This window comes from Mesorhizobium sp. P170090 (genome assembly GCF_057786115.1).
The window spans coordinates 4,065,466-4,512,394 of sequence record NZ_JBYNWH010000001.1 but is presented as its reverse complement, the minus strand read 5'-3'; the positions used below and the strand labels follow the sequence as shown (position 1 = coordinate 4,512,394).

449 protein-coding genes, 7 tRNA genes and 3 pseudogenes (2 of these 459 running past the window's edge) are annotated in these 446,929 nt (G+C 62.1%); 271 read left to right on the top strand and 188 right to left on the bottom strand.

Annotation, left to right across the window (positions count from 1 at the left end; translation table 11 throughout):
- The 4 genes from AC3EML_RS21930 to AC3EML_RS21915 form a co-directional block, all read left to right on the top strand.
- On the top strand, positions 1-489 hold the 3' portion of the coding sequence (locus AC3EML_RS21930; RefSeq protein ID WP_352520426.1) for a rhomboid family intramembrane serine protease. It extends 279 nt beyond the left edge of the window; the window shows 489 of its 768 coding nt (coding positions 280-768); its start codon lies off the left edge, out of view; it ends in the stop codon at positions 487-489.
- A gap of 138 nt (positions 490-627) precedes the next feature.
- Positions 628-1,059: a CBS domain-containing protein gene (locus AC3EML_RS21925; RefSeq protein WP_023667498.1), complete on the top strand. Its 432-nt coding sequence runs from the start codon at positions 628-630 to the stop codon at positions 1,057-1,059.
- A gap of 202 nt (positions 1,060-1,261) precedes the next feature.
- Positions 1,262-2,761, top strand: coding sequence for an Asp-tRNA(Asn)/Glu-tRNA(Gln) amidotransferase subunit GatB (gene gatB, locus AC3EML_RS21920; RefSeq protein WP_023688375.1), 1,500 nt, complete (start codon positions 1,262-1,264; stop codon positions 2,759-2,761).
- Positions 2,762-2,765: 4 nt separating this feature from the next.
- Positions 2,766-3,254: a GNAT family N-acetyltransferase gene (locus tag AC3EML_RS21915; protein ID WP_023710580.1), complete on the top strand. Its 489-nt coding sequence runs from the start codon at positions 2,766-2,768 to the stop codon at positions 3,252-3,254.
- 16 nt (positions 3,255-3,270) lie between these two features.
- Here AC3EML_RS21915 and AC3EML_RS21910 read toward each other — a convergent pair whose 3' ends face one another.
- The 4 genes from AC3EML_RS21910 to panB form a co-directional block, all read right to left on the bottom strand.
- Positions 3,271-4,671 carry an ArnT family glycosyltransferase gene (locus AC3EML_RS21910; RefSeq protein ID WP_050588894.1) on the bottom strand — a complete coding sequence of 467 codons (1,401 nt, stop codon included), beginning with the start codon at positions 4,669-4,671 and terminating at the stop codon, positions 3,271-3,273.
- Positions 4,672-4,854: 183 nt separating this feature from the next.
- Positions 4,855-6,015, bottom strand: coding sequence for a helix-turn-helix transcriptional regulator (locus AC3EML_RS21905; RefSeq protein WP_023738939.1), 1,161 nt, complete (start codon positions 6,013-6,015; stop codon positions 4,855-4,857).
- 224 nt (positions 6,016-6,239) lie between these two features.
- The gene (panC, locus tag AC3EML_RS21900; RefSeq protein ID WP_444849040.1) at positions 6,240-7,112 is read right to left on the bottom strand and encodes a pantoate--beta-alanine ligase; all 873 of its coding nucleotides are present in this window, start codon (positions 7,110-7,112) and stop codon (positions 6,240-6,242) included.
- Positions 7,109-7,939: a 3-methyl-2-oxobutanoate hydroxymethyltransferase gene (panB, locus tag AC3EML_RS21895; protein ID WP_023681501.1), complete on the bottom strand. Its 831-nt coding sequence runs from the start codon at positions 7,937-7,939 to the stop codon at positions 7,109-7,111. The genes panC and panB overlap by 4 nt, the downstream gene beginning before the upstream one ends.
- A 324-nt stretch (positions 7,940-8,263) precedes the next feature.
- Here panB and AC3EML_RS21890 point away from each other — a divergent pair, with 324 nt between their 5' ends.
- The 3 genes from AC3EML_RS21890 to AC3EML_RS21880 all read left to right on the top strand — a co-directional run bounded on the left by AC3EML_RS21890 (position 8,264) and on the right by AC3EML_RS21880 (position 9,788).
- The gene (locus tag AC3EML_RS21890; protein ID WP_023667491.1) at positions 8,264-8,662 is read left to right on the top strand and encodes an NADH:ubiquinone oxidoreductase subunit NDUFA12; all 399 of its coding nucleotides are present in this window, start codon (positions 8,264-8,266) and stop codon (positions 8,660-8,662) included.
- 115 nt (positions 8,663-8,777) lie between these two features.
- Entirely contained in the window at positions 8,778-9,329 is a 552-nt protein-coding gene (locus AC3EML_RS21885) for a DUF2155 domain-containing protein (protein ID WP_352518626.1), read from the top strand.
- Positions 9,330-9,404: 75 nt separating this feature from the next.
- Positions 9,405-9,788: a hypothetical protein gene (locus AC3EML_RS21880; RefSeq protein WP_023667489.1), complete on the top strand. Its 384-nt coding sequence runs from the start codon at positions 9,405-9,407 to the stop codon at positions 9,786-9,788.
- Positions 9,789-9,829: 41 nt separating this feature from the next.
- Here AC3EML_RS21880 and aat read toward each other — a convergent pair whose 3' ends face one another.
- The 6 genes from aat to AC3EML_RS21850 all read right to left on the bottom strand — a co-directional run bounded on the left by aat (position 9,830) and on the right by AC3EML_RS21850 (position 15,179).
- Complete coding sequence (aat, locus tag AC3EML_RS21875; RefSeq protein ID WP_023681498.1) at positions 9,830-10,447, bottom strand: leucyl/phenylalanyl-tRNA--protein transferase; 618 nt, start codon at positions 10,445-10,447, stop codon at positions 9,830-9,832.
- A 27-nt stretch (positions 10,448-10,474) separates the two neighbouring features.
- Entirely contained in the window at positions 10,475-11,818 is a 1,344-nt protein-coding gene (accC, locus tag AC3EML_RS21870; RefSeq protein WP_352520425.1) for an acetyl-CoA carboxylase biotin carboxylase subunit, read from the bottom strand.
- Positions 11,819-11,828: 10 nt separating this feature from the next.
- Positions 11,829-12,293: an acetyl-CoA carboxylase biotin carboxyl carrier protein gene (gene accB / locus AC3EML_RS21865; protein WP_023681496.1), complete on the bottom strand. Its 465-nt coding sequence runs from the start codon at positions 12,291-12,293 to the stop codon at positions 11,829-11,831.
- Positions 12,294-12,319: 26 nt separating this feature from the next.
- Positions 12,320-12,754, bottom strand: coding sequence for a type II 3-dehydroquinate dehydratase (gene aroQ / locus AC3EML_RS21860; RefSeq protein WP_352520424.1), 435 nt, complete (start codon positions 12,752-12,754; stop codon positions 12,320-12,322).
- Positions 12,755-12,904: 150 nt separating this feature from the next.
- Complete coding sequence (locus AC3EML_RS21855) at positions 12,905-13,708, bottom strand: DsbA family protein (RefSeq protein ID WP_023667484.1); 804 nt, start codon at positions 13,706-13,708, stop codon at positions 12,905-12,907.
- Positions 13,709-13,766: 58 nt separating this feature from the next.
- Positions 13,767-15,179: a M48 family metalloprotease gene (locus AC3EML_RS21850; protein WP_352520423.1), complete on the bottom strand. Its 1,413-nt coding sequence runs from the start codon at positions 15,177-15,179 to the stop codon at positions 13,767-13,769.
- 144 nt (positions 15,180-15,323) lie between these two features.
- Between AC3EML_RS21850 and AC3EML_RS21845 the strand changes: the two genes are divergently transcribed.
- Together AC3EML_RS21845 and AC3EML_RS21840 are read left to right on the top strand one after the other, a co-directional pair.
- Positions 15,324-16,472: a pyridoxal phosphate-dependent aminotransferase gene (locus AC3EML_RS21845; RefSeq protein ID WP_352520422.1), complete on the top strand. Its 1,149-nt coding sequence runs from the start codon at positions 15,324-15,326 to the stop codon at positions 16,470-16,472.
- Positions 16,473-16,483: 11 nt separating this feature from the next.
- Positions 16,484-17,413 carry a glutaminase gene (locus AC3EML_RS21840; RefSeq protein ID WP_023748769.1) on the top strand — a complete coding sequence of 310 codons (930 nt, stop codon included), beginning with the start codon at positions 16,484-16,486 and terminating at the stop codon, positions 17,411-17,413.
- Positions 17,414-17,506: 93 nt separating this feature from the next.
- Here the strand turns inward: AC3EML_RS21840 and AC3EML_RS21835 are convergent, their stop codons facing one another.
- Entirely contained in the window at positions 17,507-20,422 is a 2,916-nt protein-coding gene (locus tag AC3EML_RS21835) for a ribonuclease E/G (protein WP_023756361.1), read from the bottom strand.
- 647 nt (positions 20,423-21,069) lie between these two features.
- Between AC3EML_RS21835 and AC3EML_RS21830 the strand changes: the two genes are divergently transcribed.
- The 5 genes from AC3EML_RS21830 to AC3EML_RS21810 all read left to right on the top strand — a co-directional run bounded on the left by AC3EML_RS21830 (position 21,070) and on the right by AC3EML_RS21810 (position 27,481).
- A complete protein-coding gene (locus AC3EML_RS21830; protein ID WP_352520421.1) occupies positions 21,070-22,329 on the top strand; it encodes an N-acetylmuramoyl-L-alanine amidase in 1,260 nt (419 codons plus the stop codon).
- 213 nt (positions 22,330-22,542) lie between these two features.
- Positions 22,543-24,999: a penicillin-binding protein 1A gene (locus AC3EML_RS21825; RefSeq protein WP_352520420.1), complete on the top strand. Its 2,457-nt coding sequence runs from the start codon at positions 22,543-22,545 to the stop codon at positions 24,997-24,999.
- Positions 25,000-25,129: 130 nt separating this feature from the next.
- Positions 25,130-26,261, top strand: a protein-coding gene (gene prfB / locus AC3EML_RS21820; protein ID WP_155922402.1) for a peptide chain release factor 2 whose coding sequence is annotated in 2 segments (ribosomal slippage) — positions 25,130-25,195 and positions 25,197-26,261 — 1,131 coding nt in all. Because the reading frame shifts where the segments join, the coding sequence is not laid out codon by codon here.
- A 117-nt stretch (positions 26,262-26,378) separates the two neighbouring features.
- Complete coding sequence (locus AC3EML_RS21815; protein WP_352520419.1) at positions 26,379-26,798, top strand: GFA family protein; 420 nt, start codon at positions 26,379-26,381, stop codon at positions 26,796-26,798.
- Between the two features lie 287 nt (positions 26,799-27,085).
- Entirely contained in the window at positions 27,086-27,481 is a 396-nt protein-coding gene (locus AC3EML_RS21810) for a hypothetical protein (protein WP_023667474.1), read from the top strand.
- 54 nt (positions 27,482-27,535) lie between these two features.
- On the opposite strand, the gene AC3EML_RS21805 is transcribed toward AC3EML_RS21810, so the two are convergent.
- The gene (locus AC3EML_RS21805; RefSeq protein WP_023667473.1) at positions 27,536-28,405 is read right to left on the bottom strand and encodes an NmrA/HSCARG family protein; all 870 of its coding nucleotides are present in this window, start codon (positions 28,403-28,405) and stop codon (positions 27,536-27,538) included.
- Between the two features lie 103 nt (positions 28,406-28,508).
- On the opposite strand from AC3EML_RS21805, the gene AC3EML_RS21800 reads away from it, so the two are divergent.
- The 5 genes from AC3EML_RS21800 to AC3EML_RS21780 all read left to right on the top strand — a co-directional run bounded on the left by AC3EML_RS21800 (position 28,509) and on the right by AC3EML_RS21780 (position 31,813).
- Entirely contained in the window at positions 28,509-29,399 is an 891-nt protein-coding gene (locus AC3EML_RS21800; protein WP_023681487.1) for a LysR family transcriptional regulator, read from the top strand.
- A gap of 147 nt (positions 29,400-29,546) precedes the next feature.
- Positions 29,547-29,915 (top strand): GFA family protein, encoded by a 369-nt coding sequence (locus AC3EML_RS21795; RefSeq protein WP_023667471.1) that lies wholly within the window; start codon positions 29,547-29,549, stop codon positions 29,913-29,915.
- Positions 29,916-30,066: 151 nt separating this feature from the next.
- Entirely contained in the window at positions 30,067-30,717 is a 651-nt protein-coding gene (locus AC3EML_RS21790; protein WP_023667470.1) for a YiaD family glycine zipper/OmpA-like lipoprotein, read from the top strand.
- A 235-nt stretch (positions 30,718-30,952) separates the two neighbouring features.
- Complete coding sequence (locus AC3EML_RS21785) at positions 30,953-31,561, top strand: hypothetical protein (protein WP_023691231.1); 609 nt, start codon at positions 30,953-30,955, stop codon at positions 31,559-31,561.
- 90 nt (positions 31,562-31,651) lie between these two features.
- On the top strand, positions 31,652-31,813 hold the full coding sequence (locus AC3EML_RS21780) for a hypothetical protein (RefSeq protein ID WP_488505312.1): 162 nt from the start codon (positions 31,652-31,654) through the stop codon (positions 31,811-31,813).
- Here AC3EML_RS21780 and AC3EML_RS21775 read toward each other — a convergent pair.
- Together AC3EML_RS21775 and AC3EML_RS21770 are read right to left on the bottom strand one after the other, a co-directional pair.
- A complete protein-coding gene (locus AC3EML_RS21775; RefSeq protein WP_023667468.1) occupies positions 31,798-32,067 on the bottom strand; it encodes a DUF2798 domain-containing protein in 270 nt (89 codons plus the stop codon). The genes AC3EML_RS21780 and AC3EML_RS21775 overlap by 16 nt on opposite strands.
- A 47-nt stretch (positions 32,068-32,114) precedes the next feature.
- A complete protein-coding gene (locus AC3EML_RS21770) occupies positions 32,115-32,999 on the bottom strand; it encodes an NmrA/HSCARG family protein (RefSeq protein ID WP_023691232.1) in 885 nt (294 codons plus the stop codon).
- Between the two features lie 119 nt (positions 33,000-33,118).
- On the opposite strand from AC3EML_RS21770, the gene AC3EML_RS21765 reads away from it, so the two are divergent.
- Complete coding sequence (locus tag AC3EML_RS21765; RefSeq protein ID WP_023691233.1) at positions 33,119-34,012, top strand: LysR family transcriptional regulator; 894 nt, start codon at positions 33,119-33,121, stop codon at positions 34,010-34,012.
- A 166-nt stretch (positions 34,013-34,178) separates the two neighbouring features.
- Here AC3EML_RS21765 and AC3EML_RS21760 read toward each other — a convergent pair whose 3' ends face one another.
- From AC3EML_RS21760 to AC3EML_RS21750, 3 genes are all read right to left on the bottom strand, one after another.
- Positions 34,179-35,792 carry a DEAD/DEAH box helicase gene (locus tag AC3EML_RS21760; protein ID WP_352520417.1) on the bottom strand — a complete coding sequence of 538 codons (1,614 nt, stop codon included), beginning with the start codon at positions 35,790-35,792 and terminating at the stop codon, positions 34,179-34,181.
- A gap of 192 nt (positions 35,793-35,984) precedes the next feature.
- Entirely contained in the window at positions 35,985-36,752 is a 768-nt protein-coding gene (locus AC3EML_RS21755; RefSeq protein ID WP_023681482.1) for an NAD kinase, read from the bottom strand.
- Between the two features lie 444 nt (positions 36,753-37,196).
- Positions 37,197-40,172: a caspase family protein gene (locus AC3EML_RS21750; protein WP_352520416.1), complete on the bottom strand. Its 2,976-nt coding sequence runs from the start codon at positions 40,170-40,172 to the stop codon at positions 37,197-37,199.
- A gap of 283 nt (positions 40,173-40,455) precedes the next feature.
- Between AC3EML_RS21750 and AC3EML_RS21745 the strand changes: the two genes are divergently transcribed.
- The 4 genes from AC3EML_RS21745 to AC3EML_RS21730 all read left to right on the top strand — a co-directional run bounded on the left by AC3EML_RS21745 (position 40,456) and on the right by AC3EML_RS21730 (position 44,467).
- Positions 40,456-41,490 (top strand): extracellular solute-binding protein, encoded by a 1,035-nt coding sequence (locus AC3EML_RS21745; protein ID WP_023715777.1) that lies wholly within the window; start codon positions 40,456-40,458, stop codon positions 41,488-41,490.
- A 96-nt stretch (positions 41,491-41,586) separates the two neighbouring features.
- Complete coding sequence (locus AC3EML_RS21740) at positions 41,587-43,014, top strand: amidase (protein WP_023830719.1); 1,428 nt, start codon at positions 41,587-41,589, stop codon at positions 43,012-43,014.
- A 69-nt stretch (positions 43,015-43,083) separates the two neighbouring features.
- Positions 43,084-43,773 carry a TetR/AcrR family transcriptional regulator gene (locus AC3EML_RS21735; RefSeq protein ID WP_023725772.1) on the top strand — a complete coding sequence of 230 codons (690 nt, stop codon included), beginning with the start codon at positions 43,084-43,086 and terminating at the stop codon, positions 43,771-43,773.
- A gap of 166 nt (positions 43,774-43,939) precedes the next feature.
- Positions 43,940-44,467 carry a DUF2569 family protein gene (locus tag AC3EML_RS21730; RefSeq protein WP_245260196.1) on the top strand — a complete coding sequence of 176 codons (528 nt, stop codon included), beginning with the start codon at positions 43,940-43,942 and terminating at the stop codon, positions 44,465-44,467.
- A gap of 338 nt (positions 44,468-44,805) precedes the next feature.
- Here the strand turns inward: AC3EML_RS21730 and AC3EML_RS21725 are convergent, their stop codons facing one another.
- Entirely contained in the window at positions 44,806-46,770 is a 1,965-nt protein-coding gene (locus tag AC3EML_RS21725; RefSeq protein ID WP_488505311.1) for an AAA family ATPase, read from the bottom strand.
- 219 nt (positions 46,771-46,989) lie between these two features.
- Here AC3EML_RS21725 and AC3EML_RS21720 point away from each other — a divergent pair, with 219 nt between their 5' ends.
- Complete coding sequence (locus AC3EML_RS21720) at positions 46,990-47,700, top strand: SOS response-associated peptidase (RefSeq protein WP_352520414.1); 711 nt, start codon at positions 46,990-46,992, stop codon at positions 47,698-47,700.
- A 28-nt stretch (positions 47,701-47,728) separates the two neighbouring features.
- Here AC3EML_RS21720 and AC3EML_RS21715 read toward each other — a convergent pair whose 3' ends face one another.
- Both AC3EML_RS21715 and AC3EML_RS21710 read right to left on the bottom strand, forming a co-directional pair.
- Positions 47,729-50,221 (bottom strand): type I restriction endonuclease, encoded by a 2,493-nt coding sequence (locus tag AC3EML_RS21715; protein ID WP_352520413.1) that lies wholly within the window; start codon positions 50,219-50,221, stop codon positions 47,729-47,731.
- A 122-nt stretch (positions 50,222-50,343) separates the two neighbouring features.
- On the bottom strand, positions 50,344-50,664 hold the full coding sequence (locus AC3EML_RS21710) for a hypothetical protein (RefSeq protein WP_352520412.1): 321 nt from the start codon (positions 50,662-50,664) through the stop codon (positions 50,344-50,346).
- Positions 50,665-50,766: 102 nt separating this feature from the next.
- Between AC3EML_RS21710 and AC3EML_RS21705 the strand changes: the two genes are divergently transcribed.
- From AC3EML_RS21705 to AC3EML_RS21695, 3 genes are all read left to right on the top strand, one after another.
- Complete coding sequence (locus AC3EML_RS21705; RefSeq protein ID WP_488505310.1) at positions 50,767-50,976, top strand: hypothetical protein; 210 nt, start codon at positions 50,767-50,769, stop codon at positions 50,974-50,976.
- Positions 50,951-51,160: a hypothetical protein gene (locus AC3EML_RS21700; RefSeq protein WP_352520411.1), complete on the top strand. Its 210-nt coding sequence runs from the start codon at positions 50,951-50,953 to the stop codon at positions 51,158-51,160. Before AC3EML_RS21705 ends, AC3EML_RS21700 begins: the two co-directional genes overlap by 26 nt.
- Before the next feature lie 434 nt (positions 51,161-51,594).
- Positions 51,595-51,858 carry a hypothetical protein gene (locus AC3EML_RS21695; RefSeq protein WP_352520410.1) on the top strand — a complete coding sequence of 88 codons (264 nt, stop codon included), beginning with the start codon at positions 51,595-51,597 and terminating at the stop codon, positions 51,856-51,858.
- Positions 51,859-51,892: 34 nt separating this feature from the next.
- On the opposite strand, the gene AC3EML_RS21690 is transcribed toward AC3EML_RS21695, so the two are convergent.
- Entirely contained in the window at positions 51,893-52,243 is a 351-nt protein-coding gene (locus tag AC3EML_RS21690) for a hypothetical protein (RefSeq protein WP_352520409.1), read from the bottom strand.
- A 113-nt stretch (positions 52,244-52,356) separates the two neighbouring features.
- Between AC3EML_RS21690 and AC3EML_RS21685 the strand changes: the two genes are divergently transcribed.
- On the top strand, positions 52,357-52,665 hold the full coding sequence (locus AC3EML_RS21685) for a hypothetical protein (RefSeq protein ID WP_352520408.1): 309 nt from the start codon (positions 52,357-52,359) through the stop codon (positions 52,663-52,665).
- Positions 52,666-52,801: 136 nt separating this feature from the next.
- Here the strand turns inward: AC3EML_RS21685 and AC3EML_RS21680 are convergent, their stop codons facing one another.
- The 7 genes from AC3EML_RS21680 to AC3EML_RS21650 all read right to left on the bottom strand — a co-directional run bounded on the left by AC3EML_RS21680 (position 52,802) and on the right by AC3EML_RS21650 (position 58,563).
- Positions 52,802-53,341, bottom strand: coding sequence for a hypothetical protein (locus AC3EML_RS21680; RefSeq protein WP_352520407.1), 540 nt, complete (start codon positions 53,339-53,341; stop codon positions 52,802-52,804).
- A gap of 87 nt (positions 53,342-53,428) precedes the next feature.
- Complete coding sequence (locus AC3EML_RS21675) at positions 53,429-54,148, bottom strand: hypothetical protein (RefSeq protein WP_352520406.1); 720 nt, start codon at positions 54,146-54,148, stop codon at positions 53,429-53,431.
- 12 nt (positions 54,149-54,160) lie between these two features.
- Positions 54,161-54,613 (bottom strand): hypothetical protein, encoded by a 453-nt coding sequence (locus AC3EML_RS21670; protein WP_352520405.1) that lies wholly within the window; start codon positions 54,611-54,613, stop codon positions 54,161-54,163.
- 338 nt (positions 54,614-54,951) lie between these two features.
- Positions 54,952-55,413: a hypothetical protein gene (locus AC3EML_RS21665; protein WP_352520404.1), complete on the bottom strand. Its 462-nt coding sequence runs from the start codon at positions 55,411-55,413 to the stop codon at positions 54,952-54,954.
- Positions 55,414-55,768: 355 nt separating this feature from the next.
- Positions 55,769-56,206, bottom strand: coding sequence for a hypothetical protein (locus tag AC3EML_RS21660; protein ID WP_352520403.1), 438 nt, complete (start codon positions 56,204-56,206; stop codon positions 55,769-55,771).
- 853 nt (positions 56,207-57,059) lie between these two features.
- Positions 57,060-58,385, bottom strand: coding sequence for a site-specific integrase (locus AC3EML_RS21655; protein ID WP_352520402.1), 1,326 nt, complete (start codon positions 58,383-58,385; stop codon positions 57,060-57,062).
- Between the two features lie 102 nt (positions 58,386-58,487).
- Positions 58,488-58,563, bottom strand: a tRNA-Thr gene (locus tag AC3EML_RS21650).
- 158 nt (positions 58,564-58,721) lie between these two features.
- On the opposite strand from AC3EML_RS21650, the gene AC3EML_RS21645 reads away from it, so the two are divergent.
- The 3 genes from AC3EML_RS21645 to AC3EML_RS21635 all read left to right on the top strand — a co-directional run bounded on the left by AC3EML_RS21645 (position 58,722) and on the right by AC3EML_RS21635 (position 59,745).
- Positions 58,722-58,904, top strand: a complete 183-nt coding sequence (locus tag AC3EML_RS21645; RefSeq protein ID WP_023667458.1) for a hypothetical protein — start codon at positions 58,722-58,724, stop codon at positions 58,902-58,904.
- 120 nt (positions 58,905-59,024) lie between these two features.
- Positions 59,025-59,234 (top strand): hypothetical protein, encoded by a 210-nt coding sequence (locus AC3EML_RS21640; RefSeq protein WP_023688402.1) that lies wholly within the window; start codon positions 59,025-59,027, stop codon positions 59,232-59,234.
- A 202-nt stretch (positions 59,235-59,436) separates the two neighbouring features.
- Entirely contained in the window at positions 59,437-59,745 is a 309-nt protein-coding gene (locus AC3EML_RS21635) for a BA14K family protein (RefSeq protein ID WP_023667455.1), read from the top strand.
- Positions 59,746-59,819: 74 nt separating this feature from the next.
- Here AC3EML_RS21635 and AC3EML_RS21630 read toward each other — a convergent pair whose 3' ends face one another.
- Together AC3EML_RS21630 and bhcR are read right to left on the bottom strand one after the other, a co-directional pair.
- Positions 59,820-60,215 (bottom strand): hypothetical protein, encoded by a 396-nt coding sequence (locus AC3EML_RS21630; protein ID WP_352563352.1) that lies wholly within the window; start codon positions 60,213-60,215, stop codon positions 59,820-59,822.
- Positions 60,216-60,235: 20 nt separating this feature from the next.
- Positions 60,236-61,054: an HTH-type transcriptional regulator BhcR gene (gene bhcR, locus AC3EML_RS21625; RefSeq protein ID WP_023667454.1), complete on the bottom strand. Its 819-nt coding sequence runs from the start codon at positions 61,052-61,054 to the stop codon at positions 60,236-60,238.
- 203 nt (positions 61,055-61,257) lie between these two features.
- Between bhcR and gcl the strand changes: the two genes are divergently transcribed.
- From gcl to AC3EML_RS21610, 3 genes are all read left to right on the top strand, one after another.
- A complete protein-coding gene (gene gcl / locus AC3EML_RS21620; protein WP_352520401.1) occupies positions 61,258-63,039 on the top strand; it encodes a glyoxylate carboligase in 1,782 nt (593 codons plus the stop codon).
- Positions 63,040-63,207: 168 nt separating this feature from the next.
- The gene (gene hyi / locus AC3EML_RS21615) at positions 63,208-64,005 is read left to right on the top strand and encodes a hydroxypyruvate isomerase (RefSeq protein ID WP_023715773.1); all 798 of its coding nucleotides are present in this window, start codon (positions 63,208-63,210) and stop codon (positions 64,003-64,005) included.
- A gap of 156 nt (positions 64,006-64,161) precedes the next feature.
- A complete protein-coding gene (locus AC3EML_RS21610; RefSeq protein WP_352520400.1) occupies positions 64,162-65,106 on the top strand; it encodes a 2-hydroxy-3-oxopropionate reductase in 945 nt (314 codons plus the stop codon).
- A 43-nt stretch (positions 65,107-65,149) separates the two neighbouring features.
- On the opposite strand, the gene rlmB is transcribed toward AC3EML_RS21610, so the two are convergent.
- Positions 65,150-66,001, bottom strand: coding sequence for a 23S rRNA (guanosine(2251)-2'-O)-methyltransferase RlmB (gene rlmB, locus AC3EML_RS21605; RefSeq protein WP_023681467.1), 852 nt, complete (start codon positions 65,999-66,001; stop codon positions 65,150-65,152).
- A gap of 210 nt (positions 66,002-66,211) precedes the next feature.
- On the opposite strand from rlmB, the gene AC3EML_RS21600 reads away from it, so the two are divergent.
- From AC3EML_RS21600 to AC3EML_RS21590, 3 genes are all read left to right on the top strand, one after another.
- A tRNA-Tyr gene (locus AC3EML_RS21600) sits at positions 66,212-66,296 on the top strand.
- Positions 66,297-66,324: 28 nt separating this feature from the next.
- Positions 66,325-66,398: transfer RNA gene (locus AC3EML_RS21595), tRNA-Gly, on the top strand.
- A 306-nt stretch (positions 66,399-66,704) separates the two neighbouring features.
- Positions 66,705-67,580, top strand: coding sequence for a hypothetical protein (locus AC3EML_RS21590; protein WP_352520399.1), 876 nt, complete (start codon positions 66,705-66,707; stop codon positions 67,578-67,580).
- 23 nt (positions 67,581-67,603) lie between these two features.
- Here AC3EML_RS21590 and AC3EML_RS21585 read toward each other — a convergent pair whose 3' ends face one another.
- Positions 67,604-67,993: a VOC family protein gene (locus tag AC3EML_RS21585; protein WP_352520398.1), complete on the bottom strand. Its 390-nt coding sequence runs from the start codon at positions 67,991-67,993 to the stop codon at positions 67,604-67,606.
- 98 nt (positions 67,994-68,091) lie between these two features.
- Here AC3EML_RS21585 and AC3EML_RS21580 point away from each other — a divergent pair, with 98 nt between their 5' ends.
- Positions 68,092-68,979: a helix-turn-helix transcriptional regulator gene (locus AC3EML_RS21580; protein ID WP_023688410.1), complete on the top strand. Its 888-nt coding sequence runs from the start codon at positions 68,092-68,094 to the stop codon at positions 68,977-68,979.
- Here AC3EML_RS21580 and AC3EML_RS21575 read toward each other — a convergent pair.
- Positions 68,976-69,452, bottom strand: a complete 477-nt coding sequence (locus tag AC3EML_RS21575) for a YidB family protein (protein ID WP_023667447.1) — start codon at positions 69,450-69,452, stop codon at positions 68,976-68,978. The genes AC3EML_RS21580 and AC3EML_RS21575 overlap by 4 nt on opposite strands.
- A gap of 130 nt (positions 69,453-69,582) precedes the next feature.
- On the opposite strand from AC3EML_RS21575, the gene AC3EML_RS21570 reads away from it, so the two are divergent.
- Positions 69,583-69,840, top strand: a complete 258-nt coding sequence (locus tag AC3EML_RS21570; RefSeq protein WP_023688411.1) for a GlsB/YeaQ/YmgE family stress response membrane protein — start codon at positions 69,583-69,585, stop codon at positions 69,838-69,840.
- Positions 69,841-69,905: 65 nt separating this feature from the next.
- On the opposite strand, the gene AC3EML_RS21565 is transcribed toward AC3EML_RS21570, so the two are convergent.
- Positions 69,906-70,793, bottom strand: a complete 888-nt coding sequence (locus AC3EML_RS21565; RefSeq protein WP_023681464.1) for a DMT family transporter — start codon at positions 70,791-70,793, stop codon at positions 69,906-69,908.
- Positions 70,794-71,105: 312 nt separating this feature from the next.
- Between AC3EML_RS21565 and tuf (AC3EML_RS21560) the strand changes: the two genes are divergently transcribed.
- From tuf (AC3EML_RS21560) to AC3EML_RS21485, 16 genes are all read left to right on the top strand, one after another.
- A complete protein-coding gene (gene tuf, locus AC3EML_RS21560; protein ID WP_023723394.1) occupies positions 71,106-72,281 on the top strand; it encodes an elongation factor Tu in 1,176 nt (391 codons plus the stop codon).
- 147 nt (positions 72,282-72,428) lie between these two features.
- Complete coding sequence (locus AC3EML_RS21555; protein ID WP_488505309.1) at positions 72,429-74,063, top strand: COG3904 family protein; 1,635 nt, start codon at positions 72,429-72,431, stop codon at positions 74,061-74,063.
- Between the two features lie 113 nt (positions 74,064-74,176).
- Entirely contained in the window at positions 74,177-76,048 is a 1,872-nt protein-coding gene (locus tag AC3EML_RS21550; protein ID WP_245274250.1) for a COG3904 family protein, read from the top strand.
- Between the two features lie 92 nt (positions 76,049-76,140).
- Entirely contained in the window at positions 76,141-76,623 is a 483-nt protein-coding gene (locus AC3EML_RS21545) for a group II truncated hemoglobin (protein WP_352520396.1), read from the top strand.
- A gap of 160 nt (positions 76,624-76,783) precedes the next feature.
- Positions 76,784-76,859 (top strand) — tRNA-Trp (locus AC3EML_RS21540).
- A 435-nt stretch (positions 76,860-77,294) separates the two neighbouring features.
- On the top strand, positions 77,295-77,759 hold the full coding sequence (locus tag AC3EML_RS21535) for an Hsp20 family protein (protein WP_286487389.1): 465 nt from the start codon (positions 77,295-77,297) through the stop codon (positions 77,757-77,759).
- 73 nt (positions 77,760-77,832) lie between these two features.
- Positions 77,833-78,300 (top strand): hypothetical protein, encoded by a 468-nt coding sequence (locus tag AC3EML_RS21530; protein ID WP_352520395.1) that lies wholly within the window; start codon positions 77,833-77,835, stop codon positions 78,298-78,300.
- A 490-nt stretch (positions 78,301-78,790) separates the two neighbouring features.
- The gene (secE, locus tag AC3EML_RS21525; RefSeq protein WP_023686025.1) at positions 78,791-78,994 is read left to right on the top strand and encodes a preprotein translocase subunit SecE; all 204 of its coding nucleotides are present in this window, start codon (positions 78,791-78,793) and stop codon (positions 78,992-78,994) included.
- Positions 78,995-79,021: 27 nt separating this feature from the next.
- Positions 79,022-79,549, top strand: coding sequence for a transcription termination/antitermination protein NusG (gene nusG, locus AC3EML_RS21520; protein ID WP_006333333.1), 528 nt, complete (start codon positions 79,022-79,024; stop codon positions 79,547-79,549).
- A gap of 172 nt (positions 79,550-79,721) precedes the next feature.
- Positions 79,722-80,150: a 50S ribosomal protein L11 gene (gene rplK, locus AC3EML_RS21515; RefSeq protein WP_006333334.1), complete on the top strand. Its 429-nt coding sequence runs from the start codon at positions 79,722-79,724 to the stop codon at positions 80,148-80,150.
- A gap of 4 nt (positions 80,151-80,154) precedes the next feature.
- Positions 80,155-80,853 (top strand): 50S ribosomal protein L1, encoded by a 699-nt coding sequence (rplA, locus tag AC3EML_RS21510; protein ID WP_023667438.1) that lies wholly within the window; start codon positions 80,155-80,157, stop codon positions 80,851-80,853.
- A 374-nt stretch (positions 80,854-81,227) separates the two neighbouring features.
- Entirely contained in the window at positions 81,228-81,746 is a 519-nt protein-coding gene (gene rplJ, locus AC3EML_RS21505; protein ID WP_023667437.1) for a 50S ribosomal protein L10, read from the top strand.
- A 54-nt stretch (positions 81,747-81,800) separates the two neighbouring features.
- Complete coding sequence (rplL, locus tag AC3EML_RS21500) at positions 81,801-82,178, top strand: 50S ribosomal protein L7/L12 (RefSeq protein WP_023667436.1); 378 nt, start codon at positions 81,801-81,803, stop codon at positions 82,176-82,178.
- Positions 82,179-82,426: 248 nt separating this feature from the next.
- Entirely contained in the window at positions 82,427-86,563 is a 4,137-nt protein-coding gene (gene rpoB, locus AC3EML_RS21495; RefSeq protein ID WP_023686024.1) for a DNA-directed RNA polymerase subunit beta, read from the top strand.
- 146 nt (positions 86,564-86,709) lie between these two features.
- Entirely contained in the window at positions 86,710-90,906 is a 4,197-nt protein-coding gene (gene rpoC, locus AC3EML_RS21490) for a DNA-directed RNA polymerase subunit beta' (protein ID WP_023707178.1), read from the top strand.
- A 79-nt stretch (positions 90,907-90,985) separates the two neighbouring features.
- Complete coding sequence (locus AC3EML_RS21485; protein ID WP_023667433.1) at positions 90,986-91,651, top strand: O-methyltransferase; 666 nt, start codon at positions 90,986-90,988, stop codon at positions 91,649-91,651.
- Positions 91,652-91,697: 46 nt separating this feature from the next.
- Here the strand turns inward: AC3EML_RS21485 and AC3EML_RS21480 are convergent, their stop codons facing one another.
- Positions 91,698-92,633, bottom strand: a complete 936-nt coding sequence (locus tag AC3EML_RS21480) for a Gfo/Idh/MocA family protein (protein WP_352520394.1) — start codon at positions 92,631-92,633, stop codon at positions 91,698-91,700.
- A 105-nt stretch (positions 92,634-92,738) separates the two neighbouring features.
- Positions 92,739-93,020 (bottom strand): hypothetical protein, encoded by a 282-nt coding sequence (locus AC3EML_RS21475; protein WP_023694876.1) that lies wholly within the window; start codon positions 93,018-93,020, stop codon positions 92,739-92,741.
- Between the two features lie 495 nt (positions 93,021-93,515).
- Between AC3EML_RS21475 and rpsL the strand changes: the two genes are divergently transcribed.
- From rpsL to AC3EML_RS21280, 39 genes are all read left to right on the top strand, one after another.
- Entirely contained in the window at positions 93,516-93,887 is a 372-nt protein-coding gene (gene rpsL, locus AC3EML_RS21470; protein ID WP_006333356.1) for a 30S ribosomal protein S12, read from the top strand.
- 76 nt (positions 93,888-93,963) lie between these two features.
- Positions 93,964-94,434, top strand: coding sequence for a 30S ribosomal protein S7 (gene rpsG, locus AC3EML_RS21465; protein WP_008875664.1), 471 nt, complete (start codon positions 93,964-93,966; stop codon positions 94,432-94,434).
- Positions 94,435-94,464: 30 nt separating this feature from the next.
- Positions 94,465-96,555, top strand: a complete 2,091-nt coding sequence (gene fusA / locus AC3EML_RS21460) for an elongation factor G (RefSeq protein WP_023667430.1) — start codon at positions 94,465-94,467, stop codon at positions 96,553-96,555.
- A gap of 65 nt (positions 96,556-96,620) precedes the next feature.
- Positions 96,621-97,796, top strand: a complete 1,176-nt coding sequence (tuf, locus tag AC3EML_RS21455) for an elongation factor Tu (protein ID WP_023723394.1) — start codon at positions 96,621-96,623, stop codon at positions 97,794-97,796.
- Positions 97,797-97,865: 69 nt separating this feature from the next.
- Positions 97,866-98,174 (top strand): 30S ribosomal protein S10, encoded by a 309-nt coding sequence (gene rpsJ, locus AC3EML_RS21450; RefSeq protein WP_010909272.1) that lies wholly within the window; start codon positions 97,866-97,868, stop codon positions 98,172-98,174.
- Between the two features lie 61 nt (positions 98,175-98,235).
- Positions 98,236-98,964 (top strand): 50S ribosomal protein L3, encoded by a 729-nt coding sequence (gene rplC / locus AC3EML_RS21445; RefSeq protein WP_023691244.1) that lies wholly within the window; start codon positions 98,236-98,238, stop codon positions 98,962-98,964.
- Positions 98,964-99,584, top strand: coding sequence for a 50S ribosomal protein L4 (rplD, locus tag AC3EML_RS21440; RefSeq protein ID WP_023672750.1), 621 nt, complete (start codon positions 98,964-98,966; stop codon positions 99,582-99,584). The genes rplC and rplD overlap by 1 nt, the downstream gene beginning before the upstream one ends.
- Complete coding sequence (locus AC3EML_RS21435) at positions 99,581-99,874, top strand: 50S ribosomal protein L23 (RefSeq protein WP_023672751.1); 294 nt, start codon at positions 99,581-99,583, stop codon at positions 99,872-99,874. Before rplD ends, AC3EML_RS21435 begins: the two co-directional genes overlap by 4 nt.
- 23 nt (positions 99,875-99,897) lie before the next feature.
- A complete protein-coding gene (gene rplB, locus AC3EML_RS21430) occupies positions 99,898-100,731 on the top strand; it encodes a 50S ribosomal protein L2 (protein ID WP_023706515.1) in 834 nt (277 codons plus the stop codon).
- A gap of 16 nt (positions 100,732-100,747) precedes the next feature.
- Positions 100,748-101,026, top strand: coding sequence for a 30S ribosomal protein S19 (gene rpsS, locus AC3EML_RS21425; protein ID WP_006205463.1), 279 nt, complete (start codon positions 100,748-100,750; stop codon positions 101,024-101,026).
- A 2-nt stretch (positions 101,027-101,028) separates the two neighbouring features.
- Entirely contained in the window at positions 101,029-101,418 is a 390-nt protein-coding gene (gene rplV / locus AC3EML_RS21420) for a 50S ribosomal protein L22 (protein ID WP_006205462.1), read from the top strand.
- On the top strand, positions 101,418-102,143 hold the full coding sequence (rpsC, locus tag AC3EML_RS21415) for a 30S ribosomal protein S3 (RefSeq protein WP_023672753.1): 726 nt from the start codon (positions 101,418-101,420) through the stop codon (positions 102,141-102,143). The genes rplV and rpsC overlap by 1 nt, the downstream gene beginning before the upstream one ends.
- A gap of 26 nt (positions 102,144-102,169) precedes the next feature.
- Positions 102,170-102,583: a 50S ribosomal protein L16 gene (rplP, locus tag AC3EML_RS21410; RefSeq protein WP_006205460.1), complete on the top strand. Its 414-nt coding sequence runs from the start codon at positions 102,170-102,172 to the stop codon at positions 102,581-102,583.
- A 13-nt stretch (positions 102,584-102,596) separates the two neighbouring features.
- Positions 102,597-102,797: a 50S ribosomal protein L29 gene (gene rpmC, locus AC3EML_RS21405; RefSeq protein WP_006205459.1), complete on the top strand. Its 201-nt coding sequence runs from the start codon at positions 102,597-102,599 to the stop codon at positions 102,795-102,797.
- 11 nt (positions 102,798-102,808) lie between these two features.
- Positions 102,809-103,048 (top strand): 30S ribosomal protein S17, encoded by a 240-nt coding sequence (gene rpsQ, locus AC3EML_RS21400; protein WP_010909280.1) that lies wholly within the window; start codon positions 102,809-102,811, stop codon positions 103,046-103,048.
- 72 nt (positions 103,049-103,120) lie between these two features.
- Complete coding sequence (gene rplN / locus AC3EML_RS21395; protein ID WP_006205457.1) at positions 103,121-103,489, top strand: 50S ribosomal protein L14; 369 nt, start codon at positions 103,121-103,123, stop codon at positions 103,487-103,489.
- A 12-nt stretch (positions 103,490-103,501) separates the two neighbouring features.
- On the top strand, positions 103,502-103,816 hold the full coding sequence (gene rplX, locus AC3EML_RS21390) for a 50S ribosomal protein L24 (protein WP_013531428.1): 315 nt from the start codon (positions 103,502-103,504) through the stop codon (positions 103,814-103,816).
- The gene (gene rplE / locus AC3EML_RS21385; RefSeq protein ID WP_023672755.1) at positions 103,809-104,408 is read left to right on the top strand and encodes a 50S ribosomal protein L5; all 600 of its coding nucleotides are present in this window, start codon (positions 103,809-103,811) and stop codon (positions 104,406-104,408) included. Before rplX ends, rplE begins: the two co-directional genes overlap by 8 nt.
- A 27-nt stretch (positions 104,409-104,435) precedes the next feature.
- Positions 104,436-104,741, top strand: a complete 306-nt coding sequence (gene rpsN / locus AC3EML_RS21380) for a 30S ribosomal protein S14 (protein WP_010909282.1) — start codon at positions 104,436-104,438, stop codon at positions 104,739-104,741.
- Between the two features lie 12 nt (positions 104,742-104,753).
- Positions 104,754-105,152: a 30S ribosomal protein S8 gene (gene rpsH / locus AC3EML_RS21375; protein ID WP_006205453.1), complete on the top strand. Its 399-nt coding sequence runs from the start codon at positions 104,754-104,756 to the stop codon at positions 105,150-105,152.
- 41 nt (positions 105,153-105,193) lie between these two features.
- The gene (rplF, locus tag AC3EML_RS21370) at positions 105,194-105,727 is read left to right on the top strand and encodes a 50S ribosomal protein L6 (protein ID WP_023688413.1); all 534 of its coding nucleotides are present in this window, start codon (positions 105,194-105,196) and stop codon (positions 105,725-105,727) included.
- A 140-nt stretch (positions 105,728-105,867) separates the two neighbouring features.
- Positions 105,868-106,227, top strand: coding sequence for a 50S ribosomal protein L18 (gene rplR, locus AC3EML_RS21365; protein ID WP_023682602.1), 360 nt, complete (start codon positions 105,868-105,870; stop codon positions 106,225-106,227).
- Between the two features lie 154 nt (positions 106,228-106,381).
- Entirely contained in the window at positions 106,382-106,945 is a 564-nt protein-coding gene (gene rpsE / locus AC3EML_RS21360) for a 30S ribosomal protein S5 (protein ID WP_006333394.1), read from the top strand.
- A gap of 24 nt (positions 106,946-106,969) precedes the next feature.
- Positions 106,970-107,167, top strand: a complete 198-nt coding sequence (rpmD, locus tag AC3EML_RS21355; RefSeq protein ID WP_006205449.1) for a 50S ribosomal protein L30 — start codon at positions 106,970-106,972, stop codon at positions 107,165-107,167.
- A gap of 22 nt (positions 107,168-107,189) precedes the next feature.
- Positions 107,190-107,660, top strand: coding sequence for a 50S ribosomal protein L15 (gene rplO, locus AC3EML_RS21350; RefSeq protein ID WP_023672760.1), 471 nt, complete (start codon positions 107,190-107,192; stop codon positions 107,658-107,660).
- A 257-nt stretch (positions 107,661-107,917) separates the two neighbouring features.
- Positions 107,918-109,258: a preprotein translocase subunit SecY gene (secY, locus tag AC3EML_RS21345; RefSeq protein WP_023672761.1), complete on the top strand. Its 1,341-nt coding sequence runs from the start codon at positions 107,918-107,920 to the stop codon at positions 109,256-109,258.
- Complete coding sequence (locus AC3EML_RS21340) at positions 109,255-109,863, top strand: adenylate kinase (RefSeq protein ID WP_352520393.1); 609 nt, start codon at positions 109,255-109,257, stop codon at positions 109,861-109,863. Before secY ends, AC3EML_RS21340 begins: the two co-directional genes overlap by 4 nt.
- Positions 109,864-110,074: 211 nt before the next feature.
- Positions 110,075-110,443 (top strand): 30S ribosomal protein S13, encoded by a 369-nt coding sequence (rpsM, locus tag AC3EML_RS21335; protein ID WP_006205445.1) that lies wholly within the window; start codon positions 110,075-110,077, stop codon positions 110,441-110,443.
- A gap of 126 nt (positions 110,444-110,569) precedes the next feature.
- The gene (gene rpsK / locus AC3EML_RS21330; protein WP_488494674.1) at positions 110,570-110,959 is read left to right on the top strand and encodes a 30S ribosomal protein S11; all 390 of its coding nucleotides are present in this window, start codon (positions 110,570-110,572) and stop codon (positions 110,957-110,959) included.
- 102 nt (positions 110,960-111,061) lie between these two features.
- Entirely contained in the window at positions 111,062-112,072 is a 1,011-nt protein-coding gene (locus tag AC3EML_RS21325; protein ID WP_023682599.1) for a DNA-directed RNA polymerase subunit alpha, read from the top strand.
- Between the two features lie 105 nt (positions 112,073-112,177).
- Positions 112,178-112,609, top strand: coding sequence for a 50S ribosomal protein L17 (gene rplQ, locus AC3EML_RS21320; RefSeq protein WP_023682598.1), 432 nt, complete (start codon positions 112,178-112,180; stop codon positions 112,607-112,609).
- 198 nt (positions 112,610-112,807) lie between these two features.
- On the top strand, positions 112,808-114,301 hold the full coding sequence (locus AC3EML_RS21315) for a DegQ family serine endoprotease (RefSeq protein ID WP_023672765.1): 1,494 nt from the start codon (positions 112,808-112,810) through the stop codon (positions 114,299-114,301).
- A gap of 47 nt (positions 114,302-114,348) precedes the next feature.
- A complete protein-coding gene (locus AC3EML_RS21310; RefSeq protein ID WP_352520392.1) occupies positions 114,349-115,659 on the top strand; it encodes a replication-associated recombination protein A in 1,311 nt (436 codons plus the stop codon).
- Positions 115,660-115,841: 182 nt separating this feature from the next.
- On the top strand, positions 115,842-116,672 hold the full coding sequence (locus tag AC3EML_RS21305) for an aspartyl/asparaginyl beta-hydroxylase domain-containing protein (protein WP_023682594.1): 831 nt from the start codon (positions 115,842-115,844) through the stop codon (positions 116,670-116,672).
- 53 nt (positions 116,673-116,725) lie between these two features.
- Positions 116,726-117,100 (top strand): fluoride efflux transporter CrcB, encoded by a 375-nt coding sequence (gene crcB / locus AC3EML_RS21300; RefSeq protein WP_023698806.1) that lies wholly within the window; start codon positions 116,726-116,728, stop codon positions 117,098-117,100.
- 133 nt (positions 117,101-117,233) lie between these two features.
- Complete coding sequence (locus tag AC3EML_RS21295) at positions 117,234-118,214, top strand: RluA family pseudouridine synthase (protein WP_023691252.1); 981 nt, start codon at positions 117,234-117,236, stop codon at positions 118,212-118,214.
- A 62-nt stretch (positions 118,215-118,276) separates the two neighbouring features.
- Positions 118,277-119,134: a DMT family transporter gene (locus AC3EML_RS21290; RefSeq protein WP_081727411.1), complete on the top strand. Its 858-nt coding sequence runs from the start codon at positions 118,277-118,279 to the stop codon at positions 119,132-119,134.
- 11 nt (positions 119,135-119,145) lie between these two features.
- The gene (locus tag AC3EML_RS21285; RefSeq protein WP_352520391.1) at positions 119,146-119,937 is read left to right on the top strand and encodes an ATP12 family chaperone protein; all 792 of its coding nucleotides are present in this window, start codon (positions 119,146-119,148) and stop codon (positions 119,935-119,937) included.
- A 177-nt stretch (positions 119,938-120,114) separates the two neighbouring features.
- Positions 120,115-122,001, top strand: a complete 1,887-nt coding sequence (locus AC3EML_RS21280; protein WP_352520390.1) for an MFS transporter — start codon at positions 120,115-120,117, stop codon at positions 121,999-122,001.
- A 94-nt stretch (positions 122,002-122,095) separates the two neighbouring features.
- Here AC3EML_RS21280 and AC3EML_RS21275 read toward each other — a convergent pair whose 3' ends face one another.
- The gene (locus tag AC3EML_RS21275; RefSeq protein ID WP_023682589.1) at positions 122,096-122,293 is read right to left on the bottom strand and encodes a DUF2735 domain-containing protein; all 198 of its coding nucleotides are present in this window, start codon (positions 122,291-122,293) and stop codon (positions 122,096-122,098) included.
- Between the two features lie 316 nt (positions 122,294-122,609).
- Here AC3EML_RS21275 and AC3EML_RS21270 point away from each other — a divergent pair, with 316 nt between their 5' ends.
- Entirely contained in the window at positions 122,610-123,650 is a 1,041-nt protein-coding gene (locus tag AC3EML_RS21270; RefSeq protein ID WP_023755199.1) for a glutamine synthetase beta-grasp domain-containing protein, read from the top strand.
- Positions 123,651-123,786: 136 nt separating this feature from the next.
- On the opposite strand, the gene glnA is transcribed toward AC3EML_RS21270, so the two are convergent.
- On the bottom strand, positions 123,787-125,196 hold the full coding sequence (gene glnA, locus AC3EML_RS21265) for a type I glutamate--ammonia ligase (protein ID WP_023672775.1): 1,410 nt from the start codon (positions 125,194-125,196) through the stop codon (positions 123,787-123,789).
- Positions 125,197-125,254: 58 nt separating this feature from the next.
- Positions 125,255-125,593 carry a P-II family nitrogen regulator gene (locus tag AC3EML_RS21260; RefSeq protein ID WP_006205430.1) on the bottom strand — a complete coding sequence of 113 codons (339 nt, stop codon included), beginning with the start codon at positions 125,591-125,593 and terminating at the stop codon, positions 125,255-125,257.
- A gap of 384 nt (positions 125,594-125,977) precedes the next feature.
- Here AC3EML_RS21260 and AC3EML_RS21255 point away from each other — a divergent pair, with 384 nt between their 5' ends.
- Positions 125,978-127,531, top strand: a complete 1,554-nt coding sequence (locus AC3EML_RS21255; protein WP_023672777.1) for a bifunctional ADP-dependent NAD(P)H-hydrate dehydratase/NAD(P)H-hydrate epimerase — start codon at positions 125,978-125,980, stop codon at positions 127,529-127,531.
- A complete protein-coding gene (locus AC3EML_RS21250) occupies positions 127,528-129,528 on the top strand; it encodes a hypothetical protein (RefSeq protein ID WP_352520389.1) in 2,001 nt (666 codons plus the stop codon). The genes AC3EML_RS21255 and AC3EML_RS21250 overlap by 4 nt, the downstream gene beginning before the upstream one ends.
- A 25-nt stretch (positions 129,529-129,553) precedes the next feature.
- On the opposite strand, the gene AC3EML_RS21245 is transcribed toward AC3EML_RS21250, so the two are convergent.
- Both AC3EML_RS21245 and AC3EML_RS21240 read right to left on the bottom strand, forming a co-directional pair.
- Entirely contained in the window at positions 129,554-130,624 is a 1,071-nt protein-coding gene (locus tag AC3EML_RS21245; RefSeq protein ID WP_352520388.1) for a M48 family metallopeptidase, read from the bottom strand.
- Positions 130,625-130,630: 6 nt separating this feature from the next.
- Positions 130,631-132,163: an acyl-CoA carboxylase subunit beta gene (locus AC3EML_RS21240; RefSeq protein WP_352520387.1), complete on the bottom strand. Its 1,533-nt coding sequence runs from the start codon at positions 132,161-132,163 to the stop codon at positions 130,631-130,633.
- A gap of 406 nt (positions 132,164-132,569) precedes the next feature.
- Here AC3EML_RS21240 and AC3EML_RS21235 point away from each other — a divergent pair, with 406 nt between their 5' ends.
- Complete coding sequence (locus tag AC3EML_RS21235; protein ID WP_488505308.1) at positions 132,570-134,006, top strand: DEAD/DEAH box helicase; 1,437 nt, start codon at positions 132,570-132,572, stop codon at positions 134,004-134,006.
- Between the two features lie 94 nt (positions 134,007-134,100).
- On the opposite strand, the gene AC3EML_RS21230 is transcribed toward AC3EML_RS21235, so the two are convergent.
- Positions 134,101-135,081: an alpha/beta hydrolase gene (locus tag AC3EML_RS21230; RefSeq protein ID WP_023835255.1), complete on the bottom strand. Its 981-nt coding sequence runs from the start codon at positions 135,079-135,081 to the stop codon at positions 134,101-134,103.
- Between the two features lie 70 nt (positions 135,082-135,151).
- Positions 135,152-135,973, bottom strand: a complete 822-nt coding sequence (locus tag AC3EML_RS21225; protein ID WP_352520386.1) for an SDR family oxidoreductase — start codon at positions 135,971-135,973, stop codon at positions 135,152-135,154.
- A gap of 214 nt (positions 135,974-136,187) precedes the next feature.
- On the opposite strand from AC3EML_RS21225, the gene AC3EML_RS21220 reads away from it, so the two are divergent.
- The 5 genes from AC3EML_RS21220 (at position 136,188) to AC3EML_RS21200 (ending at position 140,207) form a co-directional block, all read left to right on the top strand.
- Positions 136,188-137,222, top strand: coding sequence for a cysteine synthase A (locus tag AC3EML_RS21220; RefSeq protein ID WP_023682581.1), 1,035 nt, complete (start codon positions 136,188-136,190; stop codon positions 137,220-137,222).
- On the top strand, positions 137,222-137,965 hold the full coding sequence (locus tag AC3EML_RS21215; RefSeq protein WP_352520385.1) for an alanyl-tRNA editing protein: 744 nt from the start codon (positions 137,222-137,224) through the stop codon (positions 137,963-137,965). The genes AC3EML_RS21220 and AC3EML_RS21215 overlap by 1 nt, the downstream gene beginning before the upstream one ends.
- Before the next feature lie 95 nt (positions 137,966-138,060).
- A complete protein-coding gene (gene sseA, locus AC3EML_RS21210; protein ID WP_023691267.1) occupies positions 138,061-138,912 on the top strand; it encodes a 3-mercaptopyruvate sulfurtransferase in 852 nt (283 codons plus the stop codon).
- 5 nt (positions 138,913-138,917) lie between these two features.
- Positions 138,918-139,481 carry a GNAT family N-acetyltransferase gene (locus AC3EML_RS21205; RefSeq protein WP_023682574.1) on the top strand — a complete coding sequence of 188 codons (564 nt, stop codon included), beginning with the start codon at positions 138,918-138,920 and terminating at the stop codon, positions 139,479-139,481.
- Positions 139,482-139,739: 258 nt separating this feature from the next.
- Positions 139,740-140,207, top strand: a complete 468-nt coding sequence (locus AC3EML_RS21200; protein ID WP_352520384.1) for a DUF1203 domain-containing protein — start codon at positions 139,740-139,742, stop codon at positions 140,205-140,207.
- 390 nt (positions 140,208-140,597) lie between these two features.
- On the opposite strand, the gene AC3EML_RS21195 is transcribed toward AC3EML_RS21200, so the two are convergent.
- Together AC3EML_RS21195 and ald are read right to left on the bottom strand one after the other, a co-directional pair.
- Positions 140,598-141,878 carry an outer membrane protein gene (locus tag AC3EML_RS21195; RefSeq protein ID WP_031201700.1) on the bottom strand — a complete coding sequence of 427 codons (1,281 nt, stop codon included), beginning with the start codon at positions 141,876-141,878 and terminating at the stop codon, positions 140,598-140,600.
- A gap of 205 nt (positions 141,879-142,083) precedes the next feature.
- Positions 142,084-143,199: an alanine dehydrogenase gene (ald, locus tag AC3EML_RS21190; protein ID WP_352520383.1), complete on the bottom strand. Its 1,116-nt coding sequence runs from the start codon at positions 143,197-143,199 to the stop codon at positions 142,084-142,086.
- Positions 143,200-143,354: 155 nt separating this feature from the next.
- Here ald and AC3EML_RS21185 point away from each other — a divergent pair, with 155 nt between their 5' ends.
- Positions 143,355-143,828 (top strand): Lrp/AsnC family transcriptional regulator, encoded by a 474-nt coding sequence (locus tag AC3EML_RS21185; RefSeq protein WP_023668897.1) that lies wholly within the window; start codon positions 143,355-143,357, stop codon positions 143,826-143,828.
- Here the strand turns inward: AC3EML_RS21185 and AC3EML_RS21180 are convergent.
- Entirely contained in the window at positions 143,825-144,238 is a 414-nt protein-coding gene (locus AC3EML_RS21180) for a hypothetical protein (RefSeq protein ID WP_352520382.1), read from the bottom strand. The genes AC3EML_RS21185 and AC3EML_RS21180 overlap by 4 nt on opposite strands.
- A 174-nt stretch (positions 144,239-144,412) precedes the next feature.
- Here AC3EML_RS21180 and AC3EML_RS21175 point away from each other — a divergent pair.
- Both AC3EML_RS21175 and AC3EML_RS21170 read left to right on the top strand, forming a co-directional pair.
- Positions 144,413-144,595, top strand: a pseudogene (locus AC3EML_RS21175) (Lrp/AsnC ligand binding domain-containing protein); the annotation flags it as partial.
- Between the two features lie 60 nt (positions 144,596-144,655).
- Complete coding sequence (locus AC3EML_RS21170; protein WP_352520381.1) at positions 144,656-144,919, top strand: hypothetical protein; 264 nt, start codon at positions 144,656-144,658, stop codon at positions 144,917-144,919.
- A gap of 55 nt (positions 144,920-144,974) precedes the next feature.
- Here the strand turns inward: AC3EML_RS21170 and AC3EML_RS21165 are convergent, their stop codons facing one another.
- A complete protein-coding gene (locus AC3EML_RS21165; protein ID WP_352520380.1) occupies positions 144,975-145,640 on the bottom strand; it encodes a 5-formyltetrahydrofolate cyclo-ligase in 666 nt (221 codons plus the stop codon).
- A 179-nt stretch (positions 145,641-145,819) separates the two neighbouring features.
- Between AC3EML_RS21165 and AC3EML_RS21160 the strand changes: the two genes are divergently transcribed.
- Both AC3EML_RS21160 and AC3EML_RS21155 read left to right on the top strand, forming a co-directional pair.
- A complete protein-coding gene (locus AC3EML_RS21160; protein WP_023701751.1) occupies positions 145,820-147,085 on the top strand; it encodes an NAD(P)/FAD-dependent oxidoreductase in 1,266 nt (421 codons plus the stop codon).
- A 141-nt stretch (positions 147,086-147,226) separates the two neighbouring features.
- Positions 147,227-149,206, top strand: a complete 1,980-nt coding sequence (locus AC3EML_RS21155; protein WP_352520379.1) for a bifunctional 2',3'-cyclic-nucleotide 2'-phosphodiesterase/3'-nucleotidase — start codon at positions 147,227-147,229, stop codon at positions 149,204-149,206.
- 60 nt (positions 149,207-149,266) lie between these two features.
- On the opposite strand, the gene AC3EML_RS21150 is transcribed toward AC3EML_RS21155, so the two are convergent.
- Positions 149,267-150,517, bottom strand: a complete 1,251-nt coding sequence (locus AC3EML_RS21150; protein ID WP_023668904.1) for an SAM-dependent methyltransferase — start codon at positions 150,515-150,517, stop codon at positions 149,267-149,269.
- A 259-nt stretch (positions 150,518-150,776) separates the two neighbouring features.
- On the opposite strand from AC3EML_RS21150, the gene AC3EML_RS21145 reads away from it, so the two are divergent.
- The 6 genes from AC3EML_RS21145 (at position 150,777) to AC3EML_RS21120 (ending at position 153,868) form a co-directional block, all read left to right on the top strand.
- Positions 150,777-150,911 (top strand): hypothetical protein, encoded by a 135-nt coding sequence (locus AC3EML_RS21145; RefSeq protein ID WP_023688440.1) that lies wholly within the window; start codon positions 150,777-150,779, stop codon positions 150,909-150,911.
- A 113-nt stretch (positions 150,912-151,024) separates the two neighbouring features.
- Complete coding sequence (locus tag AC3EML_RS21140; protein ID WP_023701748.1) at positions 151,025-151,315, top strand: Dabb family protein; 291 nt, start codon at positions 151,025-151,027, stop codon at positions 151,313-151,315.
- A 55-nt stretch (positions 151,316-151,370) separates the two neighbouring features.
- Positions 151,371-152,243, top strand: a complete 873-nt coding sequence (locus tag AC3EML_RS21135) for a VOC family protein (RefSeq protein WP_023701747.1) — start codon at positions 151,371-151,373, stop codon at positions 152,241-152,243.
- A complete protein-coding gene (gene kdsA / locus AC3EML_RS21130; protein ID WP_023706540.1) occupies positions 152,240-153,118 on the top strand; it encodes a 3-deoxy-8-phosphooctulonate synthase in 879 nt (292 codons plus the stop codon). Before AC3EML_RS21135 ends, kdsA begins: the two co-directional genes overlap by 4 nt.
- Positions 153,119-153,215: 97 nt before the next feature.
- Positions 153,216-153,419 carry a dodecin family protein gene (locus AC3EML_RS21125; protein ID WP_023668908.1) on the top strand — a complete coding sequence of 68 codons (204 nt, stop codon included), beginning with the start codon at positions 153,216-153,218 and terminating at the stop codon, positions 153,417-153,419.
- A gap of 83 nt (positions 153,420-153,502) precedes the next feature.
- On the top strand, positions 153,503-153,868 hold the full coding sequence (locus tag AC3EML_RS21120) for a PRC-barrel domain-containing protein (RefSeq protein ID WP_023668909.1): 366 nt from the start codon (positions 153,503-153,505) through the stop codon (positions 153,866-153,868).
- 82 nt (positions 153,869-153,950) lie between these two features.
- On the opposite strand, the gene AC3EML_RS21115 is transcribed toward AC3EML_RS21120, so the two are convergent.
- Together AC3EML_RS21115 and AC3EML_RS21110 are read right to left on the bottom strand one after the other, a co-directional pair.
- A complete protein-coding gene (locus tag AC3EML_RS21115; RefSeq protein WP_023682563.1) occupies positions 153,951-154,073 on the bottom strand; it encodes a hypothetical protein in 123 nt (40 codons plus the stop codon).
- 109 nt (positions 154,074-154,182) lie between these two features.
- A complete protein-coding gene (locus AC3EML_RS21110) occupies positions 154,183-155,673 on the bottom strand; it encodes a glycoside hydrolase family 19 protein (protein WP_198029319.1) in 1,491 nt (496 codons plus the stop codon).
- A 186-nt stretch (positions 155,674-155,859) separates the two neighbouring features.
- Here AC3EML_RS21110 and eno point away from each other — a divergent pair, with 186 nt between their 5' ends.
- From eno to AC3EML_RS21050, 12 genes are all read left to right on the top strand, one after another.
- On the top strand, positions 155,860-157,134 hold the full coding sequence (eno, locus tag AC3EML_RS21105) for a phosphopyruvate hydratase (RefSeq protein ID WP_352462430.1): 1,275 nt from the start codon (positions 155,860-155,862) through the stop codon (positions 157,132-157,134).
- Positions 157,135-157,271: 137 nt separating this feature from the next.
- A complete protein-coding gene (locus AC3EML_RS21100) occupies positions 157,272-157,595 on the top strand; it encodes an FtsB family cell division protein (RefSeq protein WP_023682560.1) in 324 nt (107 codons plus the stop codon).
- Positions 157,596-157,790: 195 nt separating this feature from the next.
- Entirely contained in the window at positions 157,791-158,837 is a 1,047-nt protein-coding gene (pdhA, locus tag AC3EML_RS21095) for a pyruvate dehydrogenase (acetyl-transferring) E1 component subunit alpha (RefSeq protein WP_023682559.1), read from the top strand.
- 15 nt (positions 158,838-158,852) lie between these two features.
- Complete coding sequence (locus AC3EML_RS21090; RefSeq protein WP_023682558.1) at positions 158,853-160,274, top strand: pyruvate dehydrogenase complex E1 component subunit beta; 1,422 nt, start codon at positions 158,853-158,855, stop codon at positions 160,272-160,274.
- A 26-nt stretch (positions 160,275-160,300) separates the two neighbouring features.
- Positions 160,301-160,606: a hypothetical protein gene (locus AC3EML_RS21085; RefSeq protein ID WP_023714177.1), complete on the top strand. Its 306-nt coding sequence runs from the start codon at positions 160,301-160,303 to the stop codon at positions 160,604-160,606.
- Between the two features lie 2 nt (positions 160,607-160,608).
- The gene (locus AC3EML_RS21080; protein ID WP_352520378.1) at positions 160,609-162,030 is read left to right on the top strand and encodes a pyruvate dehydrogenase complex dihydrolipoamide acetyltransferase; all 1,422 of its coding nucleotides are present in this window, start codon (positions 160,609-160,611) and stop codon (positions 162,028-162,030) included.
- A gap of 14 nt (positions 162,031-162,044) precedes the next feature.
- Positions 162,045-162,464 (top strand): hypothetical protein, encoded by a 420-nt coding sequence (locus tag AC3EML_RS21075; RefSeq protein WP_023668917.1) that lies wholly within the window; start codon positions 162,045-162,047, stop codon positions 162,462-162,464.
- On the top strand, positions 162,461-163,102 hold the full coding sequence (locus tag AC3EML_RS21070; protein WP_023682555.1) for an SGNH/GDSL hydrolase family protein: 642 nt from the start codon (positions 162,461-162,463) through the stop codon (positions 163,100-163,102). The genes AC3EML_RS21075 and AC3EML_RS21070 overlap by 4 nt, the downstream gene beginning before the upstream one ends.
- A 21-nt stretch (positions 163,103-163,123) precedes the next feature.
- The gene (lpdA, locus tag AC3EML_RS21065; RefSeq protein WP_023668919.1) at positions 163,124-164,572 is read left to right on the top strand and encodes a dihydrolipoyl dehydrogenase; all 1,449 of its coding nucleotides are present in this window, start codon (positions 163,124-163,126) and stop codon (positions 164,570-164,572) included.
- 102 nt (positions 164,573-164,674) lie between these two features.
- Complete coding sequence (locus AC3EML_RS21060; RefSeq protein ID WP_023668920.1) at positions 164,675-164,932, top strand: GlsB/YeaQ/YmgE family stress response membrane protein; 258 nt, start codon at positions 164,675-164,677, stop codon at positions 164,930-164,932.
- A 208-nt stretch (positions 164,933-165,140) separates the two neighbouring features.
- The gene (gene lipA, locus AC3EML_RS21055) at positions 165,141-166,106 is read left to right on the top strand and encodes a lipoyl synthase (protein ID WP_023688453.1); all 966 of its coding nucleotides are present in this window, start codon (positions 165,141-165,143) and stop codon (positions 166,104-166,106) included.
- A gap of 11 nt (positions 166,107-166,117) precedes the next feature.
- Positions 166,118-166,579 (top strand): type II toxin-antitoxin system RatA family toxin, encoded by a 462-nt coding sequence (locus AC3EML_RS21050; protein WP_023736661.1) that lies wholly within the window; start codon positions 166,118-166,120, stop codon positions 166,577-166,579.
- On the opposite strand, the gene AC3EML_RS21045 is transcribed toward AC3EML_RS21050, so the two are convergent.
- Entirely contained in the window at positions 166,555-167,064 is a 510-nt protein-coding gene (locus AC3EML_RS21045) for a CinA family protein (RefSeq protein WP_023696095.1), read from the bottom strand. The two genes, AC3EML_RS21050 and AC3EML_RS21045, sit on opposite strands and share 25 nt — an antisense overlap.
- A complete protein-coding gene (locus AC3EML_RS21040; protein WP_352520377.1) occupies positions 167,061-168,284 on the bottom strand; it encodes a bifunctional 2-C-methyl-D-erythritol 4-phosphate cytidylyltransferase/2-C-methyl-D-erythritol 2,4-cyclodiphosphate synthase in 1,224 nt (407 codons plus the stop codon). The genes AC3EML_RS21045 and AC3EML_RS21040 overlap by 4 nt, the downstream gene beginning before the upstream one ends.
- Before the next feature lie 139 nt (positions 168,285-168,423).
- Between AC3EML_RS21040 and dusB the strand changes: the two genes are divergently transcribed.
- The 8 genes from dusB to hflX all read left to right on the top strand — a co-directional run bounded on the left by dusB (position 168,424) and on the right by hflX (position 178,572).
- Positions 168,424-169,446: a tRNA dihydrouridine synthase DusB gene (gene dusB / locus AC3EML_RS21035; protein ID WP_023668925.1), complete on the top strand. Its 1,023-nt coding sequence runs from the start codon at positions 168,424-168,426 to the stop codon at positions 169,444-169,446.
- Positions 169,443-170,588: a two-component system sensor histidine kinase NtrB gene (locus AC3EML_RS21030; RefSeq protein ID WP_352520376.1), complete on the top strand. Its 1,146-nt coding sequence runs from the start codon at positions 169,443-169,445 to the stop codon at positions 170,586-170,588. The genes dusB and AC3EML_RS21030 overlap by 4 nt, the downstream gene beginning before the upstream one ends.
- Positions 170,585-172,042, top strand: a complete 1,458-nt coding sequence (gene ntrC, locus AC3EML_RS21025; protein ID WP_023668927.1) for a nitrogen regulation protein NR(I) — start codon at positions 170,585-170,587, stop codon at positions 172,040-172,042. Before AC3EML_RS21030 ends, ntrC begins: the two co-directional genes overlap by 4 nt.
- Before the next feature lie 144 nt (positions 172,043-172,186).
- A complete protein-coding gene (locus tag AC3EML_RS21020; RefSeq protein WP_460222007.1) occupies positions 172,187-174,475 on the top strand; it encodes a sensor histidine kinase NtrY-like in 2,289 nt (762 codons plus the stop codon).
- Positions 174,465-175,826 carry a nitrogen assimilation response regulator NtrX gene (gene ntrX, locus AC3EML_RS21015; RefSeq protein WP_023668929.1) on the top strand — a complete coding sequence of 454 codons (1,362 nt, stop codon included), beginning with the start codon at positions 174,465-174,467 and terminating at the stop codon, positions 175,824-175,826. The genes AC3EML_RS21020 and ntrX overlap by 11 nt, the downstream gene beginning before the upstream one ends.
- 102 nt (positions 175,827-175,928) lie before the next feature.
- A complete protein-coding gene (locus AC3EML_RS21010; protein ID WP_023701734.1) occupies positions 175,929-176,789 on the top strand; it encodes a D-amino-acid transaminase in 861 nt (286 codons plus the stop codon).
- Positions 176,790-176,934: 145 nt separating this feature from the next.
- A complete protein-coding gene (hfq, locus tag AC3EML_RS21005; RefSeq protein ID WP_006202172.1) occupies positions 176,935-177,180 on the top strand; it encodes an RNA chaperone Hfq in 246 nt (81 codons plus the stop codon).
- Complete coding sequence (gene hflX, locus AC3EML_RS21000) at positions 177,181-178,572, top strand: GTPase HflX (RefSeq protein WP_023696099.1); 1,392 nt, start codon at positions 177,181-177,183, stop codon at positions 178,570-178,572. It abuts the gene before it with no gap.
- 6 nt (positions 178,573-178,578) lie between these two features.
- On the opposite strand, the gene mazG is transcribed toward hflX, so the two are convergent.
- The 3 genes from mazG to AC3EML_RS20985 all read right to left on the bottom strand — a co-directional run bounded on the left by mazG (position 178,579) and on the right by AC3EML_RS20985 (position 181,235).
- Entirely contained in the window at positions 178,579-179,403 is an 825-nt protein-coding gene (gene mazG / locus AC3EML_RS20995) for a nucleoside triphosphate pyrophosphohydrolase (RefSeq protein ID WP_023805230.1), read from the bottom strand.
- Between the two features lie 80 nt (positions 179,404-179,483).
- Positions 179,484-180,668 (bottom strand): amino acid aminotransferase, encoded by a 1,185-nt coding sequence (locus AC3EML_RS20990; protein WP_352520375.1) that lies wholly within the window; start codon positions 180,666-180,668, stop codon positions 179,484-179,486.
- A 129-nt stretch (positions 180,669-180,797) separates the two neighbouring features.
- On the bottom strand, positions 180,798-181,235 hold the full coding sequence (locus tag AC3EML_RS20985; protein ID WP_352520374.1) for a DUF3592 domain-containing protein: 438 nt from the start codon (positions 181,233-181,235) through the stop codon (positions 180,798-180,800).
- A 175-nt stretch (positions 181,236-181,410) separates the two neighbouring features.
- Between AC3EML_RS20985 and AC3EML_RS20980 the strand changes: the two genes are divergently transcribed.
- The 10 genes from AC3EML_RS20980 to AC3EML_RS20935 all read left to right on the top strand — a co-directional run bounded on the left by AC3EML_RS20980 (position 181,411) and on the right by AC3EML_RS20935 (position 188,782).
- On the top strand, positions 181,411-181,944 hold the full coding sequence (locus AC3EML_RS20980) for a sigma-70 family RNA polymerase sigma factor (protein ID WP_023688465.1): 534 nt from the start codon (positions 181,411-181,413) through the stop codon (positions 181,942-181,944).
- On the top strand, positions 181,941-182,717 hold the full coding sequence (locus AC3EML_RS20975) for an anti-sigma factor family protein (RefSeq protein WP_352520373.1): 777 nt from the start codon (positions 181,941-181,943) through the stop codon (positions 182,715-182,717). The genes AC3EML_RS20980 and AC3EML_RS20975 overlap by 4 nt, the downstream gene beginning before the upstream one ends.
- A gap of 38 nt (positions 182,718-182,755) precedes the next feature.
- Positions 182,756-183,472 carry a Bax inhibitor-1/YccA family protein gene (locus AC3EML_RS20970; RefSeq protein ID WP_023668937.1) on the top strand — a complete coding sequence of 239 codons (717 nt, stop codon included), beginning with the start codon at positions 182,756-182,758 and terminating at the stop codon, positions 183,470-183,472.
- Between the two features lie 171 nt (positions 183,473-183,643).
- Complete coding sequence (locus AC3EML_RS20965) at positions 183,644-184,525, top strand: aldose 1-epimerase family protein (RefSeq protein WP_352520372.1); 882 nt, start codon at positions 183,644-183,646, stop codon at positions 184,523-184,525.
- Positions 184,526-184,548: 23 nt separating this feature from the next.
- Positions 184,549-185,325: a pyrroline-5-carboxylate reductase gene (locus AC3EML_RS20960; protein WP_023734024.1), complete on the top strand. Its 777-nt coding sequence runs from the start codon at positions 184,549-184,551 to the stop codon at positions 185,323-185,325.
- Positions 185,326-185,431: 106 nt separating this feature from the next.
- Complete coding sequence (locus AC3EML_RS20955; protein ID WP_352520561.1) at positions 185,432-186,208, top strand: DUF2066 domain-containing protein; 777 nt, start codon at positions 185,432-185,434, stop codon at positions 186,206-186,208.
- 52 nt (positions 186,209-186,260) lie between these two features.
- Positions 186,261-187,169 (top strand): alpha/beta fold hydrolase, encoded by a 909-nt coding sequence (locus AC3EML_RS20950; RefSeq protein ID WP_352520560.1) that lies wholly within the window; start codon positions 186,261-186,263, stop codon positions 187,167-187,169.
- Positions 187,170-187,213: 44 nt separating this feature from the next.
- Positions 187,214-187,360, top strand: coding sequence for a hypothetical protein (locus AC3EML_RS20945; protein ID WP_023830016.1), 147 nt, complete (start codon positions 187,214-187,216; stop codon positions 187,358-187,360).
- Positions 187,357-187,686 carry a hypothetical protein gene (locus AC3EML_RS20940; protein ID WP_023696110.1) on the top strand — a complete coding sequence of 110 codons (330 nt, stop codon included), beginning with the start codon at positions 187,357-187,359 and terminating at the stop codon, positions 187,684-187,686. Before AC3EML_RS20945 ends, AC3EML_RS20940 begins: the two co-directional genes overlap by 4 nt.
- 334 nt (positions 187,687-188,020) lie before the next feature.
- A complete protein-coding gene (locus AC3EML_RS20935) occupies positions 188,021-188,782 on the top strand; it encodes a GNAT family N-acetyltransferase (protein WP_023824941.1) in 762 nt (253 codons plus the stop codon).
- Positions 188,783-188,805: 23 nt separating this feature from the next.
- Here AC3EML_RS20935 and AC3EML_RS20930 read toward each other — a convergent pair whose 3' ends face one another.
- The 7 genes from AC3EML_RS20930 to AC3EML_RS20900 all read right to left on the bottom strand — a co-directional run bounded on the left by AC3EML_RS20930 (position 188,806) and on the right by AC3EML_RS20900 (position 196,324).
- Complete coding sequence (locus tag AC3EML_RS20930) at positions 188,806-189,615, bottom strand: MBL fold metallo-hydrolase (RefSeq protein WP_352520371.1); 810 nt, start codon at positions 189,613-189,615, stop codon at positions 188,806-188,808.
- Between the two features lie 3 nt (positions 189,616-189,618).
- A complete protein-coding gene (locus AC3EML_RS20925; RefSeq protein WP_023832185.1) occupies positions 189,619-190,407 on the bottom strand; it encodes a TatD family hydrolase in 789 nt (262 codons plus the stop codon).
- Complete coding sequence (gene metG / locus AC3EML_RS20920; protein ID WP_023832184.1) at positions 190,407-191,957, bottom strand: methionine--tRNA ligase; 1,551 nt, start codon at positions 191,955-191,957, stop codon at positions 190,407-190,409. The genes AC3EML_RS20925 and metG overlap by 1 nt, the downstream gene beginning before the upstream one ends.
- Before the next feature lie 90 nt (positions 191,958-192,047).
- Complete coding sequence (locus AC3EML_RS20915; protein ID WP_023745049.1) at positions 192,048-193,103, bottom strand: DNA polymerase III subunit delta'; 1,056 nt, start codon at positions 193,101-193,103, stop codon at positions 192,048-192,050.
- Positions 193,100-193,774: a dTMP kinase gene (gene tmk / locus AC3EML_RS20910; RefSeq protein WP_023668949.1), complete on the bottom strand. Its 675-nt coding sequence runs from the start codon at positions 193,772-193,774 to the stop codon at positions 193,100-193,102. The genes AC3EML_RS20915 and tmk overlap by 4 nt, the downstream gene beginning before the upstream one ends.
- A gap of 72 nt (positions 193,775-193,846) precedes the next feature.
- Positions 193,847-195,013 (bottom strand): D-alanyl-D-alanine carboxypeptidase family protein, encoded by a 1,167-nt coding sequence (locus tag AC3EML_RS20905; RefSeq protein ID WP_023736648.1) that lies wholly within the window; start codon positions 195,011-195,013, stop codon positions 193,847-193,849.
- A gap of 102 nt (positions 195,014-195,115) precedes the next feature.
- Complete coding sequence (locus tag AC3EML_RS20900) at positions 195,116-196,324, bottom strand: septal ring lytic transglycosylase RlpA family protein (protein ID WP_023830024.1); 1,209 nt, start codon at positions 196,322-196,324, stop codon at positions 195,116-195,118.
- Positions 196,325-196,619: 295 nt separating this feature from the next.
- On the opposite strand from AC3EML_RS20900, the gene AC3EML_RS20895 reads away from it, so the two are divergent.
- The gene (locus tag AC3EML_RS20895) at positions 196,620-197,099 is read left to right on the top strand and encodes an MgtC/SapB family protein (protein WP_027050850.1); all 480 of its coding nucleotides are present in this window, start codon (positions 196,620-196,622) and stop codon (positions 197,097-197,099) included.
- 210 nt (positions 197,100-197,309) lie between these two features.
- A tRNA-Ser gene (locus tag AC3EML_RS20890) sits at positions 197,310-197,399 on the top strand.
- 147 nt (positions 197,400-197,546) lie between these two features.
- Here AC3EML_RS20890 and AC3EML_RS20885 read toward each other — a convergent pair.
- Positions 197,547-197,708, bottom strand: a complete 162-nt coding sequence (locus AC3EML_RS20885; RefSeq protein WP_023691300.1) for a hypothetical protein — start codon at positions 197,706-197,708, stop codon at positions 197,547-197,549.
- Positions 197,709-197,894: 186 nt separating this feature from the next.
- On the opposite strand from AC3EML_RS20885, the gene AC3EML_RS20880 reads away from it, so the two are divergent.
- Positions 197,895-198,086 carry a DUF3606 domain-containing protein gene (locus AC3EML_RS20880; RefSeq protein ID WP_023668952.1) on the top strand — a complete coding sequence of 64 codons (192 nt, stop codon included), beginning with the start codon at positions 197,895-197,897 and terminating at the stop codon, positions 198,084-198,086.
- A 347-nt stretch (positions 198,087-198,433) separates the two neighbouring features.
- On the opposite strand, the gene AC3EML_RS20875 is transcribed toward AC3EML_RS20880, so the two are convergent.
- Positions 198,434-199,156, bottom strand: a complete 723-nt coding sequence (locus AC3EML_RS20875; protein ID WP_023668954.1) for a hypothetical protein — start codon at positions 199,154-199,156, stop codon at positions 198,434-198,436.
- Positions 199,157-199,587: 431 nt separating this feature from the next.
- On the opposite strand from AC3EML_RS20875, the gene AC3EML_RS20870 reads away from it, so the two are divergent.
- The 6 genes from AC3EML_RS20870 (at position 199,588) to rimO (ending at position 205,050) form a co-directional block, all read left to right on the top strand.
- Positions 199,588-199,977, top strand: coding sequence for a sugar 3,4-ketoisomerase (locus AC3EML_RS20870; protein WP_023832183.1), 390 nt, complete (start codon positions 199,588-199,590; stop codon positions 199,975-199,977).
- Between the two features lie 40 nt (positions 199,978-200,017).
- A complete protein-coding gene (locus AC3EML_RS20865; RefSeq protein WP_196815089.1) occupies positions 200,018-201,238 on the top strand; it encodes an FAD-dependent oxidoreductase in 1,221 nt (406 codons plus the stop codon).
- On the top strand, positions 201,239-202,165 hold the full coding sequence (locus tag AC3EML_RS20860) for a glycosyltransferase family 2 protein (RefSeq protein ID WP_023832181.1): 927 nt from the start codon (positions 201,239-201,241) through the stop codon (positions 202,163-202,165).
- Positions 202,166-202,284: 119 nt separating this feature from the next.
- On the top strand, positions 202,285-202,692 hold the full coding sequence (locus AC3EML_RS20855; RefSeq protein ID WP_032889884.1) for a DUF930 domain-containing protein: 408 nt from the start codon (positions 202,285-202,287) through the stop codon (positions 202,690-202,692).
- A gap of 263 nt (positions 202,693-202,955) precedes the next feature.
- The gene (locus AC3EML_RS20850; protein ID WP_023668959.1) at positions 202,956-203,615 is read left to right on the top strand and encodes a TerC family protein; all 660 of its coding nucleotides are present in this window, start codon (positions 202,956-202,958) and stop codon (positions 203,613-203,615) included.
- A gap of 121 nt (positions 203,616-203,736) precedes the next feature.
- Positions 203,737-205,050, top strand: a complete 1,314-nt coding sequence (rimO, locus tag AC3EML_RS20845) for a 30S ribosomal protein S12 methylthiotransferase RimO (protein ID WP_352520370.1) — start codon at positions 203,737-203,739, stop codon at positions 205,048-205,050.
- A gap of 138 nt (positions 205,051-205,188) precedes the next feature.
- Here the strand turns inward: rimO and AC3EML_RS20840 are convergent, their stop codons facing one another.
- The 8 genes from AC3EML_RS20840 to AC3EML_RS20805 all read right to left on the bottom strand — a co-directional run bounded on the left by AC3EML_RS20840 (position 205,189) and on the right by AC3EML_RS20805 (position 213,474).
- Positions 205,189-206,256, bottom strand: coding sequence for a BMP family ABC transporter substrate-binding protein (locus AC3EML_RS20840; RefSeq protein ID WP_023682527.1), 1,068 nt, complete (start codon positions 206,254-206,256; stop codon positions 205,189-205,191).
- 50 nt (positions 206,257-206,306) lie between these two features.
- On the bottom strand, positions 206,307-207,227 hold the full coding sequence (locus tag AC3EML_RS20835; RefSeq protein WP_023668962.1) for an ABC transporter permease: 921 nt from the start codon (positions 207,225-207,227) through the stop codon (positions 206,307-206,309).
- The gene (locus tag AC3EML_RS20830; RefSeq protein ID WP_031193354.1) at positions 207,227-208,351 is read right to left on the bottom strand and encodes an ABC transporter permease; all 1,125 of its coding nucleotides are present in this window, start codon (positions 208,349-208,351) and stop codon (positions 207,227-207,229) included. Before AC3EML_RS20830 ends, AC3EML_RS20835 begins: the two co-directional genes overlap by 1 nt.
- Positions 208,348-209,925 (bottom strand): ABC transporter ATP-binding protein, encoded by a 1,578-nt coding sequence (locus AC3EML_RS20825; protein ID WP_033001237.1) that lies wholly within the window; start codon positions 209,923-209,925, stop codon positions 208,348-208,350. The genes AC3EML_RS20830 and AC3EML_RS20825 overlap by 4 nt, the downstream gene beginning before the upstream one ends.
- Before the next feature lie 210 nt (positions 209,926-210,135).
- The gene (locus tag AC3EML_RS20820; RefSeq protein ID WP_352520369.1) at positions 210,136-211,113 is read right to left on the bottom strand and encodes a quinone oxidoreductase family protein; all 978 of its coding nucleotides are present in this window, start codon (positions 211,111-211,113) and stop codon (positions 210,136-210,138) included.
- 17 nt (positions 211,114-211,130) lie between these two features.
- A complete protein-coding gene (gene pcsA, locus AC3EML_RS20815) occupies positions 211,131-211,961 on the bottom strand; it encodes a phosphatidylcholine synthase (RefSeq protein WP_023688483.1) in 831 nt (276 codons plus the stop codon).
- Positions 211,958-212,572, bottom strand: coding sequence for a DUF1326 domain-containing protein (locus AC3EML_RS20810; protein ID WP_352519924.1), 615 nt, complete (start codon positions 212,570-212,572; stop codon positions 211,958-211,960). The genes pcsA and AC3EML_RS20810 overlap by 4 nt, the downstream gene beginning before the upstream one ends.
- A 14-nt stretch (positions 212,573-212,586) precedes the next feature.
- A complete protein-coding gene (locus AC3EML_RS20805) occupies positions 212,587-213,474 on the bottom strand; it encodes a DUF2182 domain-containing protein (protein ID WP_352520368.1) in 888 nt (295 codons plus the stop codon).
- A 95-nt stretch (positions 213,475-213,569) separates the two neighbouring features.
- Between AC3EML_RS20805 and AC3EML_RS20800 the strand changes: the two genes are divergently transcribed.
- Positions 213,570-214,781, top strand: a complete 1,212-nt coding sequence (locus AC3EML_RS20800; RefSeq protein ID WP_352520367.1) for a UbiH/UbiF family hydroxylase — start codon at positions 213,570-213,572, stop codon at positions 214,779-214,781.
- Here AC3EML_RS20800 and AC3EML_RS20795 read toward each other — a convergent pair.
- Positions 214,758-215,719: pseudogene (locus tag AC3EML_RS20795) on the bottom strand (AEC family transporter). The gene AC3EML_RS20800 and the pseudogene AC3EML_RS20795 sit on opposite strands and share 24 nt — an antisense overlap.
- Positions 215,720-215,943: 224 nt before the next feature.
- Here AC3EML_RS20795 and hspQ point away from each other — a divergent pair.
- Positions 215,944-216,267: a heat shock protein HspQ gene (hspQ, locus tag AC3EML_RS20790; RefSeq protein WP_023668971.1), complete on the top strand. Its 324-nt coding sequence runs from the start codon at positions 215,944-215,946 to the stop codon at positions 216,265-216,267.
- Positions 216,268-216,394: 127 nt separating this feature from the next.
- Here hspQ and AC3EML_RS20785 read toward each other — a convergent pair whose 3' ends face one another.
- Entirely contained in the window at positions 216,395-217,381 is a 987-nt protein-coding gene (locus AC3EML_RS20785; protein ID WP_352520366.1) for a glycosyltransferase family 2 protein, read from the bottom strand.
- 207 nt (positions 217,382-217,588) lie between these two features.
- Here AC3EML_RS20785 and AC3EML_RS20780 point away from each other — a divergent pair, with 207 nt between their 5' ends.
- Positions 217,589-219,085 (top strand): glycosyltransferase family protein, encoded by a 1,497-nt coding sequence (locus AC3EML_RS20780; protein ID WP_352520365.1) that lies wholly within the window; start codon positions 217,589-217,591, stop codon positions 219,083-219,085.
- 217 nt (positions 219,086-219,302) lie between these two features.
- Here the strand turns inward: AC3EML_RS20780 and AC3EML_RS20775 are convergent, their stop codons facing one another.
- The gene (locus AC3EML_RS20775) at positions 219,303-219,926 is read right to left on the bottom strand and encodes an invasion associated locus B family protein (RefSeq protein ID WP_023668972.1); all 624 of its coding nucleotides are present in this window, start codon (positions 219,924-219,926) and stop codon (positions 219,303-219,305) included.
- A 260-nt stretch (positions 219,927-220,186) separates the two neighbouring features.
- Here AC3EML_RS20775 and AC3EML_RS20770 point away from each other — a divergent pair, with 260 nt between their 5' ends.
- Both AC3EML_RS20770 and AC3EML_RS20765 read left to right on the top strand, forming a co-directional pair.
- A complete protein-coding gene (locus tag AC3EML_RS20770; protein WP_352520364.1) occupies positions 220,187-222,007 on the top strand; it encodes an extracellular solute-binding protein in 1,821 nt (606 codons plus the stop codon).
- Between the two features lie 49 nt (positions 222,008-222,056).
- Positions 222,057-222,737 (top strand): DsbA family oxidoreductase, encoded by a 681-nt coding sequence (locus AC3EML_RS20765; RefSeq protein WP_023726576.1) that lies wholly within the window; start codon positions 222,057-222,059, stop codon positions 222,735-222,737.
- Between the two features lie 125 nt (positions 222,738-222,862).
- On the opposite strand, the gene AC3EML_RS20760 is transcribed toward AC3EML_RS20765, so the two are convergent.
- On the bottom strand, positions 222,863-223,297 hold the full coding sequence (locus tag AC3EML_RS20760) for a hypothetical protein (protein ID WP_023682515.1): 435 nt from the start codon (positions 223,295-223,297) through the stop codon (positions 222,863-222,865).
- A gap of 608 nt (positions 223,298-223,905) precedes the next feature.
- Here AC3EML_RS20760 and AC3EML_RS20755 point away from each other — a divergent pair.
- Together AC3EML_RS20755 and mgtE are read left to right on the top strand one after the other, a co-directional pair.
- Positions 223,906-225,792, top strand: coding sequence for an ABC transporter ATP-binding protein/permease (locus tag AC3EML_RS20755; RefSeq protein ID WP_352520363.1), 1,887 nt, complete (start codon positions 223,906-223,908; stop codon positions 225,790-225,792).
- A 289-nt stretch (positions 225,793-226,081) separates the two neighbouring features.
- A pseudogene (mgtE, locus tag AC3EML_RS20750) lies at positions 226,082-227,448 on the top strand (magnesium transporter).
- A gap of 75 nt (positions 227,449-227,523) precedes the next feature.
- On the opposite strand, the gene gor reads toward mgtE, so the two are convergent.
- From gor to rpiA, 3 genes are all read right to left on the bottom strand, one after another.
- Entirely contained in the window at positions 227,524-228,915 is a 1,392-nt protein-coding gene (gene gor, locus AC3EML_RS20745) for a glutathione-disulfide reductase (protein ID WP_352520362.1), read from the bottom strand.
- A gap of 124 nt (positions 228,916-229,039) precedes the next feature.
- On the bottom strand, positions 229,040-229,657 hold the full coding sequence (locus AC3EML_RS20740) for a DUF2059 domain-containing protein (protein ID WP_023668979.1): 618 nt from the start codon (positions 229,655-229,657) through the stop codon (positions 229,040-229,042).
- Positions 229,644-230,375: a ribose-5-phosphate isomerase RpiA gene (gene rpiA / locus AC3EML_RS20735; protein ID WP_352520361.1), complete on the bottom strand. Its 732-nt coding sequence runs from the start codon at positions 230,373-230,375 to the stop codon at positions 229,644-229,646. Before rpiA ends, AC3EML_RS20740 begins: the two co-directional genes overlap by 14 nt.
- Positions 230,376-230,531: 156 nt before the next feature.
- On the opposite strand from rpiA, the gene AC3EML_RS20730 reads away from it, so the two are divergent.
- The gene (locus AC3EML_RS20730; RefSeq protein ID WP_352520360.1) at positions 230,532-231,215 is read left to right on the top strand and encodes a phosphoglycolate phosphatase; all 684 of its coding nucleotides are present in this window, start codon (positions 230,532-230,534) and stop codon (positions 231,213-231,215) included.
- 127 nt (positions 231,216-231,342) lie between these two features.
- Positions 231,343-231,417 (top strand) — tRNA-Val (locus AC3EML_RS20725).
- Between the two features lie 39 nt (positions 231,418-231,456).
- Here the strand turns inward: AC3EML_RS20725 and AC3EML_RS20720 are convergent.
- From AC3EML_RS20720 to AC3EML_RS20700, 5 genes are all read right to left on the bottom strand, one after another.
- Positions 231,457-231,729, bottom strand: coding sequence for a hypothetical protein (locus tag AC3EML_RS20720; RefSeq protein ID WP_023696133.1), 273 nt, complete (start codon positions 231,727-231,729; stop codon positions 231,457-231,459).
- A gap of 111 nt (positions 231,730-231,840) precedes the next feature.
- On the bottom strand, positions 231,841-234,510 hold the full coding sequence (locus AC3EML_RS20715; RefSeq protein WP_352520359.1) for a DNA/RNA non-specific endonuclease: 2,670 nt from the start codon (positions 234,508-234,510) through the stop codon (positions 231,841-231,843).
- Positions 234,507-235,772, bottom strand: a complete 1,266-nt coding sequence (locus tag AC3EML_RS20710; protein WP_156940988.1) for a hypothetical protein — start codon at positions 235,770-235,772, stop codon at positions 234,507-234,509. Before AC3EML_RS20710 ends, AC3EML_RS20715 begins: the two co-directional genes overlap by 4 nt.
- A 169-nt stretch (positions 235,773-235,941) precedes the next feature.
- Entirely contained in the window at positions 235,942-236,925 is a 984-nt protein-coding gene (locus AC3EML_RS20705) for a trypsin-like peptidase domain-containing protein (RefSeq protein ID WP_352497393.1), read from the bottom strand.
- Positions 236,926-236,941: 16 nt separating this feature from the next.
- Positions 236,942-239,206: a DNA/RNA non-specific endonuclease gene (locus tag AC3EML_RS20700; protein ID WP_352520358.1), complete on the bottom strand. Its 2,265-nt coding sequence runs from the start codon at positions 239,204-239,206 to the stop codon at positions 236,942-236,944.
- A 508-nt stretch (positions 239,207-239,714) separates the two neighbouring features.
- Here AC3EML_RS20700 and AC3EML_RS20695 point away from each other — a divergent pair.
- Positions 239,715-240,401, top strand: a complete 687-nt coding sequence (locus tag AC3EML_RS20695; RefSeq protein WP_023668987.1) for a Crp/Fnr family transcriptional regulator — start codon at positions 239,715-239,717, stop codon at positions 240,399-240,401.
- 7 nt (positions 240,402-240,408) lie between these two features.
- On the opposite strand, the gene AC3EML_RS20690 is transcribed toward AC3EML_RS20695, so the two are convergent.
- Together AC3EML_RS20690 and AC3EML_RS20685 are read right to left on the bottom strand one after the other, a co-directional pair.
- Positions 240,409-244,731, bottom strand: a complete 4,323-nt coding sequence (locus AC3EML_RS20690) for a cytochrome P450 (protein ID WP_352520357.1) — start codon at positions 244,729-244,731, stop codon at positions 240,409-240,411.
- Positions 244,732-244,860: 129 nt separating this feature from the next.
- Positions 244,861-246,633: an adenylate/guanylate cyclase domain-containing protein gene (locus AC3EML_RS20685; RefSeq protein ID WP_488505306.1), complete on the bottom strand. Its 1,773-nt coding sequence runs from the start codon at positions 246,631-246,633 to the stop codon at positions 244,861-244,863.
- 357 nt (positions 246,634-246,990) lie between these two features.
- On the opposite strand from AC3EML_RS20685, the gene AC3EML_RS20680 reads away from it, so the two are divergent.
- The 3 genes from AC3EML_RS20680 to AC3EML_RS20670 all read left to right on the top strand — a co-directional run bounded on the left by AC3EML_RS20680 (position 246,991) and on the right by AC3EML_RS20670 (position 248,635).
- Entirely contained in the window at positions 246,991-247,248 is a 258-nt protein-coding gene (locus tag AC3EML_RS20680) for a PepSY domain-containing protein (protein ID WP_023668990.1), read from the top strand.
- 84 nt (positions 247,249-247,332) lie between these two features.
- Positions 247,333-248,073 (top strand): lysozyme inhibitor LprI family protein, encoded by a 741-nt coding sequence (locus tag AC3EML_RS20675; protein WP_352520355.1) that lies wholly within the window; start codon positions 247,333-247,335, stop codon positions 248,071-248,073.
- A 91-nt stretch (positions 248,074-248,164) separates the two neighbouring features.
- Positions 248,165-248,635 carry a hypothetical protein gene (locus AC3EML_RS20670; RefSeq protein WP_023668992.1) on the top strand — a complete coding sequence of 157 codons (471 nt, stop codon included), beginning with the start codon at positions 248,165-248,167 and terminating at the stop codon, positions 248,633-248,635.
- Between the two features lie 96 nt (positions 248,636-248,731).
- Here AC3EML_RS20670 and AC3EML_RS20665 read toward each other — a convergent pair whose 3' ends face one another.
- Complete coding sequence (locus tag AC3EML_RS20665; protein WP_352520354.1) at positions 248,732-250,612, bottom strand: L,D-transpeptidase family protein; 1,881 nt, start codon at positions 250,610-250,612, stop codon at positions 248,732-248,734.
- Positions 250,613-250,824: 212 nt separating this feature from the next.
- Positions 250,825-251,571: a 3-oxoacyl-ACP reductase family protein gene (locus tag AC3EML_RS20660; RefSeq protein ID WP_023668994.1), complete on the bottom strand. Its 747-nt coding sequence runs from the start codon at positions 251,569-251,571 to the stop codon at positions 250,825-250,827.
- Between the two features lie 99 nt (positions 251,572-251,670).
- Between AC3EML_RS20660 and AC3EML_RS20655 the strand changes: the two genes are divergently transcribed.
- The gene (locus AC3EML_RS20655) at positions 251,671-252,279 is read left to right on the top strand and encodes a TetR/AcrR family transcriptional regulator (protein WP_023748790.1); all 609 of its coding nucleotides are present in this window, start codon (positions 251,671-251,673) and stop codon (positions 252,277-252,279) included.
- Between the two features lie 62 nt (positions 252,280-252,341).
- Positions 252,342-252,740, top strand: coding sequence for a rhodanese-like domain-containing protein (locus AC3EML_RS20650; RefSeq protein ID WP_023688500.1), 399 nt, complete (start codon positions 252,342-252,344; stop codon positions 252,738-252,740).
- A gap of 45 nt (positions 252,741-252,785) precedes the next feature.
- On the opposite strand, the gene AC3EML_RS20645 is transcribed toward AC3EML_RS20650, so the two are convergent.
- Positions 252,786-253,694: an alpha/beta hydrolase gene (locus AC3EML_RS20645; protein WP_023668996.1), complete on the bottom strand. Its 909-nt coding sequence runs from the start codon at positions 253,692-253,694 to the stop codon at positions 252,786-252,788.
- A 48-nt stretch (positions 253,695-253,742) separates the two neighbouring features.
- Here AC3EML_RS20645 and AC3EML_RS20640 point away from each other — a divergent pair, with 48 nt between their 5' ends.
- Positions 253,743-254,195, top strand: a complete 453-nt coding sequence (locus tag AC3EML_RS20640) for a MarR family winged helix-turn-helix transcriptional regulator (protein WP_023668997.1) — start codon at positions 253,743-253,745, stop codon at positions 254,193-254,195.
- 26 nt (positions 254,196-254,221) lie between these two features.
- Here the strand turns inward: AC3EML_RS20640 and AC3EML_RS20635 are convergent, their stop codons facing one another.
- Together AC3EML_RS20635 and AC3EML_RS20630 are read right to left on the bottom strand one after the other, a co-directional pair.
- Positions 254,222-254,833, bottom strand: a complete 612-nt coding sequence (locus AC3EML_RS20635) for a pyridoxamine 5'-phosphate oxidase family protein (protein ID WP_023688503.1) — start codon at positions 254,831-254,833, stop codon at positions 254,222-254,224.
- Between the two features lie 65 nt (positions 254,834-254,898).
- Positions 254,899-255,252 (bottom strand): gamma-butyrobetaine hydroxylase family protein, encoded by a 354-nt coding sequence (locus AC3EML_RS20630; RefSeq protein ID WP_023668999.1) that lies wholly within the window; start codon positions 255,250-255,252, stop codon positions 254,899-254,901.
- Between the two features lie 200 nt (positions 255,253-255,452).
- On the opposite strand from AC3EML_RS20630, the gene moaA reads away from it, so the two are divergent.
- The 12 genes from moaA to AC3EML_RS20570 all read left to right on the top strand — a co-directional run bounded on the left by moaA (position 255,453) and on the right by AC3EML_RS20570 (position 264,917).
- The gene (gene moaA / locus AC3EML_RS20625; RefSeq protein WP_031214771.1) at positions 255,453-256,448 is read left to right on the top strand and encodes a GTP 3',8-cyclase MoaA; all 996 of its coding nucleotides are present in this window, start codon (positions 255,453-255,455) and stop codon (positions 256,446-256,448) included.
- A 149-nt stretch (positions 256,449-256,597) separates the two neighbouring features.
- Positions 256,598-257,068 (top strand): hypothetical protein, encoded by a 471-nt coding sequence (locus tag AC3EML_RS20620; RefSeq protein WP_023669001.1) that lies wholly within the window; start codon positions 256,598-256,600, stop codon positions 257,066-257,068.
- A gap of 121 nt (positions 257,069-257,189) precedes the next feature.
- Positions 257,190-257,546 (top strand): hypothetical protein, encoded by a 357-nt coding sequence (locus tag AC3EML_RS20615; RefSeq protein ID WP_023832161.1) that lies wholly within the window; start codon positions 257,190-257,192, stop codon positions 257,544-257,546.
- A 227-nt stretch (positions 257,547-257,773) separates the two neighbouring features.
- On the top strand, positions 257,774-258,694 hold the full coding sequence (locus AC3EML_RS20610; RefSeq protein WP_352520353.1) for a DMT family transporter: 921 nt from the start codon (positions 257,774-257,776) through the stop codon (positions 258,692-258,694).
- A 7-nt stretch (positions 258,695-258,701) separates the two neighbouring features.
- The gene (mobA, locus tag AC3EML_RS20605; protein WP_023726593.1) at positions 258,702-259,334 is read left to right on the top strand and encodes a molybdenum cofactor guanylyltransferase MobA; all 633 of its coding nucleotides are present in this window, start codon (positions 258,702-258,704) and stop codon (positions 259,332-259,334) included.
- Positions 259,331-259,834 carry a molybdopterin-guanine dinucleotide biosynthesis protein B gene (mobB, locus tag AC3EML_RS20600; protein WP_023738823.1) on the top strand — a complete coding sequence of 168 codons (504 nt, stop codon included), beginning with the start codon at positions 259,331-259,333 and terminating at the stop codon, positions 259,832-259,834. Before mobA ends, mobB begins: the two co-directional genes overlap by 4 nt.
- 319 nt (positions 259,835-260,153) lie before the next feature.
- Positions 260,154-260,939 carry an ABC transporter substrate-binding protein gene (locus AC3EML_RS20595; protein ID WP_023688509.1) on the top strand — a complete coding sequence of 262 codons (786 nt, stop codon included), beginning with the start codon at positions 260,154-260,156 and terminating at the stop codon, positions 260,937-260,939.
- A 75-nt stretch (positions 260,940-261,014) separates the two neighbouring features.
- On the top strand, positions 261,015-261,731 hold the full coding sequence (locus tag AC3EML_RS20590) for an ABC transporter permease (RefSeq protein WP_023669007.1): 717 nt from the start codon (positions 261,015-261,017) through the stop codon (positions 261,729-261,731).
- Positions 261,728-262,558, top strand: coding sequence for an ABC transporter permease (locus AC3EML_RS20585; RefSeq protein WP_023734703.1), 831 nt, complete (start codon positions 261,728-261,730; stop codon positions 262,556-262,558). The genes AC3EML_RS20590 and AC3EML_RS20585 overlap by 4 nt, the downstream gene beginning before the upstream one ends.
- Before the next feature lie 103 nt (positions 262,559-262,661).
- On the top strand, positions 262,662-263,531 hold the full coding sequence (locus tag AC3EML_RS20580; RefSeq protein ID WP_352520352.1) for an NAD(P)-dependent oxidoreductase: 870 nt from the start codon (positions 262,662-262,664) through the stop codon (positions 263,529-263,531).
- A gap of 9 nt (positions 263,532-263,540) precedes the next feature.
- Positions 263,541-264,245 (top strand): DNA alkylation repair protein, encoded by a 705-nt coding sequence (locus AC3EML_RS20575; protein ID WP_023752262.1) that lies wholly within the window; start codon positions 263,541-263,543, stop codon positions 264,243-264,245.
- A gap of 102 nt (positions 264,246-264,347) precedes the next feature.
- A complete protein-coding gene (locus tag AC3EML_RS20570; RefSeq protein WP_023734700.1) occupies positions 264,348-264,917 on the top strand; it encodes a DUF3299 domain-containing protein in 570 nt (189 codons plus the stop codon).
- Between the two features lie 48 nt (positions 264,918-264,965).
- Here AC3EML_RS20570 and AC3EML_RS20565 read toward each other — a convergent pair whose 3' ends face one another.
- The 4 genes from AC3EML_RS20565 to AC3EML_RS20550 form a co-directional block, all read right to left on the bottom strand.
- The gene (locus tag AC3EML_RS20565; protein WP_023669013.1) at positions 264,966-265,457 is read right to left on the bottom strand and encodes an Lrp/AsnC family transcriptional regulator; all 492 of its coding nucleotides are present in this window, start codon (positions 265,455-265,457) and stop codon (positions 264,966-264,968) included.
- Positions 265,458-265,600: 143 nt separating this feature from the next.
- Entirely contained in the window at positions 265,601-266,218 is a 618-nt protein-coding gene (locus tag AC3EML_RS20560) for a uracil-DNA glycosylase family protein (protein ID WP_023688514.1), read from the bottom strand.
- Entirely contained in the window at positions 266,218-266,829 is a 612-nt protein-coding gene (locus AC3EML_RS20555) for a glutathione S-transferase (protein WP_023708349.1), read from the bottom strand. The genes AC3EML_RS20560 and AC3EML_RS20555 overlap by 1 nt, the downstream gene beginning before the upstream one ends.
- 38 nt (positions 266,830-266,867) lie before the next feature.
- A complete protein-coding gene (locus AC3EML_RS20550) occupies positions 266,868-267,491 on the bottom strand; it encodes a thermonuclease family protein (protein WP_352520351.1) in 624 nt (207 codons plus the stop codon).
- A 75-nt stretch (positions 267,492-267,566) separates the two neighbouring features.
- Here AC3EML_RS20550 and AC3EML_RS20545 point away from each other — a divergent pair, with 75 nt between their 5' ends.
- The gene (locus tag AC3EML_RS20545; RefSeq protein ID WP_023734699.1) at positions 267,567-269,090 is read left to right on the top strand and encodes a sensor histidine kinase; all 1,524 of its coding nucleotides are present in this window, start codon (positions 267,567-267,569) and stop codon (positions 269,088-269,090) included.
- Between the two features lie 9 nt (positions 269,091-269,099).
- Here AC3EML_RS20545 and AC3EML_RS20540 read toward each other — a convergent pair whose 3' ends face one another.
- On the bottom strand, positions 269,100-270,098 hold the full coding sequence (locus tag AC3EML_RS20540) for a nicotinate-nucleotide--dimethylbenzimidazole phosphoribosyltransferase (RefSeq protein ID WP_352563381.1): 999 nt from the start codon (positions 270,096-270,098) through the stop codon (positions 269,100-269,102).
- Positions 270,099-270,285: 187 nt separating this feature from the next.
- Between AC3EML_RS20540 and AC3EML_RS20535 the strand changes: the two genes are divergently transcribed.
- On the top strand, positions 270,286-270,519 hold the full coding sequence (locus AC3EML_RS20535) for a DUF1289 domain-containing protein (RefSeq protein WP_023824914.1): 234 nt from the start codon (positions 270,286-270,288) through the stop codon (positions 270,517-270,519).
- A 13-nt stretch (positions 270,520-270,532) separates the two neighbouring features.
- Positions 270,533-271,237 (top strand): TIGR02281 family clan AA aspartic protease, encoded by a 705-nt coding sequence (locus AC3EML_RS20530; protein WP_023734698.1) that lies wholly within the window; start codon positions 270,533-270,535, stop codon positions 271,235-271,237.
- A 5-nt stretch (positions 271,238-271,242) separates the two neighbouring features.
- On the opposite strand, the gene dusA is transcribed toward AC3EML_RS20530, so the two are convergent.
- Entirely contained in the window at positions 271,243-272,238 is a 996-nt protein-coding gene (dusA, locus tag AC3EML_RS20525) for a tRNA dihydrouridine(20/20a) synthase DusA (protein WP_352520349.1), read from the bottom strand.
- Positions 272,239-272,487: 249 nt separating this feature from the next.
- A complete protein-coding gene (locus tag AC3EML_RS20520) occupies positions 272,488-272,919 on the bottom strand; it encodes a hypothetical protein (RefSeq protein ID WP_156937242.1) in 432 nt (143 codons plus the stop codon).
- A 92-nt stretch (positions 272,920-273,011) separates the two neighbouring features.
- Between AC3EML_RS20520 and AC3EML_RS20515 the strand changes: the two genes are divergently transcribed.
- A complete protein-coding gene (locus AC3EML_RS20515; protein WP_023734695.1) occupies positions 273,012-273,359 on the top strand; it encodes a DUF1294 domain-containing protein in 348 nt (115 codons plus the stop codon).
- 586 nt (positions 273,360-273,945) lie between these two features.
- Here the strand turns inward: AC3EML_RS20515 and AC3EML_RS20510 are convergent.
- Positions 273,946-274,620 carry a methyltransferase family protein gene (locus AC3EML_RS20510; RefSeq protein ID WP_352520348.1) on the bottom strand — a complete coding sequence of 225 codons (675 nt, stop codon included), beginning with the start codon at positions 274,618-274,620 and terminating at the stop codon, positions 273,946-273,948.
- A 799-nt stretch (positions 274,621-275,419) separates the two neighbouring features.
- On the opposite strand from AC3EML_RS20510, the gene AC3EML_RS20505 reads away from it, so the two are divergent.
- The 3 genes from AC3EML_RS20505 to AC3EML_RS20495 all read left to right on the top strand — a co-directional run bounded on the left by AC3EML_RS20505 (position 275,420) and on the right by AC3EML_RS20495 (position 277,164).
- Positions 275,420-275,851: a tetratricopeptide repeat protein gene (locus AC3EML_RS20505; protein ID WP_352520559.1), complete on the top strand. Its 432-nt coding sequence runs from the start codon at positions 275,420-275,422 to the stop codon at positions 275,849-275,851.
- 98 nt (positions 275,852-275,949) lie between these two features.
- Entirely contained in the window at positions 275,950-276,537 is a 588-nt protein-coding gene (locus AC3EML_RS20500) for a hypothetical protein (protein WP_352520346.1), read from the top strand.
- 66 nt (positions 276,538-276,603) lie between these two features.
- A complete protein-coding gene (locus tag AC3EML_RS20495) occupies positions 276,604-277,164 on the top strand; it encodes a hypothetical protein (RefSeq protein WP_352520345.1) in 561 nt (186 codons plus the stop codon).
- 62 nt (positions 277,165-277,226) lie between these two features.
- On the opposite strand, the gene AC3EML_RS20490 is transcribed toward AC3EML_RS20495, so the two are convergent.
- Complete coding sequence (locus AC3EML_RS20490; protein WP_352557214.1) at positions 277,227-277,844, bottom strand: prepilin peptidase; 618 nt, start codon at positions 277,842-277,844, stop codon at positions 277,227-277,229.
- 360 nt (positions 277,845-278,204) lie between these two features.
- Between AC3EML_RS20490 and AC3EML_RS20485 the strand changes: the two genes are divergently transcribed.
- The 18 genes from AC3EML_RS20485 (at position 278,205) to AC3EML_RS20400 (ending at position 294,251) form a co-directional block, all read left to right on the top strand.
- Positions 278,205-278,396 (top strand): Flp family type IVb pilin, encoded by a 192-nt coding sequence (locus AC3EML_RS20485; protein ID WP_352520343.1) that lies wholly within the window; start codon positions 278,205-278,207, stop codon positions 278,394-278,396.
- 180 nt (positions 278,397-278,576) lie between these two features.
- The gene (gene cpaB / locus AC3EML_RS20480; RefSeq protein WP_352520342.1) at positions 278,577-279,587 is read left to right on the top strand and encodes a Flp pilus assembly protein CpaB; all 1,011 of its coding nucleotides are present in this window, start codon (positions 278,577-278,579) and stop codon (positions 279,585-279,587) included.
- 115 nt (positions 279,588-279,702) lie between these two features.
- Positions 279,703-281,133, top strand: a complete 1,431-nt coding sequence (locus AC3EML_RS20475; protein ID WP_352520341.1) for a type II and III secretion system protein family protein — start codon at positions 279,703-279,705, stop codon at positions 281,131-281,133.
- 52 nt (positions 281,134-281,185) lie between these two features.
- Entirely contained in the window at positions 281,186-281,401 is a 216-nt protein-coding gene (locus tag AC3EML_RS20470) for a hypothetical protein (protein WP_352520340.1), read from the top strand.
- Between the two features lie 90 nt (positions 281,402-281,491).
- The gene (locus tag AC3EML_RS20465) at positions 281,492-282,958 is read left to right on the top strand and encodes a TadE/TadG family type IV pilus assembly protein (protein WP_352520339.1); all 1,467 of its coding nucleotides are present in this window, start codon (positions 281,492-281,494) and stop codon (positions 282,956-282,958) included.
- A complete protein-coding gene (locus AC3EML_RS20460) occupies positions 282,955-283,434 on the top strand; it encodes a TadE/TadG family type IV pilus assembly protein (RefSeq protein WP_352520338.1) in 480 nt (159 codons plus the stop codon). The genes AC3EML_RS20465 and AC3EML_RS20460 overlap by 4 nt, the downstream gene beginning before the upstream one ends.
- The gene (locus AC3EML_RS20455) at positions 283,428-284,057 is read left to right on the top strand and encodes a TadE/TadG family type IV pilus assembly protein (protein ID WP_352520337.1); all 630 of its coding nucleotides are present in this window, start codon (positions 283,428-283,430) and stop codon (positions 284,055-284,057) included. Before AC3EML_RS20460 ends, AC3EML_RS20455 begins: the two co-directional genes overlap by 7 nt.
- A gap of 42 nt (positions 284,058-284,099) precedes the next feature.
- Positions 284,100-285,233: a pilus assembly protein gene (locus AC3EML_RS20450; RefSeq protein WP_352520336.1), complete on the top strand. Its 1,134-nt coding sequence runs from the start codon at positions 284,100-284,102 to the stop codon at positions 285,231-285,233.
- Positions 285,230-285,814, top strand: a complete 585-nt coding sequence (locus tag AC3EML_RS20445; protein ID WP_352520335.1) for a L,D-transpeptidase — start codon at positions 285,230-285,232, stop codon at positions 285,812-285,814. The genes AC3EML_RS20450 and AC3EML_RS20445 overlap by 4 nt, the downstream gene beginning before the upstream one ends.
- A gap of 14 nt (positions 285,815-285,828) precedes the next feature.
- A complete protein-coding gene (locus AC3EML_RS20440; protein ID WP_352520334.1) occupies positions 285,829-287,271 on the top strand; it encodes a TadA family conjugal transfer-associated ATPase in 1,443 nt (480 codons plus the stop codon).
- Positions 287,272-287,278: 7 nt separating this feature from the next.
- A complete protein-coding gene (locus AC3EML_RS20435; RefSeq protein WP_352520333.1) occupies positions 287,279-288,232 on the top strand; it encodes a type II secretion system F family protein in 954 nt (317 codons plus the stop codon).
- Between the two features lie 9 nt (positions 288,233-288,241).
- Complete coding sequence (locus tag AC3EML_RS20430; RefSeq protein ID WP_352520332.1) at positions 288,242-289,183, top strand: type II secretion system F family protein; 942 nt, start codon at positions 288,242-288,244, stop codon at positions 289,181-289,183.
- A 1,137-nt stretch (positions 289,184-290,320) separates the two neighbouring features.
- The gene (locus AC3EML_RS20425; protein ID WP_348626206.1) at positions 290,321-290,605 is read left to right on the top strand and encodes a hypothetical protein; all 285 of its coding nucleotides are present in this window, start codon (positions 290,321-290,323) and stop codon (positions 290,603-290,605) included.
- 238 nt (positions 290,606-290,843) lie between these two features.
- A complete protein-coding gene (locus tag AC3EML_RS20420) occupies positions 290,844-291,320 on the top strand; it encodes an Hsp20 family protein (RefSeq protein WP_352520331.1) in 477 nt (158 codons plus the stop codon).
- 74 nt (positions 291,321-291,394) lie between these two features.
- Complete coding sequence (locus AC3EML_RS20415) at positions 291,395-291,904, top strand: Hsp20/alpha crystallin family protein (protein ID WP_023696160.1); 510 nt, start codon at positions 291,395-291,397, stop codon at positions 291,902-291,904.
- 70 nt (positions 291,905-291,974) lie between these two features.
- On the top strand, positions 291,975-292,742 hold the full coding sequence (locus AC3EML_RS20410; protein WP_352520330.1) for an NADH dehydrogenase ubiquinone Fe-S protein 4: 768 nt from the start codon (positions 291,975-291,977) through the stop codon (positions 292,740-292,742).
- Between the two features lie 203 nt (positions 292,743-292,945).
- Positions 292,946-293,443 (top strand): 2,4'-dihydroxyacetophenone dioxygenase family protein, encoded by a 498-nt coding sequence (locus tag AC3EML_RS20405; protein ID WP_352520558.1) that lies wholly within the window; start codon positions 292,946-292,948, stop codon positions 293,441-293,443.
- 70 nt (positions 293,444-293,513) lie between these two features.
- Positions 293,514-294,251 carry an SDR family NAD(P)-dependent oxidoreductase gene (locus AC3EML_RS20400; RefSeq protein ID WP_352520329.1) on the top strand — a complete coding sequence of 246 codons (738 nt, stop codon included), beginning with the start codon at positions 293,514-293,516 and terminating at the stop codon, positions 294,249-294,251.
- Positions 294,252-294,870: 619 nt separating this feature from the next.
- On the opposite strand, the gene AC3EML_RS20395 is transcribed toward AC3EML_RS20400, so the two are convergent.
- Together AC3EML_RS20395 and AC3EML_RS20390 are read right to left on the bottom strand one after the other, a co-directional pair.
- Complete coding sequence (locus tag AC3EML_RS20395) at positions 294,871-295,281, bottom strand: hypothetical protein (protein WP_023724417.1); 411 nt, start codon at positions 295,279-295,281, stop codon at positions 294,871-294,873.
- 293 nt (positions 295,282-295,574) lie between these two features.
- The gene (locus tag AC3EML_RS20390) at positions 295,575-296,669 is read right to left on the bottom strand and encodes a mandelate racemase/muconate lactonizing enzyme family protein (protein ID WP_352520328.1); all 1,095 of its coding nucleotides are present in this window, start codon (positions 296,667-296,669) and stop codon (positions 295,575-295,577) included.
- 187 nt (positions 296,670-296,856) lie between these two features.
- On the opposite strand from AC3EML_RS20390, the gene AC3EML_RS20385 reads away from it, so the two are divergent.
- The 6 genes from AC3EML_RS20385 (at position 296,857) to AC3EML_RS20360 (ending at position 303,881) form a co-directional block, all read left to right on the top strand.
- Entirely contained in the window at positions 296,857-297,606 is a 750-nt protein-coding gene (locus AC3EML_RS20385; protein WP_023682469.1) for an FCD domain-containing protein, read from the top strand.
- The gene (locus tag AC3EML_RS20380; protein WP_352520327.1) at positions 297,603-299,222 is read left to right on the top strand and encodes a GMC family oxidoreductase; all 1,620 of its coding nucleotides are present in this window, start codon (positions 297,603-297,605) and stop codon (positions 299,220-299,222) included. The genes AC3EML_RS20385 and AC3EML_RS20380 overlap by 4 nt, the downstream gene beginning before the upstream one ends.
- Before the next feature lie 103 nt (positions 299,223-299,325).
- Entirely contained in the window at positions 299,326-300,306 is a 981-nt protein-coding gene (locus tag AC3EML_RS20375) for an ABC transporter substrate-binding protein (RefSeq protein WP_352520326.1), read from the top strand.
- A 60-nt stretch (positions 300,307-300,366) separates the two neighbouring features.
- The gene (locus AC3EML_RS20370; protein ID WP_023693473.1) at positions 300,367-301,911 is read left to right on the top strand and encodes a sugar ABC transporter ATP-binding protein; all 1,545 of its coding nucleotides are present in this window, start codon (positions 300,367-300,369) and stop codon (positions 301,909-301,911) included.
- Complete coding sequence (locus AC3EML_RS20365; protein ID WP_488505303.1) at positions 301,908-302,912, top strand: ABC transporter permease; 1,005 nt, start codon at positions 301,908-301,910, stop codon at positions 302,910-302,912. The genes AC3EML_RS20370 and AC3EML_RS20365 overlap by 4 nt, the downstream gene beginning before the upstream one ends.
- A 3-nt stretch (positions 302,913-302,915) precedes the next feature.
- A complete protein-coding gene (locus tag AC3EML_RS20360) occupies positions 302,916-303,881 on the top strand; it encodes an ABC transporter permease (RefSeq protein WP_352497368.1) in 966 nt (321 codons plus the stop codon).
- Positions 303,882-304,058: 177 nt separating this feature from the next.
- Here the strand turns inward: AC3EML_RS20360 and AC3EML_RS20355 are convergent, their stop codons facing one another.
- Positions 304,059-305,459, bottom strand: a complete 1,401-nt coding sequence (locus AC3EML_RS20355) for a Do family serine endopeptidase (RefSeq protein ID WP_352520325.1) — start codon at positions 305,457-305,459, stop codon at positions 304,059-304,061.
- A 444-nt stretch (positions 305,460-305,903) separates the two neighbouring features.
- Here AC3EML_RS20355 and AC3EML_RS20350 point away from each other — a divergent pair, with 444 nt between their 5' ends.
- The 3 genes from AC3EML_RS20350 (at position 305,904) to AC3EML_RS20340 (ending at position 308,127) form a co-directional block, all read left to right on the top strand.
- Complete coding sequence (locus AC3EML_RS20350) at positions 305,904-306,515, top strand: ATP-dependent Clp protease proteolytic subunit (protein WP_023672669.1); 612 nt, start codon at positions 305,904-305,906, stop codon at positions 306,513-306,515.
- Positions 306,516-306,583: 68 nt separating this feature from the next.
- A complete protein-coding gene (locus tag AC3EML_RS20345; protein WP_352520324.1) occupies positions 306,584-307,012 on the top strand; it encodes a GFA family protein in 429 nt (142 codons plus the stop codon).
- 47 nt (positions 307,013-307,059) lie between these two features.
- Positions 307,060-308,127, top strand: coding sequence for a M42 family metallopeptidase (locus AC3EML_RS20340; protein ID WP_352520323.1), 1,068 nt, complete (start codon positions 307,060-307,062; stop codon positions 308,125-308,127).
- 128 nt (positions 308,128-308,255) lie between these two features.
- On the opposite strand, the gene AC3EML_RS20335 is transcribed toward AC3EML_RS20340, so the two are convergent.
- Positions 308,256-309,080 (bottom strand): SIR2 family NAD-dependent protein deacylase, encoded by an 825-nt coding sequence (locus AC3EML_RS20335; protein WP_488505302.1) that lies wholly within the window; start codon positions 309,078-309,080, stop codon positions 308,256-308,258.
- 935 nt (positions 309,081-310,015) lie between these two features.
- On the opposite strand from AC3EML_RS20335, the gene AC3EML_RS20330 reads away from it, so the two are divergent.
- Positions 310,016-310,186, top strand: a complete 171-nt coding sequence (locus tag AC3EML_RS20330) for a hypothetical protein (RefSeq protein WP_023672674.1) — start codon at positions 310,016-310,018, stop codon at positions 310,184-310,186.
- 39 nt (positions 310,187-310,225) lie between these two features.
- Positions 310,226-310,723, top strand: a complete 498-nt coding sequence (locus AC3EML_RS20325; protein WP_023738740.1) for a hydrolase — start codon at positions 310,226-310,228, stop codon at positions 310,721-310,723.
- Positions 310,724-310,946: 223 nt separating this feature from the next.
- Here AC3EML_RS20325 and AC3EML_RS20320 read toward each other — a convergent pair whose 3' ends face one another.
- From AC3EML_RS20320 to cphA, 3 genes are read right to left on the bottom strand one after another with little or no spacing between them, the layout of a single operon-like run.
- Entirely contained in the window at positions 310,947-311,771 is an 825-nt protein-coding gene (locus tag AC3EML_RS20320) for a cyanophycinase (RefSeq protein WP_023710470.1), read from the bottom strand.
- Positions 311,768-312,667: an isoaspartyl peptidase/L-asparaginase family protein gene (locus tag AC3EML_RS20315; RefSeq protein ID WP_023710469.1), complete on the bottom strand. Its 900-nt coding sequence runs from the start codon at positions 312,665-312,667 to the stop codon at positions 311,768-311,770. Before AC3EML_RS20315 ends, AC3EML_RS20320 begins: the two co-directional genes overlap by 4 nt.
- Positions 312,667-315,444, bottom strand: a complete 2,778-nt coding sequence (gene cphA, locus AC3EML_RS20310; protein WP_352557210.1) for a cyanophycin synthetase — start codon at positions 315,442-315,444, stop codon at positions 312,667-312,669. The genes AC3EML_RS20315 and cphA overlap by 1 nt, the downstream gene beginning before the upstream one ends.
- 656 nt (positions 315,445-316,100) lie before the next feature.
- On the opposite strand from cphA, the gene sdhD reads away from it, so the two are divergent.
- Complete coding sequence (gene sdhD / locus AC3EML_RS20305; protein WP_352462498.1) at positions 316,101-316,490, top strand: succinate dehydrogenase, hydrophobic membrane anchor protein; 390 nt, start codon at positions 316,101-316,103, stop codon at positions 316,488-316,490.
- A 103-nt stretch (positions 316,491-316,593) separates the two neighbouring features.
- Here the strand turns inward: sdhD and ctaD are convergent, their stop codons facing one another.
- Positions 316,594-318,252, bottom strand: coding sequence for a cytochrome c oxidase subunit I (gene ctaD, locus AC3EML_RS20300; RefSeq protein WP_352520557.1), 1,659 nt, complete (start codon positions 318,250-318,252; stop codon positions 316,594-316,596).
- Between the two features lie 311 nt (positions 318,253-318,563).
- On the opposite strand from ctaD, the gene AC3EML_RS20295 reads away from it, so the two are divergent.
- The 5 genes from AC3EML_RS20295 (at position 318,564) to AC3EML_RS20275 (ending at position 323,563) form a co-directional block, all read left to right on the top strand.
- Entirely contained in the window at positions 318,564-319,391 is an 828-nt protein-coding gene (locus AC3EML_RS20295) for a DUF2243 domain-containing protein (RefSeq protein WP_352520321.1), read from the top strand.
- A 30-nt stretch (positions 319,392-319,421) separates the two neighbouring features.
- Complete coding sequence (locus AC3EML_RS20290) at positions 319,422-320,798, top strand: NAD(P)/FAD-dependent oxidoreductase (RefSeq protein WP_352520320.1); 1,377 nt, start codon at positions 319,422-319,424, stop codon at positions 320,796-320,798.
- Between the two features lie 243 nt (positions 320,799-321,041).
- Complete coding sequence (locus AC3EML_RS20285; protein ID WP_352520319.1) at positions 321,042-322,556, top strand: protein adenylyltransferase SelO; 1,515 nt, start codon at positions 321,042-321,044, stop codon at positions 322,554-322,556.
- A gap of 618 nt (positions 322,557-323,174) precedes the next feature.
- Entirely contained in the window at positions 323,175-323,360 is a 186-nt protein-coding gene (locus AC3EML_RS20280; protein WP_023688550.1) for a hypothetical protein, read from the top strand.
- A 2-nt stretch (positions 323,361-323,362) separates the two neighbouring features.
- Positions 323,363-323,563, top strand: a complete 201-nt coding sequence (locus AC3EML_RS20275; RefSeq protein WP_084566774.1) for a hypothetical protein — start codon at positions 323,363-323,365, stop codon at positions 323,561-323,563.
- Between the two features lie 601 nt (positions 323,564-324,164).
- On the opposite strand, the gene AC3EML_RS20270 is transcribed toward AC3EML_RS20275, so the two are convergent.
- Positions 324,165-324,320 (bottom strand): hypothetical protein, encoded by a 156-nt coding sequence (locus AC3EML_RS20270; protein ID WP_352520318.1) that lies wholly within the window; start codon positions 324,318-324,320, stop codon positions 324,165-324,167.
- Between the two features lie 185 nt (positions 324,321-324,505).
- Positions 324,506-324,808 carry a DUF982 domain-containing protein gene (locus tag AC3EML_RS20265; protein WP_023688551.1) on the bottom strand — a complete coding sequence of 101 codons (303 nt, stop codon included), beginning with the start codon at positions 324,806-324,808 and terminating at the stop codon, positions 324,506-324,508.
- 190 nt (positions 324,809-324,998) lie between these two features.
- Here AC3EML_RS20265 and AC3EML_RS20260 point away from each other — a divergent pair, with 190 nt between their 5' ends.
- From AC3EML_RS20260 to AC3EML_RS20240, 5 genes are all read left to right on the top strand, one after another.
- Positions 324,999-326,060 carry a glycosyltransferase family 4 protein gene (locus AC3EML_RS20260; protein WP_023688552.1) on the top strand — a complete coding sequence of 354 codons (1,062 nt, stop codon included), beginning with the start codon at positions 324,999-325,001 and terminating at the stop codon, positions 326,058-326,060.
- A 43-nt stretch (positions 326,061-326,103) separates the two neighbouring features.
- Complete coding sequence (locus AC3EML_RS20255; RefSeq protein ID WP_023688553.1) at positions 326,104-328,266, top strand: amylo-alpha-1,6-glucosidase; 2,163 nt, start codon at positions 326,104-326,106, stop codon at positions 328,264-328,266.
- 144 nt (positions 328,267-328,410) lie between these two features.
- Positions 328,411-330,192 (top strand): alpha,alpha-trehalose-phosphate synthase (UDP-forming), encoded by a 1,782-nt coding sequence (locus AC3EML_RS20250; RefSeq protein WP_352520317.1) that lies wholly within the window; start codon positions 328,411-328,413, stop codon positions 330,190-330,192.
- A complete protein-coding gene (otsB, locus tag AC3EML_RS20245; RefSeq protein WP_352520316.1) occupies positions 330,189-330,977 on the top strand; it encodes a trehalose-phosphatase in 789 nt (262 codons plus the stop codon). The genes AC3EML_RS20250 and otsB overlap by 4 nt, the downstream gene beginning before the upstream one ends.
- Positions 330,978-331,177: 200 nt before the next feature.
- A complete protein-coding gene (locus AC3EML_RS20240) occupies positions 331,178-332,635 on the top strand; it encodes an NCS1 family nucleobase:cation symporter-1 (protein ID WP_023688556.1) in 1,458 nt (485 codons plus the stop codon).
- Between the two features lie 95 nt (positions 332,636-332,730).
- On the opposite strand, the gene AC3EML_RS20235 is transcribed toward AC3EML_RS20240, so the two are convergent.
- The 5 genes from AC3EML_RS20235 to tpiA form a co-directional block, all read right to left on the bottom strand.
- Entirely contained in the window at positions 332,731-333,267 is a 537-nt protein-coding gene (locus AC3EML_RS20235; RefSeq protein ID WP_488505301.1) for a DUF1697 domain-containing protein, read from the bottom strand.
- Positions 333,268-333,282: 15 nt separating this feature from the next.
- Positions 333,283-334,920: a CTP synthase gene (pyrG, locus tag AC3EML_RS20230; RefSeq protein ID WP_081725397.1), complete on the bottom strand. Its 1,638-nt coding sequence runs from the start codon at positions 334,918-334,920 to the stop codon at positions 333,283-333,285.
- Between the two features lie 153 nt (positions 334,921-335,073).
- Complete coding sequence (locus tag AC3EML_RS20225; protein ID WP_352444201.1) at positions 335,074-336,192, bottom strand: L,D-transpeptidase; 1,119 nt, start codon at positions 336,190-336,192, stop codon at positions 335,074-335,076.
- A gap of 201 nt (positions 336,193-336,393) precedes the next feature.
- Positions 336,394-336,882, bottom strand: a complete 489-nt coding sequence (gene secG, locus AC3EML_RS20220; RefSeq protein WP_023693455.1) for a preprotein translocase subunit SecG — start codon at positions 336,880-336,882, stop codon at positions 336,394-336,396.
- 196 nt (positions 336,883-337,078) lie between these two features.
- Complete coding sequence (gene tpiA, locus AC3EML_RS20215) at positions 337,079-337,849, bottom strand: triose-phosphate isomerase (RefSeq protein WP_023688559.1); 771 nt, start codon at positions 337,847-337,849, stop codon at positions 337,079-337,081.
- A gap of 147 nt (positions 337,850-337,996) precedes the next feature.
- On the opposite strand from tpiA, the gene AC3EML_RS20210 reads away from it, so the two are divergent.
- The 5 genes from AC3EML_RS20210 to AC3EML_RS20190 are packed head-to-tail and all read left to right on the top strand — an operon-like array spanning position 337,997 to position 343,441.
- Positions 337,997-339,892 carry a peptidylprolyl isomerase gene (locus AC3EML_RS20210; RefSeq protein ID WP_023688560.1) on the top strand — a complete coding sequence of 632 codons (1,896 nt, stop codon included), beginning with the start codon at positions 337,997-337,999 and terminating at the stop codon, positions 339,890-339,892.
- A 31-nt stretch (positions 339,893-339,923) separates the two neighbouring features.
- Entirely contained in the window at positions 339,924-340,934 is a 1,011-nt protein-coding gene (gene trpD, locus AC3EML_RS20205) for an anthranilate phosphoribosyltransferase (protein WP_023712346.1), read from the top strand.
- Positions 340,935-340,937: 3 nt separating this feature from the next.
- On the top strand, positions 340,938-341,750 hold the full coding sequence (trpC, locus tag AC3EML_RS20200; protein WP_023684711.1) for an indole-3-glycerol phosphate synthase TrpC: 813 nt from the start codon (positions 340,938-340,940) through the stop codon (positions 341,748-341,750).
- Positions 341,751-341,752: 2 nt separating this feature from the next.
- Complete coding sequence (gene moaC, locus AC3EML_RS20195) at positions 341,753-342,235, top strand: cyclic pyranopterin monophosphate synthase MoaC (RefSeq protein WP_023684710.1); 483 nt, start codon at positions 341,753-341,755, stop codon at positions 342,233-342,235.
- Complete coding sequence (locus AC3EML_RS20190) at positions 342,236-343,441, top strand: molybdopterin molybdotransferase MoeA (RefSeq protein ID WP_023693454.1); 1,206 nt, start codon at positions 342,236-342,238, stop codon at positions 343,439-343,441.
- Between the two features lie 45 nt (positions 343,442-343,486).
- Here the strand turns inward: AC3EML_RS20190 and AC3EML_RS20185 are convergent, their stop codons facing one another.
- A complete protein-coding gene (locus AC3EML_RS20185; protein WP_488482042.1) occupies positions 343,487-344,200 on the bottom strand; it encodes an alpha/beta hydrolase in 714 nt (237 codons plus the stop codon).
- A 283-nt stretch (positions 344,201-344,483) separates the two neighbouring features.
- On the opposite strand from AC3EML_RS20185, the gene AC3EML_RS20180 reads away from it, so the two are divergent.
- Together AC3EML_RS20180 and kynA are read left to right on the top strand one after the other, a co-directional pair.
- On the top strand, positions 344,484-346,109 hold the full coding sequence (locus tag AC3EML_RS20180) for an AMP-binding protein (RefSeq protein ID WP_023684707.1): 1,626 nt from the start codon (positions 344,484-344,486) through the stop codon (positions 346,107-346,109).
- Positions 346,106-346,942, top strand: coding sequence for a tryptophan 2,3-dioxygenase (kynA, locus tag AC3EML_RS20175; RefSeq protein ID WP_031204220.1), 837 nt, complete (start codon positions 346,106-346,108; stop codon positions 346,940-346,942). Before AC3EML_RS20180 ends, kynA begins: the two co-directional genes overlap by 4 nt.
- A gap of 105 nt (positions 346,943-347,047) precedes the next feature.
- Here kynA and kynU read toward each other — a convergent pair whose 3' ends face one another.
- Positions 347,048-348,295, bottom strand: a complete 1,248-nt coding sequence (gene kynU, locus AC3EML_RS20170; RefSeq protein WP_352520315.1) for a kynureninase — start codon at positions 348,293-348,295, stop codon at positions 347,048-347,050.
- A gap of 167 nt (positions 348,296-348,462) precedes the next feature.
- On the opposite strand from kynU, the gene AC3EML_RS20165 reads away from it, so the two are divergent.
- Positions 348,463-349,227 carry a GntR family transcriptional regulator gene (locus tag AC3EML_RS20165; RefSeq protein ID WP_023688568.1) on the top strand — a complete coding sequence of 255 codons (765 nt, stop codon included), beginning with the start codon at positions 348,463-348,465 and terminating at the stop codon, positions 349,225-349,227.
- A gap of 205 nt (positions 349,228-349,432) precedes the next feature.
- Positions 349,433-350,215 (top strand): transcriptional repressor LexA, encoded by a 783-nt coding sequence (gene lexA / locus AC3EML_RS20160; RefSeq protein ID WP_023693449.1) that lies wholly within the window; start codon positions 349,433-349,435, stop codon positions 350,213-350,215.
- On the opposite strand, the gene AC3EML_RS20155 is transcribed toward lexA, so the two are convergent.
- Positions 350,209-352,665, bottom strand: a complete 2,457-nt coding sequence (locus AC3EML_RS20155) for a ComEC/Rec2 family competence protein (RefSeq protein WP_352520314.1) — start codon at positions 352,663-352,665, stop codon at positions 350,209-350,211. The two genes, lexA and AC3EML_RS20155, sit on opposite strands and share 7 nt — an antisense overlap.
- Positions 352,666-352,776: 111 nt before the next feature.
- Positions 352,777-353,193, bottom strand: a complete 417-nt coding sequence (arr, locus tag AC3EML_RS20150) for an NAD(+)--rifampin ADP-ribosyltransferase (RefSeq protein WP_023684701.1) — start codon at positions 353,191-353,193, stop codon at positions 352,777-352,779.
- Between the two features lie 460 nt (positions 353,194-353,653).
- Between arr and gltX the strand changes: the two genes are divergently transcribed.
- On the top strand, positions 353,654-355,078 hold the full coding sequence (gltX, locus tag AC3EML_RS20145; RefSeq protein WP_023715818.1) for a glutamate--tRNA ligase: 1,425 nt from the start codon (positions 353,654-353,656) through the stop codon (positions 355,076-355,078).
- 181 nt (positions 355,079-355,259) lie between these two features.
- Positions 355,260-356,591, top strand: a complete 1,332-nt coding sequence (gene gltA / locus AC3EML_RS20140) for a citrate synthase (RefSeq protein ID WP_023671037.1) — start codon at positions 355,260-355,262, stop codon at positions 356,589-356,591.
- Positions 356,592-356,769: 178 nt separating this feature from the next.
- Here the strand turns inward: gltA and lpxB are convergent, their stop codons facing one another.
- From lpxB to AC3EML_RS20075, 13 genes are all read right to left on the bottom strand, one after another.
- Positions 356,770-357,948, bottom strand: a complete 1,179-nt coding sequence (gene lpxB, locus AC3EML_RS20135) for a lipid-A-disaccharide synthase (protein WP_352520313.1) — start codon at positions 357,946-357,948, stop codon at positions 356,770-356,772.
- Positions 357,938-358,840: an LpxI family protein gene (locus AC3EML_RS20130; protein WP_352520312.1), complete on the bottom strand. Its 903-nt coding sequence runs from the start codon at positions 358,838-358,840 to the stop codon at positions 357,938-357,940. Before AC3EML_RS20130 ends, lpxB begins: the two co-directional genes overlap by 11 nt.
- Positions 358,827-359,660, bottom strand: a complete 834-nt coding sequence (lpxA, locus tag AC3EML_RS20125; protein ID WP_023706235.1) for an acyl-ACP--UDP-N-acetylglucosamine O-acyltransferase — start codon at positions 359,658-359,660, stop codon at positions 358,827-358,829. Before lpxA ends, AC3EML_RS20130 begins: the two co-directional genes overlap by 14 nt.
- 15 nt (positions 359,661-359,675) lie before the next feature.
- Positions 359,676-360,128, bottom strand: coding sequence for a 3-hydroxyacyl-ACP dehydratase FabZ (gene fabZ / locus AC3EML_RS20120; protein ID WP_023684696.1), 453 nt, complete (start codon positions 360,126-360,128; stop codon positions 359,676-359,678).
- A 1-nt stretch (position 360,129) separates the two neighbouring features.
- Positions 360,130-361,188, bottom strand: a complete 1,059-nt coding sequence (lpxD, locus tag AC3EML_RS20115; RefSeq protein WP_023671032.1) for a UDP-3-O-(3-hydroxymyristoyl)glucosamine N-acyltransferase — start codon at positions 361,186-361,188, stop codon at positions 360,130-360,132.
- Between the two features lie 77 nt (positions 361,189-361,265).
- Positions 361,266-363,662 (bottom strand): outer membrane protein assembly factor BamA, encoded by a 2,397-nt coding sequence (gene bamA, locus AC3EML_RS20110; protein WP_352520311.1) that lies wholly within the window; start codon positions 363,660-363,662, stop codon positions 361,266-361,268.
- A 217-nt stretch (positions 363,663-363,879) separates the two neighbouring features.
- Positions 363,880-365,022: an RIP metalloprotease RseP gene (rseP, locus tag AC3EML_RS20105; protein WP_023688578.1), complete on the bottom strand. Its 1,143-nt coding sequence runs from the start codon at positions 365,020-365,022 to the stop codon at positions 363,880-363,882.
- 103 nt (positions 365,023-365,125) lie between these two features.
- Positions 365,126-365,941, bottom strand: coding sequence for a phosphatidate cytidylyltransferase (locus AC3EML_RS20100; RefSeq protein ID WP_023684692.1), 816 nt, complete (start codon positions 365,939-365,941; stop codon positions 365,126-365,128).
- Positions 365,942-365,952: 11 nt separating this feature from the next.
- A complete protein-coding gene (locus AC3EML_RS20095; protein ID WP_488505299.1) occupies positions 365,953-366,675 on the bottom strand; it encodes an isoprenyl transferase in 723 nt (240 codons plus the stop codon).
- Between the two features lie 31 nt (positions 366,676-366,706).
- Positions 366,707-367,261, bottom strand: coding sequence for a ribosome recycling factor (frr, locus tag AC3EML_RS20090; protein WP_023671027.1), 555 nt, complete (start codon positions 367,259-367,261; stop codon positions 366,707-366,709).
- 101 nt (positions 367,262-367,362) lie between these two features.
- Positions 367,363-368,085 (bottom strand): UMP kinase, encoded by a 723-nt coding sequence (gene pyrH / locus AC3EML_RS20085; protein ID WP_023671026.1) that lies wholly within the window; start codon positions 368,083-368,085, stop codon positions 367,363-367,365.
- 150 nt (positions 368,086-368,235) lie between these two features.
- Complete coding sequence (locus tag AC3EML_RS20080; RefSeq protein ID WP_023829642.1) at positions 368,236-369,345, bottom strand: aldo/keto reductase; 1,110 nt, start codon at positions 369,343-369,345, stop codon at positions 368,236-368,238.
- A gap of 33 nt (positions 369,346-369,378) precedes the next feature.
- Positions 369,379-369,906: a nuclear transport factor 2 family protein gene (locus tag AC3EML_RS20075; protein ID WP_352520310.1), complete on the bottom strand. Its 528-nt coding sequence runs from the start codon at positions 369,904-369,906 to the stop codon at positions 369,379-369,381.
- A gap of 99 nt (positions 369,907-370,005) precedes the next feature.
- On the opposite strand from AC3EML_RS20075, the gene AC3EML_RS20070 reads away from it, so the two are divergent.
- Positions 370,006-370,932, top strand: a complete 927-nt coding sequence (locus AC3EML_RS20070) for a LysR family transcriptional regulator (RefSeq protein ID WP_352520309.1) — start codon at positions 370,006-370,008, stop codon at positions 370,930-370,932.
- Positions 370,933-370,966: 34 nt separating this feature from the next.
- Here the strand turns inward: AC3EML_RS20070 and tsf are convergent, their stop codons facing one another.
- The 5 genes from tsf to AC3EML_RS20045 form a co-directional block, all read right to left on the bottom strand.
- Positions 370,967-371,887, bottom strand: a complete 921-nt coding sequence (gene tsf, locus AC3EML_RS20065) for a translation elongation factor Ts (RefSeq protein ID WP_023748400.1) — start codon at positions 371,885-371,887, stop codon at positions 370,967-370,969.
- Positions 371,888-371,995: 108 nt separating this feature from the next.
- Positions 371,996-372,784, bottom strand: coding sequence for a 30S ribosomal protein S2 (rpsB, locus tag AC3EML_RS20060; RefSeq protein ID WP_023671022.1), 789 nt, complete (start codon positions 372,782-372,784; stop codon positions 371,996-371,998).
- Between the two features lie 178 nt (positions 372,785-372,962).
- Positions 372,963-373,565: a LysE family translocator gene (locus AC3EML_RS20055; protein WP_245272516.1), complete on the bottom strand. Its 603-nt coding sequence runs from the start codon at positions 373,563-373,565 to the stop codon at positions 372,963-372,965.
- A gap of 5 nt (positions 373,566-373,570) precedes the next feature.
- Positions 373,571-373,849, bottom strand: a complete 279-nt coding sequence (locus AC3EML_RS20050) for a DUF4031 domain-containing protein (RefSeq protein WP_023671020.1) — start codon at positions 373,847-373,849, stop codon at positions 373,571-373,573.
- A gap of 44 nt (positions 373,850-373,893) precedes the next feature.
- A complete protein-coding gene (locus AC3EML_RS20045; protein WP_023724373.1) occupies positions 373,894-374,724 on the bottom strand; it encodes a cell envelope integrity EipB family protein in 831 nt (276 codons plus the stop codon).
- 138 nt (positions 374,725-374,862) lie between these two features.
- On the opposite strand from AC3EML_RS20045, the gene AC3EML_RS20040 reads away from it, so the two are divergent.
- From AC3EML_RS20040 to AC3EML_RS20025, 4 genes are all read left to right on the top strand, one after another.
- Positions 374,863-375,327 carry a RidA family protein gene (locus AC3EML_RS20040; RefSeq protein ID WP_023693441.1) on the top strand — a complete coding sequence of 155 codons (465 nt, stop codon included), beginning with the start codon at positions 374,863-374,865 and terminating at the stop codon, positions 375,325-375,327.
- A 14-nt stretch (positions 375,328-375,341) separates the two neighbouring features.
- A complete protein-coding gene (locus tag AC3EML_RS20035) occupies positions 375,342-376,082 on the top strand; it encodes a glycerophosphodiester phosphodiesterase (RefSeq protein WP_023693440.1) in 741 nt (246 codons plus the stop codon).
- 42 nt (positions 376,083-376,124) lie between these two features.
- Entirely contained in the window at positions 376,125-377,339 is a 1,215-nt protein-coding gene (locus AC3EML_RS20030; RefSeq protein WP_023693439.1) for a GNAT family N-acetyltransferase, read from the top strand.
- 95 nt (positions 377,340-377,434) lie between these two features.
- On the top strand, positions 377,435-377,863 hold the full coding sequence (locus AC3EML_RS20025) for an HIT family protein (RefSeq protein ID WP_023693438.1): 429 nt from the start codon (positions 377,435-377,437) through the stop codon (positions 377,861-377,863).
- A 368-nt stretch (positions 377,864-378,231) separates the two neighbouring features.
- On the opposite strand, the gene clpA is transcribed toward AC3EML_RS20025, so the two are convergent.
- The 4 genes from clpA to AC3EML_RS20005 form a co-directional block, all read right to left on the bottom strand.
- Complete coding sequence (clpA, locus tag AC3EML_RS20020; protein WP_023671013.1) at positions 378,232-380,721, bottom strand: ATP-dependent Clp protease ATP-binding subunit ClpA; 2,490 nt, start codon at positions 380,719-380,721, stop codon at positions 378,232-378,234.
- Between the two features lie 6 nt (positions 380,722-380,727).
- Positions 380,728-381,054, bottom strand: a complete 327-nt coding sequence (clpS, locus tag AC3EML_RS20015) for an ATP-dependent Clp protease adapter ClpS (protein ID WP_023671012.1) — start codon at positions 381,052-381,054, stop codon at positions 380,728-380,730.
- Positions 381,055-381,331: 277 nt separating this feature from the next.
- The gene (locus AC3EML_RS20010; protein WP_023671011.1) at positions 381,332-381,661 is read right to left on the bottom strand and encodes a phasin family protein; all 330 of its coding nucleotides are present in this window, start codon (positions 381,659-381,661) and stop codon (positions 381,332-381,334) included.
- Entirely contained in the window at positions 381,658-381,933 is a 276-nt protein-coding gene (locus AC3EML_RS20005; RefSeq protein ID WP_156951444.1) for a hypothetical protein, read from the bottom strand. Before AC3EML_RS20005 ends, AC3EML_RS20010 begins: the two co-directional genes overlap by 4 nt.
- 68 nt (positions 381,934-382,001) lie before the next feature.
- On the opposite strand from AC3EML_RS20005, the gene AC3EML_RS20000 reads away from it, so the two are divergent.
- Positions 382,002-383,396, top strand: a complete 1,395-nt coding sequence (locus tag AC3EML_RS20000; RefSeq protein ID WP_488505298.1) for an SPOR domain-containing protein — start codon at positions 382,002-382,004, stop codon at positions 383,394-383,396.
- A gap of 46 nt (positions 383,397-383,442) precedes the next feature.
- On the opposite strand, the gene AC3EML_RS19995 is transcribed toward AC3EML_RS20000, so the two are convergent.
- The 4 genes from AC3EML_RS19995 to AC3EML_RS19980 all read right to left on the bottom strand — a co-directional run bounded on the left by AC3EML_RS19995 (position 383,443) and on the right by AC3EML_RS19980 (position 386,889).
- Positions 383,443-384,141 carry a DnaJ domain-containing protein gene (locus AC3EML_RS19995; protein WP_352520307.1) on the bottom strand — a complete coding sequence of 233 codons (699 nt, stop codon included), beginning with the start codon at positions 384,139-384,141 and terminating at the stop codon, positions 383,443-383,445.
- On the bottom strand, positions 384,141-384,866 hold the full coding sequence (locus tag AC3EML_RS19990; RefSeq protein WP_352520306.1) for a VWA domain-containing protein: 726 nt from the start codon (positions 384,864-384,866) through the stop codon (positions 384,141-384,143). Before AC3EML_RS19990 ends, AC3EML_RS19995 begins: the two co-directional genes overlap by 1 nt.
- A gap of 103 nt (positions 384,867-384,969) precedes the next feature.
- Complete coding sequence (locus AC3EML_RS19985; protein WP_352520305.1) at positions 384,970-385,407, bottom strand: DUF1489 family protein; 438 nt, start codon at positions 385,405-385,407, stop codon at positions 384,970-384,972.
- Positions 385,408-385,485: 78 nt separating this feature from the next.
- Positions 385,486-386,889 carry an L-serine ammonia-lyase gene (locus AC3EML_RS19980; protein ID WP_023730130.1) on the bottom strand — a complete coding sequence of 468 codons (1,404 nt, stop codon included), beginning with the start codon at positions 386,887-386,889 and terminating at the stop codon, positions 385,486-385,488.
- Between the two features lie 272 nt (positions 386,890-387,161).
- On the opposite strand from AC3EML_RS19980, the gene AC3EML_RS19975 reads away from it, so the two are divergent.
- Positions 387,162-387,905: a DUF599 domain-containing protein gene (locus tag AC3EML_RS19975; protein WP_023671004.1), complete on the top strand. Its 744-nt coding sequence runs from the start codon at positions 387,162-387,164 to the stop codon at positions 387,903-387,905.
- Here the strand turns inward: AC3EML_RS19975 and AC3EML_RS19970 are convergent.
- The 7 genes from AC3EML_RS19970 to AC3EML_RS19940 all read right to left on the bottom strand — a co-directional run bounded on the left by AC3EML_RS19970 (position 387,854) and on the right by AC3EML_RS19940 (position 392,785).
- Complete coding sequence (locus tag AC3EML_RS19970) at positions 387,854-388,651, bottom strand: YdcF family protein (protein WP_352520304.1); 798 nt, start codon at positions 388,649-388,651, stop codon at positions 387,854-387,856. The genes AC3EML_RS19975 and AC3EML_RS19970 overlap by 52 nt on opposite strands.
- 7 nt (positions 388,652-388,658) lie before the next feature.
- Positions 388,659-389,189, bottom strand: coding sequence for a hypothetical protein (locus tag AC3EML_RS19965; RefSeq protein WP_488505297.1), 531 nt, complete (start codon positions 389,187-389,189; stop codon positions 388,659-388,661).
- 1 nt (position 389,190) lies between these two features.
- On the bottom strand, positions 389,191-390,756 hold the full coding sequence (locus AC3EML_RS19960; protein WP_488505296.1) for an amidase: 1,566 nt from the start codon (positions 390,754-390,756) through the stop codon (positions 389,191-389,193).
- Positions 390,756-391,211, bottom strand: a complete 456-nt coding sequence (locus AC3EML_RS19955) for a GNAT family N-acetyltransferase (RefSeq protein ID WP_023671000.1) — start codon at positions 391,209-391,211, stop codon at positions 390,756-390,758. The genes AC3EML_RS19960 and AC3EML_RS19955 overlap by 1 nt, the downstream gene beginning before the upstream one ends.
- Before the next feature lie 7 nt (positions 391,212-391,218).
- Positions 391,219-391,506: an Asp-tRNA(Asn)/Glu-tRNA(Gln) amidotransferase subunit GatC gene (gene gatC, locus AC3EML_RS19950; RefSeq protein WP_023670999.1), complete on the bottom strand. Its 288-nt coding sequence runs from the start codon at positions 391,504-391,506 to the stop codon at positions 391,219-391,221.
- 110 nt (positions 391,507-391,616) lie between these two features.
- Positions 391,617-392,033 (bottom strand): hypothetical protein, encoded by a 417-nt coding sequence (locus tag AC3EML_RS19945; protein ID WP_023806090.1) that lies wholly within the window; start codon positions 392,031-392,033, stop codon positions 391,617-391,619.
- A 44-nt stretch (positions 392,034-392,077) separates the two neighbouring features.
- Positions 392,078-392,785, bottom strand: a complete 708-nt coding sequence (locus AC3EML_RS19940; RefSeq protein WP_023684673.1) for a metal-dependent hydrolase — start codon at positions 392,783-392,785, stop codon at positions 392,078-392,080.
- Positions 392,786-392,948: 163 nt separating this feature from the next.
- On the opposite strand from AC3EML_RS19940, the gene ruvX reads away from it, so the two are divergent.
- Positions 392,949-393,455, top strand: coding sequence for a Holliday junction resolvase RuvX (gene ruvX / locus AC3EML_RS19935; protein ID WP_023806089.1), 507 nt, complete (start codon positions 392,949-392,951; stop codon positions 393,453-393,455).
- On the opposite strand, the gene AC3EML_RS19930 is transcribed toward ruvX, so the two are convergent.
- The 3 genes from AC3EML_RS19930 to AC3EML_RS19920 all read right to left on the bottom strand — a co-directional run bounded on the left by AC3EML_RS19930 (position 393,373) and on the right by AC3EML_RS19920 (position 396,054).
- Positions 393,373-393,714 (bottom strand): DUF6105 family protein, encoded by a 342-nt coding sequence (locus tag AC3EML_RS19930; RefSeq protein WP_023806088.1) that lies wholly within the window; start codon positions 393,712-393,714, stop codon positions 393,373-393,375. The genes ruvX and AC3EML_RS19930 overlap by 83 nt on opposite strands.
- On the bottom strand, positions 393,714-394,301 hold the full coding sequence (locus AC3EML_RS19925) for a hypothetical protein (RefSeq protein WP_023724363.1): 588 nt from the start codon (positions 394,299-394,301) through the stop codon (positions 393,714-393,716). Before AC3EML_RS19925 ends, AC3EML_RS19930 begins: the two co-directional genes overlap by 1 nt.
- Positions 394,302-394,425: 124 nt before the next feature.
- A complete protein-coding gene (locus tag AC3EML_RS19920; RefSeq protein ID WP_023670993.1) occupies positions 394,426-396,054 on the bottom strand; it encodes a DNA alkylation response protein in 1,629 nt (542 codons plus the stop codon).
- 195 nt (positions 396,055-396,249) lie between these two features.
- Here AC3EML_RS19920 and AC3EML_RS19915 point away from each other — a divergent pair, with 195 nt between their 5' ends.
- Genes AC3EML_RS19915 through dprA form a run of 4 tightly spaced genes read left to right on the top strand, consistent with a single transcriptional unit; the run spans position 396,250 to position 400,284 of the window.
- Positions 396,250-397,215, top strand: coding sequence for an aspartate carbamoyltransferase catalytic subunit (locus AC3EML_RS19915; RefSeq protein WP_023806087.1), 966 nt, complete (start codon positions 396,250-396,252; stop codon positions 397,213-397,215).
- Complete coding sequence (locus AC3EML_RS19910; RefSeq protein WP_352520301.1) at positions 397,212-398,498, top strand: dihydroorotase; 1,287 nt, start codon at positions 397,212-397,214, stop codon at positions 398,496-398,498. Before AC3EML_RS19915 ends, AC3EML_RS19910 begins: the two co-directional genes overlap by 4 nt.
- Before the next feature lie 56 nt (positions 398,499-398,554).
- Positions 398,555-399,160 (top strand): glycerol-3-phosphate 1-O-acyltransferase PlsY, encoded by a 606-nt coding sequence (gene plsY, locus AC3EML_RS19905; RefSeq protein ID WP_023696534.1) that lies wholly within the window; start codon positions 398,555-398,557, stop codon positions 399,158-399,160.
- The gene (dprA, locus tag AC3EML_RS19900; RefSeq protein ID WP_352520300.1) at positions 399,157-400,284 is read left to right on the top strand and encodes a DNA-processing protein DprA; all 1,128 of its coding nucleotides are present in this window, start codon (positions 399,157-399,159) and stop codon (positions 400,282-400,284) included. Before plsY ends, dprA begins: the two co-directional genes overlap by 4 nt.
- A 217-nt stretch (positions 400,285-400,501) precedes the next feature.
- Here dprA and AC3EML_RS19895 read toward each other — a convergent pair whose 3' ends face one another.
- Complete coding sequence (locus tag AC3EML_RS19895; protein ID WP_352520299.1) at positions 400,502-401,644, bottom strand: hypothetical protein; 1,143 nt, start codon at positions 401,642-401,644, stop codon at positions 400,502-400,504.
- A gap of 215 nt (positions 401,645-401,859) precedes the next feature.
- On the opposite strand from AC3EML_RS19895, the gene AC3EML_RS19890 reads away from it, so the two are divergent.
- The 6 genes from AC3EML_RS19890 (at position 401,860) to AC3EML_RS19865 (ending at position 407,687) form a co-directional block, all read left to right on the top strand.
- Positions 401,860-402,744, top strand: a complete 885-nt coding sequence (locus AC3EML_RS19890) for a dihydrodipicolinate synthase family protein (protein ID WP_352520298.1) — start codon at positions 401,860-401,862, stop codon at positions 402,742-402,744.
- Positions 402,745-402,766: 22 nt separating this feature from the next.
- Positions 402,767-403,426: a GntR family transcriptional regulator gene (locus AC3EML_RS19885; RefSeq protein WP_023688610.1), complete on the top strand. Its 660-nt coding sequence runs from the start codon at positions 402,767-402,769 to the stop codon at positions 403,424-403,426.
- Between the two features lie 63 nt (positions 403,427-403,489).
- Positions 403,490-404,827: an ABC transporter substrate-binding protein gene (locus tag AC3EML_RS19880; protein WP_352520297.1), complete on the top strand. Its 1,338-nt coding sequence runs from the start codon at positions 403,490-403,492 to the stop codon at positions 404,825-404,827.
- Positions 404,827-405,765 (top strand): carbohydrate ABC transporter permease, encoded by a 939-nt coding sequence (locus tag AC3EML_RS19875; RefSeq protein ID WP_023670984.1) that lies wholly within the window; start codon positions 404,827-404,829, stop codon positions 405,763-405,765. The genes AC3EML_RS19880 and AC3EML_RS19875 overlap by 1 nt, the downstream gene beginning before the upstream one ends.
- Positions 405,765-406,586, top strand: coding sequence for a carbohydrate ABC transporter permease (locus tag AC3EML_RS19870; RefSeq protein ID WP_352520296.1), 822 nt, complete (start codon positions 405,765-405,767; stop codon positions 406,584-406,586). The genes AC3EML_RS19875 and AC3EML_RS19870 overlap by 1 nt, the downstream gene beginning before the upstream one ends.
- A gap of 39 nt (positions 406,587-406,625) precedes the next feature.
- Positions 406,626-407,687 carry an ABC transporter ATP-binding protein gene (locus tag AC3EML_RS19865; protein WP_023730144.1) on the top strand — a complete coding sequence of 354 codons (1,062 nt, stop codon included), beginning with the start codon at positions 406,626-406,628 and terminating at the stop codon, positions 407,685-407,687.
- A gap of 49 nt (positions 407,688-407,736) precedes the next feature.
- Here the strand turns inward: AC3EML_RS19865 and AC3EML_RS19860 are convergent.
- Positions 407,737-407,812, bottom strand: a tRNA-Lys gene (locus AC3EML_RS19860).
- Between the two features lie 322 nt (positions 407,813-408,134).
- Here AC3EML_RS19860 and AC3EML_RS19855 point away from each other — a divergent pair.
- A complete protein-coding gene (locus AC3EML_RS19855; RefSeq protein ID WP_352520295.1) occupies positions 408,135-408,635 on the top strand; it encodes a BA14K family protein in 501 nt (166 codons plus the stop codon).
- A gap of 90 nt (positions 408,636-408,725) precedes the next feature.
- Here AC3EML_RS19855 and AC3EML_RS19850 read toward each other — a convergent pair whose 3' ends face one another.
- The 18 genes from AC3EML_RS19850 to AC3EML_RS19765 form a co-directional block, all read right to left on the bottom strand.
- Positions 408,726-409,202 carry a DUF6882 domain-containing protein gene (locus tag AC3EML_RS19850; RefSeq protein WP_023670980.1) on the bottom strand — a complete coding sequence of 159 codons (477 nt, stop codon included), beginning with the start codon at positions 409,200-409,202 and terminating at the stop codon, positions 408,726-408,728.
- A gap of 22 nt (positions 409,203-409,224) precedes the next feature.
- Positions 409,225-410,718 carry a glycerol kinase GlpK gene (gene glpK / locus AC3EML_RS19845; RefSeq protein ID WP_352520294.1) on the bottom strand — a complete coding sequence of 498 codons (1,494 nt, stop codon included), beginning with the start codon at positions 410,716-410,718 and terminating at the stop codon, positions 409,225-409,227.
- Between the two features lie 89 nt (positions 410,719-410,807).
- Positions 410,808-412,535: an ABC transporter substrate-binding protein gene (locus tag AC3EML_RS19840; RefSeq protein ID WP_023670978.1), complete on the bottom strand. Its 1,728-nt coding sequence runs from the start codon at positions 412,533-412,535 to the stop codon at positions 410,808-410,810.
- Positions 412,536-412,612: 77 nt separating this feature from the next.
- On the bottom strand, positions 412,613-412,900 hold the full coding sequence (locus AC3EML_RS19835; RefSeq protein WP_023693410.1) for a DUF2160 domain-containing protein: 288 nt from the start codon (positions 412,898-412,900) through the stop codon (positions 412,613-412,615).
- 67 nt (positions 412,901-412,967) lie between these two features.
- The gene (locus AC3EML_RS19830) at positions 412,968-413,882 is read right to left on the bottom strand and encodes a carbohydrate ABC transporter permease (protein ID WP_352520293.1); all 915 of its coding nucleotides are present in this window, start codon (positions 413,880-413,882) and stop codon (positions 412,968-412,970) included.
- A 1-nt stretch (position 413,883) separates the two neighbouring features.
- Positions 413,884-414,750 (bottom strand): carbohydrate ABC transporter permease, encoded by an 867-nt coding sequence (locus tag AC3EML_RS19825; protein WP_352520292.1) that lies wholly within the window; start codon positions 414,748-414,750, stop codon positions 413,884-413,886.
- Complete coding sequence (locus AC3EML_RS19820; protein WP_352520291.1) at positions 414,751-415,842, bottom strand: ABC transporter ATP-binding protein; 1,092 nt, start codon at positions 415,840-415,842, stop codon at positions 414,751-414,753. It abuts the gene before it with no gap.
- Positions 415,843-415,852: 10 nt separating this feature from the next.
- A complete protein-coding gene (locus tag AC3EML_RS19815; protein ID WP_023684650.1) occupies positions 415,853-416,932 on the bottom strand; it encodes an ABC transporter ATP-binding protein in 1,080 nt (359 codons plus the stop codon).
- 38 nt (positions 416,933-416,970) lie between these two features.
- Positions 416,971-418,491, bottom strand: coding sequence for a glycerol-3-phosphate dehydrogenase (gene glpD, locus AC3EML_RS19810; RefSeq protein WP_352520290.1), 1,521 nt, complete (start codon positions 418,489-418,491; stop codon positions 416,971-416,973).
- A 117-nt stretch (positions 418,492-418,608) separates the two neighbouring features.
- Positions 418,609-419,376, bottom strand: coding sequence for a DeoR/GlpR family DNA-binding transcription regulator (locus AC3EML_RS19805; protein ID WP_023670971.1), 768 nt, complete (start codon positions 419,374-419,376; stop codon positions 418,609-418,611).
- Between the two features lie 115 nt (positions 419,377-419,491).
- Complete coding sequence (locus AC3EML_RS19800) at positions 419,492-419,938, bottom strand: hypothetical protein (protein ID WP_155923318.1); 447 nt, start codon at positions 419,936-419,938, stop codon at positions 419,492-419,494.
- 14 nt (positions 419,939-419,952) lie between these two features.
- Complete coding sequence (locus AC3EML_RS19795) at positions 419,953-421,368, bottom strand: pyridoxal phosphate-dependent decarboxylase family protein (protein WP_352520289.1); 1,416 nt, start codon at positions 421,366-421,368, stop codon at positions 419,953-419,955.
- A gap of 89 nt (positions 421,369-421,457) precedes the next feature.
- Entirely contained in the window at positions 421,458-422,189 is a 732-nt protein-coding gene (locus AC3EML_RS19790; RefSeq protein ID WP_460221998.1) for a proteasome-type protease, read from the bottom strand.
- A 32-nt stretch (positions 422,190-422,221) separates the two neighbouring features.
- A complete protein-coding gene (locus tag AC3EML_RS19785) occupies positions 422,222-423,016 on the bottom strand; it encodes a transglutaminase family protein (protein WP_023670966.1) in 795 nt (264 codons plus the stop codon).
- Positions 423,017-423,101: 85 nt separating this feature from the next.
- Positions 423,102-424,043 (bottom strand): alpha-E domain-containing protein, encoded by a 942-nt coding sequence (locus AC3EML_RS19780; protein ID WP_023670965.1) that lies wholly within the window; start codon positions 424,041-424,043, stop codon positions 423,102-423,104.
- Positions 424,044-424,174: 131 nt separating this feature from the next.
- Positions 424,175-425,587 (bottom strand): circularly permuted type 2 ATP-grasp protein, encoded by a 1,413-nt coding sequence (locus AC3EML_RS19775; RefSeq protein WP_023670964.1) that lies wholly within the window; start codon positions 425,585-425,587, stop codon positions 424,175-424,177.
- A gap of 306 nt (positions 425,588-425,893) precedes the next feature.
- Positions 425,894-426,130: an Lrp/AsnC family transcriptional regulator gene (locus AC3EML_RS19770; RefSeq protein WP_023670963.1), complete on the bottom strand. Its 237-nt coding sequence runs from the start codon at positions 426,128-426,130 to the stop codon at positions 425,894-425,896.
- Between the two features lie 68 nt (positions 426,131-426,198).
- Positions 426,199-426,810, bottom strand: a complete 612-nt coding sequence (locus tag AC3EML_RS19765) for a DsbA family protein (RefSeq protein WP_023730150.1) — start codon at positions 426,808-426,810, stop codon at positions 426,199-426,201.
- 192 nt (positions 426,811-427,002) lie between these two features.
- Here AC3EML_RS19765 and AC3EML_RS19760 point away from each other — a divergent pair, with 192 nt between their 5' ends.
- Positions 427,003-427,425, top strand: a complete 423-nt coding sequence (locus AC3EML_RS19760; RefSeq protein WP_352520288.1) for a DUF4864 domain-containing protein — start codon at positions 427,003-427,005, stop codon at positions 427,423-427,425.
- 6 nt (positions 427,426-427,431) lie between these two features.
- On the opposite strand, the gene tgt is transcribed toward AC3EML_RS19760, so the two are convergent.
- The 7 genes from tgt to coaD all read right to left on the bottom strand — a co-directional run bounded on the left by tgt (position 427,432) and on the right by coaD (position 432,084).
- Positions 427,432-428,562 (bottom strand): tRNA guanosine(34) transglycosylase Tgt, encoded by a 1,131-nt coding sequence (gene tgt, locus AC3EML_RS19755; RefSeq protein WP_023706199.1) that lies wholly within the window; start codon positions 428,560-428,562, stop codon positions 427,432-427,434.
- Complete coding sequence (locus AC3EML_RS19750; RefSeq protein ID WP_023684641.1) at positions 428,555-428,824, bottom strand: hypothetical protein; 270 nt, start codon at positions 428,822-428,824, stop codon at positions 428,555-428,557. Before AC3EML_RS19750 ends, tgt begins: the two co-directional genes overlap by 8 nt.
- Complete coding sequence (queA, locus tag AC3EML_RS19745; RefSeq protein ID WP_023700784.1) at positions 428,814-429,902, bottom strand: tRNA preQ1(34) S-adenosylmethionine ribosyltransferase-isomerase QueA; 1,089 nt, start codon at positions 429,900-429,902, stop codon at positions 428,814-428,816. Before queA ends, AC3EML_RS19750 begins: the two co-directional genes overlap by 11 nt.
- Complete coding sequence (locus AC3EML_RS19740; RefSeq protein ID WP_023693398.1) at positions 429,902-430,351, bottom strand: DMT family transporter; 450 nt, start codon at positions 430,349-430,351, stop codon at positions 429,902-429,904. The genes queA and AC3EML_RS19740 overlap by 1 nt, the downstream gene beginning before the upstream one ends.
- A gap of 12 nt (positions 430,352-430,363) precedes the next feature.
- Complete coding sequence (locus AC3EML_RS19735; protein ID WP_023693397.1) at positions 430,364-430,876, bottom strand: peptidylprolyl isomerase; 513 nt, start codon at positions 430,874-430,876, stop codon at positions 430,364-430,366.
- Between the two features lie 43 nt (positions 430,877-430,919).
- Entirely contained in the window at positions 430,920-431,414 is a 495-nt protein-coding gene (locus tag AC3EML_RS19730) for a peptidylprolyl isomerase (protein ID WP_245259922.1), read from the bottom strand.
- A 169-nt stretch (positions 431,415-431,583) separates the two neighbouring features.
- A complete protein-coding gene (gene coaD / locus AC3EML_RS19725) occupies positions 431,584-432,084 on the bottom strand; it encodes a pantetheine-phosphate adenylyltransferase (protein ID WP_023670954.1) in 501 nt (166 codons plus the stop codon).
- Between the two features lie 194 nt (positions 432,085-432,278).
- Between coaD and AC3EML_RS19720 the strand changes: the two genes are divergently transcribed.
- Complete coding sequence (locus AC3EML_RS19720) at positions 432,279-432,425, top strand: hypothetical protein (protein WP_023670953.1); 147 nt, start codon at positions 432,279-432,281, stop codon at positions 432,423-432,425.
- A gap of 56 nt (positions 432,426-432,481) precedes the next feature.
- Here the strand turns inward: AC3EML_RS19720 and gyrA are convergent, their stop codons facing one another.
- A complete protein-coding gene (gene gyrA / locus AC3EML_RS19715; RefSeq protein ID WP_023696506.1) occupies positions 432,482-435,271 on the bottom strand; it encodes a DNA gyrase subunit A in 2,790 nt (929 codons plus the stop codon).
- 222 nt (positions 435,272-435,493) lie between these two features.
- Positions 435,494-436,345, bottom strand: coding sequence for a helix-turn-helix transcriptional regulator (locus tag AC3EML_RS19710; protein WP_352520287.1), 852 nt, complete (start codon positions 436,343-436,345; stop codon positions 435,494-435,496).
- A gap of 87 nt (positions 436,346-436,432) precedes the next feature.
- Here AC3EML_RS19710 and AC3EML_RS19705 point away from each other — a divergent pair, with 87 nt between their 5' ends.
- From AC3EML_RS19705 to AC3EML_RS19695, 3 genes are all read left to right on the top strand, one after another.
- Positions 436,433-436,969, top strand: coding sequence for a hypothetical protein (locus tag AC3EML_RS19705; RefSeq protein ID WP_023670951.1), 537 nt, complete (start codon positions 436,433-436,435; stop codon positions 436,967-436,969).
- A 33-nt stretch (positions 436,970-437,002) separates the two neighbouring features.
- Positions 437,003-437,380: a VOC family protein gene (locus AC3EML_RS19700; RefSeq protein ID WP_023684636.1), complete on the top strand. Its 378-nt coding sequence runs from the start codon at positions 437,003-437,005 to the stop codon at positions 437,378-437,380.
- Positions 437,381-437,486: 106 nt separating this feature from the next.
- On the top strand, positions 437,487-438,116 hold the full coding sequence (locus tag AC3EML_RS19695; RefSeq protein WP_023670949.1) for a MarC family protein: 630 nt from the start codon (positions 437,487-437,489) through the stop codon (positions 438,114-438,116).
- 9 nt (positions 438,117-438,125) lie between these two features.
- Here the strand turns inward: AC3EML_RS19695 and AC3EML_RS19690 are convergent, their stop codons facing one another.
- The 4 genes from AC3EML_RS19690 to AC3EML_RS19675 form a co-directional block, all read right to left on the bottom strand.
- Positions 438,126-438,551 (bottom strand): OsmC family protein, encoded by a 426-nt coding sequence (locus AC3EML_RS19690; RefSeq protein ID WP_023684635.1) that lies wholly within the window; start codon positions 438,549-438,551, stop codon positions 438,126-438,128.
- Between the two features lie 23 nt (positions 438,552-438,574).
- A complete protein-coding gene (locus tag AC3EML_RS19685; protein WP_352520286.1) occupies positions 438,575-438,973 on the bottom strand; it encodes a DUF2306 domain-containing protein in 399 nt (132 codons plus the stop codon).
- 37 nt (positions 438,974-439,010) lie between these two features.
- On the bottom strand, positions 439,011-439,544 hold the full coding sequence (gene ssb / locus AC3EML_RS19680; protein WP_023684633.1) for a single-stranded DNA-binding protein: 534 nt from the start codon (positions 439,542-439,544) through the stop codon (positions 439,011-439,013).
- A 210-nt stretch (positions 439,545-439,754) separates the two neighbouring features.
- Positions 439,755-440,156: a hypothetical protein gene (locus AC3EML_RS19675; protein ID WP_023684632.1), complete on the bottom strand. Its 402-nt coding sequence runs from the start codon at positions 440,154-440,156 to the stop codon at positions 439,755-439,757.
- A gap of 132 nt (positions 440,157-440,288) precedes the next feature.
- On the opposite strand from AC3EML_RS19675, the gene AC3EML_RS19670 reads away from it, so the two are divergent.
- From AC3EML_RS19670 to AC3EML_RS19640, 7 genes are all read left to right on the top strand, one after another.
- The gene (locus AC3EML_RS19670; protein ID WP_023670944.1) at positions 440,289-440,603 is read left to right on the top strand and encodes an ArsR/SmtB family transcription factor; all 315 of its coding nucleotides are present in this window, start codon (positions 440,289-440,291) and stop codon (positions 440,601-440,603) included.
- Entirely contained in the window at positions 440,600-441,067 is a 468-nt protein-coding gene (locus AC3EML_RS19665; RefSeq protein WP_023696505.1) for an SRPBCC family protein, read from the top strand. Before AC3EML_RS19670 ends, AC3EML_RS19665 begins: the two co-directional genes overlap by 4 nt.
- Before the next feature lie 29 nt (positions 441,068-441,096).
- The gene (locus AC3EML_RS19660) at positions 441,097-441,705 is read left to right on the top strand and encodes an ATP-dependent Clp protease proteolytic subunit (protein ID WP_023684630.1); all 609 of its coding nucleotides are present in this window, start codon (positions 441,097-441,099) and stop codon (positions 441,703-441,705) included.
- A gap of 146 nt (positions 441,706-441,851) precedes the next feature.
- Complete coding sequence (locus AC3EML_RS19655) at positions 441,852-442,073, top strand: hypothetical protein (RefSeq protein WP_245261915.1); 222 nt, start codon at positions 441,852-441,854, stop codon at positions 442,071-442,073.
- Between the two features lie 783 nt (positions 442,074-442,856).
- Positions 442,857-445,778 (top strand): excinuclease ABC subunit UvrA, encoded by a 2,922-nt coding sequence (uvrA, locus tag AC3EML_RS19650; RefSeq protein ID WP_023670940.1) that lies wholly within the window; start codon positions 442,857-442,859, stop codon positions 445,776-445,778.
- Between the two features lie 34 nt (positions 445,779-445,812).
- Positions 445,813-446,277 carry a GNAT family N-acetyltransferase gene (locus AC3EML_RS19645; protein WP_023706185.1) on the top strand — a complete coding sequence of 155 codons (465 nt, stop codon included), beginning with the start codon at positions 445,813-445,815 and terminating at the stop codon, positions 446,275-446,277.
- A gap of 28 nt (positions 446,278-446,305) precedes the next feature.
- On the top strand, positions 446,306-446,929 hold the 5' portion of the coding sequence (locus AC3EML_RS19640) for a DUF72 domain-containing protein (protein ID WP_023693383.1). 180 nt of this gene lie beyond the right edge of the window; only the first 624 of its 804 coding nucleotides appear in the window; the start codon lies at positions 446,306-446,308; the stop codon falls past the right edge of the window.

Genomic DNA, 446,929 nt, shown 5'->3' with positions numbered 1-446,929 from the left:
CACATTGCCATCAACATGGTTGCGCTGGCCGCCTTCGGGTCGCCGCTGGCCAACCGTCTCGGCTGGTTCTGGTTCGCCTTGTTTTTCGCCGCCACCGGGCTGGCCGCGGTGGTGCTGTTCTGGGCGGTCCATCCATACGGCGAAGCACCGCTGGTCGGCGCTTCCGGGGCGATATCGGGCATGATGGGTGCGGCGGCTCGCTTCGGGTTCCGTACCGACCGCTCCTCCGGCAGGGCGGCCTTTGCCGGTCCCGTGCTGCCGATCGCAATCGTTTTGCGCATGCGCGGCGTCGTCAATTTTCTCGGCGCCTGGATGGTCATCAATCTCGCCACCGGCCTTTACGGTCTCGGGCTCGGAGAACCCGGCCAGATCGCCTGGGAAGCGCACATTGGCGGCCTCGTCGCAGGCTTCTTCGGATTGCGCTGGTTCGACCGGCGCTGGCGGGCGCCTGAATGGGAGATCCCCGACGACCAGCGCACCCCCCACTAGCGCACTCTATTGGCGCACCCCACTGGCACACCCCACTGGCACACTTGAAAAGCAACCGATCACGGCGCACGATGTTCACTCTTATGTGAAGCCGGTCAGGGCGGGAGCTGGCTAGCCAATCAGGAGGAGGAGGACGCCATGACGGTTAAGGCAATTCTCGAGAGAAAAGGCCATGACGTGTTCACGCTCGGGCCGAATGTAAAGCTCAGCGAAGCCATTCGAATCCTGGCCGACCACAAGATCGGTGCACTGGTCATCACCAACGGCGATCGCAAGATCGTCGGCATCCTTTCCGAGCGTGACATCGTGCGGGTCGTTGCCAGGGAAGGCGCTGCCGCACTTGATATAACGGTACGCTCGGCGATGACGCCGAAAGTGAAGATCTGCAACGAGAACCACACGGTCAACGAGGTGATGGAGATCATGACCAAAGGCCGTTTCCGCCATCTGCCGGTGGAAAAGGATGGGCTGCTCGACGGGATCGTGTCGATCGGCGACGTGGTCAAGCGCCGCATCGAGGATGTCGAGCGCGAGGCCGACGAAATCAGGGCCTATATCGCAACGGCCTGACCTGACGAAGAAACCGCCGTCCGAATACCGGCCGCCGGCGTTCATTCTATCGGTTGCCGAGCGGCCGAAAGGGGCTGAAAAGGCCAGCCCACTGCTCTGCGCTGCTTTGGGCGCTTGTCTCGCGAAGCGGTTTGCACTAGCGAAGACCGATACCCAAATTCGCGAAAATCGCAGTTTTCGCGAGCCAAAAGCGCAGGCCACCATGACCCTTATCGATACCCGCACGCCCGATGCCAAACGTTTTATTCCCGGCGCTACCGGCGATTGGGAGATCATCATCGGCCTCGAGGTCCATGCGCAGGTAACCTCGGAAGCAAAGCTGTTTTCCGGGGCGTCGACGACTTTCGGCGCGGCGCCCAACGCCAATGTCAGCCTGGTCGACGCGGCCATGCCCGGCATGCTGCCGGTCATCAATGAGGAATGCGTCAAGCAGGCGATCCGCACCGGCCTCGGATTGAAGGCGCAGATCAACCACAAGTCGGTTTTCGACCGGAAAAACTATTTCTATCCCGACCTGCCGCAGGGCTACCAGATATCGCAGTTCAAGCAGCCGATCGTTGGCGAAGGCACGATCGTCATTTCGGTCGGTCCCGACCGGCAGGGCGAGTTCGAGGATATCGAGATCGGCATCGAGCGCCTGCACCTGGAGCAGGACGCCGGCAAGTCGATGCACGATCAGCATCCCACCATGTCCTATGTCGATCTCAACCGCTCCGGCGTGGCGCTGATGGAGATTGTCTCCAAGCCCGACATGCGCTCCGCCGACGAGGCCAAGGCGTATGTCACCAAGCTGCGCACCATCGTGCGCTATCTCGGCACTTGCGACGGCAACATGGACGAAGGTTCGATGCGCGCCGACGTCAACGTCTCCGTTCGCAAGCCCGGCGGCGAATTCGGTACGCGCTGTGAGATCAAGAACGTCAACTCGATCCGCTTCATCGGCCAGGCCATCGAGTTCGAGGCGCGCCGCCAGATCGCCATCCTCGAGGATGGCGGCAAGATCGACCAGGAAACCAGGCTGTTCGACGCCGTCAAAGGCGAGACGCGCTCGATGCGCAGCAAGGAAGAGGCGCATGACTACCGCTACTTCCCCGATCCCGACCTTTTGCCGCTGGAGTTCGACCAGGCCTATGTCGACGCGCTGGCCAAGGAGTTGCCGGAACTGCCCGACGACAAGAAGGCGCGCCTGATCTCCTCACTTGGCCTGTCGACATACGACGCCTCGATCCTGGTGTCGGAAAAGCCGATCGCCGACTATTTCGAGCAGGTGGCCTCGGGCCGCGACGGCAAGCTTGCCGCCAACTGGGTCATCAATGACCTGCTCGGCCAGCTTAACAAGGCCGGCAAGGGCATTGAAAATGCTCCTGTAACACCGGAGCAGCTCGGTGCCGTGATCGACCTGATCAAGGAAGGCACCATCTCCGGCAAGATCGCCAAGGATCTGTTCGAGATCGTCTGGAACGAGGGCGGCGATCCGCGCCAGTTGGTCGAAAGCCGCGGCATGAAGCAGGTCACCGACACCGGCGCCATCGAGAAAGCGGTCGACGAGGTGATCGCCGCCAACCCCGACAAGGTCGAGCAGGCTCGCGCCAAGCCGACCATGGCCGGCTGGTTCGTCGGCCAGGTGATGAAAGCCACCGGCGGCAAGGCCAACCCGCAGGCGGTCAACGATCTGGTCAAGGCCAAGCTCGGTATCGAATAGAACAATGTTCGTCCGCACCGCCAGCGAACGTGACCTTGCCGCTGTCCGCGCGCTGCTGGTCGAAACCTGGCACGCAACCTACGACGCGATCTATGGCGCCCAGCGGGTGATCGAAATTACCGACGACTGGCATTCGATCGCCTCGCTCAAGGCGCGGCTGACAAGGCCGAACTCGGAATTCCTGGTCGCCGATGACGGCAAGCGTATCGGCGGCATGGCTTTTGCCGCCGCAACGACGGATGCGAAGATCGTGCTGCTGAACCAGCTCTATGTACTGCCGGCCTGCCAGCGGCAAGGCATCGGCCAGGCCTTGCTGGACGAGGTCGAAGCCAGCTTTCCCGAGGCGAACAGGTTGCGCGTCGAGGTGGAAGAGGCCAACGTGCCGGCCATCGCCTTCTACCGTTCGAAGGGATTTTTGCCGGTCGGCAGCACCGCCGATTGCGGCGGCGGTTCGGGGTTGCCGGCGCTGATCTTCGAGAAACCGCTGGGATAGGCGCCCGACGAAACGCTCAGTGCTGTCCTTTCAGCACGACCAGATAGCCGCGTTCCACCGGCTGCCGGAAGGCGATCTGTTCGGATGTGCCCGGATCTTTCGATTGCTTTTCGATGACGTAGCCGCCGGGGTGAGACTTGAGCCATTCCTCAGGCTTGTCGGCGTTCTCGAATGGCTTCTCTATTCGCCCAAGGAAACCGACCTCGCCCTGATAGTCGTAAGCGACGGCCCAGTCGGCGTCCTTTCGTTCGTCGATGAAGCTCGCCAGCTGCGTGAGATCGTAGCGTTTGAACACGGTCGCCGAGGCGGCGGCGTGGCCGATGGCGAAAAGGGCAAGCATGACAAAGGCCGTCGCCCTCAGCCTGGCGACTGAAATCTCGGCCATGAAATAGCCCAGCAGAATGGTCGCGAACGGTAGTGCCGGCACGACATAGTGCGGCTGCTTGCCGGATATGGCGCTGAAGACCAGCAGCACCGCAATGAACGAGAACGACAGCAGGCGCAGGGCACGCAGATCCGGGGATTTGGTGTCGATCAGGCTGCGTATCCGGGCAACCGGCCTCAGCCGCCACACCGGGGGGATAAAGGCCCAGGGCACGAACATGAGCGGCAACAGCATCAGGTAAAAGTAAAACGGCCGGCCATGCGAATTGTGCAGGCTTCCGGTAACCCGACCTGCCGACTGGTTCCAGACGAGATCGTAGACGAAACTGCCCTTGGTCAGGATGGTCGCGGGCGCCAGCCATATAGCGACCGGGGCAAGGGCGGCGAGAATTGCCAGGCCGGCTCCGGCAAAGAACTGCAAAGGGGCAAGGCCGGCTCGCCGGTCACGCCAGAGGGGATAGAGCAGGACGGGCGCGCCGATGTGAATGAGCACGACCGGGCCTTTGGCCAGCACGCCGAGCCCGATGAAGAGACCCGCCAGCACCGCCTGCCAGCGGTTGCCGGTCCTGGCGAAGCCCAGCAACGCCAGCAGTGCGGCGACCACACAGGCCGTCAAAAGCATGTCGAACAGGATCAGGGTCGAATAGATGACAAAGACGGTGCTGCCGGCCACCAGCCAGGGGATGCGACTGGCGATTTCCGGGCGCTCGGGAAACAGGGTTTTGGCCAGAAGTGTCGTCAGCCAGATGACCAGCGACGAGGCAGCGAAGATGACGAGCATCGCCGCCGCGCGGCTCACACCGAAGATGTTCCAGACGAGATCGATGAGCCAGAACAACAGCGGCGGCTTCTGCAGATAGGGCGCAAAGTTCATCGTCGGTACGAAGACATGTCCACCGAGATACATCTCCCAGGCGACGCTGAGATAACGCGTCTCGTCGACCGGCAGTAGCGGACGGAAAGCGAGCGCGATGCAAAGCAGGGCCAGCAGGAAGAGGTAAGGCAGCAGCCGTTCAATTCGTGTCGGTATCAAGTTCGGGGACCGCCCAGGAAATGGTTTTCCACGTCCGGTCGTGCACGATGCACCGTCTCCGGACCGGAGCAGAACCGCACCATGATTTTGGCCGAATTGCAACGATGCCGGCTTGGTATTGTGGATTACGCCTGCGTACCGGCAAATAGTTGAAAAATTTGATGATTGGCTCCGAGTATGGCTTCAGGCCGAGCGCAGCGGCGGCGTCAATTCGCGCATCAGGAGTTCCAGCTCTCGCTGGTCGCCGGTGGCGGTCTTGTCGAAGATGGTTGCCAGCTGTGATTTGACGGTGCCGTCCGAGACGCCGCTGGCAGCCGCGATTTCACGCCGTGTCAGCCCGGCGGCGACATGGCCGGCGACACGCTTTTCCGCTGCGGTCAGTCCGAACAGCGCAGCGATCGCTTCCAGCGCCGGCACTGATGCGGCGCCGGCGGCGGCAATGAAGATGGCCGCGGCGGCGCGCGGCGACATGCGGGCCGAAATGTCGCGTCGCGCCAGAGGCATGACATGCGCCACCGCCGGAGACATGGCCTTCACCAGCGGAATGTTGATGCCGGACGGTCCGAGCGCGAATTCGTCGCGCGTGCCGAGCTGGACGGCGCGGCCGATGGCGGTGTTGGCGTTGGCATAAGCGAAGGACAGCTGGCCGCGCACCGAGGACACTGAGGCGGTTTCGGTGAGCAGGGCTTCGGCTGCCGGATTGGCGAAAATGATCTGCATATCGTCGGCGACGATCAGCACTGGATGGTCGAGGCTCTCAAGGATCGAGCGAAAGATGTCGGCCTTGCGCCGCTCGGCCTCGAACAGGTCGCCGATGGTCACCGCACGCCGGACATGGGGGGCGAGCCTGGACATCAGGTCGATATCCCTGGCTGAAATCTGGGGCCTGTCCTTGTCGGTAACCACCATCAGCGTGCCGGTGCGCGCCGGCTGCTTCATCAGCGCTACCCAGAAGAAATCGTCGAGACGGTTGGGTTCCACCCACTCGCGCACGATGCGGCTTTCGAGCCAGTTCTGGCGGGCGTCAGGGCCTTGCAGGGCGTAGACGCTGTCGACGGTCAACGGTATGTCGACTTCCATCTTCGGCACCGCCTTGAAAAAGGGCACCTCGCAGGCGTAGTCGCGCTGCAGCGGCTCAAGCAGAACCGGATCGCCGCAGGAAGTCGAAAACCGGGCCGAGTTTCTCGCCGTATCGACGACCGCCAGCATGGCAAGCCGGCCGAGCGCCAATTTGCAGATTGATTCAAGCGTCGATGGCCAACGGCCGACATCGACAATCGAATCGTAGATTGCCTCGACGATCTGCGGCAGGGCGCGACCGACTATGTTGGCCTGGACAGACACGTAGAGCCTCGTAAGGATTGCAGCGTAGTGGCAGGTCACACACTGTCTCTGCCTGGGGTCGCACACAACATAGCCGGCTTGGTTACGTCTGTGAAACGTCTCACAGCGGCGTTCGGTGTATCGTGAGCGCTTACGGGCTGGCCAGAACGTACCTGATGAGCCGTTGTCTAAGAGCGCTCGGGCCGCTCTGCGATACAAATCAAAGTGAACGGAATTGGAATTTTTCAGGGAATAAATGAGTAAACTTCCACATTGTCGATCAACCTGGTTCTGCCAAGCCACGCCGCGGCAAGCAGGCGGCCATCGCCGTCACGCCGCCACGAGGTGAGCGTCAGGCTCTCGCGCGCGGCGACATAGTCGACGCTGTCGAAGCCTGCCTCGAGAAGCGCGGCAGTGGCTTTACCGGTCACGCCGTTTTCATCGGCACCGGCCGCGAGCGCTGCCGCCGTCTGGCGCAAGATGACATTGAGCTGTCGCGCGACGTCGAGCTCGGCGGCGTCGAGATAGGCGTTGCGCGACGACATTGCCAGGCCATGCGCATCGCGCACGGTTGGCGCGCCGACGATTTCCACCGGAAGGTCAAGATCGCGGCAGAGCTTTCGGACGACGCAAAGCTGCTGGTAGTCTTTTTCGCCGAAGATGGCGTAGTCGGGCAGGGCTTGCAGAAAGAGCTTGGCCACGACCGTGGCGACGCCCTCGAAGAAGGTCGGCCTGAAATCCGATTCCAGGCCAGAAGACGGGCCGCCGACCGAAATCTTCGTCGCAAAGCCTGCCGGATACATTTCGGAAACCGTAGGCGTGAAGGCAAGCTGTGCGCCGGCCTCGGTCAGCCGGTCGAGATCGCGGGCCAGCTGCCGCGGATATTTGTCGAGATCTTCAGTGGGGGCGAACTGGGCCGGGTTGACGAAGATGGAGACGACGCAGCGATCGGCCGTTGCGAGCGCAGCCCCGACCAGCGAGATATGGCCGTCATGCAAAGCGCCCATGGTCGGCACCATGGCGACGCTCAGGCCTTCGCGCCGCCATTCGCGGATCTGCGCGCGAAGGCCGGGCACGGTGTCGACGACGAGCGGCTGGCGGATGGGGGGCCGGTTCATGCCTTGTCCTTGTCGCTCGCGGCTGAAAAGACGTGGCCCGGCCCGGGGAAGGTGCGGCTGCGCACCTCCGCCGCATAACGCGCCGCGGCATCGGCGACAGCGCTGCGCAAATCGGCGTATTCCTTGACGAATTTCGGCACCCGGTCGACCGTCAGGCCGACCATGTCGTCGATGACCAGGATCTGGCCGTCGCAATCGCGGCTGGCGCCGATGCCGATGGTAGGAATGGTAATGTGCCGGGTGAGGTCGGCGGCAACGGTCTCGACCGTGCCTTCGATGACCAGCGAAAACGCGCCGGCCTTTGCGACCGCGTCGGCGTCGCGCATGAGCGCGGCCACATTCTCCGGCGTGCGGCCCTTGATCTTGTAGCCACCGTCCTTTTCCACCGATTGCGGCTGCAAGCCGATATGGCCCATCACTGGAATGCCGGCCGTGACGATTGCGGCGATCTGGAGGGCGACTTCGACGCCGCCTTCCAGCTTCACCGCCTCGCAGCCGGTTTCCTCAGAGATGCGGCGCGCCGAGGCAAGGGCTTGCGCGGCCGAAGTCTCGTAGCTGCCGGCCGGCATGTCGACCACCACGCAGGCCTTTGACGAACCGCGCATCACGGCCTGGCCATGGGCGATCATCATCTCCAGCGAGGCGCCGAGCGTGGTCTTGTGGCCATGCAGCACCATGGCAACGCTGTCGCCGACCAGGAGAAGGTCGACATGATCGTCGAGCAGGCGGGCGACGGGATAGGTGTAAGCGGTAAGGCATACGACCGGCACGCCGCCCTTGCGGGCGCGTATTGTCTCCGCACTGATCCTGGCGACAGCTAAGGCCATTCCTCACCTCCCGCAGCCGGCGTTGACTACAGCGCCGCGCGTCCCGTGGACGCGCAAAGGACGCTGTAGCACTTTGGTTTGCGCATGATCCTTTCCGAAAATCGATTTCGATTTTCGGGGTCATGCGGCAGCGCCGGGCGATGAGAGCTTTAGGAAGACGCAGCCGGCTTGGCAAGCGTCGGTTCGCAGGTGCGAAATGGATCGGCCAATGACCGAGCGTTTCGGCATGCCGTCAGTGCCGCAGGCGCCGCAAAACCCTTGCCTTCGCCAAGGCCTGACGCCATAAGCAGGGACAGCCACCGCCGCGCGCCCGCGAGGATCTGAATGAAAACTTTCCTTCTGCAGTTTTTCACCTGGTGGAACCGCCAGACGCTGGGAACCCGTTTTCACACCTGGCGCCACGGCAACAAGGTCGGCCAGGATGGGGCCGGCAACGTCTACTACGAAGGCGGCGTCGATTCGGAAGGCCGCACCCGCCGCTGGGTCATCTACGCCAATTATTCGGAGGCGTCGGCGATCCCCCCGGGCTGGCACGGCTGGATGCATCACCGCGTCGATGTGGCGCCGCCAAGCGATGACTATCGGCCGCGCGAATGGGAAAAGGCGCATGAGCCGAACCTCACGGGAACACCGGCGGCTTATCGCCCAAAGGGTTCCGTGCTCACCAATCAGCACCGTCCGCAGGTGACGGGCGACTACGATGCGTGGACGCCTGGTTCTTGACCGCCGGCCGGTCCTTTGTCGCCACAATTGGCGTTTAGCTGCTTGCTGATATGACAACGGCGAATAGCCTTGGGCGTGACAGAATCACCCGGGCCCAAACCACCGGTATCTCCGCATGAACATTTTCAGCCTGACATCGATGGCCGGACTGGCGGCAATTGGCGCTATCGCCATGTTTTCGACAGCGTTTGCCGCGGCGCAGGCGCCTGCGGCAGCACCCGCAATCTCCGATCGCATCACCAATCCGGTCGCCGAATTTGCCGGCATCGACAAGATCACCGGCCGTATCATCACCTTCGATGTCTACATCGACGAAACCGTGCAGTTCGGCGCTTTGCAGGTGACGCCGCGCATCTGCTATTCGCGGCCGGAGAATGAAGAGCCGAAGACCGATTCCTTCGTCGAAGTCGACGAAATCACGCTCGACCGCAAGATCCGCCGCATCTTCACCGGCTGGATGTTCGCCGAGAGCCCCGGCCTAAACGCCGTCGAGCACGCCGTCTATGACGTCTGGCTAAAGGGCTGCAAGCAGAAGTCGGATGTGCCGCCGCCCGACGCGGCCAATGCCGAGACGCCCAAGGTCGACACGTCCAAGCCAAAGCCCGCCGCTGCTCCGGCCGCCGAACAGCCGGACCCCACGGAGCCTGACGCGACCAACACCAACTGATCCTCCGGAACCGTCATGGCCACCATGCGTTGGGCCATGGACGACCGCGCATTTGCGCGCTTGGAGGATATTCTGATGTCGGACAGCAAACGGATCACGGCCAGCAAAGACGACCTGCTCGAACTCGAAAAGGGGTTCTGGACGGGCGACGAAGCTTACTACGCCGCCAATGTCGACACAGAATGCCTGGTAGCATTTCCTGAGATGGCACAGGCAATGGACAATGCCGATCTGGCCAAGACCGCGACCAAGCCCAACCGCTGGCGCGACCTTCAGATCGACCTCAAGGGTATCATCGAGCCCGGCAGCGACATTATCATGCTGACCTATGAGGCTCATGCGACACGAGAAAACGGCGAGCCCTACGCCGCGTTGGTCAGCACCGGCTATGTTCATCGTGTCAACGGCTGGAAGATGATGTTCCATTCGCAGACGCCGATGGAAACCGCGAAGGGCTGACCCCTTCACCGGTCGAGACGGCTCTGCCGCTCGGTCTCCGGTCAGGGATAAAAAACGGCTTCGCCCTTCAGCGCGTCGGCCAACATCTTCTCGTATTTGACGCGCGGCACGTCGACCGCGCCGAAGCGTTTGAGATGCTCGGTGGTGAATTGCGTGTCGAGCAGGGCAAAGCCGCGCGCCTTCAGCCGCTCGACCAGATGATACAGGCAGGTCTTGGACGCGTCGGTTTCCCGGGCGAACATGCTTTCGCCGAAGAACACGCGACCGAGCGAGACGCCATAGAGGCCGCCGACCAGCCGTTCCTCGCGCCATGCCTCGACCGAATGGCAGTGCCCAAGACGGTGCAGCTCGATATAGGCTTCGCGGATCGGCGCGTTGATCCAGGTCGAGCGGCGCTCCTCGCGCTTTTCGGCGCAGCCGTCGATCGTCGCCTCGAAATCGAAATCGAAGCGGATGTCGAACGGGTGCTTGCGGATCGTCTTCCGCAGGCTCTTCGGCGTGTGGAAGCCGTCGAGCGGGATGATGCCGCGCGTCTCCGGCCGCACCCAGAACACTTCCGGGTCGGAAGCGCTCTCCGCCATCGGGAAGACGCCCGAGGCATAGGCCTTGAGCAAGAGGTCGGTCGGAATGCGATAGCCGGGTGCGTAAGGGCGGGTCATCGCGGCATCATAGCGGCAATTCGGGCGCTATTCCTCTTTGGCCAGATACTTTTCCAGCCAGTGGATGTCGTAGTCGCCATTGGCGATATCGGCATTGCCGACCAGGTCCCGAAACAGCGGCAGCGTCGTTTTGATGCCGTCAACGACGAATTCGTCGAGCGCCCGGCGCAGCCGCATCATGCATTCGACGCGGTTGCGGCCGTGCACGATCAGCTTGCCGATCAGGCTGTCATAATAGGGCGGGATCTTGTAGCCGGAATAGACACCGGAATCGACGCGAATGCCGAGACCGCCAGGCGTGTGGAAATGCGTGATCGTGCCGGGCGAAGGCGTGAAGGTACGCGGATCCTCGGCATTGATGCGGCATTCGATGGCGTGGCCGTTGAACTTTATGTCCTCCTGGCGCACTGAAAGCCCGCCGCCGGAGGCGACGCGGATCTGTTCGTGCACGAGATCGATGCCGGTAATCGCTTCCGTCACCGGATGCTCGACCTGCAGACGCGTGTTCATCTCGATGAAGTAGAACTCGCCATTCTCGTACAGGAATTCGATGGTGCCTGCGCCGGAGTAGCCGAGGTCGGCGATGGCCTTGGCACAGATATCGCCGATGCGGGCGCGCTCCTCGGCGTTGAGGGCCGGCGAGGGCGCCTCTTCCCAGACTTTCTGGTGGCGGCGTTGCAGCGAACAGTCGCGCTCGCCGAAATGCACGCCGCGGCCGGCGCCGTCGCCGAATACCTGCACCTCGATGTGGCGCGGCTTTTCCAAGTATTTCTCGATGTAGACGGCATCGTCGCCGAAGGCCGCGCCGGCTTCCGTGCTCGCTGTCTGCAAGGCGATCTCGAGATCGGCTTCGGTAAGGGCGACCTTCATACCGCGCCCGCCACCGCCTGCCGATGCCTTGATGATCACGGGATAGCCGATCTCGGCGGCAATGCGCCTGGCTTCCTTTTGATCGGTGACGGCGCCGTCGGAGCCCGGCACAACCGGAATGCCGAGCCGCTTTGCCGTGCGCTTGGCCTCGATCTTGTCGCCCATGATGCGGATATGGTCGCCCGACGGACCGATGAAGGTGATGTTGTGGGCGGCGAGGATATCGGCGAACTTTGCGTTCTCCGACAGGAAACCGTAGCCCGGATGCACGGCGTCGGCGCCGGTGATCTCGCAGGCGGCGACGATCTGGTGGATGTTGAGATAGCTGTCGCGCGACGGCGGCGGACCGATGCACACGCTTTCGTCGGCGAGCCTGACATGCATGGCGTCAGCGTCGGCGGTCGAATGCACGACCACGGTCTGGATGCCGAGTTCCTTGCAGGCGCGAAGCACCCGAAGCGCGATTTCGCCGCGGTTGGCGATGAGGATCTTCTGGAACATCCGGCCCGCTCTACTCGATCACGACGAGCGGCATGCCGTACTCGACCGGCTGGCCGTCCTCGAACAGGATCGCCGTCACCGTGCCGGCGCGCGGCGAAGGGATCTGGTTCATCGTCTTCATCGCTTCGATGATCAGCAGCGTCTGGCCTTCCTTGACCTTCTGGCCGACTTCGATGAAGGCCTTGGCGTCGGGCGAGGGCGCGAGATAGGCGGTGCCGACCATCGGCGAGGGGACCGCGTTCTTGGACGGGTCGGCCACTGCTGGTGCGGCAGCCGCGCCCGCCGCGGGCTGCTGCGCTGCCGGAGCATAACCGGCCTGCGGGGCGGCGATGGCGTGGACGGCCGGCGCCTGGCGCGACACGCGCACCTTCAGGTCGCCGAGCTCGACTTCGATCTCGGTGAGATTGGTGTCGTTCAGTATGCCCGCGAGATCGCGGATCAGTTGCTGGTCAACACCGGTCTTCTTTATCGACATTTTCGAGCCTTCTGTTTGTGGGCCGGTCATAGGCGTGCCGCCAGCGCCTGCAGCGCCAGCGAGTAGCCAAGCGGCCCGAACCCGCAGATCATGCCGACAGCGACCGGCGCGACCATGGAGACGTGGCGGAATGGTTCCCGCGCGTGGATGTTGGAGAGGTGAACTTCGGCGACGGGCAGCGGCGCCACAGCGCGGATGGCGTCGTGAATGGCAATCGAGGTGTGGCTGTAGGCACCCGGATTGATGACGATGCCGGCTGCCTTGTCGCCGGCTTCCTGGATCCAGTCGACGAGGTCGCCCTCATGGTTCGACTGGCGAAAATCAATCTCGAGGCCAAGCGCGGCGCCCGCCTCCTTGCAGTCGTCGGCGATCGCGGCAAGCGTCTTGCCGCCATAGATGCCCGGCTCGCGCTTGCCGAGCGCGTTCAGGTTGGGGCCGTTCAGGACGAAAATCGTTTTCAAAAATGCCGACCTTTTCCGACGCCGGCCTCAAGCCGGCGCGCAGGGCCTTCTATAATGGGCATAGCCGCCCGCGGAAAGAGCACAAGTGCGATCTTTCACTGTCCACAACAGGCGGAAATGTGCCCGTGAGAAATAGGCTCGCGTGCAAGATCAGAGCGCGGCTTTCGCCGCCTCGATCTTTTCAGCCAGCACTTCCTGGCCAAGCGCCCCGAACACCACCTCATTGCCGACCACGTAGGAAGGCGTTCCGGTGATGGCCAGCTTGTTGGCGAGGTCGAAGGTCTTGGAGAAGGCCTCGGTGATGGTCGGGTCCTTCATCTTCTCGCGCAATTTCGCCTCATCGGCGCCTAGCGACAGCGCAACCTTGATGGCCGCCGCCTCGGTGGCGCGGCCCTGGCCGCCGAGCAGGGCGTTGTGGAACTCGCCGTATTTCTCCGGATGCATCAGGTGGAAAGCCATCGAGACGACGCTGGCCTTTTGCGAATCCGGCCCGAGGATCGGGAATTCCTTGAGCACGAAGCGCAGCTCCGGATCGGCCTTTGTCAGAGCCTGCATGTCGTCGATGGCGCGTTTGCAGAAGCCGCAATTGTAGTCGTAGAATTCGACGATGGTGACCTTGCCCTTCGGATTGCCGACGACGCCGTCGAAGGTCGAGTTGAAAATCTCGGACTTGGCCTTCTCGATGACGCCGAGGCTGGCTATGCGCTGCTCTTCCTTCTGCTTGGCCTCGAGCGCCTCCTGCACTTCGAGCAGCACTTCAGGGTTCTTCAGGAGATAGTCGCGGATAATGCCCTCGACCTCGGTGCGATCGATCTTGGTGTCGGCAGAGGCGGTCTGCACGGTCTGCGCCGTGCCGGCCTTGGCCACTTGCGGACTGCCGGCGACGAACCCGAAAGCCAGCATGGCAAGAGCAGCCGCCACTCCCGTCGTGCCGAGCAATATTGCCTTGTTCATCGTCTGATCCTCTTTACCGGTTCCGGTCTATCCTAGTCGCCGCGGGCGACCGGAAGGTTCATTTCTTCAGTTTGCCTGAAGGGTTGTAGTTTATGATGTCCTGCGCCCGAATCCAGCCGGGCTCGCCACGCTTCAAGTCTTTTTGCGCGCGCATGGCGAAAATTTTCGCATTCGTGTAATCGCCGGAATAGAAATGGCCCTCGGCGGTGGCGAGTTCCGCCGCCGGAATGTTGCCAAGCTCGCCATAGGCCTGGGCGAGATAGCGGTATCCGACCGTGTTTTCCTTGTCGCGCCCGAGACCGTTGTTGATCTGCACCAACGCCTTCTTCAGCGAGTCGGGCGTGCCGATGGCCATCAGCGCCTGGCCGAGAGAAACGGGCAACAGGCCCGACCTCACCGGATCGAGGCTGACCGCCTTGGCATAGGCGTCCGCGGCGTCCTTGGGCTTGTTGGCCTTCATCAGGATGTCGCCGCGCATTTCCTGGAAATAGGGGTTCTTCGGCTGTTCCTTGATCAATGCATTGGCCTTGGTCAGTGCTGCACCCAGATTGCCGTAGAGATAGGCCATCTGCGCTTCGCCATAGCGCGAGGCGAGGCTGCCTGGGGCCTTGCGGATCAGCCGCGTGGCGGCGGCCTGGCCGCCCATATAGGCGGCGATCTTGATGCGCATCATGTCGTGCCGCTGCTGCAGTGCCGGGGGATCGACCTTGTCGACGTTAGGGCTCTGCTTGACCAGCACTTCGAGATTGGCGATGCGCTCCTGCGGCATCGGGTGGCTGATGCGGTAGGGATCGACCTGCGTGCCGGAAAGCGACAGCGCGCTCTGGAAGCGGGCGAAGGTCTTCAGCATGCCCATGCCGGACTGGCCGGTGGCATTGAGATAGGTGATGGCAGAGCGGTCGGCGGTCGACTCTTCGGTGCGCTGGTAGGCAAGAATGCTGCGCTGCGCCATCTCGCCGCCGCCCGCGGCCACGCCCATGCCGGCGCCGGCAAGGCCGCGGCTGTTGGTGGTGGCGCCGGCAACGATGGCGCCGGCGCCAAGCAGCGTGGCGATGATGGCCATGGTCTTGGCGCGCTCGAGCTGGTCGCGCAATTTCTGCTGATGGCCGCCTGCGATGTGGCCGGCCTCATGGGCGATGACGCCGATGATCTCGTTGGGCGTTTCTGCCTGCATCAGCGCGCCGGTGTTGATGAACAGCCGGCGCCCGGTGACGAAGGCGTTGAAGCTCTGATCGTTGACCAGAACGATATCGACACCGTCATTGGCAAGACCGGCCGCCTTGAAGATCGGCCGCGCATAGTCGCGCACCAGCGCCTCGATCTCGGCATCGCGCACGACCGGCACCGCCTGCGCGAAGGCCGTCACCGAGCCGGTGACAGCGACGGCGGCGGCAAGCAAAAGCGTCGCGAAGCCGCGCGCTGTCTTCCCGATGGAAGATTTGGACATCGTCGATTTGGGTCGGCTCAGCATGAGGTCCACTGGTAAACGAGCGGGCGAACGATGAAAAGTCACGGCACCGAAACTAGGCGAACTTGTGATCCTCACATCAATCGGGCATTTGTGCGGCGCTGCCGCCGGTTCATGGCTTCGAGCGGCGGGCCGGACGGAGGTCAAATGGTAGTTTCGCTGTCGCGCCGCGGTGAAGTCGAGCCGTTTCACGCCATGGACATTCTGGCCGAAGCCAACCGGCTGAAGGCGACGGGCGTGCCTGTCGTCTCCATGGCCGTCGGCCAGCCATCCGATCCGGCGCCCGTGGGCGCGAGGGAAGCAGCCGCAAATGCGCTGAGGATCGGACGCATCGGCTATACCGACACGCTCGGTCTGGCGGATCTGCGCAAGGCGATCGCCGCGCATTATGGCGACCACTACGGGATCGATGTCTCGCCGAACCGGATCGCCGTGACCACGGGATCGTCGGCCGCCTTCAATCTGGCCTTCCTGGCGATGTTCGATCCCGGCGACCGCGTCGCCATCGCATCACCCGGCTATCCGGCCTACCGCAACATCATGGCCGCGCTCGGCATCGAGACCGTCGAGATCGAGCTCGGCACGGACGCCTACCTGCACGCCGAGCATTTGAAATCGGCGCACCAGGAAAAACCGCTGAAGGGCGTGTTGTTCGCCAGCCCGGCCAATCCGACAGGTGCGGTCATTCCCGTCGACGAGTTGTCCGCACTGGTGAGGACAGCCGAAGAACTCGGCATCGCGGTGATATCGGACGAAATCTATCATCGGCTGGCCTATGCCGCGCCCGACACCACTGCGCTGGCCCATGGCTCAGGCGTGACGGTGATCAATTCCTTCTCGAAATATTATTGCATGACCGGCTGGCGCATTGGCTGGATGGTGCTGCCGGAAGCTCTGGTGAGGCCGATCGAGCGCATCGCCCAGAGCCTCTACATCTCGCCGCCGGAACTGTCGCAGATCGCGGCGATCGAAGCCTTCAAGGCGACGCAAGAGCTGGAAGCGGTAAAGGCGCGCTACGCCTGGAACCGCGAGCTGTTGATGCGGCGCCTGCCGGAACTCGGATTTCCCTTGGCGGCGCCGATGGACGGCGCCTTCTACGCTTTCTGCGATGTTACCCGGCATACCAATGACAGCATGGCCTTTGCGCGCAAGATGCTGGCCGAGGCGCATGTGGCGGCTACGCCCGGCCGCGATTTCGATCCACTTCAGGGCCACCGCACGATGCGCTTTTCCTATGCCGGCAGCCATGACGACATGGTCGAGGCGATGGCGCGCATCGAGCGCTGGCTGAAATAGCGGGGACGAGCATGCCGGATCTTAAACAAGCGCTGGCCGACGTCGCCGCCGAGATGGCCGAGCGCACCGATCGCGGTGACGTCGCCACCTACATTCCGCAGCTCGGCAAGGTCGATCCGAAGAAATTCGGCATTGCCGCCGTGACCAATGACGGCCGCGTGCTGGTCGCCGGCGACGCCGACCAGGCGTTTTCGATCCAGTCCATCTCCAAGGTGTTTACGCTTACGTTGGCGCTCGGCAATGTCGGCGACGCGCTGTGGCAGCGTGTCGGACGCGAGCCGTCGGGCAATCCGTTCAACTCGATCGTGCAACTCGAGCATGAGAACGGCATTCCGCGCAATCCGTTCATCAATGCCGGCGCCATCGTCGTGTCCGACATACTGCTTGCCGGCCACCAGCCGCGCGAGGCGATCGGCGAAATCCTGCGCTTCATCCAGTTCCTTGCCGATGACGAAACCATCATCATCGACCGCGAGGTCGCGGCATCCGAACGCGCCACCGGCTATCGCAACTTCGCGCTTGCCAACTACATGAAATCCTTCGGCAATCTCAACCATGCACCCGAGCTGTCGCTGGGCGTGTACTTCCACCATTGCGCGATCGCCATGAGCTGCCGGCAATTGGCGCTGGCCGGCCGCTTCCTCGCCAATGGCGGCAGAAACCCGGCAACCGGGCACTCCGTGGTGTCTGCCGAGCGGGCGCGGCGCATCGGCGCCATGATGCTGACCTGCGGCCACTATGACGGCTCCGGCGATTTCGCCTTCCGTGTCGGCATTCCGGGAAAAAGCGGCGTCGGCGGGGGCATATTGGGGATCGTGCCGGGTGTGGCTTCACTCGCCGTATGGTCGCCGGGCTTGAACGCCAACGGCAATTCCAAGTTGGGGTCGATCGCCTTGGAAAAACTGGCCAGGATGATGAACTGGTCGATTTTCGCCCCCTGACGCCTTCCATCATTCGCGCATGAAAAAATCCCGCGCCGTGGTTTGAATGGCGCGGGATTTTTGTCAGGAACCTATCTTAATCGGCTGAATAGCTTAGAAAAAGCCCTTCCGCTGCCACCAGCCGGCGCGCTTCGGCTTTTCCTCGGCCTTTGCCTCGTCGGCAACGCTGGAGGAAACCACCGGCACCGCGGAGGTATCCGCGGCCACGGCTTTGCGCCGTGACGGGCGAGCCTTGGCGGGCTCGTCGTCGACGGTCGTTTCCGTGGCGGCATCGGCCGCAGCGGGGGCGGCAGCTTCGACGGCAGCTTCCGGTGCAGCCTCGGCCGCCGTCTCATCGGCGACTTCCACCACAGCCTTCTTTGCCCTTGAAGCGCGCTTCTTCTTCGGCTTTTCGGCTGGAGCGTCGTCGTTCGCCGCGGCGGGAGCCGCCGCTTCTTCAACCGCTACGGCTGCTACGGGCTCGCTTGCGGCCGTTCCGACTTCAGCGGCCTCGGCCACCGAGGCGGTTTCGCCGGCTTCGGTCTCCGTGCCGTCTTCGCGACGATTGCGCTTGCCGCCGCGCTTGCCGCGACGGCGCTTCTTGCCCTGGGCGTCATCTGATGCTTCCACCGTTTCGACGGCGCCAACCTGGGCTTCGTCTTGCTGTGTTGCATCGTCATCGCCTGGTTCAGCGGCAAAGTCGTCGCTTGCCGCCGAAACCGAAGCACCTTCGGCGCCATGCTCGCGATCGCCATGTTCGCGTTCGCGATCCTTGCCGCCGCGCCGCCTGCGGCGCTTGCGACGCTTGCGGTCGCGGCCTTCGCCGTCCTCAGCCGATCTCGGCTGCTGCTGCGATTGCGGCTGCGCCTGGCGCGGCTGCTCGGCCTGTACCACAACCTCGTCGTCTTCCTCCTCGATGACGATCTCGTCCTCGGGCTCTTCCGGCTCGACATAGGCCGGGAAGGTTCGCGCTTCGACAAAGCCTTCCGGCTTTTCGGCAATGGCGCCGCGGAAGATCGCGTAGTGCTGCACACCGACCGTATCATCGGCCTCGACGGTGATGGTCAGGCCAAAGCGGCTTTCGAGTTCCACCAGCGTGCCGCGCTTGTGGTTGAGCACATAGAGAGCGGTCGCCGCCGGGGTCCGCACCGTGATGTGGCTGCGCGAATCCTTGAGCAGGAATTCCTCGATCGCCCGCACCACCATCAGCGCCACCGACGAATCGGAGCGCACATGGCCAGTGCCGCCGCAATGAGGGCACGGCTTCATGGTTGATTCCAGCACGCTGGCGCGGATGCGCTGGCGCGACATCTCCATCAGGCCGAAATGCGAGATGCGGCCGACTTGGATGCGGGCTCGGTCGTTCTTGAGGTGATCCTTCAGCCGCTTCTCGACGGAGCGGTTGTTGCGGTTCTCCTCCATGTCGATGAAGTCGATGACGATCAGGCCGGCGAGATCGCGCAGCCTTAATTGCCTGGCGACTTCTTCCGCCGCTTCAAGGTTGGTGTGGAGAGCGGTGTCCTCGATCGAGTGCTCCTTGGTGGAGCGGCCCGAATTGACGTCGATGGCGACCAGCGCCTCGGTCTGGTTGATGATGATGTAGCCGCCGCTCTTCAGCGTCACCTGCGGCTGCAGCATGCGGTCGAGCTGCGCCTCGATCCCGTTGCGCACGAAGATCGGCGTCGTGTCGCGGAACGGCTGAACCACCTTGGCGTGGCTCGGCATCAGCATGCGCATGAAATCCTTGGCCTCGCGGTAGCCTTCCTCGCCGGAGACAAGAATCTCGTCAATATCCTTGTTGTAGAGGTCGCGCACCGAGCGCTTGATCAGGCTGCCTTCCTCATAGACGAGGGCAGGGGCGGTGGATTGCAGCGTCAGATTGCGGACGTTTTCCCAAAGCCGCATCAGATATTCGTAGTCGCGCTTGATTTCCGCCTTGGTGCGGCTTTCGCCGGCGGTGCGCAGGATGACGCCCATGCCCTGCGGCACTTCGAGATCGGCAACGACCTCCTTGAGGCGCTTGCGGTCGACCGCACTGGTGATCTTGCGCGAAATGCCGCCGCCGCGTGCGGTGTTGGGCATCAGCACGGAATAGCGGCCGGCAAGCGACAGATAGGTGGTGAGTGCAGCGCCCTTGTTGCCGCGCTCTTCCTTGACCACCTGCACCAGCAGGATCTGCCGGCGCTTGATGACTTCCTGAATCTTGTACTGGCGGCGCACCGGCTTGCGGCGGCTGCGCACCTCTTCCAGCGCATCCTCGGCGCCTACGGATTCGATCTCGTGGTCGTCCGGATGCGAGGACTGCACCTCTTCCAGCATGCCGCGATCATTGTCCTCGGAGGTGGCTTCGCCACTTGCCTCGCTGGACGACCTTTCGTCACCCGGCTCCGCCGCAGGGACAGCTTCGGAGATCACATCCGCTTCGACGCTTGCCGCGATCGATGTCGGGCCGCCTTCCGACGGTTCGGTCCCGGATGTCTCGGCGTCGGAGGCTTCGCTGTCGCCATGCCCGGCATGATCGTCATGCCCGGCGGTATTGGCCGCGGCATGCTCGGAAGCAGGCGCTTCGGAGACGGCATCGCTGCCGGCATCGCCATGTTCGCCGTTTTCATCATCGGCGCCGGCGTCGCGCTTGTGTTCGCCGCGCTCACGACCCTTGCCGCCGCGCCGGCGGCCGCGCCGGCCGCGATCGCGACTCTGGCGGTCGTCGCCGTCATTGTCCTCGTTCTCCTCGTCCTCGGCTTCCTGCGCTTCGGCGCGCAGCAAAGCCTGACGATCGGCGACCGGGATCTGGTAATAGTCGGGGTGAATTTCACTGAAGGCGAGGAAACCGTGACGGTTGCCGCCATATTCGACAAAGGCTGCCTGGAGGGAAGGTTCGACACGCGTTACGCGGGCGAGATAGATGTTTCCTTTGAGCTGCTTCTTGTCCTGAGATTCAAAGTCGAATTCTTCAATACGGTTACCGCGGATAACGACAACGCGTGTTTCCTCCGGGTGGGAGGCGTCTATCAGCATTTTGTTGGGCATTATTTCGTTTCCTCCCGGCAGCCGTCAGCCGCAGCTTGCGAGGCAAAGCCCGCTGCTGCGTGTCTGGGATGTGGGTGCCGGATGTCTGAATGTCCGCCGGACGCCGCTTGAGCGCCATGGCGGTGCCGCCCGCAGCCACAATGGCGCGGTTTGATGCGGACCTTTCCATGATTGCGCTTGAAGCCATCGTCACCAGCAGAACCTTTTGAACCAAAGCCCGGACGAACCGGACCAGCTTGTTTGCTCATACAGAGCCGGCACGGGAACAAACCCGGCCGTTTTCCTCACGCAGGCGATTCCCCCGCCACGGGCGCACACCTGCGAAATTCGTCGAGATCACCTGAAGCCTTTTCGCTGGAGCGAAAGGAGCCGCCTTTCATCTGACCTGTAGCAGGAAGCTGCGGGAGAAGCGGTTCCAGGATTGCAGTGATCCACCATCGCTTTTATGATTTGACGGGGTGGAAGGCAACCCCGATTTCGGATGCCGGCAAAAAGCAGTGCCGTAACGGAAGCACAGGCCTTAATCCTCAATGAAAAGGCTTGGTTAACCTTCTCTGGATACCAATCGTTAATCGAGTCTGCGGCCTGACCGGCATTTCGACCAACCACGCGGGCGCAAGCGCCAAACCGAGAGCGACTGCAAAGAAATGGGACTGGCGGGCATCACAGACAAGGGCCATGGCCGTGCAGGCCGTTTCCTGCGCGCTGCCGGTGTGCTGTTGCTGCTGGCGCTTTGCCTTGCTTTTGCGCCCGTTTCACGCGCCGCCGATGCGCCACTCGGCGCCACCGCCTACAAGATGGCCGGCGACGCAACCAAGATGCGCATCGTCATCGATTTCGACCGCGAGCCCGACATCAAATGGTTCCTGCTGCGCGCCCCCAACCGGCTGGTCGTGGACCTGCCGCGCACCCGATTCGCCATCGGCGCGAAGGACGCCAAGGCCCGCGGCCTGGTCAAGGCGGTGCGTTATGGCGATCAGGGCGAGGGATCGCGGCTGATCCTGACCGGCAAGGGGCCGTTCTCGGTCGACAAGCTCGAGGTGCTCAAGAACGAGGACGGCGCAGGCTATCGCATCGCCATCGACATGTCGGCAGCCTCCGACCGCGAGTTCGACGAAGCCCTTGCCAACCAGGCGCTGACCACCGGCTCGACCGTCTCCACCGACAAGGGCTCCAGGGTCGGCACAGGGCCGATCTCCAATCCCGGGCATCGCTTCACCATCGTCATCGATCCCGGCCATGGCGGCATCGACGGTGGCGCCGAAGGCCTCAACGGCACCATCGAGAAGAACGTGACGCTGGCCTTCGCCACCGAATTGCGCGACAAGCTCGCCGCCGTCGCCAACTACGACGTGTTCATGACGCGCGATACCGACGAATTCCTGCGGCTCGATGACCGCGTGCGCATCGCCCGGCAGCACGAGGCCGACCTTTTGATCTCGATCCATGCCGACACGATCAGCGTCAAGGGTATCAGAGGCGCCACCGTCTATACCGTCTCCGACAAGGCGTCCGATCCGCAAGCGCAGGCGCTTGCCGACCGTGAAAACCTCTCCGACCAGTTCGCCGGCATGGTGATCAAGGACGACAACAAGGAAGTCACCGACATACTGATCGACCTGATCCGCCGCGAGACGCATAATTTCTCGATGAGCTTTGCCCACACTCTGGTCGGCCAGTTGTCCACCAGCGTTGGCCTGATCAATAATCCGCAGCGTTCGGCCGGCTTCAAAGTGCTGAAAGCGCCCGATGTGCCGTCGGTGCTGGTGGAACTTGGCTATCTCTCCAACGCCAAGGATGAAGCGCAACTGCTCGACGCCGACTGGCGCGGCAAGGCGGCGCAGAGCATCACCAACGCCGTCGCCCTGTTTGCCTCCGCCAAGATGGGAACGGGAACCGGAGGCTGAGATGGTCGCCGCCGCCCACGACCGGAGGCAGCGTTGCACGACGACAACACCAGGCGCTTTTATTTCAGGTGGGGGATGCCTAAACCGGGCACTGCCGTATTTTGCCCACATGGTGGCGACATGGGTTTTCCATCACGGATCGGGACAGTTGCGAAGGCTTGCGCGAAAGGCGGCTTCGTCTAGGAAATTCCCGGACCTCGGACTGGAGCGGGCATGATTCGTCTTATCGGCTATTTCTTTGGTATCGGCACGACGCTGGCGCTTATCGTCGCCGCGGGCGTGGCGATATACATCAGCCATCTGTCGAAAGACCTGCCCGACTACGAGGTGCTGGCCAAGTACGAGCCGCCGGTGACGACCCGCATCCATGCTTCCGACGGCTCGTTGATGGCCGAATATGCGCGCGAACGGCGGCTCTATCTGCCGATCCAGGCGGTTCCGGACCGGGTCAAGGCGGCGTTCCTGTCGGCCGAGGACAAGAATTTCTACAACCATCCCGGCATCGACATCACCGGGCTTGGCCGCGCCATCTACGTCAACCTGCAGAATCTGGGTTCGGGCAGGCGCCAGGTCGGCGCCTCGACCATCACCCAGCAGGTGGCGAAGAACTTCCTCTTGTCCTCGGACCAGACCTACGAGCGCAAGATCAAGGAGATGATCCTGGCCTTCCGCATCGAGCAGGCTTATTCGAAGGACCGCATCCTTGAGCTTTACCTCAACGAAATCTTCTTCGGTTTCGGCGCCTATGGCGTTGCGGGCGCGGCACTGACCTATTTCGACAAGTCGGTCAACGAACTCACGGTCGCGGAAGCCGCCTATCTGGCGTCGCTGCCGAAGGGGCCCAACAACTACCATCCCTTCAAGCATGCCGACCGCGCCATCGAGCGCCGCAACTGGGTCATCGACCAGATGGTCGAGAACGGCTACGTGACGCGCGAGGAAGGCGACAAGGCCAAGGCCGAGCCGCTCGGCGTGACGCCGCGTCGTAACGGCTCCTATCTGTTTGCGGGTGAATATTTCACCGAGGAAGTGCGCCGCCAGATCATCTCGCGCTATGGCGAGAACGCGCTCTATGAGGGCGGCCTTTCGGTGCGCACGACGCTCGATCCGAAGATCCAGCTCATCGCCCGCAAGTCGATGCAGAACGGCTTGCTCAAATATGACACGCTGCGCGGCTATCGCGGACCGGTGACGCATATCGATGCTTCCGGCGACTGGGGCGTGGCGCTGGGCAACGTCAAGGGGCTGGAAGACGTGCCGGAATGGTCGCTTGCCGTCGTGCTCGACAGCTCGGCGACCGGCCTTTCCATCGGCCTGCAGCCGACGCGGCAGATTTCGGGCGATATCGTCAAGGAACGCGTCGAAGGCGCCGTCAGCAAGGAAGACATGAGCTTTGCCATGCGCCATGTGGTCGATGGCAAGACGGTCAAGGCCAAGTCTCCGGCCGATGTACTGCAGCCCGGCGACGTCATCTTCGTGCAGAAGAACGAAGGGTCGGAAGGCGCCTACACGCTGCGCCAGGTGCCGGAAGTGGAGGGCGGCCTGATCGCCATGGATCCACATACCGGCCGCGTGCTGGCCATGGTCGGCGGCTTCTCCTATGCGCAGTCGGAGTTCAACCGTGCCACGCAGGCGATGCGCCAGCCGGGATCGTCCTTCAAGCCGATCGTCTATTCGGCCGCGCTCGACAATGGCTATACGCCGGCCTCGGTGATCATGGACGGACCGATCACCATCCAGAGCGGCACTACGACCTGGACGCCGAAGAACTATGACGGCACGGTGGCAGGCCCCGCTACCTTGCGTTCCGGCATCGAAAAGTCGCGCAATTTGATGACGGTGCGGCTCGCCAACGACATGGGCATGAAGCTGGTGGTGGAATATGCCGAGAGGTTCGGCGTCTACGACCATCTGGCGCCGTATCTGCCGATGGCGCTGGGCTCCGGCGAGACGACGGTGATGCGCATGGTGTCGGCCTATTCGATCATGGCCAATGGCGGCAAGTCGATCAAACCCTCGCTCATCGACCGCATCCAGGACCGCTACGGCAAGACCGTGTTCAAGCAGGACGAGCGCGGCTGCCAAGGCTGCAACGCGCCCGAATGGAACAACCAGCCCGAACCGGAACTGGTCGACAATTCCGAGCAGGTGCTCGATCCGATGACGGCCTACCAGATCACCTCGATGATGGAAGGCGTGGTCCAGCGCGGCACCGGCGCCACCATCGCCGAGCTTGGCCGCCACATCGCCGGCAAGACCGGAACGACCAATGACGAGAAGGACGCCTGGTTCATCGGCTATACGCCGAACCTCGTCGTCGGCCTCTACATGGGTTACGACACGCCGCGCGGTCTCGGCCATGGCGCCACCGGCGGTGGTCTGGCGGCGCCTATCTTCAAGGACTTCATGCGCGTTGCGCTGGACGGCACGCCCAATGTCGACTTCAAGGTGCCGGAAGGCATGAACCTGGTCGCGATCAACCGCAAGACCGGCATGCGTGCCGCGTCGGGCGATCCCGGCACCATCATCGAAGCCTTCAAGCCCGGCACCGGCCCGGCCGACAGCTATTGGGTGATCGGCATGGGCGCCGACGGGTCCAACGGCGCCGGCGGACCGCTATCGCCGCAGGCTACGGAAGCCATCCAGGCACCCGGCGGCGGGCTTTACTGACGACCTGATTTCTTAAGCTGAATGGGCTGGCTTGTTGAGCCGGCCCATTTCGCTTTACAGGCAGCAATGCCGTGCCTATGTATCGCGCCGACCCAAGCGCCACTTCAAAAACAGGACAGAACAACCAGCCATGCGCGCGGAAACGCAGAACATTGTCGACGAGATCAGGCAGGCGATCACCCTGCTGAGGAGGCATCTTTGACTGGGATCAGGCCATAAAACGGCTTGAATACCTGAACGTGCGCGCCGAGGATTCCAGCCTCTGGAATGATCCGCTGGAAGCGCAGAAGCTGATGCGCGAGCGCCAGGGCCTCGAAGACGGGATCGCCGGCGTCAAAAGCCTGACCCAGGCGCTGGAAGACAATATCGGCCTGATCGAACTGGGTGAGGAAGAGGGCGACCAGAGCGTGATCGCCGAGGCGGAAGCGGCCCTCCGCTCGATGCAGGGCGAGGCCAAGGCCCGCCAGGTCGAGACGCTGCTGTCGGGCGAGGCAGACGCCAACGACACCTATCTCGAAGTCCATGCCGGCGCCGGTGGCACCGAGAGCCAGGACTGGGCCTCGATGCTTTTGCGCATGTATACGCGCTGGGCCGAGCGGCGTCGCTTCAAAGTCGAGGTGCTGGAAGTCCATGACGGCGAAGAAGCCGGCATCAAGTCCGCCACGCTCCTGATCAAGGGCCACAATGCCTATGGCTGGCTGAAGACCGAGTCGGGCGTTCATCGCCTGGTCCGCATTTCACCCTATGACAGCAATGCGCGCCGCCACACGTCCTTCTCCAGCGTCTGGGTCTACCCGGTCGTCGATGACAGGATCGAGATCGACGTCTCGGAATCGGATGTACGCATCGACACCTACCGCTCATCCGGTTCGGGCGGCCAGCACGTCAACACCACGGACTCGGCGGTTCGCATCACCCATATCGCCACCGGCATCGCGGTTGCCTGCCAGGCCGAACGCTCGCAGCACAAGAACAAGGCGAAGGCCTGGGAAATGCTGCGCTCGCGCCTTTACGAGGAAGAGCTGAAGAAGCGCGAAGCGGTGGCCAATGCCACAGAAGCGTCGAAGAGCGACATCGGCTGGGGTCACCAGATCCGTTCCTATGTGCTGCAGCCCTACCAGTTGGTGAAGGACCTGCGCACCGGCGTCGAGAGCACCAGCCCGTCGAGCGTGCTCGACGGCGACCTCGACGACTTCATGGAAGCTTCGTTGTCGCAGCGCATCGAGGGCGGTGCCGGTGAAGCCGTGGCCGACCTCGACTAGATATGTCCATATTCAGGTGAGGCCGGCCTGCGAATGGCTGATTCCTGCGCTTCCGCCACTTTCGACTCGGCTGACTTGAATAAGAACATCCCTGGGCGGGGGAGCGAAGGAGGAACCATGACTCGCAGGCTCACCGGCAAATGCTTTTGCGGCGCGGTCCAGTATGAAGTGGCGGACGAGTTCGTCTATGCCGCCAACTGCCATTGTTCGAACTGCCGGCGCACCACAGGTTCCGCCTTCAAGCCCTTCGCCGGCATCGAGCGCGAGAAACTTGCCCTTGCCGAAGGGCATCACGGGCTCATCCATTTCGGCGATGACAGCGGCCACGATGCGCATTGCAGCCGCTGCGGCTCGTTGCTGTATTCGCTGGTCCGCGACGGCGCCTATGTCCATGTCGCCATGGGCACGCTGGTCGACGATCCGACGATCCGGCCGACCGCGCACATCTTCGTCGGCTCCAAAGCGCCATGGTTCACCATCGCCGACGACTTGCCGAAATATGAAGGGCATGTGATCGCCGGTCCAGGCGACGTATAGGCTGGAACCACATACGGCCAATCCCGTTGTTTCGTTGCCCGTCTGCCGGGAGTTGAGCCTGGCCTTGGATCTCGTCAGCGGTTGCAGATAGCGGCGTAGATGTGCGGCCTCGCGCAGCAACTTCTTGCGCCGGCCAAGGAATCAGCCCAGCATCCGAGGGCTGGAAGAGAAAAAGCATTTATGGCCGGACGCGGCATATCTGCGACCTGACGATCCGGCCACTGGGAAGACACGTTCCGGGAACGGGCAAGCGAAACGCTTGATGCTCGTTTGAAAGGAACGCTTCCATGTCTGCTGCCACTCTCCGATCGGCCAGAGCCGTTCAACCGGCTGGCCGACTCCTGTTTTCCTTGTTCGTGACCCCGATCTTTGCAATCGCGATGCTTGCTGCGGTGCTGACCGCACCCGCCTTCGCCCATGACGCCAAGCCTACGGCGGCGAAGCCGCAAGGCTGGAGTTATCCCTTCGCCTGCTGCGCAAACTACGACTGCCGTACCACCCATACCGGCGAGGTGCTGGAAAAGCCGGAGGGCTATGTCATCGCCGGAACGGGGGAGGTCGTGCCGATGAGCGACAAGCGGGTCAAGGACTCACCCGACGGCGATTTCCACTGGTGCGCGCACCAGGCCGGCCTCGACGCAGGCAAGACGATCTGCCTGTTCGTGCCACCGCGTTCCTACTGAGTTCTGTTGGCAGTTCTCATCGGAAGGCCGGCCTTGGTGCTGAAGGCGCTTGCGTCAGACGGAAGCAGCGAGTGCTGAGGCGAAGTCGCGATACGGCCGCAGTGGGCGACCCAGAAGTGCCGTCAGGCGCTCGACGTCGCCGGTCTCGGGCAGCATCCCGTCGGTAAAGAAACGCTCGCCCATCAGGCGCATGTCGTAGGCCATCCAGGCGGGCAGGAACTGCTTGAGATTTTGCTCAAAACCCTCCGTATTGTCGCCGCTGTAGCTGATCGGGCGGGCGAGTACGTCTGACCAGATTGCGGCAATGTCCGTCCCGGTCAGTGTCTGCGGACCGACGAGGTTGATCCTCTCGAACGCAAGCGGCTCCTTGGACCGTTCGCGACGCAGCAGCTCAAGAGCGGCGATCTCGGCGATATCGCGGGCATCGATCATGGCGAGACCCTTGGGGCCGATCGGCATTGGGTAGGTGCCGTAGCCGGTGATGACGTCTTCGACCGTCAGATCGTTCTGGATGAAGTAGGCCGGGCGCAAGATCGTAGCTTTGAAGTCCATCTGTTCGATCATTCGCTCCACGCCGAACTTGCCCGCGAAATGCGGCACGTTCACATAGACGTCAGCGTGGATCACCGAGAGATAGACGATCCGCTCGATGCCGGCCGATCGGGCGACATTCAAGGCGATCAAAGCCTGGGTGAATTCGTCCGGCACCACGGCGTTCAAGAGGAACAGCGTGGAAACGCCAGACATGGCTTTGCGCAGCGAATCGACATCGAGAAAGTCGCCTTGCACGACGGATACGCCTGCCGGAAAACTGGTTTTCGACGGATCGCGCACGAGAGCACGCACATCGGCGCCGCGCTTGGCGAGCTGTTCGACGACTTGGCGGCCGATATTGCCGGTGGCGCCGGTAACGAGAATGGTCATGGAATTTCTCCTGTTGGGTTGCTTGACAGCCCCAATATGTGTGGCTCACAAAGAGCCCAGTAGACGGCAATTTTAGACACGTCGTCTCACTGGTGGGACAGTCATGGATCTTTTAGCCCTTGCCGATTTTAACCTCGTGGCTCGCCATGGCGGCTTCGGCAAAGCGGCAAGGTCCACCGGCCGGCCCAAGGCAACATTGTCCCGGCGCGTTGGCGAATTGGAAAGCAGTCTCGATCTGCGTCTGTTCGAACGGGGTGCGCGTAACCTGAAGCTGACCGAAGAAGGACGGGCGCTCTTCGAGCGGACGGGGGCGTTGCTTGCCGAGCTGGACGAGACGGCATCGGCGATTGCCTCGGGCGGCCAGAGACCCAAGGGCAGATTGCGGATCAGCGCGCCTTTGCATTTTTCGCAGACTGCAATGGGGAGGATCGCCGCGGGATTTGCCCTGAGGTATCCTGAGGTGAGGCTTGAAGTGACCACCGAAGACCGGCATGTCGACATGATCGAGGAAGGCTACGATCTGGTAATCCGGGTCAATCCGGATCCCGATGAAAGCCTGGTCGGACGGGCGTTTCTCCGCGACCGCCTGGTCGTTGTGGCGAGCCCGGACCTTCCTCGCCCGGCCGATGGGCTCGCCGCTCCTGGCGTTGCGCGCGGGACAGGCGAGCGGCAAACATGGCAGGTGAAGACACCAGGTGGCCGGGCAACACTTAGAATCGAGCCGGTCCTCGCCTTGTCGACGCTCATCATGGTCCGGGATGCGGTGCGAGCCGGCATCGGCGCAGGACGGCTTCCCATTTCGTTGGTGGCCCACGACCTGGCTGACGGCACACTGGTGAATTGGGGGGATATTGACGGCCCCGAAATTTCTCTATGGACGCTCTACCCCTCCCGGCGGCTGCTCAGCGCGCGCGTGTCGGCGTTCCTGGATTTTCTGAAACAGGCTTTCCCAAACGGGACGCCGGACGAACTGGCCGCCTATATCGGCAGGTGACGACGATTGGGAGGTGACGACGGGCCTGCTTCAGCCAGAGCGCCGCTCGGCTCGATCGACCGGAGCCTGCTGACAGACAGTTGTCAGGAGCCTTCCTTTATGGTGCCTTGCCGCATGGGTGGCGGGCAACGGAGAGGAAAGCTTTTCATGACCATCAAGGCCAGCTGTCATTGCAAGGCGACGACGTTCGAGGTTTCGCAGGCGCCCGAGACGGTAACACAATGCACCTGCTCGTTCTGCTCCAAGCGCGGTTCGCTGTGGGCTTACTACGTTCCGTCGCAATTCAAGCTCACCAGCTCGCCGGAAAACGTTTCCTTCTATCAATGGGGATCGAAGACCGTCAAACACGGGTTTTGCGCCATTTGCGGCTGCGGCACCTTCACCGAAACGCCGGACTGGTCGACCGGAAAACCGGACTTCGACAATCCCAAGATCTCAGTCAATTCGCGGCTGTTCGACGATTTCGACCTCGACAAGGTCGAGGTGGTCGTCATTGACGGCAAGAACCTCTGGTAGGCCAGCACCAGCCACCGAAGCGGAAGTGTGGCGCGAGCGGGGAGAAGCCGCTTTCGCCGCTCGGTTTTTCGCCGCATTTCATGTTACAAGACCGGAGAAGGGCTTATATGCGCGAGCCGCAAAGGCCGCGCTTTGGAGAGGGACGATCCTTATGAAAAAGACTGTGCTCGTCGCCGTTGCGACGGCTGTGCTGGTGAGTGCCTGCACCACGACCGATCCGTACACCGGGGAGCAGAAGGTTTCGAACACCGCAGCCGGCGCCGGCCTTGGCGCCCTGGCGGGCGCGGGCCTCGGCCTGCTTGCCGGCGGCAATGACCGCCGCAACGCGCTGATCGGCGCCGGTATCGGCGCGCTGGCCGGCGGCGCCATCGGCGCGACCATGGACCAGAACGAGGCTGAACTGCGCCGCCAGCTCGAAGGCACCGGCGTCAGCGTCACCCGCACCGGCGACCAGATCATCCTCAACATGCCGTCCGACATTACTTTCAACGTCGACCAGGATGCGGTGAAGCCTGGCTTCTACCAGGTGCTGAACTCGGTTGCGCTGGTGCTGAAGAAGTTCAAGCAGACCACGGTCGATGTGTTCGGCCATACCGATTCGACCGGCGGCGACGAACACAATTTCGATCTGTCGCAGCGCCGTGCATTGGCGGTCGCCAACTATCTCTCGGGCCAAGGTGTCGATTCGCGCCGCTTCGCCGTCACCGGTTTCGGCAAGACCCGTCCGATCGCGTCCAATGGAACGGCGGCCGGCCGTGCGCAGAACCGGCGCGTCGAGATCCAGCTTTCGCCGCTGACCTGAATTGTTCGGCATCGAAATGCGAAGGCGGCCCCGCAAGGGCCGCTTTCTTTTTGGGCTCCTGTGGTCCGCCAAAAGGTCTAACGCATTAGAGATTTCTAATAATCCCTTTCCGGAGGCCTTGGAAGGGATTAGCATTGGTGCGGTTCCAGAGGGGATGGGGCGGTACAAACGGCCGCGCAGTCACTTAGTCGGCCCCGGTCCTGCACGGCCAGATAAGGAAATCTGGGAGGAATGCATGACAAGAACAGCTCGTCTTGGGCGTTGCGGCGTCCTCATTTTGACAGGTCTGGTCTCTGCTTGGTGCGCGGCGGCCACGGCTCGAGCCGAGGACGCCAACAAAGCCGACATCGAAGCGTTGAAGAAATCGCTCGCCAAATATGAAGACTACACGGTCGCCGTCCGCGACCTTTATCTGTCGACTGTCGGGTGCGTCTATTACAGCGGGGACAGGATCGAGGGCGCAATGGACTATCCGAAGGGCGCTATGGGCATCCATTTCGTCAACGTCCCGAGTGTCGGTCAGAAACTCGATCCGATGCGCCCCAATGTGCTGATCTACGAGCCGACCAAGAAAGGCTTGAAATTGGTTGGCGTGGAATGGCTGGTGCCCCTGACGCCAGACACCAAGGAACCTCCAAAACTATTTGGCCAGACCTTCATGGGACCGATGGAAGGGCACTATCCGCTCATTCCGAGGGAGTTCGTCCACTACGACCTTCATGCCTGGCTGTTCAGAGACAATCCGAACGGCATGTTCAGTCCGACCAACCCGAACGTGAAATGCAGCAAGGCAGAGTTTCCGATGCTGGAAAACCCGACCAAGATGATGCCCGGCCCGATGTGACGGACGGGCCAGGATAGGAGCGTGCCAAGAGTGCAAGCTGGCCGGCTGCATTTGAGAGCGCTCGGGAGTCAGGCTCGGACGACGATCGGCATGAGGGCCGGCGCGCATGAAGGCTGCCCGCATGAAGACAGGTATCTGGTCGCGGAAGTCGACAATGGCGCTGCGAGCCGTCAGTCGAAGGTAAAAGCGGCCCGCAAGGGTTTCTTGTTTGGCATGTCGGACTCCGTAATCAAGGCCTACGAGGTCGGCTGATCGACAATTGCCGCAACGATACGGCGCACGATCGGCAAGACCAGCAGCAGACTTGGAAAGCCCACTAGCCATGATGCTCCCCATGCATACGGCCAGGTCGCCACGAAACCGGTTGTCCAGCCCGCATTGATCAGCGTCGCTACCGCGGAAACAATGCACGACATCAGGATGGAAAGTACGAATGGCATTACCAGCGCATTGTAGGAGGCCGGTAGCTTCCTCGATTTCAAAACCTTGTGGGATGACGGTCGCATCACCTATCTCCTTCTCGAAAAGTGGAAGTATGCGCGGCTGGGCGCAGTCAGGCGGCCTGCGCCATTTGCTGGGCAAGGTTTCGAATAAAGCCGCGCAACGAACGCGGTTCGCGGCCCAGGGCGGCGCGCAATGTCAGACTGTTTCCGCCAAGGCCATAGTGGGCATAGTGGGCGTATATTTTGGCCAGCACCTGCATTTGGCGGTCATTGTAGGGAAGGCGTGCCTCGGCCGCCCACTCGCCAAATGTCGGCTCACCAGAAGAGATGGGTCTGCCAAGTTCCTCACTCATCATCGCAACGATGTCTTCCCGGCTGTGCATGCCGTCAGCGCACAGATCGAGGGTCGCGTAGGACAATCGCGCTTCGGTTAGGGCGATCGCCGCCACCTCAGCGACATCGCGGTAGTCGACGCGGGCCAGCTTCGCCGTCTTTGGAAACGGTTCCGAGAAAACACCATGTTCAACGACGGACGGCCAGGCCGCTGCGAGGTTCTGCATGAAATTGGCAGGGTGCAGAATCGTATATTCCATCGTCGTCGAGTAGAGAGCAGCCTCGACAGGCACCTTGCTGGCATGGTTCTTCAGTCGCGTATTGGTAGGCTGGATCACCGACGAGAAGACGAACTTTCGAACTCCTGCTCGCGTGGCGGCCTCAACCATGGCAACGCCCATGGCTGCTTCATCGGGAGCAAAAGCCGGCCCAATGTGAAAGACGCCGTCGACGCCCGCGACCGCCCTTTCGAGGCTCTGACGATTTCGCAAATCTCCTGTCGCAACCTCGGATGCCCCCACCTTCCGGGCCTTTTCGGCATTCGCAGGGTCGCGAACGAGCGCTCGAACATTGGCATTGCGGCGGACAAGTTCAGGCACGACAAGTCCCGCAACTCGGCCTGTGGCACCAACAACCAGAACAGTTGGATTGGCTACTTGCATGACGATTTCCTTCCATCAAGCCTGTCCTCGCGGGACAACTTGCAGAGAGGTACGACGTCGCAATTGTCGTTACAATTACCCGTTTTTGCGATATATTATGTCGAATGTCGGGAGAATGCATGAGCCGAATGGACGATTTCGAGGCTTTCATCGCGATCGTCGAGCATGGAAGTCTGACGACTGCCGCACATCGGCTGAACCGCTCGCTGCAGTCGGTCAGCCGGTCCCTGGCGGCACTGGAGCAATCAGTCGGCGTCGAGCTGATCCACAGGACAACGCGTCGCTCGACACCAAGTGAAGTCGGAGCAGCCTTTTTCAACCGGATCAAACCCGCGGTCGACGAAATAAACGACGCAAGACTTCAGGCGATCAATCAACGATCGGAGCCGGCAGGCGTCCTGCGCATCGGGGCGCCGGTTCTGTTTGGCCCGAACGTCCTGATGCCTGTCATCGCGGAATACATGCGGACATTTCCCCGGGTCGAGGTCGATCTTCAACTTTCCGATGGATTTGCCGATCTTGGCGCCGAAGGTCTCGACCTGGCAATACGCATCGGCGATTTGCCGGATTCCAACTTGAAAGCCAAACGCCTGGGAGCGTTGCGGCGCGTTGTGTTCGGCGCGCCTTCCTATTTCGCGCGGTGCGACCGGCCGGCCCATCCCTTCCAGCTGAGTGAGCACAGTTGCATCATCAGAACCGCTAACGAGCGTCCAGGTGAATGGACGTTTCAGATCGACGGGAAACCCCGGACCGTGAAGGTCGCAGGCGCTTTTCGCTCCAATCTGATGACCTCGGTCTATGCCGCCGCAATCCACGGACTGGGTTTGGGCTTCTCGCCTCTGTGGCAGATAAGACATTTGGTCGACGACGGTCTCGTCGAACTGGTTTTGACGGAATTCGAGCCGGCACCGGTGCCGATCCATGCCTTGTGGCAGGAAGGCCGGTCATCTTCGGCCAAGGTTCGGGCATTTCTGGATTTATTGGCATCCCGCCTGGAACTCAAAAGCCTGTAGCATCGACGGGTATTTGAAGCGCTCCAGGCCGGAAGAGATCGGGCAGATCGAGCCTGTCTTGCGATTACCGCGCATGGCGCTGATTGATCCTGAGCGGGCTCCAGATCTCGCATCCCAATCGCGTCCAGGAAAGCCGCGCGTCCTCGGGACGCCGCGGCTCATGGAATCAGACCTTGGCGACGATCTTCATGAAGGCCGGCATGTCGTCGCCGAAGCCGACGGTGCCGTCATTGTCTTCACCGCGGTTGTTGCCGCGGGCAGGGCGGCTGTTGCTGGCGCGCTGCGGCCTTGTGTCGCCGCGTTCCGGGGCGCGGTTCTCGTTGTTGCGATCGGAGACCTTGCGGTCGCTGTTTTCGGAGCGGATCGCTTCCTTGCGCTGATGCCGTTCGCCGATGTCGGCGACCGCGGCCTCGGCTACCACCGGCTGTTCCTCGCGCGCGGCATCTGCCGCTGGCGCGTCGTCGCTGCGCTTGGCATGGCGTTCGCGCGGCTTGCGCTCGCCACCCTCCTTGCGATCATGGGCCTTGCGGTCCTCGTCCTTGCGGCCGGCGCGGCGCGGAGCGCCACGGCCACGGCGGGGCGCTTCGTCCTCGCCGCCTTCGCTGGCGACCACGGTCGACAGGTCGCCGTCATGCCACTCGATCTTGTTGCCGATCAGCCGCTCGATGGCGTCGATGTATTTGGTGTCGGACTTGGTGGCCATGGTGAAGGATTTGCCCGAGCGTCCGGCGCGGCCGGTGCGGCCGATGCGGTGGACATAGTCTTCGGCGTGGATCGGCACGTCGTAGTTGAAGACGTGGCTGACGTCGGGAATGTCGAGGCCGCGCGCGGCGACGTCGGACGCCACGAGATAGCGCAATTTGCCATCGCGGAAATTGGCCAGCATCTGCATGCGGGCGCGCTGGTCCATGTCGCCATGCAGGGCGCCGGCGTCGAAATCATACTTCAGCAGCGAGCGGAACAGCTCCGCGACCTCGACCTTGCGGTTGCAGAAAATGATAGCGTTCTTCAGCTCGGCGTCTTCGGCCTTTATCAGATTGCGAAGCGTCTCGCGCTTGTCCCACGGCTTGGAGCCGGACTTGACCAGGCGCTGGATGATGTTGGTGGCAGCGGATGCCGCCTTGGAAACCTCGACGCGCACCGGCGCATGCAGGAACTTCTCGGTGAGCTTGGTGATCTCCGGCGGCATGGTCGCTGAGAAGAACAGCGTCTGCCTGGTGAACGGGATCATCTCGCAGATGCGCTCGATGTCGGGGATGAAGCCCATGTCCAGCATGCGGTCGGCCTCGTCGATGACGAGGATCTCGACGCCGTTGAGCAACAGCTTGCCGCGCTCGCGGTGATCGAGCAGACGGCCGGGCGTGGCGATCAGCACGTCGGCGCCGCGCTCCAGCTTCTTGTCCTGCTCGTCGAAGGAGACGCCGCCGATCAGCAGCGCGATGTTGAGCTTGTGGTTCTTGCCGTATCTGATGAAATTCTCTTCGACCTGCGCGGCGAGCTCGCGCGTCGGCTCGAGGATCAGCGTGCGCGGCATGCGGGCACGGGCCCTGCCTTTTTCGAGGCGGGTCAGCATCGGCAGCACGAAGGAAGCAGTCTTGCCGGTGCCGGTCTGTGCTATGCCCAGAATATCCTTGCCGAGCAAGGCATGCGGGATGGCGCCAGCCTGGATCGGCGTCGGCACGGTGTAGCCCGCATCGGTGACTGCGGAAAGGACCTTGGGCGACAGGCCGAGGTCTGAAAAGGTCAACGCTTCTAGAGCGGTCGTGGTGTCTGAGGACAAGAGTTGCTGTCTTTGGCTGGTTCGGGGAAGCGCAACGGCATCCGTCGCGGCAAGCACAGCGTGCCTGCAAGATTGGTATTGCGATTAGGCGCAAGCCCGCGATTTGTCAACAGAAACGGGCGGGATTGGCACGATTGTGAAAACGTAAGCTTAATCGCGATGCTTAATTAGGTAGTCACTCTTTGCGCCGGCTCAATAGCGAAACTGCTCGGCGAGAATGCGTTCGTTCCACGAATGGTTGGGATCAAACAGCAGCGTTGCCGTCGCAGTCGGCGATTCGCGGACCGTTACGGAAGCCACCGCCTTGACCTCGGTGTGGTCGGCGGCGGTGTTCACCGGGCGCTTTTCCGACTCCAGAATATCGAAGCGTACGGTCGCCTTGTTTGACAACAAGGCACCCCGCCAACGGCGCGGCCGGAACGGGCTGACCGGGGTCAGCGCGAGCAACGGCGCATCCAGCGGCAGGATCGGCCCGTGCGCCGAAAGATTGTACGCGGTGGAGCCGGCCGGCGTCGCGATCATCACGCCGTCGCAGTTCAGTTCCTCGATGCGGACCTGCTCGTCGACGGTGATGCGGATCTTTGCCGTCTGGTAGGACTGACGCCACAGCGCCACCTCGTTGATGGCGAGTGCCGAAACCGTCTCGCCCTCATGCGTCAACGCCAGCATTTCCAGCGGGCGGATCGTTTCGGCGACGGCGGCCGCGATGCGCTCGGTGAGGCCCCCGACGCGGTACTCGTTCATCAGGAAGCCGATGGTGCCACGGTTCATGCCGTAGACCTTCTTTCCCGTGCTCATCGTGTCGCGCAAGGTCTGCAGCAGGAAGCCGTCGCCACCCAGTGCCACCACCACCTGGGCGTCGTCGAAGGATGCCTGGCCATAGCGGGCCGACAGGCTCTCCATCGCCGCCTTGGCATCGGCAGTGTCGGAGGAGACGAAGGCGAGATTGGCTTTGCTCATGACATTCCGATGGCGGTCGGCCGATGGCGGTCGGCGGCGGTTGCGTGGGGTAGCATGGGCAAGCGCATCTGCAAAGGGAGGCATCGTCCGGGCCAGTTGCGGCCGCGGCGAAACCAAATCGGCGGCTCGCGCTTCATGTCGCCGGAACGGCGAATGTGATGGTTAAGTGCGAGCTTAAGCACTCGTAAAGCCTGATCGATCATGTTAGCCGACAGAGGATGGGTGGCTGGGGGGCTAGCCAGTCGAGACCTGTCTATTGCCGGTGACACGCCTGATTATCGTCTTCCTTGTGATGGGAAGTTTCGCCCTTCTCTTTGCGGAGCTTGTGCGGCAGTCCGAAGACATGAGCTCCAGGCCGATGGCCTCACGCTGCGGCGGCGCCGGCGTGCCATGCCCGCAAAACGCATTGTAGGCGAAGCCAATCCGCCAACGACGATCCGTCGCCTACTGCCCGACAATCCTCAGATTGGCGTTGCCGTAGAATGTGTAGGCGAGATAGGTCGGATCGCCGGTCCGGTAGAATTCTCTGCGGACATCCTGCAGGATCTCGGCCAGATAGACCGGCCCGTCCTTGATCCGCGTGCTGATGCCGCCATAGAAATCGGTCGAGAAGGCCGCTGCCGCGCGGTCGGTCAGTGGCCACATGCCGCCGATGAAGCCGGAAGCGCCGCCCGCCAGCACCGCCGGACCCCAGCCCTGCACGAAACCGCCGAGCATCTGCGAACGGCCGGTGTCGCAGGCGTTGAAAAAGTAGAACGGATTGCCCTTGCCATGCGCGGCCGCGACCAGCGCGGCCCATGTATCGGGGTCGAGCGACTGGTCGACGAGATCGATGGCAAAGACCGGCCGGCCACTGCTCGGCTGGTTGACCTCGCCATGACCGGAGAAATGAATGAAACCGGTCGAGACTTCACCGACCAGTTTCTCGAAAGAGGTGAAATCGCCATCGAAGCGGCGGTAGCCGTAAAGCTTGCTCAGCGCCGCGATCTCGTCCTGCTGAAAGCGCAGCGAGCGCTTGTCGAGATAGGAGGGCGCGACGGCCGCGACGCCGGTGAAGGTCATGCGGTCGAGCGGGTTGTCGACCTGTGAGGCACTGCTGCGCGGAGCCCAGCGCGCCAGCCGGTAGCCCATGCCGAGAAAACCGTCGGCGACGGCGCCGTCGGCGCTGCGCGGGCGGATCAATTCCCAGGGCAGCGTCGGGCTGTTCGAGGTGATCTGGATCGAATGGAGTTCGCCTTTGCCGCGCAGCGACCAGAACACGTCCTTGAACGGTTTCGGCACATAGTCGCGGTAGAGCGCATCGCCAAAACCTTCGGCGGCGAGCGTGACAAAGCGCTTTTGCGCCCCCGTATCGCTGCTTGCGGCAGGCTGCTGCAGCGAAACGGCGCCGCGCAGGCTCAATCCGAGCTGCAGCAGGCGGCGGTATTCGGAGTCCAGCCATGCCGTCATCTCAGGTGGCGTCGAGAACGTATCGGTCACCGGACCGGCCAGATGCGGCGAATGGATGATGATCTGCCCCGAACCCAGCCCGCTCGGATCGTCATAGAGGATGGTCACGTCGAGATCGGGGACGTCATCGCCGGCTGCGCCGCCGAGCGTCACATTGCCAGTTACCGCCGGCTGCGGCGCCGCTGCGGCCAGCATCAGCATGGCAGGTGCTGCGGAGCGTTCGGCTGTGGCGCTCAGAGCGGCTGCCTCGACAGGCGCGGTGCGGCGAATGATAACCGACCGCGATGCCGATCCCAGGAACCTCCCGGCGCTGTAGATGCGCGCGATGAACTGGGCCGGCTTGCTGTCCTTGGCGATCGGCCGCGCCTTGACGTCGAAGCGGACGAAGTCGCTGTCGCCCTGGCGGTAGAGCGTCGTCCGTCGGCTCCATTTGCCGCCGTCAGCGAGATCGAAGCCGGAGGCGAACAGATCGATATCGATCGGCCATTGCTCGGTTCCCGCCGGCATCGCCATGGCCAGGGCGCCATCTTCCGTCACCGACGAGCCCGGCGCTGCCTTCACCTTCACTTCGGGCGTGAATTGCTCTTCGGTAAGGGCGATCGAAACGGTCACCGTCTCGCCGGCGACAATCTCATCCGGCGCATCGATGGTTGGATGGCGCACCACCTCGACAGCGCCCGTCTCGGGTTGTGGAAGGGCGCCGCCGGAAGGAGGGCTTTGCGCCTGGTCGATGGGCGGCGGCGCTGGTTTCGGTGGCGCCTGCGCCTCCGGCGGACTTTCGGCGCCGGTCGCGGGTGGCGGGGCCGATGTCATGCCGTCCTCAGGGGGGATCCCTGCCTTATCGGGGGGCGGTTCGGCGCCGGTGGCTCCGCCATCCTGCGGATAGGTCCCGCCGAGATTGTTCTGGGCAGCGGCCACAGCTGCGTCTTCAAGACGTTGCTTTTCCTCTTCGTATCGTTGCCGAGCCTGCTCTTCCTGCAATTGGCGCTGCTGTTCCTGGCGTTTGTATTCCTCGTAGAGCGCCGCCTCCTTGGCGCTGTCGCCCATCGCGGCATCGGGACTGCCGGAGCCCGGTGCAACGTCCATGGGGTAGGGCTCCTGACCGCTGCCATCGGCGTAGTCGCTGCCATCAGGCTCCCAACCGCCACTCCCGGAGATGTAGCCGCCGCTCGCCATCGCCGGCGGTGCCGGTTCCGGCACAAGCGGCAGCGCCGGTGCCGCGCCGGCCACCTGGTCCGGCGTCAGCACAAAGGCAGCGTCTGCCGAGCGGCCATATGCCATCCATGGCCACTGGGCGCCTGACGTTTTGTCGATAGTGGTTTGCCTGACCGAGGCGAGGATGATGGCTATGTCCGCGCCGCGCTTGACCAGCGCAGCGGTGAGCGCATCGGCAAATACGGTGACGGGGCGGGCTTCGTCCAGTGCAACGGTTCCGGGTTTGGCCGACAGAGCGACGATGGCGTGGGTGAGGGGATCGACCGCCGCCAGACCCTGCATCACGCCGGAAGTAGGGTTGTGGCCATCGCCGGGATTGTCGAGCAGAACCACCTTCAATGTCGGGGTTGCCTCGAGCGCCTGCATGAACAGATCGAGGGGCAATGCCGTCTGGTCGACCGTTTCCTTTGAATCGATCCGGGTGCCGCGCGTCAGTAAATAGTTCCTGCCGTTGGCCTGCGCGGTGTGGCCGACATAGTAGAAGATGCCGACGGAGTCCGGATTGGCCAGGGATTGGGCGAAATCATGCATGGCGCGCGCGACATCGGCGCGGTCGCCATCCGACACCTGCCGGACGGTGAAGCCAAGCGATCGTAGTGTCGCTGCAACGAGTTCGGCACTGAGGTCGGCGTTGGCGATTGCCGGTGAGCCCTCAGAGGCCGGATTGGCGACAACCAGCGCTATCCGCTCTTCGCCGCGCGCAGCGGAGAAGAGCGCCATGGTCATCAGCAGCACGACCGCCAGAAAAAGGCGCATGACCGTGATCCAAGCCCTGCAGGCTGCGGCGCTCACGCCACGGCTTGCCCCAATTCATCAATGGCCCAACCTTGACCATATCATGTCGGCTTCGCCGGCGCACTGCCGGTGCCGATCATGCAGTTGTGTCGCAAAAGATATTGACTGTATGTTTAGTAATTAATACCGTTGCCGAGATACCGAGTTGGTCAGCCGGCATTCGCCGGTGAATGATCACCAGGACGAAGGGAACTTAGGGACTCGAGGCGCAATCCCGCCGGTCCCAACAATGGGAGACACAAGCATGCAGTTGAAATCGACCGCCACGGCGCTCGGCCTGTCGCTGCTGGCGATGACCGGCATTGCCCGCGCCGAGGGCGAACTCCAAATCTACAATTGGGGCAACTACACCAGCCCGGACCTGATCAAGAAGTTCGAGGAAACCTACAAGGTCAAGGTTACCGTCACCGACTACGACTCCAACGATACGGCTCTGGCCAAGGTCCGCCAGGGCGCTTCCGGCTATGACATCGTCGTTCCATCGGCCAGCGTGATGCCGATCTGGATCAGCGAAGGCCTGCTCTTGGAAACCGATCCCAACACGATGGAGAACTTTAGAAACGTCGATCCGAGATGGGTCGACGTGCCGTTCGACCCCGGCCGCAAATATTCGGTGCCGTGGCAATGGGGCACGACCGGCATCTCGGTCAACAAATCGGTCTATGCGGGCGATCCGAACACCTCGGCGATTTTCCTCGATCCGCCGCCGGAACTCGTGGGCAAGATCAATGTCGTGCCCGAAATGGGAGACATCATGTTCCTCGCCATTGCCTATGAGGGCGGTAAGTACTGCACCGACGACAAGGTGCTTTTGAAAAAGGTGCATGACAAGCTCATCGAGGCGAAAGCGAAATGGCTGTCGCTCGACTATGCGGCCGTCGACGGTCTCGGCAGGGGTGACATTGCCGCCGGCGTCAACTGGAACGGCATATCGCTGCGCGAGCGGCTGGAGAACGACAAGATCGTCTACGGCTATCCCAAGGAGGGCTTTCCAATCTGGATGGACAGTGTCGCGGTGCTCAAGGATGCCAAGAACGTCGAGAACGCCAAGCTCTTCCAGAATTTCATCATGGACCCCAGGAATGCAGCGATGATCTCGGCCTTCGCGCACTACGCCAATGGCATCAAGGGCTCCGAGCCCTTCCTGCCGGCCGATATGAAGGGCGCGCCCGAAGTGGATGTTCCGGCCGAATTTGCCGACAAGGGCCAATTCATGTCGGCCTGTCCCGCCGACGTCCAGGCGCTCTACACCAGGATCTGGACCGATCTGCAGAAATAGCAGCGCCGCCGGCGAAGCTGACCAACATCGGGCCGCGCATCGCGGCTCGGCCATCCCCAATGCCAGATGCCGTAAAGCCGCCGCGGGAGATTTTTTATGTCCGATCTCGACCTTTGCTACATGCCGGCCAGCGAGGCGTTGCGGCTGTTCAAGGCGAAGAAACTGTCGCCTGTGGAACTGATGCAGGCCACCATCCGCCGCGCCGAGGCAACCAAGGCGACGATCAACTGCCTCACCTTCACGCATTTCGACGAGGCGATGGATCTCGCCAGAAAAGCCGAGGCGAAATACGCCAGAGGCGCAAGGACCGGCGCGCTCGAGGGCCTGCCGATCGGCATCAAGGATGAGAGCTACATCAAGGGCAAGCCGACCTCGCATGGCTCGCTGCTGTCCGGGGACGCCATTGGCGGCCATACCTCGACCATGAACGAGCGTGTCATGAAGGCCGGCGGCATCGTCCACGCCCGCACCGCGACGCCCGAATTCAGCTGCGCCGGTTATACCTGGTCGAAGCGCTGGGGCGTCACGCGGAACCCCTGGAACCCGGATTTCACGCCGGGCGGTTCGTCGGGCGGTTCGGCGGCAACGCTGGCCTCCGGCACGTCGTCGATCGCAACCGGCTCGGACATAGCGGGCTCAATCCGCATCCCTGCCTCGGCCTGCGGCCTGGTCGGTTTCAAGCCGCCTTACGGCCGCAATCCCGATGAGGCGCCGTTCAATCTCGATTTCTACTGCCACACCGGGCCCTTGGCCCGAAACGTCGGGGATGCGATCCTGCTGCAGAACGTCATGGCCGGGCCGAGCCCGCTCGACATCGCCACGCTGCGCCCGAAACTGCGCCTGCCGCTCGACTACAAGCCGATCAAGGGTTGGAAGATCGCATTCTCCATGGATCTCGGGTCCTTCGAGGTGGATGCGGACGTGCGCAAGAACACGCTCGCTGCCTGCGATGTGTTCCGCTCGCTCGGCGCCACCGTCGAGGTGGTGGACCTCGGCTGGGGCGACGAGGTGCTCAAGGCCGGCATGGCCTATCTCGAACATCTCTTCGGCGCCTCGCTGTCGCCGCTGCTCGCCAAGCACGGCAAGGACATGACCAGCTATGCCAGGCAGTTTGCCAACGACGGGCAGAAGTCGAAGGCCACGGACTTCGTCGCGACCTTGGACGTGGCGGCCAGGATGTATCTGACGCTGGGGCCGTTGCTGGAAAAACACGATGTGCTGATCTGCCCGACCAATGCGCTTCCCGCAGTGCCGGCGGAATTCGATCAGACCAAAGGCAAGGTCGAGATCAATGGACGAGAGGTGAACCCGTCGCTGGGCTGGGTGATGACGACGCCGTTCAACATGCTGAGCCGCTGCCCGGTTCTGTCCGTGCCGTCGGGCCGCGCCGCCAACGGCGTGCCCACCGGCATCCAGATTGTCGGCCGCACCTATAGCGACGCCGACGTGTTCCGGGCGGGTATGGCCTATGAGACGGCTCGTGGTCAGTGGTACACGAATGCCGGGACACGCCCGGCGCTGTGAGTCCGCAGGGCGCCGGCATCCCAAGGCAGCGGCGGGATGTTTCGGCCGCCGGGGAAAGGCCTGACGACAATGGCGCAACGCATAGCCACTCCGGATGCGGGAAAAAGCAAGGCGGCCAAGGGTGCGGCGAACGACGCTGCGCCCAAGGACCGCCGGCGCGAGCGCGGCGAAGCGAGCATCCAGCGCATCATCGACGCCACAATCGAGCTCATCGCGGAGGAGGGGCTGGCCAGCGTCACCATGCAGCGCATCGCCGAGCATGTCGGCTCGTCCAACGCACTGGTGGTCTTTCATTTTCGCAGCAAGGAGAACCTGTTCCGAGCCGTCCTGCAATATCTCAGCGACCAATATGACGCGCTGTGGCTGACGCTGGTGCGGGCGCCCGGCCTGTCGCCGGTCGAGCGGGTCTTGGGCGCGGTCGATTGCGCGCAACGCTTTGCCCGCCAGCATCCGAATTGGGTGTCGGTCTTCGTCGTGTTCTCCAGCGACCGCAAGAGCATGCAGCTCTACAACGAGATAGGCCTGCCCAGCGATCTCGCCTACACGGCCGAAGCGCGCGAACTGCTGATCGAGATTTCGCGCAGCGGCGGTTACACCGGCGTCGACATAGACACGCTGTCGGAGAGCCTGAATTATCTGGTTCACGGCGCCTGGTATTGGGACCATCTCAACCCGTCCAGCCGCGACACCGACGTGCTGCGCAAGACCATGCTGCTCCTGCTGCACCAGGCCTTTCCGCGGCATTTTGACTTGGGGTGAGATGCGGCCATTGCGAGCGACGAAAGCGTCCTCTGCAAACCTAAACCCGAAAATCTCTACGATGCCTTGATCTCTGTAAAAACGCTTGCACAATCCAGAGGTGCGAGCTAAACAACCCAGGGATGCATTCGAGGGTGGGTAAATGTGGCATTGGGCGATACTTCTGTTGCTGATTGGCGTGCCGGTTTTCTTCGCCGTCCGGTCGTCGCGCAAATCCTCACAGAGCCCAGATGACCTCGTGGGGTTCGGCGGCTGGCTGATCCTGCTGGCGATCAGCCTGTCCCTTTCGCCGTTGCGCACACTTGTCGATATGGCCAGTCTGGTCAAAACCTACCAACAGCTTGTTACAGTGCCCAACGGGGCCTTGGCCATCTATGGCGAGGCAGCCCTCAATCTGGCATTTCTGGTGCTTCAGCTGGTCGTGCTTGTTTCGATGCTGCGGCGAAGCCACCGCTTTCCGCAGCTGTTCATATGTCTGTGGTTCGCGATCCCTCTCTTATTCGTACTGGACACAGTTTGGATATCGACTGTTCTGGGTGTCCCGGTAAACCGTTTGCTTGCCGGAGGAGCTCTGGTTACACCTTTGGCATCCTTCATAGTCACAGGGATCTGGGCCGCCTACGTCTACAGGTCGGTTAGGGTGAGGAACACGTTCGGCGATACGGCAGCCATACAGGCTGCCACATTTTCCTAGAAGGTCCGACGGCTGCGAGTTGGCCTGATGTCGTGCTGCCAGCTCCGCCGAATAGAACCGTCGGCAGTCCTCCTTCGACTAACGAGCTTCGAGTGGCCTGCCACCCGAAGCTCGAAGAGCGAAGGGTGGTGCCCCCGGACGGAATCGGGATGGCTCTGGAGGCGTTGCGTTGCAAGGGTTTCTCTCGCCTTCCTTGTACCGGCATGTACCTTTTTATGTACCAACTCAGGCACCCCCACGGGGGAAGCGGGCGACTCCTCTATAGGATATTCCGAAACAAATTTTTTCTCGAAATTGCCCGACCCTTCATCCTTGCCTTTGCTCCCCGCAAATCCCGTCTAGGGGAGCAGGGCGTTGAGTTTCTTGAATGCTGCCTCGAAGCGATCCTTGGCCTCTTTGGGAACCTTTTTTGCCAGCTTTTTGATGTTTTCGTTGAAATGCCTAGCCGGGCGGAAGTGGTTAAAACTACCCGTCTTCATTGGATGCTTGTCGAAATGGTCCTCAAGGCGCCTCAAAATTCGCGGGTGCTTCGAGACCAGTTTTTTGGCGTCTAAAGGCGCGTTCAGTTGAGAAGCAAATTCGGAGTTCACCAAGTCAACGAAAAAGTCGGCTCCAAACATATCCTCGATGTCGGAATCCGCAGCACCAGTGAAATCGGCGAACGTGAAAACATTGGCCTTCTTGAGCAATTTGTCTCGATAAAGTGCCTCGATCTTCGGTAGGTCGGAAACTTGGCTGTCGATCAAAGTCGCAATCGTCATGCCCTTTTGCGAGCCCAAGAGCGCGACAAAAGTTGGAACTTTAGAGGCTCCTCCGACTGGCGTAATCGTCCATCTGGCGTCAAGTCCGCGACGACCTTCTTCCATCAGGAGCGACGACATTGCTTGGATGTAGAGAAGGTCTGCAGCGCCTTCTACCACTAGGCTTTGAGGTCCCACAAAAAGGGTTTGGTGCAGGTCGTACCCGAGGGCTCCTTGCAATGGGAAAAGGCTGTCATCACTAGCGGCAAAAACATCGGTGAGGACCTTGGTCCCCGAGTTGCTCAGGTCGTCGTCCTGTTCGGAATCTATGCTTCTGTCCTGGACGATGCGTACACGCTCGAAATGTTCTGCGTCGATCATGAAAGGGGAATGGGTGGAGTAAATTAGTTGATGCGCGCCTTTAAGCTCGATTTCAAAGTACCGGAGCAAATCGTGTTGCGCCTTGGCGTGGAGTGTCAGGCCCGGCTCATCAAGCAATAAGATCGTATTTTCCCCGCCTTTCTTTACGTCTGAGTACCAAGCTAAGAATGAGAAAAACCAGACAAAGCCCCGCGATCGGCTGCCGAGTTCGGTGGTAACTTGGTGCCGGTTGTCGAAGACGCCTCCCCAGATGTTCGTGCCCTTCTGCATGCCTACCGGATCGCCAGATCGGGCCGGTCGAACGTCGAATGCCATTCTGAGGTGTTTGTTCTGCGACCAGTATTTGAGAATTTGCCGGGTAAGGTGGTTGCTCGCACCCTCCAGTTTGTTCTTCAATTCAATCGTGCTGTCCGGGTTCACCAATTCTGACAGTTGAAGCCGAGCAAGTCGCACCAGCCCCAATAGCGGATGATCTGACGGCTTCAATTGTTCGCTGGCTTCCCGTGCCATAAGCGCCTCAATGTTCTCATGGCCGGTCATCTGGTAGTATTCATCAAAATATAAATAGCTGGGTTCGTTGTCGCTTAAAAAGCTGTCGAAAATATACCCCGTAAGATTCCTTTTCTTGATAGCATTCAGTGCGGCTACCACGCGAGTGACCTCGTCTGTTTGCTCTTGTGTTTCGAGTGCCACCAATAGCGCATCGACAGTGGTAGGGGCCGATGCAACGGCCTGCCTTGTTTGTTCAGCAAAATCAGCAATCGACACGAAATGTCGCAAGGCCTTTTCGTAATTGAGATCGATGCCGAAAGTCCGAGCGCCCGAGTAGCTCTTCGATAGCGTAAATTCATTTTGTTTAAGGCACTCTGATCCGAATAACTCCTCAATGGCTTCGACTTCATCGGCATCCAATTGATAGCAGGCTGTGATCGGCGTGGCTGCCACGCGTTTTTTCTGTTCTACTGCGATACGATAGTTCTCGACCTCCATGCGCGGGTAGTCGTTCGTTACACTAAAGTTGCCTTCAGAAGGTACGACCGGATTTAGGCGGTACAGTGCTTTTAGAAGTGCGGATTTCCCCGCTTCATTCTTTCCGACCAGGCAAGAAATGTCGTCTACCGAGACTCTTCCTAAATCTTGAACGCTTTGAAATTCCCTGACATGGAACCATTTTAATCGCATGGATTTCCCCCCCCCCCGTTTCAAAATGGCTTTAGCAGCTTTGAGGTTTCTTGGTCAGATTCATTGTCTATTTTTCGGGTACTCTAGTGGAATATTGTGGCGTTTGGAAAGGACAACAAAAACATTGTCACTTCAGCCCGTCTAAGTCGCGTTTGCGCTTGACCACGCAGGGCAACGTCGGCGCTGGTGCGTTAGGCGGGAATGTGCAAATTTTGCCTCATGTGCAACCTTTACAACATCACAACAAGCCAAGAGGCCATCCGACAATGGACCGGCGCCCTGAGAGACATCCTGGGGAACCTTGAGCCGTCAATTGACATCTACCCCAACCGACTCGGTCCGGTAGTCCGCAATGCATTGGACGGGCAGCGTGAAGTTGCCAACTTGCTTTGGGGAATGCCGACCCCATCCGAGCGGGTGAAGGGCAAAGCAGACTACGGGACGACAAACATCCGCAAGCCTCAATACTCCCACTGGCAGCAGTATCTCGGCGTCGAGCATCGCTGCGTAGTGCCGGTGACAAGTTTCGCGGAACCCAGCCCCGAGGAGAACGATAAGGACCCTGAGACCGGTATTCAGCGGAACTACTGGTTCGCGCTGAACGAGGACCGCCCGCTGTTCTTCTTTGCGGGCCTCTGGACGCCCTGGCATGGGGTAAGGAAGGTCAAGGACGGTCCCGGCGATCACGAGGTCTACGGTTTCATGACCACCGATCCTAACGCGCTCATCAAGCCAATCCACGAGAAGGCCATGCCGGTAATCCTAACTTCACAAGAAGAAACCGACATCTGGCTAGGAGCCCCGTGGCATGAAGCGAAGGTCTTACAGCGCACCGCGCCTGACGATGCACTCGTGATCGTCGAGAAGCCCGCCACGCAGATCAAGTTTCCTCTGGGCTCAACACCGGGAGACCAACTGCGGTTGCTGTAGCTCCTCTGGGGACCCTCCCTACGCCGAGTCATCTTGGGCGGTAGCGAGGTGTCCGTGCAGGTTGGGAGTTACGCAGCCCATCGAGAAAATCATGGGCTATTTCGATGCTCTGCACCATATGCCTTCCGCCAAAACCAGCTTCTTCATAGAACGGGTGCCTGCGGCAACGTCGGCTGTATTCAATGCGGTAATAGTCCCGCAATTTAGCGAGAATACGGACTTTGTTGCCCATTGACATTTCTTGGTTCGGATCGGTTCCAGACCAGATCGAGCCTATGTAGTCGGCAACGTCCTTAGAGGCTACCTTCAACGAAGTGGTCGCGCCGATAACATACTCATCACGCCGTAGCAAAATACGACCGTGAACGAAACCAGAGGCATGAACGCGCACCGCGTCTTGCTCCCCAAGGTCTGTCGAGATGAGCCCCTCCGGCTCAATGAGGCCCTTTTCGACCAAGGTGAGCGTTGCATCAAAGGCGTCCTGATCATCATAGCCTAGACGCCCCATCTGTTTCACCACAGTCCCAATAGTTGCGTAGCCCTCTTGGTTAAAATCGATTTTGCCTTTGCGGTTGCGTACTAAATACTCAAGGATGTCGCAAAAAATAAAGTTGCTTGGTCGAACATGGTTGTCATCCGCACTCATGATGTCGTGGATGTAGATCGATCGACCGGTATAATATTGATAGCGACCGCGCATAAGACTCCGCAAAATATGGCGCTCTGGTATTCGAAATGAGCTGCCCGCAATTGCCGCACCTGTAATTTGGGCGGTGGGCACATGGGGCGAAACCAAAATGTCGCTGAACATTCCAAGTGCCCGGCGAACGTCCTTGGCCACCAACGCTTCCAGAGTGGACGCAACCTGCACCTCTTTACTGTCGAAGAGCGAAAGGTAGATGCTCATGAGGAACTCGCCCAATCGCGACGATGGATATTGGATGCGGTATCCTGACGCGAGTGCATACTCCTGCTTCCTTTCGACCTCGGCAGGTAGGTTCTCCAGAACCAGTTCCAGCCGCTTCCGGATCACCTGGGCGAAGCGCGGCGGCTTGATATAGAAGTTAATAGCGTTGATGAAGGCGTCGAGTGGGGGTTCGTCCTTGTGCGCTTCGAACGTTGAATCGCGGAGATTTACGAGGATCAGGCCCTTTGTGAGGGTCTTGAACCACTGGGCCGATTCGAAGATCTTGAGCTGTTGGTCGCGGGAACGTTTATCGACGTTGTCGAAGACCACGACCAGACCTTGTCCTCGCTCCCCAGCGTAATGTCGTGCGACAGCTTCCGCGAATTTTTCTGGACTTGCCGTAAGGGAGTCTCGAGTATCAGACAGTTTCGTGGCGTAGTCGGCAGGGTTGTCTCTCAGAAGACTTTTATGACCACGTTCGAACCTGCTTATGTCAGGCGCAAAAATCTTGTCTAGCTGCTCTTCGTCGAAAAAATCGTATCCATTTTGCTCGCCAAGCGATTCAAGAAATTTTTCGGCTACGAACCTATTTACATCCGGAATGTCAGGCCCCGTGTCATTGAAGTTAATGAACGACCAGATGGTCTTTTCCCTAACTTCGTCGGTCATTAGGTGCCTGTAGTATCGGCGAATGAAGGTGCTTTTGCCCGAACCAACAGCTCCCACTATGATTTGAACACGGCTGTAGAAGCTCGGCTGGCCCGCAAATTTCTGGACTTCAGTGGTCAGGCTAGCTGCCGTGTGGCGACTTGTCTCAATTGCCTTGAGCTGGCTTCCACCAATGTTGACGGTCCTGTCTTTTAGATAGGTTTCGAGGATTCCCTCGTATGTCGTCAGTTCTTCGGAGCTGACATAGGCGCGATCAATCACTTCGTCTGGTGTATCCGAGGTGTTGTCAAAATATTTGGTGAGGACCGGGAAGAGTGGCTCAGCAAATTCATTGACACCAAGCTGCCGTGTCATTTTGGACTGGCCACCAATTGATGCCGACACTGCGAAAAATCTTCGAGCAGCAAAATGGGGAGCGAGCTTTCTCGCTCGCTCTTCCAAAGCTGTCTTCCCAACAGCGCCGATAAACGCCTGCAAGACCGCCGTGCCCGGTCGAATATCTTTCGCTAGCGCTATCAGGACATTAGTTTCGCTGTCCCATTCGGAGAGCGCGATTTGCTCCCCGTTGCTCGCCAACACGTAACCGATAGGGTTGACTTCGGGCGGGTAACGTCGATTGATTTCGCCCGCATAAAGCCTCGCTTCTCGAAGCCCCGTCTCGACGGTAACGTCAGGTTCCTTTGCCTCGACAATCAGCAGCGGAAGTCCGCCTAGCCAAACTGAGTAATCGGGGAAGTACCCAAATCTTTTTCCGGCCGCTTTGTCGATCTCCGTAGGCGACATGTATTCCTTCGTCCGCACCCACGCAGAAGGAATATTGAGATAGCTGACATTGGTCAGAAACGGGTAGATAAGTTTCTGCTCAACGTCGCTTTCGCTACGCAACTCTCCCTTTTCAAACACCGGGTTTGTAAAGGTTTTTTTTCTTGTTATGCGAGCGATCATGCCCCGATTCCCACGACTCACTCAGCCTATATGATATTTGTCGATTTCGGCAGGCGGACGTGGTCCTTTCTTCAATCGTTTCCCCTTGGGAGGTTTAGAACCATCGGTCAGCCGCTCCCTCTTCAGTCCTCATCTCGCCAGATGACCCGCCGCAGCACCTCAATCCCGGCAAGCCGCCGAACGCGAATGCTCTGCCGTTCCAATGCCGAAGGGTTTTGCGTCTCGGCGTGCATGTAATCGTTCTTGCCGCATCGCTTACAACTCATTTTGCTGCCGACCAACTCGGCTTCAATGTCCCCGAAGATTTCCTTGAGATCACTCGGCAGGTACCAACGCTTGACGTTGCAGAGCCCGCAGTGAACCAGCACGAGCTGCCCTATCTCGTGGGCATTGCTGAGCTTCCATTCGCCTCCGCGCTTTCGTCTTCCACCAGTGTCAGGCATTGCTCAAAATAGGAGCTCATTCCTCTCTCGGTCAATCCGCTCTTGACATTTGCGTTCTCTTTTTGTTCACTGTGGACATCTAAAGGGTTTGGAGCAATCGCTATGGCCCACATCGTAACGCTCGACAGCCGCCAAGAGGCCGCTCTTCAAGCGGTCGCCGACAAGTTCGTAGCCGTCCACAGAGGCGACGTGATGAAGGCACTCAAGGAAATGATCGTTCTCAACGGTCGCCTTCAGGAACAACTTGACGCTCGCTCGGGACGGCGTCCCGCAAGGAGAGACGGCGGTGAGCATTTTGCATTTGGACGCTGAAGCCAAAGCCGAACTGCATTCGGAAGCGGTGAAGCTGATCGCTCGATACGAGAGTCCGCTTGAGACAGTGAAGGCGCTTATGGTCTACAACTGTGAGCTTGAGACCAAGATACTCGCCATCGCCCACCGGCATCCGGGGGTAGCCACCGTCAGCTATGACGATACCCCGGTAGTGTTGGGGTGATGGCGGACGCGAGCGACGAGATCAGGCTTCCAAGGCCAGAACACGTCACGGAACCCGGCATCCAGCATCATTGGTGCGAGCGCCCTGGCTGCGGCAGGGATGCCGGTTGGGGTTTCGCAAAGCCAAAGCAGGCACCGCATTGGTTCTGTTTTGAGCATCGTGGCGATGGTGAGAAACACCTGTGAGACAAAGTAATGCCAGCCGAGCAACAGCAAGTCGATCCTCCGGCGACGGACTGGGAGCTTGCCGCCGATGATGTCATTGCGACATGCGGCGGGGATGCCCGAGAGGCCGTGAAGGCGCTTCTTGTCGCCAATGCCACATTGGAGCGTGAGGTGGCGCTATGGGCACCTGCCGTGAGCTATGGGTTCAGCCGTGGTTGGCACCGACGAAGACGCGGCGAGACCGACTAACGAGTGAAGGTAAGCATCGACATGTCAGACAGCATCCTCCCGCAGCAGAAGGCCCCTAAGCTGATCGTTGTGACCGCATTTGATCGCGATGAGAGCGGCGACCTCCATCCAGCGTTTGGACCAGCCGAGCAGCAGAGCGAAGATCGGGCAATCAGGACTGCGAAAGCTCTAGCGACAAAACATGTGGGAGTGATCGCGTGGTCGCGGGAAGCAAACCCGGCGATAGGCGAGTATGGTGAGCCGACGACACTTTTTTTAGGTGGTGAAGTGCCAGACATGGAATGAGTGTCTATGCCATGTTCGGAGGCACAATCACCCGTCAGTCGCGCCGTTCCAAATCTGCCAGAAATTGATCTTTAGCGCGCACATTGTAGTTCAAGGCTGAAATCCCCGTTGCGATGAACGCCAAACCTACCGGCAGCACTAGGGCGAGCAGCACGAAAGCAAGCGCGAACAAGACCCAGGGATACTTCTGGACGAACGGCATCAGACCGACCGCTATCAAGAGACGCATCTGAATATTCCATGCGGACGCCAACACCCGACCGACAAGTGGCATCATGCGCCCAATGGAGTCTTCCAACTCTTTGAGGGTCCCTGCGTTGGATGACTTGCGGTCGTCCTCTGGTGAGTTTTGCGATTTCTGAGAATTGGTTTCGTTGTTGTCCATGACACCCCCACGGCTCGTCAGTGTAAGCTCGGTATAGAGACGACAGACCGACCGTCAACCTTATTCCCGCCGATTACGCAGCCTCTGCGGTAGCTGTCTGTATTGAGCGTTGGATGTGTGAAAAATGGGCATCGGCAATCAAGCCAGATTGGAAAGCCGAGACCATGACGAACTTTAAGATCGTATTCTTTGGAAAACAGGGCCAAGTCATCGGGCAGCGCGTCGTCCCTTGCGAAAGCCATTGGGACGCGTGTGCTTGGGGATGGGCTAACATGCCGTCGAAGGCGGAGGATTTCCATGTTGAGGAAGCGCAATTCGAGGAGAAGTTGTCGGCATCTGAGAAAGAGGATGATGAGGTCATTCTCAACGCCTTCTACATCCTGAGGAAGCGGGCGAAGCTGGCCAAGGCTTTCCAACGATAGATCAACCACCCGGTGCCCATGCGCTGACTGCACGAAACGCATGGGCACCTGAGGCAACCCGCGCCCCCCGATCCCATCAGATCGGATGTGAGATACGAGAGCGGAGATGGGGGAAGCGCGGGAAACTCGATAGCCCTTAGTTGCCGCTGGCGATTTCCAAGGCGGTCTTGAGTTCGCCTAGTTTACTTTCGAGCATGTCGTCGGCGGCGACAGTCACGTCCACGTCGGGGCCGCTGAGGGCCGGGAAGAACGCTTCCATTTCTGACTTGGTCACCTTGGGTGCCCCTGCGGCCAACACGCGCTGTGGCTTGGTGTCGGCGGTATAGGGCAAGCCCGTTGCGGGATCATGGGTGCCACTATGGATGCCCACTTGGACTTCGGCCATTGCCATACGGCTAGACCGCGCGGCGGCTTCCTGCATCTCAGCGTAGCCTGGGCGATCATCTCCATACCTGCGCTGCGGGACGTCCACGGTGCGTAGCGCGTCACGAATGGTCTGAACCGTGTCACGTTCCTGCTTAAGCTGTCGCTCCAGCTCCCGCCGTTGGGAGACCAGCGAGGCGTTATCCTTGGTCAGTCGAGACACCTCGGCAGTCAGCTTGCCGACTTCGGTGGAGTTGTCGAGGGTTTCGAGTTGGGCGAGGAGTTCCTCGCGGGTCACTGGTTTCTTGGCCATTGTGGCTATTCCTTTTTAGATGAATGAGTAGAGGCAGAGGCCGCACAGCGAGGCGACGTAAAGGGCAACGGTGATGTTCAGCATGGGTCAGCCGTCAGCGTCAGGCAGCGACTGGAACCAGAGGTCGTAGGCCCCCGCCAGTCTCGACCCCAGATTGCCAGCAACCATGTCAGTCACGATGCGCCGGGCGAACGGGTCATCGGTGCGGGACGCCGCGTAGACGAGAGCGTCCCAGCGATCCCCGCCGATGTACTCGGAGGCAACCGGAGCGGTTTCCATCACCGTCGTTTCAATCAGGTTTGACGCTGTGGCGGCGTCCAAGCCGGTGGCATCGGAAAGACGCCCAAGGGTGTCCTCAAAGTCGCCTGTGGCAACCATGGCGTTGAGACCATCGTCAAGCGCGGCGGGGTCAAAGCAATCGGCAATGGCGTCGAAGGTTTCCGATGGCCCGGACTCCTGATCGGTCTCGATCTCGAGTTCCTGCTGGAGGGCCTCAAGGTCCGCTTCGGACAGTTCCTCGATGTCGATGTCTTCGAGCGGGTCGTGACCGGCTGGGACGGCGCGGGGGTCTAAGGCGGCAGGGAGCGGGGCAGTGGAGTTTCCCTGAGGACCGGTGAGGCCAAGTTGTTCGGCAATGTCGAGGTCGACATAGGTGTTCATGCCGGGGATGAACACTTTGCCCTCGGGGGCGGGACCGGGCGCAGAGCCGCTGGCATAGCCGGGGTTTTCGCAACGATCGGTCCAGCCGGATTGGGGGTCGATGGGATTGGGCATTCGCATCATGCCGTCATCGGATGAGTAAGACATAGGGGTTTTCCTTCAAAGCAATGCAGCGGCCTTCAGGGCTCGCTTGGTGTAGTCGAGGATGGTCATAGGCTGACCGTCGTTGGTGGAGACGGCCGAGGACCAGAAGGCCTTGCCGTAGACGTGGGTGGCGTTGCGGATGAGGTCGTGGCCGAGGCGCCTGTGGGTTGCCCCCGAGGCCTTCTTGATGAGCGTGGTGGGGCCGATGGTCTTGCGGAAGTCGCCCATGAGGGCACCTGCACGGGTCTCAAGGAACCGCTCGCGGTTATCCCAGAGGCCCCCGGCAGGGCCAGTATGGAAGTAGACTTGCATCCACCCGATCAGGGCGACGGCGTGGACGACAGCTTCGGTATAGGTCCGCCGTTCCTTGTGCTGCCAGTTGGCCAGGAGGCCCTTGGCTTTGGCGATCTGCGGCAGCTTCGGGTGGAGGTCCGCGACACTGAGGCAGAACGACTGCGGCAGCGTCATCCGACGCTCAAGGGACCTCAGGTCGAAGGCGACACGCGCGGCGAACTTGGGGTCCGTTTGCATGTAGATGCCGATGGCCTTTTTGAAGATGGCCAGTTCGTTTCGAGCGGGGAGGCGGGCGAGTGGGTCACCCCGAGAACTCGCTGCATCCCGGTGGGGTCCGCAGTAGCGGGAGACGCCGGAACGATTGCGAGTGCAGCCGGGACAGTCGCAGGGTCGGGTTTCGTTGAGGACTTGGCGGCAACGCAACTGGTAGCCGTGGTCAGATGATTGTACGCCCACACGCCAGTCGCGCGGGTGTCCCCGAGTGACGGGAGATGCCATAGGTTTCCTTGGGGTTACTGGAAAGCGCCGTAGTTCTTGAGGCCGGATGTCGCGACGTCGAGGAACGATGACATCGGGTTGGGCTTGAGGCTGTTGACGGCATTCTGGGTCTGTATCTGCTGGGACTTGCCAGCCATGACATAGTTCGCCACGGCACCGTCGCGCTGGTCCTTGGCGTTGGCTATGGACAATGCGGACTGGCGGGACTGTTCGGCTACTCGAAGGCCAGTGGTGCTGCCGGTCATCCCAGAGCCCGAGGCGACTGCGAGGGACTTCGCGCGGTCCCCTTCGAGCGTTGCCTGATAGCCGTCCTTGTTGGCGGCATTGGTTTTTACGATGAACTCGCGTTCGTTGGCCGCTTGGTCAAGCTGGTAGTTGGAGAGAGCAATCTCTTGTTTCTTGCTCGCGGTAGCTGCCTCGCTGGCAGCACTTGCGGCCCCGGCGGTGAGGCCGAGGATTAATCCGATATCGCACATGGCGATGCCCTTTGGTTGGATGTGGTGTAACTCGGGATATCTATCGGTGAGCCCATGGTGGGACGGACCTCGTCCGTTCATGGGGCAAGCGATAGGCCCCGAGCTATCTATTAATGAGGGGACCAAATTAGAATGATCATCATTGATGACTGTCAATCTTGTCTCCCGCCAAGCGAAGCTGGCAGCACGGTCGTTTATCCCATGAACGGCGAAGCCGTCTCAGCTATGGGTTTGCCGACTTATACCGCCAGAAGGGGGCTTGAGTTTCCCTATAATAGCTAAGTTGTAGATCATGTCGTTGATTTCGTTGCCTATTACGGTTTTCGTTGCGTTTTTTGGTGTTGGATACGTAACCTCATCTCGACAAGCTCTTGACGTGCCTTGATACCCCCTGTTGTGAGATGCTCAGCAACTTGGCCACATCACCTTGCGTGAGGCGACGGCTCGACAAGTCCGCTAGAAAGTCTTGGACAGCGGCCCGCATGTCGCCACGGCTCCCGCGCATCGATTGCTCCCACGCAAAATCGGCATCGGACAGGAAGCGGGTGGATGGCTCACGATGTTTTTTTCGCTCGCGTAGCTCAGCATCGTAAGCAGGAGACGGCGTGTACTGAAGGCGTCTGACGGTCCCCTCGGATAGCCCCAGGAGTTCCGCAGCGGCAGGACGACCGATGCCCCTGGCAGCGAGCGCCTTGATCGCCTTGTGATTGAACTCGGCGCTGTCACGCTTGGCGGCGGCTGCAGCGATGACGGAATTGCGACGGCGGCTGAGGCCGGTGGTGTGCATGTTCATGGGAATGCCTTTCTCGGGGCGGTAGGGCCGTCCTGAGTTGATTGATTGGGGGGCGGTGCAAGGGAGTTGGGAAAACCCGAATGCCTCTCAGGCTCGCTCGGAGACTCAAGGAAACGCTATGCGCCCTTGCCGTCCCGAAAGGCCGTTAGTTCATCGGCAGAATGTCGGCGGGTGAACCACTCTGGCATGAGGTCTTGGGTTGCCCGAGGGCGGCGGGTGCCGCTGGCCACGATCTCCACAATCTGGTCGTACTCCAGATAGTTCGTGTCCGATGGGAGCCACCCGAGGAGCCGGAAGGACCAGAGGGTACCAAGGACGGCTTTGATCCCGTCGACGTTGAGCCGGTGGTTGTCGCGGGCTCGCTGGAGGTCTCGCAGTAAGCAGCCCTCCGGAGTCATGGCACCATAATGAGCCAGCTTTCGGGCTGTCCGAGTGTAGCGTACAGGCAGCGGTGCATGGCGACTTTGGTGCCCCATGCGGGTGGTGGAGAACTTCGAGGCAAGTGAGGTGCCCTTAGGGGCGGAACGCATAGCTTCGACAGAAGCGGCAATCTCTGCGGTATAGGTCATGAAGGCCTAGATGTTGTGGAGAGTACGTCAATTGACGCAGGATATAGATGGAGTGCCCCGGCGATACAGGATGCACCACCGAGACAAAAACAGGGGACACAAGGGAGAAGGACGAGGACACGCAAGCGAGGTCGTTCGCATGTATCCTTATGAGCGGGTAATCGTTCACCTATACAAGCTGTCGCTAATACTCGGCTTCTATGTACCTTATGAGCGGGTAATTCCTTGCGGCGTTCCCATGTATGAGGCCTTAATCAGCCCGGATGGCAGCTATTACCACGCTGTTAAACGGGCGTGGCGGACCATACCCGCTCCAGATAAGCCCGCTTCTTGTCGAGCGAATATCCCCTGCCATAGTTCTTGGCCACATTCTGAGCGTCGTGCCCCATGATTTCCTCTTGGATATCGGCGGGGCAGTCGGTGTCCCGGAGGCGATCCTTGAGCCGATGCCGCAGACTGTAGACCACTTTCTTTTCGTCCTTGATCACAGTGCGGAGCCGTTTCATGAGGGCCTGAGAGGCGCTATCCGTCTGCCGTCCGGTAGCATACGAAGGAAACAGAAAGGCATCTGCTGGTTTGTCTGTGGCGAGGAACTTCGCTCCCGCCAGGGCGGATGGTGACAGGGGCACAATACGAACCGCGTTCTTGCTCTTGCCTACCGGGATTGCGATGGAGCCATTCTCTAGGTCGACCTCTGAGATCTTGCGGCGGCAGATTTCTGAATTGCGAGCGCCGGTGTCGCGAAGGATAGTCCAGAGAATGCCGAGCGCATCTTCCGGCCCCTTCACCATAACGGGTCCGAGAGATTTCAAATCGTCCTCGGTGAAGGGGTAGCGATCTTCACGGCTGGCTGCTGCCCCCTTGATCTCCAGCTTTTCCAACGGGTTCTTGGCGTCGAGGTCATACTCTCGGATCGTCTTGTTGATGGCCGCGCGAAGCATGTTGAACATCCGGCGGACGGAGTTCGGGTTTAGCTGGGCGAGCAGCGCATCCCTCAGCTTGCGGGCGTCCTCTCGTTTGAACTTCTCAAGGGGTCGCTTGGTCACCGCTTCTTTGCCGAGGACGACGATCATTCTCGACTGCAGGTTCTTGATGTGGTTCTCAAGCTGCTTGTTCTTCGATGCATCGGAGCCGCGCTTGCTGTCGAGATAGAACGAAAGGGCAGACGCAGCGGTATAGGTTTCGGGTGGAAGCCGCTGCTCGCCTATCGCGCGGATTACCTCAAGGGACACCTTGGGTTTCTGACCGACTGCCTCAGCCGCTTCATACTCATTGACCATCCCATGCCAAATACCGTCCAGCCCCTGCACGTCAGTTCCCCAGCCAAGGCCAGAGACAATGGTTTCCAGCTGCTGCCGGGAAACACCGGCTTGCTTAAGGGCCCTGAGGACCTTGTCACGGTCAGTCGGTTCGGGGGCGTTCTTGGCGTTCTCAAATAGGCGCTCGGTTTCCTTGTGAACCTCGCCATAGCGTTTCATGGCCGTGGCGTAGTCGGAGCCCAAGGCCTTTTTGATCTCAAGGAGGCCAATGGTTTCGCGCATGGCTTCTGGCACCGCGCGGCGATAGCGGTAGTGCCCGTTCTTCGATTTTGAGAGGTGTGGAATAGCCATCATGAAGCCCCGTTGCGTTGAGGCTTCTGTACCGTTTTCTGTACCAACTCGTCAACCGCATCTGAGGAAACCCAAGGTTTCTGCGGTCTTCCGCTGGCTTTCTGGTGCCCCCGGACGGAATCGAACCGCCGACCTTCGGTTTACAAAACCGCTGCTCTACCAGCTGAGCTACAAGGGCACGGCGCTCCGGTTAGCATATTTCGTGCGCCAGTAAAGACAAAACTCCGTTTTCGATCGCTAATGGACCCCGCCGAGGTGGGCGGGCCGCCATGCTGAAAACCGCCAATGCGATCCCTACATATCTCTCAGGTGCAAACGCATCGAACGGGGTGTCGCATGATCAGACTTGTCATCATCCTGCCGCTTGTCGTCATTGCCTGGCTGCTTGCGGTAAAGCTCATCAGGGACGTGAAGAGCGCCAATGTCGACTGGACCGGCATCGCCGCCATCGTCGGTTTTATCGCGATGGCGTTTTGGCTGCGGCATGTGACTGGGATGGGGATGAATGGTGAATGGTGAATGGGCGAACGCCTTTCGGACCATTGACTACTCACTACTCGCTCAAAACCTCGAACCTTTCACCACGTCACCGCGACTGATCTCCAGAGGCGAATGGTCGCCTCGATCAAGGAGATCATCATGTTGAAGCGCAGTCTTACTTCGGGCCTGGTCGCCATCTTCGTCGCCACCGGCGCGCTCGCCGGTACCGTGCAGTCGTCCTCCGCTCACAGCCATCATCACCACCATCACAAGCACCACGACAAGCCCTCTTGGTGGTGGAACCATCAACACAAGCACCATCACCACAAGCATCATCATCACCACGGCAAGGTGATCATCTTCCTTTGAGCGAGACGACCTGCCTCGCGGAAGGGCGGCTTCGGCCGCCCTTTTTTGCGTTGAGCGCTCGATCGATCAGATCTTGGTTTCCATCGGCTGATTTCCGGCCTTCAAGAAAATCCCAAATTCTTTCGAACCTTTTTCCGCGCCGAAACGACAGATGATCAAGAGGCGGATGGATCGCCTCTCGCAACGAAACAAGGAGATCGTCATGTTCACGCGCAAAATCGCTTCTGCCCTCATCGCCAGCACCGTCGCCGCCACCTCGCTGGTCGGCACCGTCCAGCCCTCGGCCGCCCACAGCCATCACCACAACCGCGAAATCGGCATCGGCATCGCCGCCGGCGTCGGCGGCTTCGTGCTCGGCAGCCTGCTCAACCAGCAGCCCCGCACCGTCTATGTCGACGACGAGGGTGGTTCCTGGCACGTCCGCCGCTGCGCCAATCGCTACGCCAGCTACGATCCGTACTCCGACACCTATGTCGGCTATGACGGCTACCGCCACTATTGCCGCCTCTAAGAGGAGGCTCCCCACAAGAAGGAGGGGCTGTACGCAGCCCCTCTTTCCTACATTTGAGCGCGTGGCAGTGTCAGCTACGGTTTGGAGATCGGTAATCCGGCTGCATGGCAGGTGCCGACAACACCACCGCTCGCATTCAGCGATTGATCGCCCATGGCGATGAGTTCGAAGCTGCTTCCTTCATCCGGATAGATCTTGGCGGCGAACGGTTGGTCTGTTGTATGACCACCGGACGATGACTTCGCGGCGACATGGCCGCAGACCACGATTTCCCGGCGGCCGTTGAGCGTCCGCTCGCCGGCGCGCATCGTCCCGAATTTGGCGGATACAGGATCCTGCAAATGCTGGCGAATGCCGATCGTGATTGTCTCCTCCAAAGCGAGCGAGATCGGAATCTCGCTGACTTGCTGGGAGACAGGGGCGGGTTCGGGCGCCGTCGCCACGCATCCGCACAGTGAAGCGGCGAGCAAAAGCTGAAGCGTTCTCCGCATTATGATCGGAACCCGCCGATCATCCTCGTCACCTCAGCGGCGGCGTCGCGCACCAGCGGCCCGATCTCGTCCAGCCGCTCCATCGTCACCCGCACCGTCGGTCCGGAGACCGAGACACCGCCGATCGGCTCGCCGAACTCGTTGAAAATGGCGGCGGCCACGCAGCGCATGCCGGGATGCCGCTCCTCGTCGTCGACCGACCAGCCACGGTGCTTGATGACAGCCAGGTCATGGGCCAGCGCCGAAATGTCGGACAGCGTCTTGTCGGTGAAGCGCTGCAGGCCCGACTTGCGCAGGATGGCGGCGACGCGTTCCGGCTCGAGCTGCGCCAGCACCGCCTTGCCGATGCCCGAGGCATGGAAAGAGCTGCGCGTGCCCGGGCGGAAGAAGGCGCGGATCGCCTGATGGGTCTCGACCTGGCTGACGAAAACGACGCAATCGTCCTCGGCGACGCCGAGATTGGCGGTTTCACCGGTCTTCTCCATCAATTCCTGCATGACCACGCGGGCCCGGTCGACAAGCTTGCGGCGGCGCAGGAAGGCGGCACCCATGCGGTAGGTCTCGACGCCGATCGACCACAGCTGGTCCGATGTATCGAACTCGACCATGCCGTGGTTCTGCAGCGTCGTCAGCATGCGGTAGGCGGTGGACGCCGCGAGCTCGCTACGCGCCGAAATCTCGCTCAGCGACAGGCCACTGCCTTCAGCGACGATGGCCAGGATGCGCAAGGCCCGGTCCAGCGACTGTACAGAACCGGCCTCGGACGGACCGTTGAAAGCGCGCGGCCGGCCGCGCTGGCGTTTTTCGCTGGTTTCCATGGCGGCATTGTCGCCGGTTTCGCCGAAATCGCAATGAAAAACTTTTTCACAGATTCTGGTGCCCGGATTCATGAAAAACGGAAAAGCCAGCGAAATCAGTGGACAGGAGCCGTTTTCTAGAAATGAAAAATTATTCTGAAAAAATTGAAAAATGAAAACCATACTGGCATTGTCGGTCGACCAACAATTTGCGGAGGCTGGACATGGCCAGGATGCGCGCTGTAGATGCAGCGGTTCTCGTTCTCGAAAAGGAAGGCGTTTCCTGCGGCTTCGGCGTGCCGGGCGCGGCGATCAATCCGTTCTATTCGGCGCTGAAGGCGAGGGGCTCGATCCGCCACATCCTGGCGCGCCATGTCGAGGCGGCCTCGCATATGGCCGAGGGCTACACGAGAGCTAAATCAGGCAATATCGGGCTGTGCATCGGCACGTCGGGCCCGGCCGGCACCGACATGGTCACCGGGCTCTATTCGGCGGCGGCGGACTCCATCCCGATCCTGTGCATCACTGGTCAGGCGCCGCGGGCACGGCTCAACAAGGAGGATTTCCAGGCGGTCGATATCGCCGCCATAGCCGCACCCGTCGCCAAATGGGCGGTCACGGTCATGGAGCCCTATCTCGTGCCGATGGCGCTGCAGAAGGGATTTCACCTGATGCGCTCGTCGCGACCGGGCCCGGTGCTCATCGACCTGCCGGTCGACGTGCAATTGGCCGAGATCGAATTCGATATCGATGCCTATGAACCGCTGGTCCCGTTCAAGCCGGCAATGTCGCGCGCCCAGGCCGAAAAGGCCTTGGCGATGCTCAATGCCGCGGAAAAGCCGCTGATCGTCGCCGGCGGCGGCATCATCAACGCCGATGCGTCGGATCTGTTGATCGAATTTGCCGAGATAACGGGCGTGCCGGTCATCCCGACGCTAATGGGCTGGGGCGCGATCCCCGACGACCACCGGCTGATGGCCGGCATGTGCGGGCTGCAGACCTCGCATCGCTACGGCAATGCGACGATGTTGGAAGCCGATTTCGTCTTTGGCATCGGCAATCGCTGGGCCAACCGCCACACCGGTTCGGTCGATGTCTACACCAAGGGCAAGAAATTCATCCATGTCGACATCGAACCGACCCAGATCGGCCGGGTGTTCGCGCCGGATCTCGGCGTCGTCTCGGACGCCGGTGCGGCACTGAAGATGCTGCTCGACGTCGCCACCGAATGGAAGACGGCAGGAAAGCTGCGCGACTGGTCGGGCTGGGCGAAGGAATGCCAGACCCGCAAGAAGACGATGAAGCGCAAGACGCATTTCGAGCAGGTGCCGCTGAAGCCGCAGCGCGTCTATGAGGAGATGAACAAGTCGTTCGGCCGTGACACCACCTACGTCACCACGATCGGCCTCTCGCAGATCGCCGGGGCGCAGTTCCTGCATGTCTACAAGCCGCGCAACTGGATCAATTGCGGCCAGGCCGGCCCGCTCGGCTGGACGCTGCCGGCAGCGCTTGGCGTGCGCGCCGCCGATCCGGATCGCACCATCGTGGCGCTGTCGGGCGACTACGACTTCCAGTTCATGATCGAGGAACTGGCGGCCGGCGCACAGCACAAACTGCCGTATATCCATGTCGTCGTGAACAATGCCTATCTCGGCCTGATCCGCCAGGCGCAGCGCGGTTTTGCGATGGATTTCGAGGTGAGCCTGGCCTTCGAGAACGTCAACCGCGCCAACGATCCGGAGGCCGGCTACGGCGTCGATCATGTCGCGGTCGCAGAAGCGATGGGCTGCAAGGCGGTCCGGGTGCGCAAACCGGAAGAGTTCGCCGGCGCGTTCAAGGAAGCGCAGCGGCTGATGAAGGAATACCAGGTGCCGGTGGTGCTCGAATTCATCCTCGAGCGCGTCACCAACATTTCCATGGGCACGGAAATCGACAAGATCACCGAATTCGAGGACCTTGCCGAAAGCCATGAGGATGCGCCAACGGCGATTGTGTTGCTCGATTAGGCGCGCCGATATTCAGGTGAGACAGGCCTGCAAACGGCGCCTTCCTGCGCTTCCGGTGCTCACGTACAGAAAGTACGTTCCGCTCCGGTTTTCGAAAGTCACCGTTTTCGACTCTGCCCGACCTGAATCTCAACACGCCTAGGGCCAAGCAGAAGAAGGAGAAAAAGAATGCCGCGTTTTTCAGCCAATCTGTCGATGCTCTTTGGCGAGCATGAGTTCCTCGATCGCTTCGATGCCGCAGCCCGCGCCGGCTTCAAGGGCGTCGAATATATCGGCCCCTATGATCATACGCCTGACGTGGTCGCGGCCCGGCTGAAGAAGAACGGCCTGACACAGGTGCTGTTCAACCTCCCGGCCGGCGACTGGGGCAACGGCGAGCGCGGCATCGCGGTTTTGCCCGACCGCGCGCCGGAATTCCGGCAAGGCATCGCCAAGGCGATCAGCTATGCCCATGCGCTCGGCTGCGAGCAGGTCAATTGCCTCGCCGGCATCGCGCCGCAGGGCGTGGATCGTTCGGTGCTGGAAAATACTTTAGCCGAGAACCTCGCGTTTGCAGCCGAGAAACTGGAGCAGGCCGGCATCCGGCTTTTGATCGAGCCGATCAACACGCGCGACATACCGGGTTTTTTCCTGAACTATTCGGAGCAGGCGCTGGCGCTGATCGAGCGCGTCGGTTCGAAGAACCTGTTCCTGCAATACGACATCTATCACATGCAGATCATGGAGGGGGATCTCGCCCGTACCATCGAGGCCAACCTCGGCCGCATCGCGCATATCCAGCTTGCGGACAATCCCGGCCGTCACGAGCCGGGGACGGGCGAGATCAATTATCCCTTCCTCTACGAGCATATCGACAGGATCGGCTATTCCGGCTGGGTCGGAGCGGAATACAAACCGAAGGCGGGGACGGAGGCTGGGCTGGGGTGGTTTCGGGAGCTTAACGGGCAGGGGAGTGCCGCGGCTTAGCTGTTACGATTGAAGTCGCGTTCCTTCGCGCCCCCCTCTGGCCTGCCGGCCATCTCCCCCACAGGTGGGGAGATCGGACGTCATCCGGCTTTCGCTCCCCAACATTGCAGGGTGAGCGAGGCGCCGAAACTGCCGATCTCCCCACAAGTGGGGGAGATGGCCGGCAGGCCAGAGGGGGCGCGAAGGAACTCAGCCTCAACAAAGGAGAAAACAATGGAAACCATCGGCTTCATCGGCCTTGGCATCATGGGCGCGCCGATGGCGGGGCATCTCCTGGATGCCGGCTACGCCGTCATTGCCAGCGACCACCGCTCGAAGCCGCCGGCCGATCTCGTCGCCAAGGGCTTGAGAAGCATCACCGGCCACGCGGCAGTGGCGAAGGCCGCGGATATCGTCATCACCATGGTTCCCGACACCCCGCAGGTAGCCGAGGTGCTGTTCGGCGAGAACGGTGTCGCTTCCGGCCTGAGCAAGGGCAAGCTGGTCATCGACATGAGCTCGATCTCGCCGATCGAGACCAAGGTTTTCGCCAAGAAAATCAACGATCTCGGCTGCGACTATCTTGACGCGCCGGTGTCGGGCGGCGAGGTCGGCGCAAAGGCGGCGTCCCTGACCATCATGGTCGGCGGCGAGGACAAGGCGTTCGAGCGCGCCAAGCCCGTGTTCGAAAAGATGGGCAAGAACGTCACGCTTGTCGGCCCGAACGGCGTCGGCCAGACCACCAAGGTTGCCAACCAGATCGTCGTAGCCCTGACCATCGAGGCGGTCGCCGAGGCGCTGGTCTTTGCCGCAAAAGCCGGCGCCGACCCCGCCAAGGTCCGGCAGGCGCTGATGGGCGGGCTGGCGGCATCGCGCATCCTCGAGGTGCATGGCGAGCGCATGATAAAGCGCACCTTCGCGCCGGGCTTCCGCATCGAACTGCACCAGAAGGATCTCAGCCTGGCGCTGGAAGGCGCCAAGGCGCTCGGCGTCTCATTGCCCAACACCTCGACGACGCAGCAGCTGTTCAACTCGTGCGCGGCGAATGGCGGGGCGAAAGAGGATCATTCGGCGCTGGTGCGGGCGCTGGAGCGGATGGCGGGGCATGAAGTGGGTGAATAGTGAACGGTGACGGTAAGAACGCTTTCCATTCAGCATTCACTATTCACTTTCCAAGGAACTTCCGTGCCGCATAAAGGCTCACCGCCGCGGCGTTCGACACGTTGAGCGAGCGGATGGCGCCGGGCATGTCGAGGCGGGCGAGTGTCGTCACCGTCTCGCGCGTCTTCTGGCGCAGGCCCTTGCCTTCGGCGCCGAGCACCAGGGCTATCTTTTCGCCTGAAAAACTCGTTTCGAGTTCGGCCGGCCCGTCCGAATCGAGGCCGATGGTCTGGAAGCCGGCTTCGTGCAGCTGTTCCAGCGCGTCGGCGAGGTTCTTCACCTCGACCTGGTCGATATGTTCCAGCGCGCCGGAGGCGGATTTGGCCAGCACGCCGGATTCCTGCGGGCTGTGGCGGGCCGTGGTGATCAGCGCACCGGCGCCGAAGGCGACCGCCGAGCGCAGGATGGCGCCGACATTGTGCGGGTCGGTGACCTGGTCGAGCACCAGCACCAGTTTGGTATCGCCGAGCGCGTCAAGGCGCTTGGGCTTCAGCGGCTCGGCCTCGATCAGCACGCCCTGGTGGACGGCGTCCGAACCGGTGATCTTGTCGATGTCCTTCGGCTCGACCAGTTCGGCCTTGAACGGCAAAGCGGCGAGGTCGGCGATCGCCAGCCGCTCGGCGGCATTGCGCGTCACCAACATCTTTCTGATCCGCCGGCGCGGATTGTCGAGCGCGGCGCGCACCGTGTGCAGGCCATAAAGCCGCACCAGCCCGTCGGCGGCGTTCTCGCCCGGCGGCACCGGCTGGCGCGGCCGGAAGGCAGGCGCGCCGCCGGCCTTCTCGTCGCGATGAGCGCGACGCAGCTTGGCGTAGTGGGTGTCTTTGGCGGTCTTGGACGTGTTGTCATTGCTCATGGCCGGCTTCTATAGCCGCGTCGCCGGGCCATGGATACAGGCAGAAAGCCGGCTTGCCGGGTGAGCTGTCAAAATCAGCGCATTTTGCCTTGCGGTGCGGTTGACACCCACTGGCCTTGCCGCCATAAGGCGCTTCGCTGATTTCGGACAAAACCCTGGTTTCGACCTGATCGGCGAGAATGCCTCGTTGCAAGGCTTCGACGGCAGGCTGGAGAGGTGCCCGAGTGGTTAAAGGGGACGGACTGTAAATCCGTTAGCTTAGCTTACGTTGGTTCGAATCCAACCCTCTCCACCACTGCCAGCCCGCGAACCTTGAGGACGATGCGGGTATAGCTCAGTGGTAGAGCAGCAGCCTTCCAAGCTGAATATGCGGGTTCGATTCCCGCTACCCGCTCCAAACTCCCCGAAATCATCTAGCCGTCGCCATTGGCAGAACCTTGCAAAAACTTTGCTCGCTTCTCAGCCTAATCGGCTACGGTACGTGTTCTTCTGATCAGCGTGAGGTCGCTACGAACGCTATAGGCCCAGGGCTGAGGTTCATCCGCTAATATCCTTACAAAGGCGCGCCGGAACACGAGGGGAGCATATTCCTGCGGAAGGTTCTTCATGCGTGCTTCCGGGTCCCATTTGGGACGTATACTACGGTTCAATTTTCTGTAGCTATGCACGAATACAGTTTACTCTGAGTGAGTGTTGGCCCTTGATGATCGAAGGCGAATTCCACATCGTCGCGCATTGCCCAATTTGCGGGGTGCCCGCCGAAGCTTGGCCTGATGAAGTGCCCGGTCCGGACCTTTCGGCGGAATCAGCATCGGAAGCCGTGACAACAGGCGATATCGAAATAGAATGTGAAACATGTGGCGCCGAGTTTCCGGTCACGATAGTTGCTCACCTATCGGGTTGGGATGCTCATCTCACCGACGATCCAAGCAAAAAGGCCAAAATCGAGCGCATTGACTATTCTTATGACGATTGGCTCGAAGACCTGCAGCCGGAGCCTCACCCGCGCGAGATATTCGACCAAGCGATTCACGACTGGAGCGGTTTGCTGCAGGTGATAGCTGACAAAAAATCAGGTGTCGCAGCCGTCAACCGAATGCTTCTCGTGCAACTCTTCTCAATCCTCGAAGCTTACCTATCTGACGCGGTCATCAAGCTTGCCTTCGATGATGCTGAGGTCGCCAAAGCCATCGTAGAATGGCATCCGGACTTAAAAGAACAGCAAGTATCCTTGAAGAAAGTGGCGTCTGAACCGACTCTGGTCCGCGATATGGTCGTTGCGCAGCTCCGAAAGACGCAATTCCACCGCTTTGACTTCCTCAATGGTTTGCTGCGGGTGACTATTGGCCATCACCTGCTGCCAAAGGACAAGGCTCAACGCGATATGATCCTGCAGTCGGTTCAAAGTCGCCACCACTGCGTCCATCGAAATGGCCGCGACTCCGAGGGCAACGTCTTAAACATACTCACGGTAGAATATCTAAGCCGCCTAGCAGGTTGTTTTTCTGAAACAGTTGCAGGTCTGGCAGCGGCGATCGATAAGATCGAAGCCGAACGAAACAAAGACCTTCCGTTTTAAGCGATACCGTTGACGGTTGCCGCTTAGATCTCAGCGAATATCTCCACGACGTTGCCGTCGGGATCGCGGAAGAACACTGTTCTGTGGCCCCAGACCTGGTCGGTGAGCGGCAGGACCGGCTGCACGCCCTTGGCCTGAAGCGCCTCGGCGCAGGCCGCCACCATCTCCGGCGCCACCCGGAATGCCATCTGCAGCGACAGCGCATCCCGCTGCTGCGGCGTATCGTTGAACATCATGCCGAGGCTGGTCAAGGCCAGCGTGTTGGAGCCGACTCGGTATTCGATCCAGCGTTCGCTAAGCTCGCGCTTCAGCTCAAATTCCATCACATCCCCGTAGAAGTGCCGCATGGCGGCCATGTCGCGGGCGAAGATGACGGTGTAGTCGATCTGACGGATTTCATTGAGCGCATTCATTGTCGAAGTCCCGTGGGCTGATGTTCGATCGCCCGCAACCTAGCTTTCCTTTAAAGTAGTACAAGACTATAGCTTATACTGGTATCGGAGGTGACTGCATGCCATACGACGGCCCACGGCACGACGAGCTTGCCCGCTTCCTGCGCGAGCGGCGGGACCGCTTGCCGCGGATCGATGGCGCCAATGGCCGCCGCCGGGCGCCGGGCCTCAGGCGCGAAGAGGTCGCCGCCGAGGCGGGGATCAGCACCACCTGGTACACCTGGCTCGAGCAGGGACGGGAGGTGAACGCGTCGCCGCAGGTGCTTCGCTCGCTGGCGCGGGTGCTGAGACTGAGCCGGTCGGAGCAGGCCTATCTCTTCCAATTGGCGCGGCCCGATCTCGATTGGCGAAACCGGCTCGGCGCGCAAGGCCTGCCCAGCGCGCCGTTGCTCAGCCTGCTCGACGGGCTGGCGCCGCACCCGGCATATGTCGTCAATCGCTACTGGCAGGTCGTCGCCTGTAACCATCCGGCGGCGGTGCTGCTTGGGGATTTCGAGACGGATGATGAGTGGTCCGGCAGCCTGCTCGCCCGGCTGTTTCTCGACCTGGAATGGCGGCAGCGCTTTGTCGACTGGCCGGAGGTTTCGCGCTCGGCGGCGGCGCAGTTCCGGCTTGCCACTGTCGCCATGACTCGCGATCCGGTGCTGGCTGCGCTGGTTTCGTCACTGGAAGCGGCAAGCGAAGCGTTCGCCACGTGCTGGAACAGCCGCGACATCGCCGAGCCACCGATCTGGCGGAAATCCATCCGGCACCCTGTCGCCGGCGCGATGTCCTTCGATTTCGCCACGCTGCAGCCGGGCGGCCGCGACAGTGATTTCTCGGTTTCCGTCTACACGCCGGTCGATGCGTCGACTGCCAGGCGGTTCGCCGCGCTGGTCGGAGCAACGCCCGACAGCCGCAAGGCGGTGCCGGGCGTGTTTGCGCGTGATGCAGGCGCAGAAGTCTAGCTGTTGAAAGCGGACGCGACCTGGTGTTGCTGCGGCACCTGTCCGTTCGGCGTCAGTCTGTCGACAATGCCGGGCAGGGCTGTGGACAATTGCTTGAGCAACTCCTGCTCGTCCAGTCCGGTCCTTTGCGCGATCTCTCGAATGACCTGCGGGCCGATCGCCTTGCCCAGATCATTGGCGTTGATCGGCTGGTTCTGCCCGGTGCCGACCCATGAGTCAGCAACATTGCCTTGGCCGGCATTCTTGAGCTTGTCGAGCAGTCCGCCCAGTCCGCCAAGCAGGCCGCCGTCGCCTGAGGCCGTGGTTCCGGTGGGGGCTGGCGTTTGAGGCTGGGCGGGCTCGCCCGTCTCTTCGGCACTCGTCTGTTCGGCGCTTCTGCCGCTCAGCATCTTTCCCACCAGCAGCGCGCCGAGCGCGATCATCAGCGGTTTGGTGATGTTGCCGCCGGGCACGGCGTTGTCAAAAAGTCCCATAGGTCAATCCTCCATAACGACCAAGCCCGTCCCGCCGGCTACAATGGACCATGCGGGCGGAATTTCAAGTTGGCTTGAGCTTTTGACAATCATGTGACCATGATCGGCGGGCGGGGAATGGAGAGGAAAAATGGGCATTATCAGCTGGATCATCCTCGGCGTCATCGCCGGCTTTATCGGCAGCAAGATCGTCAACAAGACCGGCCAGGGCCTGATCATGGATATCGTGCTCGGCATTGTCGGCGCCATCGTCGGAGGGCTGATCTTCAGCGCCTTTGGCGCCACGGGTGTGACCGGCCTCAACATCTGGAGCCTGATCGTCGCCATCATCGGCGCGGTGGTCGTGCTGTGGGCCTATCACCAGTTCTCCGGCAAGCGAACGCTTTAGGCGCCAGTCTGCCGACTGGCCGACCGCAGGTCGGCCAAACCTGCTTCGACGCGTTGACTTGAAGGTCAGGCGACGACGGTCAGCCTGCGCTTGCGTTCATCAAGCGAGACGATGGTCAGCCCGCTCGCGACCACCAGCAGGATGCCGCAGACCGCCAGGGCATTCGGGAACTGGCCGAACACCAGAACGCCTGAGATGACCGCCCAGACGGTGAAGCAGTAGTAGAACGGCGCCACCACGCCGGTCGGACCGACGCGATAGGCCATGAAGATGAAGAAATGGCCGAAGATCAGGAAGAATCCGGCGCCGGCCATGAGCAGCAGGTGCCGGGCTTCCGGCATGACCCAGCGCTCGGAAACGAGATGCGCGGCGCCCGCGCCGATCAGCACCACCACAACGGCGGAAATGGCGACGATCATGCCCGGCACCTCGGCCGCGACCCGCCTGCCGGCAAGATCGCGCGCCGCCGCCAATGCCGCGTTGCCGAGCGCCAGCAACGCATAGACCGAGATGCCCTGCATGGTCGGCTGGGCCACCATAAGCGCACCGATGAAGCCGAGCCCGATCAGCGCCATGCGCACGCCGCCGATCCGTTCGCCGAACAGGATGGAGGAGCCGACCAGCATCAAAAGCGGGGTGATCTGCCCGAGCGCGGTCGAATCGGCGATCTGCATGTTGGCCAGCGCCACGACGTAGCAAAGGATGGCCGCCAGCTCGAGCAGGTTGCGGCGCAGCACGCGTTTGTCGAAGATCAATGGAATCTGCCTGCCATAGCCCAGCAGGAACAGCAGCGGCATGCCCCATAGCGTGGCCGCGACCCCGCGCAGGAACAGCACTTCATAGGACGGCAAGCCCGCGGTCGCGAGTTTCATCATCGTGTCGTTGACGAGGTACGACCCCGTCGAAACGATCATGAACAGCGGGCCGCGTATGGAGGTCGGTATGAATTGCATGGGGCAACCAAATCAGACCGCCGCCGTAGCGGCAATGGGCCAGGCGCCGGCTGCACATCCGGCAGGCAAAGGCCAGGACATGGGCGGGACAGGACATGGGCGGGAATAGCAAACAGGTGCTGGAGCCCGCAGCCCCCATTTCATTTCCGCTCGCGCGTTCCTATATCAGCGCCACATCCCGCAATCGGATCATCGGTTGAGACCGAGTGGACAGCGCACCCGGCCACAAGGCACTTGTGTTTTTCGGCCGTAGTCGCTAATCGCCCCGCATTCGACTGAACTGAAGGTCAAGGCCGTCCAAGGAAAGAGACTATGGCAAAAGGTAAATTCGAGCGTAACAAGCCTCATGTGAACATTGGCACGATTGGCCATGTCGATCATGGCAAGACGTCGCTGACGGCGGCGATCACGAAGTATTTTGGCGAGTACAAGCGCTACGACCAGATCGATGCGGCGCCCGAAGAGAAGGCCCGCGGCATCACGATTTCGACGGCGCACGTCGAATACGAGACGGCAGCGCGCCACTACGCCCATGTCGACTGCCCCGGCCACGCCGACTATGTGAAGAACATGATCACGGGCGCTGCGCAGATGGACGGCGCGATCCTGGTGGTGTCGGCCGCCGACGGCCCGATGCCGCAGACCCGCGAGCACATCCTGCTTGCCCGTCAGGTCGGCGTGCCGTCGATCGTGGTGTTCCTGAACAAGGTCGACCAGGTCGACGATGCCGAGCTGCTCGAACTGGTCGAGCTCGAGGTTCGCGAGCTTCTGTCGAAGAACGAGTTCCCCGGCGACGACATTCCGATCGTCAAGGGTTCGGCGCTGGCTGCTCTGGAAGATTCCAACAAGACCATCGGCGAAGATGCGATCCGCGAGTTGATGGCTGCGGTCGATGCCTATATCCCGACGCCGGTTCGTCCGCTGGACAAGCCGTTCCTGATGCCGATCGAAGACGTGTTCTCGATCTCGGGCCGTGGCACGGTCGTGACCGGCCGCGTCGAGCGCGGCATCGTCAAGGTCGGCGAGGAACTGGAAATCATCGGCATCCGCCCGACGACCAAGACGACCTGCACGGGCGTCGAGATGTTCCGCAAGCTGCTCGATCAGGGCCAGGCCGGCGACAACATCGGCGCGCTGCTGCGCGGCGTTGATCGTGAAGGCGTCGAGCGCGGCCAGGTTCTGGCCAAGCCCGGTACGGTGAAGCCGCACAAGAAGTTCGTGGCCGAAGCCTACATCCTGACCAAGGACGAAGGTGGCCGTCACACGCCGTTCTTCACCAACTACCGTCCGCAGTTCTACTTCCGCACGACCGACGTGACCGGCATCGTGTCGCTGCCGGAAGGCACGGAAATGGTTATGCCCGGCGACAACATCACGGTCGATGTCGAGCTGATCGTGCCGATCGCCATGGAAGAGAAGCTGCGCTTCGCCATCCGTGAAGGCGGCCGCACCGTCGGTGCGGGCATCGTCGTCACCATCAAAGAGTAATCGAGCCCGGCATCGCCGGATCGAAACGGATAGGGGCGGCCCTCGGGCCGCCCTTTTTCGTTGGCCAGATGTGCCTGTTTGGGGTCCCAATCTCTGTTGCAAGTCTGTGAGCCTCTACAGTATAGATTGGGTTGAGGGCTTGGTCGGATGGTTCCACAGCACCGTTTGCATAGTCGGCCATGGTTGGCACTGGGGCTGATCTGCCTGGTGTCGATGCTTGCCGTGGGCAGCGCCGCCTTCGCGGCCGAGACAAAAAATTCAGAGCCGGATCCGGATCCGCCGATGCGGTTCGTCGTCGTGCGTAGCGACGCGGCGGGCTGTGAGCCGACCTGTCCGGAATGGATATCGGCCGAGGGTGCCATATCGGCCAAGTCGCCGGCGCTGCTCAAGGCTGCCCTGAAAACGCTCGGCGGCCGCAAATTGCCGATCGTCATCAACTCTCCGGGCGGCGATGTCGATGCGGCCATCGCCATGGGCCGGATGATACGCAAGAACAAGCTCGACATCGCGGTCGGCAGGACGTGGTTCGTCGGCTGCGAGCCGGGGATGAAAAACTGCAAGGAGAACGACGCCAGAGGCGCGCACTATATCGGCAGCCCCTATGTGCTCGGCAGCTATTGCGCGTCCGCTTGTCCAATGATGCTGGCCGGCGGCACCAGGCGCCTGGTCGGGCCGCTGGCCTATCTCGGCGTCCACCAGATCACCACCACGATCGTGCAGATGAACGTGCAATATCAGGTCCGCTACCGGATCGTGAAAGGCAAGAAGCGGGTCATCAGCAAGAAGGTCGTCAGCCGCAAGAACACCGGCAGCTACAAGACCTACGAGATGAGCAAGGGGGTGGAGCGCAAGCTGTCCGCCTATTTCAAGGAGATGGGTGTCGACCTCAGCATTATCGAGACGATGAAGAGCACGCCGGCCAGCGACATCCAGCAGATCGACCTCAGCGACATGCTGACAATGAAGCTGGTCACCAGCGAAGACGCTGCAGATCTGCTGACCAGCGCAAGCCTGTGCAGGCTGAACCTTCCGGCTCCGAATTGCCGGGAGATACCGGAGAACAAGCCAGCCGGCGGCCTGCCGGACGTGGCAAAGGCTGCGCCGCTGCCGGTGAAGCCGGAGAGCGCGCCGCACGATGACGGCATGCGCTTTGTCGTGGTTCGCGGCAGCAACCCGCTCTGCAATCCCGACTGCCCGGAATGGATTGCAGCGCAAGGCGCGATTACGCCCCAGACGCCGCAGAAACTCAGCCAATTGCTCGCCACGCTTGGCAACCGGCGGCTGCCGGTGGTGATCAGCTCGCGAGGCGGAGACCTCTCCGGCGCCCTGGCGGCGGGCCGGATCATCCATGAAAAGAAGCTCGACGTTGCCGTTGCCCGCACCGATTTCGTCGGCTGCGACCCGGCAGAGTGGAATTGCCTGGCCAAGGACGGCGCCTATGCCGGGCTGAGCGTCGATGGCGACGGCGAGTGCGATTCGGCCTGCGCGCTCATGCTGGCCGGTGGCGCCAGGCGGCTTGTCGGTTCCCAGGCGCGGCTCAGCCTCTATCTGATGGGGCAGAAGCAGGCGGTCAAATCCTACCTCGACGAGATGGCGATCAGCCCCGCTTTGTTCCGGGCGCTCCAGGGCAGTTCGGTCGAGCGTCAGCTCGAACCCGACATGATGCTGGAGGTCGGCCTGACGACCGGGCGCCAGTCGGTGGATGCGCTGACGGGGTCCAGCATCTGCAGATCGGCGCCGAAACCTGAGAATTGCCGCGTGGTGCCGTCGTCCAATGGCTGATCGCGCCTATCGTCATGGAAGAGAAGCCTTGCTTCGCCTTCCGTGAAGGCGGCCGCACCGTCGTGCCGGCGTCGTCATCACCATCGAGAAATAGTCGAGCCGGTGTCAGCCGGATGGACCAGGAAAAGGGCGGTCTTTGGGGCTGCCTTTTTGTTTCCGGCGTTGCGCGGCACAAGTATTGCACGATTGTTTCAAAGCTATTGCAAGCACCGTCGCCGCAACTATTATGGATTGCATTGAGGGGTTTGCCGGGCGTGGTTTTGGGACAACGTTCAGACACTGTGGGACGGTGGCGGCGCGGGCTGGTCCGGCTGTCGACGGTGGCCGCGATGGCGATGGCTGCCTTCGCCGCGAAGGCCGAGGATGCCTCCCCCGGGACATGGCAGACAGTACCCCCTCTGCAGGGAGTGCTCTATCCGACCGATCCGACGATATGGACCGACGATCACTCGGAGATGCAGTTTGTCGTCACGCGCAGCAGCGCACCTGGCTGCGAGCCCAATTGTCCGGAGTGGATCTCCGCCGAAGGCGACATCTCAGCCGGCACGCCAGCCTTGCTCAAGCGTACCTTGAAGAAGCTTGGCAGCCGCAAACTGCCCATCATCGTCAATTCCTTTGGCGGCAACGTCAATGCAGCGCTCGAACTTGGCCGGATAATCCGCAAGAACAAGCTCGATATCGCCGTAGGCAAGACCGAGTTTTCCGACTGTTGGCCCGGGACGGATGGTTGTGGTTTTAGTTACGGCAAAGGTTCCGCCTATCTCGGCCGGGCGTCTGATGGCGCCAGCTGCAACTCCGCCTGTCCGCTGATGTTTGCCGGTGGCGTCCGCCGCGTGGCCGGCGGCTGGAACTATCTGGGTGTTCATCAGATCACCACCACCTGGTTCCCCTCCACAACGCACTACCGGACCACATATCGCGTCAAACGGGGCAAAAAATATCGGGTCACCACGCAAACGGTCACTCAAGGTGAAAGCTACAAGACCTATGAGATGAGCAAGGGGTACGCGAGAAAGATCTCGGCCTATCTCCGAGAGATGGGTATCGGGCAGGGCGTGCTGGACTTGATGAAGGCGACGCCGGCGAGCGACATCAGGCAGATCGGCCTCCACGATATGCTGACGATGAAACTGGCGACCAGCACGGACACTCTTGAGCTGTTTACCAGAGCAAGTTTGTGCATGTTCGACCCGCCGGCTCCGAACTGCCGGGAAGTGCCTGGACCGGCAGGCAAGCCGACGCCGCCGGTCGCTGCCACGACGGTCGCAGTCAAGCTCGCGAATGTGGCAGCCAAGCCCGCCGCTGTCACAAAGCCTTTGCCGGACCCCGCAGCGGCTCGTGTGGATATGAGCTTTGTCGTGGTCCGCGGCAGCGACCAGCATTGCACGCCGCAGTGTCCGCAATGGATTTCTGCGCAAGGCGCGATCACGCCTCAGACACCGCAAAAATTGCGCCAATTACTCGACACGCTTGGCAACCGGCGGCTGCCCGTGGTGATCAGCTCACGAGGCGGAGACTTGTTCAGCGCTCTGGCGACCGGACGGATCATCCATGAAAAGAAGCTCGACGTCGCCGTTGGCCGCACCGATATCGGTGACCCGGTCGAGGACGGCATCTATGCCGGGCTGAGCTTCGACGCCGGAGCCGACTGCGATTCGGCCTGCGCGCTCATGCTGGCCGGTGGCGCCAGACGGTTTGTCGGCCCCCAGGCGCGACTCAGCTTCTACCTGATGGGACAGAAGCAATTGGTGAAGACGTATCTGAATGAGATGGCGATCAGCCCCCGTCTGTTCACAGCGCTTCAGGACCGTTTCGCCGAGCGTGAGCTCGACCCTGATATGATGCTGGAGGTCGGGCTGACGACCGGGCCCCAGTCGGTGGATGCGCTGACGGGTCCCGGCATCTGCAAGTCGGTGCCGAAAGCTGAGAACTGCCGCGTGGCGCCGTCGCCCAACGCCCAGGCCGAAGCGCCGGCCAAATTGTAGCGCGGCGGGTTCACACTCGCCATCGAGGCAGGTTGAGCAGGGCGCGATTTCCGCTATCGTCGTGCCGGCGCCGGGCTGGCGGAGGATCGACAATGAGCCAGGACATCCCGACACTCTACGAATGGGCCGGCGGCATCGAAGCCCTCAATCGGCTGACGGAAACCTTTTACGACAAGGTGTCCCGCGACCCGGTGGTCGGCCCGGTGTTCAAACACATGTCCCCGGATCATCCGGCGCATGTCGCGGCCTTCATCGGCGAGGTTTTTGGCGGACCCAAGACCTACAGCGAACAGCATGGCGGCCATCGCGAGATGGTCATGCATCACTTGGGCAAGCATCTGACGGAGGAACAGCGCCGCCGCTGGATCAGCCTGCTTGCCGATGCCGCCGATGCGGTCGGGCTGCCGGAGGATCCCGAATTCCGTTCCGCCTTCATGGGCTATGTCGAATGGGGGTCACGGCTTGCCAAGATGAATTCCACCCTCGGCGAGACCTGCGACCCGCAGACCGAACCGATGCCGGCCTGGGGCTGGGGCGTACCGGGCGGGCCGTACAAGCCGCCGGCCGGGGATTGAGCGCCGGCATGCGGCTTCAGGCAGGCGAAAAATCGAGATCGGCAGGGACGGGCTGGTCATCACCTATCCGGATTTCCGGCAAAGGATCTGAAAGCGCGTCAGACAACTCTTTACAGCGCGCCCGGAAGCTTTTAGGAAGCGCCTGCGCTGAAACGCGCGTACGGGCATAGCTCAGTTGGTAGAGCGGCGGTCTCCAAAACCGCAGGTCGTAGGTTCGAGCCCTGCTGCCCGTGCCATTTTCCTCGTTGGAATCCGGCATTTTAGAAACGCCTTGTTTTGGCTCCTCGTTTGGTTGGGCTGAAGCCGCGTACTCGACGAGCCCATCCGACGTTCCGGAGGCATGCGCAGAGCGAGAGCGCTGATGCGCAATGCCGAAGTCGGCGTATTTCCACGAACCGATTTCCTTGATTCAACTGCCATTGGCGAGCCAATTGCCGTTTGCGTTCACAATTCAGAATAGGCCTATTTTGCTGCCGCCGGCTGCTTTTCAGCGGCTGCGAATTATTGGAAGCGGGATGCTGGCCTGGCTTCTGGAATTTTTTTTGAATAGGGCTCTTGAACCGGTTTTCAGCCCTTCCTAATTCGTTTCCCGCCGAGGCCGATTGGCTTGGCAAAGGCGGCGCTGCTGGGCGGCGCCCTTGTACCCATGTTGCTTCAAGGAGAATGTGGCTATGAGAACCTTTGATACTCTCTATCGCAGCACCGTCGGTTTTGACCGTCTTTTCGACATGCTCGACAGCGGCACGCGTCCGGACTGGCCGCCCTATAACATCGAGAAGGTCGACGAGAACGATTACCGTATCTCGATGGCCATCGCAGGCTTCAGCCAGGATGAGGTTGAGCTGACCCAGCATGGACCCGAACTGGTCGTGGTAGGCCAGAAGGCTGATGACCAGAGCGGACGCCAGCTGCTGCACCAGGGCATCGCCTACCGCACTTTCAGGCAGACGTTTAAACTTGCCGACCACATGAAGATCAAGGCAGCAAACCTTGAGAACGGTCTCCTGACCATCGACATCGTCCGTGAGATTCCCGAAGAGCTGAAGCCGCGCCGCATCAGCATCGGGGCCGGCGACGCCCAGGTGGGCGGCAAGCAGATCGCCCAGGATACGGAACGCACCCGCAAAGCGGCCTGATCGTATCGATTCAGTTATCCCTGCGGTCCGCCTCCCGGCTTCGGCCGGGAGGCCCAGATTGCGGAGAATGGAGATGGACAACTTCTACGAGACACCGACACTTTCTGCGGCACGCTCGGGCAAAATTGAAACTTCTTTGTGCCTGCTCGACAATCCAGACGACGTCATCAACCATCCACGCCTCAGCCGTGGAGAAAAGCGGGCACTGCTTTCCTCGTGGGCGTCCGATGCCTGCGCGGTGGAAAACCAGCCTGCCTTGCGCCGCCTGGACAACGGCACGGTAATCCCTGTCGACCAGATTCTGAGGGCGTTGAAGGCTCTGGATGAGAAACCCACGCTGGGGAAAGAGACTTCAGGCCGGGTGCTGCCTTGGCGACCCTCCTCGCGCCGCAGCGTTCTCAAAGCTTGGCGGCATAGTGGCCGTTCTTTCGGCCCCGACGATGACGACGACCCGCCCCCGTGCCCGGCAGTGATCGCGCCGCGCCCACGCCCACCACGCGGAATGGGCGCAGTGGCCGGGGTCGAACTCGCCTGCGCCTGAGCTAACCTTGGGTTGATCCAGCTGCCTCGGCATGGGCAGCTGGATTCCAATCTTGCGTGCGCTTCATTTGGTTTCCAAAACAGCAGGTCGCAGGTTCGTCCGCAACGCCATTTCCTCGAACTTGTAATCACGTGCCTGATTTCCGGATGCACCTCCTGGAATTGGGGTCCGGCATTGAAAAAGGGCAGGTGGCTTGCCATATTGGGCGAACTGAGGCATAAGGCCCCGATAGCCGGGACGGGACGACTGGATGGTTCCGAGGCGGCGTTTGGTCATAAAGCGGACACTTGCCACTTGCGTGGATCAAGAATCGGTTTTATGTAGACACAACAGACACGCGACGCGTGGAGCTGGGAAGCCGGCTTTACGCGTCCGATTTGCATGGGCGAAATGGCGCTGATTCGGCGCCGACTTGAACCCAGGCGGCACGTCCCGGCCAGCGGGATCATCCAGGAGACCCGGCCAACGGGTCTTGAAGACAGAGCGGCATATGGCTTCGAAAACCACAAATCCTTTCGTCTTTCTCCAGCAGGTTCGCGCGGAAACTGCCAAGGTGACTTGGCCGTCGCGCCGGGAGACGATGATCTCGACGGTGATGGTGCTCGTATTCGCGGTCATCGCGATGATCTTTTTCTTCACCGCCGACGTGGCCATGGGCTACGCGATCGAGCGGTTACTGAGCCTCGGCCAATAAGTCCGGCGATTACGGAGAAGTCTTGAAATGACCGCGCGCTGGTACATCGTCCACGCCTATTCGAACTTCGAAAAGAAGGTCGCCGAGGACATCGAGAACAAAGCCAAGCAGAAGGGACTGTCCGCCGATATCGAGCAGATCGTGGTGCCGACCGAAAAGGTTGTCGAGATCCGCCGCGGCCGCAAGGTCGATGCCGAGCGCAAGTTCTTTCCGGGCTATGTGCTGCTCAAGGCCAATCTGACCGATGCGGTGTTCTCGCTGGTCAAGAACACGCCGAAGGTCACCGGCTTCCTCGGTGACTCCAAGCCGGTGCCGATCACCGAAGCCGAGGCGCAACGCATCCTGAACCAGGTTCAGGAAGGCGTCGAGCGGCCGAAGCCCTCGGTCACTTTCGAGATCGGCGAGGCGATCCGCGTTTCGGATGGTCCGTTCGCCTCGTTCAACGGTTTCGTCCAGGAAGTGGACGAGGAGCGGGCGCGGCTCAAGGTGGAAGTTTCGATCTTCGGGCGCGCCGTGCCGGTCGATCTGGAATTCGGACAGGTCGAAAAGGGCTGATCCGAAAACCCTGCGCCGGTTCGCCGGCAAGGGGAGGCGGCGCGGAAAGCGCGCGGCCATGAACGGGTGGGAGGCGAATGCGGCTTTAGCCGGCTGCGCGGACCGCACCACCAGACTGCAACCGCCGGTGTTCCCGATACTGGGGCCGGCATGAGACAAAGGCAGGAAAGAGATGGCTAAGAAAATTGCAGGCCAGCTCAAGCTCCAGGTCAAAGCGGGATCGGCTACGCCGTCTCCGCCGATCGGCCCGGCACTTGGTCAGCGCGGCATCAACATCATGGAATTCTGCAAGGCGTTCAACGCGCAGACCCAGGAAATGGAAAAGGGATCGCCGATCCCGGTCGTCATCACCTATTACCAGGACAAGTCCTTCACCTTCGTCATGAAGACGCCGCCGGTGAGCTACTTCCTGAAAAAGGCGGCGAACTTGACGTCAGGTTCGAAAGAGCCGGGCAAGATCAAGGCCGGCACGATCGGCCGCGACAAGGTGCGCGCCATCGCCGAACAGAAGATGAAGGATCTGAACGCAAACGACGTCGAGGCGGCCATGCGCATGGTCGAGGGCTCCGCCCGCTCGATGGGTCTGGAAGTGGTGGGCTGAGATCATGGCAAAGATTGCAAAGCGTGTATCGAAGTCCCGTGACGGCATCGACCCCAACAAGGCCTATGCCCTTGGTGAGGCGCTGAAGCTGCTCAAGGACCGTTCGACGGTGAAGTTCGACGAGACCATCGAAGTGGCGATGAACCTCGGCGTCGACCCGCGCCATGCCGACCAGATGGTCCGCGGCGTGGTCAACCTGCCGAACGGCACCGGCCGCTCGGTCCGCGTCGCCGTGTTCGCACGTGGCGGCAAGGCCGATGAGGCTCGCGCCGCCGGCGCCGACATCGTCGGTGCCGAGGATCTGGTCGACATCGTCCAGAAGGGCACGATCGACTTCGATCGCTGCATCGCCACGCCGGACATGATGCCGCTGGTCGGCCGTCTGGGCAAGGTGCTGGGCCCGCGCGGCATGATGCCGAACCCGAAGGTCGGCACCGTCACCACCGACGTCGCCGCCGCCGTCAAGGCATCGAAGGGCGGCGCTGTCGAGTTCCGCGTCGAGAAGGCCGGCATCGTTCATGCCGGCGTCGGCAAGGTCTCGTTCGACGTCAAGGCGCTGGAAGAAAACGTCCGCGCCTTCGCCGATGCCGTGACCAAGGCAAAGCCGGCTGGCGCCAAGGGCAACTACGTCAAGAAGGTGTCGGTCACCTCGACGATGGGCCCGGGCCTCAAGCTCGACGTCTCGACGCTCGCAGCGTCTTGATACGAACATCTGGATCGGCTGCCAAGGCGCTGATCCGCAAGTGAATTCCGGGCCTCCGACTTGTCGGCGGCCCGGTACCGGAAGTCGAGAGGCTTCCGGACATCCTGTCCGAGATTGCAGGCGGCCCAGAAGCCTTAATTGAATTGGGCCTGCATGAGACGGGTGAAAACCGGACAACGGAGCGACAAGCTCCAATGAAAGGTTCGAACCGTGTTTGCCTTTTGTCTGCGCATCTCCGGCTTGCCGTCGATGTGGCGAAAGGGGGCAGGATCCTCGAGCGTCGTTCGGGAGATCTGTAATGGATGGCCCGGCCGGCAAAAAGGCAACCCGACGCCTGTCCCACTAGCGGGGCAGGGGTCAACTGGAGATAGGCAGTGGACAGAGCGGAAAAACGCGAACTCGTCACGGGCCTGAATGGTGCTTTTGCAGGCGCTGGTTCAGTCGTCGTGGCCCACTACGCCGGTATCACCGTCGCGCAAATGAACGACCTTCGGTCGAAAATGCGCGCTGCCGGTGGCACCGTCAAAGTCGCGAAGAACCGTCTCGCCAAAATCGCTCTTCAGGGCACGGACTCCGCATCGATCATCGACCTGTTCAAGGGACAGACGCTGATCGCTTATTCGGAGGATCCGATTGCGGCGCCGAAGGTCGCGTCCGATTTCGCCAAGGGAAATGACAAGTTGGTCATTCTCGGCGGCGCAATGGGCACCACCTCGCTCAACGCCGACGGTGTGAAGGCACTCGCCACACTTCCGTCGCTCGATGAGCTGCGCGCCAGGCTGGTTGGCATGATCGCCACGCCGGCAACCCGGATCGCCCAGATCGTCAATGCGCCAGCGGCTTCGGTCGCGCGCGTAATCGGCGCTTACGCCCGGAAGGACGAGGCGGCATGAGGCCGTTCCTCGCTATCACAAACACACGTTCGAACCTGATGAAGGAATACAACAATGGCTGATCTGGCAAAGATCGTAGACGACCTTTCGAAGCTGACCGTCCTCGAGGCGGCCGAGTTGTCGAAGCTTCTGGAAGAAAAGTGGGGCGTTTCGGCTGCTGCTCCGGTGGCGGTTGCCGCTGCCGGCGGCGCTGCCGCTGCTGCTGCTCCGGCTGAGGAAAAGACGGAATTCGACGTCGTCCTCACCGAGGCAGGCGCTCAGAAGATCAACGTCATCAAGGAAGTCCGCGCCATCACCGGCCTGGGCCTCAAGGAAGCCAAGGATCTGGTCGAAGCAGCTCCGAAGCCGGTCAAGGAAGCCGTTTCCAAGGCTGACGCTGAGAAGTTCAAGGCCCAGCTGGAAGCAGCCGGCGCCAAGGTCGACCTGAAGTAAGCGTAAAAGCGGCGGGCGGCCTCGCGCCGTCCGCCACTCCCTTCATCAGAGGGGAGGATGCGTAGCGCGAGATGTACGAGAACCTCTTTCCTGAGGGCCGAAACCGGCCTTCAGGAAACGGGTTTTCTCCCGTTTTAGCCGTCGCCGCCAGGCGGCGGGAAACAGATCAGGGGCCGCCGCCGAGGTGGCCGCGCATGCAAGGTGAGCCGCGGCGAGGCTCGCCCCGAGTTTATAGCTAAGGAGCGACGATGGCCCAGACCCAGACTTTCAATGGCCGCAGACGCGTACGCAAGTTCTTCGGAAAGATTCCGGAAGTTGCGGAGATGCCGAACCTGATCGAGGTTCAAAAAGCATCCTATGACCAGTTCCTGATGGTGGCGGAGCCCAAGGGTGGGCGTCCGGACGAGGGACTGCAGGCCGTTTTCAAGTCGGTTTTCCCGATCTCCGATTTCTCCGGCTCCTCGATGCTGGAGTTCGTGAAGTACGAGTTCGAAGGACCGAAATTCGACGTTGACGAATGCCGTCAGCGCGACCTGACCTATGCCGCGCCACTCAAGGTGACGCTGCGCCTCATCGTGTTCGATATCGACGAGGATACCGGCGCAAAGTCGATCAAGGACATCAAGGAGCAGGACGTCTATATGGGCGACATGCCGCTCATGACGCTCAACGGCACCTTCATCGTCAATGGCACGGAGCGCGTCATCGTCTCGCAGATGCACCGTTCGCCGGGCGTCTTCTTCGACCATGACAAGGGCAAGTCGCACTCCTCGGGCAAGCTTTTGTTTGCGGCGCGCGTCATTCCCTATCGCGGTTCGTGGCTCGACATCGAGTTCGATTCCAAGGACGTCGTGCATGCCCGCATCGACCGCCGCCGCAAGATTCCGGTGACGTCGCTCTTGATGGCGCTCGGCATGGACGGCGAAGAGATCCTGTCGACCTTCTACAACAAGATCACCTACAAGCGCGCCGGCGACCACTGGCGCATCCCGTTCAACGTCGAGCGTTTCCGCGGCCTCAAGGCCGTTGGCGACCTCGTCGATGCCGACACAGGCGAAGTTGTCGTCGAGGCCGGCAAGAAGATCACCGCCCGCCAGGCAAGGGCGCTTGGCGAAAAGGGTTTGAAGGCGATCAAGGCGACCGACGAGGATCTGCTCGGCAATTACCTGGCCGAGGACATCGTCAACTACGGCACCGGCGAGATTTTCCTCGAAGCCGGCGACGAGATCGATGAAAAGACGCTGAAGGTGCTGCTCGGCACGGGCGAAAGCGAGATCAAGGTTCTCGACATCGACCACGTCAATGTCGGCGCCTACATCCGCAATACGCTCAACGTCGACAAGAACGAGAGCCGCCAGGACGCACTGTTCGACATCTACCGTGTCATGCGCCCGGGCGAGCCGCCGACGCTTGAAACCGCCGAAGCCATGTTCAACTCGCTGTTCTTCGACTCGGAGCGCTACGACCTGTCGGCCGTCGGCCGCGTCAAGATGAACATGCGCCTCGAGCTCAAGGCTGAGGATACCGTGCGCGTGCTGCGCAAGGACGACATCCTGGCCGTGGTCAAGACGCTGGTCGAGCTGCGCGACGGCAAGGGCGAGATCGACGACATCGACAATCTCGGCAACCGCCGCGTGCGTTCTGTCGGCGAGCTGATGGAGAACCAATACCGCGTTGGCCTGCTGCGCATGGAGCGCGCGATCAAGGAACGTATGTCCTCGATCGAGATCGATACGGTGATGCCGCAGGACCTGATCAACGCCAAGCCGGCGGCTGCCGCCGTGCGCGAGTTCTTCGGTTCCTCGCAGCTGTCGCAGTTCATGGATCAGACCAACCCGCTGTCGGAGATCACCCACAAGCGCCGCCTGTCGGCACTTGGCCCGGGCGGTCTGACCCGCGAGCGCGCCGGCTTCGAAGTGCGCGACGTGCACCCGACGCATTACGGCCGCATCTGCCCGATCGAGACGCCGGAAGGCCCGAACATCGGTCTGATCAACTCGCTGGCGACCTTCGCGCGCGTCAACAAGTACGGCTTCATCGAAAGCCCGTACCGCAAGATCGTCAATGGCAAGCTGACCAATGAGGTCGTCTATCTCTCCGCTATGGAAGAGTCCAAGCACCACGTTGCGCAGGCCAATGCCGAGCTCGACAAGAATGGTGGTTTCGTCGACGAATTCGTCATTTGCCGCAGCGCCGGCGAAGTGATGATGGCGCCGCGCGAAAACGTCGATCTCATGGACGTGTCGCCCAAGCAGATGGTGTCCGTGGCCGCGGCGCTGATCCCGTTCCTCGAGAACGACGACGCCAACCGCGCGCTGATGGGCTCCAACATGCAGCGTCAGGCCGTGCCGCTGGTGCGCGCCGAAGCGCCGTTCGTAGGCACCGGCATGGAGCCGATCGTTGCCCGTGACTCGGGTGCCGCCATCGGCGCCCGCCGCGGCGGCATCGTCGACCAGGTGGACGCGACGCGTATCGTCATCCGCGCCACGGAAGATCTCGATCCCGGCAAGTCGGGCGTCGACATCTACCGGCTGATGAAGTTCCAGCGTTCGAACCAGAACACCTGCATCAACCAGCGTCCGCTGGTGCGCATGGGCGACCGCGTCAACAAGGGCGACATCATCGCCGACGGTCCGTCGACCGAGCTCGGCGATCTGGCGCTCGGCCGCAACGTGCTGGTCGCGTTCATGCCGTGGAACGGCTACAACTACGAGGACTCGATCCTGCTCTCCGAGCGCATCGTGGCCGACGACGTCTTCACCTCGATCCACATCGAGGAATTCGAGGTCATGGCCCGCGACACCAAGCTTGGACCGGAGGAAATCACGCGCGACATTCCGAACGTTTCGGAAGAAGCGCTGAAGAACCTCGACGAAGCCGGCATCGTCTATATCGGCGCGGAAGTGCAGCCGGGCGACATCCTGGTCGGCAAGATCACGCCGAAGGGCGAAAGCCCGATGACGCCGGAAGAAAAGCTCCTGCGCGCCATCTTCGGTGAAAAGGCGTCCGACGTTCGCGACACCTCGATGCGCATGCCTCCGGGCACCTTCGGCACAGTCGTCGAAGTGCGCGTCTTCAACCGCCACGGCGTCGAGAAGGACGAGCGCGCCATGGCGATCGAACGCGAGGAGATCGAACGCCTCGCCAAGGACCGCGACGACGAGCAGGCGATCCTCGACCGCAACGTCTATTCGCGGCTTTCCGACGTTCTCGTCGGCAAGGAAGCGATTGCCGGACCGAAGGGCTTCAAGAAGGGCTCGAAGCTGTCGAAGGATACGCTGGACGAGTATCCGCGTTCGCAGTGGTGGCAGTTTGCAGTGGAGAACGAAAAGCTCCAGAGCGAACTGGAAGCCCTGCGTGGCCAGTACGACGATTCCAAGAAGGCGCTCGAGCAGCGCTTCATGGACAAGGTCGAGAAGGTGCAGCGCGGCGACGAAATGCCTCCGGGCGTCATGAAGATGGTCAAGGTCTTCGTGGCCGTGAAGCGCAAGATGCAGCCGGGCGACAAGATGGCGGGACGTCACGGCAACAAGGGTGTCGTCTCGCGGATCGTTCCGGTCGAGGACATGCCTTTCCTCGAGGACGGCACGCATGCCGATATCGTGCTCAACCCGCTGGGTGTGCCGAGCCGCATGAATGTCGGCCAGATCCTGGAAACGCATCTGGGCTGGGCATGCGCGGGCATGGGCAAGAAGATCGGCGAGCTTATCGACGCCTACAAGACGGCTGGAGACATCAAGCCGTTGCGCAAGACGCTTGAGAGCTTCATCCCAGCCAACGACCGCAACGAGCCGGTCCGCGAATATGACGACGAGAGCATCGTTCGCCTCAGCGAGCAGATGCGCCGCGGCGTCTCTATCGCGACACCGGTGTTCGACGGCGCGCATGAAGTCGACATCAACATCATGCTGGAGCAGGCGGGCCTGCACACCAGCGGTCAGTCGCAGCTCTATGACGGACGCACAGGCGAGCCGTTCGATCGCAAGGTGACGATGGGCTATATCTATATGCTCAAGCTTCACCACCTGGTGGACGACAAGATCCACGCGCGTTCGATCGGTCCCTACTCGCTCGTTACCCAGCAGCCGCTGGGCGGCAAGGCGCAGTTCGGTGGCCAGCGCTTCGGCGAAATGGAGGTCTGGGCGCTGGAAGCCTATGGCGCCGCCTACACGCTGCAGGAAATGCTGACGGTGAAGTCGGACGACGTCGCCGGCCGCACCAAGGTCTACGAGGCGATCGTGCGCGGCGACGACACGTTCGAGGCCGGCATTCCCGAGAGCTTCAACGTGCTCGTCAAGGAAATGCGGTCTCTCGGCCTCAATGTCGAGCTGGAGAACACCAAGCTCGACGACAACCCTGTCCGGCTGCCAGATGCTGCCGAATAGGGGCGCGGCCGAGTAAGCAAGACATCCGGTCGCGGAACGCCGCGACCGGATGCACCAAATTCTACGGCCAGTGGGCCGACCACTCAGCGGGCATTTGGCCCGCGTTAGATGCACGGGGTTTTCGAGGACCCGAAAAGGAGAACGGCATGAACCAAGAGGTCATGAATCTCTTCAATCCGCAGGCGCCGGCGCAGGTGTTCGATTCCATCCGGATATCGCTCGCCAGCCCTGAGAAGATTCTGTCCTGGTCGTTCGGCGAGATCAAGAAGCCGGAGACCATCAACTACCGCACCTTCAAGCCGGAGCGTGACGGTCTGTTCTGCGCGCGCATTTTTGGCCCGATCAAGGACTATGAATGCCTGTGCGGCAAGTACAAGCGCATGAAGTACAAGGGCGTCATCTGCGAAAAGTGCGGCGTCGAAGTCACGCTGTCGCGCGTTCGCCGCGAACGCATGGGCCACATCGAGCTGGCGGCACCTGTCGCTCACATCTGGTTCCTGAAGTCGCTGCCGTCGCGCATCGGCACACTGCTCGACATGACGCTGAAGGACATCGAGCGCGTCCTCTACTTCGAGAACTACATCGTCACCGAGCCTGGCCTCACCGCGCTGAAGGAGCACCAACTGCTCAGCGAGGAAGAGTACATGATCGCCGTCGACGAATATGGCGAGGATTCGTTCACCGCCATGATCGGCGCCGAGGCCATTCATGACCTTCTGGCCGGCATGGACCTGGAGAAGATCGCCGGCGACCTGCGTTCGGAACTGGCTTCGACCACGTCCGAGCTGAAGCAGAAGAAGTATCTGAAGCGACTCAAGGTCGTCGAGAACTTCATGGAGTCCGGCAACCGTCCGGAATGGATGATCATGAAGGTGGTTCCGGTGATCCCGCCGGACCTGCGCCCGCTGGTTCCTCTGGATGGCGGCCGTTTCGCGACCTCCGACCTGAACGATCTCTATCGCCGCGTCATCAACCGCAACAACCGCCTGAAGCGGCTGATCGAGCTGCGCGCGCCCGGCATCATCGTGCGCAATGAAAAGCGCATGCTGCAGGAAGCCGTCGATGCGCTGTTCGACAACGGCCGTCGCGGCCGCGTCATCACCGGCGCCAACAAGCGTCCGCTGAAGTCGCTATCCGACATGTTGAAGGGCAAGCAGGGCCGGTTCCGCCAGAACCTGCTCGGCAAGCGCGTCGACTATTCGGGCCGTTCGGTCATCGTCACCGGTCCGGAGCTCAAGCTGCACCAATGCGGCCTGCCGAAGAAGATGGCGCTCGAACTGTTCAAGCCGTTCATCTACGCCCGCCTCGACGCCAAGGGGTTCTCCTCGACCGTCAAGCAGGCCAAGAAGCTGGTCGAGAAGGAGCGTCCGGAAGTCTGGGATATCCTCGACGAGGTCATTCGCGAGCATCCGGTGCTGCTGAACCGTGCGCCGACGCTGCATCGCCTCGGCATCCAGGCGTTCGAGCCGATCCTGATCGAAGGCAAGGCGATCCAGCTGCATCCGCTGGTCTGCACGGCCTTCAACGCCGACTTCGACGGCGACCAGATGGCCGTTCACGTGCCGCTGTCGCTGGAAGCGCAGCTTGAAGCCCGCGTGCTGATGATGTCGACCAACAACATCCTGCACCCGGCTTCCGGCGCGCCGATCATCGTGCCTTCGCAGGACATGGTCCTGGGTCTCTACTATCTCTCGATCGTCAATCAGAACGAGCCGGGCGAAGGCATGGTGTTTGCCGACATGGGCGAACTCCAGCACGCGCTCGAGACCAAGGCGGTGACGCTGCACTCCAAGATCAAGGGTCGTTTCCGCACGGTCGACGCCGAAGGCAAGGTCGTGTCGAAAATCTACGACACCACGCCTGGCCGCATGATCATCGGCGAGCTGCTGCCGAAGAACGTCAATGTGCCTTACGAGACGGCCAACCAGGAGATGACCAAGAAGAACATCTCCAAGATGATCGACACCGTCTACCGCCACTGCGGTCAGAAGGAGACGGTCATTTTCTGCGACCGCATCATGGCCCTCGGCTTCAGCCACGCCTGCCGCGCCGGCATTTCGTTCGGCAAGGACGACATGCTGATCCCGGACGCCAAGATCAAGCTGGTTTCCGACACCGAAGCTTTGGCCAAGGAATACGAGCAGCAGTACAATGACGGCCTGATCACGCAGGGCGAGAAGTACAACAAGGTCGTCGACGCCTGGGCCAAGTGCTCGGAAAAGGTCGCCGACGAGATGATGGCCCGCATCAAGGCCGTCGAGTTCGAGGACAGTGGCCGTCAAAAGCCGATGAACTCGATCTACATGATGTCGCATTCGGGTGCGCGTGGTTCGCCCACCCAGATGCGTCAGCTCGCCGGCATGCGCGGCCTGATGGCAAAGCCCTCGGGTGAAATCATCGAGACGCCGATCATCTCGAACTTCAAGGAAGGCCTGACCGTGCTCGAGTACTTCAACTCGACCCACGGCGCCCGCAAGGGTCTGGCCGACACCGCCTTGAAGACGGCGAACTCGGGTTACCTCACCCGTCGTCTGGTCGACGTGGCGCAGGACTGCATCGTCAACTCCGTGGATTGCGGCACCGACAAGGGCCTCACCATGCAGCCGATCGTCGATGCCGGTCAGGTCGTCGCTTCGGTCGGCCAGCGCGTGCTGGGCCGCACCTCGCTCGACGACATCACGCATCCGCTTTCGGGTGAGGTTCTGGTCAAGGCCGGAACGCTGATGGACGAACGTGACGTGGAAAAGATCGAAAAGGCCGGCGTGCAGTCGGTCCGCATTCGCTCGGCACTGACCTGCGAGGTCAGGATCGGCGTCTGTGCGGTCTGCTACGGACGCGATCTTGCCCGCGGCACCCCGGTCAACCAGGGCGAAGCCGTCGGCGTCATCGCGGCGCAGTCGATCGGCGAGCCGGGCACCCAGCTCACCATGCGTACCTTCCACATGGGCGGTACGGCGCAGGTGGTGGACAGCTCGTTCCTTGAAGCCTCGTATGAGGGCAAGGTCGAGATCCGCAACCGCAACGTGGTGCGCAACTCGGACGGCCAGCAGATGGTCATGGGCCGCAACATGGCGGTGCTGATCCTCGACGAAGCCGGCAAGGAGCGTGCCTCGCATCGCCTTACCTATGGTTCGCGCATCTTCGTGGACGATGGCGACAAGGTGAAGCGCGGCCAGCGTATCGCCGAATGGGATCCCTATACCCGCCCCGTCCTCACCGAAATCGAGGGCAAGGTGTCGTACGAGGATCTGGTCGACGGCATTTCCGTTCAGGAAACGGCCGACGAATCGACCGGCATCACCAAGCGCGAGGTTATCGACTGGCGCTCGACGCCACGCGGCAACGACCTCAAGCCGGCGATCGCCATCCTTGACCCGAAGGGCAAGGTCGGCAAGCTGTCGAAGGGCGGCGACGCCCGCTTCCTGCTCTCGGTCGAGGCCATTCTTTCGGTCGAGCCGGGTTCGCAGGTTCGTCCCGGCGACGTTTTGGCGCGTATCCCGATGGAAAGCGCCAAGACCAAGGACATCACCGGCGGTCTGCCGCGTGTTGCCGAACTGTTCGAGGCACGTCGTCCGAAGGATCACGCCATCATCGCCGAGATCGATGGCACGATCCGCTTCGGCCGCGACTACAAGAACAAGCGCCGCATCATCATCGAGCCGCATGACTCGACGCTTGAGCCGGTCGAATACCTGATCCCGAAGGGCAAGCCGTTCCATCTCCAGGACGGCGACGTCATCGAGAAGGGCGACTACATCCTCGACGGCAATCCGGCGCCGCACGACATCCTGGCGATCAAGGGCGTGGAAGCACTTGCTTCCTACCTCGTGAACGAAATCCAGGAAGTCTACCGTCTGCAGGGCGTGTCGATCAATGACAAGCACATCGAGGTGATCGTTCGCCAGATGCTGCAGAAGGTCGAGATCACGGTGCAGGGCGACTCGACCTACATTCCGGGCGACCACGTCGACGTGATCGAACTGGAAGAGGTCAACGAGCGCCTGGTCGAGGACGGCAAGAAGCCGGCCGAAGGCCAGCCGGTGCTGCTGGGCATCACCAAGGCCTCGCTGCAGACGCCGTCCTTCATCTCGGCCGCCTCCTTCCAGGAGACGACCAGGGTGCTGACCGAAGCTGCGGTTGCCGGCAAGACCGACATGCTGCAGGGCCTGAAGGAAAACGTCATCGTCGGCCGGCTGATCCCGGCCGGTACCGGCGGCACGATGAGCCAGATCCGGCGCATCGCCACCTCGCGCGACGAACTGATCATCGACGAGCGCCGCAAGGCCTCCGGTGTCGAGGTCGCCGAGCCGATGCTGACCGACATGGTCAACGCCGCGCAGTAAGCGCGGCAGGACGAGAAGAAGGAAGGGGGCCCCAGTGGCCCCTTTTCGCGTTTTGACCCCCAATCGAATCGAGGAAAACATGAGCAAGAAGGTTTGGACTGACGTCGACGACTACATCGTTTCCTCTCTCTTCGAAGCAGATCCCATCCTCGAAGCGGTGCTTGCGGCCAACCGCGACCAGGGCCTGCCGGCCATCGACGTATCGCCGGCGCAGGGCAAGCTGCTGTCGCTGCTGGTCCGCATCAGCGGCGCCAGGAAGGTGCTGGAGATCGGCACGCTTGGCGGCTACTCGACCATCTGGATGGCAAGGGGATTGCCCGTCGGCGGCAAGATCGTGACGCTCGAACTCGAGCCGCATCATGCAAAAGTCGCGCACTCGAATCTCGAGCGGGCAGGGGTGCCGGACAAGGTCGAGCTCAGGATCGGCCCCGCGCTTCAGTCGCTTGAGACGCTGGCTGCCGAAAATGCCGGTCCGTTCGATCTGATCTTCATCGACGCGGACAAGCCGAACAACCCGAATTATCTGTCATGGGCCATGCGCCTGTCGCGGCCGGGGACGGTCATCATCTGCGACAACGTCATCCGCGACGGCACCGTGCTCAACGACGATGGCCGTGACGCGTATGTCGAAGGCGCACGCGGTGCGTTTTCCTTCATCGGCGGCGACAAGCGCCTGGACGGCACCGCCATCCAGACCGTCGGCGCCAAAGGCTATGACGGGTTTGCGATTGCGATCGTCGAGTAAGGCTGCATGATGAGTGTCCGGACTGCGGTCCGGCAGAACTCATCGCTCAATCGAAGAACGCTTCCACCACATTGCGCTTGCCGAGCATGAAGGCGTCGGCCACGTGCTGCAGGGGTGCCAAATCGACATCGGAGACGCCGGCGGGTACGATTTCAGCGAAGCGCCGGTAAAGCTGGGGATATTCGGCTTCCGGCTCGTCGTGAACCACCTTGCCGTCGATGGCGAGCTTGGTGCCGCCGCCGGACAGCACCATCTTGCCCTTGTCGGTGTCCGCCCGGATGTCCCAGCTCTGTGGTCCCGTCTGCAGCCAGTCGAGCTCCATGGTCACCGGCAACCCATCCGAGGTGCGGAAGGTCACGTGGGCCGCCACAGGCGAGGCGCGGTTTTCCGGGAAGTCGAGGACGGCCGAGGTGATGAACATCGCCGGCAGGATGTGGGTTGCGATCGACAGTGCGTTTATGCCGGGATCGAAGACGCCGAAACCGCCCGGCGCCCAGATCCAATCCTGGTTCGGATGCCAGCGGCGGACATCTTCCTTCCAGACGATGGCGGCCGAGTTGACCTTGGCCGACGCCAGGAAGGCACGCGCGGCTTCCACCGCCGGCGCGTAGCGCGAATGCCAGCTGGCGAACAGTGAGACGCCACTGGCTGCCGCCAGCCGCTTCAGGTCCTCGACCTCGCTGACGGTGGCGCCCGGCGGCTTCTCCAGGAAAACATGCTTCTTCGCCATCAGCGCGGTGCGTGCCGCGTCGTAGCGGAACTGCGGCGGCATGCACAGCGAGACGGCCTCGAGGTCGGGCACCGCGTCGAGCATCGCCTCAATGGTCGGAAAATTCGGGATGCCGTCCACCTTGCCGTGCCGGCTGGCAGCGGCGATGAGGCGGTAGTCCGCATCCTTGGCCACTGCCGGCAGATGCTGGTCGCGCACGATCTTGCCGACGCCGACGATGCCGAGCTTGATGGGACCATTGTTCGAGGGCATGGGGACTCCGCGGATTCGAATTTGGCTTGTTAAGTCGCTTGGTTCTTAGCAGAGAACCGGTGCCGGGCAAGCCGGCGCGGTACAGGCGCAAGCAGCCTGTGACGCTCAGAGCGGCACGTCAAACGTGACGATCGACACCTCACCTTCGAGGGCACCCTGAAAGGCTGACAGATGCGGCTCCTCGTCGGGTTCGCCGTCCATATCGCCGATCTGGTCGAGCTCGACTTCGGCATAGCCTTCGGCCGCAAGCGATTCGAGCACCCGGCGCACGGCCGAATCGTCGTCGGGCGCAACCAGCATCACATGGACGCCTTCCGGCTTGCCGCCCTTCTTTTTCCAGACCCGGCCGGTGACGATGGTGACCGGGCGTTCCTCATTGTCGTTCACGGGCTGATTCCTCTTGAGGCGGGGGCGGGCGAGGGGTTTTGGGCTGTCCATGGCGCCTTTTGCCATGAAGAACCCGCGCATGACAGCCAAAAGCCGGTCACTTTCTTGTCTGCCCCGGTCACTTTCTTCCTCTGCCTTGCAAAACGAAGAAAGAAAATTACATGCGTTTTTCGCATGGCTGCCAAGCCGTCGTCAGCGCGCAATATTTGGCGTGCCGGGGTTGACGGTTCACGGTCTTGCGAGTAGAAGCCGCCCAGTCAGAACCGATGTGAGGCTCTCCCTTCCGAAGCGACACGCTTTGGAGTTTGCCTCAAACAGGGTTCGTTTTACGAGCGAAAAGACATTTCCGGCGCGCATGAAGCGGTTCCCGCTTCCTCTGCATTTTGTTCGGGCAGGACCGCGAGGCGCGGTTTATGGCCCGAATTTGCGTATGGAATTGGCGCTTTGAGCGGCCCTGACCGGGCGAGACACGGAATTGAGAGACAAGAGGGTTTAATGCCTACCGTCAACCAGCTGATCCGCAAGCCGCGCATTGCGCCGGTGAAGCGCAACAAGGTCCCGGCCATGCAGCAGAACCCGCAGAAGCGGGGCGTCTGCACGCGCGTCTATACAACGACGCCGAAGAAGCCGAACTCGGCACTGCGCAAGGTGGCCAAGATCCGCCTGACCAACGGCTTTGAAGTGATCGGCTACATCCCCGGCGAAGGCCACAACCTTCAGGAACACTCCGTGGTCATGATCCGCGGCGGCCGCGTCAAGGATCTTCCGGGCGTGCGCTACCACATCATCCGCGGCGTGCTCGACACGCAGGGCGTGAAGAACCGCAAGCAGCGCCGTTCGAAGTACGGCGCCAAGCGTCCGAAGTAAGGGGCGTCCGAAGTAAGATTTTCCGGCCCTGGCGCTGCTTGAATGCGTCGGGCTACGAGATTGAGAGACAAAAGCCATGTCGCGTCGTCACAGTGCAGAAAAGCGTGAGATCAATCCGGACCCGAAGTTCGGCGATCTGATCGTCACCAAGTTCATGAACGCCGTCATGTATGACGGCAAGAAGTCGGTTGCCGAGACCATCGTCTACGGTGCGCTCGACCAGGTTCAGTCGAAGACCAAGCAGGAGCCGGTCACCGTCTTCCATCAGGCGCTCGACAATGTCGCGCCGCATGTGGAAGTCCGGTCGCGCCGCGTCGGCGGCGCTACCTACCAGGTTCCGGTCGATGTGCGCCCCGAGCGCCGCCAGGCCCTGGCGATCCGCTGGCTGATTGCAGCTGCGCGCAACCGCAACGAGACCACCATGGTCGACCGCCTCTCCGGCGAGCTGATGGACGCGGCCAATAACCGCGGCACCGCCGTGAAGAAGCGTGAAGACACCCACAAGATGGCAGAAGCCAACCGCGCTTTCGCGCACTACCGCTGGTAAAGCGCGAACGAGACTGAGAAGGCATCCACGATGGCCCGCGAATACAAAATCGAAGACTACCGCAATTTCGGTATCATGGCGCATATTGACGCCGGCAAGACGACGACCACCGAGCGCGTCCTCTATTACACGGGCAAGTCGCACAAGATCGGCGAAGTCCACGACGGCGCTGCCACCATGGATTGGATGGAGCAGGAGCAGGAGCGCGGCATCACCATCACGTCCGCCGCCACCACGACCTTCTGGAAGGGTCGCAGCGGCAAGATGTACCGCTTCAACATCATCGACACTCCCGGGCACGTCGACTTCACCATCGAGGTCGAGCGTTCGCTGCGCGTGCTCGACGGCGCCATTGCGCTGCTCGATGCCAATGCCGGTGTCGAGCCGCAGACGGAAACCGTCTGGCGCCAGGCCGACAAGTATAAAGTTCCGCGGATGATCTTCTGCAACAAGATGGACAAGATCGGCGCCGACTTCTACCGCTCGGTCGAGATGATCGGCTCGCGTCTTGGTGCGCATGCCGTCGTCATGCAACTGCCGATCGGCGCTGAGACCGAGTTCAAGGGTGTCGTCGATCTCGTCGAGATGAACGCGCTGGTCTGGCGCGACGAGACGCTGGGCGCTGCCTGGGACGTCGTCGAGATCCCGGCCGACCTTCAGGCCCGGGCCGAAGAATACCGCGAGAAGATGATCGAAGCCGCCGTCGAAATGGACGAGACGGCCCTCGAGAATTACCTCGAAGGCAAGATGCCGTCGAATGACGAGATCCGCGCCCTGATCCGCAAGGGCACCATCGCGGTCAAGTTCTACCCGATGTTCTGTGGCTCGGCCTTCAAGAACAAGGGCGTGCAGCCGCTGCTCGACGCCGTCGTCGAATATCTGCCGTCGCCGGCCGATGTTCCCGCCATCAAGGGCGTCGACGCCAAGACCGACGCCGAGATCGAGCGTCATGCCGACGACAACGAGCCGCTGTCGATGCTGGCCTTCAAGATCATGAACGACCCGTTCGTCGGTTCGCTGACCTTTGCCCGCATCTATTCGGGCAAGCTGACCAAGGGCATCTCGGTCGATAACACCGTCAAGGGCAAGAAAGAGCGCATCGGCCGCATGCTGCAGATGCATGCGAATTCGCGCGCCGACGTCGAAGAAGCCTTTGCCGGCGACATCGTCGCTCTGGCTGGCCTCAAGGACACGACCACCGGCGACACGCTCAGCGATCCGCTGCACCCGGTCATCCTCGAGCGCATGGAATTCCCCGATCCGGTCATCCAGATCGCCATCGAGCCGAAGACCAAGAACGACCAGGAAAAGATGGGCCTCGCCCTTCACCGCCTGGCCGCCGAGGATCCGTCCTTCCGCGTCAAGACCGACGAGGAAAGCGGCCAGACCATCATTTCGGGCATGGGCGAGCTTCACCTCGACATCATCGTCGACCGCATGCGCCGCGAGTTCAAGGTCGAGGCCAATGTCGGCGCGCCGCAGGTGGCTTACCGCGAGACGATCACCCGCAGGCACGAGCAGGACTACACCCACAAGAAGCAGACCGGCGGTACCGGTCAGTTCGCCCGCGTCAAGATCGTGTTCGAACCGAACCCGGAAAGCTCGGAGTTCGAGTTCGAGACCAAGATTGTCGGCGGTGCGGTTCCCAAGGAATACATCCCGGGTGTCGAAAAGGGCATCAACAGCGTCATGTCGTCGGGTCCGTTCGCGGGCTTCCCGATGATCGGCGTCAAGGCGACGCTTATCGACGGCGCTTACCACGATGTGGACTCCAGCGTTCTGGCCTTCGAAATCGCCGGCCGCGCCTGCTTCCGTGAAGCCGCACCCAAGCTTGGCGTGCAGCTGCTCGAGCCGATCATGAAGGTCGAAGTCGTGACGCCGGAAGACTATGTCGGCAGCGTCATCGGCGACCTGAACGGCCGTCGCGGCCAAATCCAGGGCCAGGAAGCGCGTGGCGTGGCTGTCGTCATCAACGCGATGGTGCCGCTGGCCAACATGTTCAAGTACGTCGACAACCTGCGCTCGATGAGCCAGGGCCGCGCGGCCTACACGATGCAGTTCGATCACTATGAGCCTGTGCCGACCGCGGTCGCCCAGGAAGTCCAGAAGAAATACGCGTAACCTGAACGGGTTGCATCGGTAACTTAATTCAAGGCCCGTACGGGCGAGCAGATTGGAGACATCACATGGCAAAAGGTAAATTCGAGCGTAACAAGCCTCATGTGAACATTGGCACGATTGGCCACGTCGATCATGGCAAGACGTCGCTGACGGCGGCGATCACGAAGTATTTTGGCGAATACAAGCGCTACGACCAGATCGATGCGGCGCCCGAAGAGAAGGCCCGCGGCATCACGATTTCGACGGCGCACGTCGAATACGAGACGGCTGCGCGCCACTACGCCCATGTCGACTGCCCCGGCCACGCCGACTATGTGAAGAACATGATCACCGGCGCCGCGCAGATGGACGGCGCGATCCTGGTGGTGTCGGCCGCCGACGGCCCGATGCCGCAGACCCGCGAGCACATCCTGCTTGCCCGTCAGGTCGGCGTGCCGTCGATCGTGGTGTTCCTGAACAAGGTCGACCAGGTCGACGATGCCGAGCTGCTCGAATTGGTCGAGCTCGAGGTTCGCGAGCTTCTGTCGAAGAACGAGTTCCCCGGCGACGACATTCCGATCGTCAAGGGTTCGGCGCTGGCTGCTCTTGAAGATTCCAACAAGACCATCGGCGAAGACGCGATCCGCGAGCTGATGGCTGCGGTCGATGCCTATATCCCGACGCCGGTTCGTCCGCTGGACAAGCCGTTCCTGATGCCGATCGAAGACGTGTTCTCGATCTCGGGCCGTGGCACGGTCGTCACCGGCCGCGTCGAGCGCGGCATCGTCAAGGTCGGCGAGGAACTGGAAATCATCGGCATCCGCCCGACGACCAAGACGACCTGCACGGGCGTCGAGATGTTCCGCAAGCTGCTCGATCAGGGCCAGGCCGGCGACAACATCGGCGCGCTGCTGCGCGGCGTTGATCGTGAAGGCGTCGAGCGCGGCCAGGTTCTGGCCAAGCCCGGTACGGTGAAGCCGCACAAGAAGTTCGTGGCCGAAGCCTACATCCTGACCAAGGACGAAGGTGGCCGTCACACGCCGTTCTTCACCAACTACCGTCCGCAGTTCTACTTCCGCACGACCGACGTGACCGGCATCGTGTCGCTGCCGGAAGGCACGGAGATGGTTATGCCCGGCGACAACATCACGGTCGATGTCGAGCTGATCGTGCCGATCGCCATGGAAGAGAAGCTGCGCTTCGCCATCCGTGAAGGCGGCCGCACCGTCGGTGCCGGCATCGTCGTCACCATCAAAGAGTAATTTGGACTTAAACCGATCTGTCGCGGGCGCAGGATTTGCCCGCGCCGCGCCAGAACAAGGAAGTGACGCATGAACGGACAGAATATCCGCATCCGCCTGAAGGCGTTTGATCACCGCGTGCTCGACGCCTCGACGAAAGAAATCGTGTCGACGGCCAAGCGCACCGGAGCAAACGTCCGCGGCCCCATTCCGCTGCCGACGCGGATCGAAAAGTTCACGGTCAACCGGTCGCCTCACGTCGACAAGAAGAGCCGCGAGCAGTTCGAGATGCGCACGCACAAGCGTCTGCTCGACATCGTCGATCCGACCCCGCAGACGGTCGATGCTTTGATGAAGCTCGATCTGGCCGCCGGTGTCGACGTCGAGATCAAGCTCTAAGGGAATGAGAGCGCGGTAAGGGGCGGTGCCCCTGGCCCGGAACTCTAAAGGAATTGAACCGATGCGTTCAGGTGTGATTGCAAAGAAGGTGGGAATGACCCGCATCTATAATGATGCCGGGGAACATGTTCCCGTCACTGTTCTCCAGATGGAGAACTGCCAGGTCGTGGCTCAGCGCACGCAGGAGAAGAACGGCTATACGGCCGTCCAGCTCGGCGTTGGCCTTGCCAAGGTAAAGAACACGTCGAAGGCGATGCGCGGCCATTTCGCGACCGCTTCCGTCGAGCCGAAGGCGAAGGTCGCCGAGTTCCGCGTCTCCGCCGACAACATGATCGATGTCGGCGCCGAGATCACCGTCGAGCACTTCGTCGCCGGCCAGAAGGTCGATGTGACGGGCACGACGATCGGCAAGGGTTTCCAGGGCGTCATCAAGCGCCACCACATGGGTGGTGGCCGCGCGACGCACGGTAACTCGGTTTCGCACCGTACGCACGGTTCGACCGGCCAGCGTCAGGATCCGGGCAAAGTGTTCAAGGGCAAGCATATGGCTGGCCACATGGGCGACACCCGAGTCACCACACAGAATGTCGAGATCGTTTCGACCGACGCCGATCGCGGCCTGATCCTGATCCGCGGTGCGGTTCCCGGATCGAAGGGCGCCTGGATCCTGGTCCGCGATGCGGCCAAGGTGGCACTGCCGGCCAATGCGCCGAAGCCTGCCGCGATCCGCCCGGTTGCTGCAGCGAGCGCTGCCACGAACGAGGCTCCGGCCGCAGAGGGAGCAGAATAATGGATCTCAAGATCACAACGCTTGGCGGCAAGGACGCCGGCAAGGTGAAACTCTCCGAGGAGATTTTCGGCCTTGATCCGCGCGAGGACATCCTGCAGCGCGTCGTGCGCTGGCAGCTGGCCAAGCGCCAGCAGGGCACGCACAAGGCCAAGGGCCGCGCCGAAATCGCGCGCACCGGCGCCAAGATGTACAAGCAGAAGGGTACGGGCCGCGCCCGTCACCATTCGGCACGCGCTCCGCAGTTCCGCGGCGGCGGCAAGGCCCACGGCCCGGTCGTTCGCAGCCACGAGCACGATCTGCCGAAGAAGGTGCGCGCTCTGGGCTTGCGGCATGCTCTCTCGGCCAAGGCCAAGAGCGCGTCGATCATCATCATCGACGAGCTGAAGCTGACCGAGGCCAAGACGAAGGCGCTGATCGCGAATTTCGCGACGCTGGGCCTGACCAACGCCTTGGTGATCGGCGGTGCCGAGCTTGACCAGAACTTCAAGCTGGCGGCGACCAACATCCCGAACATCGACGTGCTGCCCATCCAGGGCATCAACGTCTACGACATTCTGCGCCGCGGCACGCTGGTCCTTTCGAAGGCCGCCGTCGAGGCTCTCGAGGAGCGCTTTAAATGACCGACCTCCGTCATTACGACGTGATCGTCTCGCCGGCGATCACCGAAAAGTCGACCATGGCTTCCGAGAACAACCAGGTTGTTTTCAACGTCGCCAAGAAGGCGTCGAAGCCGGAAATCAAGGCCGCTGTCGAAGCGCTGTTTGGCGTCAAGGTTACGGCCGTGAACACGCTTGTCCGCAAGGGCAAGATCAAGCGCTTCCGCGGCACGATCGGCCGCCAGAGCGACGTCAAGAAGGCGATTGTGACACTGGCCGACGGCCAGTCGATCGACGTCGCGACGGGTCTCTGAGCTAGGCCGCGAGGACAACAAACATGGCACTTAAAAAATTCAACCCGGTAACGCCGAGCACCCGCCAGCTGGTCATCGTCGACCGCTCGGGCCTCTACAAGGGCAAGCCCGTCAAGGGCCTGACCGAAGGCCTGACGAAGTCGGGCGGCCGCAACAATCACGGCCGCATCACGGCCCGCTTCATCGGCGGCGGTCACAAGCGTTCGTACCGCATCATCGACTTCAAGCGCCGCAAGTTCGACGTCGTCGGCACGGTCGAGCGCATTGAATACGATCCGAACCGCACCGCCTTCATCGCGCTGATCAAGTATGACGATGGCGAGCTGTCCTACATCATCGCTCCGCAGCGCCTTGCCGCCGGCGACAAGATCGTGGCCGGCGAATCGGTCGACGTGAAGCCGGGCAATGCGATGCCGCTGGCCTCGATGCCGGTCGGCACGATCGTCCACAACATCGAGCTGAAGCCGGGCAAGGGCGCCCAGGTTGCCCGCTCGGCGGGTGGCTACGGACAGCTGGTCGGTCGCGATCAGGGCATGGCGATCCTGCGCCTCAACTCGGGCGAGCAGCGTGTCGTTCACGGCTCCTGCATGGCCACCGTCGGCGCCGTGTCGAACCCCGACCACGGCAACATCAACGACGGCAAGGCCGGCCGCACGGTCTGGCGCGGCAAGCGCCCGCACAATCGCGGCGTGACCATGAACCCGGTCGACCATCCGCATGGCGGTGGTGAAGGCCGCACCTCCGGTGGCCGTCATCCGGTCAGCCCGTGGGGCAAGCCGACCAAGGGCAAGAAGACGCGGTCCAACAAGGCGACCGACAAGTTCATCCTGCGCTCGCGCCATCAGCGCAAGAGCTAAGAAGAGGTAACGCCAAGTGACTCGTTCTATTTGGAAAGGCCCCTTCATCGACGGCTACCTTCTCAAGAAGGTGGACAAGGTTCGTGAAGGTGGTCGCAATGAGGTGATCAAGATGTGGAGCCGTCGCTCCACCATCCTGCCGCAGTTCGTCGGCTTCACCTTCGGTGTCTATAACGGCCAGAAGCATGTTCCCGTCTCGGTGAACGAGGACATGGTCGGTCACAAGTTCGGTGAATTCGCTCCGACCCGGACCTATTACGGTCACGGCGCGGATAAGAAGGCGAAGAGGAAATAATCATGGGCAAGGCCAAAGCTCCGCGCAGGCTTGCTGACAACGAAGCGCGCGCCGTTCTGCGCACGATCCGTATCAGCCCGCAGAAGCTGAACCTGGTTGCCGCGCTGATCCGCGGCAAGAAGGTCGCGACAGCGCTTTCCGACCTCGAATTCTCGGCCAAGCGGATTTCCGGCACGGTCAAGAAGACGCTGGAATCGGCGATCGCCAACGCGGAAAACAACCACGACCTCGACGTCGATGCGCTGATCGTGGCGGAAGCCTATGTCGGCAAGTCGATCGTCATGAAGCGGTTCCATGCTCGTGGCCGCGGTCGCGCCAGCCGTATCGAGAAGCCGTTCTCGCACCTCACGATCGTCGTTCGTGAAGTCGAAGAAAAAGGGGAGGCCGCATAATGGGTCAGAAAGTCAATCCGATCGGTCTGCGCCTCGGCATCAACCGCACCTGGGATTCGCGCTGGTTCGCGAACACCGGCGAGTACGGCAAGCTGCTGCATGAGGACATCAAGATCCGCAAGTATCTTGAGAAGGAACTCAAGCAGGCTGCGATCTCCAAGGTCGTGATCGAGCGTCCGCACAAGAAGTGCCGCGTCACCATCCATGCGGCGCGTCCGGGTCTGATCATCGGCAAGAAGGGCGCCGACATCGAGAAGCTTCGCAAGAAGCTGATGGAGATGACGAAGTCCGAGACGCACTTGAACATCGTTGAAGTGCGCAAGCCGGAAATCGACGCGACCCTGGTCGCCCAGTCGATCGCCCAGCAGCTCGAGCGTCGTATCGCGTTCCGCCGCGCCATGAAGCGCGCCGTTCAGTCGGCCATGCGCCTGGGCGCCGAAGGCATCCGCATCAACTGCGCCGGCCGTCTCGGCGGCGCCGAGATTGCACGCATGGAATGGTACCGCGAAGGCCGCGTGCCGCTGCATACGCTGCGCGCCGATGTCGACTATGGCACGGCCGAAGCGCATACGGCTTACGGCATCTGCGGCGTCAAGGTCTGGGTGTTCAAGGGCGAAATCCTCGAGCACGATCCGATGGCTTCGGAGCGTCGCGCGACCGAGGGTGATGCTGCGCATGGCGGTGGTGGCGATCGCGAACGCGGTCGTCGTCGCGAAAACGCCTGATTATTTAGGAATTTGGAGTTAGAACGATGCTGCAGCCAAAGCGCACAAAGTTCCGCAAGCAGTTCAAGGGCCGTATCCATGGTACCGCAAAGGGCGGCACCAACCTGGATTTCGGTGGTTTCGGGCTGAAGGCGCTGGAGCCGAACCGCGTCACCGCGCGTGAGATCGAGGCGGCCCGCCGCGCGATCACTCGTGAGATGAAGCGTGCCGGCCGCGTGTGGATCCGTATTTTCCCTGATGTGCCGGTGACGTCGAAGCCGACCGAAGTGCGCATGGGCAAGGGCAAGGGCGCTGTCGATTACTGGGCGGCGCGCGTCAAGCCGGGCCGCATCATGTTCGAGATCGACGGCGTCAACGAAGAAACCGCCCGTGAGGCGCTGCGTCTCGGCGCGGCCAAGCTCTCGGTCAGGACGCGCTTCGTACAGCGCATCGCAGAATAAGGACGGGCTGATCATGAAAGCCGAAGACATCCGGACGAAGACCCAGGACCAGCTGACCGACGATCTGGCCAGCCTGAAGAAGGAGCAGTTCAACCTGCGCTTCCAGAAGGCCACCGGCCAGCTCGAGAAGACCGCGCGCGTGCGGCAGGTTCGCAAGGACATTGCGCGTATCAAGACCATCGCTGCGGAAAAGTCCGCGGCCAAGAAGGCTTAAGGACGAAAATCATGCCAAAGCGCATTCTGCAGGGCACTGTCGTCAGCGACAAGAACGAGAAGACGGTAGTCGTCAAGGTCGAACGGCGCTTCACGCATCCCGTGATGAAGAAGACCGTGCGCATGACCAAGAAGTACAAGGCGCACGACGAGAACAACGCCCACAAGGTCGGCGATCAGGTGTTCATCCAGGAATCGAAGCCGATTTCCAAGGACAAGCGCTGGATCGTCGTGTCTTCGGACCAGGCGTAACAAACCGAATTTTGGACAGACCGGGGAGGGGCTTTGAGCCCGTCCCGTTAGAAGAGAAGAAGGCGGCCAGTCATGATTCAGATGCAAACAAACCTCGACGTCGCGGATAATTCCGGCGCCCGTCGTGTCATGTGCATCAAGGTGCTGGGCGGCTCGAAGCGGAAATACGCTTCCGTAGGCGACATCATCGTGGTGTCGATCAAGGAAGCCATTCCGCGCGGCCGCGTTAAGAAGGGCGATGTGATGAAGGCGGTCGTGGTTCGCACGGCCAAGGACATCCGCCGCCCGGACGGCAGCGTGATCCGTTTCGACAAGAACGCGGCCGTTCTCGTCGACAACAAGAAAGAGCCGATCGGCACGCGTATCTTCGGACCGGTTCCGCGCGAACTCCGCGCCAAGAACCACATGAAGATCATCTCGCTCGCGCCTGAAGTGCTGTAAGGAGCCGGACCAATGCAAAAGATTAGAAAAGGCGACAAGGTCGTCGTGCTGGCCGGCAAGGACAAGGGCCGTTCGGGCGAAGTCCTCTCGGTTCAGCCGAAGGAAGACACCGCGCTGGTGCGCGGCGTCAACATGATCCGTCGTCACCAGAAGCAGTCCCAGTCCCAAGAGGGCGGGATCATCACCAAGGAAGCGCCGATCCAGCTGTCGAACATCGCGCTCGCCGACCCCAAGGATGGCAAGCCGACCCGCGTCGGCTTCATCTTCCAGAAGGACGGCAAGAAGGTGCGCGTCGCCAAGCGCTCGGGAGAAGTCATCAATGGCTAAGGCTCAAACCACGAAGCCCAAGGCTGAAAGCAAACAGTCCAAGGCCCAGAACACGCCGCGCCTCAAGCAGGTCTACAACGAGACCATCCGCAAGGCGCTGCAGGAGCAGTTCGGCTACGAGAACGAGATGCAGGTTCCGCGGATCGACAAGATCGTGCTGAACATGGGCGTCGGCGAAGCGACCGCGGATTCGAAGAAGCCTTCGATCGCGGCCGAAGACCTGGCGATGATCGCCGGCCAGAAGGCCGTCGTCACCCGCGCCCGTAATTCGATCGCCGGCTTCAAGGTCCGCGAGAAGATGCCGATCGGCGCCAAGGTCACGCTGCGCAAGGAACGCATGTACGAGTTCCTCGACCGTCTCGTGAACATCGCATTGCCGCGCGTCCGCGACTTTCGCGGACTGAATCCGAAGAGCTTCGATGGCCGTGGCAACTACGCCATGGGCATCAAGGAACACATCGTGTTCCCGGAGATCAACTACGACAAGGTTGATCAGATCTGGGGCATGGACGTCATCGTTTGTACGACTGCGAAGACGGACGACGAAGCCAGGGCATTGCTCAAGGCCTTCAACTTCCCCTTCCGCCAGTAACGGCAGCGAGAAAAGGAAAAATCTGAAATGGCAAAGACCAGCTCAGTCGAGAAGAACAATAGGCGCCGCAAGCTTGCCGACCAGTACGGTCCCAAGCGCGCAGCGCTCAAGGCGATCATCATGGACCAGTCCAAGCCGATGGAAGAGCGTTTCCGCGCTCAGCTGAAGCTTGCTGCCCTGCCGCGCAACTCGGCCAAGATCCGCATCCGCAACCGCTGCGAAGTTACCGGCCGTCCGCGCGCCTATTATCGCAAGCTCAAAGTATCGCGCATCGCGCTTCGTGATCTCGGCAATAATGGCCAGATCCCGGGCCTGGTCAAGTCGAGCTGGTAAGGAGGACATAACATGTCATTGAGCGATCCTCTCGGCGATATGCTGACCCGCATCCGCAACGCGTATGGCCGCAAGAAGTCGAGCGTTTCGACGCCGGCCTCGCGCCTGCGTACCCGCGTCCTCGACGTGCTGAAGGCTGAAGGCTATATCCGCGACTACAGCCAGACCGACTTCGACAACGGCAAGTCCGAAATCGAAATCGAGCTGAAGTATTTCGACGGTGCTCCGGTCGTGCGCGAAATCGCCCGCGTCTCGAAGCCTGGCCGCCGCGTTTACGTCTCGGCCAAGTCGATCCCGCACGTCGCCAACGGCCTCGGCATCGCCATCCTTTCGACGCCGAAGGGCGTGATGGCCGATCACGAAGCACGCGAACAGAATGTCGGCGGCGAAATCCTCTGCCAGATTTTCTAATTCGGCAGACCTGAAACAAGAGAAGTGACGAGGACAACCAAATGTCTCGTATTGGAAAGAAACCCGTTTCGCTGCCGCAGGGCGTGACCGCGACCGTCAACGGCCAGACCGTGACGGCGAAGGGCCCCAAGGGCGAGCTGAAGTTCGTGGTGAACGACGAAGTGCTGGTCAAGATGGAAGGCAGCGAAATCGCTGTCCAGCCGCGCGACCAGACCAAGGCCGCCCGCTCCAAGTGGGGCATGTCGCGCACGCAGATCGTCAACATCCTGCAGGGCGTCAAGGACGGTTTCGAGAAGAAGCTCGAGATTACCGGCGTCGGCTATCGCGCGGCACTCCAGGGCAAGAACCTGCAGCTGGCGCTTGGCTTCAGCCACGACGTCGTTTACGAGACGCCGGCCGGCATCACGATCACTGTGCCGAAGCCGACGGAAATCACCGTGACCGGCATCGACAAGCAGCAGGTCGGCCAGGTTGCAGCCGAGATCCGCGAGTATCGCGGTCCCGAGCCCTACAAGGGCAAGGGTGTCCGCTATGCCGGCGAGAAGATCGTCCGCAAGGAAGGCAAGAAGAAGTAGTAGGCCTGGCCCCGAAAAGTTGCAGACTCTTCGGAAAAGGCCAGGCCAAAGAAGTGCAACGCCGCGGGGAGCAGTCGCGGGAGGCGCTTTCGCCTACCGCACATGGCGGCCCCCGTTTTTTGAAGGCAAGGAAGACTATCATGGCTACCAAGGAATCCATCCAGCGCCGCGCGCAGCGCGTCCGCCGCCAGATCAAAAAGGTCGCCGGCGAACGTCCGCGTCTCTCGGTTCACCGCACGTCGAAGAACATCTACGTGCAGGTCATCGACGACGCCAAGGGCCATACCATCGCGGCTGCATCGACACTCGAGAAGGACCTCAAGGGTTCGCTCAAGACCGGCGCCGACACCGAGGCAGCAGCCGCTGTTGGCAAGCTGATCGCCGAGCGCGCTTCGAAGGCCGGCGTTAAGGAAGTCGTCTTCGACCGCGGCGCCTATATCTATCACGGCCGCGTCAAGGCGCTGGCCGAGGCTGCCCGTGAAGGCGGTCTGAGCTTCTAATTGCCTGATCCCGAACCGAAGGTCAGCGCAGCAAAAAGTTGCAGACTTTTCGGTCAAGATCATGCAAGGAAAAATAATTCGCCCCCGGTGACCCAAAGAGGCGCACCGGATCTTATCAGCAACCGTGCTTCCGGAAAAGAACAAGGAACAGGATATGGCACAGGAACGTAGGGATGGCGGCCGCGGCCGCGATCGTGAAGAACGCGATGACGGCATGGTGGACAAGCTCGTCCACATCAACCGCGTCGCCAAGGTCGTCAAGGGCGGCCGTCGCTTCGGTTTTGCAGCACTCGTCGTCGTCGGCGACCAGAAGGGCCGTGTCGGCTTCGGTCACGGCAAGGCGCGCGAAGTGCCGGAAGCGATCCGCAAGGCAACCGAGTCGGCCAAGCGCGACATGATTTTCGTGCCGCTGCGCTCGGGCCGCACGCTGCACCACGACGTCGAAGGACGCTGGGGCGCCGGACGCGTGCTGCTGCGCGCTGCCAAGCAGGGTACCGGCATCATCGCCGGCGGCCCGATGCGCGCTGTCTTCGAGACGCTCGGCATGCATGACGTGGTCGCCAAGTCGATGGGTTCGTCGAACCCCTACAACATGGTTCGTGCCACATTCGACGCGCTGAAGAGCCAGATGCATCCCAAGGATGTGGCTGCTGCGCGCGGCATCAAATATTCGACCCTTCAGGCCCGCCGCGGCACCGCCGTTGCGGCTGAAGAATAGTCGATCTGACCAGGGATTTTGACCATGGCCAAGAAAGCAACCAAGACCATCACCGTTGAGCAGATCGGTTCGCCGATCCGCCGCCCGAAGGAACAGCGCGCAACGCTGGTCGGCCTCGGCCTCAACAAGATGCACAAGCAGCGCACGCTGGAGGACACTCCCTCGGTGCGCGGCATGATCGCTGCCGTCCAGCATCTCGTCCGCGTCGTGGACGAGGGCTGAGCAAAAGCGCAGGAGAACCCAGATGAAACTCAACGATCTGCGTGACAAGGACGGCGCGACGCACTCCAAGAAGCGTCTCGGCCGTGGCATAGGCTCCGGCTCGGGCAAGACCGGCGGTCGCGGCGTCAAGGGCCAGAAGGCGCGCTCCGGCGTTGCCATCAACGGCTTCGAGGGCGGCCAGATGCCGCTCTATCGGCGCCTGCCGAAGCGTGGCTTCAATAACATCTTCGCCAAGAGCTTTGTCGTCGTGTCGCTGGCTCGTATCCAGACGGCGCTCGATGCCAAGAAGCTCGACGCCAAGGCGACCGTGACGGCCGAGGCACTCGTTGCCGCCGGCGTCATCCGCCGCGTCAAGGACGGCGTGCGCATCCTCTCGGACGGCGAGCTCAAGGCAAAGCTTGCCTTCGACGTCGCCGGCGCCTCCAAGGCCGCGATCGAGAAGATCGAAAAGGCCGGCGGTTCGGTCAAGCTGCCGGAAGCGGCAGCGGAGTAACAGCAATTTGAAGCGCGGTCGGCAGGAACGGTATCCGTTTTTGTTCACGATTGCGCTTTGATCCGATCAATTAGGCGGCCGCGTCAACGCGGCCGCTTGCATGTTTAGAGCCCGGAGCTTATCTCGTGAGCTTCGGTGCCACGCGCCGCCTGAGCTGCGGGCATCGAGCGTGACGTACAAATCAAAGAAGTAGCGTATGACGTTGTCCGAAAACCGCTTCACACTTTTCGGCATCATGCTCTAGCGGAGAATCAGGCATGGCTTCGGCTGCTGAACAACTAGCCTCGAATCTGAATTTTGCGGCTTTCGCCAAGGCGGAGGACCTGAAGAAGCGAATCTGGTTCACCGTCGGCGCGCTGCTCGTCTATCGCCTCGGCACCTATATCCCGCTGCCCGGCATCAATCCGGATGCATTCGCGCAGGCCTTCTCTTCGCAGGCCAAGGGCGTGCTCGGCATGTTCAACATGTTCGCCGGCGGCGCCGTGCAGCGCATGGCGATCTTCGCGCTCGGCATCATGCCTTACATCTCAGCCTCCATCATCATGCAGCTGATGACCTCGGTCATTCCGTCGCTGGAAGCGCTGAAAAAGGAAGGAGAGCAGGGCCGCAAGGTCATCAACCAGTACACGCGCTACGGCACGGTACTCCTGGCGCTGGTGCAGGCCTACGGCATTTCGGTGGGCCTGGAAGGAGGCAACGGCATCGTCAACGATCCCGGCATGTTCTTCCGCATCTCGACCGTCGTCACGCTGGTTGGCGGCACCATGTTCCTGATGTGGCTGGGCGAGCAGATCACCGCCCGCGGCATCGGCAACGGCATTTCGCTGATCATTTTCTCCGGCATCGTCGCCGGCCTGCCGCGCGCCATCTCCGGCACGCTGGAGCTCGGCCGCACCGGCGCTCTATCGACCGGGCTGATACTCGCGATCATCGTGCTGGCCATAATCGTCATCGCGCTGATCGTGTTCTTCGAGCGCGCGCAGCGCCGCCTGCTGATCCAGTATCCGAAGCGCCAGGTCGGCAACCGCATGTTCCAGGGCGATACCTCGCATCTGCCGCTGAAGCTCAACACGTCGGGCGTCATTCCGCCGATCTTCGCGTCGTCGCTGCTTTTGCTGCCGGCAACGGTCGCCGGCTTCTCGCAGACGACAAACCTGCCGGCCTGGGCAAGCACCGTGCTCGCTTCGCTCGGCCACGGCCAGCCGCTCTACATGCTGTTCTATGCGGCAATGATCGTGTTCTTCGCCTTCTTCTACACGGCCATCGTGTTCAATCCGAAGGACACCGCCGACCAGCTCAAGAAGCATTCCGGCTTCATTCCGGGCTACCGTCCGGGTGAGCGCACTGCCGATTACATCGACTATGTCCTGACGCGCATCACCGTCGTCGGCGCCATCTATCTGGTGCTGGTGTGCCTGCTGCCCGAGTTCCTGATTTCGGCGACTGGCGTACCATTCTACCTCGGTGGCACATCGCTTCTGATCGTGGTCAGTGTAACCCTCGATACGGTGGCGCAGATCCAGGGTCACCTGATCGCGCACCAGTATGAGGGCCTGATCAAGAAGTCGAAGCTGCGCGGGGGGAAGAAGGCCAGATGAGATTGATATTGCTTGGGCCGCCAGGAGCGGGCAAGGGGACGCAAGCACAAAGACTGGTAGAAAAATACGGCATACCGCAGCTGTCGACGGGCGACATGCTGCGGGCCGCCGTACAGGCCGGCACTGAAGTCGGCAAGCGCGCCAAGGCGGTGATGGATGCCGGCGAGCTGGTTTCCGACGCCATTGTCAACGCCATCGTGGCCGAGCGCATCGACCAGCCCGATTGCACCAACGGTTTCATCCTCGACGGATATCCGCGCACGCTGGTGCAGGCTGATGCGGTTGAATCGATGCTCGCCGAGCGCGCCATTGGCCTCGATGCCGTGATCGAGTTCGTCGTCGACGACAAAGCGTTGGTCGGCCGCATCGTCAAGCGCGCCGACGACGCCAAGGCCGCCGGACAGCCGGTGCGCAAGGACGACAATCCGGTGGTGTTCGAAGAGCGCCTGCGGGAATATTACAAGAAGACGGCGCCGCTGATCGGCTATTATTACGCCAAACGCTCGCTTAGGAGTGTCGACGGCATGGCCCCTGTCGACACCGTGACGGCGGAGATTGAAGCGCTGCTCGCGGCGGTGACGCGGGAGACCGTTACGGTAAAGTAAAGATTGCGCTTGACTGGAACGGTTCGCTGGGTTATGGCGGCCCGTCTTCCTATCAGGCATGAGGCTTGCTTGTCCGCAAGGGCAAGGCAGCCGCATTGAAACCAGGGAACTCCCGCAAGGGCCGGCCTCCACCGGACGCGGGGTAATTTGAACAGCGCCGCGCATGCCTTGTTTTGAAGGCCGGCCGGTCCCATATGGAGCAGAGAAGAATATGGCTCGTATAGCCGGCGTCAACATTCCTACCAACAAGCGCGTCGTCATTGCGCTTCAGTACATTCACGGCATTGGCAAGAAGTTCGCCCAGGAGATCGTCGACAAGGTCGGCATCCCGGCCGAGCGCCGCGTCAACCAGCTGACCGACGCGGAAGTGCTGCAGATCCGCGAGACCATCGACCGCGACTACCAGGTCGAAGGCGACCTGCGCCGCGAAGTGTCGATGAACATCAAGCGTCTCATGGACCTTGGCTGCTACCGCGGTCTGCGTCACCGCCGTTCGCTGCCGGTTCGCGGCCAGCGCACGCACACCAATGCACGCACCCGCAAGGGCCCGGCCAAGTCGATCGCCGGCAAGAAGAAGTAAGTGAGCGATAGCGAGTGGCTATTAGCGAGTAGGGGTTCCCTATTCGCTGGTCCCTGCTCACTACTCGCTTTCAAAGGTGGAGCCGCTGGCATTACGGCGGTGTAGAGATCAACTGAAAGGACTATCATGGCCAAGGAAGCCGCTCGTGTTCGCCGTCGCGAACGCAAGAACATCTCGTCGGGCGTTGCCCACGTCAATTCGACCTTCAACAACACGATGATCACCATCACCGACGCGCAGGGCAATTCCATTGCCTGGTCGTCGGCCGGTGCCCAGGGCTTCAAGGGTTCGCGCAAGTCGACCCCGTTTGCCGCCCAGATGGCTGCCGAAGACGTCGCCAAGAAGGCCCAGGAACACGGCATGCGCATGCTCGAAGTCGAGGTCTGCGGACCCGGCTCCGGTCGTGAATTGGCGCTTCGCGCCCTGCAGGCTGCCGGCTTCACCATCACCTCGATCCGTGATGTGACGCCGATCCCGCACAATGGCTGCCGCCCGCGCAAGAAGCGCCGCGTCTAAGACATTACCGAACGCCGCGTGAGCGCCTCAAGGCGCTCCTCCACGGCACTCCAGGTCGCCCGCCACGATTGGATGGTGGCGGGTCAACGGAAGGAAAGCATCATGATCCAGAAAAATTGGCAGGAACTGATCAAGCCGAACAAGATCGAGTTCTCGTCGAAGAAGAAGACGCTGACCACGCTGGTCGCCGAGCCGCTCGAGCGCGGCTTCGGCCTGACGCTCGGCAACGCGCTGCGCCGCGTGCTTTTGTCTTCGCTGCGCGGTGCGGCTGTCACCGCCGTGCAGATCGACGGCGTTCTGCATGAATTCTCGTCGATTGCCGGCGTGCGTGAGGACGTGACCGACATCGTCCTCAACATCAAGGAAATCGCCATCCGCATGGAAGGCGATGGTCCCAAGCGCATGGTCGTTCGCAAGCAGGGCCCGGGTGCGGTTCTGGCTGGCGACATCCAGACGGTTGGCGACGTCGAGATCCTCAACCCGGACCACGTCATCTGCACGCTGGACGAGGGCGCTGAAATCCGCATGGAATTCACCGTCGACACCGGCAAGGGTTACGTGCCGGCCGACCGCAACCGCGCCGAAGACGCGCCGATCGGCCTGATCCCGGTCGACAGCCTGTATTCGCCGGTCAAGAAGGTCTCCTACAAGGTCGAAAATACCCGCGAGGGCCAGGTTCTCGACTATGACAAGCTGACCATGACCATCGAGACCGACGGTTCGATCTCGGGCGAGGACGCGGTGGCATTCGCTGCCCGCATCCTGCAGGACCAGCTTGGCCTGTTCGTCAATTTCGACGAGCCGCAGAAGGAAGTCGCCACCGAAGCCGTCACAGAGCTCGCCTTCAACCCGGCGCTGCTCAAGAAGGTCGACGAACTCGAGCTTTCGGTGCGTTCGGCCAACTGCCTGAAGAACGACAACATCGTCTACATCGGCGATCTCATCCAGAAGACCGAAGCCGAGATGCTGCGCACCCCGAACTTCGGCCGCAAGTCGCTGAACGAGATCAAGGAAGTGCTCGCGGCGATGGGCCTGCACCTCGGCATGGAAGTGCCGGACTGGCCGCCGGAAAACATCGAAGACCTCGCCAAGCGTTACGAAGACCAATATTGAGCATGAATTTCCAAGGATCGGCGGCGTGAGCCGCTCGATCCGACGGTCATGCGGAAAACCATCAGAGGCCACGGCCTCTTGAACAACTGAAGAAGGAAAAGAGCCATGCGCCACGGTTTTAAAGGCCGCCGCTTCGCCCGAAGCATTAGCCATCGCAAGTCGATGTTCGCCAACCTCGCCGTGTCGCTGCTCGAGCACGAACAGATCGTCACCACCCTGCCGAAGGCGAAGGATCTGCGTCCGATCGTCGAGAAGCTGGTGACGCTCGGCAAGCGCGGCGACCTCCATGCGCGCCGCCAGGTGATTGCCCAGATCGGCAATGAAGGCGTCGTCAAGCGTCTGTTCGACACGATCGCGCCGCGCTACGCCACCCGCAATGGCGGCTATCTGCGCATCATGAAGGCCGGCTTCCGCCACGGCGACAATGCCGCCATGGCAGTCATCGAGTTCGTCGATCGCGACACCTCGGCCAAGGGCGCCGGCGACCGCGCCCGCATCGAGGCCGAAGGCACCGACGAGGAAGCCGCTGCCGCATAAGGCTCGGTTTTTCAGGAATGACTTCAAGGGGCCCTTCGGGCCCCTTTTTTGCATTGTCGCGAGGGCATGCTTCGCCAGGCTTTTTTGCCTGCCGGCCAAGTGCTTTTGCACGACAATCGCCGCATTTCAGTGCATTAGCCTTTCATTCTGCACAATCGTCGGGACAATGCCCCCGAACTTGCCTTGGAGGATTCGCGAATGCGCGCCAACCGACTGTCTCTTGTTCTGCTCTTCGCCATGATGGCGTTCGCAGCCGCGCCGACAGTCAGGCAGGCTCTGGCCGAGGACGCCGCCAAGCCAGCCGATCCGGGGCTCTCCGATGTGCTGACCGACCTCCTGCATGGCGTCGAAGGCGAGAACGGCACCTCCGGTCCCGACAAGCGCGTGCCGTTCGGCCGCGAAGAGGTACAGCTGTCGTTTGCGCCCCTGGTCAAGCAGACGGCGCCGGCGGTGGTCAATGTCTATGCTTCGCAGACGGCCAAGGTCACGTCGCCCTTCGACGGCGATCCTTTCTTCGAGGAATTCTTCGGCCGCGCGCAGCCGCGCGCGCAATCATCGCTCGGCTCGGGCGTGCTGGTCGATCCAAGCGGCGTCGTCGTCACCAATTTCCACGTGATCAAGGATGCCGACGAGGTCAAGGTCGCGACCGCCGACGGGCGCGAATTCACCTCGAAGGTCATGCTCAAGGACGAGACGCTTGACCTCGCCGTGCTCAAGATCAACTCCGACAAGCCCTTTCCGGTGATCGCCATCGGCGATTCCGACGCGCTCGAGGTCGGCGACCTGGTGCTGGCCATCGGCAATCCGTTCGGCGTCGGCCAGACCACCACCAGCGGCATCGTGTCGGCGCTTGCCCGCAGCCATATCGGCGTTTCGGATTCGGGCTACTTCATCCAGACCGACGCCGCCATCAATCCCGGCAATTCCGGCGGCGCGCTGATCAACATGGGCGGCCAGCTGGTCGGCATCAACACCGCCATCTACAGCCGCAGCGGCGGCTCGATCGGCATCGGCTTTGCCATCCCGGCCAACATGGTGCGCGCCTTCGCCGACGCGGCCAAGGCCGGGCTCGATTTCTTCGAGCGGCCCTATATAGGCGCCGAGTTCGAAGCGGTCACACCGCAGATCGCCGAATCGCTTGGCATGGAGAAGCCGACCGGCGCGCTGGTGTCGTCGGTCGAGGAAGCCGGACCGGCGGCCAAGGCAGGGCTGAAGCCCGGCGACGTCGTGCTGCAGCTCAATGGCACGACCGTCGAAGGCATCGAGGCGCTGGACTACCGCATGGCGACCCTGTCGATCGGCACCAAGGCGACCTTCGCCATCCTGAGCAAGGGCCAGCAGGCGACGATGGAGATTGCACTGGAGCGCGCGCCGGAAGGCGCCAAGGCGTCGGAAGTGACGCTGCATGGCCGCAGCCCATTCTCCGGCGCCAAGGTCGCGGAACTGTCGCCCAGGCTCGCCCAGCGGCTTGGCCTGCGCACCGACCTCAAGGGCGTCACCGTGGTCGACATCAACCGCGATTCGCCGGCTGCCGATTTCGGCTTCCAGCCCGGCGACATCGTGCGCGAGGTGAACGGCACCACCGTCGATACGGCGGCGACACTGGCGCAGCTTGCCCAGCAGGATACGCGCTGGTGGCGCTTTACCGTCGAGCGCGGCGGGCAGATACTGCGCCAGGTGTTGCGTTACTGAGGCGATCTTCCCATTTCTGAGGATCGTGCTCCAACCAGAAGACCTAGATGGCCGATCTGTTCAGCGTCGATGAACCGGAAAGAGCGCCGCCCGGCCGGCCTTTGGCCGATCGGCTGCGCCCGAAAAACCTTGGCGAGGTCGTCGGCCAGGAGCATCTGACCGGCCCCGACGGCGCACTGACGCGGCTCATCAACTCCGGTTCGCTCGGCTCGATGATTTTCTGGGGGCCACCCGGCACCGGCAAGACTACCGTTGCGCGGCTGCTGGCCGGCGAGACCCGTCTTGCTTTCGAGCAGATATCGGCGGTGTTTTCCGGCGTCGCCGACCTGAAGAAAGTGTTCGAAGCAGCGAAGCTGCGCCGCCCCAATGGCCGCCAGACGCTGCTGTTCGTCGACGAGATCCATCGCTTCAACCGTGCCCAGCAGGACTCTTTCCTCCCGGTCATGGAGGATGGAACAGTTGTTCTGGTCGGCGCCACCACCGAAAATCCATCGTTCGAGCTGAACGCGGCGCTTCTGTCGCGCGCGCGGGTACTGGTGTTTCACTCGCTGGGCGAGGAGAGCATCGCCAAGCTGATGACGCGCGCGGAGGAGACAGAGGGCAGGGCGCTGCCGCTCGACGAAGAGGCGCGGGCGATGCTCATCCGCATGAGCGATGGTGACGGCCGGGCCTCGCTGACGCTGGCCGAGGAAGTCTGGCGCGCCGCCAAACCCGGCGAGGTTTTTGATCCCGAAGGGTTGCAGCGCATCGTCCAGCGCCGCGCGCCGATTTACGACAAGGGCCAGGACGGCCACTACAATCTGATCTCGGCGCTGCACAAATCGGTGCGCGGGTCCGATCCCGACGCGGCGCTCTACTATCTCGCCCGCATGTTCGACGCCGGCGAGGATCCGCTCTATCTCGGCCGCCGGCTGGTGCGCATGGCGATGGAGGATATCGGGCTCGCCGACCCGCAGGCGCTGGTCGTGGCCAACGCCGCCAAGGACGCATACGACTACCTCGGCTCGCCCGAAGGCGAACTGGCCTTCGCCGAGGCCACCGTCTATCTCGCCACCGCGCCCAAATCCAACGCCGTCTATACCGCCTTCAAGGCAGCCACGCGGGCGGCGAAGGAGTTCGGTTCGCTGCTGCCGCCCAAGCACATCCTCAACGCGCCGACCAAGCTGATGAAAGAGGAGGATTACGGCGCCGGCTACCGCTACGATCACGACCAGCCCGATGCCTTTTCCGGCCAGGACTATTTCCCCGAAAAGATGGGCCGGCAGACCTTTTACGATCCGCCCGAACGCGGCTTCGAGCGCGATATCAAGAAACGGCTGGACTATTGGGCAAAGCTGCGCAGCGAGCGGGAAAAATAGGCGCGCGGGACAAACGGGACGAACTCGGCCTGCCCGCGATGAACTGAAATTCTGTCCCCGCCAGTCACAGCAGTGTGATTGTACCGCATGACAAAAAGCCCTATCACGTCGCATGACTCGGCCGGGAGGCTGCCAGGACGGGCGATAATTCGGAACGGGGACAGCGCGCCGCGCGAACAGAAATGACAAAATCCCTTCGCAAAACGCTTCGCCAGGCTGTGATTGCTGTCCCGCTGCTCGCGCTCGGCTTCTATTTCATTCCGATCCTGACCACGATCTGGATCGTCTGCGGCCTGATCGATGTGCTGCGCAACGCCAGCAAGGATCTGTCGCTGTTGCGCGGCTATTTCCTCGGCAATGGCATCTTCACCTGGCTGCTGTCGCCCTTCAATCTGCTGGTGGACCTCGTTTGCTACCGCAACCCGGGTGTGTGGAAGCTGGAGCAGTTTCCTGCCGATTATCAGCGCGAGGTCAACGAGGTTCTTGACGTCTTCAAGGCGCGCAAGGACGAGATCATCGCCGATATCGACGCCAATTTCGGCACCGGTCGTCGCGGCATGTATGTCTATCAGTGGTACGGCAAGCACCGGATCGACAATGTCGCGGAATTCAACAAGGATTTCAAATACATCAAGACCATTGCCGTGTCTGTCTTCAGAGGCAAGGAATCGACTTCCTGGCATTTCGGACCGCTGCGGCTCAGCCTGCGCATCCTCTACAATCTCTTGCCGGTGAAGGCAGAGGTTTTCGTCGAATGCAACGGCGCGAGGAATTACTGGCACGACAACCCGCTCTATATTTTCGACGACACGCTGCTGCACCGCTCGGTCAACGAGTATGACGGACGCCGCTACTGCGTGTTCATGGACATCATCCGCCCGTCGCCGTTCCCCGGCTTCATCGCCGGACTTCTGGCCATCGTTTCGGTAACCGTCGAGCGCATCAATTCCATGTTCTACAAGAACTGGAAGATGATCGGCTCGAGCAAGGCAAAGAAGGTCGAGACGACCTGAGGCGTTGGCCTGAAGGGATTGACCGCACTGCCTTGGCCGGGCAGTAAACGGGCATGTTCAATCTGCTTCTTGTTGTGGTCGGCGGCGGCATCGGCGCCGGCATCCGCCACCTGACCAACATCGGCGCCTTGCGCCTCGTCGGCCCCAACTACCCCTGGGGGACGATGGCGATCAACATCGTCGGCTCCTTTGCCATGGGGCTGTTCGTCGCCGCGCTGATGCGGCGCGGCGGTTCCAATGAGCTCCGGCTGTTCGTCGCCACCGGCGTCCTTGGCGGCTTCACCACCTTCTCCGCCTTTTCGCTCGATTTCGCGACCCTATGGGAGCGCGGAGCGACGCTGCCGGCGTTGGGATATGCGCTGGCCAGCGTCGTTGGCGCCATTATTGCCCTGTTTCTGGGACTTTGGCTCGCAAGAACCGTTTCATAGTGTTATTGCCCCGACCTGGAGCACGCCGCATCCTTTGGACGCGCTGCAGAAACTTTGATCTTGCGCATGATCCTTTCCGAAGGCCGGAGTAGATTTTCGGGGTCACGCGTTAGAAACGGATAAAGCGAAAATCATGGCAGGCGTAGAACAGATCACGGTGGAGGCCGGCGAGGCGGGCATGCGGCTCGATCGCTGGTTCAAGACCCATTTCCCCGGCCTCGGCTTTGGCCATCTGCAGAAGTTGCTGCGCTCGGGCCAGATCCGCGTCGATGGCAGCCGGGTCAAGGCCGACAGCCGTGTCGAGCCCGGCCAGGTGGTGCGTGTGCCGCCGCTCGAGGTCGACAAGAAGGGCGAGAGTGCGCTTACGGGTTACTCGATCCGCAACCAGGGCGACGCCGATGTGCTGGCCAAGATGCTGATCCACGAAGATCCAAAAGTCTTCGTCTTCAACAAGCCGGCGGGCCTGGCGGTGCAAGGCGGCTCGGGCGTCACCCGCAATGTCGACGACATGCTGGAGGCCTGGCGCAGCCAGAAGGGCGAGAAGCCGCGCCTGGTGCACCGGCTCGACCGCGACACGTCGGGCGTGCTGGTGGTTGCCCGCACCAGGCTTGCGGCGATGAAGCTTTCCGAGTCATTCCGGGCGCGCGAGACCAAGAAGACCTATTGGGCGCTGGTCAAGGGCGTCCCGCCCAAGCGTGAGGACAAGATCTCGACCTGGCTGATCAAGGAGCCGACCGAGGACGGCGACCGCGTGCGCGTGGCAGCCCATGGCGAAAAGGGCGCCGACCACGCCGTGTCCTACTATCGCATCATCGAGCAGGCGGCCCAGACGATGACCTGGCTGGAAATGGAGCCGTACACTGGCCGCACCCACCAGCTGCGCGTTCATGCCGCCTATATCGGCTGCCCGATCCTTGGCGACCCCAAATATTTCGAGGCCGACACCAACTGGGACTTTCCGGGCGGCATTCAGAACCGCCTGCATCTGCATGCGCGCCGCATCGTCATTCCGCACCCGGACAAGGGCGTCATCGACGTCACCGCGCCGATGCCGCCGCATATGCGCCAGAGCTGGAACCTGATCGGCTTCGACGACGCCAGCGCGGAGGACTGACATTGGCCGTCGCCTCGGCATTGGATCGCCGCGATGCGGTCGATCTGGCGGCTGCTTCCATCATGGTCGGGTTGACCTTTTCCTGGGGGCTGAACTACGTCGCCGCCAAGATCTCCTATGCCGGCTTCGATCCGGTTTTCGTCTCGATCGCACGTTCGATCATCGGCGGGCTCTGTGTGCTCGGCTGGTGCTGGCTGCGCGGCATCAGGCTGTTTAAGGCCGACGGGTCGCTTGTCGCCGGCATCATCGTCGGCGTGCTGTTCGGCGTCGAGTTCCTGTGCCTCTATATCGGGCTGGAATACACGACCGTTGCCCGCAACACACTGCTGGTCAACACCATGCCGTTCTGGGTCCTGATCGGCGGCCATTTCCTGCTCGGTGAGCGTATCAACGCGCGCAAGCTTGGCGGGCTCGTGCTTGCCTTCTGTGGCCTTGTGGCGGTGTTTTCCGACGGGATTGCCGGCGGCACCGACGTGACCTTGATGGGCGATCTGCTCAGCCTCGGCTCGGGCATCCTGTGGGCGGCGACCAGCATCGTCATCAAGCGTTCGAAACTGGTCGAGACCAGTGCCGAGAAATTGCTGCTTTATCAGCTGGCCGGTGCGGCCATTGTCGGTGTCCTGGTTCTGCCTTTCGCCGGCCCGCCGATCCGCGCGGTCAGTGCCTTGCCGACATTGGCGCTGCTGTTCCAGTCGCTCTATATAGTTGCCTTCACCTATGTGCTGTGGTTCTGGCTGCTCAGGCGCTATCCGGCATCGGGCCTGTCGAGCTTCGCCTTCCTGTCGCCGGTGTTCGGCGTCCTCTGCGGCGCTATCATTCTTGGCGAGGCGCCAACGACCAGGATCTTTGTGGCGCTTGGGCTGATCGCAGTCGGCCTGATCATCGTCAACCGGCCGGCGCGCAAGCAGGTACCTGGATAGAAAGTTCGACCATGCGTGACATCCTCAACGACCTCGAAGCGGGAAAGCATCTGTCCGATCCGGATCCGGTCCGCCGCGCCCAGATCCAGATGAAGACGCACCTGCCGAAGCGCTTCTACAAGGACGTGTCGGTCGTAGCTGTGGAGGACGGTTTTGTCGTCCACCTCGATGGCAAGCCGGTGCGCACGCCGGGCAAGGCGCTGCTGGCGCTGCCGACCGAAAAGGCCGCCGCCCTGGTCGCCAATGAGTTCGCTGCACAGGGCGAGACCATCGACCCGGTCACGATGCCGGTGCTGCGTCTGGTCAACACCGCCATCGACGGCGTCGCCAGCGACCCGCAGGCGGTGCTGGAGGACGTCTTGCGCTTCGCCTCGTCCGATCTGACCTGCTACCGCGCCGACGCGCCACAGAGGCTGGTCGAGCGGCAGAACCAGCATTGGGATCCGGTGATCGACTGGGCGAGAGCGACATTAGGGGCTCGGTTCAATCTCGCCGAGGGCATCATCCATGTCGAGCAGCCGCGCGAGAGCATCGCAGTGCTCGGCGCTCATCTTGCCCAGCGTGCCGAGCCGCTGCGGCTGGCCGCAATCCATGTCATGACTTCGCTGACCGGGTCGGCGCTGCTGGCGCTGGCGGTCGATTACGGCGCGCTCGATGGCGACGCGGCTTGGGCCGCCGGCCATGTCGACGAGGACTGGCAGATCGAGCATTGGGGCCAGGATGCCGAGGCTGTCGCACGCCGCTCGGCCCGCAAACGCGACATGATGGCGGCCGTCGGCCTGCTCGATGCGCTGAAGACCTGATCCTCGGCCTTTGCCGCACTGCACCTAATACCAAAGTCATAAATCCAAGGTCTGTCTGCCTCCAGCGGTCGCTTTCTGTCATTTTTTACGCTGATGGCTGGTTCGAGTCGCGTTCAGAGGGAACGCCGACGATGACGCCCAGCGTCGAAGGCAGACGATTCACGGGAGGACAGTTCAATGGCATTGGCATCGACCGCCGGCGGAGCCAGCCGCGGCATGACACGAGAGGAGAAGAAGGTCATCTTCGCCTCCTCGCTGGGCGCGGTTTTCGAATGGTATGATTTCTATCTCTACGGAGCGTTGGCCGGCGCGATCGGCTTGACCTTCTTCAACTCGTTTCCCGAAAGCACCCGCTACATCTTCACGCTGCTGGTCTTCGCCGCCGGCTTCATCGTGCGCCCGTTCGGCGCGCTGGTGTTCGGCCGCATCGGCGATCTCGTCGGCCGCAAATACACATTCCTTGTCACCATCATGATCATGGGTCTGTCGACTTTCCTTGTCGGCCTGCTTCCGGGTTCAGAGACACTGGGCATTCTGGCGCCGATCCTGTTGATCGCGCTGCGCATGCTGCAGGGCCTGGCGCTTGGCGGCGAGTACGGCGGCGCCGCGACCTATGTCGCGGAACATGCGCCGGACGACCGTCGCGGCTTCTACACCTCATGGATCCAGACGACGGCGACGCTCGGCCTTTTCCTGTCGCTGATTGTCATCCTGCTGGTGCAGAATTCCGTAAGCAAGGACGCCTTCAACGCCTGGGGATGGCGCATTCCGTTCCTGGTCTCGGCTATCCTGCTCGGCATTTCGGTCTGGATCCGGCTGTCGCTTTCGGAATCGCCGACCTTCCTGCGCATGAAGGAAGAGGGCAAGAGTTCCAAGGCGCCGCTGTCGGAAGCCTTCGGCCAGTGGAAAAACGCCAAGATCGCCATCCTGGCGCTGTTCGGCCTCACCGCCGGTCAGGCCGTGGTATGGTACAATGGCCAGTTCTATGCACTGTTCTTCCTGGCCAATGTGCTCAAGGTCGACGCGCAGTCGGTCAACATCATGATCGCCATTGCGCTGGCACTCGGCACGGGCTTCTTCGTCTTCTTCGGCTGGCTGTCCGACAAGATCGGCCGCAAGCCGATCATCATGGCCGGCCTTGCGCTGGCGGTCGTCACCACCTTCCCGCTGTTCAAGGCGTTGACCTGGGCCGCCAATCCGGCGCTCGCCACAGCACAGCAGAACACGCGCGCCACAGTGACGGCGGCTCCGGGAGACTGCAACTTCCAGTTCAATCCGACCGGCACGCGCGTACCGGTCAGTTCGTGCGATATCGCGACCGATTTCCTTGCCAAGAACTCGGTGCCTTACGACATCGTCTCGACGGCGGCGGCGGGGACCCCGGCGAGTGCCATGATCGGCAGCGAAACCGTGGCGTCTTATGATGCCAAGGCCGCGGGCGACAAGAAGGCTGCCAGCGACGCTGCCTTCAAGAAGGGTATCAACCTCGCGCTTCAGGGTGGCGGTTATCCGCTGAAGCGTGCTGCCGCCAAGGTTGCCGACCAGAAGCTCGACGCCTTTGTCGCGGCCAATCCTGAACTGAAGCTCGATGCGGCAGCCATCCGCGCCGGCGAAAAGACCGCGGTCCCGACCGAACAGGCCATCAAGGACAAGGTGCTGACCAAGGATGAGGCCGCGGGCGCCACCGAGGTGACCGTGTACAGCGTTCCGGCAGCGGGCGCGTTCGCGATGTTTGCCGACCCCGCACAGGTCAACTGGGCAAAGGTCATCGGCATCCTGTTCATCCTGGTCCTCTACGTGACCATGGTCTACGGGCCGATCGCGGCGATCCTGGTCGAGATGTTCCCGACACGCATCCGCTACAGCGGCATGTCACTGCCCTATCACATCGGCAATGGCTGGTTCGGCGGCCTGCTGCCCGCGATCGTGTTCGCGTTCAGCGCCTACAAGGGCGATATCTATTACGGCCTTTGGTATCCGGTGGTGATCGCGGCGGTGACGCTGATCATCGGCATGATCTTCGTCAGGGATACGCTCGGCACCGACCTGCATACCAAGCAGTAGCCGACGGCTCTGTATCAAGCAAAAAACCCGGCGCGAGCGATCGCGCCGGGTTTTTGATTTGTGGGCCTGTTCGATCTATCAGCGCGGAAGACGCCTAGCTCTTGCGAGGCTGTTCGGCCTCCGCAATGGCGGCCTCATGATACCAGGCCTCGCCATGGGCAAGCGGGTGATCGCGCAGCGAAGCAAGCTCTGCCGCAAACTTGGCCTTTACGCCTAAATTTGAGGCACCCGCACGCGCTGCCACCGGGAACATCAGGATTTTGGCCGACGGACGGGCTGAGGTGATTTCCATGGTCGGTCTCCTTTCTTCTGGAGAGGCTCTTCGATTCATCTTTCCATCAAGGTAGGTCCTGCAATCCTTTTAGGCAAGATGCCTAAAGAAAGATCGGCATTTGCCTGTTATTTAAGCAAATTCTGCCTTTGATTGATCCGGGCGCATTGCTTAGGCGGCTTGCCATCACCGGCGGGATGAAAGGGCATTTTTGCCGCACCCTGACCAACTGAAGTGGCACACGATTTGCATTTTATCGACCGGCAGCTGGGCTGCTGGATGGCTCGGCGCGCCGGCGTCATCCAGGTTCGGTGATCAAGCAACGAGAGGCTCTAGAATGACGAAATACAAGCTCGAGTATATCTGGCTCGATGGTTACACGCCGGTCCCCAATCTTCGCGGCAAGACCCAGATCAAGGAGTTCGCCGAGTTCCCGACGCTCGAGCAGCTGCCGCTGTGGGGCTTCGACGGTTCTTCGACGCAGCAGGCCGAAGGCCACAGCTCCGACTGCGTGCTGAAGCCGGTCGCCGTATTCCCGGACCCGGCCCGCAGCAATGGCGTGCTGGTGATGTGCGAAGTGATGATGCCAGATGGCGTGACGCCGCATGTGTCCAACAAGCGCGCCACCATCCTCGACGACGAGGGCGCCTGGTTCGGCTTCGAGCAGGAGTATTTCTTCTACAAGGACGGCCGTCCGCTCGGCTTCCCCGAGAGCGGCTATCCGGCGCCGCAGGGCCCGTACTACACCGGCGTCGGCTATTCGAATGTCGGCCCGATCGCGCGCCAGATCGTCGAGGAGCATCTCGACCTCTGCCTCGCAGCAGGCATCAACCATGAAGGCATCAACGCCGAAGTGGCCAAGGGCCAGTGGGAATTCCAGATTTTCGGCAAGGGCTCCAAGAAGGCCGCCGACCAGATGTGGATGGCCCGCTATCTCTTGCAGCGCCTGACCGAAAAGTACGAGATCGACATCGAGTATCACTGCAAGCCGCTCGGCGACACCGACTGGAACGGCTCGGGCATGCACGCCAACTTCTCGACCGCCTATATGCGCGAAGTCGGCGGCAAGGCCTATTTCGAAGCGCTGATGGCTCAATTCGACAAGAACCTGATGGACCACATCGCCGTCTACGGCCCGGACAATGACAAGCGCCTGACCGGCAAGCATGAGACCGCTCCGTGGAACCGCTTCAGCTACGGCATCGCCGACCGAGGCGCCTCGATCCGCGTGCCGCATTCCTTCGTCAACAATGACTACAGGGGCTACCTGGAAGACCGCCGCCCGAATTCGCAAGGCGACCCCTACCAGATCGCTTCGCAGATCCTGAAGACCATCGCGGAGGTTTCGACCAGCGCCCAGGTTTCGGCGGCCGCCTAAGCATCTATAGCGGCGCAGGCTTCGTAAGCCTGCGCCGTAGCCTGCTGCTACCACGTCTACAGTCTGCTATTGGTCAAACAAAAACCCCGGCGTCTGAACTGACGCCGGGGTTTTTCCTTGTCGCTGAGGTTATCGTTCAGACCGAATAGTACATGTCGTATTCGACCGGATGCGGGGTCATTTCGAAGCGCATCACTTCGGCCATCTTGAGCTCGATGTAAGAGTCGATCTGGTCGTCGTCGAAGACGCCGCCGGCTTTCAGGAAGCCGCGGTCCTTGTCCAAGCTTTGCAGCGCTTCGCGCAGCGAACCGCAGACGGTCGGGATCTTCTTCAGTTCCTTCGGCGGCAGGTCGTAGAGATCCTTGTCCATCGGCTGTCCCGGGTGGATCTTGTTCTTGATGCCGTCGAGGCCGGCCATGAGCATGGCGGCGAAAGCGAGGTAGGGGTTCGCGCCCGGATCGGGGAAGCGGACCTCGACGCGCTTGGCTTTCGGGGACGAGCCGAACGGAATGCGGCAGGAGGCCGAACGGTTGCGCGCGGAGTAGGCGAGCAGCACCGGGGCTTCATAGCCAGGCACAAGGCGCTTGTAGGAGTTGGTCAGCGGGTTGGTGAAGGCGTTGATCGCCTTGGCGTGCTTGATGATGCCGCCGATGTAGAACAGGCACGACTCCGACAGGCCGGCATATTCATTGCCGGCGAAGGTCGGCTTGCCGTTCTTCCAGATCGACTGGTGGACGTGCATGCCCGAGCCGTTGTCGCCGAAAATCGGCTTCGGCATGAAGGTGGCCGTCTTGCCATAGGCGTTGGCGACCTGGTGCACGACATATTTATAGATCAGCATCTTGTCGGCGTTGCGGACCAGCGTGTCGAACTTGATGCCGAGCTCGTGCTGGGCAGCGGCAACCTCGTGATGGTGCTTTTCGACGCGCACGCCCATTTCGGCGAGCACGGTCAGCATTTCGGAGCGCATGTCCTGCGCGCTGTCGATCGGCGGCACAGGGAAGTAGCCGCCCTTGACGCGCGGGCGGTGGCCGAGATTGCCGGTCTCGTAGTCGGTGTCGTCGTTGGACGGCAGTTCGGTCGAGTCCAGCTTGAACCCGGTGTTGTAGGGATCGGCCTTGTACTTGACGTCGTCGAAGACGAAGAACTCGGCTTCGGGGCCGACATAGATGGTGTCGCCGATGCCTTCGGCCTTCATGTAGGCCTCGGCCTTCTTGGCGGTGCCGCGCGGGTCGCGGTTGTAGGATTCGCCGGATACCGGATCGAGAATGTCGCACAGGATGACCATGGTCGACTGGGCGAAGAACGGATCCATGTGGACGGTGTCCGCATCGGGCATCAGCACCATGTCGGACTCGTTGATCGCCTTCCAGCCGGCGATCGAGGAGCCGTCGAACATGACGCCGTCGGCGAACATGTCTTCCTCGACCTCGATGACATCCATCGTCACGTGCTGCAGCTTGCCCTTCGGATCGGTGAAGCGCAGGTCGACGAATTTCACGTCGTTGTCCTTGATCTGCTTCATGATGTCTTTGGCTGTCGTCATGTCGTTTCTTCCCTGTGTGATGACGTTTCGAGGAGACGTTAATCTGAAATCAGAAAGCTCAGACGGCGTCCATCCCCGTTTCGCCGGTACGGATGCGAACGACCTCCTCGATGTTGGAGACGAAGATCTTGCCGTCGCCGATGCGGCCGGTCTGCGCCGCTTTGCGGATGGCTTCGATGGCGCCTTCGACGGCGTCGTCGCCCAGCACGACTTCGATCTTCACCTTGGGCAGGAAGTCGACGACATATTCGGCGCCGCGATAGAGTTCGGTATGGCCTTTCTGGCGGCCAAAGCCCTTAGCCTCGGTCACGGTAATGCCTTGCAGACCGGCCTCCTGAAGCGCTTCCTTCACTTCGTCTAGCTTGAACGGCTTGATGATCGCTTCGATCTTTTTCATGTAAAAAGTGGCCTCCACTGCCAAAAAAACGGGTTGTGCGCCCCGCTTGCGCCTCCATCAAGCACGAACTGTGCCAATTTCAGCCCACGCGAAGCGGTTTCGCGCAATTCCAATGCCGCGCCGCGCCGGGATGCACATTCGCGTCATCCTCTGCTTCGGCTGCGGCAAAGCTGCCCGAAGCCTACACATTGCCGCTTCGGGCGTCTGCACGATAATTAGGCAGATTGCGCATTTTGCAGGCCCGCGCGGATCCGTGGCACCAGTCTGCGAAAGGATTGGCCGCACGCCAACGCAGCACCTGGCCGTTTGCTTCGAATCCGAAACTGGACAATTCTCGATACGGACAAAGGGGTCGGCCTTGAACGAAATGCGGATCGGCAATCCATGAGCAATGAAGTCCTGTCGCCGGCCGAGATGGGCGAGGCCGACCGGCTGGCGATCGCGGCCGGTCCGCTCGACGGCTATGGCCTGATGCAGCGCGCCGGCGAAGCGGTCGCTGCTGTGGTCCTGGCACGCTATCCCGCAGCAAGCCGCGTGCACGTGCTGTGCGGCCCCGGCAATAATGGTGGCGACGGCTATGTTGTAGCGCGGTTGCTGGCCGAGGCTGGTGTGAATGTGGCGCTCTGGGCCGAAGGCAAGCAGAAGCCCGGGAGTGATGCGGCGCGAGCTTCCGAGGCCTGCAATCTGCCGGTCGAGCACATCGGACACTGCTACCCGGAACCGGGTGAAGTCGTCGTGGACGCGCTCTATGGTGCGGGATTGTCGAAGAAGATATCCCTGCATGCCTCTGCCGTCTCAGGATTGGCCGCGGCGGAGCGCGTGCCTGTGGTGTCAATCGATCTGCCTTCTGGTGTGTCGGGCGAGACCGGCTTGAGCAACGCTTATTTCAAGGCCGACGTGACGGTGACGTTCGTGCGGAAAAAGCCCGGCCATCTGCTGATGCCGGGGCGCAGCCTCTGCGGCGAGATCATCATCGCCGATATCGGCATTCCGGATGCGATCGTCGATGAGTTCAAGATCAAGACGTTCGAGAACACGCCTGACTTCTGGCTATACAGTTTTCCGAAAACGGCGGTCGATACACATAAGTATAAGCGCGGCCACGTCAGCGTCTTTTCCGGCGGGCCGAGCGCGACAGGTGCGGCGCGGCTGTCGGCGATGGCTGCAGCCAGAGCCGGGGCAGGGGCGGTGACCGTGCTCTCGCCTGAAAATGCCATGCAGGTAAACGCGGCGCATCTGACATCGATCATGCTGCGCGAGGCCGGTTCGATGGAGGAAGTGCAGGAATTTTTGTCGGCGAGGCACCCCGAAGTACTTGTGTTCGGACCAGGGCTCGGGCCGAAACCCAAAGTGGGGGATTTCGCGTTGCAATTGATCGCGACGGTCGCTGACCTAAACCGCACGTCGACGAGTTCATTCGGAATTCAGCGCCCTGCCATTGTCTTGGATGCTGACGCCATCACGTCATTGGCGCATCAGCCTCAGGCCCTGTTCGACGCCGCGCTGCTCCCGCTGGCGCCGGTATTGGTGCTGACGCCGCATGAAGGCGAATTCGCCAGACTTTTTCCCGACATCGCGAAGGACAAGAAGCAGTCGAAACTCGCCAAGGCGCGCGCAGCCGCTGAACGAGCCAACGCCATCATGGTCTACAAGGGCGCCGACACCGTCATCGCGGCGCCGGACGGCCGCGCGGTGATCAACGCCAATGGTGCACCATGGCTCGCCACCGCCGGTTCCGGCGACGTGCTGGCGGGCATTGTCGCCGCGCTGCTGGCGCAGGGCATGCAGGCATTCGAGGCCGCCTGCGCAGCGGTCTGGATCCATGCCGAGGCCGGCAGCCGCTTCGGTCCTGGATTGATCGCGGAGGATCTGCCGCTGGCCCTGGTGCCGGTGCTGCGTGAACTTGTCGAGGCACGGCAGAAGGTGCCGATCGGATGAAGCGTTTCGCGCTCGTCATCGCGGCCGTCATCGCACTGTTCGCCTCGCATGGCGTGCGCGCTGAGCAGCCGGTGACCATCGTCGACGATCCGGCGGTGCTCGCCGCCCTCGATGCCAAGGGTTTTGGCTTCGCCCGCATTTTCGCCGTCGACGGCCCGGACGATCTGAAGACGCTCTACAGTGAGGCGCCGGCCTATCGTGCCGTTGTCGACATGGTGGCGGCCGATATTGCCACGCTGCGGGCCGAGATAAAGGCCGGCGGGCGCACGCTCTACGAGGTGACCGACGGCAATGTCGGCCGCATCATGGATATGCGCTGGCTGAAGACCGAGGCCGCGCGCTTCCGCCTGGTCGGCGTCGTCAACCGGCTGGACCGGCGTGACTTCACCGCGCTGCAAGGTGACAAGAGCTGTGGCGAGGTGCGCTTTGTCTATCGCCTGGCCTACAGTTTCCGCAAGAACGGCAAGGTTCTGGCATCGCGGCTGCCATTCAATTTCAACGCCGTCTACAGCGTGGCGCCGGATGCCGATGGCGGCTGCGTCGGCGTTGCCGGGCGCTGGACACCGCAGATCGACGAAAACGTCGATGCCGGCTGGCTGGTCGGCGGGCCGCTGGCACCGGAGGAACTGACTTTCAAACAGCTCGAACTCAACGCGCAAGTGGTGCGCTTTCCCTCGGGCCAGGAGACCGAGTTCGGCGGGCAGGCGGCCTATCTGATGCGGATCTTCGGCATCGATGGCGCTGCCATCAGCGAGAAGCCGCTGGAGAATTCGCCTGACATTGCGCGGCTCTCGGACAATGCTGCACTCAAGAAAAGGCTCGCCGACTACGTCAGCGCCAATGTCGCGGCCGTCGATCTCGGCGTCTACGAAATCCCCGACGAATTCCTGGCGAAGAAAATCATCTCGTGGTCGACCTTCGGCAGCGCGAGACGGGCCAACCATCCGTTCACGCCGCTGTTCCAGCCAGCGGATTTCGCCGGCTTGGACTATGCGGCGCTAAAGCTGGTGCGGACACCGGAGGCGCTGGTCGAGCGGCTGGACAATGGCGCCTGCCAGGGCTGCCACCAGGCGGGCTCGACGGCCGGCTTTCACTTCATCGGCCTCGACGACAAAACGACGTCGCCGCTCAACCGGATCGAGGTCGGCATCTCGCCGCATCTCCATGCCGAGATTCCGCGACGTGAGGCTTGGCTGCGCGCGACGGAAGAAGGCAAGGAGCCGAACCGCTACCGGCCGCTGTCCTTCGCGCCGCCGGCGACATGGACCGATGCCGGCGATGTCGACTACGCCCCAGCCGAGATGGCGATGCCGTGCCTGATGCCGGAGGATGCAAAACGCTTCGGCGCGACCTGGCAATGCGGCGGCGGTACGGTCTGCACGCCACTGGCGACGGCTTCAGGCGTGCATACCGCGTTGGCGCAATGTCTGTTGCCCAAGGACAGCCCAAAGATGTTTTCGGGCCATCCCTGCCTGACCGGCTCGATCGCCAGCAACCCGTCGCAGCCGTTCAACGACCGCTACAAGATCACCGGCCAGTTCGCTGCTTTTGCGCCGACCTTATCGCGGACCGCCTACACCTGCCGCCCACCGAAAATCGGCGTACCGGCAGGCATCGCTTATCGCGCTTGCGACGACAAGGACCGCAGCTTCGCCGCATTCAAGACGGGCAAGCCGATGCCATCGGAAATTTGCGGCATGGTCGGCGGCAAGAAATTCGACACCTGCGTCGCCACCAACAATTTCGACCAGTGCCTCGGCGGCGCGGTCAACCGCGGCAACCGTCCAGCCTGCTCGGCTGATCATTTCTGCCGCGAGGACTATATGTGCCAGTCGCTGCCGCCGGACACGCCGGGTGCTGCCAAGGTGAAAGGCATCGGCTACTGCTCGCCGACCTATTTCATCTTCCAGATGCGCATCGATAATCACGCGACGCCCTGGGCGAGCGCGACCAGCGCCCCCAGGGATGCGGGGTTCGGGGCGGCGGAAGAGGAGTGAGCCTGCGAGTTGGGCGACCACCAGTTCAGCGCTGGAGATAGTCTTCCATCCGCGCAGTCCATTTGGTGTCGAATTCCGAAATGTGGCGCTGTGCTACGCTCGAGTTCAGCAGCGTCGAGAGCGCGGTCACGGCGATCGGGTCCAGGTCGGGCGGCTCCGTGTAGCCAAGCGCCGCCAGCCGTTGAGCCAATGATGGATGGGTGGACTTTGCGTCATCCGGGCTTGCCCACGCCTTGCGGGCGCAAACATTGAGGCAAATGGGTTCTCGCAGCTGGCCGGCAGCTTCCAGCATGCGCTCGAGCGGCGGTCGCGGCGGACGCAAAGCACCTCGCAATTCATGCTGCAAAGGGTCATAGACCGTCTCCGCGAAATGCACGTCTGCCGTGGCAAGAAGCAACAGCGCGCGTGCGGCGTGCTCGGCGTCGCCGGAGGATGCCGCGTGTCGATCTGCCTTGATCTCCGCTTCGCGCGAAAGCCGGATTTCTTCCCGCTCGAACGATTGCGACAGCCAGCCGATAGCGGCGTGGAGCAGGCTGCCTGTGATCGTGGTTCCGGGCGGGGCATACTCGAAGACAAATCCGAAACCGTTTTCGAACTCAGCGAGATTGAGGCTGCCATTGGTATCCTTGTTGCGCACATGCGCGTCCTCATGGGCAAGGATCGCGGCAAGCGCTCTTTCATCGGTCACTGCGAGGAGAGGGATGCCAATGGTTAGAAACAGCCGATTGCCGAGAAGGCCGAGAAGCGTGCGCTCCTCGCGCACGCTGGCGTTCAGGTTGCCCTCTAGTATGACAACCGTGCGCGCAGCACGGCGCGGTCCGGCGACGCTCCGCCACAGCGCCCACAGGCCGGGCGCTTCTGCTTCACTGACGCCTTTGATCTTGCTGCGTCGGAAGCCCGCAAACAATGTGCCGAACAGAAATGCCATGGCCGTGGTGGCGATCGGCATGACGACAAAGCCGCTGGCGATAAACCAGATCGGATGGTTGTCGAGCAGGGACATCCAGACGCACAAGATGACGAGGGCGGGAACAACGAAAAACAGGACCGTGAACCTGCCAAACCGCCGACCGGCGCTGATGATCAGTCGCGACATTGGATGTTACAACGGGATGTTGTCGTGCTTCTTCCAAGGGTTCTGCATGTCCTTGTTGCGCAGCATGCGCAGTGCCCGGGCAATGCGGCGGCGGGTCGAATGCGGCATGATCACCTCGTCGACATAGCCGCGTTCGGCGGCGACGAAGGGCGACAGGAAACGGTCCTCGTAAGCCTTTGTGTGAGCTGCGATCTTTTCGGCGTCGCCGATATCCTTGCGGTAGATGATCTCGACCGCGCCTCTCGCCCCCATCACCGCGATCTGCGCCGTCGGCCAGGCATAGTTCATATCGCCGCGCAGATGTTTTGAGGCCATCACGTCATAGGCGCCGCCATAGGCTTTGCGGGTGATGACCGTGATTTTCGGCACGGTCGCCTCGGCGTAGGCAAACAGGAGTTTCGCGCCATGCTTGATCAGGCCGCCATATTCCTGCGCGGTGCCGGGGAGGAAGCCGGGGACGTCGACGAAGGTGACGATGGGAATGGAAAAACAGTCGCAGAAGCGCACGAAGCGCGCCGCCTTGCGGCTTGCGTCGGAATCGAGCACGCCGGCCAGCACCATCGGCTGGTTGGCGACGAAGCCGACGGTACGGCCCTCGACGCGGCCAAAACCGGTGACGATGTTCTTGGCGAAGTTCTGCTGGATTTCGAAGAAGTCGCCTTCGTCGGCAACTTTGAGGATCAACTCCTTGATATCATAAGGCTTGTTGGCGTTGTCCGGGATCAGCCGGTCGAGCGACAGATCATGGTCGGTGACCGACTGGTAGCACTCGATCTCAGGAAGCTCCGACGTGTTGGACGCCGGCAGCAGATCGACCAGCCGGCGCATCTGCAACAGCGCCTCGACGTCATTGTCGTAGGCGCCATCGGCGATCGAGGATTTCGTCGTGTGGACGGACGCGCCGCCAAGGCTCTCGGCGGTCACCGTCTCGTTGGTGACGGTCTTCACCACATCCGGCCCGGTGACGAACATGTAAGAGGTGTCGCGGACCATGAAGATGAAGTCGGTCATCGCCGGCGAATAGACGTCGCCGCCGGCGCAAGGGCCCATGATCACGGAAATCTGCGGAATGACGCCGGAGGCCAGCACATTGCGCTGAAAGATCTCGGCATAGCCGCCAAGCGCCGCCACGCCTTCCTGGATGCGGGCGCCGCCGGCGTCGTAGAGGCCGATGATCGGCGCGCGATTACGCAGCGCCATCTCCTGCACCTTGATGACCTTTTCGGCGTGCGCCTCCGACAGCGAGCCGCCGAAGACGGTAAAGTCCTTGGCGAACAGATAGACCGGACGGCCATTGACCGTGCCCCAGCCGGTGACGACGCCATCGCCGGCGATCTTGGTCTTCTCCATGCCGAAATCGGTCGAGCGATGCTCGACATACATGTCGAACTCCTCGAACGAGCCTTCGTCGAGAAAGATCTCGATACGTTCGCGCGCCGTCAGCTTGCCCTTCTTGTGCTGGGCGTCGATGCGGGTCTGGCCGCCACCCATGCGGGCGATCTCGCGGCGGCGCTCGAGTTCCTTCAGCACGTCCTTCATCGCTCGGTCTCCAGAAATGGCAGCTGCATTTGTGGTAATGATGGCTGCAGGCGTGTGCAAGCGCCGCTTTCGGCCTCGATTATTGCGCTGCAGCATGTGGCCCCTTGCATTCCGGAGCGAACTCAGCCATATGCAGCCCATAGGCGCTTGGGCCGGAGATTCCGGCCTTCTCGACAAATGAGACTGGTTGCGTCTGTTTTCCCTCTTTCCGGTATATCGGCCCCTCTTTCCGATACATCGCGAAGTGGCGAAAGAGCCCCGTGGCATGACGCCAGCGGGCACGACAGCGCAGCCGAGTGGACGTTTCCGTCCGCCCGCCTTGTCGTTTCATATCAAATTTTTCGACGGCAGGTTGCGCCCTGCCGCCATCGATGTTGCGGCCAAGGCCGCGTGAAAGAAGACTATTTTGACCAACGAAAACACCTCAGCCGGTAACGCTATCTCGACCGGCAACACTGCGGAGCTCACCGGTTTCGCAGCTCTTGGAATTGCCGGCGCGCTGCTCAAGGCGACGCATGGCGCCGGCTTCACCGAGCCGAAGCCGATCCAGACGCAGGCGATCCCGCCGCAGATGGAAGGCCGTGATATCTTCGGCATCGCCCAGACCGGCTCGGGCAAGACCGCAGCCTTCGCGCTGCCGATCCTGTCGAAGATCATCGCGCTCGGCACCAAGCGCCGGGCCAAGACCACCCGTGCGCTGATCCTGGCGCCGACGCGCGAACTCGCCGTCCAGATCGAGGACACCATCAAGATCCTCGCCAAGGGCGCGCATGTCTCGACCGCTCTCGTGCTTGGCGGCGTCTCGCGCTTCAGCCAGGTGAAGAAGGTCGCTCCCGGCGTCGACATCCTGATCGCCACGCCCGGCCGCCTGACCGACCTGGTGCGCGAGGGCGACCTCATTCTCTCCGACACCAAATGGCTGGTGCTGGACGAGGGTGACCGCATGCTCGACATGGGCTTCATCAACGACGTCAAGCGGATCGCCAAGGCGACCGCGCCCGACCGTCAGACGGTGCTGTTCTCGGCCACCATGCCCAATGAAATCGCCGAACTGGCGAAGGGCCTGTTGAAGAACCCGATCCGCGTCGAAGTCGCGCCGCAGAGCACCGCTGCTGCCGAAATCGTGCAGGGCGTTGTCTTTGCCCGCACCAAGCAGAAGCGCCAGGTGCTGTCGACGATGCTCGCCGACGAAGCGATGAAGTCCGTCATCATCTTTTCGCGCACCAAACATGGCGCCGACCGGGTGACCAAGGACCTCGAACGCGACGGCTTCAAGGCCGCCGTCATCCACGGCAACAAGTCGCAGAACGCCCGCCAGAAGGCGCTCAACGATTTCCGCGAGGGCTCGGTGCGCATTCTTGTGGCGACCGACATCGCGGCGCGCGGCATCGACGTTCCCGGCATCAGCCATGTGGTGAATTTCGACCTGCCGGATGAGGCCGAAAGCTATGTCCACCGCATCGGCCGTACCGGCCGTAACGGCATGGACGGCATCGCCATCACGCTTTGCGATCCTTCCGAAAACAGCAAGCTGCGTCAGGTCGAGCGCATCATCCGCAGCAAGCTGCCGATCGTTGCCGACCATCTCGGCAGCCCGGATCCGGTGCGCAATCCGGCCGAAAAGAACGAGCGCTTCGAGCCCGCCAATGATCGCAACGACCGCAATGGCCGTCGCGACGGCAGGCGGCCCGGTGGCCAGAACAACGGCTTCGCCAAGAAGCGTTTTGGTGACAAGCCGGCCTTTGCGGGTGCAAGCGAGCGCAAGCCGGAAGGCGCCAAGGCCTTCAAGGGCAACAACAAGCGCCGCTTCGGCGGCAAGCGGCCCGCGGCGCGGGCTGCCTGATCAGACGAACCGGTCAGGCTCGTCGAGCCTGGCTTGATTGCTGACGATTGAATATGAGGACGGCCGGGGCAATGCTTCGGCCGTCCTTTTTCGTTTAGGGCTGCCCGGTAGTTGCCTGAACCCACACGACGATCCGCTGCGCCAGGAATGCCGTGGTCGAGGGCGACAGCGCGTCGCCGGCAATGACGTGGTTGTCGGGATCGCCATTGTCGTCGACGGGCACCAGTTCATGCGGTGCGCCCCAGCGGCCGGCGATTTCGCGGGTGCGATCCTGGCGCACCACCTTGTCGGAATCCGAGAAGATGAACAGCGCCGGTATGGTTGCCTTCTCCACAGGCGCTGCGTAGGCAAGGTTGGTCAGCGCCGCCATCGGTAGCACGGCCGCCATTGGATAGGTGTGCGTCCAGAGTTTCTCGTGCAGCGCGTTGCGGGTCGTAAAGCTGCGCTCCTTGCCGCCGACGAACTCGGCGATCTGCCTGCCCCAGGGCATGGTCAGCAGCTCGGCGCCTGCAGCCCTGACGCCGAAATTCGGCGAGATGAATGCGATTGCAGCGACGCCGTCCGATGCGCCAGGCTCAGTCGCCGCCCATGCCGCCAGCGATCCACCGGTCGAGGTGCCGATGACGATCACCTTGTCGCCGATGGCCCGGCCGATGGCGAGCGCCTCCTCATAGTCGTTGATCCAGGCATTGACGCTGCCTTGCGCCATAGCAGCGCCGTCCTGACCATGACCGGTGAGGCGGGTGTAGAAAAGGTTGGCGTCGAGTTGGTCGGCGACCTCGTCGGCCAGCGGGCGAACCTCGCCCTTCGATGCCGAAAAGCCATGGATATAGACGATCGCCAATGCCGTCCTGGCGTGAACCATCGGATCGGCCCAGATGATTTCTTTCTCGAGCGCGTCGCGGACGTTGGGAACGGTAGCCTCTTCACGCGCGATATACGCTTGCGGATCGTCGCCGATCACCTTGGGGTCGAAGCTGATTGTTGTGTCGACGGGAACGCGCGGACCAAGCAGGAGGGCCAGGACAAGGATGATGACGACGCCCAGCACCGCAAGCACGATCCGTCGCCCCATCTCAGACACCACAACAATTCTAAAGCCTATGGCGGCCGGTGCAGTCAGGCAACAGCCGGGCTGTGGACAGCTATTCGTTCGGCGGCTTGCGGTCGAAATTCAGCGGCCGCCCTGTCCAGCGGGTCGCCGTGCTGATGAACCACCGGCAGACTGGCCTTGGCAGCAGTGCCAGCAGCTTCAGCCCCCAGCTCAGCCGGTGAGGGAAGGTAACCTCGAAGCCGCCATGCTCGATGCCGCGCAGCATGCGGCGCGAGGCGCGGTTGACCGGCATCAGTCCCGGCATTGGCAGCATGTTTTTTTCGGTCAGCGGGGTGTCGATGAAGCCCGGATTCATCACCTGGATCCGGACATTCATCTTGTCGAAATCGTATTTCAGCGACTCGGCCAAGATGTTGATCGCCGCCTTCGAGCCGCCATAGGCCGCCGTGGTCGGCCAGCCGAAATAGGCTGTGACCGATCCGACAAGCACGATATGGCCGCGCGCACGGACGCGCATGCGCTCCATGAGCGGGACGAGGCCATTGATGATACCGAAATAGTTGACCTCGAAGGTCTGGCGAAAGTCGCGGACCCTGAGGTCTTCGCCGGGCGTGGCGATGTAGTTGCCGGCGTTGAAGACGGCGAGCACGATCGGCCCAAGCTCCTTTTCAATCGCCGCCACCGTGCTTGCCATGCGCGGCTCGTCGGTGACGTCGCAAGGGTAGGCGACGACACGTCCCGGCATCTGCGCCGTCTCGACGATGAGCGCGTCGAGTGGGTCGCCGTCGAGTGCGGTGACCGCGACGACAAAGCCCTTTGCCGCGAGGTCCTTTGCCAGCGCACGGCCGATGCCGCTGCTGCCGCCGGTTATCCAGGCGACGCCGTGCTTCGGGTTGGCCCGGTAAAGTGTCATTCTGCGCCCTGCCGATCTGTCATTAGTGCTCTAGCGGTGAAAAAATCGAATGAAAAGAGCGCTTTTCCGTACTGGTTGAAATGATCGTCATCACGCGTTGTCCGGCCGCGGGAGATTGCAGTGCCCGAAATGCGACTGGACCAGGCGAATTCTTACCTTGAAACGCACGCTTCGGGTTTCTAGGGTCTCGCCGCAGCTACATAAGGAATCCCGGATGCCCCGTTCTGTGATCGAAGCGATCGGCAACACGCCCCTGATCCGCCTCAACAAGGCCTCGGAGCAGACCGGCTGCGAGATCCTGGGCAAGGCCGAGTTCATGAACCCCGGCCAGTCGGTCAAGGATCGCGCAGGCCTGTTCATCATCCGCGACGCCGAACAGCGCGGGCTGTTGAAGCCGGGCGGGGTCATCGTCGAAGGCACGGCAGGCAATACCGGCATTGGCCTGACGCTGGTTGCCAAGGCGCTGGGCTATCGCACGGTGATCGTCATTCCCGACACCCAGAGCCAGGAAAAGAAGGACACGATCAAGCTGCTTGGCGCCGAGCTGATCGAAGTGCCGGCGGTGCCTTACAAGAACCCCAACAATTACGTGAAACTGTCGGGGCGGTTGGCCGAGCAGATGGCGAGGTCGGAGCCGAACGGCGCGATCTGGGCCAACCAGTTCGACAACGTTGCCAATCGCGACGGCCATATCCGCACCACGGCGGAAGAAATCTGGACGCAGACCGGCGGCAAGGTCGACGGTTTCGTCTCGGCGGTGGGTTCGGGCGGAACGCTGGCCGGCGTCGCCTTCGGGCTGAAGGCCAGGAGCAGCAACGTCAAGATCGCACTCGCCGATCCGCTGGGTGCGGCGCTCTATTCCTTCTACACCAGTGGCGAATTGAAGTCCGACGGCAGCTCGATCACCGAAGGGATAGGGCAGGGGCGTATCACGGCAAATCTCGATGGGTTCACGCCGGACTTCTCGTTCCAGGTGCCGGACGAGGAAGCGCTGCCGATCGTCTTCGACCTGATCCAGGAAGAAGGCCTGTGCGTCGGCGGTTCGACCGGCATCAACATTGCCGGCGCGATACGGCTGGCGCGCGAGCTTGGCCCCGGCCACACCATCGTGACCATCCTTGCCGACTATGGCACGCGCTACCAGTCGAAGCTGTTCAACCCGGAATTCCTGCGGGATAAGAACCTGCCGGTGCCGGGCTGGATGGATGAGCGCAGCACAATTTCGGTGCCGTATGAGAAGGTCGCCTGATGGCGCACAGAACAGAAGCGCTGTTTCGCGACGACGCCTATGTCAGAGCGGCTGACGCCACTGTTGTCGCCATCAACGAGCGCGGCGGCATCATTCTCGACCGGACCATCTTCTATGCCACATCGGGCGGCCAGCCTGGCGATACCGGAACATTAGAGCGCGCCGACGGCAGCCGCATCGCCATTGCCGCCACCATCACCGGCGAGACCAAGGACGAGATTATCCATGTGCCGGCGCCGGAGCAGCCGGCACCCGAGGTCGGCGAGCAGGTGAAACTCGCCATCGACTGGGAGCGGCGGCATCTCCTGATGCGCATGCACGCAGCTTGCCATTTGCTCACCGTAGTCTGTCCGTTTCCGATTACCGGTGCTGCGGTTTCCGAAGATGACAGCCGCGTCGACTTCGACGCTCCCGATGCCGGCTTCACCAGGGAAGACGTCACCGCCGGGCTGATGGAGCTGGTGCGAGCCGATCATCCGATCTTCGTCAGGCTGATCACCGACGAGGAACTGGCAGCCAATCCTGGCCTGGTGAAATCCAAGAATGTCCGGCCGCCCGCCGGCACCGGCAAGATCCGCCTGGTCTGCATCGGCGACAACGCTTCGATCGACAGCCAGCCCTGCGGCGGCACCCATGTCAAAAGCACCGGCGAAGTCGGTGAAATCCATATCGGCAAGATCGAGAAGAAGGGCCGCGAAAACCGGCGTTTTCGCATTCGCTTCGGACCAATGCCGGTAGCTTGAACGAACCATGATCCCGAAAAGTGGAAGCGGGTTTTCGGGGAAGATCATGGTCAACAGGAAGCAATGCTTCGCCAAGGCGGAGCAGGAGAAGAACAATGGCCGATGACAGCCCTTTCACCGTCGATGCGGACTGGTTGCAGAGCCGTCTTGGCGAGCCCGGCCTGACGATCGTCGATGCATCCTGGTATCTGCCGGCGCAGAAGCGCGATGCGCGCGCCGAGTATGAGGCTGCGCATATTCCGGGTGCGCGATTCTTCGATCATGATGCGGCCTCCGATCCTGATGCCAAGCTGCCGCACACGCTGCCCTCGCCACAGCATTTCGCGCAATATGTAGGCGCCATGGGAATTTCGGCCGACGACACCATTGTCGTCTATGACGGTCCGGGTTTCTTCTCGGCGCCGCGCGCCTGGTGGATGTTCCGCGTCATGGGCGTGTTCCAGGTCTATGTGCTCGACGGCGGCTTCGACCGCTGGAAGGCGGCGGGCCGGCCGGTGACGGCGGAGCCGACCAAGATCGCGCCGAATGTGTTTCATGCCGATTTCGATGCCGCTCGCGTCGCCAGCCTTGCCGACATGCGCCGCATCGTCGAGACTGGCGAGAGCCAGATTGCGGACGCCCGAGGCGCGGGCCGCTTCACCGGCGCCGAGCCAGAGCCCCGCGCGGGTGTTCGCTCCGGCCACATGCCCGGCGCGCACAATTTGCCTTATTCGGCGCTGTCACAGGATGGCGCGCTGTTGTCGAAGGACCAGTTGCGCAAGGCCGTTGAGGATGCCGGTATCGATCTGTCGAAACCGGTCGTCACCTCTTGCGGTTCCGGCATCACGGCGGCTGTCGTCACTCTGGCGCTGGAGACGCTCGGCCACACCGACAACCGGCTCTACGACGGCTCATGGACGGAATGGGGCGGGCTGGCAGACACGCCCGTGGTGACGGGCAAGGAATGATGGCGATGGAAAATGGCGCGCTGGACGACATCGAGGTCACGGTCACGTTTCTGGAAATGCATGTGCCGCCGGCCTATTCGCCGCCCTTGCCCTACAACAGGCAGATCGCGCTGCTCAGGACCAAGGACATTCCGCTGCATTTCTATCGCTATCTGATGGATCGGGTCGGGCGCAAATGGCATTGGGTCAATGTGCTGAGGCTGGACGATGACGAGCTTGCCGCCGGGATCCACCGCGAGGACCGCGACATCAGGGTGCTTTATCTCGACGGCGCGCCGGCCGGTTTCTTCGACCTCAAGCCGCATTTGCCAGAGGAAGTCGAGCTCGCCTATTTCGGCATGATGGAACATGCGACCGGGCAAGGCATCGGCCGTTGGTTCCTCGGTGCGGCGATTGCCGCAGCATGGTCGTATGGGCCGAAACGGGTAACGGTGCAGACCTGCACGCTCGACCATCCGGCTGCCTTGCCGCTCTACCAGAAGCTCGGTTTTGCGCCGGTGGCGCAAAAGAAGGAGACCGTGCATCCGCTGTCGTTCGCCGAGCGCTCGGCCAGCGTCATGCGGCCGTGACTTTCTCCGACTGAAGGCCGAACCGACCGTTCATGGCGAGGAATTCCTGCTCGTGCGGACCCAGGACGAGAACTGGCGCAGGCGCCGGGTGATGCTGCGCCGCTTCGACGATTTCATCCGCTGAGCCGGCGCGGGACCTGCCCAATGCCGAAGCAGTCCGGCCTGAGACTGGCCGGGCTGCTGACAGTTGACAGGAATCGGGTGGGAAGCACCTCGGCGGGGGCATAATTTCCGGTCAACCACACCGGAGATTTAGCCATGACCGTCCAGTTCAAAGCCTTGCCGACAGAAGATGTGAGAGCGCTGCAGCGCGGCGGGCCGGACGCCTACGGGCAAACGCCGGAGCGGAAGGTTTCAGATGGCGACGGGGTGCCGTGCCGGCATTGCCTGAGAAACGTCGCCGAAGGCCATGGCTATCTGATCATGGCCTATCGGCCGTTTCCGGCGTTGCAGCCTTACGCCGAGACAGGACCGATCTTCCTGCATGCGCAGGAATGCGAACGCGCAGCCGAGACAGAAGCGCTTCCAGAGATGCTTGAGAGCAGCGACTATATCGTGCGCGGCTATGGTGCGGATGACCGCATCGTCTATGGCAGCGGCGGCGTCATTCCGACTGGCGGCATTGCGGCGCGGGCAGAGACGCTGTTTGAGCGCGCTGACATCGCCTATGTCCACGTCCGCTCGGCGCGCAACAATTGTTATCAGTGCCGCATCGAGCGTTTCTGACAAAAAGATGCCCGCCGGTGGTCTGGCGGGCAGTTGGGAACCGTGTGACGGCTCGATCCGTCAAGTTGGCATCCCTGTCTGCGCATGCTTTTCGAATTGCGGATGTGAAGCACTTCACACAGCATCGCGATCCTCGCCGGCATGGCGACGCACGCCGATGGCGGTTGGGACTTGTCGTACTCCCGTCGCATTCTCTCGGTAAAAGACCAGCGTCGATGGATTGCCGACCGCGGATGAACCGGCGGGGATCTCGATGACCGAGGAAGCGGGGCTTTGGCTCCGCTTTTTTGATGTCCGCCAGCCTGTTCAATTCCGGCGCCAGGAATTTTGCGCAAAGAAAAAGCCCGCCGGAATTGACCGACGGGCCTTCGCCGTGTGTGTGTGCGGCGTTTAGTTGAATTTATACTTCGCGCCGACGCGAACGGTCTGGAAGGAAGGCTCGTCGGTGAGGAAGCCGTCCGAACCGAAATCCTCTTTCTCATACTGCGAATAGCGGTATTCGAGACCAAGCGTCATGTTGCTGGAAACGGCCGTTTCCAGGCCGCCACCGACCGAGAAGCCGCTCGAGCCCCAGTCGACGATGTCGCCAACGGGCGAGGAGGCATGCAGGTCGAAATGCTGCCAGCTGTAACCGCCGAGGACATAGGCCAGCGTCGATTCGTTGACCTTGGCGCCGATGCGGGCCAGGGCATCGAAGCCATAGTCGGCATCGCCCTTGATCGACCCACCCGGAATGTCCAGCTTCGAGCGTATGCCGGAATAGCGGGCGTCGACCAGAACGCCGGCGACCCAGCCGCCGAAATCATGGTCGTAACCGATGCTCGCCTCGCCGAACACGCCTTCGCCGCCGATGCCATCCAATTCGAGGGCGCTGGCGAGCGTCAGGTCATGCACCACGGTGCCGGCGCCAAGCGCGCCGCCGACATAGAAGCCGGTCCAGTTGTAGGTCGGAGCAGCAAACGAGGCCCCGCCGCCATTCTGGGCGCCGAAGCGGTAATTGGCCGCGATGTGGAAGGTGTGGCTGGATGGCTCGACATCCAGAGAGGTTCCCGGGCCGCCGATAATGCCGAGGTCAGCCACCGAGTCGTCGCCATAGTTGGCGTAGCGGTATTCGGTCTTCAGCGTCCAGTTGCCGCGCAGCACGGTTTCCATGCCGACGCCGAGAACATAGCCGCCACGATCCTCGGTAAACTCAAGCCCGTCCAGACCTCCGGACCCTTCCAGCTTGAAATGGTTCCAGGTGTAGCCACCAAGGACATAGCCGAGCGTACTGGGGTTCAAGAGATAGCCGGCGCGCAAGCCGACGTCGAAGCCATAAGCGTTCGTCAGGTCGATATCAGCGCCCGGAAGGCTGATCGACGGACCGATATTCCCGATGTTGGCGTCGATGAAGCCGCCGAGCAGGAAGCGTTCAGAGACCATATAGTCGTAGCCGGCGGTCACTTCGCCAAACACGCCGTTGCCGCCGATGCCATTGAAGTCGAGAAACGGGTCGACGCTGATGCGGTGCACGGTGGCGCCGAAGCCGCCGCCAATGCCGACATAGGCGCCGCTCCAGTTGAAACCGGCAGGTTCTTCCACCGGCTGCACAACATCGGCGGCATGCGCTACGGATATCAAAGCCATTGCCGAAACGGCGCTGAGAAGAACGGATTTAGCAGAAATGAACATTTTAGCCCCTTAGCATAGAACAAACCCGTCCGTGTTCTAACAGGATGCTCGTTAATATTGGAATGACAAAAATGTCACATCGACAGGCAAAAGCGCTGTCGAGAGGGGCTGCACCTTGCCCTGGAGCGGGCGTTTTGCGGTCTTGTAGCCAAGAAAAACCCGCCGGTACAACCGGCGGGTAAGGGAGGCAAAATGCCAGGTCAGGTCAGGCAGCCAGAACCACTTTCGGTTCGACCAGCTCATAGCCGAGTGCTTCGGCGACGGCGCGATTGGTGATCTTGCCCTTGTGGACATTGAGACCGTTGCGCAAATGGTGGTCGTCGACCAGCGCCTTCAGGCCCTTGTCGGCCAGCAGCAGGCCATAATGCAGCGTCGCGTTGTTGAGCGCGTGCGCCGAGGTCACCGGCACGGCGCCCGGCATGTTGGCGACGCAGTAATGGATCACGCCGTCGACCTCATAGGTCGGCTCGGCATGGGTGGTGGCGTGCGAAGTCTCGAAGCAGCCGCCCTGGTCGATAGCGACGTCGACCAGCACCGAGCCTTTCTTCATGCCCGACAGCATTTCGCGGGTCACCAGCTTGGGTGCCGCAGCACCCGGGATGAGCACGGCGCCGACGACGATGTCGGCCGAGAAGCATTCTTCCTCAAGCGCCTCGACTGTGGAGTAGCGGGTGTGGACGCGGCCTGTAAAGAGGTCGTCCAGCTGGCGCAGGCGCGGGATTGAGCGGTCGATGATGGTGACGTCGGCGCCGAGGCCGACCGCCATGCGGGCGGCATGCAGGCCGACGACGCCGCCGCCGAGCACGGTGACCTTGCCGGGCAGTACGCCGGGCACGCCGCCGAGCAGCACGCCGCGGCCACCATTGGCCTTCTGCAGCGCGGTCGCGCCGGCCTGGATCGACAGGCGGCCGGCAACTTCCGACATCGGCGCCAGGAGCGGCAGGCCGCCGCGGTCGTCGGTTACGGTCTCATAGGCGATTGCGGTGACGCCGGACGCGAGCAGGCCCTTGGTCTGCTCCGGATCCGGGGCCAGGTGCAGATAGGTGTAGAGGATCTGGCCGTCGCGCAACTGCGCCCATTCGTTGGGCTGCGGCTCCTTGACCTTGACGATCATGTCCGACTTGGCGAACACGTCGGTGGCGGTCTTGGCGATGGTGGCGCCGGCGGCGCGATAGGCATTGTCATCGGCGCCGATGCCGGCGCCGGCGCCGCTTTCGACCAGCACTTCATGGCCATGCGCAACATATTCGCGGACAGAGCCCGGCGTCAGGCCGACGCGGTATTCGTGGTTCTTGATTTCCTTGGGGCAACCGACGCGCATAGTCTTCTCCTGATCAGGCCCTTCGGGCTCGTTCCCTGTATCAACCGAGTGAACCACGAATCGTTGCGCAGGTGTTTGCGAATGCGCTTGCGCGGGGTCACGCGTTTCGATAATCGTTGCGCGAAATTGCAGAATTTTCGCAGGAATCACTGTAAATGCCGCTCGACAGGATCGATATCGCCATTCTCGAGGCACTGCAGAAGGATGGCCGCATACCCAATGCGGCGCTCGCCGAAAGGGTCGGCCTGTCGCAGTCGGCCTGTTCGCGCCGGCTCGACAATCTGGAGAAATCCGGCACCATCCGCGGCTATCACGCCCGGCTTTCGAATGCCGCGCTCGGCCACCAGATGACGGCGATCGTGCACATATCGCTGTCGGGACAGTTCGAAAAGACGCTGTCGGATTTCGAGGCGGCGATCAAGCGCTGCCCCAATGTGCTGTCGTGCCACCTGATGTCGGGCGAATACGACTATATCCTGCGCATCGCCGCCAAGGATCTGGTCGACTATGAGCGCATCCACAAGGAGTGGCTGTCGGCGATGCCGCATGTGACCAAGATCAACTCATCCTTTGCCCTGCGCGAGATCGTCGATCGGACCGCCATGGGAATGAAGCCGGAACTGGCTTAACGCCACAAACATACTCGGACGTCCTTCCCGATATAGCATGCGCCTTCGCGGCGAAGTTCTTCCCAGCGTTCATCACCGTGGGTGGCGCGAATGTCGGAGTTTGCATAGCCCGCCCAGACATCACCGTCCTTGTAGACATCCGCCCAGTAATCTTTAGACATTTCACCAGCGCCACTATGCGGATCAGGATAGTCGATCCCTGCAAAAACTTGCTTCGGTCCCTGGATATTGAAATCGCCGCCCTGCTCGATTTGATAAGAGCACCTTCCGGATATGCGGGTCTGACCGCCAACAACAAGCAGGCAGCGGCCCCATTTGTAGCCGGTCGGCAAACGATGCCGTGGTTGCGCATGCAAAGGCGAAAGGGAAAACGCAATTGCGAGGGTAATTGCTATGGTTCGTCCGATCATCTCGCCACCCGTTGCGAAGCAGCCAATTCAAGAGCGGCTCGACATTGTTGGATCCGCCCGAAGCGCATGTCGAAGCGGTTCGCTGCAGCATGGTTCCCTTAAAGAGTATTTATCGACCACGTCGGATTTTTGTCACGTAACATTTGTGTTGCTACACGGCGGTCAACCGGCCTCGACGCGGCGATAAAGTGCTGCCCAAATGTGCTGTCCTGCCACCTGATGTCGGGTGAATACGACTACATCCTGCGCATCGCGGCGAAGCACCTCGTGGGCTATCAACGCATCCACAAGAAGTGGCTGTCTGCTATGCCGCACGTGATGAAGATCAGTTCGTCCTTTGCCTTGCGCGATTGTTGATCGCGCGGCGATGGAGAAGAAGCGGAGAGGCTTAGGAGCTGAGTAGCGGAGTGCACGGAATTGTGCGTAAAATCAAATAAAGTGGATAATAGAAAAGCCGCTGAAGAGGTGAAGATAATCGCCGACAGTGCCAATGACATGGCCCGATTGATTGAGCTTCCGTCTGCAGGTGCGCTACACGCGCGCACCGGAGATCCGCTTGTCTTGCTGAAAATTCTGTTCAGTGTGTATCGCCGCATTCGTTTGTTGGCCGAGTATAAAGATGCCGGTAAGGCGGATATTCCTCAGTTGCCTGGGAATGACACCAACGGCGATCTTTTCTAAGCGTGATATTTATGAATATGTGCGATCACACGGAGGGTCTCTGAATCTCATCACGCTAGGCTTTTAATACCTCGGTCACCAGTTGGTCCATCGGGATGTCGTGCGGCTGCGGGTAGATGGTGGGGATGCGCTGCAGTTCGTAGCCGACGCCGATGACCAATGGCTTGAACGGCATGGCAGCCAGCGTGCGGTCGAAGAAGCCGCCGCCATAGCCCAGGCGGTAGTTTCGCGGGTCGATGCCGACGATCGGCGAGATGACGATGTCGGGCAGCACCGGGTCGCCTTCGGCGGGGATAGGGATGTTCCAGACGCCTTTTTCCAGCCGGTCGCCAGGCACATAAGCGCGGAAGATCAGCGGCTGGCTCTTCTCGATCACGATGGGCAGCGCCGTGCGGCCGCCGCGTTCGTTGATCGACGCCATCCACGGCCGCAGGTCCGGCTCGCCGCGAAACGGCCAATAGAGGCTGACCATGCGGCCGGCAATGTCGCCGATGGTCGCGTCGAGCCCTTCGGCGATAGCCCGCGACATCGCCACCCGCGCATCGGCGGAAACCGCCAACCGTGCCGCGATCAGACGCTCGCGCTCGGCCTTGCGCCAACGGCGCACATCGGTCCAGTCGGTCAATGGCGCGCGAAATTCCGGATCGAGTTCGTGCATGAAGCAAGGCGGCGAAGAATATTGCGCCCGCCCTTTGCGATCTTTGTCATCGTCGTTGGCCATGCTTCACTCCCGTGGTTCCAGCCCCTGCAAGGCTATACCCGTCCAGGCTTGCCGACATAGGCATTCGCGACATCCGGCGACGAGTCCTGGGCAGCCTTAAGCGGCAGTCTAGCGCGCCGCGACATTGTTGCGGTGCACAAAAATCACTAGATAAAGAGAGACAAACAGGGGTGAATGCGATGAGTGAAACCAGCCATCATGTCGTTGTCGTCGGCGCAGGGTTCGGCGGTCTCGAACTCACCCGGGCGCTGGCCGGCGCACCCGTGCGCATCACCATGATCGACAAGCGCAACCATCACCTTTTCCAGCCGCTGCTCTACCAGGTGGCGACCACCTCGCTGGCGACCTCGGAAGTTGCCTGGCCGATCCGTCATCTGCTGCGCAAGCGCGAGGACGTGACGACCCTGCTCGGCAACGTCACCGGCGTCGACCGCCCAGGCAAACGCGTGCTGCTTGAGGACGGCAGTTCTGTTCCCTACGACACGCTGGTGCTCGCCACCGGCGCGCGTCATGCTTATTTCGGCCACGACGAATGGGAGCCTTTCGCGCCTGGGCTGAAGACGCTTGAAGACGCAACTACCATTCGCCGGCGCATCCTGCTCGCCTTCGAGCAGGCCGAGCGCGAGACCGATCCGGCCACGCGCCAGGCACTGCTGACACTGGTCATCGTCGGCGGCGGCCCGACCGGCGTGGAGCTTGCCGGCACCATTGTCGAACTCGCGCATGAAACGCTGCGCGGCGAATTCCGCAACATCGACACGCGTGAGGCGCGTGTGGTGCTGGTGGAGGCCGGAGACAGGATCCTAGCCAATTTCGCGCCAAAGCTGTCCGACTATGCGCGCAAGGCGCTGGAGCGGCGGGGCGTCACGGTCGAGCTTGGCCGCGCCGTCACGCGCCTCGATGCCGAAGGCGTCGTCTTTGGCGAGACGCATCTGCCGGCGCGAACCATCCTGTGGGCCGCCGGCGTAGCGGCTTCGCCCGCGGGAGAGTGGCTGGGCGCGCCGGTGGACCGGGCGGGCAGGGTAATGGTCGAGCCCGATCTGACCGTGCCGAACAGTCCTGAAATCTTCGTCATCGGAGACACCGCGCATGTCTTGCGGCCGGACGGCAAACCGGTGCCCGGCGTGGCGCCCTCGGCCAAGCAGGAGGGCAAGCATGTTGCCGCGACGATCAGGGCGCGGCTGGCCGGCGATAGCGCGCCGCGCCCTTTCCGCTACAAACATGCCGGCGACCTGGCGACGATCGGCAAGTGGGCAGCCGCGATCGATTTCGGCTCGATCAAGCTCACGGGATGGCTTGCCTGGTGGCTGTGGGGCGTGGCGCATATCTACTTCCTGATCGGTTTTCGCAACCGGCTCTCGGTGTCGCTTAGCTGGCTATGGATCTATTTCACCGGCCAGCGCAGCGCGCGGCTGATCACCCAGGGCGATGATAACAAGGGCTGAGGTTCTCAACCGCGGCCAAGGATATTCATCCAGCCGTCACCTTTAGCTGATCGACTGACTTCCCGATGGACATGGCCGGTTTTCGGCGCGAAGCTTCCGCTCGGGGCTGGGATCTTGTCACGTCGCTGGGAAGGAAAACCAATGCCGCATCTCAATTACCCCGTCTCCCGCCGTAGTTTTCTTGCCGGTACGGCCGCCAGCGGGGCGCTGATCATGCTCCATCCGTTTTCCGCCCGCGCGCAGGCCAATCAGGCGCATCTGAGGATCATGGAGACCACCGACATCCATGTGAATGTGCTGCCTTACGACTACTACGCAGACAAAGCCAACGACACGATGGGCCTGTCACGGACGGCCTCACTGATCGCGGCGGTGCGCAAGGAAGCCACCAATGCGATGCTGATCGACAATGGCGATCTTTTGCAGGGCAATCCGATGGGCGATTACATCGCCTATGAGAAGGGCCTCAAGGAAGGCGATCTGCATCCGATCATGAAGGGCATGAACCTGCTGGGCTATGAGTGCTCGACGCTCGGCAATCACGAGTTCAATTACGGCCTGTCGTTCCTCGACAAGGTGCTGGCCGGAGCCAATTTCCCCTTCGTCTGCGCCAATCTGATCCGCGGCACCGAGCTTGCCGCCAAACCGCGCGGCGACAAGCTCTACCTCAAGCCCTATGTCATCCTCGACAAGAAGATCAAGGACGGGTCGGGCGCCGAGCAGCCGATCAAGATCGGCATCATCGGCTTTGTGCCGCCGCAGATCATGGTCTGGGACCTGAAGAACCTGGAAGGCAATGTCAGGACGCGCGACATCGTCGAGGCGGCCAGGGCATGGGTGCCGCAGATCAAGGAGGAGGGCGCCGACATCGTCATCGCGCTCTCGCATTCCGGCATCGATATCAAGCAGGGCGACGGCATGGAGAACGCCTCCTTCTTCGTCGCCGGCGTCGAAGGCATCGATGCGGTGTTCACCGGCCATCAGCATCTCGTCTTCCCCGGTAAGAAGGATTTTCAGGCGCTCGAAGGCGTCGACACCGAGAAAGGCACGCTGCAGGGCAAGCCCGCCGTGATGGGCGGTTTCTGGGGCTCGCATATGGGACTGATCGATCTGCTTCTGGAACGGGACGGATCGAAATGGCGCGTAGCCTCGGCCACATCGGAGGCAAGGCCGATCTACCAGCGCGTCGACAAGGCAAACAAGCCGACGGTGGCGGACGACCAGCGCGTCGTCGATGCGCTGAAGGCGGACCATGAGGCGACACTTGCCTATGTCCGCCGACCGGTCGGCAAGACCTCGGCGCCGCTCTATTCCTATTTCGCGCTGGTCGCCGACGATCCGTCGGTGCAGATCGTCAACCAGGCGCAGAGTTGGTACCTCAAGGACATATTGAAGAGCACGCAGTGGAAGGATGTGCCGCTGCTGTCGGCGGCAGCACCCTTCAAGGCCGGCGGGCGCAACGGCGCCGACTACTATACCGACGTGCCGGTGGGCGACATCGCCATCAAGAACGTCGCCGACCTCTATCTCTATCCGAACACGGTGCGCGCCGTCGAAATCACCGGCGCGCAAGTGAAGGAATGGCTGGAAATGTCGGCCGGCATTTTCAGGAAGATCGAGCCGGGCAAGGCCGACCAGGCGCTCATCGACACCGAATTCCCGTCCTACAATTTCGATGTGATCGATGGCGTCAGCTACGGAATAGACCTGTCGCAGCTGCCGAAATACGATGCCAAGGGTGGCGTCGCCAATGCCGGCTCGAACCGCATCGTCGGCCTCAGCTTCGACGGCAAGCCTATTGATCCGGCAGCGAAATTCGTCGTCGCCACCAACAATTACCGCGCCGGCGGTGGCGGCAATTTCCCCGACATCAATGCCTCGAAGATCATCTACGAGGCGCCGGACACCAACCGCGACGTGATCGTGCGCTACGTCGTCAGCGAAGGCACGATCAATCCCTCGGCCGACGACAATTGGTCGTTCACGCCGCTGCCCGGCACCAGCGTCGTGTTCGAGACCGGCCCCAAAGCGAAGGATTTTATATCGGGAGTGAAATCGCTCAAGATCGAGCCGGCCGGCGAGGGCGAATCCGGGTTTGCGAAGTATCGCATCCTGCTTTGAGGCAACGTGCAGCTAACAGGGAAAACGAGCGGGCATACGCCCGCTCAATCACGCTTCGGATCAGGCTTTGTAGACCACTTGGCGCACGTCGATGTAGCTGGCTCTAAAGCCGGCTTCGCAATAGTGGAGATAAAATTCCCAAAGCTTCTTGAAGCGGTCGTCGAAGCCGAGCGGGACGATCTTTTCCCACGACGCCCAGAAGCGGTTGCGCCATTCGGCAAGCGTGCGGGCATAGTCGTCCGGAAAGACGCGCTCGCGCAGATGGGCAAGGCCATGGTCGCTGCCCAGCGTCTTCAGGATCGACGGCGTCGGCAGCATGCCGCCTGGGAAGACATAGCGCTGGATGAAATCCGGCCTCGCCCGATAGGTGTCGTAGGCGGCCTCGTTGATGGTGATGATCTGCAGGCCGGCGGTGCCGCCGGGCCTCAAGCACGCCTTCATCTTGCCGAAAAATACCGGCCAATATTTTTCGCCGACCGCCTCGAACATCTCGATCGAGGCGATGCGGTCGTAAGTGCCCGTTTCGTCTCGGTAATCCTGCAGCTTAATGTCGACCTTGTCAGACAGTCCCGCCTTCTGGATGCGCGCCTTGGCGAAATCGTGCTGTTCGCGGCTGATGGTCAGGCCGGTGACGCGGCAGCCGATCTCGCGCGCGGCAAATTCGGCAAAACCGCCCCAGCCGCAGCCGATCTCGAGCACATGGTCCTTCTTGCCGATGCCGGTATCCTTGGCCAGCGCGCGGTATTTGGCGGCCTGAGCGCTTTCCAGGTCGTTGGCGCCGGTCGCATAGAGCGCCGACGAATAGGTCATGCTGGGATCGAGCCATTGCTTGTAGAAGGCGTTGCCGAGATCGTAATGCGCCGAGATGTTGCGCTTCGAGCCGGTGCGGGTGTTTTCGTTGAACCAGTGGCGGATGCGCTGGACCGTGTTGATGAGCCAGTTGGCGCCGCCGGCAATGCGTTCCCCAACGGCCGAGTTGACGACGAACAGTTCGAGGAAGCTGGTTACATCAGGGCTTTCCCAGTCGCCGTCCATGTAGGATTCGGCAACGCCGATGGTGCCGCCGGAAAAGGCACGGCCGGGCAGGCGCCAGTTCTTCAACACCAGCTCGGCATCCGGCCCGGGTCCGTTGCCGCCGACAAGCACCGCCCGGCCATCCGGCATCCTCACCTTCAGCGAACCGCGCGGCAATTTCATCGCCGCCGACAGCACCATGCGCGCCTTGGCCGGCAGGCCCTTGACGATCTCGGCGAAATTGAGTTCGTCCAGCCTGATGGCGTCGCCGATGCCTTTGTATTCCCTGACAGCCATCTCACACCCCCCTGGACTTCCGCGGGGGCGGCGCAAGATCTGCCGGCCTCCACATCCTCCACTTTCATTCGCCAGGCGCGAACGCCGTAGCCTGCTTAAATTTTCGCCACAATCTTCCACCGCATCGACCGGAACTTCAAGAGGCAAGCCGTGCCCGGCACTGGCCCAGGTGGCGTGCCTGGGGCCAGAATCGGTGAGGGCGAGCGACCGCCGGTGAAATCGCTATGGTTAGGAACAGCCACATACGTTAGTTTCAGCCATGCGTTACGTCATCGTCATCGTCGCCATCGCCTTTTTCCTGATCTGGGATGGCCTCTATAATCAGGGCCGCTATCTCGACACGACGGTCAGGGAAATGTCGCGCGTCGTGCGCTACGTCACCGGCAAAGCCTAGCTTTTGCGCCTCTGCAAAGTCGCCTGCCGGCATTGCCGGGCGCGACATCGTGGCGGTTGACGCGACGGTCCCGCTCACACAAAACATGCCGCAAATCGAACGTGGAGGCAGGCGTGATCCGGCATATCGTTTTCTTCAGCGCGCGGCGCAAGGACGATGTCGAGGCCGTGCGCACGGGCTTGCTCACACTGGGCAAGATCCCGCATTCAAGCCTCTTCGAGGTGACGCTCAACACCAAGGTCGATCCGCTGTCGGATGCGATCGACGTGGTCGTCTATGCCGAGTTCGAGGATGAGGCCGCGCTTGCCGCATACAAGGCGCACCCGCTCTATGCCGAGACGACCAGCCGAGTCAAACCCTTGCGCGAATTGCGCTATTCGGCCGATATCGTGGCGACGGCCTGATCGGGCCGGCAAGAGGCCTTGAACCAATTTCGGGAATGATGCACACCGCGCCGGCATGACCAGCACGACCCATCCGCTTGACCATCTGGTGCTGCCGACGGCGAGCCTCGCCGTGGCGCGGGCGCGGCTGACATCGCTTGGCTTCATCGTCGCGCCAACCGGCATTCATCCCTTCGGCACCGAAAATTGCTGCGTCTTCCTTGCCGACGGCACCTATCTCGAACCGCTGGCGGTTGGGAATGAACAGGTGGCAGCGAGTGCGATCGCCGGCGGCAATGTCTTTGTCGCCCGCGACCGGCTCTATCGCGCCAGCCTGGGCGATGAGGGCTTTTCCGCCGTGGTGCTGGCCACCGATGATGCCGATGCGGATCATGCGCGCTATGTCTCGGCCGGTCTGTCGGCGGGGGACGTGCTGAGCTTTTCCCGCGCCTTCACCGACACGGCCGGAAAGAGCGACATGGCCTCGTTCAAACTGGCTTTCGCCGCCGGCGCCGAGACGATGGACGCCTTTCTGTTCGCTTGCGAGCGGATCAACGCCCCTCAAATCGACCGTACGGCGCTGCACGCTCATGCCAATGGCGTGACCGGCATTGCCGAAGTCGTTGCGGTCAGCGATGTGCCTTCCACACAGATCAGCCTGATCTCGACAGTGGTTGGCTCGGAGCAGCAGAGCAGCGCGGTCTTCGACCTGCCGAATGCGCGTCTGACCGTTCTGGATCCTGCGGCTTTCACCGCGCGCTTCGACATTCCGGCCGGTGCGCCGACAAGAGTTCGCTTCGCCGCGATTGTCTTTTCAGTCCGCAGTGTCGGCGCTGTCGCGAGGCTGCTTGCAGACAACGCCGTCGGGCACGATATAGCGGGCAACGAAATCGTCGTGCAGCCGGCATCCGGACAGGGCGCGGCTTTCATCTTCCGGGAGACCCCATGAGCAAGCCGCAAGGGCCTAATTCGATGGCGCCGAATTCGTCGGTAACCGTCGGCAACGTCGTCTTCGACAATAGCGGGCCCTTGGCGTTGATCGCCGGCCCGTGCCAGTTCGAATCGCGCCAGCACGCTTTCGACATGGCCGGCGCGCTGAAGGAACTGACCGGCAAGCTCGGCATCGGCCTCGTCTACAAGACCAGCTACGACAAGGCCAACCGCACCTCGCTGTCGGCAACGCGCGGCGCCGGCATGGACGCGGCGCTTCCGGTGTTCGACGAGTTGCGCAAGGCGTTTTCGCTTCCCATTCTGACCGATGTCCACACCGAGGAGCAGTGCGCGATCGTAGCGCACCATGTCGATGTGCTGCAGATCCCGGCCTTCCTGTCGCGCCAGACCGACATGCTGGTCGCCGCGGCCAAGACCGGCAAGGTGATCAACGTCAAGAAGGGGCAGTTCCTGGCGCCCTGGGACATGAAGAACGTGGTGGCCAAGATCACCGGCTCCGGCAACCCCAATGTGCTGACCACCGAGCGCGGCGCTTCCTTCGGCTACAACACGCTGGTGTCGGACATGCGGGCTTTGCCCGTGATGGCCGAGATCGGCGCGCCGGTGATTTTCGACGCCACCCATTCGGTGCAGCAGCCGGGCGGGCAGGGCGGTTCCTCCGGTGGCGAGCGCCGCTTTGTCGAGACGCTGGCGCGGGCTGCCGTTGCCGTCGGCGTCGCCGGCGTGTTCATAGAGACCCACCAGGATCCCGACAATTCGACCTCCTCCGACGGGCCCAACATGCTGCCGCTGAAGGACATGCCGGCGCTGCTCGAAAGACTGATGGCATTCGACCGCATCGCCAAGAATGCTGCTGACCTGAACCGAGGCTGATGGTTTCGGCTATGGCGCGCGCGCTGCCCTGCTTGTGGAAGGCATAAGCCGGCTGTAGGCTCGCTGCTGCAAATGAGCGTCTTGGCAGGAGGAAGCCATGTCCGTCGCCCGCGTCACCGAAATCACGTCGTCGTCGAAAAAGAGCTTTCAGGACGCCATCGAGAAGGGGATTGAGCGCGCCTCAAAGACCCTGAAGAACGTCGAAGGCGCCTGGATCCAGGACCAGAAGATCGTCGTTGAGGACGGCAGGATCGCGGCCTATCGCGTCAACATGAAGGTGACGTTCATCCTCGCGGAGTAACCGCCCGCCGCTCGAAAAACGGGAACTTTCGCCCGCGCACCTCATTGTCAAAGTATCGATCAACGACATGAGGAGCAGCAGCCATGACCACCCAGACAGGCCACACCGAAGCCATCGCCGCTTCGCGCGTCATCGGCACGTCGGTCTACAACACCGAAGGCACGAGCATCGGCAGCATCGAGGACATCATGCTCGACAAGACGTCGAACGGCATCATGTTCGCGGTGATCGGGTTCGGTGGATTTCTCGGCATTGGCGAGAAGTATCACGCCATTCCGTGGGCGAGCCTCGACTATGACGAGGACAAGGGCGGCTATGTCGTGCCGTTCTCGAAGGAGCAGCTGAAGGCAGCACCCGCCTATTCGATCAATGAACTGGCCGGCGCCGATGGCGAGGCCGCACGTGACGCTTCCTATGATTACTACAAGGTCACGCCGTATTGGCATTGATCAGCTGCGCTGACGCCTGACGTGAAAAGGCCCCCGAATTCCGAAACGGGGGCCTTTTCAGTGCAACCCGACAGTTTCTAAATTATTCTGCTGCATGAAGCGTGGACAGCTGCGTCGCCGCCCTGGGCGGCTGCTGCGTATCGCAGGACGTCAGGAACGCCGCCGCGATCAGGAACAAACTCACGATACCGCTCAACTCGGACATGGCGAAACTCCTCCTGTTTCGCCCCGCGCATCACCATCCTAGTCGACACAGAGATTGTTATCTCTGAATTATGATGACGTGGTGTTGTCGAACGTGATCCGAGGCATGCTCAGCCGAGGAGTCCGGCATTCTTCACCGCCTTGAAAATCTTTTCGTGCCAGGCGATCCGATCCGCTTCGCCATTGGCCTGCGTGGCGGAATTGGCGTTGCCGACGTTGATCGCGCGCGAGATCTTTTTGATCAGGCCGGCATCGGCAAAGGCATTGCAGCCTGACCCTTTCCATTCGGCGCAAGCTGCGAGCAGCGAAGTCTGCGGATCCTCGATCAGTTCAGGATGATTGGCGAGGTCAACCTTGGCGAGCTTGCCCTTGGCCGTGTACGCGTCGCGCCCGGTGGTCTGGAACGTGCCGCCGCCGCGGAAATTGAAGCCGTCCAACGTTCCTTTCACATTGCCCATGCGGCCGCCATAGGCCCAGTCGCCCAGGGCTTGCGGCTTGCGCAGCAGGTTGTCCTTGATCCACTGATCCGTCTTGCCCGCGGCTCGCGACCTCCATGCGTTCCGGATTGCCGCCACGGTCGTGTAGGTCAGGGATTCGCGAATGAGGGTGAAGCCACCGGTTTCCATCGCCGCTTGAGCGAAGAAATGCATCAGCCGATCATAGTTGTTGCACACGCCATGATGGCCAAGTGTCTTGAGGCCTTTGTCGGAGGTAAAGGCGCCGATGTAACCGTCATAGATTGTTCGCTTGGAACCGCTTGCCGGTCTCGGCGCGAATTTCTGGAAGACCGCTGCTGGCAAACCCTTGTTCGGATCGCCCGCAACGGCTTCGAGCACGCTCTCGACACTCTCGGTCGAGAGCACCGGCTCGCCTTCGACGACCACCGAAGCATTGGGAATTCGCTTGCCGTTGCTTTTCGGGAAGCCACCGCCGGCAAAGGTTTTCAGATCGTCGATGAGGGCGATTACGCGTGTCCGGCTCTCCGTGAAATCCATGTCGGAAAGCGGACCGCTCACCTTCTTCGTCGGATTGATGCACCCGACGCTGGACAGGAAATTGACGCCCGGATGGATCAGGATTTCGGTGCGCTTGTTGGTCTTCAGCAGTTCGAGTCCAGGTTTGGGTGGCGTCTTGCCGCCAGTGTAGCCGATGGTCACATATTTGCCTCCGGCCTGCGTCGCCAGTGGATAGGTTCCGGGCTCGATGCGCCTGCCATTGTCTTCTTTGGAATTGTCGCCTGGGCCGCGAGATTCACACACGAACCCCGATAGACCCGTTACTGCCGTGCCGTTGTGAAAGACTTTATAGGTACCAACTGTCCTGCGTCTGGTGCCCCTCGTATGCTCGACTTGGCGACTAATAAGAAGTTCCCAGCCAGTACCTGAAATCGCTGCCATTGCCGCCTCCCCAAAGAGTTCAAGTTTGTTGATTTCACTGTGGTCGCCAAATAGTTCGCGTTGTAGATGTGACCCTAACATCTTCGAATTCTCTGCATTGTGAAGTTTGTCACGTTGGCGGTAGCCTCTTTTGAAGCATCGGGTGGAGTTTGTGTGCCGCCTGGTTTCGTGACAAAGGCATTGCCGCAGGGGCGGGGCACCCACCCCATGCCGCGCCAGACATATGACGTCAGGGCGGGCTGTTTGCGTTCAGATGGCGTCGCCCATGCCCCACGGCCTGAGCGCATGGGGCGACTGTCACCATTATTTCATGCCATTCCTGATTGCCTTTTGCGGCACTTTGGCTAAGAGGGGCGCGACGCTTTCAATCGATCAATCGGGGACATCGCAATGACCGCCATCATCGACATTGTCGGGCGTGAAATCCTGGACAGCCGTGGAAATCCGACCGTCGAGGTCGACGTCGTCCTCGAAGACGGCTCGATGGGCCGCGCCGCGGTGCCGTCGGGCGCGTCGACCGGCGCGCATGAGGCCGTCGAACTGCGCGACGGTGGCGCCCGCTATCTCGGCAAGGGCGTGCTCAAGGCGGTCGAGGCCGTCAATGGCGAGCTGTTCGAGGCGATCGGCGGCTTGGAAGCCGAAAACCAGATCCACATCGACCAGACCATGATCGAGCTCGACGGCACGCCCAACAAGAGCCGGCTCGGCGCCAACGCCATCCTCGGCGTCTCGCTGGCGGTCGCCAAGGCCGCGGCGGAAGCCGCCGGCCTGCCGCTCTACCGCTATGTCGGCGGCACCAAGGCGCATTTGCTGCCGGTGCCCATGATGAACATCATCAATGGCGGCGCGCATGCCGACAATCCGATCGATTTCCAGGAATTCATGATCCTGCCGGTCGGCGCGCCGACGCTGCGCGAAGGCGTGCGCTGGGGCTCGGAAATCTTCCACACGCTGCGCAAGAAGCTCAAGGATGCCGGCCACAACACCAATGTCGGCGACGAAGGCGGCTTCGCGCCCAATCTGAAGAGTGCGCCGGTGGCGCTCGATTTCATCATGGAATCGATCGAGAAGGCCGGCTTCAAGCCGGGCGAGGAGATCGCGCTTGGTCTCGACTGTGCGGCGACCGAATTCTTCAAGGACGGCAATTACGTCTATGAGGGCGAGAAGAGGACCCGCGATCCCAAGGCGCAGGCCAAGTACCTGGCCAAGCTTGCCGCCGACTATCCGATCATCTCGATCGAGGACGGCCTGGCCGAGGACGACTGGGAGGGCTGGAAGTACCTGACCGACCTGATCGGCAACAAGACGCAGCTGGTTGGCGACGACCTCTTCGTCACCAACACGGCGCGGCTGCGCGACGGCATCCGCATGGGTGTCGCCAATTCGATCCTGGTCAAGGTCAACCAGATCGGCTCGCTCACCGAAACGCTCGACGCTGTCGAGACCGCGCACAAGGCAGGCTACACAGCCGTCATGTCGCACCGTTCGGGCGAAACCGAGGATTCGACCATCGCCGACCTCGCCGTCGCCACCAATTGCGGGCAGATCAAGACCGGTTCGCTGTCGCGCTCGGATCGCATGGCCAAGTACAACCAGCTGATCCGCATCGAGGAAGAGCTCGGCAAGCAGGCGCGCTACGCCGGCAAGTCGGTAATCAAAGCTTAAATTCTGCCGAACTGGCGAAAACGACGAAGGGCGGGATTTTCCCGCCCTTTTTCGTTGCGGGCGCTGGCTAATGCACCTGTCCGTAACCGTCCATTAAGCACAATCGAGCGACAAATGGCGGTCAAAGGATTGCGACCATGTGGACACGCCAGCACAAGCAGAGAAACACCGGCCGGCTGATCATCCCGTCGCTTTGCGTGGCGTTCCTGGCCTATTTCGGCTTCCATGCCTATCATGGCGAGTTCGGCATCAATTCCAAATATCAGCTCGAAGCGCAGACCATCGAATTGCAGGCCAAGTACGATGCCATCAAGGCGCGCCGGATCGATCTGGAGCGGCGCGTCCAGCTGATGCATGAGGGCACGCTTGAAAAGGATATGCTCGACGAGCAGGCACGCCGGGCGCTCAATCTGTCCCAGCCCGATGAAATCACCATCATGCTGCCGGCCAATTCGAAATAACCGAATTTCGGTTAATCGCTGTTATCTCTAACGATTCTGGGCGTTTAGGCGCATGCCAGCCATGCGTTTTTCTGCATGGCGAAACGCCGTCTCGCATGTTAGCTTCCTTCCAATCGGTGGGGAGGAGCTGATCCTCCCCGGAGCAGACATGGTCTGCTTTAGTGTCCGCGAAGAGACGCCAACAGGGAGTGATGCATGGCCACCGCCGCCAAAAAAGCGCCTGCCAAATCCGTTAAATCGACATCCGCCAAATCAACGGGGCTTTCCGCCCCCAAGCCGGCCGACTTCACCAAGGACGAGGAGCTTGCCGCCTACCGGCACATGCTGCTTATCCGTCGCTTCGAGGAAAAGGCCGGCCAGCTCTACGGCATGGGCTTTATCGGCGGCTTCTGCCACCTCTATATCGGCCAGGAAGCGGTCGTCACCGGCATGAAGATGTCGCTGATCAACGGCGACCAGATGATCACCGCCTATCGCGACCATGGCCACATGCTGGCGATGGAACTGTCACCGCGGGGCGTCATGGCAGAGCTGACCGGACGCCGTGGTGGCCTGTCGAGGGGCAAGGGCGGCTCCATGCACATGTTCTCCAAGGAGAAGCATTTTTACGGCGGCCACGGCATTGTCGGCGCGCAGGTCTCGCTCGGCACCGGTCTCGCCTTCGCCAACCGCTACCGCGACAACAACAATGTGTCGCTGACCTATTTCGGCGATGGCGCTGCCAATCAGGGCCAGGTCTATGAAAGCTTCAACATGGCCTCGCTGTGGAAGCTGCCGGTGATCTACATCATCGAGAACAACCGCTACGCCATGGGCACTTCGGTGTCGCGCTCGTCGGCCGAAACCAATTTTTCGCATCGCGGCGCCTCGTTCAAGATTCCCGGCATTCAGGTCGACGGCATGGATGTGCGTGCGGTCAAATCCGCCGGCGATCAGGCGACCGAATGGTGCCGTGCCGGCAACGGTCCGATCATCCTCGAGATGCAGACCTATCGCTATCGCGGTCACTCGATGTCGGATCCCGCGAAATACCGCTCCAAGGAAGAAGTGCAGAAGATGCGCTCGGATCATGATCCGATCGAGCAGGTCAAGGCGCGGCTGACGGCCAAGAAGTGGGCGACCGAGGACGAACTCAAGAACATCGACAAGGAAGTCCGCGACATCGTCGCCGACGCCGCCGAATTTGCCCAGCACGACGCAGAGCCGGATCCGTCCGAGCTCTGGACCGACATCGTATTGTAACGGGAGGGCAAGGACATGCCGATCGAAATTCTCATGCCCGCTCTCTCGCCGACCATGGAAGAGGGCAATCTTTCCAAATGGTTGAAGAACGAGGGCGACAAGGTCGTCGCCGGCGATGTCATCGCCGAGATCGAAACCGACAAGGCGACGATGGAAGTCGAAGCCGTCGATGAAGGCACGATCGGCAAGATCGTGGTTCCCGCCGGCACCGAAGGCGTCAAGGTCAACGCGGTGATCGCCGTGTTGCTGCAGGACGGTGAAAGTGCAGGCGATGTCGAAAAGAGCGGCAAGCCTGCCTCCACCCAGGATGCCGTTTCCGCTGGCGGTCAGCGGACCGATGCAGCCGAGGAAGGTACAAAAGCGGCTCCCCAGGATGCCGGCGAGGCTCCGAAGGCAGTTCCCGCCGCTCCGGCGGCCAAACCTGCCGCCGATCCGGATATTCCCGCCGGCACCGAGATGGTCTCGACCACGGTGCGCGAAGCGCTCCGAGATGCCATGGCTGAAGAAATGCGCCGCGACGGCGATGTCTTCGTCATGGGCGAGGAGGTCGCGGAATACCAGGGCGCCTACAAGATCACGCAAGGGCTGCTGCAGGAATTCGGGCCGCGCCGCGTCGTCGACACGCCGATCACCGAGCACGGCTTTGCCGGCGTCGGCGTCGGTGCGGCGATGGCCGGCCTGAAGCCGATCGTCGAGTTCATGACCTTCAACTTCGCCATGCAGGCGATCGACCAGATCATCAACTCCGCGGCCAAGACGCTCTATATGTCGGGCGGCCAGATGGGCGCACCGATCGTGTTCCGCGGACCGAACGGTGCGGCCGCCCGCGTCGGCGCCCAGCATTCGCAGTGCTATGCCGCCTGGTACAGCCATATTCCCGGCCTGAAGGTGGTGATGCCGTACACGGCTGCCGACGCCAAGGGCCTGCTCAAGGCGGCGATCCGCGATCCGAACCCGGTCATCTTCCTTGAAAACGAAATCCTCTACGGCCAGTCCTTCGACGTGCCGAAGCTCGATGATTTCGTGCTGCCGATCGGCAAGGCGCGCATTCACAAGCAGGGCAAGGACGTCACCATCGTCTCGTTCGGCATCGGCATGACCTATGCCATCAAGGCGGAAGCCGAACTGCGCGGCATGGGCATCGATGCCGAGATCATCGATCTCCGGACCATCCGCCCGCTCGACCTCGACACCGTCATTGCCTCCGTGAAAAAGACCAACCGCCTGATCGTGGTGGAAGAAGGTTTCCCGCAGAACTCGGTCGGCGACCACATCGCCAACCAGGTTTCGCAGCGCGCCTTCGATTTCCTCGACGCGCCGGTCATCACCATCGCCGGCAAGGACGTGCCGATGCCTTATGCGGCGAACCTCGAAAAGCTGGCTTTGCCCAATGTCGGCGAGGTCATAGAGGCGGTCAAAGCCGTCACGTATCGCTGACGGTCTTTCTTGCGGGGGAGGCAGAAATGGCGACGATGGCAGATGTGAGGAGAATAGCTTGGTCTCTATTTTGGCGGAGCTTCCTGTCTAGTATCGCTTGTGGATTTGTTGCTGGCGCGATTGTTGGGTTCGTCATTGGGTTCATTGGCGGTTTTTTTGGACTTCGCCATGAGGCAATTCAGGTACTGAGCTCTGTTGGGGGAGCATGCCTTGGGCTTGTAGCATCATTCCTTTGTTTGAATTTCTTCTTGGCCCGATCGATTGGCAAGGAATTCAAAGGCAAACGTCTAGAACTTGCCGTGGTTAGCCCGGCTGGCTTGCAGGGAGAGTAACTATGCCAATCAACATCACCATGCCGGCACTCTCGCCCACGATGGAAGAGGGCAATCTTTCCAAGTGGCTGGTCAAGGAGGGCGACAAGGTTTCGCCGGGCGACGTGATCGCCGAGATCGAGACCGACAAGGCGACGATGGAAGTCGAGGCCGTCGATGAGGGCACGGTCGCCAAGCTGGTCGTTCCGGCCGGCACCGAAGGCGTCAAGGTCAATGCGCTGATCGCCATTCTCGCCGGCGAAGGCGAGGATGCAGGGGCGGCGGCAAAGGGTGGTGGCGATGCCGCGCCCGCGAAAGCCGATGCCAACCAGGATAAGGCGTCAATCTCCCTACCCGTGGGGGAGATGTCGACGAAGTCGACAGAGGGGGGCGCTGTCCCGCCGACCTCTCAGTCTGTCGCGCCCCCCTCTGGCCTGCCGGCCATCTCCCCCACAAGGGGGGAGATCAGCCAATCGTCAGGCGAGCGCACTTTCGCCTCGCCGCTGGCGCGGCGCATAGCCAAGGACGCCGGCGTCGATGTGTCCGCTGTGAGTGGCACCGGCCCGCATGGCCGTGTCGTCAAGGCCGATGTCGAGGCGGCGATTGCCGGCGGTGGCGCCAAGGCTGCACCGGCCGCGAAAGCCGCACCTGCCGGCGCTCCGGCACCTGCGGCTCCGGCTGCGGCACCCAAGGCGACGTCGGACGAACAGGTGCTGAAGCTGTTTGCCGAAGGGTCCTATGAGCTCGTCCCGCACGACAATATGCGCAAGACCATTGCGCGCCGCCTGGTCGAGGCCAAGACAACCATCCCGCATTTCTACCTGACGCTCGACTGCGAGCTCGATGCGCTGCTGGCGCTGCGCACACAGATCAATGCGGCGGCTCCGATGAAGAAGACCGACAAGGGCGAAGTGCCCGTCTACAAGCTGTCGGTCAACGACATGGTGATCAAGGCGATGGCGATGGCGCTGATGGCGGTGCCGGATGCCAATGCGTCGTGGACCGAAAGCGCCATGGTCAAGCACAAGCACGCCGATGTCGGCGTTGCCGTGTCGATCCCCGGCGGCCTGATCACGCCGATCATCCGCCACGCCGACGAAAAGACACTGTCCACTATCTCCAACGAGATGAAGGATCTGGCGAGCCGTGCCCGCAGCCGCAAGCTGAAGCCTGAGGAATATCAGGGCGGCACGACGGCTGTCTCCAATCTCGGCATGTTCGGCATCAAGGACTTTGCCGCCGTCATCAACCCGCCGCATGCGACGATCCTGGCGGTGGGTGCCGGCGAGCAGCGGCCGGTGGTCAAGAATGGCGAGATCAGAATCGCCAATATCATGTCGGTGACGCTGTCGACCGATCACCGCGCCGTCGACGGTGCGCTCGGCGCCGAACTTCTGGTCGCCTTCAAGCGCATGATCGAAAATCCGATGGGCATGCTGGTCTAGGAAGGAAAAAGGCTGTGCGGAAATTCGTCACCAGCCTTTTCGCCCTGATCCTTTCCGGCCTGGCCGGCGGGCTGGTGGCGCTGTGGCTGGCAATCGTCACCAATGCGAATTCCGAATACATCCTGGTCTTCATGGTTTCGGCGCTGGTCACCATCGTTGCGACCGTGGCGTTTTTCATCGCGCAGTTCGTGCCAAACCCGCAAAGGGCGATAAACCTGACGGGGCTTGTTGGGGTTTCGTTGTTCGTGCTGGCCGGAATCGGGCTGATTGCCTGGACCTTCTCGCAGCCGCCTGGCAAAGCCCAGTGGTCGGGCGATCTCCCCGTTGTCGCCGGTCTGTTTTTGCCAAGCATCGCCACGGTTATCGTGCAGTGGCTGTTCGTGGGATGGCGCGTGCGGCGCGGGCTTAGGGCGGAGGCGGGTGCGGGTGCATGAAGACGATCCTCTGCTACGGCGATTCCCTGACCTGGGGCTATGACGCGGCGAGCCTCGGGCGTCATGCGCTGGAAGATCGCTGGCCGAGCGTGCTCAAGGCGGCGTTGGGCGACGATGATATCGAAGTCATTGCCGAAGGTCTGAACGGCCGCACCACGGCTTTCGACGATCACCTGGCTGGTGCCGACCGCAATGGCGCCAAGGTGCTGCCGACGATCCTGACCAGCCATGCGCCGCTCGACCTGATCATCATCATGCTCGGCGCCAACGACATGAAGCCCTGGATCCACGGCAATCCGGTCGCGGCCAAGCAGGGGGTGCAACGGCTGATCGACATCGTGCGCGGCCACGATTATCCGTTCGACTGGGCCGCGCCGCAAATCCTGATCGTCGCGCCACCAGCGGTCAGCCGCACCGACAATGCCGAATTCAAGGAAATGTTTGCCGGCGGCGACGAGGCCTCGAAGCGGCTGGCGCCGCAATATTCCGCGCTCGCCGACGAGGCCGGCTGCGGCTTTTTCGATGCCGGCACGGTGGCCGAGACCACACCGATCGACGGGGTCCATCTCGATGCCGAAAACACGCGCAATATAGGTGACGCATTGGCGCCATTGGTGCGTGTGATGCTGGAACTCTAGAGAAAATCAGGGAGAAACCCCGTGGCTGAATCCTACGACGTCATAATCATCGGCTCAGGCCCCGGCGGCTATGTCACGGCGGTGCGCTCCGCCCAGCTCGGCTTCAAGACGGCGATCGTCGAGCGCGAGCATCTCGGCGGCATCTGCCTCAACTGGGGCTGCATCCCGACCAAGGCGCTGCTGCGCTCGGCCGAGATCATGCACTATTCCGATCATCTGAAGGACTACGGCCTGAAGCTCGAAGGCGGCAAGGTCAGCGCCGACACGGCCGCTGTCGTCGACCGCTCGCGCAAAGTGTCGTTGAGGCTCAATGGCGGCGTCGCCTTCCTGATGAAGAAGAACAAGGTCGACGTTATCTGGGGCGAGGCCAAGCTCTCCAAGCCGGGTGAAATCGTCGTCTCCAAGACGGCGAAGAAGCCGATGGAGCCGCAGCCGCCGGTGCCCAAGGGCGTCAAGGGCGAGGGCACCTATACCGCCAAGCACATTATTCTCGCCACCGGCGCCCGGCCGCGCGCGCTGCCCGGCATCGAGCCGGACGGCAAGCTGATCTGGACCTATTTCGAGGCGATGGTGCCGAAGGAGATGCCGAAGTCGCTGCTGGTCATGGGTTCGGGCGCCATCGGCATCGAGTTCGCCTCCTTCTACCGCACCATGGGCGCCGAGGTGACGGTGGTCGAGCTGTTGCCGGCGGTGATGCCGGTCGAGGATGCCGAGGTCTCGAAATTCGCGCAGAAGCAGTTCGAGAAGCAGGGCATGAAAATCATCCTCGAGGCCAAGGTGACCAAGGTCGAGAAGGGTGCCAACTCGATCACCGCCCATGTCGAGATGAAGGACGGCAAGGTCGAGAAGATCACCGCCGACCGCATGATCTCGGCCGTCGGCGTGCAGGGCAACATCGATAATCTCGGCCTCGAGACGCTCGGCGTGAAGACCGATCGCGGCTGCGTCGTCATTGACGGCTATGGCAAGACCAACGTTCCCGGCATCTACGCTATCGGCGATGTCGCCGGACCGCCGATGCTCGCCCACAAGGCCGAGCATGAAGGCGTGGTCTGCATCGAGAAGATCGCCAATTTCCCCGGCGTGCATGCGACAGACAAGCTGAAGATCCCGGGCTGCACCTATTGCAACCCGCAGGTCGCCTCGGTCGGGCTCACCGAAGCCAAGGCGAAGGCCGAAGGCAAGGACATCCGCGTCGGCCGTTTCCAGTTCGGCGCCAACGGCAAGGCGATCGCGCTTGGCGAGGACCAGGGCTTCATCAAGACCATCTTCGACAAGAAGACCGGCCAGCTGCTCGGCGCGCATATGGTCGGCGCCGAGGTGACGGAGCTGATCCAGGGCTTTGTCGTGGCGATGAACCTGGAGACCACCGAGGAAGAGCTGATGCACACCATCTTCCCGCATCCGACGCTGTCGGAGATGATGAAGGAAAGCGTGCTCGATGCCTATGGCCGTGCGCTCAACGCGTGATAAATTGGTGCCGCGAGACTCAGACGCATGCGCCGGAGGAACCTTACGGCAAGACAGTTCGTTTCCGGATGCATTTTCACCTGACACTGGAGGAGTTGGCATATGGACGTGAATGGCGTGGGCTGGATTGCGGCCATCATCATCGGCGGTTTGGCCGGGTGGCTGGCCGAGATGGTCATGAAGAGCAATACCGGCGTCTTGATGAACATCATTATGGGCATTGTCGGCGCGGTGGTGCTGAACGCAATTCTCAGGGCGCTCAACATCGAACCCTTCGGTGTCGGCTGGCTCGCCTACCTGATCACCGGCTTCATCGGCGCCTGCCTGCTGATCTTTGCCGGGCGGCTCATTCGCCGATAAAACGGCTCGCCGTTTTATCTCGTTCTTCTGACGCAATTCCGGACGGAAAACCGTGTCACACTTTTCCTGGAATTGCTCTGGATCCCCGCTATGCGAAAAAGGCTGTGGCGGCATGCGCCGCCGCAGCCTTTTTCTTTGCACCGAAAAGTCCTAGATGACGCCAGAAGGGCGAATGCCGACGGGCAGACGCCAACAAGTCAGGTTTGAGATGGTCACTGTTCTCGACACGATCGCCAACGCGCCGCGCCTGCGGCACCCCGAGAAGGCACACAAGCCTGATCAGGACGTGCTGCGCAAACCCGACTGGATCCGCGTCAAGGCGCCGATGTCGAAGGGCTATGCCGAAACTCGCGAGATCGTGAAGTCGCACAAGCTGGTCACGGTGTGCGAAGAGGCCGGCTGCCCCAATATCGGCGAGTGCTGGGAAAAGAAGCACGCCACCTTCATGATCATGGGCGAGATCTGCACGCGCGCCTGCGCCTTCTGCAATGTCGCCACCGGCATTCCGACCGCGCTCGATGCCGATGAGCCGGCGCGTGTCGCGCATGCCGTCAAGCAGATGGGGCTGACCCATGTCGTCATCACCTCGGTCGACCGCGACGATCTCGCCGATGGCGGCGCGCAGCATTTCGCCGAGGTTATCCGGGCGATCCGGGCAGCGACACCTCTGACCACGATCGAAATCCTGACGCCCGATTTCCTGCGCAAGGAAGGCGCGCTGGAGATCGTCGTGGCGGCCAAGCCAGATGTCTTCAACCACAATCTCGAAACCGTGCCGTCGAACTACCTGACGGTGCGGCCGGGTGCCCGCTATTTCCACTCGATCCGGCTGTTGCAGCGGGTCAAGGAGCTCGATCCGTCGATCTTCACCAAGTCCGGCATCATGGTCGGCCTCGGCGAAGAGCGCAACGAGATCCTGCAGCTGATGGATGACCTGCGCTCGGCCAATGTCGACTTCATGACCATTGGCCAGTATCTGCAGCCGTCGAAGAAACACCACCCGGTGATCCGCTTCGTCACGCCGGAGGAGTTCAACTCCTTCGCGACGATCGGCAAGACCAAGGGTTTCCTGCTGGTGGCGTCGAGCCCGCTGACGCGCTCCTCGCATCATGCCGGTGACGATTTCGCCAGGCTGCGGGCGGCGCGTGAGGCGCAGCTCAAAAAAGCCAGTTAAATCCTGCTTCAATGCCGAAATTCGAAGCCACACGCCGCGTTGCCCACACGCCGGAGCAGATGTTTGCGCTGGTTGCCGATATCGAGACCTATCCTGAATTTCTGCCGCTGTGCGAGGCGCTGACGGTGCGCTCTCGCAAGGAGCGTGATCGCCGCACCATTCTCCTCGCCGATATGAGCATCGGCTACAAGGCGATCCGCGAGACCTTTACGACGCAGGTGCTGCTGAAGCCGGACGAGAACACAATCGACGTCAAATACATCGATGGGCCGTTCAAATATCTCAGCAATATCTGGCGCTTCGAGCCGGCCGACGGCGGCGGCTGCAACGTTCGCTTCTTCATCGACTACGAGTTCAAGAGCCGTATCCTCGGCGTGTTGATGGGCACCATGTTCGATCGCGCCTTCCGCATGTTTTCCGAAGCCTTCGAAAAACGTGCGGACGTCATCTACGGAACGACGCCCATCTCATGAGTGTCGCCGAGCGCGCGCAGGCCGATCTCCAGCGCATGCTTGACGGTCTCACGGCGGATGAAGTCGCGGCCATTGTCGGCAAACATATTGAGCTCGGCAGCCACCGGCCCACCTCTTAGGGCAACTCCGAACCAGACGAGGCCGACCGGTTTTTCCGGCGAGCCGCCGCCTGGGCCGGCAATGCCGGTGACGGCAAGCGCAAGCCCGGCGCGCGAGCGGGCCAGAGCGCCCTCCGCCATCTCCAGAACCGTTTCGCGCGAGACGGCGCCATGCGCCTCGAGTGTGGCGGGCGAGACGCCGAGCATCTCCATCTTTGCTTCATCGGAATAGGTGATGAGGCCGCGATCGACGACAGCGGACGAGCCGGCAATGTCGGTCAGTGCCGAGATGATCATGCCGCCGGTGCAGCTCTCGGCCGTCGCCAGCATGATGCCGCGTTGCTGGCAGACCTGGAGCAGGGCGTTGGCAAGATCGCTGTTGTTCATGCGGGAACCTCCCCGGGGAAGACGACACTGGCGGTGGCGATGGCGGCGATGCCTTCCTCGCGGCCGACAAAGCCGAGTTTCTCGTTCGTCGTCGCCTTGATCGAGATGCGATCGCTGGAAATGCCCAGCATCGCCGACAGCGCATTGGTCATGGCCCCGCGATGCGGGCCGACGCGCGGCGCCTCGCAGATCAGCGTGATGTCGGCATTGGCGATGCGGCCGCCGCGTTCGCGCACCAACCTGGCCGCATGCTCGACGAAGTTCTTTGACGCCGCGCCCTTCCATTGCGGATCGGAAGGCGGGAAATGCGTGCCGATGTCGCCGGCGCCGCAAGTGGCGAGCAGCGCATCGGTCAGCGCGTGCAGGCCGACATCGGCATCCGAATGGCCGGAAAGCTTCTTGCCGTGCGGAATGGCGACGCCGCACAGGGTGACATGGTCGCCGGCCTCGAAGGCGTGCACGTCATAGCCATTGCCGGTGCGAATGTCTGGAAAACGCTCGCCAGTAAGCCGTTGATCCGCCATCGCGATATCCCTTGCCCAGGTCAATTTGACATTGTCCGGCGACCCCTCGACGATTTTTACCGGAATATGCGCCCATTCGGCGATCGCGGCATCGTCGGTGAAATCCGCCTTGCCGAGATGATGGGCCTTTTCATGCGCGGCGAGCAACGGCCAGAACGGAAAGCCTTGCGGCGTCTGGGCGGCATGAAGGCCGTCCCTTGGCACCGTCTCTTCGATCATGCCGGTCGTCGACTCGCGCTTCAGCGTATCGGCGACGGGCAAAGCGGGCAGCGCGCCCTGCCGCTCGCCAATGGCGGCGATGGTACGGTCGATCAGGGCCGCGTCGACAAAGGGCCGCACCGCGTCATGGACAAGGACACGGCCGGGCGTACGGTCCCTCAGCGCCAGCAGGCCGAGCCGGACCGATGCCTGGCGCGACTCGCCACCGACCACGGCGGTAACCCGCTCGGCATACAGGCCGGCTGCCTTGTCGAAAAGCGCGCGGTCATCGGCATGGATGGCGACGACGACGGGGCCAATTTTGGGATGCGCCAGGAACGTCTCCAGCGTGCGCGCGATAACGGCACGGCCGCCGATGCGCTGATATTGCTTCGGCCCGTCGGCCTGTCCGGCACGCGCGCCGCGGCCGGCTGCAACGATGACCAAGCCGACCTTGTCGGTCGTCGCCTCGGCCGGTTTTTCGCTTGCGTCTGTCATGCCGAGAGGCTTAGTCGCGGCTTATGGCGAAGGCCAGCATTTTCCCAAATGCGCCGCAATGTGACGTCATTGCGCGTTGCACAATGCCTTTCTTATGGCTAGAGAATGTGCAGCAATCCGATATGCTTGGTTTTTGTGCATGCCTGAAGTGACAAAATTGGCTTCGCCGCTCGACGTTGGCGGCGTGACGATCCGCAACCGCGTCTTCCTCGCGCCCATGTCGGGAATAACGGACGAGCCGTTCCGGCAGCGCGCCGACGCGCATGGCGCGGGCCTGGTCGTGTCGGAAATGGTGGCGAGCGGCGAGCTTGCCAAGGGCAGGGTCGGATGCGACCTGCGCATCCGTCATTCCGGGCTGCCCGTCCATATGGTTCAGCTTGCCGGCCGCGAGGCCGAGCACATGGCCGAGGGCGCGCGCATCGCTGCCGGCGAGGGCGCCGACATCATCGACATCAATATGGGCTGCCCGGCCAAGAAGGTGACCGGCGGCTATGCCGGCTCGGCGCTGATGCGCGATCTCGACCATGCGCTGTCGCTGATCGAAGCGGTGATCGGCGCGGTCCAGGTGCCGGTCACGGTCAAGATGCGGCTCGGCTGGGACGACAATGCGCTCAATGCACCCGTCTTGGCGCGCCGCGCCGAAGAGGCCGGTGTTAAAATGGTGACCGTGCATGGGCGCACGCGCTGCCAGTTTTATCAAGGCAAGGCCGATTGGGGCGCCATCGCCCGCATCAAGGACGCCGTCTCGATCCCGGTCGTCGCCAACGGCGATGTGGGCTCGCCCGCGGAGGCCGCCGAAATCCTTGAACAGTCGGGCGCCGACGCGGTGATGATCGGTCGTGCCCATTATGGCGCGCCATGGACGGCGGGCCGCATTGCGGCGACGGCTGCGGGCGACGCGCTCTCCGGCGTGCCGGAAAGCCCGCAAGCCATGGCCGACTACATCGTTTCCCACTACGAGGACATGCTGACGCTTTACGGCGTCGAAAGCGGCTTGCGCCAGGCGCGCAAGCATCTCGGCTGGTATCTCGACCGCCACGCTGCTGGCGTTTCCGATGAGCGGCGGAAAGCCATCCTCACCTCTTTCGAACCCGCCCGCGTCATTGCCTTGCTGCATGAGGTGTTTTCCGGCGAAGCCACGCCCTTGCGGAGCGCCGCATGAACGCCACCGTCACACCGAGCTCCGACATGGCGGATGCCGCCAGTATCGTGCTGAACACCATCCGCCGTCCGGTCATCATGGTCGATCCGGACGGGTTCATCACCTACGCCAATGCCGATGCGGAAGACTTCTTCCGTTCAAGTGCCAACATGCTTGCCCGCAACACACTGTCCAAGCTGATCCCGTTCGGCAGCCCGTTGCTGCAGCTGGTCGATCAGGTGCGCGAGCGCCGTGCGCCGGTCAACGAATACCGTGTCGACGTGTCGTCGCCGCGTCTCGGCATCGAGAAGGTCGTCGATCTCTATGTCGCGCCGGTGCCGGAATTCCCAGGCTCGATCGTGGTGATGTTCCAGGAACGCTCGATGGCCGACAAGATCGACCGGCAGATGACACACAGGGGTGCCGCGCGTTCGGTCACCGGCCTTGCCGCCATGCTGGCGCATGAGATCAAGAACCCGCTGTCCGGCATTCGTGGCGCCGCACAGCTGCTCGAACTCTCGGCGTCCGACGAGGATCGCGCGCTGACCCGCCTCATCACTGACGAGACTGATCGCATAGTCTCCCTCGTCGACCGCATGGAAGTGTTTTCCGACGAGCGGCCGATTGACCGCTATCCTATCAACATCCATGTCGTGCTGGACCATGTGAAGGCAATCGCGAAGAACGGTTTTGCCAAGAGAATCAGGATAATGGAGGACTATGATCCATCATTGCCTCCGGTTTTCGCCAACCGCGACCAACTGATCCAGGTGTTCCTCAACCTGGTCAAGAACGCCGCCGAGGCCATCGGCGGCGACCCACAGGGGGAGATCGTGCTGTCGACCGCGTTCAGGCCGGGCATCCGCGTGTCCGTTCCCGGAACCCAGGACCGCGTGTCGCTGCCGCTTGAATTCTGCGTGCGCGACAATGGTTCGGGCGTTTCGGAAGACATTCTGCCGATCCTGTTCGATCCGTTCATCACCACCAAGCCGAACGGCTCGGGGCTCGGCCTGGCGCTGGTGGCGAAAATCGTCGGCGAGCATGGCGGCATCATCGAATGCGATTCGACGCCGCGCGGCACCACCTTCCGAATCCTGATGCCGGCCTGGAAAGAAACACCCATCGACACTGCCGATGATGAAGGCGAAGGAGACCGCAAATGACGGTTCGCGGCAATATTCTCGTCGCCGACGACGATGCGGCCATCCGCACCGTGCTCAATCAGGCGCTGTCGCGCGTCGGCCATGAGGTGCGCGTGACCTCCAACGCCTCGACGCTGTGGCGCTGGGTGGCGGCGGGCGAGGGCGATCTGGTGATCACCGACGTTGTCATGCCGGACGAGAACGCCTTCGACATGCTGCCCCGCATCAAGAAGGCCCGGCCGGAGCTGCCGGTCATCGTGATGAGCGCGCAAAACACTTTCATGACGGCGATTCGTGCTTCCGAAACAGGTGCTTATGAATATCTGCCGAAGCCGTTCGACCTGACCGAGCTGCTCAACATCGTCAATCGTGCGCTGTCAGAGCCGCGCCGACCGAAGATCGATACGCGACCGGAAGAACAGCCTGACGCCATGCCGCTGGTCGGCCGCTCGGCCGCCATGCAGGACATCTACCGCATGCTGGCGCGCATGATGCAGACCGATCTGACGGTGATGATCTCGGGCGAGTCCGGCACCGGCAAGGAATTGGTGGCGCGCGCGCTGCACGAATATGGCCGCCGCCGAGGCGGTCCGTTCGTCGCCATCAACATGGCGGCAATCCCGCGCGACCTCATCGAATCGGAACTGTTCGGTCATGAGAAGGGTGCCTTCACCGGCGCACAGAACCGCTCGACAGGCCGCTTCGAGCAGGCCGAGGGCGGCACGCTGTTCCTCGACGAGATCGGCGACATGCCAATGGAGGCGCAGACGCGGCTGCTGCGCGTGCTGCAGCAAGGCGAATACACCACTGTCGGCGGGCGCACCCCGATCAAGACCGATGTGCGCATCGTCGCCGCCACCAACAAGGATCTGCGCACGCTGATCAACCAGGGGCTTTTCCGCGAGGATCTGTTCTATCGCCTGAATGTCGTGCCGCTTCGGCTGCCGGGCTTGCGTGAGAGATCGGAAGACATTCCCGATCTGGTGCGGCATTTCTTCAAGATCGGCGCCAGCGAAGGCTTGCAGACCAAGCGCATTTCGACCGGCGGCATCGAATTGATGAAGCGCTATCCGTGGCCGGGAAACGTGCGCGAGCTGGAAAACCTGGTGCGCCGGCTTGCGGCGCTCTATTCGCAGGACGAAATATCAGCCGAGATCATCGAGGCCGAACTGAAGACAGGCGAAAGGCCGGTCATTCCCGGCGGCGGCAATTTGATCCCGGACGATCTGTCCATCGGCCAGGCGGTGGAGCACTTCCTGCAGCGCTATTTCGCCTCTTTTGCCGGTGATTTGCCGCCGGCAGGTCTCTATCAACGCATCTTGTCGGAGGTCGAATATCCGCTGGTCCTTGCCTCGATGACGGCAACCCGCGGCAACCAGATCAAGGCCGCCGAACTGCTGGGCCTCAACCGCAACACGTTGCGCAAGAAGATTCGCGAGCTGGGTGTCAACGTGTACAAATCGTCGAGATCATGAGCGCCTGCTGCCCGAAGTGACGCGAGGTCATCCCCTTTTCAGGGGATCGGCGGCCGAAAGATTTCCGTCACGGCCACACTTGTTGCATAATCGCCACAATGCGTTGCATACATCCAACGCAATCACTGGCTCTTAGACGGCGACATGGCTTCGCAAGCTCTCACATCAAACGAACCGCTTTTCAGCAGACCCGGCCAGAGGGATGGACGGCGGCTGCTTGCGTTGCCTGGCGTTGTGGCAATTGCCGGCGCGCTGGTTACGGCGGCAATCTCGTTTGCCATTCTTGTCGGCGCCACGCCGATCACGCCAGACGCAAACACAACGCTGACGCTGATTGCGGCCAATGCCTTATTTGTGCTGGCGCTGATTGCTCTGGTCGGCCGCGAGGTGCATCGCATCACCATGGCGCGCCGGCACGGCAAGGCGGCGTCACGGCTGCATGTGCGCATCGTGACGATGTTTGCGCTGGTCGCGGCCATCCCCGCCATCATGGTGGCCATCATTGCCTCGATCACGCTCGATATCGGCCTCGACCGCTGGTTCGAAATCCGCACCAAGGCGATCGTCAACTCGTCGCTGTCGATCGCCGACGCCTATGTGCAGGAAAACGCTCGTAATCTTCAGGGCACGACGCTGTCGATGGCCTATGATCTCGACGCCTCGCGCACGCTTTACGGCCTCGATCGAACCGGCTTTCTCGACCTGATGAACAAGGAAGCCGTGGGCAGGAGCCTGGTGCATGCGGCGCTGGTCAGGGAAGACGGCTCCTTTGTCATGAGCGCGAAGACCGATGCGGATTTCTCTATGCCGCCACCGCCGGAGGGCGCGGTCAGCGCCGCGGCCGACGGCAAACCGGTGCTGATCGAGCCGAAGACGCGCAACATCATGGGCGCCATCATCAAGCTGCGGGAGATCGAAGGCCTCTACCTCTACACCAATCGCCTGGTCGACCCCGAAGTGATCAAGGCGAGGGCGATCGTCCAGTCCAACACCGCCGAATATCGCGGCCTGGAAGACAACAGGCGGACGTCGCAGGTGGCGTTCGCGCTGCCCTATCTGTCACTGACGCTGATCATCATCCTGTCGGCCATCTGGACCGGCATAGCGGTGGCCGACCGTCTGGTGCGGCCCATCCGTCAACTCATCGGCGCGGCTGACGAGGTTGCGACCGGCAATCTCGATGTCGCCGTTCCGGTACGGCCTTCCGACGGCGATGTCGCCTCGCTTGGCGATACGTTCAACAAGATGCTGCTGGAGCTTAAATCGCAGCGCAACGAGATCCTGTCGGCCAAGGATTTGATCGACGAACGGCGTCGTTTCTCGGAAGCGGTGCTGGCCGGCGTCACCGCCGGCGTCATCGGCGTCGATCCCTACGGCATCGTCTCCATCGTCAACAAATCGGCCGAAACGATGCTGGCCATATCGGCCACGGCGGCGCTGGGGCAGAACCTGTCCGCCGTGCTACCGCATGTCGGGCGTGTCTTCGAGATCGGCCGCAAATCCGGCAAGCCGGTCTATCGCGAGCAGGTCACCTTCTATCGCACCGGCGCCGAGCGTACCTTCAACGTGCAGATCACCATCGAGGCCGGCGACGACGGCGAGGAGGAGAAATCCTACGTCGTGACGGTCGACGACATCACCGATCTCGTCCAGGCACAGCGCTCGTCGGCCTGGGCGGATGTGGCGCGGCGTATCGCACATGAAATCAAGAACCCGCTGACGCCGATCCAGCTCTCGGCCGAGCGCATCAAGCGACGCTTCGGCAAGGTCATCACCGAGGACCGCGAGATTTTCGACCAGTGCACCGACACGATCATCCGGCAGGTCGAGGATATCGGCCGCATGGTCGACGAGTTCTCGGCTTTCGCCCGCATGCCCAAGCCCGAGATGAAAGCCATCGATCTGCGTGAATTGCTGCGCGAGGCGTCGTTCCTGGTCGAAGTCAGCCGCGCCGACATTGCTTTCGAACGCGTGTTCGGCAACGAACCGCTCAAGGGCACGTTCGATAGCCGATTGATGGCGCAGGCTTTCGGCAACGTCATCAAGAACGCGGCCGAGGCGATTGACGGGCTGGAACAAAAGGACGGTTCGCACGGCATAATCCGGATTCAAGCTGCCCGGCAGAATGGCGCGATCAGAATCGACGTCATCGACAATGGCAAAGGCTTGCCGCGCGAGAACCGCCAAAGGCTGCTCGAGCCCTACATGACGACGCGCGAGAAGGGCACCGGGCTCGGTCTCGCCATCGTCAAGAAGATCGTGGAGGACCATGGCGGGCGGCTCGAATTGCACGATGCGCCCGCGGATTTCCACGGTGGACGCGGCGCGATGATCTCGATCATCCTGCCGCCAGCTGCCGCAACCGCGCCGCCACGCGGTCAAGGCGAAACGGAACACGAACGAGAAACTGAAAAGGTCGGTAATGGCGTCTGATATTCTCATCGTCGATGACGAGGAAGACATCCGTGAACTCGTCGCGGGCATATTGAGCGACGAAGGGCATGAAACCCGCACGGCATTCGATGCCGACAGCGCGCTCGCGGCAATCGCCGACCGGGCGCCGCGGCTGATTTTCCTCGACATCTGGTTGCAGGGCTCGCGCCTCGACGGGCTGGCGCTGCTCGACGAGATCAAGACGATGCATCCGAGCCTGCCGGTGGTGATGATCTCCGGCCACGGCAATATCGAGACAGCGGTGTCGGCCATCCGCCGCGGCGCCTATGATTTCATCGAGAAGCCGTTCAAGGCCGACAGGCTGATCCTGATCGCCGAGCGGGCGCTCGAAACCTCGAAATTGCGGCGCGAGGTGTCCGACCTCAAGCAGCGCAGCGGCGAAACCTTCGACCTGATCGGCATGTCGTCGGCGATGAGCCAGCTGCGCCAGACCATCGAGCGCGTGGCGCCGACCAACAGCCGCGTCATGATCATCGGTCCGTCCGGCTCGGGCAAGGAGCTCGCCGCGCGCGCCATCCACACGCTGTCGACGCGCAAGGGCGCGCCCTTCGTGACGCTGAGCGCGGCCAACATCACGCCCGAGCGCATGGAGATCGAGCTGTTCGGTACCGAATCGAACGGCACCGAGCGCAAGGTCGGCGCGCTTGAAGAGGCGCACCGCGGCATTCTCTACATCGACGAAGTGGCCGACATGCCGCGCGAGACGCAGAACAAGATTTTGCGCGTGCTGGTCGAACAGCAGTTCGAGCGGGTCGGCGGCACCAAGCGGGTCAAGGTCGACGTCCGCATCATCTCCTCGACCTCGCAGAACCTGGAGGCGATGATCGCCGACGGCCGTTTTCGCGAAGACCTCTATCACCGCCTGGCGGTGGTTCCGGTCATGGTGCCGGGCCTGGCCGAGCGGCGAGAGGACATTCCCTATCTCGTCGACAATTTCATGAAGCAGATCGCTCGCCAGGCCGGCATCAAGCCGCGCCGCATCGGCGACGATGCGCTTGCCGTGCTGCAGGCGCACAACTGGCCGGGCAATGTCCGCCAGCTGCGCAACAATGTCGAACGGCTGATGATCCTGGCGCGTGGCGACGATATCGATGCGCCGATCACCGCCGACCTGTTGCCGTCGGAGATCGGCGATGTCATGCCGCGCACGCCGAACCAGTCCGACCAGCACATCATGGCGCTGCCGCTGCGCGAGGCGCGCGAACAGTTCGAGAAGGACTATCTGATCGCCCAGATCAACCGTTTCGGCGGCAACATCTCGAAGACGGCCGAATTCATCGGCATGGAGCGCTCGGCGCTGCACCGGAAACTGAAGTCGCTGGGGGTCTGACCCCCGTTGTTGTTGGTCCAGCGGGCTGTGGCCCATTCAATTGCCGGTTACGGCAGCGGCGGAATCGCATAGAAAAACCGGGACTTTTCTGAGGGATCACCCATGCCGCGCATTACCTATGTGAACGGGCGCTATGTCGCCCATGCCGACGCTGCCGTGCATATCGAGGATCGCGGCTATCAATTCGCCGACGGCGTCTACGAGGTCTGCGAGGTGGCGCAGGGCTTTATCGTCGACATGCCGCGCCATCTTGCCCGGCTGAGCCGCTCCCTTAGCGAATTGTCGATCGACTGGCCGGTCACCAAGGGTGTGCTGCCGCTTCTTCTGCGCGAAATCGTCCGGCGCAACCACGTCGTCAACGGCCTGGTCTATGTCCAGGTTACGCGCGGTGTTGCCAGCCGCGACTTCGTTTTCCCCGCCGATACACCGTCATCGCTAGTGATTACGGCCAGAAAGGCCGACCCGGCGGCGGCCGCCAAGCGAGCCGAGGCGGGCATCAAGGTCATCACCGTGCCGGAAAACCGTTGGGACCGGGTCGACATCAAGAGCACCGGCCTGCTGCCCAACGTGCTGGCCAAGCAGAAAGCCAAGGAGGCCGGCGCCCAGGAAGCCTGGTTCGTCGACACCGATGGCAACGTCAAGGAGGGCGGCTCGTCCAACGCCTGGATCGTTACAAGGGACGGCGTTCTGGTCACCCGGCCGGCGGAGCATGGCATCCTGCGCGGCATCACCCGCACGACCATGTTCGAAGTGGCGGCAAAGCTCGGGTTGACGATCGAGGAGCGCGGTTTTTCAGTCACTGAAGCCAAGGCTGCGCGAGAAGCTTTCATCAGTTCGGCAACGACAATCGCCATGCCGGTCGTGGCAATCGACGGTGCCGCGGTCGCCAATGGGCACCCCGGTTCGATAACACTTTCATTGCGGCAAGCCTTTTTTGACGTTGCGGAAAAAAGTCCAGCCTGATAACCGCACAGACGGACTGCACATCAATATATCTCGTTCTGCTTGTCGTTACTGACGGCAAGGGGGTGTTTGCAAGCTTGACATGTGCCCGCTAATTTGGCGCATTAGCCTGCAAACCGAAGGGGATCGGCGAAAGACAAGAACAATGGCGGAACGATCGCAAAACCTTCAGGACCTGTTCCTGAATTCTGTTCGCAAGAGCAAAAATCCACTCACCATCTTTCTCATCAACGGCGTCAAGCTGACCGGCGTGGTCACTTCCTTCGACAATTTTTGTGTTCTGCTGCGCCGTGACGGCCACTCCCAGCTCGTCTACAAGCATGCCATTTCCACGATCATGCCGAGCCAGCCGGTTCAGATGTTCGATGGCGAGGAAAGCCAGGGCGCCTGATTGGCACGTGAAAAAGACGCGGACCGCGGCGTCCGCGGGAAACCAGCACATAATTCCGGGACGGAAGCCACAGGTCCGACCCGGGCGGTTGTCATCGTGCCGGTGCTTACCCGGCATCAGCGCAACGATGACGAAACGAACCGTCCACGGCTGACGCGTTCGGCGGATGCGCGCCACGACGAAGCGGTCGGCCTTGCCCGCGCCATCAACCTGGATCTGATCCACACGGCGGTGGTCACCGTCAACGATCCACGCCCGGCAACCTTGCTCGGCAGCGGCAAGGTCGCGGAATTCGCCGAGATCGTCAAAGAGGGTCACGCGGAGGTGGTCATCGTCGACCATCCGCTGACGCCGGTGCAGCAGCGCAATCTCGAAAAAGAAATGAATGCCAAGGTGCTCGACCGCACCGGATTGATCCTGGAGATTTTTGGCGAGCGCGCGCGGACCAAGGAGGGCACGCTGCAGGTCGAACTTGCCCATCTCAACTACCAGAAGGGCCGCCTGGTGCGGAGCTGGACCCACCTTGAACGCCAGCGCGGCGGAGCCGGCTTCCTCGGCGGCCCCGGCGAAACCCAGATCGAATCGGACCGGCGGCAGCTGCAGGAAAAAATCATCAAGCTCAAGCATGAGCTGGAAACGGTGCGCCGCACCCGCGACCTGCACCGCGCCAAGCGCAAGAAGGTGCCGTTCCCGGTGGTGGCGATCGTCGGCTACACCAATGCCGGAAAGTCGACGCTGTTCAACCGGCTGACCGGGGCCGACGTGCTGGCCGAAGACATGCTGTTTGCAACGCTCGACCCGACGCTGCGCCGCGTGCGCCTGCCGCACGGCACGCCGATCATCCTGTCGGACACAGTCGGCTTCATTTCGGACCTGCCGACGCATCTGGTCGCCGCCTTCCGGGCCACGCTGGAAGAGGTCGTCGAGGCCGATCTGGTCATCCACCTGCGCGATATCTCGGATCCGGATACCGCAGCGCAAGCCGAGGACGTCGAGCGCATTCTCGCCGATCTCGGCGTCGATGCCGGCGATGCCAAGCGCGTCGTCGAAGTGTGGAACAAGGTCGACCTTCTCGACGACGGCAACCGCGAGCGCCTGCTCGCCGACGGCACTGACGCCAACAAGGCGCCGCCGATCGCCATCTCGGCCGTCACCGGCGAAGGCATCGATGCGCTGAAGGCGCTGATCGAGACCAGGATGTCGGGCGAACTCGAGGAATTGACGGTGACGATCGAACCGGCGCAGTTCGGCCTTGTCGACTGGCTCTACCGCAATGGCGACGTGGTTTCGCGGGTAGACAATGAGGATGGCAGCGCGACCATCGCGCTCAAGGCCACGCACACCGCCCGGCAAGAGATCGAAAGCCGATTGCACCGCAAAAACAGGCAGTAAGCCTGATTATTTCGCGCTCTTGGCCTGCTGCCAGAGCGCTTCCATTTCGTCCAGCGTGGCTTTTTCGAGCGTGCTTCCGGACGCATCGATCGCGCGCTCGACATAGTGGAAGCGCGAGCGGAACTTTTCGTTGGTGCCGCTGAGCGCCGCTTCCGAATCGAGCTTGAGGTGACGCCCCAGATTGACGACGGCAAACAGCATGTCGCCGAATTCGTCCTTGATCTCAGCGGTTTCGCCCTTGGCCAGCGCCTCGCGCAGTTCGCCGATCTCTTCCTCGATCTTGTCGAGGATGGGGGCTGCCTCGCTCCAGTCGAAACCGACACGTGCTGCCTTTTCCTGCAGCTTCAGCGCACGAGTCAAAGCGGGCAGGGCGACGGGCACGCTGTCCAGGAAACCCTTGCCATTGTCCTCGGGGTCGAGGCCGCGGGCGAGGCGCGCACTTCGCTTTTCGGCTTTTTCCTCAGCCTTGATCTTTTCCCACATGCCCTTTGCCATGCCGGCGCTGCGTGCCTTCTCGTCGCCGAAGACATGCGGATGGCGCCGGATCATCTTGGTGGTGATGGCCTCGACCACATCACCGAAGGCAAAATCGCCGGCTTCCTCAGCCATCTGCGCGTGGTAGACGACCTGCAGCAGGAGATCGCCTAATTCGTCGCGCAGATCGTCGAGATCGCCGCGCGCAATGGCGTCCGCCACCTCATAGGCTTCCTCGATCGTATAGGGTGCGATGGTCGAGAAATCCTGCTCGATGTCCCAGGGACAGCCGGTCTTCGGCGCCCTGAGCGCCGCCATGATCTCGATCAGCCGGGAAATGTCGCGCGAAGGTTTCATGCGGCGAATGCTATCCCGCTGCCTGTCGTGCGGCCAACGCTGTCAGCTGGCGGCCTGACCTTGTCCACAGCTCAGCCGTATCAGCCGAGTACCGACACAACCGCCTTGGCGAGGTCATCCATGCCGTCCTCGGGCAGGCCGGCAACGTTGATGCGGCTGTCGCCGACCATGTAGATGCCATACTCGGCACGCAGCCGCTCGACTTGCGTCTCGGTCAGGCCAAGCCTGGAAAACATGCCGCGATGGCTGGCGATGAAATCGAAGCGGTCGGAGTTGGACTGCCGGCGCAGCGCGTCGGCGAACTGGACCCGCAGCCTCAGCATGCGCAGCCGCATCTCCTCCAGCTCCGCCTCCCAGTCGGCGCGAAGGCCATCATCTTCCAGCACCATGCGCACGGCGGCGGCGCCGTGGTCCGGCGGCATCGAATACATGGCGCGCGCCGCCGCCAGCATCTGGCTCATCGCGACATCGGCTTGCGCGCTATCCTTCGCCAGGATCATCGCCGCGCCGACGCGGTCGCGGTAGACGGCAAAGTTCTTCGAGCAGCTCGAGGCAACGACCATTTCAGGCACCTTGCCCGCGAGAAGGCGCAAGCCGGCCGCATCGGCGTCCAGGCCTTCGCCAAAGCCCTGATAGGCAATGTCGACAAAGGGCAACAGCCGGCGCTCGACGACAAGATCGGTGACGCTGGCCCATTGCGCGATATCGAGATTGGCGCCGGTCGGGTTATGGCAGCAGCCATGCAGCAGCACGATATCGCCGGGCTCGGCTGCGCCAAGCGTTGCCAGCATCTCGTCGAAGCGCACCGCGCCGGAAACGGCATCGAAATAGGGATAATCGCGCACCTTGAGGCCGGCCCCGCGCATCACCGGCGGGTGGTTCGGCCATGTCGGGTCCGACAGCCAGACGGTTGCGTCGGGGCGGGTCCGCTTCAACAGCTCCGCCACCAGCCGCAGCGCGCCGGAACCGCCAGGCGCTTGCGCGGCGCGGATGCGCGTCATATCGGCAGCGGGGCCGAGGGCCAGCTTGACCATCGCCGTGTTGAAGCCGGTGTCGCCGGCAAGGCCGAGATAGGTCTTGGTGTCCTGGTCCTGCAGCAACCGCTTCTCGGCCTCGCGCAGGGCGCGCATGACCGGCGTCCTGCCGTCGCGGTCCTTGTAGACGCCGACGCCGAGATCGATCTTGCCGGGGCGCGGATCGGCGCGATAGAGGCCGATCAAGGCGATGATCTTGTCAGCCGGGGCAGGTTGCAGGGTCTCGAACATCAATACGGCTCCAATGGCGGCGGAGTAATACGCAAAGCGGCCGCGTTTCGCCAGTGCTTCCATCTGCGCCAGTCCGCTAGCGTACTGGACCGTTACGCCAAGCTTTGTCTGTACGGCAGGGGTCGGCGGCTATGGCGACGGGTTCATTCCAATCCGCCGGATAAGCACCCGTCCAATCACGGCGAGACCGATGCCGACCAGCAGGGAGAAACCGCCGAGCATGCCGGCCAGCCCGGCAAGGAACCAGCGTCCGGCGAAGCTGTCGACGGAGGCATTTTGCGGATTGGTTGGGTCGTAAGCGACAGGGACGCTGTCGCCATCACCCCAGAACGAGCTGTGGACGGCATTGTTGAAGCGGATGACGGTGCCGTCGGCGGTCGAGAACTCGATGCGGGGATTGTATTCGGCGGCGACAATCCTGCCTGTCGCCGAAGCGGTACGAGGGCCGTACATCTCGACGATGGCCAGCACGCCGGAAGCGATCAGTCCGACAATGCCAAAGATGATGAACACCCTGCCGACGACCGGCAACGCTGCAAAACCCGTTACACGACTACCATTGGCCATCTTTTGCTCCTGGGACAGACGGATAAGGCTAGACTTCATCCATAAAGCAAACATCTGCCGCACGGGAGATGGGTAAGTGCGCAGCGGACTTCTGATTGCATGATGCCTATTGTGGCGACGCAAAAAAGTTTTGGTGGCGATGGATTAAGATCCCCGCCTGTTTCGTAAACGGGGCATGAAACGGTCGATGCCACGCTTCGATATTGTCGGACAGCTGGGTTCGCTCAGGCGCTACGCACGCTCGCTGACGCGCGACGGCACTGACGCCGAGGATCTGGTGCACGATGCGCTGGTGCGCGCCTACGAGCGGCGCGACACGTTCCGCTCGGGCGGCAATCTGCGGGCATGGTTGCTGTCGATCGTCCACAACGCTTTCATCGACAAGATGCGCTCGCGCCGGTCGGAAGCAGCGCGTGTCGAGCAGGCCGGCTATCTCACCGATGCCAGCACGCCGGCGCCTCAGGAACATTCCGTGCGACTGGCGCAGGTGCGCGAGGCCTTTTTCAGTCTGCCGGAGGAGCAGCGTTCGGCGCTGCATCTGGTCGCCATCGAGGGCCTTTCCTACCAGCAGGCCGCCGACGCCAGCGGGGTGCCGCTGGGCACGCTGATGTCGCGCATCGGCAGGGCGCGCGCAGCACTGCGCGAGATGGAAAACGCTGCACCTTCGCCGGCCAAAAGCCATCTGAGGATCGTGGGAGACCCGTCATGACCGACCTGTTGCGGGACCCGGTGACCGATACCGATCTCGATTCTTATGTCGACGACCAGCTGGATGTCGCGCGCCGCATCGAGGTCGAGGCGTTCCTCTCGGTTCGTCCGGAGGCTGCGGCGCGGGTGATGTCCGACTTGAGGACGCGCGACGAACTGCGCCTGGCGCTGGCTGCTTCCACAGGCATGGCGCGGCCGGCGACGACTGAAGTCGCGCGCCGGCTGGGCAGGGGACTGGCCAGTCGCCGCGTCTTCGCCGTGCTGCAGCGGGTGGCCGCGGTCGCCGTCTTTGTCGCTGCCGGCTGGCTGGCGAACGGCCTCTTCGGGCCGCTGCTGGTGACCAAGGTCGTGGCTTCGCCGCCGCCGCCCGCCTATGTCGAAGAAGCGATCCGGGCGCACAAGACGACGCTCATGCGCGAGGCGATGCCCTCGCAGCTGGAGGCGCCCAACTACAATGGCCACGAAATCCGCGCCGCCACCGCAATCGTCATGCCATCGCTGCCCAAGGACTGGAAGGTCCGCGACGTGCAGATCTATCCGTCGCGCTTCGGGCCGAGCGTCGAAGTGGCGCTGGAGACGAAGGATATGGGGCTGGTCTCGCTGTTTGCGATCCGGCCCGGAACCTTCGACGTGGTCAAGCCTGCCATCGCGCCCTCCGGCGACATCTCCTCTGCCTATTTCCAGATCGGCGAGGTCGCGTACGCGGTCGTCGCGCGCAGCGATGTCCACGACCTCGACCGCGCCGCCGAGACGCTTGCCAAGACACTTTACTGATCAGGACACTTTACTGAGACCACATAAGGAGAACCCGCATGAATACCCCTGACCTCGGATACCGCATGGGCACTGGCGCGCGCGCCGGCGCCGTCTATGACGAGGGCCTGCGCAGCCACATGCTGCGCGTCTACAATTATATGGGCATCGGCCTCGTCGTCACCGGCATCGTTGCCATGGTGGTGTCCTCGACGCCGGCCCTCTACGTGCCGATCTTTTCCAGCCCGCTGAAATGGGTGGTGATGCTGGCGCCGCTCGCCTTCGTGCTGTTGTTTTCGTTCAAGATGCAGACGATGTCGGCGGCGAGCGCCCAGTTGATGTTCTGGGCCTTCTGCGCGGTGATGGGCCTGTCGCTGGCTTCGGTGTTCCTGGTCTTCACCGGCACCAGCATCGCGCGCACCTTCTTCATCACCGCCACCATGTTCGGCGCCACCAGCCTCTACGGCTACACGACCAAGCGCGACCTGACCCAGTTCTCGTCGTTCCTGATCATGGGTCTGATCGGCGTGGTGATCGCCAGCGTCGTCAACATCTTCCTCGGCTCGACCGCGCTGCAGTTCGCCATTTCGGTGATCGGCATCGCGGTGTTCGTTGGCCTGACCGCCTGGGACACGCAGACGATCAAGGAACAGTATGCTGAGAATTTCGACGCGGAATCGCAGCAGAAGCTCGCCGTCTTCGGCGCGCTGTCGCTCTACCTGAACTTCGTCAACATCTTCCAGCTGTTGCTGAATTTCACCGGCGAGCGCGAATAGTCGAACCGTAGCAAGGCAACAATCTCGATCTCGCAGTGGCCGGAGGTGAATCTCCGGCCACTGTCGTTTTGGCGTGGAGACATCGCTCCTCTATCAGCGCGATGTCGCGCCCTTGAGTCCACGCGGGCTTTTGCTAACCTGCCGCTCGCACGCAGCTTTCCGCGAGAACGCATGGAACAAGTGACGCTTCACGGCGACGGCATCTCGGCAACCATTGTCGGGCAGGGGGCCGAGCTCATCTCCTTGCGCAATGCCGAGGGTCTGGAGTTTTTGTGGCAGGCCGGGCCGGAATGGCGGCGGCATTCGCCGGTGCTGTTTCCGATCGTCGGCCGGCTGAAGGGCGACCAGCTCCGCCATGGGGGCCAGGTCTATCCCCTGACGCAGCACGGATTTGCCCGCGACAAGCCGTTTGTGTGGGCTGCTGAGACGAGTCCCCGATCCTGCACGCTGGTGTTGACCGACGATGCCGATACACGCACGCGCTATCCGTTCGCCTTTCGCCTTGCCATCACCTACACGCTCGAGCGTCGCGAACTTGGTGTGAGCTTCGAGATTGCCAACACCGGCGACGAGACGCTGCCAGCCTCCATCGGTGCACATCCGGCTTTCAATTGGCCATTGCAGCCGGGGCTCGCCAAGACAGACTACCACCTGACCTTTGCCCAGAACGAGCCGGCGCCGATCCGCCGGCTGAAGGATGGCCTGGTGGTGGCTGCACCACAGCCGACGTCCATCGAGGGCAAAACGCTGGCGCTTTCCGAACAGCTGTTCGAGGCAGACGCCGTGATCCTCGACCGGCCGGCCAGCACCAGCGTGCGCTATGCCGCCGCGAACGGTGCGGCGATCGAGATGTCGTGGCAGGGTTTTAAGGAATTGGGCATCTGGTCGAAGCCGGGCGGCGCTCCGTTCCTGTGTATCGAACCCTGGCACGGGCTTGCCAGCCCCGTGGATTTCGATGGCGAGTTCGCGGACAAGCCGGGCGTGATGCTGATCGCGCCCGGTGAAAAGCGCGTGCTGAGCTATCAGGTACGGCTCGAGCATGCGCCGCTGTGACCGATGAACCAGAGACAGGCGCGATGAAACTTGGCTTCATCGGCACGGGTGCCCTTACAGCGGCCATTGTCAGCGGGCTCAAATCCGTCGCGGATAACTCCGTCTCCGTGCTGCTGTCGCCGCGCAATGAAGAGATCGCCGCAGAGCTGGCAGCCCGTTATCCGGATGTGTGTATCGCTGATGACAATCAGGCGGTTCTCGATCAATGCGACCTAGTCATGCTGGCTGTCCGGCCGCAAATTGCGCATGACGTCCTGCCGGGTTTGCGGTTTCGGCGCGAGCATCACCTCATCAGCTTGATCGCCACGCTGCCGCGCGAGGAGATTGCCGGCTTGACCGCACCCGCGCACCAGGTGACGAAAGCGCTGCCCATGCCGATGATTGCCCACCGGCTGGGGGCAACGATCATCTGCCCGCCGGATGCCACTGTCGCTGCCTTGTTCGGCAGTCTGGGGAAAGTGATCGAGGTCGAGAACCCAGCCGAATTCAATGCGCTGAGCGTGGTCACCGCGACCTATGCAAGCTACTTCAGATATCTCGATACGATCAACAGCTGGCTCAAGAAGAATGGCGTCGAGGAAGGAAAGGGGCGCGACTACATCGCCTCGCTTTTCAAAGCCTTGGGAAGCGCTCCTGATATGTCGCCGGATGCCGACTTCATGCATCTGGCGCAGGACTATGCGACGCGCGGCGGCATCAACGAACAGGTTCTTCGCGAACTCACGGCGCGAAACGTCTTCGAGGCGCTCACCGAGAGCCTGGACGGCGTACACCGGCGCATCGTCGGCGATACGCCTTGATGGGCGGTACCTTGAAATTCCCTGATGATCAGGAGTATGGCTCCACCGGATGTTCCGGACCGTTCGGGAGGGTCGGAGGATGCCTGGATGCTTGAAATTGGGCTTTGTGACAGCGGCGCTGGCTGTGCTGATTGTCTTTCCGGTCGCTGCCGCCGACATCGACCGCGCCAGCCTCTACCGCGCGCAATCGGTGACCAGCGGCACTGGCGAGGAGAACCGGGCGTGGGGCCTGGCGCCGTGCCTTGAAGAGGTGCTGGTCAAGGTTTCCGGCGACCCGCGGCTGATCGGCGACCCGCGTGTTGCGGACATGAGCCGGCACGCAGCCGACTATGTCACTGGTGTCGGCTACCGCGACCTGCTCAACAACCGCCCGCCGCATGACGAGCAGGGCACCCACGACCGGCCGCATTACATCACCGCCGATTTCGACCCGGACAAGATCGATGCCTTGCTGGCGTCGCTCGGGCGCAAACCGTGGGCGGTGCCGCGGCCAAAAATCGTCGCACTGCTCGATGTAAGGCCGATGAAAGGCGAGGGCTTCACGCTGGTGCGCGATGGCGGCGGTGAGTTTGCGGCGGATATGCGCGTTGCGCTGGCGGACGCGGCGCACCGGACCGGTTTGCCGCTGGAGTTGCCTCGGCCGTCCGACGTCGCGCTCGCCGACGTGGCCAACACGCTGGATGGGGACGCCCTGCTTGCCGGCACTTTGGTATGGCGCCAGGAAGCGCTGGGCTGGGTCGGCGACTGGCGGCTCAGCTTCAAGGATAAGGAGTATCGCTGGCAGGTACGTGGCGTCAGTTTCGACGATGCGTTCCGCAACGCCACGCGCGGAACGCTGCAGATCCTGTCGGGCAATGGAGAGCCGGAAGCCGTCACGCCCTGATTTCAAGGGAACCTTCTTGCCGGAGCGCCGTAAACAAAGTGGCGGGCAAGCTTTGAGCAAGGAGGTAGAATTGCAACATCGCCGGATCGACGTTGACGGAAACAGCATCTTCTATCGCGAAGACGGCCCGCCTGATGCTCCCGTCCTTCTCCTGCCGCACGGCTATCCGTGCTCGTCCTATCAATTCCGAAGGTTGATGCCGGCACTTGCCGATCGCTGGCATACATTCGCGCCGGACTTTCCCGGCTTTGGCTACAGCGGCACGCCCGAAATGTCGGACTTTGGCTATGATTTCGATGCATATGCCGGGTTTCTGACAGCTTTCGCCGATGCGCTCGGCACGTCGCGCTATGCGCTCTGGCTGCACGATTATGGCTCTCAGATCGGACTGCGCCACGCCATCGCACATCCCGAGCGCATCGCCGCACTCATTATCCAGAACGGTGACATCTACGAGGACGTTCTCGGGCCGAAATACGCCGCCATAAAGGCCTATTGGAATGAGAAGACGCCCGAAAAGCATCGGCCGTTGGAAGAGGCGGTAAGCGAGGAGGGCTTCCGGCACGAGTTTGTCGGAGAGGTGGATGACGCTGTAGCCGAGCGCGTGCCTCCCGATCTTTGGAAACTCCACTGGCCTTTGATGGACACGCCGATCCGCCGGCGGCTCGCGGTCAACCTGATGGAGAAGCTGGAGGCGAACCTCGGCTGGTTCCCGCGCTATCAGAGCTATCTGCGCGAGCACCAACCGCAAACGCTCATCGTCTGGGGCCCCGAGGATGGTTACATGCCGGCACAATCGGCGCATGCCTACCACCGCGATTTGCCGGAAGCAGAACTTCATCTCATCGGCGGCGCCGGCCACTGGCTGCTCGAAACCCATTTCGATGAGGCGCTTCCCCTGGTGCGCGATTTTCTGGCGCGCGTCCACAGTCAGGAAGCGAAAGGGACGGGCCGGGCGTAGACACCGTTGCGGCCACCCGATCAATCTGCAACCATGGCGTCATGATGGAGAAGTCCGCCGCGCCCTGGCCTCTGCTGCAAATCGCGATCGAGCCGAAGTCGCGGGCCGATCAGGAGAAGCTGCTTGTCACTTCGTCCAAGCTCGCGCCTGACGACCGCGACCCGTCCGCTGCCATGGCCATGGCCAGATGACGTCGCCAAAATTCTCCTCGCGGGCAGGGTTCCTTGTCGGCCTCGGCATCACGCCCGTCGCCTTTTTCCTGGCGCTCTATTCGGCCGGAGCCGGGCATGGGGACTATGGGCTGGCGCGACTTCTCTATCCGGTCCCCATGCTGGCAACGCTGTTGACCAACACAACGATCACCGGCCTTTCCATCGGATTGGCTGCGCTGCAGTTTCCTGCCTATGGGGCATTTGTTGCGGGCGCCGGCGGCTCCAGATGGCTGGCCCTTGGCGTCTTCCATCTTGTTGCAATCGCAGCAGCCTTCAGCGGCCTCCTGGAAAGCTTCTCGGGATGACGCTCCTGTTCGTTATCCCGGCGCGGGCCGGTCGAGCAGGAAGTCGAGGCCTTTGCGAAAGGCGCCATCCCTTGAGAAATGAAGACCACGCCAACTCATTTCGCCACTGCTTCGTCAACGTTCCTCCCGCCAAGCAATCAGAGCCGCCGGCCTGCATCTCAGTCAGCAGGGCGTATATTGGCACGCCCCTAATGGAAGCAGCAGCCACTATGAAAAGTCGCATAAGATAGATTATGGAACTTATGCATCAGGTTGCAGCTGGGAAATGACGCGGATTTCATGGCATGACCGACGCGTGTTGCCTTGAGCCGTTGGCCAACGCTACGCTGTGTCGATGACGACAGGAAAGCGTGACATCGAAGCGGCGATCGAAGTGTTCGTGCACGGCTTCAGTACCGACAAGAGCCGTTCCTTTCCCTACGAAGCCAGCCGCGTCGGACCCTTGTGGCTGATGCGCGATGCCGAGCGCAAGAATGCACGCGACTACCGTGGCGAAGAATGGATCGTCCATGACGTCGCCGCCGAGGAAGCCGATGCCATCGTGCGGCAGCATGCGCGGCCAAGCTTTGCCGTTTCGGTCGTGATCGCGAATGACGGCCCGGACGAACCGACGCGAACTGCCTACAAGGCGCTCGGCTACCGGCTGCTGCGGACGGAAGGCTTTTTCGTCCAGTCGCTGCGCCAAATTCCAGACCCGCCAGCAATCGTCTCTATCGAACGCGTGAGGACGGCTGAACGCGCTGCACAACTGGGAAAGGTCATACGCAGGCGGCCACTTCCAGACGATCAACTCGGCGACGATGCGCCGTTTCGCCAGTATGTGGCGCTCGATGGCGACGCCATCGTCGGGCGTGTGCGCAGCATAGACGCCGTCGGCGCCACATGGTGCTCGGCAATGTTTGTCGAGCCTTCGCACCGGCGTCGAGGCATCGGCCAGGCGCTGATGGCCAAAATGCTGCATGACGACAAAGCGCATGGGTCGCGGTGCTCGATGCTGTTGGCGACGCGTGCCGGAGCGCTGCTTTATCCCCGCATGGGCTATGAGCGGATTGGAACGCTGCTGATCTTCGCGCCGAAGAACCGAACGTCCTTATAAGGATCTGCTCGTATCATGCTGTCTCATAAAGGAATTTCGATCACCATGCCGTCATAGGCCGGAGTGACGTTGGCCGGCACCTCAGCCTTGACCGTGGCATAGTCGAGCGGCACGTGCATATGCGTCAGCACGGCCTGTTTCGGCGCCAGTTTTTCAATCCAGCCGAGCGCCTGACCGAGCGACAGATGGCTGGGATGGGTATGGTACTGCAAGGCATCGATGACCAGCATGTCCAGGCCGCGCAGCCGCTCGGCGGTGGCATCCGGGAAGTCGCTTATATCGGGGCAGTAGGCCAGCCCGCCGATGCGGAAGCCGAGCGAAATGATGTCGCCATGGATCTGCGGCAGCGGCTCGAGGGTGAGGGCACCGCCCTCGCCTTCGATCGTCACCGCCCTTGCGTGATCGATGATGTGCGGCCTGACGATCGGCGGATAGGAACTGCCAAACGGCGTCTCGAAGCAATAGCCGAACGCTTCGCGCAGCCTGAGCATGGTCGGCTGGTCGGCATGGACATCGATCAAATGGCGCTGCTCCAGCACGTAGCCGCGCAGATCGTCGATGCCGTGGATGTGGTCGGCGTGCGGATGCGTATAGACGACGGCGTCGATGCGCCGGACGGCCGCCATCAGCATCTGCTCACGGAAATCAGGCCCGGTGTCGATGACGACCGTGGTTCTGGCGCCGTTGGCTGCTATCCGCTCGACGAGCGCGGCTGAGCGTGTACGCCGATTTTTCGGATTGGCCGGGTCGCAATTGCCCCAATCGCCGGTGATGCGCGGCGTGCCGGGTGACGAGCCGCAGCCGAGGATGGTGAGGCGCAGCCGGTCGCTCATGCGTCAGAGCCCGGCGGGCCGCGGCATCTTGCCGAACAGCCGGAAGAAGTTCGCCGTCGTCAGCGTCGCGATCTCGGCTTCGCCAACGCCGACCGTCTCCGCCAGCACCTTGGCTGTATGCGCGACATAGGCCGGCTCGTTGCGTTTGCCGCGGAACGGCACCGGCGCCAGATACGGCGCGTCGGTCTCGACCAGCAGCCGGTCATGCGGCACATCGGCTGCGATGGCGCGTAAATCGGCGGAGTTCTTGAAGGTCAGTATGCCCGAGAAGGACACATAGCCACCAAGCGCCACGCCGACCTCTGCCAGCCGTCGCCCCGACGAAAAACAATGCAGGATGAAGGGGAAGGCGCCCTTCCCTGTTTCGTCTTCGAGGATGGCAGCCATGTCGTCATCGGCATCGCGCGAATGGATCACCAGCGGCAGCCCGGTCTCGCGCGCAGCTGCTATATGAGTGCGAAAACCCTGCGCCTGCGCATCGCGTGGCACCTTGTCGTAAAAATAGTCGAGCCCGGCCTCGCCGATCGCCACCACCTTCGGGTGCGCGGACAGGCGCACAAGGTCCTCAGCCGTCACATCCAGCTCTTCGCCGGCATTGTGAGGATGGGTGCCGACCGAGCAATAGATTTCGTCGAAACTCTCGGCAATCTCAAGCACTTGCGCAAACCGCTTCACGCGTGTCGAGATGGTCACCATGTGACCTATACCGGCAGCCTTGGCGCGGGCGACGATGGCGGCCCGCTCCTCGGTGAAATCCGGAAAGTCGAGATGGCAATGGCTGTCGACGAGCATCAGGCGCTCGCCTCAGGGTTTTCGACATAACGCGGAAACACGCCCTCCGGCGCGGGCAGCGCCGTGCCGGGCACCAGCGCATAGTCGGCATGGACATGCGCGAAGTCGCGCGTGTCCGCCGGCACCGCCAGCAGATCGAGCAGCTTGCCGGCCGACCCCGGAATGTAGGGCTGGCACAGCAATGCCACGCGCCGCACCAGTTCGGCGGTCGTCCACAGCACCGTTTCCATGCGCGCCGGATCGGTCTTCTTCAGCGCCCAGGGCGCCTGCGAGGCGAAGTAGCGATCCGCTTCCGCCACAACGCCGAAGATCGCCGCCAACGCGAGATGGATGCCCTGTTCCGCCATCGCCTGGCGCGCGGTACCCAGCGCTTCCACCGCCTGGTCGAGGATCGCGCTGTCGGCTTCGGTCAGCTCGCCGCGATGCGGCACCACGCCGCCGCAGTTCTTGGCGATCATCGACAGCGAGCGCTGCGCCAGATTGCCGAGACCGTTGGCGAGATCGGCATTTGTGCGGTTGACGATCGCGTCATGGCTGTAGCTGCCGTCCTGGCCGAATGGCACCTCACGCAAGAAGAAATAGCGCACCTGGTCGAGGCCGTAATGCTCGACCATGGTGAAGGGGTCTACGACATTGCCGACCGACTTCGACATTTTCTCGCCGCGGTTGAACAGGAAGCCATGCGCGAAGACGCGCTTCGGCAGTTCGATGCCGGCCGACATCAGGAAAGCCGGCCAGTAGACGGCATGGAAGCGGACGATGTCCTTGCCGATAATGTGCGTGGCCGGCCAGTAGCGCCATTGCTCGGCCTTGGTGTCGGGATAGCCGGCAGCGGTGATGTAGTTGGTCAAGGCATCGACCCAGACATACATCACATGCTTGTCGTCGCCGGGCACCGGCACGCCCCAATTGAAGGTCGTGCGCGAGACCGAGATGTCCTTGAGGCCGGACCTGACGAAGCTCATCACCTCATTTCGGCGCTCGGCCGGACCGACGAAATCGGGCTGGCTTTCGTACAGCGCAAGCAATTTGTCCTGATAGGCGGAAAGCCTGAAGAAGTAGCTTTCCTCCTCATTCCATTCGACCGGCGAGCCAAGCGGCTCGCGGCGCACGCCGTCGTCGCCAAGCGTGGTTTCGCTCTCTTCGAAATAGGCTTCCTGGCGGACCGAATACCAGCCACTGTAGCGGTCGAGATAGATGTCGCCATTGGCCGCCATCGCCTTCCAGATCGCCTGGCACGACTCGTAGTGGCGTGGTTCCGTCGTGCGGATGTAATCATCATTCGAGCCGCCCAGGACCTCTGTCATCGAACGGAAGATCGCCGAGTTGCGGTCGGCAAGCGCGAGTGGCGTTATGCCTTCCTTCTCGGCCGTCTGCTGCATCTTGAGGCCGTGTTCGTCAGTGCCGGTGAGGAAGAGCACGTCCTTGCCGTCCAGGCGCTGGAAGCGGGCCAGCGCGTCGGTCGCAATGACCGTATAGGCGTGGCCGATATGCGGCTTGCCGTTCGGATAGAAAATTGGTGTCGTGATGTAGAATGTGTCGCGTGACATGAATTAACCGTCATGAATGGCCGAATGAATGTGAGCGGTGGATATCGCATCGAGACGGCGATTGCCATCCCGCCCCAATGCCGAAACCGGTCACATTCGCATTGCGGAATTCAGGCGGTCGATCATGGTCAAGGCGTGCTGCTTCTTGTCAAGATTGTAGGTATCGGTCTCAGATATGGCGTTCAGCGCCTCGTGCCAAGTGTCGGACAGCGTTTTCGCCCGCGCGAGATCCCCAGCCAGCGCGGCTTCACTGGCGCCGGTGGAGAGCAGATCGAGCGCGCGGCGGTTGAAGATGTCGAACTGGATCGCCTGGTCGCGGCCGGCGACGGCCTCGGCAAGGCGATAGGCGCCGGCGATGTCGCTCCTGCCCGACGTGACCAGGGCGTCGAGCGTGCCGGCAATCTCCAGCCCGCCATATTGGGTCAGAAGGATCGCATTGCGGGCGCTGCCCCCTGCCCGTTCCGCCAGTGCCGCGCGCGCGGCAGGATCGGAAGGTGGCGGCGGCTCGACGGTTTCCAGAACGCTCATCAGGCTGCCGGCATCGAGCGGCGTCAGCCGCACCATCTGGCAGCGCGAGCGGATGGTCGGCAAAAGGCTGCCCGGCGCATGCACGATGAGGATGAACAGCGTGCGGCTCGGCGGCTCCTCGAGGTTCTTCAGCAAGGCATTGGCGGCGTTGGTGTTCATGTCGTCGGCCGGATCGACGATCACCACCCGGTAGCTGCCGTCATGCGAGGTCAGCGACAGGAAGCGGTTGACCTTGCGGATCTCGTCGACGGTGACGACCGTCTTGAAGCTCTTGGTCTTGTCGTTCAGCGGCCTGGTCAGATGCAGCACGCCGGGATGCGCCCCGGTGGCGATCTGGCGAAACAGCGATGAGGCCGGATCGGGAACGGCAAACACATCCGGCGCCTGGTCGAAGGCCGGATGCTTCAACAGATGGTGCGCCAGGTGAAAGGCAAGCGTCGCCTTGCCGATGCCGATCGGCCCGGCAAAGATCACCGCATGCGGCAGTTTTCCCGAGCGATAGGCGGCAGCGAGCATCGCGGCCGCCTGCTCATGGCCGACCAGGCGCAGCGTCTCGGACGGCTCCGGTACACCGTCCAGCGTGTCGTGCTGCTCGGGAGCGATGCGTTCGAAGATCATGCGGGCGCCGCCTGTCGGTTGCGCGCGGGCGCCCTCGCCTCAAGTGCGGCGAACACCACCGCGGTGATGACATCCTCCACCGCAGCGGGAGGCGCCGACGCGTCGATCACGATGCAGCGGTCCGGCTCGGCCGCTGCGATCGCCAGGAAGGCGTCACGGCGGCGCTGGTGGATGTCCAGCGTCTCCTTTTCGAAGCGGTCCGGACCGTCCTCGGCGCCACGCCGCGCGGCGGCGCGCCGCAAGCCCTCGGCGGGGTCAATGTCAAGGATCAGCGTCATGTCCGGCATCATGCCGTTGATGGCGACCTCCTCCAGAGCTTCCATGAAAGCCGGATCGAGGCCGCCGGTGACGCCCTGATAGACGCGCGACGAATCCAGGAAACGGTCGCAAAGCACGATGGAGCCGCGCTCCACCGCCGGCCGGATGACCTGCTCGACATGGTCGGAGCGTGCGGCGGCAAACAGCAGCGCCTCCATCTTCGGCCCGAAAGGCTCGGCGGCGCCGGACAGGAGCACGTGCCTGACCGCCTCGGCGCCGGGTGACCCCCCGGGTTCGCGGGTGAGGAGGACATCGTATTTCTTGGCGCGCATCTTCTGGGCCAGCCGCTCGATCTGCGTCGACTTGCCGGCGCCCTCGCCGCCTTCGAAGGTGATGAAAAATCCGCTTGCCAATCGAAAGGCCTTTGTCCTGCTTTGCGCTGGTGTCTTAGTCCGCGCCCGAGAAAAGGTCCACGCCGCAGGAACTCAACGCAGCCAGCCTACGGCCAGTTCCCTGGCGGCATCAAACGCTCGTTGCGGCAGTGTGCCGACGCCAACCGATTCGGCGGCGAAAAGCGGGGTTTCCTGGCTCAGCGTGTCGCCGATCCAGACGCGCAGCGCGCCGACGGGCTGTCCCTCCTCCACCGGCGCCGATACCGGCCCCTGATAGACGATCCTGGCGGTCAGCTTGTCGCGGTTGGCGATCGGCAGCAGGACGTCGATGGGCGCCTTTGCCTTCAGCGCTACGCTGGATTTGGCGCCGCCGAACACCTGGGCCTCGCCGACCACTTCGTTGCTGGCGAAAATCTCGGTCTTCTCGAAGGAGCGGACGCCCCATTCAAGCAGCTTGCGCGCTTCCTCGGCGCGCTCGCGGTCGTTGGCCAATCCGCTCATCGCCGCGATCACCCGCGTCCCGTCATGGCTGACCGAGCCGACGATGCCGAAACCGCCCGCCTCACTCGACCCGACCGCCAGCCCATCGGCACCGATGCCCATGGCCAGCAATGGGTTGCGGTTCTTTTGCGAGATCTTGTTCCAGGTGAAATCGGCCCGGCCGTAATAGAGATAGAGATCCGGATATTCGCGCCATATATGCAGGCCAAGCTGCGCCAGTTCGCGCACTGTCGTCTGCTGGCCGTCGGCCGGCAGGCCGGTGGAATTGACAAATGTCGATTTCGGCAGCCCGATCTGGCGCGCGCGATCGTTCATCTGCGCCGCGAAATTCTCTTCCGAACCGGCCATGCCTTCGGCCAGCACCATGCAGCCGTCATTGGCGGCCTGTATGGTGACCCCCTGGATCAGATCCTCGACCCGGATCGCCGATTTGAGCTTGGCAAACATGGTCGACGTTCCCGAAGGCGCACCGCCCTTGCGCCAGGCATTTTCCGAAACCACGAAGGTGTCGTCGAGGCTCATGCGCTTCGACTTGATGGCGTTGAAGACCATCTCCATCGTCATCAGCTTGGCCATCGAGGCCGGCGGGATCGGTTGGTCGGCATCCTTGGAAAACAGCACCGTGCCGGTTTCGGCATCGATCATGAAAGCCTGCGTGGCCTTGGTCTCAAAAAGCTGCGCGTTGGCCGGAACCAACGCGGCAAGCAAGAAGCCAAGGCCAAAAAGCCCGGCAAAAGGGTGGAAAAGGCGAAATCGCATGAAGAGGCTCGACTGTTAGCCGGCAGAAACTTGCCGCAACGCTATCAGGCTTCTTCCCGGCGGATCAACCGCGCAATGACAAAACCGGCGTGCCTTTGTTGGTCAGTTGCGCACAGCCAGCGCGTCCGGCGCGCCATGCGACCATGCCGCGCGCAAGAGGTCGTCGACATTGCCATGGCCATCCGGATAGAGATTGACCGCGTACCAGTCATTGCCGTCGAGTTCGGTGCTCTGGATTTCGGTCCTGCCGAACGGTTCGAGAGCCGCAGCCACCCGCTTTGCCTCGGCAGCATCGTCGAAGGATCCGGCGGCGACATAGTCGGAAACGGCAGGCGATGCCTGCGGGTTGGATTTCTTCCACGATTGCAGGATGTCGGCTGGCGACATGCCCTGGTCGTCAAGCGCTGCAAAGACGTCGGCGCGCTGTACGCGCTCATCCGCATAGGAGAGCGAAGCCACGGCAAAGGACGATTCCGGGCGCTGAGGCACGATCGGCCCGAATTCAGGCAGCGTCACATCGCTTGAGGCCGGTGCCTGCATCGACATCACTGGCTGTGTGTCGGAATTCGTCAACTGACCAGGAAACGGCACTACGGCAGGGGGTGCGCCAACAGATAGGCTCGGCGAAGGTCCGTTCATCGCCACCATGACGCCGGTCGGCAAGCCATCGGACGGGTCCGGGCGGTTGTTGCCCGGGCGATAGGAGGCGACCAGATATTGGTCGTCGTCGCCGTCGAGCGGCGCGCGGCCGATATATTCCACTTTGACCCTGGCCGTGCCGACCTTGGCATAGTCGAGCATTTGCGCGGCGCGTTCCGAGACATCGATGATGCGTCCCTCATGATAGGGGCCGCGGTCGTTGACGCGCACGATGACCGAGCTTCCGGTCTCGGTGTTGGTGACACGGGCATAGCTCGGCAGCGGCATGGTCGGATGCGCCGCGGTCAGATGGGTCATGTCGTAGACTTCGCCATTGGCTGTGAGACGACCGTGGAAGGCATCGCCATACCAGGAGGCGAGACCGACCTTGGCGTAGCGCTTGTCTTCCTTGGGGTAATACCACTTGCCGCGCACCTGATAGGGCTTGCCCAACTGGTCGCGGCCGCCGCCGCGCCGCATGTACTGAACGCGCGGGCTGGCCTTCACGCCGTACTCGGTCTCGGCAAAATATTCCTTCGAGCGAGGCTTCTTGTAGACCATGGCTTTCGGCTCGGACTGCGGCGACGCGCACGCGGCCAGCAACGCAGCCGAAAGAGCGCACAACACCAAAGCAGGAGCGCGACGAAGACGCCGATGCGTCGTGGTCTGCATGTTTTCCGATGTCCCCTACCGTCTCGACACAGGCGCCGCTTCTAGAATTTCGGCGGAGCCAGATGAGCAATGCCTGCGACGCGCCAATCCCCATCCCTTGTGCGCAGGAATTGTTTATCAGCGTATTAATCGATTGTGTCCGGAACCGGGCAGGAATGTGGCGGCCAGGTCCCGGGCTGGCCGGGCGCCTGTGAGGAGGCATCCGAGACCTCTGTCCTTTGGAGTCTGGAAGTGAACCTGTGGCATGAAGCGCGGCTGCCTGGAACCGACCGACCCGAGATACGTTCTGCGCCTCATGGATGAATTCATTGAACGTTTCGGGCAACAGACGTGGCTGCCCTTTTCCGTAATTTCAGCCAGGCTTTTGCTCGCGGCCGTCCTTGGCTCCATCGTTGGGATCGAACGCGAATGGCGTAACCGACCGGCCGGATTGAGGACACACATCCTGGTCTGTGTTGCGACGGCTCTAATTGCCATCCTCACGATCGAGATTACTCATCTTCACGTCTTCGATGGTCAGGAAATCGCCATTGATCCTATCCGCTTGATCGAAGCCACGACTGCCGGCGTGGCATTTCTGGCCGCGGGCTTGATCTTCTTCTCCAAGGGCGAGGTTCAAGGGCTTACCACTGGGGCGGGCATGTGGCTGGCAGGCGCCATAGGCCTGGCGGTTGGGCTCGGGTTCTGGCAGATCGCGGCTTTGGCTACCTTGCTCGCACTTGTCGTGCTGGGTCTTCTGCAACTTGTGCAGGTCGGCAGCAAGGATCGCAATTAGATCCCGGCTCCTTCGAAAACGGGTTCGCAGCTCCGTTCGGGTAACGAACGCCACCCCCTATTATCCATGGCAGCGCCGATGGTTGACTTGGCGATGGGCAACGCTCTAGAGAAATGAACCGCAAGCTGGTCCGGAAGGATAGGTATCATTCGATACCAACTGTCGTTCACTGGGTCGGTTGATGTTCCTAGATGATTGAAAAGTCACGTTGGAGGGATGGCCGAGCGGTTTAAGGCACCGGTCTTGAAAACCGGCGTGGGTGCAAGCCCACCGTGGGTTCGAATCCCACTCCCTCCGCCAGATATTTGGCTACCGTGCTGAATTGCCTCTGTATTTTCAAAGAGGGCCAAATCTTTCCTAAGTTATTCCTAACTTTCTAAAACGAAGAAGCCTGCCACCGCGAGGCAGCGGGCCAGCGTGAGCGCAAACGTTGCGCCAGCCTCAGGATCAACGTTCGTCCTGGCGATAGAGCCGTTTGGTCGCGCGGTCGCTTTCCATGCGTTCTGCAGGACCACGGTGGCGTCGGGTCATAAGAACGTATGCCATCAATAGGGCCAGCAACAGTGGCCCACCAGCAACGACGATCAACCACATCACACTTTCAAACATGAGGCATCTCCTTCACGTCACAACCGTCAAGGAGAAGAACCGTTCCGTTCAAAGTTACAGCAACACCAGCACCTCCTGCGACTGAGGGCCGTTTTCCCATGTGACCGTTTCGGAAATCCGGGCTCCGCTGCAACAAAAGGCTGCGGCTGCACGTTGCGGTTGATCATTCAACCAGGAGCAAAGCAAATGGCCGACGACAAAACGAAGACGGACTTCCGCGATCGGGACCGCGTCTCTGCCGATGAGGATTATGAAGTCGAGTATTTCGCCACCAAGGCCGGCATCACCCCGCAGCAGGTCAAGGAATTGATCGCGAAGCACGGCAACCGACGCGAGACGCTGGAGCGGGAAGCGAAGGCTCTGGGGAGCGGTAGGTAGGCCGGCATGCCAGAGTACCAGGTGGAAGAGTGGCATGGAGAGGAGTGTGTCTCAACTCAGGCCACGAGCGCCGATGATCCGTTATCTGCGGTAGAGAAGGTCACGGGCCAAAGGGTGTCGCCTAGAGCGCTTCAGGAGCATTGGTTTCGTGTGGTCGATGAAGATGCGCGAAGCACGCATGAATTCAGCCTTGAGGACGGCGGCCCGGCTGGAGATTTCGCAAAATAGCCATGACCAGAATCTCGGACCTGCATTGGGACCAACGCTGCAGATAGGCGAGAAAGGTGCAGCCGCCGGGCGGACCCGACGGCTTATCGTCGATTGGATCGCTGCCGCCGCATGGGGCCTTAAGGCGCGGCCGGCGCCAGCTTGGCGGCTACTTGGTCGATCTTGTCGGCAAGTACGCTATTGGCCCAATCTGTCACCTCAGGGTCAACGGGCTTGTTGGCCATTTGGGCAAGGGCTGCATCGATCGATGGGACGTTGGCAGCGGCAGCTGTGGCGGCGGTCTGAGCAGCGGCCGCATCCTGGGTGGCGTCATCGAGCGCTGCCTGTGCTGCATCGAGGTCGGCCTGCGTCGGGACATCTTCGGGCGGGGTATTCGGGTCAGCCGCTTTCGCATTCAGCGCGTCGAGCGCCGCTTTGGCGTCGGCAACCGCCTGATTAGCGGCATCGAGCGCCGATTGAGCGTTCTTGGCTATTGCCGACTGTGTCACAAAAGCCTGCACGCCAGCGAAGTTCTTGCTCTTGGAGTGCATAAAGGCGTTGGCGTTGCGCTGCAGTGAGTTCAATCGGCCCAGCTTGGCATGGATATTCTTTTCCTTGGACACTGAACCGGTAGCGGCCTTGGCGACCTGGCCCTTGGCGGATGCCGACTTGCCGAGCGAACCGCCGCCTCCGCCATTGCCGCCAGCATTACCGTTTCCTCCGCTATTGCCATTGCCATTGCCGTTACCGTTACCATTGCCATGGCCGTTACCATGGCCGTTGCCACCAGCAGCAGCCAGGGCCGGCGACACCAGAAGCGAGAACACCGCAAATGCAGCAAAAAGGGTCTTTCGGGATGTCATAACTACCTCCGAGATTGCCACCGCCACTAACCGCTATAGCGGGCAACATGAGGAATCGCTAACACAAAGGGTAAACTTGGATATAGCTGTGCTTTCATTGCGAGAACGAAGCGGCCGGCCGGCGAAACGCCAACCAGCATAACTCTTTGAAATTGCTGAAGTAGATCACCCTCGTTGGGACCGGCCGGCCTTCCGAACTCAAAGGTCCTAGACCGCTCGGACCAAGGTCTTAAGCCGTGGTTTCGGCCGCGACTCAGAAGTCGTGACGGCGCGGCGACCTTCGGTAGTCGGCACCGTATCGGCCTGAGGCCGAGCTCGACATCGATCCGCTGCTGTGTCCCAAAACACCGCCTAAGTGGTTGTATTCTCTGTCTTTTGATATAAGCGCTAGTCTGAGGTAAATTTCGACCGGCATCTGGCGGGCTTACGTTATGCAGCATCGAACGTTCTTTGGCGGCAAGGTCACCGAGATCCCCACTTCGTTACATTGCGATCCCAGGGGAATGCTGACCGCTATCGAGTTCAGCGGTTACAATTTCCAAGCCGTGCGGGCGTTCGTCGTCACCGCGCCGCGCGGCACGTCGCGGGGCGGACATGCACACGGCTCGGGCCGGCAATTGATGATGCAGCTGTCGGGCCAGATCGGCATCGAATTTCGCTATCAGGAACAGATCGAACGGCTGACGCTCACCGCATCGAACCGCGCGGTGCTGGTCGATGCCCCGGTGTGGGCGCTGCAGACCTATGAAGGCGAGAACCCGTCTTTGCTGGTTTTCTGCGATACCGAATACGACCCTGAAAACTACGTATCGAACCCCTGATGACACTCATCGGGAAAGGAGAGGCGATGCGCGCCAGGACATGACAGCGCCTCGCGGCAGAATGGCTATTCTCGGCGCCGGCATCATGGGCGCCAGCCTCGCTCTCATGATGGCCCGCAGAGGCTACGCGGTGTCCCTCTTCGACAAGGAGAGCGAGCCGATGGCCTGCGCCAGCCGTTGGAACGAGGGCAAGATTCATCTCGGCTATCTCTACGGGAACGATCCCTCGCTGCTGACCGCCCGGCATCTGCTTTCGGGAGGACTGTGTTTCGGCAGGCTTGTTTCCGAGCTGATCGGAAGCAATCTGGAAGCGCACACGACCCTTTCGGAAGACCTTTATCTGGTCCATCGCAACTCGATCGTCGCTGCCGAGGCGCTGGGGGCGATCTTTGAACGTGTGGATGTATTGGTGCGCAGCCACGCTGACGCCACCAGCTACCTTGCCGACGTATCGGCGGCGCGATCGAATCGGCTTTCCAAAACTGAATTGGCCGATGTCACCAACTCGGACCAGATCGTCGGGGGCTTCCAGGTGCCGGAGCGATCCGTCAACACGCGATGGGTTGCCTGCCGGCTTTGCGCGGCGCTTCGGGGTGAACCCAATATCAGCTTGCGGATGGCGTCCAAAGTCCTGTCGGCACAGCCGGTGGACGGAATTGACGGGAAATGGCGCGTGGCGGTCGCAGGCAAGAAAAGTGAGGCGTTCGACATCGTCGTCAATTGCCTTTGGGAGGGGCGGCTGGCTGTCGACCGCACGGCCGGCATCGAGCCGGTTCCCGGATGGTCGCACCGCTACAGGCTTTGCCTGTTCGGCCGCACCAGGCAGCCTGTCGATGTGCCGTGCGCGGTCGTCGCCCTTGGCCCGTTCGGCGACATAAAAAACTATGACGGGCGCAACTTCTATCTCTCCTGGTACCCGAGCGGGTTGCTTGCGGAGAGTGGCGAATTGTCGATCGAAACGCCGCAAGCGCTCGATGCCGACGCACGACAGCGGTTCATCGGCGACGTTCGCGCCACGCTCGCCCGGTTGGTGCCCAGTGTTTCCAGCATGTTCGACGATGCCGAGGAGCTTGAGGTACGCGGCGGCTTCGTGTTTGCGCAAGGGCGTGGTTCGCTCAGCGACCCGAAAGCCACAATCCATCGCCGCGACCAATTCGGGGTCAACCGCCTGGGCAACTACATCTCGGTCGACACAGGTAAATATTCGACGGCGCCGTGGCTTGCCGACAGGCTGGCGCGGCAAATCTGCGGGATCGAGTGAATGGGTGAGACAGAACAGGGCGGCGCGAAGCAGGTAGCGCAGAAACAAGTCCAGCTTCGATCCGGCTGGCGGCCGAAGGTCACGGCGCTGGTGCCATGCTACAATTCGGCGGCATTCATTTCGCGTACGCTGGACAGCCTCGCCGCGCAGACCTGGGACAATATCGAGATCCTGGTCGGGGAGGACAATTCGACCGACGCGACATTCGAGATCGTTTCAGCCTTCGCCGGCGGCCGCGACGATGTCCGTATCCTGCGCCGGGACAAAAACCTGGGATGGCTGAAGAACTCCAACGATCTGATGGCCAATGCCAGCGGCGAATTGATGTTCTTTGCCTTCCATGACGACGTCATCGATCCAACCTATATCGAGGCGCTGGTGCGGGCGCTCGATGCCAATCCCGAGGCCGTACTGTCGTTCAGCGATGTCGAAGTGATCGAAGTCAGCGGCGAAAGTGCCACGTGGAAGTTCGACCTGCTGGAGGGCTTGCAGGACGGTTTTGCGCGTGGCCGGGCGATGGCGCGCCAGCCGCATGGATGGTGGGTTCCCAATCGTGGGATATTCAGGGCCTGGGCGTTCCACCGTAGCGGCGGGATCAAGCCCAACAGCCAAGGCGAATTCAGCGCCGACTGGACCTGGCTTCTGCATCTGTCGCTGCTCGGCGGCTTTGTCCGCGTGCCGCAAGTGCTCTGCCACAAATACTACCGGGCGGGCAGCATCAGCCGGCGCTGGGACCGCAACAGCACCCAACGAAGGGCCTTGCGGGCGGCGGGGATAAGGGAGGTCTGGCACAGCGAGGCCGGCCTTGCACAGAGAACCTTCCTCGCTGTCTATATCGCCTTGCGGCCGTGGCGGTGGGTGCCGCGATCGCGAGAAGCGCAAAGATGGCGAAACAGGCAATCGGTGCATGGCAGCCCGGACAAATAAGAATGGCGCCGGCGACGTATCAAAGCGGCTGCGTCAAAACACCCTGCCCGGCCAACGGCGATTTCCGCGCATATCCGGCTGCCCCAAAATGGCACTCCGGTTGATTTTTCACGCGAGTTATGGTCGTTCTCCCGCCCATGAAAAAACTATTCCTTGCGGCGCTGGCCTCGGTGACCCTGGCCTGGCCCGCCCACGCGATGGACGCCGCCCTGCGCGCCGGCCTGCTGAAACTCGACCCGGAGACCCGGCTGGAGCAGAGATGCGACGCCGAAGTGCTCGACCGCATCAGCCATGACGACCACAAGTACAAGGCAGACCGCGTCGTCGCCTACGCCTTCGCGACGCCGGAAATGAAGGCCGATGCCATCCGCAGCCCGGGCGCTGCCTTCCGCAGCAAGGGGCAGTGGTACCGGCTGAAGTTCAAATGCGAGACGGCGCCTGACCATATGGAGGTCCTGCAGTTCCGTTACCGCATCGGCGACGAGATTCCGGAAGCCGACTGGGCGAAGTACAATCTCTACGACTGAATTCGCTGCGACCAGAATTCTCTCTGGCAGAACGACCTTCCCTATTCCCGTGGCTTTCAGCGTCGGCGGTTAGAGCGGTTCAGCCTTTTTATGGAGCAGCTGACCCACTGTAACTCTTTGTTTTTGCGTAATTCCGGACGGAAAACCGCTACGCACTTTTCCTGGAATTGCGCCGGCAGTCTCTTGACGCGCGGGAACCATACACGTTAGGGCGTCGGCATATCCGACGACGAACACGCCGATACAGCAAGGGGCTCCGGTCGATGGACATTTTCAGCGCTGCAAGCATGACGGCCCTCCTCCAGGTCATCGCCATCGATCTGGTGCTTGCCGGCGACAATGCCATCGTCATCGGCCTTGCCGCCGCCGGTCTGCCGGTCGAGCAGCGCAAGAAAGCCATCCTGATCGGCGTGTTGGCGGCGACTGTGCTGCGCATCCTGTTTGCCGCCGTCACCGTCAAGCTTCTTGCCATTGTCGGCCTGCTGCTGGCCGGCGGCATCCTTTTGTTGTGGGTGTGCTGGAAGATGTGGCGCGAGCTGCGGACGTCGCATGCCGACGAGTTCGAGGCGACCGAGGCGCTCTCCGATTCCGACCTCAACAGCGACAGAACGGTGGGTGGCAAGGCGCCGCGCAAGACGCTCGGCCAGGCGGCCCTGCAGATCGTCGTCGCCGATGTTTCGATGTCGCTGGACAATGTGCTGGCGGTCGCCGGTGCGGCGCGCGATCATTTTCCCGTGCTTGTCATAGGCCTGGTGCTGTCGATCGCCTTGATGGGCTTGGCCGCGAGCTTCATTGCCAAGCTGCTGCATCGCCACCGCTGGATCGCCTATGTCGGCTTGCTGATCATTCTCTACGTCGCGATCGATATGGTCTATCGCGGCGTTGTCGAGGTCTGGCCGCATGTCAGTCCTGTGGTGAGCTGACGCTGCCGGTCCCACAGCTTCTGTAGCAGCATGGTCGCGTTCGCCGCAGCCGCTGCACATACCAATGCCGCAATAAGTGTGGTACTGGCCGCCGATCCCGAAAAACCCGGAATGTTTTCTCATGTCTGCGCCTCGCGTCAGTTTCGTCAGCCTTGGATGCCCGAAGGCGCTTGTGGATTCCGAGCGCATCATCACGCGCCTGCGCGCCGAAGGCTATGAGATCGCACGCAAGCATGACGGCGCCGACCTTGTCGTCGTCAACACCTGCGGCTTTCTCGATTCAGCCCGCGACGAATCGCTCAACGCCATCGGTTCGGCGCTTTCGGAAAACGGCCGGGTGATTGTCACCGGCTGCCTCGGCGCCGAGCCGGACGTCATCCGAGAGAAGCACCCCAACGTCCTCGCCATCACCGGCCCGCAGGCCTATGAGAGCGTGATGGCCGCGGTGCATGAGGCGGCGCCGCCCAGCCACGATCCCTATATCGACCTTCTGCCGCCGCAAGGCGTCAAGCTGACGCCGCGGCACTACGCCTATCTCAAGATTTCCGAAGGCTGCAACAACCGCTGCACCTTCTGCATCATTCCGGCACTGCGCGGCGACCTCGTCTCGCGCCCGGCGGCCGATGTGCTGCGCGAGGCCGAGAAGCTGGCCAAGGCCGGGGTCAAGGAATTGCTGGTCATCTCGCAGGACACCAGCGCCTACGGCATCGACATCAAGTACCAGACGTCGATGTTCGGCGACCGCGAAGTGCGGGCGAAATTCCTCGACCTGTCGGAGGAGCTGGGCAAGCTCGGCATCTGGGTACGCATGCACTATGTCTACCCCTACCCGCATGTCGCCGATGTCATCCCGCTGATGGCGGATGGAAAAATCCTTCCCTATCTGGACATCCCCTTCCAGCACGCCTCGCCGCAGGTGCTGAAGAACATGCGCCGTCCAGCCCATGGCGAAAAGACGCTGGTGCGCATTCGCGGCTGGCGCGAGGTGTGCCCGGATCTGGCGATACGCTCGACATTCATCGTCGGTTTCCCCGGCGAGACCGACGAGGATTTCGAGATGCTGCTCGACTGGCTGGACGAGGCCAGGATCGATCGCGCCGGCTGCTTTAAATACGAGCCGGTCCGCGGCGCCCGCTCCAACGATCTCGGCCTCGAACAGGTGCCGCAGGAGATCAAGGAAGCGCGCTGGCATCGCTTCATGCAGCGCCAGCAGAAGATCTCGGCGACGCAGCTGGCCAAGAAGGTCGGCAAGCGCCTGCCGGTGCTGATCGACGAGGCGCATGGCACGTCTGCCAAGGGCCGGACAAAATACGACGCGCCCGAGATCGACGGTTCGGTGCATATCCAGTCGCGCCGCCCGCTGCGCCAAGGCGACATCGTCACGGTCAAGATCGACCGCGCCGACGCCTACGACCTTTACGGCTCGGCGGTTTAGAAAATTACCAAAAAGGGCGCCTCCCGGCGCCCTCGGATTTTTGGCACAGCCCTCGGCGCGGTTTCGCAGTCGAGGCGTGCAGCCCGCGAAGTGAAAAAGGGCGCCGGGCGGCGCCCTTCTCTTTTGCGTTTCCGATACTTACTGCGGCAACTTGTCGTCGACACCCTTCACATAGAAGTTCATGCCGAGCAGCGTGCCGTCGTCGGCTACTTCGCCGTCCTTGAGCCACGGCGTGCCATCCTGCTTGGCGACCGGTCCGGTGAAGGGGTTCCAGCCATCTGCGATTTTCTTGGCGGTTGCCTCGGCCATCGCCTTCACATCGTCCGGCATGTTGGTGAAGGGCGCCAGCTTGACGGCGCCGTCCTTGATGCCGAGCCAGACATTGTCCGGCTTCCAGGTGCCGTCGAGCGCTGCCTGGACGCGGCTGATGTAGTACGGCCCCCATTCGTCTGTCAGCGAGGTCAGCTGCGCGTTCGGCGCGAACTTGATCATGTCGGAGGACTGGCCGAAGCCGTGCAGCTTGCGCTCTTCCGCCACCTGCAGTGCCGCAGTGGAATCCGTGTGCTGGACGATGATGTCGGCGCCCTGGTCGAACAGCGCCTTGGCCGCGTCGGCTTCCTTGCCCGGATCGAACCAGGAGTTCACCCAGACGATCTTGGCCTTGAAGTTCGGGTTGACCGACTGCGCGCCGAGCATGAAGGAGTTGATGCCCATCACCACTTCGGGGATCGGGAAAGAAACGATATAGCCGGCGACCCCTGCCTTCGATTCCTTGGCGGCGATCTGGCCGAGCACATAGCGGCCTTCATAGAAGCGCGCATTGTAGATGCCGAGATTGTCAGCGGTCTTGTAGCCGGTGGCGTGCTCGAACATCACTTTGGGGAACTTCTTGGCGACCTTCACTTCCGGGTCCATGAAGCCGAAAGAGGTGCCGAAGATGATCTTGCAGCCTTCGCGCGCCAGACGCTCGAAAGCGCGGTCGGCATCGGGACCTTCCGAGACGTTCTCGAGATAGGCGGTTTCGACCTTGTCGCCGAGCGCCTTTTCCACCTCGAGGCGGCCCTGGTCGTGCTGGTAGGAATAGCCGAAATCGCCGATCGGGCCGGTGTAGACCCAGCATGCCTTCAACTTGTCGGCGGCCTGCGCGGACGCCGCCAGTGACATGGCGGCGGTCGTGGTCATCAACGCAATAAGCAGTTTTTTCATTGTGTTACCTCTCTGAGTTTAGCCTTGGAGCTTCCCGTTTGTTTTTGTTGTCAACGATCCGGAACGAATGGCTGCCCCAAGGAAGCCGGCGTGTTCATCATCGTCAGACGCTTGTTGCGCGAGATTAGAACGAGAACCACGACGGTTGCCAGATAGGGCAGAGAAGAAAGCAGCTGCGAAGGCACCGGAATGCCAAATGCCTGTGCATGAAGCTGGCCGATCCACACCGCGCCGAAGATGTAGGCGCCGGCCAGCACGCGCCACGGCCGCCAGGAGGCGAAGACGACCAGCGCCAGCGCGATCCAGCCGCGGCCCGCGCTCATGTTCTCCACCCATTGCGGCGTGTAGACCAGCGACAGGTGGCCGCCGGCAAGGCCGGCGCAGGCGCCGCCAAAGATGACCGCGAGATAGCGGTAGCGGATGACCTTGATGCCGAGCGCATGCGCCGATGTGTGGCTGTCGCCGATCGAGCGCAGGGTGAGGCCGGTGCGGGTCTTGAACAGGAACCACATGACGGCCGCCGTCAGCGCGATCGAGATGTAGAAGATCGGGTCCTGGCCGAACAGCAGCCTGCCGACCACGGGAATGTCGGTGAGCACCGGAACGTAGAGGTTTGGCAGCCGCTCGCCGGGCTGGCCGACGAAGCTGGTCCCCATCATGCCGGACAGGCCGAGGCCAAGCAGCGTCAATGACAGGCCGGTCGCCACCTGGTTGGTGGCGAGCGACAGCGTCATCACCGCAAACAGCAGCGAGAACACGGCACCCATGGCGATTGCCGCCAACAATCCGATCCAGGGCGATCCCGTGAGATAGCCGGCGCCGAAGCCGCCGACGGCGCCCATGATCATCATGCCTTCGACGCCGAGGTTGAGCACGCCGGAGCGCTCGACCACCAGTTCGCCGATGGCCGCTATTAAAAGCGGCGTCGCCGCCGTGGCGATGGTCAAAAGGATGTTGACGGCGATGTCCATCAGCGGGCTTCCTTCAACTTCGGCGCGGCTTCAAGCTTCGCCGCGCTTTTCGTCAGCGCCATGCCGACCAGACGGATTCGGTAGTGGATGAGCGTGTCGCAGCCGAGCACGAAGAACAAAAGCATGCCCTGGAACACACGCGCCACCTTGTCGGAGATGCCAAGCGCGCTCTGCACCGCCTCGCCGCCGAGATAGGTCAGCGCCAGCACTAGGCCGGCGGCGACGATGCCGAGCGGATTGAGCCGGCCGAGGAACGCCACAATGATCGCTGTGAAGCCGTAGCCGGGCGAAATCACCGGCTGCAGCTGGCCGATGGCGCCGGAGACTTCCGAAATGCCGGCAAGCCCAGCCAGCGCGCCTGACAGCAGGAAGGCGAAGAACACCATGCGGTTGAGGCCGAAACCGGCGAAGCGCCCTGCCCTCGGGCTGGAGCCGAGCACGCGGACCTCAAAACCCTTGAGCAGGCGGCTCATCAGCACCCAGATCAGCACGGCTGCAACAAGCGCGAAGACAAAACCCCAATTGGCGCGGCCGGCATCCGGCATCAGTTCCGGCAGGACCGCCGAGTCGTTGAACTGGATCGTCTGCGGGAAACCGTGGCCCTGCGGATCGCGCCAGGGGCCGCGCACCAACCAGTCGAGGAAAAGCTGGGCGACATAGACCAGCATCAGGCTGGTCAGGATTTCGTTGGTGCCGAAGCGCGTCTTCAGGAGAGCCGGGATTGCTGCATAGGCGGCACCGCCGACCATGCCGAACAACAGCATCAGCGGCAGCACCAGTGGGCCTTCGAACCCGGGAAACAGCACCGGAATGGCCGAGCCGAAAATGCCGCCGAGAATGAATTGGCCTTCGGCGCCAATGTTCCAGATGTTGGCCTTGTAACAGACCGACAGGCCGACCGCGATCAGGATCAAAGGCGCGGCCTTGATCGCTAGTTCATGCAACTGCCAGACCTGGCTGATCGGCTCGATGAAATAGATCTCGAATGCGCTCAGCGGGTTGACGCCGAGCAGCGCGAACAGAACCGCGCCGGCGATGATCGTTAGGGCGAAAGCGATGAAGGGCGACAGCGCCGAAAACAGCATCGAGCGCTGCGGGCGTTTGACGAGTTCGAGGCGCATCATGCCGTCTCCAGACCATGTTCGGCGTGGCCGGGCTCGGCGCCGCCCATCAACAGGCCGATCTTTTCGAAAGTTGCCTCGGCGATCGGCAGCGGTTTCGACAATTCGCCATTGTGCATGACCGCGATCGCGTCCGAAATTTCGAACAGCTCATCGAGGTCCTGGCTGATGACCAGAACCGCCGAGCCACTGCGCGCCAGTTCGATCAGCGCCTGGCGGATGTGGGCGGCGGCGCCGGCGTCGACGCCCCAGGTCGGCTGGTTGACGACCATGACGGCAGGGCTGCGGTCGAGTTCGCGGCCGACGATGAATTTCTGCAGATTGCCGCCCGAAAGGGCCGCGGCTTCCGGATCGGGCGCGCTCTTGCGCACATCCATCGCCACGATGATGCGCTGGGCGGCGGCATAGACCGCACCGCTTTTGACCGTGCCGCCGGTGCCGACAAAAACCTTGCCGTCGGTGGCGTGGCGCGACAAGAGCAGGTTCTCCGAAAGCTTCATGCGCGGCGCGGCGCCATGGCCGAGGCGTTCTTCCGGTACGAAGGCAGCGCCCATCAGCCGCCGGCCTGTGATCGAGAGCGAGCCGGCATCCTTGCCGCGGATGCGCACGGATGCGGCGTCCTGCTGCAGCACCTCGCCGGAGACGGATTCGAAGAACTCGCCCTGGCCGTTGCCGGCGACACCGGCAATGCCGATCACCTCGCCGGCGCGCACAGTGAGGTTGATATTCTTCAGCGGAATCGAAAACGGCGTTGCCGGCTTGCGGCTGAGGGCGCGGATTTCGAGCAGCGGCTGCGCGGTCTCGATGCCTTCGGCCGGCGCACGCACCACGGCCTTCACCTCGTTGCCGACCATCATGCGAGCCAGCGACGAAGCCGTTTCCTCGCGCGGATTGCAATGGCCGACGACCTTGCCGTGACGCAGCACGGTGGCGCGGTCGCAGATGCGTTTGACCTCTTCCAGCCGGTGCGAAATGTAGAGGATGGATTTGCCCTCCGAGCGCAGGCGCTCAAGCGTTTCGAACAGCTTGTCGGCTTCCTGCGGCGTCAGCACCGAGGTCGGCTCGTCGAGGATGATGAGCTGCGGCGTCTGCAACAGGCAGCGGATGATCTCGATGCGCTGGCGTTCGCCGACCGAGAGATCGCCGACCAGCGAGTCCGGATCGAGCGGCAGGCCATAGCTGAAGGAAAGCGCCCTCGCCTTGGCCGCGATCGAGCTGATCGGTGAGCCGTCATCCAGAGACAGAGCGATATTCTCGGCCGCGGTCAGCGCCTCGAACAGCGAGAAGTGCTGAAACACCATGCCGATGCCGAGCTTCTTCGCCATGCCCGGACTGGTGATCCGCACCGCTTCGCCGTTCCAGAATATCTCGCCGGAATTGGGCTCCAGTGAACCGAACAGCATCTTGACCAGCGTCGACTTGCCGGCGCCGTTTTCGCCAAGCAGCGCGTGGATCTCGCCCTTGGCGATGTTGAGGTCGATATGATCGCACGCCGTCAGCGTGCCGAATATCTTGGTCAGGCCACGAACCTCAAGCAGGTTCGCTCCATCATGATCTGCACTCACAGTGCCTCCCATCCGGTTCCCGGACATGTTCTGTGTTCCCGCCAGCATGGTATGCGCTGGCCGCTCTCGTGCGAAAGCAGCACCCACCTTGAAAGAGCTTCAAGAATTTCAGCGGAAACTCAAGGGGTAAAGACCGACCTACTTCGTACAACAGACCGATCGCCCGGTTTTTCGGGTAAACAGTGCCTAGCGTCGCGGCAAAACACTGAACAGCAAGGCAGATCAGGGGATCAGTATGGTCGTGCCCGTGGTCTTGCGCCCTTCGAGATCGGCTTGCGCCTTGCCCGCGTCCTTCAGCGCATAACGCTGGTTGATCTTGATCTCGACCGCACCGCTCAACACCACATCGAACAATGCCGCGGCGGAGACTTCGAGGTCTTCACGCCTGGCATTGTAGACGAACAAAGTCGGCCTGGTAGCGAACAGCGAGCCCTTCTGCGCCAGCAGCGACATCGAAAATGGCGGGATCGGTCCAGAGGACTGACCGAAAGAGACGAACATGCCGAGCGGCTTCAGACAGTCGAGCGAGGCCGGGAATGTGTCGTTGCCGACCGAATCGTAGACGACGTCACATTTCTTGCCGCCGGTGATGGCGGCGACCCCGGCGACGAAATCCTGCTCCTTGTAGTTGATGACATGGCCGAAGCCATGCGCCTTGGCGAGCTCGATCTTGTCGGTTGAGCTTGCCGTGCCGATCACGGTGGCGCCGAGATGTTTTGCCCATTGTCCCAGGATCAGCCCGACGCCGCCGGCGGCGGCATGGAACAGGATGGTGTCGCCTGCCTTCACCTTGAAGGTCCGGCGCAACAGATACTCCGCCGTCATGCCTTTAAGCATCATGCCGGCGGCCTGTTCGTCGCTGATGCGGTCCGGCACCTTGACGACGCGGTCGGCGGCGACGACGCGCTGTTCGGCATAGGCGCCGACGTTGACGGCATAGGCGATGCGGTCGCCCGGCTTCAGCCAGTCGATGCCTGCGCCGACCTCGAGAACCACACCTGCCGCCTCGCCGCCGGGGATCAGCGGGAAGCCGCCGGGCGGCGGATAGAGGCCGATGCGGTGATAGACGTCGATGAAATTGAGGCCGATCGCGGTGTGCCTGACCAGGATCTGCCCGGCGCCGGGTTGTCCCGGATCGGCGTCTTCATAGGTCAGGACTTCCGGACCGCCATGGGCGTGGATACGGACTGCTTTGGACATTGTGGGCTTTCCTGCGGTCAGGCTTTCTTAGGGTCCGGCTTGGCGCCGAGTTTGGGGAAGAACTGCATGATACCGCCGATGCAGGCGAGGTAAAGTCCGGTGATGGTGATGCCGACCTTGGTAAAGACGCTGACCTGTTCGCCCAAAACGCCGATCTGGTCGTAGAAGGCGGCAAGGGCCGCCTGCGCGAGCGCCAGCGCACCGAAAGCACACCAGAGCAGCGTCATGCCAAGATTAATTGGCCGCAGCCGCACCACCCGCACGGGGTGAATGAAGTTGATCGGCACGAAGGTGAGGATGCCGGCCGCCACGACGACGCCGAAGGACACCCACTGTCCCGGCTCGATGACAAACAGCGTGAACACGACCATGTTCCAGACGACCGGAAAGCCTTTGAAGAAGTTCTCCTTCGTCTTCATTCCGGTGTCGGCATAATAGATGGCGCTGGACACCACGATGATGGCCGCCGACAGGAAAGACAGCCCTTCGCCCATGAAGCCGCGCTGGTAGAGCGCGAAGGCGGGGATCAGCACATAGGTGACATAGTCGATGATGTTGTCGAGGAGTTCGCCCGACCAGGTCGGCAGGATCTCCTTGACCTCAAGCTTGCGCGCGATCGGCCCGTCTATGCCGTCGACGAACAGCGCCAGCCCCAGCCACCAGAACATCGCCGTCCAGCGTTGCTCGCTTGCCGCCACCAGAGACAGGAAGGCCAGGAACGAGCCAGACGCGGTCAACAGATGTACCGAGAATGCCCGCGCCTGCGGCCAGGTGACCTTTTTCTTCGGCCTGGGTATCCGGTCGGTGATCTTTTTGGCGGCATTCCTGGCGGTTGTGTTCTTGCTCACGGGCCCCGCCAATCCAGTTTGCAGATTTCGGCCGAGCGGCCGGCAAAGTTCCAGTTGTGGCCGAACGCCCGCATCTTGCTTTTGTCGGACCTGGCCACGATGATCTCCGGCGCGATCCAGTATTCCGAGTTGCCGATCACGGTATCCTTCTCGCGATCCTTGCCGGGAATCGGTGTGACCGCCCCGTCGATGATCTTCGGTATCTGGAAAATACGGGTCTTGTCACGCGTCTCGTAGGTGATCGGCACCTGCTCGACACCGAGGAACTTGCCGACAAGGATCGACAACAGCGAGGTTGTTCCGCCGGCCTTCCCGGTGAAGATCCTGGTCAGCGCTTTCACCGCATAGACGGAGGCGCGCTTGTCGATGAACAGGCCTGCGGTCCAGTTGCCGCGGCTCATATAGCCGGGGATTTCCATGACCAGACCGAGATTGAGGCCGGACAGGTCGACCTCGCCGAAATGGCCTGCGTCGATGCGGAAGCCCGCCCAGGTCTGACAATAACCCTCCGTCGGCGGATGGCTGCCAAGCGACAGCACGCAAGGACAAAAAACCGTGCAATTGCAGGAGAGTACGAGCTCTCCTTTCATTGCCCAGCCTTGCTCTGCCATAGAATTCTCCCCCGTCATGCCGAGACTACTAGCAGGGCGACTACCCAGACAAGCAGTATCGCACCGGCCACTCGGGTTGGAAGGCTGCCGGTGGTCTGTTTTTCGATCAAGGTGAACAGGCCGATCAGCGCCATCCAGAACACGTTCATCGCGCCGACGGCAAACATCACCAGCATCAGCGCCCAGCAGCAGCCGAGGCACCACAGGCCCTGCTTCAGCCCTAGCCGGAAGATGCCACCCGGCTCCGCGCTCCAGTTGGAAAACAGTGTCGAGAACGGGTTCCGGCATTTTGTCAGGCAGGCCTGCTTGAGGCTGCTGAACTGGTAGAGGCCGGCAACCAGCAGCGCGGCCGCCGCGGCAAGGCCGCTCACCGGATCGAGCAATCGAGCGGAGGACGTAAATGCGTGGACGAGCAACGTCAGCACCGCGAAGCCGATAGAGGCGACAAGCCATGTCGAGAGGTAGCCGGCAGCCAGGACCAGCGGGTGGACCACCGGTTCGCCCTTGATGCGGGCGGTGTCGGCGATTTCACAATAGGTACGGATCATCGGCGCCGCCGACGGCAGCATCGTCGCCACAGCCATCGAAAACCACATCACGATCAACGCCAGAAGCTGTGCGCCGCCGGCATCAAGTGGTGCGGGCGTCAGGCACATGCCGAAGAAGCGGTCGAGGACATCCGGCAGCGGCAGTTGCGGCAGATATCGCAGGACCACATCGCCTGGTACGCCGGGGAGCCGGCCTTCGGCGCCGCGGATCGCCATGGCGCCGAGAATGAACCAGGCGAGCAGAATGCCGCCGGCGATGGCGATGTTGACCGTCAGGCGGGGGCTGCGGGCCAGGCTTGCCGTGGCGCGGCCGGCGCGGTCGAGATGGCTGAAATCGTCCTGCTGGCCGGTCATGACAACCGAATGAGCCTAATCGCCGCGTTGATCAAGCCGCATGGTCTGACCTATATCCATGGGTAGACACCTGCATCGCAAACTGGAAGTCCAATTTGGATCATCGCGAGACAGCACGGATACTGGTAGCCGGCAGCGGCCCTGCCGGACTGATCGCGGCGCTCGGTTTCGCCGAGGCGGGCTTTCCGGTAACCCTGGTCGGACCCGAAGCAGGCGGACCCGATGGCCGGACCACGGCGCTGATGAACCCTGCTCTCAAGGTTCTCGATCGGCTGGGCGTGCTGGCCGAACTTGCGCCGAAGGCCGCGCCGCTGAAGGTCATGCGCATCGTTGATGCGACCAGCCGGCTGATCCGCAGCCCGGTGGTGACTTTTCGCGCCATGGAGATCGGCGAGGAGCAGTTCGGGCTCAACCTGCCCAACAGTGCGCTGAACCCGACGCTGGCCAAGTCCGTCGCGGCCCATCCCGGCATCGAATGGCTGACGTCGATGGTCGAGAGTTGGCGTCTGGACGCCGATCAGGCGCATGCCGTCTTGACTGATGGTCGCGAAGTCTCGGCCGCGCTTGCGGTCGCTGCCGATGGGCGCCTGTCGCCGGCGCGCGAGGCGGCAGGCATAGTGGCCTCGGTGCGATCCTACCGCCAAGCGGCGCTGGTGCTGAATTTTGGCCATCGCAGCGAACACGGCTTCACCTCGACCGAGTTCCACACAGAGACCGGGCCGTTCACCCAGGTGCCGTTGCCCGGCAACCGCTCCAGCCTCGTCTGGGTGGTGAAACCGGAGACGGCGAAGGACCTCGCCGCACTCGATGACGCGACGCTTTCCGAGCGTGTCGAGCAGCAGATGCAGTCGATGCTGGGCCGGGTGTCGGTCGAGCCCGGCCGACAAATTTACCCGCTATCAGCGGCATCACCGGGGCGCTTCGCGCAAAACCGGGTGGCGCTGGTCGGCGAGGCTGCACATGTATTCCCGCCGATCGGAGCCCAAGGTCTCAACCTCGGCATCAGGGACATCGAGGATCTGATTGGAACCGCTGATGAAAATCGCGGCGACCCCGGCGCCGCGAAGGCCCTGGCCGCCTATGATTCCAGGCGCCGTCCCGACATTCTGGCGCGTTCCGGCGCGGTCAATCTGCTCAACATGTCGCTGCTTTCGGACATGTTGCCGGCGCAGATGGCACGCAGCGCCGGCCTCAATGTGCTCCGCAGTTTCGCGCCGCTGCGCGCCTTTTTCATGCGCGAAGGCTTGAGGCCGGGCAGCGGCTTTGCGGCGCTTACCGGCGGTTCAGGGAAACAGGTCCGGCGGTAAGATGCCGTGGCGGATCATGTAGAGCAGCCCGGTCACTGTCAGCACCGAGAGACAGGTGGTGATCATGACGCTGGCCGAGGCGCGTTGCACCCAGACGCCATATTGCTGGGCGATGACGAAGACGTTGGTTGCGGTCGGTAATGCCGCCAAAAGCACGGCTGAAAAAACCCAGATTTCGGAAAAGTTCCCGATCCAGTTCAGCACGACGTAGCAGAGCAATGGATGCAGATCAGCTTCAGCGCCGCGATCGACGCCAGTTCATGCGGCACGCGGTTGAGCGGCCGGAGCGCAAGCGTCACGCCCATGGCAAACAGGGCACAAGGGGCGGCCGCCCGAGACAGATATTCGAGCAGGCGATCGACCGGCTGCGGTGGGTGAAAGCCGAGATAGGCGGCGCCGACGCCAAGCGCGGTCGCGATGATGAACGGGTGCAGGACGATTTTCCTGACTACGCCGAGGATGAGCCGCCACGGCGATGTCTTGTCGTCGCCCGACAGCGCCATCATCATGGGCGCGATGGCGAAATGCATGATATTTTCGAAGCAGAAGATCAGCGCGACGGGAACCGCCGCCTGTTCGCCGAAGGCGAGCAGCGCCAGTCCCGGCCCCATATAGCCGATATTGCCATAGGCCGCGGCCAGCGCCTTGATCGTCGATTGGGCGATCTCGCCGCGAGACGCCGTCACCGACCATACGAACATGATCGAGAAGGTCGTGTAGGTGGAAAACACCGAGCCGAAGATGAAGCGCCATTCCGTCAACTGCTCGAACGGCGTCCGGGCAAGCAGTTGGAAGAACAGGGCTGGAAGCGCGACATAGACGATGAAGGTGTTCATCCAACCAAGCGCCTCCAGCGGCTGCCAGGTGATGCGTGCGACCAGAAAGCCGATGAAAATCAGCCCGAAAAACGGAAGAACAAGACCGACGACGTCAGACATTTTTGCCTTCGCCCGAAACCCCTGAGCCCGGCTAACCCGTAGCTTCTCCGGGCGTCAAGCGCTTCGGCATTGAATTGATACACGGCCTGCGTCAATAGAACCTGAAACCAGCCCTAAAGTCGGGCTCGATTTTTGATCGCAGCGCGTGTAAATTCAAAGCCTTAGAGGGTCTGCCGCGCATTCCGAGGGACGCCGGGCGCTTTTAAGGCTTAGTGGTGAGTACGATGAAAACAGCCAAATTCTCGATCGGACAAGTGGTTCGCCACCGGCTGTTTCCATTCCGCGGCATCATTTTCGATGTCGATCCGCAATTTGCCAACACCGACGAATGGTACGAAGCGATCCCGGCCGACGTGCGGCCGCGCAAGGACCAGCCGTTCTATCACCTGCTCGCCGAGAATTCGGAAACCGAATACATCGCCTATGTCTCCGAGCAGAACCTGCTCGAGGATCAATCGGGCGAACCGGTCCGGCATCCGCAGATCGGCGAGATGTTCGACAAGCGGCCGGACGGACGCTATGAGCCGAAACGCCAGTCGAGACACTGAGACGCCCCGATTAGCCGCCACATCATGGCGCGCGTCGCATTGATTTGAGAGCACGGTCCAAATCCATCGTGGCAGTCTTAATTGCAGAAAGCTTGCAAGAGATCCGACAGAGCAGCCACTTATCGACCTAAATTCGCATGACGCCCAATTTGTAGAGGCGATGATAGAGAACCTGCTTCTTCATATAGCCGGCTATCGCTGCATTGATTTCCGCCCATTGGGACACGGAGCCGTGACTGCGTAGGCGAAGGCGGTCCTGCTCTTCTTGCCCAACGTCGTGCATGGCGAACGTCTTTTGACTGGGATAAACGCGAAAGCAGCCGAGGAAGCGTGGAAGCCGTTTGAAACGGAAACCTGCCGCCTGCGCCCGCAGGATGAAGTCCCAATCCATCGCAAACTGAAAATTTGTGTCGAATGAACCGAGCTTTTCCCAAACGCTGCGGCGCCAGAACATCGTCTCCTGGGGGATGTAGTCGGCCCATTTGATGACCTCGCTGTCATGCGGCGGCAGGACCACGCGAGCGGTCTCCCTACCCGCTTCGTCGATCACGATTCGATTGCCATAGACAAAATCGGCCTCGGGATACTTCTCGAAGGCGCGTGCAACATAATGCAGCGTTCCGGGCAACAGGACATCGTCGCTGTTGAGATAGGCCATGATGTCGCCGGAGACGATCGCAAAGCCTTTGTTGATGGCGTCTGTCTGCCCGCCATCCACGGCGCTGTTCCAGGCAATCCGTTGTCCGTAGGACTCCAGTATCTCGCGTGTCCCGTCTTGCGAGCCGCCATCCTGAACGATGTATTCGAGATTGGGGTAGTTCTGAGACAGAACGCTGTCGATCGTAGCTGGCAGAAAATGCGCATGCCGATAGGACGGCGTGACAATGGCAATCCGAAGCGCGCCGGTGTTGGGTGTTGGAACGCTGTAGTTGAGTGGGGTATCCAATTTCCGCGGCTGGTATTGATGAAAATCGAAGACCTTCGGCTGGAATTTATATCGCCAGCTTTTGCGCCGCCGCAGGTAATAGTCACCCTCCAGCATCTGGATTCGCTGCGTCAGCGACGAAATCTCTTTCACCAGATTGGCGATTGTGACTTCCGGCTCGCCGTCCATCAGGTGTCCTCAACAATTGCGCTGCCACACGTCACACAACACGTAGTCCATTTCAATAGTGCCCAGTGCTGCATCTGCTACAAGGTTTCTGCTACGGACGACGGCTATGTTGCAAACTTGGGATTTGGCCGTGAAGGTGCGGAGACCCCAACGCGTCCAGAATGCGGCCCTTGGATGCGTAGACCCTCCAGAAAACGAAGGCATCTCATGCGCCGCTCTTTGTTACCGAAAAGTTCGCAACAGAATCCGTCCGATTCGAATGTGCTGATTTCCGTTCTGATGCCGCTTGAGTTCCATCGCGACCAGGCGACCATCGCGATCCGTAAATGGCGGCAGGACCAGACCCTGCAGGGCTCAGCGTTCGAACTCATACTGGTTGCCTCCCACGATGCCGATGCTGCGGATATGGATGAGATTCGCCAGTTGCTTGCGCCGCAGGACCGCCTCGTCCAGACGTCTGCCAAACATGACATCGCACAAGTTGCGGAAGCTGCGCGGCATGCCCGGGGGGATCTCCTGTTCTTCACCGAAAGTCATGTCTGGCCGACGCCAACCGTCCTCGAACAATGCCTCGACGTCTTCGCAAAGCGCCCCGAATGGGCGGGGTTCTCATGTCGAACCCATGCCAGCGCACCCAACAAACTGGCGCGTTCGGAAGCACGGATGTACGAGGCCGATATCCAGCATGGCATGACGGAGAGCTCGTGGCGCAAGATCCTCGATCAGTGCTTTGCAACGCGCCGCAAGGCCTACGGAGAAGCCGGGGGGTTTGAGGTTGACTTCGGGCATTTTTCGGAATGGCTGTTGGCTGCCCGCTACCACAAATTGGGGCTGGCCATCGGCTACGCGCCAGAAATCGAACTTGTGCATCACTACATTGGGCAATGGCCGGAACTGCGTGGCTTTACGGAGGATTTCGTCGCCGGCGAGGCACTCTGGCTTGCGCGCGGCGGACCGCGGCAGGAGCGGATAATCGAAATTCCATTCGAATGGAGCAGTCGAGGCGAACGCCGGAAAGATCTGGCGCGGCATATTCTGCAAATCGCGTGGCATCAGAGGAGACGGAAATTGCGTCCGCGGCTGCGCGATCGAGGCATGCTGCAGGTGCTCCGGCGTCATTGGGTCGCGGCCTTGCTGGGCGACCGTCTGGACACCAGCCGCGCGCGCGCAACGCTGCTCTGGCGTCACGTCGCGCTGATGCTGGCGCGGGCATTCGGTTCGGACGCGCAACTCGACAGAGTGTTTCGGCAAACGATCGCCGCACTGGTGCACGAGCGACGGCTGCGTACCTCGCCTGAAGTGCAAAAAGTCGCTGGCGAGGGTTCGCTGTGGACGCCAGATGAATTACATGCCGGGCGCGCTGCCGGGATCCATGCGGCGGAAGTCTATGACGGCGTGCCCTTTCGATGGTCGAGCGATGTCGCGTCGGCCGAACTGCAATTGCCCGCGGGGGAACATCTGGTGCAGGTCCAGACGCTGGCGCACATATTGATGAAGTCCGTCAAGCCGCTTTTTTATCTGAACGGGCAAATGCTGCCCATTGAAGCCGCCAATCTCGCCGACGGAACTTTCGTTCTGACGGTGGCGCGCGACGGCGACAATCCCACGATCCTCGGGTGGGTTAGCGAACCTCAGCAAGCGCCGCACGATAGCCGCATACTGGGGCTGCCGATTACACGGATTTCCAGGCTAGAGCATTTCTAAGAAAGTATACGCGGTTCTCCTGGGAAAGCGCACAGCGCTTTCTGAAACCAGAGAGATAGAGCATGATGTCGTCCGAAAACCGCTTCACACTTTTCGGCATCATGCTCTAGGGAATTGCGTAAAAACAAAGAAATAGAGCGGTTCGCCGTTTTTTTGAAACGGTGAGCCGCTCTAGGGAGAAACGATAGCCGAAAGGGCCGGACAGCGCAGATCTATTTCAGTTGGCGGCTTTGGCCTTGGCCTGCTCGTCCTTGAGCTTCTTGGCGAAGTCCTGGTTGTTCTTGACGACGAAATCCTGAAGTTTTTTCTGCCGATCCTCGATGTCCGACTGCTGCAGCGGCGCGCCGTCAAAGGCGCCGCTGAAGCCGGTCAAGGCAACCTTGATGGGATTTGGCTGACTCTGGAAGTTGATCGAGGTCAGCGTGATCGCCTGTCCCTTCTTGAAGGAAGCGACGAGCGCGTCGGTCAGCGGCACTTCGGCAACGCAACGGTCGGCGAAGCAAATGACATAATCCAGCTTCGTCGCCTTGCCGGCGTCTATTTGCAGGGCGATGCCGGGGGGCACCAAGCGACCTGGGGGAACCGTGACCTGGAAGACCTTGCGGTTTACCTTGCCCTTCAACTCGATCAGGCTGACCCCGGTGACGAACTGGCCGTTGCCGGCAGTGATGATGTTCTGGACATTGCAGATGTCGACATCTTCCTGCTTGGTGCAGGCCTTGAACCAACCCTGCGGAATCTGTTGCTGTGCCGAAGCGGTGGGAAGTCCGGCGCCCAGAAAGCCGACCACGCCCGCGGCCAGGACCGAAAGGCGGTATGCGTTGCTGTTCAGGCTCGTCATGTCGTGCATTTCCTCTCAAATGATCCCGGGACCGGCTTCTTCGCGCCGTGTGGTCCTGCTACCTGTTGCCGAATTGAGGCAACAGAATGACTTCGGAGCGCGTGTTACACTGCATGAGCAGCCGAATCCAGCCCGCCGCCTGCAATTCTTGGCCTCGCAATTTGGGTCGTGCGATTTGGGTTGATGTATCTGGCCGGAGCGCCGCGGCGCCATGTTAGGGTGCACTCCGAATCATCAAGCCGCCCAGTAAGGAGACGGTCATGGGCCGCATTCTTGTTTGGCTGATCGCCGCAATTTCGTTCTTCGCCTTTGCACCCGGCGTGGCGATGTCGGAACCGAAACATGCCATCGCCATGCAGGGCGAGCCGGCGCTGCCAGCCGACTACCAGCATTTCGACTACGTCAATCCCGATGCGCCCAAGGGCGGCAACATCACTTACTGCGTCGTCGGCAGCTTCGACAATCTGAACCCGTTCATCCTGAAGAGCCTGCGCACCACGGCGCGCGGCATGCAGGACCTCATTTTCGGCAATCTCGTCTTCGAGCCGTTGATGATGCGCAACTACGACGAGGCCTTCAGCCTCTATGGCCTGCTCGCAGACACAGCCGATATGGATCCCGAGCGCAAGTGGATCGAGTTCCATCTCAACCCAAAAGCGAAGTGGTCGGACGGTGAGCCGGTGACGCCGGATGACGTGCTGTTCACCTACGATGTCTTCACCGACAAGGGCCGCCCGCCCTACAGGGATCGCATGAGCCTGATCGCCAAGCTCGAAAAGACCGGCGATCACAGCGTACGCTTCACCTTCAACGACAAGGCCAATCGCGAGACCCCCTTGATCATCGCGCTAACGCCGATCATCCCAAAGCACGCCTTCAACAAGGATACCTTCGACAAGACGACGCTAAAGCCGGTGATCGGCAGCGGTCCCTACACCATCGACAAGGTGCAGCCGGGACAGCGCATCGTCTTCAAGCGCAATCCGAATTACTGGGGCAAGGACATCCCTTCCAAGCGCGGCTTCGACAATTACGACCAGATCACCATCGAGTACTTCCTCAACGCCAATGCCAAGACGGAAGCGTTCAAGAAAGGCATCTGCGCCATTTACGATGAGGGCGATCCGGTCAAGCGCGAGCGCGATATCGATTTTCCCGCCTTCCATCGCGGCGAGGTGATCGCCGAGACCTTCGACACCGGCATACCGCCCGTGGTGACCGGGTTCCTGTTCAACACCCGGCTGGAGAAGTTTTCCAATCCGGAGGTGCGGCGCGCGCTCGGCATGCTCTACGACTTCGAATGGGCCAACAAGAACCTGTTCGGCGGCAAGTACACGCGCACGATGAGCTACTGGCAGAATTCCGAACTTTCCGCGCTCGGCCATCCCGCCAGCGGCAGGGAAAAGGCGCTGCTCGCGCCCTACCCCGGCCGCGTGCCGGCCGATGTCATGGACGGCAGCTGGCGCCCGCCGGTGAATGACGGCACCGGCCAGGACCGCAAGGTGCTGAAGCTGGCGTTCGACCTGCTGAAGAGCCAGGGCTACGCCGTTAGGGACGGCGTCCTGCTGGATCCCAAGGGAAACCCGTTCGGTTTCGAGATCCTGACGGCGTCGCAGGACGAGGAACGCTTTGCCGCCATCTATCAGCGCTCGCTGGAAAAGATCGGCATCGCGGTGACCATCCGCAGCCTCGAGGCCGACCAGATCCAGTCGCGCAAGCAGCGTTTCGACTTTGAGGTTCTTGTCGGGTCGAGCGGGTTCAGCAACTCGCTGTCTCCCGGTATGGAGCAGAACCTTCGCTGGGGTTCTTCAGAGGCCAAAAGAGAAGGTTCATTCAATCTGGCCGGCGTCGCCGATCCGGCGGTCGACGCGGCGATCGACGCGATGCTGAGAGCACGGACCAAGGAAGACTATGTCGCCGCCGTGCGCGTGCTCGACCGATTGCTGATCTCCGGCAATTACATGGTGCCGATGCAGTACAACGCGCAGCAATGGCTCGCTTACTGGAATTACCTGGACCATCCCAAAAAGACGCCCATATTCGGTTATCAATGGCCGACCTGGTGGCGCAAGCCGAACTGAGCGTGGCCGAGATCGGTCTCGCTGAAACGTTCGGCTGCAGGAGATCAAGATGAGCGATGACAATTCCATTACCGTCGACGTGGTTTCCGACGTCGTCTGCCCCTGGTGCTTCGTCGGCCAGAAGCGGCTGGATAAAGCGATTGCCGCTGCCGGCGACGTTGAGGTTCATGTGCGCTGGCGGCCGTTCCAGCTCGACCCGACCATCCCGCCCGAGGGCAAGGACCGGCGCGAATACATGCTGGCCAAATTCGGCAGCGACGAGCGCATCCGTCAGATGCATGCCCGCGTAGAGCCGCTCGGCGAAGCCGAAGGCATCAATTTCGCTTTCGACGCCATCAAGGTCGCCGCCAACACGCTGGACGCGCATCGTGTCATCCGCTGGGCCGGTGCCGCCGGTGAAGCCGTGCAGAACCGGCTCGTGCGCCGGCTGTTCCAACTGTATTTCGAGAAAGGCGGCAATATTGGCGACCACGCCGTGCTGATCGATGCCGCCCGCGAGGCCGGCATGGACGCTGCCGTGGTCGAAACGCTCCTGCCGACCGATGCCGACGTCGAGGAGGTGCGCACAGAAATCGCCACGGCATCGCGGATGGGGATCACTGGCGTGCCGTGCTTCCTGCTCGAAGGCAAATACGCCGTCATGGGCGCGCAGGACGCCGACACGCTGACTGATGCCATCCGCCAAGTCGCGGCCGCAAAGGCCAAGGGCGAACTGGAAAAGGCCGGCTAGAGCCTGTTCCATCCCGATGGAAATCGGGATGGGCTCTATCTCCTTGTTTGAGCATGATCTCTGGACAAAACGGTTTCCCGTTTGTCCGAGAAAACCGGCAACCACTTTTCGGGATCATGCTCGGGTTATTTCACCGTCACCTTGGCTTTGCTGAGGAAGAAGCCATGCCCGTTGCTGCCCGTGCAGGTCAGTCCCTTGGTTGACGACTGGCAGGTAAACGGCCCTTTGCTCCAGCTGTTGCCATAGGCCAGCTTCGCGACATCGCTGCAGCAGCCCTGCTCTCCCGGATTCTTGATCAATGTCGCCGGGCCGTTCGGCCCAAGGATCACGGTGACGTAGCTGGGCTCGACGCGCGAACAGCTCAGTTCCGGACCGCCATCCTGTGGTTCGTAGGTGCTGGTGCCGCCCTTCGGCGTGTAGATGCAGCCGATGTTGCCGGACGGAGCATTGAACTCGATTTGCCCTTCGGCGCTTGCCGGAATGGTCTGGCTGACGGCATGCGCAAGAGGCAGCCAGGCAAAGAGCGTCACCATTGCGGGAACGGCTGCGCGTGCAAGCATTGGGGAGCTTCCTTGTTGGGGACCGGACATGCATCGGTGCCGACAGTGCCCGGCAAGGTTCATTCCAGTGCGCTTGATTGTCAAACGGTGTTGAGCTGCAGCTAAAAAGCGTGGGCCAACTCATGAGCAGTCGCCGTGCAGGAGCGACGATCTTGCGTGCCCAACCATGATGGCCGGTGAAATGATTCGGGCGGCCTGGGGCGATCACGGACGGCAATTTTTCGGGCGATCCGGTTAGCGCGCGGTGGGAAAACCGGCCGACGGGCAGGCCTTTTGGTCACAAAGCCGTGTATGAGCCTTCCCTCAGGGAATATATTCGCACATCTGAGCGTTCTCGCAACACATTGAAACAAAGGACAAATTTGACCCAAAGACGGCGATCTCGCAGTACCAACTGTTGCCTCATGGCAACGGCGGGTGGGCTGCTTCACATTCGCCAGGATAAAATTCATAGAAAATGATCAATTGGTGTTACTATCCGTAACAAAACTAAAAAAGGTTTGGGCGGGATTGTGATTCGGGTCGACAGACCGCGACGTTCAATATCGGCACTTTGGAACCGCGACGCCCCCGCCGGGCCGTCGCCGCCCCTGACGCCAGTATCGTCGATGCGGACCTTCTGGGGACTGATGCGGGCCTACTGGTTCTCGGACCGGTGGAGAGAGGCCTGGGCTCTCACCGTCGTCCTCGCACTCATCATAGCCCTGTCGAGCAAGGCCGACGTCTGGTTTACCGTGTTGGCGGGCGAACTGGCAGCCTCAATCGCTTTTTTCCACGACGCCGCGAATACCACGCCCCTTGAATCAGTGCTTACCAATGCCGGCCTGCTTGTGCTGCTGGTCGTGTTCAAGGACATGGGAATCATAGGGGCCTGCAAATTTGTATCGGCGACATTGCATCGCAAATGGCGCGCCTGGTTGAACGCGCGTTTCAATGCGGCGCTGCTTGATACCAACCATACTCACTACCACGCTCAGAATGGCTCGCCAGATGCGCCAGCGCCCGACAACATCGATCAGCGCGTGCAGGAATCCATCAAAGACATGGCGGGCGGCGCCATCGGGCTTGCCCAAGGTGTCTTCGGCGTCTTCACCTCACTTTATTTTGTCGGCGGCGCTTTGCTGGCGAATTCCGTGGAGGTAAAAGGCCTGGATGCCCTCGGCAGCTATGGCAGCGCCGTCCTCGCTCTGCTGGCGGTTGCCATCTACGTGCCCGTCAATACCTGGATCGCGATCAAACTCGGCGGAATGCTGGAGTGGCTCAACGTCAGGATGCAGAAGGCCGAAGGCACCTATCGCAGCGAGCTGATCACTTTGTTGCGCCGCAGTTTCCATGTGTCGGCGTCGCAAGGCGAAGACGTGCAAAAGACGATACATGGACGGCTCTATCTCGATATCGATACCACCTGGTCGAAGCTCAACATCGTCAACACCCTCTATGCGGGATTCGAATCGGTCTATAATTTCGTCGGGGCCAAAGTTGTCGCCTACGGACCTGGTCTGGTGCCGTTCATCCACAACGGCGTCGACCTCAAGGGCTACATAACCGGTTCCGAGCAGGTCAACGCGCTGATCAGCAAATGTTCCTGGTTCATCCATGTCATGCCGAGTCTCGCCACCTTGCGGGCCAACAGCCAGCGCGTCATCGAGTTGGCGCACGCCATTGAAAACGTCCAACAGCCGCAGGAATTCTACAGCCAGACCGGCCGTTCCGACTTCCACTATGCCAGCCAGAACCCGGTTTTCGGCCTGACCATCCAGAAGCTTGAACTGGCGCATCAGGGTGAAGACGCCACGCCGTTCCTGAGCGCAGCCAATCTGCGCTTTCGGCGCGGCGAGTGGGCATTCCTCAAGGGCGAATCCGGCTGCGGCAAGACTTCGCTGATCAAGGCGATCAACGGCTTGTGGCCTTATGGCCGCGGCACCATCGTCTTCCCTGACGGTGTGAGGAGCTTCTATGCCGCCCAGGAGGTCAAGCTGCAGCAGGTGTCGCTGAAGCAGCTGGTGTGCCTGCCCGGCTCCGAGGACGACTATGGCGATGCGCAGGTCGCGGCAGCCCTGCACAAGGCCGGCCTTGGCGCTTTCATCGAACACATGGCCGATGAAAGCCGCGAGGGAAAGATCTGGGACCAGCTGCTGTCCGGCGGCCAGAAGCAGAAGCTGGTTGTGGCCCGCATCGTGCTGCAGCAACCGGGACTGTTGTTCCTCGACGAAGCGACCGGCGCGCTCGATCCGGATGGCAAGATCGCCTTCCACCAGGCCATCAAGGACAACTGTCCCGATGTCACGGTGATCAGCATCATGCATGAGGCGGTGCCGCCACGTTCGGCCTCGGGCGAGGAATTCTACCATAGCGTGGTCGCGATCGCCGACGGCGTCGCCACCAAGAGGCCGCTTGTTCCGAACCTTCCGCGCGAGCTCACCACCATCCTTACGCAGCCGCGGCCGGTCGAGGACAAATGGATGCGTTTTTCACGCCGGCTGAAGCAGAAATAGCAGCCACGCCCGAAGCGCGTTCCGCCACTGGCGGCGGGGCACTCGCTCCCTCCCCTTCAATAATCATCACAGTCTCGCGATTGGGCCGGCTCCCGGCTGTTTTCCGCCACCCCCGCGATTGACTCGCCAAGATGCGCTCCTATGTTGCGCCCGCTCGCTGAATTCCAACTCGAACCCGCGAGCAGAAAGGTCACCGCGCCATGCCTGGCGACAGTAGTCGAACGCAACCGCCGTCCGCCTCGATGTGACCTCTAACGGCTCATGTCCCGCGGACGGCAAGGAGTGAGCCATGAACGAATTTACCCCCGTCGTAGCGGGCGACGATGCCGTCGCTATCGCGCGTATCCTTGCCAATGATCACGTCGCCGATGTCGTCGAGGCCCTGAACCGGGAAGCTCGCGATACCGCGATAGAACTGCTTTGCGAAATGCCGTTCGAGCGGCTGGTCGAGATCTTCGACCAGCCTGAACTCGACGGCGCCTCCGATCTGGCCGAGGCGCTGCCGCGCGCCAAGGCGTGCAAGCTCCTGACCGCCATGTCGGTCGACCGCGCCGCCGATATCCTGCGCGAACTGGACGAACCGGCGCGCTCCGAGCTGCTCGGCGGGTTGGTCCCGCCGCTGCGGGCAACGCTGCTTTCCATTCTCGGCTATCCCGAAGGCAGCGCCGCCTCATCATGACGACCGAATTCGTCAGCGTGCCGTCGGACTGGTCCGTCGGGCGCACGCTCGACTACATCCGCAAGGTGGAGCGGACGCGGGAGACCGTCTACGCCATCTACATCGTCGATCCAGACACGCATGTGCTGGTGCGCTCGACCGGCCTGCGCCGGCTGATCACCGGCGAGCCGGACGATCCGATCCTGTCGGTGGCGCCGGATCGCGCCCCGGTGACGGTGACGCCGCTGACCGATCGCGAGACACTGGCGCAGACGATCTCCAAATATGACCTGCTCGCGGTTCCCGTCGTCGACCACGGCAAGATCCTCGGCATCGTCACCATCGACGACATCATCGACACCATGATCGAGGAGACGACCGAGGACGCGCATCGTTTCGGCGGCATGGAGGCGCTCGACGAGCCCTACATGAAGATGAGCTTTCTCGCGATGATCAAGAAGCGCGGCGGCTGGCTGTGCGCGCTGTTCATCTCGGAGATGCTGACCGCCAATGCCATGCAAAGCTATGAAGGCGAACTGCAAAAAGCGATCGTGCTCACTCTGTTCATCCCGCTGATCATGAGCTCGGGCGGCAATTCCGGTTCGCAGGCGACCTCGCTCGTCATTCGCGCGCTGGCGCTGCGCGAGATCGGCCTTCGCGACTGGTGGCGGGTGGCGTTGCGCGAATTGCCCACCGGCTTCGTGCTCGGCGCCATGCTTGGCGTGGTCGGCATCTGCCGCATCGCGCTCTGGCAATATATGGGCTTCTACGATTATGGGCCGCATTGGCCGCTGGTCGCGGCGACCGTGGGGGCAGCACTCGTCGGCATCGTCACCTTCGGCTCGCCGTCGGGGTCGATGCTGCCGTTCGCGCTGAAACGGATCGGCTTCGATCCGGCGAGCGCCTCGGCGCCGTTCGTCGCCACGCTGGTCGATGTCACCGGCCTGGTGATCTATTTCTCGGTGGCGCTGGTCATCCTGCGCGGCACTTTGTTGTAATAAGCTTCAGGCCTCCCATCGCGGTGGCAACAGCGGCTGCCATGGGGGGTTTCTTCAAGATCGAGCGCGCGGGCGTCAATCGACCCGCACGCCGTTCTTCACGCGGTAGGTGGGCTTGTACATGGTGACCAGTTCCTCCGCTGCCGTCGGGTGGACGGCCATGGTGCGGTCGAAATCATCCTTGGTGACGCCGGCCTTCAGCGGAATGCCGAGCAACTGCGCCATCTCGCCGGCGTCCGGCCCGAGGATGTGCGCGCCGAGCACTTTTCGCGTGGCGCCATCGACCACCAGCTTCGTCAGCATCTTTTCGTCGCGGCCCGACAGCGTGTGCCGCATCGGCCGGAATGTGGCGCGGTAGATTTCGATATCGGAGTAGCGCTTGACGGCATCGTCCTCGGACAGCCCGACGGTGCCGATCTCCGGCTGTGAGAAGACGGCGGTCGGAATGGTGTCGTGGTCGGGCGCGGTCGGATTGCCCTTGAATGCGGTCTCGATGAAGCACATGGCTTCGTGGATCGCCACAGGCGTCAACTGCACGCGGTTGGTGACGTCGCCGATCGCCCAGATGTTGTCGATGTTGGTGCGGGAATACTGGTCGACAACGATGGCGCCGGTTATGCCGAGCTCGATACCGACGCCTTCCAGGCCCATATTCTCGGTGTTTGGGAGGCGGCCGATGGCGAGCATGACCTGGTCGATCGTCAGCACCTTGCCGCCGGTGACCAACGCATCCAGCCTGCCGTCCGGCCGTTTGCGGACCCATTCCGACACGGCGTGGCAGAGGATCTTGATCCCCTTCTTTTCCATGGTTTCGTGCAGCATGTGCCGCAGGTCCATGTCGAAGCGCGACAGTATCTCCTTGCCGCGATAGACCAGCGTGGTGTCGACGCCCAAGCCATGGAAGATATTGGCGAATTCGACGGCGATGTAGCCTCCGCCCTCGATCATGATCGCCTTCGGCAGTTGCTTGAGGTCGAAAACCTCATTGGAAAAGATGCAATGCTCGTGACCGGGCAGCGCCGGGTGCGGCGCCGGCCGGCCGCCGGTGGCGATCAGGATCTGGTCGGCGGTGACGGTGCGGTCATCGCCCAGGAGATGCACGACATGCGGGTCGACCAGCATGGCGCGCGAGTGGAACGTCTCGCCGCCGGCGCCTTTCACGTTCTTTTCGTAGATCGCTTCCAGACGGGCAATCTCGCGGTCCTTGTTGGCGACCAGCGTCGGCCAGTCGAAGCTCGCCTCCGGCACCGTCCAGCCATAGCCGGCGGAGTCGGCAAAATGCTCGGGAAATTGCGAGGCATAGACATAGAGTTTTTTCGGCACGCAGCCACGGATGACGCAGGTGCCGCCATAGCGGTATTCCTCCGCGATGCCGACACGTTTGCCGAGCGCTGCCGCTACGCGCGCCGCCCGAACCCCGCCGGAGCCGCCGCCGATGACGAAGAGATCGTAGTCGTAGCCGGCCATGCTGCTGTTCCTTGCCCCAAGAAATGTTTGAGACAGGTAGGCTGCATGAAGCCAAAAGAAAAGCCCGGTTTCCACCGGGGTTTCTGGTCCAGCGGCAAGGGTGCCGGTGGCGAAATCAGATGTCTTAGTTCTTGGGCGCTTCCGGCTGGTCACCGTCTGCGGGCGCATCGCCGTCGGCAGGTGCAGCGCCATCGGCCGGGGCAGTTGCGTTATCCGGCGCAGGCGCGGCCGGAGCAGCGGCCTTCGCGGCTGCTGCCAGCGTTTCGCCGACCTGCTGGGCGAGATCGCGCGCCAGGCCGTTCTGCCAGATGTCGGCGGCCTTGACCAGTTCGCGCGTCACGTTGGGGCCGTTGTCGAGCAGCTTCTTGCCGGCATCGGAATTGTAGAAGGCGGCGATGTCGGTGAGATCCTTCTCGGAGAAAACCTTGGCATAGGCGAGCGCTGCTTCCTTCTCCAGATCGGCACGGCGCGAGGCCAGCGCCAGTGCCTTCTCGCTGACGGTCTTGCCGATCAGCTCCTGCATATCAGGGTTCTTCTGGATGAGTTGCTGCTCGAGCGAGGCCGCCGCTTGCGGCAGGATGTTGTCGAACGAGTCGGTCGCGTGGATTGCCGTGACCGCCGCCCGTGCCGCCTTCAGATGCGATTCCGTGATCTCCTGCGAGAACGCCGGGGAAGAGAAGGCGAAAACGGCCGAAGCCGCCAGAACGGCGCAAAGATTGCGAACCCGGTTATGCAACATCATGATCGGTAGAACTCCCTGGTTTTCGGGCGGCATGGACGGTTTGGATGCCGTCGCCGCCGGCGATGATGGCCGCTGACGCCAGCCCGATGAAAAGACCATGCTCGACCACACCAGGAATGGCATGGAGAGCATTCGAAAGCGCTCTTGTATCCGGAATGCGGCCAAAAGATGCATCGAGGATAAAATGGCCGCCGTCTGTAACAAAAGGCTGGCCCCCCGTCATCCTCAATGTAACCGGGCCGGAAAGGCCGAGACTTTTGGCCGCTGCCGCGACCGCGATTTCGGTGGCGCGCAGGCCGAACCGGTTGACTTCGATCGGCAAGGGAAACTGGCCAAGGGTGTCGACCATCTTCGAGCGATCGGCAATGACGATCATGCGCTGAGATGCCGCCGCGACGATCTTCTCGCGCAGCAGCGCGCCGCCGCCTCCCTTGATCAGCGTCAGCGCCGCGTCGATCTCGTCGGCGCCGTCGACGGTAAGGTCGAGCTCCGGCGTTTCCTCAAGCGTCGACAGCGGCAAGCCAAGTTCGCGGCAAAGGGCTGCAGTGCGCTCCGACGTCGGCACGCCGATGACGGACAAGCCGGTGGCGATCTTTTCGGCCAGCAGCCGCACGAATTCGTCGGCCGTCGTCCCGGTGCCGATGCCGATGCGCATGCCGTCGCTGACATGGGCAAGGGCAGCCCGCGCGGCCTCGACTTTCAACTGCCTCGCATCCATGCTCGCCCCGGGGATTTGGCTTGGTTCTGATTTTTCTGGATGCGCGTTCCCTAGCACTTTTGCCCGCAGGGTCAAAGACTTTGGCTCGCACCGGCTTGCCTGAAAGAAGCGCAGCCGCTATCGCCTGCCTGCAATGCATCAGCCACAGGACAGGCCATGACCCAACCGATCATCGTGTTCGACCTCGACGGGACGCTGATCGACACGGCGCCGGACCTGCTCGACAGCCTCAACCACAGCCTTGCCGCCAGCGAGCTTGCCGCTGTCGATGAGGCAGGCTTCCGGCGTTTTGTCGGCCAGGGCGGACGGGTGATGATCGAGCGCGCGCATACCGCGCAGCAGAAGTCGCTGGCGGTGGAGGAGCACGACAGGCTGCTGAAGGTGTTCCTCGACCACTACACACTCAACATCCCCGGCAAGTCGCGCCCCTACCCCGGTGTCGTCGAAGCCATCGCCCGCTTCGAGAAGGCCGGCTATCTGCTCGCCATCTGCACCAACAAATATGAGGCGAATTCGAAAGCGCTGATCGGGGCGCTCGGCCTGACAAAGCATTTCGCCGCGATCGCCGGCCAGGACACGTTCGCCTTCCGCAAGCCCGACCCGCGCCATCTCACCGAAACCATCAGGCTCGCCGGCGGTGACCCGCACCATGCGCTGATGGTCGGCGATTCGCAGACCGACATCGACACGGCCAAGGCCGCCGGCATTCCGGTGGTCGCCGTCGATTTCGGCTACACCGACCGCCATGTCAGAGAATTCGAGCCGTCGGCGGTGATTTCGCATTTCGACGCGCTGACGCTCGACCTGGCGGAACGGCTGATTGCGGCGGCGGCCGGCTGAGCGAAACGGGGATTCCGCGGCAGCGCCTGTCCTCGGCTATTTCAGGCACAGAAGGCCGGCGCATCTCCTTGACTTCACGACCCTGCCTCCCTTATATCGCGGCTCGCTTGGCCTTCGGGCAACGAGCGGGCGATTAGCTCAGCGGGAGAGCACACCCTTCACACGGGTGGGGTCGCAGGTTCAATCCCTGCATCGCCCACCATCTTTCTTTCCCTGAACAGCGCACTCCAAGCCAGCACTCCTAGCAGCTGCAACTCGCCCCTTCCCCACCAAAATTCTTCTGCGCGAAGTTCAAGGCGCTTGAGTAGCTCGTGTAGCTCTGGAACTGGCAGACATCGGAGCCGTTGCGCACCTTCATCTGCTCGAGATCCCAGAACGAAACCTCGATGTGATCGTTGGCGCAATAGACCGTGTATTTTTCAGGCTCCAGCGCGTTGGCTTTCTGCAGCGGCATGGAGACGGCTGGAATGCAAAGCGCGGAAAGTGCAAGCATGACGGCGTGACGCGTGCGCATGTAAAAACCTCTGGAGTGAGAACAGCCCGTATTTGTCGCGACGATAGTGAGCGGCGCATCGCGGCTTTTTTACGCGCCCTTGTCTTCGCCCCGCTCGGGCCTTCAGTGTTTCTATATGCTGGTCCATATCTCCAATGTGTTGGCCTTGATGATCGGCACCGCACGGGCTGTCACCAGTCGGCCAGCGGCAACCGTGAGGTCGGCGGCCAGCAGTTCGGCGGCGCCACGGTCGGCGTCGTTGTAGGGGTTGTAGCGAACTTCGTTCTTGCCGGCGGCAGCGGCGACACGTTCTTCGCCAGGGTTTGGAATGCCCCAGCCCAAGGCCCGCATTTTTGCGGAAAGCGCCCCGGCGTCCTCGCGCGCCATGCCGGCGAACTGGACGTAAACCGTCTGTGGGCTCTGCTGGATACGCAGCCGGTCCTTCAGCGTGTTGAGTGCGTTGCGATCCTGCTCACCGATAACAGTCTGGCCGTCGGCTGCCGAAAGGGCGAGATCGGCAACCGCCCGGCGCGCGCCGGCAAACACAGCCAGCCAGTCCGGGCGTTCCCACAATTCAGGCGGTACCCCAAGCAGGGTCTCAAGCACGTTGCGGCGCCCCGCCGGTGTCAGCCCGCTTATGCTTTGCAGGCCGGCCATCTCGACGAGAGCCGCGACGATCTTCTGCCGTTCGACCACCGGAAGGTCTGCGTCTTCGAGGACGGCAATCAGGTCACCGCGCAGTGCATCATTTGCGCCGTCGAGCAGCTTGACGCGAGCCGCCAGTTCGTCGGCCGCGGTTCCATTGGGGCCGCGGTTCTTCAGTGAATCCGTCCATTCGATGAGAGGGTCGAAATTGAGGCTCGTGAGCCTTTCAAGCTCGGCAACCGGGAGCCGATACTGCTCGACGTTGAACGCCCCCGTAGCGTCGGCTGGAATGAAGAACGCATCGACCTCAAATTCCGGCTCCCTCACCTCTCCCTTCACGGCCGCCGACACCGAGGACACCGCGAGCTTCCAATAGGCATAAGGGACCGGCACGCCGTCGACCGGCTGGTCCGCGGGCCGGAAGACAGGACCACTGAAGATGGTCACCCGATTGGCGAGCGGATTGTGCTGCGAGCGAACCCAGTTTTCGAGCGGCACCCATCGGCTGCCGTAGAAAGTACGCGGCTGCGGCATCGTGTTTGGCAGGAAAGAGGCATACTGCGCCAGCTTGAGCGCCGCCGTTGCCGGATCGCCGGCGAACTCCGGACCCCAGGCGATGTCGCTGGCACTTGCAAATCGCGCCGCCAGCCAGGGCCGGTCCGCGCGAAAGTACCAGTTGGGACGAGGCTGGTAGTCGACCGACAATCGGCTGTCGGGTTTCAGTCTGCTGGCGGTGAATTGCAGCGGCAACCTCTGCGACCGATCCAGGTTGACGGCCGAATAGATGGCCATGCGATGAGTTCGGCCCATGACCAGCGAGTAGTTGATGTAATCAAGCGGCGGCGCCACGGCGTCGTTGGCCAGGTCGTCGGTTATCCTGGGCAAGCCGATCGTGGCCCCTATGAAATCGACCTTGTATCCCGAAAGAACGTTAGGCTGTTTGTCTATGTCTTTGCCAAGCAGCGGTTCAAGCGCGGCGCGCAGCGGCGCCGGCAATTGGTCGAGCGCGACCTCGCCGCTTTTGACCTGCCCGGCCAGCTCGACCAGCACCCCCTGTCGCAAATCGGGCGCCAACTTGTCCAGGGACACGCTGCCGAGTTTGAGCTGTTCGACCACAAGCAAGATCGCGGATCGCAAAGTGGCCTGCGTGGCTTGCTGCTCGGCCAGCGTCTTGGCGGCGTCTTCCGCCTTCTTCTCGGCAACGGCAAGTGCAGCCTCGGCTCGCTGGCGTGCGTCTTCCGTCTTTTCAAGGGCGGTGGAAAGCTTTCCATTGAGCTTTGCGACCTCACTCGCCGTCGTCTCGGCATCCTTGCGCGCGTCAACAGCGTCATTTCTCTGGACGTAGGCGAAATAGGTGGTTGCCCCAAGGATCGCGGCCAGGATGGCAAACAGCGCGATCAATATATTCTTGCTGCGATCGCGCTGCTTCTGGCTGTCGGTCTCCGCCTTGGCGCTCGCCTCGACGAACTCGGCGATGTCCGGCCCCTGCGGCAGCTCCGCCGCCTCCTTCAGCGCTTCGCCGCGCAGGAGATAGCCGGGATAGCCGGTGTTCTTCCATTGCCGCGCCTGGGCGGCCACACGAATGCGAAAGCGCTCGGTCAGCTCGTCCGAACTCAGTTCGTCGTCCGATGCGAAGCCGTCGCCGGATTCGGCACCGTCTTTGCTCGCGACGGCCATTGATTCAGGAACGGCGATGGCGACCGTTCCTGAATCGTTGATTTCACGCGATGCCGATTCGGAGTCAACCGCGACGGCAATTGGCTCTGTTGTTTCGAGCCCACCGCCACCTGCGAAAGACGCGAGCCGCGCCGGGCTGACGTCGGCTGAGGTGATGCCCGGCCGCGTGACCAGTTCGGCGGACCAATAATCGAGTATGCGCTGCGCCGCGCGCCGGTCGGATTCCCGCGCGATGGTGCTGCCGGCGCGCCGTGCCTTGGCCAGGAAGTCGCGGATGGCCTGCGCATCGGGGGCCGTGTTGTCGATGCTGGCTTCCGTCGTCTCGGCGCCGGCCTTGTCGCTGCGGCTCATCGATGGGTCGACGGCTTCATTGCTGCTGGCGATGCGCATCAGCTCGAGATGTGCGATCCGGATGTCGCTCAGCGAAATAAAATCGGCCGGAGTTTCGGTCTCCGTGCCTGTCGCAAGTTCATCGCTCATGGCCCCAGGTCCTCAATGATCTTATGCAAAGGCGTGCTGACGCGGACGATCGAGGCGCATTCCGTTTTCAGCGCCAGATCGACCTGGACGAAGCGTTGCTGGGCCTCGTCCCGATAGGCTTCGAAGGCAAGAATGAAGGCGGTATCGACGGTCTCGCGCGATAGCTGGTCGTTGACGTCGGTGGAGTAGTCGACGAGCGTCGTTCGCCAGGCGCCATTGGGATCGAGATCGGCAAGAACCTTGACCTTCACTTCCAGGTTTCGCCACAGCGGCGAAAACTGGAACGGCAGCGACTTGTCCGCCGCGGCGCCCTCTTCTATCGGCTCGATCATGTCGGTGAGGCTGGCCAGCTTGTTGTCGACGTCCTGCCAGAGCTTATGCTCGACGACGCGCGCATAGATGGTCGACGACAGCACCATGATCGCATCATGCGCAGCCTTTATCAAAGGAACATCCGGGGCACCTGCTGGAAGCTTGCCGGCTATCGTGTCGAGACCGGTGGCAAGAAGCCCGAACGGCAGATTCTTCGCGGTAACGAAAATCTGCTGGTTGAGCCGCGAAGGCACGACGCGCAGCACGGTGCGCACGTCAAACAGCGCGTCGTAGGCGTCCGGAGACTTGTTATCGATGGCAGCCTGCAACTTGATCGCAGCCGCCTTGAGGTCGTCGAGCCAGGCCTGCTCGATATCGTGAAGCGCCGGCCCCGCCGGCAGCTCCATGACCGACTCTCCGATCGAGACACAGAAGAGCTTCAATATTTTGAGGAAATTGCGCAGGACGCGGACCTGTTCCAGGTCGGCCCCCATGTCGCGGGCGGCGACCAGCAAGGTCTGGAAGCTGCCGATGCCATATTGGAAGCTCTGCAGGTGGTCATGCAGGTCCTTGTAGGTCTTGAGGACATCGATCTGGCTGGCGACGGTGGTGAGGCCATCGCCAGCGGCGAGTTGCGCCTGAATGTCCTTGGGCTGCTGGTTGACGGCGTTGAAGCCTGCGAGCGCGGTGTTGACCCGATCGTCGGTGGTCAGGCCAGGCAGTTCGGGCGTCGGTTTCTCGCCCGCGGCAAGTTCATCCAGATAGGCTTTGCATATTGCGGCGCATTGCGGATTTTGCCGAACGACAGTGTTCATCAGCGGCTGCGACAGCTTCTTGGTCAAGGCATAGTCGAGGATGTTGAACCAGACTGTGAGCGCCGCGCCCTGGAGGTTGATGGCGCCAGCGACGATCCCAGCGTCCTTGGTTACCTGCAACCAATCGGGAGGCAATGGGTAGAGATCAGCCAGTTGAAGCCTGAGGTCGAAATAGGCGCTGATCTCTGAACTCCCTGGTGTTTGGTGTGTGGCGTTATAAACCGTCACATCCGAAAAAATTTACATGCCGTAGTCCCAAATCGCCGCGCATCGAGCTGCGCCATCGGTCTGCATAGCTCACCATCTACACAGGCTTGGCCGCGAGGTCTTGGATGATGGTGTCGATCGCAATGCCTTCGTTGCGATAATATGTGCTTTTGGTAGGCGCGTTGGGCTCGGTGAGCCAGCCTCCGCTGTGATGCAGCGCAATCAGGTTCCAGTCGGTGTCGAAGACCGGCGAGCCCGACGAACCCGGCAGTGTGTCGGTGAGATACTGGACGCGGCCGCCGCCGACGAAGGCCACGACATTGGCGACGAACGAAATCTGTTTCTGCGCACCGCCGGGATGCTGGATGATGTTGACATGGTCGCCGGCCTTGACGGTCATGGGTTTCAATTCCAACTCGCCCCATTTGGAGGCATCGCCCTTGATGCGGACGGCGGACCAATCATTGTCCTTGGAGGTACGAAGAGGCACGGCGGTGTCGATGTCGAACTGATCGAGCGGCGCGTCGAGCCCGGCAACGGTGCGCTGATAGTTGAACTGGACCACCGTGCCGGCCAATGAGGCATCGTCAGGCAACACATGGTTGTTGGTGATCAGGATCCCGCCGGTGGTCATGAAGCCGGTGCCGGAGCTGCCATCCGCACGCTTAATGCGCACCACCGATCTTGCCCTGACAAGGCCGAGTTCGAGATAGCTGATCGGCACCAGCGTGCTCTTGTCGCCAAGGATTTTTTCGAGCTGGGCCGGCGCCGTCGCGCCGCTCCAATTGGCGGTCGCGGGGCCTTCGACCGGCGGCGGCGGGGCGTGCTGCTTTGCCTGCAGCAGTGCCTGGTCGCCGGGATTCTCTTCGAGTGCAAAGGCGACGAGGTCGTCGGCCCTGGTCTCCTGCTTTGCGCGCTGGACAATCGCAAACCAGTTGTTGATCGCCTTGTTGTCAAAGGCGATCTGGGCCGTCGAAAGACCGACACCTTTGGCAACACGCACGCCGTCGCCGATCATCGGGTAGAGGTTGGCGAGGATGCGGTTGAGACTGTTCAGTTCGGATTGCGTCCATTCGGTCATGGGATTCCCTCCGACCCTAAGCCTTCTTCTTCCGCTTGCGTGATCCCGCCCGCATCGCAATTTCGGTGCCGCGAACCGTTTCGTACTGGTCGGCGTCGATCAGCGACTGGTCGAAGCTGACGCCGGTCATTTCGGAGATTTCGGTCAGCGGGTACATGGCGCCGATGAACTCGTCGGAGACGGCAAACTCCAGCTCCGTGTCCGAAAGATCCTGTTCGAGCACGAAGCCATAACTGGCGATGCCGTCACTGACGCGGGCGACCACCACCTTCCAGAAGCGGCGCGGCACTAGCGCGCGAAGACTGGTGCCTTTGGGACCCTTGCCGGCAAAGGTCCGGTCGTCTTTGGCGAGGACCGGCCCGGCGAAGACGCAAAGCCGCTCGCTCGCCGCCTCCGACAGGACGTGGTTCTCAAGATCGCCCCAGTTCTTCTCGCCGCTGTCGGAGCGGTTGTAGCCTTCGACCTGGGGCGAGCAGTTGGTGACATGGAAGGAGCAGACATTGCCCCTGAGCAGCAGCTCGAAGGTGCTGCCCCAGGCCACGTCATCGCGCCTGACGATATGGCCCTTGTCGAAGGCGCCCTGATCCTGGGTGTAGAAGACGTCGGGGATCTGGTACTTGTCGTCAAGCCGCAGATCCGGGAACCAGCGCTCGCTGAACAGGCCGCCGCGCGAATAGTTGCGGCCCTTTTCCGGCTCGCGCAGATTGCTCTCCTCGGTGACGTTGGAGGCGGTGAACAGCGCCAGCCGCCGCTTGGCGTGCATCTTGAGCGAAAAATTCTGGTAGTCGAGTTGCGTGCCGCCGGCCTTGAGCGGCGCCAGCACTGAGAGGTCGGTGGCCTCAGGCATCGGCACAACGACCGGCGCGAGTTTAGTGCCGCCAGAGAGAAATTTCTCGTCGTAGCCCTTATAGCCGGCATAGTCCGCGACCGTTTTGGGAACGAATGCGCCGCCTGGAGGGGTCGGCTTGGCCGCTTCGAGTTCGACCGATTCCGTGACCGCTTCATGGGCAGGCGTTGCGCCGAGCGAGACGGTGATGCGCAACGGCACTTCGAAGGTGACGCTGCCGCCCGGCGAAACGACGACGCCTCCGGATGAAGGCGTCTGGGTGGCGACGCCCGGGATCTGCTTGACGCCGCCGACTTCAACCAGGTTTACGCCCTCGGCCGGCGACCCAGTGTCCGCCTTGTTCCACCATGCGCCCCAATCGTTGGGGCCGCCGCTGGCAGCGCCGGCGAAATTGAGGCCGAGATCGACGACACGCTGGTCGTTGGCGAGCGCGCCGGTGGGCACGGCGTAGTTCCGCTCGAGATAGCGGCCGGCGAAATGCAGCGCCACGACCTCGCCGGTGGCGAGGTTGATCATGGCGGTGCCGGAGTTGCCGCCAGTGGTCGAGCAATCATGTGTCGCCGCGCTGACGATCTTGCCGAAACTCTCCGTATCGAAGCCGCCCTGCAGCATGCCCGGTTGCAGGCGCTTGACCTGGAAACGATTGCGCATGAGCTCGTTCTGGACATCGACCGCGTTGCGATTGTCGAACGCGGGATAGCCGATGGCGACGACTTCCTGGCGCAGCATATCGCGCGCGTCGGCGACCGCGAGCGACAGCGGCGTGATGTTGTCGGGCAGGCCTTCGACTTCGAGGATCGCCATGTCCCAATAGGGATGGATCATCCGGACATTGCGGATCTTGAAGACGTTTCCTGCCGCCGAATCGCGCTTGAAGTCGATGCCGGCGGCGCGGCCGTTGATGAATTGCAGATTGCGGTCGCCAAGGCCGTCCGCAAATATCTGCGCCACATGACGGTTGGTCATCAGCAGGTTGCGGCCGACGACGAAGCCCGTGCCGCCGTAAGGGATATTGGTGTCCCACAACAGTTCGATACGCCCGATCGCCGGCAGGGCGGCTTCGATGCGCTGCTTCAATGCGGCCTCGCTGGTAAGCTTGGTCCACAGCGAGTGGCCCGGTGTCGGAGCGCCGTCGAAAGTCAGCGTCGTAAAGGTGCCATCCTTGATGTCATAGACCGGCCGCAACTCCGGGATGATTATGGCTTCCAGATCGGAAAGCTGCTCGGGCGCGACTTCGGCGCCCCGCGCGAGGCTCTCCATGCCAGCGCGCGCCGATTCAAACGCCGCCTCCGCCTTGCCGGCTTCCGCAGGCGCAAGGGATTCCAGAGCGCCGCCTGCCATCGTCTCCACGTTGCCGAGGACTGATTCAGTCCCCTCGCCCCCGGTGACGAGATCGAGATATTGACGGATTCGCTGCTCTCTGCTGACCGGCATAGTCGCCCTCAAAGGTTCTGTCGAAGAAAAGAAATGTATTGCCCCATTTTAGACTGGTGCAATTCTGACTGGCAGGCAAGGAAACAAATCAACTCGCGTCGAAGATGACCGGAGTGCAACGTCGGCATGTCTCTTTGCCGCAGTCGCTCGCGCGATATATGACGCTCGCATTATTTCAGCGATGCTGTATGTGATCTCCGTCACAGACGCTCACGCTGTTTGCGCCCACCTATCGCAACGGGTGGAAGGGCCATTGCGGCCGCTCGGTTTTACAGAAATTTTATCACCTATCCATTTTTATCAGTTGGCGCCTGCACGCGCGGCTCCTCTCGCCGCGCGTGCAGGCGGCTTTCCGCCCGGCACGAGCCAGGCACTGGGCGCGACCACTGCGCCAAGCCTTTACAAGGCGTAATCGCAAGGGATGAACGCCGGCCTTTGACGCGGTGCACTCTTGCCTTAGACTTCGGCCCTTAAACTTCGCCGATTGCGGCAATTGGGAATTTGGAACATGGCTTTTGGCGGCCCAAACGACAGAAACGATCTGCCGCGCCTGGCACGCATCGATCCAAAGCTGTTCGATATCCTGTTCAGCGGCTGCAAGGTCGAGCGCTACGCCGCCGGCCAGCATCTATTCGTTCAGGAAGATGCCGCCGACCGGATCTACGGGGTCATGAGCGGCACGGTGGAAATCTCGATCTATTCGCCCGGCGGGCAGAAGCTGGTGGCCAATATCGAGCTGTCGCGCAGCCTCGTCGGCGAGATCGGCGCGCTTGACGGGCGGCCACGCACCGCCACCGCCATCTGCCTGACCGCTTGCGAGCTGGTTTCGCTCAGCAGGACACAACTCTTTGATCGCATTGAGAGAAATCCACCGCTGGCACGCGCGATGATCGAACTTCTGTGCGCCCGGCTGCGCTGGGTCAGCGGCGAACTCGGCGACCAGGCCTTCTTCGGCATCGAGGCGAGGCTCGCCAAACGCCTGGTCTTCCTGGCCAAGGTGATGGCCGACAGCGCCGGCTGGATCCCGATCTCGCAATCGGAACTCGGAGAGTTCCTCGGCGCCACGCGCGAGTCCGTCAACAAGACGCTCAACGACTGGCGCAACCGCTCGTTCATTGCCATCAAACGCGGCGGCCTGCGTATCACGGACACCGGGGCACTGCGCCACATCGCCGAGTCGCAGGACGACGACTGACGCCGAATCAGAGCCGCGAAATCAGGTAGCGCAGCGCCGAGCGGCTGGGCATGAAGAAATATCCACCCCCCTTGGTGGTGACGAATTGCGGCATGTCACGGAGCGTCGTGACCTTTTCCCATGACGGAATGGTGAACCTGCCATCGCCGCCGCGCGAACCAATCGTCGGGTCCTTTTCAGCGACGAGGCCCTGGAACGTGGCCGACGAAACCCAGGTCTGCTGAATGAATTCGTACTGGCGCTCTATGTCGGCGTTGAGGCACATGAACAGCAGCCCCTTTTCGACCTTGCCATTCTTGCCGTCCTGCTTCTCATAGGTACGGCCGACCCGCAGGATACGATGGCGCTTGCCGATATTGATCTGCGTATCGCGGTCCTCACCCAGCGAGTCGCGTGGGTTGGAACGGCGAATGTGGGCACCAAGCGGGCAGCGATGGCCTTGCGGATCCTCGGCGCCAGCGGCGAAGTTGTTGTCGATGACGCGTCCCGGATGATCCGGGTTGCGCACCAGCGAGCTACCGTTCTGCCAGCGACCGAGCATCTTGGCGGCAATCCAATCTTGCGTGATGGCTTGGTTGCCGAGTTGGCTCGCGACCAAGGCTGCAGCCTTTTTGCAGTAGTTGTTGAAGACGTCGACGTGCTGCTCGAACTGGCGAATAACCAGGAATGAACCGTTGCGCCCGAAATCGCGCGGCGGTGGCGGCAGGCCCGGAATCAGCCGGCTACGGCGCACCTGCGAAAGGATTCCGGTCCGATCGCGTGATGCGCTTACCGAGGGCGAGGCTGGATAGAACCCATGCTCATCACGATAGCCGAACAGAAACTCGCCGGGCGCGACCAGATGCATGGGCGCGGCGCCCCTGCTGGCGCGGGTCGTGCCCCGGACAATCGGCTGCGAAATCCCGTCCGCGAAACCGAAATGCTCGTAGGCTGGCCCACGTTCCGACCGATCGTCACGCTTTGCCCCGTCGGACGATTTCGTCTTCGTGTCGGTCGGACCCCGGTTTACGGCGAGCGGCAGTTCGGCGACGACCTTCATGCCTGCACCGGTCGTCTTTCGTCTCACGGTGGCAATCTCGGTCTTCAACCGTCCCGGGTCTTCAGCATAGCAGACGATGACCAGGTCCACAGGGTTCTCCAACGACCCCCACTCCCATTCGTCCGGGCCGTCGCGGCCTCGGTCGTCCAGTATGCGCCCACGCTCGGGGTTGCCCATGCCATGGCGAAAGGCGATCGGAAATGTTTCCAGTGGATCGCCCTCCACACCCTCGTCGAGCCCAAACTGCCGCAGGCCACCGGGACCAAAGGCGACTATCATGGCGCGCCCGGCGGGCCTGCCTTCGCCGAAACTCGTCTGCTCGACAACGAAATCGAGCCAGGCTCTGCGCTTGGGCGCCGGCAACTTGTCCGGCACCCGGATCGCAAGCATATGCGAATAAGCGAGCGGGCCGAGCGGGCCGAAGAAGATGGATTGGATCTCGCCGGTTTCCAGCTGCTGCTCGAGAGGCGCCGGAAAGGCTGAGCTGATATTGGCCAGCAGCGAAGTGGTCTTTTGAACGGTGGTTGTTTCGCTCGCCGGGCGCCGTAGCGAACCGAACAAGCTCAGCCAGTCGCGCGCCTCGTTGCCGACGGCGGAAGCAATGCCGCGCCTGACCCGCGAATTGATCCGGATGCGCTCTGTGTTGATTTGGGGATAGGCGGAGTACCAGAACAGGGTCGGCACCTGCTGGCGCCGCGCCCAGCGCTTGAAACGATCGCCGTCGCGCGCGCCGTCCAGGAACAGCCATCGTGTGCGTGGATAGCCCACGGTGTTGCTCCACACGCCGGTCAGGCCAGCGGACGCCTTGGCGATGAAGTCCTCAAGATAGCTTTCCCAGCTGCCGCCGTAGTTGGAGAAGAACATCAATCGGTTGGAGCCGGGCAGCAGTATCCAGCGGGCGAAATGGATGGTGTTGATGGTGTTGAGGAAGCCTGGCTTGAATACCTTCTGGGCAGCTATCGAGATCAGGTAGAAAGAAAACCTGAGCGCCAGCCGCCGCAGAATGCCGGCCTTCATCGTCGAAATCGCAGTCAGATGGTTTTGTGCCGCGTGGCCCTCCTTGACGAGTATCGCGTTCAATTCAGATATTCCGATCGATGTGCTTTCCGGCCGATCCCTGTCCTCGCGGCGTCGCAGCGCCAGCAAGCACGAAAACACCAGCAGCGCCGCTGCCAGCAACACCCCAAGTCCCGACAACAGAAGTGAGGTGATTGCCACGGCTATGGCGGTGAAGGAGATTTCCTGGGAACTGATGTCGATAGATCTGCCGAACACCACACTGTAGGTTATGTACCAGCAAGCAGCCCAGATGATCGCCACCGTGACGAAGACCGGTGGTACCAGCAACGTCGTCATCAGGGCACGGCCCCAATGACCCGGCGGCTTTTCCAGCAGGCTCTCGGCCGGCTCGAACGCCCAGGCAAACGTCCCTAATGACTGGACATGCTGGCGAACTTCAGCGAGCACGGCAGGAGCGTTGCCGGCGCCTTTGCGTGGCCGCTCGACGATGTCGCGCACGGCTTCGAAAAGCTGCTGCTCGGCCTTGATACGCTGGACCGAGTGCCCCGGCGTGCCCGAAAACACCAGTCCGGCATTGCTGCCGAAGGACGGCGATATGTCGACATTGTGCTTGCGCAGGAAATCGTTCAATGCGCCGCCATCGCGCAGATCGCAGACATCCTTGAAGATCGGCCGCAGCCGGTGCCCGATGGCGTGCGTGACCGCATCGATGACATCGTCGATGCTGCCGTCACCGGAAATCTCGAGAACCAGAGCTCCTTTTTCCCGACCGGAATCAGCGCCGATCTCGCCGGTGCCGACCACGGTCAGGCTGGTGAAGTGGACGGTGCCGGCAATGTCGAGCGCGGTGCGGATATCTTCGACGGCCGGGTTGCCGAGGCTGGCAACCTTGTCGCGGACAGCATCCAGCGACGCGGATCGGGTGACCGGGCAGACCACCGTCACCATGGACTGCGTTACGGTGCGGCAGAGTTCTGCCCGTTCGAAATCGACCTTGAGGGTTTCGGGATAGGCGCCGATGCGGGTCATCCGCCCGGCCTTGCCGGGCATGCGGCGCACGCCCTGCTTCTGGAACAGGGCGCGCAGGCTTTCGCCGATCTGGATCCTGGCGATCTCGGCGCCGATGCACTGATGAATGCCGTGGCCGAACACCATGTAGTCGCGATGCGGGCGCGATGTGTCGAACTGGTCCGGGTTCTGCACGGCGTCCGCATCGAACATCGCCGACAGCGTCGCCGGCATCACCACCGTGCCGGCTTTCACCAGGCGCTCGCGGCGCGTGCCCTTGCCGATGATCGCGTCGCGGGCCGTGTAGCGCCAGGGGCCGACCCAGATCGGCTTGAAGCGCATGGCTTCAAGGACGGCCCTGTCGAGCTTGGCGGTATCGTTTTCGGCCAATGCGGCATCGATAGCCTGCCGTGCGTCGGGCCGCGACAGGATCACGTCGAGGCAATTGCCGGCGGCCAGCACATTGGTCGGGACGAAGCCGGCGATCATGCCCAGCATGATCGAGTTGAGGTCATCCCGCGACAGGCGGCCCTGATCCATCTGGACAACCAGCCTCGCCAGCGGTTGCTCGGCCTTCAAGCCCCGGTCCCTAGCCGACTGGATGGAGCGATCGATGACTTTGAGAAGACGGTCGCCCGCCACCACTGCGAGTTCGCGCATGACGGGGCTCGCCGTCGGGTCCGAAAAGAACAGCGCACTCAGCGCGATCGCCCAGTCGGCGAATTCGGATTCATCGTCCATCTCGACGCCGAAATAATCGCGGCAGATGTGCACCGGGACGATCTTCATCAACCTGGAGATCGCATCGAAGCCGGGGCTGGCGCGCGTCATGATCTCTTGCGAATGACGCGCCGCGATCGGCCTGACGGCGGCTTCGACCTCGGCCGGCGGGAATGCACTCAGCACCGACGATTTCATGCGCCGGTAGTCGGCGCCGTCCTGCATGCCGAGGATGAAGTTCGATCCGCGGGCAAGCTCGGTCATTTCCGGGCCGTATGGGGTCTGGAATTCGTCGCCGCGCTCCAATATGTCGCGGACATCGGCGTTCTTGGTGACCACCAGAACACCGAAGAGCTTGCCGGTCGGGCGGATACGCCGCAACAGGGAAAGCGCCCAGCGGGGGTCTTCGGCCAGAGACCCGACGATGCGCGCAATCAGCCCTGTCTTGCGGATCCGGCCGAGATCGAACGGCGGCATTTCCGACAGCGGGCGCTGGTTTTTCTGGGCCACGCGAATAGCGTCGAAATACTTCAGTTCGGTCATGCGCGTTCAAGCCCCCCGGCTATCCACGTTATTGCGATGCCGGCCGTTCAACGCCTAGGTTTGCATCGGTTGCACGTATGTGAATCTTTTCACAGTTGGTCCATGTTCCAGCCAGCATTGACGCCATGTTCATTTGGCCAGTCGGAAATTGGCGACGAGGATCTCGTTCGCGGCCTTGTCGGTGAATGGTATCCAGCGCACACGCTGTTCTGAAAAATCGGGATGCCGGGTGGTGAAAATGGTCATCTCGCGCCGCGCCTGTTCCGGCCGGCCGCTTCGCATCAGCGCGCCGATCTTCAGGAACCTGGAATAAAAATAGCCGGGAGACAGGTTGAGCGAGCGATCGGCAGCAGCGATCGCCGCAGGCCAGTTCTCGACCAGACAATAGGCCGCCGTCAGTTCCCCCAGATTGTGGAAGCGGTAGAGGTCGAACGGGCTCAATCGCTCGGTATCGAGAAAGAACGGTATCGCTGACGCGGCATTGCCGAGCAGCAGCTGGGCGCTGCCCATGGCCGAGCGCGCGAAGGCAAAGCTCGGATTGATGTGGATCGCTTCCTCGAGATGGTCGACCGCCGACCGCGGTTCGCCGCGCATGATGTCGACGGCGCCGAGATGGGCGTGCGGGCGTGCATCCAGGCTGTCCACCAGCAACGCCTTGCGGGCAAACTGCTCGACCTTGTTCAAATCGTCGCTGTCGCCGAAACGCAGCCATGCCCGCCAGAAATACCACCACGCCAGTTCGTTGAGCACGGCGCTCGAGTTGGCGTCCTCGCGGTAGGCCTTCTGGAAGAACTCGAGTGCGGTTTCGGTGTCGCCGCGGGTGCGCCGGTTCATGTGCCAGCGTCCGCGTCGCACCAGTTGCCAGGTCTCGAGGCTTTCCCAGGGAACCTGGAAGGTGCGTGCCTGTTCCGCCCGGTCGACCTCCTTGTCGAGGATCGAAACGATCTCAGCGCCGATCTGGTCGCGCAGGTTGAAGATGTCGACCAGATCGCGATTGAAGCGCTGCGACCACACCAGCCGCCCGTTGGACGCGTCGGCCAGCGAGGTGTTGAGGCGGATCTGGCCACCATTGCGCGTCAGCGTGCCGCTGACGATGTAGCGCGCGCCGAGCGCGTTGCCGATCACCCGCGTGCCCAGCGTGTCGTCGCGGAACTGGAAGCTGGAGCCCTTGGCGATGACCGACAGCCATCTGGTGTTGGAAAGACCATAGATGATGTCCTCGGCGATGCCGTCGGCCATGTAGCCGATGTCATGCTCGCCGCCATCGGCGTGGAAGGGCAGGACGGCGATCGCCGGCGGCCCCTTGGACGACAGCTTCTGCTGCGCATTGGCCTGGGGAATGGCCGCGAACGACGCCGCCGGCGAGGATCCGTTGCCGCTGCGGCCGGCGATCAGAACGCGCACCGGCAAGGCGATGTTCTTCAGCATGAATTCGCCGAGATCGGTGAATTCGGCCGCCGTCTTGTCCTTCACATGGTGCCAGGTCGTCTCCGAAACGGCGAGACCGTTGCCCGGCGCGAATTCCTGGATTCTCGCCGCGATGTTGACGTCGTCGCCATAGAGGCGGCCACCACGCACGATGACGTCGCCGGTGTTGATGCCGGCGCGAAACGGCATGCGCATGTCGTCGGCAACCTCGGCGTTGAGGGCGACGATGCGGCCCTGGAAATCAAAGGCCGCGCGCAACGCCTCGATCGGATTGCCGAACTCGGCCATGATGCTGTCGCCGGCGTCGCCGAACGTGCGGCCGCCAAATGTGCCACAGCTGTCGGCGATGATGTCGCGCCGTTCCTCGAATGCCGCGACAGCAAACTCGTCGTCGATGCCCATCAGCCGCGAGAACCCGACGGCATCGATAGAAATGATTGTCGCCAGCTGACGGGTGTAGTTCCGTACAGCCATGTTCGAGCCCCCGCTCCCTTTCTGGTTCTGGTCCAGCACAGGCGACGACCCGTTCCTGAAACACTTCGCCGCGCGCTGAGAGATGAAGATTCCGGCGGGGTTGGCGCGCCATGCCACCCCGCCAGGACCAGAAGTCTAGCAGGGTCTTTGGCAAAGCTCTACCACCATCGGGTTGTCCAGCGCGGGCCGTGGCAGCACTCATGGTTGGCCGGCGGTTGGCGCAAATATTGGCGTGCCGTCGCTCTGAGCGCGGCGATCCAGGGCTTCACGGAACCTGCGCGACGTCACATCTCGGAACAAACTGTGCTGCCTGCGAGTTTCCGGTGCGGTTCATGCCAACGTGAAATGAGGGTAATCATGCGAAATCTTGTTCTGGCGACCGGTGTCGTCGTTCTTCTGGCCGGCTCGACGGCCTTTGCCGCGGATGACAGCCCGCTGCCGCCGACGAATGCCCAGAAACTGTCGGCAATCATCGCCAAGGTCGAGCAGCGCGACGGCTTTCGCTATGTGAAGGAGGTCGACTGGGACAAGGACGGCTACACCGTCACCTATTACACTGCCGACAAGGCGAAAGTCGAAATCACCTTCGATCCCGTAACAGCCGAACCGAAATAGCGCCGATACCGACACCGCTTCGGCAATTCCGTCCGCCGCGTTTTTTGCCTAGAATGGTGGCAGTTGTCGGACAACGGGGCGACCATGCTTTCTTCCAGTCGAATTGCCAACTCGCTTGCGCTTGTGATCGCACTGGCTGGCGCGGCGGTCTGCCTTGGTCCAGCGCGTGCCGACGAGCCGTCCTTCGACTGCCGCAAAGCCAGCCTGCCGGTGGAAAAGGCGATCTGTGCCGACCCGCAACTGTCGGCAATTGATGCCTTGGTGGCCGAGGCCTTTACGGGTTTCGAGCCAGCCTTTGGCGGCGACAAGCGCAAGATCGCCCGTGCGCTCATCGCCGACAGGAACGCCTGTGGGCAGGATGCCGCCTGCATCGTCAGCGCCCAGAACAATGCGCTGCAGACCTACGGCAATGCGCAGTCCTGGGTGCAGGACTACAACATCGCCCTGATCGGCAAGAAGGCGCTCGACACCGCGGCCCGCCGTCCGGGCAGCCCCGACCAGCCCCTGCCCTCGTCGATCGGCCAATGCGCCTTGACCCACATCACCGCGCTGACGACGCGGCTCGGCGACGACCCGCTGGAAACCGCCGGCCCTGAAGCCGGCAGCCTGGCGCGGTTCAGCAATGGCGGCGCCGGGGTTTCCTACGAGCGGGTGCCTGGCCTTGCCAGTTCGAAAGCCGGCGATCCTGTCGTCATGTGCCTGATATCGATCCCGAGGGATTGTCCGCAGGGCGACGAGCGCGGGCGGGTCTATTACGGCGTCGACCTCACGATAAAAGGCACATGGGTTTTGCCGGATTCGCAACATCTATGCGGCGGCGCCTGAAGATTTGCCGCAAAGCACTGCTGGATGCACTCTTGCGCCGATCCGCCTTTGATGGCTGAGTGCGCGTAACAGTTGCAGGGCACGGGGGTGCATGGCCATGGTTAAGCATGTTTTGAAGCGCATCCTGATGATGCTTGCCGGCTATTTCGTTTCGGTGCTGATCGGATTGTTCGCGGTCGTGGCGATATATTGCGCACTCGCCGTATTGCCCAACGCGCCGGACTATTTCGGCGCCATGCAATTTTCGCCCATTGTCGTGCTGCTGTGGCCGCCGCTCGGCATGGTCGTCTATTTCCTGACGATCGTGCTGACCGGCCTGCAGACGCTGATCTTCGCGCTGCTCGCCGAATTCTTTGCCCTGCGCAATTTCCTGGTGCACATGCTGTTTGGCGCCGCTGCCGCTGCAGCCGGCTTCTTCCTGGTCTGGCCGGCCGCGGAAGAGGATGCCGGACGCTGGGCCGATATCGGCATCATCGCCGCCGCCGGCCTCGTAGCCGGTCTGGTCTATTGGCTGATCGCGGGCCGCGACGCCGGCTTCCGGCGTCCGCTCATCCAGCGCTGATCGCAGGAAACGGGCGACCGTCCATCGGCCAAAAATCTAATAAAACCAGAGAGACAAAGTGAGTTCCTCGTTCGTTGAACGAGGAACTCCGCTGGTTCAGCTCGTCGGCGAGCGCACCGCTTCAGTCGCTTCCAGCGCCTGCATCAGCCGCGTGTCGCGGTCGTAGACGTCGTTGAAATATTCGACTTTGCCGGACAGGTCCGGCCAGGCAGTGAAGTAGGAGACATAGACGGGAATCGTGCGTGTCACGTCTTCGCTGGCATGGCCGTGCTTGAGCTTTTCGGCGATGTCGTCGACCGAGACGCCGAGCACCGCCGCCGCCATCCCACGTGGATCCTGAAGGCGAATACAGCCATGGCTGAGCGCCCGCATATCGCGCTGGAAGAAGGATTTTTGCGGCGTGTCGTGCATGTAGATGGCGTGCTTGTTGGGGAACAGGATCTTCAGTTCGCCCAGCGCATTGGCTTCGCTCGGCTGCTGGCGCACGCTGTAGGGAATGTTGGCGCCGTAGGCGCCCCAATTGACCGAGGAAGAGGGAACCCGCCTGCCGCGCGAATCGGTCACCTCGTAGCCGGCACGGTCGAGATAGCCCGGATCGCCACGCAGCCTTGGCAGCATCTCGTTGACGATGATCGACTGCGGCACGCCCCAATAGGGATGGAAATCGACCTGCTTGATCTCCTTGAAGAAGAAGGCGGTCTGGTTGGTGGTCCGGCCGATGACGACGCGGGTCTTCAGCTTCTCCTCGCCATTGTCGATATAGCTGGCGGTGAAGGCGGGCTGGTTGATGAAGACCCGCGGGCTGCCGAGATCGGACGGCAGCCAGCGCAATTCTTCCAGCGCGACCTGCACCTTCTGCAGCCTGTCGGCCTTGGACGTGCCGGCGAGCGAGGCGACGGTGCGCGGGCCGATGACCCCATCGCCCTTCATGCCGGCCTTCACCTGCACGGCCTTGATGATCGGAACCAGTTCGGGAACATAGACATCGCTGGTGCCGAGACGAGACAGGATCTCGCCATAGGCGCCGCCCATCTCGTCGTCGAGATTGCGCGCGATCAGCGTCAGCAGCTTCGGCAGTTCGGCGCTGGTCTCGCCGGGCTTCAGCAACAGCTTGGGATCGACGACGATTTCGTTTTCGGCGCTCGCCTGCAGCGATTCAAGTTCGACGCGCAGCGCCTGATATTCCGCGTTCTGCGGGTGCCGCGATTCGAGGTAGGTGCGCACTTCCTGGGTGTGAGCCAGCGTCTTGAGCGCGCCTTCCATGTCGACCGGCTTCGGCGGAAATTCATAGTAGCCGGTGATGCGATTGGGATCGACGCGCCCGCTCTGGGCGTCACGGGCATAGCGCAGCACGCGCGCCGACAGCGCCATCTCGAAGCGGACGAGTTCCTTCAGATGGGCGTCGGCATCGACTGCCGATGCGTTGGCTGCCGGCACCTCGACCGTGTAGTCGGCCGACGTGAGACCATAGCTTGCGGCTTCGCCAAGCACCCGCACCGCATCCTGGGCGCGGGCATTGGGATTGCCCTCGTTCACCCAGATGAAATCAGGATTGGCAGAGTAATAGGCAATCAGTGCCTTGGCGATATCGGGCTCGGCATAGAGTTCATAGTCACTAAGGCCTGCAACGGCTTCGCGGAAGGCAGTGCTGGTCGCCGACGGCACAAAGGCGGCGTCTTCAGCTGTTGCCACCTGGGGAGGTGCTGCCACCAACGCGGCAAAGTCGACGCGCACCAGCCGGTCGGCCTTGTAGGTGTAGTAGGACGGGCTGCTGATCCTGGTGCCGCCGCCGCCCGATACGGCGGGCTTCGGCTTGCGCTTTGGCGGCGGCGGGAATTCGCCTTGCGGCCTGTGCTTGACGCCACCGCCGAACAGCATGTCGAACAGGCCTTGCGCGCTTGCCTGCGGCACACCGAAGGCCAGTGCTGCCGCCACTGCAAGCGGCATCACGGTGGCTTTATTTCCGAGGAATTTCATTAATCACCCGCTCCGGCTGCAAGCCGGCTCCCGTTCCGCGCCGCTAGACGATCTTGCCAACCGCATGGCGGATGTAAGGCGCTACTATACCGATTCATACCGATTTCGTTAAGCTTCCATAAATTTCCGCAGGCCTGTTGCAGAACGGTTTCACAACATCGTGACGTCTGGAGCGGCGTTGCCGCTCCAGACCGGTCAAAGCGGCTGCTGCTTCAGGCGTTGGCGCCACCGTCGATGGTGAGCGCGGCGCCGGTGACGAAGCGCCCTTCCGGACCGGCGAGCCAGGCAACCATGCCGGCGATCTCGTCAGCCTTGCCGAAGCGGGGCGTCGCCATCTTCCGCCGCTGGTGTTCGGCATGCGGGCCTTCGGCCGGGTTCATGTCGGTGTCGGTCGAACCGGGATGAACGACGTTGGCGGTGATGCCGCGCGGACCCAGGTCTCGCGCCAGCGCCTTGGTCAGGCCGACCAGCGCAGCCTTGCTGGTCGAATAGGCGCTGAGGCTGGTGTCGGTGACGCGCTCGGCCAGATTGCTGCCGATCGAAATGATGCGGCCGCCCTCGCCCATGTGAGCCGCTGCCGCCTTCGAGGCCACGAACGGCGCTCTCAGATTGACCTCAATGGTCTCGTCAAAGTCGGCCAGCGACATCTGTTCGATGGGCGCCGCGCGCCAGATGCCGGCGCTGTTGACCAGGATGTCGAGCTGGCCGAAGGCATTCACCGCCTCGGCGACCGAGCCTTCGATGGCGGCGGCGTCGCGATTGTCGGCTTGGATGGCGATCGCGCGACCACCTGCCGCTATAATCTCGGCGACGACAGCTTGGGCCGGCGCCGAGCTGTTGACGTAGGTGATGGCGACGTCGGCGCCATCGGCCGCAAGCCGTTTTGCTATCGCAGCACCTATGCCGCGGCTGCCGCCGGTGACCAGTGCTGCCTTGCCGTTCAATCCGTTCGCTGACATGTCATTCTCCGTTATGTAACGATCGATACATAAATATCTGGCAACCTTGCCTGGCGACGTCAAGTGAATTATGTATCGATCAACACAGAAAAGATCGTCATGCCGGAAAGAGGCCGTCCCCGCACCTTCGATCGAACCGCCGCCTTGCGGCAGGCGATGGAGCTGTTCTGGGCCAAAGGCTATGAGGGCACCTCGATCGCCGAACTGACCGCGGCGATGGGGATCAGCTCGCCCAGCCTCTATGCCGCCTTCGGCAGCAAGGAGGCGCTGTTTCTGGAAGCGACCGAGTATTACACCCGCAACGAAGGCACCGAGATCTGGAGCGCGCTGGACGAAGCGCCGACGGCATGCCAGGCGATCGAGAATTTCCTGCGCCAGACGGCAAAAGCGTACTCTCAGGACGACCGCCCGCAGGGCTGTCTCATCGCGCTGGGCGCACTGCACCAGGATTCAAGCAGCGGCGCGATCTGCGATGATTTGCGCCGCCGCCGCGCCGAAAACCACACCCTCTTGCTGAGACGGCTGGAACGCGGTGTGGCGGAAGGCGAATTGCCGGCGGGCTTCGACAGCAACGCGGCGGCGACCTTCTATGCGACGGTCCAGCACGGCATGTCGATCCAGGCCCGCGACGGCGCCTCGTGCGAAGCGCTGATGGCCACAGTGGCCGGAGCGATGGCGGCGTGGCAGGGGCTGGTCGGAACAGCGTGACAAAGCGCGGAGCTTGTGCTGGAAATCCAGTCGGCGGCGAAATGCGCCGGGAGGGATCATCCGTGAAAAAAGGGTATCGCGAGTTGCTCGACGAGGCCAATGCCGAGATCGAGGTGGTCTCGCCCGAGGAAGCGGCCGGGCTGCTCGACGACGAGGACACCATCTTCGTCGACCTGCGCGATCCACGCGAGATCGAGCGGGACGGCCAGATCCCCGGCGCCAAACATGTCACTCGCGGCATGCTGGAATTCTGGATCGATCCCGAAAGCCCTTACCACAAGCCGTTCTTTGCCTCGGGCAAAAGCTTCGTCTTCTTTTGCGCCGGCGGCTGGCGCTCGGCGCTGGCCACCAAGACGGCGCAGGATATGGGGCTGTCGCCGGTCAAGCACATCCTTGGCGGCTATACCGCCTGGAAGGCGGCCGGATTGCCCGTCGAGCCGGGCGGCAAGAAGAACGGTTAGCTCACCGCTCCGGCGTTGTCGGAGTCGACAATACACCCATTGGAATCAATGCAGTATCGGCTCGCGCTCGTTTTTGACAAAAGTCACAGCGCGTTCGACAACACCTTTGTCGGCGAGAATGCGACGGTGGCCGAGCCCATCGGCCCAGTGCAGCCGCACATGGCTGCCGGCGCCGGCATAACGTGTGGCATGATCGGCGGGGACTTCGCGGTCGTCCGGCGCGTGGATGACCAGCGTCGGCACCGGCGCCTCAGCCAACTGGCGGTCGCCGGTGAATTCATGCAGCGGCCGGCCCGACAGCCTTTTCACCTGATCGGCCATGGAAACCTGCGAACGCGGACCGACATTGAGCATGCGGCTGAAGTCGGCGAAGATCGCCGGCAGGGAACTTGGCGCGGCGACCAGCACCAGCCGCTCGGCCGCGACGGGCTGGATACCCTTGATCGAACCGGCAATGGCATTGGCGGCGACGGCGCCACCGAAGGAATGGCCGACGATCGCCTTGAACGGACCGAACCATTCGCCGGCGACCCTGACCGCCTCGACCGCATTGACCATATTGAGATGACGGCCCAGCGACTGGCCATGGCCCGGCAGGTCGAGCGAGGCGACCCGGTAGCCCGCATCGCGAAAGCCTTCGATCAGCGCCCGCATATATTCCGTGCGCGAACGCCAGCCATGGACCACCAGCACCGTGCCGGCGGACGCCCTGCCCGGCTCGGGCCGGAATTCGTGCACCATGACGCAGCCGGCCTTGGTCGTCAGCCGATGATGGCGCGCCTCGGCCATGAAGCCGGCGGCGCGGTCGACCGCACGCCGCTCGCCGTCGCTGAGCGCCTTGACGCTGGGCGTGCGGCAGAACAGTTCGAAGGCGGCGCGCCCGCTCAGGCGGGGCGCCACATGCTCGGCGGCGCGGAACACGCCCCGGATGACCTTCAGTCCAAATGATGCCATAGTGGCGGTCCATCCATTCCGTTCAAGCATGAACATAATAGTTCAAACATGAACATTAAACAAGAGCTGCCCTGGGACAACCCGCGCTTTCGCAACTGGGTCGCGGTGGCGCGCGCCTGCCATGTGCTGGAGCGTGCGCTGGCGGTAAAGCTGGCGCCGCTGGATCTCAAGCCGGCGCAGCTCGACGTGCTGATGAACCTCTATCGCCATCCCGGCATGTCGCAGCACGATCTCGCCCGCAAACTGCTGGTCGGCCGCTCCAACATCACCATGCTGTTGCCGCAGCTCGAGGCGCGCGGCCTGCTGCGCCGCGAAGGCGACGAGAAGGACAAGCGCGTGCTGCGGCTGACGCTTACCGAGGCCGGCACGGAGCTTTTGATGAAGGCGCTGAAGGTGCATATGGCGCTGATCGAAAAGGCGATGAGCCAGTCGACAGCGGAACAGTGCGACATGATCGGCGAACAGATGCGCAAGATCTATGACGTGCTGAAGGATACCTGAGCCGTTCGATCCACGCGCCTCCCACCTCACCACATCGTCTTCTTCGCCCGCTCCGGCCATTCCTTGTCGTAAGTACCGGCATCGATATTCTTGCGGCTGGTGACTTCCAGGATTGTTCCGGGTGTCGGCAGCGATTTCGGGTCGACGTGCTTTGCCGGGTTCCACAGCTCCGAGCGAACGATGGCGCGGGCACACTGGAAATAGACCGAATCGACATCGACCACGGTGACCGAGCGCGCCGGCTTGCCTTCGACGGCGAAGGAGGCGCAAAGCGCGGCGTCGGTGGCGATGCGGGCGCGGCCGTTGACGCGCAGCGTCGTGCCCGAACCCGGCACAAGAAACAGCAGCCCGACGCGAGGATCGCGGATGATGTTCTTAAGCGAATCGGCGCGGTTGTTGCCGCGCCTGTCCGGCATCATCAGCGTCTTCGGGTCATGCATGCGCACAAAGCCGGCGAGATCGCCGCGCGGCGAGCAGTCCAGCCCTTCCGGCCCGCTCGTCGCCAAAGCGACAAAAGGCGAGGCTTCGATGAAGGCGGCATATTCGGGAATGACGTGGTCGAGTTCCTTGACCGTCGACGCTTCGCCGGGCAGGCCGTAGAGGGCTTCGAGCTGTTCGACCGTGGTGATGTCAGACATTTTCCCGTCTCCGAACTGTTGCCAGCGTTACCCCCAGTCAATGACGTTTTGCCGACAGTGCCGAACTAGCGGTCGCGGCTGAGTCCCTTCTCCTGGAGCTCGGCGAGATAGGCATTCCAGCGCGCGTCCTTTTCGTGGCCAAGCGTGTGCAGGTAATTCCAGGTGAAGATGCCGGTGTCGTGAAAATCGTCGAAGGTGATGCGCACGGCGTAGTTGCCGACCGGCTCGATCTTCAGGATAGCAACGTTACGCTTGCCGGGAACCGTCACCCGCTGGTCCGGCGAATGGCCCTGCACCTCGGCCGAGGGCGAAGCGACGCGCAGCAATTCGGCCGGCAGTTCGAACGGCCGATGATCGGGAAAGGTGACGGACAGCAGTTTTCTGTCCTTCGAGACCCTGAGTTCCTTCGGCGCCGTCATTGTTCTGCATCCCGCATCAATCCGCCCTTCCCTACGCTGCTTCGCGCGAGCGGAAAAGGCCATTTGGACCCGGCCGACATCGGATGTCGGCCAGGGAATGTCACCAAAGATCGAGAGCGGCTATCTTGAATGGCGGGTTGGATCGTATCACATAGCCGTATATAACGGCACCACTCGTAGCATTGGAAACGCTTGAACGTATGGACATGATCGATCCCTTCGGTCGCACGATCAGCTACTTGCGCGTGTCGGTCACCGACCGCTGCGATTTCCGCTGCACCTATTGCATGGCCGAGGACATGGCGTTCCTGCCCAAGAAGGACCTGCTGTCGCTCGAGGAACTCGACCGGCTCTGCACCGTCTTCATCGAAAAGGGCGTGCGCAAACTGCGCCTCACCGGCGGCGAGCCGCTGGTGCGCAAGAACATCATGCATCTGGTGCGCCAGCTGTCGCGGCACCTGAAGAGCGGCGCGCTGGAAGAGTTGACGCTGACCACCAATGGCTCGCAGCTGTCGCGCTTTGCCGCCGAGCTTGCCGATTGCGGTGTCGAGCGCATCAATGTCTCGCTGGATACGCTCGATGCCGACAAGTTCCACGCCATCACCCGCTGGGGCCATCTCGGCAAGGTCATGCAAGGCATCGATGCCGCGCAGGCGGCGGGGCTGAAGGTGAAGCTCAACGCCGTTGCGCTGAAGGACTTCAACGACGTCGAGCTGCCGGAGATGATGCGCTGGGCGCATGGCCGCGGCATGGACTTGACCGTCATCGAAACCATGCCGATGGGCGAGATCGACGCCGACCGCACCGACCAGTATCTGCCGCTGTCGCTGCTGCGCGCTTCGCTCGAGCGCCAGTTCACGCTGAGCGACATCCCCTACAAGACCGGCGGTCCGGCCCGCTACGTCCATGTCGCAGAGACCGGCGGCAGGCTGGGCTTCATCACGCCGATGACGCATAATTTCTGCGAAAGCTGCAACCGCGTGCGGCTGACCTGCACCGGCACGCTCTATATGTGCCTGGGCCAGGAGGATGCCGCCGACCTGCGCGCGCCGTTGCGTACCTCGGAAGGCAACGAACTGGTCGCTGCTGCCATCGACGAAGCGATCGGCCGCAAGCCGAAGGGCCATGATTTCATCATCGACCGCCGCACGAGCCGCCCCTCGGTATCGAGGCATATGAGCGTCACCGGCGGCTGATTTTTCCGCGATTTGGTGCAAGGAGTGTCTCCATAGAGCAGTTCACCGTTTCACGGCGAACCGCTCTATGTCTTTGTTTTTTGCGCAATTCCGGACGGAAAACCGATCACACTTTTCCTGGAATTGCTCTAGTTCACTGGAGACATCGAATGAAGCGTCTTTCCATTGGATTGGCAGTTGCACTGATCGCGGCAGGCAGCGCCAATGCAGCGCCGTTCACCTACACCAATGCGCGCTTCGGCACGGTCTGCACCTTTCCGGACGACATCTTCACCGATCGCCAGCCCGAGCCGTACAATGGCGACGGACAGCAATGGCTCAGCGCCGACGGCGCCAGCCTGATCTGCTCCGGTATTTTCAACGTCAGTGACGACACCCCAAAGAGCTTCGTCGCCGAGGAGAAGGCAATCAAGGAAGCGGGCTACCAGATCAGCTACAGCAAGACCGGCAAGAACTGGGCGGTGCTGTCGGGACTGAAGGATGGCAAGATCTTTTACGAACGGCGCCTGTTCGGCAAGGACGGCGTCATCCGCACCGTGCGGATCGACTATCCGCCGGCCGTTAAAGCGAAATACGATCCGCTGGTCGGCGCCATTGCCGGCAGCCTCAAAGGACTGTGAGCTTTTCGGACACACACCAGAAAAAGTCTCATGCGCATATAGCTGGCGGATTTACCGCAAGCGCGTTCGAGCCTAGATTCCTTGATATAGCGGCTCGTCGCTCGGTTTGGGGGAATACGACATGCGCACATTCTTACTTTCTCTTGCAATGCTTGGGTTTGCCGCCGCGCCGGCAGCAGCACAGTCCATCAGTGGCAGCTACACCGTTGCGGGCACCAATTTCGACGGCTCGAAATATGGCGGCGAAGCCACCATCACACTGACCAGCGAGACCACCTGCACCATCCATTGGGAGACGGGCGGATCATCGTCGGACGGCATCTGCATGCGCAACGACGATGCCTTCTCCGCCGGCTATGTCATGGGCAAGGAAATCGGTCTCGTCGTCTACAAGGTAGAAGATGACGGCTCGCTGCACGGCCTGTGGACCATCGCCGGTAAGAACGGCAGCGGCACCGAGGTGCTGACGCCGAAATGAGCCTGCCGGTCATCGGCCAGCCCTCTCAGGGATTTCTATGGGTCACGGGTGAAAATCCGTGGCCTATTTCTTTGACGTTGCTGTCTTGCCGCCGGCTGCTACAGGCTTGAGCGGTTCACCGTTTCGCCGAAACGTCGAACCGCTTTATTCTTTGTTTTCACGCAATTCCGGACGGAAAACCGTTTCACACTTTTCCTGGAATTGCTCTTGCAAAACCGGTAACGCCCTTGCCTCTTTCCCCAAACATTCGCGGCGCGCTGTGCATGATGGTGGCCATGATCGGCTTCACCCTCAACGACGCCATCACCAAGTTCTCGTCGGAATCGATGAACATGGCGCAAGTCATGCTGGTGCGCGGCGCCTTTGCGTCGCTGCTCGTCGGCCTGCTCGCCTGGCAGCAAGGCGCGCTCGCGCGACCGAGGTCGATGCTGCAGCCGCTGGTGGCGCTTCGCGTGGTCGCCGAGGCCGGCGCCACCGTCGCCTTCCTTGTGGCATTAGCGCATCTGCCGATCGCCAATGTCTCGGCGGTGCTGCAGGCGCTGCCGCTGGCGGTGACGATGGGGGCGGCACTCGTATTCAACGAAGCGGTCGGCTGGCGGCGCTGGCTGGCGATCGCGGTCGGCTTCGGCGGCGTGCTGATCATCGTGCGGCCAGGCTTCGAAGGCTTCAGCGTCTATTCGCTGTACGCACTCGTCAGCGTCGCCTGTTGCGCAGTACGTGACCTCGCCACCAAGCGCATCCCGAGCGCTATCCCGACCTTGCTGGTGTCGACGGCAACGGCAATCGCCATGACCATCGTTGGCGCCGTGCTCCTGTCGCCGATGGGCGGCTGGACGCCGATGTCCGGCAAAGGCACGGCACTTTTGGCATTGGCGGCGGTGCTGGTGCTGATCGGCTACCAGTTCATCATCATAGCAATGCGGGCCGGCGACATCTCCTTCATTGCGCCATTCCGCTACACCGCCCTCTTTTGGTCGATGCTGCTTGGCCTCATCATCTTCGGCGATGTCCCCGACCTGCCGATGATCTTTGGCTCCGCCATCATCATCGGCTCCGGCCTCTACGCGCTCTATCGCGAGCGGGTCGTCGGCCGGCAGAAGCCGGCGGCCGAAAGCGCTGGACCCGACATGGCGCCGGACGGCATATAGGTTGGCCATGAGCCAAGACATTGCAGGAATTATCCTGGCCGGAGGCCTGTCACGGCGCATGGGCGGCGGCGACAAGACTTTGCTGGCGCTTGGCGGGCGTCCGCTTCTCGACCATGTCGTTGCCCGCCTGGCGCCGCAGGTCGGATCGCTGGCGCTCAGCGCCAATGGCGACCCGGCGCGCTTCGAGGCGGCCGGTCTTCCGGTTCTCGCCGATGCGGTGGAAGGCTATGCCGGACCGCTTGCCGGAATCCTCACCGGCCTCGAATGGGCGGCAGCGAATACCGCTTTCAAGGCATTGGCGACGGCCGCCGGCGACACGCCGTTTCTGCCGGTGGACCTGGTCGTGAGGCTGGCTGCGGCTGTTGACGAGCGACCAGGCTCGATTGCGGTTGCCAGTTCCGGCGGCCGGCAGCATCCGACCTTCGCGCTGTGGCCGCTTGGGCTAGGCCAGGCACTCCGCCACTTTCTGATCCACGAGGACAACAGGCGCGTCTCCGCCTTCATCGAGCGGCACAACTGTGTCGAAGTGGAATTTCCGTTGCTGACCCACGGCAGTGACGAGATCGACCCGTTCTTCAACATCAACACACCGCACGACCTTGCGGTGGCCGAGCGTCTGTTGCAGAGCATCGGCCCATGAACATCTTCGGCATCACCGGCTGGAAGAATTCCGGCAAGACCACACTGACCGAGAAGCTGGTCACAGAGCTCGTCCGGCGCGGCTGGACAGTGTCGACGGTCAAACACGCCCATCATGAGTTCGACATCGACAAGCCTGGCGCCGACAGCTTTCGTCACCGCCAGGCGGGCGCCACCGAAGTCGCGGTGGTGTCGGGCAAACGCTGGGCGCTGATGCATGAATTGCGCGGTGAGGACGAGCCGACGCTGGAGACGGTCCTGTCGCGGTTGGCCCCGTGCGACATCGTGCTGGTCGAAGGCTACAAGCGCGAGGTGCACAAAAAGATCGAGACCCGGCGGCAGGAGGCCAAGGACCGCTCGCCGCTGTCGGCGAACGACGGACATATCGTGGCGATTGCCGCCGACTTCGCGGTTACCGGCGAAAGCCTGCCTGTGTTCGATCTCGACGACACGGGAGGGATAGCCGACTTCATCGAGCGCATGACCGGCCTCAAACCCTGAGGCGCCTGCCCTCGCCCGGGTCAGCCGCCCTCTTCAGCCGTTGCATTGTCTAAGCGCGTCTCGCCTGAACGGCCTCATGCGACGCGCTTCAGGTTGTTTTATTTATGCATGTCGTCGTCCCAAAACCGCTGCGCACTTTTGGGCGACATGCATTAACCCGGCGTCGGCATTGGCTGGACCCGCAAATCCCGCAAGCAACGGTTTTACAGTTGCTTTTCTCCCGAAAACAGTGGGAGTATCGCGCCAGCGGGCGGTCAAAAGCACCGCCCCACAGAGCCGTTCCGGAACGACGGCCGGGAGCCATAAAGAGAGGACTATCATGCGTATTGCACTGCGTATCGCGCTCGCCGCATCGGCTGCGCTGCTGACGCTCGGCGTCGCCCAGGCTCAGGAAACGACCCTGAGAATCGGCACCGAAGGCGCCTACCCCCCATTCAACAACCTGACCTCCGACGGCCAGCTCGTGGGCTTCGACATCGACATCGCCAAGGCGCTCTGCGACGAGATGAAGGTCAAGTGCACCTTCGTCGCCCAGGATTGGGACGGCATCATTCCGGCCCTGCAGGCCGGCAAGTTCGACGCCATCGTCGCCTCGATGTCGATCACACCGGAGCGCGCCGAGAAGGTCGACTTCACCCACAAATACTACAACACGCCGTCGGCGATCGCGGTACCCAAGGATTCGACCCTCAAGGGCGTGACCAAGGAAGACCTGGCCGGCAAGACCATCGGCGTCGCAACCACGACGACGCATTTCAATTACGCCTCGAAAACCTATACGGACAGCACGGTCAAGGGCTATCCGAGCAGCCCCGAAGAGCAGGCCGATCTCGCCAATGGCCGTCTCGACGCGATCGAGGACGATATCGTCGTGTTGCAGCAGTTCCTGGATTCGCCTGATGGCGCCTGCTGCAAGATTCTCGGCCAGCCCTCGCCGCAGCCGGTCGATATCTTTGGACCGGGCGCCGGCATCGCCGTGCGCAAGGGCGAGACGGATCTGGTCAACAAGTTGAACAGCGCCATCGACGCAATCCGCGCTAACGGAAAGTACAAGGAAATCAACGACAAGTACTTCAAGTTCGACGTCTTCGGCGCCGAGTCCTGAACGTCTGAAACAAGGCGGCAGGGGAAGTTTCCTCCTGCCGCCTTGGCCTGACAGAAGTGGAGACAAGACCCGTCAATGCCAAGCCAGAACATATGGATACTTCTCACTTGGGGACCCGATGGCTGGATTGACGATATTGCCTATGGCGCACTGGTCACCATTGCGCTCGCGCTGGCGACACTGCCGATCGGCCTGACGATCGGTTTTTTCGTCGCCTGGGCGAAACAATCCGAAGAGCCGTCGCTTCGCGTGGCTGCCAACATCTACACCACGGTGTTTCGCGGACTGCCGGAACTGGTGACGCTTTTCCTGTTCTTCTTCGGCATGCCGATCCTCTTGCAGTATGTCATCCGTCTGTTCAGGCCGGAAGCGACGGTCGATGTCGACAGCTTCCTCGCCGGCATGATCGTGCTGTCGCTTATCTTTTCGTCCTATTCCAGCGAAGTCTTCCTTTCGGCCTTTCGCGCCATTCCGAAGGGCCAGTATGAAGGCGGCTATGCGATCGGGCTGTCGAAATGGCAGACGATGCGCAAGGTGATCCTGCCGCAGCTGCTGCGCATCGCCTTCCCCGGCCTCGAGAATTGCTGGCTGAGCCTGCTCAAGGACACCGCCCTGGTGTCGGTCGTCAATCTGGCTGAAACCTTGCGCAACGCCGGCGTGGCGGCCCGTGTCACCAAACATTCCTTCCTGTTCTACAGCGTCGCGGCGATGGTGTTTCTCATCCTTGCCATCCTGTCGTCGATCGCCACCGGCTTCATCCTGCGTTCCCTCGGGCGGAGGGAGGCACGATGAGCGTCGTGACGCGCGCCGCCGTCGACATCGAGAAGCCACCACCACGGGCGCGGGGCTGGCCGCGAGCCCGTGTCGTCGGCTATGCACTGGTCGGCTTCTGGATCCTGTTCGGCATCGGCATCGCCGTCTATCTGGTTTACGCCTGGAATGGCGAGTTCTTCGCCAGATACGCGCCTGCCTATCTGCAGGGCTTGGGAACCACGCTTGCGCTGGTGGCCATCTCGATGGTGCTCGGCGCGCTCTTTTCGCTGCCCGTCACCTATGCCCGCATGTCGAAGAACCGCTATTTGTCCGTCCTGGCCTATTGCTACGTCTATTTCTTCCGCGGCACGCCACTGCTCGTCCAAGTCTATCTCGTCTATTACGGCCTGGGCTCATTCCGGGTGCAGCTCGAATCCGTCGGACTGTGGTGGTTCTTCCGCGACGCCTTCAATTGCGGTGTGTTTGCCTTCGCGCTCAACACCGCCGCCTACCAGGCCGAAATCCTGCGCGGCGCCATAGAAAGTGTTCCGAGAGGCCAATGGGAGGGCGCTGCTTCGCTCGGCCTTCACAAATTGCAGACGCTGCGCAAGGTCATCCTGCCGCAGGCGTTTATCGTGGCGCTCCGGCCCTACGGCAATGAACTCGTCTTGATGATCAAGGCCTCCGCCATCGTTGCCATCATCACCGTCTATGATTTGATGGGCAACGCGAAGCTCGCCTACGCCAAGTCCTTCGACTTCCAGGCCTATGTCTGGGTCGCCATCGTCTATCTGGTGATGGTCGAGATCCTGCGACATGGCGTCGAATGGATCGAGCGGCGGATCACCATTCATCTGATCCGCTGAGCGGTCGGCTGTACCAGTCGATCGGCTCATGCGCGTCTTGACGAATGGCGCGTAGAGCCTAGAGCTTTCCAAGACAATTCCGTTCCGTCTGAAGGGCAAACTCATGGCATCTGTGGCATTTCTCGGTCTTGGCGTGATGGGCTATCCCATGGCCGGGCACCTCAGGAACAAAGGCGGCCACGACGCCACCGTCTACAACCGCACCGCGGCGAAGGCGGAACAATGGGTGGCCCAGCATGGCGGCAAGTCTGCCGCGACGCCGGCGGACGCCGCAGAGGGCCAGGATTTCGTCTTCTCCTGCGTCGGCAATGACGACGATCTGCGCTCGGTGACGACCGGGGCCGATGGCGCCTTCGCCGCGATGAAAAAAGGCTCGGTCTTCATCGACAACACCACCGCTTCGGCCGAAGTCGCGCGCGAACTGGCCGACGCCGCTGAAAAGGCCGGCTTTTCCTTCCTCGACGCGCCGGTTTCCGGCGGGCAGGCGGGCGCCGAGAACGGCGTGCTGACGGTGATGGTCGGCGGCGAGCAGGCTGCCTTCGACAAGGCCAGGCCGGTCATCGACGCCTTTGCCCGGATGGTCGGGCTGATGGGTCCGTCGGGCGCCGGCCAGCTCACGAAAATGATCAATCAGATCACCATTGCCGGGCTGGTTCAGGGACTGGCCGAAGGCATCCATTTCGGCAAGAAGGCCGGGCTCGACATCGAGAAGGTCATCGAGGTGATTTCCAAGGGCGCTGCCGGGTCCTGGCAGATGGAGAACCGCCACAAGACGATGAATGCCGGTAAATATGATTTCGGCTTTGCCGTCGACTGGATGCGCAAGGATCTCGGCATCTGCCTCGATGAAGCCGACCGCAATGGCGCGAGACTGCCGGTGACCGCCCTTGTCGACCAGTTCTACAAGGATGTGCAGGCGATGGGCGGCAAGCGCTGGGACACCTCGTCCTTGCTGGCGCGCCTGGAAAAATAGGCGTTCGCAATGGCCGAGCTTTCGCCCCAATCGAGCGCCGATGAGATCGTCGCCCATTTGCGCTCGATCGGCTCGGAGGACAATCGCCGCGGTATGCTGCGCTACGGCATCAAGACCGAGCGCGCGCTCGGCATCTCGCATGGCATGCAGCGGCAGATCGCCAAAAAGATCAAGCGCAACCACGAGCGTGCTTTCGAGCTTTGGCAGACCGGCATCATGGAGGCGCAGTTCATCGCTTCCGTCACGGCCGACCCGAAGCGCTTCTCAGCCGCGGATGCACGACAATGGGCCGCGTCCTTCGATTCCTGGGATATCGTCGACGGCGTCTCCGATCTCTTCGTCGACACGGACGCCTGGAAGGAGCTGATTGAAGAGTTCGCGGCGGACGAGCGCGAGTTCGTTCGACGCACGGCCTTTGCGATGATGGCGTGGTCCGTCGTGCACCGGAAGCAGGAGCCGGTGGCGACTTTCCTCGGCTTCCTGCCGATCATCGAAGCGCATGCCGCCGACAGCCGCAATTTCGTGAAGAAGGCGGCAAACTGGGCGCTTCGTTCGATCGGCAAGCGATCGTTGGAGATGCACGGTGCTGCCCTTGCCGTGGCCGAACGGCTGGCCCAGTCGACCGACAAGACGGCTCGCTGGATTGGCAAGGACGCCGTACGGGAACTCACCAATGCCAAGATCATCGAGCGGATCGCCGCCAGAAAAGGCTGACCTGGCAACCCGTTTGCCAACGCAACCTGGCCGCCGGCTCTCGCAGACATATGATGCGGCTCAAGCGTTGACGCAATTGGCCAGGACGTCTTTACTCGGCCTATGGCCAAACATCTCCAATCGACCCTCGCGCTTGCAGCCGCGTTGTTGACAGCCGGTACCTTCGACGCCTCAGCGCAAACCGCGCATATCTTTTGGAAGGATCTCCGCCCGGCGACGCAGGCGGTGGCCGAAGATGCCGGCCTGCCGATGATTGCGGCAAAACTGCCCGATCGTGGCGAGACATTGTCGCTCAACCTGCAGGACAAGACGGTACAATTAGCCGGCTATGCATTGCCGGTCGACCGTGATGGCGATCTCGTCTACCAGTTCCTGCTGGTGCCGTGGACAGGCGCTTGCAGCCACATGCCGACGCCGCCGCCCAACCAGATCGTGCTGGTGACGCCGGCCCGTCCCTACAAGATGTCGCAGGCCTATGAGTCGGTTGCCGTGACCGGCGCCTTGCGGCCCGGCTTGGAGAAGAGCCAGTTGTTCATTCTCGACGGCGTCAGCATCATCCAGTCCGGCTACACCGTACGCAAAGCCGATGTGGTGGCAGTCGACACGGTGCCGGACACGATCACGCTGCCGGTCAACTCGCCCTGGAGTTTCCTCAACAAAAAGAAAAACTAAGCGCCGCCGGCTTGTGCAGCGTCACCGCCCAGTCACGGACAACCGCGCTCAGGCCGCGTTGGCGCCGGATTCCTTGTCCAGCAGCATGTAGTCGAGCGGCATTTCGGTCGTGTACTTGATCTGCTCCATGGCGAAGGACGACGACACGTCGCGGATCTCGATCTTGGCGATCAGCCGCTTGTAGAAGGCGTCATAGGCGGCGATATCGGGCACCACGACGCGCAGGAGATAGTCGACGTCGCCGCTCATGCGGTAGAATTCGACAACTTCGGGAAATTCCTGGATGACTTCCGAGAAACGCCGCAGCCATTCATGGCTGTGCGAATTGGTGCGGATCGACACGAAGACGGTGACGCGCACATTGACCTTTTCGTGGTCGAGGATGGCGACGCGCCGCTTGATGACTCCCTCTTCCTCCAGCTTCTGGATGCGGCGCCAGCACGGCGTCGTCGACAGGCCGACTTTCTTGGCGACATCGGCAACCGCGAGCGTCGCGTCCTCCTGCAGGAGGCGGAGAATTTTTCTGTCGAGGCGATCCATTGAGGTGCTCCTGGTGCAGGCCGCGTTCCCTCGGGCGCGACGCGCTTTGGGAATAGATTGGCTATACTCCCTCTTATTTCGGCCTTTCACAAGAAAGAAATTCTGCCGGATGGCACAAAAGCGAGTGATATCTTGCTTAAAGTCTAATCTATGCGATAGCGGATTTCCGATCTCAGAAACGGCAGCAAATCCATTTCAAACCATGGATTCTGCTTCAGCCATCCTGAGTTGCGCCATGACGGGTGTGGCAGCGGCAGCACTTTCAGGCTGGCCGGCGCATCCCAGATGGTGCGCCAGTCCTTCACGGTTTCGGTCAGCGACGGCCGGCGCGTGGCGCCCATATGCCAGGATTGCGCGTAGGAGCCGATTGTCAAAACGAGGTCGATCTGCGGCATCAGCGCCATCAGCGGCGCGCGCCAGGCCAGCGCGCATTCTCGGCGCGGCGGCAGGTCGCCGCCCTTTGCGTCCTGGCCGGGGAAGCAGAACCCCATCGGCACGATGGCGAATTTATCCGTGTCGTAGAATTCCTCGCTGGTTACGCCCAGCCAGCTTCGCAGCCGGTCGCCGGACGGGTCGGTGAACGGCATGCCGGACGAATGCACCTTTGTGCCTGGCGCCTGGCCGGCGAGCAGGATGCGGGCGCTGGATGATGGCAGCAGCACCGGGCGCGGCTCGTGCGGCAGTGGCCTGCCGACCGGAGTGTCGACGCAGATGCGGCAGGCGCGGACCTTTGCCGTCAAGCGTTCGAGTTCCGCCTCCATCAGGCGGAAGCGCTCGGACGGCTCGAGACGGCGCTGTACCAGCGCAGCACGTTTGTGCACTCGTCCGGCACTTTGATGCGCGCTGGTTTCATGAAATCCATGGCGATCATGCCGGTGATATCGGCGATCGAATAGGCGTCACCGGCGGCGAATTCGCGGTTTGCCAGTTCGGGGTCGAGCAGTTTCAGGAATTCGACCGCTTTCGCCTTGTTGGCCTCGCCCCATTCGGGGATCTGCGGAATTTCCCATTCCTTCATCGCCGGATGGATGTGGCGAAAAGCCTGGGCGACGCAGCTGAGCAGATTGAACTCCATGCGCCTTTGCCACATCTCGACCTTGGCCTTGCCGAGCGCGCCTTGCCCGAACAGCGCCGGTTCGGGATGCAGTTCCTCGAAATAGCGGCAGATGGCGACGGATTCGGTGAGGATGGTGCCGTCGTCGAGCTCCAGCACCGGCAGCCGCTGCAGCGGGTTGCGCGACCTGACCGGCTCCTGCTTGTGCCCCATCGCACCCATATCGACCGGCACCAGTGGCACTGCGATGCCCTTCTCGGCCAGGAAAACCCGCACGCGCCGCGGATTGGGGGCGCGGCCGCCATCGAACAGTTTCATGCTTTCCTCCCGATATGGTCCTTCAACTATAGTGCTCGTCACCAGACGCGAAACATCTCTCGCAAGGCGTCACCGACCGAAGCCAGCGTGCCGTGCTTTCTTTCGAGCGGGCCGCCGTGGTGGCTTTCGCGCCAGTCTTGCGGCGCATCGAAGGTGCCGGCCCAGATGCCAACCTTGCCGGCGCGGGCAATGGCCTGCTCGGTGTCGAAATCGCCATAGGCAATTGCCCAGCCGGCCTCAACCTGGGCCCGGTTGAGATCCTTTCCACCGGCCTTGCAATCGCCGAGCAGGCGGCCGTAGCGCTCGCGCTGCCAGCCGCTGCAGGTCACCGGATTTCCTGATATCAGCCGCACCAGCGCCTGGCGCGCCAGCCTGCCGCAGGCGTAGTCTGCGCCATCCCTACGGCAGATCTGCTGGTATTCCGGAGCGTCGATGCCGCGCATGCGGATACGTTCGGTGCCAAGAGTGAGTGAATCGCCATCGTTGACGATCGCCACCCCTTCCGCCTTGCGCGTCTCGAAACGGTCAAGGCGTGCGGCGAGCAGGATCAGCAGGCCGAGCAGAATGACCGTCAGCGCGTAATCCAGCAGCTTGCGCCACAGGCTTCGCGGCGGCGGCGGATAGTATCGCCGGGGCGGCCTTGGCGACCACGAACGGCTCATATGGCAAACAGTCTCTTAATCATTCGAACGTAGCTTAACGAATTGAGATCGCTGCGCGCATAAATCGAAGTTTCCATGCCTCTGCTACGCTCGAACACAGCGGATAAATTCATTGTGGACCGCCGGAAACCGCACCGCAACAGCGATGTGGCGCGCGCGGTGCGCAAGACGCGCGACCGTCTTTCGCAGCAGGTCGGCAATCTCGACTTCGACCGCGAGCTGCTGAAGCTGCACGCCGGGACCATGGTGGGCGGCGCAGCCGTCATCCCACTGCTGGTGTTGGCGGTCGCGGCGGCCGGGCTGCTGGCCGGTGTGGACAAACAGATCAGCGTCTGGGCGCTGTTCACCCTGATCTGCTATTCGATCGTCGCCTTCATGGCGCGGCGCGTCGGCCGCACCGAAGCTGCCGAGCTCAACCCTGTTCGCACCCGCAGGGATTTTCTGATCGGCCATTCGCTGTGCGGCCTCGGCTGGGCGTGGTTCGCCTGGCTCGGCTGCGCCACCTGCCAGATCGACCAGTTCCAGGTGGCCAAGGCGGTGGTGCTGCTGCTGGCCATGGCGACGACCGCTATCATGGCGTCGTCCTTGCGCGGCTCGCTGCTTGCCACCTTCGTCGTTCCGGTGGCGGTCTATGCCTATGCCGAAACGCAATTTTGGGTGCCGGTCGGGACGATCATGGTCGCCCTGCTGGTCGCGGCATTGCCGTTCTTTGCCTATATCGCGCGCCATCTCAACCGCTCGTCGCTGATACTTCTGTCCTTCCGCTCCGAAAAGGATGCGCTGCTCGCCGAGGTGGAGACCGCGAAATCGATGTCGGACGAAGCTCGTCGGCGGGCCGAAGACGCCAATCTGGCGAAGTCGCGCTTCCTTGCTTCGATGAGCCATGAGCTCAGGACGCCCCTCAACGCCATTCTCGGTTTTTCCGAGGTGATGGCCAATGAGGTGCTCGGGCCGATGAGCAACCCGACCTATCGCGACTACGCCCGCGACGTGCACGATTCCGGCCAGCATCTGCTCGACCTGATCAACGAAATCCTCGATCTGTCGCGCATCGAGGCCGGCCGCTATCAGCTCAACGAAGAGCCGGTGATGCTGCTCAACATCGCCGAAGATTGCTGCCACATGATGGAATTGAAGGCGCGCAACAAGGACATCCGCATCGTCCAGGATTTCGAAAGTGCCCTGCCGCGGCTGTTCGCCGACGAGCGCGCGGTGCGGCAGATCACGCTCAACCTCCTGTCCAACGCCATCAAATTCACCGCCACCGGCGGCGAAGTTCGCGTGCGCGTCGGCTGGACGGCGGGCGGCGGCCAGTACATTTCGGTCAAGGACAATGGGCCGGGCATACCGGAAGACGAAATCCCGATCGTGCTGTCCGCCTTCGGCCAGGGCTCGATCGCCATCAAGAGCGCCGAACAGGGCACCGGGCTCGGACTGCCGATTGTGCAGGGCCTGCTCGCCATGCATGGCGGCGAATTCGAACTTCAGTCGAAATTGCGCGAAGGCACCGAGGCAATCGCCATCTTCCCGCTCGCCCGAGTGATGGAGGAACTGCCGGCGCTGCCAACCAAGACCGTGGCGGCGGCCCGCCGACGTTGAAAGCTTGTTCTAGGCTTTGACCGCCGCCGCCATGCCCGAACTGGTAAGCGCCGCCGCCTTGACCAGACCGGCGGCAAGGGCGGCCCCTACCCCTTCGCCGTGGCTGATGCCGAGATCGAACAGCGGCCTGAGGCCGAGCCGCTCGGCGGCAAGCCTTTGGCCGGGTTCAGGCGACTGGCTGGCCAGCAGGCAATGGTCGAGCGCACCCGGGTTGGCGGCATGCAGCACGGCAGCGGCAGCGGTCGCGGCGAAGCCGTCGAGCAGCACCGGGATTTTTTGCATCCGGGCGGCGAGGATGGCGCCGGCAATGGCGGCAAACTCGCGGCCACCGACCCGGCGCAGTGCTTCCAACGGGTCCTTCAGAGCCGCACCATGGAAGGCGACGGCTGCATCGACTACATCAGCCTTGCGCGCCTGCATGGCCGCGTCGGCACCGGAGCCGGGGCCGACCCAGTCGGCGCCGCTGCCACCGAACAGGGCGGCGCACAAAGCCGCCGCAACGGTGGAGTTGCCGACGCCGAGATCGCCGAGGCAAATCAGATCGGAGCCACCGGCAATGGCTTCCATGCCGAAGGCCATGGTGGCGGCGCAGCCGCGTTCGTCGAGGGCGGCGTCCTCGGTGATGTCGGCGGTCGCAATGTGCAGCGCCAGATCGAACACCTTGAGGCCAAGATTGTTGGCGACGCAAATCTGGTTGATTGCCGCACCGCCGGCGGCGCACAGCTCAACGGCGTTTGCGGTCGCAGCGACAGGGCGCGGCGAGATGCCGTGGCGGGTCACGCCATGGTTACCGGCGAAGATCGCCACCAGGGGCCGGTTCACCGCCGGCGGGGCGCGCCCGCTCCAGGCAGCAAGCCAGGCGGCGATGTCCTCGATGCGGCCAAGCGAGGCTTTCGGCTTGTCGGCCTTGGAAAACAGGGTGCGCACCCTGTTTTCCGCGACTGTGTCGGCAGGCGGCAGGCTCGCCAGCAGATTGCGAAAGTCGTCGAAGGGCAGCGCGCTGGTCATGTCGGTCCTGATCATTCCCTGTGGTTGATCAGCGGCATAACCGCCTTGCCCGGCCGGCACAACTCCCCTCGACATTGGCGCGAAAGCGGTTGCCCGCGCCGCATTCCGAAGGGCTTGCATTGGCTTTGCCGTTGCACCATGTGGAGATGGAACGAGGGATTCCGGACGGAACCTTCAAGAGAAAGTCATGACGGCCATCGAATCCCCGTGCATCCTGGTCTGTTCGATCGACATGAAAACCGGCTTCTGCTTCGGCTGTGGCCGCACGCGCGATGAAATCGGCGCCTGGATGGGGATGACGCCGGAGGTACGCCGCAGCGTCATGGCCGAGTTGCCGGCCCGATTGGAAACGGTCGAGCGCCGGCCGCGCCGGGAAACACGCCGCAGCCGCATGGCGCGCGAGCGCGACGTCCTCTCTTGAAACGGCAGGTCCAATGAACCGGCTGTTCTGGATCGTGATGGCGGCAATCGGCCTCGGGCTGGTGCTGCTGATGATCAACAACGACGCCGGCAGCACGTTCGGCATCGAGAATTACGATTTCAGCCGTCTGGTCTGGCTGGGGGCGATCGGCTTGCTGGTCAGCGCCGGCCTTGTCCGGTCCGGCAGGCCGCTCGGCGTCATGGCCCGCAATCTCGGCACGTGGGCCCTGATCGTGCTGGCGCTCGTCGCCGGCTACCAGTACCGCTACGAGTTGCAGGATTTCGCCAGCCGGGTGACGGCGGGCCTGGTTCCCGGCAGCCCGCTGGCGCTCGGCGTCGAGGACGGCCATGCCACCGTGACCCTGGACAAGGCCGACAGCGGCCATTTCGAGGCCCGCATCACGATCAACGGCGCGCCGATCCTCACCGTCGTCGATACCGGCGCGACCAGTACAGTGCTCACCGCCGAAGACGCGCAGGCGGCCGGCTTCAATCCGGCCGCGCTGAGCTTCACCGTCCCGGTCTCGACCGCCAATGGCATGGCACGCGCCGCTTCGGTGCGCACCGACGAACTGGCGATCGGCGGCATCGTGCGCAAGAACATGCAGGTGATGGTCGCCGCGCCCGGCGCGCTCAGCCAGAGCCTGCTCGGCATGAACTTCATCGGTTCCCTGTCGGGTTTCGACGTGCGCGGCGACCGGATGATTCTGCGCGACTGAACTGCTTAAGCGGCCTTTTCAACACGGTCGAAATCGACGGCAGCGAACGCTGCCTTCAGCACATCCGGTCCGGCGCCGGGTTTCGTCGCGTCGGTGGACAGTATCTGCCGGAAGCGGCGCGCGCCCGGCAGGCCGTGGAACAGCCCGACCATGTGGCGGGTGACGTGGCCGAGCCGCCCGCCCTGCTCGATATGCCGCGCGGCGTAGTCGGCCATCGTGTCGATCAGCGCGGCAAAATCGTAGGCGCCGGCCTTGTCGCCGTAGAATGCCGCGTCGACGCCGGCCAGGATGCCTGGCGTGTGGTAGGCGGCGCGGCCAAGCATGGCGCCATCGACATGATCGAGGTGGCGAGCCGCCTCTTCTAGCGATTGAACGCCTCCATTGATGCCAATGAATTTGTTCGATTTTCTAGCCTTGAGGCGATAGACCCTGTCATAGTCGAGCGGCGGGATGTCGCGATTTTCCTTCGGGCTCAGACCCTCCAGCCAAGCCTTGCGCGCATGCACCCACAGCGCGTCGGCGCCGGCCGCGAAAACGCCGTCGGCCAGCGCGTCGAGCGCGGGCTCCGGATCCTGCTCGTCGACGCCGATGCGGCATTTGACCGTCACCGGGATTTTCACCGCCGCCTTCATCGCCTCCACACAATCGGCGACGAGGTCAGGCACTTTCATCAGGCAGGCGCCGAACGTGCCGGATTGGACCCGGTCGGACGGACAGCCGACATTGAGATTGATTTCGTCGTAACCGAACGCCTCGCCGATGCGCGCCGCCTCGGCCAGCTTTTGCGCATCGGAGCCACCGAGTTGCAGTGCCACCGGATGTTCGGTCTCGTCAAAACCAAGCAGCCGCTCGCGCGCACCATGGATGACAGCGTCCGCCACCACCATTTCGGTGTAGAGCAGCGCACGCTGCGTCAACTGGCGGTGGAAGAACCGGCAATGCCGGTCCGTCCAATCCATCATGGGTGCAATAGCCAGTCTATGATCTTGATTTTTCAGCATTTTTTCTTTAACATCAAATCGTTAGAGCAGCCCGAGTGCACGCGAATTTACGCCAGAATACGACCCTTTTCGCCACGTTTCGATCTCTCAGTGCACACGGAGCGCACACGAGAAAATGGCCACCTACACAAAACTCTCGTCCGGTTCATGGCGTGTCCAAGTCCGTCGCAAGGGTCGCTACGTTAGCGAGACCTTTCTGCGCCGAGACGACGCCAGGCGCTGGGCAACCTAAACCGAGCGCCAAGTCGATCACGGTGAGACGCCGACCAAGTCCGTATAGCGCGCCTGAAAACTTTCGGCGAACCCATCGACCTTCATATCGACGACATGTGCGATGTAGGCAAGTCCCCTCGCCGCTCCAAGGCCGCAGCCCTCGATATGCTCCAAAGACATCTGGGGAAGTGCAACATAGCTGCCCTTGATCGCGAACGGCTCATTCGTTTTGGTCGCGACCGGGCCGCCCAAGGTGCCGGACCGATGACGCTCGGCATCGACATTGGCTTTGTAAAACTCATTCTGGCTCATGCCGCTGCGGTGCACGATCTGCCCGTCAAGGTCGAACCGGTTGATCTCGCGCGTATTGCCCTGAAGAGGCTTCGCGTGGTTGGAAAGGGCATCAGCGCGACAGGCGCCCCACGCAGGATGAACTCGACAGGCTGGTCGGTCACTTCGTGTCACCATGACGACGTTTCAGATAGCCCATTTAGATGGACCCGTTGCCATCCGATGATTTAGCGGGCTTAGGTTATACTGGCCCGAAGGTGGAGGAGCGCATGCCGGGGCAGTTTGCAATCGGGGTCATCGGCTACGCTGTCGCGGTAAACTTGCTGGCTTACGCCACCATCTCGTTCGACAAGGCTATGGCCAAAAACGGTGCCCAACGCATTCCAGAGTCGACGCTTCTTACACTCGCCATCATTGGCGGTAGCATCGGGACTGTGATCGCGCAAAAGACGATCCGGCACAAGACGCGCAAGGAGCCGTTCCGCTCCAGCCTGGCTCGCATCGTCCTTCTCCAAGTCCTCGCGGTAATCGCGATTGAAGTGGGATTGCTCTTTCCGGGATTGCCCGAAGCGCTCTCGCAATTACTGACATTCGGAGGCGAATTCGGGGGCCTCTAGTTTCAAGGGTGTCAAGAGCGGACGTTCAGGTCATACAATTCGCGACATGGCCGAAACGGATGAGGGCGCGCATTGCCTGCTGGCAGATTTGGCGGCAAGCGGCGCGTCCATCCGGCCGGCACCTAATAATTGTTACCCAGTTACGTGGTGCTGTCCCTGGTAGCCGTTCTGAGTGGCCCGGCACCTTGGCGGGGCTCCACCAAGTACGCGCCGGGCCTAGCCGGAAGTGGACTATCGGGAAACCGGCTGGGGCCACATGCGCACCATCTGGACATCGGCGAAACATGCAGACGAATGACGCTCTGCCACGCGCTGAGAGCTTCCCTGCGTCGGCCTCTATTTGCTAGCAGGGACGGCGGTTTCGAGAAACACGCCAAGCTTGGTCTCGTCTTGCAATCCCGCAAACCAGCGCCACGCCGTAAAGCTGGATCCAGGTCCCGTGAGCGGATCGTCCCAACCCATTCGGATGACGGCAGCGCACGCTCTAATCTTAACTTGCTCCCAATGAAAGGCTCCAATGCCAAGCGGCACCGGATCAGCGATGAATGTGGGGCGCCCTACTGGAACCGTCCCCGACTGGTGCCCCTCAATGCGCGGCTAGCGTCAACCTTCGCGAAAAAGGAATGAGCATCGGCACCTTTCGCGAGTACGAGTCATATTCGGGAAAGGACAAGGACAAGACGCGTTCTTCGTTCAAGATCCGCCAGTATTGAATGGCGAAATTCACCACGACCGACGTGATGACCACGGGTGACGGATTGGCCGCGACGGCTCCGAGCATGAAGAGCGATTCCGCGAGATAAAGCGGATGACGGACGACGGCGTAAGGACCGCGCGTTACCAATCGGCGGGCCTGCGCATCGATCGAAAACGATCGGCCGAGCCAGAGAAGGCAATAGGCAGAGCCCGTCATGCCCAGGAAAACCAGCAATGCCGCAACGGTTTCCATGCCCTCTGTCGGTGTTGGGCGAACCATGATGGCGATAGTCGTGAGCATAAAGGTTCCGCAGACAGCCGCGATGCGCGGCGCCCAGCCAAGGCTGATATCCCTAGGTGGGAGCCGGATAATCGTAAAAGTGACCATCAGCGTGGAGAAGACGAGCGAAGACGTGCGCGAGACGCACTGGAGCATGAAGTCGTCTGGAGATATTTGCGCGTCACCAAAGAGTGCGGCGAGGTCCGCTACCCCGCTAAGCACGAAAAATGCAAAGACCAGCATGAGGAGCAGGCGACCCGCGAAGTCGAACGACCAGATTTTCATGATCCACCCCCCAAAGCCCGACGGAGAATGAAGCATTTCTTAACCTTGCCCGCAACTTCGATCTTAAGAAAGCGTTAACGCTGTTCTTAACGTCGAATTAGCCGAAGTTCCCTAACTTGGGTACATCGACCTTGAGGCGCTGTAGCTTATGTTTCGGCAATCTGTGCGAATTCTGGTGGTGCTTGTCAGCCTCCTGATCGTGGCGGCTGGCGTTTTCATCGGCCGGCTTCCTGTTCAATGCGAGTGGAAACTTGGCACTGGCCCCATGAGCGCTTGTATCAATCGCGCGATCATCCGCAACGGGGATCGCTTTGAGACGAAGCGGATGCATGCCTCAGCGTGATCCGGCCCCGCTTGAGTCACTCCCGATATAAGTCACGTCTCGGACGACAGGGCACCCGCTTCGTATAAAAGCCTTTGCGTATCCGCTGCGGATTGCCTGCTTGGCGACTTAGTATTTGATCGGGCATCAATGCTGTTCGGGCTGGGCAGTGGCGGGCCCTGAACGCGAGCGCCTGGGACGGTAGGTGACGAATGCCACCAGGAGCTGTCCAGAGCGCATCGCCGATCCCTGCTTGAACGATTCATAATGCGGTCCGGGGCATTTTTGCAACAGCTTGTTCAGAAATATCTAATATAATCGGTCCTGCTGTTGGATTCGGCATATTCGGCCTATAGCAGACTTGGGGAAAATAAGTGCTGGGTGGGGAAAGGTCCGCAAAGCGTGTGCAGGAGGGGCTGGGGTTTGGCGGCAGTAGCCGTCTCCGCTTTGTTTCTGGCCAGCTGCCAGACCGGAGATATGTCCTCCTATGGCGACAGCGCCGCCTCCGTAAAGGACCTCCCCGACGTGTCTTTCTACAAGACCGATGAGTTGGTCGCACTGGGCAAGACCCAGTTCAAGGAAAAGAACTACGGAATGTCCTACGCGCTCTTCAAGCGCTCGGTCGAACTCTTCCCCAAGGACCCACAGGCCTGGCTCGGCTTTGCGGCTTCTGCCGATCAGATTGGCCGTTTTGATACATCCGACCTCGCCTATCGCCAGCTTGCAACGATGATCGGCGGTCGCCCGGAATACTACAACAACGTCGGCTACTCCTATCTTCTGCGTGGAAATCTCCAGCAGGCGCGACGCAATTTCCTGAAAGCCTATGAGTTGGACCCGTCGAACGAGACGACTGCCAATAACCTTCAACTGCTCGCCAACAGCACTGCATTAGCGAAGCGGCCGTGATGCCATGTCTTCACGGCGGTTTTGGAAAGACGGCTGAACTGAGATGGATCCGACGGCTCGGCTGCTCCCGTTGAAACAACCGGTCCGGCGAGGCGGTAATGCTTAACTTCGTCGTCGGCAGTGAACCGGCAATTCTGGAGTATCCCCAAAACTCGGAACCGCCAGAGCCGGGGCCGTTGATGCAGAAGGCCGGAGTGGCCGGCGGCATAGCCATCACGTTGAACGTCATCTCGCTTGCTTTGGCCATCGGCATGGTCGTCATGCTGATCTTTCTCTTCCAGTCGATCCGCGAGGTTTCCGCGCTCGAGGATCGGCTTTCCGGCCTCGGTCAATTCGAGACGCGGCTTTCCAGACAATTGGACACCGTCAACCAGGGTGTCCAAAGCCAGTTCGGGGAATTGAACCGGCGGATCTCGGCGCTGGTCGATCAGACCGCGCAACTCGAGAAGCAGGTGGCGAAGCTCACGGGCGAAAACCAGGACATGAATGAGCGTTTGCAAGCGGTCTCCGAGGCCGGCGACAACGTGCTCGCCGCCCCGGAACCACCGAGGGAAATCGTTCTGAGCGCTCCGCCGTCGCAGCCGAAGGAAGTGCGTTCCGAACCTGCCCGTCCGGCCAACCCGGTCCAGTTCGAGCGGACCGTGTCGCCCGACGGAAAAGTAACCTACAGCAAAGTCCGCAAGTAAGTTTCGGCGGAACCAATCCTTAACGGAGAAGGTTCATCGTCTGCGCAGACATTGCGGGGACGACAGATGCTGAAATATGTCGCGAGATTGATCTACCTAGCGCCCACGCTGACTTTTGGCCTCGGCGCGGCGTTCATTGCGTCCGCCTACCGGCTTGGCGCCTCACCCGCTGATCCCGCGGCCTGGCAAGGTTTTATAACCCTCGCCCCGCTGGTCCGCGAGCCGGTCTACCTGGTTGCCGGGCTGCCGGGTTTCGGTTACGCCGCCGCCTTCGTCGTATTTGCGGCTGCCGCACTCGCCGCCGCCGTGATCGCCTTCTCGTCCCGTCCAGCCGGCAGGGCACTATTTCTCCAAGCCCATCTGGCTCTCCTGATGCTTTTCCTGTCTATGGGTCGCGCCGGAGTGTTTTCAGCCGGCACCGACACGGGCGGCATCGGCCCGACATCGCGGATCGACTGGACGCCGGATTTCAGCAGCTTTCCCGCCCTTGGCGTCGGCCTTTTTGCAGCCGTCGCGTTGGCCTGCGCGGTCAGTCATCTGTTCGTCATACGCGACATGATTGCGCAGTCGAACGCGAAGCGGCAGGTCGAGATCCGGCTTCTGACCGCTCTGCGTGAGTTCGCTTGAGACGAACTGTCCTGTACGTTCGCTCGCCAGCGCCACGTGGCGCTTGACGACAACCAGATCTATCAAACCCCAAAATATCGTAAGTACATCGCGACCAGCGCCGCGGCGGCCATGATGACGCCATAGGGCACCTTCCGCGATATTCGGATCTCCTCGATGCGGGACAGCGCCGGCCATGCCTGGTATTGCAGTGGCACGGAAAACTGCAAGGCGAGGCTGACCATAACCCCGCCGACCGCAAGCCCCACGGCGAACGAGAACAGATGGTTCAGCCCGACGAACAGGCCGATCGGGAAGAACAGCTTCGCGTCGCCGGCGCCCATCATCCGAAAGGCCCACAGCACGAAGCCGATGGTGAGCAGCAACAGGCCGGCGGCAAGATCGCCCTGGAGCGGCGAATCGCTATTTGTCCCTGCCAGAATGCCGGCCCCAGCCGGGTTCGCCCAGCGGATCAAAGCCAGAAGCGCATAATCCGCAACAAGCGCCAGAACCGTCCAGTTGCGTATTTTCCAGGTTAAGAAGTCCTGCCATGCGGCGATGAGGATCAATCCCGCCGCTGCGGTGATGGCCAATACACCTAGGAATTCCATCCCGCCTACCCCCTCTTGCATACCAGCATATTGCCGGTCCCAAACTGCCCGAATCATTAGGACTGATTTTAACGCCATCGGCCGCGACATGCCCGACGAAAGCCTCCGGCGCGCCGGCTGCGATCGGCAATTTGATCGGGTCTTAAGGGAACTGGCGGCCGAATTAGTCGGAAACCTCAAGCCAAAAGTGACCAGAAGGAGGCGCCACGGCCGGCGACGGATGGTCTTTGTTGTGTTTCGACTCACAGCTCTTTCCGAACTGCTTCCCCGGCCAAGTAGGAGCAGGTGCATAGGACCGTTCTTAATTTACCATAAACCAAACCAGAATGGCAGCTTTAGAATTCACTAATTGACGCTCCACTAATTAACGAGATATTAATAAACCTGTCTGGCGCTGGGGGGCTCCTCTCGCGGACCGGTAATGGAAAAGTCACGTAAGGGAGTATCATCATGACTAAATTGACCAGCATGTTCCGTGCCTTCGCCCGCGAAGAAGACGGCATCGCGCTTACTGAATATCTCATCCTTCTCGGCGTACTCACCGCTGCCGTCATCACGGCGGTCACCCTTTCCGGCACCAACCTGGCTGCAGCTTGGGGCAGTTGGGCCGGCTTCTTCGCCACTCTCACCAGGCCAGCGTAACACCGGTGACGGTCAAAGGGCGGCTTGCCTGCCGTCTTTGACTATAGCTGGTACGTGGCACAAGCAATAAGCGGCTCATTGGCCGCTTATTGCTGAAATTTAGTTTTTTATGCCCAAGTGAAAAAGTTACTGCGTGGGCCGTTATTTGCTCAGGCGAAGAGTTACGGCGGGGGCCGTTAGATGAAAAGCTCCACCATCATAAGTCTGCTTGTCTCGGCCGCGCTGGCGCTGCTGGCTGTTTTGGGCGTCCGATCCTATCTCGCCAACCAGCGTGATCTCCTGGCATTGCACGCCGGCGTGGGCGGGCCTGTCTCCGGCGACACGATCCTCGTCGCCACGCGTGCGCTCCGTTTTGGCGAACCTGTCAAACCGGAGGATGTCAGGGCACTTGCATGGCCGACCGGAGAACTGCCGGCTGGCGCATTCCGCAAGCCGGAGGAACTGATCGGCAAGGATGGCGCGCTTCGCTACGTCATGTCGGCGATGGAAAAGGACGAACCGGTGCTCGCCTCCAAGATCACCGGCGCCGGCCAGCGCGCCACATTGTCAGCGGCGCTTGGCGAAGGCATGAAGGCGGTATCGATCCGCGTCAACGACGTGCTCGGCGTAGCCGGTTTCGTGCTGCCGGGCGACCGGGTCGACATCCTCGTGACGCGCGTGGTCCACGATCAGACCAGCGGCGACCAGACTTCTGTCGATGTGCTGCTCCAGGGTGTCAAGGTTCTGGCCGCCGACCAGACGGCGGACGACCGCACCGACAAGCCTTCTGTCGTCAAGACCGTGACGTTCGAAGTCACCACCGCCGAGGCGCAGAAGCTGACGCTGGCGGCCAGCATCGGCACGTTGTCGCTGGCGCTGCGCAATGTAGCCTCATCGGGAATAGAGCAGACGCAGCCGGTGACGCTCGCCGATCTAGGCGGCGGACCTGTGGCGCAAGTACTAAAGGACGAGCGCGCCGACCAGCAGGACAACAGACTTACCGATTTGGAAAAGCTCGTCCGGAACGTTGGCGACACGATCGGCACGCGCCTCGGCTCGATGGAAGACAAGCTCAAGCCCAACACCGTTGTTGTGGAAAAACAGGTTCAGGTTGAACCAGTCCTGGTAGCAGCGCCGAAGCCGGAATTCGTGGTGATCGGCGTTTCGCGCGATACAAAGCGGGAAGAATATCGGGTCCGGCCGCTGAACTGACAAGAAGCCATTCGGGGTGCGGATCAGGAAGGGGTTACGAGGCATGGGCAATCGCCGATCTGAAGACACGAGCGCGTGTAGGGCGAGGTCTCCACGGGTCTGCGCGATTGCTTTTATGGCGGCCGTACTCTCTCTTATTGCCGGCCTCGTCGCGCCGGCGCATGCCCAGCAGAAGAACATCACGATCGGCGGGGGAAACGTCGTCCATGTGACGGTCGCGCCCGGCAACACGCTGACGATCACCACCAGCCGGCGCTTCGCCGATCTCGTCGTTGGCAATCAGACTGTGGCGGACGTCGTCCCGCTGACCGAACGCTCGCTCTATATCCAGGGTAAGGAGTCGGGCGCCACCAACATTTCGGTCTACGACGACGCGAAAAATCTTCTCGGCGTCATCGATGTGCGCATCATGCTCGACTTCAAGCAGATGGAAGCGGCAATCCGCGCAGCGGTGCCGAGCTCGAAGCTGAGCGTCAGCAATGTCAACGACCGCATCCGGCTTTCCGGCGTGGTCAAGGACGGCGTCGACCTGGCCCGGGCGATGGAGATCGCACAGCAATATTCGAGCCAACCGGTACTCAACCAGGTTCGCGTCTCTGACGCGCAGCAGGTGATGCTGGAGGTGCGCATCATAGAGGCGTCGCGCAGCGCGGGGCGGGATCTCGGGATCGGGTTCAATGGTGCGAGTGCGAGCGGTGGCCTCTTTACCGCGGCTCCCCGGCTTCACATCGGCGTCAACGATGACACGCATCAGCTCCAGACAGAAGTCGGCGGCGTCGCCACGCAGAACGGCACGCCATTCGGCGAGATGATCGCCAAGGTGCTGGAAGTTTCCGGCTGGCGTATCGACGTTGTCATCAACGCACTGGAGGCAAAGGGTCTCGTCCGCCGGCTGGCGCAGCCAAACCTAGTGACGATGAGCGGCACCACCGCCAGCTTCCATGCCGGCGGAGAGGTGCCGATTACGCGCGCAGTGTCCACTGGCGGGGAACTCGCGACCGAGATCAGCTACCGGCCCTATGGCGTCAAGCTCTCCTTCACCCCGATTGTCCTTGACAATGGGCTCATCAACCTGGTGATCGAGCCGGAAGTCAGCGAAATCGACCGTTCCGTCACCGTCAACGGCAACCCCGGCTTCATTTCGCGCAAGGCCAATGCCACGATCGAACTGCGTGACGGGCAGAGCTTCGCCATGGCCGGCCTGCTGCAGGCAGTCAACGCCGGCGACGTGCAGCAAATGCCCTGGCTTGGTCAGGTTCCGGTGCTTGGGGCGCTGTTTCGATCCACCTCGTTCCAGAAGCGAGAGAGCGATCTGGTGATCGTGGTGACGCCGCGCATCGTGCGGCCGACCTCGCCCGAGGAGAAGCTGCATTCGCCGCTGGACCAGACGCGGCCAGGCAATGACGTGGATATGTTTATGCTTGGCATGCTGGAGGTCGACAAGGACATGATGCGGGACTTCAAGGACGGCAAGGGCGTCATCGGCCCCTACGGCCACATCATCGATCTCGATTTCGGAGGGGCGTATGCAGTCGGCAAGAAATAGGATTGTAGTCGCTCTCTGCGCATGCTTGCTGATGAGCAGTTGCGCCGATTACATGGCACACAGGGATTCGGTGACGCTTGGCCTTGGCGATGCACCGCAGGCCAATATAGGCATCCAAACGATCAACCCGTTCCCGCCGGAAGCTTGGAATACCAGAATCCGTGGCGACGGACGCACGGTTGCAAGAGCGCAGCAGCGCTATGCGCCAACAGCGGTGATCGTGCCGGTGCCGGCGGTAGCGGCGGCTGGAACGGGGACGGCGAACTGAGGACGAGCAGAAGAGGACAGGCAAGGAGCAGGCGGCGGCTCTGGGGTTTGCGAGCATGATGCGGCGAAAACCGATAGTTGGGGCTGGGATATGAGACGTAAGATCCTCGATGTGCTGCTTGATGAGCGCGGCTATGTTACCGCGCTGACGCTGATTACGATGCCGCTGCTTCTGGGCTTCAGCCTGCTGGTCATCGATGTGTCGCGGGGCAACAATCTCCATACCGATCTGCAGAATGCCGTCGACGCGCTGGCACTTGCCGGCGCAAAAGAGCTGAACGGAGCGCCGGACGCAATCACGCGAGCCGATGCCGCGATTGCCGACCTGGTCAAGAACGAAGCAAGGTTTTCCGACGGCGGACCGGTCACCATGGACAACACCAAAGTCAGCGTGACCTACCTGACCACCATTCCGCGCAGCGACGACACATCGATCGATACAGCCTGGATTGCAACGAATGGGACGACGGACGGCACTGCCGCGGCCTATGTCCTGGTCCATTCGACGCCTCGCGCCATGACCTCGTTGTTTCCGATACCTGTGGGGCTGACAAATCCGACGCTGAATTTTGAGGCTGAGGCCGTCGCGACATACACCGCCGCTGCGTGTGACGTTACACCGATGTTCATCTGCAATCCATTCGAAGGTCAGGGTCTTTCGATGGAGCAAGCATACGCACAGGGGTTGACCTACAGCCGCGAACTGCAGGTGCTCAAAACCGACAGTACACCAGGGCCCGGCAATTTCGGACTGCTGGACACCGATATTCCGCTCAAGGACGCCTTCGCCAAGGGCGCCAGCGGACAGTGCTACACCAAGAAATCCGTGGTCACCAAGACCGGCGTCACGTTCGGCCAAGTGAATGTCGGCCTGAACGTGCGTTTCGACATATACGCCGGAAGTCTGGGTTCGGCGAAGGGCGATCCGCTGTATCGCCCCGCCACCAACGTTCGAAAGGGAGCCAAGTTTACGACTGGTTCGTCTGGCTGCGGCAAGGTGGACAGTGACGTTCCGACCAAGGCAATGGGATTCGGGCCAGGAATGTATCCGACGCCCAGCTTGGGTATCAGCACTAATGGTTCCTGGGACCGAGCCGGCTATTGGAGTCTGAACCATGTCAGCACTCCCTTCCCGGCGGCGCTTCAGAACGCGTCACGCTACGATGTTTACAGATATGAAATTGACCACAATCTTGTTGCGGACAGGGCGGGCAACAAGGGGAGTGGCGAAAACGGCGTCCCCCGTTGCTACACGGGCGCACCGGCGACACTCAGTGACAAACCGGACCGTCGCACCATCTTCGCGGCCGTTGTGAATTGCGGCGACTTTTCCGATTCGACCAAGCACACGACGATCAGCGGCAAAACGACTCTTAAGCCCGATGCATTCGTCAGCATGTTCCTGACAAACCCTATCGAAAAGCAGGACAACAGCAAAGAAGACGATACAACCGCCAGTGAAAAGCCGATTCGCCTGGAGATCGTGGATGTTACGGGCCAGGGCGGCAGCGGGACGCTGGATCAGTTTCTGCGCGAGGAGGCGCAATTGGTCCGATGATCACCTGGCTGAAGCGGCTTCTCGACCGGTTTCACCGCGACGAGCACGGCGCGGTTCTGGCCGAGGCGCTGATAATCGTGCCGTTCGTCACGCTGTTTTCCGTTGGCATCCTGGAATTCGGCAACATGTTCTGGGAAAAGGAGCAGGTCGAGACCGGGCTACGTGACGCGGCGCGCTATCTTGGTCGCTGCCAGCCAAGCAATGCGCTTTCCGGCTACGTGTCGCAATGCAGCGAAACGGTCGCCCAGAGCATCGCCTACTACGGGACATCCGACCCTGCTGCCACAACGCTGCGGGTGCCAGGATGGAGCCCTGGTGGAAGCACCATCGCATTCGCGACGGTTACTCGCTCAGGGGAAAAGGTTGTCGTCGCGAGCACGTCACTTGCCTACAGTGCCTCACCGCTGTTTGGCTGGCTTGGCATCGCCGGCATCACCATCGAGGCCTATCACGAAGAAAGGTATATCGGATGGTGACGGCCGCCCCGTTCCGATCCTTCGCTCATGAGGAGTCCGGTGCAACACTCGCCGAAGGGCTGATCGTCATGCCCTTAGTCCTGCTGATCTTCGCCGCCTTCGTCGAGTTTGGCTATGCGATGTTCCAGTGGAACCAGACCGTCAAGGCGTTGCAGTTCGGCGCTCGCAAGGCGGCGGTTTCGAGTTCGATCGTAGCCGGCTTCGACCCCGTGACCGTGACTGCCCTGGCGTCTGGGAGCACGAACGGCGGAGTGGCGATACCGGTCGGCGCGCTCGGCCCATGGACATGCACCGACAGACCCGCGTGCACCTCGGAACTCAACCGCATCGTCTATGGCGCCGCCACGGCGACATCATGCAACGCTGTAGGAACCGGAAGCCCGGCAATGTGCCAACTGAACCCGCGTATCGGGATCGATAATGTTCGCGTCACCTACATGATGTCGGGACTTGGCTATTACGGAAGGCCGGGGGGCGCGGTGCTAACCATACGGATGGAAGTTCTCGGCATCACCTTCGATTTGCCTATACTTGGCGCTATATTAGGCATCAATAATGTGACGGTTCCAGCCATGCCAGTAACCGTCACAAGCGAAGACTTGAACACGAACTCGGGCAGCTGACCAAGGCTGCGGAATATCGGGCATTCTCGGATGACAAGCCATATGAACTTTTCGAGAAGAATAAAGGTGCTGATCGCCTCGGCGGATCAGGCGGCGTCCGAGTTCATGCAGAGCTCGCTGTCGGCGCTCTCGCAATACGATTCCGAGGTGAAGGATCATGGCGCGCTGCTGGACAAGCGCACGGCGGTCGATCCGGCAAGCTACGATTTGCTGGTGCTCGACGCCGGCGATGGCGCCCTCCTCGAAAGCACCGTCGCGCAGGAACTGCGGCGCAAGTTCGCCGCGCTTCCGCTGATCGTGGTTTCCGATCCGCTCACCGACCAGCGCATGCGGCTGCTGCTGAAGCTCAACGGCAGCGACTGGATGAGAAAGCCGCTGGACCGCAAGAGCTTCCTGGAAGCCGTGACCGGAAATGTGCAGATGGCGCATTCAGGCGGCAACCATGTGCATGCGGTCGTCTCGGCGGTGGGCGGAGCCGGCGGAACCTCCGTCGCAATCTCGCTGGCAGATGCCCTTTCCCGCACGGCGAAGAAAACGCAAGTCAGCGTTGCCCTGTTCGATCTCGATTTTGCCACCGGCGCTTGCGGTCACTACCTGAATACGCCCAATGACTACGATTTACGGCCGATCATCGCCCAGCCTTCGCGGGTCGATCTGGAATTCATCGACATTATCAAGAAGAAGCACCAGCGCGGTTTTTCGCTGCTGTCGTTCCGCCAACCCGGCGTCACCATGGCTCCCACCGGCGGCGAACTTGTCCTGCGCATGCTGGACGTCGTGTCTCTCCAGAACAATCACACCGTGGTCGACATCCCCTATTACGAGACGAGCTGGAAGGATGAACTGCTGGCCGCGGTCAATTCCGTCCATCTGGTCACCGAATTGACCATTCCCGGCCTGCAGCAGGCCAAGGAAGTCTACAACCGGATCAAGAAGCTCAGAAGCGACGATATTGCCATCAAGGTCATCGCCAACAAGCATCGCAGGCGTCTCTTCAGCTTTGGCATTGGCAAGAAGGACGCCAACAACATCTTCAAGCAATCGAGCGCTATGGTCGTCGAGGACGACTGGGGCACCATGAACGAGGCCATCAATCGCGGCATGCTGCCGGCCGAAGTCAACCCGCGATCGAAATTCGTCCGCCAGATCGAAAAACTTGCCGAGGCCGTCAAATGACCGGTCTGGGTCGGATTAGCCGCTTCGCGCGCGACAGCGCCCGAGCCGGTCTTGTGTTGGTGGCCGTCGCCGGCATCGGCAGAGCTGACGCGACGGGGCGACGAAGCGACCCGGTGCCGAAGAGCCTTGGGCCGATCACCAGGCGCGTCGTTGCGACGGAGACCAGGGAAAAGCCGGGAACAATCCTGATCTCGACCGCGGCGCGAACGCTCGACTTCGTCGTGGCGCCGGGCAAGGTCGCCAGATATTCGATCGGCGTAGCCAAGGATGGGTTCGTGTGGACCGGCACCGTGCGTGTCGGCGGGAAGGCCGAATGGCCGGAATGGCGGCCGCCGACCGAGATGCGCCAGCGCGATCCGCGGCTGCCGGAAATGATGCCGGCAGGCCCTTACAATCCGCTTGGCGCGCGCGCGATCTATCTGTTCAAAGGGCAGCGCGACACACTCTACCGCATCCACGGCACCAACGATGCGCCCTCGATCGGAGGATTCGTGTCTTCCGGCTGTTTTCGCATGACCAACGCCGATGTGCTGAAGCTTTATGGCGAGGTGCACATTGGCGCAAAAGTGATTGTCGAATAGGAAGAGCGGGCGGTATGGCCAACGGCATCATTGGACGATTTTACAGGTCACGTTCCGAGGATCTGCCGCAGGCGCCTGTCGCGGCGTTCGACCTCGCGCTCGCGGAGAAGAGCAAGACCGAAGTCGTTGCTTCCGTGCCGGCGATGACCGAGGAGCCGAAACCGGAGGAGCGCGGTGCTCTTGGCCCCGACATGGTTTCGGAGCGTGTGAACCTGCACCGCTATCTTCTGGACCGTATCAATCTCGGACTGCTTGAGACCGCGCAGAATGACGAACTCGCGGCAGAAATCCGGCCGCTGGTGCGCGAATACGTCCGGGCGCGGAATTTCCCGCTCAACGCACGTGAGCTCGACACCCTGATCAGCGACATTACCGACGAGATGCTCGGGCTCGGCCCGATAGAGCCGTTGCTCAAGGACGATACGATTTCCGATATCCTGATCAACGGCCATGAGCACGTCTACATCGAGCGCTATGGCCAGCTTGAGGATACCCCTATCCGGTTCAAGGACGAAGATCACCTTATGCGCGTGATCAACAAGATCGTCACGACCGTCGGGCGACGTGTGGACGAGTCGTCGCCGCTGGTCGACGCCCGGCTTCCCGACGGATCCCGCGTGAACGCTGCCATCAGGCCAGTCGCGATCGATGGTCCGCTCGTCTCGATCCGCAAGTTTTCGCGCCGCCCGTACACGCTCGACCGCCTTGTCGAAAGTCATTCTATGGCCAAGGCAATGCAGGTTCTGCTGACCGCGGCGGTCAAGGGCAAGGTCTCGATGATCATCTCCGGCGGGACCGGCTCCGGAAAGACCACCATGCTCAACGCGCTTTCGTCGCAGATTTCAAACCGCGAGCGCTTGATCACGATCGAAGACGCCGCCGAATTGCAGCTTCAGCAACCCCATGTCGGCCGGCTCGAAACGCGGCCGCCGACGCTGGACGGACGCGGCGAAATACGCCAGCGCGAGCTCCTGAAGAATGCGCTTCGCATGCGGCCCGACAGGATTATCGTCGGCGAAGTTCGCGGTGAGGAAGCGTTCGACATGCTGCAGGCCATGAACACCGGTCACGAAGGATCGATGACCACCATTCACGCCAACACGCCACGGGACGCGGTCTCCAGGCTTGAGCAAATGATCGGAATGGCCGGCATGCCGATGTCGCAGCTGAGCATCAAGTCCCAGATCGCTTCGGCAATCACCTTGATCGTCCAGGTCGAGCGCCTTCACGACGGCACGCGGCGCCTGATGTCGGTCACCGAAATCACCGGCATGGAGGGCGACGTCGTCCAGATGCAGGAGATCATGAAATTCCAGAAGCTTGGCGTTGACGACTTGAACAGGGTGAATGGTCAGTTCCGGGCAACCGGCATCCGTCCGCGATTCCTCGAGCATATCGCCGAACTCGGCTTCCAGCTGCCGGGCGACATTTTCGATCCGGCACGCTCGTTGGTGTAGGTGTGCAATGGAACTCATGCTCGTTTACGCAGCGGTTTTTATTGGTGGCCTGATACTGTTCGAGCGGGTCACGGGAATTGTCGCGCATCGCTTCCAGCGAAGCAGCGCGCTGAACTACCGCCTCAAGCTTCTGCAAGGCAACGAGGACAATCTCAGAGTTTTAAAGGGGATGGTTCGCGAAAGGGCGCTCGACTATGATCGAGGCGGTGTCAAGCCGGTGGTTCAACTGCGACGGTTGTTCGCGCAATCCGGACTGAAACTGGACGTTTTGAGGCTGGCGATCTACGCGCCTGTGGCTGCGGCACTGGTTTGGTTGTTGCTAAGCTACTTCGGCGTTTCGACTATTCCAAAAATCATTCTAGTGGTCTTCTTTTTGGCCGCCTTGCCGCTTGCCTTCGTGATGCGCATGCGCGGGGCCCGGATAAGAAAATTCACGGCCCAATTGCCCGGCACACTCGACGTGGTGACCCGGAGCCTTGCGGCTGGGCATCCATTGCCGACAGCGATTTCCATGGTCTCGCGGGAATTGCCTGATCCCATAGGGACGGAGTTCGGCATGCTCAGCGACGAACTCACCTACGGAACCGATCTCAACGATGCGATGCTCAACATGATCGAGCGCGTCGGAGCGGAGGACCTGAAGCTTCTGGCGATCTCGATGAGCGTCCAGCGTGGAACGGGCGGCAATTTTGTCGAGATCCTGGAGAACCTTGCGAACGTGATCCGCGAACGAGCGATCCTTCGAGCCAAGGTCAGGGCTTTGTCCGCCGAAGGCAGGATAACAGCCCTGACCATGTCGGCATTCCCTTTTATCCTTTATTTCTTGATCAGCACGCTTTCACCGTCATATTTCGACCCTGTCTGGGCGAGTGGATATACCAACGTTATTTTCACGATCGCCTTCATCGTGATGGCTATCGGGAATTATATTCTTTATAAACTTGTGAATTTCGATTTTTGAGTGCGATAGATGAATGAGACCCTGATCCTCCTTGCCACTTTCATCGGCGTTCTGCTTTTTTCGACGGTCATTGTTGGAAGAATTGCGAGCCAACGCGAAGTGGCGTCCAGGCTGACAGATGCCGCGACCGACGGCGAGGCGATCGGCGGTTCCTATTACGGACCTGCTTCCGAAATGGCCGATGACAAGTATGGTGTCTTTATCAAGCACTATTTCAATGTGGTCAGGAAAGACACGAATTCGAATTCCCTGCCGAACCGGCTCTTGCGAGCCGGGTTCTTTTCGCCGCGGGCGAGTGCAATATTTCAGGTTGCGCGTGCCGCGATCTCCTTACTGGCGGTGCTTGGTATATTTCTGGTTTTCGAACACTATTTGGTCAGCATTTCCAGGACAATGGCGATTCTGATGTCCATGTTAGGCGGGAGCTTTGTTTTTTTCATCGCCGGCGTCGTGCTCGAACGCATGGGCGTTGCCAAGGAGAAGGCCTATCGCAGGATCTTTCCCGATTTCATGGATATGTTGATCGTTTGCGTCGATTCTGGCCTGAGCGTCGAAGCGGCGGCCGATCGTGTCGCACGGGAGTTCATGGCGACCCGGCCCGATTTCGGGTTGCACCTTTCCATCATGATGCTTGAGGTGCGCGGCGGCCGGCGCTTGCGCGATGCATTGACGAACCTGGCGACCCGCCTGCGCATCGACGAGGCCAGGTCGCTTGCCGTGTTGTTTCGACAGTCGGAAGAACTTGGCTCCAGTGTGACGAAGAGCCTTCGCGTCTACAGCAAGGAAATGCGCCAGATGCGAATCCTGCGCGCCGAGGAAAAGGCCAATGCCCTGCCTGTCAAGATGCTCTTTCCGTTGGCTGTATTTCTGTTTCCGCTGAGCCTGATAATCGTCCTGGTGCCGATAATGATGCGCGTCGTTTCGATGCTGAAGTCGATGACGCCCGGGTAGCGTGCAACTCAGATCCGTGGAGGTAGAGCAACCGGCTTATCCCGCCAGCGGGCGTACGCGCGTCAACGAAATGCCTGCAAAGCCCATGGAATCGGGCTGAAACAAGTGCCAATAAATGGGAGATCGCAGGGCCTAACTAAGTCACCCTAAATCAAACCGCGAATCCCGGGCGTCGGTCCGTCTCCAAGCGGGTGCAAGTTGTCGTCCTGTGGCGATATGAGGCCGTCTACACTCGACGCCCGCCAAACCGCCGGAAACCGAATCTCCTTTCCCGCTTCGTCCAGAAGCCCCAGTAATTCGGGCTAAGGTGCGACCCAGAAGTTCGAAAAGCTTCCAAGAACCCAGAAAAAACTGGACGCCGCATCGGACAACAAGGGCCATGGATATCGCAGAGAACGCCGCCGATCAGGAGATCAATATCGTCGGCAAAAGAGCGTCCGAATAGGGCTGTCGCCGGTTTCGTCGTGAGAACGAAAAAAGAAGAGAAGCCGAACTTTCGTGTGGGATTCTTGCACACGGCATTACGCAACTATGTGATATTACTCAGCTATCTGTCCAATCCATCATCGGCGCCACGGCCAGTCTATGCTCTTGATTTTTCAGCATCTGTTTAACATCAGAACCTTAGAACCTGCCGCACACGCTGCGTCAGCAAGACCTTCCTGCAACGCGACGTTGCGCGGCGCCGGGGCACCGACACCAAGTCGATCGCAGTGAGACGCCGACAAAGCCCTGTTAGCGCGCCTGAAGCCTTCGGCGAACTCATCGACCTCCATATCAACGACATGTGCGATGTAGGCAAGTCCCCTCGCCGCTCCAAGGCCGCAGCCCTCGCTATGCTCCGAACATCTGGGGAAGTGCAGCATCGCCACCCTCGATCGCGAACGGCTCGTTCGCATCGGTCGTGATCGAGCCGCCCAGGGTGCCGGACGATGAGTCTCGGTATCGACATCACCTAGGGAAAGTCGTTGAGCGTCGTTCCTGGATGATCTGCCTGGTCGTGATCGCGACAGCCGCTGGCGAGAGCCGCCAAACACGCATGAGATTGTCTGAAGCGGAGGACCATCCATGGAAGGACCCATTTCGAGCTATTTTGCATCGATTGAACCCGTGGGGCCCTGACGTTTTCTGGACCGCTTGCTGCATCCGGCGCGGCATTTCAAACATCCCCACGACGTTTTGGCCGATGTTGCCCTGGACGATCAGGAGAAGCGCGCCATTCTTTCGCCATGGGCATCGGATGCCTGCGCCGTAGAATCCGTGCCAGCGCTTCGCATGCTGCCGCGAGCGGGTGAACCGGTCAGCTTCGACACGATCATGGATGCGTTGCAACAGTTGGATCAATCGGATGAGCGTGCCGGTCCTGACTGCAGTGACAGCGCGGCAGTGGCCGCGTTCGTACCATTCGTCGATCGGATTTAAGGGCGACGTAGTTGTTCTTGCACCATGGACCCGTCGGCGAGTGACCCCGCCGGCGGAAGGGGTGGCATTGGTGCGTTCGCCCAGATTGCCGATGAAAATTTTCCTATTCTTGCTCTTGAAGGTGCACGTCGCGATTCTAAATGATGGTCGCCGGCCGCCCAATGGGGCCGGCAACACCAGGAGGCGGCAAGGCTCTTGGCGCCTTCTGTTGTCCATGTTGCTCAAGGAGGATGTGGCTATGAAGACAAACCTCGATTTTACCCCTCTATACCGGTCCAGCATCGGCTTCGACCGCATGGTCGACATGCTTGAAAGTGCGAGCCGTGTGGCCTCGTTCGACAACTGGCCGCCCTACGATATCGCCAAGGTTGATGATGATCAGTATCGCATCACGATGGCGGTCGCCGGTTTCTCGCAGGACCAGCTGACCGTCACCCACCAGCCCAACATGCTGGTTGTGAGCGGGTCGCAATCCGGCGATGAGAACGGCCAGTATCTCTACCGCGGCATCAACGGGCGCGCTTTCGAGCGTCGGTTCGAACTGGCCGATCATGTCAAAGTCGAGGGCGCCAGCCTTGAGAACGGGCTGCTGAGCATCGATCTCAAGCGCGAGGTTCCCGAGGAGATGAAACCGCGCAAGATCGAAATCTCCAGCGGGGCTCCCATGCCGAAGATCGAGGCTCCCAAGGTCGAGACCGACAAGCTGGCCGCCTGAGCAATCCACCATGAAGGCTTTCGCTTGAGCCGGGCGTCCCGCCCGGCTCAGAGACCTACGAAAGGAGAAAGACAATGAGCGTACGTGACTTGATCCCATGGGGCCGGGGCAACGGAAACTCGGCGCCCAGTCTCTTCCCTGATGGAGATCGAGACCCCTTCGTCTCCCTCCACCGGGAGGTAAACCGGCTGTTCGATGACGCCTTCCGCAGCTTTGGCGCCAGACTGCCGGCCTTCGGTCCATCTTTCGCCGCCAGTTGGCCGAGTGTCGAAATCTCCGACACGGACAAGGAAGTCCGCGTCACGGCGGAAATACCTGGCCTGGACGAGAGCGATATAGAAGTCCTGCTGGAAAATGGGGCGCTCAAGCTTAAAGGCGAGAAGCGTTCCGAGACCGAGGACAAGGACCGGCAGTTCTCCGAGCGCTTCTACGGTCGCTTCGAGCGCCTCATTCCGCTCGGCTACGAGGTTGAAGAAGACAAGGTCAACGCCGCCTTCAAGAACGGGGTGTTGACCGTGACGTTGCCCAAGACCGAGCGGGCGCAGGCGAAGGCCAAGCGGATCGCAATCAACGGGAAGAACTGACGGATGCAGTATGGGTGGCGGCCCTTACGGCCGCTGCCCGTGCGACCCTTCATAACGGGAGGGACAGGCAATGGAGACAGTTCAAAGCAGCGACAACAGAAACCTAACCAAGACGTCCGTCCGGCCGGACAATGACAATCGGCCTCGTCTAGACGGGCCGGCTTTGTCAATGGGACGGTCAGTGTTTCCGGACGGCGCAACGGCGCGGATCTACCAGCCCTGCCGCTCGGCCATGACCTCGGCAAAGCCCCACAGGGACTGGCGATTGGTCTTCGAACGCCGCACAGCCCCGTTGATCGAGCCGCTGATGGGCTACACGGGTGGCGGGGACACCCTGACCCAGGTTGAACTGAACTTTCCGACGCTGGAAGCGGCGATCCGTTATGCCGAGCGTCAAGGCCTCAATTACGTGGTGCAGGCGGCACCTCCTGCTTCCCCGGCCAAGATCAGGAGACAGCATGTATCGGAGGAGAAACAGGCCTTTTCCGACCTGGTTTGGCAGCGGCTGCGATTGGCTTGGCTCCAGGCAAGTCACGGCTATGGCGCCGGTGCACAGGCAGCGCACATACAGACGGCGCTTTCGGAGCCCGAGACATTCTACGCCTCTCCGATGGAGGTCGTGGACGACCCGGTGCTCGCACCCGACGAGAAACGCGCCGTGCTCAAGAACTGGGCCTGGAACGAGTATCTGATCGACCTGGCCACCGCCGAAGGCATGCCGGAAAATGCACGCCCGTCGCGATTGGACGAGGTCGAACTCGCTCTGCTGGCCTTGGAAGTCCGAAACCGGGGCTTCCAGACCAGGACCAGCCCGTTGCACTCCCGGATAGCCGCATGATAAGGCAAGAAGGAACCCACTGATCGTCTTCGACGCCCAACGGACCATCCCGAAACCCTTCCCGCTTGCGGTCGCGGCAGCGGGCGGGCGCGCGCCGACAACTTTCCCAATGCGTGGGCGCCCGATTGCGCCTCGGCAGAACTCGGCCCAGTTGTTAGGATCGCGCTGATATGGACCCCAATGAATTGGCGACAGAGGTTCCTATGTATCAATCCTTCAACGGCTCCGCCCATCCCCTGGCACCGAAAGAGATCGCGATCGCGGCCGTCCCCGAAGACGAGCGTGTCTGGGTCCCACAGGCTAAGGGCGTGTGGTTCCGACCACTTATGCTCAACACAACGCAAGGCCAGTGGTGCAATCTGCTCCGCGTACGCCGGGCCGGGATATTAAGCCGTCATCTGCATCCGGCCCCCGTGCATGGCTATGTGATCAAGGGGCGTTGGCACTATCTTGAACACGACTGGGTGGCAGAGACCGGATCTTACGTTTTCGAGCCGCCCGGTGAAATCCACACGCTCACGGTTCCAAGCGACGTGCCCGAGATGATCACCTTCTTCAACATCTCCGGCTGCATGGTTTACCTGGACAAGGACAACAAGCAGATTGGTTTCGAGGACGTTTTCACCAAGATCGACATGTGCAGAAACCACTATGCGAGCGTGGGTCTCGGGGACGATTTCGTCGATCAATTCGTGCGGTAGACATCCGCCCGTTTGTCTTCCGCTGCGGTAAGTTCGCGCTCCGCCACAGAGGCGAAACGAGGAGATCTTGGTGACCGATTCCATATGGGCGATGCCCTTCTTCGCGGGCAAGGCCGTCGTCATTACCGGAGGCACGACAGGCATCGGAAACGGCATCGCCATGGCGTTCGCCGAGGCCGGGGCAATCGTCCATGCGACGGGGGCCACGGCCGCCGAGGTGGCGGCCGCTCGTGCATACGGCACCGCCGTCTCGTATTCAGTACTCGACGTCCGGGACATGACTGCGGTCGACGGATATTCCAGTCAGTTCACATCCGTTGCAGCGCTCGTAAATTGCGCAGGGGTAAACCTGCGCGCCGCCGAATTCACTGTCCAGGGTTTCGAAACGGTGGTCGATATCAATCTCACCGGCTCCATGCGGAGTGCGAGCGCGTTCCGAGGGGCACTCTCGAACGGGGGCGCCATCGTCAACATCGCCTCGATGTTCGCGTTTTTCGGCGCGGCTCATGCCCCGGCTTACGCCGCATCCAAGGGCGCCATCGTGCAACTTACCAAGTCGCTCGCCATCGCCTATGCCGGGGATGGCATCCGCGTAAACGCATTGGCGCCTGGCTGGATCGAGACCGCCATGACCGCCGCGCCACGGGCCGATCCAGCTCGCAACGCGGAATTGATGAAACGCACTCCGATGGGTCGCTGGGGTACGCCGGGCGACCTGACCGGCCCCGCCTTGTTCTTGTGTTCTCCGCTCGCGGGGTTCATCACTGGGGCAATTCTGCCGGTTGACGGTGGCTATCTCATTGCGTGAGGCGTTGGCTATGCTGCGCGACCGATCTCCAAGCCTGTGTCGTCGAGATCAAGATCGAACGCGACCAATCGACCATGCCTGACCGCAATTGCCGCCACCAACTCCGCAAGCTCGCCATCCGTATGCTCGCAAAAAGCTGCCTGTTTCCTGACAATCGTGACCGCATCCCGGGTCGATACGACAGAGAACGGCCTCCGGGATCTCACGAATGATTCCGCAACCTCGGCGACGGATGAAGCTCGGTCAAAATTATCTTGCATACTTGCACCTCTGTACGACGCTAGCCCAAGCTCGGCCCGCGCAAATTGTTCCCATTGGCCTAATGCAGCCAGTTAGCATCCGGCTTGGGCTCCTTTGTGTGCGAAGGCCGGGAGCAACGCGACATGGCCGTCGCCGTCTGCCTTAGACAGTCGGCTGGACGCATTCGTCTCCGAATACGAACACGGGGCCGGACGCCTAAAAACGAGGAGAATCAGATGTGTCCAAGCCGCTCGCCAAAGTTTCCGATCCTCGGATCACCGCAGTTCCCGCGCAACAAGTCGCCGGGAGGACTGTTTGCTCGCGTTAATTGCGGTCGACCGACTCCTGGCTCATTCGCCGCCTCGCCGCTTGGCTCCGGTCAGCCGGCCTCGTCCGTCTCCGTCATCGCTGGCCGGCGGACGATCCAATCCACCAAACCGGCTTCGGTCTGCTCGCAGGCCACGAATTCGCGCACCAGACTTCGCGCCAGCTCGCGCCATTGACACTCGGGCACGTTCATCTCCGCGATCAGATCTCGGCATGCAGCGCGTATGATGTCGGCATCGAAGGCTGACACGGCGACAGGACCACGGTCTGTATTCTTTGCTCGAGGAGTGTCGTCGCCCTGACGTTCGCGAAAGCGCCTCAGCACCTCGCGCGATGCGGCGATCGCTTGTCGGGTTTGACTCATAGCCTCGTAAAATCCAACTTCGCGGACCGGTGAGCGGTGCCGCCATAGAATGAAGTCCTCCATAACCGCATGCGCAGTGTCCGTACGCGTTGCAACCATCGCCGCCTCCCTGCAGGCGCACCCAATGCTTGCAGCTTCTGCCGGTGTTCGGGCGGCCGCCTGCATTTGTCGTGTCGCTGCTATGATCGCGTGAGTTAAAGCCGGTGAAGCGTCGCTGCAATTACAAATGTAAGTGTGGCATCCGATAAGTGGTATGCCCGCTGGCTGCGGCGGCGGCGAGTTCGTTCTTCAGACGGTCGAAGTCTTCCTCGGCGAAGCGCTCTCCGCGTTGCCGGAACGAGGAAGCAGGATCTGGACAAAATGCATGCGGCCGTGCCGCCGTTCAGGGGGCGCTATTGGCGAAAATCCGCCAATTTCCGCCAGTCGAAGACAACGCCCACTCCAGGCTCGTCGGGTGCTATCGCCAAACCATCCTGAAGCCTCAGCGGCTCAGTGGTATAATGGTCAATATCAAAACTATGCGCCTCCACCCAGCCGGCATTTGTCTGACCTGCAACGAGGCTGACATGAAGTTCCTGCATCCCGTGACTGCAGACCGGAATGCCAGCCTTGCGTGAGAGCGCTGCCACGCGCAGCCAGCCGGTGACCCCGCCGCAGTTGGAGGCGTCGGGTTGGATGTAGGCGAGATTCGACCAAGCGAAGGCATGCTCGAACTCCTCGATGACATGCAGGTTTTCTCCCATTGCCAGGGGCATTCCGGTCGCCTTGGCAATGCTGGCGTAACCCTCATAGTCGTCGGGTATGATGGGCTCCTCGAACCACAGCAGATCGTAGGCGGCGAATGCTCTCGCTGCCTCGATCGCTCGCGGGACGTCCAGCGCGTAGTTGGCGTCAACCATAAAGGTGACATGAGGGCCGATGCGCTCGCGAACTGCCTTCACCCGGGCCACATCCTCGGCAAGGTCGTCCTTGCCGACCTTGATCTTCACCCCGGTGAAGCCGGCATTGAGATAGGAACCGATGCTGGCCAAAAGCTGATCGAGGGTGAAGTTTAGGTCGATGCCGCCGCGATAGGCCTTGGCGCTCTTCCCGGCCCCGCCCGCCATCTGCCAAAGCGGCAGGCCGCTACGCCGGCCCTTGAGGTCCCATAATGCGATGTCGATCGCCGAGATCGCGAAAGAAGCGATGCCGCCGCGCCCGACATAGTGGATGTGCCAGAGCATGCCGTCGTAGATCGTGTCGATTTGCGTTGCGTCGCGTGCCTTGAGGAACGGCGCGAGGTCGTGATCGATCATTGCCTTGATCGCATAGCCGCCCCTGCCGCCGGTGTAGGTGTAGCCTGTGCCCTCGGTGCCGTCGGCAAGCCTCAGCGTGACGGTGACCAGCTCGAAATGCGTGTGCGCGCCGTGCTTGGCATCGGTCATCACCTCACGCAGTGGGACCCGGAACAGCCGGGTCTCGACTTCCTTGATTTCGGTGCGGCTCATGCTGCGCTCCATTCACGTTTTTTCATCGGACCATAATTGCACCGGCAGCGCTGACTGGCAACAATGTGGCTGATCTTTCAGCGGTTCTGAAGCCAATCCGTCATTTTTGGTCCTACAAAAGCATCAATCCGCTTGTGCTTTGGTCCGATTTACCTTCTAATAACAGGACCATCTGGGAGGAAAAGGCTTGCTGGATACGGAAGAGCGTCCTGAGATGCCCGCGGCTATTCTCGCCGCCCGCGCGGCCGACGCGATGGTGGCCGGCATAGAGGCCGACATCACGTCCGGAAGGCTTGGCGACGGCAGCTACCTGCCGGCCGAGCGCGAACTGATGATCGAGTATGGTGTGGGCCGGGGCGTTGTGCGTGAGGCGATTGCGCGCCTGGCCAGCCGCGGCCTGGTGGAAGCGCGTCCGCGGTTCCGGCCCGTGGCGCGCCGGCCTGGCCTGGATGCCGCGCTCGGCGCCCTCGACGGCATTGTAGGACATCTGCTGAGCGACCAGGCGGGCGTGAAGAACCTCTACGACATGCGCGTCTTCCTCGAGGCGTCGCTGGCGCGCAACGCCGCCATCCATGCCCGCAAGGATGACGTCACAGCCCTGAGGGCGGCGCTGGCGATGAACGAGGCGGCCATCCCGGATTCTGAGAAATTCTATGCGACGGACGTGGCGTTCCACGCAGCGCTCTATGACATCGCGCGCAACCCGGTGCTGCCTGTCGTGCACAAGGCATTTACCGCCTGGCTGTCGCCGCATTGGATGCGCATGCCGCGGTCGCCTGAGCGCAACCGCGTGAATTTCCTCAGCCATCGTGAAATCTGCACGGCCATCATTGAGCGAGATCCTGACGGCGCCGAGCGGGCGCTGCTCAACCACCTCTCGGCGGCCTGGGAGTATGTCCGCGGTACATTCGAAAGCCGTGAGGCGCCGGAAGCATGACGCAGTCCTACGACCATATCGTGGTGGGCGGCGGAGCAGCCGGCTGCGTCGCGGCGGCAAGGCTTGTCAAAGCGGGACGGCGAACCCTGCTGCTGGAGGCCGGCCATTCCCATCATCACCCCTTGCTCGACATGCCGCCCGGCATCTTCAAGATGATCAACGGCTCGAAATTCATGCGCTATCACCGCACCGAGCCGCAGGCCCATCTCGACGGCCGCGTCCATGAAATCTCGCAAGGCAACGTGCTGGGCGGCGGCACCTCGGTCAACGCCCAGGTCTACATGCGAGGCCGCTCGGCCGACTATGAGGAGTGGGACGAACTGCTGCGCGGCAACAATGCCGGCGTGCGCTGGAACTGGCAGGCGGTGCTGCCGCATTTCACCGGCATGGAGGGAAACAACCGCCTCGGCGGCGAACTGCATGGAAGCGAAGGTCCGCTGCTGGTCTCGGATCCAGGCCACATCGATGATGTTTCCCGTTGGTTCGTCCAGGCCGTCCAAGGCCTTGGATTGCCGTACAACCATGACTTCAACGGACCGTCGCAGCGCGGGGTCGGCTTCTACCAGTTCATGAACCGGCGGGGAAAGCGAAGCAGCGCCGCCTATGCCTTCATCGAGCCGCTGACGAATGATCCCAAGCTGACGCTGAAACTCAATTGCACAGTCAGCCGGCTGCTGATCGAAAAAGGTCGGGTCACCGGCGTCGTCTACTCGGATGCGTCGGGCGCCGAGCATACCGTCCATGCGGATGCCGACGTGATCGTCTCGTCCGGTGCCCTCGTCTCGCCGAAACTGCTCATGCTGTCCGGCATCGGCCCCGCCGAGGCGCTTGCCGGGCACGGCATTTCCTGCGTCGCCGACCTGCCCGGGGTCGGCGAAAACCTGATCGACCATCCGGAGGTGCCGATCATCGCCACCGCAAACGGCCCATACGGCTATTTCAGGCAGGGCCAAGGCTGGAGGATGATCAGGAACGGCCTGCATTTCAAGCTCTTCGGCACCGGCACGATCCTGTCAGCGGGGGTGGAGGCCGGAGCCTTCGTCAATCCGGCCGATCCCGAGGGCGAACCGACGATCCAGGCCTTCTGCGTGCCGCACGTCTATCTGGACCGCGATATCCTGACCTTGGTCGAGAACACCTATGGGCTTACCGTGACGACAGTGGTGGTGAAGCCAAAGTCGCGCGGTTTCGTAAGGCTGCGTTCGGCGGATCCGAAGGACATGCCGATCGTTTCGCCGAACCTCCTTAAACATCCCGACGACATGAGGGAAATGATCTGCGGCCAGCGTTATTTCCTGCAGGCTTTTCAGACCAAGCCGCTCGCCGATCGGGTCAAGGCCATTGCCGTGCCAAGCCAGGATGATCTCAGCGACGAAGCCATGACAAAGCATTGCAAGCGCTTCGTGAAGACCAACTACCATCCGGCCGGGACATGCCGGATGGGCTCGGACAGCGACCGGATGGCGGTGCTGGACGCGGCGCTGCGCGTGCGCGGAATAGACAATCTGCGGGTTGCCGACATGTCGGCCTGCCCCAACATCAATGCCGGCAATACGGCGGCGCCCGCCATGATGCTGGGCGACCGCTGCGCCGACTTTATTTTGGAGGCGGCATAGCGCCTGACCCAGCTTGCCGACGGCGTCATCGCCGAAGCCGTCTGGGCCGATACCGTGAGGAAATTACACAGTCGCTGAAAGCGACAATAAAGGAGGAAAGAGCATGATCATTACCCGTCGAAACCTACTGGTTGGCTCCGCCGCCGGCGCGGTCGCGCTGACACTCGGCTCACGCGCCTTCGCGGCGCTCCCGCCGCTCGCCAAGAAGGACAAGTACAAGGTCGGTTTCGCCCAGACGGAAAGCAACAATCCGTGGCGTCTTGCCGAGACCAAGAGCATGCAGGACGAAGCCGCCAAGCTTGGCCATCAGCTGGTCTACACGGATGCCGCCGGTTCGTCGGCCAAGCAGGCCTCCGACGTGAACTCGATGATCGCGCAGGGCGTCGACGCAATCTTCCTGCCGCCCCGCGAAGACAAGCCCCTGGTGCCGGTCATTCTTGCCGCGCGCGATGCCGGCATACCGGTGTTTCTGGTCGACCGCGACGTTGATCACACCATGGCCAAGCCGGGCGAGGATTATGTCTGCTTCATCGGTTCGGATTTCATCGAGGAGGCGACCCGCGTCGGCGAATGGCTGGTCAAGAACGCCAATGGCAAGTCGAAAATCATCGAGCTGGAAGGCACGACCGGAGCCTCGGCCGCTACCGACCGCAAGAAAGGCTTCGACGATTTCATCGCCAAGCACTCGCAGTTCACCATCCTGGCATCGCAGTCCGGCGACTTCGCTCGTGACAAGGGCCGGCAGGTCGCCGAGACGCTGCTTCAGGCGCACCCTGATGCGGATATCATCTACGCGCACAATGATGAGATGGCGCTGGGCGCCATCGCCGCTTTGGAAGCAGCCGGCAAGACCCCGGGCAAGGATGTGCTGATCTTGTCGATCGACGGCGAGAAGGAAGGCGTCCAGGCGATCATTGACGGCAAGATCGGCGCTATCTGCGCTTGCAGCCCGCTGTTCGGGCCGAAGGCCTTCGCTACGATGGCCGACTATGCGGCCGGCAAGAAGATCCCGCCGTTCATCAAGAACGAGGATGCCTTCTTCGACGCCACGAACGCGAAGAAAGACTTCGATATTGCGTTCTGATATCCACTTTCTTTCCAGTTGCCCTACCCGCTTCGGCGGGTAGGGTTTGGGAGTTTGACGATGACCGCTCAGCCGGACCAAGCCGCGCTGCTCCTGGACATGCGTGACATCCAGAAGCGTTTTGCCGGCATCCCTGCCCTGGCCGATGCCTCGCTCCAGGTTCTTCCGGGCGAGATCCACGCACTCATCGGCCAGAACGGTGCGGGCAAATCGACACTTATCAAGGTGCTCACCGGCTATTACCGCCGGGATGCGGGGCAGGTGCTGTTCGAACGGAAGCCGTTCGAAGTTGGGTCTCCGCATCAGGCGCAGGTCAGCGGCATCAGCACCATCTACCAGGAGATCAATCTCGTACCGCTGCGCTCGGTGACCGAGAACATCTGCCTTGGACGCGAGAAGCGCCGCCGCGGCCTGCTCGACTGGAGCGCGATGCATGCGGAAGCCGAGCGCCTGCTCAGCCGCTTCTCGATCGGCATCGACGTGCGCCGCCCGCTCAGCGATTTCAACACCGCCACGCAGCAGATGGTGGCGATCGCCCGCGCCATCGGCTTTTCCGCCCGCCTCGTGATCATGGATGAGCCGACCTCCTCGCTGGACGAGCGTGAAGTCTCGGTCTTGTTCAGCGTTATCCGTCAGCTCAAGGCCGACGGCGTCTCCGTTCTGTTCGTCAGCCACAAGCTCGACGAGTTGTACGAGGTCTGCGACCGGGTCACGATCATGCGTGACGGCCGCACGGTGCGAAGCGCGGCGATGAGCGACATCGGCAAGCTGGAGCTGGTCGCGGCCATGCTCGGCCGCGACGTCGCAGCCGTCGAAGGCCACGCGACCGCGTTCGGCGAACGCGATCGGTCGAGGATCGGTGATGTGCTGTTTACCGCGCAAAGGCTGGCAGCCGGCCAGTTGGTCCGTGACGTGAGCTTCGACCTGCGCCGCGGCGAGATCGCCGGCTTTGCCGGCTTGCTCGGCGCCGGCCGCACCGAAACAGCCCGCCTCGTATTCGGCGCCGACCGCCGGAGCGCAGGCGAGATGACGATGGAGGGCGCGTCCTACCATCCCGCACGTGCCGCCGATGCCATCGCCGCAGGGATGGGCTTCTGCACCGAGGACCGCAAGGCCGAGGGCATCGTACCGGAAATGACCGTCGCGGAGAACATAACACTGGCACTGCTGCCGAAAATCAGCCGCAATGGCATCCTGAACGAGGCCCGGCAGAAGGAGATCGTCGAGCGCTTCATTCGTGAACTCGACATCAAATGCTCGGGGCCTAACCAGAAGGTCCGCGAGTTGTCGGGCGGCAACCAGCAAAAGGTGCTGCTTGCCCGCTGGCTGGCAATGAACCCGAAGCTGCTCATTCTCGATGAGCCGACGCGCGGCATCGATGTCGGGGCCAAGGCCGAGATCCAGCGCCTCATCCGCAAGCTTGCCGATGACGGGCTCGGCGTGCTGATGATCTCCTCGGAACTCGAGGAAGTGATGGAAGGAGCCGACCGCATATTCGTGCTGCGCGAAGGAGTGAGGGTGGCCGAACTGGAAGGCCAGGCAGCCGACGAGGAGGACGTGCTCGCGGCGATGGCGCATGGCGGCGCGGCGAAGGAGGCAGCGTGAGCGATCTGGCCACACCATCCGCAGCCAACGACGCTGGAAACCGCCACTTTGATGTGTTCGGTTTCCTGGCGCGCTACGGCACGGTGATCGCGCTTGTGCTGCTGGTGGTCTTCAACCTTGCCTATACGCGCAATTTCGCGACGCTGCAGACACTCAACGTCAACCTAACCCAGGTCTGCACAATTGTGATCGTCGCGGTGGGGATGACCCTGGTGATCGCCACCGGCGGCATCGACCTGTCGGTTGGTTCGCTGATGGCGATCTCCGGCGCATTGGCGCCGATGATCTTCATGGGCACGATCTTCCCGGTCGGAAACATCTATCTGGCGGTAGCCGTCGCGATGATTGCCTCGATCCTCGTCGCCGGCCTGTTCGGGCTGTTCAACGGCTGGTTGGTCTCGCGTTTCCGCATCCAACCGATCGTCGCAACGCTCGTGCTGTTCATCGCCGGGCGCGGGATCGCGCAGGTCATGACCAACGGCAATCTGCAGACCTTCCGCGTGCCGCAATTCCAGTGGATCGGACTTGCCCGCCCGCTCGGCATTCCCGCGCAGGTCATCATCATGGCCGTGCTGGTTGCGGCGGCCGCTTGGGCCCTTCACCGCACGGTGTTCGGGCGAAGCATCCTGGCGGTCGGCGGCAATGAAAAGGCCTCTGAACTCGCCGGCATCGCCGTATCGAGGATCAAGCTCGCTGTCTATGCGATCAGCGGCCTGTGCGCGGGGCTGGCCGGTCTCGTCGTCATTGCGATCAACTCCTCCAGCGACGCCAATCTCGTGGGGCTGGGCATGGAACTCGACGCCATCGCGGCGGTCGCGGTGGGCGGCACGCTGTTGAGTGGCGGAAAGGCCACAATCATCGGCACCCTGCTGGGCGCACTGACCATCCAGTTGGTGCGCTACACGCTGCTCGCCAATGGCGTGCCCGACGCCGCTGCGCTCGTCGTCAAGGCCGGCATCATCGCATTCGCCGTCTGGCTGCAGCAGCAACACCGGGTGTAATCCATGAACAGCGCCAGACTGGTTCGCATCATCGGCACTTACGGTGTCGTCATCGCGCTTGCAGCCCTCGTCCTGTTCGGATTCCTGCGCTACGACCGCTTCCTCGGCCTCTTCAACGTGATGAGCGTTCTGCGCTACAACTCGATGTTCGCGCTCGTCGCGCTCGGCATGTGCTTCGTGATCATGACCGGCGGCATAGACCTGTCCGTCGGCTCCGTCGCCGCCTTGGGCAGCGTCGCTTCCGCCCTGGCGAGCCCGCACGGCATCGCGGCAGGCCTTGCAGCGGGCGTTGGCGCCGGCCTGGCAGCCGGGCTGATCAACGCGCTCCTGGTTACGCGCGGAAACCTGATGCCATTCATCGCCACGCTTGCCACCATGCTGGCCGCAAGCGGCTCGGCGCTGCTTCTGGCCGGCAACCAGACCGTTTCGGTGTCTTATGATTCGGGTTTCACCGCCATCGGCCAAGGGAATTTCTGGATTTTCCCGATTCCGGCAGTCATCGCCCTGGTTGCCTATGCCGTCGGCTCAGTGGTCCTGAACTACACCAGCACGGGACGGACGGTGCTGGCCATCGGCGGTGGCGAGGATGCCTCGCGGCTGATGGGGCTGCGCACTGACCGCGTCAAATTTCTCGTCTATGTCGCAAGCGGGTGCCTGGCCGGGCTCGCCGGCGTCGTCCTCGCTTCTCAGTTCGGCGCAGGCCAGCCGATCGAGGGCGTCGGCTGGGAGCTGTTTGCCATCGCAGCCGTGGTCGTGGGCGGGACGCTGCTGACCGGCGGCTCGGGCTCGGTGTTGACCACGCTGGCCGGCGTGCTGTTGCTCGGGATCCTTTTCAACGTCCTGAACTTCGAAAACGGCATGGGTTGGATTTCGCTGTCAGCCTACTGGCAGTCGGTGATCCGCGGGCTGTTTTTGCTCGTCGTCGTCCTTCTCCAGGCACGGCTTACGGCAAGGCGCGAAACTGCCTGAGGATGGCGAGCGCCTTCGAGCACGATGGCGCTGCAGAATCAGTGCGCGTTGCGCACCCGGCCGATGAGCGCATCCCGCAGACTTTCTGCGGCGATGCTTCCCCGGTGCACCTGGGGTCCGACACCCTTGGAGCGGGATCCGCAAGCGGATCCTGGTGCAGTCACATGGCCGTCCTGGTCATTTCCCGGCGACCGCCACGAACACGGACTGCCCCTGCCTTTCCAGCCGAAACAGGATGGGCTTGCTCTGCCGGCGAGAGTTCGCCCATTCCTCGACGATATCCGAAGGCTCCGTCACGCGGCGATTGTTGGCCGATATGATGACATCGCCGGGCTGCAATCCGCTCCGGGCGGCAAGGCCATCGGGAACCACTTCCACGACGAAGACGCCGGTTGTTCCTGATTTGATGCCTAGCTGCTGACGCGCCTGATCCGGAATCGGGCTGAGGGATAGGCCGAGGCCGTCGGCCGCCGACTTCTTGTCGGGAACAGCGCCGGTCTTCACCTCCGCATCCTTGCGCTCACCGATGACAAGCGCGATCTCCTGGTCCTTGCCGCCGTTACTCCGTGTCAGAGTGGCCTTGCTGCCAGGCTTCTGGCTAGCCGTCGCAAGCGTGAGGTCATGGACACCCTCAATGCCCTTGCCGTTGAACCGGGTGATCACGTCACCCGGCTTCAAGCCGGCTTTCTCCGCCGGGCTGCCGGGCTCAACCGAAGCAACCAGCGCGCCCTTGTCATCCTTCATCCCGAGGGCCTCAGCCAGCGACGGCGTGATGTCCTGCAGGCGGACCCCGATGAAGCCGCGCTCGATCCGGCCGGTTCGGATCAACTGGTCGGCGATGCTCTGGGCGGTACGCGATGGCACCGCAAACCCGATTCCGATGCTGCCGCCCGACGGTGAGACGATGGCGGTGTTGACGCCGATCACCTCGCCACGTGCGTTGAACAGCGGACCGCCCGAGTTGCCTCGATTGATCGACGCGTCCGTCTGGAGAAAATCGTCGTACGGCCCGGCTTGAATGTCTCGCGAGCGGGCCGAAAGGACGCCGACAGTGACAGTCCCTCCGAGCCCGAAGGGACTGCCGATCGCGATTGTCCATGCGCCCGGCTGCATTGCATCCGAGTCGCCCCATTTGGTCGTGGTCATGTTGGGCCGCGGGTCGACCTTCAGCACCGCTATATCGGTGGCGGGGTCACGGCCGACCAATTGCGCCGGCGCCGTTTCCTTGTCGGAAAATACGACATGGATCTCTGTCGCATCGGCAACGACATGGTTGTTGGTGACGATGTAGCCGTCGGCACTGATCACAAATCCGGAGCCAAGCGCCTCCCTCACCTGCGGCTGAACGGGTCCGAGGCCCTGGCCGTCGAACGGACTTGTAAAGTCGCCCGCCGTCGTCTGGTCCTGGACAACCTCCCGGGTCGTGATCGCGACCACGGCCGGCAATTTCTGCTGGATGATCGCTGTGAAGTCGGTCGGGGTATCCTGGGCCAGGACAGGCGCCACGCCACTGGCCGAGAGCATCAGCGCAACCGCGATCAAGCGCGTTGCAAATCGTCTTTGCATATCGTGAGACATTGCTGGACCTCCTGCCGGACAGCCCCGGCCGCTCGGCCGCGCCGCGCGGAGCCGGTGCTCCGGACGCTAGAACTGCCAACAAAGCTGTTTGTTTCAGCCCCCCGGAAAAATGGCACGGCCAGGAAAAATAGCCCGACCGCAGGGTCCGGAAGGCAGCAGCCGGGAACCATTGAGGCCGTCGAGTTCAACCGTCCACAGGACTGGTCCCGGACGTGGCAGAAATCAGCAAAGCGACTGCGTCAGCTCCGGCAAATGCCCGATATGCCCATGGAGCCAACCTAGCGGCTGAGGTGCCTCTACCGGGCCTGGTGCGAAAAGGATCTGCAATGAAAGAGGGAGCTCCACAGCCGCCGAGAGACGCGGCTGTGATCACCACCGCTCGAACTCCCTCAAGGGAACAAAAGGGTACCAACTAAGTTCGGCCCCCATAATGAGGATGCCTATATGGACCTGTTGCCCCAGTCAGCCGAACACACCGTCTCCCCGCCGCCCGCTCCAGACCTTCACCGGCTTTTGTTCGATCCAAACTTGCGTATACACGGCTTGATTGATGACACTGTCGTCACCAAAGCCTTGGACGATTTGAAAGCCGTGCGTTCCGGGGAAGACGATCTCTACGTTGAAATCGACACGCCCGGAGGCGACGCCGACGGCGCGCGACGTCTAGCTCTAGAGTTCAAACTTTTTCTGAAACACTCGGGCCGCAACGGCTACATCATTGGCAAGAATACGGTTTACTCTGCCGGGGTAACGGTCCTTGCCGCTTTCCCGAAAGCCTGCAGGTTCCTTTGCCCGCAAGCAGTCCTGCTGATTCATGAAAGAAGGCTTGAGAAAGACTTGGTTCTGAATGGACCAATTCGAAGCTGTCTTCAGATCGTTCGCGAACAACTTGCGCTGTTGGAAACGGCAGAGCGACTCGAGAATGAAGGGTTCGCCGATCTCGTCCAAGGTTCTCGAACATCGCTGGAAGAGCTGCGCGACCATGCCCTGAACAGCTGCTACCTGATGGCAGCAAGAGCTTTGGAGCTAGGCCTTGTTGAAGACATTGCCCATTAACTTGATGCCTCGATGCAAACGGCAGAGCGGAGTCAAACACGCTTGCCTCACTCATGTCGGCGGCGACCATGAACGACGAGGTTGACAAGATAGAGCGGACCGGCGGCTGTCTTTGCGGGTCTGTGAGGTATGTTGTTACCGGCGCGCTGTTGCGCGTTGGCTTGTGTCATTGCCAGGATTGCAAGCGAACCAGCGGCAGCACCTACAGTGCCTTTGCCGTGTGGCCGCGGTCGGCTTACCAGTGCAAGGGCGAGCTTGCAGCGTTCAACGGCAGAGGTTTTTGCCCGGCATGCGGGTCGCGCGTGGTGAATCTCCGCGACGACGAAGCCGAGATCATGACCGGCACTCTCGATGATGCGCCAAACGACCTTCTCCCGACATACGAGCTTTGGACCCCCCGGCGCGAAGCCTGGCTCCACAACCTGCCTTGGGCTGACCAATTCGCGGGCGATCGCACCGAAGAAGGCCAAAATTGGCGCGAAGCCCGACGAGTATGACCATGCTCGAATGGCCCTCCACCCCTTGAACCGTGAAAGTCAGCTTGATGCGCGATGAATCACTCAAGTTCTTGAAGGAGATTGTGGCGACCCCGTCGCCGAGCGGCTTTGAGCAACCCGTAGCGGAGCTTTTCCGCGAGTATGTTCGTCCCTATGCCCACAGGTTGACGACGGACGTCATGGGCAATGTCACGGCGATCATCAATCCTGAGGCGTCTATGCGCTTCATGTATGCCGGGCACATGGATGAGGTCGGCTTCATCGTCCATTACATCGACGATGACGGCTTTCTTTTCTTCAGCACCATAGGTGGAACGGACGTTGCCACTGAAATCGGCCAGCGTGTCTGGGTGCACGGCAAGGAGCCGATCCTGGGCGTCGTAGGTCGCAAAGCAATCCAGACGTTCAAAGCCTCTGACACGTCTCAAACTCCCTCGCTGATGGAACTATGGATCGATATCGGCGCGAGTTCGCGAGAGGAAGCGTTGAAGGTCGTAGAGGTCGGCAGCGCGGTCACTATCAACGGCGAGTTTGCGGCGCTACAGGGCAACCTTGCTGTCGGACGAGCGTTCGACAACAAGGTTGGCCTCCTCATCGGCGCCGAGGTCCTGCGCTGCCTCTCCGAGGAGGGAGGCGTTCACCCCGGCGTGGGCCTCTATATCCTGGGTACGGTTCAAGAGGAAATTGGTTCCCGAGGCGCGATGACCTCAGCGTTCAACATCGCACCTCGAACCGGCCTCGCAATCGATATGGGCGTGGCAATGGACTATCCGCGCGCTCGCGCCGAGGATCAGGGCAAACTGGACCTTGGGAAAGGGCCGGCAATCACTCAAGGCGCGAACACCAACCCGGTGGTGTTCAATCTGCTGAAGTCGGTGGCCGAGAAAGAGGGCCTACCTTATCAGCTTCAGGCGGTGGGCAGCTCAAGCCCTACCGACGCGCGTGTCATGCAGCAGAACCGAGGCGGCGTCGCAAGTGGGGTGCTCTCCGTGCCTTTGCGTTACATGCATACCCCGTCGGAAGTTGTTTGCCTGGATGATGTGCAAACGACGATTGACCTGGTTTGTGCATATTGCCGGCGATTGACGCCGGAGATCGACTTCACGCCAAGATGAGGCGGCGGGATTGATTGTGGAAGTCGTGGCTCCAACAGTCGCCGATCTGGCGCCTGTCGGCCACCGCCCGGTTCGTCGGTCACCGCGCACCTGCGAAAACCCAACCACGGTCCACTGGGGAGCGCGCCTCAGGTCACCGCGACCGCTTCCACCAAACGCCTGAGGAAATCCGTCAGACCGGCTTCAGGATCATCACCTGCGCCAACGAGCACCGAAATACCCCAGCGCCCAAGCACGGCCTCCTCCACAGGGTTGCGGCTGGGCATGAAGATGAACGAAGGGGGACGATCTTTCTCATATCCAGACCGGTGCCAGGTTTGCCAAAGCCGGTGCAACAGCAGCCGGATGTTTGGATCGGAGAGGCTATAGCCAATGAACAGGATCGTGCTGCCGAGAGCGTCGGAGCGAAAGCGGACATCAAGGGGAGAATTGAAGGACAGGCGGTCAAGATAGTCGGTTTCGGTGAGGACAAGGGAAAAGTCCTCGTCAAAGTCGCCGTGAAATTTCACGATGTGCGTTATGCCTCGACGGGCCTGCGCAACGTGCCGTGCGTTGGCCACTTTCACGTACTCTCGACCGTGGATTTCAAAAGCGAGTTCCAGGTTCCGGTCATAGTTCGTCGTATAGATGACGGGAAAATCGAGCGTCACGATGAGACGGTGCAATTCCGATTTCTCGATCCGTTCCTTGGCGACAGACCAGTTTCTGTCCATCCAACTGCGAAGTGGTCCGATGCTGCCATGCTTGATCCGATAGTATTCGGCCAAGGTCTGAAAACGATCGCGTCGCGTGGAAAATTCATCGTCGACGCCGAGCTCCTTTGCCATTCGCTCGATGAGCTTCTCCCAAGACGGAAGTCCGACGCTGATCGATACCCCCGCCCCCACAAACAAAATTGCGCTGCGATGACGAATTGCATTGGCGAGCGAATTTATAGGATCATCATCGTTCATGGATAGGTCCTCCGAAGCCACTCGCGTGGGCCGGACCTAAAGGTGCGTGCCCCGTGAGCGGATCGTGGACGCGGCCCCGCAATTCGAGCCAGCACGGCGCACTGCGGGAGCATCGTGCTCCGCCCTCATCGACGAAATCGGATCGACCACGCACCAGCCAGCCCAGAGGGGGCGGCCCTTGCAGTCCTGCCGAGCCGCTTGCCACCCGAACCGAGGTAGCGGCCGCGAGGACACTGGCTGTGAACTGGAACCGGCGGTGTTGCGGTTTACTGGCCACGTTGATTCAGTTCTGCGCCAGCCATATTGCGCAAAACTCTATCGAGTTTCGCATTCACCAAGAGGTTGCGCCGCTTCGCGCCGATAAAGATGGCGAGAGAGTAAATCATTGTAAGAACAGAGATCATCGTCATTCCGGCCTAAACATCAGCGGCCGGAGATGTTCCATGCGCCCGGAAATATTCCAGTGCAGGTGTTTTTAAATCGCCGAAGCTACGCGCTCAATGCGCGGTTGGTTTCGTGTCCAGGGCGGACGAATTAGCGCAAGGCGGTATTCATCCTCCCACATCGGCGGCGGACTGAAGCGAAATGCTGGTTGTGTCCCCCAGAATTGCAATGAAACGCCGATGCTTTGCATGCGGCCCGGAACAAATGCTCGCTTGCACAGTTCGAGCCATGCAGCGGTCGACCCCCGCGCTGCAAGATCGGTAGCCCGATCGCCCGCGCCGGCCCCTCCCACGGCGCGGGCTTTCGTTTGAATTCACGCTGTCGGGGTTGGAGTCGCTCCGCCGTTGTCGCGAGCCGGCTGATATACGCGCTGTCCGGGGCTCGCGGGATGCCGGCGACATCGGCATTCGCGCAGTCCGGCAGGTCAGCCGATGCACGGGAACAACGTGGCACTGTGATGGTTTGGTGGCCTCGGAAGGTGGCAGAGAACGATGGGCAAAAAGCCCAAACAGCACGCAAAATCCACGGCGGATCGCGAAAAGGCGATCGAGGCGCTCTACTTCGCGCGCAAGTGCGGCCTTACGAAGGAAGAGGCACTCAAGATGCTCAGGGAAGCCCCGATCGGGATCGATGATGAAGCCGAAGAGCGCTCCGGCAGTTAGAGGCGACCGTCAATCGCGCATCGCAGCCGGCCGCGGCGCATGATCTTCTTCACTTCCGATACGCATTTCAACGATCCGCGCATTCTGCGCCTCGACCGGCGTCCCTTCGCCTCGTTGGTCGAGCATGACCAGGCGCTGGTTGCGTTTTGGAACGAAACGGTTGGCCCGAACGACGAGGTCTGGCACCTCGGCGATTTCGCCAAGGGTCCAGCCGAGACCGTCTCTTCACTGCTGTCGTCTCTTAACGGGTCCAAGCACCTGATTATTGGCAACAATGACAGCGCCGCCACCATTGGCGACCCGGCCTGGGCGAGCGTGCACCACTACATGGAGCTTCTTGTCGAGGGCCGCTTGCTGGTTCTGTGTCACTATCCTTTTCGCACCTGGAACCAGATCGGCAAGAGATCGGTAAACCTGCACGGTCATTCGCACGGCCGTCTGAAGCCGATGACGCGCCAGCATGATGTCGGCGTCGACGCATGGGGATTTCGTCCGGTCACCTTTGCTGCCATTCAGGCCAGTCGCCGGCGGGGTTAGCCCGGCAGAACGCCGGGCGAGCGAAGGTCTTCAGCTTTGCGGAATTGGAGCCGACGAGAGGCCGTCTGTAATCCTGCTGTGTCCGCAACAATGCGGCAATCCTGGTGGCGGCTTCAAATGGGAGAACAGCCTCACGGATAGCGGTTTTCGCGCGTGGATCGGCACTGCTCGAGGGGCCGGTACGCGGACCGCGCCACACCATAAACTTGAGTGTGGCGGAGTCTTACGGAAGCCCTACCGGCCGTCGCAGCGCGAGATCGAACGCATCGCCTGAGCTCAGCACGTGAACCCTCAGATCATGGATGGAAAGGGCGGCATCAGGCTCACCTTCCGCGATGTTGGAATGGGTCACGCCGGCTGCATCGACCAGATAGACAGCGCCGCTGCCGATGACCTTGAACATCTCGCCCTTCACCACGATCGCCGTGTCTTCATCAATGCCGATGCCGAGGACGCGCGGGTTCTGCGACACCGCCCCGATGAGCCGCCCAATGCGGCCACGTTCCGCAAAGTGCTGGTCGATAATGACGTTCGGCAGCAGGCCCAGTCCCGGCGCCATGCGTATGTGGCCGATCCGAAAGGACGCTGCGTTCGGCCCCTTCACCATCATTGTGTCGCTCATGACCGACGCGCCCGCGGAGGTGCCGGCAATGACGCCTCCGGCTTCATAGATTTCGTGCACCCGCTCGTCGATGGGCGTGTCGCCGATCTGGCTGGTGATGCGGAGCTGGTCGCCGCCGGAGAAGAACACCGCGCTCACGTCTGCAAGCGCACTTATTTTCTTTTCATGAGCTGCCTCGAGGCGGTCGTTGACGTAGAGCTCGATGACATCCTTGATGCCCAGCTCACCGAAGGACCTCTGATACTTCTCGAGATAGCCATCCGGCTCATGAGACGCGATGGTGGCAAGCACCAGGCGGCCGTTCGGAACCAGGCTCGCTACCTCCTTCAAGATGACACGATCGCCATCATGGTCCTCGTGGCCGCCGATGATGACGAGCGTTCCGGCTTTACCGTTCGAGGATCGTTTTTTCTTCTTGTCGGTCATTTGCCCACGTCTTTCTTGCGCAGGAAAACGTGCGGGTGGTTGTCCTCGCTGGTCATGAAAGCGACTGCGAACTCCCTGCTGTTATGCGCCCATCCAGACACGCCGGTCGCGGTAAGCACGATGGCTCCGGCTTCGCCGCCGATCGCCTCGACTTCCTTGAGCGCGGGATTCAGCACCTGCTCCAGGCCGCCTTCAGCCTGTCCCGAAGACAATGCCTGCCGCGCCGAGAGTGCCTGCATGACACGGGCCGCGAGAGCCTTTCGCGCGATATGCTCACCGTCTCCCGAGAAGGCGACGGCTCCCAACCGGTTGTCGGCATAATAGCCGCAGCCGGGTTGCGGAGAATCCCCCACACGACCGGGAGCACTGCCGTCCAGTCCGCCGGTCGAAGTGCCGACGGCGATGTCCCCGTATTGATCCAGGGCAACCACACCGATCGTATCCTTCGCCTCAGACTTGCTGGAGGCGTCGCGCTGCTGCGACGTGATCAAATCCGCCGGATCGCAAAGCTCCAGCTGCTTGTCGGCGGCGAAACGCCGGGCCCCCTCCGACGCCAGCAGGATCGGCTCCTCATGCAGCATGGCCTTGGCGACACTGATTGGATGGCGCACGCCCTTGATCACTGCGACGGCACCTACATTGAAGTCCCTGCCCTCCATCAGGCCAGCGCACATCTCGACCTCGCCATCCGAATTGAGGGCACTTCCATATCCCGCATTGAATGTCGGGTCGGCCTCGAGGACGCGACCGGCAGCTTCCACGGCATCGACCGCCGTTCCGCCGCCGGCCAGGATGGCCCGACCTGCCTCGAGCGCCTCGATGCATCCGTTGCGATGCGCCTCCTCCTCTTGCGGATCGATCTCCTTGGCGCCGCCGTGCAGGATCAGCGACCACATCAGCCAGCCCTCAGATGGCGAATATGGGTCTGATCGGGCCCTCCCCTCGAAGGCGTCGCGCCTCCGAAGCCGGTTACCTGCCGCCACACGGCTTCAACGTCGTCGACGGTCAGCACGACAAGGTCGTTTTCCCGTGCAAGCCTGAGACACACGTCGACGGCCTCCTTCTCGGGACAGACGGCGTGAATGCGGCCTGGGGCGCAGCCGGCGTTCAAGGCACCTTCCCGCAGCAAGCCGGCGATCGCTCCGGGGGCTCGGCCGCGCAGCTCCTGCTCATCCTCCTTGAAGACGATGACGTCGAATATCCGCGAAGCGATCGCGCCCATCTCGCGTATATCACAATCGCGGCGGTCACCGGGTATGGCGACCAAGCCGATCGTGCGCTGATAGCCGCGCCTCATGTGGGAAACGAGCTTTCCGAGCGCCTTCAGCCCTTCCGGATTGTGCGCATAGTCGACGATCGTGCGGAAACCATGCCCGTCGAAGACGTTGAGGCGACCGGGAGATTGCTCGAACGAGGTGCCAAACTCGGCCAGCGCCGCCCGGATCGTTGCCGCCGGAACGTCGTAGCAATGCGCCATGGCGACGGCTGCCAGGCTGTTGGCAACGTTGAATTCGGCCGAACCCTCGAAGGTCGCGGGAATTTCGTCGACGCTCATCAGGAACATCGATTCCCCATCCTCGTGGATGAAAATGTCCCAGCCGTCGCTGCTGGGCTCCCGCGTCACGGCGCGGCCGCCTTCCGCCAGGTGGTTGCGCAAGAAACCGGGCCACTCGCTCCTGCTCGCCAGCGAGAAGTAGCAGATCCTGCCGCCGGCATCTCGCGACATTGCGGACGTGTGGACGTCGTCGGCATTAAGAATGCTCCATCCACCGCGGCGAACGGACTCGACCACGACCGATTTCACCTCCGCCAGGTCCTCGATCGTGTCGATGCCCCTCAGCCCGAGATGGTCGCCGTGGACGTTCAGAACCGCGCCAACATCGCATGCATCGAAGGCAAGCCCTTCGCGCAGGATGCCACCGCGCGCACATTCCAGCACCGCGACATCGACGCCCGGCTCGCGCAGCACGATCCTGGCGCTCTGCGGGCCTGAGCAATCGCCTGTCATGATCCGCTCGCCGTTCAAGTAGACGCCGGTGGTCGAGGTGAGCCCGACCGTTGCCCCATTCGCCTGCAGGATGTGCGCCAGCATCCGGGCAGTGGTCGACTTGCCGTTGGTGCCGGTAATCGCGAAGATCGGAATCCGGCCGTCCTTGCCGCCTTTGAAGAGAAGATCGAGCACGGGCCGTGCGACGTTGCGGGCGCGCCCCGACGAGGGTTCGAGATGCATGCGGAAACCAGGACCGGCATTCACCTCTATGATGCCGCCGCCAGTCTCGCTGACCGGCCGTGAGATGTCGGGACAGACGAAGTCGATCCCGGCAATGTCGAGACCGACGATCTGTGCCGCCCGCTTGGCGATCAGCGCGTTTTCGGGATGGATTTCTTCCGTTCGGTCAATCGCGGTCCCACCGGTGGAGAGATTGGCGGTGGGCCGCAAGAGCACCATTTGACCCGGCGCTGGAACGCTCGCCAGGGTGAGCTGCGATTTTGACAGGAAATGCTCGACACATTCGTCGATCTCGATGCGGGTCAATACCGAGGAATGGCCCTCTCCCCTTCGCGGGTCGCGGTTCGTCTCCTCGACGAGCTCGGCGACAGAACTCCGGCCATCGCCGACCACATGGGCCGGAACCCTCTCGGCAAGCGCCACGACCTTTCCACCGATCACCAGGATCCTGTGGTCCGAGCCGACGAAATGCTGCTCGACGATAACGCTGCGGCTGTGTTCTCGCGCCTGTTCGAAGCCCCAGCGGACCTCGTCTTCCGTTGCCAGACCGATGTTGACGCCGCTTCCATGATTGCCATCGAGTGGTTTGGTGACCACGGGGTAGCCCAGCCGTGCTGCTGCCGCGACCGCGTCCTGCGCCGATCGCACGAGTTCCCCGCGTGGCACCGGCAGGCCGGCCTGTTGCAGCAGGAATTTGGTCAGGTCCTTATCCGAGGCGATCTCGGTCGCAATCTCGGAAGTGAGGTCGCTGCAACTGGCGCGGATGCGCTTCTGATGCTTTCCGTGACCAAACAGCACGAGGCTGCTGTCGTCAATCCGCGCCGCGGGTATGCCTCGCCTCTCGGCCTCGCGCACCAAGGAAGCAGTCGTAGGCCCCAAGGCACGCTCGGCGGCCAGACGCTTGAGCTGCTGCAGCCTGGCTGCGAACTCGAATGGCCCCTGCGTTTCCGCAATGTCGCCGAGCCCCTCGACACCATGCAGATTGGCCGGCAGCAGGCTGTCCACCAGTTCGAGCGCGACGCGTCCGGCGAGCAGCCCGACAAGCTCATCCTTGTAGGCGAACATGACGTTATAAGTGCCGGGACTACCTTTGACCGACCGTGTCTTTCCTCGTGTTACCCGGTGACCGAGCATGCTCTGCAGTTCCAGGGCGACATGCTCGACGACGTGGCCGAGCCAGGTTCCTTCCTGCATGCGGCGGACGAAGCCGCCGGCGGCGCCATAGCTGCAGCCATGGCCCGCAAGGCCGGGCAACAGTCGGACGATTTGTTCGGAAAACCCGGGCAGTTTGTCTGTCGGGAACGCCTCAAGGGCTCCGAGGTCGATCCGAATCTGGACCATTGGCGTCATACTATAGAGGTGCGGCCCGCGAAACACGCGGGCGTCCACGACGCGGATAGGGCGAAAACGCGAGGCGCCCCGATGAATTTCTTTGTCCGACATAGTCCGTTTCTCCTGACTAACTCCGCAACATCCGGAGGATCGGTTAGTTCCCGGCCTTTCAGCCCAAATATTTTTGCAGGAGAGAGAAACAAAAGTGGCCGTTAACATATGTTGCCCCAAGAACACCCTCTGGTCATCTCGGCCACGTGCGGTCGCTGTTCTGAGGGCTACTTATCTCTCGGGACGAGGCGGGCCAGGCATTCGCTCGTTTTCACAAACATTCGCCGGGCACATCGCGGCCGTTGAGCTAGTGCCCGGCTTTGCTCATGGCGACCCATTGTGCGGGTCCAGCACTGAGGCATTAATCTTCAGCACGCTTTCGGCACCCGGGAACATTTCCAGACGCGTCAGGTTTGGAACCATCCTTGCACCGGAACTACAGCCATGCAGAGTCGAAAATCGGTGAAGGCCGCGCTTGTCAAGGAGATCGACGCGGTCCGCCTTCGTATCTCGCTGCTTGAAAGCGAGCTATGCAGAGATGGCAGACCCAGGCAAATTGGATGGCGTTCAGGATACGAACTGAACGCCCACAAAGCCCGCCTTGCTCGACTGGAGACCGTGCTTGCCCACTATCCGTCGGCACCGGCAGCCCGGGCATCGAAACAGCAACCGCTTGAGTTGCGCGCAAGGCAACCAAGTAATTTTGGGGAAACGCCATGGCTGACAGACCCTCAATCAGAACTCCGCTAGCTCGAGTGCGGGGCCTTGGATCGGCGAAACACGGAACCGAAACGTTCATGCTGGAGCGGCTGACATCTGCTGCCCTGTTGATCCTTGTCATTTACATCGTCGCGGTCGTTATAATGCTGGTCGGTGAGCCTCGAGACGCCGTCCTCAGCGTCGTAGGATCGATCTATGTCGCGCCAGCCCTTATTGGCTTCATTCTCGTAAGCTGCGTTCACATGCGGCTTGGAATGCAATCGATCATCGAAGATTACTGCCATGCCACCGTGCTCAAATCGCTTCTTCTGATCGCCAATTGGTTATTCTGCTGGGCAGTCGCGCTCGCAAGCTTGTTCGCTGTGCTGTCAATCAGCTTCAGATAGCGATCCGGTTCTCAGCTGCAGCCAGCGTCTGCCACCGGCAGGCTGAAGTTCGCCTCAGCGGAGAACCGGGCTGGCTTGCGCAAAGGAGTTCGACAACCCGGCCTCATCTGATTTGCGGCAGCCTGTCCCATTGATGGAAAGGGGGTGGAGAGGTCAACTCCCACTCCAATGTGGTAGCTCCTGGCCCCCATGGGTTCATGCCGGCGGCTCTTTGCCGGTAGAAAGCTTCCAAGATGCCGAAGAGGAAAATCACGACACTCGCGGCCGACAGGTACGATCCATACGAGGACACCATGTTCCAGCCGGCGAATGCGTCGGGATAGTCGACATAGCGACGCGGCATGCCCGCCAATCCAAGGAAGTGATGGGGGAAGAAGACGAGGTTCACGCCGACGAAGGTCGTCCAGAAATGGACCCCAGCCAGAAGCGGGTTGTAGAGATATCCCGTCATTTTCGGAAACCAGTAATACCAGCCCGCGAAGATGCCGAAGATCGCTCCCAGTGAAAGTATGTAGTGGAAATGAGCGACGACGAAGTATGTGTCGTGCAATTCACGGTCGAGGCCGGCATTTGCGAGTTGAACGCCCGTCACCCCGCCCACGGTGAACAGGAATATGAAGCCGAGGGCCCAGAGCATCGGCGTCCGCAGGCTGACCGAACCGCCCCACATGGTTGCAATCCAGGAGAACACTTTAATCCCGGTCGGCACTGCTATCACCATCGTGGCGAAGGTGAAGTAGCGCTGCGTGTCGAGGCCTATCCCGCTGGTGTACATATGGTGGGCCCAGACGACGAAGCCGATCACCCCGATCGCCACGATTGCGTAGACCATCCCGAGATACCCGAAGATCGGCTTTCGCGAGAAGGTCGAGATCACCTGGCTGACGATGCCGAACGCCGGCAGGATCATGATGTAGACTTCCGGGTGGCCGAAGAACCAGAAGAGATGCTGGTACAGCAGCGGGTCGCCTCCGCCGTCCGGCGCGAAGAACGTGGTTCCGAAATTGCGATCGGTCAGGAGCATGGTGATGGCGCCGGCCAGCACCGGCAGAGCCAGCAGCAGCAGGAAGGCGGTGATGAGGATCGACCACACAAACAGGGGCATCTTGTGCAGGGTCATCCCCGGCGCGCGCATGTTGAAGATGGTGGTGATGAAGTTGATGGCTCCCAGGATCGAGGAGGCGCCCGCAATGTGCAGAGACAGGATGACCAGATCCACGGCGGGACCGGGATGGCCGGAGGTCGACAGCGGCGGGTACAGGAACCAGCCGGTCCCAGGGCCATAGCCGCCGGGGACGCTGGGCATGAAGATCGACAATAAAAGCAACATCAATGCCGGCGGCAGCAGCCAGAACGAGATGTTGTTCATGCGCGGGAAGGCCATGTCGGGGGCGCCGATCATGATCGGAACCATCCAGTTGGCGAAGCCGCCGATCAGGGCGGGCATCACAGTGTAGAAGATCATGATCAGCGCGTGGGCCGTGGTGAAGACGTTGTAAAGCTGCTTGCCGGCGTCGATCGCCGCGTCGCCCTGGTAACCGTAGATCATCGACGCCAGTCCGGGGAAAAACTGGATCCCGGGTTGCTGCAGCTCGATTCGCATGCTCACCGACAAGAGCATGCCGATCACCCCCGCGATGAAAGCGAAGACCAGATAGAGTGTGCCGATGTCCTTGTGGTTGGTCGAAAACAGCCATCGGGTGATGCCGGTCGGCTGGCGGCTGTCGAGACCGTCCGGATCTGCCGCCGTATATTCGTTCATGACCTTCTCCGCTTGAGCCGTCCGTCGCCAGCATCGAACCGTGCTGGAACTTGATTGTTCCCTCCACCGAACCGGCGGTAGGAACATTCCACGGAAGCCGCGGTTAGGTTCCGCGCGGCCGACCCTGCGCGGCTGAGGATCGACGTCCATGCTGGCGATAATTGCTGCGACACTGGTTCTGACTACGGTGGTTGGTGGGCTGATATCCGCCTTCTGGCTCGAGGCGCGTCATGGTCTCCATGACCCCATGCCGCCGGAAATGTCGGTGCCCAGGCAACTGAACGCCCCGTCCTGGAGCCGGTGGTCCTGACATGGACGCGATCACCGCGACACTCGACCCGAGAACGCGAGCCGGCTGGCTGCTGCTCGGCTTCGCGCTCGGCGGTTTCTTCGACGGCATCGTCCTGCATCAGATCCTGCAATGGCATCATCTTCTCTCGGGCATCGCCGATCCGGTGGGTTCCGACCTGCGCTTCCAGATCATGGCCGACGGCCTCTTCCATCTTTTCATGTATGTGCTCGCCGTCGCCGGCACGGTGCTGCTGGTGGCCGCGAGGGCGGCCGGCGCGCGGCCCGGGACCACCACGGAGATCCTGCGGCTCGCCTTCGCCGGGTTCGGCGTCTGGCATGTCGTCGATGCCGTCGTGTTTCACTGGCTGCTGGGTCTGCACCGGATCAAGATGAACAGCGACTTGCCGCTCGCCTGGGATATTGCGTGGCTGGTCATCTTCGGCATCGTGCCGCTTGTGTTGGTGCTGGTGCTGCCCAACCGCGGCGGACCGGCACGCGGTGCTTCGGCAGCGCTTACCAGCATCGTCCTGCTCGCGGGATTGGCAGCCGGCGGCGGCCCGTTCTTCAACGGTGCCGCCAATTCCATCATCGTCTTTCGGGCCGGGATGGAACCGGCGGCGATGATGCGGGCCGTTGAAGTCGCCGACGCCCATCTCAAATGGGTCGACGCCAGCGGCACCATCTGGGCGGTCGACCGCGTCTCATGGCGCGGGTTGGTATCCCTTCACGCGCGCGGCGCCCTTGTGGTCAGCACGACGCCTGTCATTGCCGGATGCCTCGCCTGGACCGATGCCGCCGGAATGAGCAGTAGCTCCAGCCAGCAGCGAGGCACTCCTGCCAGGCTATGACTTCCGGACAGGGATAGGGGAGTATCAAGCATGCAGTTCGCCACCGAGAGCAGCCACGGCCGGAGCCTGACACCGCGCATCGTCGTGGTCGGCGGAGGCTTTGCCGGTCTGGAGGTTGCCAAGGCGCTCGGCAAGGCGGAAATCGGGGTGACGATCATCGACCGCCACAATCACCACTTGTTCCAGCCCTTGCTCTATCAGGTTGCAACCGCCGCCTTGTCGGCGCCTGACATCGCCGAGCCAATCCGCAAGATCCTGGGCCGCTATCCCTCGGTTCAGGTTCTCTTCGGCGATGTCACCGAGATCGTCACCGAAGCCAGGATACTGGTGCTGGCCGATGGGACCACGGTCCCCTACGACATCCTGGTCTTGGCCACCGGTTCGCAGCCATTCTATTTCGGCCAGGAGAGCTGGGCTCGGGTTTGTCCCGGCTTGAAGACCATCGAGGACGCGCGCACGATCCGGTCACGGCTGCTGCTATCGTTCGAGCACGCGGAACGGACCACCGATCCAGTCGAGCAATCCCGGCTGATGACGATCGCCATTATCGGCGGCGGCCCGACCGGTGTCGAACTGGCGGGCTCGATCGCCGAACTCAGCCGGCACACACTGGCGCGCGACTTCCGCAACATCCGGCCCGAGAAGACAAGGATCATACTGGTAGAAGCCGGCGAGCGTCTGCTCGCCGGATTCGCCCCGGAGCTTTCCAGATATGCACGTCTGCGCCTTGAAAGCCTGGGCGTCGAGGTCGCGCTCGGCAACCGGGTCGAGGCGATCGAAGCGCATCAGATCACCGTCGGCGGCCAGGTGATCCCGGTGGCCTTGACGCTCTGGGCCGCCGGGGTGGCGGCTTCTCCGCTGGTCGCCCAGCTTGGTGTCGGGCTCGACCGCGGCGGTCGGGTGAAGGTCGAATCCCACCTGCAGGTCGTCGGCCATCCCGATGTCTTCGCGCTTGGCGACGTCGCACTGGTCCTCGATGGGAACGGCCAGCCATTGCCGGGTCTTGCCCAGGTCGCCAAGCAGCAGGGCGAGCACCTCGGCAAGGCACTGGCACGCCGGATAGATGCTGGCGATACGCTGCCCGCTTTTGTCTTCAGCAATCGAGGCAACACGGCCATTGTCGGCCGCCACGCTGCCGTGTTCGAATCGGGGAGGCTGAAACTGAAAGGCTGGTTCGCCTGGTCTGCCTGGGCGCTCATCCATGTCTACCTGCTCGTCGGTTTTCGGCACCGCCTTCAGGTCTCGATCCAGTGGCTCTGGCGCTACCTGACCTATGAGCGTGGCGCCCGGCTCATCGCCGAGGAGCGAGTCGAACCGGGTTCGAAATCATCGCCGGGAGCGGCCCCGAGAGAGCCGCTGCCAACCAAGGCAGACGCCGCCCCGGCATTGCACGCCCGCACTGACTAGATTGCCGGGTGCTCAGTTCGGAGACAGTGGCGATGCGGGGGTCAGCTCTGGATTCCGCCACGGCCCGTCGTCCCACGGCAGCCCGAACCTCGATAGTTGAGGCGGGTGGTTCCCAGCTTGTATCCGGTGCCGGCCTGATGGATCCGGATGGCACCAACGACGTTGCGTCCCTATATGAACAAATGAACACAGGCTCCTCGAAACGGGATCTGTTGAACCCCTCCTCTTCAGAGACAGCTCGTCATGACGTCACCTGCGACTGCTGAACAACCCCCGGTCATTCAGACGGGGCTTCCCGCCCTGAGCAACAGCTATGCGCAATTGCCGGAGCGCTTCTTCGCGCAAACAGATCCGAAGCCGGTGTCCGAACCGCGGCTGATCCGGTTCAACCGGCACCTCGCGGAGGAACTCGGGCTCGATGCCGACCAGCTTACCAGCCCGGATGGAGTGGCGATGCTTGCCGGCAACAGATTTCCGGAAGGGTTGCAAGCAATCGCCCTGGCCTATGCGGGCCACCAGTTCGGAAACTTCGTGCCTCAGCTTGGCGACGGGCGCGCCCTGCTGCTTGGCGAAGTGGTGGACGTCAACGGCGTTCGCCGTGACATCCAGCTGAAAGGATCGGGACCAACGCGGTTCTCGCGCAACGGCGACGGCCGCGCCGCACTCGGCCCTGTCCTGCGCGAATATGTCGTCAGCGAAGCGATGGGCGCGCTCGGCATTCCGACGACGCGAAGCCTTGCGGCGGTGCTCACCGGCGACCCGGTCTATCGCGAGGTCCGGCTGCCCGGCGCCGTCCTGACACGGGTGGCGGCAAGCCATATCAGGATCGGCACGTTCCAATATTTCGCCGCGCGCCACGACACCGAGGCGCTCAAGATACTGGCCGACTATGCCATTCAGCGTCACTTCCCACAGCTGGCGGGGGAAGCACGGCCGTACCGGGCTTTGCTGGAGGCCGTTGTCGCCGCACAGGCGGGCCTGGTGGCGCGCTGGATGCTGGTCGGCTTCATCCATGGCGTCATGAACACCGACAATATGTCGATCTCGGGCGAGACGATCGACTATGGCCCATGCGCCTTCATGGACGCTTACGACCCCGGCGCGGTGTTCAGTTCGATAGACCGCGCCGGTCGCTATGCCTATGCCAACCAGCCTCGTGTCGCCACATGGAACCTTGCGCGCTATGCCGAGACCCTGCTGCCGCTCATGAGCACGGACGAGAATGAAGCAGTGTCTGAAGCGGAAGAGGTGCTGAGGTCGTTCCAGGCCTCCTATGAGGCTGTGTTGCAGCGCGGCTTCCGCAGAAAACTCGGACTGCTGACCGAAGCGGAAGGCGACTTGCAGCTCGCTGCCGACTTTCTGGACGTGCTGGCTCACGGCGAAGCGGACTTTACGCTCGGCTTTCGGCGCCTGGGCGATGACCTCGACGCTGCGGACGGCCAAGGCACGGCGCGGCAGTTGTTTAAGGATCCAGGCTCATTCGATGCCTGGTCGGCGCGGTGGCGCCAGCGCATTGCAAGCGAACCAGCCGACACGGCCACGCGCCGGGCAGCCATGCAATCCGTCAATCCCAAATTCATCCCCCGCAATCATCGCATCGAGGCGATGATCCAGGCGGCGTTGGGCGGCGACTTCACACCGTTCGAGGAGATCCTGGCGGTCGTCAGCCGTCCCTTCGATGAGCAGCCGGGAATGGAACGCTATGCTGAGCCGCCACGCCCGGATGAGCGCGTCCTGCAGACATTCTGCGGTACATGAGACATTCGTGATGGTCGCTTAACATGTGCAAATGCGGAAGACCCATTTACAAGCTATCGTCACGGGCACTCTCGTAGGGGCTGAGCTATGACGATCATAGAATTGGCATTCGAATTGCTGGCACGGAAGCTCGTAGACCGTACCGGAATATCAGACGAAGATGCTCGAGACCTTGTCGCAGCCATGGGAGCTGACTGGTCATCGCTCGTGCGAGCAGCGAGGGCGATCAAAGAGGCTTAGGTCTTTTGACGTCGTTTTAGCTGCCATCAGCTGCAGGCAGATCGGACCGGAGGCTGCTGCCGCGATCCAGGCGCGACACCGCGCTCTTCACCGATCATGTCAGCAACGTGGTCAAGCACTGTATTTCGGTCGCCACTGAAGCCCGCTACGCAAGTCGCCGGAGCTCGCAATAAACTGCGATAGCAGCCCAGGCTTAGGATTTATATTGCAGGCCCGCACCACTGGCGGGGCGACGCGGGCGGGCCGCTGCCGTTCCTTGAAATCCGCGTTGGGAGTCAGATTCCGTCGGCACCGAAAAGCACAGGTGCTGACGAAGCAGACGGAACTTCCCCCCACGATCACGGTTTTGAGTCACGATGCCAACCCAAGGAGATGCAGATGTCGAGCAAAATGCCGCCCGTGCCGCCTGAGAACCAGAGCCAGAAGGGTCGAGGAGAAGGGCGACAGGTTAGCCACGATGATGCCCAGCACGGCACTCACGGAGCGCCGGATCCGGAGCGCCAAGGGCAGCAAGCCAACACCAAGGTCAACACCACTCATCAGGGCCGTCAGCAGGATCGGTGATCATGTCCACATCGAAGAAACACCCGAACACGATCCGGCAGGGCGGGCCAGGCGCATCGCACGAGAACGCCAGAAAACCCCTGCAGGTCAACAAACCCCCGGCGGATGAAAACCGTCGATCCAAAAGCCGAGTTTCAGGGGGTGGCGGTGAAAAGGACAGTCATCATTCGCACAATCCAGCCAAGAAGGGTAGCAACAGTTGAACCCACGCCTTGTGAATGATTGTGCTAAAGCGCGCCGCGTGTGCATGTCATTGTCTCACAACCGAGCCATTTTTTGAGTGACATGCATTGGCCGGACCAGGGTGAGGATCGGCGAGTCCAGACGCCCGGAAAAAAACGGAGGCCGTGGGCCCGCACCACTGGCGGAGCGATGCGGGCCCGGCCAAGGGTTACGGCCCTCGACCAGCAGCGAGGGGCTCGCTGCCGCATCCAGAACAAGCCCCGTAATTTCAGGTTCCGCTAATATACAAAAAAGCCGGCCACCTTTCGGCAGCCGGCCAGTTCCAACAGAACAAGGGAACGTGCACTGATGGGGCAGTGCAACGCCCGAAGTGTTTCGAGGCGACGATGTTCCACCGGAAATCCACAGATTCGCCGTTTCGATCTACATTGGCCGGATTGAAAGATCTTTGACGATCTCTCCCAAGTTCTCGCGGAGCCCGGTCCGACGTGTGGCGCCCTGTCTGCGCCTTGGCTCTCTATGCGGCCAGCAAGCTCATCTTTGAAGAATGCCCGCCGCGACTGCCGCGCGCGTCAAACACCGGCGTGCAATTGGTCGAGCGCGCGGCAGACCGGGGACGCGTCAAGTCGAGCGTCGGTCGACGTAGGTGTAGACGCCGGCCCCAATGGCGACCGCGCCGACCGTGATCACGATCGATGGCGCGCCCATCAAACTGGCAAAGACCGCCCAGATGAGGGCGACGATAGCGCCGAGTGTTCCCAGGATCAGTCTCGGCATTGTCTACCCCTCCACGTTCGGGCCGCCTGTGGATGGTCGTCACCCACCGGTCATGCGAAACGCCGCATGAAAGCACAGTGTGGCCCATGAGGTGAAGGGCCGCGCCGGAATACTCCGGTGCGGAAAAGATGATGCCCGCGCCGCCAAAGCCCGGGTGTTCAATAGCCAAATGGCTGGACCGGCGCCTAGCGCCTCAGCGCGTGGACTTCCGCCATGCTTTCGCCGCCCATCGGCAGGGCCATGTCATCATCGAGCAGCCGGGTGATGCGGGCAAAGCCCGTAAACGCCTTCCTGGCTGCTTCGGCCGACATTCTGCCCGACAGGGCCGCGGAGCAGCAATTCACGGCGCATTGATACACAGGCCCACGCCGTCCCAATGGCCATTTCTGCAAAAAGACCATCGCTTCGGCAACGCTATCGACTTCCTCGACGGGGTGTCCCTGCCCGCGCGCAATGCGCACGGGCGTAAAGAAATGCAAGCGGTCCATTTTGTTCTCTCCCTGGTCGGCCGCAGCGCGGACCAACCCTACTAAATTCGCGGATAGCGCGTTTGTTCCGCTTATTGCAAAAAAAATCTGCGCTGGTGGGCTTGGGTTGTCGACGCCCGCTTTTGTCCGGAACGTTAGGCCGGCTGATGCATTTCGCTCTCGTGATTGCCTTGAGGGACACGTTCAAACCATGCGGATAGCCCATGTCGCCCCTTTGCACGAATCGGTGCCACCCCTTCTCTATGGCGGCACCGAGCGCATCGTTTCCTATCTGACCGAAGGGCTGGTCGAACTCGGCCATGAGGTGACGCTGTTCGCCAGCGGCGACAGCCGGACGTCGGCCAGACTGATACCAGGACGTGAACGCGCGCTGCGCCTCGATCCGCGTCCGCTGAAATCGGACACGGCGGCGCATCTTGCGATGCTTGCCGATGTGAGGAACCGAGCCCACGACTTTGATATCATTCATTTTCATCTCAGCCATTTCCTGCATTTCTCGTTCTTCGAGACCATGCCGGACAAGACGGTGACGACGCCTCATGGCCGGCTCGATTATCTCGATCTGGCGCCAGCCTATGAGCGCTTTCCGCGCTTTCCGCTGGTCTCGATCTCACACAGCCAGAAGACCGGGCTTGCGAATGCCAATTGGCTGGCCACCATCCATCACGGGCTGCCGACGGGTCTCTATCAGCCGACCTTCCAGACGGCGGCGGGCGAACCATACCTTGCCTTTCTCGGCCGGCTTTCGCGCGACAAGCGGCCGGACCGGGCCATCGACATCGCCTTGCGGTCGGGCATGAAGCTCAAGCTGGCGGCCAAGATCGGCGACGATGATCGCGCCTATTTCCATGAGACGATCGAGCCCTTGATCGATGGCGACCGCATCGACTATGTCGGCGAGATCGCCGAGGGTGAGAAGACTGAATTCCTCGGCAATGCCGCTGGTCTCCTGTTTCCGATAGACTGGCCCGAGCCGTTCGGCCTTGCCGCGATCGAGGCGATGGCGTGCGGTACGCCAACCATCGGCTGGAACTGCGGTGCGTTGCCGGAAGTCATCGACCATGGCGTCACCGGATTTGTCGTCGATTCTCTCCATGCCGCGGTCGCCGCAGTGCCGGCCTTGCTGCAGCTCGACCGGCGAAAGGTGCGCGCCGTCTTCGAAAGTCGGTTCTCCGCCAACAGGATGGCGCGCGACTATCTCACTGCCTATGCGCGTCTCATCGGCGCCCCGGCTGAATCGAAAGCGTCGTGAACGACGGCGGACGTTCCGAGCCCGAAACAGAGATTTGTGACTGATGACCGAACTTGACGAGCGCAAGCTCGACCCTGCCGTGGCCCTTGCCTCCCTGGACGAAACCGCGCCGCGCGAGCCGCACCGGCTGTTTGCCCTAAAGCAAGGCGACTGTTTTGCCGTGGCCGACGCCTACGGCGATATCAGGGGTGCGGGCGACGGTTTCTTCCGTGACGACACCCGGGTGCTGTCGGAGTTCAGGCTCACCGTCGGCGGCCGGCAGACATCGCTGCTCGGCGCCTCGCTCAGCCAGGACAATGTGCTGTTCACCAGCAATATGACCAATTTGCCGATGCAAAGCGTCGGTGGCCGCGACATCCCGCAGGGCGCCATCCATATCGAGCGCGTCAGGCTGTTGTGGCAGGACCGGCTGTTCGAGCGCATCACCCTTTCCAACTACAGCCAGGAGCATTCGGCAATCCGCGTCTCGCTGCATTTTGCCGCCGATTTCCGGGACATGTTCGAGGTCCGCGGTTCGACCCGGCCGAAGCGCGGAATGGCGCATGCAGCGGAGATCGAGCCTGCCTCGGTGCTGCTGCGCTATGACGGACTGGACGGGCTGGCGCGGGTGTCTGCGATCTCGTTCTCGCAGCCGCCGGACCAGCTGAGCGCCGAGCGCGCGGATTTCCTCATCGCAGTGACCAAGCGCAGCAGCAAGATGCTTTACGTCGAGGTCGGCGCGGAACTGACCGAAACGCCCGACCGCGACCGCTTCCGGGCGGCCGCGGCGCGCGCCCGTTTCGGCATGCGGGCCAAGCGCCGCCATGGCGCGACCGTGCACAGTTCGGGTCGCGTCTTCAACGATTGGGTCGAACGCGCCCGCGCGGATGTCGCCTTGCTGACCACCGAGTTGTCGACCGGCCCCTACCCCTATGCCGGCATCCCCTGGTTTTCGACGGCCTTCGGCCGTGACGGCGTCATCTCGGCGCTGCAGATGCTATGGCTCAACCCCGGCCTGGCGCGCGGCGTGCTTGCCTTCCTCGCCCAGCACCAGGCGACCGAGACATCGCCTTTCAGCGACTCGCAGCCCGGCAAGATCATGCACGAGACGCGCAAGGGCGAGATGGTGGCGCTGCAGGAACTGCCTTTCGGCCGCTACTATGGCGGCGTCGATACCACGCCGCTCTACATCCACCTCGCCTGCGCCTATGCCGAACGCACCGGCGACATGGACTTCATCGCCAGCCTGTGGCCGTCTCTCTGCGCCGCCGCCAAGTGGACGGAAGAGGCGAGCCGCGCAACCGGCTTCGTCACCTATCAGCGCGCTGCCGAATCCGGCCTTGCGAACCAGGGCTGGAAAGACAGCTTCGACTCCGTCTTCCACGCCGACGGGCGCATTCCCAAGGGGCCGATCGCGCTGGTCGAAGTGCAGGGTTATGTCTTCGCCGCCTTCAGGGGCCTTGCCGCTCTCGCCCGCCGCCGGGGCGAGTTCGCGCAGGCCGAGCACTGGGAAAATCGCGCCGAAGAGATGCGGATCGCCGTCGAGCGTGATTTCTGGCTGGACGATCTCGGGTTCTATGCGCTGGCGATCGACGGCGCCGGAGAGCCGTGCAAGGTGCGCACCTCGAATGCCGGACACCTGCTCTATGTCGGCCTGCCCGAACCGGCGCGGGCTAAGATGGTCGCCGACCAGTTGCTTTCGGCCTCCTTCCACTCCGGCTGGGGGGTGCGAACGCTTTCCGACGATGCTGTGCTGTTCAACCCGATGTCGTACCACAATGGTTCCATCTGGCCGCATGACACGGCGATGTGCGGCGCCGGCCTGGCGCGGTTCGGCGAGCGTGACAGCGTGGTGCGGCTGATGAGCGGCACGTTCGAATCCGCCGTGCACTTCAACATGCGGCTGCCGGAACTGTTCTGCGGCTTTACCCGCTCGCCGGGTGAAGCGCCGATCGCCTACCCCGTCGCCTGCCTGCCGCAAGCCTGGTCGGCAGGCTCGGCCTTCATGCTGATGCAAGCGTGCCTCGGTCTGGAAATCGACGGCTGGAACGGCGAAATCCACGTCACTCGACCCCGTTTGCCGATCGGCATCGATACGCTGACGCTCAGGCATCTGGGTGTCGGCGAAAAGAGGGTCGATCTTACCTTCCAGCGCGTCGGCGACCGCGTCGTCGCCTTTCTCGCCGACCGCCATGAAGGGCTGGTTCCGCTGATCGTGCGGACATGATCGGAACGGCTTTCAACGGGAACCGATCCCAGGGTTTGTGCGTTGCAAAAACACAGGTTCTCACGGGCGATCGTCGGCTGCGAACACTCAAAATCGAACCATGAAGAAAAAGGCCCTGACGGCCAAAATTGAGTTGGAATTGGAATGACTGATTATGGCATGGCCCTGCTCTGGGTCTTGATCCTTGCAAGCCTTGGCCTTTCGATTCTAGCCGTTCTGTTATCGATCTCCAGGCAACGTCGTAGCCATAGCTTGACGGTTGCATCGACTGCCGGCGAGGACGTCGCATCGGAAGCGACGCGCAAGGTCTTGCGGGAGTTCGAGAAGAACGGACAATCTCCCGACGCGGCGCTGGTGAACTGGTCGCCCGACACCTTGCGCAAGATACTTGCCGACGACCTGCCGGACGCGCAGGTCATCGTCGTCTCGAACCGAGAACCCTATATCCACAACATCAAGGACGACGGCGTCGAGCTTCTGGTGCCGGCCAGCGGCCTGGTGTCGGCGCTTGAGCCTATCACCCGCGCCTGCAGCGGCACCTGGATCGCCTATGGTGGCGGATCAGCGGATCGTCTGACGGTCGACAGCAACGATCGGGTTCAGGTGCCGCCGGACAATCCGTCCTACACGCTGCGCCGCGTGTGGCTGAGCGACGACGAATATCAGGGCTATTATCTCGGCTTTGCCAATGAAGGGCTTTGGCCGCTCTGCCACATCGCCTTCACCCGGCCGGTCTTTCGTGCCTCTGACTGGGAGGCCTATGAGGCCGTCAACCGCAAATTCGCCGATACGGTGGTTGCCGAGGCTCGCAATGAGCGGCCGATCGTGCTGGTTCAGGATTACCATTTCGCGCTCCTGCCGCGCATGATCCGCGAGCGCCTGCCGGAGGCGATCATCATCACCTTCTGGCACATCCCGTGGCCGAACTCCGAAGTGTTCAGCATCTGCCCATGGCGCGAACGCGTTCTTGATGGACTGCTCGGGAGCTCGATCATCGGCTTTCACACCCAGTTTCATGCCAATAATTTCACTGAAAGCGTAGACCGGTTCCTGGAAAGCCGCATCGAGCGCGCCGACGCCGCGATCTCGTATGGCGGGCGGGCGACCCTGGTGCACGCCTATCCCATCTCCATCGAATGGCCGGCCGAACTCCTGGCCAAACTGCCACCGGTCGAGGAAAGCCGCGCCCGCCTGCGTGAGCGGTTCGGCCTGTCGGCGGACGTCAAGCTGTGCGTCGGCGTCGAGCGCCTGGACTACACCAAAGGCATCCTCGACCGCTTCCATGCGCTGGACGAATTGTTTACGCGCCACCCCGAGTGGATCGGCAAGGTAGTGTTCCTGCAGATTGCTGCCCCAAGCCGCGGCACGCTGCCGGCCTACCAGCAATTGCACGATGAATGCCTGCGTTATGCCAACGAACTCAACCAGCGCTACGGTCATGACGGCTACAAGCCCATGGTCATGGTGGCTGAGCACCATTCGCAGCAACAGGTCTATGAGATCTATCGCGCCGCCGACATCTGCATGGTCACCAGCCTGCATGACGGCATGAACCTCGTAGCCAAGGAATTCGTCGCCGCGCGTGACGACGAACAGGGCGTGCTGTTGCTCAGCACATTTGCCGGCGCGTCGCGCGAACTGCTGGAAGCACTGATCGTCAATCCTTACGACGCGGCGATGATGGGCCAGGTGCTGCTGCAGGCGCTGACCATGTCACCGGACGAACAGCGCGAGCGCATGCGCCCGATGCGGGAAATAGTGCGCGACAACAATGTCTTTCGCTGGGCCGGCAGCATGCTGCTCGATGCGGCGCGCCTACGCAAACGCGGCGACCTCGAAAGAGCGACAAGTGTCGCCGAGCGGCCCGCAAACACCGACACCAACATCGTCTCGCTGTTCGACCGCATGCGGAAGGTGGCGTCATGAATAGCCTGTCGAAAGCACCGGGCCTGCCAGCCGCACCCGACCTGCCGGAAGGACAATGGGCGCTTTTCCTCGACATCGACGGCACGTTGCTGGAGCACGCCGCGCACCCCGACGCCGTGTCCGTGAGCGACGAACTGCGCAACCTCCTAGGCGCCGTCGACAAACGGCTGGACGGCGCCGTCGCCTTTATCACCGGCCGCTCGGTCGAGGGCGCCGACCGCCTGTTTCATCCGTTGAAGCTGCGTGTTGCCGGTCTCTATGGGCTGGAACACCGGCTGACGCCGGACGGCGCGGTCGTTACCGCGGATGCTCCCGCCGATATCGCTGCCCTTGCCGACGCCATCGAGGCCGAACTCGATGACGGCCTTGTTCATATCGAGCGCAAGGGTCCGATCCTCGCCATCCATACGCGTGCGGCGCCGCATCTGCTGGCCAGGGCAACGCATCTTGTCGAACAGGCTTTGACCGAGCTTCCCAAGGGCTATCGGGTTATCCCGGGCAATGCCGGCGTCGAACTCATGCCGCTCGAAGCGGCCAAGGGCGCTGCCGTGCGGCGTTTCATGGCAATCCCGCCCTTTGCCGGACGCCGGCCGGTCTTTCTCGGCGACGACACCGCCGACGAAAACGGTTTCGAGGCGATCAACGAGGCCGGCGGCATCTCGATCCGGGTCAAGCCGCGTGGGCCGACCGTGGCCCAATACAGGCTCGATGATGTCACCTGCGCGATAGCTTGGCTTGCCGCCAATTTCGACGCATCACCGGCCCTCAACCGCAAAGCGTCCTGATCCCTGCCGTCTGCGGGTCGAATCAAGATCGCCGCGATTGCGCCGACCTTCGCCAAAAGCCGATCGATAAGCGCTGTTCTCATTGAATATCTTTAAGGCCAAAGCCGGCAAATGGATTGCTTGCCGGTTCCCCTGCGTCAGGCATAACCTGCGCAGTCGACGCGTGAGGGCGCGTGCGGCATCAAGGGGAGGACATCGCAGTGACCATACAAGGCGCATCACCTGATCTATACAATGAGGATCTGGCTCCGGCCAAAGTCCGAAACTGGGGGCCGTTCTCGATCTTCAACGTCTGGACGTCGGACGTCCACAGCCTCTGGGGCTATTATCTCGCCGCAAGCCTGTTCCTGTTTTGCGGCGGCTTCGTCAATTTCATCATCGCCATCGGCATCGGTTCGCTGATCATCTACGCGCTGATGAACATGGTCGGCTATGCCGGCGTGAAGACCGGCGTGCCCTACCCCGTGCTGGCGCGCGCGTCCTTCGGCATCTGGGGCGCCAACATTCCGGCCCTGGTGCGCGCCATCGTCGCCTGCTTCTGGTACGGCGCGCAGACGGCGGCGGCATCGGGCGCGATCGTGGCGTTGCTGATCCGCTCGCAATGGTTCGCCGATTTCAACGCCAACACGCATTTCCTCGGCCACACGGGTCTGGAAGTGATCTGTTTTGTGGTCATCTGGGCACTGCAATTGCTGATCATCCAGAACGGCATGGAAACGGTGCGCCGCTTCCAGGATTGGGCCGGACCGGCGGTGTGGGTGATGATGTTGATCCTGGCGATCTATCTCTGTGTAAAATCCGGGAGATTTGCCTTCACCAGCGACATCCCGATGGATGTGCTGCTCGACAAGACAAAGGATGCCGGCGTACCCGGAACCCCTGGCTCCTGGACGTCGCTGTTTGCGGTGGCGGCGATCTGGGTCACCTATTTCTCAGCGCTCTATCTCAATTTCTGCGATTTCGCCCGCTATGCCCCAGACAAGGCATCGCTGCGCAAGGGCAACATCTGGGGCCTGCCGATCAATCTCATCCTGTTCTCGCTGGTCGCCGGCGTGACCACCATCGCTGCCTTCGACGTGTATGGCGAAGTGCTTCTGCATCCCGACCAGATCTCGGCGAAATTCGACAGCTGGTTCCTGGCAGCGCTTGCAGCCCTGACTTTTGCCGTGGCGACGCTCGGCATCAATGTGGTGGCAAACTTCGTCTCGCCGGCCTTCGACTTCTCCAATGTCTTTCCCCGGCAGATCGACTTCAAGAAGGGCGGCTATATCGCAGCTGTTATCGCGCTGGTGCTCTATCCCTTCGCGCCGTGGGAAGGCAGTGCCGCATCTTTCGTCAACGTCATCGGCGCGACGATGGGGCCGATCTTCGGGGTGATGATGGTCGACTACTATCTGATCCGGAAGGGCGAGGTCGACGTCGAGGCACTGTACCGCGAAGATGGCGAGTTCCGCTTCCAGGGCGGCTGGCACGTCAACGCCTTCATAGCAGCCGGCATCGGCGCCATCTTCTCCTCGGTCCTGCCGAACTTCACCAATTTGCTGCCGGCATGGTGGGGCGTTTATGGCTGGTTTTTCGGCGTCGGCATTGCAGGGGTCATCTACTACGTCCTTCGCACCGCCGCCCTTGGCGCAGGGGCCAGGACGGCGAAGGCGTGAAATTGAGGGATAGGGAGTAGTCAGTAGTCAGTAGTCAGTAGTCAGTAGTCAGTAGGGAATAATACCCCTACTCCCTACTCCCTACTCCCTACTCCCTACTCCACCATCTCAGCCAACCTCCGCACCGTGTTCCAGTTGCGTGCGGTGCCGATGCCCATGCGCTTGTGGTTCATGGCAGCGAGCAGCCGCGAGCTTGGCCGCTGGCGCGAAAAGACGACCCAGATGTCGCCGTCGACCGAAGCCACCCTCTCGTCCTCGGCGGCATAGGCCTGGAGCGCGGCCACACCATCCGCTGGCGCTGGCTCGCGCATCACCCGCACGGCCACCTGATCGCCTGCCTCGGCAAAGTCGGCCGGGAATGGGTTGCCGGCGGCAAGTTTCAGCCAATCCTCGGCAGTGCGCACGATGATGACGACATTGCGGCCGAAGGTTTTTTCGAAGGCCGTTTCCAACTGCTGTTCCAGCTTGGCGATACCAGTCGCCCGTGTCTCGAAGACCAGATTGCCGGTCGCCACCAGGGTGCGCGGGTTCTTCAGCCCAAGCTGTTCAGCCATCGCCTTGAGGTCGGCCATGACGACCCGGCGGCCTTCGCCGAGGATAATGCTGTAGAGCAGCGCAACATAGGTTTGCATGGCAACGCGGCCTGCTTATACCAGCCGCGACTGGTCCACCGCGGCCGAGATGAAGCTGGCGAACAGGGGATGCGGCTCCAGCGGCCGGCTCTTCAGCTCCGGGTGATACTGGACGCCGATAAACCAGGGATGGTCGGGATATTCGACGGTTTCCGGCAGCACACCGTCGGGCGACATGCCGGCAAACACCAGGCCGCAATCTTCTAGCCGCTCCTTGTAGTCGATATTGACCTCGTAGCGGTGGCGATGGCGCTCGGAAATCTGGGTGTCGCCATAGATGTCGGCGATCTTCGAACCCTTGGCGAGTTCAGCCTGATAGGCGCCAAGCCGCATGGTGCCGCCGAGATCGCCCGTTTCGCGGCGCTTCTCCAGCATGTTGCCTTTCAGCCATTCGGTCATCAGGCCGACGACCGGCTCGTCGGTCGGACCGAATTCGGTCGACGAGGCGTGTTCGACGCCGGCCAGCGAGCGCGCTGCCTCGATGCAGGCCATCTGCATGCCGAAGCAGATGCCGAAATACGGCACCTTGCGCTCGCGGGCGAATTTCGCCGCCAGGATCTTGCCTTCCGAGCCGCGCTCGCCGAAGCCGCCGGGCACCAGGATGCCATGCACCTTTTCCAGCCACGGCGTCGGGTCTTCCTTCTCGAAAATCTCGCTCTCGATCCAGTCGAGCTTGACCTTGACGCGGTTGGCCATGCCGCCATGCGACAAAGCCTCGATCAGCGATTTGTAGGCATCCTTGAGGCCGGTGTATTTGCCGACAATGGCGATCGTTACCTCGCCTTCCGGATTGTGGATGCGGTTGGACACGGCCTGCCAGGGCTCCATGCGCGGCTTCGGCGCCGGATCGATACCGAAGGCGGCCAGCACTTCCGAATCGAGCCCTTCCTTGTGGTAAGCCATCGGCACGTCATAGATGTGGGGCACGTCGAGCGCCTGGATGACGGCGCTCTCGCGCACATTGCAGAACAGCGACAGTTTTCTGCGCTCTTCCTTGGGGATAGCGCGGTCGGCGCGGACCAGCAGGATATCGGGCGCAATGCCGATGCCGCGCAGTTCCTTGACCGAATGCTGGGTCGGCTTGGTCTTCAACTCGCCGGCCGTCGGGATGTAAGGCATCAAGGTCAGGTGGACATAGACGGCGTTGTTGCGCGGCAGATCGTTGCCGAGCTGGCGGATCGCCTCGAGGAACGGCATCGCCTCGATATCGCCGACCGTGCCGCCGATCTCGCACAGCACGAAATCATAGTCGTCATTGCCGTCGAGCACGAAATTCTTGATCTCGTCGGTGACGTGCGGAATGACCTGCACGGTGGCGCCGAGATAGTCGCCGCGCCGTTCGCGTTCGATGATGTTCTTGTAGATGCGGCCGGTGGTGATGTTGTCCTGCTGGTTGGCCGAGCGGCCGGTGAAGCGCTCGTAATGGCCAAGATCGAGATCGGTCTCGGCGCCGTCATCGGTGACGAAAACCTCGCCATGCTGGTAAGGCGACATCGTTCCGGGATCGACATTGAGATAGGGATCGAGCTTTTTGATGCGTGCGCGATAGCCTCGCGCCTGCAAGAGAGCCCCAAGGGCCGCTGCAGCGATGCCTTTTCCAAGTGAGGAAACCACGCCGCCTGTGATGAATACATATCGCGCCATGGGAGTCATCGCTTAACGCGGCCGAATTGATTCCGCCAGAGAAAAAACCGCCGCTGAGGCTTTTTCCAGAGAAGGCGCGATAGTCCCGAGGTTCGAGACTGGTGTTTTGGTCAAAACAAAAGGGCCGGCAAAAGCCGGCCCTTCGGCAGGTTTGTGAAAACGTCAGATGATGACGACCTTGGTGCCGACCCTGACGCGGCTATAGAGGTCCATGACGTGCTCGTTGATCATGCGGAAGCAGCCATTGGAAGCACTGGTTCCGATCGACTGCGGCGCGATGGTGCCGTGGATGCGCAGATGCGTGTCCTTCTTGCCGTCGTAGAGATAGATGGCGCGGGCGCCGAGCGGGTTCTGGCCGCCGCCGGGCATGCCGTCCTTGTACTGGCCATAATGCTTGGGTTCGCGCTTCTGCATGTCGAGCGTCGGGATCCAGCGCGGCCATTCCTGCTTGTCGCCAACGGCAACCTTGCCCTTGAACTGCAGGCCTTCGCGGCCGACCGCGATCGCATAGCGGCGGGCGGTGAAAGCCGATTCGACGAGGTAGAGGCGGCGCGCGCTGGTATCGATGACGATCGTACCCGGCTCGTAGCCGCTGAATTCGACGTCCTGCGGCACGAATTCCGGCTTCACCTTGAACTGTTTCTTGGCTTGCCGCTTGGCGAGAGCCTGGTCGAGCGCGCGCGTCTCGGGGAGATAGGCAATCGACGAGGCAGAGGACGTGCCGCCGAACAGGCCGGCGAACAGTCCGCCACTCGTCGGCTTCTGGCCCGGGGCCTCGCTGCGCAATTCGCCATTGTTGCCGGTCAGCGCGATATTCATCGCTTCGGCCGGAAGCGGTTCGGCCGATTCGATCGGCTCGACCGGCGCGATCGGGTCAACCGGAGCGATGATCTTGGTGGTCTTCTTGCCTGGCTTGGCGTCGGCAACTACCACCGGCTTGCCCTTGCTTGCCAGGAACGCCTGGCGCTGGGCATCGGCCCTGGCTTTCGCCGCATCGCGCATCGCCAGCTTGCGGGCCTCGAGCGCCTTGACGCGGGCGAGATCCCTCTCGGCGGCGATCTTGTCTTCGAGCTTGCTGATCTGAGCCAGATCATCCGGGCTCGGGTTTTTCTTCTTCTTGAGAAGCTTCAGCTGCGTCGCATCGCTCTTGGCGGCGACGTTGATGACAGCGGTTTTGCCAACCGCCTGCGGTGAGGTCATTGCCGGAGTGCCGGCGAAGACCGCGGAGCTCATGCCGAATACGGCACAAAACCCCATGAAAATGAAGCTGCGAAGCTGCATGGCGAAGATCCGATCGTTCAATGCTTGTTGCCCACGGCGTCGCCCGGCGCCCCCCAAGGGCGCAGAAAGTGCCGCCGGCAATCTATAATCGAAGTGGCGTACGGGCCTCAAGCACGGGGTGCGGTCGAATCTTCGTGATCGTGTGCCATTTGCCGCGACTGTGTTGAAACAACAACAGATCGCGGCATCTGACGCTACCGACTACTGGTTCGGAACCTGCGGTGTCACCGGCAAGGTAACGCCATTGGTAGCCGGCGGCGTAGCCGAATCGGTTGCAGGTGGCGTCGCCGGAGATGGAGCCGTCGCCGGGGCCGTGGTGGCGGGCGGCGTGGTGGCGGCGCCGTTGGCCGCGGGCGCGGCCGGTGCGGTGTTGCCCGAAGGCGGCGTCGGCGCCGTCGTGCCGGGCAACTGATTGAGCACGCCGTTGCCGCTGTCGGCCGGCACGCGGTCGAGAATGTCGATCGGTTTTTCGCCATAGCGGGCAACGATCGAGAGTGTCAGCGACGTCACGAAGAAGGCCGCGGCCAGGATCGCCGTCGCCCGCGTCAGCGCATTGGCGGCGCCACGCGCGGTCATGAAACCGGAACCGCCGCCAATGCCGAGACCACCGCCTTCGGAGCGTTGCAGCAGCACCACGCCGACAAGGGCGAGCACGACCATGAGGTGGATGACGATCAGTACGGTTTCCATATTTTATCCTGGCAAGCCCTGCCGCTCCCTGGCGATCAGGGCCGGTGATTTGGAGGCGGCTCCATACAATGCTTTAACGGCATTTCCAAGCCCGTGGCCGGAATATGGGAAGCAATGCGCCCTTTGCAACGATTTCCGCCGAACTGCTGCGTTCATAAGTCTATGACCGAACTGGTCGGCAACGAAATTCCGGGGCCTACGAGATATTCTGGTATGCCTCGGCGATGGCGAGAAAGTCGGACGCCTTCAGGCTGGCGCCGCCAACCAGCGCGCCATCGACGTTTTTGACGCCTAGCAGTTCGACAGCGTTGGACGCCTTGACCGAGCCGCCATAGAGGATGCGCATCTTGCCGGCCACGGCTGCGCCGAGCGCTTCCGCCAGTTTTTGGCGGATATGCGCGTGCGCCTCCGCCACGTCTTCGGCGGTCGGCGTCAGGCCGGTGCCGATAGCCCATACCGGCTCGTAGGCGATAACGGTGTTGGCGGGCGTTGCGCTCGGTGGCACCGAGCCGGCGACCTGGCGCGATAACACGTCGAGTGCTGTGCCCGCTTCGCGCTCGGCCTTGGTCTCGCCGATGCAGATGATGGCGACGAGCCCTGCCCGCCACGCCGCCGAGGCCTTGGCGAGGACGATGGCATCGTCCTCGCTGCGCTGTTCGCGGCACTCGGAATGGCCGACAATGACGTGGCTGGCGCCCGCATCCTTCAGCATCTCGGCTGAGACACAGCCGGTGAAGGCGCCGCTTTCCTTGATGTGGCAGTCCTCGCCACCGGCCCGCACCGGCGTGCGCGACAGGATTTCGACGGCGCGCGACAGCAAGGTCGCCGGCACGCAGACCAATGCTTCGGTCTCTGCGTCGAGCCCGCTCATGAAGCCGTTGCCGATCATCCTGAGCTCGTTCAGCGAAGCGCTGGTGCCGTTCATTTTCCAGTTGCCGGCAACGAGCGGTCGAATTCCTGGCGTCATGGGGATCTGGTTCTCCGGGCGACATTGGGGTCTCGCCCTCCCTATCAAAATCAGGCCACAAAGCAATCGACAGTGAGCCGGAAGGGCGCTATTGCGCTTGTTTCAGACTCGGGCGCACGCAAAACTGCGCAAAAATCGGAAGTAACAATGCTTGGTATATTGAGAAGCGCGGCAGGGACCTGGGTCGCGAAAGCCCTGCTGTCGCTGCTGGTGTTGAGTTTCCTTGCCTGGGGCGTCACCACGCGGATGACGGGCGGCTTCCTGGCTGGCCATCATGCGGTGATCACCGCCGGCAGCACCACCGTGTCGATCACCGAATACCGCCTCGCCTACGATCGCCAGATCGCCATGCTGCAACAGCAGATCGGCCAGCGCATCAGCCGCGACCAGGCCAAGGCCTATGGCATCGACAACCAGGTGCTGGCTCAGTTGGTGTCCGGCGCCGTCCTCGACGAACAGGCGCGCAAGCTCGGGCTTGGCTTCTCCAAGGACAGGCTGGCCGAACTGACGCGGCAGGAACCCGCCTTCCAGGGCCCGAATGGCCAGTTCGACCGCCGGCTGTTCGAATCCCGCCTGCGCGAACTGGGAATGCGGCCGGAGGATTATCTGAAGAACCGGGCTCAGGTGGCGGTGCGCCAGCAGATCGTCGAAGCGGTTTCGGACGGGCTCAAGGCTCCGGATACCTTCTTCAAGGCAGTTGCGCTCTATCGCGGCGAAGACCGCACCATCGACTATCTGATCTTGCCAAAGGCGTTGGTGGAGCCGATCGAGGCGCCATCCGACAGCGTGCTTCAGGCTTATTTCGAGGCCAACAAGAAAACCTACGCGGCGCCAGAATACCGCAAATTCTCCTATGTCCGGCTCGAGCCCGAAGACATCATGGATGTCAGCGCCGTAACGGACCAGCAGGTCAGCGACGACTACAACAAGAACAAGGGCCGCTACACCACGCCGGAAATGCGCACCATCGAACAGCTGGTGTTTCCTTCCGCGGACGCCGCCAAGGCGGCATCCGATTCGCTGAAGACGGGCGCCACTTTCGACAAGATCGTCACCGCGCAGGGCAAGACCCCGGCCGACACGCTGCTCGGCACGCTCTCCAAGGATAAGATCACCGACAAGGCGGTCGCCGATGCCGCATTCGCGCTTGCCGTCAACGAAGTCAGCCCGGTCGTCCAGGGCGCGTTCGGTCCGGTGCTTTTGCGCGTTACCGAGATCAAACCGGAAACGGTGAAGCCGCTGGCCGAAGTGTCAGACCAGATCCGCAAGGATCTGGCGCTTGGCGAAGCAAGCCGCATCCTGCTCGACGTGCACGACAATTACGAAGACACCCGCGCCGCCGGCAGCACGCTGGCCGAAGCCGCCGCCAAACTCAAGCTCAAGGACGTTACCGTCGAGGCCATAGACCGCACCGGCCTCAAGCCGGACGGCACCATCATCAAGGACCTGCCGGCATCGCCGGACCTCATCAAGGCGGTGTTCGAGGCCGAGCCCAACACCGAGAATCAAGCCCTGACCACCCCTAACAACGGCTTCGTGTTCTATGAACTGACATCGATCACGCCGGCTCGCGACCGCACGCTGGACGAAGTCCGCCAGCGCGTGGTGGCGGACTGGACGACAGAGGAAACGACCAAGCGGCTGACCGCGAAAGCAGACGAACTCGACAAGCGCCTCAAGGCTGGCACCACACTCGACGTCATCGCCGGCGAACTGAAGCTTGAAAAGCAGACCAAGCGCGGCGTGAAGCGCGAGGCCGACGATGTCGATTTCGGCAAGGAGGGTGCTGCTGCGATGTTCGGCGTCGGCGAAGGCGGCACCGGGCTGATCCCCTCGCCCACCGGCGACGGCCAGATCCTGTTCAAGGTCGCCGAAGTGTTCGAGCCGGCCGGAGCCGACGCCAGCTCGGTACCCGACGATGCGCAAAAATCCTTCACGCAAGGCATGTCCGACGATCTGCTCGACCAGCTGGTGGCGCAGTTGCAGACGCAGTACGCCGTCAGCGTCGACCAGGCCGCCGTTTCCCAAGCCCTCGCCCAATGAATGGCCTTAGCCCAATGAACGTCTTGGCCCAATGAGCGCCCTGAAGACCCATATCGCCAAGGTCGCCACGGGAACCGGGCTTACCTTCGAGGAAGCGCGCGAAGCTTTCGACATCATCATGTCTGGCGACGCGACGCCGGGCCAGATCGGCGGCTTCCTGATGGCGTTGCGCGTGCGCGGGGAGACCGTGAGCGAGATTTCCGGCGCCGTCGCCACCATGCGTGCCAAGATGCTGCGCGTCGAAGCTCCTGAGGGCGCCATCGACATTGTCGGCACGGGCGGCGACAATTCGCATTCAGTCAACATCTCGACCGCTTCGGCCTTCGTCATTGCCGGCTGCGGCGTGCCGGTCGCCAAGCACGGCAATCGCGGCCTGTCGTCGCTGACGGGCGCTGCCGACGTGCTGGTCGCGCTCGGCGTCAAGATCGATATCCCGCCAGAGGTGATCGGCCGCTGCATCCAGGAGGCCGGCGTCGGCTTCATGTTCGCGCCGGCGCACCACCCGGCGATGAAGCATGTCGGCCCGACCCGCGTCGAGCTCGGCACGCGCACCATCTTCAACCTGCTCGGACCGCTGTCCAATCCGGCCGGCGTCAGCAGGCAGATGGTCGGCGTGTTCCTGCCGGAATGGATCGTGCCGGTGGCCGAGACATTGAAGGCGTTGGGCACCGAGCATGCCTGGGTGGTCCATGGCGACGGCTATGACGAAATCACCACCACCGGCGAAACGCAGGTGGCGGAACTGGCCGGCGGCGAGATCCGCCATTTCACGCTCACCCCGGAAGCCGTCGGCCTGCAGCGCCACACCAAGGACGAGTTGCGCGGCGGCGACGCCGCCTACAATGCCACGGCGTTGCGCGACATGCTGAGAGGTGCTGCCGGGGCCTATCGCGATACGGTGCTGATGAACGCCGGCGCCGGCATGGTGGTGGCCGGCAAGGCGACGACGCTTGCCGACGGCATGGCCGCGGCCACACAGGCCATCGACAGCGGCCGGGCGCTGGGCGTGCTCGACAGGCTGGTCGAGATTTCGAACGGATGAGCCGTGGCTGACATTCTGCGCAAGATCGAGGCCTACAAGCGCGACGAGATCGCGGCGGCGAAGGCGCGGATACCGTTGGCCGAGATCAAGGCGCGAGCCAAGGATGCCGACGCACCGCGTGGCTTTCGGAGGGCGCTTGAGGCGAAGCGCAGATCGGGCAGCTTCGGCCTGATCGCCGAGATCAAAAAGGCAAGCCCATCCAAAGGCTTGATCCGTGCCGATTTCGACCCGCCCGCACTGGCGCAGGCCTATGAGAAAGGCGGTGCCGCCTGTCTTTCGGTGCTGACCGATGCGCCATCCTTCCAGGGCGCGCCGGAATTTCTCACCAATGCACGGAAGGCAGTGTCCCTGCCCGCGCTGCGCAAGGATTTCCTGTTCGACCCTTACCAGGTCTACGAGGCTCGCGCATGGGGCGCCGATGCCATCCTGATCATCATGGCCAGCGTCGATGATGCCTTGGCGAGCGAATTGGAAGCGACCGCGTTCGAACTCGGCATGGACGCGCTGATCGAGGTGCATGACGAGGCCGAGACGCAGCGCGCGGTAAAACTCTCGTCGCAGCTGATCGGCATCAACAACCGCAATCTCAGAACATTCGAGACCAGCCTCGAGACCTCGGAACGGCTGGCATCGATGGTGCCGGGCGGCCGATTGCTGGTCAGCGAGAGCGGAATTTTCACCCACGACGATTGCTTCAGGATGCAAAAGACCGGCATCAGCACCTTCCTCGTCGGCGAGAGCCTGATGCGGCAAGAGGATGTCGCTGCGGCAACGCGGCTGCTTTTGACAGGCAAGGCGAAAGCAGAGGCCATCTGAGGATGGCAGCCGCCCTCACCCATCTCGGCGCCAAGGGCGAGGCCAACATGGTCGATGTCGGCGAGAAGGCGGAGACGACGCGCACGGCGGTCGCCGAGGGCTTTGTCTCGATGCGGGCCGAAACCCTGAAGATGATCCTCGACGGCGACGCCAAGAAGGGCGATGTGCTGGGTACCGCGCGCATTGCCGGCATCATGGCTGCCAAGAAAACGCATGAGCTGATCCCACTCTGCCATCCGCTGCTTTTGACCAAGGTGTCGGTCGACATCGAACCGGACACCACGCTGCCCGGCCTCAGGGTCACCGCGCTCGCCCGCGTCACCGGCAAGACCGGGGTCGAGATGGAGGCGCTGACCGCGGCATCTGTCGCGTGCCTGACCATTTACGACATGGCCAAGGCGGTCGACCGCGCCATGGTGATTTCCGGTATAAAGCTGGTGGAAAAGACCGGCGGCAAGTCCGGCGACTACAAGGCGGGTTCGTAAATGGCGCTGGTTCCGGTCGCCGAGGCGCTTCAACGCCTACTCGACGGCGCTGTGGCGTTGCCCGGTGAAAGCGTCGCGCTGGCGGATTCGGCCGGCCGGGTGCTGGCGGAGCCGGTCGTGGCGCTGCGTACCCAGCCGCCTTTCAATGCATCTGCCATGGACGGCTATGCCGCACGGGCGCGGGATGTGGCGACCCTCCCGGCGAGGCTTTCGGTGATCGGCAAGGCGCCTGCAGGGCGAGGCTTTGACGGCGCTGTAGGTAAGGCGGAAGCTGTGCGCATCTTCACCGGCGCGCCGCTGCCGGAAGGCGCAGACACCATCGTCATCCAGGAGAATGTCCGCGATCTCGGCGGTGGCCGGATCGAGGTCACCGAACCGACGGCGAAGAACCGTAACATCCGCCGCCTTGGACTGGATTTTGCCCAAGGCGACGTGCTGCTGGAGAAAGGCCGCGTGCTCGATCCGGCTGCATTGTCGCTGGCGGCGTCGGCCAATCATCCCCGGTTGAACGTGGTGCAACGGCCGCTGGTCGCCATCATCGCCACCGGCGACGAATTGCTGCCACCGGGTAGCGAACCTGGCCCCGACCAGATCATCTCGTCCAACGCCTATGGCGTCGCTGCTGTGGCGCAGTCGGTCGGCGCTCGCGCGCTCGATCTCGGTATAGCGGCCGATCGCAAGGAAGCGATCGCGGCGCTGGTGAAAAAGGCGGTCGATGCGAAAGCCGACGTCATCGTCACGCTCGGCGGCGCCTCGGTCGGCGACCATGATCTCGTCCATGACGTGCTGACCGGCGAAGGCATGAACCTCGACTTCTGGAAGCTCGCCATGCGCCCGGGCAAGCCGCTGATGTTCGGGCGGCTGGGCGATATCAGGTGCATCGGCCTGCCCGGCAATCCGGTGGCGAGCCTGGTCTGCTCGCAATTGTTCCTGAAGCCGTTATTGGCGCAGCTCGGCGGCCGTCCCCACCGGCAGGACATCCGCCAGGCTCAGCTTGGCGCCGCGATGCCGGCCAATGATCTAAGGCAAGACTATGTGCGCGCCGTGGTCCGGGAAGAAGCCGGCGCATTGGTGGCGACGCCGTTCGGCATCCAGGATTCCTCGATGCTGAGAATGCTGGCCGACGCCACCGGCCTGATCGTGCGCGAGCCCTTCGCTCCGGCGGCAGAAGCAGGCGCTGCTTGCAGCGTTCTGATGTTGCGCTGAAGGTCGCGGATCCAAGCCGTTAATTCCAAGAGATAAGACTGGTTGTTACTCCGCCAGCAATGTCCGCGTCAGCGGATGTGTCGGATCGGCAAGCCCGTCGACGATGCTGAAATGATGCCGGTCCGGCTCGACCACTGTGCTGGTCGTGGCGCCGAGGCCGATCCAGATGTTGGCAAGCAGCGCATTCTGGCGCAGGAACTCCGCCCGCTCGCCGCCGCCGGCCCAGCAGGTGATGCGCGCGCCCTGCATGGGGCGCAGCAGAACCGGGCTTTCGGCCAGTGCTTCCGCTTCATCGATGGCCAGTGTCGCGTTCATCCCCGTCCGCATGATCGGCCGCAGATCATGAACCCCGGAGATCGAGACGACATTGCGTATGCGGCCGGCCACATCGGCGGCCAGAGGCGTCGTTGTCGTCACCATCCTGGAGGCGAGATGGCCGCCGGCGGAATGCCCGGTCAGGATCACCGGCCCGCCGACCATCGTCGCCGCCTTGCCGATCGCCGCCGCGATTTCCCTGACGATGCCGGAAATGCGTATGTCGGGACAAAGCGTGTAAGTCGGCATTGCCACGGCAAAGCCATTGGCAACCGCGCCGTTGGCCAGATGCGACCATGGCTTGTTGTCGAACGCCTTCCAGTAACCGCCATGGATGAAGACGACGAGCCCTTTGGGCATGACATCGGGAAGGAACAGATCGAGCCTGTTGCGCGGGCTGTCGCCATAGGCGATGTCGAGCTTGGCCCGACCGGACGCCGACATTGTATCGCGAAAAGCCTGTGCCGGTGTGTCCCATGCGGCCGGCCAGCGATTGCTGCCGGCAATGTTGTCGCCGTTGGCGTAGGCATTGTCCCAATCGGCAACACGATGTTCGAGCATCTGCATCCCTCCCGGATGGCTTCAGTTCAGTCGACAGGAATGGCCGCCGAACAGGGCGGCGTCAATGCTGCGACCTAAAAACATTTTAGGCTTGAAACAAATTTCGACTGGTGCGATCCTGCGCCTTGTTCAGCCATGGGCGCGAGGCAGACAGGGGCAGCCGAAAATGCTTGGGCCATCAGCGCATATCGACACATTCACGCGTGACAACCTGCCGCCGCCGGAGCAATGGCCGGAGTTTTTGCTCGACGGCTTCGACTATCCCGACCACATAAATGCCGGCGTCGAATTGACCGACAGGCTGGTCGAAAAAGGGTTCGGCGACCACACCGCGCTGATCGGCAATGGCCGCCGCCGCACCTACAAGGAACTGTCCGACTGGACCAACAGGCTCGCCCATGCCCTGGTCGAGAATTATGGCGTCAAGCCGGGCAACCGGGTGCTGATCCGCTCGGCCAACAACCCGGCCATGGTCGCCTGCTGGCTGGCCGCCACCAAGGTTGGCGCGGTGGTCGTCAACACCATGCCGATGCTGCGCGCCGGCGAACTCGCCAAGATCGTCGACAAGGCGGAAATCACGGTTGCGCTTTGCGATACAAGGCTGATGGACGAGATGACCGCCTGCGCCAAGGGCAATGCGTATCTCAAGCAGGTCATTGGCTTCGACGGCACGGCCAACCATGACGCGGAACTCGACCGAGCCGCCCTCGACAAGCCGGTCACCTTCACTGCCGTCAACACCGGCCGCGACGATGTCGCGCTGCTCGGCTTCACCTCCGGCACCACCGGCGTGCCGAAGGCGACGATGCATTTCCACCGCGACCTGCTGATCGTCGCCGACGCCTATGCCCGCGAAATCCTGGAGGTGACGCCCGACGACATCTTCGTCGGCTCCCCGCCCCTTGCCTTTACCTTCGGTCTTGGCGGGCTCGCCATCTTCCCGCTGCGCTTCGGCGCCGCGGCGACGCTGCTGGAACAGGCGACGCCACCCAACATGATCCACATCATCGAGACCTACAAAGCGACCATTTCCTTCACCGCTCCAACCGCCTATCGGGCCATGCTCAAGGCCATGGATCAAGGCGCTGACTTGTCCTCGCTGCGCGTCGCGGTTTCGGCGGGCGAGACGCTGCCGGCGCCTGTCTTCGAGGAATGGACTGAGAAGACCGGCAAGCCGATCCTCGATGGGATCGGCGCCACCGAGATGCTGCATATCTTCATCTCCAACCGCTTCGACGACATGAAGCCGGCCTCCACCGGCAAACCCGTCGGCGGCTATCAGGCACGCATCGTCGATGACGAGATGCGGGAGTTGCCGCGCGGCTCTACTGGCCGGCTGGCGGTGCGCGGCCCGACCGGCTGCCGCTACATGGCCGATGCCAGGCAAAAGGACTATGTCCGCGACGGCTGGAATCTCACCGGCGATACGTTCACGCAGGACGAGGATGGCTTCTTCCACTTCGCCGCGCGTTCCGACGACATGATCGTCAGCGCCGGCTACAACATCGCCGGCCCCGAGGTCGAAGCGGCGCTGCTCTCGCATCCCGACGTCGCCGAATGCGCGGTGACCGGCGCCGAGGACGGTGAACGCGGCCAGATCGTCGAGGCGCATATCGTGCTTGTGCAAGGTGTTTCGCCGGACGCATTGACCGTCAAACGCCTGCAGGACCACGTCAAGGCAACGATCGCGCCCTACAAATATCCGCGTTCGGTGAAGTTCATCGACGCCTTGCCCAAAACCCAGACCGGCAAGATCCAGCGCTTCCGGTTGCGCGCGGAGAAGATCAATTGATTAAGCCGCACGATCCGGCGTCCGATGGCGCGCAGATGTCGTTCAAGGAGCGGATGTCCTACAGCGACTATCTGCAGCTGGACAAGGTGCTCGATACGCAGGCGCCGCTGTCTTCTGCCCATGACGAGATGCTGTTCATCATCCAGCATCAGACATCCGAATTGTGGATGAAACTGGCCCTCCACGAGATCGGCGCCGCGATCCTCTCGATCCGCGCCGACCGCCTCGAACCGAGCTTCAAGATGCTGTCGCGTGTCGCGCGCATCTTCGAGCAGCTCAACAATGCCTGGGACGTGCTGCGCACGATGACGCCCAGCGAATACACCGAGTTTCGCGACGCGCTCGGCCAATCCTCGGGCTTCCAGTCCTGGCAGTACCGCGCCATCGAGTTCATGGCCGGCAACCGCAACCTAGCCATGCTCGGGCCGCACAAGCACCGGCGCGACCTTACGGACAGGCTGGAAGCGATCCTGGCCACGCCGTCGCTCTACGACGAGGCGCTTCTGCTTTTGGCGCGCAATGGCTTCGACATCGGCGCCGATGCCGGGCGCACGGACTGGCGCGAGACGCGCGGTGAGAACGAAGACGTGCTGGCTGCCTGGCAAACCGTCTACCGCGACCCGCAGCGCTACTGGATGCTCTACGAACTGGCCGAGAAGCTGGTCGACTTCGAGGATTACTTCCGCCGCTGGCGCTTCAACCACGTCACAACGGTCGAGCGCATCATCGGCTTGAAGCGCGGCACCGGCGGCACCTCAGGCGCCTCCTATCTGAAGAAGATGCTGGAGGTCGTGCTGTTTCCGGAGCTCTGGACGGTCCGCACCCGGCTCTAGAGCATTTCACCGTTTAACGGAAACGGCGAAATGCTCTAGCTCTTTGATTGACGCAATTTCGGACGGAAAACCGCTTCACACTTTTCCTGAAATTGCTCTGGTTTCTCACGTAACCGCGGTCTTCACCGCGAAGCGGGCGTCCTGCCAGGCGCCGGTGCGCAGAATATCCTCCAGGACTTCGACCGCCTGCCAGACATCGCCATATCCGACATAGAGCGGCGTGAAGCCGAAACGGATGGTCGACGGCGCCCGGAAATCGCCGATCACGCCGCGCTCGATCAGCGCGCGCATCACCTGATAGCCATGCGGATGGAGGAACGACACCTGGCTGCCGCGCTGGCTGCCGTCGCGAGGACTTTCCAGTTCAAGCCGGTAGGCGCCGCATCTGGCTTCGACGAGCTGGATAAACAGGTCGGTCAGCGCGATGCTTTTTCTGCGCACCGCCGCCATATCGACGTCGTTCCAGATATCGAGCGCGCCCTTGAGCGCCCGCATCGACAGCACCGGCTGCGTTCCGCACAGGAAGCGGCGAATGCCGCTGCCGACGGCAAAGCCCTGCTCGAAGGCAAAGGGCCGCGCATGGCCCCACCAGCCGCTGAGCGGCTGGTGGGCATCGTCATGGTGGCGCTCGGCCGCGTAGATGAAGGCTGGCGAGCCCGGGCCGCCATTGAGGTATTTGTAGGTGCAGCCGACGGCGAAATCGGCATTGGCACGGTCAAGTTCGACCGGCAAGGCGCCGGCCGTGTGGCAGAGATCCCAGATGATCAGCGCGCCGGCGTCATGTGCCTTGCGCGTCAGCGCCGCCATGTCGCGCAACTGGCCGGATTTGTAGTTGACGTGGTTGACCAGGATGACGGCAACGCTGTCGTCGATCAGCTCCTCGATTGCGGCCGCGTCGACGCCCTCCAGCCGCAGCCGCGTTCCCGGCCGGGTCGAGGCGAGGCCTTCGGCCATGTAGAGGTCGGTCGGGAAACTGTCGCCCTCGGCAACGATGACCGACCGATCCGGCCGCATGCCGAGCGCTGCGTGCAGCAGCTTGTAGATGTTGATCGAGGTTGTGTCGCAGACCACCGTCTGCCCGTCAGCCGCGCCGATCAGTCGCCCGAGCTGATCTCCGAGTTCCACCGGCATGTTGAACCAGCCGGCGGTGTTCCAGGCGCGAATGAGGTCGTGCGCCCATTCCTGCGTGGCGGCCTGCTGCAGTTCGCTGAAGACGACCGCTGACGCGGCGCCCAGGGAATTGCCGTCGAGATAAATCACGCCTTGCGGCAAGACAAAGCGTTCGCGCATGGAGCGCAGCGGATCGGCGGCATCCATTGCTTCGATTGTAGCGAGATCGGGTGTCGTGCTCATGATCCGGCGCCCCTCCATGGACAAACGCGCGCGGCGGAGCCTGCCGCCCAAACATGCCGGCGATCTTGAGTGGTCGCCCTTGAACTGTCAAACATTATATATAATTCACCCATTGAAAGGCTTTGATATATAATGATCCGCCGAGCGTTTATGTCTGATGGATCACGATGCTGGATGACGAGCAGACCTCGAAGACGGAAGCGGCCTATCGCCTGCTCAGGCGCGATATTCTTGCGACCCGGCTGGCGCCTGCCGCGCCGTTGAAGCTGAGCACGCTGCGCAACACCTACGGCATCGGCTGGACGCCGTTGCGCGAGGCGCTGTCGCGGCTGGAGGCGGAACGGCTTGTGACCGCCATCAGCAACCGCGGGTTTGCGGTCGCTCCCGTCTCTCGGGCGGAGCTCGAGGATTTGGCGCGTGCGCGGCTGGTGGTCGAACTGCCCCTGCTGGTGGAATCGATCGAGGAGGGCGACCGTGAGTGGGAAGACGCGGTCGTTGCCGCCCACTATCGTCTCTCACGGTGCGGGTCTGTTCTCGACGATCCATCGGATGATGCGGTCGACGCGTGGTACGAAAAACACGATGCCTTCCATGCGGCGCTGCTCAGTGCCGCGACATCCAGCTGGCTGCTGCGCTTCAATGCGACGATTTCCGACCAATTGCATCGCCATCACCGCTTCCTGGGTCTGGCGCCGACGCTGCGCGCCGCCGCCGGCCGCACGGATGGCCACCGGAAGGCCGTGGCGGCCCTGCGCGACGCCGTGGCGATCGAACACCATACCGCCCTGATGGAAGCGGCCCTCGATCGCGACGTCGAACGTGCGAAAACTCTGATGACCGCTCACATCGGCTACACGCTGCAGGTCTATGCCCAGAGTGAACCCGGGGCGGATGCTGCGCAGCCCCGTCCGAAAAGGAAGCGGCGATCGTAGCCGACGACGCAGGGCACTTTGTCTTCGTTTCACCCCGTTGCCGGCGAACGACTACGAGCGCCGCTCGCGGTGCCGAACGTCACGCTGAACAAAACGTCAACACATTCATTAAACTTTAAAAGGTTGCGGAACACAACTGGAACAGATAGTGTTTGTTCTGGGTTTGTTTTTTCTGATTCTGGTTTCAGAACCCCTGGGGGCCGCGATGCTGACGCGCAAACAACATGAGCTTCTGATGTTCATCCATGAACGCCTGAAGGAGAGCGGAATCCCGCCGTCCTTCGATGAGATGAAGGAAGCGCTTGACCTCGCCTCCAAGTCCGGCATCCACCGCCTGATCACGGCGCTTGAGGAGCGCGGTTTCATTCGCCGGCTGCCGAACCGGGCGCGCGCGCTGGAAGTGCTGCGGCTGCCCGACTCGATCGCACCAGGCCTCAATGCGGCGAGGAAGTTTTCGCCGAGCGTCATTCAGGGCAGTCTTGGTCAAACCGGCCAAGGGCAAGGCGGCCAAGGACAAGGCGCGATGGGCCAAGGCGGTATCGGCCGCCAGATCAAGCCGGGCTCGCCGTCGCGTTCGATGTCGGCCGGCAATGACGACGCCGTTTCGGCGGTGTCGATCCCGGTGATGGGACGCATTGCTGCCGGTGTGCCGATCGACGCCATCCAGCATCAGACCCATTCGATCTCGGTGCCGCCCGACATGATCATGGGCGGTGAACACTACGCGCTCGAGGTCAAGGGCGATTCGATGATCGAGGCCGGCATTTTCGATGGCGACACGGTCATCATCCGCAATGCCGACACAGCCAGCCCCGGCGAGATCGTGGTGGCGTTGGTCGACGATGAGGAAGCGACCCTGAAACGCTTCCGCCGCAAGGGCGCCTCGATCGCCCTGGAAGCCGCCAACCCGGCCTACGAGACCCGCATTTTTGGACCGGACAGGGTGAAGGTGCAGGGCAAGCTTGTCGGATTGATCCGGCGCTACTGAGCCGGCTTGGGTTTGTACTTTTCACGCTGGTTGTAAGGCGGCAGGCCGCGCGCTTCGCGGGAGAAGCGGCGTTGCTCGTGCCAGGGGCGATACGGCTTGTCGACGGCGAAGCGGATGGTTGGCGCTGCAGCTGCCGATTGCGGATCGAAGAAGACGGCGGCGCTGCCGTCGCGGGCCAGCTGTTTCTTCGTCACGACCAGCACCAGCGGGTCGCGGCACGGATTGTAGGCGGTGGCGTCATCGATGACGATCAGGCTCGCGAAGGCACAGGCCGGCCGCGCCGTCTTGCGGTCTTTCGCAAGCGCTACAATGGCTCCGGAAGGGTGCCGGGCGATACAGAGATCGCCGGTGCAATAGAAGGGCGAGCCGGGCGGCAGATCGAGCGGATCGAGATCGAACCGCGTATCTGTTGCCTCGAAAATCTCAGGTGGGATAATGGTTTCGGCCCGCAGCGCCCGTTTCCAATTGTCCGTGGTGAATTCGTTGGAGCGTTCGCGGTTGAGGGCGAGTTCGCCGCCACCGATCGGCATGGCCACCAGATGCGCATCCTCGGATATGAGCACGTCTGGCGTAAGCACCTGCGGCACCGTCAACAGGCCGGCCAGCGCGAAAGGCACGGCCGCCAACCTGAGCCAGGTGGTGGCCATGGTGGCGATGACGAGGGCGACCGCCACTAACAGCACCGAGCGGATGGAGATCAGCCCGACGGCGTCGACCGGCGAGCGCTCGGAAATCCAGGCCGATATAGCGATCATCGCCATCAGACCTTTGCCCATCACATAGAGGAACGGCCCGTCGGCGCCGAACGGCATCGCCAGTGCGCTGAGCACGGCAAAGGGCATGACGATCAACGAAACAATCGGCATCACGGCCAGATTGGCGATCAGGCTGAGCGGCGACACACGCTGAAAATGCCAGATGGCGAACAGCAAGGTTGCACTGCCGGCGATGATCGAGGTCATTGCGAGGCCGCCCATGGCCAGCGCGAATTTTCGCGACAGGAAGCCGACGAAGGAGCGCTTTGCCGGCGGCGTTCTCACCTTGTCGGCGCGGTAATCGGCCCAGCCGGCATAGGCGCCGACAAGGGCGGCGGTGGCGGCAAACGACATCTGGAAGCTGGGACCGACCACCTCGTGCGGCGACACCAGGATGACGGCAATGGCGGAGATCGCCAGATTGCGCATGGTGAGTGCGGCGCGATCAAACAGCACGGCGACAAGCATGACCGCCAGCATGATGAAGCTGCGCTCGGCGGCAACCACGACGCCTGAAATAACGAGATAGGCGGCGATCGAGACAAGCGCTGCCGCGGCCGCATATTTCTTCACCGGCCGGCGCGAAGAGAAAACGGGAAACAGCGCAAAGGCGCCACGCAGCAACGCCATGATGGTGCCGGCAACCAGCGCCATGTGCAGGCCGGAGATGGAGATGATGTGGTAGATGCCGGTGCGCCGCATCGCTTCGTTGACCTCGTCCGGGATGCCGGCGCGCACCCCGACAATCAACGCCGCGGCAATCTCGCCTTCGGCGCCGCCGATTTTGCCCCTGATATGGTCGGCAATGTTTTCGCGCGCGTTCTCGATTGCCGAGGAGAGCCGCGCGGTCAGCGGCGGCGGTCCCTGCGTAGCAATGGTTTTCGGATTGCCGAGAAAGAAGCCGCTGCCGCCGATACCGGTGAAATAGCTGTCGAAGGAGAAATCGTAGCTCTCCGGCCGCACCGGACCGGTCGGCGGCAACAGCCTGGCATAGCCGGTGATCAGGGAGCCGGCGGTCATATCGGCGGGAACGGTCCGCGCCGAGAGCCTGACCCGCTCCGGGGCGTAGCGCAGCTCGGGGTAAGCGGTCGAAACCACATCGAGCGTCAGCCTGATGCGGCCGCTTTCCATCTGTTCGAGACTGACGACGCGGCCGGTCAGCCGTGTCTGGATCTCGGAGCCGAGCATCTGCGTTCCGGCGCGCCAGGTCTCGACCTTGGCGGCGACGACGCCGAGCGCGCACAGCATCGCGGCCATGCAGAACAGATGCGTCCTCGGCCGCGATCGCGTGGCGACAGCGCAACATGTCGCCAGCACCACAATGGCGATTGGCTGCGCAAAGCCCGGCTCGCCGGCCAGCGAGAAATAAATGATGACGCCGGCCGCCAGGAAAACCGGCACCAGCAGGAAGGCGACGCCCCGGTCGAGCTCCGTGTTGGCGGCCACGGCAAGGCTGCGGCGGAGCGCGGGCCATGACGGACGGCGAAGCCGTCTGCGCAGACGGGCGATAGATCCGGGCGCTGTGACTTGCGCCGGCAACGCGTGACCGGGCAGCGCAGGCGCGACGCCGGGATGCGGCTCAGGCAGCGCGAGGGGCAGCGGCTCGGCATAGGGACTATCGGCAAACAGCGAGCGTTCGCTGACGCTTGCCTCGGCGCCTTCGCCTTCCTTCGTGCCCCGGCCACGTCCAGCCATCGGGTCTGCCCCTTGCGCCCCAGACCCCTATGCTACATGAACGCGCAAAGCGCGAAAGTCCGCGTGATCACGTCCACCGCGCCGGAATCGACCATCACCTGGCAAGGACGCTCAATCCTCAATCATATCCTGGCCCTCCGCTCTCAGGCGAGCAAGCCCATCGTGCATTGCCTTCAATTGTTCCGGTGTATGACCCTGCCATTCACCGAGTTCACCCAGGATGAGCAACGGATCACGGGAGCGGTAGGATTTCGTCGGATTACCGGGAAATTTTTTGTCGGTCAGGTTAGGGTCATCCATAAAAAACTCCGTCGGCTTTACGATGTAAATCCTTTGACGACCGTCACCCGTTGCAAGCTCTGCTCCCCAGATGGCGGCTTCCAGTGTCTGGGTGAAATAGATCCATGACAGTGGTTTACCTCTGAAATTGGAAGGGTGGCCGACGCTCAGCAGATCCCCGGGTTTCAAATCCGCCCGGGTACCATGGTAGAACGGATCACCCTCCGTATGGTCGGCGTTTTCGGTCATCGGTAGTCCTTCTTTCAATCATGCCTCCTTCGTGGCGAGACCGGCCTGCACACAGTTGCGGTGTTCACGATAATGATTGCAGAAAGGTCAATATGCGTGACCAAGCCAACGCTGTCACGGCGGCGTTGTAGTCGGGCAGTGCCGCATCCGTGAAGAAATGTCCGCTCGTCAGAGGGGGCTACCACCGTCGCAGCGATGTTCCAGGCACTGTGACGGACGCTGCAGCCGAATGAAACCCAGACATTGACGCTGCTGCCAAATGAGGTTGCGCGGAGGTGCGAACAGATTTTGTGCTACAAGGCTCCGGCCTGTTGACGCAACCGATAATTGCCGACGTGCCCCGGCCTCGTCCAGCCATCGGGTCTGCCCCTTGCGCCCCAGACCTCCTATGCTACATGAACGCGCAAAGCGCGAAAGTCCGCGCGATCACGCCCCGCTTTCCAAGCTTCCCGAGAGTTCCATGTCCGACACGGTCGTCACCCGTTTTGCCCCCTCGCCCACCGGCTATCTGCATATCGGCGGCGCGCGCACGGCGCTGTTCAACTGGCTGTACGCCAAGCACACCGGCGGCACGATGGTGCTGCGCATCGAGGACACCGACCGCGAACGCTTCAACGAGGCGGCGACACAGGCCATTCTGGATGGGCTGACCTGGCTCGGCCTTTCCTGGGACGGTGAGGCCATATCGCAGTTCGAGCGCGCGCCGCGCCACCGTGAGGTGGCCGAGGAGCTGGTGCGCCTGGGCAAGGCCTATTACAGCTACGAGACGCCTGCCGAGCTCGAGGCGATGCGCGAGGCCGCACGCGCCAAGGGCCTGCCGCCTCGCTACAACGGCCAGTGGCGCGATCGTGCCCCCTCGGAGGCGCCTCCCGGCGTCAAGGGCGCCATCCGCATCAAGGCGCCGACCGAGGGCGAAACCGTGGTGCACGACCGTGTGCAGGGCGAGGTGCGCTTCCCCAACAAGGACCTCGACGATTTCATCATACTGCGCTCGGACGGCAATCCGACCTACATGCATGCCGTCGTCGTCGACGACCATGACATGGGCGTCACCCACATCATCCGTGGCGACGACCATCTGACCAACGCCGCGCGCCAGACGGTGATCTACAACGCGATGGGCTGGGACGTCCCGTCGATGTCGCATATCCCGCTGATCCACGGCGCCGACGGCGCCAAGCTGTCGAAGCGGCACGGCGCACTCGGCGTCGAGGCTTATCGCGCCATGGGCTATCTGCCCGAGGCGCTGCTCAATTATCTGGCACGGCTCGGCTGGAGCCATGGCGACGACGAGATCATGTCGATCAAGGACATGATTTCGTGGTTCGACATCGGCGATGTCAACAAGGGTGCGGCGCGCTTCGACTTCGCCAAGCTCGAGTCGATCAACGGCGCGCATATGCGCAAGATGGCCGATACCGAGCTGTTCGACATTTTCGTCGCCACTCTGCCATACCTCGAAGGCGGACCGGCTATCGCCGCCCGTCTCGACGATGCCAGGAAGGCGCAGCTGCTGGCCGCCTTGCCGGGCCTGAAAGAGCGCGCCAAGACGCTGGTGGAACTGGCCGATGGCGCGGCCTTCCTGTTCGTCGAGCGGCCGCTGCCGATCGACGAGAAGGCGGCAGCACTGCTCAATGCCGACGCGCGCGCGATCCTGCGCGGCGCACATGCCGCTTTGCAGACTGTTTCGGGCGATTGGTCGGCTGCCGCGGCTGAAGCCGCGGTGCGCGAGTTCGCGACGGCAGGCGGCCACAAGCTCGGCGCCGTGGCCCAACCGCTCCGGGCGGCCCTTACCGGCCGCAGCACCTCGCCCGGCGTGTTCGACGTGCTCGCCGTGCTTGGCCGCGAGGAAAGCCTGGCGCGGATTGCGGATCAAATCGATTAGGAGCGAACTGGCCCAAGAAGATTGGCATTGAAAGGCGGGTTTCGCAGTGCAACATTAGGCCTTGGCCCAATCTGGCACGCACCTCCCAAAATGCGGTGGCGAGTTCGCGCATTCCGGTGATTTCGACGTGTCGTTTGCAGGAATTGCCTTGCCGGCATGAGGAACATGAAGGAGTTTGAGAATGAGCGAAGCTGCGACAAGACTGGAAACCGGCAGCAAGACGACGCACCCGTCGACTGCCACGCTCGAACTGGCCGGCAAGACGCATGAATTCAAGGTGCGAAGCGGCTCGGTCGGGCCCGACGTCATCGACATCGGTGCGCTCTACAACACCACCGGCGCCTTCACCTACGATCCCGGCTTCACCTCGACGGCGAGCTGCGAGTCGGCGATAACCTTCATCGACGGCGATGCCGGCATCCTGCTTCACCGCGGCTACCCCATCGACCAGCTGGCCGAGCATGGCGACTTCCTCGAAGTCTGCTACCTCCTGCTCTACGGCGAACTGCCGACCAAGGCGCAGAAGGACGATTTCGACTACCGGGTAACGCGCCACACCATGGTGCACGAGCAGATGTCGCGCTTCTTCACCGGCTTCCGCCGCGACGCGCATCCGATGGCTGTGATGTGCGGCGTGGTCGGCGCGCTGTCGGCCTTCTATCACGACTCCACCGATATTTCGGATCCGTATCAGCGCATGGTCGCCTCGATGCGGCTGATTGCCAAGATGCCGACGATTGCGGCCATGGCCTACAAATACCATATCGGCCAGCCCTTCATTTACCCGAAGAACGAGCTGAACTTCGCCGCCAACTTCCTGCATATGTGCTTTGCGGTGCCGTGCGAGGAATACAAGATCAATCCGGTGCTGGCGCGCGCCATGGAGCGCATCTTCATCCTGCATGCCGACCACGAACAAAACGCCTCGACCTCGACGGTGCGCCTTGCCGGCTCGTCGGGCGCCAATCCGTTCGCCTGCATTGCCGCCGGCATCGCCTGCCTGTGGGGCCCGGCGCATGGCGGCGCCAACGAAGCGGCGCTCAACATGCTGGGCGAGATCGGCCATGTCGACCACATCCCGGAATTCATCGCCCGCGCCAAGGACAAGAACGATCCGTTCCGGCTGATGGGCTTCGGCCATCGCGTCTACAAGAACTACGATCCTCGCGCGAAAATCATGCAGAAGACGGCGCATGAGGTGCTGGGCGAACTCGGCATCAAGGACGATCCGCTGCTCGATATCGCCATGGAGCTGGAAAAGATCGCGCTGACCGATTCCTACTTCATCGAGAAGAAGCTCTATCCGAACGTCGATTTCTATTCCGGCATCACGCTGAAGGCGCTGGGCTTCCCCACCACCATGTTCACCGTACTGTTCGCGGTCGCGCGCACCGTCGGCTGGATCGCGCAGTGGAAGGAAATGATCGAGGATCCCCACCAGAAGATCGGCCGTCCGCGCCAGCTCTATACCGGTGCCCCGGAACGCGACTACGTGCCGATTGCGAAAAGGTGAAAGAGAGTGAATGGTGAATGGTAAGTAGTGAATGGTAAGTAGTGAATAGCAGGTAGTAAGTAGTAAGTAGTAAGTAGCAAGTAGTAAGTAGCAGCTTGATTATAGCGAGAGCGCGTTAATCACTATTCACTATTCACTATTCGCTATTCACTATTCACTATTCATCGTTCACTCCTTACTAAGCCCTATTCGCTCTCCCGATGTGGCGAAGAACGACATCCGCGGCGATATCGCCGGACGGCTTGTCGGTTGCCATACGCCTGGCAACTTCGGCAAAGCCGTCCTTTTGCCAGGCGCGGTAGGCGGTGTCTGAAAACAGTGCCTCGAGCTGCCGCGCCAGATAGTGCGGCCGCACATACTGGTTGTAGCTTTCCGGCACGACCGTCCGGTCGGCGATAAGGTTGGGCAAAGCGGCGCTCCACACCGTGATCAGGCTCTGCGCCATCAGCATGATCGGATCGAACTTGTAGCAAGAGATCATCGGTACACCCGACAATGCCAGTTCCAGCGAAACCGTTCCAGACGCGATCAGCGCCGCATCGGCCTTGCCGAAGGCCTGCCATTTGCGCTCGGGATCAAGGATGACCTCCGGCTCCTGATCCCAGCGCGCCACCGACGTTTTGACCAGTTCGGCGACATGCGGCACCGTCGGCAGCAACAGCCGCAGCCGGTGGCCACGCGCGCGCAGCGCCGACACCGTCTCGCCGAACGGACCGATAAGCCGGCTGACCTCGCCGCGCCGCGACCCTGGCAGGACGAGCAGCGTCTTGACGTGATCGGCCGAGAGATCGCGTGGCTGGGCTTGCGCCCTGGCCGCGCCCAGCACGCCTGGATCATGCGTGAGGCGATGTCCGACGTAAGTGCCGGGCGGGCCGCCGAGACGGCTGAGCTCCTTTACCTCGAAAGGCAGGATGCACAGTATGTGGTCGACATAGGGCTTCATCGCGGCCGCCCTACCCGGCCGCCACGCCCAGACGCTCGGGCAGACATAATGGACGGTCGGGATTGACGGATCGGCGGCGCGGACCTTTTTGGCGACGCGCAGCGAGAAATCAGGGCTGTCGATGGTGATCAGACAGTCGGGTTTTTCGGCTGCGACAGCACTTGCCGTCTGGCTGATCCGCCGCATCAGGCGCGGCAAGTCACGCAGGATGGCGCTGAGCCCCATCAGCGCGATCTCGGCGCCATCGAACAGCGGCGCCAGTCCGAGCGCCTGCAGATGCCGCCCGCCAATGCCGACGAGTTGCACCTCGCGCCCGGTCATGCGCTTCAGCGCCTGCACGATGTCGGCGCCCAGCAGGTCGCCGGATTCTTCGCCGGCGACGATGGCAATCTTCAGCGGCTTCTCAGCTGCCATGGACAGCCCCCGCAGCCGGCAGGCCGAACACGAACAGGCCGAGCGCATTGGCGTGCGCGACAACGGCGGGGCCTTCGAGGATGAGCGAACGGCCGGCTTCGACGGCAATGCCGGCGAGCCCCGCGGCATGCGCCGCCTCGACGGTCTGGGGGCCAATAGATGGCAGATCGGCACGCAATTCCTGGCCAGGCTTGGCGCATTTGACCAGGACACCGCGCGTCTTGCCGGCCAGCCTGCCATGGCCGCGCAACTGCTGCGTCCGCTCGAGCAGTCCGTGGGTGCCCTCGACGCCTTCCAGGGCAACAGTGCGGCCACCGATGGCAATTGCCGCCTGGCCAATGTCGAGCGCGCCGATGGCCTTTGCCGCCGCGTGTGCCGCCTCGATATCGCGCCAGTCGGACTTTCGCGGCACTGCTTTGGTCAGCGGCCCTTCGGCCGCGACGAGCCGGGGCACGACTTCATGCGCACCGACAACCTTGACGCCCCGTGCCTCCAGGCCGCGGGTCAATATCTTCAACAGCCCGTCATCGCCGCGGGCAAGCGCCATGGCGAGCGAGGGTATAAGTGCCAGTAGCCCAAGGTTCGGACGCATGTCGACCAACCGCGGCCTGCGCCTGATCTCGCCGGCAAGCACAAGATGGGTGATCCGCCGGCGCCTCAGCAACGCAACCAGCGAGCCGATGTCTTCCAGCGCAAGGCTTTCATGCTCATAGATTGTAAGGTCGGACTGACGGTCGGCCTGACCTTCGACCAGGATGATGACGGGCGGATGTCCGGCCTCCGCCAGGCCGGCGGCAACTTCGACCGGCAAGCTACCGCCGCCGGCAATGATGCCGACCCTGGCGTCCGGCGCAAGATCGAGGCCCGTTGAAGTGGCCTCAGCCTTCGTCATCGGCATCGTCGCCGTCGCCACCCTTAAGCGACGGGACGGCAAAATGCCGCTTGCCGCGACTGGTGATGAAATCGATGATTTTCATGGCCGTCGGCGACGACGCAAACTCGGCCTTGGCGAATTCGATGTTCTCGCCGACAGTGCGGGAGCGGTCGAAGATGGTCTTGTAAGCCTTGCGCAGCAGGTAGATTTCGGCGCGCGGCAACCCGGCGCGCTTCAGGCCGATGATGTTGAGTCCACGCAGGCTCGCGCGATTGCCCACCGCAATGGCGTAGGGAATGACATCGCCGACAAAAGCCGAGCAGCCGCCGAGAAAGGCGTTGTCACCAACACGCACGAACTGATGAACGGCGCTGAGGCCGCCAATATAAACGCTGTCACCGACCTCGCAATGGCCGCCCAGGGTCGCGCCATTGGCGAAGGTGGCGTTTTTACCGACGACGCAATCATGGGCAATGTGGGCATAGGCAAGGAAATTGCCGTTGTCGCCGACGGTCGTCTCGCCGCGGCTGGAATCGGTGCCGAGATGCATGGTCACGCCTTCGCGGATCGTGCAGTTCTGGCCGATGACCAAAGTGGTGCGGCCGCCCTTGTGCTTGGTGTTCTGCGGCGGTCCGCCCAGTGTCGCCATTGGATAGACCTTGGTCGCGGCGCCAATGGTTGTCGCGCCCAGCACCGAGACATGGCTGACCAGTTCGACGCGGTCACCGATCACGGCGTCAGCGCCGACATAGCAGAAAGGTCCTATTGCGGCGCCTTCGCCGATCTGCGCGCCGGCCTCGATGACGGCCGAGGGGTGGATTGAAGTCTGTATTTTCATGAGCATTTCGAACCGTCAGCCGGTAACCATCATTGCCGAGATCTCGGCTTCGGCGGCCTTTGTGCCCTCCACCATGGCCTCGCAGGCGAATTTGAGCAGGTTGCCGCGCATCTTGATTTTCTTGACGTGGATTTTCAACTGGTCGCCCGGGACGACCGGTTTGCGGAATTTCGCATTATCGATGGTCAGAAAATAGACCAGCGACGGCTTTTCCGTGTTGAGGTTACGGATGCAGATCGCGCCAGCCGTCTGCGCCATAGCCTCGACGATGAGCACGCCCGGCATCACCGGCTGATCCGGGAAATGGCCCTGGAAATGCGGCTCATTGATGGTCACGTTCTTGATGCCGATGGCAGAATCATTGCCGTCGATTTCGATGATGCGGTCGATCATCAGGAAGGGATAGCGATGCGGCAAAAGCTTCATCAACCCCAATATATCGACCGCTTCGAGCGTCGCCGGCACCATCTCAGCTACTTCCCCCTTCGCCCTGCTTGCGCGTCCTGGCGAGCTTCCTCAGCATGGCGATCTCGCGCATGGCTTCCGCCATCGGCTGCGCCGGATAGCCTCCCCAGATCTCGCCCGCCGGCACGTTGCTCATGAACCCGCTTCTTGCAGCAAGCTTGGCCCCTGATCCGATGGTCAAATGATCGGCAAGGCCAACGCCGCCCCCCATGGTGACACCGTCGCCGACGGTGACGGAGCCGGAAATACCAGAGAGCCCGGCAATAATGCAATTGCGGCCGATGCGAACGTTATGGGCGATCTGCACCAGATTGTCGATCTTGGTCCCCTGACCGATGACCGTATCCGACATGGCGCCGCGATCGACGGTCGTGTTCGAGCCGATTTCGACATCGTCCTGAATGATGACGCGGCCGACCTGCGGCACACGCTCAGGGCCTTTGGCGCCGCCGACAAAGCCGAAGCCGTCCTGGCCGATCCTGGCGCCGCCATGAATGATGACGCGGTTGCCGATCAGCGCGTACTGGACGCTGACACCTGGTCCGATATAGCCGTCGCGGCCGATCTGGCATGACGGACCGATAACGGCGTGGGGGGCAATGACCGTTCCGCTGCCGATGGAAGCACGCGGGCCGACGACAGCTCCGGCCTCGATGATCGCGCCTGCCTCGATATGCGCCGTGGTATCGACATGAGCTTGCGGCGAGACCCCGGTTTCGCTGGTCATCGGTCCCGGCGTAGCCGCTGTCGGGAACAGCAGCCGGCCGATCATGGCGAAGGCCTGCTGCGGGCGCGGATGCACCAGAACCGCAATGCCGGCCGGCGCCTTGCCGGCGAACTCGGCGGGACAAAACACGGCCGCCGCCTTCAGCGACTGCATCAGCGCGAAATTGCGCTTGCCGTCGACGAAGACGAGCGCACCCTCGCCGCCTTCGTTGGCTGGCGCCAACGCATCGATCGATATGTGGGCAAGGTCGGAATCGACGAGCGACGCGCCGGTCAGATTCGCGACTTCGCCGGCCGTATACCGGCGTGATGGCGCGAAGAACACCGGATCGGTCATTCCAGAAGCAATATCCAGCTAGGTCGGATCAATTCTCTTCCGGACCCCAACGGCCCGGAAGCATCGTTACCGCAAGATCAGAAGCGGCTCGACATGCCGAAGTTGAATTCCTGCACGTCGTCGGTCTTTTCCTTCTTGACGGGCATCGCGTAGTCGATGCGGATCGGGCCGAAGGGCGATGACCACAGCAAGCCGACACCAACCGACGCGCGCAACTCTAGATCAGTTGAAACTTGAGCGACGGAGTCAATCTTGCTGCCATACAGCGTTGCGGCATCAGCAAACACGGCCCCACGCACACCAAAGCTTTCCGGAATGACTGGTATCGGGAACTGAGCTTCCGCCGAAGCATTGAAATAGGTGGTGCCGCCGAGGTGGTCACCCGTTAAAGGATCCGCAGGGCCAATGCCGCCATACTCGAAGCCGCGGATCATGCGGTCGCTGCTCTGGAACTGATCGAAGATACGCAGGCCATTATCGCCATAGCCCGCAATATGGCCAGCACCGCCGGAGATCAGGCCGACCAGATCCAACTGTTCCGACAGGGTCTGGTAGACAGTCCCACGACCGGTAACCTTGACGAATTTGGCATCGCCACCAAGGCCGGCCACTTCCACAGTCGTGGTGGCGTAGATGCCTTCATGCGGGCTCTTCATGTCGTCGATGGTGTTGTAGACCAGCCCAAGGCTGACCGACGACTTGATCCACGGGCTTTCATTAATTCCCTCGACGATCGCCGGAGATATCTTGCAGTCGGCGTCCGGGGTCCCGTCGCCAGGCAGGTTGTTCGGATCGCCCGGGTCGGTAGGATTGTCATCGCAACCGTCGTCGAGCTTGTATTTCTCCTGGGCGATATTGTACGCCAGCTGGGTCGAGATGTTGTCGGTGATCGGCAGACCGAACCGAACTGTCGCGCCCAGCGTCTCGCTGTCATATTTGCTGTAATTCCGGGTCTGCTGGAAGATGTCGAAGCCGGCGGCGATACGGCGCCCGAGGAAATAGGGTTCGGTGAAAGACAGGCTGTAGTCGCGCGAATTCTTGCCACCACCCGCCGAAACCTTGATGTACTGGCCGCGACCGAGGAAGTTGCGCTCCGCGACCGAACCTTCGACGGACGGACCGGCAGTGTCACCACCGGTCGAATATCCTGCGCCGACCGAGAACTCGCCGGTCGATTTCTCGACTACGTCAACCACGAGCACGACCTGGTCTGGCTCAGAACCCGGGACAGTCGAAACGTCGACTTTCTCAAAGTAATCCAGCTTTTCCAGCCGCTTCTTCGCGCGCTGGATGAGTACCTGGTTGAAGGCGTCGCCTTCACTGACATCGAACTCACGACGAATGACATAGTCGCGCGTGCGGTCGTTGCCGCGGATTTCGATGCGCTCGATATAGGCCTTGGTGCCCTGGTCGATCGTATAGACGACCGAAATGGTGTGGTTCTCGAAGTTGCGATCACCGCGCGGCGTCACCTGGGCGAAGGCATAGCCCGAACCCGCGACCTTTTCGGTCAGCGCGATGATGGTGTCCTCGACATCCTTGGCGTTGTAGACGTCGCCCTTGTGGGTCTGAACCACCGATTCCAGCGCCTTCGAATCGACTTCGGGAATGGTGCTCTCGACGCTGACGTCGCCGAACGTATAGCGGTCGCCTTCCTGGACGGTGATGGTAACGGTGTACTGGTTGGTCGTGTCATCGAGCTCGCCGACGGCTGAGACCACCTGGAAGTCGGCATAGCCGTGATTGTAATAGAAGCGGCGCAGCGATTCCTGGTCGGCGCGCAGCTTGTCCTCGTCATAGACGTCGTCACGCAGCACGAAAGACAGGAAGCTCGAGCGCTTGGTGGCGATGACGTCAGACAGGCGGCGGCTCGAATAGGCGCTGTTGCCGACGAAATTGACGGCGGCGATCTTGGTGCGGCCGCCTTCGTTGATGTTGAAGACCACGTTCACCCGGTTGTCGCCGAGATCCATGATCTGCGTCGTGACAGTGGCGTCATCGCGGCCAATCCGCCTGTAGGCAGCCTTCACCGCCTCGACATCGGAGTCCAGCGTTGCCTGCGAGAACGTCCCGCGCGGCTTCAACTGCACGGCGACTGCCAGCGCATTGTCCTTGAGCTTCTTGTTGCCCTGGAACAGAACCTGGTTGACGACCTGATATTCGGCAACCTTGACCACCAGCGTCGAACCGACCTGATTGATCTGCACGTCCGAGAACAGCCCGGTACCGAACAGCGCCTTGACCGCATCGTCGATATCGGCGCTGGAAAACGCCTTGCCCGGCTTGATCGTGATGTAGTTGCGGATGGTGTCGGCGTCGACACGCTGGTTGCCGCTGACCTCGACTCTCGAGACAACGGCTGCCTGCGCCGCAGATGTGGCAACGAACTGCACGGCGAGCGCACCTGGTACAACCAGAGCGGCGGACATAGCCACCGCGGACGCGGCGCTCAAAAATTTGGATGCTGCCTTCATCGGGCTTTTGTACCTTTTCTCGAAGTCCCCACGGCGAGAAAACCGGACGTGCGGTAATTTCTCCTACCGTATTAACCGGATTTTCCCTACACGCAAGGCTTCTGGTTAATTTGTAATTACTTAACCCTGATGCGTGGCTTTCGCGTCACGCATACCCCCGTGCATGGTAAACGGCGTCTCAACATTGCCGGTGCTGAAGCCAAATTTCTTCATGATTTCAGCACCCAAACAGATCGTTCCAGAAGACGAAGCCCATAAATCCCAGCACCAGAAAGAGGCCGGCCCGGTATCCCATTTCCATCATCCGCTCCGATACCGGACGCCGGAAAACGGCTTCGAGTGCGTAGAACAGGAGATGGCCGCCGTCGAGGGGGGGAATCGGCAAAAGGTTCAGAATTCCGATCCCGACCGACAGCCCGGCGACGAGTTGCACCAGCCATAGGAAGCCCAGCTTTGCCGCCTGCCCCGACATCTTGGCGATCTTGATCGGGCCGCCCAGCTGGCATTTGTCTTCGCGGCCGACAACGAATCGCTGCAGGAACTGGCCGGTGCGCTGAATGACGTGCCCCGTCTCCTCGACCGCGGCGCCGACTGCTCCGACAGGGCTGTAGGTGATCAGCCTGGGCTGGCCGACATCCTTGTTGTTGACGACGCCGATGACGGCCACCTTGACCTTGTTGCCCAGCGCGTCCAGCTGCTCCATCGGCTCCGGCGTCGCGACGACGGTGACCTCCTTGCCGTCGCGCAACATGGTGAAGGTGATGGCGTCGCCGCCGCGGCCTGAGACCAGGCGTTGGACGTCGGCGAAGGTCTCAACCTTGCTGCCGTCGACGGCGACGAATCGGTCGCCTGGCAAAATGCCGGCCCTTTCGGCTGGACTGCCGGCAGTGACCGCCGCCACCATCGGCTCAAACACAGGGCGGCCGTAGAGGGAAAACAGCACGGCAAAGACGGCAATGGTCAAAAGGAAGTTGAACAGCGGTCCGGCCACCACCGTGGCGGCGCGTTTCCAGATGGGTTGCGTGTGGAAGGCGACCTTGCGTTCAGCGTCAGTCAGCGTTTCCAGATCTTCCGAACTCGGCTGGCTCGACGTGGCGCTCATGTCGCCGACGAATTTGACATAACCGCCGAGCGGTATGGCGCAGAGCTTCCAGCGCGTGCCGTGGCTGTCGTTGAAGCCGAGAAGTTCGGGGCCGAAGCCGATCGAGAAGGCCTTCACGCCAATGCCGCACCAGCGGCCGACGAGGTAATGTCCCATTTCGTGAATGAAGACGACCACGGTCAGCACGAACAGAAACGGCACCAGCGTGCCGAGGACAAAGCCTTCCGTGCTGAAAAACGCGTGAAGAATTTCGTTCAAGTCATGCCCTCAAATTCACCCGCGGCGAAAGGTGTCGCCGCGACTGTGACATCAATCCAGGCGAATCCGTGGCGTGCGCCATTTCTTCGCCGTGAAATATCACTCAAGCCGGAAACAGCCCCTGCGCCGGATGATCGGCGCCCGCCGAAATCCAGCCGATCACGTATAGGGCAAAAGCCGCCGCGACAAGCCCGTCCACCCTGTCCATGACACCGCCATGCCCGGGTATCAACGCGCTTGAATCCTTGCGGCCGTGGCGGCGCTTGACCCAGGATTCGAAGAGATCGCCAGCCTGGGCAACAATCGACAGCACCAGCGCAACCAAGGCGAGGACGCCAAGATTGCCGGCCCCGGCGGCGGCAGCCAGAAGCACGCCGGCGGCCACGCCGCCGACAGCGCCGCCAAGCGCGCCGCTCTGCGTCTTGCCGGGGGATATAGATGGCGCGAGCTTGGGCCCACCGACGGAGCGGCCGACGAAATAGGCGAAGATGTCGGTCGCCCAGACCACGGCGAACAGAAACAGGATTGCGACCAGGCCGGGATGGTCGCCGCCGCGCAGCAGCGCCAGCGATAAGCCGGACAAAGCCGCGTAGGCAAGACCGGCTGCATCCCATTGCGCCGCTCCACGCATACGGGCGCCGACAGCAGCGACCACAACCATGGCCAGGACAAGAGACAGAAGCCACGATGCCGGCACGCCTGCAACCAGGGCGACGACGAAAACCAGAAGCAGCGCTTCGGGAATGAAGCCGAGGGTCGCACCGGCCAAGGGGCGCGACATGCGCGCCCATTCATAGAAGATGACCGCCGCCATGCCGGCGCAAAGCAGGCGGAACCACAGCCCTCCCAACCAGGTCAGGCCAAGCGCTATTGCGGCCAGCACCAGCGCCGAGACGATGCGAAGCTGAAGATTGTTCATCCCGCCGCCGATCACGAGGCAGCGACATCTTGAGCGGCAAGCCCGCCAAAACGGCGCTCGCGGCCAGCAAAATCGCGCAATGCGTCGGCCAGGTGTTCGCGGCTGAAGTCAGGCCAGTAGCAAGGCAGAAAAACCAGTTCGCTGTAGGCTGCCTGCCACAGAAGGAAGTTCGACAGCCGAAGCTCGCCACTGGTGCGGATGACCAGCTCCGGATCGGGAATGCCTTCGGTGTCGAGGGCGCCGGCAAAAGTGTCTGCCGTGATCGCCTCTGCGTCGATCTCGCCGCGCACCACTGCGGCTGCGAGCTTGCGTGCCGTGCGCACGATCTCGTCGCGCCCGCCATAGTTGAAGGCGATGACCAAGGTCAGCGATTCATTGCGCGCAGTCAGCGATTCGGCCTCTTCGAGCAGGCCCCTGATGTCCGGCTGCAGCCCCGCCCTGTCACCGATGATCCTGACGCGCACGCCGTTCTGGTGCAGTTCGGCCAGATCGCGGCGGATGAACAGCTTCAAAAGCCCCATCAGGTCGCTCACTTCGGCCTTGGGCCGCGACCAGTTTTCCGACGAAAAGGCGTAGACGGTCAGGAAGGAAATGCCGAGACCGGGCGCGGCGCGCACCGTCTTGCGCAGCGCTTCGACGCCGGCGCGATGGCCGGCAAGCCGCGGCATGCCGCGCGCTTTGGCCCAGCGTCCGTTTCCATCCATGATGATCGCGACATGCGCGGGCGTTGCCATTGTCTCGCTTTCGGGCCGGTGTGGGCCGACCCTAGACCTGCATGATTTCAGCTTCCTTATCGGAAAGCAGGTGATCGATGGTGCTGATCGTTTCGTCGGTCAGCTTCTGGACCTGATCGGAGCGCTTGCGCTGATCGTCCTCGCTGATGTCGCCGTCCTTTTCCGCCTTCTTCAAGAAGTCCATGCCGTCGCGACGGACATGGCGCACCGCAACGCGGGCGTTCTCGGCGTAGCCATGCGAAATCTTGACCAGTTCCTTGCGGCGCTGCTCGTTGAGCTCGGGCAGCGGAATTCTGAGATTGGTGCCGTCGACGATCGGATTGAAGCCGAGATTGGATTCTCTGATGGCACGGTCGACCGCGCCGACCATCGACTTGTCCCATACCGAAACCGAGATCATGCGCGGCTCCGGCACCGACACGTTCGCCACCTGGTTGATGGGCATGGTGGTGCCGTAGGCCTGGACCTGGATGGCGTCGAGCAGATTGCTGGAGGCACGGCCGGTGCGCAGCGAAGCCAGATCGTGCTTGAAGGCGGCGATCGCGCCATCCATGCGCCGCTTGAGGTCGTCGAACTCACCACTCATCTTAGTCTCCTCGACCCGTTTGATCCGGGTTCAGTGCTTAGGGCCTATATTCGGACCCGCTTTCGAAAACTGATCCCCTTTTTAGGAGAGTATACTCCGGGTCACTCGTCGGCGACGATCGTGCAACGGCCGCCGCCCCGCAGAATATCGCCGAAACCACCTTTTTCGTGGATCGAATAGACGATTATCGGGATGTTGTTTTCGCGCGCAAGTGCAATTGCGGCGGTATCCATGATCGAAAGGCCCTTGTTGATGACTTCGGCATGGCTGATGCGCTCGAAGCGGGTCGCATTCGGATCCTTCTTGGGATCGGCCGAATAGACGCCGTCGACCTGGGTGCCCTTGAACAACGCGTCGGCGCCGATCTCGGCGGCGCGCAAGGCCGCGGCCGAATCGGTGGTGAAGAACGGATTGCCGGTGCCGCCGGCGAAAATGACGACCTTGCCCTGGTTCATATAGGCGGTGGCCTGGCGCTGGGAAAAACTCTCGCAAAGTTCGGGCATGGCGATGGCCGACAGCACGACGGCATCGACGCCGATCTTGTTCAGCGAGGTGCGCAGCGCCAGCGAGTTGATGACGGTGGCCAGCATGCCCATGTGGTCGCCGGTGACGCGGTCGCCGCCCTTGGATGCCACCGCCACGCCGCGAAAGATATTGCCGCCGCCAATGACGACGCCGACCTCGATGCCAAGTGCGCGGGCTTCGGCGATGTCGGCGGCGATTCGGTCGACCACCGAGACATCGATGCCGAAATGCTGCTCGCCCATCAACGCTTCGCCCGACGCTTTCAGCAGGACACGTCGATAGAGGGGCTTTGCCGTCATCTGGACCTCGTCATTGTTGCGTGTGGCAGCCTGGGCAGGCCGCCCTCGCGCGGGCGCCGCCGCTGGCGCGATGCCGAGTTCCGATACACGAAGGGCGCCGCGATGTCACGCGGCGCCCCTCGCCCAATTCCGCCTTCCCGTCGCGGCCCGTCAGTTGCTGGTGATGCTGACGGCGTCGCCCTCGACCAGCAGCGGCGGCGCATAACCCAACGGCTTGTCGCCGGTCACGGCGCCGCCGGTAACCCGGGCTTGTATGTCGGAACCGAAATAGGCGTACGGGAATGGCGGCGGTGTCTTGCTGACCGTATCCAGCCGCGCGCGAAGCTCGGCGGGTAAAGTGAAATCCAACGCCGCCAGATTGTCCTGCAACTGCGCCAGCTTGGTGGCGCCAAGAATCACGGTGGCGATGCCCGGTTGCGTTGCCACCCAGTTGAGCGCGACCTGCGCCATGCTGCGTCCGAGTTCGGCGGCAACTTTTTCGAGCTCCGCCACGATCGCCCAGTTGCGCTCGGTGAACTTCTGGAACCCCGGATGAGTGGTGTTGCGAAAGCCGTCGAGCCGGCCGGCATGGCCTTCCTGCGTCGGCCGGTACTTGCCGCTGAGCAGCCCGCTGGCCAGCGGGCTCCACACCATGATTCCTGCGCCATGGCGGGTGCCGAAGGGCACGAACTCATTTTCGATCGAACGCTCCACCAGCGAATATTCAAGCTGCAGGGCCGACACCGGCTCGTAGCCGCGCCACTCGGCGATCGTCTGCGCGCGGGCAGCATACCAGGCCGGCACATCGGACAGGCCGACATGGCGAATTTTGCCCGCACGCACGAGATCATCCATCGTGCGCATGACCTCCTCGGCCGGCGTCAGCCCGTCCCAGACATGGAGGAGGTAGAGGTCGATATAGTCAGTGCCCAACCGCTTCAGCGAGGCGTCCACGGCGCGCAAGATGTTCTTGCGGCCATTGCCACCGGCGTTCGGATTGCCGGGCTCCGCGTTGAAGGTGAATTTCGTGGCGATCACCGCTCTGTCGCGCAAGCCTCGCTCGGCGATGAATTCGCCGAGCCAGGTTTCGGCTGTGCCGCCGGTGTAGAGGTCGGCGGTGTCGAAGAAATTGCCGCCGGCCTCGACATAGGCGTCGGCCATGGCGCGCGCGGTTTCCCTGTCCGCGCCCCAGCCCCATTCGGTGCCAAAGGTCATGGTGCCCAGTGCCAGCCGGCTGACGCGCAGGCCGCTGTTGCCCAGTGTGTAATAGCTCATGGTCATGGTGTTTTTCCTATCCTGTTTCTTGACGCCGGCTCACTGGCCAGGCGTCATCTTGACCCAGGGATTGCCGCGCTCATGCGTGGCGCGGAAAACGAAGCCGTCGACTTTCCAGCCGGTCCCGGAGCGAACCAGATGGTGCTCGTAGGTGCCCCAGACTTCCCACAGCGGGTCGCCATTGCCTTCCATCCGGTTCCAGGCATAGCCGTTCGAAGAGACGGTCGCCGCGTCCGCCTCAAAGATCACCTGGTGATTGGTGCGCAGATGCAGGCTGGTCTTGCTGCCCCCGAGGTTGCCGGCCCAGGTACCGATCAGATCGTCGGAGGGGATGGTGGCGGCAGGCTGTCCTGACAGGCTGCTGAAGTCGACGGTGACACGGTCGGGGAAATAGGAGCGGGCAAGCTTCCAGTCCTGCGCATCCACGGCACGGTCGATGGCATCGGCGATGCGGATCACGGCGCGTTCGTCGGCGAGCGCGCGCCAACCGGACGGCTCGGCGCCGCCGGCATCGACCGGCGCCAGAGCAAGGCCTGCGGCGAAGGTAGCGTGTTTCAAGGCATTCATGTCTTTTCTCCTTTGTGCATCGGTGACGGCAATGTGGGTCAGCCTATCGGCATCGAGAAGATTGAAGTGTTCGCAAGGACTATGCGATATCATGCATGAATGGAGCGGGACCTGCTCAGCCATCTGCCTGTCATCGTCGCCGTTGCCCGACGCGGCGGCTTTGCGCTTGCCGCGGCCGAACTGGGCATGTCCCCATCCGCCGTCAGCCATGCGGTGCGCCTCGTGGAGGAGCGGATCGGCCAGCCGTTGTTTGCGCGCACGACGCGCAGCGTCTCGCTGACGGAAGCCGGCAAGGCGCTGGTGGAGACGGCGGCCCCTGCCCTTCAGGACATTGCCGACCGTATGGATCGTATCCGCGCCATCAAGGGCCGGCCCTCCGGCTTGCTCAGGTTGAACGTTCCCAACATCGCCGTTCCACTTGCCGTCACTCCCGTGGTCGCCGCGATGGCTGAACGCTATCCTGATGTGACCATCGAATTGCTCACCGATCAGGGGCTGGTGGACATTGTCGGCGAGGGTTTCGATGCCGGCATCCGGCTGGGCGAGATGATCGCACAGGACATGGTCACGGTCCGGCTGACGCCGCCATTCAACGCCGTGATCGTCGCCTCCCCCGCCTATGTCGGCCGGCATGGCCGTCCGCGCGGTGTGGCGGATCTTTCGGACCACAATTGCATCGGCTACCGGCTTGTGCGCTCCGGCGCACTCTATCGCTGGGACCTGACCGAGGACGGCAAGGATGTCGTGGCCGAGACGAAGGGTACGGTCATCGTCACCGATTCGCTGGCCGCGATCGACCTTGCGCTTGCCGGCGTCGGGCTGACCTATGTGTTCGAGCCGCTGGTGCGCGCGGAATTGGCCGCCGGCCGCCTCGTTCAGATCCTGCCGCAAACGGCGATCGAGGAGCCCGGCCTCTTCCTCTACTTCCCGCGCAGGGCGTCGATGGCGCCAAAGCTCAGGGCCTTCATCGACACCGCACAAGAAATCGGCCGAGCATCCTTGCGGACACCCGGCCGAGTTGCCTGAGCTGAGAAGCCCCTTTTCAGGGGCTATTTTTAAACTACTTCTTCACCGCCGCCGCGACTTCCGCCGCGAAATCGGTCTCTTCCTTTTCGATGCCTTCGCCCAGCGCAAAGCGCAGATAGGCGGAGATCTTGGCCGGAGCGCCGATGTCCTTCTCGGCATCCTTCAGCGCCTGCTCGACAGTGATGTCGGGATTGAGCACGAAGGCCTGCTTGAGGAGCACGACTTCCTCGTAGAACTTGCGCAGGCGGCCTTCGACCATCTTTTCGATGATCGCTTCCGGCTTGCCGGACTGGCGCGCCTGGTCGGCGAAGATCGCCTTCTCGCGCTCGACCGCTGCCGGATCGATCTGCTCGGCGGTCAACGCCAGCGGGTTGGTGGCGGCGACATGCATGGCGACCTGGCGGCCAAAGGCGTTGGTGGCATGCTCATTGCCCGTGGTCTCGATCGCGACCAGAACGCCGAGCTTGCCAAGACCATCGGCAACCGCATTGTGGACGTAGGTTGCGACAGCACCGTGCGGGACGGTGAGCTTGGCCGAACGGCGGAAGCTCATGTTCTCGCCAATGGTGCCAACGGCGTCCTTGATGGTGTCAGTGACCGACTTGTCCGAACCCGGATACTTTGCGGCAGAGACAGCCTCCGTCGTGCCATAAGCAAGCGCGACCTTGGCGACATTGCGAACGATCTCCTGGAACTGCTCGTTGCGGGCCACGAAATCGGTCTCGGAGTTAACCTCGACGATGGCGGCCTCGCGGACGCCGGAGTCGACGCCGATCAGGCCTTCGGCGGCAGTACGGCCAGCCTTCTTGTCGGCCTTGGAAATGCCCTTCTTGCGCAGCCAGTCGACGGCCTCTTCGATGTTGCCGTTGGTCTCCGTCAACGCCGCCTTGCAGTCCATCATGCCCGCGCCGGTCAAGTCGCGGAGTTCTTTGACCTGTGCAGCCGAAATGCTCATTGTCGCCTCTTTGTTTTAAATGCACCGACGCACCACCGGTACTCGGTGATGCGTCCGTCTAGCGTGCCAAATATGAGAATGATGAAGGCCGCAACCGGCCTTCGATTGTCAAGCTTCCGGAGCGTCCGCAGCCGGGGCCGGAGCCGGATCAAGCGCCGGTTCGACCGGAGCTTCGACCGAGGCGCCGATGTCGACGCCGAGCGCGCCCTGCTGGCGGGCGATGCCGTCGATGGCAGCCTTGGCGATCAGGTCGCAATAGAGCTGGATGGCGCGCGCCGCGTCGTCATTACCGGGGATCGGGAAGTCGATCTTGTCCGGATCGCAGTTCGAATCGATGATGGCAACGACCGGAATGCCGAGGCGCTTGGCCTCGAGAATGGCGATCGCTTCCTTGTTGGTGTCGATGACGAACATCAGGTCGGGGGTCGAGCCCATGTCCTTGATACCGCCGAGCGCCTTGTCGAGCTTCTCGCGCTCGCGGTCGAGGTTCAGGCGTTCCTTCTTGGTCAGGCCCTGGGCTTCGCCGGCCAGCATCTCGTCGAGCTTGCGCAGGCGCTGGATCGAATTCGAGATCGTCTTCCAGTTGGTCAGCATGCCGCCGAGCCAACGCGAGTTGACATAGTATTGGGCCGAACGCTGTGCGGCGTCGGCGACGATGTCGGACGCCTGGCGCTTGGTGCCGACGAACAGCACGCGGCCGCCCTTGGCAACGGTGTCGGAAACCTGCTTCAGAGCCTGGTGCAGCAAAGGCACCGTCTGCGACAGGTCGATGATGTGGATGTTGTTGCGGGCGCCGTAGATGTAAGGCGCCATCTTCGGGTTCCAGCGGTGGGTCTGGTGGCCGAAGTGAATGCCAGCTTCCAAAAGCTGGCGCATGCTGAAATCAGGCAGTGCCATTCTTAGTTCCTTTTCCGGTTAGCCTCCACGGACACAGGCATTTTTGGACTTTGTCCTCGAACGCCACCGGAGGTTTCCAGCCGGATTTCTCCCGGGCAGACACCAAAGTCCGTGTGTGGAATGAGCGCGCATATAGAGGGGAAGCGCTGCAAACGCAAGCGGTGAGGTGCTTCATCGCTCAGCGTGCGGCAATCAGCGCTCCGGTGCCGATCATGGCGCTGCCGGCGAACCGGTTAATCAGCCGCATGCGTTCGGGCGTCCTGAACCAGCCGGATGCCCTGCCCGCCAGCGCGGCGTAGATGCCCATGGTGAGAATATTGGCGCCGACGACGACTGCCACCACCAGCAGGCCGTCGGCAAACGTCATGGTGTCGAGGTTGAGGATCAGCGGCATGATCGAGGCGTGGAACAGGATCGCCTTCGGGTTGCCGAGCGCCACGGAGGCACCAAGCAGGAACGAACGCGACAATCCGGTTTGGGGGATTCCTTGCGCGGCCGATTGCGCGGCCGCGGCCCGCCACATCTTGATGCCGAGGAAAATCAGGTAGGCCGCACCGGCGTATTTCAACAGGAGAAACACCCATTCGAAGGTCTGGGCCAGCGCCACCAGCCCGAGCAGTGCCAGGGTGACCAGCACGGCATCGCCGGCGGCAATGCCCATTCCGGCGACGAACGCACGCAGGAAGCCGCGTGCCACGCCGTTGGTGATCACCGTGAACATCGCCGGTCCCGGCGTGGCGGCGGCAAGTGTGATGGCAAGGCAATAAGCCAGGAATGCCATTAGCGTCACGATCGGCCCTTTCCGTTGGGTACCCGTACGCGCCTGAAGATCGCAACGATCTCCTCGCGGCTGCATTCGATGGCGCCGAGCCGCACCGCGCGGTCGCGCTCGAAGCCGGTTATGTCATAGTGCGGCGCCGATGTCCTGGGCGGCCCCTGGTAGGACGAACGCTTGACGCCAAGTTCGGCGGCGAAACGATGCAGTTCGTCCGTATCGTCGGCCATCAGGTGGCACCAGCGATGGCCGGCCCATTTCCAGATCGCCGCATCGACATAGACCGCCATCGGGTACTGCCATCAAGCCTGCCGTGGCCAGCGCCGCATTGTTGCTATTTCGAGACCGGGCAAGGCTTGGTCTGATCGAACAGCGACAGGTTGACCAGCTTTCCGGTCATCGAGAACTCGCCATAGTCCATTGTGAGGTCGCGGGTGATGCCGTTCTCGTGCAGCTTGAAGCTGATGCGGTATTCCGGCACCTCTTCGCCCGATTTGTCGGTCTCGTCGAAATAGGCGATGTCGACCGGCCAGTATTTGTCGCCGGCAAGCTTGGCCAGCGCCGGCGCTTCGGGGTCGGCCTTGTCGCCCTCGGCCTTCTTGCCGACGATGACGGTGGTGGTCATCACCTTGTTGGCATCCTCCGAACCGTCGAACAGGCTGGTTTCGTAGAAATTCTCGCCCTTCTCGGCCTTGCCGATCAGTTCGACCAGATGCTGGGTCGGGAACTGGGTGGTGGCAAGTTCCAGGCTGTTCTTCTCGGGCTTGTCGATGTCGACTTTGAGGCCCTTGGTCTCTTTCGTGGCGGTGCCCTTGACCTCCTTGTCGAGGTTCTGGTCGACGAAGGATTTGGTCACGAACGAGAAGGTCTTGCCTTCGGCGTCCTCGAACGTGGTCGTCTGCTGGTCGGTCAGCCTGGTGTTGTCGCCGGTGGCGATCTGGGTGACGAAACGGAATTTTACCGTATAGCCCTCGCAGGGCGAGCCGTTGAACTCATAGACCATGCGGCCGGAAATGCCGGTGATACCCGAGCGGTCCGACGCCTTGTCGAGGGTAAGATCGTAGACGGCGCGATGCGCCTGCAGCGCCGGCACGGCAAAGGCTGGAGCCATCGAGAACAGCACCGGAAAGAGAACGGCGTGGAAGGCAAGGCGCGTTGCGCGCATAAGGGGCTCCGATCGTCGCAGCTGATGGCAGGCAGCAGGTAAGGATGGTCCAGCTTAAAAAAAGTCGTGGCGGAAGCGAGGCAAAAATAGCAATTTCGGCCCGGCCAGCGCGGCGTCTCCAAGCAATAGGGAAATACCATGAGTGAAACAATCGAAAAGCGGCTAAGCGATCTCGGCGTGACGATACCTGCCGCCGCAGCGCCCGCCGCGAACTATGTGCCCTATTGCAGGTCCGGCAATCTTTTGTTCACCGCCGGGCAGTTGCCGCTCAAGGACGGCAAGCTGCAGGCAAGCGGCCTGCTCGGCCGCGACGTCGACACGGCAACCGGCAAGGAAGGCGCAAAGTACTGTGCAATCAACATCTTGGCCCAGGCAAAAGCAGCACTTGGCGATCTCGAAAAAATCCAGCGTTTGGTCAAGATTACCGTGTTTGTTGCATCAGTGCCGGATTTCGTCGAGCAGCATCTGGTCGCCAATGGCGCCTCCGATTTCCTGGTCGCGGCCCTTGGCGAGCGCGGCAAGCATGCCCGCTCCGCCGTCGGCACCGCCTGTCTGCCGCTTAATGCCGCAGTGGAAATCGAAGCCGTCTTCGAGGTCGCATGAGCAGGACCAAGACAATGACCGACCTTTCCTGGCTGACCGCCCGCCCGGTGGCGCATCGCGGCTTTCACGACATGAACAAGACGCGCTGGGAAAACACGCTGTCGGCCTTCGCTGCTGCCGCCGAGCGCGGCTATGCGATCGAATGCGACGTGCACCTCTCATCCGACCGCGTTCCCGTCATCATCCATGACGGCGACCTCAAGCGGCTGACCGGCCAGGACGGCTTTGTCTGGCAGCGCACGGCAGCGGAACTGGCGGCGCTCAGGATCGGCGGCACCAAGGACCATGTGCCGACACTGCAAGAAGCGCTCGACCTGGTCGACGGCCGTGTGCCGATGATTGTCGAACTGAAGGGTGTGCCCGGTTACGACGAGGGCTTGGTGGCAAGCGTCGGCAAGATGCTGGAGCGCTACAAGGGCAAGGCGGCGATCATGTCGTTCGACCACTGGCTGGTCCGCGACTTCCCTAGGGATGCGCCTGGCATTCCGGGTGGGCTGACCGCCTACGGCAGGGACAATCAGTTGATCGAGGCGCATTTTGCCATGCTGGCACATGACCTCGCCTTCACCTCCTATGCCGCGGGCGATCTGCCGAACCCGTTCGTCAGCTTCGTGCGCGAAAGGCTTAAAATGCCTGTCATCACCTGGACGGTGCATGACCAGCCGGCGGTGGATCTCACTTTCAAATACGCCGACCAGATGACGTTCGAAGGGTTCGAACCCGATCTGTCAGTGTCGCCTGATGGAAGTGCCTGAAACGTGACTTGTAGCGGCCCCGACAGAGCTTAAATAAGCCCCATGGATCAGGGTGATGAAGGCGACGGGCAAACGGCGAATGCGGAGTTTTCCATCCGCGTCGCCGCCGGCATCAATGCCTTCACCTGCGACGAGTGGAACGGCTTTACCGGCACAACCCGCAGCGACACAGAAAATGGCTATAACCCTCTCGTTTCATATGCTTTTCTGAGCGCGCTTGAAGATTCCGGCTGCGCCGTGCGGCGTACCGGCTGGCAAGGTCATCATCTCAGACTGGAAAATGCCCAAGGCAGATTGCTGGGCGCCGTGCCCTGCTATCTCAAATCGCACAGCCAGGGCGAATATGTCTTCGACCACGGCTGGTCCGATGCGTTCGAACGCGCCGGCGGCAACTACTATCCGAAACTGCAATGCGCCGTGCCGTTCTCTCCGGTCACCGGCCCTCGCCTGCTGGTCAGCAAGGGCGAGGACAGCGCCATTGTGAAGGCCGGTCTCGCAGCGGGCCTGAAGGCGGTGACGGAAAAGCTCGGCGTGTCCTCCGCGCATGTCACCTTCGCCAGTGAAAGCGACGTTGCAACGCTGGAAGCAGCCGGCTTCCTGCACCGCACCGACCAGCAGTTCCACTTCTTCAACGAAGGCTTTTCGACCTATGACGATTTCCTCGCTACGCTGGCATCGCGCAAGCGCAAGGCGATGAAGAAGGAGCGGCGCGAGGCGCTCGCCAACGATATCTCGATCGACCGGCTGACCGGCAAGGACCTGACCGAAAGGGCCTGGGACGATTTCTTCGCCTTCTATATGGACACCGGCAGCCGCAAATGGGGCCGGCCTTATCTCAACCGCAAGTTCTTCTCGCTGATCGGCGAGCGCATGTCCCAGGATATCCTGTTGGTAATGGCCAAGCGCAATGGCCGCTATGTCGCCGGCGCCATCAACTTCATCGGCTCCGATGCGCTCTACGGCCGCAATTGGGGCTGCATCGAGGACCACCCGTTCCTGCATTTCGAAGTTTGCTACCATCAGGCCATCGACTTCGCCATCGAGCGTAAGCTGAAGGTGGTCGAGGCCGGCGCGCAGGGTGAGCACAAGCTGGCGCGCGGCTATCGTCCCGTGACCATGCATTCGGCGCACTACATCGCACATCCCGGCCTGCGCAATGCTGTGGCCGATTATCTCCGGCGTGAGCGGCGCGAGGTCGAGCGGATGGGCGAAATTCTGGAAGAGCATACGCCGTTCCGCAAGGATCTTGAGGAATAGCGATCCGCCCTGCCCTCGCCTGTCGATATCGCCGGACCATCTTGCCGGTCCGGGACAGCTTCGCTACACCGGGAGCATACTCCCGGAGCGCCGCCATGACCGAGGCTTACGACCCCAGCAATATCTTCGCGAAGATCCTGCGCGGCGAAATCCCGTCGCACCGCGTCTACGAGGATGATGCCGTGGTCGCCTTCATGGATGTGATGCCGCAAGGCCCCGGTCACACGCTGGTGGTGCCCAAAGCACCGTCGCGCAATCTGCTCGATGCCGATCCGGCGACGCTCGGCCGGCTGTTCACCACGGTCCAGAAGGTGGCGCTGGCGGTCAAAAAGGCTTTCGGCGCTGACGGGGTCACCATCCTGCAGTTCAACGAACCGGCGTCTGGCCAGACCGTCTACCACCTGCATGTCCATGTCATCCCGCGGTTCGAAGGCATCGCGCTCAAGCCGCATACGGGACAGATGGAGAAGCCCGAAGTGCTGACTGAGAACGCGGCCAGGATCCGGGCAGCGCTGAACGGTTGAGGTGGCGTGCGCCTCAAGGCGATGAGCTCAGCCACAATCCATTACGTCGGTTAGGGAAATATCAAACCACCCGTGATAACGCGCGCCGTACCGGGATGCGTTTGGGTTTTCAAAATCGTGGAACATTCGGTTGCGACATCAGAGCCGTTGGTAGAAGCAGCTGCCGCGCCGTGGATGGCTATGCGGGCGTTCTGATTTCGATCGCCATCTGGAAGGCGTGCGGGTACTTCCTGGGCAAGTTTGCACCCGAGGGCGTCGCCGCCTGACCTAACAACATCTGACCTGAAAAGCAGGGGCGCTGTGTCGGCAAACCGGCCAGCCAATGAAAAAGGGCCCGTCACCGGGCCCTTTTTTCATTGGCGAACTTTTTAGCTCTTGCGCGGCAGTTGCGGCACCAGGCTGCGCTTGCCGCCGTCCTTGCCCTTCGGCTCAGGCTCGTCCTTGCCCTTGGGCTGAGGCTTCTGCGCCACCGCCTTCTTGGCGACGGGCTTCTTGGCCACCGCCTTGCGGGCTTTCGGCGCCTCTTCCGGCTCCTGCTTCGGCTGCACCGGGGCTTCGTCGGCCAGTGATTCGAGCTTCAGGCCGGTTTCGCCGGTTTCCTTCTTCTCGACGGTGACGCGCACCGTGCCGCCCTTCTTGAGCTTGCCGAACAGCACCTCGTCGGCCAACGGCTTCTTGATGTGCTCCTGGATGACCCGGCCGAGCGGCCGCGCACCCATGCGCTCATCATAGCCCTTGTCGGCCAGCCAGGCGATCGCGTCGGACGACAGGTCGAAGGTGACGCCCCGCTCGGAGAGCTGGGCCTCGAGCTGCATGACGAACTTCTGCACCACCTGATGGATGACCGGCACCGGCAGCGAACCGAACGGGATGATCGCATCGAGACGGTTGCGGAACTCCGGCGTGAACAACCGGTTGATGGCCTCGACATCGTCGCCTTCGCGCTTGGTCGATCCGAAACCGATCGCCGCGCGCTGCGCATCGGATGCGCCCGCATTGGTGGTCATGATAAGGATGACATTGCGGAAGTCGATCTGCTTGCCGTTGTGGTCGGTCAGCTTGCCGTGGTCCATGACCTGCAACAGGATGTTGAACAGGTCCGGATGCGCCTTCTCGACTTCATCCAGCAAGAGCACGCAGTGCGGATGCTGGTCGACCCCGTCGGTAAGCAGACCGCCCTGGTCGAAGCCGACATAGCCGGGAGGCGCGCCGATCAACCGCGAGACGGTGTGGCGTTCCATATATTCCGACATGTCGAAGCGGATCAGCTCGACGCCGAGCGAGGCAGCCAACTGCTTGGCGACTTCGGTCTTGCCGACGCCGGTCGGGCCTGAGAACAGGTAGGAGCCGATCGGCTTTTCCGGTTCGCGCAGGCCGGCACGCGCCAGCTTGATCGCCGAGGTCAGCGCGGTGATGGCGGTGTCCTGGCCATAGACGACGCGCTTCAGCTCGATGTCGAGGCCTTGCAGCACCTTCTCGTCGTCTGCCGAAACCGTCTTCGGCGGGATGCGGGCCATCGTGGCGATCGTGGCTTCGATCTCCTTGATGCCGATCGTCTTCTTGCGCTTGGCTTCCGGCACCAGCATCTGCGAGGCGCCGGTCTCGTCGATCACGTCGATCGCCTTGTCCGGCAGCTTGCGGTCGTTGATGTAGCGGGCCGACAGTTCCACCGAAGCCTTGATCGCCTCGTTGGTGAACTTCACCTTGTGGAATTCCTCATAATAGGGCTTGAGGCCCTTCATGATCTCGATGGCGTCCTCGATGGTCGGCTCGTTGACGTCGATCTTCTGGAAGCGCCGCACCAGAGCGCGGTCCTTCTCGAAGAACTGGCGGAACTCCTTGTAAGTGGTCGAGCCGATGCAGCGGATGGCACCCGAAGACAGCGCCGGCTTCAACAGGTTCGACGCATCCATCGCGCCGCCGGACGTCGCACCGGCGCCGATGACGGTGTGGATCTCGTCGATGAACAGCACGGCGCCGGGATAATCCTCTAGCTCCTTGACAACCTGCTTCAGCCGCTCTTCGAAATCGCCACGGTAGCGGGTGCCGGCCAGAAGCGTGCCCATGTCGAGCGCGAAGATGGTGGCGTCCTGCAGCACTTCGGGCACGTCGCCTTCGACGATGCGCTTGGCCAGACCTTCGGCAATCGCCGTCTTGCCGACGCCGGGATCGCCGACATAGAGCGGGTTGTTCTTGGAGCGGCGGCACAGCACCTGGATGGTGCGGTTGATTTCGCTCTCGCGGCCGATCAGCGGATCGATCTTGCCGGCCTTGGCCTTGTTGTTGAGGTTGACGCAATAAGCCGTCAGCGCATCCTGCTGCTGCTTCTTCTTGCCGCCTTCCTCCTGCGGCTCGGCGCCGTTCTGGCCGCCCTGCTCGTCATCGGCGCCGCGCGGCGAGCGCGTCTCCGATGCGCCGGGGCGCTTGGCGATGCCGTGCGAGATGTAGTTGACCGCGTCGTAGCGGGTCATCTGCTGTTCCTGCAGGAAATAAGCGGCATGGCTCTCGCGCTCGGCAAAGATGGCGACGAGCACGTTGGCGCCGGACACTTCCTCGCGGCCGGATGACTGTACATGGATCACGGCGCGCTGGATGACGCGCTGGAAGCCGGCGGTCGGCTTGGAATCCTCATCGTAGCCGGTGACGAGATTATCGAGCTCGGTGTCGATATAGGTCAGAACGGTGTGCTTCAGCTCGTCCAGATCGACGTTGCAGGCGCGCATAACGGCGGCCGCCTCGGTGTCGTCGATGAGGGCGAGCAGCAGATGTTCTAGGGTTGCATATTCATGGTGCCGCTCATTGGCGAGCGTCAGCGCCTGGTGAAGCGCCTTTTCCAGGCCTTGGGAGAAAGCCGGCATGTTACCTCACTTCTTCTCCATCACGCATTGCAGCGGATGCTGATTCTGTCGGGCGAAATCCATGACCTGAGACACTTTGGTCTCGGCCACCTCGAATGTATAGACCCCGCACTCGCCCACTCCATGATTGTGAACATGAAGCATGATGCGTGTGGCGGCTTCGCGGTCCTTTTGAAAAAAACGCTCCAGGACGTGAACCACGAACTCCATGGGCGTATAGTCGTCGTTGAGGATGAGGACCCTGTAAAGGCTGGGCTTCTTGGTCTTGGTCTTGGTGCGCGTAATGACAGCCGTGCCGCGACCGGCCTCATTGCCGTCGCCGTCACTTTGCATCCGCACCACGCTTGTCGTGGCAGTCAAACCTGAAGTCACGTAATCCTGCCTCTTTCGAATCCCCATGGCGAGTTCGATATGTAGGTGTTCGATGGACGATTTTAAGCCCTTCTTGTTAGCTGACAATATGGCTAGGTGGGCAAACCGAGGCGATTTTCAAAATCGTGAACCGCCAAAGCCCCGGAATTGAAACCGGCATGAAAAAACCCGGCCGCGCATCCGCGACCGGGTCTGTTTTGCAAGCCCGAAAGGCCGTGCCTGGTATTCTCGAGCGAAATTACTTCGCCTTGGCGACAATCGATTCGAAGGGCTTGTAAGCCTCCTTGGCGAGATCGGCATAGAGATCGCCGAACTTGGTCGCCTCGGCAACGAAGCTCTCATAGCTCTGCTTGGCGAAGTCGGACTGGATCTCGACCGCCTTTTCCAGCGACTTGGCGGAGAACAGCTTTTCGACCGCGGCGCTGCCGGCTTCGAAGCTCTTCTTGGTGTATTCGCCAGCTTCAGTGGCGATCGCCTGCGCGCCCTTGGAGAGCGAGGTGAAGCTCTTCAATCCGGTATCGGCAAACTCCTTGCCGTATTTCGAGAAGTCCTCGTAGGTCTGGGTCATTTGACGTTTCCCTTGGCGTTTTGAAGCGCCCTTGCCTGAGCGCCGTTGTGCAATGCACGAGAATATATTGTGCGCTGCACAAAAGTCAAGATTTCAGCGGCATCAGGCCGCGCTGCGCCGGCAACAGCTAAAATTCGAATAAAGAAAGGCTCAAGCCCGAGGAAAATGGTGAACGCGCCGGTTACCATAAACGGATTGGTAACGCTGGCCGCGATAGTTTGACGACAAGTGAGGTCGGATCCCTTTGCCGCCTCCATGGCAATGAGTTTCAAAGGAACTATCAGTGCGTCAGGCGTTGTCGGTCTTCGGTTCAAAATCCGCATCTTCCCTCAAAACGATCATGATCCTCGCTTTGGCGATGTCATTTGTCGTTGCGGATGCCGCGTCCTCGATGGCCGCCAGGTCTTCGGCGATCGTCGTCGACGCCAAGACCGGCAAGGTGCTTTATTCGTCCGATGCCAACGGCCGGCGCTACCCGGCGTCGCTGACCAAGATGATGACGCTCTATCTGACCTTCGAGGCCATGGCGAAGGGCCGGATCAGCAGGAACACGCCCGTGCCGTTCTCGGCCAAAGCGGCGGCCGAACCGCCGACCAAGCTCGGCGTCAAGGCGGGCGGAGCGGTTTCGGTCGAGACCGCCATCCTGTCGATGGTGACCAAGTCGGCCAATGATTCGGCGACCGCGCTCGGCGAACTGCTCGGCGGCAGCGAAAGCAATTTCGCCCGCATGATGACCGCCAAGGCGCGCGCGCTCGGCATGGACGGCACCGTGTTTCGCAATGCCAACGGCCTGCCCGATCCCGGCCAGTTCACAACCGCCCACGACATGGCGATGCTTGGCATAGCGCTCAGGGAACATTATCCGCAGTATTACGGCTATTTCTCGCAGCGCTCCTTCCTTTACGGCCGCCAGCGCATCAATGGCCACAACCGCCTGCTCGGCCGCATCAAGGGCGTCGACGGCATCAAGACCGGCTATACCCGCGCCTCCGGCTTCAACCTCGTCTCGTCGGTTTCGGATGGCAACCGCCGCCTCGTCGCCGTCGTCATGGGCGGCACTTCGGGGCGCAGCCGCGACAACCAGATGGCCGGCCTGATCAACGCCTACATGCCGCGCGCATCGACCCGCGGCGGCGGCGCCCTGGTCGCCAAGGCCGGAGGCGACAATCCGGTCAAGGCGCTGGCCAAGGTCTTCCTGCCCAAGCATGACGCGCCGACGCCGGATGGCAAGCCGATCGTTGAAGACGATGCCGTAGCGTCCAATGACGATCCGACATCCGCTGACGAGCAGTCTGCTGAAGGCCAGTCTGCCGACGAACAGACGGTGGCCGCGGTCGAAGAGCCCGCCCCCGCCGTCAAGACCAGGAAGGTCAAGACCGTCATCGTGACGGCGCCGAAGGTCGAAACTGCGCAGATTGTGGCTGCCTATGCCGAACCCACGCCTGTATCCCCACAGGCGGTCGACCCGGTCAACACGGCCTCGGTGCCGGCTGGTTGGGCGGTGCAGGTGGCGTCGTCGCCCAAGCAGTCCGAAGCCCAGGCTTTCCTCGACAAGACCGCCAAGCTGGCGCCCAAAGTTCTTGGGGCTGCTTCCGGTTTCACCGTCGCCTTCGAAAAGGATGGCGAGACCTATTACCGCGCCCGGTTCGGCGGCTTCCGCTCGAAGGACGCGGCCTGGAATGCCTGCAATGCCCTGAAGAAAAAGAAAATCGCCTGCTACGCCGTCCAACAGTAGGGCGGCGTCGGAACCATCTCCCGGAAATTTACTGCGTCGAAGGAGACTAGTTGTGATTGGAGAGCAAGACGTCCTTGGCTTCGTTGATCCGCGCCACCAGGAAAGACGTGCCGCCGATGTCGGGGTGCAGGCGCTGCATCAGGCGGCGGTGCGCCTTGCGGACATCCGCCGCGGCGGCCCCCGCTTCAAGACCAAGGATCTTGTAGGCCTCCTCCTTAGTCATGGCGCCCGCACCTGGCGCAACACCCAGCCCTTCGCCACCGTTCGCCTCAGCGTCTTTGCGCCAGACGGGAAAACGGCCGTCAAGATACGTCTCTAGGAGCTGGCGGCTCTCCGGGTCGCCGGGGAGTTCGCGGTAAAGCTGCTGCAGCTCGGCCAGGCCCATCGCGCCCAGCATCTTGCCTTCATGGCGGCCGGCCAGAACCAGGCCTTCAAGCCCGCCCGTATCGTGATCAAGCTCCATTTCCAGTGCGGCGGTCCGCACCGTCGAGCGCTTGCCGGGCGCCGGCCCGACCGACGGCCGCTTCATTCGCATCGAACCGTACCAGGCAAGGGCCGCGGCCAGAATGAGGCCGGCAATGCCTTCGCGCCCGACCACCAGCACGGCGAGCCCGACCAGCGCCAGAAGCACCGGCCCGAGCGTGCGCATGCCGCTTGCCAGTTTTTGCGCATCGGCGCGGACAAAGATCGTCGCCGCGCCGAGCAGCACCAGAAACAGTGCAACAAGTGCAATGATAGCGCCCATCAATTCCCGCCGCCCCTGAGATGCTCGATCAGCAGCCGGTCTCCCGGCCTGTCCCTTGCCTCGAGCGCCTTCAATCCGCCGGTCGCATAGACGGCAACCGCCGAAAGCAGCCCGGCCAAGGTCGCGGCAGCCCGCCGATCAAATCGGAACCAAGCCCCTTTGGACAGCCGCGCAATCTCCTTGAACGCCTTTTTTGCGCCGGGATCATGGCCTTCCTGGAAGACGAAGACGGGAACGCCGTGCAGACCGAGGCTGCCGGCCTTCTGCGCCAGGTCGTCGATATCCTCTTCCATGGCGTCGCCGATATAGACCAGAGCGTTGACCTTGGCCGCCGCCGTTTCCTTCAGCGCATGCGCCAGCACCTTGCCGATCTGGGTGTGGCCGGCACGGCAGTCGATCCGCGTCATCAGCTGCTTCAGGGCATTGGTGTCGGCGACAAAAGCCGACGAGCGGCACTCGCCCAACCCGCGAAAATAGGCCAATTGGACACTGAGGGTGCCGGCCTTGCCGACGGCGTCGAACATTTCGCCCTGCAGCTTGATGGCGAGATCCCAGGTCGGCTGGCGGCTCATCGTTGCGTCGAGGGCAAGGATCAGCCGGCCCGTGCCGGTCGCGACAAGCGTCCGGGCCTGACGGATAAAGGCGTCGATCTCGCCGGCATTGGATTGAGGCTTGACCGGCGCAGGATCGGCCCTTGCGGGCACGCGCTGCTTCTTGTCGCTCATAAGAAGCAAGATGTGGCGTTGTCGGCCCCCTTGCAAGTCCAGCCTTGGACAAGATGAAGGGCCAGCGCTCGACGCTCTGGGAGAAGCGGCCGCGCCCTTGGCTCTACAGCAAGCCCAGATCGGCGAGCTCGCGCTTCAGTTTCGGCGGCATCTCGACCATTCCGGCCTTGCCCTTGCCGATATCTGCGGGCGCATCCGAAGGTTTGAGATAACGCCAGCCCTGGAAGGCGCGGCGCGGCTGCCAGTCGGTGCGCACGACGTCGAGGTCGAGCATCAGGCGGCAACGGCCGATGCCTTCGTCGTCGGTGAAGGGCCTGATATCAGTGAGCAGCTGGCGGCATTGCACGCTGCCCTTGATCACCCAATAAAGCGAACCGCCATCGGTGACCTCGGCGCCGCGCGTCGGCACCATGCGGGTGGTGTGCCAGTGCTCGGCGGGTTCGCCGGCGCGGCGGCGCTCATCGAGGCGGAAGGCGATCCATTCTTCGAGGTCCTCGACGCTGTCGCAACCGACGCACAGTTTTAGGAGATTGAGTGCCATCGCTTAAGGTTTAGTCCGGCGCGCGATTGCGTCAACGGCCCTGCCCGACTTCTCCACAGTGCCAGTGGCGTTGCACGGTCAGCATTCCACGACATTGACGGCGAGCCCACCAAGGCTGGTTTCCTTGTACTTCTCGTTCATGTCGAGGCCCGTCTGGCGCATTGTTTCGATCGCGGCGTCGAGCGGCACGAAATGGACGCCGTCGCCTTTGATCGCCAGAGAGGCGGCGGTGACCGCCTTGACGGCGCCGAGCGCGTTGCGCTCGATGCAAGGCACCTGGACCAGACCGCCGACTGGATCGCAAGTCATGCCGAGATGATGTTCGAGCGCGATTTCGGCGGCGTTCTCGACCTGCTCGGGCGTGCCGCCCATGACGGCGCAGAGACCCGCGGCAGCCATCGCCGAGGCCGAACCGACCTCGCCCTGGCAGCCGACCTCGGCGCCGGAGATCGAGGCATTGGTCTTGATGATGCCGCCGACGGCGGCGGCCGTGAGCAGGAAGTCGCGGATGCTCGGCTGGTCGGCCTCGGGGTGGAAATGCAGCCAGTAACGCAGCACCGCCGGCAATGTGCCGGCCGCGCCATTGGTCGGCGCGGTGACGACGCGTCCACCGGCGGCGTTCTCTTCGTTCACCGCCATGGCGTAGATCGACAGCCAGTCATTGGCCAGCAAAGGGTTGGGCTTGTTCTGCTGCCATTGCTCCTGCAGCTTGTCGTGCAGCATGCGGGCACGACGGCGCACTTTCAGCCCGCCCGGCATGATGCCGTCCTGCGACAGGCCGCGGTCGATGCAGCCCTTCATGGCGCCCCAGATCGCATCAAGGCCGCTGTCGAGCTCCTCGCGCGACATATGCGTCTCTTCATTGATGCGCTTCATGTCGGCGATAGACAGGCCGCTTTTGCCTGCCATCTTCAGCATCTCGACGGCATTCTTGAAGGGATAGGGCACCTTCTTGCCTTCTGTGGTCACCGAGCCCTTCACCTTCATCCGCTGCAGCTCTTCCTCGGACACCACGAAGCCGCCGCCGATGGAATAGTAGATGCGCTTGAGCAGCAGCCGGTCGCCGGCATCGTAAGCGTAGAAGGCCATGCCGTTGGCGTGGCCGGTGAGCGGCGTCTTGCGGTCGAGCACCAGATCCGTCGCCGGATCGAAGCGATAGGAGGGATGGCCGCGTGGCGATATCCGCTTCTCAGCGGCGATGCGCGTGGCGATTCCCTCGGCCTGATCGGGATCGACCGTCTGCGGTGTCAGGCCAGCAAGTCCGAGGACAACGGCGCGATCCGAGCCATGGCCGATACCGGTATAGGCGAGCGAGCCGTGCAGGCTGGCGCCAATGCGATCGACCTTGACGCCGGCCGGGCGCGGCCAGTCATCGCCGGCGATCTCGTCGAGAAACCGCCGCGCCGCTGTCATCGGTCCCATCGTGTGCGAACTCGACGGTCCGATGCCGATCTTGAACAAGTCGAAAACCGAAAGAAACACGCTGCGCCGTCTCCGGGAATGGGATCAAGACCTACATATAGGACTTTCCATGATGTTTGTGCTGTTTTGCGGATTGCGGCGCTGCACCTGCCGACCTTGTTTGCTCCGGCAGCGACATCCCCGGCTGAAAGCGCGTCGCGCTGAAACGGATTCATGCGACGCGCTTTAAGTTCTTGTTTTAATGCATGTGGTTGTCCCAGAACCGCAGCTCACTTCTGGGCGACATGCTTTGGAGCATCGAACTGACCGCTTTGCCTGTGGTAAAAGGGGGCATGGGCGATTCCTTCCATCTGTCGACGGCTGATCTGGCGGCGCTGGCTTTTTTCCTGCTCGCATGGTTGCTGCATACGCTGGCGTCCGACGGCAGACTGGTCAGCCGGGTGTCGTTGACGATGGCCATGAACGTGCAGCGCGAGGCCTGGATGCGCACCATGGCCGAGCGCGAAATCCGCATCGTCGACACCGCCATCATGAGCGGCCTGCAGCAAGGCACCGCCTTTTTCGCCTCCAGTTCGCTGATTGCGCTCGGTGGCTGTTTCGCGCTGCTTGGCGCCTCGGATCAGGTCCTTGCCGTGCTGAACGACCTGCCGTTGAACGCGACCTCATCGCGCTCCGCCTTTCAGATCAAGGTCTTTGGCCTGGTGCTGATCCTGGCCTTCGCCTTCTTCAAGTTCGGCTGGGCCTACCGTCTCTTCAACTACTGCACGATCCTGATCGGCGCGGTGCCGATCCCCTATGGCGAGGCGTCACGCAACCCGGTCAGCGAAACGGCGGTGTGGCGCGCGGCGCGCATGAACATGCTGGCCGGCAAGCATTTCAATTCAGGCCTGCGCGCGGTGTTCTTCTCGATCGGCTATCTCGGCTGGTTCGTCGACCCGATCGTGTTCGTGCTGTCGACGCTGCTGCTTCTGGCGGTGCTGGTGCGGCGCCAGTTCTTTTCAGCGGCGCGACAAGCGGTGATCGGTCAGCCGCCCGGGCCGGGGAAAAGCTGGTCGATCCGGCCCGATAGCCAATAGGCGGCGAGGCCGATCCATTCGCGGATCGCAATGGTGGTGGTCTGCAGCGAATCGGGTGCGTTGTCGCGAAACAGGCCAAAGCCTTCCTTGCCCGAGGTGCGATAGTCGACCGGCCACGGGACCGTCTGAAAGCCGGCCTTGTCGAACAGCGCCTTGGCGCGCGGCATGTGGAAGGCGGAGGTGACAAGCAGCCAGGTCTCGCCCGGTTTCGGTGTTACCAGTTCCTTGGTGAAGACCGCATTCTCATAGGTGTTGCGGGATTTGCTCTCGAGCATCAGGCGATCGGCGTCGACGCCAAGCGCACCGAGCAGCCGCGGCGCGGTGGCCGCATCCCCCTCGCCATCGATGAACAGTTCACCGGTGCCGCCCGAGATAACCACTTTCGCCTCGGGAAAGCGCCGGGCAAGGATCGCCGCCTCCACCATGCGGTCGCCGCCGGAATTCAGCTCATAGCCGCCGCGCGCCAAGTTGATGGCGCCCTCGAAGCCGCCGCCGAGCACGACAATGCCGTCGACCTTCCGCGGCAGCGGCGGCTTTGGGAAGCGCTCTTCGAGCGGATTGAGCATCATGGCGCCAAGCGACGTCCAGGCCGACAGCGCCAGAATCAGGAAGGCGAACACACTGCCCGTCGCCGCCAATCGCCGGCGGCCGATCAGCGCCGCGAGCAAGCCGGCAAGCAGCAGGAAGATCGCCAGGTTGAGTGGTTGGACGAAGAACCAGAATATCTTGGAGAGATAGAAGAACATTGCCTGCCTATCTCCAGCTCAAATTGTGACGGCCGATGAAGTGCTCGACCGCACTCGCTACCGCTTCCGCTTCGAGGCGGCTTAACTCCCTGCCGAAAACAAGGACGCCGTTCGCGTTGGTCAAGCTGATGACTTCCGACAGTCCCACTTCGTCCGTGGGATAGGTGTGGTCGAGGATTTCGACCCTAAGATGCCCTTTCAAAGGCAGTGACCACCGATTTCGCAAAGAACCCCTCACTGAGCGCACGGCTGCGGTGTCGGTCAGCCGCAGGGTTTCCCTGCCGAACACCCGCCAGATGAAATCCTTGCCCAGGAAATAGGTGAAGAGGGCAATGACCGCCACGAAGGACAGCAGGCCGAGCGTGCCGCTGGTGAGCGTTGCGGACGACATATCCGTCAATCCCATGTAGCCGGTGTAGGCGACGATCGCGGCCCCGATCACGACAAAGACGGTCCTGAAATCCGAGGTGCGTGGCGGGTTCATGATCAGCAGTTCGTTTCCCGTCTCGACGATGGAAATGCGAGACGGAGGCGGCATGCTACCACCACTTCTCCGGCTGGAAGGTTCCCGCCGCCTGCTCGATGACGGCGGCTGTCTGGAACAGGGTTTCCTCGTCGAAGGGACGGCCAATCAGCTGCAGACCGAGCGGCAGGCCCTTGGCATCGAGGCCGGCAGGCACGGCAATGCCCGGCAGTCCGGCCATGTTCACGGTCACCGTGAAAATGTCGTTGAGGTACATTTTCACCGGATCGGCGGCCATGTCCTCGTCGGCGATGCCGAAGGCGGCCGACGGCGTCGCCGGCGTCAGGATGACGTCGACGCCGTCGGCAAAAACCGTCTCGAAGTCGCGCTTGATCAAATTGCGCACCTTCTGCGCCTGCAGATAGTAGGCATCGTAATAGCCTGCCGACAGCACATAGGTGCCGATCATGATGCGACGCTTGACCTCCCGACCGAACCCGGCGGCTCGGGTCTTTTCGTACATGTCGACAATGTCCTGGCCCGGCACGCGCAGGCCGTAGCGGACGCCGTCATAGCGCGCCAGATTGGATGACGCTTCGGCGGGCGCAACGATATAATAAGCCGGCAAAGCGTATTTGGTGTGCGGCAGCGAGATGTCGACGATCTCGGCGCCGGCATCCCTGAGCCAGGCAATGCCCTTCTGCCACAGCGCCTCGATCTCTTCCGGCATGCCGTCGACGCGGTATTCCCGGGGAATGCCGACCTTCATGCCCCTGATCGGTTTGCCGATCGCCGCCTCGTAATCCGGCACCGGCCGGTCGACGGAAGTGGTGTCCTTGGGGTCGACCGAGGCCATGGACTTCAGCATGATCGCGGCATCGCGTACGTCCCGGGCGATCGGGCCGGCCTGATCGAGCGACGAAGCGAAGGCGACGATGCCCCAGCGCGAGCAGCGGCCATAGGTCGGCTTGATGCCGACGGTGCCGGTGAATGCGGCTGGCTGGCGGATCGAGCCGCCGGTGTCGGTGGCGGTGGCGCCGGCGCACAGGAAAGCCGAGACGGCGGAAGCCGAGCCCCCCGACGAGCCCCCCGGCACCAGTTGGGCATTGTCCAGCGTGCGCGCGGTCTTGGTGCCGCCGGCCGAAACGAAACCGCCATCGCCCTGATGCGTGGTCGGCATCACCACCGTGTCGAGGCGCGAACGCCGCCACGGATTGACGACAGGGCCGTAATAGGAGGTCTCGTTGGACGAGCCCATGGCGAACTCGTCCATGTTAAGCTTGCCCAGCATGACGGCGCCGTCTGCCCACAAATTGGCGGTGACGGTCAATTCGTAGCGCGGCTTGAAGCCGTCGAGCACATGGCTGCAGGCCTGGGTGTGGACACCTTCGGTCCCGAACAGATCCTTGATGCCGAGCGGGATGCCCTCCAGCGCACCGCCCTCGCCCTTGGCGAGCCTGGCGTCGGAAGCTTTGGCCATATCGCGCGCCTTGTCGCCGGTGACGACGATGTAGGCATTGAGCACCGGATTGGCGCGCTCGATGGCACCGAGATAGGCCTCGGTGATTTCGACGGCAGAAATCTCCTTGGCGCGCAGCTTGGCGCGCGCCTGCGAAATTGTCAGATGGGTCAGTTCGCTCATCAAAGGCTCTTTTCGTAAAACACCGACCACTCGGAATCGGGATAATCCAGCACCGGCCCGCAGCGCGAGAAGCCGGCGCGTTCATAGACGGTCCAGGCGGCGGGATGGCGGTCGCCGGTTTCCAGCACCAGACGCTTCAGCCCTTCGCTGCGCGCTAGCGTTTCGACATGTTCGACGATCTTGGCGCCGATCTTCCTGCCCCGATGCGAAGGCCGCGTGTACATACGCTTGACCTCACCGACGCGGGCATCATGGCGCTTCAGCGCGCCGCAGCCGATGGCTTGCCCGTCGTCGCGGGCGATAAAGACGGTGGTGTCGTCGCCAGCCATCTGCTCGACCGTCAGATGGTAGCAATGCTCCGGCGGCGTCAGTTCGAGCAGAGCCGCGTTGAGCTCCTCGACCAAAGCGCGGACATCGTCCTGCAGCGGCGTTTCGATCGCGATCTCGATTGCCATCGGCCGCCTACTCCACGACCTTCGGCACGAGGAAGAAATTCTCGTCAGTGGCCGGCGCATTGGCGACGATATCGGCGGCCTTGTTGCCGTCGGTGACGATGTCTTGGCGCTTCTTCATCTCCATCGGCGTCACCGATGTCATCGGCTCGACGCCGGAGACATCAACCTCGTTCAGCTGCTCGACAAAGCCCAGAATGGCGTTCAGCTCGCCGGTCATGCGCTCGGCATCCTCCTCGCTCACCGCAATGCGGGCGAGACGCGCGACGCGCTTCACAGTTTGCAGATCAACGGACATGTCTTTAGCCTTTGGGAAAACCAGATGGCGCTATAGCGGCGTGGCGCGTGCCGCGCAACATCGATCGTGCTTGGGGATAGAGCCCGTTCATGCCAGGGCGGCATTTCAGCCTAGGGCAGCGATACACCCTCGCACAGATAATAGCTGCCGCCATTGCCGGCCTGCTCGCCTTCGTCGGCGGTCGGGCGCACCGAGACGATGTCGATTTGGGTCGCGTTCATCTGCGTGATCGACAGTATATCGGGAAAGAGAAAGCCCGGCTCCTGGCAGATGGCAGTGACCGCCCAGCTCGGCGAGCGCGTCGCCTTGGCGACCTGGACGAACTCGCAATTATACTCGACGCTTTGCAGGCCGTCCGCCGACAAGATGACATTGCCGGTGTCGATCAGCGTCTGCAGCGTGTCCTTTTTGGCTTGCGCGCAAAGCTCCTGGGTCTGAAGGTAAACGCCCTTGATGAAGTCCTCGGCGGCGGATGCGGGCGACGCAGCGACCAGCATCGAAACGCAAAGAGTCTCTCTCAAACCCATGGTTTAATTCCCCTTTGCGACAAGGGATCGTTTCAACGATCGCTCTATAGTGTGATCGTTTGGCCGATGGCTGGCAAGGCTACGTCGACACCTGATCCTTCGAGGCCGGCCACGAACTTCTCCGCCGTCGCGTCGATGATCGGGAAGGTGCCGAAGTGGCATGGCACGACGGTGTCGAAGTGGAAGAAGCGCCGGCAGGCCAGGGCCGCCACCGCGCCGCCCATGGTGAAGCGGTCGCCGACCGGCACGAGGCCGATCTTCGGCTCATGCAATTCCTCGATCAGCGCCATATCGGAGAAGATGTCGGTGTCGCCCATATGGTAGAGCGTCTTGTCCTCCGGGAAATGCAGGACCAGCCCGTTGGGATTGCCGAGGTAGACGTTCTGGCCGCCATCGAGCCCAAACGACGAGGAATGCAGTGCCTGCACGAATGTGGTGGTGAAGGCACCGCAATCGACGGTGCCGCCATGATTGCCGGGATTGATCTTCTTGCCGTCGACGCCCTTGCCGACCAGGTACATGCAGATCTCGTAATTGGCGACCAGCTGGGCGCCGCTCTTCTTCAGCACCTCCACCGCGCCGCTGACATGGTCACTGTGGCCGTGGGTCAGAAGCACATGGGTGACGCCTTCCGCCGGCCCCTCCCAGCCGCTCGTCCATGATGGGTTGCCGACGAGATAGGGGTCGATCAGGATGGTCGCGCCTGATGTCTCGACGCGGAAGGCGGAATGTCCGTACCAGGTCAATTTCATCGATCGTGTTCCTCGATTTTGGTTGCGCCGGAAGATAGAACGCCGGCAGCAAAATTAAAGTGACATAGTGTGCTCGCGGTTCAAAAGAACGTGTCGCGCTCTTTGTGACGGCAAGTCTGGGTCGCGATAGACTGGGTCACGGTAACGCTGGTGGGGAAAGCCGTTGGGCATCATAGCAATCGAGGATCTGCCGGCACGGCTGGAAGGCGGCAGGACGCTGGCCGGGCTCGACCTCGGCGACAAGACGATCGGTGTCGCCGTTTCCGACCGCGGCTTGTCCTTCGCCCATCCGCGCCCGGTCATCCTGCGCAAAAAGTTTTCGCTGGATGCGGCAGCGCTGCTCGCGCAGCTGCAGAAGGACAATGTCGGTGCGTTTGTACTCGGTCTTCCCATCAACATGGACGGTTCGGAAGGTCCCCGCGCCCAGAAGTCGCGCGCCTTCGTGCGCAACATGGCAGGCATAACCGAACTGCCCTTCGTGCTGTGGGACGAGCGGCTGTCGACGGTGGCGGCGGAGCGGACGCTGATCGAGATGGATTTCTCGCGCCGAAAGCGCGCCGGCAAGATCGATTCGGCGGCTGCGGCCTTTATTCTGCAGGGAGTTCTGGACCGGCTCCAGTCGCTTGACCCACGCGATCGGACGCAACCGGATTCCCCGCCTGCCGCCTGACCCAGGCCATGATGTTGCGGCGGCGGCGAAACGCCCACAATGCCATCAGCAGGAAGCCGTCAAAGACGCAGGCCCTTGCCACCATGCCCGGAATGATCGCCGGATCGATGCCCAGCATCTGCCCGTAGAGCTGGAACACGAAATCATGCAGCTGCCGGCTGAGCATGACGTAGCCGAAATTGATGTCGTTGAGCGACAGGAAGAACCAGCCCCAGAACAGAGCGAGTGGCGCGGCCCACAATGCGAACAGCGTGCGCATCAGTGACCGTCCCTGCGGCTGGAGCCGCCTCTGGGACCGCTGGGACCAATGTCCGGACGGCCGGAAATGCGCGACAGCAAGGAGCCGTGCGCGGCACCCTTGGCCATGGCATGTGCGGTGGCGCGACTCTCTGCCTCCCGCGAAACCATGACGGCGAAGACCGACCTCCGCTCGGCCAGCATGGCGACATAGGAGGCCAGAAGTGCCGCCAATTGCACGGCGACAACCAAAAACAGGCCGTTGATGCCTCGCGCCGCGCCGCCGACCAGGATGAGCGACAACACCGCGGATGCCGAAATGAAGGCGGTCCGCGCCACACTGTCGGCTCCGTCCGGGCTCGCTGCGGCGTTAACCAGGCTCTCGACGAAGACCCAGCAAAACAGCACCGCCACGACCAGCAAGGCGATGGCCAGCGGCGCCACGACGGCAGCATTGTCGAGATCGGCCAGACGAGTGTTTTCCACGACGACGCCGAGCACGCCCAGAGCGCCCGCAACGCCGCGGTTTCCATCGACACAGATGAACGCCAGCAGGGCGAAAACCAGCGCCCAGTGCAAGGCCAGAAAGGACGTCAAAATGTGCCGCATGGCATTCCTGCTTTGGTGACAAAGACAGTGGGGTCTGCGGCCTGCGGCTGCAACGGAAACCATTCGTTAAGGTTAACGGCTGTCCACAGGCAGGCAAATTCGTTCACGGACTGGCGGAAGGCCCTCAATTCACCGGCGGATAGAGCGTGTCGATGATCATGCGCGCATCGTGGCGCGAATCGAGCATGCCATAGGTGTTGCGCCACTGGCCGGCGAGCCGCGTCTCGACGAAGGCGTCCGCAATCCGCCCTGCCCCCAGCCGGCGCAATTCCGCAGCTGCCGCCGACAGCGCCAGCTGTTCGGTCAGCAGGCGGGCCGACCCCTCATCGGTGCCGGCGACCTGCATGGCCGCCTTGAGCACGCCAATGGTTCCGCGTCCGCCGGCGCCGAGATCGCGGTCGATGCCGGCCAGCACCTCCTCGAACAGGCCGGGCGCGCGGCCGAGCACGCGCAGCACGTCGAGCGCCATGACATTGCCTGAGCCCTCCCAGATCGCATTGACCGGGGCTTCGCGGTAGTAGCGGGCGAGCGGCGCTTCCTCGACATAGCCATTGCCGCCGAGGCACTCCATCGCCTCATAGAGCAGTGGCGGCGCGATCTTGCAGACCCAGTATTTGACCACCGGGGTCATGGCGCGGGCAAAAGCAGCCTCGCCGCGGTCGCCGGCAGCCTCGTCGAAGGAGCGCGCCAGTCGGAACGAGAGTGCCGTGGCGGCGGCGACATCGAGCGCCATGTCCGCCAGCACGCGCTGCATCAGCGGCTGTTCGATCAGCGTCGAGCCGGCCACCTGGCGGTGACGGGCGTGATGCACGGCCTCAGCCAGCCCCGCTCGCATGATTGCCGACGAGGCGACGGCGCAGTCGAGCCGGGTCAGCGTGACCATGTCCATGATTGTCTTTATGCCGGCGCCGGGCTCGCCGACCATCTCGCCGATGGCGTTGACGAACTCTACCTCCGATGAGGCGTTGGAGCGGTTGCCGAGCTTGTCCTTCAGCCGCTGAAAGCGGAAGCCGTTTCCGGAACCGTCGCCGAGGATGCGCGGGACGAGAAAACAGGAAAGCCCTTCCGGCGCCTGTCCAAGCACGAGAAAAGCGTCCGACATCGGCGCCGACATGAACCATTTGTGGCCGGTGAGGCGATAAAAGCCGCTGCCGGCGCGTTCGGCCCGTGTGGTGTTGGCGCGCACGTCGGTGCCGCCCTGCTTTTCGGTCATGCCCATGCCGAGCGTCAGCCCGGCCTTGTCGACCGGCGGCTTTTGGCTCTGGTCGTATTTGCGCGTCGTCACGCGCGGCGCCCATTCGCGAAACAGCTTTGGGCTGGCCATCAGGGCGGCCAGCGAAGCGCTGGTCATGGTGATGGGGCAGAGATGCCCGGTCTCGAGTTCGGCGGTCAGGTAGAAACGCGCGGCGCGCACCTGATGGCGACGGCCGATCTCGCTATCGCCGTTTTCCCAGATCGAGGAATGCAGGCCGCCGGCAACCGAGCGGCGCATCAGCGCATGATAGGCCGGATGGAATTCGACGAGGTCGATGCGCCGGCCCTGACGGTCATGCGTGCGGAGCTTCGGCGTCTCGACATTGGCGAGGCGCGCCAGCTCCTGCGCCTCCTGCGTCAGGACGAACCGGCCAAGCCCGTCGAGGTCCTTGCGCACCGGATCGGAAAAACGCTCGGCAAGCTGGATCAGCAACGGATCGCCCCGCCAGGCGTTGCCGCCCGTCAGCGGCGGAGGCTGGTTGGTCACGTCGTCGGTCACGCCCAATCCTTCTGAAAGTAGAAGGGCCTTCTAACGCAAGAAAGGCCTCACATCACAAGGCTTCGAATCCGAAGCAATCGGCTAGATATAGCCCAAGGCAGGCGGCGCGCGCGACGAAAATACCGGGGAGAAAGGCCGCAATCCCAAGCTGGCGCTTGCGGCAAGGAATTCTCCCCCCTATAGCAGCGCCTTGAGATGACCGACGCTTCGTCCCTGCCGCTTTATCCTCACCGCCATCTTCTGGGCATCCGCGATCTTTCCCCCGGTGACATCGAGCTTCTGCTCGACCGGGCAGATCGCGCCGTCGCCATTTCGCGGCAGTCCGAAAAGAAGACCTCGACGCTGCGCGGCCGCACCCAGATCAACCTCTTCTACGAAGCCTCGACGCGCACGCAGTCGTCGTTCGAACTGGCCGGGAAACGGCTCGGCGCCGACGTCATGAACATGTCGGTGGCGAGCTCTTCGGTGAAGAAGGGCGAGACGCTGATCGACACGGCGATGACGCTGAACGCCATGCGCCCCGACATCCTGATCATCCGCCACCAGTCTGCGGGCGCCGCCGCCCTTTTGGCGCAGAAGGTCGGCTGCTCGGTGGTCAATGCCGGCGACGGAGCGCATGAACACCCAACGCAGGCGCTGCTCGACGCGCTGACTATCCGCCGCGCCAAGGGGCCGCTGTCGAAACTGATCGTAGCGATCTGCGGCGACATCCTGCATTCTCGCGTGGCGCGTTCCAACATCATGCTGTTGAACGCGCTTGGTGCGCAGGTGCGTGTGGTGGCGCCGTCGACCCTGCTACCGTCCGGCATCGAGAAAATGGGCGTCATCGTCTCGCGCTCGATGGCAGAGGGCCTCAAGGGCGCGGACGTGGTGATGATGCTGCGCCTGCAGCGCGAGCGGATGGAAGGCGCCTTCGTGCCTTCGGTACGCGAATATTTCCGCTATTTCGGCCTCGATGCCGAAAAGCTGAAGGCCGCCAAGGACGGCGCGCTGGTGATGCATCCCGGTCCGATGAACCGCGGCGTCGAGATTGCGTCCGAAATCGCCGACGGTCCGCAAAGCGTCATCCAGGAACAGGTCGAGATGGGGGTGGCCGTGCGCATGGCGGTCATGGAAGCGCTGCTCGATCCCCGCCGCAATGCAGAGGGCCGCGGCGCATGAGCACGACGGTCTTTGAGCGCGCCCGCATCGTCGACCCGTCACGCGGCATCGACGAGGTCGGCACCGTCATCGTCGAAGGGAAAAAGATCGTTGCCGCCGGCAAGGCTGCCCTGAACCAGGGCCTGCCGGCGGGAGCCACCGTGGTCGACTGCGCCGGCAAGGCGATCATTCCCGGCCTGATCGACGCGCGCGTCTTCATCGGCGAACCGGGCGGCGAACATCGCGAGACCATCGCTTCGGCCAGCGTTGCGGCGGCGGCCGGCGGCGTCACCTCCGTCGTCATGATGCCCGACACCGACCCGGTGATCGACAATGTCGCGCTGGTCGAATTCGTGCTGCGCACCGCCAAGGACACGGCAAGCGTCAACATCTTTCCGGCGGCGGCGATCACCAAAGGCCTCGCCGGTCGCGAGATGACCGAATTCGGCCTGTTGCGCGAGGCCGGTGCGGTCGCCTTCACCGATGGGCGGCACACAATATCCAGCGCACTGGTGATGCGCCGGGCGCTGACCTATGCCCGCGATTTCGGCGGCGTCATCGCACATGAGACACAGGATGGCGACCTCGCTTCGGCGGGCGTGATGAATGAAGGCCTGTATGCCAGCTGGCTCGGCCTTGCCGGCATTCCGCGCGAGGCCGAGTCCATCCCGCTGGAGCGCGACCTGGCGCTGGCACGGCTGACGCGCGGCGCCTACCACGCGGCCAAGATCTCGACGGCGATGGCAGCGCAAGCGATGACGCGCGCGAAAGCCGACAAGGCCAATGTCACGGCGGGCGTGGCGATCCACAATCTGTCGCTGAACGAGAACGATGTCGGGGAATACCGCACCTTCTTCCGGCTGACGCCGCCTTTGCGCGCGGAGGAAGACCGGCTGGCCATGATCGAGGCGGTCAAGGACGGCACGATCGACATCATCGTCTCCTCGCACGACCCGCAGGATGTCGACACCAAGCGCCTTCCCTTCGCCGATGCAGCTGCCGGCGCGATCGGGTTGGAGACGCTGCTTGGAGCAGCGCTTCGGCTCTACCACAATGGCGACGTGCCGCTACTTCGGCTGGTCGAAACACTGTCCACCGCACCAGCAAGGCTGTTCGGCCTGCCGGGCGGCACGCTGAAGCCGGGAGCGCCGGCCGATCTTGCGCTGATCGACCTTGAAGAACCCTGGATCGTGAGTGAAAGCGGCATCCGCTCGCGCTCGAAAAACACCTGCTTCGAAGGTGCGCGGCTGCAAGGCATGGTCTTGCAAACGCTGGTGGCGGGCCGCACAGTGTTTTCGAGCTAGAGCGATCGCGCCACGTCGCAGACCGATATGTTGCTGGGGAAATGCGGGGGCAAACAATGAGTTATAACGTTATCCTGGCATTGCTGTTCGGCTATCTCCTCGGCTCGATTCCCTTCGGCCTCTTGATCACCCGCGCGGCCGGCCTCGGCGATGTGCGCAAAATCGGCTCCGGCAATATCGGCGCCACCAACGTTCTGCGCACCGGCAACAAGGGCCTCGCCGCCGCGACGCTGGTGCTCGACGCGTTGAAGGGTACGGCGGCGGTGATGATCGCGCGCCATTTTGGACACGACTACGGACTGTGGGCCGGCCTTGGACTCTGGGCGGGCCTTGGCGCCTTCCTTGGCCATCTGTTTCCGGTCTGGCTCGGTTTCAAGGGCGGCAAGGGCGTGGCGACCTATCTCGGCGTGCTGATCGCGCTCGGCTGGCATGTGGCGCTGATCTTTATCGTCGTCTGGCTGGCGATGGCTTTTCTGTTTCGCTATTCCTCGCTGGCAGCGCTGACGGCGGCGGTCATCGTGCCGATCGCGCTTTATTTCTGGAGCACACCTGAGACCGCCGGGCTGTTCCTGGTGATGAGCCTGATCGTCATCTTCAAACATCGCGCCAACATTTCGCGCCTTCTTGCCGGCACCGAAGGCAAGATCGGAGCCAAGGGTTGAGCAAGCCCGCCGCCGGGCCGCGCCTCAGCGACCGGCAGCGGCTGAGCTGGCTGCGGCTGATCCGCACACAAAATGTCGGCCCGGCCTCGTTTCGCGAATTGATCAACCGCTTTGGTTCGGCGGAGGCGGCGTTGGAGATGCTGCCCGAGCTGATGATTTCGGGCGGAGCCAAAAGGATCATGCGCATTCCTTCCGTGGAGGAAGCCGAAGCGGAACTCGACGCAGCCAGTGAAAACGGCGCCCGCTTCGTCGGCATCGGCGAGGCCGACTACCCGCCGATGCTGAAAAACATGGACAATCCGCCGCCGCTGATTGCCGTGAAGGGCGAGGCAGCCGTCTTTCGCCTGCCGGCGGTGGCCATCGTCGGCGCCCGCAACGCGTCGCTCGCCGGCATCAAGATGGCGCGCATGCTGGCGGCGGATCTTGGCCGCGACGGCTACGTCATCGTTTCCGGCCTGGCGCGCGGCATCGACACGGCAGCACACCAGGGCAGTCTCTCGACTGGTACAGTGGGTGTGCTGGCCGGTGGGCTCGATGTCCCCTACCCGCCCGAAAATATCGGCTTGTGCGACGACATTGCCGAGCGTGGCGGCGCCGTTATTTCGGAAATGCCGTTCGGCTGGCAGCCGCGGGCGCAGGATTTTCCGCGCCGCAACCGGCTTGTCGCGGGCGCCGCCCTCGGACTGGTGGTGATCGAAGCTGCGCAACGCTCCGGCTCGCTGATCAGCGCGCGCCTGGCCGGCGAGATGGGCCGGCTGGTCTTTGCCGTACCGGGTTCGCCGCTCGATCCGCGCTGCGCCGGCTCCAACGGGCTGCTCAAGGATGGCGCCACCCTGGTCACCGAGGCGGCCGATGTTTCCGGTGCGATCGCACCCTTGGCGGGCACGCGAACGCGAAGCATTGCGCCGCCAGAAAAGGCACCCGATTTTTCGGCAACACCCCCGCCCGGTGAGGACGAACGCAGCGGCGTGCTCGAGGCGCTGGGCCCAACGCCGGTGGGCGTGGACGAGATCATCCGCCACACCGGCCTCAACGCCGCGCAAGTCTCCATGGTGCTGCTGGAACTCGACCTTGCCGGCCGCATCGAGCGCCATGCCGGCGGCAATGTCTCATTGGTTACGTGACGTTCCAGCCGATCCCGCCGCACGTCGGCCGCAACTCACGCGTCGAGGGTCACGCCGGCGGCGCCAACGCCGGTACAGATGCCACCGTAGGGCATTTTCCAGGCGGCTCTCGGAAAAGCACTCCGCCATTCCAGGGCTCTCCGTTGCACTGACGATCACGCTCGCGATGGCATACTCGACAGCTGACGAAAACCGGCCTCGACAGTCTGCGCATCAGTCAGCGGAACAGATACTTCGATACCTCCGGATTGCCACGGCGCCACATCACATTGTCCAGAAAATAATGGTGCACATTGATGAAGATGAGCACGATGAAGAAGAACAGCGATGACCCCAGCACTTGCCTGTCATAGGGAATCAAAGCCGTCAGGGCGGATGGGATCAGCCAGAAGCCGAGATAGCCAAGGGCCGTGCCGCCGACGATGAAGCCGAGGAGCCGAAACCTGTAGAGGGGGCCAAGAAAGGACAGGATTTTCGGCTGCGGATCGCCTTCGGCATCGGAACTGTCGCGCTCGACGTTCGTCTGGTAGCGCCAGACCACGGCGAGATACTGCAGCGAGTGGAGCGCGGGCACGATCAACAGCCAAAGCGGGTTTACTCTGGCAATCAGGATCCAGAGATAGAGCGACGCGACATAGGCCACCAAACCGTTATAGGGCAGACCGGCGCCGTTCTTCCGCCAGCGATTGACCAGCATCAAGAGCGTGGCCGCCGTCGACGCAACGGCCGCCAGCACGCCGATGTCGGTAATCCAGGAAGGGGCCGCGAATGTGTAATAGTCCAGGCCATAATATTTGCCCTGGGTGACCGCCGTATTCGTCTGCAGCCATGCCAGGATCCACACGGCATAGGAGTTGACCAGCAGCACCTTCTTGTCGCGGTCGTCGAAGAATTTGCGCTTCAGCACCGCATCCACCATCAGCATGCCGTAGCCCTGCTTGACGTAGTGCCAACCGACAAAAAAGAACATGGCGTTGGTGGCATAGCCGAGCAGGCGCGTGTTCGCCGCCGCGGCGCCATAGGCAAAGAACCCGGCCATGACCAGGGGCACGACAATGCCCGCGAAGATGTAGCGTAGCTGCAGGCTCCTGTCGTAGCCGTCGCCCGTCACCTTGCGCCCGAAATTGCGGTAGAAGAGCTGGTAGGAGTGGGCGAAGTGAGGATAGTTCACGAGATAGGCCACGAAGACCATCGTTGCGGCCACCGGACCTTCATATTCGAGCGGAACGAGAAACAGCACCGGCAGGATGAGAAAGGCGCTGCCGCCCAGCATGAGGAAATCGGCAACCGGGCCGAAGAGGTATTTTTGAGATGTCGCCGCCTTAGCGGCTACAGCATCCGCCGAAACATGAAGTGTCATGTCAGAACCTCCCCTGGGAAGGCTGAGTTTAGCCATCGACTGGAATGGGGACAAGCTTGGAGCTGCCGCTCCTGCTGTTTCGCCAATGGTCTCGATCCGCCATGGGCTTCGAACCTGTGAAGGCCCTCCGCTGTTAAAAAAGCGCACTACCCCAATTTACGACTAACATGTTAGTGTGCTAACACGGCATACACACCTAGTTCGGAGACCTTCCGGTGACATCACGCTTTGGCCTTTCGGCCGCTCTCGCCACGCCTTTCGATGCCCGCGGGCAGATCGCCACCGCTCCCATGATCGCTCAGGCCAAAAGTTGCCTGGCGCAGGGTTGCGGCAGCGTGACGCTTTTCGGCACCACAGGGGAAGGCTCGTCGGTGGGCACGACGGAGCGGCGGTCGGTGACCGAAGCCATGCTGGCTGCTGGAATCCTGCCGCATCAACTCGTTGCCGGCGTGCTGGTCGGCGCCGCCGAAGACGCTGCCGAACAGGCACAGCATGCCTTGCAGCGCGGCGCCCGAAACATTCTGCTGGCCCCGCCAAGCTACTTCAAGAATGTCGGCGAGGACGGCCTTTTCGGCTGGTTCTCCGCCGTCTTTGCCGCGCTCGGCCCCCTCGCCCGTGACGTGCTGCTCTACAACATCCCTTCGGTTACCATGGTGCAGCTTTCGCTTGGCCTGATCGGCCGGTTGCGCACTGCTTTTCCCGACGTGGTCGCCGGGGTGAAGGATTCCGGTGGAAATTGGAGCTACAGCGAGGCGCTGCTTGCCGCCCATGGCGATCTGGTGATCCTGATCGGCGATGAAAGGCATCTGGCGCGTGCGGTGCGACTGGGTGCTCAAGGTGCAATCTCGGGCATGGCCAATTTCGTCCCGGGCGAAATCCGCGCCATGGCCGAGGACGGGCGCGACGATCCTCGCGTCGAAAGTTTTGTGCTCGAATTGCTGAAATATCCGGTCACCCCCGCGGTAAAGGTCATGGTGGCGCGCAAGACCGGCGACGAGCGCTGGCTGGCGGTCCGTCCGCCGCTGGAGCCGATTGCGTTGCAAGGGCAGCAGCAGCTTGCCGCAGCCTATGACAGCCTGTTTGCCAGGGAACCGGCCTGACCGGCAAAGGAAGCGCGCCGAAATGGAAGACGGCAACGAACCGACCACCCTCAGGGAGAAGGCCTATGCCAGCTTCACGCGGCATTTGCTGGCGCGCGACTTCAAGCCGGGCCAGTTCGTGTCGCAACGTGAGCTGGTTGCCTTCACCGGACTGCCGCTCGGCGCCATTCGCGAGATCGTGCCGCGTCTCGAGGCGGAAGGACTGCTGACGACCATCCCGCAGCGCGGCATGCAGATCGCCCATATAGACATCAGCCTGATCCGCGAGGCCTTTCAGTTCCGCCTGTTCATGGAGCGTGAAGCGGTGGCGCTGTTTACGGTAAGCGCCTCCGATGCCGAGCTTGCCCGCTTGCGGCGCGAGCATGAGGACATGCTTGCCCAGGCGCTGGCGCAAACCCCGACGCCGGAGATGGAGGCCAAGGCGCAGACCATCGACTGGGCCATGCACGACACGTTCATCGATGCGCTGGGCAACGAGATCATCGCCAAGGCCTATCTGGTGAATTCGGTGAAGATCCGCCTGATCCACCAGGAGCGGTTCCGTATCGACGGGCGCGTCGTGCCGGTCATGCGCGAGCACCTGGCGGTGATCGATGCGATGCAGAGCCGCGATCCTGGGAAGGCGGTCGAGGCCATCAGCCAGCATATCGAAAAGGCGCGCCGGCTGGCGCTGCAAATCTGAGGAAGCATGAGCCGCGCCGCGGTCGCTGCGGCGCAATCGATAACGACAACCGGGAGGAAGAAAATGTCGTCCAATCTGTTCAACCCAACCAGGAGGCAACTCCTCCACGGAACCGCCGCCCTTGCCGCCGCCGGCTTTGCCGGTGTTCGCCCAAGCTTTGCCGCCGGCGTCGACTGGAAGCGCTTTGCCGGAACGACGCTTGACGTCAATCTGGTGAAGAGCCCGCGCAGCGACACCCTGATAAAATACATCGCCGAGTTCGAGGAACTGACCGGCATCAAGGTCAATGCCGAGGCGACGCCCGAACAGCAGCAGCGCCAGAAGACGGTGATCGAACTGAGCTCCGGCAAGCCGAGCTTCGACGTCGTGCATCTGAGCTACCACGTGCAGAAGCGGCAGTTCGAAAAGGGTGGCTGGCTGGCCGACATATCAGGTTATCTCGCTGACCCGACCCTGACCGATCCTGCGCTGGTGGAAACCGATTTCGCCGATGCCGGCATGCTGTTTGCCAAGGACGGCCAGGGCGTGCTGCGCTCGCTACCGTTCTCAGTCGACTACTGGATCGTCTACTGGAACAAGGAATTGTTCGAGGCCAAGGGCCTCAAATACCCTGAAACCTTCGAGCAATTGGTGGCGGCGGCCGAAGCGCTGACCGACCCGTCGACCAACACCTATGGATTTGTCGCCCGCGGCCTCAAGAACGCCAACACGCCGGTGTGGACGTCGCTTATGCTCGGCTACGACATGACGCCGCTCGACGACAAGGGCAAGCTGCGCACGACCTCGCCCGAGGCGGTCGAGGCAGCCAGCCTCTACCAGCGGCTGATGACCAAGTCGGCGCCTCCAGGCGTCACCGGATTCAACTGGGCCGAAGCCCAGTCCGCCTTCCTGCAGGGCAAGATCGGGATGTGGTTCGATGGCGTCGGCTTTGCCCCGCCAATGGAAAATCCGGAAAAGTCACGAGTGGTCGGCAAGGTTGGCTACGGCGTCATGCCGAAGGGGCCCAAGGCGCATGCCGCCGGCACCTTTGGCGACGGCCTCGGCGTGACGGCCACCAGCGAGAAGAAGGAGGCCGCCTACCTCTTCTGCCAGTGGGCGATTTCGCCCGCCATGGGCGCGCGCCTGCTGCAGGCGGGTGCCGGCGTGCCGTTCCGCAAGTCGGTGCTGGAAAATCCCAAGGTGCGCGAAGGCGTCACCATGCCGGCGAGTTGGCTCGATGCCGTGGTCGGCTCGGGCAATGTCAGCCGGCTGTCGCTGCCGGTCATCATTCCGGTCACCGAGTTCCGCGACATCTATGGCGTGGCGCTGACCAATCTGATCGCCGGCGCCGATCCGGCGGAGGAACTAAAGAAGGCCACCGAGCAGTTCCAGCCGGTGCTCGACCGGAGCGAGCAAGGCTGATGTCCGCCATCACCCCAGAACGCACCGGGGTGACGACGCAAGCCATCGAAGGGGGCCAGACCATCCGTCTGGCTCCCAACTACTGGCCTTTCGTCGTCCCGGCGCTCGTCGTCGTCGGCGCCGTGATCGTCTTTCCCTGGGCCTTCACACTGTGGATGAGCGTCAACCGCTGGACCCTCGGCCAGGCGCGAAGCTTTGCCGGGATGGAAAACTATCTGCGGCTGGCAGTCGACCAACGCTTCTGGGAATCGCTTTTCCATACGCTGACCTATACGGCGCTTTCGGTCGCGGCGCCGATGTTCCTTGGCACTGTCGCGGCGCTGATCTTCGACGCCAAATTTCCGCTGCGCGGCCTGTTGCGCGGCGTCTTCGTCATGCCGATGATGGCAACGCCAGTCGCCGTGGCGCTGGTCTGGACGATGATGTTCCATCCCCAGCTTGGCGTGCTCAACTATCTGTTGTCGCTGGTCGGCATTCCGGCGCAGGAATGGATCTTTAACGCCAGGACGGTCATCCCGTCCCTGGTTGCGGTCGAGACCTGGCAGTGGACGCCGCTGGTGATGCTGATCGTGCTGGGCGGCTTGGCCTCCGTGCCGCGCGAGCCCTTCGAGAGCGCCGAGATCGACGGCGCCAACGCCTGGCAGCAGTTCCGCTATCTCACCTTGCCGATGATCGCGCCGTTCCTGATGATCGCCATGATCATCCGCACCATCGATGCGCTGAAGAGTTTTGACATCATCTACGCCATGACCCAGGGCGGACCGGGCACGGCCTCGGAAACCATCAACATCTATCTCTACAACACCGCCTTCTCCTACTACGACATCGGCTATGGCTCGGCCATGGCCGTGGTGTTCTTCATCGTCATCGTCGCGCTGTCCTTCATCCTGCTGATGCTGCGCCAGCGCTCCCAATGGATCGGGGTGGAGGGCAAATAATGAGTTCACGGCTGCTCAACCGGATCGGGCTGTTTTTCGCGGCTCTGGTCTTCGTCTCGCCGGCGATCCTGTTCTTCCTCTGGATGATCTCGCTGTCGCTGAAGTTCGAGATCGACAACGGTGCATACCCGCCGATCCTGATCCCGGAACATCTCGCCTGGTCGAACTATGTGAAGGTATTAGAGGAGAACAATTTCCTGCTCTATTTCTGGAATTCGGTTCTGGTGACGGGCACGGCAACGTTGCTGGCGCTGCTGATCGGCGTGCCGGCGGGCTATGGCATCGCGCGACTCAAGGCCGAACGCTCGGCGGTGGTCATCATGATCGCCCGCATGACGCCGGGGCTTTCCTATCTCATTCCGCTGTTCCTGCTGTTCCAGTGGGTCGGCATTCTCGGCACGCTGTGGCCGCAGATCATCATCCATCTGGTGGTGACGGTGCCGATCGTGGTCTGGGTGATGATCGGCTATTTCGAGACCACGCCGATGGAGCTGGAAGAAGCGGCCAACATCGATGGCGCCAGTTCCTGGCAGGTGTTCCGGCTGGTCGCCTTGCCCATCGCCAAGCCGGGCATTGTCGTCGCCTTCATCCTGTCGATCATCTTCTCATGGAACAATTTCGTCTTCGGCATTGTGCTCGCCAGCCGCGAGACCCGCACGCTGCCGGTCGCCGTCTACAACATGCTTTCCTACGAGCAGGTGAGCTGGGGTCCGCTCGCCGCCGCAGCACTTGTGGTGACGCTGCCGGTGCTGGTGCTGACCCTGTTCGCGCAAAGGCAGATCGTCGCCGGGCTGACCGCAGGCGCCGTCAAGGGCGGCTGAGGCACGGCCCCGACATCACTCATTTCCGGGAGAAATCCAATGGCATCGGTAACAATCAACAACGTTCAGAAGGCTTTCGGAGCCGCCAAGATCATCCACGATGTCAGCGTCGACATCGCCGATGGCGAATTCGTCATCCTGGTCGGGCCGTCGGGCTGCGGAAAGTCGACGCTGCTGCGCATGATTGCCGGACTGGAAACGATCTCGGGCGGCAGGATCGCCATTGGCGATCGCGTCGTCAACAATCTCAGGGCGCGCGACCGAAACATCGCCATGGTGTTCCAGAACTACGCGCTCTATCCGCATATGACGGTGGCCGACAATATGGGCTTTGCCCTGAAGATCAAGAAAGCCGATCCGGCCGACACCGCCGGCCGCGTCGGCAGGGCCGCCAGCATTCTCGGCCTGGACAAGCTGCTCGACCGCTATCCGCGTCAGCTTTCCGGCGGCCAGCGCCAGCGCGTCGCCATGGGCCGCGCCATCGTGCGCGACCCGCAGGTGTTCCTGTTCGACGAGCCGCTGTCCAATCTCGACGCCAAATTGCGCGTGCAGATGCGCGGCGAGATCAAGGCGCTGCACCAGCGGCTGGGAACCACCACCATCTACGTCACCCACGACCAGATCGAGGCCATGACCATGGCCGACAAGATCGTCGTGCTGCATGACGGCCTTGTCGAGCAGATCGGCGCGCCGCTCGATCTCTACGATCGCCCGGCCAACCTCTTCGTTGCCGGCTTCATCGGCTCGCCGGCGATGAATTTCATTCGCGGCCATGTCGAGGAAGGCGTTTTCCGCAGCGCCGGTGGACTGATCTTGCCGCTGCCGGAAGGCATCGACCTGGCAAACATTCCCGGCGGCGACCTCATCTACGGCATCCGGCCCGAACACATCCGAGCGACGACCGCCAAAGGAATCCCCGGCACGATCGTGCTTCTGGAAGCAACGGGTTCGGAAATCTTTGCCAGGGTCGACTGCGCCGGAGAAGAAATCTCCTGCCTTTTCCGCGAGCGGCTGGCACTGAAACAGGGCGAGCAGATGCGCATCGAGATCGACCGCGCCTGTGCTCATCTGTTCGACGTCAAGACCGGGCGGCGATTGTAGGCGGCGACGGGGGCTGCTGACAGGGAGCAACTTTCGCACGAAATATTTCTGGTGAGCGCGTCGGGGTTCGAACCCGAGACCTACTGATTAAAAGTCAGTTGCTCTACCGGCTGAGCTACGCGCTCCCGCGGGCTCTAAAGGCCGCCCTCGAAATTGCGCGGAACATAGGGAGAGTGCCGCGACCGGTCAACCGGAAAAAGATGGCCGTTCCATCGGGGTTTCGGCCATCGCCCGACGCGCCGCAAATTGCGTCGTCACCAGCCCGGTGAGCCGCTCCCGCAACTTGGTCGCCGCTTCGATCTGTTGGCGCGCGAGACGCGCCTTTTCTCACGCGCCACATTCGAGAAACATTACAAATCAGCAACTTACTGTTTTGGTGGGAACCATCGCACGAGCGGGCCGTTTTCGTCTCACAAGGGACGTCAACCACCCTTCAAGGAGAAGATCATGAACAAGATCGCAACGGGTCTACTGGCGACCACCCTGTCAATTTCGTTTGCCGCGGCCGCCGCTATGCCGGCCAATGCCGCCCAAATGTTCGTGCCCCAGTCATCAGCAACTTCGTCCGACATCGTGAATGTGGGCGATTCTCGTCATGACAACTGGCGGTGGATGCGCCACGGCAACCTCAATTCCGGCAATCGCGATTTCCGCGTAGGCCGCCAGTTCTCGCGCAACAATGATGGCGGCAGCTATTGGAATGGCCATCGCGGCTATCGCGAATATCACCGCGGCTATCGCCGTCACGGCGACTACTGGTTCCCGCTGGCTGCCTTCGCCACCGGCGCCTTGATCACCGGTGCGATCGTCAACAGCGAGAACAACCGCGTCTACGGCGGCGATGCGCATGTGCAGTGGTGCTACGACCGCTATCGCTCCTACCGCGCCTCGGACAACACATTCCAGCCCAATTACGGCCCGCGTCAACAGTGCAATTCGCCCTATTGAGCTGAGTTGGTACCAAGTGTTGAGTAGAAAAGCCTGCGCCGGCAACGGCGCGGGCTTTTCCGTAGGTTGCTTGGGTACGGGCGCGGCGGATTAGCTGGCCCAATTGACGCTCTTGAAGATCAGATACAGGGCTCCGCCTTCACCACGCGGAGAACGGTATGCACCGAGGCCGTTGCAGATTCGAACCGCAACTGCGGTCATCTTCCAGCCGAGCACTTCCAGGTCGTTGTTCAAAGCTATCGCATAGGATTGAGCCAGCTCATCAATGGAATGCTCCTGTCCGAATGACCGAACCAGCTTTGCGTCGGCAAGCAGTTCGCCAGGCAGGTTTGAATTTGCCCAAGCCCAGAGCCAGTTGCTGGCCTTGGCACTCGTCGATCCGGCGATTTGGATTTCGGCGACGACCTTGGTGATGCCGTTGTCCGAGAACAGAAGCTTTCCTTCTGTCAGATCATAGTCATAGCGAGGCCAACTGCCGAGTCGGAACGCCTGCTGCAAGCGTGCATTCTTTGCATCCAATTGTTCGACAGCCTCGTCGCGCCAGGCGACATACCAGTGTGGATTCATCCCCTTCCCCCGCCACGATTTACTACCGTACGCTCAGCGTCCGGCGCACCGCATCGCGCCAGCCGGCCAGTTTTGCCGAACGCACCGTGGCATCCATGTCCGGCTTGAAGCGGCGCTCGAGCGCCCAGCTGTTGGCAAAATCCTTCGCCTTCGGCCACACGCCTGCTTTCGAGCCGGCAAGCCACGCCGCACCCAGCGCCGTCGTCTCCAGAATGGTCGGGCGATCGACCGGCGCATCGAGGATATCGGCCAGCCGCTGCATGGTCCAGTCGGAGGCCACCATGCCGCCGTCGACGCGAAGCACGGTTTTGGCCGATGCCCCCTTCCAGTCCTTGCGCATGGCGTCGAGGAGATCGCGCGTCTGGTAGGCGACGGATTCAAGCGCCGCGCGGGCAAACTCCGCCGGGCCTGAGTTGCGCGTCAGCCCGAAGATCGCGCCACGCGCTTCGGCGTCCCAATGCGGCGCGCCGAGACCGACGAAAGCCGGCACCAGATAGACGTTCTGCGTGGGGTCGGCGGTTGCAGCCAAAACGCCGCTATGCTCGGCCTTGCCGATCACCTTGATGCCATCGCGCAGCCATTGCACGGCGGCACCGGCGATGAAGATCGAGCCTTCCAAGGCATAGGTGGTCTTGCCGTTCAGCCGATAGGCGATGGTGGTCAACAGCCGGTTCTTCGAGCGCACCAGATCGGCGCCGGTGTTGAGCAGCGCAAAGCAGCCGGTGCCATAGGTCGATTTCATCATGCCTGGCTCGAAACAGGCCTGGCCGATGGTCGCTGCGTGCTGATCGCCGGCCACGCCAAGGATTTTGATTTCGGCGCCAAACAGGCTTTTTTCCGTCACGCCGTAGTCGTCGGCGCAATCCTTGACCTCAGGCAGCATCGCCACCGGGATGCGCAGGATGGAGAGCAGCTCGTCGTCCCAGACATTTTTCTCGATGTTATAGACCAGCGTGCGCGAGGCGTTGGTGGCATCCGTCGCATGCACCTTGCCGCCGGTCAGCCGCCAGATCAAAAAACTGTCGATAGTGCCGGCGAGCAGTTCGCCCTTTTCGGCGCGCTTTCTCGCACCGTTTACCTTGTCCAGCATCCAGGCGATCTTGGTGCCGGAGAAATAGGGATCGAGCAGCAGGCCGGTCTTTTTGGTGAACTTTTTCTCCAGGCCGTGTTTTTTCAGCTTCTGGCACAGCGGCGCGGTGCGGCGGTCCTGCCAGACGATGGCATTGTGGATCGGCTTGCCGGTCGCCTTGTCCCAGATGACGACGGTTTCGCGCTGGTTGGTGATGCCGATCGCCGCCACATCCGAGGCCTCGCGGCCGGCGGCCTTCAGCGCGCCTTTGACCGTCGCGACGACGCTTGCCCAGATCTCTTCCGGATCATGCTCGACCCAGCCGGAGGCAGGATAATGCTGCGTGAATTCCTGCTGCTTGCTGCCGGCGACCTTCATCGCGCCGTCGAACAGGATCGCCCTGGTCGATGTCGTACCCTGGTCGATTGCAAGGATGTATCCGGTCATTAGTCCTCCCGGTAGCTCGCCTATACAAACAGGGGAGACGGCAAGATGCCGCCTCCCCGTTCACTATGATCCTGGCGCGTACGCCAAGATTACTTCTGCCAGCTCTTCACCAGTTCGTCGTAGTTGATGGTGATCGGCTTTTCCTTCTCGTTCTCGATCTTCAGCTGAGGCGCGAGATTGCCGTTCTTGACCGCGTCGGCGTTCCAGTAGGCGAGGTCATGCTCTTCGGCCATCTTCGGGCCGATATCGCCCTGGACGCCCGACTTCTCGATGCGGGTCATGACTTTTTCCTGCTCGGCGCAGAGCGAGTCCATGGCTTCCTGCGCCGTCTTGGCGCCGGACGAGGCATCGCCGATCGCCTGCCACCAGAGCTGTGCCAGCTTCGGATAATCGGGCACGTTGGTGCCGGTCGGCGACCACTGAACGCGGGCCGGCGAGCGGTAGAACTCGATCAGACCACCGAGCTTCGGCGCACGTTCGGTGAAGCTCTTGTCGTGGATCGTGCTTTCGCGGATGAAGGTCAAGCCGACATGGCTCTTCTTCACGTCGACCGTCTTCGAGGTCACGAACTGCGCGTAGAGCCAGGCGGCCTTGGCGCGGTCGGTCGGCGTCGACTTCATCAGCGTCCAGGAACCCACGTCCTGATAGCCGAGCTTCATGCCGTCCTTCCAGTAGACGCCATGCGGCGACGGGGCCATGCGCCACTTCGGCGTTCCGTCGTCGTTCAGCACCGCCTTGGCGCCGGCGTCGACCATCGAAGCGGTGAAGGCGGTGTACCAGAATATCTGCTGCGCGACCGCACCCTGTGCCGGCACCGGGCCGGATTCGGAGAAGGTCATGCCTTGGGCTTCGGCCGGAGCGTAGGCCTTCAGCCAGTCGAGGTATTTCTGGATCGAGTAGACGGCAGCCGGGCCGTTGGTGTCGCCGCCGCGCGCCGTGCAGGAGCCGACCGGCTGTGATTTCTCGTTGACCTTGATGCCCCATTCGTCGACCGGCAGGCCGTTCGGCAGGCCCTTGTCGCCGTTGCCGGCCATCGACAGCCAGGCATCAGTGAACCGCCAGCCGAGCGACGGGTCCTTCTTGCCGTAGTCCATGTGGCCATAGACCTTCTTGCCGTCGATCTCGCGGCCGGTGAAGAACTCGGCGATGTCCTCATAGGCCGACCAGTTGACGGGAACGCCGAGGTCGTAGCCGTATTTCGCCTTGAAGTCGGCCTTGTTCTTCTCGTCGTTGAACCAGTCGTAACGGAACCAGTAGAGGTTGGCGAACTGCTGGTCGGGCAGCTGATAGAGCTTCTTGTCCGGCGCGGTGGTGAAGGAGGTGCCGATAAAATCCTTCAGGTCGAGGTTCGGATTGGTAACGTCCTTGCCCTCGCCCGCCATCCAGTCGGTCAGGTTGCGGACCTGCTGGTAGCGCCAGTGGGTGCCGATCAGGTCGGAATCGTTGACCCAGCCGTCATAAAGGTTCTGGCCGGTCTGCATCTGGGTCTGGATCTTCTCGACGACGTCGCCTTCCTGGATGACGTCATGCGTGATCTTGATGCCAGTGATGGCGGTAAAGGCCGGCGCCAGCACCTGCGATTCATACTGGTGGGTGGCGATGGTTTCGGACACGACCTTGATGTCCATGCCGGCGAAAGGCTTCGCGGCATCGATGAACCACTGCATTTCTGCTTCCTGGCCGGCGCGGTCGAGCGTCGACAGCGGGCCGATTTCCTTGTCCAGAAACGCCTTGGCCTCATCCATTCCGGCGTAGGCGTTGCCTACCCCGAGCAACAGGACAAGGGCAGTTGTTGATGTTAAAAATTGCCGTCGCATAGGTTTCCTCCACATTTAGGTTTCAAGTGCGATCTGGAACGGCCGCCGGCACGCGGTCGATCCAACAGTTTCCCCCTCTATACGTAGCGGAACACGCCGACGGCGTAGACCACGGAGAGAGCGAGAGCCCACCACAGGTTGGATCCGACAAGACCCAGCCAAGCGAGATGGATAAAGGCGCTGCCAAGCAGCGACAGAAAAAGACGGTCGCCGCGCGTCGTCTCGAAGCGCAGGACGCCGACGCGCGGATTGCCGCCCGGCGAGGCAAATTCCCAAAACGCCATGCCGCACAGCAGCAGAAGAATGGTGCCGAAGAACGCCGCCGTCGGCCACGTCCACGCCATCCAGGTGAGGTCGAGATTCATGGTGACACCCTCCCCAGGGCAAAGCCATTGGCGGTGGTGGTGAGGATGAACCCGTGCTTTTGTTTCATCACACCCTCCCCAGGGCGAAGCCCTTGGCGATGTAGTTGCGGACAAACCAGATGACGAGCGCGCCGGGGATCAGCGTCAGCACGCCGGCGGCGGCGAGCAGGCCCCAATCCATGCCGGCGGCCGAAACGGTGCGGGTCATGGTGGCGGCGATGGGCTTGGCGTCAGTGGTGGTCAGCGTGCGGGCGATCAAAAGTTCGACCCATGAGAACATGAAGCAGAAGAAGCAGGCGACACCGATGCCACTGGCGATCAGCGGCATGAATATCCTGACGAAGAAGCGCGGGAAGGAGTAGCCGTCGATATAGGCTGTTTCGTCGATCTCTTTGGGCACGCCCGACATGAAGCCTTCGAGGATCCACACCGCCAGCGGCACGTTGAACAGGCAGTGCGCCAGCGCCACAGCGATGTGGGTGTCGATCAGGCCGAAGGCCGAATAGAGCTGGAAGAACGGCAGCGCGAACACTGCCGGCGGTGCCATGCGGTTGGTCAACAGCCAGAAGAACAGATGCTTGTCGCCGAGGAAGCGGTAGCGCGAAAAGGCGTAGGCCGCCGGCAGCGCCGCAGCCACGGAAATCACCATGTTCATGACAACATAGGTGATCGAGTTGATGTAGCCCGAATACCAGGACGCATCGGTGAAGATAGTAAGGTAGTTGGCGATCGTAGGCTGATGCGGATAGAGCGTCAGCGAGGAGACGATCTCGGCATTGGTCTTGAAGCTCATATTGATGAGCCAGTAGATCGGCAGCAGAAGCACGATGATGTAGATCGTCGGCACGATCCACCACCAGCGCGATTCCTCGCCGCGCTTGCGCATCAGCCGGGCGACCTGATCCTGCGAAAGCGTGCTCGCCAATTTTCCCGAAGCGGTGGTTTCGCTCACTCTGTCGGCTCTTTCGTTGGCGCCGCTCATCTCAGCGCTCCGCGTCGTAGTTGGTCATCACGGTGTAGAACACCCATGACAACAACAGGATAATCAGGAAGTAGACCAGCGACATGGCGGCTGCCGGACCGAGGTCGAACTGGCCGAGCGCGGTCTTGACGAGGTCGATCGACAGGAAGGTGGTCGAGTTGCCGGGGCCGCCGCCGGTGACGACGAAGGGCTCGGTGTAGATCATGAAGCTATCCATGAAGCGCAACAGCACGGCGATCAAAAGCACACGCTGCATTTTCGGCAGCTGGATATAACGGAACACCGCCCAGCGCGAAGCGCCGTCGATCTTGGCCGCCTGGTAGAAGGCATCCGGGATCGAAACCAGGCCGGCATAGCAGAGCAGCACGACAAGGCTGGTCCAGTGCCAGACGTCCATGATGATGATGGTGACCCAGGCGTCGAACGGATCCTGAACGTAATTGTAGTCGATGCCGATCGCATTGACGTAGTAGCCGAGCAGGCCGATGTCGTTGCGGCCGAAGACCTGCCAGATGGTGCCGACGACGTTCCACGGAATGAGCAGCGGCAACGACATAAGCACCAGGCAGACCGGCACGCCCCAACCCTTCTTCGGCATGTTGAGCGCGATGAAGATGCCGAGCGGCACTTCGATGGCCAGGATGATGAAGGAGAAGATCAGGTTGCGCACCATGGCTTCCCAGAAGCGGCTGGACGACAGCAGTTCCTCGAACCACTGGGTGCCTGCCCAGAAGAAGACGTTGTTGCCGAAGGTGTCCTGCACCGAATAGTTGACGACCGTCATCAGCGGAATGACGGCCGAGAACGCCACCAGCACCAGCACCGGCAGCACCAGGAACCAGGCCTTGTTGTTCCAGGTCTTTTCCATCTATGCCCCCATCTCGACAAGCCCCATCTCAACCAGCCAGGAATCGGCATAGATGTTGATGCCGGCCGGATCGAAGCGAACCTTTGGGTCGGCCGGCACGCTCTCGTCCTCGCCGATGACGGCAGCGATCTCGCGGCCTTCGAGGCTGGCGCGCACCACCTTGTGGCGGCCGAGATCCTCGACCTTGCTGATTTTAACCGCCATGCCGTCACGGCCGAGCCTGACATATTCGGGGCGGATGCCGAGTTCGATGGCGCCGGAGCTCCCAGCGGCGGTCTTTGGCGCGCCGGGCAGCTCGATGCGCTGGCTGCCAATGGTCGCGGTCTTGCCGTCGATCGCCACCGGCATGACGTTCATGCCGGGCGAGCCGATGAAGTAACCGACGAATGTGTGGCGCGGGCGCTCGAACAATTCAGCCGGCGTGCCGATCTGGACGATGCCGCCATCATACATGACGACGACCTGGTCGGCGAAGGTCAGCGCCTCGGTCTGGTCATGGGTGACATAGACCATGGTGTAGCCGAAGCGGCGGTGCAGTTGCTTCAACTGCGAGCGCAGCACCCACTTCATATGTGGATCGATGACCGTCAGCGGTTCGTCGAACAGGATGGCATTGACATCCGAGCGCACCAGGCCGCGGCCGAGCGAGATCTTCTGCTTCTGGTCGGCGGTCAGGCCCCTCGCCTTCTTCTTCGTCCACGACGCCAGGTCGATCATCTCCAGCGTCTCGCGCACCTTGCGGTCGACATCGGCCTCCGGCACGCCGCGGTTGCGCAGCGGGAAGGCCAGATTGTCGTAGACCGTCATGGTGTCGTAGATGACCGGGAATTGGAACACCTGCGCGATGTTGCGCTCCTGCGTCGACAGATTGGTGACGTCCTTGCCGTTGAACAGCAACTCACCGTGCGAGGGGTGCAAAAGTCCCGAAATGATGTTGAGCAGCGTGGTCTTGCCGCAACCCGAGGGCCCAAGCAGCGCGTAGGCGCCGCCATCCTCGAATGTGTGGTGCACTTCCCGCAGCGCAAAATCGGCATCCTTCTGCGGATTGGGCAGGTAGGAGTGCCTGACATGGTTGACGTCGATGCGCGCCATCTCTTCCCCCTCAGGCCGCAAGCTTCGGCGCGGCGACGGCGCTGCCGTTGCTGTCGAAGACCATGATGTGGCGCGGATCGATAAACACCTCGATCTCGGCGTCGGGCTCGAAATCGCGGATGCCGTGGGTCAGCATGACCCAGCGCGCATCGGCAAAATCGAGATGGATGAAGCTTTCCGAGCCGGTGATCTCGGTGATCGTCACCTTGGCGCGCACCGGCACCGCGGCGGCGTTGGGCCGCTCGAGCGACAGATGATGCGGCTGGAAGCCGATCGTGTAGTTGGCGTCGGCAATGCCGGCGAGTTCGGCAGGTACCGGCAGCTTGACGCCGCCCTCGAGAAGGAAATCCGGACCTTTCTTGGCCAGCACGATGGTGTTGAGCGGCGGATCGGCAAAGGTTTTCGCCGTCACCAGGTCGATCGGCTTGCGGAAGACGTCGATGGTCGGCCCGAATTGGGTGATCCGCCCCTCGGACAGCGTCGCCGTATTGCCGCCGAGCAGCAAGGCTTCATGCGGCTCGGTCGTGGCGTAGACGAAAATGGTGCCGGCGGCGGCAAATATCTTGGGCAGCTCGGCGCGCAACTCCTCGCGCAGCTTGTAATCCAGATTGGCGAGCGGCTCGTCGAGCAGCACCAGACTGGCATTCTTGACGATGGCGCGGGCCAGCGCCGTACGCTGCTGCTGGCCGCCGGACAGGCTGAGCGGCGTGCGGTCGAGATAGGGTGTGAGCTTCAAAAGCCCTGCCGCGTTGCGGACTTCCTTGTCGATCTTGGCCTGGTCGGTGCCGGCGACGCGCAACGGCGAGGCGATGTTCTCGTAGACGGTCATCGCGGGGTAGTTGATGAACTGCTGATAGACCATGGCGATCTTGCGCTGCTGCACCGGCATGCCGGTGACATTCTGGCCGTCGAACCAGACTGAACCGGTGGTCGGCACGTCGAGTCCGGCCATCAGCCGCATCAGACTGGTCTTGCCCGACAGTGTCGGCCCGAGCAAAACGTTGAGCGAGCCGTGCTGAAGCGTCAGCGACACGTCGCGGATATGCTCCACCGCGCCGACCATCTTCGTCACGTTTCTCAGTTCCAGCATGATGCCTCCTCCCAGGCTTTGTGCATCAATCGCCTTCCCTATTCCGCTGCCGCGACATGGCGCCGGCTTATGCCGCGCATGAATTCGTCAAGCGCCGAGGCCTGTTCGCGGCTGAGATGCAGACCGCGCTTGGTGCGACGCCACAATACATCTTCGGCGGTCAGCGCCCATTCGTTTTCGCAGAGGTAGCGTACCTCGGCCTCATAGAGATCGGCGCCGAAATTGCGGCCGAGATCGGCGTTCGACTTGGCGAGGCCGAGCAACACTTGCGCGCGCGTGCCGTAAAGCCTGGTCAACCGACGCGCCAGGCGCTGGTCGAGGAAAGGATAGGCGCTCTTCAGCTTCGCCACCTGGGCGTCGAAACCGGTGGCCGGGAAATCGCCGCCTGGCAAGGGCGCGTTCGCCGTCCACGGCTTGCCGCGCTTGCCGAGAAAACCTTCGACCTTTTCCAGCATCGATTCCGACAACCGGCGGTAGGTGGTGATCTTGCCGCCAAAAGCGTTGACGATCGGCGCCTTGCCCCCGCCGCCATCGGCTTTCAGCACATAGTCGCGGGTCGCTTCCTGCGCCTTCGAAGCACCGTCGTCATAGAGCGGGCGCACGGCAGAATAGGTCCAGACGATATCGGGACGCGTCACGGCTTCAGCAAAATATTCGCTCGCCGCCGCGCAGAGATAGTCGATCTCGGTGTCGCTGATCTTCACGTCATGCGGATCGCCGGGATAGTCGCGATCGGTGGTGCCGATCAGCGTAAACTCTTCCTCGTAAGGGATGGCGAAGATGATGCGCCCGTCCTTGTTCTGGAAGAAATAGGCGCGCGGATCATCGAACTTCTTTTTGATGACGATATGACTGCCCTGCACCAGGCGCACATTGTGCACGTCGTTCTGGCCCACGGTGGTCGACAGGACGTGGTCGACCCATGGACCGGCGGCATTGACCAGCAGCCGGGCCTTGACCTCGTCGGCATCTCCCGTCCGCACGTCTTCCACGCGGATCGCCCATAGATCGCCTTCGCGCCGCGCCCCGACGACTTTCGTGCGGGTGCGGATGGTGGCGCCGCGGTCGGCGGCGTCACGCGCGTTCAACACCACCAGCCGGGCATCGTTGACCCAGCCGTCCGAGTACTCGAAGGCCTTGTGAAACAGCGGCTTCAGCGGCTTGCCCGCCGGATCCTTGGACATGTCCAGTGTTCGGGTCGCCGGCAGCAATTTGCGGCCACCAATATGATCGTAGAGGAACAGGCCGAGCCGGATCAGCCAGGCCGGGCGCAGGCCCTTGGCATAGGGCAGCACGAAGCGCATCGGCCAGATGATGTGCGGCGCGTTCTTCCAAAGAACCTCGCGCTCCATCAGCGCCTCGCGCACCAGCCGGAACTCGTAGAATTCGAGGTAGCGCAGACCGCCGTGGATCAGCTTGGTCGAGCCGGAGGAGGTTCCGCTGGCAAGATCGTTCATCTCGGCCAGAAATACCGAAAAGCCCCGCCCAACGGCGTCGCGGGCGATGCCGCAGCCATTGATGCCGCCACCGATGACGAAGATGTCACGGACTGCGTCCACAAAGCCCTCCCGCGATTTCGCATTGCAGCATTTTTAGGTTTTTACGAAACCGTAGCGGGATTATTTCGAAATAAGAACGAATGTCAAACGAAATGTAACGGGACCGTGATCGATAGCTTAGCCGAGCGACGTTTCGATCAATTGAACCTCCGCTTCCTCGCAGATCTTGCGCACCGACGGGATGTCACAACGGTCGGTGATGAAGGTGTTGACTTGCGAGAGATGGCCGATGCGAACCGGCGCGGTGCGTTCGAACTTGGTCTGGTCGGACACCAGGATGACATGCCTGGCATTGGCGATGATGGCTTGCGCCACTTTCACTTCGCGAAAGTCGAAATCGAGCAACGCGCCGTCATGGTCGATGGCCGAGGCGCCGATCACCGCATAGTCGACCTTGAACTGCCTGATGAAATCGACCGCGGCCTCGCCGACAACGCCGCCGTCGGAGCCACGCACGACGCCGCCGGCGATTACCACCTCGATCGAAGGATAGATGCGCATCCTGTTGGCAACATTGATATTATTGGTGATGACCATCAGCCCGGTATGGTCGAGCAGCGCCTTGCTGACCGACTCGGTCGTGGTGCCGATGTTGATGAACAGGGAGGCGTTGTCGGGTATCAGCCTGGCCGCCGCGCGGCCGATGGCCTCCTTCTCGTCGGCGGCAATCTTGCGGCGCGCCTCATACTCCATGTTCTCGATGCCGGACGGGAACAGGGCCCCGCCATGGATGCGCGTCAGCAGCCGCTGGTCGCAGAGATCGTTGAGGTCCTTGCGGATGGTCTGTGGCGTCACGTTGAAATGCGTGGCGAGGTCATCGACCAGCACACGGCCATGGTCCTTCGCCATCTGGATGATTTCGGCATGGCGCGGCGACAAATACACTGAGAACCTCCCGTTTTCGTTTTTCTTGTTTGTAGCTGAAAACGAAAGCAATGAAAAGGGAGACGCCGGCTAATGAAATATCGATGATTGCAAAGGCGAACCGGGCAGATACGGCTCAGACCCGCTCCGCCACCTTGCGGGTGACAGCCGCGACTTTACCTGGCGAGCGGATCATCAGGAAATTGCCGGACCAGTATCCCGGGATTCGCCAAGTGCCTTTGATCTCGGTTGCATCACCGTTGATGATGCCGCTGTAGTGAATCGGGTGCGCCTTCAATTGGGCCTTGTCGTATGTCTTGGTAAAGGAGACGGCGTTGCCCTCTCGCTGCCCCTGCAGGCTTGCGTATCTTGCCGTGCTGGTCGCCGCCGGTTCGTGGGTCATCCCCGTCAAGCTGGTTGCCGTCTCGATCAGCGTTGCAACGAAGGAAACCGGCGGCAGTTCGCGCGGATAGAAATAGCGCCCGCTCCAGACGCCCGTCAGATTCTGGCTAACCCCTTCAGCCCTTCCGGCCATATGCTTGCTCGCAAATCCTTGCTGGCTTGCCCCGGCGGCGGCAACCACCCGGGCAATCCCTGTCAGTCCTTCGGGGATCTTGCACACTCGCAGATGACAGTGAAGGCGGTATCGACATCGGCCGCGGTTGTCTCGAACTGGCCTGCCTGGAAGCGGATGGCGACCCGCCCATCGACACGCGTCTGCGTCAGGTAGATACGGCCGTCATTGTTGATGGCGTCGAGCAGACGCAGATTGTGCTCGTCGCAGTCAGCGCCGGATGCGGCGCGATGCCGGAACGAGAACAGCGACAGCATCGGCTGGCTGGCGAGCTCGAAATCCTCCTCCTCGGCCAGGCGCGCTGCTATGCCTTCGCTCCAGGCGACGTGATTGCGGATCATGGTGCGCAGCGCCTCGAGGCCATGGGCGCGCAGCAGGAACCACAGCTTCAGCGCCCGGAAGCGACGGCCGAGAGGCACCGACCATTCGGAGTAGTTGATGATGCCGTCATGGCCGCGAGTTTTCAGATAGTCCGGCTTGATCGCCAGCGTGCGCACGAGATCCTCCGGCTGACGGACGAACTGGATCGAGCAGTCGAATTGCGCGCCCAGCCATTTGTGCGGGTTGAAGACGATCGAGTCCGCGCCCTCGACACCGGTCCAGAAATGCCGGTATTCCGGACAGATCATCGCCGATCCGGCCCAGGCGGCGTCGATATGCAGATAGAGCCCCTGGCGTTTGGCCACCGCGGCCACTTCAGCGATGTCGTCGGTGCCGCCGGTGCTGGTGCCGCCGACGCACGCGATGACGCCGGCCGGCAATAGGCCGGCCGCGCGGTCGGCAACAATCGCCGCTTCCAAAGCCGCGGTATCCATGGCGCGGTAGGTGCCGGCGACGGGAATGCGGACGAGGTTTTCCTCGCCAATGCCGGCGACCCAGATGGCGCGGTCGATCGAGGTGTGCACCTGGTCGGAGGAATAGACGCGCAGCCTGCCCTGCCCGGAAAGACCCTTCTTGTTGCCCTGCCAGTCGAGCGTGCGCTCGCGCATGGTCAACACGGCGGCCAGCGTCGCCGATGATGCGGAGTCCTGGATCACGCCGGAAAAGCCTTCGGGCAGGCCGAGCGCCTGGCGCATCCAGTCGACGATGCGCGTCTCAAGCTCTGTCGCCGCCGGCGAAGTCTGCCACAGCATGCACTGCGCGGCCATCGCAGAGACCAGATATTCGGCCACCACCGAGACGGGTGCTGCATTGGCCGGGAAATAAGCAAAGAAACGCGGATGCTGCCAATGCGTCATGCCGGGCACGATCTTGGCTTCGAAATCGGCGAAGATCGTCTCCATCGATTCCGCGGCCTCCGGCGGAGAAGCTTCGATGCTCCTGAAGATCTCGCCCGGCGCTATGGCAGGTCGCACGGGCCGATCGCGAAGGCCGGCGCGGTAATCAGCGCCCCAGTCGGCGGCGCGCCTCGACCAGTCGCGGAATTGCTCGTTGTCCATGGATCCTCCCGACGCGCCGATCAGCCAGCCGCTTGAATTTTGATTAACATGTTAAATAGAGACAGGCAACCGCGACGAAGGTTCCCGCGCTACCCCGGAAAATCCGGCAGGCTGGCAAAGGCCGTCTTCAACGCGTTCGACCAGCCTTCGGAAATAGCACGATAATATCGATCGTCCTGGCCGATGCGCTTTTTCAAACCCACCGTGAACGTGTCCTCCTCCAGGAACAGCAGGTCGAGAGGCAGGCCGACGGACAGGTTCGATTTCAGCGTCGAATCGAACGATACCAGCAAGAGCTTGACCGTTTCAGCCAGGCTCATCGTCCTTTCATAGGCACGGATGATGATCGGCTTGCCGTATTTGGTCTCGCCAATCTGGAAGAACGGCGTGTCGTCGGTCAATTCGATGAAATTGCCCTCGGGATAGATCATGAACAGCCGTGGCGGGCTGCCCTTGATCTGGCCGCCGAGGATGAAGGAGGCGTTGAAATAGGAATCCGCCTTTTCGCCGGCAGGCGACGAGCTGGCGATGACTTCCTTGACGGTGTCGCCGACCAGCCGCACCGTCTGGTACATGGATGGGGTCTCGAGCAGCGTCGCGTGGCGTTCCGCCACCGCCTTGGTGCGCTCGTCGAGCAGGCTGACCACGGCCTGCGTCGTAGCCAGATTGCCGGCCGACATCAGTACGATGACGCGCTCGCCTGGCTCTTCCCAGACATGCATCTTCTTGAAAGTGGAGATCGAATCCATCCCGGCATTGGTGCGCGTGTCCGACATGAACACGAGCCCACGATCGATCTTGAGGCCGACGCAATAAGTCATGGAATCTCTTCAGGCAGCAATCTTGCCGGAGACTACTGCTCTACCGTGACGGTGACTGCAAGCTGTTCCTCCGCCTGTCCCAGTCGAATTCCCGACACCGGCGAGGCGTCGCGATAATCACGGCCGGTGGCTACCCTGACATAGCGTTCATCGGGGGAAATGCCGTTGGCGGCGTCGAAGGCGACCCAGCCGAGACCCTGAACATGGGCTTCGGCCCAGGCATGGCTTGCCGCCTGCTCGATGGCCGCATCCATCATCAGATAGCCACTGACATAGCGGGCCGGAAAACCCATGACGCGGGCTGCGGTGACAAAGATGTGGCTGTGATCCTGGCAAACGCCGGTCTTCAGCGCCAATGCCTCTTCCGCCGGGGTCGTCACGCTGGTGGTGCCCGGCGTGTAGGCGACGCGCTCGACGATCAGCGCCATCAGCCGATGCAGCCTTTCGATGTCGGTACCTTTGCCGACCGCCGCGGCAAGCTCGCTTATGCCCTCGCCGGGGATGGTCAAAGCTGTCTCCTGGCTGAACAGCCACAGCGGCGCAAAGCCGTGATGCGGACCCGAGACGCCCGCTGTGTCGCGCGTGACAACCTCGCCGGAGGCCTCGACGGTGATGAAGTCGCGCTCACCCTCGACGCTCAACAGCCTGTTATCGTTGCCGAAATGGTCGTTAAAGCGGACTTCCTCGCGCGCGCCCTCGATCTTCAGCGCCCAGGACAGCACGGTCTGCGTCGGGCCACTGACCGGTAACAGGCGTAGCCGCTGCAACAGATAGTGCACCGGCGCGTCGTAGCGGTATTCGGTACGGTGGGTGATCTTGAGCCGCATGCCTATTTTCCGTTTGTAAGCATGATCTTATCCGAAAACCGGGTCTCACTTGTCGCTAGCGCGGTCCTCCGGTTCGCGATCATGCTCAATTGAACCGGTAATCTTGTGCGATCTCTTCGCCAAGCTTGGTGTTGTCTTGAATGAACCTGGCCAGGAATTCGTGCAGGCCGGTGTCGAATATGTCCTTGATCGACCCTGCCTGCAGCATCGCCTGTGTCCTGTCGACGGTGGCGTGGCAGGCATGACGGTCGCCATAATCGTCGCCGAGGAACTTCAGATGCTCGGCGAGAAAACGATAACAGAAGGTCAGCGAGCGCGGCATGCGCACATTGAGGATCAGATAGTCGGCAATGTTGGTCGGTTTGTAGTCGGCCTCATAGACCCAGCGATAGGAACGGTGCGCCGACACCGAGCGCAGGATCGATTCCCATTGGTAGTTGTCGAGGCTCGAGCCGACCCAGGAGATCGACGGCAGCAGCACGTAGTATTTCACGTCGAGGATGCGTGCCGTGTTGTCGGCCCGCTCGACATAGGTGCCGAGCTGCGAGAAGTCGAAGATTTCGTTGCGCAGCATGGTGCCATAGAACGAGCCCCGGATCAGCGCCGTCTCGCGCTTGATGGCGTCGAGCACACTCGGCAGGTCGCGCTCGTCGATCGGCTTTGCCAGCATGCGCTTCAGCGCCATCCAGGCTTCGTTGATGCTCTCCCAGGTCTCGCGCGTCAGCGCGGTGCGCACCATGCGGGCATTGTTGCGAGCGGTCTCGATCGCCGACATCGTGCTCGACGGGTTCGAGGTGTCGCGCAGCAGGAAGTCGGCGACGTTGGCGGCGGTATAGTCCTTGTATTTCTGCGTGAAGGTGACGTCGGAGCCGGCGCTGAGCAGCACCGAATTCCACTCTTCCGACGCGCTCTGGGTGCGGGTCAGCGCCATGCGAAGGCCGGCATCGACCAGACGCGCCATGTTTTCCGCCCGCTCGATATAGCGGTTCATCCAGTAGAGCCCGTTGGCGGTGCGGCCGAGAAGCATGTGAAGTGGCCTTCGGGCTAGTGAGTAGGGAATAGTGAGTAGGGATTAGTAAGCATTTGAATCTCTGTGGAATATGGCATTTCTTGTCCCTCTACTGCCTACTGCCTACTGCCTACTGCCCTATTCCCTACCTAATCGTCCAACACCCACGTATCCTTCGTGCCGCCGCCTTGCGAGGAATTCACGACCAACGACCCCTCCTTCAGCGCCACCCGCGTCAAGCCGCCGGGAACGATCTGGATTCGGTCGGAGACCAGAACATAGGGCCTGAGATCGACATGGCGCGGCGACAGGCCTTTTTCTGTCAGGATCGGGCAAGTCGACAGCGCCAGCGTCGGCTGGGCGATGTAGTTGGAGGGCTTCGCCTGCAGCTTCTTGGCGAAATCCTGGCATTCCTTCTTGGTCGCAGCCGGGCCGACCAGCATGCCGTAGCCGCCGGAGCCGTGCACTTCCTTGATGACCAGCTCATGGATGTGTTCGAGCACGTATTTCAGGCTGTCGGGCTCCGAGCAGCGCCAGGTCGGGATGTTGCCGAGGATGGCCTTGCGGCCGGTGTAGAACTCGACGATGTCGGGCATGTAGGAATAAATCGCCTTGTCGTCGGCGATGCCGGTTCCCGGCGCGTTGGCGATGGTGATGTTGCCGGCGCGGTAGACGTCCATGATGCCGGGCACGCCAAGGGCCGAGTCCGGCCGGAAGGTCAGCGGATCGAGGAAGGAATCGTCGACGCGCCGGTAAAGCACGTCGATCTGCTTGTAGCCTTCGGTCGTGCGCATGGCGACGTGGCCGTCTACAACGCGCAGATCCTGGCCTTCGACCAGTTGCACGCCCATCTGGTCGGCGAGGAAGGCATGTTCGAAATAGGCGGAGTTGAAGCTGCCCGGCGTCAGCACGGCAATGGTCGGTGCGCCCTTGGTGCTTTGCGGCCGCACTGCCGCCAGCGACTGGCGCAGCAATTGCGGATAATTCTCCACCGGCCGCACCTTGATCTGCTGGAACAGCTCGGGAAAGAGCTGCATCATCGTCTCGCGGTTCTCCAGCATGTAGGAGACCCCCGACGGCGTGCGCGCATTGTCCTCCAGCACGTAGAACTCGTTCTCCGAGATGCGGACGATATCGACGCCGATAATGTGGGTGTAGACGCCGGCCGGTGGCCGCACTCCGATCATTTCCGGCAGGAACGCCTCGTTCCTGGCGATCAGCTCCCTCGGCACGCGGCCGGCGCGCAGGATTTCCTGGCGGTGGTAAATGTCGTCGAGGAAAGCGTTCAGCGCCTGCACGCGCTGCTCGATGCCTTGCGTCAGCCTTCGCCATTCATTGCCGGAGATGATGCGCGGCACGATGTCGAAGGGGATCAGCCGCTCGGAGGCTTCCTGCTCGCCATAGACGGCGAAGGTAATGCCGGTCTTGCGGAAGACGCGCTCGGCGTCCTGCATCTTTTCGGTAAGCCTGGCCGGGTCCTGCTCCTTCAGCCAGCGGTCGTAAGCCGTATACGGTTGTCTAAGCCCGGAAACTTCCGGAAGCATTTCATCGAACGCTGCCAATCGCATACTCCCCTGTGACGCCATTTCACTGGCGTCGCGGGAGAAAATCAAGCGCAATCGGTGATTTGGAGGATATCGGCGATCAGTATGTTCCGACTGCCCAAAATTCGGGCAGTCGGAACAGGACCTTAATCAGGCTCTGCCTTGTCGCCGGGCAAGTGCCTGATGCGGCTCTAGCAGTTCACCGGGCAAGTGCCTGATGCGGCCATAGCAGTTCACCGTTTCATGGAAACGGCGACCTGCCATGGCTTTTGCTTTGCCGCAATTCCGGACGGAAAACCGCTTCACACTTTTCCTGGAATTGCTTTAGAATGCGCGGAAAGTGACGACCGTGAAGGTGTCCTTGATTCCGGGAATAATCTGCACTTTCTCGTTGACGAAGTGGCCGACATCTTCCTCGTCGTCGACGTAGAATTTGGCAAGCAAGTCGTAATTGCCGGCGGTCGAGTAGATCTCCGAGGCGATTTCGGCATCGGCGAGCGCGCTGGCGACCTCATAGGACTTGCCCAGATCGCACTTTATCTGCATGAAAAACGTCTTCATTGCCGGTCCCGATCAAGCTTCAGCACTCAAGCGGCCCTTGTGGCAGACTGCCGCCCGGCTTTCAAGCATCAGGCGGAGCGGGCCTTGGCGACGGCTTGTCTCAGTTCGGACACGGGCATGCCGCGCCGGTACAAGTTGCCGCCGATGACCAGGGCTGGCGTGCCGCGCAGCTTGAAAGCCGTCGCCTGGGCTTCGGTGCGGACAAGGGCAGCGTCGATGTCGGGTTCACGGATGGCGAGGTCGGCACGCACCATCGCCACATCGACACCGACGGAAGAAAGGATGTCGTTGGTGCGGCGTTCCGAAAGGCCGCGCTGGTTGGTCATCAGCGCATCGACCGCCGCGGCATATTGTTCGCCGCTCAGCAGCGTCACCCGCGCCGCGTCGCGCGACACGTCGCCGAAGATCGGCCAGTCCTTCATCACAAGCCGAATGCCGCTGTCCTCTTCCATCAACTTCTTCAGCTCGACGAAAACGAGTTTGCAGATCGGGCACTGATAGTCGACGAATTCGGCGATGGTGACATCGCCATCGGGGTTGCCGAGCGCTGGAATGGCGGGGTCGAAGGCGACTTCCGTGACGGTCGGCCCAGTGCTTGCCCAGGCGGGCAAGGGAGCCAAAACTGCGAGGCTTGCCGCGCCCTTCAGCAAAAGGCGCCGGTCGATCGGCTGCTTGAACATGGTCGTCCCCTGGTTGCGCGAACGGGTCCCCACCCGTCCCTACGATGCGCGCCCCGCGTTAAAGGAGGCTTAAGCATGATCTTGTGGCACTTGCGTGGCAAATATTGCGGTTGCTGAAACCGTGAGGCTCCGCCAAGCGTATGGTATGATGCGTCCTGGGACAGGTTTTGTTGAGGACAATGGAGACAGGCCATGCGCCGCATCGCATTCGCAGTCGTTTCATTGCTGTTCGCGTTGTTCGTCTCGGCAGCCCTTGCCGGCGACGCCGAAGTCAAGGCCGGCCAGGCCGTCATCGATGGTCAGTTGAAGGCGCTCATCGCCAATGATGGCGCCAAGGCGTACAGTTTCGCCGCTCCAAATGTGAAGCGCATCTTTCCGACCATCGACACCTTCATGAACATGGTGACCAACGGCTATCCGCCGGTGCGCCAGCCGCAGAGCTATTCCTTCGGCAAGGTCGAGCAGATGGGGCCAACTTCGATAATCCAGCAAGTGCTGATCGTCGGACCCGACGGCAAGGACTATGAGGCGGTCTACACGCTGGAACAGCAGCCCGACGGCAGCTTTCAGATCACCGGCTGCAGCTTGCGCGCAGCGAATTCGCTCAGCACCTAGATGTGCTTATAGCACCGGAATATCGCCCCTCGCCCATCCCTCTGAAATGTCTGATGTGCGCGCCTCGAAGGCCTTTGCCTCGATCGCGGCGCGAACGTCCTGCATCAGCTTCTGATAGTAAGACAGGTTGTTCCAGGTCAGAAGCATCGCGCCCAGCGCCTCCTGCGAGCGCACGAGATGATGCAGATACGCGCGTGAATAGTCGCGCGCGGCCGGGCAGTCACTCTCCTCGTCCAGCGGCCGCGGATCGTCCGCATGGCGGGCATTCCTGAGATTGACCTTGCCGCGCCTGGTATAGGCCAGGCCATGGCGGCCGGCGCGGGTCGGCATCACGCAGTCGAACATGTCGATGCCGCGCGCCACCGATTTCACGATGTCGTCCGGCGTGCCGACGCCCATGAGATATCGAGGCTTGTTGTCAGGCAATTCCGGACAGGTGATCTCCAGCATATCCAGCATCACCGCTTGCGGTTCGCCGACGGCCAGGCCGCCGACCGCATAGCCCTTCAGCTCCATCGCGCTCAGCGCCTGCGCCGAACGCACCCTGAGAGCTGCGTTGTCGCCACCCTGGACGATGCCGAACATCGCCTTGCCGGGCTGATCGCCGAACGCTGTCTTGCAGCGCTCGGCCCAGCGCAGCGACAGCTCCATCGCGCGCTCGATCTGCTTGAGGTCGGCCGGCAGCGCTGTGCATTCGTCGAGCTGCATCTGGATGTCGGAATCGAGCAGGCCCTGGATCTCGATCGAGCGCTCCGGCGACATCTCGTAGGCAGCGCCGTCAATGTGCGAGCGAAAGGTGACGCCCTTCTCGGTCAATTTTCTGAGCTTCGACAGCGACATGACCTGAAAACCGCCACTGTCGGTCAGGATCGGCTGCGGCCAGCGGGCGAATTCATGCAACCCACCAAGCCGCGCCACGCGCTCGGCGCCGGGGCGCAGCATCAGATGATAGGTATTGCCCAGGATGATGTCGGCGCCGACGCCGCGCACCTGGTCCATATACATGGCCTTGACCGTGCCGCCGGTGCCGACCGGCATGAAGGCCGGCGTGCGGATTTCGCCGCGCGGCATGGTGATGGAACCGCGCCGCGCCTTGCCGTCGGTGGCGAGGATCTTGAAGGTGAATGTCTCAGCCATTGAATTCCTTGTCATGGACAGGCGCGCCTGGCGCCTGCCTGTCGAGCGACTGGCGGTATTGGATGCAGCCGCGCATGAATTTCGGCCATGGCGGCACGGCAATCGATGGATCGGTCTTTTCCGGCAGCAGGTCCCACAGGTTGGGATGATGCCAGCATAAATCATGGCCGGTAGAATCGCGGTGCTGGCGAATGCCGGCACGCAATTTCTTCACTTCAGCGATCAGGCTCTCGCGATCAAAGGCTTGCAGATCATCGTCCATCGCTCATCTCCGCTCGATAAAGCAGGCTTGCGTCTCCATAGGAGTAGAATCTGTAACGGTTCTCGATGGCATGAGCATAGGCCGCACGCATCGTATCTAGGCCGCTGAAGGCCGAAACCAGCATGAACAGCGTCGAACGCGGCAGATGAAAGTTCGTCATCAGCAGGTCGGCGGTCTTGAACCGATAGCCCGGCGTGATGAAGATGTCGGTCGGGCCGGACCAGGCGGTCAGCGAGCCATCAGGCCGTGCCGCGCTCTCCAGCAGGCGCAGCGAGGTCGTGCCGACAGCGATGATACGCCCGCCCCGCGCCTTGGCGCCATTCAGAGCGTCGGCTGTTGCTTCGCTGACCGAGCCGGTCTCGGCATGCATCTTGTGGTCAGCGGTATCGTCCGCCTTGACCGGCAGGAAGGTGCCTGCACCGACATGCAAGGTGACGAAGCGGCGTTCGATGGCTTTAGCGTCGAGCGCCGCAAACAGCTCCGGCGTGAAATGCAGGCCTGCGGTGGGGGCAGCGACTGCGCCCTCCTCCTTGGCATAGATGGTCTGGTAATCCGTCAGGTCGCGCGCGTCGTCGTTGCGCTTGGAGGCGATATAGGGCGGCAGCGGGATGTGGCCGACGGCATGCAGCGCCTCGTCGAGAAACGGCCCCGACAGGTCGAAACCGAGCAGCACCTCGCCGGCATCGCCCTTCTCGATCACCGTGGCATCGAGCTGACCGAGGAAACAGGAATTGCCGTCATGGCCGAAATGGATGCGGTCGCCGGCGGCGATGCGCTTGCCCGGCCGCATGAAGGCCAGCCAGCGGTCCGGCGCCATGCGCATATGCAGCGTGGCGTCGACCTGCGCCTGCGCTTCGCCGCGCCGCCTTATGCCTCTCAACTGGGCAGGAATGACCTTGGTGTCGTTGAAGACCAGCACGTCGCCGGCGTTGAGCAAGGACGGCAGGTCGCCAACCGCGCGGTCCGAAAGACCCTCGCCCGGCCTGACCACGAGCATTTTTGCGCTGTCGCGCGGCTCGGCCGGGCGCAGCGCGATGCGCTCCTCCGGCAGGTCGAAGTCGAAGAGATCGACGCGCATCAGTAGAGCCGGACGAGCAGTGCTCCGGCCAAGAGCAGCACCGCGCCGGCGATGCGGCCGAGCGAAATCTCGCGCACCGCCACGCCGAGGAAGCCGACCCGATCGATCAGCATGCCGGCCAGCAGCTGGCCGGCAACCAGGAACGCCATCAGCGCGGCTGCACCGATGCGCGGCGTAAGAATGGTCGACAGGGTGACATAGAAACCGCCGAGCATGCCGCCGGCGATGAACAGCCAAGGCGCAGGCGCCTTCCAGTCGAGCGAGATGTCCTGCAGCCGCACAACGGCAATGGAGATGATACCAAGCACGATCGCGCCCGACAGGAACGAAAACGCAGCAGCCGCGACCGGGAGCCCCAGGCCGCGCGCCAGCTGCGAGTTGATCGGCGCCTGGACGGCGATGAAGGCGCCTGACAGGATGCCGAGCAGCGACCAGACCACGCCCATCATCTTCGTTTGTCCTTACCTGACGTCGGCCGCGACCTTCAGCGACACGATCTTGTCGGGATCGACCACCGGCTCGCCGCGCTTGATCTTGTCGACATTGTCCATGCCTTCGATGACCTGGCCCCAGACCGTGTACTGGCGGTTGAGGAAAGCGGCATCGTCGAAGCAGATGAAGAACTGCGAATTGGCCGAGTTCGGGTTCTGCGAACGGGCCATCGAGCAGGTGCCGCGGCCATGGTTGGCGTTGGAGAACTCAGCCTTCAGGTCCGGCTTTTCCGAGCCGCCCATGCCCGCACGCGAAGGCGCGAAGGTCGGCTTCGACGAATTGCCGAACTTCACGTCGCCGGTCTGCGCCATGAAGCCTTCGATGACGCGGTGGAAAACCACGCCGTCATAGGCGCCTTCGCGGGCCAGTTCCTTGATCCGGGCGACGTGGCCCGGGGCCAGGTCGGGGAACAGTTCGATGACGACCTTGCCCTTGGTCGTTTCCAGGATGAGCGCGTTTTCGCGGTCCTTGATCTCAGCCATGTCGGATATCCTTTATCTCAGAAAACAGAATGAATTGAGAGGTTTACTTGTCGGCGGCGATGCGTACTTTGATCATGCGGTCGGGCTCACTGACCGTGCCATTGTCCGCCTCGTTGCCCTTCTTGATCTTGTCCACCAGCTCTATGCCGCTGACGACATTGCCGACGATGGTGTACTGGCCATCGAGGTTCGGCGCCGGCGCGAACATGATGAAGAACTGCGAATTGGCGGAGTTCGGGTCCTGCGAACGGGCCATACCGAGCGTGCCGCGCTTGAAATGTTCGCTCTGCGAGAATTCCGCCGGCAGGTCGGGCAGGTCTGAACCGCCGGTGCCGACGGCCTCGGGGCTGAACCCCTTCTTCATGTTGCCGAACTTGACGTCGCCGGTCTGCGCCATAAAGCCGTTGATGACGCGGTGGAATGCGACATCGTTATAAGCCCCTTCGCGCACCAGCTTCTTGATCTGGGCGACATGCTTGGGCGCCAGGTCGGGGCGTAGCGCGACGGTGACGTCGCCGTTCTTCAAGGTGATGACCATGGTGTTTTCCGGTTCGGCGGCGAAGGCCGAAACGGATGCGGTCACGAGACCGGCAAGCACGACGAGGAACGAGGCGAGCTTTTTCAGCTGCATAAGGGATCTCCGAAGGTCTTTGTTAGGGTGCATGTCGTTGCCCCAAAAACCGGCATCCACTTTGGGGCGACATGCACTATTTCGCGAATTTGGCGGTGAGCGCACCGGCAACGGCGGCCGGCACGAACGGACGGATGTCGCCGCCCATCGAGGCTATCTGGCGCACAAGTGTGGCGGTAATGGTGCGTACCGATGGGCTGGCGGGCAGAAAAACCGTCTGCAGTTCCGGCGCCATGGTCTCGTTCATTCCAGCCATCTGCATCTCGTAATCGAGATCGGTGCCGTCGCGCAGGCCGCGGATCATGATCGAGGCGCCATGCTTGCGGGCCGCGTCGATGACCAGCCCGTCAAAGGCGACGACCTTGATACGGTCGCCGTCGCGGCCGAATTCGGCCTTGGTCGCGGCCTCGATCAGCTTCACCCGTTCGTCGAAGGAAAACAGCGGCGTCTTGCCGGGGTGAGTGCCGATCGCCGCATAAACCGTGTCGGCGACAGCCAGCGATGCCTTCAGGACATCGAGATGGCCGTTGGTCAGCGGGTCGAAGGAGCCGGCATAAAGGGCGATGCGATCGGTCATGGGAGGTGCTTCTAGCGGGGCATTGGGCGGAAGGCAAATGCGATTGGGAACATCTGCGTGAACCTTTTCGCAGACATGAACGACAGATGAATGCCTTGATCACGAAGACTTCACGCCGCGTTCGCTAGTTTGCACTTCGGAAGATGAAACCAAAACCCGATCTAACCGTTGGATAGGCGCAGGAGAACACGCACATGCTGATCTACATGCTCGCCACCGCAATGACCGTCGCCATGCTGATCGCCACCGCATTCGGATTGCATAGCGAGGCAGAGCGCGTCCGTGTCCGCACAAAGCGGTTCGAAGGTTTCGGCGCTCGCTGGCCCCACCGTCGCCCCTGATTTATTGCTAGTTTCTTGTTTGCGCCGGCCCATCGGGCCGGCGTTGTTGCTCAAACCTATTCGGTGCTGTCCGGTACGGCATCTCCGGCGCCGGCCTCAATGACACCCTCTTCGACATCCTCGTCGGCCTGCGGCTCCGAAATCCGTTCGACCGAAACCACCTTCTCGCCTTCGGCGGTGTTGAAGATGGTCACGCCCTTGGTGGCGCGGCTGGCGAAACGGATACCGTTGACCGGCACCCGGATGACCGTGCCGCCATCCGAAACCAGCATGATCTGGTCGTCATTGCCGACCGGGAAAGTCGCCACCAGCTGGCCGATCTCGGCCACCTTCGACACGTCGGTGGCGCGGATGCCTTTGCCGCCGCGTCCGGTCAGGCGGAAATCGTAGGATGACGAGCGCTTGCCGTAGCCATATTCGGTCACCGTCAGCACATACTGCTCATGCGCCTTGAGCTCTTCGTAACGGCTGTCGGAAAGCTCGGTCTCCTCGCCAATCTCCTCATTGGTGAGTGCAATCTCTTCTTCCTCGCCGGTCACCTCGGCGGCAAGCCGCCGCTCCAGTGCTGCCCGCTTGAGGTAGGCGGAGCGTTCCGCCGGTGAAGCATCGACATGCTCGATCACCGACATGGAGATGATGCGGTCGGTCTCGGCCATGCTTATGCCGCGCACGCCGACCGAATTGCGGCTCTGGAAGACGCGCACATCGCCAACGCGGAAGCGGATGCACTGGCCGGAGCTGGCGGTCAAAAGCACATCGTCATTGTCTGTGCAGGTCTCGACGCCGAGAATCTCGTCGCCCTCCTCCTCCAGCTTCATGGCGATCTTGCCATTGCGGTTGACCTGGACGAATTCGGACAGCTTGTTGCGGCGCACGGTGCCGCGCGTGGTGGCGAACATGACGTCGAGTTCGCCCCAGCTGGTCTCGTCCTCGGGCAGCGGCATGATGGTGGTGATGCGCTCGCCCTGCTCCAGCGGCAGCATGTTGATCAGCGCCTTGCCGCGCGACTGCGGATTGCCGATTGGCAGCCGCCAGACCTTTTCCTTGTAGACGATGCCGCGCGAGGAGAAGAACAGCACCGGCGTATGCGTGTTGGCCACAAACAGCCGGGTGACGAAATCCTCTTCCTTGGTCGACATACCGGAGCGGCCCTTGCCGCCGCGGCGTTGCGCCCGGTAGAGCGACAGCGGCACGCGCTTGATGTAGCCGGAATGGCTGACGGTGACGACCATGTCCTCGCGCTGGATCAGGTCCTCGTCTTCCATGTCGGCGCCGCCGTCGGTGAGCTCGGTGCGGCGCGGCGTGCCGAACTCGTCGCGCACGGCGGCAAGCTCGTCCTTGACGATCTGCTGGATGCGGGCGCGGGACGACAGAATGTCGAGGTAATCCTTGATCTCGTCGCCGATCGTGTTCAGCTCGTCGGCGATTTCGTCACGGCCGAGCGCGGTCAGGCGCTGCAGGCGCAGTTCGAGGATTGCGCGCGCCTGTTCCTCGGAGAGGTTGTAGGTGCCATCCTCATTGATGCGATGGCGCGGATCGTCGATAAGCAGAATCAATGACTCCACGTCCCCGGAGGGCCAGCGCCGCTCCATCAACTGCTCGCGCGCCGTCTGCGGATCGGGCGCGGTGCGGATCAGCTTGATCACTTCGTCGATGTTGGCGACGGCGATGGCGAGGCCGACCAGCACGTGGGCGCGGTCGCGCGCCTTGCGCAGCAGGAATTTCGTGCGCCGGCTAATCACCTCTTCGCGGAAGCTGACAAACGCCTTCAGCATGTCGGTCAGGTTCATCACTTCCGGCTTGCCGCCGTTCAGCGCCACCATATTGGCGCCGAAGGAGGTCTGCAGCGGCGTGAAGCGGTAAAGCTGGTTGAGAATGACGTCGGCGACAGCGTCGCGCTTCAGCTCGATGACGACGCGGTAGCCCTGGCGGTCGCTTTCGTCGCGAATGTCGGAAATGCCTTCGATGCGCTTGTCGCGCACCAGCTCGGCCATTTTCTCGATCATCGAGGCCTTGTTCACCTGGTACGGGACTTCCGTGATGATGATCGATTCACGGTCGTTTCCGCGCTGTTCGACATTGACCTTGCCGCGCATGACGATGGAGCCACGGCCAGTCGCATAGGCGCTGTAGATGCCGGAACGGCCGAGCACGATGCCGCCGGTCGGGAAATCGGGACCCGGAATGATCTCCATCAGCGCCGGCAAATCGATCGCCGGATTGTCGATGATGGCGATGGCGCCGTTGCAGATCTCGGCCAGATTATGCGGCGGAATATTGGTGGCCATGCCGACGGCAATGCCGCCGGAACCGTTGACCAGAAGGTTGGGGAAGCGGGCCGGCAGCACCTTCGGTTCGGTGTCGGATGCGTCATAAGTCTCCTGGAAATCGACGGTTTCCTTGTCGATGTCCTCCAAGAGTTCATGCGCGACCTTGGTCAGCCGCGATTCGGTGTAGCGCATCGCCGCCGGCGGATCGCCGTCGATGGAGCCGAAATTACCCTGCCCGTCGATCAGCGGAACGCGCAGCGACCAGTCCTGCGCCATGCGCACCAAGGCGTCGTAGATCGAGGCGTCGCCATGCGGATGGTATTTACCCATCACGTCGGCGACCGGGCGGGCCGACTTCACATATTTGCGGTTCCAGTGGTAACCGCTCTCATGCGCCGCATAGAGAATGCGGCGGTGAACCGGCTTCAGGCCGTCGCGTACATCGGGCAGCGCACGGCTGACGATGACGCTCATGGCATAAGAGAGGTAGGAGCTCTGCATCTCCTCGATGATGGAGATGGGCTCGATGCCGGTAGGGCCGCCGTCGGCGCCGCGCGGGGGTTTTTGGTCGGTCAAATCGGATCACAATCTAATCAGGAATCACTGACCGCTTATATAGGAAGCACGGCCGAAACTCCAATATTCGTGGTGCTTTTCCAACGACAATTTCAGTGGCAATTTCAAATGGATAAAGCTGATTGCGACGATTTGGCCACAACGCATTTCGCCGCCGCCAGGGCAAAAGCCTGCGATGGACCGTTTTCCAAGCCAGAACGTATCAGGAGGCAGGCGGACGCATTAGCGGGTAGCCACCCGCCGGGCGCGATAGTCGCCGGGCGTTTCGCCCATGACGCGCCGGAAACGGCGGTTGAACGTCGACAAATCGTTGAAACCGGCCTCGAAGGCGATCGCCGAGATGGCATCGCCTGACATGCGCAGCCGCACCGCCGCGCGGTGCAGCCGGGTTCTCAGCAGAAACTGATAGGGCGTCATGCCGGCGACCTGCCGGAAGGTGCGCAGGAAATGATACGGGCTGGTCGCCGTCGCGCAGGCAAGCTCGGAAAGCGAGACCGACCTGTCGGCATTGAGCTCGATCTGCCGCACCGCCTCGGCAACCCGTTTCTGGTCGCGGCGGCTCGGCGGTCGAACGCCAGGCACCGCATCGCTGGCGACGGGCAGTGCTGCGCCGGCAACTGCCAGTGCTGCGCCGGCAATTCGCAGGCCAAGCTCCTCAAAGGCGTCGATGTCGACCATCTCGCGCGCCGCTTCCGCCTCGGCCAGCAGCGATGTCAGCGCCGGCAAGGGCGGCATATGCGGCACGCCGAAGGCGAGCTTGCTCGCGCCGGGCACGTCGCTGGCGATGCGGTCGAGATAGGCCGGAGCGAAGTGGAAGGACAGGCAACGGTCGCCGGCGCCATGCTCATGCCCGCATTCATAGCAGGCGCCGACATTGCCGAGCAGGATCGCGCCCGGCGCCAGCATGGCGGCGCCTTGCCTGGTGCGGTAGCGGAAGGTGCCGCTGGTGACAGCGGCAACGCAGAAGGTGTCGTGCGCCTCCTCGAACGGGCGGTCGCCGGCGCCGGCCGTGCACAGCACGTCACAGACATACCAACCCTGCCCCGATGCCAAGTTTTGTTCGCTCGTCGTCATGGCTTGAAAGATAGCAATTTTTCCCAAGCGCGACACCCGGTCGGGGCCTATCGCTTGCAGCCTCCTGACACTACGAAGGCAGCAAGTATGATCGGTACATCCTCCTTTGCCGAAGCGCTCCACAGCGACGGCCCCAATTCCGGCCTGGCTGAAAAGCTGGATCTCTACGGCCGCTTCGTCGGCGCCTGGACATTCGATGCCACGCGCCATCTCGAGGACGGCACGGTTCTCACCGGAGGCGGCGAGGTGCATTTCGGCTGGGTCCTGGAAGGCAGGGCGATCCAGGATGTATGGATCCTGCCCGCGCGGGATGCCGGCCCCTCGCCTTCTCTCGGCAAATGGACTTTCTATGGCACAACGCTGCGGGCCTATGATCCCGGCTCGGATGCCTGGCACATCTTCTGGAGCGACCCGCGCAACCAATACTACAGCCGCCAGCTTGGTCGCGCCGAAGGCGACACGATTGTGCAGGTCGGCGCCGACGGCACTGGTTCCTCGGTCCGCTGGAGCTTTTCGCGCATCACCAAGGACAGCTTCCGCTGGCTCGGCGAGCGTTCGCACGACGATGGCAAGACATGGCGTCTCGAAGTCGAGTTCCTGGCGCGCCGCGTCGCCCAGGACTGATGACGCAACATATTGCAAAAAAGGTGAAAAAACATGCTTGACCATGTCTCGATCGGCGTCCGCGACACCAACGTTCCGAAGCCCTTCTACGATGCCGCGCTAAAGCCGCTCGGTTATTCCTGCCTCGGCCAGTCGCCAGGCTCACTGGGTTATGGTGCGCAAGCCGTCGCGCTGTGGGTGAACGACGCGGAGCGGCCAGTGCCATCGGACGAGAAGCCCGGTCTGCATTTCTGCTTTGCCGCGCCGACGAGGCAGAGTGTCGTCGCCTTCCATGCCGCCGCCTTGCGTGCAGGCGACAGCGACAATGGCGCGCCGGGCCTGCGCGCCGACTATGGCGAGGACTATTACGCTGCCTTCATCGTCGATCCCGACGGCTATCGCCTGGAGGCCTATTGCAACGCTGCCGCCTAACATAGCCGGCGTCTCCGGTATCGGCATCTCAGACGGTTCCCACCGGCCAGGCTTTGCTCTACCACTATCGTGGCGCAGGGGTCCGGCCCGGCGGGAGGGGTCAGCGATGCCGAGTTTCGACAGCCTGTTCAACGCCTTCGTCACCATTCTGGTGACCATCGACCCGCCAGGTCTCGCGCCGCTCTTCCTCGCGGTGACACGCGGCATGAACCGCGAGGAACGTCAGCAGGTCTCGGTGCGCGCCTCGATCATCGGCTTCCTGGTGATGGCGCTGTTTGCGGTGGCCGGGGCCTCCATCCTGTCGGTGTTCGGCATCACGCTGCCGGCTTTCCGCGTCGCCGGCGGGTTTTTGCTGTTCTTCATCGCGTTCGAAATGGTGTTCGAGCGCCGCCAGGACCGCAAGGAGAAGATCGGCGACGTCGCCATCACCAAGGACATGATCCACAATATCGCGGCCTTCCCGCTGGCGATCCCGCTGATCGCCGGCCCCGGTGCGATTTCGGCGACCGTGCTACTGTCGGGCTCGTTTCAGGGTTTTGCAGCACAAGCGGCGCTGGTCGGCATCATCTTCGTCTGCCTTGCCATCACCTATCTGGTGTTCGTGCTGTCGGAGCGCATCGACCGCATCCTCGGCCAGACCGGCCGCTCGATCCTCACCCGCCTGCTCGGCGTCATCCTGGCCGCGCTTGCGGTTCAGTTCGTCGCGGATGGCATCAAGGCGCTGATGGCGGGGTAACGGCAGCCCCTACTCCACCGCCGTATCGACGACCTTGAAATCGTGGGTGATGACAGCCGTCTTGGCCAGCATGGCCGAGGCCGAGCAGTATTTCTCGATCGACAGGTTGATGGCGCGCTGGACCTTGTCGCGCGACAGCGCGTGGCCCGTGACGATGAAATGCATGTGGATGCGGGTGAAGACTTTCGGGTCGGTTTCGGCCCGGTCGGCGTCGAGTTCGACAACACAGTCCTCGATCGCCTCGCGGCCTTTTTCGAGGATGTGGACGACATCATAGGCCGAGCAGCCGCCGGTGCCGATCAGCACCAGCTCCATCGGGCTCGGACCCGGCGTCTTGCCTTCCGGCCCGGAGGCGGTTCCCAGCACAACCTTGTGGCCGCTGCCGGACTCGCCGACGAAGGTGCGCTCCTCGACCCATTTGATCCGGGCTTTCACGGCAATCTTCCTTTCAGAAAGCGTCACTGGCCGAAGACGACCGTGTGCATGATCCGCCTCGGCAGCAGCGTGAACACGCCGGCGCCGATCAGGGCGAAAACATACAGCGATATCATGACCCTGCGATGTGTGGCGACCCGATGCATATGCGCGTGCCAGACCGCCAGCGGCACGGCGATCAACACTAACATCGACAAGAGATGGATCGGGCTGAACGGACCGACGAGGCGTATCTGCTGGATCCAGAAACTGGAGATGGCGATGACCAGCATCAGCGCCGCCCAGGTATAGCCGACGACACGATGACGCGTCGTGCCTTTCGGCAGCGCTAGTTGCGTAGCGCCAATGGCCAGCGCGGCAAGGGCCGCGAAGGCGTGCCATGGAATGGGAGGGCGCGCCGATAGAAGCGGTTCGAGCGACATCGCGCCCTCTCCTCAGATATCGCTGACTACCGTCAGCTCAGAACGGGATTTCGTCGTCCAGTTCGCGCGACGAGCCGCCGCCACCGCCGCCCTTGGAACCGCCGCCACCGCTGTTGCCGCCGCGGTTGAAGCTCTCATTGGGGCCAGACTGGCCGAAATCCGAGCCACGGCTCGCGCCGCTGCCGCCGGCATAGTTGCCGACCTGACCGCCGCCCTCGCCGCGAGAATCGAGCATCTGCAGCTCGCCGCGGAATTTCTGCAGCACGACTTCGGTCGTGTACTTGTCGGCGCCGGTCTGGTCTTGCCATTTGCGTGTCTGCAGCTGGCCTTCGACGTAAACCTTCATGCCCTTCTTCAGGTACTGCTCGGCGACCTTGGCGATCTGGTCATTGAAAATGACCACGTTGTGCCATTCGGTCTTTTCCTTGCGCTCGCCGGAGTTCTTGTCGCGCCAGCTTTCCGACGTGGCGATGCGGATGTTGACGACCGGATCACCGGAATTCAGGCGGCGGATTTCAGGGTCCGCGCCGAGGTTACCGACCAGAATGACCTTGTTGACGCTACCCGCCATGACACTTCTCCGTGCTCATCCGAAACAAATTTCAAGTCGTTCACCTTACAGGCCGCGCACAATCCTGGCTTGCCGCGGCTGGCTTTTCCCACAAGGTTTTTGTTCCCTTTTCGTTCCTATACTGTTAACCACGGATTGTCAAGGAATGGCAGCAATCGCCGACGCGGGCGCGTGGATTTAGCTGACACGCAGGGGCGAGAAGCGGTGTCGTCAGCGCCGTTTTTTAGCTGGCCGCAACGGACCGAAAAAGCCGCTCCACTCCATGCCCATGCCATGGGCGCGCTGTGCGATCACGGTTGGCGCCGACATCAGCCCGACTGCAGGTTCAGATTTCAGAGCCGGGTCATTCAGCAATTTCCCGATCGCGCGCCCGTGCCACCACACCTGAGCGACGAGCGCCGCTACCACCGCGATCAGGCCCCAGGTCCCCAATCCTTCGCCGAAGACGTAAATCCCGTATGGCGGCGATAGCGCCGTACCCAGCTTGGCCAACAAGATCACGGCCACGAAACCGATGACGGCGATCGCTCCTATACCGAGTACGAGGCGGCGATAGAGCCTCAGAGCCTCGTTGAGGTTCTCGGCGGACGAAAGATCGACGTTGGAATTCATAAATACTACTCCTGCCTCGCGATGATCGGCCCATCTTGTTCCCCACGGCTTAGAGGCCCGGCAGGATCCAATCAATACGCAGCATTCAAAACACCCCTTGCCAAATCGATAAGTATCGACTTATGCTTTGCCATGATCGAAGCAGAGATTTTTCGCGCCCTGGCCGACCCGACGCGACGCGCCGTCTACGAGCGGCTGACTTCCGGCGAGATGAGCGTGTCGGAGTTGCGCACCGGCATGAGCGTGTCGCAGCCGGCGGTGTCGCAGCACCTTGCCGTGCTGCGCGGCGCAGGCCTGGTCAGCGAAAGACGCGCCGGCCGCAACGCCTACTATCGCGCCGATCCGCAAGGGCTCGAGCCGCTGCTCGGCTGGATCGAACGCTACCGCGCATTCTGGCCGGAGCGCATCGAAAGACTGAAGGCCGTTTTGAAGGACATGGACCAATGACCGACGAAAAGCAGACGCAGACCGCCAAGGATGCCCTCGCCTTCGAATGCGATCTGCCGGACGCACCGGAAAAAGTGTGGCGGGCACTGACCGTGCCGGACCTCTTGGCGGAATGGATGATGCCGAACGACATCAATCCGGAAACCGGCAGCCGCTTTGCCTTTGCCGGGCCTGAGAAGCCGATCGAGTGCGAAGTGCTCGATGCCGAGCCGGGGCGCCTGCTGCGCTATTCCTGGCGCGAGCGTTCCGGCGACGCCAACCGCGAGGAGCTGGAGAGCATCGTCACCTTCACACTCGCCCGCACCGTTTCCGGCGGCACGCATCTGCGCATCGTCCATGACGGGTTTGTCCTGACGCCTGCGGTCGCGATGGCCGGCGCCGGCTGCCGGCTCTGGCTGCGCGCATACAAGCCCAAACCGCCTGTCGCCGCCAACGCGCCACGCCTGTTGCTGCGCGCTGCCTGACCCGGAAAAATCAAAACGGAGACAATGAGATGAGCGGCTTTGCCAATCTGGTGCCGATGGTGATCGAGCAATCGAGCCGCGGCGAACGTGCCTTCGACATTTTCTCGCGGCTGCTGCGCGAGCGCATCATCTTCGTCAATGGCGAGATCAATGACGGCATGTCGGCGCTGGTCTGCGCCCAGCTCCTGTCGCTGGAATCGGACAATCCCGACAAGGAGATCTCGCTCTACATCAACTCGCCGGGCGGCGTGGTGACCAGCGGCTTCGCCATCTACGACACGATGCAATATGTCAGCTGCCCGGTGTCGACCGTGTGCATGGGCTTTGCCGCGTCGATGGCCTCCTTCCTGCTGATGGCGGGAACGCCGGGGCGGCGCATCGCGCTGCCCAATGCCAGCATCGTGCTGCACCAGCCTCTGGGCGGCTTCCAGGGCCAGGCCTCCGACATCCAGCGCCATGCCGAAGGCATTTTGCGCACCAAGCGGCACATGGCCGACCTCTACGCTCACCATTGCGGCCGCACCCACGAAGAGGTCGAACGCACGCTCGACCGCGATTTCTTCATGACCGCGAAGGAGGCCAAGGACTGGGGCCTCGTCGACCACGTCTTCGACACCCGCAAGCAGGCAGCGGCCTGATCGGCGGATTGAATGCAGGCCGGTGTTCCCTCAATTTCAACGCCGCTGGTCTGGCCTCGCCTTGAGCGCGGCACTATAGTCTTGCCATGCGCTACCACCTGAACAGACTGACCATAGCCATTGCCATCACGGCGGCGACATCGAGCATGGCCTTTGCCGGGGGCAGCACCAGCACGTCGCGGAAAGGCGCCCTGCCCGGCGTGGCCGGCGACTACCGCATCGCCAAGCCCGCGCCGCAGCCGGAGCCGGACGACGCGCTGCCTGCCGTCGAGAACGGCACGTTCAAGATCGGCGACACCGATGTCAGGATTTCCGGCAGCATCACTGTCGATGTCGGCACGGGTGGGATCAAGCCGCCGCGCCGGTAGCCCCTTCTCCCAGCTACTATACGGGAGAGAAAGCCTGCGCCGACGACTTCCTCGCAAAAGAACAGCCCCGCCGTTGCTTCCGCTAACGGTCGGGGCTTTTTTTGGATTCCAAATCCAAACTGCCGGTAGTGTTATACCGACTTTGATTTCGGATGCTTCGCGGCATTCAGCCGACGATCCGACTAGCCGTCTCTGATTTTTGTGGGATTCGGCAGGTCACGGTTTGTCTGGTGGTTTGTTGGACTGACGCGATGCGTTCGTTTGGACGCATACACTCCAATGCCTTGAAACTACCTGGCACTTATGCCCGCCGCGGCTCCACTAGCAGGTGGAGCCTCAAGGGACTATCCGGTGGCGTCATGCTCCGCTCCTATGTCCGTTGCGACTGGTGTCAATCCGAAGCACAAATCGCAAAAACCTGCGGCGTCTCGCAGGCCGCTATGGGCGGCGAGGCCATCAAAGACGGCCGGCTCCGTTGACTCCGGCAGAGTGCGCCCCTGATTCGACGGCGTCAACCTTGAATAGCCGGTTACGGAAAATGTGATCGTCGGGAGCTTACGTCAGGGTCAGTTTCTGAAACACCCTTGTCAGTTTCTGCACAGCTTTGTCAGGAGCGTGTTCGGTCTTTGTTCTTTCCGCTTGCCCGTTCGCGCGAAAGACGGTTAAACGGCTTTGGTCGAGAAGTGTGGCGTCTCTCGACGTGGCGGCAAAAATACCTACATAGGGAATGGCCGGGAAAACCCGCCGATCCCACTGACACCAGACCTGAGGCGGCGACCGGCGATGGCCGACCATAAATACCTTTCCATTCGCGGGGCACGCGAACACAACCTAAAGAATGTCGATCTCGACCTGCCGCGTGACAGCCTGATCGTCATGACCGGCCTGTCGGGCTCCGGCAAATCGTCGCTTGCTTTCGACACCATCTATGCCGAGGGCCAGCGCCGTTACGTCGAGAGCCTGTCGGCTTATGCGCGCCAGTTCCTCGAAATGATGCAGAAGCCGGATGTCGACCAGATCGACGGCCTGTCGCCGGCCATCTCGATCGAGCAGAAGACCACGTCGAAGAACCCGCGTTCGACGGTCGGCACCGTCACCGAGATCTACGACTACATGCGCTTGCTGTTCGCGCGCGTCGGCATCCCCTATTCGCCGGCGACCGGCCTGCCGATCGAGAGCCAGACGGTTTCACAGATGGTCGACCGGGTGCTGGCGGTCGAGGAAGGCACGCGCCTTTTCCTGCTGGCGCCGATCGTGCGCGGCCGCAAGGGTGAGTATCGCAAGGAACTGCTGGAGCTGCAGAAGAAGGGCTTTCAGCGCGTCAAGGTCGACGGCGTCTTCTATGAGATCGCCGATGTGCCGGCGTTGGACAAGAAGTACAAGCACGACATCGATGTCGTCGTCGACCGCATCGTCGTGCGCGGCGACCTGGCGACACGGCTTGCCGATTCCATCGAAACGGCGCTCAAGCTGGCGGAAGGGCTGGCGGTGGCCGAGTTCGCCGACCGGCCGCTCGACGCCAGCCAGACCGGCGAGGACTCGGTCAACAAATCGAAGAACGAGACGCATGAGCGCATCCTGTTCTCGGAAAAATTCGCCTGCCCGGTTTCCGGCTTCACCATTCCGGAGATCGAGCCCCGGCTGTTCTCGTTCAACAACCCGTTCGGCGCCTGCCCGACCTGCGACGGCCTCGGCAACCAGCGCGCCATCGACGCCAGCCTGATCGTGCCGGACGAAAACGTCTCGCTGCGCGACGGCGCCGTCAGCCCGTGGGCGAAGTCGACCTCACCCTATTACGCCCAGACGCTGGAAGCGCTGGGCAAAGCCTATGGCTTCAAGCTCGGCGACAAGTTCAAAGACCTGACCGAAGAGGCAAAGGATGCCGTCCTGCGTGGCACCGGCGAGCGCGAGGTCACCTTCCAATATGATGACGGCCTGCGCTCCTACAAGACCACCAAGACGTTCGAGGGCGTCATTCCCAATCTCGAACGGCGGTGGAAGGAAACCGAATCCGCCTGGATGCGCGAGGAGATCGAGCGCTTCATGTCGGCGACGCCCTGCCCGGTCTGCAAGGGATACCGGCTGAAGCCGGAAGCGCTGGCGGTGAAGATCGCCGGCAAGCATATCGGCGAAGTCACAGAGCTGTCGATCCGCAAGGCCGACCAGTGGTTCACCGAACTGCCGCCACATCTCAACGACCAGCAGAACGAGATCGCGGTGCGCGTTCTCAAGGAAATCCGTGACCGCCTGCGCTTCCTCAACGATGTCGGCCTCGACTATCTGACGCTGTCGCGCAATTCCGGCACGCTGTCGGGCGGCGAGAGCCAGCGCATAAGGCTGGCGTCGCAGATCGGCTCCGGCCTCACCGGCGTGCTCTATGTGCTGGACGAGCCGTCGATCGGCCTGCACCAACGCGACAATGCCCGCCTGCTCGACACGCTCAAGCATCTGCGCGACATCGGCAACACGGTGATCGTCGTCGAGCATGACGAAGACGCCATCCTGCATGCCGACTACGTCGTCGACATGGGTCCGGCCGCCGGCATCCATGGCGGAGAGATCATCGCCCAGGGCACGCCGCAGCAGGTGATGGCCAATCCTAATTCGATCACCGGTAAATATCTGTCGGGCGCGCTCGAAGTCGCCACGCCCGGTGTCAGGCGCGAGGCCAAGAAGAACCGCCGGCTGAAGATCGTCGGCGCGCGCGGCAACAATCTCAAGAACGTCACTGCCGAAATCCCGCTCGGCACCTTCACCGCCGTCACCGGCGTGTCTGGCGGCGGCAAATCGACCTTCCTGATCGAGACGCTGTTCAAGGCGGCGTCGCGCCGCATCATGGGCTCGCGCGAGCATCCGGCCGATCACGACCGCATCGAGGGCCTCGAATTCCTCGACAAGGTCATCGACATCGACCAGTCGCCGATCGGCCGCACACCGCGTTCGAACCCGGCCACCTACACCGGCGCCTTCACACCGATCCGCGACTGGTTCGCCGGCCTGCCCGAGGCCAAGGCCCGCGGCTATCAGCCGGGCCGCTTCTCCTTCAACGTCAAGGGCGGCCGCTGCGAGGCCTGCCAGGGCGACGGCGTCATCAAGATCGAGATGCACTTCCTGCCCGACGTCTACGTCACGTGCGACGTCTGCCATGGCAAGCGCTACAACCGCGAGACGCTGGATGTCGTGTTCAAGGGCAAGTCGATCGCGGACGTCTTGGACATGACGGTCGAGGAAGGTGTCGATTTCTTTGCCGCCGTGCCCGGCGTGCGCGACAAGCTCGACACGCTGAAGCAGGTCGGCCTCGGCTACATCCATATCGGCCAGCAGGCGACGACGCTGTCGGGCGGCGAGGCGCAGCGCATCAAGCTCGCCAAGGAATTGTCGCGCAAGGCGACCGGCAAGACGCTCTACATCCTCGACGAGCCGACCACCGGCCTGCACTTCCATGACGTCGCCAAGTTGCTGGAAGTGCTTCACGAACTGGTCGACCAGGGCAACACGGTGGTGGTCATCGAGCACAATCTCGAAGTCATCAAGACCGCCGACTGGGTGCTCGACCTCGGCCCCGAAGGCGGCGATGGCGGTGGCGAACTGGTGGCACAGGGCACACCGGAAGCCATCGTGCGCGAAAAGCGCAGCTACACCGGCCAGTTCCTGAAGGAGCTTTTGGAGCGGCGGCCCGGAGGCAAGCGCGAAGCGGCGGAGTAACTGACAGACCGGTCGGGCGCCTGGAGAGCTTTGAATGACAGTCCGACAGGCGCTTGCCGGTGATCTCGACGCAGTCGTCTCGCTGACGCAGACCGCCTATGAGCACTACACGCCCTTGTTAGGCGCGCCGCCGCTCCCAGTCACCGAGGACTATGCGCCACGCATCGAGCGTGGCGAGGTCTGGCTCTTGGAGAGCGGCGCGGAACTCGCCGGGCTGATCGTTATTGAGCGCCATCCCGATCATGCGATGATCTTCAGCGTCGCGGTCTCCCCCGCTTTCCAGGGCAGGAAACTCGGCACCGCGCTGCTCGACTTCGCCCAGGAACAGGCGCGGCTATGGGGTGTGCCGGAGGTGCGGCTCTACACCAATTCGCGCATGGAGCGGAACATCGAGATCTATACGGCCTATGGCTTCCACGAAACGGGCCGCCGAGCCAATCCCCACCGTCCCGGATGGACCGTGGTCGACATGATCAAACCGGTTGGAAAAATAGCCTGACCGCATTTTTAGAACTGGGAGGAAGACGATGATCAGCCAAGGAACAATCCGCGCCGGGATGGGCGGCTGGACTTTCGAACCCTGGGATACGTCCTTCTACCCGGACAAGCTTTCCAAGGCCAAACAGCTGAGTTACGCCACCCGCCAGGTACCGAGCATCGAGGTCAACGGCACCTACTATTCCAGCTTCAAGGAGCCGACCTTCGTCAAATGGGCGGGCGAGGCGCCGGACGGTTTCGTCTATTCGCTGAAGGGCAATCGCTTCGTCACCAACCGCCGCGTGCTTGGCGAAGCCGGCGAGTCCATGACGCGCTTCCTCGGCTCCGGCATTGCCGCGCTGGGCGACAAGCTGGGCCCGATCCTGTGGCAGTTCGCGCCGACGAAAAAGTTCGACGCCGACGATTTCGAGGCCTTCCTGAAGCTGCTGCCGGAAAAGCAGGATGGCGTGGCGCTGCGCCATGCGCTGGAAGTGCGCAACGACAGTTTCAGCGTGCCGGAATTTGTGGGCCTGGCGCGCAAATACAAGGCGGCAATCGTCTATGCCGACCATGCCAAATATCCTGGTATCGCCGACATCACCGGCGATTTTATCTATGCGCGGCTGCAGACCGGCAGCGACGACAATCCGGATTGCTATACGCCGAATGGCCTG

Bases quoted from the DNA above. Each gene is read 5' to 3' on its own strand.
- AC3EML_RS21925 (WP_023667498.1), top strand. From the start codon at position 628: ATGACGGTTAAGGCAATTCTCGAGAGAAAAGGCCATGACGTGTTCACG.
- gatB (WP_023688375.1), top strand. From the start codon at position 1,262: ATGACCCTTATCGATACCCGCACGCCCGATGCCAAACGTTTTATTCCC.
- AC3EML_RS21915 (WP_023710580.1), top strand. From the start codon at position 2,766: ATGTTCGTCCGCACCGCCAGCGAACGTGACCTTGCCGCTGTCCGCGCG.
- panC (WP_444849040.1), bottom strand. From the start codon at position 7,112: ATGAACCGGCCCCCCATCCGCCAGCCGCTCGTCGTCGACACCGTGCCC.
- panB (WP_023681501.1), bottom strand. From the start codon at position 7,939: ATGGCCTTAGCTGTCGCCAGGATCAGTGCGGAGACAATACGCGCCCGC.
- AC3EML_RS21890 (WP_023667491.1), top strand. From the start codon at position 8,264: ATGAAAACTTTCCTTCTGCAGTTTTTCACCTGGTGGAACCGCCAGACG.
- AC3EML_RS21885 (WP_352518626.1), top strand. From the start codon at position 8,778: ATGAACATTTTCAGCCTGACATCGATGGCCGGACTGGCGGCAATTGGC.
- AC3EML_RS21880 (WP_023667489.1), top strand. From the start codon at position 9,405: ATGTCGGACAGCAAACGGATCACGGCCAGCAAAGACGACCTGCTCGAA.
- aat (WP_023681498.1), bottom strand. From the start codon at position 10,447: ATGACCCGCCCTTACGCACCCGGCTATCGCATTCCGACCGACCTCTTG.
- accC (WP_352520425.1), bottom strand. From the start codon at position 11,818: ATGTTCCAGAAGATCCTCATCGCCAACCGCGGCGAAATCGCGCTTCGG.
- accB (WP_023681496.1), bottom strand. From the start codon at position 12,293: ATGTCGATAAAGAAGACCGGTGTTGACCAGCAACTGATCCGCGATCTC.
- AC3EML_RS21855 (WP_023667484.1), bottom strand. From the start codon at position 13,708: ATGAACAAGGCAATATTGCTCGGCACGACGGGAGTGGCGGCTGCTCTT.
- AC3EML_RS21850 (WP_352520423.1), bottom strand. From the start codon at position 15,179: ATGCTGAGCCGACCCAAATCGACGATGTCCAAATCTTCCATCGGGAAG.
- AC3EML_RS21845 (WP_352520422.1), top strand. From the start codon at position 15,324: ATGGTAGTTTCGCTGTCGCGCCGCGGTGAAGTCGAGCCGTTTCACGCC.
- AC3EML_RS21840 (WP_023748769.1), top strand. From the start codon at position 16,484: ATGCCGGATCTTAAACAAGCGCTGGCCGACGTCGCCGCCGAGATGGCC.
- AC3EML_RS21835 (WP_023756361.1), bottom strand. From the start codon at position 20,422: ATGCCCAACAAAATGCTGATAGACGCCTCCCACCCGGAGGAAACACGC.
- AC3EML_RS21830 (WP_352520421.1), top strand. From the start codon at position 21,070: ATGGGACTGGCGGGCATCACAGACAAGGGCCATGGCCGTGCAGGCCGT.
- AC3EML_RS21825 (WP_352520420.1), top strand. From the start codon at position 22,543: ATGATTCGTCTTATCGGCTATTTCTTTGGTATCGGCACGACGCTGGCG.
- AC3EML_RS21815 (WP_352520419.1), top strand. From the start codon at position 26,379: ATGACTCGCAGGCTCACCGGCAAATGCTTTTGCGGCGCGGTCCAGTAT.
- AC3EML_RS21810 (WP_023667474.1), top strand. From the start codon at position 27,086: ATGTCTGCTGCCACTCTCCGATCGGCCAGAGCCGTTCAACCGGCTGGC.
- AC3EML_RS21805 (WP_023667473.1), bottom strand. From the start codon at position 28,405: ATGACCATTCTCGTTACCGGCGCCACCGGCAATATCGGCCGCCAAGTC.
- AC3EML_RS21800 (WP_023681487.1), top strand. From the start codon at position 28,509: ATGGATCTTTTAGCCCTTGCCGATTTTAACCTCGTGGCTCGCCATGGC.
- AC3EML_RS21795 (WP_023667471.1), top strand. From the start codon at position 29,547: ATGACCATCAAGGCCAGCTGTCATTGCAAGGCGACGACGTTCGAGGTT.
- AC3EML_RS21790 (WP_023667470.1), top strand. From the start codon at position 30,067: ATGAAAAAGACTGTGCTCGTCGCCGTTGCGACGGCTGTGCTGGTGAGT.
- AC3EML_RS21785 (WP_023691231.1), top strand. From the start codon at position 30,953: ATGACAAGAACAGCTCGTCTTGGGCGTTGCGGCGTCCTCATTTTGACA.
- AC3EML_RS21780 (WP_488505312.1), top strand. From the start codon at position 31,652: ATGAGGGCCGGCGCGCATGAAGGCTGCCCGCATGAAGACAGGTATCTG.
- AC3EML_RS21775 (WP_023667468.1), bottom strand. From the start codon at position 32,067: ATGCGACCGTCATCCCACAAGGTTTTGAAATCGAGGAAGCTACCGGCC.
- AC3EML_RS21770 (WP_023691232.1), bottom strand. From the start codon at position 32,999: ATGCAAGTAGCCAATCCAACTGTTCTGGTTGTTGGTGCCACAGGCCGA.
- AC3EML_RS21765 (WP_023691233.1), top strand. From the start codon at position 33,119: ATGAGCCGAATGGACGATTTCGAGGCTTTCATCGCGATCGTCGAGCAT.
- AC3EML_RS21755 (WP_023681482.1), bottom strand. From the start codon at position 36,752: ATGAGCAAAGCCAATCTCGCCTTCGTCTCCTCCGACACTGCCGATGCC.
- AC3EML_RS21750 (WP_352520416.1), bottom strand. From the start codon at position 40,172: ATGCGCCTTTTTCTGGCGGTCGTGCTGCTGATGACCATGGCGCTCTTC.
- AC3EML_RS21745 (WP_023715777.1), top strand. From the start codon at position 40,456: ATGCAGTTGAAATCGACCGCCACGGCGCTCGGCCTGTCGCTGCTGGCG.
- AC3EML_RS21740 (WP_023830719.1), top strand. From the start codon at position 41,587: ATGTCCGATCTCGACCTTTGCTACATGCCGGCCAGCGAGGCGTTGCGG.
- AC3EML_RS21735 (WP_023725772.1), top strand. From the start codon at position 43,084: ATGGCGCAACGCATAGCCACTCCGGATGCGGGAAAAAGCAAGGCGGCC.
- AC3EML_RS21725 (WP_488505311.1), bottom strand. From the start codon at position 46,770: ATGCGATTAAAATGGTTCCATGTCAGGGAATTTCAAAGCGTTCAAGAT.
- AC3EML_RS21720 (WP_352520414.1), top strand. From the start codon at position 46,990: ATGTGCAACCTTTACAACATCACAACAAGCCAAGAGGCCATCCGACAA.
- AC3EML_RS21715 (WP_352520413.1), bottom strand. From the start codon at position 50,221: ATGATCGCTCGCATAACAAGAAAAAAAACCTTTACAAACCCGGTGTTT.
- AC3EML_RS21710 (WP_352520412.1), bottom strand. From the start codon at position 50,664: ATGCCTGACACTGGTGGAAGACGAAAGCGCGGAGGCGAATGGAAGCTC.
- AC3EML_RS21705 (WP_488505310.1), top strand. From the start codon at position 50,767: ATGGCCCACATCGTAACGCTCGACAGCCGCCAAGAGGCCGCTCTTCAA.
- AC3EML_RS21695 (WP_352520410.1), top strand. From the start codon at position 51,595: ATGTCAGACAGCATCCTCCCGCAGCAGAAGGCCCCTAAGCTGATCGTT.
- AC3EML_RS21690 (WP_352520409.1), bottom strand. From the start codon at position 52,243: ATGGACAACAACGAAACCAATTCTCAGAAATCGCAAAACTCACCAGAG.
- AC3EML_RS21685 (WP_352520408.1), top strand. From the start codon at position 52,357: ATGTGTGAAAAATGGGCATCGGCAATCAAGCCAGATTGGAAAGCCGAG.
- AC3EML_RS21680 (WP_352520407.1), bottom strand. From the start codon at position 53,341: ATGGCCAAGAAACCAGTGACCCGCGAGGAACTCCTCGCCCAACTCGAA.
- AC3EML_RS21675 (WP_352520406.1), bottom strand. From the start codon at position 54,148: ATGTCTTACTCATCCGATGACGGCATGATGCGAATGCCCAATCCCATC.
- AC3EML_RS21670 (WP_352520405.1), bottom strand. From the start codon at position 54,613: ATGACGCTGCCGCAGTCGTTCTGCCTCAGTGTCGCGGACCTCCACCCG.
- AC3EML_RS21665 (WP_352520404.1), bottom strand. From the start codon at position 55,413: ATGTGCGATATCGGATTAATCCTCGGCCTCACCGCCGGGGCCGCAAGT.
- AC3EML_RS21660 (WP_352520403.1), bottom strand. From the start codon at position 56,206: ATGAACATGCACACCACCGGCCTCAGCCGCCGTCGCAATTCCGTCATC.
- AC3EML_RS21655 (WP_352520402.1), bottom strand. From the start codon at position 58,385: ATGGCTATTCCACACCTCTCAAAATCGAAGAACGGGCACTACCGCTAT.
- AC3EML_RS21645 (WP_023667458.1), top strand. From the start codon at position 58,722: ATGATCAGACTTGTCATCATCCTGCCGCTTGTCGTCATTGCCTGGCTG.
- AC3EML_RS21640 (WP_023688402.1), top strand. From the start codon at position 59,025: ATGTTGAAGCGCAGTCTTACTTCGGGCCTGGTCGCCATCTTCGTCGCC.
- AC3EML_RS21635 (WP_023667455.1), top strand. From the start codon at position 59,437: ATGTTCACGCGCAAAATCGCTTCTGCCCTCATCGCCAGCACCGTCGCC.
- bhcR (WP_023667454.1), bottom strand. From the start codon at position 61,054: ATGGAAACCAGCGAAAAACGCCAGCGCGGCCGGCCGCGCGCTTTCAAC.
- gcl (WP_352520401.1), top strand. From the start codon at position 61,258: ATGGCCAGGATGCGCGCTGTAGATGCAGCGGTTCTCGTTCTCGAAAAG.
- hyi (WP_023715773.1), top strand. From the start codon at position 63,208: ATGCCGCGTTTTTCAGCCAATCTGTCGATGCTCTTTGGCGAGCATGAG.
- AC3EML_RS21610 (WP_352520400.1), top strand. From the start codon at position 64,162: ATGGCCGGCAGGCCAGAGGGGGCGCGAAGGAACTCAGCCTCAACAAAG.
- rlmB (WP_023681467.1), bottom strand. From the start codon at position 66,001: ATGAGCAATGACAACACGTCCAAGACCGCCAAAGACACCCACTACGCC.
- AC3EML_RS21590 (WP_352520399.1), top strand. From the start codon at position 66,705: ATGATCGAAGGCGAATTCCACATCGTCGCGCATTGCCCAATTTGCGGG.
- AC3EML_RS21585 (WP_352520398.1), bottom strand. From the start codon at position 67,993: ATGAATGCGCTCAATGAAATCCGTCAGATCGACTACACCGTCATCTTC.
- AC3EML_RS21580 (WP_023688410.1), top strand. From the start codon at position 68,092: ATGCCATACGACGGCCCACGGCACGACGAGCTTGCCCGCTTCCTGCGC.
- AC3EML_RS21575 (WP_023667447.1), bottom strand. From the start codon at position 69,452: ATGGGACTTTTTGACAACGCCGTGCCCGGCGGCAACATCACCAAACCG.
- AC3EML_RS21570 (WP_023688411.1), top strand. From the start codon at position 69,583: ATGGGCATTATCAGCTGGATCATCCTCGGCGTCATCGCCGGCTTTATC.
- AC3EML_RS21565 (WP_023681464.1), bottom strand. From the start codon at position 70,793: ATGCAATTCATACCGACCTCCATACGCGGCCCGCTGTTCATGATCGTT.
- tuf (WP_023723394.1), top strand. From the start codon at position 71,106: ATGGCAAAAGGTAAATTCGAGCGTAACAAGCCTCATGTGAACATTGGC.
- AC3EML_RS21555 (WP_488505309.1), top strand. From the start codon at position 72,429: ATGGTTCCACAGCACCGTTTGCATAGTCGGCCATGGTTGGCACTGGGG.
- AC3EML_RS21550 (WP_245274250.1), top strand. From the start codon at position 74,177: ATGGACCAGGAAAAGGGCGGTCTTTGGGGCTGCCTTTTTGTTTCCGGC.
- AC3EML_RS21545 (WP_352520396.1), top strand. From the start codon at position 76,141: ATGAGCCAGGACATCCCGACACTCTACGAATGGGCCGGCGGCATCGAA.
- AC3EML_RS21535 (WP_286487389.1), top strand. From the start codon at position 77,295: ATGAGAACCTTTGATACTCTCTATCGCAGCACCGTCGGTTTTGACCGT.
- AC3EML_RS21530 (WP_352520395.1), top strand. From the start codon at position 77,833: ATGGACAACTTCTACGAGACACCGACACTTTCTGCGGCACGCTCGGGC.
- secE (WP_023686025.1), top strand. From the start codon at position 78,791: ATGGCTTCGAAAACCACAAATCCTTTCGTCTTTCTCCAGCAGGTTCGC.
- nusG (WP_006333333.1), top strand. From the start codon at position 79,022: ATGACCGCGCGCTGGTACATCGTCCACGCCTATTCGAACTTCGAAAAG.
- rplK (WP_006333334.1), top strand. From the start codon at position 79,722: ATGGCTAAGAAAATTGCAGGCCAGCTCAAGCTCCAGGTCAAAGCGGGA.
- rplA (WP_023667438.1), top strand. From the start codon at position 80,155: ATGGCAAAGATTGCAAAGCGTGTATCGAAGTCCCGTGACGGCATCGAC.
- rplL (WP_023667436.1), top strand. From the start codon at position 81,801: ATGGCTGATCTGGCAAAGATCGTAGACGACCTTTCGAAGCTGACCGTC.
- rpoB (WP_023686024.1), top strand. From the start codon at position 82,427: ATGGCCCAGACCCAGACTTTCAATGGCCGCAGACGCGTACGCAAGTTC.
- rpoC (WP_023707178.1), top strand. From the start codon at position 86,710: ATGAACCAAGAGGTCATGAATCTCTTCAATCCGCAGGCGCCGGCGCAG.
- AC3EML_RS21485 (WP_023667433.1), top strand. From the start codon at position 90,986: ATGAGCAAGAAGGTTTGGACTGACGTCGACGACTACATCGTTTCCTCT.
- AC3EML_RS21480 (WP_352520394.1), bottom strand. From the start codon at position 92,633: ATGCCCTCGAACAATGGTCCCATCAAGCTCGGCATCGTCGGCGTCGGC.
- rpsL (WP_006333356.1), top strand. From the start codon at position 93,516: ATGCCTACCGTCAACCAGCTGATCCGCAAGCCGCGCATTGCGCCGGTG.
- rpsG (WP_008875664.1), top strand. From the start codon at position 93,964: ATGTCGCGTCGTCACAGTGCAGAAAAGCGTGAGATCAATCCGGACCCG.
- fusA (WP_023667430.1), top strand. From the start codon at position 94,465: ATGGCCCGCGAATACAAAATCGAAGACTACCGCAATTTCGGTATCATG.
- tuf (WP_023723394.1), top strand. From the start codon at position 96,621: ATGGCAAAAGGTAAATTCGAGCGTAACAAGCCTCATGTGAACATTGGC.
- rpsJ (WP_010909272.1), top strand. From the start codon at position 97,866: ATGAACGGACAGAATATCCGCATCCGCCTGAAGGCGTTTGATCACCGC.
- rplC (WP_023691244.1), top strand. From the start codon at position 98,236: ATGCGTTCAGGTGTGATTGCAAAGAAGGTGGGAATGACCCGCATCTAT.
- rplD (WP_023672750.1), top strand. From the start codon at position 98,964: ATGGATCTCAAGATCACAACGCTTGGCGGCAAGGACGCCGGCAAGGTG.
- AC3EML_RS21435 (WP_023672751.1), top strand. From the start codon at position 99,581: ATGACCGACCTCCGTCATTACGACGTGATCGTCTCGCCGGCGATCACC.
- rplB (WP_023706515.1), top strand. From the start codon at position 99,898: ATGGCACTTAAAAAATTCAACCCGGTAACGCCGAGCACCCGCCAGCTG.
- rplV (WP_006205462.1), top strand. From the start codon at position 101,029: ATGGGCAAGGCCAAAGCTCCGCGCAGGCTTGCTGACAACGAAGCGCGC.
- rpsC (WP_023672753.1), top strand. From the start codon at position 101,418: ATGGGTCAGAAAGTCAATCCGATCGGTCTGCGCCTCGGCATCAACCGC.
- rplP (WP_006205460.1), top strand. From the start codon at position 102,170: ATGCTGCAGCCAAAGCGCACAAAGTTCCGCAAGCAGTTCAAGGGCCGT.
- rpmC (WP_006205459.1), top strand. From the start codon at position 102,597: ATGAAAGCCGAAGACATCCGGACGAAGACCCAGGACCAGCTGACCGAC.
- rpsQ (WP_010909280.1), top strand. From the start codon at position 102,809: ATGCCAAAGCGCATTCTGCAGGGCACTGTCGTCAGCGACAAGAACGAG.
- rplN (WP_006205457.1), top strand. From the start codon at position 103,121: ATGATTCAGATGCAAACAAACCTCGACGTCGCGGATAATTCCGGCGCC.
- rplX (WP_013531428.1), top strand. From the start codon at position 103,502: ATGCAAAAGATTAGAAAAGGCGACAAGGTCGTCGTGCTGGCCGGCAAG.
- rplE (WP_023672755.1), top strand. From the start codon at position 103,809: ATGGCTAAGGCTCAAACCACGAAGCCCAAGGCTGAAAGCAAACAGTCC.
- rpsN (WP_010909282.1), top strand. From the start codon at position 104,436: ATGGCAAAGACCAGCTCAGTCGAGAAGAACAATAGGCGCCGCAAGCTT.
- rpsH (WP_006205453.1), top strand. From the start codon at position 104,754: ATGTCATTGAGCGATCCTCTCGGCGATATGCTGACCCGCATCCGCAAC.
- rplF (WP_023688413.1), top strand. From the start codon at position 105,194: ATGTCTCGTATTGGAAAGAAACCCGTTTCGCTGCCGCAGGGCGTGACC.
- rplR (WP_023682602.1), top strand. From the start codon at position 105,868: ATGGCTACCAAGGAATCCATCCAGCGCCGCGCGCAGCGCGTCCGCCGC.
- rpsE (WP_006333394.1), top strand. From the start codon at position 106,382: ATGGCACAGGAACGTAGGGATGGCGGCCGCGGCCGCGATCGTGAAGAA.
- rpmD (WP_006205449.1), top strand. From the start codon at position 106,970: ATGGCCAAGAAAGCAACCAAGACCATCACCGTTGAGCAGATCGGTTCG.
- rplO (WP_023672760.1), top strand. From the start codon at position 107,190: ATGAAACTCAACGATCTGCGTGACAAGGACGGCGCGACGCACTCCAAG.
- secY (WP_023672761.1), top strand. From the start codon at position 107,918: ATGGCTTCGGCTGCTGAACAACTAGCCTCGAATCTGAATTTTGCGGCT.
- AC3EML_RS21340 (WP_352520393.1), top strand. From the start codon at position 109,255: ATGAGATTGATATTGCTTGGGCCGCCAGGAGCGGGCAAGGGGACGCAA.
- rpsM (WP_006205445.1), top strand. From the start codon at position 110,075: ATGGCTCGTATAGCCGGCGTCAACATTCCTACCAACAAGCGCGTCGTC.
- rpsK (WP_488494674.1), top strand. From the start codon at position 110,570: ATGGCCAAGGAAGCCGCTCGTGTTCGCCGTCGCGAACGCAAGAACATC.
- AC3EML_RS21325 (WP_023682599.1), top strand. From the start codon at position 111,062: ATGATCCAGAAAAATTGGCAGGAACTGATCAAGCCGAACAAGATCGAG.
- rplQ (WP_023682598.1), top strand. From the start codon at position 112,178: ATGCGCCACGGTTTTAAAGGCCGCCGCTTCGCCCGAAGCATTAGCCAT.
- AC3EML_RS21315 (WP_023672765.1), top strand. From the start codon at position 112,808: ATGCGCGCCAACCGACTGTCTCTTGTTCTGCTCTTCGCCATGATGGCG.
- AC3EML_RS21310 (WP_352520392.1), top strand. From the start codon at position 114,349: ATGGCCGATCTGTTCAGCGTCGATGAACCGGAAAGAGCGCCGCCCGGC.
- AC3EML_RS21305 (WP_023682594.1), top strand. From the start codon at position 115,842: ATGACAAAATCCCTTCGCAAAACGCTTCGCCAGGCTGTGATTGCTGTC.
- crcB (WP_023698806.1), top strand. From the start codon at position 116,726: ATGTTCAATCTGCTTCTTGTTGTGGTCGGCGGCGGCATCGGCGCCGGC.
- AC3EML_RS21295 (WP_023691252.1), top strand. From the start codon at position 117,234: ATGGCAGGCGTAGAACAGATCACGGTGGAGGCCGGCGAGGCGGGCATG.
- AC3EML_RS21290 (WP_081727411.1), top strand. From the start codon at position 118,277: ATGGTCGGGTTGACCTTTTCCTGGGGGCTGAACTACGTCGCCGCCAAG.
- AC3EML_RS21285 (WP_352520391.1), top strand. From the start codon at position 119,146: ATGCGTGACATCCTCAACGACCTCGAAGCGGGAAAGCATCTGTCCGAT.
- AC3EML_RS21280 (WP_352520390.1), top strand. From the start codon at position 120,115: ATGGCATTGGCATCGACCGCCGGCGGAGCCAGCCGCGGCATGACACGA.
- AC3EML_RS21275 (WP_023682589.1), bottom strand. From the start codon at position 122,293: ATGGAAATCACCTCAGCCCGTCCGTCGGCCAAAATCCTGATGTTCCCG.
- AC3EML_RS21270 (WP_023755199.1), top strand. From the start codon at position 122,610: ATGACGAAATACAAGCTCGAGTATATCTGGCTCGATGGTTACACGCCG.
- glnA (WP_023672775.1), bottom strand. From the start codon at position 125,196: ATGACGACAGCCAAAGACATCATGAAGCAGATCAAGGACAACGACGTG.
- AC3EML_RS21260 (WP_006205430.1), bottom strand. From the start codon at position 125,593: ATGAAAAAGATCGAAGCGATCATCAAGCCGTTCAAGCTAGACGAAGTG.
- AC3EML_RS21255 (WP_023672777.1), top strand. From the start codon at position 125,978: ATGAGCAATGAAGTCCTGTCGCCGGCCGAGATGGGCGAGGCCGACCGG.
- AC3EML_RS21250 (WP_352520389.1), top strand. From the start codon at position 127,528: ATGAAGCGTTTCGCGCTCGTCATCGCGGCCGTCATCGCACTGTTCGCC.
- AC3EML_RS21245 (WP_352520388.1), bottom strand. From the start codon at position 130,624: ATGTCGCGACTGATCATCAGCGCCGGTCGGCGGTTTGGCAGGTTCACG.
- AC3EML_RS21240 (WP_352520387.1), bottom strand. From the start codon at position 132,163: ATGAAGGACGTGCTGAAGGAACTCGAGCGCCGCCGCGAGATCGCCCGC.
- AC3EML_RS21230 (WP_023835255.1), bottom strand. From the start codon at position 135,081: ATGGGGCGACGGATCGTGCTTGCGGTGCTGGGCGTCGTCATCATCCTT.
- AC3EML_RS21225 (WP_352520386.1), bottom strand. From the start codon at position 135,973: ATGACACTTTACCGGGCCAACCCGAAGCACGGCGTCGCCTGGATAACC.
- AC3EML_RS21220 (WP_023682581.1), top strand. From the start codon at position 136,188: ATGCCCCGTTCTGTGATCGAAGCGATCGGCAACACGCCCCTGATCCGC.
- AC3EML_RS21215 (WP_352520385.1), top strand. From the start codon at position 137,222: ATGGCGCACAGAACAGAAGCGCTGTTTCGCGACGACGCCTATGTCAGA.
- sseA (WP_023691267.1), top strand. From the start codon at position 138,061: ATGGCCGATGACAGCCCTTTCACCGTCGATGCGGACTGGTTGCAGAGC.
- AC3EML_RS21205 (WP_023682574.1), top strand. From the start codon at position 138,918: ATGGAAAATGGCGCGCTGGACGACATCGAGGTCACGGTCACGTTTCTG.
- AC3EML_RS21200 (WP_352520384.1), top strand. From the start codon at position 139,740: ATGACCGTCCAGTTCAAAGCCTTGCCGACAGAAGATGTGAGAGCGCTG.
- AC3EML_RS21195 (WP_031201700.1), bottom strand. From the start codon at position 141,878: ATGTTCATTTCTGCTAAATCCGTTCTTCTCAGCGCCGTTTCGGCAATG.
- ald (WP_352520383.1), bottom strand. From the start codon at position 143,199: ATGCGCGTCGGTTGCCCCAAGGAAATCAAGAACCACGAATACCGCGTC.
- AC3EML_RS21185 (WP_023668897.1), top strand. From the start codon at position 143,355: ATGCCGCTCGACAGGATCGATATCGCCATTCTCGAGGCACTGCAGAAG.
- AC3EML_RS21180 (WP_352520382.1), bottom strand. From the start codon at position 144,238: ATGATCGGACGAACCATAGCAATTACCCTCGCAATTGCGTTTTCCCTT.
- AC3EML_RS21165 (WP_352520380.1), bottom strand. From the start codon at position 145,640: ATGGCCAACGACGATGACAAAGATCGCAAAGGGCGGGCGCAATATTCT.
- AC3EML_RS21160 (WP_023701751.1), top strand. From the start codon at position 145,820: ATGAGTGAAACCAGCCATCATGTCGTTGTCGTCGGCGCAGGGTTCGGC.
- AC3EML_RS21155 (WP_352520379.1), top strand. From the start codon at position 147,227: ATGCCGCATCTCAATTACCCCGTCTCCCGCCGTAGTTTTCTTGCCGGT.
- AC3EML_RS21150 (WP_023668904.1), bottom strand. From the start codon at position 150,517: ATGGCTGTCAGGGAATACAAAGGCATCGGCGACGCCATCAGGCTGGAC.
- AC3EML_RS21145 (WP_023688440.1), top strand. From the start codon at position 150,777: ATGCGTTACGTCATCGTCATCGTCGCCATCGCCTTTTTCCTGATCTGG.
- AC3EML_RS21135 (WP_023701747.1), top strand. From the start codon at position 151,371: ATGACCAGCACGACCCATCCGCTTGACCATCTGGTGCTGCCGACGGCG.
- kdsA (WP_023706540.1), top strand. From the start codon at position 152,240: ATGAGCAAGCCGCAAGGGCCTAATTCGATGGCGCCGAATTCGTCGGTA.
- AC3EML_RS21125 (WP_023668908.1), top strand. From the start codon at position 153,216: ATGTCCGTCGCCCGCGTCACCGAAATCACGTCGTCGTCGAAAAAGAGC.
- AC3EML_RS21120 (WP_023668909.1), top strand. From the start codon at position 153,503: ATGACCACCCAGACAGGCCACACCGAAGCCATCGCCGCTTCGCGCGTC.
- AC3EML_RS21115 (WP_023682563.1), bottom strand. From the start codon at position 154,073: ATGTCCGAGTTGAGCGGTATCGTGAGTTTGTTCCTGATCGCGGCGGCG.
- eno (WP_352462430.1), top strand. From the start codon at position 155,860: ATGACCGCCATCATCGACATTGTCGGGCGTGAAATCCTGGACAGCCGT.
- AC3EML_RS21100 (WP_023682560.1), top strand. From the start codon at position 157,272: ATGTGGACACGCCAGCACAAGCAGAGAAACACCGGCCGGCTGATCATC.
- pdhA (WP_023682559.1), top strand. From the start codon at position 157,791: ATGGCCACCGCCGCCAAAAAAGCGCCTGCCAAATCCGTTAAATCGACA.
- AC3EML_RS21090 (WP_023682558.1), top strand. From the start codon at position 158,853: ATGCCGATCGAAATTCTCATGCCCGCTCTCTCGCCGACCATGGAAGAG.
- AC3EML_RS21085 (WP_023714177.1), top strand. From the start codon at position 160,301: ATGGCGACGATGGCAGATGTGAGGAGAATAGCTTGGTCTCTATTTTGG.
- AC3EML_RS21080 (WP_352520378.1), top strand. From the start codon at position 160,609: ATGCCAATCAACATCACCATGCCGGCACTCTCGCCCACGATGGAAGAG.
- AC3EML_RS21070 (WP_023682555.1), top strand. From the start codon at position 162,461: ATGAAGACGATCCTCTGCTACGGCGATTCCCTGACCTGGGGCTATGAC.
- AC3EML_RS21060 (WP_023668920.1), top strand. From the start codon at position 164,675: ATGGACGTGAATGGCGTGGGCTGGATTGCGGCCATCATCATCGGCGGT.
- lipA (WP_023688453.1), top strand. From the start codon at position 165,141: ATGGTCACTGTTCTCGACACGATCGCCAACGCGCCGCGCCTGCGGCAC.
- AC3EML_RS21050 (WP_023736661.1), top strand. From the start codon at position 166,118: ATGCCGAAATTCGAAGCCACACGCCGCGTTGCCCACACGCCGGAGCAG.
- AC3EML_RS21045 (WP_023696095.1), bottom strand. From the start codon at position 167,064: ATGAACAACAGCGATCTTGCCAACGCCCTGCTCCAGGTCTGCCAGCAA.
- AC3EML_RS21040 (WP_352520377.1), bottom strand. From the start codon at position 168,284: ATGACAGACGCAAGCGAAAAACCGGCCGAGGCGACGACCGACAAGGTC.
- dusB (WP_023668925.1), top strand. From the start codon at position 168,424: ATGCCTGAAGTGACAAAATTGGCTTCGCCGCTCGACGTTGGCGGCGTG.
- AC3EML_RS21030 (WP_352520376.1), top strand. From the start codon at position 169,443: ATGAACGCCACCGTCACACCGAGCTCCGACATGGCGGATGCCGCCAGT.
- ntrC (WP_023668927.1), top strand. From the start codon at position 170,585: ATGACGGTTCGCGGCAATATTCTCGTCGCCGACGACGATGCGGCCATC.
- AC3EML_RS21020 (WP_460222007.1), top strand. From the start codon at position 172,187: ATGGCTTCGCAAGCTCTCACATCAAACGAACCGCTTTTCAGCAGACCC.
- ntrX (WP_023668929.1), top strand. From the start codon at position 174,465: ATGGCGTCTGATATTCTCATCGTCGATGACGAGGAAGACATCCGTGAA.
- AC3EML_RS21010 (WP_023701734.1), top strand. From the start codon at position 175,929: ATGCCGCGCATTACCTATGTGAACGGGCGCTATGTCGCCCATGCCGAC.
- hfq (WP_006202172.1), top strand. From the start codon at position 176,935: ATGGCGGAACGATCGCAAAACCTTCAGGACCTGTTCCTGAATTCTGTT.
- mazG (WP_023805230.1), bottom strand. From the start codon at position 179,403: ATGAAACCTTCGCGCGACATTTCCCGGCTGATCGAGATCATGGCGGCG.
- AC3EML_RS20990 (WP_352520375.1), bottom strand. From the start codon at position 180,668: ATGTTCGAGACCCTGCAACCTGCCCCGGCTGACAAGATCATCGCCTTG.
- AC3EML_RS20985 (WP_352520374.1), bottom strand. From the start codon at position 181,235: ATGGCCAATGGTAGTCGTGTAACGGGTTTTGCAGCGTTGCCGGTCGTC.
- AC3EML_RS20980 (WP_023688465.1), top strand. From the start codon at position 181,411: ATGAAACGGTCGATGCCACGCTTCGATATTGTCGGACAGCTGGGTTCG.
- AC3EML_RS20975 (WP_352520373.1), top strand. From the start codon at position 181,941: ATGACCGACCTGTTGCGGGACCCGGTGACCGATACCGATCTCGATTCT.
- AC3EML_RS20970 (WP_023668937.1), top strand. From the start codon at position 182,756: ATGAATACCCCTGACCTCGGATACCGCATGGGCACTGGCGCGCGCGCC.
- AC3EML_RS20965 (WP_352520372.1), top strand. From the start codon at position 183,644: ATGGAACAAGTGACGCTTCACGGCGACGGCATCTCGGCAACCATTGTC.
- AC3EML_RS20960 (WP_023734024.1), top strand. From the start codon at position 184,549: ATGAAACTTGGCTTCATCGGCACGGGTGCCCTTACAGCGGCCATTGTC.
- AC3EML_RS20945 (WP_023830016.1), top strand. From the start codon at position 187,214: ATGGAGAAGTCCGCCGCGCCCTGGCCTCTGCTGCAAATCGCGATCGAG.
- AC3EML_RS20940 (WP_023696110.1), top strand. From the start codon at position 187,357: ATGACGTCGCCAAAATTCTCCTCGCGGGCAGGGTTCCTTGTCGGCCTC.
- AC3EML_RS20935 (WP_023824941.1), top strand. From the start codon at position 188,021: ATGACGACAGGAAAGCGTGACATCGAAGCGGCGATCGAAGTGTTCGTG.
- AC3EML_RS20930 (WP_352520371.1), bottom strand. From the start codon at position 189,615: ATGAGCGACCGGCTGCGCCTCACCATCCTCGGCTGCGGCTCGTCACCC.
- AC3EML_RS20925 (WP_023832185.1), bottom strand. From the start codon at position 190,407: ATGCTCGTCGACAGCCATTGCCATCTCGACTTTCCGGATTTCACCGAG.
- metG (WP_023832184.1), bottom strand. From the start codon at position 191,957: ATGTCACGCGACACATTCTACATCACGACACCAATTTTCTATCCGAAC.
- AC3EML_RS20915 (WP_023745049.1), bottom strand. From the start codon at position 193,103: ATGATCTTCGAACGCATCGCTCCCGAGCAGCACGACACGCTGGACGGT.
- AC3EML_RS20905 (WP_023736648.1), bottom strand. From the start codon at position 195,013: ATGCGATTTCGCCTTTTCCACCCTTTTGCCGGGCTTTTTGGCCTTGGC.
- AC3EML_RS20900 (WP_023830024.1), bottom strand. From the start codon at position 196,324: ATGCAGACCACGACGCATCGGCGTCTTCGTCGCGCTCCTGCTTTGGTG.
- AC3EML_RS20895 (WP_027050850.1), top strand. From the start codon at position 196,620: ATGGATGAATTCATTGAACGTTTCGGGCAACAGACGTGGCTGCCCTTT.
- AC3EML_RS20885 (WP_023691300.1), bottom strand. From the start codon at position 197,708: ATGTTTGAAAGTGTGATGTGGTTGATCGTCGTTGCTGGTGGGCCACTG.
- AC3EML_RS20880 (WP_023668952.1), top strand. From the start codon at position 197,895: ATGGCCGACGACAAAACGAAGACGGACTTCCGCGATCGGGACCGCGTC.
- AC3EML_RS20875 (WP_023668954.1), bottom strand. From the start codon at position 199,156: ATGACATCCCGAAAGACCCTTTTTGCTGCATTTGCGGTGTTCTCGCTT.
- AC3EML_RS20870 (WP_023832183.1), top strand. From the start codon at position 199,588: ATGCAGCATCGAACGTTCTTTGGCGGCAAGGTCACCGAGATCCCCACT.
- AC3EML_RS20865 (WP_196815089.1), top strand. From the start codon at position 200,018: ATGACAGCGCCTCGCGGCAGAATGGCTATTCTCGGCGCCGGCATCATG.
- AC3EML_RS20860 (WP_023832181.1), top strand. From the start codon at position 201,239: ATGGGTGAGACAGAACAGGGCGGCGCGAAGCAGGTAGCGCAGAAACAA.
- AC3EML_RS20855 (WP_032889884.1), top strand. From the start codon at position 202,285: ATGGTCGTTCTCCCGCCCATGAAAAAACTATTCCTTGCGGCGCTGGCC.
- AC3EML_RS20850 (WP_023668959.1), top strand. From the start codon at position 202,956: ATGGACATTTTCAGCGCTGCAAGCATGACGGCCCTCCTCCAGGTCATC.
- rimO (WP_352520370.1), top strand. From the start codon at position 203,737: ATGTCTGCGCCTCGCGTCAGTTTCGTCAGCCTTGGATGCCCGAAGGCG.
- AC3EML_RS20840 (WP_023682527.1), bottom strand. From the start codon at position 206,256: ATGAAAAAACTGCTTATTGCGTTGATGACCACGACCGCCGCCATGTCA.
- AC3EML_RS20835 (WP_023668962.1), bottom strand. From the start codon at position 207,227: ATGGACATCGCCGTCAACATCCTTTTGACCATCGCCACGGCGGCGACG.
- AC3EML_RS20830 (WP_031193354.1), bottom strand. From the start codon at position 208,351: ATGATGCGCCTCGAACTCGTCAAACGCCCGCAGCGCTCGATGCTGTTT.
- AC3EML_RS20825 (WP_033001237.1), bottom strand. From the start codon at position 209,925: ATGGGAGGCACTGTGAGTGCAGATCATGATGGAGCGAACCTGCTTGAG.
- AC3EML_RS20820 (WP_352520369.1), bottom strand. From the start codon at position 211,113: ATGTCCAAAGCAGTCCGTATCCACGCCCATGGCGGTCCGGAAGTCCTG.
- AC3EML_RS20810 (WP_352519924.1), bottom strand. From the start codon at position 212,572: ATGGCAGAGCAAGGCTGGGCAATGAAAGGAGAGCTCGTACTCTCCTGC.
- AC3EML_RS20805 (WP_352520368.1), bottom strand. From the start codon at position 213,474: ATGACCGGCCAGCAGGACGATTTCAGCCATCTCGACCGCGCCGGCCGC.
- hspQ (WP_023668971.1), top strand. From the start codon at position 215,944: ATGAAAACAGCCAAATTCTCGATCGGACAAGTGGTTCGCCACCGGCTG.
- AC3EML_RS20785 (WP_352520366.1), bottom strand. From the start codon at position 217,381: ATGGACGGCGAGCCGGAAGTCACAATCGCCAATCTGGTGAAAGAGATT.
- AC3EML_RS20780 (WP_352520365.1), top strand. From the start codon at position 217,589: ATGCGCCGCTCTTTGTTACCGAAAAGTTCGCAACAGAATCCGTCCGAT.
- AC3EML_RS20775 (WP_023668972.1), bottom strand. From the start codon at position 219,926: ATGACGAGCCTGAACAGCAACGCATACCGCCTTTCGGTCCTGGCCGCG.
- AC3EML_RS20770 (WP_352520364.1), top strand. From the start codon at position 220,187: ATGGGCCGCATTCTTGTTTGGCTGATCGCCGCAATTTCGTTCTTCGCC.
- AC3EML_RS20765 (WP_023726576.1), top strand. From the start codon at position 222,057: ATGAGCGATGACAATTCCATTACCGTCGACGTGGTTTCCGACGTCGTC.
- AC3EML_RS20760 (WP_023682515.1), bottom strand. From the start codon at position 223,297: ATGCTTGCACGCGCAGCCGTTCCCGCAATGGTGACGCTCTTTGCCTGG.
- AC3EML_RS20755 (WP_352520363.1), top strand. From the start codon at position 223,906: ATGCGGACCTTCTGGGGACTGATGCGGGCCTACTGGTTCTCGGACCGG.
- gor (WP_352520362.1), bottom strand. From the start codon at position 228,915: ATGGCCGGCTACGACTACGATCTCTTCGTCATCGGCGGCGGCTCCGGC.
- AC3EML_RS20740 (WP_023668979.1), bottom strand. From the start codon at position 229,657: ATGATGTTGCATAACCGGGTTCGCAATCTTTGCGCCGTTCTGGCGGCT.
- rpiA (WP_352520361.1), bottom strand. From the start codon at position 230,375: ATGGATGCGAGGCAGTTGAAAGTCGAGGCCGCGCGGGCTGCCCTTGCC.
- AC3EML_RS20730 (WP_352520360.1), top strand. From the start codon at position 230,532: ATGACCCAACCGATCATCGTGTTCGACCTCGACGGGACGCTGATCGAC.
- AC3EML_RS20720 (WP_023696133.1), bottom strand. From the start codon at position 231,729: ATGCGCACGCGTCACGCCGTCATGCTTGCACTTTCCGCGCTTTGCATT.
- AC3EML_RS20715 (WP_352520359.1), bottom strand. From the start codon at position 234,510: ATGAGCGATGAACTTGCGACAGGCACGGAGACCGAAACTCCGGCCGAT.
- AC3EML_RS20705 (WP_352497393.1), bottom strand. From the start codon at position 236,925: ATGACCGAATGGACGCAATCCGAACTGAACAGTCTCAACCGCATCCTC.
- AC3EML_RS20700 (WP_352520358.1), bottom strand. From the start codon at position 239,206: ATGCCGGTCAGCAGAGAGCAGCGAATCCGTCAATATCTCGATCTCGTC.
- AC3EML_RS20695 (WP_023668987.1), top strand. From the start codon at position 239,715: ATGGCTTTTGGCGGCCCAAACGACAGAAACGATCTGCCGCGCCTGGCA.
- AC3EML_RS20690 (WP_352520357.1), bottom strand. From the start codon at position 244,731: ATGACCGAACTGAAGTATTTCGACGCTATTCGCGTGGCCCAGAAAAAC.
- AC3EML_RS20685 (WP_488505306.1), bottom strand. From the start codon at position 246,633: ATGGCTGTACGGAACTACACCCGTCAGCTGGCGACAATCATTTCTATC.
- AC3EML_RS20680 (WP_023668990.1), top strand. From the start codon at position 246,991: ATGCGAAATCTTGTTCTGGCGACCGGTGTCGTCGTTCTTCTGGCCGGC.
- AC3EML_RS20675 (WP_352520355.1), top strand. From the start codon at position 247,333: ATGCTTTCTTCCAGTCGAATTGCCAACTCGCTTGCGCTTGTGATCGCA.
- AC3EML_RS20670 (WP_023668992.1), top strand. From the start codon at position 248,165: ATGGCCATGGTTAAGCATGTTTTGAAGCGCATCCTGATGATGCTTGCC.
- AC3EML_RS20665 (WP_352520354.1), bottom strand. From the start codon at position 250,612: ATGAAATTCCTCGGAAATAAAGCCACCGTGATGCCGCTTGCAGTGGCG.
- AC3EML_RS20660 (WP_023668994.1), bottom strand. From the start codon at position 251,571: ATGTCAGCGAACGGATTGAACGGCAAGGCAGCACTGGTCACCGGCGGC.
- AC3EML_RS20655 (WP_023748790.1), top strand. From the start codon at position 251,671: ATGCCGGAAAGAGGCCGTCCCCGCACCTTCGATCGAACCGCCGCCTTG.
- AC3EML_RS20645 (WP_023668996.1), bottom strand. From the start codon at position 253,694: ATGGCATCATTTGGACTGAAGGTCATCCGGGGCGTGTTCCGCGCCGCC.
- AC3EML_RS20640 (WP_023668997.1), top strand. From the start codon at position 253,743: ATGAACATTAAACAAGAGCTGCCCTGGGACAACCCGCGCTTTCGCAAC.
- AC3EML_RS20635 (WP_023688503.1), bottom strand. From the start codon at position 254,833: ATGTCTGACATCACCACGGTCGAACAGCTCGAAGCCCTCTACGGCCTG.
- AC3EML_RS20630 (WP_023668999.1), bottom strand. From the start codon at position 255,252: ATGACGGCGCCGAAGGAACTCAGGGTCTCGAAGGACAGAAAACTGCTG.
- moaA (WP_031214771.1), top strand. From the start codon at position 255,453: ATGGACATGATCGATCCCTTCGGTCGCACGATCAGCTACTTGCGCGTG.
- AC3EML_RS20620 (WP_023669001.1), top strand. From the start codon at position 256,598: ATGAAGCGTCTTTCCATTGGATTGGCAGTTGCACTGATCGCGGCAGGC.
- AC3EML_RS20615 (WP_023832161.1), top strand. From the start codon at position 257,190: ATGCGCACATTCTTACTTTCTCTTGCAATGCTTGGGTTTGCCGCCGCG.
- mobA (WP_023726593.1), top strand. From the start codon at position 258,702: ATGAGCCAAGACATTGCAGGAATTATCCTGGCCGGAGGCCTGTCACGG.
- mobB (WP_023738823.1), top strand. From the start codon at position 259,331: ATGAACATCTTCGGCATCACCGGCTGGAAGAATTCCGGCAAGACCACA.
- AC3EML_RS20595 (WP_023688509.1), top strand. From the start codon at position 260,154: ATGCGTATTGCACTGCGTATCGCGCTCGCCGCATCGGCTGCGCTGCTG.
- AC3EML_RS20590 (WP_023669007.1), top strand. From the start codon at position 261,015: ATGCCAAGCCAGAACATATGGATACTTCTCACTTGGGGACCCGATGGC.
- AC3EML_RS20585 (WP_023734703.1), top strand. From the start codon at position 261,728: ATGAGCGTCGTGACGCGCGCCGCCGTCGACATCGAGAAGCCACCACCA.
- AC3EML_RS20580 (WP_352520352.1), top strand. From the start codon at position 262,662: ATGGCATCTGTGGCATTTCTCGGTCTTGGCGTGATGGGCTATCCCATG.
- AC3EML_RS20575 (WP_023752262.1), top strand. From the start codon at position 263,541: ATGGCCGAGCTTTCGCCCCAATCGAGCGCCGATGAGATCGTCGCCCAT.
- AC3EML_RS20570 (WP_023734700.1), top strand. From the start codon at position 264,348: ATGGCCAAACATCTCCAATCGACCCTCGCGCTTGCAGCCGCGTTGTTG.
- AC3EML_RS20565 (WP_023669013.1), bottom strand. From the start codon at position 265,457: ATGGATCGCCTCGACAGAAAAATTCTCCGCCTCCTGCAGGAGGACGCG.
- AC3EML_RS20560 (WP_023688514.1), bottom strand. From the start codon at position 266,218: ATGGAGGCGGAACTCGAACGCTTGACGGCAAAGGTCCGCGCCTGCCGC.
- AC3EML_RS20555 (WP_023708349.1), bottom strand. From the start codon at position 266,829: ATGAAACTGTTCGATGGCGGCCGCGCCCCCAATCCGCGGCGCGTGCGG.
- AC3EML_RS20550 (WP_352520351.1), bottom strand. From the start codon at position 267,491: ATGAGCCGTTCGTGGTCGCCAAGGCCGCCCCGGCGATACTATCCGCCG.
- AC3EML_RS20545 (WP_023734699.1), top strand. From the start codon at position 267,567: ATGCCTCTGCTACGCTCGAACACAGCGGATAAATTCATTGTGGACCGC.
- AC3EML_RS20540 (WP_352563381.1), bottom strand. From the start codon at position 270,098: ATGACCAGCGCGCTGCCCTTCGACGACTTTCGCAATCTGCTGGCGAGC.
- AC3EML_RS20535 (WP_023824914.1), top strand. From the start codon at position 270,286: ATGACGGCCATCGAATCCCCGTGCATCCTGGTCTGTTCGATCGACATG.
- AC3EML_RS20530 (WP_023734698.1), top strand. From the start codon at position 270,533: ATGAACCGGCTGTTCTGGATCGTGATGGCGGCAATCGGCCTCGGGCTG.
- dusA (WP_352520349.1), bottom strand. From the start codon at position 272,238: ATGCTGAAAAATCAAGATCATAGACTGGCTATTGCACCCATGATGGAT.
- AC3EML_RS20520 (WP_156937242.1), bottom strand. From the start codon at position 272,919: ATGGTGACACGAAGTGACCGACCAGCCTGTCGAGTTCATCCTGCGTGG.
- AC3EML_RS20515 (WP_023734695.1), top strand. From the start codon at position 273,012: ATGCCGGGGCAGTTTGCAATCGGGGTCATCGGCTACGCTGTCGCGGTA.
- AC3EML_RS20510 (WP_352520348.1), bottom strand. From the start codon at position 274,620: ATGAAAATCTGGTCGTTCGACTTCGCGGGTCGCCTGCTCCTCATGCTG.
- AC3EML_RS20505 (WP_352520559.1), top strand. From the start codon at position 275,420: ATGTCCTCCTATGGCGACAGCGCCGCCTCCGTAAAGGACCTCCCCGAC.
- AC3EML_RS20500 (WP_352520346.1), top strand. From the start codon at position 275,950: ATGCTTAACTTCGTCGTCGGCAGTGAACCGGCAATTCTGGAGTATCCC.
- AC3EML_RS20495 (WP_352520345.1), top strand. From the start codon at position 276,604: ATGCTGAAATATGTCGCGAGATTGATCTACCTAGCGCCCACGCTGACT.
- AC3EML_RS20490 (WP_352557214.1), bottom strand. From the start codon at position 277,844: ATGTCGCGGCCGATGGCGTTAAAATCAGTCCTAATGATTCGGGCAGTT.
- AC3EML_RS20485 (WP_352520343.1), top strand. From the start codon at position 278,205: ATGACTAAATTGACCAGCATGTTCCGTGCCTTCGCCCGCGAAGAAGAC.
- cpaB (WP_352520342.1), top strand. From the start codon at position 278,577: ATGAAAAGCTCCACCATCATAAGTCTGCTTGTCTCGGCCGCGCTGGCG.
- AC3EML_RS20475 (WP_352520341.1), top strand. From the start codon at position 279,703: ATGGCGGCCGTACTCTCTCTTATTGCCGGCCTCGTCGCGCCGGCGCAT.
- AC3EML_RS20470 (WP_352520340.1), top strand. From the start codon at position 281,186: ATGGCACACAGGGATTCGGTGACGCTTGGCCTTGGCGATGCACCGCAG.
- AC3EML_RS20465 (WP_352520339.1), top strand. From the start codon at position 281,492: ATGAGACGTAAGATCCTCGATGTGCTGCTTGATGAGCGCGGCTATGTT.
- AC3EML_RS20460 (WP_352520338.1), top strand. From the start codon at position 282,955: ATGATCACCTGGCTGAAGCGGCTTCTCGACCGGTTTCACCGCGACGAG.
- AC3EML_RS20455 (WP_352520337.1), top strand. From the start codon at position 283,428: ATGGTGACGGCCGCCCCGTTCCGATCCTTCGCTCATGAGGAGTCCGGT.
- AC3EML_RS20450 (WP_352520336.1), top strand. From the start codon at position 284,100: ATGAACTTTTCGAGAAGAATAAAGGTGCTGATCGCCTCGGCGGATCAG.
- AC3EML_RS20445 (WP_352520335.1), top strand. From the start codon at position 285,230: ATGACCGGTCTGGGTCGGATTAGCCGCTTCGCGCGCGACAGCGCCCGA.
- AC3EML_RS20440 (WP_352520334.1), top strand. From the start codon at position 285,829: ATGGCCAACGGCATCATTGGACGATTTTACAGGTCACGTTCCGAGGAT.
- AC3EML_RS20435 (WP_352520333.1), top strand. From the start codon at position 287,279: ATGGAACTCATGCTCGTTTACGCAGCGGTTTTTATTGGTGGCCTGATA.
- AC3EML_RS20430 (WP_352520332.1), top strand. From the start codon at position 288,242: ATGAATGAGACCCTGATCCTCCTTGCCACTTTCATCGGCGTTCTGCTT.
- AC3EML_RS20420 (WP_352520331.1), top strand. From the start codon at position 290,844: ATGAAGACAAACCTCGATTTTACCCCTCTATACCGGTCCAGCATCGGC.
- AC3EML_RS20415 (WP_023696160.1), top strand. From the start codon at position 291,395: ATGAGCGTACGTGACTTGATCCCATGGGGCCGGGGCAACGGAAACTCG.
- AC3EML_RS20410 (WP_352520330.1), top strand. From the start codon at position 291,975: ATGGAGACAGTTCAAAGCAGCGACAACAGAAACCTAACCAAGACGTCC.
- AC3EML_RS20405 (WP_352520558.1), top strand. From the start codon at position 292,946: ATGTATCAATCCTTCAACGGCTCCGCCCATCCCCTGGCACCGAAAGAG.
- AC3EML_RS20395 (WP_023724417.1), bottom strand. From the start codon at position 295,281: ATGGTTGCAACGCGTACGGACACTGCGCATGCGGTTATGGAGGACTTC.
- AC3EML_RS20390 (WP_352520328.1), bottom strand. From the start codon at position 296,669: ATGAGCCGCACCGAAATCAAGGAAGTCGAGACCCGGCTGTTCCGGGTC.
- AC3EML_RS20380 (WP_352520327.1), top strand. From the start codon at position 297,603: ATGACGCAGTCCTACGACCATATCGTGGTGGGCGGCGGAGCAGCCGGC.
- AC3EML_RS20375 (WP_352520326.1), top strand. From the start codon at position 299,326: ATGATCATTACCCGTCGAAACCTACTGGTTGGCTCCGCCGCCGGCGCG.
- AC3EML_RS20370 (WP_023693473.1), top strand. From the start codon at position 300,367: ATGACCGCTCAGCCGGACCAAGCCGCGCTGCTCCTGGACATGCGTGAC.
- AC3EML_RS20360 (WP_352497368.1), top strand. From the start codon at position 302,916: ATGAACAGCGCCAGACTGGTTCGCATCATCGGCACTTACGGTGTCGTC.
- AC3EML_RS20355 (WP_352520325.1), bottom strand. From the start codon at position 305,459: ATGTCTCACGATATGCAAAGACGATTTGCAACGCGCTTGATCGCGGTT.
- AC3EML_RS20350 (WP_023672669.1), top strand. From the start codon at position 305,904: ATGGACCTGTTGCCCCAGTCAGCCGAACACACCGTCTCCCCGCCGCCC.
- AC3EML_RS20345 (WP_352520324.1), top strand. From the start codon at position 306,584: ATGAACGACGAGGTTGACAAGATAGAGCGGACCGGCGGCTGTCTTTGC.
- AC3EML_RS20340 (WP_352520323.1), top strand. From the start codon at position 307,060: ATGCGCGATGAATCACTCAAGTTCTTGAAGGAGATTGTGGCGACCCCG.
- AC3EML_RS20335 (WP_488505302.1), bottom strand. From the start codon at position 309,080: ATGAACGATGATGATCCTATAAATTCGCTCGCCAATGCAATTCGTCAT.
- AC3EML_RS20330 (WP_023672674.1), top strand. From the start codon at position 310,016: ATGGGCAAAAAGCCCAAACAGCACGCAAAATCCACGGCGGATCGCGAA.
- AC3EML_RS20325 (WP_023738740.1), top strand. From the start codon at position 310,226: ATGATCTTCTTCACTTCCGATACGCATTTCAACGATCCGCGCATTCTG.
- AC3EML_RS20320 (WP_023710470.1), bottom strand. From the start codon at position 311,771: ATGACCGACAAGAAGAAAAAACGATCCTCGAACGGTAAAGCCGGAACG.
- AC3EML_RS20315 (WP_023710469.1), bottom strand. From the start codon at position 312,667: ATGTGGTCGCTGATCCTGCACGGCGGCGCCAAGGAGATCGATCCGCAA.
- cphA (WP_352557210.1), bottom strand. From the start codon at position 315,444: ATGTCGGACAAAGAAATTCATCGGGGCGCCTCGCGTTTTCGCCCTATC.
- sdhD (WP_352462498.1), top strand. From the start codon at position 316,101: ATGGCTGACAGACCCTCAATCAGAACTCCGCTAGCTCGAGTGCGGGGC.
- ctaD (WP_352520557.1), bottom strand. From the start codon at position 318,252: ATGAACGAATATACGGCGGCAGATCCGGACGGTCTCGACAGCCGCCAG.
- AC3EML_RS20295 (WP_352520321.1), top strand. From the start codon at position 318,564: ATGGACGCGATCACCGCGACACTCGACCCGAGAACGCGAGCCGGCTGG.
- AC3EML_RS20290 (WP_352520320.1), top strand. From the start codon at position 319,422: ATGCAGTTCGCCACCGAGAGCAGCCACGGCCGGAGCCTGACACCGCGC.
- AC3EML_RS20285 (WP_352520319.1), top strand. From the start codon at position 321,042: ATGACGTCACCTGCGACTGCTGAACAACCCCCGGTCATTCAGACGGGG.
- AC3EML_RS20280 (WP_023688550.1), top strand. From the start codon at position 323,175: ATGTCGAGCAAAATGCCGCCCGTGCCGCCTGAGAACCAGAGCCAGAAG.
- AC3EML_RS20275 (WP_084566774.1), top strand. From the start codon at position 323,363: ATGTCCACATCGAAGAAACACCCGAACACGATCCGGCAGGGCGGGCCA.
- AC3EML_RS20270 (WP_352520318.1), bottom strand. From the start codon at position 324,320: ATGCCGAGACTGATCCTGGGAACACTCGGCGCTATCGTCGCCCTCATC.
- AC3EML_RS20265 (WP_023688551.1), bottom strand. From the start codon at position 324,808: ATGGACCGCTTGCATTTCTTTACGCCCGTGCGCATTGCGCGCGGGCAG.
- AC3EML_RS20260 (WP_023688552.1), top strand. From the start codon at position 324,999: ATGCGGATAGCCCATGTCGCCCCTTTGCACGAATCGGTGCCACCCCTT.
- AC3EML_RS20255 (WP_023688553.1), top strand. From the start codon at position 326,104: ATGACCGAACTTGACGAGCGCAAGCTCGACCCTGCCGTGGCCCTTGCC.
- AC3EML_RS20250 (WP_352520317.1), top strand. From the start codon at position 328,411: ATGACTGATTATGGCATGGCCCTGCTCTGGGTCTTGATCCTTGCAAGC.
- otsB (WP_352520316.1), top strand. From the start codon at position 330,189: ATGAATAGCCTGTCGAAAGCACCGGGCCTGCCAGCCGCACCCGACCTG.
- AC3EML_RS20235 (WP_488505301.1), bottom strand. From the start codon at position 333,267: ATGCAAACCTATGTTGCGCTGCTCTACAGCATTATCCTCGGCGAAGGC.
- pyrG (WP_081725397.1), bottom strand. From the start codon at position 334,920: ATGACTCCCATGGCGCGATATGTATTCATCACAGGCGGCGTGGTTTCC.
- AC3EML_RS20225 (WP_352444201.1), bottom strand. From the start codon at position 336,192: ATGCAGCTTCGCAGCTTCATTTTCATGGGGTTTTGTGCCGTATTCGGC.
- secG (WP_023693455.1), bottom strand. From the start codon at position 336,882: ATGGAAACCGTACTGATCGTCATCCACCTCATGGTCGTGCTCGCCCTT.
- tpiA (WP_023688559.1), bottom strand. From the start codon at position 337,849: ATGACGCCAGGAATTCGACCGCTCGTTGCCGGCAACTGGAAAATGAAC.
- AC3EML_RS20210 (WP_023688560.1), top strand. From the start codon at position 337,997: ATGCTTGGTATATTGAGAAGCGCGGCAGGGACCTGGGTCGCGAAAGCC.
- trpD (WP_023712346.1), top strand. From the start codon at position 339,924: ATGAGCGCCCTGAAGACCCATATCGCCAAGGTCGCCACGGGAACCGGG.
- moaC (WP_023684710.1), top strand. From the start codon at position 341,753: ATGGCAGCCGCCCTCACCCATCTCGGCGCCAAGGGCGAGGCCAACATG.
- AC3EML_RS20190 (WP_023693454.1), top strand. From the start codon at position 342,236: ATGGCGCTGGTTCCGGTCGCCGAGGCGCTTCAACGCCTACTCGACGGC.
- AC3EML_RS20185 (WP_488482042.1), bottom strand. From the start codon at position 344,200: ATGTCGGCGTCCGGTCGGGCCAAGCTCGACATCGCCTATGGCGACAGC.
- AC3EML_RS20180 (WP_023684707.1), top strand. From the start codon at position 344,484: ATGCTTGGGCCATCAGCGCATATCGACACATTCACGCGTGACAACCTG.
- kynU (WP_352520315.1), bottom strand. From the start codon at position 348,295: ATGAGCACGACACCCGATCTCGCTACAATCGAAGCAATGGATGCCGCC.
- AC3EML_RS20165 (WP_023688568.1), top strand. From the start codon at position 348,463: ATGCTGGATGACGAGCAGACCTCGAAGACGGAAGCGGCCTATCGCCTG.
- lexA (WP_023693449.1), top strand. From the start codon at position 349,433: ATGCTGACGCGCAAACAACATGAGCTTCTGATGTTCATCCATGAACGC.
- AC3EML_RS20155 (WP_352520314.1), bottom strand. From the start codon at position 352,665: ATGGCTGGACGTGGCCGGGGCACGAAGGAAGGCGAAGGCGCCGAGGCA.
- arr (WP_023684701.1), bottom strand. From the start codon at position 353,193: ATGACCGAAAACGCCGACCATACGGAGGGTGATCCGTTCTACCATGGT.
- gltX (WP_023715818.1), top strand. From the start codon at position 353,654: ATGTCCGACACGGTCGTCACCCGTTTTGCCCCCTCGCCCACCGGCTAT.
- gltA (WP_023671037.1), top strand. From the start codon at position 355,260: ATGAGCGAAGCTGCGACAAGACTGGAAACCGGCAGCAAGACGACGCAC.
- lpxB (WP_352520313.1), bottom strand. From the start codon at position 357,948: ATGGCAGCTGAGAAGCCGCTGAAGATTGCCATCGTCGCCGGCGAAGAA.
- AC3EML_RS20130 (WP_352520312.1), bottom strand. From the start codon at position 358,840: ATGACGAAGGCTGAGGCCACTTCAACGGGCCTCGATCTTGCGCCGGAC.
- lpxA (WP_023706235.1), bottom strand. From the start codon at position 359,660: ATGAAAATACAGACTTCAATCCACCCCTCGGCCGTCATCGAGGCCGGC.
- fabZ (WP_023684696.1), bottom strand. From the start codon at position 360,128: ATGGTGCCGGCGACGCTCGAAGCGGTCGATATATTGGGGTTGATGAAG.
- lpxD (WP_023671032.1), bottom strand. From the start codon at position 361,188: ATGACCGATCCGGTGTTCTTCGCGCCATCACGCCGGTATACGGCCGGC.
- bamA (WP_352520311.1), bottom strand. From the start codon at position 363,662: ATGAAGGCAGCATCCAAATTTTTGAGCGCCGCGTCCGCGGTGGCTATG.
- AC3EML_RS20100 (WP_023684692.1), bottom strand. From the start codon at position 365,941: ATGAACAATCTTCAGCTTCGCATCGTCTCGGCGCTGGTGCTGGCCGCA.
- AC3EML_RS20095 (WP_488505299.1), bottom strand. From the start codon at position 366,675: ATGGCAACGCCCGCGCATGTCGCGATCATCATGGATGGAAACGGACGC.
- frr (WP_023671027.1), bottom strand. From the start codon at position 367,261: ATGAGTGGTGAGTTCGACGACCTCAAGCGGCGCATGGATGGCGCGATC.
- pyrH (WP_023671026.1), bottom strand. From the start codon at position 368,085: ATGACGGCAAAGCCCCTCTATCGACGTGTCCTGCTGAAAGCGTCGGGC.
- AC3EML_RS20080 (WP_023829642.1), bottom strand. From the start codon at position 369,345: ATGACCATGAGCTATTACACACTGGGCAACAGCGGCCTGCGCGTCAGC.
- AC3EML_RS20075 (WP_352520310.1), bottom strand. From the start codon at position 369,906: ATGAATGCCTTGAAACACGCTACCTTCGCCGCAGGCCTTGCTCTGGCG.
- AC3EML_RS20070 (WP_352520309.1), top strand. From the start codon at position 370,006: ATGGAGCGGGACCTGCTCAGCCATCTGCCTGTCATCGTCGCCGTTGCC.
- tsf (WP_023748400.1), bottom strand. From the start codon at position 371,887: ATGAGCATTTCGGCTGCACAGGTCAAAGAACTCCGCGACTTGACCGGC.
- rpsB (WP_023671022.1), bottom strand. From the start codon at position 372,784: ATGGCACTGCCTGATTTCAGCATGCGCCAGCTTTTGGAAGCTGGCATT.
- AC3EML_RS20055 (WP_245272516.1), bottom strand. From the start codon at position 373,565: ATGGCATTCCTGGCTTATTGCCTTGCCATCACACTTGCCGCCGCCACG.
- AC3EML_RS20050 (WP_023671020.1), bottom strand. From the start codon at position 373,849: ATGGCGGTCTATGTCGATGCGGCGATCTGGAAATGGGCCGGCCATCGC.
- AC3EML_RS20045 (WP_023724373.1), bottom strand. From the start codon at position 374,724: ATGCGCGCAACGCGCCTTGCCTTCCACGCCGTTCTCTTTCCGGTGCTG.
- AC3EML_RS20040 (WP_023693441.1), top strand. From the start codon at position 374,863: ATGAGTGAAACAATCGAAAAGCGGCTAAGCGATCTCGGCGTGACGATA.
- AC3EML_RS20035 (WP_023693440.1), top strand. From the start codon at position 375,342: ATGACCGACCTTTCCTGGCTGACCGCCCGCCCGGTGGCGCATCGCGGC.
- AC3EML_RS20030 (WP_023693439.1), top strand. From the start codon at position 376,125: ATGGATCAGGGTGATGAAGGCGACGGGCAAACGGCGAATGCGGAGTTT.
- AC3EML_RS20025 (WP_023693438.1), top strand. From the start codon at position 377,435: ATGACCGAGGCTTACGACCCCAGCAATATCTTCGCGAAGATCCTGCGC.
- clpA (WP_023671013.1), bottom strand. From the start codon at position 380,721: ATGCCGGCTTTCTCCCAAGGCCTGGAAAAGGCGCTTCACCAGGCGCTG.
- clpS (WP_023671012.1), bottom strand. From the start codon at position 381,054: ATGCAAAGTGACGGCGACGGCAATGAGGCCGGTCGCGGCACGGCTGTC.
- AC3EML_RS20010 (WP_023671011.1), bottom strand. From the start codon at position 381,661: ATGACCCAGACCTACGAGGACTTCTCGAAATACGGCAAGGAGTTTGCC.
- AC3EML_RS20000 (WP_488505298.1), top strand. From the start codon at position 382,002: ATGATCCTCGCTTTGGCGATGTCATTTGTCGTTGCGGATGCCGCGTCC.
- AC3EML_RS19995 (WP_352520307.1), bottom strand. From the start codon at position 384,141: ATGGGCGCTATCATTGCACTTGTTGCACTGTTTCTGGTGCTGCTCGGC.
- AC3EML_RS19990 (WP_352520306.1), bottom strand. From the start codon at position 384,866: ATGAGCGACAAGAAGCAGCGCGTGCCCGCAAGGGCCGATCCTGCGCCG.
- AC3EML_RS19985 (WP_352520305.1), bottom strand. From the start codon at position 385,407: ATGGCACTCAATCTCCTAAAACTGTGCGTCGGTTGCGACAGCGTCGAG.
- AC3EML_RS19975 (WP_023671004.1), top strand. From the start codon at position 387,162: ATGGGCGATTCCTTCCATCTGTCGACGGCTGATCTGGCGGCGCTGGCT.
- AC3EML_RS19970 (WP_352520304.1), bottom strand. From the start codon at position 388,651: ATGTTCTTCTATCTCTCCAAGATATTCTGGTTCTTCGTCCAACCACTC.
- AC3EML_RS19965 (WP_488505297.1), bottom strand. From the start codon at position 389,189: ATGCCGCCTCCGTCTCGCATTTCCATCGTCGAGACGGGAAACGAACTG.
- AC3EML_RS19960 (WP_488505296.1), bottom strand. From the start codon at position 390,756: ATGAGCGAACTGACCCATCTGACAATTTCGCAGGCGCGCGCCAAGCTG.
- AC3EML_RS19955 (WP_023671000.1), bottom strand. From the start codon at position 391,211: ATGGCAATCGAGATCGCGATCGAAACGCCGCTGCAGGACGATGTCCGC.
- gatC (WP_023670999.1), bottom strand. From the start codon at position 391,506: ATGTCCGTTGATCTGCAAACTGTGAAGCGCGTCGCGCGTCTCGCCCGC.
- AC3EML_RS19945 (WP_023806090.1), bottom strand. From the start codon at position 392,033: ATGGGTTTGAGAGAGACTCTTTGCGTTTCGATGCTGGTCGCTGCGTCG.
- AC3EML_RS19940 (WP_023684673.1), bottom strand. From the start codon at position 392,785: ATGAAATTGACCTGGTACGGACATTCCGCCTTCCGCGTCGAGACATCA.
- AC3EML_RS19930 (WP_023806088.1), bottom strand. From the start codon at position 393,714: ATGCGCACGCTGTTCGCATTGTGGGCCGCGCCACTCGCTCTGTTCTGG.
- AC3EML_RS19925 (WP_023724363.1), bottom strand. From the start codon at position 394,301: ATGCGGCACATTTTGACGTCCTTTCTGGCCTTGCACTGGGCGCTGGTT.
- AC3EML_RS19915 (WP_023806087.1), top strand. From the start codon at position 396,250: ATGACCGACGCTTCGTCCCTGCCGCTTTATCCTCACCGCCATCTTCTG.
- AC3EML_RS19910 (WP_352520301.1), top strand. From the start codon at position 397,212: ATGAGCACGACGGTCTTTGAGCGCGCCCGCATCGTCGACCCGTCACGC.
- plsY (WP_023696534.1), top strand. From the start codon at position 398,555: ATGAGTTATAACGTTATCCTGGCATTGCTGTTCGGCTATCTCCTCGGC.
- AC3EML_RS19895 (WP_352520299.1), bottom strand. From the start codon at position 401,644: ATGACACTTCATGTTTCGGCGGATGCTGTAGCCGCTAAGGCGGCGACA.
- AC3EML_RS19885 (WP_023688610.1), top strand. From the start codon at position 402,767: ATGGAAGACGGCAACGAACCGACCACCCTCAGGGAGAAGGCCTATGCC.
- AC3EML_RS19880 (WP_352520297.1), top strand. From the start codon at position 403,490: ATGTCGTCCAATCTGTTCAACCCAACCAGGAGGCAACTCCTCCACGGA.
- AC3EML_RS19875 (WP_023670984.1), top strand. From the start codon at position 404,827: ATGTCCGCCATCACCCCAGAACGCACCGGGGTGACGACGCAAGCCATC.
- AC3EML_RS19870 (WP_352520296.1), top strand. From the start codon at position 405,765: ATGAGTTCACGGCTGCTCAACCGGATCGGGCTGTTTTTCGCGGCTCTG.
- AC3EML_RS19865 (WP_023730144.1), top strand. From the start codon at position 406,626: ATGGCATCGGTAACAATCAACAACGTTCAGAAGGCTTTCGGAGCCGCC.
- AC3EML_RS19855 (WP_352520295.1), top strand. From the start codon at position 408,135: ATGAACAAGATCGCAACGGGTCTACTGGCGACCACCCTGTCAATTTCG.
- AC3EML_RS19850 (WP_023670980.1), bottom strand. From the start codon at position 409,202: ATGAATCCACACTGGTATGTCGCCTGGCGCGACGAGGCTGTCGAACAA.
- glpK (WP_352520294.1), bottom strand. From the start codon at position 410,718: ATGACCGGATACATCCTTGCAATCGACCAGGGTACGACATCGACCAGG.
- AC3EML_RS19840 (WP_023670978.1), bottom strand. From the start codon at position 412,535: ATGCGACGGCAATTTTTAACATCAACAACTGCCCTTGTCCTGTTGCTC.
- AC3EML_RS19835 (WP_023693410.1), bottom strand. From the start codon at position 412,900: ATGAATCTCGACCTCACCTGGATGGCGTGGACGTGGCCGACGGCGGCG.
- AC3EML_RS19830 (WP_352520293.1), bottom strand. From the start codon at position 413,882: ATGAGCGGCGCCAACGAAAGAGCCGACAGAGTGAGCGAAACCACCGCT.
- AC3EML_RS19825 (WP_352520292.1), bottom strand. From the start codon at position 414,750: ATGGAAAAGACCTGGAACAACAAGGCCTGGTTCCTGGTGCTGCCGGTG.
- AC3EML_RS19820 (WP_352520291.1), bottom strand. From the start codon at position 415,842: ATGGCGCGCATCGACGTCAACCATGTCAGGCACTCCTACCTGCCCAAT.
- AC3EML_RS19815 (WP_023684650.1), bottom strand. From the start codon at position 416,932: ATGCTGGAACTGAGAAACGTGACGAAGATGGTCGGCGCGGTGGAGCAT.
- AC3EML_RS19795 (WP_352520289.1), bottom strand. From the start codon at position 421,368: ATGGACAACGAGCAATTCCGCGACTGGTCGAGGCGCGCCGCCGACTGG.
- AC3EML_RS19790 (WP_460221998.1), bottom strand. From the start codon at position 422,189: ATGACTTATTGCGTCGGCCTCAAGATCGATCGTGGGCTCGTGTTCATG.
- AC3EML_RS19785 (WP_023670966.1), bottom strand. From the start codon at position 423,016: ATGCGGCTCAAGATCACCCACCGTACCGAATACCGCTACGACGCGCCG.
- AC3EML_RS19780 (WP_023670965.1), bottom strand. From the start codon at position 424,043: ATGCTTCTCGGCCGCACCGCCAACGGGCTCTACTGGATGAACCGCTAT.
- AC3EML_RS19770 (WP_023670963.1), bottom strand. From the start codon at position 426,130: ATGAAGACGTTTTTCATGCAGATAAAGTGCGATCTGGGCAAGTCCTAT.
- AC3EML_RS19765 (WP_023730150.1), bottom strand. From the start codon at position 426,810: ATGTTCAAGCAGCCGATCGACCGGCGCCTTTTGCTGAAGGGCGCGGCA.
- AC3EML_RS19760 (WP_352520288.1), top strand. From the start codon at position 427,003: ATGCGCCGCATCGCATTCGCAGTCGTTTCATTGCTGTTCGCGTTGTTC.
- tgt (WP_023706199.1), bottom strand. From the start codon at position 428,562: ATGGCTGAGACATTCACCTTCAAGATCCTCGCCACCGACGGCAAGGCG.
- AC3EML_RS19750 (WP_023684641.1), bottom strand. From the start codon at position 428,824: ATGGACGATGATCTGCAAGCCTTTGATCGCGAGAGCCTGATCGCTGAA.
- queA (WP_023700784.1), bottom strand. From the start codon at position 429,902: ATGCGCGTCGATCTCTTCGACTTCGACCTGCCGGAGGAGCGCATCGCG.
- AC3EML_RS19740 (WP_023693398.1), bottom strand. From the start codon at position 430,351: ATGATGGGCGTGGTCTGGTCGCTGCTCGGCATCCTGTCAGGCGCCTTC.
- AC3EML_RS19735 (WP_023693397.1), bottom strand. From the start codon at position 430,876: ATGGCTGAGATCAAGGACCGCGAAAACGCGCTCATCCTGGAAACGACC.
- AC3EML_RS19730 (WP_245259922.1), bottom strand. From the start codon at position 431,414: ATGGTCATCACCTTGAAGAACGGCGACGTCACCGTCGCGCTACGCCCC.
- coaD (WP_023670954.1), bottom strand. From the start codon at position 432,084: ATGACCGATCGCATCGCCCTTTATGCCGGCTCCTTCGACCCGCTGACC.
- AC3EML_RS19720 (WP_023670953.1), top strand. From the start codon at position 432,279: ATGCTGATCTACATGCTCGCCACCGCAATGACCGTCGCCATGCTGATC.
- AC3EML_RS19710 (WP_352520287.1), bottom strand. From the start codon at position 436,345: ATGACGACGAGCGAACAAAACTTGGCATCGGGGCAGGGTTGGTATGTC.
- AC3EML_RS19705 (WP_023670951.1), top strand. From the start codon at position 436,433: ATGATCGGTACATCCTCCTTTGCCGAAGCGCTCCACAGCGACGGCCCC.
- AC3EML_RS19700 (WP_023684636.1), top strand. From the start codon at position 437,003: ATGCTTGACCATGTCTCGATCGGCGTCCGCGACACCAACGTTCCGAAG.
- AC3EML_RS19695 (WP_023670949.1), top strand. From the start codon at position 437,487: ATGCCGAGTTTCGACAGCCTGTTCAACGCCTTCGTCACCATTCTGGTG.
- AC3EML_RS19685 (WP_352520286.1), bottom strand. From the start codon at position 438,973: ATGTCGCTCGAACCGCTTCTATCGGCGCGCCCTCCCATTCCATGGCAC.
- ssb (WP_023684633.1), bottom strand. From the start codon at position 439,544: ATGGCGGGTAGCGTCAACAAGGTCATTCTGGTCGGTAACCTCGGCGCG.
- AC3EML_RS19675 (WP_023684632.1), bottom strand. From the start codon at position 440,156: ATGAATTCCAACGTCGATCTTTCGTCCGCCGAGAACCTCAACGAGGCT.
- AC3EML_RS19670 (WP_023670944.1), top strand. From the start codon at position 440,289: ATGATCGAAGCAGAGATTTTTCGCGCCCTGGCCGACCCGACGCGACGC.
- AC3EML_RS19665 (WP_023696505.1), top strand. From the start codon at position 440,600: ATGACCGACGAAAAGCAGACGCAGACCGCCAAGGATGCCCTCGCCTTC.
- AC3EML_RS19660 (WP_023684630.1), top strand. From the start codon at position 441,097: ATGAGCGGCTTTGCCAATCTGGTGCCGATGGTGATCGAGCAATCGAGC.
- AC3EML_RS19655 (WP_245261915.1), top strand. From the start codon at position 441,852: ATGGCCTTTGCCGGGGGCAGCACCAGCACGTCGCGGAAAGGCGCCCTG.
- uvrA (WP_023670940.1), top strand. From the start codon at position 442,857: ATGGCCGACCATAAATACCTTTCCATTCGCGGGGCACGCGAACACAAC.
- AC3EML_RS19645 (WP_023706185.1), top strand. From the start codon at position 445,813: ATGACAGTCCGACAGGCGCTTGCCGGTGATCTCGACGCAGTCGTCTCG.